Source organism: Actinomadura sp. NEAU-AAG7, assembly GCF_018603865.1.
GTDB classification, from domain to species: Bacteria; Actinomycetota; Actinomycetes; order Streptosporangiales; family Streptosporangiaceae; genus Spirillospora; species Spirillospora litoris.
In genome coordinates this window covers 60606-521978 of record NZ_JAHFZY010000007.1, presented here as the reverse complement: position 1 = coordinate 521978, position 461373 = coordinate 60606, and the positions used below count along the sequence as shown (strand labels likewise).

At 72.7% G+C, this 461373-nt stretch carries 346 protein-coding genes, 7 tRNA genes, 9 pseudogenes and 1 riboswitch (1 of these 363 cut by a window edge); of the genes and pseudogenes, 194 read left to right on the top strand and 168 right to left on the bottom strand.

The annotated features are described in order from the left end of the window. Positions 1-1187, top strand: partial view of a GAF domain-containing sensor histidine kinase gene (locus tag KLI87_RS31805; RefSeq protein ID WP_156218796.1) — the 3' portion only. 535 nt of this gene lie to the left of the window's left edge; the window shows 1187 of its 1722 coding nt (coding positions 536-1722); its start codon lies beyond the left edge, outside the window; it ends in the stop codon at positions 1185-1187. A gap of 13 nt (positions 1188-1200) precedes the next feature. Here the strand turns inward: KLI87_RS31805 and KLI87_RS31800 are convergent, their stop codons facing one another. From KLI87_RS31800 to KLI87_RS31770, 7 genes are all read right to left on the bottom strand, one after another. Beyond that, positions 1201-1776 (bottom strand): hypothetical protein, encoded by a 576-nt coding sequence (locus tag KLI87_RS31800; RefSeq protein ID WP_156218795.1) that lies wholly within the window; start codon positions 1774-1776, stop codon positions 1201-1203. Between the two features lie 241 nt (positions 1777-2017). Continuing rightward, positions 2018-2449 (bottom strand): universal stress protein, encoded by a 432-nt coding sequence (locus tag KLI87_RS31795; protein WP_173390876.1) that lies wholly within the window; start codon positions 2447-2449, stop codon positions 2018-2020. A gap of 103 nt (positions 2450-2552) precedes the next feature. After that, a complete protein-coding gene (locus tag KLI87_RS31790) occupies positions 2553-3368 on the bottom strand; it encodes a DUF6544 family protein (protein ID WP_156218793.1) in 816 nt (271 codons plus the stop codon). Then, complete coding sequence (locus KLI87_RS31785) at positions 3365-4264, bottom strand: carbamate kinase (protein ID WP_156218792.1); 900 nt, start codon at positions 4262-4264, stop codon at positions 3365-3367. The genes KLI87_RS31790 and KLI87_RS31785 overlap by 4 nt, the downstream gene beginning before the upstream one ends. Next, on the bottom strand, positions 4261-5196 hold the full coding sequence (gene argF / locus KLI87_RS31780) for an ornithine carbamoyltransferase (RefSeq protein ID WP_156218791.1): 936 nt from the start codon (positions 5194-5196) through the stop codon (positions 4261-4263). The genes KLI87_RS31785 and argF overlap by 4 nt, the downstream gene beginning before the upstream one ends. Then, positions 5193-6407 (bottom strand): arginine deiminase, encoded by a 1215-nt coding sequence (locus KLI87_RS31775; RefSeq protein ID WP_214619996.1) that lies wholly within the window; start codon positions 6405-6407, stop codon positions 5193-5195. The genes argF and KLI87_RS31775 overlap by 4 nt, the downstream gene beginning before the upstream one ends. Before the next feature lie 12 nt (positions 6408-6419). Next, positions 6420-7037, bottom strand: a complete 618-nt coding sequence (locus KLI87_RS31770; protein WP_156218790.1) for an amino acid permease — start codon at positions 7035-7037, stop codon at positions 6420-6422. Positions 7038-7395: 358 nt separating this feature from the next. Between KLI87_RS31770 and KLI87_RS31765 the strand changes: the two genes are divergently transcribed. Continuing rightward, the gene (locus KLI87_RS31765; RefSeq protein ID WP_214619995.1) at positions 7396-7896 is read left to right on the top strand and encodes a universal stress protein; all 501 of its coding nucleotides are present in this window, start codon (positions 7396-7398) and stop codon (positions 7894-7896) included. Here KLI87_RS31765 and KLI87_RS31760 read toward each other — a convergent pair. Beyond that, on the bottom strand, positions 7891-8352 hold the full coding sequence (locus KLI87_RS31760) for a pyridoxamine 5'-phosphate oxidase family protein (protein ID WP_214619994.1): 462 nt from the start codon (positions 8350-8352) through the stop codon (positions 7891-7893). The two genes, KLI87_RS31765 and KLI87_RS31760, sit on opposite strands and share 6 nt — an antisense overlap. Positions 8353-8513: 161 nt before the next feature. Here KLI87_RS31760 and KLI87_RS31755 point away from each other — a divergent pair, with 161 nt between their 5' ends. Further along, positions 8514-9524 carry a hypothetical protein gene (locus KLI87_RS31755; protein WP_214619993.1) on the top strand — a complete coding sequence of 337 codons (1011 nt, stop codon included), beginning with the start codon at positions 8514-8516 and terminating at the stop codon, positions 9522-9524. A gap of 13 nt (positions 9525-9537) precedes the next feature. On the opposite strand, the gene hypE is transcribed toward KLI87_RS31755, so the two are convergent. The 5 genes from hypE to KLI87_RS31730 form a co-directional block, all read right to left on the bottom strand. After that, positions 9538-10584, bottom strand: a complete 1047-nt coding sequence (gene hypE, locus KLI87_RS31750) for a hydrogenase expression/formation protein HypE (protein WP_214619992.1) — start codon at positions 10582-10584, stop codon at positions 9538-9540. Next, positions 10581-11669, bottom strand: a complete 1089-nt coding sequence (hypD, locus tag KLI87_RS31745; RefSeq protein WP_214619991.1) for a hydrogenase formation protein HypD — start codon at positions 11667-11669, stop codon at positions 10581-10583. The genes hypE and hypD overlap by 4 nt, the downstream gene beginning before the upstream one ends. Beyond that, positions 11666-11971 (bottom strand): HypC/HybG/HupF family hydrogenase formation chaperone, encoded by a 306-nt coding sequence (locus KLI87_RS31740; RefSeq protein WP_214619990.1) that lies wholly within the window; start codon positions 11969-11971, stop codon positions 11666-11668. Before KLI87_RS31740 ends, hypD begins: the two co-directional genes overlap by 4 nt. Before the next feature lie 5 nt (positions 11972-11976). Next, entirely contained in the window at positions 11977-14319 is a 2343-nt protein-coding gene (hypF, locus tag KLI87_RS31735; protein ID WP_214619989.1) for a carbamoyltransferase HypF, read from the bottom strand. Positions 14320-14411: 92 nt separating this feature from the next. Further along, positions 14412-16997 carry an HAD-IC family P-type ATPase gene (locus KLI87_RS31730; protein ID WP_214619988.1) on the bottom strand — a complete coding sequence of 862 codons (2586 nt, stop codon included), beginning with the start codon at positions 16995-16997 and terminating at the stop codon, positions 14412-14414. A gap of 239 nt (positions 16998-17236) precedes the next feature. Here KLI87_RS31730 and KLI87_RS31725 point away from each other — a divergent pair, with 239 nt between their 5' ends. The 3 genes from KLI87_RS31725 to KLI87_RS31715 all read left to right on the top strand — a co-directional run bounded on the left by KLI87_RS31725 (position 17237) and on the right by KLI87_RS31715 (position 19653). Next, positions 17237-17800 (top strand): DoxX family membrane protein, encoded by a 564-nt coding sequence (locus KLI87_RS31725; RefSeq protein WP_156218782.1) that lies wholly within the window; start codon positions 17237-17239, stop codon positions 17798-17800. A 73-nt stretch (positions 17801-17873) separates the two neighbouring features. Continuing rightward, on the top strand, positions 17874-18731 hold the full coding sequence (locus tag KLI87_RS31720; protein WP_214619987.1) for a universal stress protein: 858 nt from the start codon (positions 17874-17876) through the stop codon (positions 18729-18731). A gap of 76 nt (positions 18732-18807) precedes the next feature. Further along, complete coding sequence (locus tag KLI87_RS31715) at positions 18808-19653, top strand: universal stress protein (RefSeq protein WP_246250226.1); 846 nt, start codon at positions 18808-18810, stop codon at positions 19651-19653. Between the two features lie 34 nt (positions 19654-19687). Here KLI87_RS31715 and KLI87_RS31710 read toward each other — a convergent pair whose 3' ends face one another. From KLI87_RS31710 to KLI87_RS31700, 3 genes are all read right to left on the bottom strand, one after another. Beyond that, entirely contained in the window at positions 19688-20092 is a 405-nt protein-coding gene (locus KLI87_RS31710) for an STAS domain-containing protein (protein WP_214619986.1), read from the bottom strand. A 137-nt stretch (positions 20093-20229) separates the two neighbouring features. Next, positions 20230-21114 carry a universal stress protein gene (locus KLI87_RS31705; protein WP_214619985.1) on the bottom strand — a complete coding sequence of 295 codons (885 nt, stop codon included), beginning with the start codon at positions 21112-21114 and terminating at the stop codon, positions 20230-20232. A 395-nt stretch (positions 21115-21509) separates the two neighbouring features. Then, on the bottom strand, positions 21510-21725 hold the full coding sequence (locus KLI87_RS31700) for a hypothetical protein (RefSeq protein ID WP_214619984.1): 216 nt from the start codon (positions 21723-21725) through the stop codon (positions 21510-21512). 295 nt (positions 21726-22020) lie between these two features. Between KLI87_RS31700 and KLI87_RS31695 the strand changes: the two genes are divergently transcribed. Genes KLI87_RS31695 through KLI87_RS31665 form a run of 7 tightly spaced genes read left to right on the top strand, consistent with a single transcriptional unit; the run spans position 22021 to position 27214 of the window. After that, complete coding sequence (locus KLI87_RS31695) at positions 22021-22224, top strand: DUF1918 domain-containing protein (protein WP_156218776.1); 204 nt, start codon at positions 22021-22023, stop codon at positions 22222-22224. Positions 22225-22232: 8 nt separating this feature from the next. Next, positions 22233-22706 carry a cyclic nucleotide-binding domain-containing protein gene (locus KLI87_RS31690; RefSeq protein ID WP_214619983.1) on the top strand — a complete coding sequence of 158 codons (474 nt, stop codon included), beginning with the start codon at positions 22233-22235 and terminating at the stop codon, positions 22704-22706. 5 nt (positions 22707-22711) lie between these two features. Then, complete coding sequence (locus tag KLI87_RS31685; protein WP_156218775.1) at positions 22712-23512, top strand: FAD/NAD(P)-binding protein; 801 nt, start codon at positions 22712-22714, stop codon at positions 23510-23512. A 2-nt stretch (positions 23513-23514) separates the two neighbouring features. Then, the gene (locus tag KLI87_RS31680) at positions 23515-24306 is read left to right on the top strand and encodes an oxidoreductase (protein WP_156218774.1); all 792 of its coding nucleotides are present in this window, start codon (positions 23515-23517) and stop codon (positions 24304-24306) included. Next, positions 24290-25585: a Ni/Fe hydrogenase subunit alpha gene (locus tag KLI87_RS31675; RefSeq protein WP_214619982.1), complete on the top strand. Its 1296-nt coding sequence runs from the start codon at positions 24290-24292 to the stop codon at positions 25583-25585. The genes KLI87_RS31680 and KLI87_RS31675 overlap by 17 nt, the downstream gene beginning before the upstream one ends. Beyond that, entirely contained in the window at positions 25582-26112 is a 531-nt protein-coding gene (locus KLI87_RS31670; protein ID WP_156218772.1) for a hydrogenase maturation protease, read from the top strand. Before KLI87_RS31675 ends, KLI87_RS31670 begins: the two co-directional genes overlap by 4 nt. After that, positions 26102-27214, top strand: a complete 1113-nt coding sequence (locus tag KLI87_RS31665) for a 4Fe-4S dicluster domain-containing protein (RefSeq protein ID WP_214619981.1) — start codon at positions 26102-26104, stop codon at positions 27212-27214. Before KLI87_RS31670 ends, KLI87_RS31665 begins: the two co-directional genes overlap by 11 nt. A 12-nt stretch (positions 27215-27226) precedes the next feature. On the opposite strand, the gene KLI87_RS31660 is transcribed toward KLI87_RS31665, so the two are convergent. Both KLI87_RS31660 and KLI87_RS31655 read right to left on the bottom strand, forming a co-directional pair. Further along, positions 27227-28720: a bifunctional aminoglycoside phosphotransferase/ATP-binding protein gene (locus KLI87_RS31660; protein WP_214619980.1), complete on the bottom strand. Its 1494-nt coding sequence runs from the start codon at positions 28718-28720 to the stop codon at positions 27227-27229. 6 nt (positions 28721-28726) lie between these two features. Further along, complete coding sequence (locus KLI87_RS31655) at positions 28727-29404, bottom strand: CBS domain-containing protein (protein ID WP_214619979.1); 678 nt, start codon at positions 29402-29404, stop codon at positions 28727-28729. A 219-nt stretch (positions 29405-29623) separates the two neighbouring features. Here KLI87_RS31655 and KLI87_RS31650 point away from each other — a divergent pair, with 219 nt between their 5' ends. Beyond that, the gene (locus tag KLI87_RS31650) at positions 29624-29779 is read left to right on the top strand and encodes a hypothetical protein (RefSeq protein WP_214619978.1); all 156 of its coding nucleotides are present in this window, start codon (positions 29624-29626) and stop codon (positions 29777-29779) included. A gap of 44 nt (positions 29780-29823) precedes the next feature. On the opposite strand, the gene KLI87_RS31645 is transcribed toward KLI87_RS31650, so the two are convergent. Genes KLI87_RS31645 through KLI87_RS31630 form a run of 4 tightly spaced genes read right to left on the bottom strand, consistent with a single transcriptional unit; the run spans position 29824 to position 31832 of the window. Beyond that, positions 29824-30276, bottom strand: coding sequence for a pyridoxamine 5'-phosphate oxidase family protein (locus tag KLI87_RS31645; RefSeq protein ID WP_214619977.1), 453 nt, complete (start codon positions 30274-30276; stop codon positions 29824-29826). A gap of 46 nt (positions 30277-30322) precedes the next feature. After that, entirely contained in the window at positions 30323-31165 is an 843-nt protein-coding gene (locus tag KLI87_RS31640; RefSeq protein WP_214619976.1) for a universal stress protein, read from the bottom strand. A 24-nt stretch (positions 31166-31189) separates the two neighbouring features. After that, complete coding sequence (locus KLI87_RS31635; protein ID WP_156218766.1) at positions 31190-31417, bottom strand: hypothetical protein; 228 nt, start codon at positions 31415-31417, stop codon at positions 31190-31192. A 43-nt stretch (positions 31418-31460) separates the two neighbouring features. Further along, on the bottom strand, positions 31461-31832 hold the full coding sequence (locus KLI87_RS31630) for a hypothetical protein (protein WP_214619975.1): 372 nt from the start codon (positions 31830-31832) through the stop codon (positions 31461-31463). A 204-nt stretch (positions 31833-32036) separates the two neighbouring features. Here KLI87_RS31630 and KLI87_RS31625 point away from each other — a divergent pair, with 204 nt between their 5' ends. Both KLI87_RS31625 and KLI87_RS31620 read left to right on the top strand, forming a co-directional pair. Next, complete coding sequence (locus KLI87_RS31625) at positions 32037-32936, top strand: universal stress protein (RefSeq protein WP_214619974.1); 900 nt, start codon at positions 32037-32039, stop codon at positions 32934-32936. 187 nt (positions 32937-33123) lie between these two features. Beyond that, on the top strand, positions 33124-35766 hold the full coding sequence (locus KLI87_RS31620; protein ID WP_214619973.1) for a bifunctional GNAT family N-acetyltransferase/acetate--CoA ligase family protein: 2643 nt from the start codon (positions 33124-33126) through the stop codon (positions 35764-35766). Between the two features lie 95 nt (positions 35767-35861). On the opposite strand, the gene KLI87_RS31615 is transcribed toward KLI87_RS31620, so the two are convergent. The 3 genes from KLI87_RS31615 to KLI87_RS31605 are packed head-to-tail and all read right to left on the bottom strand — an operon-like array spanning position 35862 to position 38994. After that, entirely contained in the window at positions 35862-36812 is a 951-nt protein-coding gene (locus tag KLI87_RS31615) for a PD40 domain-containing protein (RefSeq protein ID WP_214619972.1), read from the bottom strand. Then, complete coding sequence (locus KLI87_RS31610) at positions 36809-38035, bottom strand: MFS transporter (RefSeq protein ID WP_214619971.1); 1227 nt, start codon at positions 38033-38035, stop codon at positions 36809-36811. The genes KLI87_RS31615 and KLI87_RS31610 overlap by 4 nt, the downstream gene beginning before the upstream one ends. Before the next feature lie 53 nt (positions 38036-38088). Then, a complete protein-coding gene (locus tag KLI87_RS31605) occupies positions 38089-38994 on the bottom strand; it encodes a metallophosphoesterase (protein WP_156218761.1) in 906 nt (301 codons plus the stop codon). A 629-nt stretch (positions 38995-39623) separates the two neighbouring features. On the opposite strand from KLI87_RS31605, the gene KLI87_RS31600 reads away from it, so the two are divergent. The 5 genes from KLI87_RS31600 (at position 39624) to KLI87_RS31580 (ending at position 45615) form a co-directional block, all read left to right on the top strand. Then, positions 39624-40355, top strand: a complete 732-nt coding sequence (locus KLI87_RS31600; RefSeq protein ID WP_214619970.1) for an IclR family transcriptional regulator — start codon at positions 39624-39626, stop codon at positions 40353-40355. Between the two features lie 134 nt (positions 40356-40489). Then, positions 40490-41569 carry a polyprenyl synthetase family protein gene (locus tag KLI87_RS31595; protein WP_214619969.1) on the top strand — a complete coding sequence of 360 codons (1080 nt, stop codon included), beginning with the start codon at positions 40490-40492 and terminating at the stop codon, positions 41567-41569. A gap of 46 nt (positions 41570-41615) precedes the next feature. Beyond that, a complete protein-coding gene (locus KLI87_RS31590; protein ID WP_214619968.1) occupies positions 41616-43412 on the top strand; it encodes a hypothetical protein in 1797 nt (598 codons plus the stop codon). Further along, positions 43409-44233 carry a cyclopropane-fatty-acyl-phospholipid synthase family protein gene (locus tag KLI87_RS31585; RefSeq protein WP_214619967.1) on the top strand — a complete coding sequence of 275 codons (825 nt, stop codon included), beginning with the start codon at positions 43409-43411 and terminating at the stop codon, positions 44231-44233. Before KLI87_RS31590 ends, KLI87_RS31585 begins: the two co-directional genes overlap by 4 nt. Positions 44234-44238: 5 nt before the next feature. Next, positions 44239-45615: a cytochrome P450 gene (locus tag KLI87_RS31580; protein WP_214619966.1), complete on the top strand. Its 1377-nt coding sequence runs from the start codon at positions 44239-44241 to the stop codon at positions 45613-45615. Between the two features lie 23 nt (positions 45616-45638). Here KLI87_RS31580 and KLI87_RS31575 read toward each other — a convergent pair whose 3' ends face one another. Continuing rightward, the gene (locus KLI87_RS31575) at positions 45639-46658 is read right to left on the bottom strand and encodes a class I SAM-dependent methyltransferase (protein ID WP_214619965.1); all 1020 of its coding nucleotides are present in this window, start codon (positions 46656-46658) and stop codon (positions 45639-45641) included. Positions 46659-46964: 306 nt separating this feature from the next. On the opposite strand from KLI87_RS31575, the gene KLI87_RS31570 reads away from it, so the two are divergent. From KLI87_RS31570 to KLI87_RS31535, 8 genes are read left to right on the top strand one after another with little or no spacing between them, the layout of a single operon-like run. After that, complete coding sequence (locus KLI87_RS31570; RefSeq protein ID WP_214619964.1) at positions 46965-48011, top strand: NrtA/SsuA/CpmA family ABC transporter substrate-binding protein; 1047 nt, start codon at positions 46965-46967, stop codon at positions 48009-48011. After that, complete coding sequence (locus KLI87_RS31565) at positions 48008-48877, top strand: ABC transporter permease (RefSeq protein ID WP_156218754.1); 870 nt, start codon at positions 48008-48010, stop codon at positions 48875-48877. Before KLI87_RS31570 ends, KLI87_RS31565 begins: the two co-directional genes overlap by 4 nt. Then, positions 48874-49659, top strand: coding sequence for an ABC transporter ATP-binding protein (locus tag KLI87_RS31560; protein WP_156218753.1), 786 nt, complete (start codon positions 48874-48876; stop codon positions 49657-49659). The genes KLI87_RS31565 and KLI87_RS31560 overlap by 4 nt, the downstream gene beginning before the upstream one ends. Continuing rightward, entirely contained in the window at positions 49656-50684 is a 1029-nt protein-coding gene (locus KLI87_RS31555) for an ABC transporter substrate-binding protein (protein ID WP_214619963.1), read from the top strand. Before KLI87_RS31560 ends, KLI87_RS31555 begins: the two co-directional genes overlap by 4 nt. Continuing rightward, positions 50681-51610, top strand: a complete 930-nt coding sequence (locus KLI87_RS31550; RefSeq protein WP_214619962.1) for an LLM class flavin-dependent oxidoreductase — start codon at positions 50681-50683, stop codon at positions 51608-51610. The genes KLI87_RS31555 and KLI87_RS31550 overlap by 4 nt, the downstream gene beginning before the upstream one ends. Further along, a complete protein-coding gene (locus KLI87_RS31545) occupies positions 51600-52781 on the top strand; it encodes an LLM class flavin-dependent oxidoreductase (RefSeq protein WP_214619961.1) in 1182 nt (393 codons plus the stop codon). The genes KLI87_RS31550 and KLI87_RS31545 overlap by 11 nt, the downstream gene beginning before the upstream one ends. Then, positions 52778-53680, top strand: coding sequence for an ABC transporter substrate-binding protein (locus KLI87_RS31540; protein ID WP_214619960.1), 903 nt, complete (start codon positions 52778-52780; stop codon positions 53678-53680). The genes KLI87_RS31545 and KLI87_RS31540 overlap by 4 nt, the downstream gene beginning before the upstream one ends. A 49-nt stretch (positions 53681-53729) precedes the next feature. Beyond that, positions 53730-53918, top strand: coding sequence for a hypothetical protein (locus KLI87_RS31535; protein ID WP_214619959.1), 189 nt, complete (start codon positions 53730-53732; stop codon positions 53916-53918). 117 nt (positions 53919-54035) lie between these two features. Here KLI87_RS31535 and KLI87_RS31530 read toward each other — a convergent pair whose 3' ends face one another. Genes KLI87_RS31530 through KLI87_RS31520 form a run of 3 tightly spaced genes read right to left on the bottom strand, consistent with a single transcriptional unit; the run spans position 54036 to position 56445 of the window. After that, the gene (locus KLI87_RS31530) at positions 54036-54767 is read right to left on the bottom strand and encodes an ABC transporter ATP-binding protein (protein ID WP_214619958.1); all 732 of its coding nucleotides are present in this window, start codon (positions 54765-54767) and stop codon (positions 54036-54038) included. Continuing rightward, a complete protein-coding gene (locus tag KLI87_RS31525) occupies positions 54740-55498 on the bottom strand; it encodes an ABC transporter permease (protein WP_214619957.1) in 759 nt (252 codons plus the stop codon). Before KLI87_RS31525 ends, KLI87_RS31530 begins: the two co-directional genes overlap by 28 nt. Continuing rightward, positions 55495-56445 carry an aliphatic sulfonate ABC transporter substrate-binding protein gene (locus KLI87_RS31520; RefSeq protein ID WP_214619956.1) on the bottom strand — a complete coding sequence of 317 codons (951 nt, stop codon included), beginning with the start codon at positions 56443-56445 and terminating at the stop codon, positions 55495-55497. The genes KLI87_RS31525 and KLI87_RS31520 overlap by 4 nt, the downstream gene beginning before the upstream one ends. Before the next feature lie 959 nt (positions 56446-57404). Between KLI87_RS31520 and KLI87_RS31515 the strand changes: the two genes are divergently transcribed. Further along, complete coding sequence (locus tag KLI87_RS31515) at positions 57405-59897, top strand: BTAD domain-containing putative transcriptional regulator (protein WP_214619955.1); 2493 nt, start codon at positions 57405-57407, stop codon at positions 59895-59897. A gap of 138 nt (positions 59898-60035) precedes the next feature. On the opposite strand, the gene KLI87_RS31510 is transcribed toward KLI87_RS31515, so the two are convergent. The 7 genes from KLI87_RS31510 to KLI87_RS31480 all read right to left on the bottom strand — a co-directional run bounded on the left by KLI87_RS31510 (position 60036) and on the right by KLI87_RS31480 (position 64447). Beyond that, the gene (locus KLI87_RS31510; RefSeq protein WP_214619954.1) at positions 60036-60536 is read right to left on the bottom strand and encodes a hypothetical protein; all 501 of its coding nucleotides are present in this window, start codon (positions 60534-60536) and stop codon (positions 60036-60038) included. 242 nt (positions 60537-60778) lie between these two features. Next, positions 60779-61414 (bottom strand): hypothetical protein, encoded by a 636-nt coding sequence (locus KLI87_RS31505; RefSeq protein WP_214619953.1) that lies wholly within the window; start codon positions 61412-61414, stop codon positions 60779-60781. A gap of 797 nt (positions 61415-62211) precedes the next feature. Then, positions 62212-62286 (bottom strand) — tRNA-Val (locus tag KLI87_RS31500). Positions 62287-62300: 14 nt separating this feature from the next. Next, a tRNA-Cys gene (locus KLI87_RS31495) sits at positions 62301-62371 on the bottom strand. 24 nt (positions 62372-62395) lie between these two features. Then, a tRNA-Gly gene (locus tag KLI87_RS31490) sits at positions 62396-62468 on the bottom strand. A gap of 40 nt (positions 62469-62508) precedes the next feature. Beyond that, positions 62509-63480 (bottom strand): CHAP domain-containing protein, encoded by a 972-nt coding sequence (locus KLI87_RS31485; protein WP_214619952.1) that lies wholly within the window; start codon positions 63478-63480, stop codon positions 62509-62511. 163 nt (positions 63481-63643) lie between these two features. Next, the gene (locus KLI87_RS31480) at positions 63644-64447 is read right to left on the bottom strand and encodes a universal stress protein (RefSeq protein ID WP_156218743.1); all 804 of its coding nucleotides are present in this window, start codon (positions 64445-64447) and stop codon (positions 63644-63646) included. 117 nt (positions 64448-64564) lie between these two features. Between KLI87_RS31480 and KLI87_RS31475 the strand changes: the two genes are divergently transcribed. Further along, positions 64565-65137 carry a YceI family protein gene (locus tag KLI87_RS31475; protein ID WP_156218742.1) on the top strand — a complete coding sequence of 191 codons (573 nt, stop codon included), beginning with the start codon at positions 64565-64567 and terminating at the stop codon, positions 65135-65137. 7 nt (positions 65138-65144) lie between these two features. Here the strand turns inward: KLI87_RS31475 and KLI87_RS31470 are convergent, their stop codons facing one another. Further along, entirely contained in the window at positions 65145-66050 is a 906-nt protein-coding gene (locus tag KLI87_RS31470) for a LysR family transcriptional regulator (RefSeq protein ID WP_214619951.1), read from the bottom strand. A gap of 82 nt (positions 66051-66132) precedes the next feature. On the opposite strand from KLI87_RS31470, the gene KLI87_RS31465 reads away from it, so the two are divergent. Together KLI87_RS31465 and KLI87_RS31460 are read left to right on the top strand one after the other, a co-directional pair. Next, a complete protein-coding gene (locus tag KLI87_RS31465) occupies positions 66133-67299 on the top strand; it encodes a TDT family transporter (protein ID WP_214619950.1) in 1167 nt (388 codons plus the stop codon). Positions 67300-67423: 124 nt separating this feature from the next. Next, entirely contained in the window at positions 67424-69712 is a 2289-nt protein-coding gene (locus KLI87_RS31460; RefSeq protein WP_156218739.1) for a LuxR C-terminal-related transcriptional regulator, read from the top strand. Between the two features lie 44 nt (positions 69713-69756). Here the strand turns inward: KLI87_RS31460 and KLI87_RS31455 are convergent, their stop codons facing one another. Genes KLI87_RS31455 through KLI87_RS31445 form a run of 3 tightly spaced genes read right to left on the bottom strand, consistent with a single transcriptional unit; the run spans position 69757 to position 72347 of the window. Then, positions 69757-70989 (bottom strand): M20 family metallopeptidase, encoded by a 1233-nt coding sequence (locus KLI87_RS31455; RefSeq protein WP_156218738.1) that lies wholly within the window; start codon positions 70987-70989, stop codon positions 69757-69759. Between the two features lie 33 nt (positions 70990-71022). Further along, the gene (locus KLI87_RS31450) at positions 71023-71547 is read right to left on the bottom strand and encodes a DinB family protein (protein ID WP_156218737.1); all 525 of its coding nucleotides are present in this window, start codon (positions 71545-71547) and stop codon (positions 71023-71025) included. A 32-nt stretch (positions 71548-71579) separates the two neighbouring features. Beyond that, positions 71580-72347, bottom strand: a complete 768-nt coding sequence (locus KLI87_RS31445; RefSeq protein ID WP_214619948.1) for a maleylpyruvate isomerase family mycothiol-dependent enzyme — start codon at positions 72345-72347, stop codon at positions 71580-71582. Between the two features lie 84 nt (positions 72348-72431). Here KLI87_RS31445 and KLI87_RS31440 point away from each other — a divergent pair, with 84 nt between their 5' ends. The 5 genes from KLI87_RS31440 to KLI87_RS31420 all read left to right on the top strand — a co-directional run bounded on the left by KLI87_RS31440 (position 72432) and on the right by KLI87_RS31420 (position 76405). Beyond that, on the top strand, positions 72432-73346 hold the full coding sequence (locus KLI87_RS31440) for a MerR family transcriptional regulator (protein WP_214619947.1): 915 nt from the start codon (positions 72432-72434) through the stop codon (positions 73344-73346). Positions 73347-73442: 96 nt separating this feature from the next. Then, complete coding sequence (locus KLI87_RS31435) at positions 73443-74540, top strand: LLM class flavin-dependent oxidoreductase (RefSeq protein WP_214619946.1); 1098 nt, start codon at positions 73443-73445, stop codon at positions 74538-74540. After that, entirely contained in the window at positions 74537-75139 is a 603-nt protein-coding gene (locus tag KLI87_RS31430) for an FMN reductase (protein ID WP_214619945.1), read from the top strand. Before KLI87_RS31435 ends, KLI87_RS31430 begins: the two co-directional genes overlap by 4 nt. Before the next feature lie 304 nt (positions 75140-75443). After that, positions 75444-75785: a helix-turn-helix transcriptional regulator gene (locus KLI87_RS31425; protein WP_214619944.1), complete on the top strand. Its 342-nt coding sequence runs from the start codon at positions 75444-75446 to the stop codon at positions 75783-75785. Continuing rightward, complete coding sequence (locus KLI87_RS31420) at positions 75782-76405, top strand: SRPBCC family protein (RefSeq protein ID WP_250904431.1); 624 nt, start codon at positions 75782-75784, stop codon at positions 76403-76405. The genes KLI87_RS31425 and KLI87_RS31420 overlap by 4 nt, the downstream gene beginning before the upstream one ends. A gap of 9 nt (positions 76406-76414) precedes the next feature. Here KLI87_RS31420 and cobN read toward each other — a convergent pair whose 3' ends face one another. Next, complete coding sequence (gene cobN, locus KLI87_RS31415; protein ID WP_308166337.1) at positions 76415-79981, bottom strand: cobaltochelatase subunit CobN; 3567 nt, start codon at positions 79979-79981, stop codon at positions 76415-76417. 44 nt (positions 79982-80025) lie between these two features. Next, a riboswitch (cobalamin riboswitch) is annotated at positions 80026-80145 on the bottom strand. Positions 80146-80233: 88 nt separating this feature from the next. On the opposite strand from cobN, the gene KLI87_RS31410 reads away from it, so the two are divergent. The 4 genes from KLI87_RS31410 to KLI87_RS31395 are packed head-to-tail and all read left to right on the top strand — an operon-like array spanning position 80234 to position 84607. Continuing rightward, entirely contained in the window at positions 80234-81325 is a 1092-nt protein-coding gene (locus KLI87_RS31410) for a hypothetical protein (RefSeq protein ID WP_214619943.1), read from the top strand. 35 nt (positions 81326-81360) lie between these two features. Next, positions 81361-82500, top strand: a complete 1140-nt coding sequence (locus tag KLI87_RS31405; protein ID WP_214619942.1) for a precorrin-3B synthase — start codon at positions 81361-81363, stop codon at positions 82498-82500. Further along, positions 82497-83117, top strand: a complete 621-nt coding sequence (locus tag KLI87_RS31400) for a precorrin-8X methylmutase (protein ID WP_214619941.1) — start codon at positions 82497-82499, stop codon at positions 83115-83117. The genes KLI87_RS31405 and KLI87_RS31400 overlap by 4 nt, the downstream gene beginning before the upstream one ends. Next, positions 83117-84607 (top strand): precorrin-2 C(20)-methyltransferase, encoded by a 1491-nt coding sequence (locus KLI87_RS31395; protein ID WP_214619940.1) that lies wholly within the window; start codon positions 83117-83119, stop codon positions 84605-84607. Before KLI87_RS31400 ends, KLI87_RS31395 begins: the two co-directional genes overlap by 1 nt. On the opposite strand, the gene KLI87_RS31390 is transcribed toward KLI87_RS31395, so the two are convergent. Next, the gene (locus KLI87_RS31390) at positions 84598-85329 is read right to left on the bottom strand and encodes a cobalt-precorrin-6A reductase (protein WP_214620077.1); all 732 of its coding nucleotides are present in this window, start codon (positions 85327-85329) and stop codon (positions 84598-84600) included. The genes KLI87_RS31395 and KLI87_RS31390 overlap by 10 nt on opposite strands. Positions 85330-85352: 23 nt before the next feature. Here KLI87_RS31390 and KLI87_RS31385 point away from each other — a divergent pair, with 23 nt between their 5' ends. Further along, complete coding sequence (locus tag KLI87_RS31385) at positions 85353-86405, top strand: cobalt-precorrin-5B (C(1))-methyltransferase (RefSeq protein ID WP_308166335.1); 1053 nt, start codon at positions 85353-85355, stop codon at positions 86403-86405. A gap of 3 nt (positions 86406-86408) precedes the next feature. On the opposite strand, the gene cobM is transcribed toward KLI87_RS31385, so the two are convergent. The 5 genes from cobM to KLI87_RS31360 all read right to left on the bottom strand — a co-directional run bounded on the left by cobM (position 86409) and on the right by KLI87_RS31360 (position 90811). Then, a complete protein-coding gene (gene cobM / locus KLI87_RS31380) occupies positions 86409-87149 on the bottom strand; it encodes a precorrin-4 C(11)-methyltransferase (protein ID WP_214619939.1) in 741 nt (246 codons plus the stop codon). Further along, on the bottom strand, positions 87146-88336 hold the full coding sequence (gene cbiE / locus KLI87_RS31375; protein ID WP_214619938.1) for a precorrin-6y C5,15-methyltransferase (decarboxylating) subunit CbiE: 1191 nt from the start codon (positions 88334-88336) through the stop codon (positions 87146-87148). The genes cobM and cbiE overlap by 4 nt, the downstream gene beginning before the upstream one ends. Continuing rightward, positions 88329-88742 (bottom strand): pyridoxamine 5'-phosphate oxidase family protein, encoded by a 414-nt coding sequence (locus tag KLI87_RS31370; RefSeq protein ID WP_156218726.1) that lies wholly within the window; start codon positions 88740-88742, stop codon positions 88329-88331. The genes cbiE and KLI87_RS31370 overlap by 8 nt, the downstream gene beginning before the upstream one ends. A gap of 82 nt (positions 88743-88824) precedes the next feature. Beyond that, positions 88825-89904, bottom strand: a complete 1080-nt coding sequence (locus tag KLI87_RS31365) for a DUF2637 domain-containing protein (RefSeq protein ID WP_214619937.1) — start codon at positions 89902-89904, stop codon at positions 88825-88827. A gap of 259 nt (positions 89905-90163) precedes the next feature. Beyond that, positions 90164-90811, bottom strand: coding sequence for a dioxygenase (locus KLI87_RS31360; RefSeq protein ID WP_156218724.1), 648 nt, complete (start codon positions 90809-90811; stop codon positions 90164-90166). Between the two features lie 236 nt (positions 90812-91047). Between KLI87_RS31360 and KLI87_RS31355 the strand changes: the two genes are divergently transcribed. Together KLI87_RS31355 and KLI87_RS31350 are read left to right on the top strand one after the other, a co-directional pair. Continuing rightward, positions 91048-92010: a helix-turn-helix domain-containing protein gene (locus tag KLI87_RS31355; RefSeq protein WP_173390870.1), complete on the top strand. Its 963-nt coding sequence runs from the start codon at positions 91048-91050 to the stop codon at positions 92008-92010. Between the two features lie 375 nt (positions 92011-92385). After that, positions 92386-93090, top strand: a complete 705-nt coding sequence (locus KLI87_RS31350) for a Crp/Fnr family transcriptional regulator (RefSeq protein ID WP_156218722.1) — start codon at positions 92386-92388, stop codon at positions 93088-93090. A 6-nt stretch (positions 93091-93096) separates the two neighbouring features. Here the strand turns inward: KLI87_RS31350 and KLI87_RS31345 are convergent, their stop codons facing one another. Beyond that, positions 93097-93495 carry a DUF3291 domain-containing protein gene (locus tag KLI87_RS31345; RefSeq protein ID WP_156218721.1) on the bottom strand — a complete coding sequence of 133 codons (399 nt, stop codon included), beginning with the start codon at positions 93493-93495 and terminating at the stop codon, positions 93097-93099. Positions 93496-93669: 174 nt separating this feature from the next. On the opposite strand from KLI87_RS31345, the gene KLI87_RS31340 reads away from it, so the two are divergent. Next, the gene (locus tag KLI87_RS31340) at positions 93670-94317 is read left to right on the top strand and encodes a TetR/AcrR family transcriptional regulator (RefSeq protein WP_214619936.1); all 648 of its coding nucleotides are present in this window, start codon (positions 93670-93672) and stop codon (positions 94315-94317) included. A gap of 18 nt (positions 94318-94335) precedes the next feature. Here KLI87_RS31340 and KLI87_RS31335 read toward each other — a convergent pair whose 3' ends face one another. Both KLI87_RS31335 and KLI87_RS31330 read right to left on the bottom strand, forming a co-directional pair. Then, positions 94336-96012 carry a cytochrome b N-terminal domain-containing protein gene (locus tag KLI87_RS31335; RefSeq protein ID WP_156218719.1) on the bottom strand — a complete coding sequence of 559 codons (1677 nt, stop codon included), beginning with the start codon at positions 96010-96012 and terminating at the stop codon, positions 94336-94338. Between the two features lie 154 nt (positions 96013-96166). Continuing rightward, positions 96167-96820 carry a hypothetical protein gene (locus KLI87_RS31330; protein WP_214619935.1) on the bottom strand — a complete coding sequence of 218 codons (654 nt, stop codon included), beginning with the start codon at positions 96818-96820 and terminating at the stop codon, positions 96167-96169. Between the two features lie 177 nt (positions 96821-96997). On the opposite strand from KLI87_RS31330, the gene KLI87_RS31325 reads away from it, so the two are divergent. After that, the gene (locus KLI87_RS31325) at positions 96998-97759 is read left to right on the top strand and encodes a hypothetical protein (RefSeq protein ID WP_214619934.1); all 762 of its coding nucleotides are present in this window, start codon (positions 96998-97000) and stop codon (positions 97757-97759) included. A 9-nt stretch (positions 97760-97768) separates the two neighbouring features. Here KLI87_RS31325 and KLI87_RS31320 read toward each other — a convergent pair whose 3' ends face one another. The 5 genes from KLI87_RS31320 to KLI87_RS31300 form a co-directional block, all read right to left on the bottom strand. Continuing rightward, on the bottom strand, positions 97769-98578 hold the full coding sequence (locus tag KLI87_RS31320; RefSeq protein ID WP_214619933.1) for a DNA-binding domain-containing protein: 810 nt from the start codon (positions 98576-98578) through the stop codon (positions 97769-97771). Beyond that, positions 98571-99503, bottom strand: coding sequence for a DUF692 domain-containing protein (locus KLI87_RS31315; protein ID WP_156218715.1), 933 nt, complete (start codon positions 99501-99503; stop codon positions 98571-98573). The genes KLI87_RS31320 and KLI87_RS31315 overlap by 8 nt, the downstream gene beginning before the upstream one ends. Continuing rightward, positions 99500-99763 (bottom strand): hypothetical protein, encoded by a 264-nt coding sequence (locus KLI87_RS31310; protein ID WP_214619932.1) that lies wholly within the window; start codon positions 99761-99763, stop codon positions 99500-99502. The genes KLI87_RS31315 and KLI87_RS31310 overlap by 4 nt, the downstream gene beginning before the upstream one ends. A gap of 212 nt (positions 99764-99975) precedes the next feature. Further along, a complete protein-coding gene (gene nrfD, locus KLI87_RS31305) occupies positions 99976-100947 on the bottom strand; it encodes an NrfD/PsrC family molybdoenzyme membrane anchor subunit (RefSeq protein WP_214619931.1) in 972 nt (323 codons plus the stop codon). Next, on the bottom strand, positions 100944-101816 hold the full coding sequence (locus tag KLI87_RS31300) for a 4Fe-4S dicluster domain-containing protein (RefSeq protein WP_156218712.1): 873 nt from the start codon (positions 101814-101816) through the stop codon (positions 100944-100946). Before KLI87_RS31300 ends, nrfD begins: the two co-directional genes overlap by 4 nt. 494 nt (positions 101817-102310) lie before the next feature. Here KLI87_RS31300 and KLI87_RS31295 point away from each other — a divergent pair, with 494 nt between their 5' ends. The 3 genes from KLI87_RS31295 to KLI87_RS31285 all read left to right on the top strand — a co-directional run bounded on the left by KLI87_RS31295 (position 102311) and on the right by KLI87_RS31285 (position 104578). Then, a complete protein-coding gene (locus KLI87_RS31295) occupies positions 102311-102964 on the top strand; it encodes a DUF4360 domain-containing protein (protein ID WP_156218711.1) in 654 nt (217 codons plus the stop codon). Positions 102965-103066: 102 nt separating this feature from the next. Next, positions 103067-103726: a DUF4360 domain-containing protein gene (locus KLI87_RS31290; protein WP_214619930.1), complete on the top strand. Its 660-nt coding sequence runs from the start codon at positions 103067-103069 to the stop codon at positions 103724-103726. Positions 103727-104206: 480 nt separating this feature from the next. Then, positions 104207-104578: an STAS domain-containing protein gene (locus KLI87_RS31285; RefSeq protein ID WP_173390869.1), complete on the top strand. Its 372-nt coding sequence runs from the start codon at positions 104207-104209 to the stop codon at positions 104576-104578. Positions 104579-104638: 60 nt separating this feature from the next. Here KLI87_RS31285 and KLI87_RS31280 read toward each other — a convergent pair whose 3' ends face one another. After that, positions 104639-105670 (bottom strand): esterase family protein, encoded by a 1032-nt coding sequence (locus tag KLI87_RS31280; protein WP_214619929.1) that lies wholly within the window; start codon positions 105668-105670, stop codon positions 104639-104641. Between the two features lie 61 nt (positions 105671-105731). On the opposite strand from KLI87_RS31280, the gene KLI87_RS31275 reads away from it, so the two are divergent. Beyond that, positions 105732-106256, top strand: coding sequence for a MarR family winged helix-turn-helix transcriptional regulator (locus KLI87_RS31275; RefSeq protein WP_214619928.1), 525 nt, complete (start codon positions 105732-105734; stop codon positions 106254-106256). A 215-nt stretch (positions 106257-106471) separates the two neighbouring features. On the opposite strand, the gene KLI87_RS31270 is transcribed toward KLI87_RS31275, so the two are convergent. Together KLI87_RS31270 and KLI87_RS31265 are read right to left on the bottom strand one after the other, a co-directional pair. Further along, positions 106472-107386 (bottom strand): zinc-binding dehydrogenase, encoded by a 915-nt coding sequence (locus KLI87_RS31270; RefSeq protein WP_214619927.1) that lies wholly within the window; start codon positions 107384-107386, stop codon positions 106472-106474. 222 nt (positions 107387-107608) lie between these two features. After that, positions 107609-108109 carry a MarR family winged helix-turn-helix transcriptional regulator gene (locus KLI87_RS31265; RefSeq protein WP_214619926.1) on the bottom strand — a complete coding sequence of 167 codons (501 nt, stop codon included), beginning with the start codon at positions 108107-108109 and terminating at the stop codon, positions 107609-107611. A gap of 357 nt (positions 108110-108466) precedes the next feature. Here KLI87_RS31265 and KLI87_RS31260 point away from each other — a divergent pair, with 357 nt between their 5' ends. The 3 genes from KLI87_RS31260 to KLI87_RS31250 all read left to right on the top strand — a co-directional run bounded on the left by KLI87_RS31260 (position 108467) and on the right by KLI87_RS31250 (position 111891). Then, entirely contained in the window at positions 108467-109012 is a 546-nt protein-coding gene (locus KLI87_RS31260) for a cupin domain-containing protein (RefSeq protein WP_214619925.1), read from the top strand. Between the two features lie 908 nt (positions 109013-109920). Next, positions 109921-110319: an SgcJ/EcaC family oxidoreductase gene (locus tag KLI87_RS31255; protein ID WP_214619924.1), complete on the top strand. Its 399-nt coding sequence runs from the start codon at positions 109921-109923 to the stop codon at positions 110317-110319. Between the two features lie 984 nt (positions 110320-111303). Beyond that, entirely contained in the window at positions 111304-111891 is a 588-nt protein-coding gene (locus tag KLI87_RS31250; protein ID WP_214619923.1) for a hypothetical protein, read from the top strand. 523 nt (positions 111892-112414) lie between these two features. Here the strand turns inward: KLI87_RS31250 and KLI87_RS31245 are convergent. Then, positions 112415-112834 (bottom strand): MerR family transcriptional regulator, encoded by a 420-nt coding sequence (locus KLI87_RS31245; protein ID WP_246250225.1) that lies wholly within the window; start codon positions 112832-112834, stop codon positions 112415-112417. An 11-nt stretch (positions 112835-112845) separates the two neighbouring features. Between KLI87_RS31245 and KLI87_RS31240 the strand changes: the two genes are divergently transcribed. Beyond that, positions 112846-113709 carry an NAD(P)-dependent oxidoreductase gene (locus KLI87_RS31240; protein ID WP_250904428.1) on the top strand — a complete coding sequence of 288 codons (864 nt, stop codon included), beginning with the start codon at positions 112846-112848 and terminating at the stop codon, positions 113707-113709. A gap of 1574 nt (positions 113710-115283) precedes the next feature. Next, positions 115284-115622 carry a hypothetical protein gene (locus tag KLI87_RS31235; protein WP_214619922.1) on the top strand — a complete coding sequence of 113 codons (339 nt, stop codon included), beginning with the start codon at positions 115284-115286 and terminating at the stop codon, positions 115620-115622. A gap of 823 nt (positions 115623-116445) precedes the next feature. On the opposite strand, the gene KLI87_RS31230 is transcribed toward KLI87_RS31235, so the two are convergent. The 4 genes from KLI87_RS31230 to KLI87_RS31215 all read right to left on the bottom strand — a co-directional run bounded on the left by KLI87_RS31230 (position 116446) and on the right by KLI87_RS31215 (position 124476). Then, the gene (locus tag KLI87_RS31230) at positions 116446-117159 is read right to left on the bottom strand and encodes a hypothetical protein (RefSeq protein ID WP_214619921.1); all 714 of its coding nucleotides are present in this window, start codon (positions 117157-117159) and stop codon (positions 116446-116448) included. After that, a complete protein-coding gene (locus KLI87_RS31225; RefSeq protein ID WP_214619920.1) occupies positions 117156-121184 on the bottom strand; it encodes a CHAT domain-containing tetratricopeptide repeat protein in 4029 nt (1342 codons plus the stop codon). The genes KLI87_RS31230 and KLI87_RS31225 overlap by 4 nt, the downstream gene beginning before the upstream one ends. A 9-nt stretch (positions 121185-121193) precedes the next feature. Then, on the bottom strand, positions 121194-123776 hold the full coding sequence (locus KLI87_RS31220) for an excinuclease ABC subunit UvrA (protein ID WP_250904427.1): 2583 nt from the start codon (positions 123774-123776) through the stop codon (positions 121194-121196). Between the two features lie 169 nt (positions 123777-123945). Then, on the bottom strand, positions 123946-124476 hold the full coding sequence (locus KLI87_RS31215) for a pyridoxamine 5'-phosphate oxidase family protein (protein WP_214619919.1): 531 nt from the start codon (positions 124474-124476) through the stop codon (positions 123946-123948). A 1337-nt stretch (positions 124477-125813) separates the two neighbouring features. On the opposite strand from KLI87_RS31215, the gene KLI87_RS31210 reads away from it, so the two are divergent. Beyond that, complete coding sequence (locus KLI87_RS31210) at positions 125814-126338, top strand: hypothetical protein (RefSeq protein WP_214619918.1); 525 nt, start codon at positions 125814-125816, stop codon at positions 126336-126338. Positions 126339-126398: 60 nt separating this feature from the next. Here the strand turns inward: KLI87_RS31210 and KLI87_RS31205 are convergent, their stop codons facing one another. The 5 genes and pseudogenes from KLI87_RS31205 to KLI87_RS31185 form a co-directional block, all read right to left on the bottom strand. After that, the gene (locus KLI87_RS31205) at positions 126399-126623 is read right to left on the bottom strand and encodes a hypothetical protein (protein ID WP_214619917.1); all 225 of its coding nucleotides are present in this window, start codon (positions 126621-126623) and stop codon (positions 126399-126401) included. A gap of 89 nt (positions 126624-126712) precedes the next feature. Beyond that, positions 126713-127333 (bottom strand): dihydrofolate reductase family protein, encoded by a 621-nt coding sequence (locus KLI87_RS31200; RefSeq protein ID WP_250904426.1) that lies wholly within the window; start codon positions 127331-127333, stop codon positions 126713-126715. 110 nt (positions 127334-127443) lie between these two features. Then, positions 127444-127950 carry an SRPBCC domain-containing protein gene (locus KLI87_RS31195; RefSeq protein WP_214619916.1) on the bottom strand — a complete coding sequence of 169 codons (507 nt, stop codon included), beginning with the start codon at positions 127948-127950 and terminating at the stop codon, positions 127444-127446. After that, on the bottom strand, positions 127947-128291 hold the full coding sequence (locus KLI87_RS31190) for a helix-turn-helix transcriptional regulator (RefSeq protein WP_173390868.1): 345 nt from the start codon (positions 128289-128291) through the stop codon (positions 127947-127949). Before KLI87_RS31190 ends, KLI87_RS31195 begins: the two co-directional genes overlap by 4 nt. Before the next feature lie 610 nt (positions 128292-128901). Beyond that, positions 128902-129679, bottom strand: a pseudogene (locus tag KLI87_RS31185) (transposase). A gap of 206 nt (positions 129680-129885) precedes the next feature. Between KLI87_RS31185 and KLI87_RS31180 the strand changes: the two are divergent. Together KLI87_RS31180 and KLI87_RS31175 are read left to right on the top strand one after the other, a co-directional pair. Next, the gene (locus tag KLI87_RS31180; RefSeq protein WP_214619915.1) at positions 129886-130203 is read left to right on the top strand and encodes a hypothetical protein; all 318 of its coding nucleotides are present in this window, start codon (positions 129886-129888) and stop codon (positions 130201-130203) included. Next, positions 130200-130565, top strand: a complete 366-nt coding sequence (locus KLI87_RS31175; RefSeq protein ID WP_284734248.1) for a hypothetical protein — start codon at positions 130200-130202, stop codon at positions 130563-130565. The genes KLI87_RS31180 and KLI87_RS31175 overlap by 4 nt, the downstream gene beginning before the upstream one ends. 87 nt (positions 130566-130652) lie before the next feature. On the opposite strand, the gene KLI87_RS31170 is transcribed toward KLI87_RS31175, so the two are convergent. Next, positions 130653-131117: a hypothetical protein gene (locus KLI87_RS31170; RefSeq protein ID WP_214619913.1), complete on the bottom strand. Its 465-nt coding sequence runs from the start codon at positions 131115-131117 to the stop codon at positions 130653-130655. A gap of 24 nt (positions 131118-131141) precedes the next feature. After that, the gene (locus tag KLI87_RS31165; protein ID WP_214619912.1) at positions 131142-131408 is read right to left on the bottom strand and encodes a hypothetical protein; all 267 of its coding nucleotides are present in this window, start codon (positions 131406-131408) and stop codon (positions 131142-131144) included. Between the two features lie 499 nt (positions 131409-131907). On the opposite strand from KLI87_RS31165, the gene KLI87_RS31160 reads away from it, so the two are divergent. Beyond that, on the top strand, positions 131908-132759 hold the full coding sequence (locus KLI87_RS31160) for a DUF4253 domain-containing protein (protein ID WP_308166331.1): 852 nt from the start codon (positions 131908-131910) through the stop codon (positions 132757-132759). Between the two features lie 117 nt (positions 132760-132876). Here the strand turns inward: KLI87_RS31160 and KLI87_RS31155 are convergent, their stop codons facing one another. Beyond that, on the bottom strand, positions 132877-133392 hold the full coding sequence (locus KLI87_RS31155) for an Lrp/AsnC family transcriptional regulator (protein ID WP_214619910.1): 516 nt from the start codon (positions 133390-133392) through the stop codon (positions 132877-132879). Positions 133393-133491: 99 nt separating this feature from the next. On the opposite strand from KLI87_RS31155, the gene KLI87_RS31150 reads away from it, so the two are divergent. Both KLI87_RS31150 and KLI87_RS31145 read left to right on the top strand, forming a co-directional pair. Continuing rightward, entirely contained in the window at positions 133492-134520 is a 1029-nt protein-coding gene (locus tag KLI87_RS31150; protein WP_214619909.1) for a threonine/serine dehydratase, read from the top strand. A gap of 519 nt (positions 134521-135039) precedes the next feature. Next, positions 135040-135183: a hypothetical protein gene (locus KLI87_RS31145; protein ID WP_214619908.1), complete on the top strand. Its 144-nt coding sequence runs from the start codon at positions 135040-135042 to the stop codon at positions 135181-135183. Positions 135184-135718: 535 nt separating this feature from the next. Here the strand turns inward: KLI87_RS31145 and KLI87_RS31140 are convergent. Beyond that, the gene (locus KLI87_RS31140; RefSeq protein WP_214619907.1) at positions 135719-139102 is read right to left on the bottom strand and encodes a hypothetical protein; all 3384 of its coding nucleotides are present in this window, start codon (positions 139100-139102) and stop codon (positions 135719-135721) included. A 257-nt stretch (positions 139103-139359) separates the two neighbouring features. Here KLI87_RS31140 and KLI87_RS31135 point away from each other — a divergent pair, with 257 nt between their 5' ends. From KLI87_RS31135 to KLI87_RS41960, 4 genes and pseudogenes are all read left to right on the top strand, one after another. Then, positions 139360-139542: a hypothetical protein gene (locus tag KLI87_RS31135; protein WP_214619906.1), complete on the top strand. Its 183-nt coding sequence runs from the start codon at positions 139360-139362 to the stop codon at positions 139540-139542. A 366-nt stretch (positions 139543-139908) separates the two neighbouring features. Next, positions 139909-140313 (top strand): hypothetical protein, encoded by a 405-nt coding sequence (locus tag KLI87_RS31130; RefSeq protein ID WP_214619905.1) that lies wholly within the window; start codon positions 139909-139911, stop codon positions 140311-140313. A gap of 80 nt (positions 140314-140393) precedes the next feature. Further along, on the top strand, positions 140394-143057 hold the full coding sequence (locus KLI87_RS41215) for a tetratricopeptide repeat protein (RefSeq protein ID WP_214619904.1): 2664 nt from the start codon (positions 140394-140396) through the stop codon (positions 143055-143057). Between the two features lie 449 nt (positions 143058-143506). Then, a pseudogene (locus tag KLI87_RS41960) lies at positions 143507-143656 on the top strand (hypothetical protein); the annotation flags it as partial. Between the two features lie 629 nt (positions 143657-144285). On the opposite strand, the gene KLI87_RS31120 reads toward KLI87_RS41960, so the two are convergent. Then, the gene (locus tag KLI87_RS31120) at positions 144286-145428 is read right to left on the bottom strand and encodes an acyl-CoA dehydrogenase family protein (protein WP_214619903.1); all 1143 of its coding nucleotides are present in this window, start codon (positions 145426-145428) and stop codon (positions 144286-144288) included. 73 nt (positions 145429-145501) lie between these two features. Between KLI87_RS31120 and KLI87_RS31115 the strand changes: the two genes are divergently transcribed. Next, positions 145502-146095 carry a TetR/AcrR family transcriptional regulator gene (locus KLI87_RS31115; protein WP_214619902.1) on the top strand — a complete coding sequence of 198 codons (594 nt, stop codon included), beginning with the start codon at positions 145502-145504 and terminating at the stop codon, positions 146093-146095. Here the strand turns inward: KLI87_RS31115 and KLI87_RS31110 are convergent. The 4 genes from KLI87_RS31110 to KLI87_RS31095 are packed head-to-tail and all read right to left on the bottom strand — an operon-like array spanning position 146052 to position 149871. Beyond that, a complete protein-coding gene (locus KLI87_RS31110) occupies positions 146052-146660 on the bottom strand; it encodes an ATP/GTP-binding protein (protein WP_156218683.1) in 609 nt (202 codons plus the stop codon). The genes KLI87_RS31115 and KLI87_RS31110 overlap by 44 nt on opposite strands. Next, a complete protein-coding gene (locus tag KLI87_RS31105) occupies positions 146641-146991 on the bottom strand; it encodes a DUF742 domain-containing protein (RefSeq protein WP_242889708.1) in 351 nt (116 codons plus the stop codon). The genes KLI87_RS31110 and KLI87_RS31105 overlap by 20 nt, the downstream gene beginning before the upstream one ends. Positions 146992-147022: 31 nt before the next feature. Beyond that, positions 147023-147451 carry a roadblock/LC7 domain-containing protein gene (locus tag KLI87_RS31100; protein WP_173390865.1) on the bottom strand — a complete coding sequence of 143 codons (429 nt, stop codon included), beginning with the start codon at positions 147449-147451 and terminating at the stop codon, positions 147023-147025. Continuing rightward, positions 147448-149871: a sensor histidine kinase gene (locus KLI87_RS31095; RefSeq protein WP_214619900.1), complete on the bottom strand. Its 2424-nt coding sequence runs from the start codon at positions 149869-149871 to the stop codon at positions 147448-147450. Before KLI87_RS31095 ends, KLI87_RS31100 begins: the two co-directional genes overlap by 4 nt. Positions 149872-150190: 319 nt before the next feature. On the opposite strand from KLI87_RS31095, the gene KLI87_RS31090 reads away from it, so the two are divergent. After that, positions 150191-151714, top strand: coding sequence for a M20/M25/M40 family metallo-hydrolase (locus tag KLI87_RS31090; RefSeq protein ID WP_214619899.1), 1524 nt, complete (start codon positions 150191-150193; stop codon positions 151712-151714). 81 nt (positions 151715-151795) lie between these two features. Here the strand turns inward: KLI87_RS31090 and KLI87_RS31085 are convergent, their stop codons facing one another. The 3 genes from KLI87_RS31085 to KLI87_RS31075 are packed head-to-tail and all read right to left on the bottom strand — an operon-like array spanning position 151796 to position 153607. After that, entirely contained in the window at positions 151796-152152 is a 357-nt protein-coding gene (locus KLI87_RS31085; RefSeq protein WP_156218679.1) for a DUF1330 domain-containing protein, read from the bottom strand. A 56-nt stretch (positions 152153-152208) separates the two neighbouring features. After that, positions 152209-152409: a ferredoxin gene (locus tag KLI87_RS31080; protein ID WP_214619898.1), complete on the bottom strand. Its 201-nt coding sequence runs from the start codon at positions 152407-152409 to the stop codon at positions 152209-152211. A 16-nt stretch (positions 152410-152425) separates the two neighbouring features. After that, the gene (locus tag KLI87_RS31075) at positions 152426-153607 is read right to left on the bottom strand and encodes a cytochrome P450 (RefSeq protein ID WP_214619897.1); all 1182 of its coding nucleotides are present in this window, start codon (positions 153605-153607) and stop codon (positions 152426-152428) included. A gap of 202 nt (positions 153608-153809) precedes the next feature. On the opposite strand from KLI87_RS31075, the gene KLI87_RS31070 reads away from it, so the two are divergent. After that, complete coding sequence (locus KLI87_RS31070) at positions 153810-154562, top strand: TetR/AcrR family transcriptional regulator (protein WP_214619896.1); 753 nt, start codon at positions 153810-153812, stop codon at positions 154560-154562. Positions 154563-154634: 72 nt separating this feature from the next. On the opposite strand, the gene KLI87_RS31065 is transcribed toward KLI87_RS31070, so the two are convergent. After that, on the bottom strand, positions 154635-155978 hold the full coding sequence (locus KLI87_RS31065; RefSeq protein ID WP_173390864.1) for a PP2C family protein-serine/threonine phosphatase: 1344 nt from the start codon (positions 155976-155978) through the stop codon (positions 154635-154637). A 159-nt stretch (positions 155979-156137) separates the two neighbouring features. Further along, positions 156138-156983 carry an LLM class F420-dependent oxidoreductase gene (locus KLI87_RS31060; protein ID WP_156218674.1) on the bottom strand — a complete coding sequence of 282 codons (846 nt, stop codon included), beginning with the start codon at positions 156981-156983 and terminating at the stop codon, positions 156138-156140. Between the two features lie 61 nt (positions 156984-157044). Here KLI87_RS31060 and polA point away from each other — a divergent pair, with 61 nt between their 5' ends. The 4 genes from polA (at position 157045) to KLI87_RS31040 (ending at position 164716) form a co-directional block, all read left to right on the top strand. Further along, positions 157045-159654 (top strand): DNA polymerase I, encoded by a 2610-nt coding sequence (gene polA, locus KLI87_RS31055; protein WP_214619895.1) that lies wholly within the window; start codon positions 157045-157047, stop codon positions 159652-159654. Positions 159655-159878: 224 nt separating this feature from the next. Beyond that, a complete protein-coding gene (locus KLI87_RS31050) occupies positions 159879-160934 on the top strand; it encodes a hypothetical protein (RefSeq protein ID WP_156218672.1) in 1056 nt (351 codons plus the stop codon). Then, on the top strand, positions 160927-162213 hold the full coding sequence (locus KLI87_RS31045) for a hypothetical protein (protein ID WP_214619894.1): 1287 nt from the start codon (positions 160927-160929) through the stop codon (positions 162211-162213). Before KLI87_RS31050 ends, KLI87_RS31045 begins: the two co-directional genes overlap by 8 nt. Positions 162214-162244: 31 nt before the next feature. Then, complete coding sequence (locus KLI87_RS31040; protein ID WP_214619893.1) at positions 162245-164716, top strand: hypothetical protein; 2472 nt, start codon at positions 162245-162247, stop codon at positions 164714-164716. On the opposite strand, the gene KLI87_RS31035 is transcribed toward KLI87_RS31040, so the two are convergent. Next, positions 164689-165414, bottom strand: a complete 726-nt coding sequence (locus KLI87_RS31035) for a sulfotransferase family protein (protein WP_214619892.1) — start codon at positions 165412-165414, stop codon at positions 164689-164691. The two genes, KLI87_RS31040 and KLI87_RS31035, sit on opposite strands and share 28 nt — an antisense overlap. A 136-nt stretch (positions 165415-165550) precedes the next feature. On the opposite strand from KLI87_RS31035, the gene KLI87_RS31030 reads away from it, so the two are divergent. The 16 genes from KLI87_RS31030 to KLI87_RS30955 all read left to right on the top strand — a co-directional run bounded on the left by KLI87_RS31030 (position 165551) and on the right by KLI87_RS30955 (position 186484). Continuing rightward, entirely contained in the window at positions 165551-167065 is a 1515-nt protein-coding gene (locus KLI87_RS31030) for a class I adenylate-forming enzyme family protein (protein WP_214619891.1), read from the top strand. Positions 167066-167159: 94 nt separating this feature from the next. Further along, on the top strand, positions 167160-168728 hold the full coding sequence (locus KLI87_RS31025; protein WP_214619890.1) for an NAD(P)-binding domain-containing protein: 1569 nt from the start codon (positions 167160-167162) through the stop codon (positions 168726-168728). Next, positions 168725-169789 carry an alpha-hydroxy acid oxidase gene (locus KLI87_RS31020; RefSeq protein ID WP_214619889.1) on the top strand — a complete coding sequence of 355 codons (1065 nt, stop codon included), beginning with the start codon at positions 168725-168727 and terminating at the stop codon, positions 169787-169789. Before KLI87_RS31025 ends, KLI87_RS31020 begins: the two co-directional genes overlap by 4 nt. Beyond that, complete coding sequence (locus KLI87_RS31015) at positions 169783-171135, top strand: cytochrome P450 (RefSeq protein WP_214619888.1); 1353 nt, start codon at positions 169783-169785, stop codon at positions 171133-171135. The genes KLI87_RS31020 and KLI87_RS31015 overlap by 7 nt, the downstream gene beginning before the upstream one ends. 28 nt (positions 171136-171163) lie before the next feature. Continuing rightward, positions 171164-172501 carry a cation:proton antiporter gene (locus KLI87_RS31010; protein ID WP_214619887.1) on the top strand — a complete coding sequence of 446 codons (1338 nt, stop codon included), beginning with the start codon at positions 171164-171166 and terminating at the stop codon, positions 172499-172501. Between the two features lie 67 nt (positions 172502-172568). Then, positions 172569-173270, top strand: a complete 702-nt coding sequence (locus KLI87_RS31005) for a response regulator transcription factor (protein ID WP_214619886.1) — start codon at positions 172569-172571, stop codon at positions 173268-173270. Further along, positions 173267-174241, top strand: coding sequence for a HAMP domain-containing sensor histidine kinase (locus tag KLI87_RS40545; RefSeq protein WP_214619885.1), 975 nt, complete (start codon positions 173267-173269; stop codon positions 174239-174241). Before KLI87_RS31005 ends, KLI87_RS40545 begins: the two co-directional genes overlap by 4 nt. Before the next feature lie 121 nt (positions 174242-174362). After that, on the top strand, positions 174363-175673 hold the full coding sequence (locus tag KLI87_RS30995; RefSeq protein WP_214619884.1) for a phosphodiester glycosidase family protein: 1311 nt from the start codon (positions 174363-174365) through the stop codon (positions 175671-175673). 243 nt (positions 175674-175916) lie between these two features. After that, on the top strand, positions 175917-176678 hold the full coding sequence (locus tag KLI87_RS30990) for a DeoR/GlpR family DNA-binding transcription regulator (protein WP_214619883.1): 762 nt from the start codon (positions 175917-175919) through the stop codon (positions 176676-176678). Continuing rightward, complete coding sequence (locus KLI87_RS30985) at positions 176675-178045, top strand: 6-phospho-beta-glucosidase (RefSeq protein ID WP_156218664.1); 1371 nt, start codon at positions 176675-176677, stop codon at positions 178043-178045. Before KLI87_RS30990 ends, KLI87_RS30985 begins: the two co-directional genes overlap by 4 nt. A gap of 17 nt (positions 178046-178062) precedes the next feature. Beyond that, positions 178063-179196, top strand: coding sequence for a glycoside hydrolase family 76 protein (locus tag KLI87_RS30980; RefSeq protein ID WP_214619882.1), 1134 nt, complete (start codon positions 178063-178065; stop codon positions 179194-179196). A gap of 118 nt (positions 179197-179314) precedes the next feature. Then, a complete protein-coding gene (locus KLI87_RS30975) occupies positions 179315-180547 on the top strand; it encodes a carbohydrate kinase family protein (RefSeq protein ID WP_214619881.1) in 1233 nt (410 codons plus the stop codon). A 49-nt stretch (positions 180548-180596) separates the two neighbouring features. Beyond that, complete coding sequence (locus tag KLI87_RS30970) at positions 180597-181955, top strand: extracellular solute-binding protein (RefSeq protein ID WP_156218662.1); 1359 nt, start codon at positions 180597-180599, stop codon at positions 181953-181955. Between the two features lie 33 nt (positions 181956-181988). Further along, positions 181989-182963, top strand: coding sequence for a carbohydrate ABC transporter permease (locus KLI87_RS30965; RefSeq protein WP_156218661.1), 975 nt, complete (start codon positions 181989-181991; stop codon positions 182961-182963). Further along, entirely contained in the window at positions 182960-183754 is a 795-nt protein-coding gene (locus KLI87_RS30960; protein ID WP_156218660.1) for a carbohydrate ABC transporter permease, read from the top strand. The genes KLI87_RS30965 and KLI87_RS30960 overlap by 4 nt, the downstream gene beginning before the upstream one ends. 21 nt (positions 183755-183775) lie before the next feature. After that, entirely contained in the window at positions 183776-186484 is a 2709-nt protein-coding gene (locus KLI87_RS30955) for a sugar-binding protein (protein WP_156218659.1), read from the top strand. A 51-nt stretch (positions 186485-186535) separates the two neighbouring features. Here the strand turns inward: KLI87_RS30955 and KLI87_RS30950 are convergent, their stop codons facing one another. Further along, on the bottom strand, positions 186536-187273 hold the full coding sequence (locus KLI87_RS30950) for a GntR family transcriptional regulator (RefSeq protein WP_308166328.1): 738 nt from the start codon (positions 187271-187273) through the stop codon (positions 186536-186538). A 141-nt stretch (positions 187274-187414) separates the two neighbouring features. Here KLI87_RS30950 and KLI87_RS30945 point away from each other — a divergent pair, with 141 nt between their 5' ends. From KLI87_RS30945 to KLI87_RS30895, 11 genes are all read left to right on the top strand, one after another. Continuing rightward, complete coding sequence (locus KLI87_RS30945) at positions 187415-188407, top strand: Gfo/Idh/MocA family oxidoreductase (protein ID WP_214619880.1); 993 nt, start codon at positions 187415-187417, stop codon at positions 188405-188407. Continuing rightward, a complete protein-coding gene (locus KLI87_RS30940) occupies positions 188404-189270 on the top strand; it encodes a TIM barrel protein (RefSeq protein ID WP_214619879.1) in 867 nt (288 codons plus the stop codon). The genes KLI87_RS30945 and KLI87_RS30940 overlap by 4 nt, the downstream gene beginning before the upstream one ends. After that, the gene (iolC, locus tag KLI87_RS30935) at positions 189267-190220 is read left to right on the top strand and encodes a 5-dehydro-2-deoxygluconokinase (protein ID WP_214619878.1); all 954 of its coding nucleotides are present in this window, start codon (positions 189267-189269) and stop codon (positions 190218-190220) included. The genes KLI87_RS30940 and iolC overlap by 4 nt, the downstream gene beginning before the upstream one ends. Further along, on the top strand, positions 190217-191095 hold the full coding sequence (locus tag KLI87_RS30930) for an aldolase (RefSeq protein ID WP_156218655.1): 879 nt from the start codon (positions 190217-190219) through the stop codon (positions 191093-191095). Before iolC ends, KLI87_RS30930 begins: the two co-directional genes overlap by 4 nt. Next, the gene (gene iolB, locus KLI87_RS30925) at positions 191092-191958 is read left to right on the top strand and encodes a 5-deoxy-glucuronate isomerase (RefSeq protein WP_308166326.1); all 867 of its coding nucleotides are present in this window, start codon (positions 191092-191094) and stop codon (positions 191956-191958) included. Before KLI87_RS30930 ends, iolB begins: the two co-directional genes overlap by 4 nt. Further along, entirely contained in the window at positions 191955-193781 is a 1827-nt protein-coding gene (gene iolD / locus KLI87_RS30920) for a 3D-(3,5/4)-trihydroxycyclohexane-1,2-dione acylhydrolase (decyclizing) (protein WP_156218653.1), read from the top strand. Before iolB ends, iolD begins: the two co-directional genes overlap by 4 nt. 163 nt (positions 193782-193944) lie before the next feature. Then, on the top strand, positions 193945-194772 hold the full coding sequence (locus KLI87_RS30915) for an SAM-dependent methyltransferase (RefSeq protein WP_156218652.1): 828 nt from the start codon (positions 193945-193947) through the stop codon (positions 194770-194772). Next, positions 194769-195767, top strand: coding sequence for a sugar ABC transporter substrate-binding protein (locus tag KLI87_RS30910; protein WP_214619876.1), 999 nt, complete (start codon positions 194769-194771; stop codon positions 195765-195767). The genes KLI87_RS30915 and KLI87_RS30910 overlap by 4 nt, the downstream gene beginning before the upstream one ends. 7 nt (positions 195768-195774) lie before the next feature. Beyond that, positions 195775-197238 carry a sugar ABC transporter ATP-binding protein gene (locus tag KLI87_RS30905; protein WP_214619875.1) on the top strand — a complete coding sequence of 488 codons (1464 nt, stop codon included), beginning with the start codon at positions 195775-195777 and terminating at the stop codon, positions 197236-197238. Next, positions 197235-198170: an ABC transporter permease gene (locus KLI87_RS30900; RefSeq protein WP_308166325.1), complete on the top strand. Its 936-nt coding sequence runs from the start codon at positions 197235-197237 to the stop codon at positions 198168-198170. The genes KLI87_RS30905 and KLI87_RS30900 overlap by 4 nt, the downstream gene beginning before the upstream one ends. Before the next feature lie 120 nt (positions 198171-198290). After that, entirely contained in the window at positions 198291-199076 is a 786-nt protein-coding gene (locus KLI87_RS30895; RefSeq protein WP_214619873.1) for an SDR family NAD(P)-dependent oxidoreductase, read from the top strand. 24 nt (positions 199077-199100) lie between these two features. Here the strand turns inward: KLI87_RS30895 and KLI87_RS30890 are convergent, their stop codons facing one another. From KLI87_RS30890 to KLI87_RS40540, 6 genes are all read right to left on the bottom strand, one after another. Continuing rightward, positions 199101-199775, bottom strand: a complete 675-nt coding sequence (locus KLI87_RS30890; RefSeq protein ID WP_156218649.1) for a response regulator — start codon at positions 199773-199775, stop codon at positions 199101-199103. Beyond that, positions 199772-202330, bottom strand: coding sequence for a DUF4118 domain-containing protein (locus KLI87_RS30885; protein WP_214619872.1), 2559 nt, complete (start codon positions 202328-202330; stop codon positions 199772-199774). The genes KLI87_RS30890 and KLI87_RS30885 overlap by 4 nt, the downstream gene beginning before the upstream one ends. A gap of 110 nt (positions 202331-202440) precedes the next feature. After that, positions 202441-203319, bottom strand: a complete 879-nt coding sequence (locus tag KLI87_RS30880) for a potassium-transporting ATPase subunit C (RefSeq protein WP_214620069.1) — start codon at positions 203317-203319, stop codon at positions 202441-202443. 7 nt (positions 203320-203326) lie between these two features. Continuing rightward, positions 203327-205483 carry a potassium-transporting ATPase subunit KdpB gene (gene kdpB, locus KLI87_RS30875; protein WP_214619871.1) on the bottom strand — a complete coding sequence of 719 codons (2157 nt, stop codon included), beginning with the start codon at positions 205481-205483 and terminating at the stop codon, positions 203327-203329. Then, positions 205483-207150: a potassium-transporting ATPase subunit KdpA gene (gene kdpA / locus KLI87_RS30870; protein WP_214619870.1), complete on the bottom strand. Its 1668-nt coding sequence runs from the start codon at positions 207148-207150 to the stop codon at positions 205483-205485. Before kdpA ends, kdpB begins: the two co-directional genes overlap by 1 nt. Next, a complete protein-coding gene (locus tag KLI87_RS40540) occupies positions 207150-207239 on the bottom strand; it encodes a K(+)-transporting ATPase subunit F (protein WP_156218645.1) in 90 nt (29 codons plus the stop codon). The genes kdpA and KLI87_RS40540 overlap by 1 nt, the downstream gene beginning before the upstream one ends. Positions 207240-207649: 410 nt before the next feature. On the opposite strand from KLI87_RS40540, the gene KLI87_RS30860 reads away from it, so the two are divergent. From KLI87_RS30860 to KLI87_RS30830, 7 genes are all read left to right on the top strand, one after another. Next, a complete protein-coding gene (locus KLI87_RS30860) occupies positions 207650-208573 on the top strand; it encodes a GNAT family N-acetyltransferase (RefSeq protein ID WP_214619869.1) in 924 nt (307 codons plus the stop codon). Between the two features lie 104 nt (positions 208574-208677). Next, positions 208678-209718: a Ppx/GppA phosphatase family protein gene (locus KLI87_RS30855; RefSeq protein WP_156218643.1), complete on the top strand. Its 1041-nt coding sequence runs from the start codon at positions 208678-208680 to the stop codon at positions 209716-209718. Between the two features lie 96 nt (positions 209719-209814). Next, the gene (locus KLI87_RS40535) at positions 209815-210420 is read left to right on the top strand and encodes a flavodoxin family protein (protein WP_156218642.1); all 606 of its coding nucleotides are present in this window, start codon (positions 209815-209817) and stop codon (positions 210418-210420) included. Between the two features lie 696 nt (positions 210421-211116). Further along, entirely contained in the window at positions 211117-211914 is a 798-nt protein-coding gene (locus KLI87_RS30845) for an SDR family oxidoreductase (protein WP_156218836.1), read from the top strand. A 222-nt stretch (positions 211915-212136) separates the two neighbouring features. Continuing rightward, a complete protein-coding gene (locus tag KLI87_RS30840) occupies positions 212137-214029 on the top strand; it encodes a hypothetical protein (RefSeq protein ID WP_214619868.1) in 1893 nt (630 codons plus the stop codon). A 226-nt stretch (positions 214030-214255) separates the two neighbouring features. Beyond that, the gene (locus tag KLI87_RS30835) at positions 214256-214828 is read left to right on the top strand and encodes a GH25 family lysozyme (protein ID WP_214619867.1); all 573 of its coding nucleotides are present in this window, start codon (positions 214256-214258) and stop codon (positions 214826-214828) included. A 337-nt stretch (positions 214829-215165) separates the two neighbouring features. Then, complete coding sequence (locus KLI87_RS30830; protein ID WP_214619866.1) at positions 215166-216344, top strand: S1 family peptidase; 1179 nt, start codon at positions 215166-215168, stop codon at positions 216342-216344. A 24-nt stretch (positions 216345-216368) separates the two neighbouring features. On the opposite strand, the gene KLI87_RS30825 is transcribed toward KLI87_RS30830, so the two are convergent. From KLI87_RS30825 to KLI87_RS30815, 3 genes are read right to left on the bottom strand one after another with little or no spacing between them, the layout of a single operon-like run. Further along, complete coding sequence (locus KLI87_RS30825) at positions 216369-217499, bottom strand: hypothetical protein (protein ID WP_214619865.1); 1131 nt, start codon at positions 217497-217499, stop codon at positions 216369-216371. After that, complete coding sequence (locus KLI87_RS30820; RefSeq protein ID WP_214619864.1) at positions 217496-217963, bottom strand: RNA polymerase sigma factor; 468 nt, start codon at positions 217961-217963, stop codon at positions 217496-217498. Before KLI87_RS30820 ends, KLI87_RS30825 begins: the two co-directional genes overlap by 4 nt. A 53-nt stretch (positions 217964-218016) precedes the next feature. After that, the gene (locus KLI87_RS30815; protein WP_214619863.1) at positions 218017-219453 is read right to left on the bottom strand and encodes a glycosyltransferase family 39 protein; all 1437 of its coding nucleotides are present in this window, start codon (positions 219451-219453) and stop codon (positions 218017-218019) included. A gap of 1293 nt (positions 219454-220746) precedes the next feature. On the opposite strand from KLI87_RS30815, the gene KLI87_RS30810 reads away from it, so the two are divergent. The 4 genes from KLI87_RS30810 (at position 220747) to KLI87_RS30795 (ending at position 226979) form a co-directional block, all read left to right on the top strand. Next, positions 220747-221991 carry a hypothetical protein gene (locus KLI87_RS30810; protein WP_308166324.1) on the top strand — a complete coding sequence of 415 codons (1245 nt, stop codon included), beginning with the start codon at positions 220747-220749 and terminating at the stop codon, positions 221989-221991. A 239-nt stretch (positions 221992-222230) separates the two neighbouring features. Continuing rightward, positions 222231-225953, top strand: coding sequence for a CHAT domain-containing protein (locus tag KLI87_RS30805; protein WP_214619862.1), 3723 nt, complete (start codon positions 222231-222233; stop codon positions 225951-225953). Positions 225954-226014: 61 nt separating this feature from the next. After that, positions 226015-226188 (top strand): hypothetical protein, encoded by a 174-nt coding sequence (locus KLI87_RS30800; protein ID WP_156218636.1) that lies wholly within the window; start codon positions 226015-226017, stop codon positions 226186-226188. Between the two features lie 74 nt (positions 226189-226262). After that, positions 226263-226979, top strand: coding sequence for a hypothetical protein (locus KLI87_RS30795; protein ID WP_214619861.1), 717 nt, complete (start codon positions 226263-226265; stop codon positions 226977-226979). A gap of 246 nt (positions 226980-227225) precedes the next feature. Here KLI87_RS30795 and KLI87_RS30790 read toward each other — a convergent pair whose 3' ends face one another. Continuing rightward, a complete protein-coding gene (locus tag KLI87_RS30790; RefSeq protein ID WP_214619860.1) occupies positions 227226-227585 on the bottom strand; it encodes a nuclear transport factor 2 family protein in 360 nt (119 codons plus the stop codon). Between the two features lie 304 nt (positions 227586-227889). After that, positions 227890-228570: an NAD(P)H-binding protein gene (locus KLI87_RS30785; protein WP_374225490.1), complete on the bottom strand. Its 681-nt coding sequence runs from the start codon at positions 228568-228570 to the stop codon at positions 227890-227892. A gap of 50 nt (positions 228571-228620) precedes the next feature. On the opposite strand from KLI87_RS30785, the gene KLI87_RS30780 reads away from it, so the two are divergent. Then, the gene (locus KLI87_RS30780) at positions 228621-228902 is read left to right on the top strand and encodes a hypothetical protein (RefSeq protein WP_214619859.1); all 282 of its coding nucleotides are present in this window, start codon (positions 228621-228623) and stop codon (positions 228900-228902) included. A 156-nt stretch (positions 228903-229058) separates the two neighbouring features. Here the strand turns inward: KLI87_RS30780 and KLI87_RS41210 are convergent, their stop codons facing one another. The 3 genes and pseudogenes from KLI87_RS41210 to KLI87_RS40530 all read right to left on the bottom strand — a co-directional run. Continuing rightward, on the bottom strand, positions 229059-229190 hold the full coding sequence (locus KLI87_RS41210; protein WP_284734237.1) for a hypothetical protein: 132 nt from the start codon (positions 229188-229190) through the stop codon (positions 229059-229061). Beyond that, a complete protein-coding gene (locus KLI87_RS30775; RefSeq protein ID WP_214619858.1) occupies positions 229187-229639 on the bottom strand; it encodes a nuclear transport factor 2 family protein in 453 nt (150 codons plus the stop codon). Before KLI87_RS30775 ends, KLI87_RS41210 begins: the two co-directional genes overlap by 4 nt. 24 nt (positions 229640-229663) lie before the next feature. Next, a pseudogene (locus KLI87_RS40530) lies at positions 229664-230002 on the bottom strand (leucine zipper domain-containing protein); the annotation flags it as partial. 728 nt (positions 230003-230730) lie between these two features. Here KLI87_RS40530 and KLI87_RS30765 point away from each other — a divergent pair. The 3 genes from KLI87_RS30765 to KLI87_RS30755 are packed head-to-tail and all read left to right on the top strand — an operon-like array spanning position 230731 to position 233388. Beyond that, positions 230731-231546, top strand: a complete 816-nt coding sequence (locus tag KLI87_RS30765) for an ATP-binding cassette domain-containing protein (RefSeq protein ID WP_214619856.1) — start codon at positions 230731-230733, stop codon at positions 231544-231546. Further along, a complete protein-coding gene (locus KLI87_RS30760) occupies positions 231546-232364 on the top strand; it encodes a DUF1684 domain-containing protein (protein ID WP_214619855.1) in 819 nt (272 codons plus the stop codon). The genes KLI87_RS30765 and KLI87_RS30760 overlap by 1 nt, the downstream gene beginning before the upstream one ends. 1 nt (position 232365) lies before the next feature. Beyond that, on the top strand, positions 232366-233388 hold the full coding sequence (locus tag KLI87_RS30755) for an LLM class flavin-dependent oxidoreductase (RefSeq protein ID WP_214619854.1): 1023 nt from the start codon (positions 232366-232368) through the stop codon (positions 233386-233388). A 256-nt stretch (positions 233389-233644) separates the two neighbouring features. Here the strand turns inward: KLI87_RS30755 and KLI87_RS30750 are convergent, their stop codons facing one another. Continuing rightward, positions 233645-233875 carry a DUF5988 family protein gene (locus tag KLI87_RS30750; RefSeq protein ID WP_214619853.1) on the bottom strand — a complete coding sequence of 77 codons (231 nt, stop codon included), beginning with the start codon at positions 233873-233875 and terminating at the stop codon, positions 233645-233647. A 436-nt stretch (positions 233876-234311) separates the two neighbouring features. On the opposite strand from KLI87_RS30750, the gene KLI87_RS30745 reads away from it, so the two are divergent. Next, positions 234312-235052 carry an AfsR/SARP family transcriptional regulator gene (locus KLI87_RS30745; protein ID WP_214619852.1) on the top strand — a complete coding sequence of 247 codons (741 nt, stop codon included), beginning with the start codon at positions 234312-234314 and terminating at the stop codon, positions 235050-235052. Further along, complete coding sequence (locus tag KLI87_RS30740; protein WP_214619851.1) at positions 235049-235840, top strand: thioesterase II family protein; 792 nt, start codon at positions 235049-235051, stop codon at positions 235838-235840. Before KLI87_RS30745 ends, KLI87_RS30740 begins: the two co-directional genes overlap by 4 nt. A 34-nt stretch (positions 235841-235874) precedes the next feature. On the opposite strand, the gene KLI87_RS30735 is transcribed toward KLI87_RS30740, so the two are convergent. From KLI87_RS30735 to KLI87_RS30710, 6 genes are all read right to left on the bottom strand, one after another. After that, positions 235875-237728: an ABC transporter ATP-binding protein gene (locus KLI87_RS30735; RefSeq protein WP_214619850.1), complete on the bottom strand. Its 1854-nt coding sequence runs from the start codon at positions 237726-237728 to the stop codon at positions 235875-235877. Further along, a complete protein-coding gene (locus KLI87_RS30730) occupies positions 237718-238590 on the bottom strand; it encodes an ABC transporter permease (RefSeq protein WP_214619849.1) in 873 nt (290 codons plus the stop codon). The genes KLI87_RS30735 and KLI87_RS30730 overlap by 11 nt, the downstream gene beginning before the upstream one ends. Next, the gene (locus tag KLI87_RS30725; protein WP_156218624.1) at positions 238587-239813 is read right to left on the bottom strand and encodes an amidohydrolase family protein; all 1227 of its coding nucleotides are present in this window, start codon (positions 239811-239813) and stop codon (positions 238587-238589) included. Before KLI87_RS30725 ends, KLI87_RS30730 begins: the two co-directional genes overlap by 4 nt. Further along, the gene (locus KLI87_RS30720) at positions 239810-240742 is read right to left on the bottom strand and encodes an ABC transporter permease (RefSeq protein WP_308166323.1); all 933 of its coding nucleotides are present in this window, start codon (positions 240740-240742) and stop codon (positions 239810-239812) included. The genes KLI87_RS30725 and KLI87_RS30720 overlap by 4 nt, the downstream gene beginning before the upstream one ends. Next, positions 240739-242394 (bottom strand): ABC transporter substrate-binding protein, encoded by a 1656-nt coding sequence (locus KLI87_RS30715; RefSeq protein WP_214619848.1) that lies wholly within the window; start codon positions 242392-242394, stop codon positions 240739-240741. Before KLI87_RS30715 ends, KLI87_RS30720 begins: the two co-directional genes overlap by 4 nt. Before the next feature lie 94 nt (positions 242395-242488). Next, on the bottom strand, positions 242489-243088 hold the full coding sequence (locus KLI87_RS30710) for a TetR/AcrR family transcriptional regulator (RefSeq protein WP_156218622.1): 600 nt from the start codon (positions 243086-243088) through the stop codon (positions 242489-242491). Positions 243089-243196: 108 nt separating this feature from the next. Between KLI87_RS30710 and KLI87_RS30705 the strand changes: the two genes are divergently transcribed. The 7 genes from KLI87_RS30705 (at position 243197) to KLI87_RS30675 (ending at position 250411) form a co-directional block, all read left to right on the top strand. Continuing rightward, entirely contained in the window at positions 243197-244681 is a 1485-nt protein-coding gene (locus KLI87_RS30705) for an MFS transporter (RefSeq protein ID WP_214619847.1), read from the top strand. A 54-nt stretch (positions 244682-244735) separates the two neighbouring features. Then, on the top strand, positions 244736-245764 hold the full coding sequence (locus KLI87_RS30700; RefSeq protein WP_214619846.1) for an LLM class flavin-dependent oxidoreductase: 1029 nt from the start codon (positions 244736-244738) through the stop codon (positions 245762-245764). Positions 245765-246092: 328 nt separating this feature from the next. Beyond that, complete coding sequence (locus KLI87_RS30695; protein WP_156218619.1) at positions 246093-247337, top strand: cytochrome P450; 1245 nt, start codon at positions 246093-246095, stop codon at positions 247335-247337. Continuing rightward, complete coding sequence (locus KLI87_RS30690) at positions 247334-247585, top strand: ferredoxin (protein ID WP_214619845.1); 252 nt, start codon at positions 247334-247336, stop codon at positions 247583-247585. The genes KLI87_RS30695 and KLI87_RS30690 overlap by 4 nt, the downstream gene beginning before the upstream one ends. Next, positions 247582-248046, top strand: coding sequence for a nuclear transport factor 2 family protein (locus KLI87_RS30685; RefSeq protein ID WP_214619844.1), 465 nt, complete (start codon positions 247582-247584; stop codon positions 248044-248046). The genes KLI87_RS30690 and KLI87_RS30685 overlap by 4 nt, the downstream gene beginning before the upstream one ends. Continuing rightward, complete coding sequence (locus KLI87_RS30680) at positions 248043-248846, top strand: SDR family NAD(P)-dependent oxidoreductase (protein WP_214619843.1); 804 nt, start codon at positions 248043-248045, stop codon at positions 248844-248846. The genes KLI87_RS30685 and KLI87_RS30680 overlap by 4 nt, the downstream gene beginning before the upstream one ends. Positions 248847-248908: 62 nt before the next feature. Then, complete coding sequence (locus tag KLI87_RS30675) at positions 248909-250411, top strand: FAD-dependent monooxygenase (protein WP_214619842.1); 1503 nt, start codon at positions 248909-248911, stop codon at positions 250409-250411. Between the two features lie 165 nt (positions 250412-250576). Here KLI87_RS30675 and KLI87_RS41680 read toward each other — a convergent pair whose 3' ends face one another. The 10 genes and pseudogenes from KLI87_RS41680 to KLI87_RS30530 all read right to left on the bottom strand — a co-directional run bounded on the left by KLI87_RS41680 (position 250577) and on the right by KLI87_RS30530 (position 304467). Continuing rightward, positions 250577-253831, bottom strand: a complete 3255-nt coding sequence (locus KLI87_RS41680) for a type I polyketide synthase (protein ID WP_214619841.1) — start codon at positions 253829-253831, stop codon at positions 250577-250579. A gap of 36 nt (positions 253832-253867) precedes the next feature. After that, on the bottom strand, positions 253868-265603 hold the full coding sequence (locus KLI87_RS30665; RefSeq protein WP_214619840.1) for a type I polyketide synthase: 11736 nt from the start codon (positions 265601-265603) through the stop codon (positions 253868-253870). Between the two features lie 35 nt (positions 265604-265638). After that, positions 265639-277206: pseudogene (locus tag KLI87_RS40525) on the bottom strand (type I polyketide synthase); the annotation flags it as partial. A gap of 32 nt (positions 277207-277238) precedes the next feature. Then, positions 277239-296138 carry a type I polyketide synthase gene (locus KLI87_RS40520; protein WP_250904421.1) on the bottom strand — a complete coding sequence of 6300 codons (18900 nt, stop codon included), beginning with the start codon at positions 296136-296138 and terminating at the stop codon, positions 277239-277241. A gap of 174 nt (positions 296139-296312) precedes the next feature. Further along, the gene (locus KLI87_RS40515; RefSeq protein WP_214619839.1) at positions 296313-297410 is read right to left on the bottom strand and encodes an alpha/beta fold hydrolase; all 1098 of its coding nucleotides are present in this window, start codon (positions 297408-297410) and stop codon (positions 296313-296315) included. Beyond that, positions 297407-298186 (bottom strand): 2-oxo acid dehydrogenase subunit E2, encoded by a 780-nt coding sequence (locus KLI87_RS41675; protein ID WP_214619838.1) that lies wholly within the window; start codon positions 298184-298186, stop codon positions 297407-297409. Before KLI87_RS41675 ends, KLI87_RS40515 begins: the two co-directional genes overlap by 4 nt. Continuing rightward, positions 298183-298410, bottom strand: a complete 228-nt coding sequence (locus KLI87_RS30545; RefSeq protein WP_156218611.1) for an acyl carrier protein — start codon at positions 298408-298410, stop codon at positions 298183-298185. Before KLI87_RS30545 ends, KLI87_RS41675 begins: the two co-directional genes overlap by 4 nt. Beyond that, entirely contained in the window at positions 298407-300374 is a 1968-nt protein-coding gene (locus KLI87_RS30540; RefSeq protein WP_214619837.1) for an HAD family hydrolase, read from the bottom strand. Before KLI87_RS30540 ends, KLI87_RS30545 begins: the two co-directional genes overlap by 4 nt. After that, a complete protein-coding gene (locus tag KLI87_RS30535; RefSeq protein ID WP_214619836.1) occupies positions 300374-301405 on the bottom strand; it encodes a 3-oxoacyl-ACP synthase III family protein in 1032 nt (343 codons plus the stop codon). The genes KLI87_RS30540 and KLI87_RS30535 overlap by 1 nt, the downstream gene beginning before the upstream one ends. A 191-nt stretch (positions 301406-301596) precedes the next feature. Next, entirely contained in the window at positions 301597-304467 is a 2871-nt protein-coding gene (locus tag KLI87_RS30530; RefSeq protein ID WP_156218609.1) for a LuxR family transcriptional regulator, read from the bottom strand. Positions 304468-304822: 355 nt separating this feature from the next. Between KLI87_RS30530 and KLI87_RS30525 the strand changes: the two genes are divergently transcribed. The 3 genes from KLI87_RS30525 to KLI87_RS30515 all read left to right on the top strand — a co-directional run bounded on the left by KLI87_RS30525 (position 304823) and on the right by KLI87_RS30515 (position 307782). Continuing rightward, a complete protein-coding gene (locus KLI87_RS30525) occupies positions 304823-305281 on the top strand; it encodes a hypothetical protein (protein ID WP_214619835.1) in 459 nt (152 codons plus the stop codon). Between the two features lie 932 nt (positions 305282-306213). After that, entirely contained in the window at positions 306214-306438 is a 225-nt protein-coding gene (locus KLI87_RS30520; RefSeq protein WP_214619834.1) for a hypothetical protein, read from the top strand. 45 nt (positions 306439-306483) lie between these two features. Continuing rightward, on the top strand, positions 306484-307782 hold the full coding sequence (locus KLI87_RS30515; RefSeq protein ID WP_214619833.1) for a hypothetical protein: 1299 nt from the start codon (positions 306484-306486) through the stop codon (positions 307780-307782). Positions 307783-308122: 340 nt separating this feature from the next. Here the strand turns inward: KLI87_RS30515 and KLI87_RS30510 are convergent, their stop codons facing one another. After that, positions 308123-308587 carry a hypothetical protein gene (locus tag KLI87_RS30510; RefSeq protein WP_214619832.1) on the bottom strand — a complete coding sequence of 155 codons (465 nt, stop codon included), beginning with the start codon at positions 308585-308587 and terminating at the stop codon, positions 308123-308125. On the opposite strand from KLI87_RS30510, the gene KLI87_RS30505 reads away from it, so the two are divergent. After that, a complete protein-coding gene (locus KLI87_RS30505) occupies positions 308574-309395 on the top strand; it encodes a NucA/NucB deoxyribonuclease domain-containing protein (protein WP_214619831.1) in 822 nt (273 codons plus the stop codon). The two genes, KLI87_RS30510 and KLI87_RS30505, sit on opposite strands and share 14 nt — an antisense overlap. A gap of 53 nt (positions 309396-309448) precedes the next feature. Here KLI87_RS30505 and KLI87_RS30500 read toward each other — a convergent pair whose 3' ends face one another. Then, positions 309449-309649: a hypothetical protein gene (locus KLI87_RS30500; RefSeq protein WP_214619830.1), complete on the bottom strand. Its 201-nt coding sequence runs from the start codon at positions 309647-309649 to the stop codon at positions 309449-309451. Positions 309650-310402: 753 nt separating this feature from the next. On the opposite strand from KLI87_RS30500, the pseudogene KLI87_RS41955 reads away from it, so the two are divergent. Further along, positions 310403-310561 (top strand): annotated as a pseudogene (locus KLI87_RS41955) (hypothetical protein); the annotation flags it as partial. Here the strand turns inward: KLI87_RS41955 and KLI87_RS40505 are convergent. Then, the gene (locus KLI87_RS40505) at positions 310540-311094 is read right to left on the bottom strand and encodes a hypothetical protein (protein ID WP_250904420.1); all 555 of its coding nucleotides are present in this window, start codon (positions 311092-311094) and stop codon (positions 310540-310542) included. The pseudogene KLI87_RS41955 and the gene KLI87_RS40505 overlap by 22 nt on opposite strands. Positions 311095-311170: 76 nt before the next feature. Between KLI87_RS40505 and KLI87_RS40500 the strand changes: the two genes are divergently transcribed. Beyond that, on the top strand, positions 311171-311416 hold the full coding sequence (locus KLI87_RS40500) for a hypothetical protein (protein WP_250904419.1): 246 nt from the start codon (positions 311171-311173) through the stop codon (positions 311414-311416). Positions 311417-311583: 167 nt separating this feature from the next. Here the strand turns inward: KLI87_RS40500 and KLI87_RS30490 are convergent. The 3 genes from KLI87_RS30490 to KLI87_RS30480 all read right to left on the bottom strand — a co-directional run bounded on the left by KLI87_RS30490 (position 311584) and on the right by KLI87_RS30480 (position 311874). Beyond that, positions 311584-311655, bottom strand: a tRNA-Val gene (locus tag KLI87_RS30490). 34 nt (positions 311656-311689) lie between these two features. After that, a tRNA-Cys gene (locus KLI87_RS30485) sits at positions 311690-311760 on the bottom strand. A 42-nt stretch (positions 311761-311802) separates the two neighbouring features. Continuing rightward, a tRNA-Gly gene (locus KLI87_RS30480) sits at positions 311803-311874 on the bottom strand. Positions 311875-311996: 122 nt separating this feature from the next. Between KLI87_RS30480 and KLI87_RS30475 the strand changes: the two genes are divergently transcribed. The 9 genes from KLI87_RS30475 (at position 311997) to KLI87_RS30435 (ending at position 322843) form a co-directional block, all read left to right on the top strand. Beyond that, on the top strand, positions 311997-312701 hold the full coding sequence (locus KLI87_RS30475) for a helix-turn-helix transcriptional regulator (protein ID WP_214619828.1): 705 nt from the start codon (positions 311997-311999) through the stop codon (positions 312699-312701). Next, positions 312698-313711, top strand: coding sequence for a chorismate-binding protein (locus tag KLI87_RS30470; protein ID WP_308166319.1), 1014 nt, complete (start codon positions 312698-312700; stop codon positions 313709-313711). The genes KLI87_RS30475 and KLI87_RS30470 overlap by 4 nt, the downstream gene beginning before the upstream one ends. Then, positions 313686-314498, top strand: coding sequence for an aminotransferase class IV (locus KLI87_RS30465; RefSeq protein ID WP_156218826.1), 813 nt, complete (start codon positions 313686-313688; stop codon positions 314496-314498). Before KLI87_RS30470 ends, KLI87_RS30465 begins: the two co-directional genes overlap by 26 nt. 128 nt (positions 314499-314626) lie before the next feature. Continuing rightward, on the top strand, positions 314627-316066 hold the full coding sequence (locus KLI87_RS30460) for an extracellular solute-binding protein (protein WP_250904418.1): 1440 nt from the start codon (positions 314627-314629) through the stop codon (positions 316064-316066). Continuing rightward, positions 316038-316985, top strand: a complete 948-nt coding sequence (locus tag KLI87_RS30455; RefSeq protein ID WP_214619827.1) for a carbohydrate ABC transporter permease — start codon at positions 316038-316040, stop codon at positions 316983-316985. Before KLI87_RS30460 ends, KLI87_RS30455 begins: the two co-directional genes overlap by 29 nt. Next, positions 316982-317809 carry a carbohydrate ABC transporter permease gene (locus KLI87_RS30450; RefSeq protein ID WP_308166317.1) on the top strand — a complete coding sequence of 276 codons (828 nt, stop codon included), beginning with the start codon at positions 316982-316984 and terminating at the stop codon, positions 317807-317809. Before KLI87_RS30455 ends, KLI87_RS30450 begins: the two co-directional genes overlap by 4 nt. Continuing rightward, positions 317809-318924, top strand: coding sequence for an ABC transporter ATP-binding protein (locus tag KLI87_RS30445; protein WP_156218599.1), 1116 nt, complete (start codon positions 317809-317811; stop codon positions 318922-318924). The genes KLI87_RS30450 and KLI87_RS30445 overlap by 1 nt, the downstream gene beginning before the upstream one ends. Then, positions 318921-320129 carry a CehA/McbA family metallohydrolase gene (locus tag KLI87_RS30440; RefSeq protein WP_214619826.1) on the top strand — a complete coding sequence of 403 codons (1209 nt, stop codon included), beginning with the start codon at positions 318921-318923 and terminating at the stop codon, positions 320127-320129. The genes KLI87_RS30445 and KLI87_RS30440 overlap by 4 nt, the downstream gene beginning before the upstream one ends. Beyond that, positions 320126-322843, top strand: coding sequence for a glycoside hydrolase family 38 C-terminal domain-containing protein (locus KLI87_RS30435; RefSeq protein ID WP_214619825.1), 2718 nt, complete (start codon positions 320126-320128; stop codon positions 322841-322843). Before KLI87_RS30440 ends, KLI87_RS30435 begins: the two co-directional genes overlap by 4 nt. Here the strand turns inward: KLI87_RS30435 and ppgK are convergent. Genes ppgK through KLI87_RS30420 form a run of 3 tightly spaced genes read right to left on the bottom strand, consistent with a single transcriptional unit; the run spans position 322840 to position 324666 of the window. Then, complete coding sequence (gene ppgK / locus KLI87_RS30430) at positions 322840-323595, bottom strand: polyphosphate--glucose phosphotransferase (RefSeq protein ID WP_156218597.1); 756 nt, start codon at positions 323593-323595, stop codon at positions 322840-322842. The two genes, KLI87_RS30435 and ppgK, sit on opposite strands and share 4 nt — an antisense overlap. A gap of 10 nt (positions 323596-323605) precedes the next feature. Next, the gene (locus KLI87_RS30425) at positions 323606-323923 is read right to left on the bottom strand and encodes a multidrug efflux SMR transporter (RefSeq protein ID WP_156218596.1); all 318 of its coding nucleotides are present in this window, start codon (positions 323921-323923) and stop codon (positions 323606-323608) included. Then, the gene (locus KLI87_RS30420) at positions 323923-324666 is read right to left on the bottom strand and encodes an SDR family oxidoreductase (protein ID WP_214619824.1); all 744 of its coding nucleotides are present in this window, start codon (positions 324664-324666) and stop codon (positions 323923-323925) included. Before KLI87_RS30420 ends, KLI87_RS30425 begins: the two co-directional genes overlap by 1 nt. 104 nt (positions 324667-324770) lie before the next feature. Here KLI87_RS30420 and KLI87_RS30415 point away from each other — a divergent pair, with 104 nt between their 5' ends. Continuing rightward, complete coding sequence (locus KLI87_RS30415; RefSeq protein ID WP_214619823.1) at positions 324771-325379, top strand: TetR/AcrR family transcriptional regulator; 609 nt, start codon at positions 324771-324773, stop codon at positions 325377-325379. Positions 325380-325429: 50 nt separating this feature from the next. Continuing rightward, on the top strand, positions 325430-326833 hold the full coding sequence (sthA, locus tag KLI87_RS30410; protein ID WP_214619822.1) for a Si-specific NAD(P)(+) transhydrogenase: 1404 nt from the start codon (positions 325430-325432) through the stop codon (positions 326831-326833). On the opposite strand, the gene KLI87_RS30405 is transcribed toward sthA, so the two are convergent. After that, the gene (locus KLI87_RS30405; protein WP_156218592.1) at positions 326834-327253 is read right to left on the bottom strand and encodes an SsgA family sporulation/cell division regulator; all 420 of its coding nucleotides are present in this window, start codon (positions 327251-327253) and stop codon (positions 326834-326836) included. Positions 327254-327553: 300 nt separating this feature from the next. Between KLI87_RS30405 and KLI87_RS40495 the strand changes: the two genes are divergently transcribed. Both KLI87_RS40495 and KLI87_RS30395 read left to right on the top strand, forming a co-directional pair. Beyond that, on the top strand, positions 327554-327970 hold the full coding sequence (locus tag KLI87_RS40495; protein WP_214619821.1) for a PGPGW domain-containing protein: 417 nt from the start codon (positions 327554-327556) through the stop codon (positions 327968-327970). A gap of 93 nt (positions 327971-328063) precedes the next feature. Next, a tRNA-Val gene (locus KLI87_RS30395) sits at positions 328064-328135 on the top strand. Between the two features lie 189 nt (positions 328136-328324). On the opposite strand, the gene KLI87_RS30390 is transcribed toward KLI87_RS30395, so the two are convergent. Then, positions 328325-328582, bottom strand: a complete 258-nt coding sequence (locus KLI87_RS30390) for a hypothetical protein (protein ID WP_214619820.1) — start codon at positions 328580-328582, stop codon at positions 328325-328327. Positions 328583-328739: 157 nt separating this feature from the next. Between KLI87_RS30390 and KLI87_RS40490 the strand changes: the two are divergent. The 5 genes and pseudogenes from KLI87_RS40490 to KLI87_RS30370 all read left to right on the top strand — a co-directional run. Further along, positions 328740-329105 (top strand): annotated as a pseudogene (locus tag KLI87_RS40490) (transposase); the annotation flags it as partial. A 293-nt stretch (positions 329106-329398) separates the two neighbouring features. Continuing rightward, positions 329399-329578 (top strand): hypothetical protein, encoded by a 180-nt coding sequence (locus KLI87_RS40485; protein ID WP_250904417.1) that lies wholly within the window; start codon positions 329399-329401, stop codon positions 329576-329578. Between the two features lie 12 nt (positions 329579-329590). After that, positions 329591-329866 carry a hypothetical protein gene (locus KLI87_RS40480; protein ID WP_308166356.1) on the top strand — a complete coding sequence of 92 codons (276 nt, stop codon included), beginning with the start codon at positions 329591-329593 and terminating at the stop codon, positions 329864-329866. Positions 329867-330008: 142 nt separating this feature from the next. Then, entirely contained in the window at positions 330009-331667 is a 1659-nt protein-coding gene (locus KLI87_RS30375; protein WP_214619818.1) for a hypothetical protein, read from the top strand. A gap of 560 nt (positions 331668-332227) precedes the next feature. Next, positions 332228-333520 carry a helix-turn-helix domain-containing protein gene (locus KLI87_RS30370; RefSeq protein ID WP_214619817.1) on the top strand — a complete coding sequence of 431 codons (1293 nt, stop codon included), beginning with the start codon at positions 332228-332230 and terminating at the stop codon, positions 333518-333520. 627 nt (positions 333521-334147) lie between these two features. Here KLI87_RS30370 and KLI87_RS30365 read toward each other — a convergent pair. Together KLI87_RS30365 and KLI87_RS30360 are read right to left on the bottom strand one after the other, a co-directional pair. Further along, positions 334148-335599 (bottom strand): site-specific integrase, encoded by a 1452-nt coding sequence (locus KLI87_RS30365; protein ID WP_214619816.1) that lies wholly within the window; start codon positions 335597-335599, stop codon positions 334148-334150. Positions 335600-335604: 5 nt separating this feature from the next. Next, a complete protein-coding gene (locus KLI87_RS30360) occupies positions 335605-335871 on the bottom strand; it encodes a helix-turn-helix domain-containing protein (RefSeq protein ID WP_250904416.1) in 267 nt (88 codons plus the stop codon). A gap of 1904 nt (positions 335872-337775) precedes the next feature. Between KLI87_RS30360 and KLI87_RS41950 the strand changes: the two are divergent. Next, a pseudogene (locus KLI87_RS41950) lies at positions 337776-337991 on the top strand (helix-turn-helix domain-containing protein); the annotation flags it as partial. Positions 337992-338631: 640 nt separating this feature from the next. On the opposite strand, the gene KLI87_RS41945 reads toward KLI87_RS41950, so the two are convergent. Beyond that, the gene (locus KLI87_RS41945) at positions 338632-338901 is read right to left on the bottom strand and encodes a DEAD/DEAH box helicase family protein (RefSeq protein WP_214619815.1); all 270 of its coding nucleotides are present in this window, start codon (positions 338899-338901) and stop codon (positions 338632-338634) included. An 815-nt stretch (positions 338902-339716) separates the two neighbouring features. On the opposite strand from KLI87_RS41945, the gene KLI87_RS30345 reads away from it, so the two are divergent. From KLI87_RS30345 to KLI87_RS41930, 7 genes and pseudogenes are all read left to right on the top strand, one after another. Further along, the gene (locus KLI87_RS30345) at positions 339717-340097 is read left to right on the top strand and encodes a hypothetical protein (RefSeq protein ID WP_156220863.1); all 381 of its coding nucleotides are present in this window, start codon (positions 339717-339719) and stop codon (positions 340095-340097) included. Positions 340098-340813: 716 nt separating this feature from the next. Continuing rightward, positions 340814-341215 (top strand): hypothetical protein, encoded by a 402-nt coding sequence (locus KLI87_RS30340; protein ID WP_214619814.1) that lies wholly within the window; start codon positions 340814-340816, stop codon positions 341213-341215. Next, positions 341137-341565, top strand: a pseudogene (locus KLI87_RS41940) (NUDIX domain-containing protein); the annotation flags it as partial. The gene KLI87_RS30340 and the pseudogene KLI87_RS41940, both read left to right, overlap by 79 nt. Positions 341566-341620: 55 nt before the next feature. After that, positions 341621-341905 (top strand): hypothetical protein, encoded by a 285-nt coding sequence (locus KLI87_RS40475; protein WP_250904415.1) that lies wholly within the window; start codon positions 341621-341623, stop codon positions 341903-341905. Positions 341906-341948: 43 nt separating this feature from the next. Then, the gene (locus KLI87_RS30330) at positions 341949-342248 is read left to right on the top strand and encodes a hypothetical protein (protein ID WP_214619812.1); all 300 of its coding nucleotides are present in this window, start codon (positions 341949-341951) and stop codon (positions 342246-342248) included. Then, positions 342245-342792, top strand: a pseudogene (locus tag KLI87_RS41935) (UDP-N-acetylglucosamine 2-epimerase). The gene KLI87_RS30330 and the pseudogene KLI87_RS41935 overlap by 4 nt, the downstream one beginning before the upstream one ends. Beyond that, on the top strand, positions 342717-343136 hold the full coding sequence (locus KLI87_RS41930; protein ID WP_214620058.1) for a UDP-N-acetylglucosamine 2-epimerase: 420 nt from the start codon (positions 342717-342719) through the stop codon (positions 343134-343136). Before KLI87_RS41935 ends, KLI87_RS41930 begins: the two are co-directional and overlap by 76 nt. A gap of 525 nt (positions 343137-343661) precedes the next feature. Here the strand turns inward: KLI87_RS41930 and KLI87_RS30315 are convergent. Beyond that, entirely contained in the window at positions 343662-346958 is a 3297-nt protein-coding gene (locus KLI87_RS30315) for a NucA/NucB deoxyribonuclease domain-containing protein (RefSeq protein WP_214619810.1), read from the bottom strand. Between the two features lie 440 nt (positions 346959-347398). On the opposite strand from KLI87_RS30315, the gene KLI87_RS30310 reads away from it, so the two are divergent. Continuing rightward, entirely contained in the window at positions 347399-348088 is a 690-nt protein-coding gene (locus KLI87_RS30310; RefSeq protein ID WP_214619809.1) for a hypothetical protein, read from the top strand. Positions 348089-348433: 345 nt separating this feature from the next. Here KLI87_RS30310 and KLI87_RS30305 read toward each other — a convergent pair whose 3' ends face one another. Next, positions 348434-348580, bottom strand: a complete 147-nt coding sequence (locus tag KLI87_RS30305; RefSeq protein ID WP_214619808.1) for a hypothetical protein — start codon at positions 348578-348580, stop codon at positions 348434-348436. Between the two features lie 166 nt (positions 348581-348746). After that, a complete protein-coding gene (locus KLI87_RS30300) occupies positions 348747-348941 on the bottom strand; it encodes a hypothetical protein (protein WP_214619807.1) in 195 nt (64 codons plus the stop codon). Positions 348942-349294: 353 nt separating this feature from the next. Between KLI87_RS30300 and KLI87_RS30295 the strand changes: the two genes are divergently transcribed. The 3 genes from KLI87_RS30295 (at position 349295) to KLI87_RS30285 (ending at position 351286) form a co-directional block, all read left to right on the top strand. After that, positions 349295-349468 (top strand): hypothetical protein, encoded by a 174-nt coding sequence (locus KLI87_RS30295; RefSeq protein ID WP_214619806.1) that lies wholly within the window; start codon positions 349295-349297, stop codon positions 349466-349468. An 821-nt stretch (positions 349469-350289) separates the two neighbouring features. Further along, positions 350290-350979: an RHS repeat-associated core domain-containing protein gene (locus tag KLI87_RS30290; protein ID WP_214619805.1), complete on the top strand. Its 690-nt coding sequence runs from the start codon at positions 350290-350292 to the stop codon at positions 350977-350979. Positions 350980-351019: 40 nt separating this feature from the next. Beyond that, positions 351020-351286 carry a hypothetical protein gene (locus KLI87_RS30285; protein ID WP_214619804.1) on the top strand — a complete coding sequence of 89 codons (267 nt, stop codon included), beginning with the start codon at positions 351020-351022 and terminating at the stop codon, positions 351284-351286. A 193-nt stretch (positions 351287-351479) separates the two neighbouring features. Here the strand turns inward: KLI87_RS30285 and KLI87_RS30280 are convergent, their stop codons facing one another. After that, positions 351480-352709 (bottom strand): CHAT domain-containing protein, encoded by a 1230-nt coding sequence (locus KLI87_RS30280; protein WP_214619802.1) that lies wholly within the window; start codon positions 352707-352709, stop codon positions 351480-351482. A gap of 12 nt (positions 352710-352721) precedes the next feature. On the opposite strand from KLI87_RS30280, the gene KLI87_RS30275 reads away from it, so the two are divergent. Then, positions 352722-352910, top strand: coding sequence for a hypothetical protein (locus KLI87_RS30275; RefSeq protein ID WP_214619800.1), 189 nt, complete (start codon positions 352722-352724; stop codon positions 352908-352910). An 826-nt stretch (positions 352911-353736) separates the two neighbouring features. Here KLI87_RS30275 and KLI87_RS30270 read toward each other — a convergent pair. After that, positions 353737-354648 carry a hypothetical protein gene (locus tag KLI87_RS30270; RefSeq protein ID WP_214619798.1) on the bottom strand — a complete coding sequence of 304 codons (912 nt, stop codon included), beginning with the start codon at positions 354646-354648 and terminating at the stop codon, positions 353737-353739. A 346-nt stretch (positions 354649-354994) separates the two neighbouring features. Here KLI87_RS30270 and KLI87_RS30265 point away from each other — a divergent pair, with 346 nt between their 5' ends. Together KLI87_RS30265 and KLI87_RS30260 are read left to right on the top strand one after the other, a co-directional pair. After that, positions 354995-355807 (top strand): phytanoyl-CoA dioxygenase family protein, encoded by an 813-nt coding sequence (locus KLI87_RS30265; protein WP_214619796.1) that lies wholly within the window; start codon positions 354995-354997, stop codon positions 355805-355807. Between the two features lie 31 nt (positions 355808-355838). After that, positions 355839-356705, top strand: a complete 867-nt coding sequence (locus KLI87_RS30260) for an AraC family transcriptional regulator (RefSeq protein ID WP_214619795.1) — start codon at positions 355839-355841, stop codon at positions 356703-356705. Between the two features lie 162 nt (positions 356706-356867). On the opposite strand, the gene KLI87_RS30255 is transcribed toward KLI87_RS30260, so the two are convergent. The 4 genes from KLI87_RS30255 to KLI87_RS30240 all read right to left on the bottom strand — a co-directional run bounded on the left by KLI87_RS30255 (position 356868) and on the right by KLI87_RS30240 (position 359531). Further along, complete coding sequence (locus KLI87_RS30255) at positions 356868-357860, bottom strand: aldo/keto reductase (RefSeq protein ID WP_156218578.1); 993 nt, start codon at positions 357858-357860, stop codon at positions 356868-356870. Between the two features lie 34 nt (positions 357861-357894). Next, positions 357895-358368: a hypothetical protein gene (locus KLI87_RS30250; protein ID WP_214619793.1), complete on the bottom strand. Its 474-nt coding sequence runs from the start codon at positions 358366-358368 to the stop codon at positions 357895-357897. After that, the gene (locus KLI87_RS30245; RefSeq protein ID WP_214619792.1) at positions 358365-358799 is read right to left on the bottom strand and encodes an ester cyclase; all 435 of its coding nucleotides are present in this window, start codon (positions 358797-358799) and stop codon (positions 358365-358367) included. The genes KLI87_RS30250 and KLI87_RS30245 overlap by 4 nt, the downstream gene beginning before the upstream one ends. Positions 358800-358949: 150 nt before the next feature. Next, entirely contained in the window at positions 358950-359531 is a 582-nt protein-coding gene (locus KLI87_RS30240) for a TetR/AcrR family transcriptional regulator (RefSeq protein ID WP_156218575.1), read from the bottom strand. A gap of 159 nt (positions 359532-359690) precedes the next feature. On the opposite strand from KLI87_RS30240, the gene KLI87_RS30235 reads away from it, so the two are divergent. From KLI87_RS30235 to KLI87_RS30220, 4 genes are all read left to right on the top strand, one after another. Next, a complete protein-coding gene (locus KLI87_RS30235; protein WP_214619790.1) occupies positions 359691-360167 on the top strand; it encodes a DUF1772 domain-containing protein in 477 nt (158 codons plus the stop codon). Positions 360168-360272: 105 nt separating this feature from the next. Next, a complete protein-coding gene (locus KLI87_RS30230; protein ID WP_156218574.1) occupies positions 360273-361139 on the top strand; it encodes an NAD-dependent epimerase/dehydratase family protein in 867 nt (288 codons plus the stop codon). A 101-nt stretch (positions 361140-361240) separates the two neighbouring features. After that, positions 361241-362689 carry a carotenoid oxygenase family protein gene (locus KLI87_RS30225; protein ID WP_214619789.1) on the top strand — a complete coding sequence of 483 codons (1449 nt, stop codon included), beginning with the start codon at positions 361241-361243 and terminating at the stop codon, positions 362687-362689. Positions 362690-363417: 728 nt separating this feature from the next. Next, entirely contained in the window at positions 363418-364299 is an 882-nt protein-coding gene (locus tag KLI87_RS30220; RefSeq protein ID WP_156218572.1) for a BTAD domain-containing putative transcriptional regulator, read from the top strand. A gap of 344 nt (positions 364300-364643) precedes the next feature. Here the strand turns inward: KLI87_RS30220 and KLI87_RS30215 are convergent, their stop codons facing one another. Further along, the gene (locus tag KLI87_RS30215; protein WP_214619787.1) at positions 364644-365495 is read right to left on the bottom strand and encodes an ester cyclase; all 852 of its coding nucleotides are present in this window, start codon (positions 365493-365495) and stop codon (positions 364644-364646) included. Between the two features lie 207 nt (positions 365496-365702). On the opposite strand from KLI87_RS30215, the gene KLI87_RS30210 reads away from it, so the two are divergent. The 12 genes from KLI87_RS30210 to KLI87_RS30155 all read left to right on the top strand — a co-directional run bounded on the left by KLI87_RS30210 (position 365703) and on the right by KLI87_RS30155 (position 377755). Further along, a complete protein-coding gene (locus KLI87_RS30210; RefSeq protein WP_214619785.1) occupies positions 365703-366902 on the top strand; it encodes an NAD(P)/FAD-dependent oxidoreductase in 1200 nt (399 codons plus the stop codon). A gap of 91 nt (positions 366903-366993) precedes the next feature. Then, entirely contained in the window at positions 366994-367716 is a 723-nt protein-coding gene (gene ubiG, locus KLI87_RS30205) for a bifunctional 2-polyprenyl-6-hydroxyphenol methylase/3-demethylubiquinol 3-O-methyltransferase UbiG (protein WP_214619783.1), read from the top strand. Next, positions 367713-368723 carry an ACP S-malonyltransferase gene (gene fabD, locus KLI87_RS30200; RefSeq protein WP_214619781.1) on the top strand — a complete coding sequence of 337 codons (1011 nt, stop codon included), beginning with the start codon at positions 367713-367715 and terminating at the stop codon, positions 368721-368723. Before ubiG ends, fabD begins: the two co-directional genes overlap by 4 nt. A 14-nt stretch (positions 368724-368737) precedes the next feature. After that, positions 368738-369205 (top strand): acyl carrier protein, encoded by a 468-nt coding sequence (locus KLI87_RS30195; protein WP_214619779.1) that lies wholly within the window; start codon positions 368738-368740, stop codon positions 369203-369205. 40 nt (positions 369206-369245) lie between these two features. Beyond that, positions 369246-370013, top strand: a complete 768-nt coding sequence (locus KLI87_RS30190; protein ID WP_156218567.1) for an SDR family NAD(P)-dependent oxidoreductase — start codon at positions 369246-369248, stop codon at positions 370011-370013. A gap of 12 nt (positions 370014-370025) precedes the next feature. Next, positions 370026-370490: a 3-hydroxylacyl-ACP dehydratase gene (locus KLI87_RS30185; RefSeq protein ID WP_156218566.1), complete on the top strand. Its 465-nt coding sequence runs from the start codon at positions 370026-370028 to the stop codon at positions 370488-370490. Beyond that, on the top strand, positions 370487-371758 hold the full coding sequence (locus KLI87_RS30180; RefSeq protein WP_214619777.1) for a beta-ketoacyl synthase: 1272 nt from the start codon (positions 370487-370489) through the stop codon (positions 371756-371758). The genes KLI87_RS30185 and KLI87_RS30180 overlap by 4 nt, the downstream gene beginning before the upstream one ends. Beyond that, positions 371755-372231, top strand: a complete 477-nt coding sequence (locus KLI87_RS30175) for a 3-hydroxyacyl-ACP dehydratase FabZ family protein (RefSeq protein WP_214619775.1) — start codon at positions 371755-371757, stop codon at positions 372229-372231. Before KLI87_RS30180 ends, KLI87_RS30175 begins: the two co-directional genes overlap by 4 nt. Further along, positions 372228-373514, top strand: coding sequence for a beta-ketoacyl synthase (locus tag KLI87_RS30170; RefSeq protein ID WP_214619773.1), 1287 nt, complete (start codon positions 372228-372230; stop codon positions 373512-373514). The genes KLI87_RS30175 and KLI87_RS30170 overlap by 4 nt, the downstream gene beginning before the upstream one ends. 26 nt (positions 373515-373540) lie before the next feature. After that, positions 373541-375946 carry a beta-ketoacyl-[acyl-carrier-protein] synthase family protein gene (locus tag KLI87_RS30165; RefSeq protein WP_284734236.1) on the top strand — a complete coding sequence of 802 codons (2406 nt, stop codon included), beginning with the start codon at positions 373541-373543 and terminating at the stop codon, positions 375944-375946. A 2-nt stretch (positions 375947-375948) separates the two neighbouring features. Beyond that, on the top strand, positions 375949-377049 hold the full coding sequence (locus KLI87_RS30160) for a 3-oxoacyl-ACP synthase III family protein (RefSeq protein ID WP_156218562.1): 1101 nt from the start codon (positions 375949-375951) through the stop codon (positions 377047-377049). A gap of 97 nt (positions 377050-377146) precedes the next feature. After that, positions 377147-377755: a hypothetical protein gene (locus tag KLI87_RS30155; RefSeq protein WP_214619769.1), complete on the top strand. Its 609-nt coding sequence runs from the start codon at positions 377147-377149 to the stop codon at positions 377753-377755. Positions 377756-377954: 199 nt separating this feature from the next. Here the strand turns inward: KLI87_RS30155 and KLI87_RS30150 are convergent, their stop codons facing one another. The 12 genes from KLI87_RS30150 to KLI87_RS30095 form a co-directional block, all read right to left on the bottom strand. Then, the gene (locus KLI87_RS30150; protein ID WP_214619767.1) at positions 377955-379145 is read right to left on the bottom strand and encodes an MFS transporter; all 1191 of its coding nucleotides are present in this window, start codon (positions 379143-379145) and stop codon (positions 377955-377957) included. A gap of 8 nt (positions 379146-379153) precedes the next feature. Further along, entirely contained in the window at positions 379154-379936 is a 783-nt protein-coding gene (locus KLI87_RS30145; RefSeq protein ID WP_156218559.1) for an iron-containing redox enzyme family protein, read from the bottom strand. Between the two features lie 86 nt (positions 379937-380022). Continuing rightward, on the bottom strand, positions 380023-380253 hold the full coding sequence (locus KLI87_RS41190) for a ferredoxin (protein ID WP_214619765.1): 231 nt from the start codon (positions 380251-380253) through the stop codon (positions 380023-380025). 32 nt (positions 380254-380285) lie between these two features. After that, entirely contained in the window at positions 380286-381560 is a 1275-nt protein-coding gene (locus tag KLI87_RS30135) for a hypothetical protein (RefSeq protein WP_214619764.1), read from the bottom strand. A gap of 343 nt (positions 381561-381903) precedes the next feature. Further along, positions 381904-383589, bottom strand: coding sequence for an ABC transporter ATP-binding protein (locus tag KLI87_RS30130; RefSeq protein ID WP_308166310.1), 1686 nt, complete (start codon positions 383587-383589; stop codon positions 381904-381906). A gap of 1 nt (position 383590) precedes the next feature. Further along, on the bottom strand, positions 383591-385369 hold the full coding sequence (locus tag KLI87_RS30125; protein WP_214619762.1) for an ABC transporter ATP-binding protein: 1779 nt from the start codon (positions 385367-385369) through the stop codon (positions 383591-383593). Then, positions 385366-386400 carry an iron-siderophore ABC transporter substrate-binding protein gene (locus tag KLI87_RS30120; RefSeq protein ID WP_250904414.1) on the bottom strand — a complete coding sequence of 345 codons (1035 nt, stop codon included), beginning with the start codon at positions 386398-386400 and terminating at the stop codon, positions 385366-385368. Before KLI87_RS30120 ends, KLI87_RS30125 begins: the two co-directional genes overlap by 4 nt. Positions 386401-386527: 127 nt before the next feature. Continuing rightward, on the bottom strand, positions 386528-387361 hold the full coding sequence (locus KLI87_RS30115; protein WP_214619758.1) for an ABC transporter ATP-binding protein: 834 nt from the start codon (positions 387359-387361) through the stop codon (positions 386528-386530). After that, positions 387358-388416, bottom strand: a complete 1059-nt coding sequence (locus KLI87_RS30110; RefSeq protein ID WP_214619756.1) for an iron chelate uptake ABC transporter family permease subunit — start codon at positions 388414-388416, stop codon at positions 387358-387360. The genes KLI87_RS30115 and KLI87_RS30110 overlap by 4 nt, the downstream gene beginning before the upstream one ends. Further along, positions 388413-389468 (bottom strand): iron ABC transporter permease, encoded by a 1056-nt coding sequence (locus KLI87_RS30105; RefSeq protein ID WP_214619754.1) that lies wholly within the window; start codon positions 389466-389468, stop codon positions 388413-388415. The genes KLI87_RS30110 and KLI87_RS30105 overlap by 4 nt, the downstream gene beginning before the upstream one ends. A 253-nt stretch (positions 389469-389721) precedes the next feature. After that, entirely contained in the window at positions 389722-390942 is a 1221-nt protein-coding gene (locus KLI87_RS30100) for an FAD-dependent monooxygenase (RefSeq protein WP_214619752.1), read from the bottom strand. Beyond that, a complete protein-coding gene (locus tag KLI87_RS30095; RefSeq protein WP_214619750.1) occupies positions 390939-392321 on the bottom strand; it encodes an MFS transporter in 1383 nt (460 codons plus the stop codon). The genes KLI87_RS30100 and KLI87_RS30095 overlap by 4 nt, the downstream gene beginning before the upstream one ends. Positions 392322-392650: 329 nt before the next feature. Here KLI87_RS30095 and KLI87_RS30090 point away from each other — a divergent pair, with 329 nt between their 5' ends. Then, entirely contained in the window at positions 392651-393307 is a 657-nt protein-coding gene (locus KLI87_RS30090) for an SIMPL domain-containing protein (RefSeq protein ID WP_214619749.1), read from the top strand. 31 nt (positions 393308-393338) lie between these two features. Here KLI87_RS30090 and KLI87_RS30085 read toward each other — a convergent pair whose 3' ends face one another. From KLI87_RS30085 to KLI87_RS30060, 6 genes are all read right to left on the bottom strand, one after another. Further along, entirely contained in the window at positions 393339-394655 is a 1317-nt protein-coding gene (locus KLI87_RS30085) for a retropepsin-like aspartic protease (RefSeq protein WP_214619747.1), read from the bottom strand. A gap of 5 nt (positions 394656-394660) precedes the next feature. Beyond that, positions 394661-395671 (bottom strand): retropepsin-like aspartic protease, encoded by a 1011-nt coding sequence (locus KLI87_RS30080; protein WP_214619746.1) that lies wholly within the window; start codon positions 395669-395671, stop codon positions 394661-394663. 216 nt (positions 395672-395887) lie between these two features. After that, positions 395888-397078, bottom strand: a complete 1191-nt coding sequence (locus KLI87_RS30075) for an aspartyl protease family protein (protein ID WP_214619744.1) — start codon at positions 397076-397078, stop codon at positions 395888-395890. Between the two features lie 399 nt (positions 397079-397477). Then, positions 397478-398413, bottom strand: a complete 936-nt coding sequence (locus tag KLI87_RS30070; protein WP_214619743.1) for a LysR family transcriptional regulator — start codon at positions 398411-398413, stop codon at positions 397478-397480. Positions 398414-398485: 72 nt separating this feature from the next. Further along, positions 398486-399418 (bottom strand): DMT family transporter, encoded by a 933-nt coding sequence (locus KLI87_RS30065; protein ID WP_214619741.1) that lies wholly within the window; start codon positions 399416-399418, stop codon positions 398486-398488. Positions 399419-399663: 245 nt separating this feature from the next. After that, on the bottom strand, positions 399664-400116 hold the full coding sequence (locus tag KLI87_RS30060) for a VOC family protein (RefSeq protein WP_214619740.1): 453 nt from the start codon (positions 400114-400116) through the stop codon (positions 399664-399666). A 93-nt stretch (positions 400117-400209) separates the two neighbouring features. Here KLI87_RS30060 and KLI87_RS30055 point away from each other — a divergent pair, with 93 nt between their 5' ends. Continuing rightward, a complete protein-coding gene (locus KLI87_RS30055) occupies positions 400210-401238 on the top strand; it encodes a YafY family protein (protein ID WP_156218546.1) in 1029 nt (342 codons plus the stop codon). Here the strand turns inward: KLI87_RS30055 and KLI87_RS30050 are convergent. The 4 genes from KLI87_RS30050 to KLI87_RS30040 form a co-directional block, all read right to left on the bottom strand. Further along, complete coding sequence (locus KLI87_RS30050; protein ID WP_308166309.1) at positions 401214-401993, bottom strand: sulfite exporter TauE/SafE family protein; 780 nt, start codon at positions 401991-401993, stop codon at positions 401214-401216. The genes KLI87_RS30055 and KLI87_RS30050 overlap by 25 nt on opposite strands. A gap of 134 nt (positions 401994-402127) precedes the next feature. Then, a complete protein-coding gene (locus KLI87_RS41925) occupies positions 402128-402412 on the bottom strand; it encodes a hypothetical protein (protein ID WP_374225491.1) in 285 nt (94 codons plus the stop codon). Between the two features lie 186 nt (positions 402413-402598). Continuing rightward, positions 402599-403909, bottom strand: a complete 1311-nt coding sequence (locus tag KLI87_RS30045; protein WP_214619738.1) for a hypothetical protein — start codon at positions 403907-403909, stop codon at positions 402599-402601. A gap of 241 nt (positions 403910-404150) precedes the next feature. Next, positions 404151-405242: a hypothetical protein gene (locus KLI87_RS30040; RefSeq protein WP_214619737.1), complete on the bottom strand. Its 1092-nt coding sequence runs from the start codon at positions 405240-405242 to the stop codon at positions 404151-404153. 189 nt (positions 405243-405431) lie between these two features. Between KLI87_RS30040 and KLI87_RS30035 the strand changes: the two genes are divergently transcribed. Further along, entirely contained in the window at positions 405432-405980 is a 549-nt protein-coding gene (locus KLI87_RS30035) for a hypothetical protein (RefSeq protein WP_214619735.1), read from the top strand. A gap of 11 nt (positions 405981-405991) precedes the next feature. On the opposite strand, the gene KLI87_RS30030 is transcribed toward KLI87_RS30035, so the two are convergent. Next, the gene (locus KLI87_RS30030; protein WP_308166308.1) at positions 405992-406795 is read right to left on the bottom strand and encodes an SAM-dependent methyltransferase; all 804 of its coding nucleotides are present in this window, start codon (positions 406793-406795) and stop codon (positions 405992-405994) included. 104 nt (positions 406796-406899) lie between these two features. After that, complete coding sequence (locus KLI87_RS30025; RefSeq protein ID WP_214619734.1) at positions 406900-407562, bottom strand: FadR/GntR family transcriptional regulator; 663 nt, start codon at positions 407560-407562, stop codon at positions 406900-406902. Positions 407563-407774: 212 nt separating this feature from the next. On the opposite strand from KLI87_RS30025, the gene KLI87_RS30020 reads away from it, so the two are divergent. From KLI87_RS30020 to KLI87_RS29985, 8 genes are all read left to right on the top strand, one after another. Beyond that, positions 407775-408857 (top strand): sugar phosphate isomerase/epimerase, encoded by a 1083-nt coding sequence (locus KLI87_RS30020; protein WP_214619733.1) that lies wholly within the window; start codon positions 407775-407777, stop codon positions 408855-408857. Continuing rightward, positions 408854-409960 (top strand): sugar phosphate isomerase/epimerase, encoded by a 1107-nt coding sequence (locus KLI87_RS30015; RefSeq protein ID WP_214619731.1) that lies wholly within the window; start codon positions 408854-408856, stop codon positions 409958-409960. Before KLI87_RS30020 ends, KLI87_RS30015 begins: the two co-directional genes overlap by 4 nt. Next, positions 409948-411147 carry a Xaa-Pro peptidase family protein gene (locus KLI87_RS30010; RefSeq protein ID WP_173390855.1) on the top strand — a complete coding sequence of 400 codons (1200 nt, stop codon included), beginning with the start codon at positions 409948-409950 and terminating at the stop codon, positions 411145-411147. Before KLI87_RS30015 ends, KLI87_RS30010 begins: the two co-directional genes overlap by 13 nt. Before the next feature lie 116 nt (positions 411148-411263). Beyond that, complete coding sequence (locus tag KLI87_RS30005; RefSeq protein ID WP_214619730.1) at positions 411264-412259, top strand: ABC transporter substrate-binding protein; 996 nt, start codon at positions 411264-411266, stop codon at positions 412257-412259. Continuing rightward, a complete protein-coding gene (locus tag KLI87_RS30000) occupies positions 412256-413086 on the top strand; it encodes an ABC transporter ATP-binding protein (RefSeq protein WP_308166307.1) in 831 nt (276 codons plus the stop codon). Before KLI87_RS30005 ends, KLI87_RS30000 begins: the two co-directional genes overlap by 4 nt. After that, entirely contained in the window at positions 413083-413829 is a 747-nt protein-coding gene (locus KLI87_RS29995; RefSeq protein ID WP_214619729.1) for an ABC transporter permease, read from the top strand. The genes KLI87_RS30000 and KLI87_RS29995 overlap by 4 nt, the downstream gene beginning before the upstream one ends. 10 nt (positions 413830-413839) lie before the next feature. After that, positions 413840-414595, top strand: a complete 756-nt coding sequence (locus KLI87_RS29990; RefSeq protein ID WP_214619728.1) for an ABC transporter permease — start codon at positions 413840-413842, stop codon at positions 414593-414595. Between the two features lie 4 nt (positions 414596-414599). Next, positions 414600-416411, top strand: coding sequence for a 2-oxo-4-hydroxy-4-carboxy-5-ureidoimidazoline decarboxylase (locus KLI87_RS29985; protein ID WP_214619726.1), 1812 nt, complete (start codon positions 414600-414602; stop codon positions 416409-416411). On the opposite strand, the gene KLI87_RS29980 is transcribed toward KLI87_RS29985, so the two are convergent. The 5 genes from KLI87_RS29980 to KLI87_RS29960 form a co-directional block, all read right to left on the bottom strand. After that, complete coding sequence (locus KLI87_RS29980; RefSeq protein WP_214619725.1) at positions 416398-416784, bottom strand: hypothetical protein; 387 nt, start codon at positions 416782-416784, stop codon at positions 416398-416400. The two genes, KLI87_RS29985 and KLI87_RS29980, sit on opposite strands and share 14 nt — an antisense overlap. A 133-nt stretch (positions 416785-416917) precedes the next feature. After that, positions 416918-417892 (bottom strand): TauD/TfdA family dioxygenase, encoded by a 975-nt coding sequence (locus KLI87_RS29975; protein WP_214619724.1) that lies wholly within the window; start codon positions 417890-417892, stop codon positions 416918-416920. Then, positions 417889-419622 carry a non-ribosomal peptide synthetase gene (locus KLI87_RS29970; RefSeq protein WP_214619723.1) on the bottom strand — a complete coding sequence of 578 codons (1734 nt, stop codon included), beginning with the start codon at positions 419620-419622 and terminating at the stop codon, positions 417889-417891. Before KLI87_RS29970 ends, KLI87_RS29975 begins: the two co-directional genes overlap by 4 nt. 5 nt (positions 419623-419627) lie before the next feature. Continuing rightward, positions 419628-420404: a hypothetical protein gene (locus KLI87_RS29965; RefSeq protein WP_214619722.1), complete on the bottom strand. Its 777-nt coding sequence runs from the start codon at positions 420402-420404 to the stop codon at positions 419628-419630. 46 nt (positions 420405-420450) lie between these two features. Beyond that, positions 420451-421656 (bottom strand): cytochrome P450, encoded by a 1206-nt coding sequence (locus KLI87_RS29960; protein WP_214619720.1) that lies wholly within the window; start codon positions 421654-421656, stop codon positions 420451-420453. A 349-nt stretch (positions 421657-422005) separates the two neighbouring features. Between KLI87_RS29960 and gntD the strand changes: the two genes are divergently transcribed. The 4 genes from gntD to KLI87_RS29940 all read left to right on the top strand — a co-directional run. Continuing rightward, the gene (gene gntD, locus KLI87_RS29955; RefSeq protein WP_156218530.1) at positions 422006-423022 is read left to right on the top strand and encodes a guanitoxin biosynthesis L-enduracididine beta-hydroxylase GntD; all 1017 of its coding nucleotides are present in this window, start codon (positions 422006-422008) and stop codon (positions 423020-423022) included. A 126-nt stretch (positions 423023-423148) separates the two neighbouring features. Beyond that, positions 423149-424084: a TauD/TfdA family dioxygenase gene (locus tag KLI87_RS29950; RefSeq protein WP_214619719.1), complete on the top strand. Its 936-nt coding sequence runs from the start codon at positions 423149-423151 to the stop codon at positions 424082-424084. Positions 424085-424217: 133 nt separating this feature from the next. Next, positions 424218-455513 carry a non-ribosomal peptide synthase/polyketide synthase gene (locus KLI87_RS29945; protein ID WP_214619717.1) on the top strand — a complete coding sequence of 10432 codons (31296 nt, stop codon included), beginning with the start codon at positions 424218-424220 and terminating at the stop codon, positions 455511-455513. Positions 455514-455828: 315 nt separating this feature from the next. After that, a partial coding sequence (locus KLI87_RS29940; RefSeq protein WP_214619715.1) for a non-ribosomal peptide synthetase occupies positions 455829-461373 on the top strand: 5545 nt, incomplete at its 3' end.

The following is a 461373-nucleotide window of genomic DNA, read 5'->3' as shown; positions in this document are numbered from 1 at the left end:
AGGACCAGGTCGTGGTGTCGGCGCTGGCGACCGCCGCCGGTGTCGCGATCGAGAACGCCCGGCTGTACGAGGAGACGCGGCGGCGGCAGCGGTGGCTGGAGGCGTCGGCGGAGATCTCGACGGCGCTGCTGTCGGGGACCGACCCGCACGAGGTGACCGCGCTCGTCGCGGTGCGCGCCCGGGAGATCGCCGACGCCGACCTCGCGGCGGTGGCGGTCGTCGGCGGGGACGGGCGGACGTTCACCGTGCAGGCCGCCGACGGCATGAACGCCGAGGCGCTGAGGGATCTGCGCATCCCGCTGGACCACTCGGTCGCCGGGAAGGTGTTCACCGAGGGCGTCGCGCTCCGCGTCGCCGACGGGCAGGAGGCGGCCCGTGAGGCGGGGGTGCCCACGCAGGTGGAGGTGGGCCCGATGCTGGTGGTGCCGCTCGGGGTCGGGAGCGCGGCACGGGGAATGATCTCGGTGGTCAACGCTCCGGGCGGCGCGGTGTTCTCCGAGGGGACCCAGCGGCTGCTGGAGCCGTTCGCCGCCCAGGCGGCCGTGGCGCTGGAGCTCGCGGCGAGCCGCCGCGACACCGAGCGCCTGCTGCTGCTGGAGGACCGCGACCGGATCGCCAAGGACCTGCACGACACCGTGATCCAGCGGCTGTTCGCCACCGCGATGACGCTGATGTCCGCGATCAAGATCACCCAGAAGCCCGAGGTCGCGACCCGGGTGCAGCGCGCGGTGGACGACCTGGACGACACCATCCGGCAGATCCGCTCGTCCATCTTCGCCCTGCAGGCCGCGGCCGAGGAGGAGTCGCTGCGCGGCCGGGTGCACGAGCTGGTCGACACGGCCGCGCGGAACCTCGGGTTCGCGCCGACCGTCCGGCTGGACGGCCTGCTGGACACCGCCGTGGACGATCAGACCGGTGAGCATCTCCTGGCGGTGCTTCAGGAGTCGCTGTCGAACGTGGCCCGGCACGCCCGGGCGTCCGAGGCCATCGTGGTGATCGATGTCGGCGACCACGACCTGACCCTGCGGGTGGAGGACGACGGCGTCGGCATCCCCGAGGGCGGCCGCCGCAGCGGTCTGCGCAACATGGAGGAGCGCGCGAAGGGGCTGGGCGGCTCGTTCAGCACCCGGCCCCGCCTGGACGGCGGCACCACGCTGGTCTGGTGCGTCCCCTTGGCGGACGGCTGAGGGCGCCGCCGCGTCAGGGGATCCGGCGGGTGTCCCACTGCGCCCATTCGGCGGCCCACGCACGGTATCGCCGCCGGTCGCAGCGGTACCGGACGAGCAGGTACACGCCGAGCAGCGGCGCTCCCAGGGCCGCCGCGGCTCCGAGGACGGCGGTGAGGGCGTCGGCGATCGTCCGCGCGTGCCGCTGCGGCGGCTCGTCCGTGACGCCCGACGGCCCGGCCCATACCGCGCGGTGCTCACCCACGGTGCCGCCGCGGAACGCCGTGAACGACCCCGTCCGGGCCGTCCCGTCGGGGTCACGCCAGGTCACGGTGAGTGCGCGGCCCGAGCGCCGGTGGTCGACCTTGACCACGGTGGCCTCGACCCTGTGCCGGGTCGCCGCCTCGGACCGCTCGGCGTCCACGCCGGAGCCGTACGCGGCCCGCCCGGCCCGCAGGCACAGCGGTGGGGCCAGGCTCAGGAAGAGCATCAGCAGCGCGATGCCCAGCATCCACTGCCCGCGATCCACAGAGCGGCGCAGATCGTTGCGGTCGAAGCCGATTCGTCGCCGTAGCCGGTCCAGGCTCGGCCGTCGTCCCGTCGGCCTCATGCCCGCCTCCTCAAGCTCGTCTAAGGCGAGGCTAGGCACGCCGGCCAGGGCCTGCGCAGAGACCGATGTCCCTGCCGGCACGGACGTTCGGAGCGCTCTCCGCCCGCTCGGCCGGGACGAACGTCCCGGCCGGACGCGTCCAGGGCGCGGGTCGCGGAAGCCCGCCGGACACGCCATGAACCCGCCCTCGATCCGAGGGCGGGACGGTGGCGCGATCGTCTCCGGTATGCCGTGCCGGGGGTCAGGCGGTCTCGTCGCCGGCCGTGTCGTCGGCGCAGATCACCACGGGGCACCGCGTCCCCTGCCGCACGGCGGGGACGGTGTCGCCGCCGAACCGGTTGCCGTACTCGGAGTGCGCGCGGGCGCCGACGACGAGGAGCTCGGCGTGTCCGGCGGCCTCCGCGAGCTCCTTCCCGGGGTCGCCGTAGGCGATCCGGAGCCGGGTGGTGAGGTGCTGCGACCGGGGGATCGCGCGGGCCACCAGGTCGCGCAGCCGGAACCACTCGGTCGCGGTCCGCAGCAGCCGGGGCCTGGTCCCGGTCCCGGGGGCCAGCACGTGGACGACGTCCAGCCGCGCGTGGCGGTCGACGGCCTCGCGGGCGGCGCGGTGCAGCGCGGCCAGCGAGTTCGGCGACCCGTCGACGCCGACGACGACGCACCGTTGATCGGGCATGACCTGCATGTGAGCCTCCTTGGGTCACTTCCAGACTCGCGCCGGGCCGCCGCTCGCGGCAGTGCCGACCGTCCCGGGGGCGCGGGACCTTCGGCCCAGGGGGTCAGAAGTGTTCGTAGTGGTCCACCTGGAACCGGATGAACTCGCCCTCCGGCCAGCGGTCCGTGCCGTACCACCAGCCCGCGCTGAGCGACGCGGGGACGGTGCATCCGCCGAAGTCCGCCTCGCGGTGGACCACCACGCCGAAGCGGTGCTCACCGAAGGGGCCCCGGCCGGGGTCGCCCCAGCGGGGGAGCGTCACGGTCGTCAGCGCGCCCGACGGCGCGACCGTGAGGGTGACCGCGTGCACCGATCCGCCGATGGCGACGTGGGCGACGGCGCGCTCGCCGTCCACCGGCTCCCAGGTGACGAAGGGGGACAGCGCCGTGGCCGGGACGAGGACGAACTCGCTCGCCAGCCGTCCCGCCGCGCTGCGGGTGATGTCCGGCCCGCCGGCCGACATGACGGGGAGCGCGCCCAGCAGCCGCCACCGCATCTGGCCGTCGCCGCCGCTGTAGCGGTCGAAGCCCGCGACCGGCAGGTGCGCCACGCGCGCTTTCGCCGCCCAGATGAACCCGGTCGGCGGCCGTAGGATCTGCGTCGCCTCGAAGGGCCACCACGAGCCGAGGCGGATACGCCCGTGCATGCGCAATCGAGCCGCACCGTGCAGCGGCACGCCCTTTCCGATGGCGTGGCGCAGCCAGCGCCGGACGGGCTCGGGCAGGTGGTCGGCCATGGCGGGCTCGAACAGGCCCGGTTCCGGGGTCGGCTGGGCCAGGTCGGCCCAGTCGCGGCGGACCGGGGCTGGTGGCCGGGGAACCGCCGAGGCGGGCCACCGGGCGCGGTCGGTTCGCGCCGGGTGCCCGCGGCGACCGGTCACGGGGCCTCGACCCTCGTGCCCGCCGCCCCCGCCAGGAGTGCGGTGGCCTCGGTGAGCGAGCCGATCGCCGCGACGGCGCCCGGGCGGCTCTCGGCGAAGCGGCACGCCGCCTCCGCCTTGGGGCCCATGGAGCCGTCCGGCAGGCGCATGTCGCGCAGCGCGGCCGGGGTGGCCTCGCGGACGGGACGCGCGGCGGCGGTGCCGTGGCCGCGCATGACGGCGGGGACGTCGGTGAGCAGGAGCAGCATGTCGGCCTTCAGGTGCGCCGCCAGCAGGGCGCTCGCGAGGTCCTTGTCCACGACGGCCTCGACGCCGCGGTGGTCGGGGCCGGTCGGGACGCCGTCCCCGCCGACCGCGACGACCAGGCAGCCGTCCTCGACGAGGCGGGTGATGGTCGGCAGTTCCACGATGCCGCTCGGCTCGGGGGAGGGGACGGCGCGGCGCCAGAAGTCGCCGTCCCTGCGCATGGTCCAGCCGTGCTCGGCGTGCAGGCGGCCCGCGTCGGGCGCCGGGTAGGCCCGGCCGACGAACTTGGTGGGCCGGGCGAACGCCGGATCGCGGGGGTCGACGACGGTCTCGGTGAGGAGGGCGACCACCTCCCGGCCGGGGAGGTGGCGGCGCAGCTCCCGGGCGAGCCAGTAGCCGATCACGCCCTGGGTCTGGGCGCCGAGGGCGTCCAGCGGGTAGGGCGTCGAGAGCGCCGGGTCGGCGGCGCTCTCGACGGCGAGGAGGCCGATCTGGGGGCCGTTGCCATGGGTGACGACCAGGTCGTTGCCGACCGCCAGGTCTGCGAGCCCGCGGACGGCCTCACGGACGTGGGACACCTGGACGGACGCTTTCGGGTGCTCGCCCCGACGCAGCAGCGCGTTCCCGCCGAGGGCCGCGACGATCCTCATCGGTGCCCCTCCAGCCGTTCGGTGAGCAGCGCGTACAGGACGGCCTGCGCGGCGGGGAGCCGGTTGGCGGCCTGCCGGAAGGCCAGCGACCGGCCGCCGTCGATGACGCCCGGTGTGACCTCCTGGCCGCGGTGGGCGGGCAGGCAGTGCATGAAGACGGCGTCGCCGCCCGCCAGGGCCATGAGCCGTTCGTCGACCCGGTAGGGCGCCAGCGTCCTGAGGCGCCGTGTCCGCTCCCGGTCGGGGTCTCCCATGGACAGCCAGACGTCGGTGTAGACGACGCTCGCGCCCCTGACCGCCTCGGCGGGGTCGTGGGTGAGCGCGACCCGTCCACCGCGGCGGCGGGCCGCGGCGGTGGCGGACACCACGGCCCTCTCCGGTGGTTCGTGGCCGGGCGGGGAGGCGATCGCGACGTCCATCCCGGTGAGCGCGGCGGCCTCCATGAGGCTGCGGGCGACGTTGCCGCCGTCGCCGAGGTAGGCGACGCGGAGCCCGCGCAACCGCCCGAAGTGCTCCTGGACGGTGAGCAGGTCGGCGACGGCCTGCAGCGGGTGGTGCCCGTCGGTCAGCGCGTTGATCACGGGGATCGGGGCCGCCGCCGCGAGCCCGCGCACGTCGGCGTCCGCGTAGGTGCGGATCACGATGGCCGCCGCGTAGGAGCCCATCACGCGGGCGGTGTCGCCGATGGTCTCCCCGCGGCGCAGCTGCAACTCGTCGGGGCCGACGGTGACGGGCGTCCCGCCGAGCCGGGCCACGGCCGCCGCGGTCGACAGCCGTGTCCTGGTGGACGGCTTGGCGAAGTACATCGGCACGATGCGGTGGGTGAGCAGGTCCTGGGCGGAGCCGGGCTTGTCCTGGAAGCCGGCCGCGAGCTCCAGCAGCAGCGCCAGGTCGTCGCTGGTCAGGTCGGTGATGCGCAGGAAGTCCTTCATGGGGTGGCCTCGTCTCGCTGGAGGGGGCAGGACATGCAGCGGGGACCGCCGCGCCCGCGGCCGAGTTCGCCGCCGGGGATGGTGACGACCTCGACGCCGTGGCGGCGGAGCATGGTGTTGGTGGTGACGTTGCGCTCGTAGGCGACGACCACGCCGGGCTCGACGGCGAGGACGTTGTTCCCGTCGTCCCACTGCTCGCGCTCGGCGGCCCGCACGTCCTGCCGGGCGGCGAGGACGCGCACGCGGCCCACGCCGAGCGCGCGGGCGATCGCCGGGAAGAGCGCCTCGTTCTCGTGCACCAGCACCTCCCGGCCGTGGTCGCGGCCGGGAGTGAGCGTGTAGGAGCGCAGCGGCGGCAGGTCGGCGTAGACGGTGAAGGCGTCGTGGTCGACCATGGTCATGACGGTGTCCAGGTGCATGAAGGCGCGCCGCGCCGGCAACCGGGCGGCGATGACCCGCCGCGCCGCCCCGGCGGTGAACAGCCGCTGGGCGAGCAGCTCGATGGCCTGCGGTGTGGTGCGCTCGCTCATCCCGATCAGCACGAGGCCCTCGCCGAGCACGTGGACGTCCCCGCCCTCGATGGGCGGCAGCGCGAAGTCCCCGCCCGGGTACCAGACGGGGAAGGGGTGCCCGGTGAACATCGGGTGGTGCCGGTAGACGGCGGAGAGGTGCGCTGTCTCGCGGCGCCGCGCGGCCTTGGCCATCGGGTGCAGCGTCACCCCGCCGTGGACCCACGCGGACGGATCGCGGGTGAACAGGTGGTTGGGCAGCGGCGGCAGCACGAAGTCGCCGTCGTCCAGGGAGGCCAGCAGCAGGCTGTGGACGGCCAGGCCCAGCTCTGCCTTGGTGAGCCCCCCGATCAGATGCCGGGCGAGCGTGCCGGGGTCGAACTCCTCCAGCACCGCGCGGACGGGCCCGGCGAGCGTCGGGCCGAGCGCCGCGTCGGCGGCGGTGTGGTCGAGCACCTGCGCCCGGGCCTCGTCGATCTTGAGCGTCTCGGCGAGCAGGTCGGCGAGGTAGTGCACCCGGACGCCGCGTTCGCGCAGCGCGTCGGCGAGCACGTCGTGCTCCTGGCGGGCGCGCTTGGCCCACAGCACCTCGTCGAAGAGCAGGTCGTCCTTGTTGGCCGGGGTGAGGCGGAGGAGTTCCAGGTCGGGGCGGTGCAGCAGCACCTGCCGCAGCCGTCCGACCTCGGAGGAGACGGTGAACACGGGCCTGTCCTTTCACGCGGCCTGGGCGGGGGGTCCGGGTTCGCCGGCCGGGCCGGGCCGGCCCGCCGGGTGATCGCCGGCCGCCGGGACGGGCGTCCGCCGGGCGCTGCCCCCGCCGGCGTTGAACTCGCCGGAGTTGCCGGACTTCACGAAGAAGAGCCCGCCCACCGCGACCAGCAGCGGTGGTGCGAGCCTGACGACCGTCGTCACCACCTGTACGGCGCCCGCCTGCCGGACCCCGTAGGCGTTGACCGCCGTCAGCGACCAGACCGCCGCCGGCCCCACCCCGGCGGCGAGGATCCTGTCGGTGGCCAGGGCGTGCCGGAAACGAGCGAGATAGCCGACGGACGCCACCGCGATCGCCGCGTTGCCCGCCCACACGGCGATTCGGTACCCCCACGCCGTCTGGAAGCCGACGAAGTCGCCGAAGGTCCGCCGCGCGTAGGCGTAGGGGCCGCCGGTGCGCTGACAGGCGCGGGCCAGGCGCGCGAACACCAGGGCCAGCAGCATCGCCCCGGTCGCGGTGAACCCCCACGCGATCAGGCTGATCGGCCCGTGCTCGGCCAGCGGGCTCGGCAGCGGGAACACGCCCGACCCGGTCATGTTGCCGACCACGAGTGCGGAGGCCATCCAGACCCCGAGCTCGCGGTGCGCGGGGCCTCGCCCTCATGAGCGCCTCCTTCGTCGGCCGCGGTTCGCGGCGACTCCAGACGACCACCGTGGGCGGGGTGGGGCGCCGGGCGTCCGTCCCCGGGAGGCAAGGACCAAGGTCCTCCTTCCGCGGTCCGCCCGTCCCGACCGGGGCACGCGGTAGGGATTCCGGCGGGACGGGCCTCGGGCGGAACCGCGGCCGCCGCCGGAAAGGGACCTTCGGCCCGCGGCGACGGGCGTCCGACCCTGGAAGCGGGCGGTGCCGGTCGCGAGCATGTGGGACGAAGCGACCGAGGCACCTGGCCCGAGACCGGTGCCCTGACCTCCGGGAGAGACCATGTCCGCCCGCCTGCTGCTCGCCGTCGAGGACTCGCCCGCGGCGCTCGCCGCCGCCCGGTACGCCGTGGAACTGGCGCGAACGCTGCACGCCGGGATCACGGCGGTGGCCGTCGTGCCCAACGGCGCCCTGGTCGCCACCGCCACCGCCACCGCCGGGACCTTCGACGTGCCGAACGGCGACGGCCCCTCCCACCCGCCCGCGCGCACGGTGCTCGGCCACATCGAACGCCTCGCGCATCTGGAGGAGGTGAGGCTCCAGACGGTCCGGCGTTCCGGGGACGTCGCCCGGCGCGTCCTGGACGAGGCGCGCCGCGTCGGCCCCGACCTGATCGTTCTCGGCCGCGCGGAGAACTCCGCCTCGGCGGACCGCGCGGTGCTCGCTCCGTGGGTCACGCGCGTCCTGGAGTCGGCGCACCAGCCCGTGCTCGTGGTTCCGGCGGAATGGCGCCCTCGCGGATCCCGCCCGGCCCGTGGGCCGCTGGGCCGCCCCGGTTCATGAGACGCCCGGCAGGGCCCGCGACCGGGAAGGGATCTCGAAGAGATGCGCGGAGGCGAGGCGCACGCCGGAGACCTGGCGGCAGGTGATGCGGATGAACGCCTCACGCGCGCCGGGCGCCCACGGCCGCGGCAGGAGCCGCGCCAGATGCCTCGCCTCGGACTCGTCCGTGATCGCGCGGGCCCGTCCGACGGCGGTGACCGCCCAGCCCGTCCGGGCCGCGGCGTCGATGTCGTCGATCTCGAACGCGACGATGGCGCCGCGCAGCGCGGCCTCGAACTTCGAGCCGGGCATGGTACGGATGACCAGGGTCTCGTCCCCGTCCACGGCGAAGGTGACCGGCTGTATCGCCGGCAGTGCCTGGTCGGTGTAGACCACCCTGCCGACGGGAGCCGACCGCAGCAGCGCGAGGCATTCCTCGCGGTCGAGCGCCCTCGAACTCGTCCCATCGTTTCTCATGCGTCCAGGTTCGGTGCCGGGGCGGGGGCCGTGTCAGAGGCGAACGTCCCTGGTGGGACGCGGTTCGGCGGGCGGACGTCCCGGACGGCGCGGACCTTCGGCCCTGCCCGGCACGCGTACGGGCGTGATGGTCTGGAAGCGATGAAAACTGGGGAGGAAGCATGCGATCACGACACGACACCGCCGCAGATCTCCGGGTGGAGGCCCTTCGGGCCGCCGTGGGGGACGCGGTCTGGGCCCCGTCGATCCACAACACCCAGCCGTGGCGGTTCACGTCGCGGGGGTCGCGGATCAGCCTGCGGGCCGACGCCGACCGCCGGCTGGGCGTCGCCGACCCCGACGGCCGCGAGATGCTGATCAGTTGCGGCGCGGCCTTGTTCAACCTCCGGCTGGGGCTCCGGGCGCGGGGCCTGGACCCCGAGGTCGTGCTGCTGCCCGATCCCGACCGCCCGCACCTGCTGGCCGACGTCGAGGCCGTCCCGGGTGAGGAGCCCGAGGACTACACCCGGCTGATGCACGGACAGGTCCGTCGGCGCCGCAGCCATCGCGGCGGGTTCACGGCCGAGCCCGTCCCCGACTCCGTGCTGGCGGCGGTCCGGAGCGAGGCCGAGACCGAGGGCGCCCGGTTCATCCAGGCCGTGGACGCGCACGTCAAGGGCGCCTTGGCCGCGCTCAACAACGCCGCCGAGCACATCCAGCGCCGCACCCCCTCCTACGCGAGCGAGATCGCCCGCTGGGCCCCGGCCCCGGGCAGCCGCCGCGCCGACGGCGTCCAGCACGAGTCCTATCCGCGCACCGCACCGCGCACCGAGCCGCACTTCGCCGCCCGTGACTTCGCGCGCGGGCGGGGCTGGGGCATGGAACCCGCGAACGGGACGGAGACACCGCCGGCCGGTGTGGTGCTCTTGCTGGTCACCGCTGGCGACGAGCCCGCCGACTGGCTGCGGGCCGGGCAGGGACTCCAGCGGAGCCTGCTGCGCGCGTCCGAGCACGGGTTCGCCGCCGCCTACCACACGCAGGCGCTCCAGATCCCGGAGCTGCGCGCGTTCGTTCGCACCCATTTCTGCGGCGCCGACCATCCGCAGCTGCTGCTGCGGCTCGGCGTCCCCGACACCGAGGACCTGGCCAGCGTCCGCCGCCCGCTGGAGGACGTCCTGACCGAGGAACCCTGAGCCGGCGCCGACCTCAGCAGATGCGGGGGAGTTGCTCGCCGACCAGCATGTCGACGACGCGGGCCGAACCGAGCAGCGTGCGCATCTGGACGCGGCCGGGATGGCCCGCGGTGGCCTGCCCGATCCTGACGGCCCCGGCGCCGTCGGGGCGGGCGCGCATCGCGGCGAGGACGGCGTCCGCCGCCTCCGGGGCGACGAGGGCGACGAGGCAGCCCTCGTTGGCGACGTGCACGGGGTCCAGGCCGAGCAGCGCGCAGGCGGTGGCCACCGGTGGCGGGACGGGGATCGACTCCTCGTCCAGCTCCATTCCCACGGCCGACGACTCGGCGAGTTCGTTGAGGGCACTGGCGAGGCCGCCCCGGGTCGGATCGCGCAACGCGTGCACCCGCTCCCCGCCGACCTCGATCATCGCGGCGACCAGCGCGTGCAGTGGTCTGCTGTCGGAGGCGATCTCGGCCTCGAAGCCCAGCCGCTCGCGGGCGCTGAGGATCGCGGTGCCGTGCAGCCCGATCGGGCCGGAGAGCAGGACGGCGTCGCCGGGGCGTCCCCGGACCGCCGACGGCGCGGCGCCGGGCGGGCGCAGGCCGAGGCCGGTGGTCGTGACGTAGAGCCCGTCCGCGGCGCCGCGTCCGACGACCTTGGTGTCCCCGGTGACCACCCGGACGCCGGCGGCCGCCGCCGCGCGCGCCACCGACGCGGTCACCGCGCGCAGCTCGGCCAGCGGCAGGCCCTCCTCGACGATGTAGGCGAGGCTCAGCGCGACCGGTCTCGCCCCCCGCATCGCCAGGTCGTTGACGGTGCCGTGGACGGCCAGGGAGCCGATGTCGCCGCCGGGGAAGAAGCGCGGCGTGACGACGAAGGAGTCGGTGCTGACCACCGCCTCCGCGGAGCCGAGGTCCACGATCGCGGCGTCCTCGGCGGTGACGTCGCCGCCCAGCTCCGCGCCGACCACGTCGTGCAGCAGCTCCGCCATCAGCCGCCCGCCCGAGCCGTGCCCGAGCAGGATCCGCTCCGTCTCCGCGGCCGGGACCGGGCAGCTCGCCATCGTCGGATCGGTCATCGCGTCCTCCCGGCGTTGTAGAAGGCGGCGCACGTCCCCTCGCTGGAGACCATCGGTGCGCCCAGGGGGCGGCGGGGGGTGCACGACGTGCCGTAGGCGGCGCAGTCGGTGGGCAGCCTGGTTCCCCGCAGGATCGGGCCCGCGATGCAGCCGCTGTCCTCGGCCGAGGTCAGGCCGCCCACGCCGAAGCGCCGCTCGGCGTCGTGGGCGGCGAACTCGGGCGCGAGGGCGAAGCCGCTGGCGGGGATGGGGCCGATGCCCCGCCAGGACCGCTCGGTCACCTGGAACACCCGGCGCAGCGCCTCCTGGGCGGCGGTGTTGCCGGTGCGGCGCACGGCGCGGGCGTACTGGTTCTCGACCTCGTGGCGGCCGTCCTCAAGCTGGCGGACGGCCATCAGGATGCCCTCCAGCAGGTCGAGCGGCTCGAACCCGGTGACCACGACGGGGACCCGGTGGCGGGCGGCGATGGGCTCGTACTCGGTCCATCCCATCACCGCGCAGACGTGCCCGGCCGCCAGGAACGCCTCCACCTGGTTGTCCTCGGATTCGAGGATCGCGGTCATCGCCGGGGGGACCAGCACGTGGCTGACGAGCATCGAGAAGTTGTCCAGCCCCAGGGCGTGGGCGCGCAGCACGGCCATGGCGTTGGCGGGGGCGGTCGTCTCGAAGCCGACCGCGAAGAAGACCACCTGGCGGTCGGGATGGTCGGCCGCCAGGCGGACGGCGTCCAGCGGCGTGTAGACGACCCGTACGTCGGCGCCGCGCGCCCGCAGCCCGAGCAGGTCGCCCGAAGACCCCGGGACCCGCAGCATGTCGCCGAAGCTCGTGAAGATGACCTCCGGGTCGGCGGCGATGGCGAGGGCCCGGTCCAGCGTCTCCAGCGGGGTCACGCAGACCGGGCAGCCGGGGCCGTGGATCATGCGCATCCCCGCCGGCAGCAGCTCGTCGATGCCCTGCCGGACGATCGTGTGCGTCTGCCCGCCGCACACCTCCATGATCGTCCACGGCCGGGTGGCGGTGGAGCGGAGGCCGGCCAGCAGCCGCCGTGCCACGGCCGGGTCCCTGTACTCGTCGAGATATCTCACGGCGTCCCCTCCATGCCGGCCGCGGGACGGCGGCCCGCCGGGACGGGCGGCTCCTCGTCCGCCCCGAGTTCGGCCGCCAGCGCGTCGGGGATCGCGCGGATCACCGCGAGCGTGCGCGCGGCCTCCTCCTCGTCCACCGTGCTGATGGCGAACCCGACGTGGACGATGACGTACTGCCCGACGTCCGCGTCGGGGGTGAAGGCGAGGCAGACCTCGCGGCGGACACCGTCGAAGTCGACGACGCCCATGCGCGGGTCCTCACCATGGACCTCGATGACGCGTCCCGGGATGCCCAGGCACATGACGCTCACTCCTCGCTCGTCGCGGCCGACAGCCGCGCCGCCGCGACCACCGCCTGCCCGTAGCTGACACCGCCGTCGTTCACCGGGACGCGCTCCCCGGCGAAGACCTCGAACCCGGCGCCGCCGAGTGCCGCCCGGACGGCGGTCTCCAGCGCGCGGTTCTGGAAGACGCCGCCGGAGAGGCAGACCGTCCGTACGCCGGTCTCCTCGCCGGCGCGTTCGCACAGGGCGGCGGTGACGGCGGCGAGGGTGTGGTGGAAGGCCGCGGCGATCGCCCCCGGCGGCTCCCCGCTCGACCGGGCCTCCAGCACGTCGCGGAGGGTGGCGGCGCCGTCGTAGACCCACAGCCCGTCACGACGGGCCAGCCGCCAGGCGAGCGGAGCCACGTCGCCGTGCCCCGCGGCCGCGGCCTCCAGGCGCATCGCCGCCTCCCCCTCGAAGCGGTTGTCCTCGCAGACGCCCAGCAGGGCCGCCACCGCGTCGAAGAGGCGCCCGGCACTGGACGCGGGCGGCGAGTTCAGCCGCCGGTCGATCATGCGGCGTACGAGCGCGACCTCCCGTTCGGGCAGGCGCGCCGCCGGGTGGGCGGCGGGCGGCGCGTCCAGGGCAGGCCCTCCCAGGTCCTCGGCGCCGAACAGGTAGCCGAGCGCCATCCGGGCCGGGCGCCGGACGGCGACGGCCCCACCGCACAGCGGGGCCCGGGAGAAGCGCCCGAGCCGCCGGTAGCCCGCATAGGTGGCCAGCAGGACCTCACCGCCCCAGAAGGTGCCGTCGTCCCCCAGCCCGAGTCCGTCGTAGGCCACGCCGAGGAACGGGCCCTCGACCCCGTGCTCGGCGGCGGTCGCGGCCACGTGGGCGTGGTGGTGCTGGACGGCGATCCGCCGCGCGGCGGGCCAGCGGGCGGCGTGCTTGGTGGACAGGTACTCGGGGTGGAGGTCGTGGGCGACGTACACGGGATCGACGTCCTCGATGACGAGCCGCGCCTCCAGCGAGCGCTCGAACGCCTCCAGCGTCTCCGCGTCCTCCAGGTCCCCGATGTGCGGGCCGGGGACCGCCCGCCGCCCGGACGCCACGGTGAAGGTGTGCTTGAGCTGTGCCCCCAGCGCCAGCAGCGGTTCGGGCGCGGCCACCGGCAGCGGCAGCGGCGCGGGAGCGTACCCGCGGGCACGGCGCACGGTGGACGGGCGTCCCGCGCGGACGCGGACGACGCTGTCGTCATGGCGGGCCAGGATGGGCCGGTCATGGGCGAGGACACCGTCGGTGACGGGTGCGAACAGGCGGACGGCCTCGTCGTCGTCGATCACCATGGGGCCGCCGGCGCGATTGGCGCTCGTCACCACCACAGGCCGTGCCAGATCCCGCAGCAGCAGGTGATGCAGCGGACTGTAGGGGAGGAAGATCCCGATGTCGGGCATCCCGGAGCACACCTGCGGCGCCACGGCTCCGCCCACCTGGGGCGCCAGCACGATAGGCCGGGCGGGGGAGGCCAGCAGCTCCACGTCGGCGGCGGTCAGCGAGGCCAGCGCGGACGCCGCCGCGACATCGGCGACCATCACGGCGAGCGGCTTCGCCTCCCGCCCCTTGGCCGCGCGGAGCCGTTGCACCGCGCCCGTGCCGGTGGCGTCGCACACCAGCTGGTAGCCGCCGATCCCCTTGACCGCGACGACCCCGCCCCCGGCGATCGCCGCCACGGCGGCGGCCACGGCCTCCTCGCCCGCCGCGGCCGGGCGGGCCTCGACCGCCGCCGCGCCGCGCCGCCAGGCCGTCCGGGGACCGCAGTCGGGGCACGCGATGGGCTCGGCATGGAAGCGGCGGTCGGCCGGGTCGTGGTACTCGGCCGCGCACGCCGCGCACATGGCGAAGCCCCGCATGGTCGTCCGCGCCCGGTCGTAGGGCAGGCCCGCGATGATGCTGGCGCGCGGCCCGCAGTCGGTGCAGTTGACGAACGGATAGCGGTACCGGCGGTCGTCCGGGTCGTACAGCTCCTCCAGGCACGCGTCGCATGTGGCCAGGTCGGGCGGGACGTCCCGGGCGGCCGCCGCACCGGCGGCGCTGCCGAGAACGCTGAAACCCGCGGGGAGCGCCGCATCCGCCAGGCGCGTCGTCAGCACGTCCGTCACCGACGCGTGCCGCGGCGCGTCCTCGACGAGCCGGGCGGCGAAGTCGTCCAGGGCCGTGTCGTCACCGGCGGCCCTGATGACCACGGCACCGCCCGCGTTGCGCACGTCGCCGCGCAGGCCGTGGGCCGTGGCCAGGCGGTAGACGAACGGCCGGAAACCGACTCCCTGCACGGTCCCGCGCACCTCGATCCGCCGCGCGCCGGCACCGGTGTCCTGGCCGTTGGTCATGAGGACAGCACACCGGCCCGGTGGACCGCGCGGCAGGGCCGCCCGGCACGAGAATCCGGGACCAAGGTCCCGTTAGCCGGCACCGACACGGATCAGCGGGGGCGCTGGACGCGTTTGAGGAGTTCGACGAGCACGTAGGAGACGAGCGCGACGGCGGCGACGCGGAGCCAGGCGGGGCCGTCCAGCGGCGCGGAGTCGAACAGGTCGTTCATCGCCGGGACGTAGGTGTAGACGGCCTGGATCCCGGCGAGCGCCACGGCGCTGACGGCGACCCACGGGTTGCGGCGGACGCCCCGCCACAGCAGCGGACGGTCCAGGGACAGGCAGTTGAACAGGTACGTCATGAGGGTCAGGGCGAAGACGTTCACGACGATCGTCTGCGCCTCCCCGGTGGAGGCGCCGTGGGCGCGCTCCCAGTGCTGGAGGCCGAACGCCCCGGCGAGCAGGATCGCCGAGACCAGCAGGACGCGGAGCGTCATCGCGCGCGTGAGCAGCGGCAGCGCCGGGTCGCGGGGCGGGCGGCGCATGATGTGCTCGTCCTTGGGCTCGACGGCGAAGGGCAGGCCGAGGACGAGCACGGCGGTCATGTTCAGCCACAGGACCTGGAGGGGGAGCACCGGCAGCGCCGTCCCGGCGAGGATCGCGGCGACCAGCACCAGCCCGAGCCCGATGTTGGACGGCAGCGCCCACACGATGAACTTCACGAGGTTGTCGAAGACGCCGCGCCCCTCCTCGACCGCCCGCTCGATCGAGGCGAAGTCGTCGTCGGTGAGGACCATGTCGGCCGACTCCTTGGCGGCGTCGGTGCCGGTCCGTCCCATGGCGACGCCGATGTCGGCCTGCTTCAGCGCGGGGGCGTCGTTGACGCCGTCGCCGGTCATCGCGACCACGTGGCCCGCGTCCTGGAGGGCCTGGACGAGGCGGAGCTTCTGCTCGGGGGACACGCGGGCGAACACCGTGGTGGCGGCGACGCGGCCGGGGTCGGCGGCGGCGAGTTCGGCGCCGGTCATCGCCGCGCCGTCGCCGAGGCCGACGCGGGCGCCGATGGCGCGGGCCGTGGCGGCGTGGTCCCCGGTGATCATCTTGACCTGGATCCCGGCGTCGTGGCAGGTCCGGACGGCCCGCGCGGCCTGGGGGCGCGGCGGGTCGAGCATGGCCTGGAGGCCGAGGAAGGTCAGGGGCGGCAGATCGTCCAGGTGTCCCGCGCCGGTGTGCGCCTTGGCGAAGGCCAGCACGCGCAGCGCCTGGCGGCCGAACTCCTCGGCGCGGGCGGTGACGTCGGCGGGGGCGTCGTCGCAGAGCTCCAGGATGCGCTCGACGGGACCCTTGGCGTAGACCGTGCCGTCCTCGTGGAGCGTGGCCATGAAGCGGCGTTCGGAGGTGAACGGCAGCGCGGCGACGCGGGGCGGCGCGGCCCCGAGCCCGGCCTTGGCGGCGCTGGTGAGGAGCGCGCCCTCGGTCGGGTCGCCCGCCACCTGCCAGGAGTCGCCGTCCTGGACGAGTTCCGCGTCATTGCACGCCGCCCCGGCCAGCAGGGTCTCGCGCAGCGCGGGATGGCCGTCGAGGTCGACGGGCTCCCCGTCCCGCTCAAGGGTCCCGGACGGCGCGTAGCCGGTTCCGGTGAGGGTGTAGTCGCGCCCTCCGGCGGTGACGGCGGTGACCGTCATCTGGTTCCGGGTGAGCGTGCCGGTCTTGTCGGTGCAGATCACGGTGGTGCCGCCGAGCGTCTCGACGGCGGGCAGCCGCCGGACGATGGCGCCGCGCCCGACCATCCGCGCGACGCCGAGCGCCAGCGTGATCGTGACGACGGCGGGGAGCCCCTCGGGGATCGCGCCGACCGCGAGCGCGACGGCGGCCGTCAGCATCTCGGCGGCGCCGCGTCCGCGCAGCGTGCCGACCGCGAACGTCAGCACGGCCAGCGCCAGGACCGCGACCGTGACCAGCGCCCCGAACCGGGCGATCTTGCGGGTCAGCGGCGTCTGGACCGCGCCGGTGTCGTGGACGAGCCGGTGGATGTCGCCGAGCTCGGTCCGCGCGCCGGTCGCCACGACGATCCCGGCGCCCCGGCCGCGTGTGACGAGCGTCCCGGAGTAGGCCATCCCGGCGCGGTCGGCCAGCGCGGCCTCGGGCAGCGCCGCCGGGTCCTTGGCGGCGGGCACCGACTCGCCGGTGAGCGCCGACTCGTCGACGGCCAGCTCGTCGGTCCGCAGCAGCCGCAGGTCGGCGGGGACCTTGCCGCCCGCCTCCAGCTCCACCAGGTCGCCGCGCACCAGCCCGGCGGCCGGGAGCGTGACGCGCGCCCCGTCCCGCACGGCCGTCGCCGTCGTCTCCGTCAGCGCCGCGAGCGCGGTGAGGGCCTTCTCCGCCCGCGACTCCTGGACGAACCCGACCACGGCGTTGACGACCACCACGCCCAGGATCACCACCGCGTCGACATGCTCGCCCAGCAGCGCCGTCACCCCGGCCGACACCAGCAGGACGTAGATCAGCGGACTGTTGAACTGGAGCAGGAACCGCACCATCGGGCCCCGCCCCCGCGCGGCGGGCAGGGTGTTGGGCCCCTCCCGCGCCAGCCGCGCCCGCGCCTCGTCCCAGGACAGCCCGCGCCGCTCGTCCACACCCAGCTCGCGCGCCACATCGGCGGCGGACCTGCGATACGCGGGCTCGGCGGTCGTCATCGTCGCACCTCCTGTCGGCTTCACCGTGCCGCCCGCGACCTCGTGGCCGCAGAGGCGAAGGTCCCCCTGATGGGGGATTCCGAACCCTTCGCGCCGACCGGCGCCGAGGGGGTCGATCGGGCCCGGAGGCGGGGACCAAGGTCCTTCGGGCCGGGTGCCGAAGGTGCCTACAGCCGGGTGCGGCGGCGGGATTGGATCAAGGACGTACCAACGACGATCTAGTAGAAGGTGAGACGGCGATGACGGTTTCCGAGCACAAGACACGCGCCGGGCGCGGCACGCTGATCCGCGTGGTGGTGCCCCGGCCGCTGACCGAGTCGCCCGCGGCGCGCTACGTGTGGGCGGTGGCCCGCCTCGCGCTGGGCTGGGTGTTCGTGTGGGCGTTCCTGGACAAGACATTCGGCCTGGGGCACGAGACCCCCTCCGCCAAGGCGTGGGTCGACGGCGGCAGCCCCACCGAGGGGTTCCTCAAGCACTCGCCGGAGGGCCCGCTCACCGGCTTCTACCACGGCATCGCCGGTGCCGCCTGGGCGGACTGGCTGTTCATGATCGGGTTGGCGGGGATCGGTGCCGCGCTCGTCCTCGGCGTCGGCATGCGGATCGCCGCGGCGGGCGGCGCGGCGCTGCTGGTGATGATGTGGTCGGTGGTCCTGCCCCCGGAGAACAACGTGTTCATGGACGACCACCTGATCGACGCGCTGCTGATCGTCGGCCTGGCGCTGGTCAGCGCCGGCGACACCCTCGGCCTCGGCCGCTGGTGGGGCGAGACCCGCCTGGTCAAGCGCTTCCCCGTCCTCAAGTGACCGATCCCGCCGGGGGCGCTCGGACGGGCGCCCCCGGCATCGCGTCCACGCTCGACGGCACCGAGGAGACATGATGAGCGAACGGCGGAGCGACGGGGTGGTCGTCGGTTACGACGGCTCCGCGCAGAGCGGGAGGGCGGTGCGGTGGGCCGCCGAGGAGGCCCGGTTGCGGGGCGTCCCGCTGACGGTGTGCCACGCCTGGGGCACCTACGCGAGCGCGGGGCCGATGGCGATTCCGATCACCGATCTGCGGGTGGCCGCCGAACGCGTCCTGGCGGAGGGCGTGGAGCACGCCCGGCAGGACACCGGCGACGTACGGGCGCTGCTCGGGAACGGCGCTTCCGCCCCGATCCTGCTGGAGGCGGCGGCGAACGCGGAACTGCTGGTGGTGGGCTCGCACGGCCACGGCGGCTTCGCCGGCCTGCTGCTGGGCTCGACGGCCGCCGGCCTGGCCGCGCACACCCCCTGCCCCTTGGTGGTCGTGCGGTCCGGGGCGCGCCGGGACGGCGCCGCCGGCCCGGTGGTCGCGGGCGTCGACGGGTCGGCCTCCTCGCTGGAGGCGCTGGCCCTGGCGTTCACCGAGGCCGACCTCCGCCGGACGGAGCTGGTCGTGCGACTGGCGTGGCCCGGCTCCGCCGACGCCGAGGGGCTGCCCCTGGTCGACGCCGAGGGCCTGCGCGAGCTGGCCGAGGAACGGCTCGCGCGTTTCGTCGCGCCGCTCCGCGAGCAGAACCCGAAGATCGCGGTGCGGACCGAGGTGGTGCGGGGATCCGCCCGCGAGGTGCTGCTCCACGCAGCGGAGGAGGCCGCGCTCCTGGTGGTCGGGTCCCGGGGAGCGGGCGGTTTCCGCGGACTGCTCCTGGGCTCGGTGGGCCAGGCGCTGCTGCACCACGCCGCATGCCCGGTGGCCATCGCGCCCCATCGGGACTGACGAAGACCCAGGTCTGCCGGACCCGCCGTTCCCGCACGCGGTGCGTTGGACGCGGTCGATGGAATCAGGAGGACGTATGAGCGACGTACTGGTCGGATACGACGGCACGGACGAGAGCGAACGCGCCCTGGGGTGGGCGGTCGGGGAGGCGCGGCTGCGGCGGCTGCCGCTGACCGTCTGCCACGCCTGGCGCTGGCCGTACCCGCGTGACTACATCGACCGCGAGGGCATGGCGATCGTCAAGCGGACGGGCGAGCGGCTGCTCGACCACGGCGTGGCCCTGGCCAGGAACCTGGCCCCCGAACTGGAGGTCCGCAAGCGGTTGACGGACGGCGGCGCCGCCTCGGCGTTGCTCCACATGGAGCACGAGGCCGACCTGATCGTGGTCGGTTCCCACGAGCCGGACGGGCTGCCCGTGGGATCGACGGCGCTGCGGCTTCCCGCGCGCTCGCACCGTCCGGTCGTGGTCGTCCGGTCGGCGGCGCCCGAGGAGGGGCTGGTCGTCGTGGGCGTCGACGGATCCTCGGGCGGTGACGCCGCGCTGGGGTTCGGGTTCGAGCAGGCGGCGCTGCGCGGCTGGCGGATACGGGCGGTGTACGGCTGCTGGGAGCCGGGCGCCGCACCGGGCGGTGACCTCTCGATCTTCGGGGACGAGGCCGCGCTCCGGCGCGTGTGCGGGACCGTCCTGGAGAGGGCCGTCGCCCCCTGGCTCGTGAAGTACCCCCAGGTCGCCGCCACGACGTCGCTGGTGCTGAGGTCACCGCGCGAGGCCCTGTTCGAGGCGGCCGACGAGGCGGCCCTCGTGGTCGTCGGCGCTCGCGGGACGGGCGTGGTCGAACCGCTGGCGTTGGGCGCGACGAGCGACGCCATCCTGCAGCAGGCCCCCTGCACGGTGGCCGTCGTCCAGCGAGGTCTGGGCTGAGCGGAACAGCGCTCCATGATCGGAGAGCGGTCGTTCAGCCGCGCCGCGGCCAGGCCGCGCCCGGACGGACGAACCGCCGGTGGACGCCGGTGATGCGCAGCACCTTCGCGACCTGCGGGCGGACCCTGGTGAGGGTCACCGATCCGCCCTGGCGCTCGGCCAGGTCGCCGGCGGCCACGATCGCCGCGACGCCCCGCGCGTCGCAGAACGTCAGCGCCGAGGCGTCGATCACGATGTCCGGGCCCTGCGAACGGATCAGGCCGGCCAGTCCGACGCGGAACAGCCCGCTCGTCGCGATGTCCAGTTCCCCGGCGACCGCGACCCGCCCCCGCGACGCGGCGCCGCGGGGATGCGCCGTTCTCCGCGCCGGTGCGGTGTCGATCCGGAGTGCGGCGCCGACCTGGGAGGCCGCATCCGGCGAGACGGCGTGGGTGCTCATGACGGATCCCTTCGTGCGGCTGACGTTCCCTCCAGCCTCCGGCGTCCGCGTGCCCCGACCCTAGGGACGAAGGTCCCGGCGGCGACCCGCCAACGTCCGCCGTGGGCCGCCTGAACGTCCTTGCCGGGCGAAGAACTTTATACGGACGATCCGCTGGGCGGCCCCGCCTGCGGGACGATGGCGACGGTGCAGGGAGCGTGGTGGAGCATCGCCGAGCTGGTCGCGCCCAGCAGGAGCGGGTCGATCTGGCCGGTGCCGCGGTCGCCCACCACCAGCAGGTCCGCGTCGCGCGCCGCGTCCAGCAGGGCTTCGCGGGGCCGTTCCAGGACCAGCGAGACCTGCATGTCGAGGTCGGGGCAGCGCTCACGCCACGGCGCGGTGACCCGCTCCAGCATGGCGGCGCGCGTCCGCGCCAGCCGCGCCTTGTCGGTGAACAGCGGCAGCTCGGATTCGGGTACCGCGCCCGGTTCCCAGGCTCCGTACACCACGCGCAGAGGCCAGCCGCGCAGGACGGCCTCATCGACGGCCAGGCCCAGCGCCGCCTCCCCGCCCGCGGAGCCGTCGACCCCCGCCACCACGAGGCCGCGCGAGGGCGCCGCGTGCCGGACGGCGATCACCGGACGGCGCGCCTGCGCCGGCAGGCGCATCGCGGTCGACCCGGCGGCCAGCCGGTGGCATTCGTGGGTGCCGACCACGATCAGCTCGGCGTCCTCGGACTCGCGCACCAGCGCCTCGCGCACCGGTTCGCTCCTCAACCGCCTGCGCACCGTGTCCGCGCCGAGATCACGCGCCCGGCGCGCACCGCGTTCCAGGAGCCTCTCGCCCGCCCGCCTGATGACCGCCTCGGCGTTGTCGTCCACGTGTCCCGGCGGGTACGGCCAGTGCCAGCAATGGCAGATCACCAGCGCGAGCCCTCGCGTCCGGGCCTCGGCGACCGCCCAGCGCAGGGCAGCGTCGTTCTCCTGGGTGCCGTCATAGCCGAACAGCACGTTCGGTCGCTGATTCCTCGGCAGCCTTCCCATCGTCCGCCTCCCCACGAACGTCGAGCAGGAATCGCTCTCGATACCAGTCTCCGCATCGGATACCCGCTCCGGAGGTGCCAAAGGTCCCCAGTCGGACCACCGCCGGTCGCGGCGCCGGAGGGTGAGAGCCCGGCCCCGTCGGAAGCCGAACGGACGACCCTGGTGAGGAAGGGCCCTTGGGCCGGTGGATTCTGGCTTATGACGGTGACGATCCCGCCACCGAAGGGCTCCGGGAAGCGCTTGCAGGCTGGGCAACGGCTATCTCGCCACGCGGGGCGCCGCTGAGCTCCCTGGTCTTCGCGGGCTCCGACGGGGATCTATAGGCCGGGCGCCTCCGGCCTCTCAGCGGCCGAAGGGCCCGAGCCCGGGGGACCAGGGGCACCCCGCCCCGCGCGTCAGGTGGTGTGCGCCGGGACCTTGCGCAGGCGGTCGCGCTGGAGCAGCCGCTCGACGTCGCCGGTGGTGACCGTGCCGACCACATGGTGGCCGGCCGTCACGACCGCGATGAGGTCGCCCGCCACGGGACCGTGCGCCAGGAGCCCGGAGGCCGGATCGTCGGGCCCGACGACGCGGTCGGGCGGCAGCGGGGTCGCGATCCTCCCCAACGGCACGTCGGCCTGCGCCGCGGCGACACGTGCCAGCCGCTTCAGGGAGACAACGTCTGTTTCATCGGATCCTCCAGTCGTCCCTCTCAGGCTGACCCCGCCGACGCGGGGATCTAAGGGCCGATACGCCCCTGCGGACGGGACTTTGGCCTACCGGCCCCTCCTGGCGGCGAGGTCGCCCCGGCGCACGATCGGACCTCTGGAGCGGGACCGAATCCAAGCCGAATGAGGGACCTTCGTCCCTGCCGCGCGGCGGACGGCACGGATCAGGCTGAGATCGGTACGAGGTGAAGGAGGAGTGATGCAGGCGAGAAAGGGAGACTGGGTGGTCGTCCGCGGGCACCAGGTGGGGGAGCCGGACCGCAAGGCGCTCATCATCGACGTGCACGGCCGGGACGGGGCTCCGCCGTATGTCGTCCAGTGGGACGACGGCCATGAGAGCACCTTCTACCCGGCGGCCGACGCCGTGATCGAACGGCACGCCGCGCCGGCCCCGCCGAGGTGACGTCCGCGATGGACCGGGTCTCGGCCGACGACCTGAGACGGGAGCGGTTCTTCCACGGCATGCCGGGCCCGCACCTCGCCCGGCTGGCGACCGCCGGCCGCGTGGTGGAGTTCCCGGCCGGGCGCCGCGTCTTCGAGGAGAACGGCACGGCCGAGTCGTTCTGGGTGATCCGCTCCGGCACGGTCGCCCTGGACCTGCATGTGCCGGGGCGGGGCCCGGTGGTGGTGGAGACGTTGGAGGCCTCCGCCGTTCTGGGCTGGTCGTGGCTGTTCCCTCCGCACCGGTGGCGCTTCGGCGCCGTCGCCGTCCGGCCCGTCGAGGCGACGCGGTTCGACGGGCCTCTCGTGCGGACGTTGGGCGCCACGGATCCAGAACTCGGCTACGACATGGCGCTGCGGTTCGGGACCGTGATGCTGGACCGGCTGGAGGCGACCCGGATCCGGGTGCTCGACCTGTACGCGCACCCCGGGGAGCCCAGGTGACGCCCATGGCGCCCGTCCCGTACCGGGTGGTCGCGAAACGGGCCGAGACCGCCGAGACGGTCACGCTCACCCTCGCCCCGGTGGGGGCGGCGATACCCGAGCCTGAACCGGGACAGTTCACCATGATGTACGCGTTCGGGATCGGTGAGGTGCCGATCTCGGTCAGCCGCACCCGTCCGGTCCTGGAGCAGACGATCCGGGCGGTGGGCGCCGTCACCGGCGCCCTGTGCCGGGCGGAGGCCGGGCAGGTGATCGGCCTGCGCGGGCCGTTCGGCACCGGCTGGGGCGTGGACGAGGCGCGCGGCCGCGACCTCGTGCTGGCCGCCGGGGGCATCGGGCTCGCGCCGCTGCGCCCCGCGATCCTGAGGGCGCTGGCCCGGCGGGACGACTACGGCCGCGTCGCCGTCCTGATCGGCGCCCGCACTCCGGGCGACCTGCTGTTCGAGGACGAGCTGGAGACCTGGCGGGCACGCGGCGCGCAGGTGGAGGTCACCGTGGACCGGCCCGCGCCGGGGTGGACGGGCCACGTGGGCCTGATCACCGCGCTGGCCGGTTCCGCCGACGTCGATCCGTCGCGGGCCGCCGCCTACGTCTGCGGCCCCGAGATCATGATGAGGCTCACCGCGCAGGCCCTGGCGGGGCTCGGGACGCACCCCGGCCGGATCCGGGTGTCGCTGGAGCGCAGCATGCGGTGCGGCATCGGCTGGTGCGGGCACTGCCAGCTCGGCCCGCTGCTGATCTGCCGCGACGGCCCCGTCGTGCCCTATGAGAGCGCGGTGCCCCTCATGGCCGTCAAGGAGTTGTGACCATGAGACCCACCCTCGCGGTGTGGAAGTTCGCCTCCTGCGACGGTTGCCAGCTCACCCTGCTGGACTGCGAGGACGAGCTGCTCGCCCTCACCGGGCGCATCGAGATCGCCCACTTCCTGGAAGCGACGGCCGCCGTGGGAGAGGGGCCGTACGACGTCTCGCTGGTGGAGGGGTCGGTCACCACGCCCGAGGATCTGGAGCGGATACGGCACGTCCGGGCGATCTCCCGGAAGCTGATCACGATAGGGGCGTGCGCGAACGCCGGCGGCGTCCAGGCCCTGCGCAACTTCGCCGACGTCCGCGAGTTCGCCTCCGTCGTCTACGCCAGCCCCGAGTACATCGAGACGCTCGCCGACTCCACGCCCATCGCGGCGCACGTCCCGGTGGACTTCGAGCTGCACGGCTGCCCGATCGACCGCCGCCAGCTCCTGGAGGTCCTGTCGGCCCACCTGACCGGACGGAAACCCGACGTCCCCGCCCACAGCGTCTGCTTCGAGTGCAAGAACCGCGGCAACGTCTGCGTGATGGTCGCCCACGGCACACCCTGCCTCGGCCCCGTCACCCATGCGGGCTGCGGTGCCATCTGCCCCGCCTACGGACGTGGTTGCTACGGCTGCTTCGGCCCCACTCCGAACTGGAGCGGCGCCCGGCCCAACACCCGCGCTCTGCTGCCCTGGCTCGACATGACCGAGGACGAGACCGAACGCGTCCTGTCCACATTCAACGTCTCCGCCTTCCGTGAGGAACCCGGAGGCGGGCCGGAGGAGAGCGGCGATGACCCACCGCAATGACCGCACGCTGAACGTCTCCGCGCTCGCGCGGGTCGAGGGCGAGGGCGCGATGTACGTCCGCGTGCGCGGCACGGACGTGGAGGAGGTGCGGCTGAACATCTACGAGCCGCCCCGCTTCTTCGAGGCGTTCCTGCGCGGCCGGGCGCACACCGAGCCGCCGGACATCACCGCGCGGATCTGCGGGATATGCCCCGTCGCCTACCAGATGAGCTCCTGCCTGGCCATCGAGGACGCGTGCGGAGTGGCCGTGGACGCCGCCCTCACCGAGCTCCGGCGCCTTCTCTACTGCGGCGAGTGGATCGAGAGCCACGCCCTGCACATCTACCTGCTGCACGCCCCCGACTTCCTCGGCTACCCCGGCGCGGTCGAGATGGCGCGCGACCACCGCGCCGTCGTCGAGCGGGGCCTGCGGCTGAAGAAGGCGGGCAACACGCTGATGGGGGTCGTCGGCGGCCGTGCCATCCATCCGGTGAACGTCCGCGTCGGAGGCTTCTACCGGGCCCCCTCGCGCGGAGAGATGGCCGCGCTCACCGAGACGCTGCGGCCGGCCCTGGACGACGCGCTCGCCACGGTGCGGTGGGCTGCGATGTTCGAGTTCCCCGACTTCGTCCACGAGCACGAGTACCTGGCGCTGGCCGCCGACAGGTACCCCCTCGACGGCGGGACGCTCCGCACCAGCGCCGGACGGGCCTTCCCCGCCGCCGCGTTCGAGGAGCACATCGTCGAGGAGCAGGTCCCGCACTCCACGGCGCTGCACGCCCGCTTCACCGACGGCGGCGTCTACCTCACGGGCCCCCTCGCCCGCTACGCCCTCAACCGCGACAAGCTCTCCCCGCTCGCCCTGGAGGCCGCGGCGGCGGCCGGGCTCGGCGCCGAATGCCGCAACCCGTTCCGCAGCGTGCTCGTCCGCGCCGTCGAGGTCGTGTACGCCATCGACGAGGCTCTGCGGATCATCGACGCCTACGAGCCGCCGCCCCGTCCCGCCGTCCCGGTGCCGCCGCGTGCGGGCACCGGCCACGGTGTCACCGAGGCGCCGCGGGGAGTCCTGTACCACCGCTACGACCTGGACGCCGACGGGCTGATCACCGCCGCCCGGATCGTCCCGCCGACCTCGCAGAACCAGACCGCGATCGAGGACGACCTGCGGCGCTTCGTCGCGCCCCGGCTGCACCTGGACGACGCGAGCCTCACCGGCCGCTGCGAACAGGCGATCCGCAACTACGACCCGTGCATCTCCTGCTCCACCCACTTCCTCGACCTCACCGTGGACCGGACATGACCATCGTCATCGGCGTGGGCAACGAGTTCCGCCGGGACGACGGCGCCGGACCGGCGGCCGTCGAAGCGCTGCGCGGCCGGGTGGGCGTCACGCTCGCGGTGACCGACGGCGAACCCGCCCGGTTGATCGAGTTGTGGGCCGGCGCCGACCTGGCGATCGTCGTGGACGCCGTGCGCTGTGATCCGCCCTCGCCCGGCCGCGTCCACGAACTCGGCCTGGACACGGCGGCGCTCGCCGCCCCGCCGGTCACCGGCCATTCCCTGGGGCTCGGCGACGCCGTCGCGCTCGGCGCCGCCGTCGGCCGGATGCCCCGCGTCCTGGAGGTGCTGGCCATCGAGGGGAGCGAGTTCGGCTTCGGCCGGGGGCTGACCCCGCGGGTCGCCGCCGCCGTCGACTCCCTCACCCGGCGCCTCACCGCCCGGCTCGCTCCGCGACCCGCTTCGCTCTGCGGCCCCCATGAGCCTGGACGACCCGTGCCCGCGACATCCGATGGAACCGATGCACCAGGGAGGAAAGATGACGCCTGAGAACAGGGAGCTGAGAACCCTCGCCCCCTTGTACGACGCGCTCCGCCGCGCGGGCTACACGGTCGTCGGCCCGACGGTCCGCGACGGCGCGATCGTCCTGGACGAGCTGTCCTCAGCCGACGATCTTCCCTACGGGTGGGGCGTCACGCTGCGGCCCGGCGGCTACCGGCTGCACCGGCGCGGCGACGGCGCCGCGTTCGCCCACACGGCGGGCCCCCAGTCCTGGAAGCCTTTCCTGCATCGGCCCCGGGTCAAGCTGTGGGACGCCGACCGGACCGGTGAGGGGTTCGAGGTCCGCGACCAGGCGCCTGATCCGCCCCGATACGCCTTCCTGGGCGTGCGGCCGTGCGATCTGCGGGCCATCGCCGTCCAGGACCGCGTCCTGATGGGCGGCCGCGACGTCGACCCCGACTACCGGGCACGGCGCCAGGGCGCCTTCATCATCGCCGTCAACTGCACGGAACCCGGTGAGACCTGCTTCTGCGTCTCCATGGGGACGGGACCGGAGGCCGGCCCCGGATACGACCTCGCGTTCACCGAGCTCGTCGACGACGACGACGGCCCGCGCTACGTCGTCGACATCGGCACCGAGGCCGGCGCGGCCGTCATGGCCGACGTGCCCTCCGGCGCCGCCGCCGGGGCCGAGGTCGAGCGTGCCCGCGCGGAGGTGCGGGCGGCGGCGGATCGGATGGGCCGCGAGATGCCCGCGCTCGGGCTGCGCGACCTCATGGCGGAGAACCTGGACTCCCCGCGCTGGGACGACGTCGCCGAACGCTGCCTCAGCTGCGGCAACTGCACCATGGTCTGCCCCACCTGCTTCTGCACCAAGGTCACCGACACCACCGACCTCACCGGCGACCACGCCGAGCGCTGGCAGCTCTGGGACTCCTGCTTCGACCTCGACTTCTCCCACCTGCACGGTGGCAACGTGCGCGCCTCCGCCAAGAGCCGCTACCGGCAGTGGCTGACCCACAAACTCGGCACCTGGCACGACCAGTTCGGCTCCTCGGGCTGCGTGGGCTGCGGCCGGTGCGTCGTCTGGTGCCCGGTCGGCATCGACCTCACCGCCGAGGTCGCGGCCCTGCGCGCCGAGTCCCCGTGAACGCCCGGCCCCTCAGCACTCCGGGCCGGCCAGCGCCCCGTGCGGCCGGACGGCGGCGAGAGCCTGGGAGAGGGCGTCCGGCAGCGCTCCGCCGGTGTCGACGGTGATCGCCTCCGGCCAGGGCGCGGCGTGCGCGCGCATGCCCGCGGCGACCCCGGCGTCGGCGTCGGACGCGCCCCGGGGGCGGCTCCGCATGCGCTCGGCGCAGACGTCCTCGGGGGCCTCGCAGCGCAGCGGCGTCAGGTTCGCGTGAGTCCGTCCGGCCACGGCGGCGAGGAGGTCCCGGTTCTCTGTCGAGGTCCAGGACGCGTCCAGCACCACCGTCTCGCCGAGCCCGAGCAGCCGCTCCGCGCGCGCCGCCAGCTCGCCGTAGGTGCGCCTGCTCCATTCCGGGTCGTAGATCCCGGCGCCGTAGTCCGCCGGGGCCGGCCGCAGCGGCTCCAGCCCGGCGAGTTCCTTGCGGACGCGGTCGCTGCCGACCACCGAGCAGCCGAGCCGGTCGGCCAGCGCTCCGGCGAGCGTGCTCTTCCCCGTCCCGGGCAGCCCGCCCACGAGGACGAGCCCCACCTGCGCGGCGCGCAGGTGCCGCAGCGCGACGTCCGCGTAGGACCGCGCCTCGGCGGCGGCGTCCGGGGAGCCCTGGCCGTGCCTGAGGCAGGCGACCTTGGCGCGGACGAAGGCGCGGTAGGCGATGTAGTGGTGGCGGAGCGAGGGCGGGGCGGGGTCGGCGGCGAAGTCGGTGTACCAGCCGATGAAGGCCGTCGCGAGGTCGGCGGCGCCGAGGCGTTCCAGGTCCATCGCGAGGAACGAGGCGTCGTCCAGGCCGTCCAGCCAGCGCAGCCGCTGGTCGAACTCCAGGCAGTCCAGGATGCGCGGGCCGTCGTCCAGGCAGAAGATGTCACCGGCCAGCAGGTCGCCGTGGCCGTCGACCACGCGTCCGTCGGCGATGCGCGCGTCGAACAGGGCCTCGCGTCCGGCGAGGAACGTCGTGGCGAGATCCTCGATCTCGGCCGCCGTCCCGGCGTCGATCACCTCGCCGTGGAAGGGCCTGACCTGGTCGAAGCCCGCGCGCCAGCGCTCCCTCACGGCGTCGCGGGTCTCCTGGGCCGAGATGTCGGGGCCGCGCGGCGCCCGCGCGTGCCAGGCGGCCAGGGCGCGCGCGACGTCGCGCAGCGCGTCCCGCACCGGTGCCCCGGCCTCGACCAGGGTGGACAGGCGCCGGTCGGCGGGCATCCGGCGCATGACGACCAGGTGGTCACAGACGTCGCCGCCGGGCGCGCTCACCTCCGCGACCCCGAGGTACACGTCCGGGGCGAAGCGCCTGTTCAGGCGGACCTCCTCCCGGCAGGCCCGGGCGCGCAGCTCGGGGGTGCCGAAGTCCACGAACCCGAGGTCCACCGGCTTCTTGAGCTTGTAGGCGCGGTCGCCGACGAAGAAGACCACGCCGATGTGGGTCTCGGTGACGGCGGCGCCGCCGTCCGTGCTGCCGTCCACGCTCTCGTTCATGGCCGCTCAGGCCCTCGGGTAGGCGGTCGGGTGGGTGTCGTCGTGGTCGTAGTCCAGGTCCTGGACGACGTCCACGACGCCCTCGGTCGCGGCGGTCATCCGCACGACGACCGGGACGAGGCTCTTCAGATCGACGCGGCCGGTGAGGTGGACGACCCCGCCCTGGACGCGGACGCGCAGGACGGCGGGGTCCTGCCACAGCCGGCAGACCAGGACCTCCCGGACGATCTCGTCGTGGATGTCGGCGTCGGAGCGCTGGAAGACCGACAGCAGGTCGCGGCGGGCCACGATCCCGGCCAGGCGCCCGTCGGGGCCGACGACCGGAACGGCCCTGAAACCGCGGGAGTTCAGCAGCCGGGCGACCTCCGCGACACCGGTCCCGGGCGTGACGGTCACGGCCGGGGAGGTCATCAGCCCCCGGGCGTCGACGGCTCCCGCCTTGGCGTCGGCGCGGGTGTGGCGCCACAACCCGAGGCGCCGCCGCCCGGTGTCGTCTCTGGACTCCTCCTTGCGGAGAAGGTCGGACTCGGTGACGACGCCCACGAGGCGGCCTTCGGCGTCCAGGACCGGGACCGCGCTGATGCGGTGCCGGGTCATGGCCTCAGCGATCTCCACGAACGGGGTTTCCTCGGTCACCGTCACGACGTCCCTGGTCATGACGTCCTCGACCGTGAGGCGCTTCATGGCTCTCCTTCCGGGGGTTCCCTGAACCGCTCCCACCCTCTCGCCGCAGGCCGCCCGCGGGTCAGTGCCCGGAGTCCCGCCCGGCAGGGACCTTCGGCCCGAAAAGGGGCGGGCAGGCGCGGACGGCCCTGCCCGCCCCCGGATACCTTCGGCTCTACCTGCGAATACCCCGGAAATCGAGGCCGAAGACGAGTCATCGAACACGGGGAAGGGAGCCCGGTGGGCGAGATGGCGGTCGTGCACCGCGAGAACGGGGAGCGGGGCACGCTGCTGGACGCGGTCATGGCCTGCACGGTCCACGACTCGATCCTCGACGCGCCGCGCATGGACGTCGGCATCGTGGCCGGGGCCGAGGTCGAGGTCGAAGCCGCCTGACCCGTCGGTGAGCGTGTGAGCCCTGTCGCCGGTGGAGCGGCCGGTCAGCCGGGGTCGTCCGGGGGGTCGACCCGCTCGCTGGTCACCCCGCCTGGATGGAGCGGGATGCGCCGCCCGGTGATCTTGTGGGGGGTGAGCCTGACGAACCGCGCCCCGGCCGGGCGGGCCCACGGGGCGAGCGGCAGGGCGCCGAGCCGCTCGGTCTCGGCCGGATCGGTGACGACCTCCGCCGGGCCGGTCAGCAGCACGCTCCACGCCGTGCGCAGCGCGGGTTCGAGGTCGTCGGCCTCGAACGTGAGGGGCCGGCCGCCCCGGACGGCGTCGAGCTTGGCGCCCGGCGCGGTCATGAAGACCAGCGCGTCCCCGTCCATGGCGAAGTTGACCGGCAGGACGGTGACGGTCCCGTCCTGCCCGGCCCAGGCGATCCGTCCGACCGGCACGTCCTGGAGCAGCGCCAGGCATATTCCGGGATCGAGCGGTTCCAGCTCGCTGGTCATGATGTCTCGATGGTGTCACACGCCCCGGGACGTCGCGGAGCGGGCGTCAGCCGTGAGGGCGGACGACCGCGACGGGGCAGCGGGCGTGGTGGATCACGCCGTGGCTCACGGAACCGAGCGGGAGCGCTCGGCCACGGGACCCCACCACCAGCAGCTCGGCGTTCCCGGAGGCCGATGCCAGCATCTCCACCGGATGCCCGATGACGACGTCCTCGACGACCTCGACGCCGGGTAGGCGTTCGCGCCAGGGGGCCACGGCCGCGGCGAGATGGCCGCGGAAGGTGTCGGTCGCGGCGCGCAGGTCCACCCCCGCCTCGATGGCGAGGACCGCCGGGCGCCAGGCGTGCAGGACGCGCAGCCGCGCCCCCCGGGCCGCCGCCGCGGCGAAGGCGTGGTCGAGCACGGGCGCGGGGTCCTCCAGCAGGTCGAGCCCCGCCGCGACCTCGCCCGCGGTCGGCTCCGCCGGGCCGCGGACGACGACCACCGGGCCGGGGAAGCGCCCGGCGAGATGCAGGCCGGTGGAGCCGAGGAGCAGATCGGCGAACCCGCCCAGGCCGCGATCGCCGATCACCGCCATCGCGGCCTCGTCGGCGTACTGCCGCAGCCCGTCCGCCACGCTCCGGTCGTGGACGATCATGGTTTCGACCTTGATGTCGGGCTGCCGGCGGGAGGCCGCGTCGCGTCCGTCCTCCAGGATCTTCTGGGATTCCCGCGATGGCCCGTCGTAGGTCGCGCTCTCCGCGAACAGGCGGTGGCGGGCCTTCAGGACGTGCAGGATGCGCAGTTCCCGACCGGACCGCGCGGCCTCGTCGGCCGCCCAGGCGATGGCGCGCTCGGATCGCGCGGAACCATCGGTTCCGACGAGGATCGCCGTGCGTCGCTCGGACATGTGCCTCTCCTTGGATGGTCGTCGTCAACGATGAGCGCCGGACCTCAGCGGCGGCAGGAGCAGGAGTTCGCGCGCCCGCCGCAACGGCGCCGGCTCCGCGCCGCCGTCGCTCGGCGGGTCCAGGGGGGTGCCCTCCAGAGCCGCGGCCATCAGCGTGGCCGCCTCGGTCAGCAGGGCGACCTGCCGCTCCAGGACCGCGATGCGGTTCTCCAGGGACAGGACGGAGAATCCAGGGGTGATCTGCCTCGTCATTGCGATGCTCCCTCGTGTCGGCGCGCCGCCGGTCGGCGACACGTCAGAGGCGGTGCCCGTTCCGGTCCCCCTGGGGGTGCCGGTGCGCCTTGTGGTGCTCGGGGCGGCGGGTGATGTTCTCCGCCCTGGTGCGCAGCCGGACTCCGGCGAGCGCGATGGCCTCGGGCATCGTCGCCGCCGCGGCGTGGGCGTTGACCGGCATGCCGTTGAGATCCGCCTGGAAATGGACCAGGTGGGGGCGGGGCACCGCGGGGTCCGGCAGAACGCTGAGCGTGGCCTTCGCGAAGAGGATCGGACGCGGCACGTACGCCAGTGCCCGGACGACGACCTCGCGCGCGTGCCGCATGTCCTCCTGCGGCACGTCCCTGGTGGTCGTGAGATGGATGTCAAGTTCGTATGAGTCTGTGCCAGGCATCCTGGGTCTCCTCTGCGAAGGGTCAGCGCTCTCAGCATCGGTCCGTGCCGGAGGCGGGCCCAGGGACCTTCGGCCCCTCCGGGCCCGCCGGAGGTCTGGGCCTCGGCGCGGTGACGTCGAAAGGCCGAAGGTCCCGCCCGGTCCGGACGGACGCCCCTTCCCCCTCGAAACGCCCGGAGGTGAGCTTGATCAGAGAGAACGCCGATGGATTCGACGGTGGGGGAGAGCATGAACGAACAGCCGATCACGGGCGTGGTCGTCGGTTACGACGGCTCCGAGGGCGCGGTCCGGGCGCTGGACTGGGCCGCGGACGAGGCCCGGACGCGCGGGGCGCCGCTGACCGTCCTGCACACGTGGGACGTCTATGTCGGCGCCCCGATCGCCGTGCCCACCGCCGATCTGCGCGCTATGGCGGGGCGGACCCTGGAGGCGGGCGTCGAGCATCTGAGGGGCGCGGCGCCCGACCTGAAGGTCCGCGCGGTACTCGCCCGCGGGCGCGCGGCGGCGGAACTGGTCGCGGCGGGAAGGACCGCCGACCTGATCGTGCTCGGCCGGCGGGGCGTCGGCGGCTTCGTGGGCTTGGTGCTCGGCTCGGTCGGCGCCCAGGTCGCCGCGCACGCGACCTGTCCCGTGGTGATCGTCCGAGGCGGCGCCGACACGGGCCCGGAGCCGGGCCCGGTCGTGGTGGGGGTGGACGGCTCACCGGCGTCCCGGGCGGCGCTGGCCGTGGCCTTCGCCGAAGCCGACTCCCGCGGGCTCGATCTGAGAGCGGTGATCGTCTGGGACCGCCTGCCCGGAGGGGACCTGCCGCCACTGGTGGACGAGGCCGGCATGCGGAGCGCGGCCGAGTCGCGGCTGGAGCGCATGGTGATCCCGCTGCGCGAGATCCACCCCTCGGTGAAGGCGACGGCCGAGGTCGTCGCCGGGACGCCCCGGGAGGTCCTCATGGACGAGGCGGACGGCGCCGGCCTGCTCGTCGTCGGTTCGCGGGGTCTCGGAGGCTTCCGCGGGCTGCTGCTCGGCTCCGTCAGCCACGCCCTGGTCCACCACGCCCCCTGCACGGTGGTGGTCGTCCACGCCTCGGAGAGCGGCGCCGGCGGCTAGCCCGCGGTGTCTCCCACGGCCCCGGCGAGGAGTCCACGCCTCCGCGCCGGGGCCCGGCCATGGGCAGGGCGGTGCCGGTGGAGCCGCCGTCCGGCGCCACGGGCCGGCCGGGGGAGGGACGAAGGTCCCGGGGAGCGATGACCTTGGGGACCTGATCCGGCGGCCCGTCCCGTCCGACGCTGGGGACATGACACGAAACCCTCCCAGCGCGCCGGTGTTCGCGCTGTTGACCGACGGCGTCCAGGTGGAGATCAGGCGGTTGCGGGCGTCCGACTTCGACGCGGTCTGCGACCTGCACCGCGAGCTGAGCGAGGAGAGCCTCTACCTGCGGTTCTTCGGCCTCAACCGGGGCATGGGCGCACAGGTGGCCGACCGGATCTGCCGGACGAGCGGCACCGACCACGCGGCGCTCGGGGCATGGCTGCGCGGCGAGCTGGTCGGGGTGGCCGAGTACGAGCCGACCGGCGTGCCGGGCGAGGCGGAGGTCGCGCTGGTGGTCGCCGACCGCGTGCAGCAGCGCGGTGTCGGGACGCTGCTGCTGGAGCACCTCGGGTCGCTGGCCCGGACGCGCGGGGTCGCGGCCTTCCGCGCCGACGCGCTCGCCGCGAACACCGCGATGCTGCGGGTCTTCGCCGACGCCGGGATGCCCGCGCGGCGCCGCTTCGCCGAGAACCTCGTGGAGGTGACGCTGCCGCTGGTCTCCGACGACGGATACCTCGACGCGGTGGCCGAGCGGGAGCGGCGCGCGGACGTGGCGAGCCTGGAACCGCTGCTGCGGCCGCGGGTGGTCGCGGTCATCGGGGCGTCCCGGCGGCGCGGGACGGTGGGCGCCGAGGTCGTCCGCAACATCGTCTCCGGCGGCTTCAAGGGCGCTGTCTTCGCGGTGAACCCGCACGCCGCCGGGGCCGACCTGCACGGGGTCCCTTGCGTGGCGACGCTCGCCGACCTGCCGGAGCGGCCCGACCTCGTGGTCGTCGCGGTGCCCGCGGACGCCGTGGTGGGCGTGGCCGCCGACTGCGGGCGGTCCGGGGCCGCCGCGATCGTGGTGATCAGCTCGGGGCTGACCGCGGCGGACGGGCGGGAGCTCGTGGCCGTCTGCCGCGAGCACGGGATGCGGCTGGTCGGCCCGAACTGCCTGGGCGTCGCCAACACCGGCGTCTCGCTGGACGCGACGTTCGGCGCCCGACACCCCGCGCCGGGCCGCGCGGGCGTGGCGGTCCAGTCGGGCGGCGTCGGGATCGCGCTGCTGGAGGAGCTGTCCCGGCTGGGCGTGGGCGTCTCCTCCTTCGCCTCCGTCGGGGACAAGTACGACGTCAGCGCCAACGACATGCTCATGTGGTGGGAGTCGGAGGAGACGACGCGGCTCGGGATCCTGCACGTGGAGTCGTTCGGCAACCCCCGCAAGTTCGCCAGGACGGCCCGCCGGGTCGCCGCCCGGATGCCGCTGCTGACCGTCCTGGCCGGGCGGTCCGCGCCGGGCGCGCGGGCCGCCGCGTCCCATACCGCCGCCGCCGCCACCCCGGAGACCACCCGCAGGGCGCTGTTCGAGCAGGCCGGCGTTGTCGCGACCGACGACCTCGGCGAGCTGGTGGACGCGGCGGCGCTGCTGGCGACCCAGCTGGCGCCGGGCGGCCCGAGGGTGGCGGTGGTCTCCAACGCGGGCGGGGCCGGGGTGCTGGCCGCCGACGCGTGCGCCGACGCGGGGCTCACCGTCCCGCCCCTGGGCGAGGAGACGCGGGCGCGTCTCGCGCGGATGCTCCCGGCCTGCGCGGCGACCGCCAACCCCGTCGACACCACCGCCGCCGTCTCCGCGGACGCGTTCCGCGAGGCGCTCGACGTGATCGCCGCGGACGCGTCGGTCGACGCCGTCCTGGCCCTGGTGGCCCCGACGGCGCTCGCCGACCTGCGGGAAGCGCTCGGCGGCACCGCCAAGCCGACCGCGGCGGTCGTGCTGGGCCAGGCCGAGAACGTCGTGATCACCGAGACGGGCGTGCCCTGCTACGCCTATCCCGAGAGCGCCGTCCGCGCGCTCGCCCACGCCCGCGCCTACGCCCGGCGCCGCGACCTCCCCCGTGAACAGCCCCCGGCCCTGCCCGGACTCCGCCCGGACGAGGCGGCGGCGATCATCGCCGGCTTCCTGGTCGACAACCCCGCCGGAGGCTGGCTGCCGCCCGCCGCCGCCTTCCGGCTGCTGGACGCCTACGGGCTGCCGCTGGCCCCCTGGCGCTGGGCGGAGACCGCCGACCAGGCCGTCGCCGCCGCCCGCGAGCTGGCCGCCCCGGTGGTGCTGAAAGCGCACGTCCCCGGGGTCCTGCACAAGTCGGCGGCGGGCGCGCTGCGCCTTGACCTGGACGGGGAGCGGGCCGTCCGCGCCGCCTTCGAGGGCCTGGCCGGGCGCTTCGGCGCCGATCTGGAGGGCGTGCTCGTCCAGGCGATGGCAGACGAGGGCGTCGAGCTGCTGTGCGGCGCCGTCCAGGACGAGGTCTTCGGCGCCGTCGTGATCTTCGGGGCGGGCGGCGTGGACACCGACGCGCTGGCCGACCGCACGGCCCGGCTGGCCCCGCTGACGGCGGGCGAGGCCGACGAGCTGATCCGCGAACCCCGCGTGTCCACCCTGCTCAGGGGCCACGCCGCCCGCCCGGCCGGGGACGTCCCGGCACTGCGCGACGCACTGCTCCGCCTGTCGCGGCTCGCGGCCGACCACCCCGAGATCATCGAACTCGACCTCAACCCCACGATCGTCCGCCCCGACGGGGCCGTGGCCGTCGACGCCCGCGTCCGCCTCGCCCCCCATCGGGCATGGGACCCCTACCTGCGCCGTCTCCGCTGACCGGCACGCTCGCGCATGGCGGCGAGCCGGGTGGGGATCCGCTGCACGAGGCCCCGGCGATAGATAGGACCGTCCGACTCGGCGGCCGAAAACACTCAGGGGGGCGGCGACACCGAACTCGCGTTGTCGAGCAGGAGCCTCGGCCTTCCGCCCCCGGACGCCGGGACGGCCCATGTCTGGTTCGTCCCGTCGCTGAGCTGGAGCGTGTAGCCGACGGTGCGGCCGTCCAGCCAGACGGGCTGGTCGTCGACGCCGCGGGTCTCGGCGAGCGGCGTCCTGCGCAGCGTGGCGAGGTCGAGCGTCGACAGGCGCCAGCCGCGCTTCGGGTTCCCGGCGACGGCGGACTTGAAGGCCAGGCGGGTGCCGTCGGGTGACAGGGACGGGCACTCGACGCCGGGCGCGAGCGTCCGGACCGTCCGGGCCGCGAAGTCGCCCTGGACGAGGTGGCGCCCGCCGCCCGTGGACAGCGTCGCGTAGAACCGGTTGTCGTCGGCGGCGAACGTGACGCCCCAGAAGTTCACGTCCCGGTTCCGGTACGGGGCGCCGTCCTTGATGATCGTGAAGTCCTCCAGGGTCGTGACGAGGCGCCCGGTCCGGGTGTCGAGGATGCCCGCCCGGGTGGAGAACCCCGTGGTCGCGTAGCTGTGGCCGTCGATGAACAGCGTCCAGGCGACCATCCGGCCGGACGCCGACACCCGCAGCCGGTTGGGGAACCCGGTGAGCGGGACGCGCCGCCGCTCGCGCAGCCCGGCGTCCATGACGACCAGCGCGCCCGCGCTCAGCGCCCCGACCGGCCGCAGGCACGCGACGGTGCCGGCGGCGGCGTAGGCCCGGTCGCAGGCCACCGAGGTCACCCGCCGCGACCCCGGCGGGGACGTGTAGGAGAGCCGGCCGTTGGCGAGGAACTGGAGCCGCCGGCCGTCGGCGGACGTCCGGCCCGAGGCGGGCGCGGACTCCGCGTCGTGCGACACCGTGTAGGTGACCGCCACGGCGGCGAGAAGCACGGCCGAAACCGCCAGGGCGGCGGCGCGGGAGCGCGTGTTCAATGGACGGCCCTTTCTGACGGACGGAGGACGGCGGCGGTCCCGGCGAGGGCGATGGCGCTGACGGCGGCGGCGCCCAGCAGCGCCGGACGCGTGCCCCACACCTGCCACGCCGCCCCGAACAGCACCGACGACACCAGGTAGGCCAGCGCCTGCCCGCTCTGCACGAGCGCGATGCCGGTCGTCCGGAGGCCCGCCGGGAGCAGCGGCCCGGCGAGCGCCATCAGCCCGCCGTCGGTCGCGGCGTAGAACACCCCGTGCAGGACGACGGTGGCGCCGACGAGCCGGAGCCCGCCGCCGGACGCGAGCGCGAGCAGCAGGTAGGTCGCGGTGAGCGCCAGGTAGCCGCCGAGCACGACGGGCAGCCGCCCGGCCCGGTCGGCGAGCATCCCGGCGGGCGTGGCGAGCAGCAGGTAGACGCCGCTGGTGGCGACGGCGAGCAGCGGGAACCAGCCGAGCGCGAGGTCCGCGCGCTCGGCGACCAGCAGGTAGGTGAAGCCGTCCCCGATCGTGGCCAGCCCGAGCAGGAAGGAGGCGGGGAGCAGCCGCCGGGCGGCGGGCCCGCGCAGCAGCTCCCGCCAGCGCAGCGCCTCGCGCCGGGTCCGCGGCCCCGGCGCGTCCCGGACGAACAGCACGAGCACGAGGACGCCGAGCAGCGCGACGCAGAAGCTCGTCATGATGACCGAGTCGTAGGACCCGGGCGCGGCGGCGAGGACGGCGAGCGCGACGAGCGGACCGGCGAACGCCCCGGCGGCGTCCATCGTCCGGTGCACGCCGAACGCGCGGCCGAGCTGCTCGGGCGGGGTGCACAGGGTGATCAGGGCGTCCCGGGGCGCGGTGCGCAGGCCCTTGCCCGCGCGGTCCGCGGTGAGGGCGAGGCCGATCCCGGCGCCCGAGCCCGCCGCGGCGAGCAGCCCGAGCTTCGCGGCGGCGGACGCGGCGTACCCGAGCAGCGCCACCGGCTTGCGCCGGTCGACGAGGTCGGAGACGTACCCGCCGGCGAGGCGGAGCAGGACGGTCGCGCCGGTGTAGAGCCCGTCGATCGCCCCGTAGGCCGCCGGGCTGAACTGGAGCCCGACCACCAGGTAGAGCGGCAGGATCGCGGTGACCATCTCGGCGGAGACGTCCGTGATCAGGCTGACGGCGCCGAGGGCGACCACGTTGGCGGCGACCGGGCCCGCGCCGCGGAGACTCCTGCCCGGACGGGTGAGGGTGGAAAGGTACACGCCGGCTCCTTGGACGGGCCCGGCGCGCCCCCGCCGCGCCGGGACCCCGGGTATCAGTGGCAGTTGGTGGTGCCGCTGTCGGAGTAGGTCTTTCCGGACTGCGGGACGAACTGCCAGTCGTAGCTTCCGGCGTGCAGCGTCAGCTTGAGGACGCCGTAGGTGTCGCTGTTGCGGGCCTGGCTGTTCGGCTGGATGGTGCCGAAGGAGTAGTGGCTCGCCCCGCCCATCCCGGCGACGAACTCGCGGATGCCGCGCGCGTTGTCGGCGGCGCCGCTCGGGTTCATCGGCGCGAACCGCTCGTACTGGTGGTTGTGGCCGGTGACGATGACATCGGCGTTGTTGTCGTAGAGCGCCTGCACCAGCGGGGCCACGGCGGTGCTGGGGGAGTGGTTGGCGCCGGACGTCCACCGCGGGTGGTGCCAGTAGGCGATGGTGCACGGCTTGGGGTTGGCGGCGAGGTCGGCCCGCAGCCACCGCTCCTGCGCGCCGCCCGCCGCGCAGCCGCCGCTGATCGACCCGCAGTTGGAGTTGAGGGCGACGACGTGCCAGTTGCTCCCGATGTCGTAGGAGTAGTAGCCCTTGGACGGGTCGCCCGCGGCGGCGCCGAAGTACCCGTAGTAGCCGGTGGCGCCGGCCGTGTTGTAGTCGTGGTTGCCGGGGGAGGGCCGGGTGCGCGCCTTGTGGCGCCCCCAGGTGGGGTTGTAGTAGGTGTTGAACTCGCTGGTCGTGCCGCTGTCATAGACGTTGTCGCCGGCGGTGAAGACCGTCCCGCCGATGTTGTCGAGCAGCGCCGCCGTCGCGGTGTCGCCGCTGCCGGAGTTGCTGATGTCGCCGGCGCCGACGAGGACCGGGTCGGCCGCCGCCGAGGCCGCGCCGCCGGGCAGCGCGAACGCCGCGATCGCGGCGGCCCCGAGCACGCCCGTGAGGGCGACCGCGACCGCGCTTCTGCTTCGGGTCATGTCCACTCCTTTGCGGGGGAATTGAGCACTCCGGACGGTAATCCCGCCATTACAAGCCCCGGCAATGCCCCGGCGAGCACCCGCCGTCCATCGGATGAATGACGCCGAAGCCCGAAGATCCGTAAAAAACCGGAGTCATTAATAGGGCCATCGCGCCACCCCGGTAACCTCCGAACCCAAAACCGGTAAGCACAATTTTTGGCACGATTTCTCGGCGGCGGCCCGGACCAATTCCGCGGCGCCCGATCCCGCCGTCGACCGTGCGGTGATCAGGGGGGCGCCCGCGCAGTCCACGGCGGCGCGCCCTCGCGCGTCCCCAAGGCCGTAATGTTGATCAAAGCTTCGCGAGAGCGAGGGGAATACGCGACTCGCCGCGCCTTTGATCTCGCTGCCGCACGTCGGAACAATTCGCCGGACCCGCCGGTCGGGGCAGAGATTTCCACCCGCCAAAATTCAGCCAGATGGTGGTGATAAAAACGGGCGTCGGGTACATTCGCCTTACAGGAGTTGAAATGTGTGCTTTCTCGGCTTCCGGAAAGCCGATCGCGTTACCCGCCGCCGGGCCCGCCGGCGCCGCGCCGCCGGACCCGCGCCGGGCGAGTGGCCGGCGGGAGAACACGGCCCTGAGCATGGCGGGGAAGGCGACGGCGCTCCTGGCCGCGCTCGCGACGGCGCCGTCCTCGCTGACGTTGTCGGAACTGGCCCGCCGCACCGGATTCGCGAAGACGACCACGTACCGCCTGCTCGGCGCCCTGCTTGAGGGCGGCCTGGTGCGCCGCAACGGTACCCGCTACCGGTTGAACGACGGGGTGAGCTGGCTCGTGCCCCCGGCGGACCACCGGGTAAGCCGGATACGGCGACTTCGCCGCGGACTGCTTCCGCACATGGTCGGCCTGTACGAGGCGAGTCGCCAGACCGTCAACCTGGTGGTGCTGCGAGACGACGAGGTCGTCTACGTGGACCGCGTCTACGGGCGCGATCGGGTCGCCAGCCGTTCCGACGGGGTCGACCGGGCACCGGCGCGCCTGACCGCGGGGGGCCGGCTGCTCCTCGCCTACCGGCCGTATCCCGGCCAGATCGCGCCGGAGCCGGCGCACGGCGGGCCGGTCCGGGCGAACGGGCATGATCTGGAGTCGGTGCTGACCGGCATCCGCCGCGAGGGGGTCGCCTACAACTACGGAGATCTCACGGCCGGTGTGTACTGCGTGGCCGCGCCGGTACGCGACCGCAAGGGCGAGGTCATCGCCGCCGTGTCGCTCGCGGGCCGAGCCCGGGGGTTCGATCCCGTGCACCATGCCCCGCTGCTGCGAAGGACCGCCTACGCGATGTCCGTCGTGGCCTGCGGAACACGCCACGGGTGAAGAGCGGTCCGCGCCGGGTCTCCGTGCGCGGGACGCGGTTGTTCCGGGCAGCGGAACAGCCGCTGGTGGCGGGGAGCCCGGGGCGGCAGCGTGCTGGTCCGACGGTTGATTCCCAGGCTGGGAGGCGAAGGGCGATGACAGCGGGTACACGGTCCACGTCCGCCGCGGCCGCGCTGGAGGTGAAGGGGCGGATCGACCGCGCGTTGGCCGAGTTCCTCGACGATCGGCTGGACGAACTGAGCCGGCTGGACGACGCGTCGGCCTTCGAACTGCTCCGACCGTATGTTCTGTCGGGCGGAAAGCGAATCCGGCCGATCCTCTGCTACTGGGGATGGCGTGGCGCGGGCGGTGCCGACCGCGACGAGGTCGTCCGGGCGGCCGCGGCACTTGAGCTTTTCCACTCGTTCGCGCTGATCCACGACGACATCATGGATGGGAGCGATATCCGGCGCGGCCGACCGGCGATGCATCGCCGGCTGGCCGCGTTGCACGAAGAATCCGGGTGGAACGGCGACCCGGACGCCTTCGGGGTGTCCGCCGCGATGCTGTTCGGCGACCTGCTCCTGGTATGGGCGGACGAACTGCTCTACACCAGCGGTGTCGATCCGGCCCGGCTCCGCGCCGCCCGGCCCGTCTATGACCGGATGCGCGCGGAGGCGATTTGCGGCCAGTATCTGGATGTCGCCGAGACCGCGAAGGGCGTCCCGTCGGTGGCGCGGTCGATGCGCGTCGTCCGCTACAAGGCGGCCAGGTACACCGTGGAGCATCCGCTGGTCCTCGGTGGCGTCATGGCCGGCGGAGGCGGACGCCTGCTCGCCGCCTACTCCGCCTTCGGCCGCCCGCTCGGTGAGGCGTTCCAGCTCCGCGACGACCTGCTGGGGGTCTTCGGCGACCCGGGCGTCACCGGCAAGTCCAATCTGGACGACCTGCGGGAAGGCAAGCCGACCGTGCTGATGGCCTACGCGGTCGAGCACGCCACGCTCGCACAGCGCGCCCTCATCAACCGGCTGCACGGCGCCGCGGACCTGGACGAGTCCGCGGCACGCGACCTCCGTAGGGTCCTCGACGAGACCGGCGCGCACGCGGCGGTGGAGGACATGATCGAGGTTCGCGGACGGCACGCCCTGACGGCCCTGCGGGCGGCCCCCCTCACCGAAGACGCCGGGCAGGCCCTCACCGCGCTCACCGATGCGGCCCTGTGGCGCCACAGCTGACCGGCTGACAGCAAGCGGCTCGAAAATCGTCGGGAAGTTCGAATCGATGAACATTGCGTATGCGTTATGGGATGCCGACCGTGCGGGCCTGACCACGCCGGAGACCGAGACTCTGCTGCGGACGGTGCACACCGCGGCGGGCGAGGCCCGTCCTGCCGACGGCGACGCGGCCACCTATCTCGTCGCGCCGTCCGCCTACCGGCCGTACGTCTCCACGACGATGCCGCGCGACGGCGACGGATACCGGATGGCCGCGCGGGCGCTCCGGGTGTCCCGCTCGCCCGGACTACAGCAGAGCCTGCTGGACGGTTGGGTCGGGGACGCGTTGCGCCGCCTGACGGCCCGGCAGGCGGCCGCGCTCTGGGACGCGGACACCGCGCCGATCGCCCGCCCCCTGGCGCTGCTGAACGCGGCGGCGCCCCGGAAGGGGAACGAGGCGGCGGTGCTGTGGCGGGAGTACCGGCGGCGCAATCCGGGCGCGCGCAGCCCGGAGATGACCGTGCGGGACTACCTCGGCTGCCTGTACTACTGGCAGTTCCAACGCAGCGTCGACGAGCGGCTGCCCAACCTGTTCGGCTCGCTGCTCACTTTCAGCCTGGCCGTGGATTTCGTCGATGCCGAAGACGGAGCGGGCCTGGACGGGGAGGATCCCTATCTCGTCGCGGCCAGTGAGGGGTTCGCCGCGCTCGCCGGAGCGGCTCCCAACCGAATGGCGCGCGAGATGACGCTGGGCGGCGCGATCAGCTATGTGAAGGACGCGATGGCGCGGGGCAACCGGGCCGCCGACCGGAACCCGGAACTCTCGCTCACGCCCGACGAGCTTTTCACCATCCGCCAATGGGATGGGTTTCACACCCCGCTGCTGCGGCTGGCCTTCGGTTCCCGCCCCTATCGGCATCTCACCGACGGCAGCGGTACGTACCTGCCGGCGCTGGCCTGCCCGGACATCGCCCGCGTGTTCGGCAACGCGCTGCGCTACGACGACGTCGTCGACGCGATCGCCGACTGGGGCAACCACGAAACCGGCAACGAGCTGCTCACGGCGCTCGCCCACGCGGGCCCGGGGGCCGTCCACGGCTACGGCGACGCCCTCGCCCAGGCTCTCGACGCGACGCTCGCCTGCGCCTGCGGCAGGCCGGGGCACGAGGAGGCCGCCGAGTACGCGATGGGGTTCAACCTGTTCTACCTGCTGGTGCCCCGCTACGTGTTCCGGCGGCAGCTCGCGGCGCTGCACCGGGCCGGCGGCGACGTCGCGGAGGCGTTCGCCCCGCCCGCCGCCGGAACCCGGCTGCGGTCGGCCGGCGGCCGCCTGGCGTCCGGGTTGACCCTGCACACCGAGGACTGGCGACCACGATGGCGCCCGGCCGCATCCACGGTGGAAGCCCTCGCCCGGCGCGTCGCCCGCCGGTGCCTGTCCGGCGCGGCCGCCCCGGCCCGGCTCGTGGCGGCCGCGGAGAGCGCCCTCGCCCGATGCGACCGCGCCGATGACGACGACGCGTGCCGCCGGCTCACCCAGGACTGGCAGGACGTCTTCGACGCCGCGTTGGCCGCGGGCGGCCTGACGAACACTCCCCAGGCCGCGCCGCTGCGCCGGGCGATCGGCCGCCTGTGGGGGTCGGTCGTCCTCGCCGGGGACGCCGACGACGCCCGCCTCTTCATCGAGACCGATATCGCCGTCCGCGCCACCTTCGGCCTCCCGGACGACGCGGGCCGGCGCGTACGCCGCGCCTTCTTCGGCGTCACCTCCAGCGCGGTGGACCACTCCGGCTTCAGCCCCTACGGACGTATCGCCAACGGAATAGGCACGCTGTGCCGCTCGGCGGAAAGGGATCGGACCCCATGACCGGAGAACCCGGCGCCGCCGATGTCGGTGCCCTGTACGACCAGCTCACCGATCTGTTCACCGCCGTTCTGGGCGGCAGCATCCACGTCGGCTACTGGGAGTCCGACGAGGACGAGAGCACCACGGAGGAGGCATCGGCCCGGCTGACCGAACTCGTGGCGGACCGGCTGGACCTCGCCCCCGGCCTGCGCGTGCTGGACGTCGGATGCGGCAGCGGCAGGCCCGCCGCCCAGATCGCCGCCGGCCGCGGCGTCCACGTGGCGGGGGTGACCGTCAGCGCCCACCAGCTCCGGCTGGCCCAGGCCCGTCCGGAACGCGGCGACGCTCCGGGGCAGGCGTCGTTCCAGCTCGCGGACGCCATGGAGCTGCCGTTCGCCCCGGCGTCCTTCGACGGGGCCTATGCCATCGAGTCGATGACGCACATCCGGGACAAGGACGCCGCGCTCGGCCACATCGCCCGCGTCCTGCGTCCCGGAGCGCGTCTGGTCATCGCCGATATCTACCTCGACGGGCCCGTCTCCGGCCCCGACGCGGACGTCCTCGCGCAGATCTACGCCCTCTTCCAGGTCGCTACCCTCCTGACCGCCGACGGCTACCGCGAGCACCTGCGCCGCGCCGGGCTGGAGATCGTCGAGTTCACCGACATCCGCCGGAACGCGCGGCGCACCTACGCCGCCCTCGGCGCGGGCCTGCGCCGGGCGGCGGCCCGGTACGGCGACGCCGGCGACCGGCTCGTCGCGGGTGCCTCCGCCCTGGAACGTCTCAGCGACGTCAACCCGCTGGGCTACGTGCTGCTGTCCGCGGTTCGCGCCGATCGGTGACCGCGATGGCCGCTCCGAGGTCCATCCCGACCGTCCCCGGATCACTCCCTCTGATCGGGCACATGGCCGCGCTGCTGCGCGACCCGCTGGGCTTCCTGCGCACGCTGCCGGCCCACGGCGACCTCGTCCGGCTGCGGCTGGGCCCGGTCGACGCCGTCCTGGTCTGCGACCCGGACCTCATCCTCCAGGTCCTGCGCGATGACCGGACCTTCGACAAGGGCGGGCCGGTCTTCGCCCGGCTCGGGGAGGCGGTGGGCGACGGCCTGGCCACCTGCCCGCACAGCCGGCACCGCCGGCAGCGGCGCCTGGTGCAGCCCGCCTTCCATCCAGGCCGCCTCCCCGGCTACGCGGAGGTGATGACGGGCAGGATCGACGCCGTCACCGGGTCGTGGCGGGACGGCCAGATCCTGGACGTGCTCCCGGAGATGATGACGATCTCGGTGGAGACCACCACCGCCATGATCTACTCCGACGCGCTGCCGGGCCCGGTCCGGCGCGCGACGCTGGACGACATCGGCACCGTGCTCGCGGGCGCCTTCCGCCGGATGCTCACACCGCCCCCGCTGGACCGGCTGCCCACCCCGGCCAACCGCCGCTACCACCGCGCCATCGCCGACCTGCGCGCCACCCTGGGCGGCGTGGTCGACGACCGGCGGGGCGACGACGCCGACCGCGGCGACCTGCTGTCGGCGCTGCTGGCCTCCCGCGACCCCGGCGGCGGACGGGGCCTCACCGACGAGGAGATCGTCGACCAGGCCATGACGTTCCTGATCGCCGGCACCGAGACCACGGCCGCCGTGCTGGCCTGGACGATGCATCTGATGGCCGCCCACCCCGACATCGAGGACCGCCTGCACGCCGAGGTGGACGACGTCCTGGGCGACCGGCCGGCCACCCACGCCGTCCTGCCGGAGCTGGGCATGACGGGCCAGATCATCACCGAGACCCTGCGGCTGCTGCCTCCGGCGTGGCTGTTCACCCGCACCGCCACCGCCGACACCCGACTCGGCCTCGCCGGCATCCCGAAGGGGACCACCATGCTGTGCAGCCCCTACGTCATCCACCACCGCGCCGACCTCTACCCCCACCCGGAGCGCTTCGACCCCGACCGGTGGAGCCCCGAACGCCGCACCGCCCTGCCGCGCGGCGGCTTCCTGCCCTTCGGCGCGGGCGCCCGCAAATGCATCGGCGACCGGTTCGGCCTCACGGAGGCGACACTCGCCCTCGCCACCATCGCCGCCCGCTGGCGGCTGGAACCGCTGCCCGGCCAGGACGACGCGCGTGTCGCCTTGGCCGCCACACTGCGCCCGCGCGAACTCCGGATGCGCGCCATCGCCCGCACGGCCCGACCCGAGTCAAGGCCGCCAGGCCGCCGGGCCTGAACGGTTCCGGGCGGGCGGCGGGGTCAGCGGCGGGTGGCCAGGGCGAGGAAGCGGTGGGCGGCGTCGTCGTAGTGCTCCAGGCGCCAGCCCGCGCCGGTCAGCAGGTGCTCCAGCCGGGTCTTGGCGAGGGGTTCGTCGGGGCGCAGGGCGCGGCCGTGGCGGGCGGCCAGCGCGGCCCGTCCCGAGGGGTGGAAGATGATCAGTTCGCCGCCGGGGCGGGTGACGCGCGCCAGCTCGGCCAGCCCGGTGGCGGGGTCGGGCAGGTGCTGCACCAGGCCGGCGGCGAAGACCGCGTCGAACCGCGCGGCGGCGAACGGGAGGCGGCGGGCGTCGGCCACCAGCAGGGCGGCGTGGTGCGCGCGGCCGGTCGTCCTGGCGACGGCGAGCATCTCCGGGGTGAGGTCCACGGCGAACACCCGTCCGGTCGGGCCGGCGGCGGCGCGCAGCGCGGGCAGCGCGCGGCCGGTGCCGCACCCGGCGTCCAGGACGGTCGCGCCGGGCCGGACGGCGGCCTCGCCGACCGCGGCGGCGTAGGCGGGCATGTCGTCACCGAACCTGGCGTCCCAGGTGGCGGCGCGGGGCGCGAAGAACGCCCGGCTCTCGGCGACGTACCACCCGTCGTGTCCGGCCAGCCGCGGGCCGACGCGGCGGATCACCGGCCAGCGGGTGTCGTTCAGGTCGATCACGATGTCCGCGCCGTTCTCGGCGTCCGCGTCCGGCGCGCGGCGGGTGCGCAGCCAGATCACCACATCCCATCCGCCCGCCGTCCGGGCGCGCTCCCCGGGGCCCGCGCCGATCGTGATCGCGTCCGGCTCCCGCTCGCTTGCGCGGCCGCCGTCGCGTAGCCGGACGCGGCGGCGCCCGGCGGCGGTCAGGTGGTCGGCCAGCCGCGCGGCGACCGCGTCGGCGTGCCCGCAGCCCTCGACCAGCACGCGCGCAGCGCCGCCCGGCAGCATCCCGGCCACCGCGTCCAGGACGTCGCGCCAGCGGCCGACCTGACGCTCGGTCATCGACTCCAGCGCCGTCAGGGCATCCCTCGTCATGGTCCCGATGATGCAGAAGCGCGGGGGAATCGACCAGTGACCACCCGGCGCGCCGGGCCGGCGGTCGGGCTGACCTGGACAATACGGGCTTGACATAAACTTTTCCTACCTCAAATATAGGAATATGGCGCACGCACTGACCGTCCGGCGTGTGGTTGACCACATGCGGCTGGACAGCACTCTCTGTCGCTGATCCGGATCTGCCCTCCCCTCCTCCTCTCTCGTTCTCCTCCTGTGAGAAGCACCGCCGTGTCCTCCGGACGTGGCGGCCGTCGTCTTGCTCGTTCGCGAAGGGCCAAGTGAGCCATGTCGAGTTCTGTTCCGCACGCCTCCCGGGCGAGAGCCCCGCGTCGCCGTCCACCCCTGGTCTGCGCCGTCGTCGCCCTGCTGCTGGGCCTGGCCACCGCCTGCGGAGGGTCGGCCAAGGCCGGCGGCGGCTCCGGGCCCGGCTCGGTGATCAGGCTGAGCGACCCGGGCAACGCGGGTGTGCTCGCCTACGCCAAGCGCGAGAAGATCCTGGAGAAGCGGCTGGAGGCCGTCGGCGCGCGGGTGCAGTGGGGCGGCTCGTACGCCTCGTTCACGGCGACGATCGACGCGGTGCGGTCCCGGTCGGTGAACGTGCTGGAAGGCGCGATCTCACCCGCCGTGGGCTACCTGGCCAACGGCCGCGACCTGCGCATCTTCGCCGCCGCCGACCGGGTCACCGACAAGGCCGCCCCCTACGAGGACGGCCTGGTCGTCAAGGCCGACAGCCCGGTCAGGTCGGTGCGCGACCTGGTCGGCAAGCGCGTCGCCGTCAACAAGGCCGGGCGCGGTGAGTACCTGCTGCTGCTCGCGCTCAAGGAGGCCGGGATCCCGGCGTCGCAGGTCCAGCGCGTCCACCTGAACCCGGCGCAGGGCGCGTCGGCGTTCGCGACCGGCAAGGTGGACGCCTGGTGGGCGATCGTCGACGCCTACCCCGAGGTCGTCGCCAAGGGCGCGCGGGTCCTGCTGCACGGCCGCGATCTGCCCGACCGGGACCTCACCATCTTCGCCGCCCGCACCGAGGTGCTCCAGGCAAACCCGCGCGCCGTCCAGGTCTTCCTGGACGTGGTCCGCGAGCTGACCGAGCAGGAGAAGCGCGACCCGCGCAAGTTCCAGAACGTGTTCCTCGACAAGGGCCCGACCGCACTGTCCGGCGCGCGGCTGGACGACGCGATCGCCAAGGCCCGCTACCAGAGCGTGCCGCGTGCCGTCACCGACGCCGACGGCGGGCACGTCACCGCGGTCGCCGGGCTGTTCCAGCAGCAGGGCGTGCTGCCGAACGCGATCCGGCCCGAGGACGTCCTGTTCAAGCTGGGTCCCGCCCGATGACCGCCGAGATCGTGCCCGACGCCGGGACCGTGCGGCGGCGCCCGGCGGAGGGAACCGCCGACGGGCTGCGGACGCCGCCGTGGCTGGGGCGGCGGCGACGGCGTCCGGCGATCTCACTGGCCCTGCGCGCGTCGGTGCCGCTGGCGCTGCTGGTCGCCTGGTGGTGGGGGGCGAGCAGCGGCCGCATCTCGCCGGACGTCCTGGCCGGGCCGGGCGCGGTGCTGTCCGCCCTGCGGGAGCTGGCCTCCACCGGGCAGCTCGCCGACTACGTGCTCGCCTCGGCGCGCCGCGTGGCCCTCGGCGTCCTGGTCGGCTGCGGCGCGGGGCTGGTGCTCGGCGCGGTCGCCGGGCTGTCCGCGCTCGGCGAGGAGCTGGTCGACCTGACCCTGCAGATGAAGCGGGCGGTGCCGTTCCTGGCGCTGGTGCCGCTGTTCATCTCCTGGTTCGGCGTCGGCGAGACGTTCAAGATCGCGCTCATCGCGGTCGCCGCGTTCGCGCCCATGTACGCCTACGTCTACCTGGGCGTGCGCGGCGTCGACCGCAAGGTGGTGGAGGCCGCGCGCGGGTTCGGGCTCCGCGGCCCCCGGCTGGCGCTGTCGGTGGTGCTCCCGTCCGCGCTGCCCAGCGTGCTGATGGCCCTGCGGATCAGCCTGTCGGTGTCGCTGACCGGGCTGATCGCCGCCGAGCAGCTCGGCGCGACCGAGGGCATCGGCTACCTGGTGACGCTCGCCCAGCAGTACTACCGCAACGACTACATGGTGCTGTGCATCCTCATCTACGCGCTGCTCGGGCTGCTCATCGACCTGGCGATCAGGGGCCTGGAGCGGCTCGCCACGCCGTGGCGCGGGCAGGTGACGGCCCGATGAGCCGCGACGGCCACGAGGTGGCGGTGCGGGTCCGGGGCCTGCGCAAGGCGTTCGGCGCCAAGACCGTCCTGGACGGGATCGACCTGGAGGTCAGGCGCGGCGAGTTCTTCGCGCTGCTCGGCCCGAGCGGCACCGGCAAGACGACGCTGCTGCGCGTGCTGGCGGGCCTGGAGCGGCCCGACGCGGGGACGGTGCTGACCGCGCCGCGCGTCACCACGGTCTACCAGGAGCCCCGGCTGGTGGTGGCCAGGCGGGTGCTGGCCAACGTCACGCTCGGGCTGCCGCGGTCGGAGCGCGACAAGGGCAGCCGCATGCTCGCCGAGGTCGGTCTGGGCGGACGCGAGCGCGCCTGGCCGGCCACCCTGTCGGGCGGGGAGGCGCAGCGGGTGGCGCTGGCCCGCGCGCTGGTGCGCGACCCGCAGGTGCTGCTGCTGGACGAGCCGTTCGCCGCCCTGGACGCCCTGACCCGCCTGCAGGCCCAGGACCTGGTGGCCGAGCTGTGCGCGCGGCACCGTCCCGCGGTCGTGCTCGTCACCCACGACGTGGACGAGGCGGTGCGCCTGGCCGACCGGGTCGCGGTGCTGGACGACGGCGCCTTCGTCGTGGACCGTGCCATCGACCTGCCCCGTCCCCGCGGCGCGGCGTCGACCGCGTCCGACCCGGCGGTGCTGGAGCACCGCCGGGAGCTGCTGACCCGGCTGGGCGTCCTCCCGGCGTCCGACCGGGTGACCCCGCCGTCCGGCCGAAGCGGCCTGACGTCCGACCGAGGAGTGATCGCGTGAGCAGTCCGCAGAGCGGTGGCGTCGACAAGATCTGGTTCACCCGCTGCCCGGTTCCGACCGCCAGCGGCCTCGCCCACCGGCGCGGCGGGCTGGCCGAGGCGTTCGCGCCGTTCGGGCTGGAGGTGGGCGTCCTGCAGGACGCCGAACCCGAGCTGGCCCGCCACCATTTCGACCACGACCTGCCGGGCCTGTTCCGCGAGGGCGGCAACGTGCCCGCGCTGGCCGCCCGCAGCGAGGGCGCGCCGACCAGGCTGATCGGGCTGACGTGGATCGAGGAGTGGCAGTCGGTCCTCGTCCGTCCCGGCTCGGGCATCGAAGGTCCGCAGGACCTGCGCGGCGCCCGCGTGGCGCTGCCCGGCTGGGCCCGGACCAGGGCGCAGAGCTTCCCGCGCGCGATGGCGCTGCACGGGATCAAGGGCGCGCTCACCCAGGGCGGCCTCAGCCTGGACGACGTCACGTTCGTCGAGGTCGCCGCCGACCTGTCGCCGTCGGTGGGGCGTGATGCGCGCGGCGGACGCATCGCGTGGCCCGGCCTGGAGGAACTCGCCCGAGGAGAAGTGGACGCCGTCTACGTCAAGGGCGCCCGCGCCGCCGAGCAGGCCGCCGACCTCGGCCTCGCCGTCGGCGTCGACCTGGACGCCCATCCCGACCCGGCGACCCGCGTCAACAACGGCACGCCGCGGCCGATCACCGTGCACGAGCGGCTGCTGGACGAGCGGCCCGAGCTGGTGACCGCGTTCCTCGCCGCCACGCTGCGCGCGGCCGACTGGGCCGCCGCCGACCTCGACGGCGTCCGGGGGATCCTGGCCGGGGAGACCCGGTCGGGCGCGTCGGGCGTGCGCACCGCCTACCGCGACGGGTTCCACCGGACGCTGCGTCCCGACCTCTCGCCGGAGCGCCTCGACCTGCTCGTGAAGCAGAAGGACTTCCTGCTGATCCACGGCTTCCTCGCCGCCGACGTGGACGTCGCGTCGTGGGTGGCGCACGAGCCGCTGCGCGAGGTCTCCGCGAAGGCGGCGGCATGAGCGCGCCCCCGAGGTTCCTGCTCACGCTGCCGACGACCGGGCCGGACACGGATCCGGCGCCGCTGCCGGAGTTCGTCACCGACACCCGCCGGGGCCGGTACGGGGCCTTCGACGCGATCGGAGAGGTGGGACGCGCCGCCGAGGTCGTCGGCTTCGACGGGGTCGTCGCCCCCTTCGCGCCCGACGCGGAGGAACCGCTGGTGGTGGTCGCGGGGCTGCTGCGCCGCAACCGCTGGATACACGGCGTCGCGGGCCTCCACCCGGGCATCGGGACACCGGTGTACGCGGCCAAGCTGTCGGCGTCGCTGCAGCGGTTCACCGGGGACCGGTTCGGCTGGTGGCCGGTCGTCGACCTCCCCCCGGCGACGGCGCGGGCGCACGGCGACTTCCTGGAGGGCCCGGACCGCTACGCCCGCGCCGATGAGTTCCTCACCATCGCCAAGGGCGTGTGGGAGCACGAGGACTTCACCTACGAGGGCAGGTTCTTCCAGGTCCTCGCCGGGGGCTTCCAGGGGCCGCTGGCCGGACGGCGCTTCCCGGCCGTCCATCTGTCCGGCGTCTCGGCCGACGCGCTGGAGCTGTCCGCGAAGCACGCCGACGTCCACGTCTTCGACGCGACCGACGACCTCGACGCGCTCATCGCCGACCTGGGCGGCCGCGCCGCCGAGCGCGGCCGGACCGTGGCCTCCGCCCTGCGGCTGACCGTGGCGGCGCGCGAGGACGAGGACGAGGCGCGCGCCGTCCAGAACGTGCCCGAGCATGCCCTCACCGGTTCGTTCGAGCAGGTCGCGGCGGAGCTGCGGGGCTACGCCGACCGGGGCGTGAGCACGTTCGTCCTGGAGCCGCCGCCGGACGTCGCAGAGATCTACCGGCTCGGGGAGCAGCTGCTGCCCCTCTTCGTTCGGGAGCACGCACATGTCGATTGACATCTACTGGCGCATCGGGACGCACGGCGACCAGCCGTCGCTGCGCCGCCGCCTGGTGACCCGCGGCGACTGGTCGCCGGTCGTGCCGGGCAGCATCACCCCCGGCCTGCGCGAGGGCCGTCCGGACGGCTACAGCCACCTGGACCACATGGCCGACGTCGCGCGCTCCACCGAGCTGTCGGGGTTCGTCGGCGGGCTGCTGCCCTCGTTCCCCTTCACCGACGACCCCTGGGCGGCGGCCGCGAGCCTGGCGCGCGAGACCACCACCTACCGGTTCATGATCGCCTTCCAGCCCGGCTTCCTGCACCCGGTGCAGGCGGCGCGGATGTCGGCGAGCCTGCAACGCGCCACCGGCGGACGCGTCGTCTACAACATCATCTCCGGCGGCGGCGGCCCGGCCCAGCTGTGGTGGGGCGACAAGGTCGGCCACGACGACCGGTACGCCCGGACCTCGGAGTTCCTCGACGTCCTGAAGGCCGTGTGGGACGGCGGCCCGGTCACCCACCGCGGCCGCTTCTACCGGGTCGAGGGCGCGGGGCTCCCCGAGCGCCTGGCCGGGCAGCCCTTCCCCGAGATCTACTTCTCCGGATCGTCCAAGGCGGCGATCGAGGCCGCCGGGCGGCACGCCGACTACTACCTGTCGTGGCTGGAGCCGTTCCCCGCGCTGGCCGCCAAGTTCGACCAGGTCCGCGAGCACAGCGCCGCGATCGGCCGGTCGCCCCGGTTCGCGGTGCGCATCGACGTGCTGGCCCGCGAGACCGAGGAGGAGGCGTGGGCGGAGATCCGCCGCGGCTGGCGGCACGTCGACCCCGAGCAGCTGCGGGGCCCCGAGTCCACCGGCGACTCGGTCGGCTGGCTGCGCAGCTCGCAGTTCATCGACTGGCCGGTGCGCGAGCCCCGCGAGCTGGAGGCGAGCCCCAACGTTTGGGGCGGGTTCCACCTGCTGCGCGGCGGCCCCGCGTTCGGGCTGGTCGGCAGCTACACGCAGGTCGCCGCCCGGCTCGACGAGCTGATCGCGCTCGGCGTGGACGCGTTCATCCTCGCCGGGGTGCCGCACCTGGAGGAGGCGCGCCGCATCGGCGAGAACGTCCTCCCCCTGCTGCGCGGCGGCCGCCCCGACACCTCCGTCCCCTCTCTCGAAACCCTTGAAGCGAAAGGATCCACCCGATGACCCGCGTCGGTTTCTTCCCCCACAACAACTCGCTCTGGGTGCTGCGCCACCGGGGGATCCTTGAGCGATCGCTGCCGGACGTGGAGTGGGTGGACCTGCGGTCGCTCCCCGCGGGGGCCCGTCCCGCGCCCACGGAGGGCCTGCCGTCCGTGCACGGCGACCACCTGTTCGACGGCGGCTACGACTTCATCGGCACCGGCTCCACGCCGCCGGTCACCGCGCAGGCCCGCGGCCACGACATCGTCTACGTGGCGATCTCCGGACCGCGGGTGGACAACGGGCGGCTGGTCTCCCTGCCCGGCTCCGGCATCGACTCCCCGGCCGACCTGGCCGGGAAGCGGGTCGCCCTCGGCCACGGCTCCTGGCAGACGACGCTGCTGCTGTTCGCGCTCGACCAGGCCGGGCTGACCTGGCGCGACATCGAACCGGTCGACGCCGGGAACGAGGGCGCGCAACTGCTCCTGGACGGCAAGGTCGACGCCTGGACCGGCAGCTACCCCGCGCTCGCCGCGCTGGAGAGCGAGACGGAACCGCGGACGCTGATCGAGACCGACGGCCTGTTCAGCCACCGCTCGCTGTGGTTCACGCGGCGCGACTTCGCCGTCGAGCACCGCGACGTCCTCGCCGAGATCGTGGGCGCGCTGCAGGAGTCGGACGCCTGGATCCGCGCCAACCCCCGCGAGGCGGCCGCGCTGTTCGCCGACGGCGACGACGACCTCGACGCGTGGGAGCACGCGCTGCGCGGCCGCCCGTTCGGGCTGCTCCCGGTCAGCGACGAGTTCGTCGCCGAGCAGCAGCGGGCCGCCGACCTGCTGCACGCCAACGGCCTGATCGACCGGAAGATCACCGTCGCCGACGCCGTCCTCCCGGACCTGGCCGAGCTGGTCACCCGCGACTAGCGGACGCGGGACGCACGACCAGGAGCACCCTGCCCCCCCGGCGACCGCCATGCCCGCGACCGCGCTCGCGGTGAGGCCCTGCCCGAGCAGCGGGACGGCGAGCAGCGCGGTCGCCGGGGGACCAGGTAGAGCAGGCTCGTCGCGCGAACGAGCCCAGGACGAGGACGGCGACCAGGAAGGGCAGGCCACCACGGCGAGCGACTGGCTGCTGCGCACGCCGATCGTTCCCGCGACGTAACCGCTGCCCAGACGGGGACGAACGCGACCTGGGCCGCGCCCGTCGAAGGGCGTCCGGGCAGAGGCCGATCCGGCCCTCCCGCCCGACCCGGGTGCCTCCTCAAGGACAGGCGCCGCCCTAGGAGGGAGCGTCGTCCGGGGTGGCCGGGACGCGCAGGAGGGCCAGGAGGCGGCGGCGCAGGGCGGCGAAACCGGGGGAGTCCACGGCCCGGGGGTGGTCCAGGTCGACGCCGATCGCCTCGATGACGCGGCCGCCGTCCAGGACCAGGAGGCGGTCGGACAGCAGGATCGCCTCGTCCACGTCATGCGTCACCAGCAGTGCCGCGAAACCGTGGACGGCGCGGAGGCGGGTGAAGAGGGCCTGCATCTTCAGCCGGTTGAGGGCGTCCAGGGCGCCGAACGGCTCGTCCAGCAGGAGCAGTTCGGGCCGGCGGATCAGGGCGCGGGCGATCGCGACCCGCTGGGACTGGCCGCCGGACAGCTCGGCGGGCCAGGCGCCGCCGCGGTCGGCCAGGCCGACCTCGGCGAGCGCGGCGGCGGTGCGGGACGCGGCGTCCCTGGTGCGGACGCCCAGGGCCACGTTCGCCGCGACCCGTTTCCACGGAAGGAGGCGGTGCTCCTGGAACACCACGGCGCGCGAGGCGGGCACCGACACGGTCCCGGACGCCTCGCCGTCGAGCCCGGCCAGGATCCGCAGCAGCGTGCTCTTGCCCGAGCCGCTGGCGCCGAGCAGCGCGACCACCTCGCCGCGGTCGACGGCCAGGTCGACGCCGTCCAGGACGACCGTGCCGCCGAACGAGCGGCGCACGCCGGCGGCCTCGACTAGGCGGCTCGCAGTCCGCGTCGCCATGCCAGCAGCCTCCTCTCTCCCGTCCGCAGGGCGAGGTCCGACAGCAGGCCGAGCAGCGCGTACACCAGCAGGCCCAGCACCACGACCTCGGTCTGGGAGAACTCGCGCGCCTCCATCATCATGAACCCGAGCCCGCTCTGCCCGTTGACCTGCTCGCCGACGACCAGGCTCAGCCACCCGGCCGAGAACGCCAGCCGCAGCCCGAGGAACAGCGAGGGCATCGCCCCGGGCAGCACCACGTGCCGGACGCGTTCCGACCAGGTCAGCCCGCAGGTGCGGGCGGCCTCGACCAGGCCCTCGTCGATGTCGCGGATGCCGGCGTAGGTGTTGAGGTAGATCGGGAAGAACGCGCCCAGCGCCACCAGCGTGACCTTCAGCGACTCCCCGATGCCCAGCCAGATGATGAGCAGCGGGACCAGGCCGAGGTGGGGCAGCATCCGGGCCGCCTGGACGGTCGGGTCGACCAGGTCGTCGCCGGCGCGCACCAGCCCCGCGACCGCGCCGAGCACCAGCGCGATCGTGCCGCCGATCAGCAGCCCGAGCACCGCCCGTTGCAGCGAGTCGAGCAGGGAGGCGCCGAGCGTGCCGTCCCGGGACAGCCGCCACGCCGCCTCCAGCACCGCGCTCGGCGGGGGCAGCTTGTCCGGGGCCAGGACGCCCGCGCGCGCCGTCCCCTCCCAGACCGCCAGCAGCACGATCGGCGTGGTCAGCCGCCGGACCCGGAGGCTCACCTGAAGATCCCCGAGTACCGCTCGTCCAGCCGGGCCCTCATGTCGACCTTGCCGGGGATCAGCTCCAGCGCGGTGAACCCGTCCGCGATCCTCTGCAACTCGGCGCCGACCGCGGCGTCCACGGGGGCGAGCGGCTGCGCGCTGCGGGCCAGCGCCCGCCGGGTGGGGTCCTCGGGGATCTTCAGCTCCGGTGCCAGGATCCTCACGCGTTCCGCCGGGTTGGCGAGCCCCCAGTCGGTGACCTGCCGGTACTGCCGCAGGAACCCCGTGAGCTGATCGGGCTTGTCCTTCAGCGCCTTGGGCGAGACCAGGACGTACTCGCGGTTGTTGGCGAGGCCGCTCGCGTCCGCGAGGATCTTCACCCCGGGCCGCTCGGCCAACGCGAAGTACGGATCCCAGATGACCCAGGCGTCGATCCGGTCGTTGTCGAACGCGGGCCGTCCTTCGGCCGGCTTGAGATACCTGACCTGGACGTCCTTGGCCGCCATCCCGTTGGCCTCCAGCAGCCGGAGCAGCAGCCAGTGCACGTTGGAGCCCTTGTTGAGCCCGATCGTCCTGCCCCTGAGGTCCTTGAACGACCGGAACCCCCTGCTCTCCTTCACCAGCACGGCCTCACCCCTGGGGACGGGCGCCGAGGTGCCGATGATCTTGAAGTCGACGCGTCCGGCCGCCGCGAAGATCGGCGGCGCCTCGCCGACCTGGCCGATGTCGACCGACCCGGCCTTGAGCGCCTCGGTGAGCGCCGGGCCGCTCTCGAACAGCGACCATCTCGTGCCCGGCGGCGCCGCGTTCCGCGCCTTGAGCAGGCTGAGCCCGCCGAACCGCTGGTAGCCGACGCGCAGCCCGCCGCCGGACGCGCCGGCCTCCCGTTCACCCCCGCACGCGGTGAGCGCCCCCGATCCGAGCAGCAGGAAGAGTCCAGCGAGTACGGCGATGATGCGGCGCATGGGTCCAAGCTCCTTGCCGGATCGGATCAGCAAGAATATAGGACAAAACCGATCGGTTGACTAGGTTATTGGCGACCGGCCGGCGAGGTGCGGAGCGAGGGCACTACCGCTGTGGGTGAACGCGACGTAGGGGAGGGGCGGCGCCAGCCGACGAAGGGGAAGCCGTCGACCGGCCTTGGGCGAACGCGGCGTCCCGCCTCGGAAATCTGGGTCTGTGAGGCTGAAGATTTATGTGCCGGACGCGGGTGAAAAGCTCGTCGGTCTGTGTGCGGAGAACGGCCGGTGAAATGGCCGTATCGGTGCCGGAACCCAATTCGCTGGCCTTTAGGGAAAGGGCGCCGTTTCAGGCTGGTCGAGTGTAGCTGCGAAGAGTGCGGACGAGGCCGCGGAGGGCCCCGGGTGTCGGCGTAGTGATCGCGACCAGGCGGGGGCGACCGAACCGGACGCGTCGTCCGAGAGTGGGATTGACAGCATGGACCGCCGCGGGCTGTGGCCGCGATTGCACCATGCCGTGCTGGACGGGCTCGGGGCGCGCGCGGGTGGACCGGGCCTCGGCGATCGTGGACGCCGCCGCCGTCCGGGGGCGCGCTGACCGGCCCCGATCCGGCCGATCGCGGCAGGAAGGGCGGCAGCCTTCACGTCCTGTCCGACGCCGCCGGGCTGCCTTCGGTGGTCCCGGGGCCGGCCGCCGACGCGCACGACGGCCGGGCGTTCGAGCCGCTGCCGATGGCGCGACCGGCGATCAGGTCACGGCGCGGACGGAGCCGTCGCCGGCCGGTCGAAGTCCGTGCCGACAGGGCCTGCGACTCCGCCCGGTGATGCCCGCCACCGTCACTCCCGGCACCGTCCGTCCGATTTGTGCCATGTGCGGCTCATCTCTAGCGCTTGGACCGGATCTGATCGATAAGCTGTCGCCGAGCGATTCTTGACAACCGATTGGACCGGAAGTGGACACGAGGATGACACTACGGATCCAGGTGCTCGGGCCGATGCGCGCGTGGCTCCACGACGAGCCGCTCCTGCTGGGCCCGCCCGCCCAACGCGCCGTGCTGGGCCTGCTCGTGCTGGCCGGCGGGCAGCCGGTCGGCCTGGCCGGCCTGATCGACGCCTTATGGGGCGATCAGCCACCGGCCAGCGCCGTCAACATCCTCCAGACGCACGTGAAGCGGCTCCGACGGCTGCTGGAACCCGGGCGGGCGCCGCACTCCCGCAGCGAGGTGCTGCCCTACCTGGGCGACAGCTACCGCCTCGGCGTCCCCGCGGACCAGATCGACATCATGCGCTTCCGCCGCCTCGTCCGCCACCCCGCCGACGGCGGGGAGGTGGCGGCCCTGACCGAGGCGCTGGCGCTGTGGCAGGGCCAGCCCTTCGCCGACCTCCCGCTGCTGGCCGACCACCCGCGGGTGCTGTCGATCGTAGTGGAGCATCGGGCGGCGCTGGGCCGGTACGGCGCCGCCATGCTGGCAGCCGGGGCGGTGGACCGGGCGATCAGCGCGTTCGAGGAAGCCGCGGCGGCCGAGCCGCTGGACGAGAGAGGGCAGGCTCGGCTCCTGCGCGCGTACGCCGCCGCCGGCCTCAGGGCCCAGGCGTTCACCACCTATCACGCGGTGCGGCGCCGGCTGGCCGACGAGCTCGGCGTCGCCCCGGGGCAGGAGCTGACCGCCGCGTACCAGGAGATCCTGGACGAGGATTCGCGGGCGCACGTGCTGACCGGACCGCCCATCGCGGTCGACCGCACGGTGCCCGCCGAGTTGATGGCCGATGTTCCGCTTTTCACCGGGCGGGCGTACGAACTCGGCGAGCTCGACCGGCTGACCATCGCGCCGGAACCGGACACGAGCGCGATCGTCGTCGTGTCCGGCACCGCGGGCGTCGGCAAGACCGCTCTCGCCACCCGGTGGGCGCACCGCGCCCGCGACCGCTTCCCCGACGGCCGGCTCTACATCGACCTGCGCGGCTACGACCAGGAGCAGCCGGTGGCCCCCGGCGCCGCCCTGGCCAGGTTCCTGCGCTCGCTCGGCCTGCCGGGCGAGCAGGTGCCGGGCGACGTCGAGGAGCGCGCCGCCCGGTACCGCAGCCTGCTCGCCGGGCGTCGCATGCTGATCCTGCTCGACAACGCCGCCTCGGTCGACCAGATCCGGCCGCTGCTGCCCGGATCGTCCGACAGCGTCGTGCTGGTGACCAGCCGCGACAGGCTGCACGGCCTGGTCGTGCGGCACGGCGCCCGCCGACTGGAGCTCGACGTCCTGCGCCGGGAGGACGCGCTGGCGCTGCTGCGGCGGCTGGTGGGCGAGTGGGTGACCGCGGAGACCGGCGCGGCCGAGGCGCTGGCGGCGCAGTGCGCCAGGCTGCCGCTCGCGGTGCGGATCGCGGCGGAGCTGGTGCACCTGAGGGCACCGGTGGCCCTGGCCGAGGTGGTGGGCGAGCTCGCCGATCACCGGAGGCGGCTGGACCTGCTGTGCACCGGGGATCCGCGGTCCGACATCGGCGTCGTGTTCTCCTGGTCGTACCGGGACCTGCCGCCCGACGCGGCCCGCATGTTCCGGCTGCTGGGGCTGCATCCCGGTACCGATGTGGACGGCTTCGGGGCGTCCGCCCTCCTCGGCGGCGAGGAGGCGACGGCACGTGAATGCCTGGAGCTGCTCGCCGACAGGCACCAGGTGCAGCGCAACGGGGATCGGTACGGCATGCACGACCTGCTCCGGGCGTACGCCAAGGATCTGGCCGTCCGGAACGGCGAGGTCGACCTGCCGTGCCGCGTCCTGAAGTTCTATCTGTACACCGCGTCCACGGCGATGGACGTGCTGTACCCCGCCGAGCGGGACCGGCGGCCCCGGGTGCCGCGTCCCGCGGGGGCGTTGCCCGCGCTGGACGACAGCACGGCGCTGGCCTGGCTGGACGCCGAGCGCGCCAACCTGGTGGCCACCGCGGTGCACGCGGCGGAGCACGGGCAGGCCTGGTACCCGGTGCAGCTCGCCCTGGTGCTTCTGCGCTACCTGGAAAGCGGCGGCCACTACGCCGATGCCGTCACCCTGCACGAGCACGCGTTGCGGGCCGCCGAGAGCGTGCCCGATCACCGCAGCGCGGTACATCTGCGGATCAACCTCGGGGTCGTCGCCATCCAGCAGGGCCGGTACGCCGAGGCCAGTGCCGAGCTGCAACGGGCGCTGGAACTCGCGAACGAAGTCGGGGACGACTCCGCCGGGGTGCGCGCGCTCGGCAAGCTCGGGCACGTCTACCAGTGGCAGGGCCGGCATCCCGAGGCCGCGCGGATGCTCGCCGGGGCGATCGCCCTGGCCCGCCACACCGACGCCAGGGGCACCGAGGCGCGCGGCCTCGGCAACCTCGGCCGTGTGCGGTTGCGCCAGGGCCGGTACGCCGACGCGGCGGAGGACCTCCGCGCGTCGGTCGCCATCTGCCGGGACATCGGCGACGCCGTGGGCGAGGTTTAGGCGCCGGTATGCCTCGGCCATGTCGAGTCCGCCCTCGGCCGGTACGACGAGGCGGGCGAGCACCACACCTGGACCAGACCGCAGACGAAATCCTTGGAGGCCCTGCCCCGCACTCTTACGAGTTCCTGACGCAGAACACTAGTGGTGCTCTTCGGGTCTATCGATGTCGGTTTTGTGGGTCAGGGTCGCGCCGGTCCAGAAATCCTCAAGGACGGCCGTGAGCGATATCTGCGTTATCACACACCTGAAGCCGGAAAGCTTCAACCCCGTCACCTCAAGCGGCACACTGGCGGTGCCTTCGACGGTGCCGCCCTCGCTGATCGGATGGTCCTTCGCCTCCAGGGCCGTCGCCGACCGGTGAATGCGAAGCACCGAGGCACCTCGCCTGCAGACGGCGTCCACGTCGGCGGTCACCTTGACGGATATCGTGGTTACGTCCGTCTCCAGCGCCACATCCACTTCACGGAACGTAATGGTGGCGACGGTACCGTCCCAACTGACATCGGTAGCCTCCGGCACGAAATGCGCGCCCTCTGCGAATGCGGCGCTGGAGCCGCCGATCAGGATCATTGCGGCGGCCGCTGCGGTTGAAATGGTGGCCGTGACGAATCCCGTCAGAACGCGCCGTGCCGCACCCATTGATATCCGAGGGACACCAGGCCGCCGACTGGTGGTCGATATCGAAGTGTTCGTGGTGGATGGCATGTCAGCCCTCTCGGCCAATGTAGGTGTGAAAGGAAGGCGGTCCGTGTTCAGCGCGCCACGGGCCGGCCCGAACGAGGTTCGGCGGCGACCGGTTCCGGTGCCTTCCCGGAACCAATCGCCGCCGCCGTCAACGCATCATCGGGTAGGTCAGCCCAGAACCCACCGGGAGGTCTCGGTCAGAGCTGCTCGAAGTCGATCGGGATTTCCTTGCCGTCCTGGTCCTTCGCGCCGCCCGACTCCTTGTTGATGACCGTGAAGTCCTTGGTCGTTCCGTCGAGCTGCAGCCTCAGCGTCTCGAAGCCGATGCGCAGGGTGGATACCCCCTTCAGCGCGGCGGCCGAGACCGTGAAGTTGACGTCGAGCTCGGCGTCGATCAGCTTCTCGTCGCGGAAGGTCTCCTTCAGGACGCTCTGACTGCTGTCCTTCTTGAAGCTGAGGGCCCACACCTTCCAGCCGGACGACTTCGGAAGCTTGTAGACCGTCCACAGGCTCTCGTAGTTGTAGGTCCGAATCCTGCCGTGGATACGTCCCTTGAGATCGAAGCCTTGCGACTCGATCGTGATTTTCTGGAAGGAGCTGAAACCATGGAACGCCGTAACGCTGCCCTCGGCCGGCGCCAGCCTCGCGCCCCCGGGGCTCGTAAGGATTACGTCGAACCCGCTGTTGGTGACGTCGATCACCGGTGTTCTCGACGAACTGGCGGCGCTGGCCGGGCTGACGGTGGTCAGAGTTCCGCCCGCGGTGGCGGCCACGACACTGGCGGTAATCGCCACTGTGATCCGGGCACAAGCTTTCCACAACCGATTCTGCATGTCCCTTCCTTCATTTCCGGTGGTGATGTGATCCGTCGCGGTACAAGCTATTCAGCCGCACTGGACAGGCACTGGATGGGCACTGGACGCCCTCTGAACCGCGCGGCCGGAACCGGGGGCCGCTGCCCGTGTCGGTGTACTTCCGCAGCTTAAAGGGCGCGCCATTAAAGGTCTCGCCCCTGCACGAAGGCGGCGGCCGCCTCTTTGGCGCGCTTTCCATCTGCGAAAACTGACCGAAGATCACTTAGAATGGAGGGCGGGCCCGGTTGCGAACGGCCTACGGAGAAGAGTACGAGAAACTTCCGATCGAGGCGCCGCTACGCGTGCCGCCGCCCCGGCGGCACCGTGCTCGACCTCTTCACCGCAGCACGCCGGGCCGATCTGGCCCGCGCCGATCGCGACCACGTCCAGGTGCATGGCGCCATCGGCGCCGGCGCCGTCCTCACCGGCGACGCCCGCCACGCTCGCACCCCGATGTGCGCTGCTCCGCTGGTGCTGCCCCCTGCGCATCAGCGCTCACGAGGACGTCCTTGCCACGGAAACCACAGAAGTCACTGGTTCACCAGAGCTGAACCAAGGCCACCACGCGTTCGGGGCGCTCGCCGCCAGGGGCCTGCCTTGGCACGGGGGGATCACTGATGGGGCCGATGACGGGGTTCTCCGACGGCTTCACCGTCCGGATCTTCGGACGACCTCGCGCGCCCCGCGCCGCTGACCGGCCTTGAGCCCGCCCCGGCGGTCGAGCGCCGGCGACGGAAGAGCCCAGGCCGCCATCTACCGGCTGACCTGGGCTTTTGTGGTGGGCGATACTGGGATTGAACCAGTGGCCTCTACCGTGTCAAGGTAGCGCTCTCCCACTGAGCTAATCGCCCTTGCGTGCACTGCGAGGTGGAGACGGGATTTGAACCCGTGTACACGGCTTTGCAGGCCGTTGCCTCGCCTCTCGGCCACTCCACCAGAGCGAGGCCATCGGCCTCCCAGAGCGGACGACGGGATTCGAACCCGCGACCCTCACCTTGGCAAGGTGATGCTCTACCAACTGAGCCACGTCCGCGTGCCGGCTCCGGGGTTCCTCCCGGCGCGCATGCCCAACTCTAGCGGACCCCGGGGGCTGGTGCGTACTCGACGTCGGTGGCCTCGGCGTGCAGGGAGTTCCAGAACGCCAGCTCGCTGTCCTCTTCGAGGTGGGCGATGCGGCCCCAGAACTCGCGGTCCTCGGCCTCGTGCGCGGCGGCGAGGGAGAGGGCGGGCATGACCGTGGTGCCCGCGTCGGCGGCGTCGAGGTCGGCCGGGGTGACGTCGACCGGGAGGGCGACGGGCGTCGCGGGGCGGTGGTGCTTGCCGCGCTTGCGGACGCGGATGGGCGCCGCCGTGGGGGCCTTCGCGGCGGCGGCGCGTCCGGCGGCCAGGGCGACGGTGCCGCAGAGGATGAAGGCGAGGATGCCGCCGAGCACGACCTCCTGGGCGGGGAGGGACGCGTCGGGGGCGCTGTGCTCGCGCTCCTGGGTGTTGGTGGACGCGGCGGGCGCCCCCACCTTGTCGACGGTCGGCGCCGGGGCGGCGTGCCGGGGGGTGTACTTCGCGGGGGGCGCGGCCTCGACCTTGATCTTGCCGGGGTAGCCGAAGCCGACGACGGAGTCCATGTCGCGGGTCTTGCGCATGAGCTTGTAGCCGTCGGCGTTGGCCTCGATCGTGTGCAGGGTCTTGCCGTCGACGCGCTCGACGATGCCGACATGGTCGATCTGGTCGGGGTCGTCGGAGCCGTTCCAGTCGAAGAAGACGAGGGCGCCGGGCTCTGGGGAGGTGCCCCAGGCGTCGTGCTTGCGGAACCACTCGGCGTGCTCGATCGTGGAGGCGAACTGCCCGGCCTGCTCGGTGACGCCCGCCTTGTCGGCGGCCCAGGCGAGGAACATGTCGCACCAGGGCGCCGTCTTGAAGTAGGAGTCGTGGTCGCCGTCGATGTTGGCGGCGTACCAGTCGCCGAACTTCGTGTAGCCGTCGCCCTTCTCGGTGTAGCCGAGCTGGCTCTTGGCCACGTCGAGCAGCTTCTTGCCGATCGGGTCCATCACGCTCCCTGCCGCCTGACACCTGCTGCCTGACTGCGTTCGGGCAGGGACCGCCCGACCGGGGTGACCGAACGTGTTTGGTCACGTTCCGATCTCGACGGAATGTAGTGCAGGTAAAGAGGTGGCGGCAAGTCGTTCCAAGGGAACGGGCAAAACGGACTACTCAGAAGTAGCCCCGCGGGAGGACGGTCACCGGGCACGGGGCCGCGCGCAGGACCTTCAGCGCCACCTCGCCGATGAAGACGCGGTGGACGGACGCGTCCTCGCTGGACGCGCACACGAGGATCTCGCCCTCGGCCCAGTCGAGGTCGCCCATCGCCTCGGCGACGTCGTCGCCCTCGGCGAGGTCGGCGGAGACGTCCTCGGGCGGGAGTTCGGCGGAGTCGGTGGCGAGGCGGATGGCCAGCGCGAGGTCGTCGCGGAGCCGCTCGGGGTGGACGTCGCCGAGCGCGAGCGTGACCAGGCGGAGCGGAACGTCCAGCCGCTCGGCGGCCTGCGCGGCGCGGATGACGGCGTCGTCGCACTGGGGCCGCCGGACGTACATGACCGTGATGCGGTCCAGGTCCTCCGGCGGCGTGTAGCCGGACGGGGTGAGCATCACGGCCTCGGTCGCCGAGTGCAGCAGGTGGTCGGCGGCGGCGCCGACGCCGATCCGGCCCCGGGCGCCGCCCTCGGGGGAGCCGACGACGATGAGGTCGGCGCCGGTGCGGCTGGCCAGCAGCGTGAGCCCGCGCCCGACGCCGCGCCCCTCCTGGACGAGGAGGTCGACGGGCATGTCGTCCAGGAAGGAGGCGGCCTGCTCCAGCAGGGCGCGGGCCTCGCCCGCCGCGGCGGGGACGTCGGGCGGGTGGACGATCGCGACGCTCAGCCGTCCGCCGGTCAGCCCGACGATGGCGCGGGCCAGCCCGAGGGCCTCCCGGCCGCCCGCGTCGTGGGCGTATCCGGCCAGGACGTGTTCACCGATCATGTACGGAGCATTCCCTCCGCGCGCCGGGTCAGACGTGCGCCGCCCCGGCACGGCCTTGCCGTGCTCTGGGGTAACTTTCCTAGATTGCAGGGGATTGTCACTATTTGGGGGGATTCAATGGAGCGCGAGGCGCCCGATCTCGACGCCGGCCGCTGGACGATCGATCCGGTCCACTCGGAGATCACCTTCACGATCCGGCACCTGATGACGACGGTGCGCGGCTCGTTCCCCGAGTTCGGCGGGGAGGTGGTCATCGGCGCCGACCCGCTGGACTCCAGCGCGCGCGCCGAGATCAAGATGGCCTCGATCGACACCCGCAGCGCCGAGCGCGACGAGCACGTCCGCTCCGCCGACTTCCTCGACGTGGAGAACCACCCGGTCATGACCTTCGTCGGGACCGGGGTGGAGCAGGCCAACGTGGGCCGCCGCGCCCGCGCCCCCCGCTACCACCTGGACGGCGAGCTGACGATCAAGAAGGTCACCCGCCCGGTCCGGCTGCTGGCGGAGTTCCACGGCGTCGAGGCCGACCCGTGGGGCGGCGTCCGGGCCGGGTTCACCGCGACCGCCTCGATCAGCCGCCGCGACTTCGGCATCGAGTTCAACGTCCCGCTCCAGGGCGACAAGGTCATGCTCGGCGACACCATCGGCATCGCGCTGGAGATCCAGGCCGTCCACGCGCCCGCCGGCTGACCCCTGGTCAGGACGCCCCGCGCGACAGCGCCAGCAGGTCGCGGGCCGGTCCGGCGGGACGCCGGCCGGCGGGCCAGACCGCGCGCAGCGGACGGGACAGGTCCAGCTCCGGGACGGGCACGCGGATCAGCCGCCCGCCCGCCAGCTCGTCGGCGACGGCGAGGTCGCTCACCACCACCGGCCCCGCGCCCGAGACGGCCGCCGCCTTCAGCGCCGTCGTGGAGGCGAGCTGGAGCAGCGGCGGAGCCGTCCCGCCGTGGGCGGCCAGCGCCAGGTCGAGGATCTCGCGGGTGCCCGAGCCCTCCTCGCGCAGGACGAGCGGCGTCCGCGCCAGCTCGGCCGCGCTCACGCCGGAGCGCCGCCGCGCCCAGGGATGCGCCGGGGACACCACGACGACGAGGCTGTCGGCGGCGACGGCGGCGCCGTTCAGCCCGGCCGGCGTCCGGCGGCCCTCCACGAACCCGAGATCGGCCTCACCGCCGCGGACCTGCTCGGCCACCTGCGTGGAGTTCGCCGTGCGCAGCGTTACCGCGAGGTCCGGGTGGACGGACTTCAGCGCCACCAGCCACCCCGGCATCAGGTACTCGGCGACGGTCAGGCTTGCGACCACGCGCAGCCGGGCATCGCGCCGCTCGCGCAGCGCGGACAGCCCCGCGTCCAGCGCCTCGGCGGCGTCGACGACCTGGCGCGCCCACCCGGCGACCAGCACGCCCGCCTCGGTGGGCCGCGACCCGCGCGGGGACCGGTCCAGCAGGGCCGCGCCGACCTGCCGCTCCATCGAGCGCACGCGGGCGCTGGCGGCGGGCTGCGTGACGCCCAGCTCCGCCGCCGCGCGGCCGAGGCTGCCCAGCCGGACGACCGCGAGCAGCAGTTCCAGGGCGCCCAGATCGGGGACGCGGCGCGAGAGTGCCATGCCCGCGAGCATAAGCCCGCCTTATGGGTCCATAGGGCGGTGACCTCTACCGACGCGCTCGCGGCGGGGCCACCGTGGACGCATGGGTATCGCCACCGCGCCCACGGCCCGCGTGCCGCTGGGGGAGCTCGACCGTCCCGCCGACCTCTTTCGGCACCTCGGTCCCAACTGGTACGCGGCGGTGATGGGCACCGCGATCGTGGCGAACGGCGCGAACGCCCTGCCGGTGGGCCTCCCCGGCCTGCACGCGTTCGCCGTCGCGGTGTGGGCCGTGTCGCTGCTGATGCTGCTGGTGCTGATGGCGGCGCGGGGCGTCCACCTCGTCCGGCATCGGGACGTGGCGCGGTCGCACCTCCTGGGGAACCCGGCCACGGCCGTCTTCTACGGCTGCCCGCCGATGGCAATGCTCGCGGTCGGCTACGGGACGCTGGCGCTCGGCCCCGGCGTGCTCGGCCTCCCGGCGGCGGTCGCGGTGGACGCCGTCCTCTGGACGCTCGGCACGGTCTACGCGGTCGCCGTCGCGGCGGGCATCCCCTACCTCATGATCACGCGGCTGGAGCCGGGCGGCGCGGACCCGACCTGGCTGCTCCCGGTCGTCGCGCCGATGGTGGCGGCGGCGCTCGGGCCCGCGCTCGTCCCGCACCTGCCGCCCGGACAGGGCGCCGCGACGCTGCTCTACGGCTGCTACGGGATGTTCGGCGCGAGCCTGCTGGGCACGCTCGTCCTGCTTCCCGGCATCTGGAGCGCGCTCGCCTCGGGGCGCACGGCGCCGGTCATGACGCCGACGCTGTTCCTCGTCCTCGGGCCGCTGGGGCAGTCCACGACGGCGGCCGTCCAGATCGCCGGGGCGGCGGGACGCGCCGTCCCGGAGTACGCGGAGGCGACGCGGGCGTTCGCCGTCCTCTACGGAGCGCCCGTGCTGGGGTTCGCGCTGCTCTGGCTGGCGCTGGCCGGGGCCGCGAACGCGCGGGCCCTGCGCGGCGGCATGCCGTTCGCGATGACGTGGTGGGCGTTCACGTTCCCGGTCGGCACCTGCGTGACCGGCGCGTCCGGGCTGGCGCGGACCACCGGCCTGGACGCGCTGGCCGGCGTCGCCGTGCTGCTCTACCTGCTGCTCGTCACCGCCTGGGCCGTCGCCGGGTACCGGACGCTCCGGGGGGCGGTGAGCGGCCGGTTGTTCCTGCCCGCGCTTCCCGTCCCCGCGCCGCCGCCGCGGGCGGCGCGGGCCGGAGTAGGCCACCGGTTCTGACGCGCCGTGTAATGGAGCGGTTGCGATCAGTTCATGTACGGGTACGATCAGGCTGTCGTCCCACGCGTACCGGCCACGGGCCGGCGAGAACCGAACAGAGGCGGCGGTGTTACCGATCAAGAGGTTGGAACTGCGTTCGGGACGGCCACCCGCGGAGCTGACCAGCTTCGTCGGCCGCCGCGAGGAGCTGTCGGAGATCGCACGGCTCCTCGACCGGTGCCGGCTCGTCACGCTGATGGGGCCGGGCGGGGTCGGCAAGACGCGGCTGTCGCTGCGCGCCGCGGCCTCGCTCGCGGGGTCCTTCCGCGACGGCGTGGCCTTCGTCGACCTGTCGGCGCTGCACGAGCCCGGCCTGCTCACCCAGACCGTCGGCGAGACGCTCGGGCTGCCCGACCACAGCCCGGCCGCCGCGCTGGACGCCCTCGTCCACCACCTGGAGGACCGCGAGCTCCTGCTCGTCCTCGACACCTGCGAGCACCTCGTGAACGCGTGCGCGATGCTCTCGGAGGTGCTGCTGCAGAACGCCGCCGGCCTGCGGATCATCGCGACCAGCCGCCAGCCGCTCGACATCCCCGGCGAGCACACGCTGGTGGTCGCGCCGCTCGCCCGTCCCGAGCCCGGCCGCTACGACCCCGACCTGCCCGGCGACGCGGTCACGCTGTTCGCCGAGCGGGCCGCCGCCGTCGTCCCCGGCTGGACGCTCACCCCCGGCAACCGGTCGGCCGTGGCGCTGCTGTGCCACCGGCTGGACGGCATCCCGCTGGCCATCGAGCTGGCCGCGGTCCAGCTCCGGGCGCTGTCGGTGGAGCAGATCGTCGACCGGCTCGACCGCCGCCTGCTCCAGGTGCGCGGCCGCCGCTCCGGGCTGCCCCGGCACCAGACGCTGCGCGCCGCGATCGACTGGAGCCACGAGCTGTGCTCGGCCGACGAGCGGCTGCTGTGGGCGCGGCTGTCGGTGTTCGCCGCCGACGTCGACCTCGACACCGCCGAGCAGGTCTGCGCGGACGAGGCGCTGCCCGCCGACCGGGTCTTCGAGGTGGTCGCCGGGCTGGTCGACAAGTCGGTCGTGCTGCGCGTCGACCGGGACGGCGCCGTCCGCTACCGCATGCTCGACATCATGCGCGAGTACGGCGCGCACCGGCTGGAGGAGGCGGGGGACGCCGAGGCGATGCGCGCCCGCGCGTTCGACCGGTTCGCCGGAGCGATCCGCGAGGCGGCGGGCGGGCTGGGCGGCGCCGCGCAGGCGGGCTGGCTGGCCTGGTTCCGGCGCGAGCAGGCCAACGTCCGCGACATGATCGACTACGGGCTGCGGCGGGCGCCGGGCGACGTGCTCTGCGGGGTCACGCTCGGGCTCGGCCGGCTGTTCGCGCTGCAGGGCATGACCGGCGAGGCGCGGCACTGGTCGCTGCGGGTCATCGAGAGCCGCGAGCAGGTCCCGGGCCCGGAGTGGACGGAGGTGCTGGCGCTCGGCGGGGTGCTCGCCGCGCTCCAGGCCGACCTGCCGCCCGCCCGCGACCTGCTGCGCCGCGCCGAGGCGCGCGCGCTCGCGGGCGACGACCCGCGCGGGCTCGGCTACGTCCGGCTCGCCGAGGGCGTGGCGGCCCTGTGCGGGGGCGAGCTGGAGGAGGCCACCGCCCGGCTGGAGGAGGCACGCGACCTGCACCGCCGGGTCGGCAACACCGACGTGCTCGTCCCGATCACCGGCGTGTTCCTCGCCGTGACGCGGACGATGGCGGGCGACGGCGCCGCTGGCGTCGCGCACGCCGACGAGGTGGTCCGCGCGATGGAGGCGGCGGGGGAGCAGTGGTGCCGCTCCTACGGACTGTGCGTGCGCGGCCTCGCCGCGCTCGTCGGCGGCGACGCCGGCGCCGCGCTGCCCGACCTGCGCGCCGGGCTCCGCATGAAACGCGACATGGACGACCGGCTCGGCGTCGCGCTCGCGCTGGACATGGTCGGCGGCTGCCTGGTCTCCCTCGGGGACGCGGTGGCGGGCGTCCGGCTGCTCGCCGCCGCCGACTGGGCCCGCGACTACACCGGCACCTCGATGTTCGGCCCGCAGCACGCGGTCCTGCGCGAGCTGTACCAGCGGCAGGCGCGCGAGGCGCTCGGCGACGCCGCCTTCGAGGCCGCCCGGCGGGACGGCGCGGGCCTCGCCATGCCCGCGGCGATGGCCGAGGCGCTGGGCGAGCTCCCGCCCGCGCCGGACGCCGCGTCCGCCACGGCGGCGGCGCTGACCCGGCGCGAGCGGGAGATCGCCGCGCTGGTCGCCGAGGGCCTCACCAACCGGCAGATCGCCGAGCGCCTCGTCATCGCCAAGCGCACCGTCGACTCCCACCTGGAGCACATCCTGTCCAAGCTGGGCTTCGCGTCCCGCGCCCAGATCAGCACCTGGTTCGTCCAGGAGCCGACCTAGACGCGGGCCGCGCGGCTCAGCAGAGGCTGCTCAGAAGGGGCTGCTCAGAAAGGGCGGGGCGGGGAGGCCGCCAGGCGGCGGGCGGCGAGTTCGGCGTACAGGGCCGCGCCGTCGGCCAGCACCCCGTCGTCGTAGCGGGCCTCGGGGGAGTGGTTGAAGGCGGCCCTGGCCGGGTCGAGGCCGGGCGGGCAGGCGCCGAGCGCGATGAACGCCGACGGCACCTCGTTGCAGATGAACGAGAAGTCCTCGGAGGCGGGCATCGGACGCGGCGCGGCGACGTACCGGTCCTCCCCGTAGGCGTCGCGGACGGTGTCGGCGACGAACGCGGCCTCGCCGCCGTCGTTGACCGTGACGGGGTAGTCGGCGAAGTAGGTGACGTCGGCCTCCAGGCCGTGCGCCCGCGCCAGGCCCTCCAGCAGCGCGACCGTGCGCTCCTTCAGCCGCTCGTGCGCGGCGGCCGAGAACGAGCGGACCGTGCCGGAGAAGGACGCCTCGTCCGGGATGACGTTGTCCACCGTCCCGGAGTGGAACGATCCGATCGTGATGACCACGGGGTCGAACGCGTCGAACGCGCGGGTCACCATCGTCTGGAGCGCGGTGACCATCTCGGCCGCGACGGGCAGCGGGTCCTTGGCGCGGTGCGGCGTGGAGCCGTGGCCGCCCGCGCCGCGGACCGTCACCCGCAGCCGGTCGGCGGCGGCCATGATCGGCCCGCCCCGGCTGGAGAAGGCGCCGTTCGGCAGCCCGGAGGAGAACACGTGCAGCGCGTACGCGGCGACCGGCCGCTCCCCGGACGCCTCCAGCACCCCCTCCTCGATCATGATGCGGGCGCCGCCGAGGCCCTCCTCACCGGGCTGGAACATGAACACGACGTCGCCCGCGAGGTCGTCGCGGTGCGCCGACAGCAGCTTCGCCGCGCCCGCCAGCATCGAGGTGTGCAGGTCGTGGCCGCAGGCGTGCATCCGCCCGTCGACCCGCGAGATCGTGTCGGCGTCGCCGCGCTCGGCGACCGGCAGCGCGTCCATGTCGCCGCGCAGCAGCACGGTCGGCCCCGGCCGGGCGCCGCGCAGCACCGCCGTCACCGAGGACAGCCGCTTCCCGGTGGTGATCTCCAGCGGCAGGCCGTCCAGCGCCGCGAGCACCTTCTCCTGCGTGCGCGGCAGGTCGAGGCCGAGTTCGGGCTCCCGGTGCAGGTCGAGGCGCAGCCGGGCGAGGTCGTCGTGGAGCGCGGCGGCGTCGTCGCGCAGTGAACCGGGGGCGTTCGGGGATCGGCTCAAAATGTCTCCTCCTGAGCTGTGCGGGGGGCGGCGCTACTCGCCGATCGTCCCATCCGCCAGTTCGCGCACGACGTCCAGGTGGCCGAGATGGCGCGCGTACTCCTGCAGGACGTGGAACAGGATCCAGATCAGCGATGGCTCCTGACCCGGCTCGTCGAACCGCCCGCCCTCCGCCGCGAAGTCCTCCAGCCGGGCCGCGCCGACGATCCGGCGGGACCGCTCGCACGTGTCGAGGAAGGCGGCCCTCAGCTCGTCGAGGGTCTCCTCCTCGCCCACGTGCCAGCGGTCGTCCGGCCCGAACTCGCCGTAGGGCACGGCGATCTCCTCCGCCGCGAAGCCCCAGCGCAGCCACCGGACCTCGACGTAGGTCAGGTGCTTGAGCAGCTCCAGCGGCGTCCACCCGGACGGCAGCGCGCTCGCGCGCAGCGCCGCCTCGGGCATCCCGTCCAGCTTGCGCAGCAGCGCGTCCCGGTAGAAGTCGAGGTAGCCGGCGAGCAGCTCGCGCGGGTCGGTCAGCTTGTTGGACGGTTCGGGCGGCGGTTGCACGGGCGTCACCATGAGCCGACCCTAGCCCGGGGCGCCCCGGCGCGTCAGAACGCGGTGCAGGCCAGCCAGTGGTCGAGCAGGGCCCGCTCCCCGGTGACCACCGCGTCGGCGTCCTCCAGGGGGAGCCGCCGGGTGAACACCAGCAGCAGGTCCCGGACGGGCGCGCCCAGCGAGACGTCCGCGGTCTCGCCGTCCGCGTGGTCCCAGCGCGGGCCCTCCGGCGTCCGGGTGATCAGCCACCCCGGGTCGTCCATGTCCTCGGGGTCGAGGTGGATGCTCTGGTCCTGCCCGCGCAGGGCGGCCAGCCCCGGCCTGAGGTCCTCCGCGACGGGCGAGGCCATGAACTCCAGCGCCTCGCGGATCGCGTCGGAGGCGAGGTCGGGCGCGATCGTGAACGCCGCGCCGGTGGCGAGCGCCGCGTCCGCGTGGTGGACGGCCGTCTCGTGCGCCATCCGCCGCAGCCAGAACGCCACCGGCAGCGGGCCGACGAAGGCGCGCACGACCGTCTCGGGGCCCACGTCCTCGGCGGCCTTGGCCAGATCCTCGGCGCCCTCGTTCAGCCAGCCGCGCCAGACCTCGGGCGGGCCGGGGTCGGCGTCGGCCGGGTCGGGCACGGCGTCGGCCGCGCCCGTCCGCACCAGGGCCGTCGTCCAGCGGTGCGCCTGGCCGACGTGCCCGACGAGGTCGCGCAGGCGCCACTCGGGGCAGGTCGGCACGGGCGCCGCCGGGTCGGCCCCCGTGACGGCCTCGGCCAGCGCGGCGGTGTGCGCGCGCAGCCCCTCGGCGAGCCGTGCGGGTTCCGGTGTCCTCATGTCGGTGTCCTCTCATCCGGGTGCCCCGTCCTCCGGGCGCGCCCGTAACGTAGGAGTTCCACCCGGGTGGAGGTTCAAGTGGATGTGACGCACGCCACAGCGGAGGCGCTGGGGATCGGCGACCTGGCGGCCGTGACCGGCGTGCCCGTCCGGACGATCCGGTTCTACTGCGACGAGGGCCTCCTCGAACCGGCGCGCAGCGCGGGCGGGCACCGGCGGTTCGGGCCCGCCGCCGTGGAGCGGCTCCGGCTCGTCCGGCGGCTGCGGGGCCTCGGCCTCGGGCTGCCCGCGATCGCGTCCGTGCTGCGCGGGGAGCGGTCGGTCGGCGACGCGGCCGCCGCCGAGCGGGCCGCGATGGACGTCGAGCTGGCCGCGCTCGCCTGGCGCCGCGCGGCGCTGCGCGCGGTCGAGGAGGCGGGCCCGGCCGAGCGGGCCGCGCGGCTGGAACTGCTGGCCGCCGTCGAGGACGGCCCGGCCGCCCGGGACGTCCTCGCGGGGTTCTGGCGGCGGCTCGTGCTGGCGCCGGTCTCGCCCGAGATCGAGTTCTCGTTCGTGGACATGAGCGTCCCGCCGCCGCCCGAGGTCCCGACGCCGGGGCAGGTGCTCGCCTACGCCGAGATGGTCGCGCTGGTCGGGGACCGGTCGCTGCTCCGCCGGATGCTCGCGCGCGGGCGCGCCAACGCCGCGGAGGTCCGGGACGAGCGGACGCTGCTGAGCGGCATGTCGGCGGCGGTCCGGTTGGCGCTGCCGAAGGTCGCCGCCGGGGAGGAGCCGCGCCCCGGCCCCGAACTGGACGTCTACGTGGACGCGCACGCGTTCGCGCGCGGCGAGCGCGACACCCCGGAGTTCCGTCGCGCGCTGTTCGCCGGCACCTCCGTGGACGCCGACCCCCGCATGCGCCGGTACTGGACGCTCTACGGCGCGGTCACGGGCGAGCGCGTCAACGGCGGCGGCGCGCACATCTGGCTGGTCGACTCCCTCGCCCGCGCGGTCGCCTGACCGCCGGGGGCGCAGGGGTCTGACCGGGTGGAATAGCGTGGGTGATGATGCGGTTCCGGTAGGTCGATTGAAGTTTCTACTACCTTGGAGGCCGGCATGCAGTTCGGGATCTTCTCGGTCGGCGACGTCACCCCGGACCCGACGACCGGGCGCGCGCCGTCCGAGGCGGAGCGGATCAAGGCCATGGTCGCGATCGCGGAGCGGGCCGAGCAGGCCGGGCTGGACGTGTTCGCCACCGGCGAACACCACAACCCGCCGTTCGTGCCGTCCTCGCCGACGACCATGCTCGGCTACATCGCGGCCCGGACCGAGCGGCTGATCCTGTCCACCGCGACCACGCTGATCACCACCAACGACCCGGTGAAGATCGCCGAGGACTTCGCGATGCTCCAGCACCTGGCCGACGGCCGGGTCGACCTGATGATGGGACGCGGCAACACCGGCCCCGTCTATCCGTGGTTCGGCAAGGACATCCGGGACGGCATCGCGCTCGCCATCGAGAACTACAACCTCCTCCACCGGCTCTGGCGCGAGGACGTCGTCGACTGGCAGGGTGAGCACCGCACCCCGCTCCAGGCGTTCACCTCGACGCCGCGCCCGCTGGACGGCGTGCCGCCCTTCGTCTGGCACGGCTCGATCCGCAGCCCCGAGATCGCCGAGCAGGCCGCCTACTACGGCGACGGCTTCTTCGCCAACCACATCTTCTGGCCGAAGGAGCACTTCCAGCGCCTCATCGCGCTCTACCGGCGCCGCTACGAGCACTACGGGCACGGCGCCGCCGACCAGGCGATCGTGGGCCTGGGCGGGCAGGTGTTCATGCGGCGCAACTCGCAGGACGCCGTCCGGGAGTTCCGCCCCTACTTCGACAACGCGCCGGTGTACGGGCACGGGCCCTCGCTGGAGGAGTTCACCGCCGAGACGCCGCTGACGGTGGGCAGCCCGGAGCAGGTGATCGAGAAGACGCTGACGTTCCGCGACTACTTCGGCGACTACCAGCGGCAGCTCTTCCTGATCGACCACGCGGGCCTGCCGCTGAAGACCGTCCTGGAGCAGGTCGACATGCTGGGTGAGGAGGTCGTGCCGGTGCTGCGCAAGGAGTTCGAGGCGCTGCGTCCGGCGCACGTCCCGGCGACCGCGCCGACGCACGCGTCCCTGGCCGCCGCGAAGCGGACCGGTGAGGAGGCCGTCCGATGAGCGGGCTCGCCGTCGTCTCCGCCGGGCTCGGGCAGCCCTCGTCCACCCGCCTGCTCGCCGACCGGCTCGCCGCCGCGACCACCGCCGCGCTCGGCCGCGACCTCCCCGTCGAGCACGTCGAGCTGCGCGACCACGCGCACGCGATCGTCGACGCGGCGCTCACCGGCTTCCCGTCGGGGCCGTTCCGTTCCGCCGTCGAGGCCGTGACCGGCGCGGACGGCCTGATCGCCGTCACGCCCGTCTTCAACGCCACCTACAGCGGCCTGTTCAAGACGTTCTTCGACGTCCTCGAACCGGGCGCGCTGGAGGGGAGGCCGGTGCTGCTCGGCGCGACCGGCGGCACCGCGCGGCACTCGCTCGCGATCGACCACGCGATGCGCCCGCTGTTCGCCTACCTGCGCGCCGCCCCCGTCCCGACCGCCGTGTACGCGGCGCCCGAGGACTGGGGCGCGGGCGCCGCCCAGAGCGACCTCGCCGACCGGATCGCCCGCGCGGGCGCGGAGCTGGCCGCCCTGATCGAGGCCCGTCCCGCCGCCGCCAAGAGCGACCCCTACGAGGACCCGGTCCCCTTCGCGGAACTGCTGGCGGGCGGGGGCTAGAGGTCCACGGTGAGGCCCCGGCCGCGTGCCGGGCCTCGCGGTGGACGGCCGAGGCCGCCGCGACGTCCAGGGCCCGCGTGCCCGGCGGCGGCCGCGGTGGGGGAGCGGAGCGGCACCTTCCCGTTCGTCTCCGACCTGCGCGGCGCCGACCGGTTCCGCGAGCTCGCGTGGCTGCCGGCGGGGCCGCACCTCCCGCCGGATCGAGAAGATCCCCGGCCCGAGCTTCCACGCCTACGCGACGGCCGTCCGGGGCCTCCTAATTTCAGACGTGACTTATATAAGCAGACGCTGTACCTTGGTCGCCGTGCACGCCTTCGATGTGCTGGGCGACCCGGTCAGGCGCCGGATCCTGGAGGTGCTCGCGGACGGCGAGCGCTCCTCGGGCGAGGTGTCGGCGGTCATCCAGGAGGAGTTCGGGATCTCGCAGCCCGCCGTGTCGCAGCACCTGCGGGTGCTGCGCGAGGCGGGGTTCGCGGTGGTGCGCGCCGAGGGCACGCGCCGCCTCTACGCGGTCGACGCGGCGCCGCTGCGGGAGGTCGACGCCTGGCTCGACCGCTTCCGCCGGTACTGGGCCCCGCGCCTGGACGCGCTCGGGACCGAACTGGCCCGGGGCAGGCGCGCGCGACGACCACCAGGGAGCGAATGATGATCGAAGTGACCGAGCAGATCAACGCCGTTCGGCGCCGGGTCGGCGACCGGGTGCTGGAGGCGGGCACCGCCCGCACCGCCACGGTCAGCCAGAGCTACGACGCCGCCGTCGAGGAGGTGTGGGACGCCTGCACCAACGCCGAGCGCATCCCGCGCTGGTTCCTGCCCGTCTCGGGCGAGCTGCGGCTCGGCGGCCGCTACCAGCTCGACGGCAACGCGGGCGGGACGATCGAGCGCTGCGACCCGCCCAAGGGGTTCGCCGCGACCTGGGAGTTCGGCGGCCAGGTGAGCTGGATCGAGGTGCGGCTGGCGCCCGAGCCGGGCGGCCGGACGCGGTTCGAGCTGGAGCACATCGCCCACGTGGACGACCGCTGGGAGGAGTTCGGCCCCGGCGCCGTCGGCATCGGCTGGGACCTCAGCGTCCTCGGCCTGGCGCTGCACCTGGCGTCGGGCGGGGCCCCGCTCCCGATCGGGACGGACTGGCCCGGAACCGCCGAGGGCAAGGAGTTCATGCGGCTCAGCGGGGCCGCGTGGGGCGAGGCCCACGCCGCCGCCGACGGCGACGCCGCGCTCGCCCGCGCCTGCGCGGAGCGCACGATCGCCGCCTACATGGGCTGACGCGGGCGGTCAGTCCTCTTCGAGGTCGCCCTCGACTTCGAGGTAGAGGCGCTTGAGGGCGTCCAGGGTGTCCTGGTCGGGGTGCTCCCACATGCCCCGGTCGGCCGCCTCCAGCAGGCGCTCGGTGATGCCGTGCAGGGCCCACGGGTTGGACTCGTTGAAGAACCTCTGGTTCTCCTCGTCCAGCGCGTAGGTGTGCGCGAGCTTCTCATACATCCAGTCGGCGACGACCCCGGCGGTCGCGTCGTAGCCGAACAGGTAGTCGACGGTCGCGGCCAGCTCGAACGCGCCCTTGTAGCCGTGCCGGCGCATCGCCGCCAGCCAGCGCGGGTTGACGACGCGGGCGCGGAACACCCGGGACGTCTCCTCGTCCAGCGTGCGGGTGCGGACGGCGTCGGGTCGGGTGCTGTCGCCGATGTAGGCCCTCGGCGCCTTGCCGGTGAGCGCCCGCACGGTCGCGATCATGCCGCCGTGGTACTGGAAGTAGTCGTCGGAGTCGGCGATGTCGTGCTCGCGCGTGTCGGTGTTCTTGGCCGCCACGCTGATCCGCCGGTAGGCGTTCTCCATGTCGCCGCGCGCGGGCACGCCGTCGAGGCCGCGGCCGTAGGCGTAGCCGCCCCACACCGCGTACACCTCCGCGAGGTCGGAGTCGTCGCGCCAGTTGCGGCTGTCGATCAGCGGGAGGATCCCCGCCCCGTACGCGCCGGGCCGCGACCCGAACACCCGCAGGGTCGCGCGCCGCTCGTCGCCGTGCGCCTCCCGGTCGGCGCGGACGTGGGCGCGGACGTGGTTGTCCTCGTCGGGCTCGTCCAGGCCCGCCGCGAGCCGGACGGCATCATCGAGCATGGTCACCGCGTGCGGGAACGCGTCGCGGAAGAACCCGCTGATCCGGATCGTGACATCGACGCGCGGGCGGCCCAGCTCCTCCAGCGGGACGGGCTCCAGGCCGGTCACGCGGCGGGACGCCTCGTCCCACACCGGCCGGACGCCGAGCAGCGCGAGCACCTCGGCGATGTCGTCGCCGGAGGTGCGCATCGCGCTGGTGCCCCACACCGACAGGCCGACCGAGCGCGGCCACTCGCCGGTGTCCTCGCGGTAGCGGGCGAGCAGCGAGTCGGCCATCGCGCGGCCGGTCTCGTAGGCGAGGCGGCTCGGGACGGCCTTCGGGTCGACCGAGTAGAAGTTCCGCCCCGTCGGCAGGACGTTGACGAGCCCGCGCAGCGGCGAGCCGCTCGGCCCGGCCGGGACGTAGCCGCCCTCCAGCGCGTGCAGCACGTTCCCGATCTCGTCGGCCGTGCGGGCGAGCCGGGGCACGATCTCGGACGCGGCGAACCGCAGGATCTCCGCGACCTGCCCGTCCGCGAGCTCCCCGGCCGCCGACGGGTCCCAGCCGCGTTCCTCCATCGCGGCGACCAGCGCCCGCGCCCGCTCCTCGATGGCGTCGACGTCCTGCCGGACCGTGCTGTCCACGTCCAGCCCGAGGGCCTCGCGCAGGCCGGGCAGCGACACCGACCCGCCCCACATCTGCCGGGCCCGCAGCATCGCCAGCACCAGGTCGACGCGCGTGTCGCCCTCGGGCGCGGCGCCGAGCACGTGCAGCCCGTCGCGGATCTGGACGTCCTTCACCTCGCACAGCCAGCCGTCCACGTGCAGGAGGAAGTCGTCGAACTCCGCGTCGTGCGGGCGGTCGTCCAGGCCGAGGTCGTGGTCGAGCCGCGCCGCCTGGATCAGCGTCCAGATCTGCGCGCGGATCGCCGGGAGCTTCGCCGGGTCCAGCGCGGCGATGTTGGCGTGCTCGTCCAGGAGCTGTTCGAGCCGGGCGATGTCGCCGTAGCTCTCCGCGCGCGCCATCGGCGGGATCAAATGGTCGACCAGCGTCGCGTGCGCGCGCCGCTTGGCCTGCGTCCCCTCGCCGGGGTCGTTCACGAGGAACGGGTAGATCAGCGGCAGGTCGCCGATCGCCGCGTCCGGGCCGCACGAGGCCGACATCCCGGCGGACTTGCCGGGCAGCCACTCCAGGTTGCCGTGCTTGCCGACGTGGACGACCGCGTGCGCGCCGAACTCGTCGGCGATCCACCGGTAGGCGGCCAGGTAGTGGTGGCTGGGCGGCAGGTCCGGGTCGTGGTAGATCGCGACCGGGTTCTCGCCGAACCCGCGCGGCGGCTGGACGATCAGCACCACGTTCCCCGACCGCAGCGCCGCGAGCACGATCTCCGGTTCGCCGCCCGAGTCGTCGACGAACAGCTCGCCGGGCGGCGGGCCCCACTGCCGTTCGACGCCCGCGCGCAGATCCTCCGGGAGCGTCGCGTACCAGGCCGTGTACCTGCCCGCCGGGATGCGGACGGGGTTGCCGGTGAGCTGCGCCTCGGTCAGCCAGTCGGGGTCCTGCCCGCCCGCCGCGATCAGCGCGTGCATGAGCGCGTCGCCCTCGCCGGGCAGGTCGTCGCCGACGTCGTAGCCGCGCCCGCGCATCGCGTCGAGCAGCGCGACGACGCTGGCGGGCGTGTCCAGCCCGACCGCGTTGCCGATGCGCGCGTGCTTGGTCGGGTAGGCCGACAGCATCAGCGCGACCCGCTTCTCCCCGGCCGGGACATGCCGCAGCGCCGCGTGCCGGACGGCGATCCCCGCGACCCGCGCCGCGCGCTCGGGGTCGGCGACGTAGACGCTGAGCCCGTCCTCGTCGGTCTCCTTGAACGAGAACGGGACCGTGATGATCCGCCCGTCGAACTCGGGCACGGCGACCTGCGTGGCCGTGTCCAGCGGGGACAGCCCGTCGTCGCTCTCCTGCCACGCGGTCCGTTCCCCGGTGAGGCACAGCCCTTGCAGGATCGGCACGTCCAGACCGGCGAGCGCCCCCACGTCCCACGCCTCGTCGTCGCCGCCCGCGCCCGCCGTGGCCGGCCGCGTCCCGCCCGCCGCGAGGACGGTGACGACGAGCGCGTCGGCGCGTCCGAGGGTCTCCAGCAGGTCGGCCTCGGCCGTCCGCAGCGACGCGCAGAACACCGGGAGGGCCCGCCCGCCCGCGTCCTCGATCGCCTCGCACAGCGCCTCGACGAACGCTGTGTTCCCCGCGAGGTGGTGGGCGCGGTAGTACAGGACGCCGACGACGGGGGCACCGTCCCGCCCGGCGCTATCGCGTTCCAGCACACCCCAGGTGGGCGTCGCGGTGGGCGGGCCGAAACCGAACCCCGTCAGCAGGACGGTGTCGGAGAGGAACCGGAACAGCTCCGCGAGGTTCCCGGGCCCGCCGTAGGCGAGGTAGGCGTGCGCCTCCGCGCTGACGCCCGCCGGGACGGTCGACAGCCCCATCAGCTCGGCGTCGGGGGACTGCTCCCCGCTCAGCACCACCACCGGGCGCGGCCCGGCGAGCAGGGCGTCCAGCCCCTCCTCCCAGGCGCGCCGCCCCCCGAGGAGCCGCACGACGACGAGGTCGACGCCCTCGACGAGGCCCGGGAGGTCGTCCACCCCGGTGCGCGCCGGGTTGGCGAGCCGGAAGTCCGCGCCACTGGCACGCGCACTGAGCAGGTCGGTGTCCGAGGTGGACAGCAGCAAGATCACGGCGGATCGCGTCCTCACCCGGGGTCCTCGCCCCGAATCGCAGGCTGAAACGGCGGCGACCGGAGTCTCCTGGCTCCCGGATCGGCGCTCGCCCCGGCCTTCCCGCTCGCACGGTGGCCTTCGCTGGGGTCCGCTCCCCGGTGACAGTGGCGGGACCGCGCCGGATTCGCACCGGCTTCCTCCACACGTCGCCAGGCTCACCTTAACCCGTCGCGGGACGAGTACGGCGAACGAGCACGGCGCACCGCCCGGAAACGGCATGATCATCGGATGGTGGAGATCCAGGAAAGGGAACCGGCGTCCTGGCGGTTACGCCGCTGGGCGGCCCCGGCGGTGCTGGCCGTGCTGGTCGCCGCGTCTGTCGGCGGGGTGGCGCTTCGGGTGGAGCGTGGCCCGTACGGCGGTGAGCGGGCGCCGTTGTTCATGGTGACCGTGGGCCGGGTCAACGTGGAGTCGGCGGTTCGCGGCTCCGGTCCGTGGGTCCGGGTGGACGCGTTCACGGCCGATCACCGCACGCGGGTGGCCGACGTCGAGCGGCCGCCCCCGTCCACCGGTGCGGCGAGGGAGATCATCGCGGGGCCGGGAGGAGCGTTCGTCGCGGCCTCGTCATCGGGGTGCGAGACGCGCCTGCACCGCTTCCGGTTGACCCGCGCCGGGCACGTGACCGGGCTCGAACCGGTGCGGGGCGGCGCGGTTCCGGGGTTGGTGGCGGGTCTCGCGATGAGTCCCGACGGGCGCCGTCTCGCCTTCGCCTCCGCCGCGTGCGGCGCGAGGCCGCGGCCGGCGGATCCGCCGCGATCGGCGCTCACCGTGCTCGACCTCGGTTCGGGGCGGCGCCGCACGTGGGGCGCGTCCGGCGGGACGGTGCTCGGTGAGATCATCTGGGCGGCCGACAGCCGTACCGTCGGCTACACCCTCGGTGACGTGGGCGGGAAGCGGGAGGAAGCGCGCTACGGGGAGGTCGGGACCGTCATCGAGCACGCCACCGTCCGGGCGCTCGACACCGGCGCCGGCGGGGCCGACCTGCGGGCAGGGCGTGTCTTGTTCCGCGCGCCGGACGGGTCGAGGCTGACCGGCGCCGTCATGCGGCCGGACGGGCGGACCGGCGACGGCACGATGAGGCGGGGCGCGCCGCCCGCGACCGCCCACTTCACCTTCGCCGAGGGCAGGGGCACGCGCGTCACCTGGACGGAGTCGCCGGAGAGGGGTTTCACTTTGACCTTCCGCTCCGCCCTCCGCGACCCGCCCCCGCACGCCTGTCTCGGCGGCGTCGACCCGTTCGGCCGGGTGGTCGACGGGCTCTACTTGGCGGACTGGGGCGGTCCCCTGTCGTGCGCCTCCGCGTCGTCCGCCCAGCACTGAGGGGGGCGGCGGTGATGCGGGGTTAGGATCCGGGCATGCGGTCAGGGGCGGACGGGTGTCCGGGGGCTCTGCGGGTACATGCCGCCGCCGACGGAGGGCTCGCGCGGGTCCGGTTGCCCGGCGGGGCGGTGAGCGGGGCGCGGCTCGCCGTGCTCGCGGCCGCCGCCGCCGATCTCGGGGACGGGTTCCTTGAGCTGACCTCGCGGGCGAACGTGCAGATCAGAGGGCTTGCGGACGGGGCGGAACGCGACCTCGCGGCGCGGCTGCGCGCGGCGGGGCTGCTGCCGTCCGCGACGCACGAGCGGGTCCGCAACATCGCCGCGAGCGTGCTCACCGGACGGGACGGCGCCGGGCTGCTCGACGTCCGCCCCCTCGTCGCGGAGCTGGACGCCGGGCTGTGCGCCGATCCCGCGTTGGCGGAGCTGTCCGGGCGGTTCCTGTTCACGCTCGACGACGGCCGCGGCGACGTGGTCGCGATGCGCGGCGACGTCGGCCTCTACGCGCTCGGCCCGGACCGGCTGGCGCTCGTCCTGGCCGGTGCCGACAGCGGTCTCCGGGTCCGCCCCGAGGACGCGGTCGGGCTCGTGCTGGACGCGGCGCGCGCGTTCCTGCGCGTCCGGACGCAGGAGTGGCGGGTGGCCGAGCTGCCCGGCGGCCTGCCGCTGCCCGGCGGGCGCGAGGAGCCCGTGCCGGTTCCGGCGGTGCCGCGACGGACGCCGCTCGGCGAGATCCCCCAGCGGGACGGGCGGAGGGCGTTCTCCGGCCTCGTCCCGCTCGGACGGCTCGACCCCGCGCCGCTCCGCGGCGTCGAGGAGATCATTGTCACGCCGTGGCGGGGGGTCGTGCTTCCGGACCTTCCGGACATGCCAGACTTCCCTGGCCTGGTCACCGCGCCGGAGTGGGAGGGGCTGACCTCCTGCGCCGGGCGGCCGGGCTGCGCCAGGTCGCTGACCGACGTCCGCGCCGACGCGGCCCGCGCCCGCCGCGCACAGGGCGGCCTGCCCGTCCACTGGTCGGGCTGCGAGCGGCAGTGCGGGCGACCGGCCGACCGGCATGTGGCGGTCGTGGCGGGGCCGGGCAGGTACGAGGTGCGGCTGGGCGACGCGGTGCGGGCACGGCCGGAGGATCTGGCGGCGACGGCGGCGGCCGTCGCCGCGACACGGAGGAGCGAGTGATCGACTACGTCCGCGACGGAGCGGAGATCTACCGGCGGTCGTTCGCGACCATCAGGGCGGAGGCGGACCTCGCGGGGCTGCCCGCCGACGTCGCCCGGGTCGCCGTCCGGATGATCCACGCGTGCGGGATGACGGACCTGGTGGACGACCTGGACCACGCGCCCGGCGTCGTCGCGGCGGCGCGCGCCGCGCTGCTGGACGGGCGGCCCGTCCTGTGCGACGCGATGATGGTGGCCGCGGGGGTGACGCGCGGGCGGCTGCCGAAGGACAATGACGTCGTCTGCACGCTCGGCGACCCGCGCGTCCCCGGACTGGCGCGCGAGCTGGGCACCACCCGCAGCGCCGCCGCGCTGGAGCTGTGGCGCGACCGCCTCGCCGGGTCGGTGGTGGCGGTCGGCAACGCGCCGACGGCGCTGTTCCGGCTGCTGGAGATGGTCCGGGACGGGGCGGGCGTCCCGGCGGCGGTGCTCGGGATCCCGGTCGGGTTCATCGGCGCGGCGGAGTCGAAGGAGGCGCTGGCCGCGTCGGGTCTGCCCTACCTGGTCGTGCGCGGGAGGCGGGGCGGCAGCGCCATGACCGCCGCCGCGGTCAACGCCATCGCCAGCGAGGAAGAGTGATGACCGGACACCTGTACGGCGTCGGGCTCGGCCCCGGCGACCCCGAGCTGATCACGTTGAAGGCGGCCCGGCTCATCGGCGCCGCGGACGTGGTCGCCTACCACTCGGCACGGCACGGGCGCAGCATCGCCCGGTCCATCGCGCGCGAGCACCTGCGGGAGGGGCAGATCGAGGAGGCGCTGGTCTACCCGGTCACGACCGAGGCGACCGGCGACTACCGGGGGGTGCTGGAGGAGTTCTACGCGCGGTGCGCGGAGCGGCTGGCCGAGCACCTGGACGCCGGACGCGACGTCGTGGTGCTCTGCGAGGGCGACCCGTTCTTCTACGGCTCCTACATGCACCTGCACAAGCGGCTCGACGGGCGCTATCCGACGACGGTGGTGCCGGGCGTGACGTCGGTGAGCGGCGCGTCCGCCGAGCTGGGGCGGCCGCTGGTGGAGCGCGACGAGGTGCTGACCGTCCTGCCGGGGACGCTGCCGCCGGACGTGCTGGCCGAACGCCTCGCCGCGACCGACTCCGCCGCGATCCTCAAGCTCGGGCGGACGTTCGGCAACGTCCGGCAGGCCCTCGACCGGGCGGGGCGCCTGAACGACGCCTGGTACGTCGAGCGCGCCACGACCGAGGAGCAGCGCGCGCTGCCGCTCGCGGACGTGGACCCGGCCACCGTCCCCTACTTCTCCGTCGCGGTGCTGCCGAGCCGCGTCCACGAGCAGACGCGCCGCAGCTTGCCCGAGCGCGCCGCGCCCCGCAGCGGGGAGGTCGCGGTCGTCGGCCTCGGCCCGGCCGGGCGCGGGTGGCTGACGCCCGAGGCGCAGGACGTCCTCGCCGCCGCCGACGACCTGGTCGGCTACGCCCCCTACCTGGCGCGCGTGCCCGCCAACCCCCGGCAGGCCCGGCACGCCTCCGACAACCGGGTGGAGGAGGAGCGCGCGGAGTTCGCGCTGGCGCTGGCCGAGCGCGGGCGGCGGGTCGCGGTCGTCTCCTCCGGCGACCCGGGCGTGTTCGCGATGGCCGCCGCCGTGCTGGAGGTGGCGGCGGGGGAGCGGTGGCGGGACGTCCCGGTGCGGGTGCTGCCCGGCCTGACCGCCGCGAACGCGGTCGCGTCCCGGGTCGGCGCGCCGCTCGGGCACGACTACTGCGTGCTGTCGCTGTCGGACCGGCTCAAGCCGTGGGACGTCATCGAGGCGCGGCTGTCGGCCGCCGCCGCGGCCGACCTCGTCATCGCGATCTACAACCCGGCGTCGCGGACCCGGACCGCGCAGGTCGCCAAGGCCCGCGACGTCCTGCTCGCGCACCGCTCCCCGGACACCCCGGTCGTCATCGGACGCGACGTCGGCGGCCCCGAGGAGAGCGTCCGGGTGATCCGGCTCGACGACCTCGGCGCGGACGGCGTCGACATGCGCTGCCTGCTGCTCGTCGGCTCGTCCAAGACGCGGTGGGCCGAGCGCGGGGACGGCCCGGCCGTCTACACCCCGCGCCGCTACCCGTGACCGGCCAGCCAGTCGACCGCCTCCTCGACCGACCCGGCGACGGGGACGCCCTCGGGCGCGGGCGGGCGGTCGACCATCACGACCGGCAGCCCGAGCGTCCGCGCGGCGGTGAGCTTGGCCGCCGTCATCGCGCCGCCGCTGTCCTTGGTGACGAGCGTGTCGACGGCGTGGCCGCGCATCAGCTCCAGTTCGTCCTCCACGGTGAACGGCCCCCGGGCGAGGACGGTCTCCATCCGCGGCGGCACCGGCGGCTCGGGCGGGTCGACCGAGCGCACGAGGAACCAGCGGCGCGCGTCCCCGGCGAACGCGGCGAGGTTCTTGCGGCCGGTCGTCAGGAACACCCGCTCGCCGGGCAGGTTCGCGGCGGCGGCCCGCAGCGAGGGGACGCGCCGCCAGTCGTCGCCCTCCCGCGGCGTCCAGCCGGGGCGGCGCAGCACCAGCAGCGGGACGCCGGTGCGCCCGGCCGCCACCACGGCGGACGCGGTCATCAGCGCCGCGAACGGGTGCGTCGCGTCGATGACCGCGTCGATGCGCTCGGCGCGCAGCCAGGCCGTGAGGCCGTCCGGCCCGCCGAAGCCGCCGACGCGGACGCGTCCCGGCGGCGGCTCGGGCGCGGCGGTGCGCCCCGCCAGGGAGCTGATCACCTCGCGGGACGGGTCGGCCGCCAGCCGCCCGGCCAGCGCGCGGGCCTCGCCGGTGCCGCCCAGCAGCAGTACACGCATGGTCACGAGGGCATGGTAGAGGCGTGAGCGGCCCGGGAGCGGGAGGGTTGCGGCACGGGTGGACGACCGGCGCCTGCGCGACGGCCGCGACCAAGGCCGCGCACGCCGCGCTGCTCACCGGCGAGTTCCCCGACCCGGTCGAGATCACGCTGCCGCGCGGGCAGCGCCCCGCGTTCGCCCTCGCCGTGGAGGAGCTCGGCGACGGGTACGCGACCGCAGGCATCGTCAAGGACGCCGGAGACGACCCGGACGTCACACACGGCGCGCTGGTCCGCTCGACCGTCCGCCCCGGCGCGCCCGGCACCGGCGTGGTGTTCCGCGCGGGCCCCGGCGTCGGCACCGTCACCCGTCCCGGCCTGCCGCTGGAGGTGGGGGAGCCCGCGATCAACCCGGTGCCCCGGGCGATGATGCGCGAGGTCCTCGGCGGCGCCGACGCGATCGTGGAGATCTCCGTGGACAACGGTGCCGAACTGGCCCGCCAGACCTGGAACCCGCGCCTCGGCATCCTCGGGGGGCTGTCGATCCTCGGCACGACGGGCATCGTCGTCCCGTACTCGTGCTCGGCGTGGATCGACAGCATCCGGCGCGGCGTGGACGTCGCGCGCGCCGCCGGGCGCCTCCACGTGGCGGCGGCGACGGGCAGCACGTCGGAGAAGGCCGCCGCCGAACTGCACGGCCTGCCCGAGGACGCGCTGCTCGACATGGGCGACTTCGCGGGCGCCGTGCTGAAGTACCTGCGCCGCCACCCGGTGCCGAGGCTGACGGTCGCGGGCGGCGTCGGCAAGCTCGCCAAGCTCGCCGCCGGGCACCTAGACCTGCACTCCAAGCGCTCGCAGGTCGACTTCGCGGTCCTCGCCTCGATGGTCGCCGACCCCGGCACCGCCGAACGCGTCCGGCACGCCAACACCGCCCTCGACGCGCTCCAGATCTGCCAGCGCGCGGGCGTTCCACTGGGCGACCTCGTGGCGGCCCGCGCCCGCGCCACCGCCCTGGACGTCCTGCGCGGAGCCCCCGTCGCGGTCGACGTCATCGTCATCGACCGCGCGGGCACGATCGTCGGCCGCGCCGGCCCCTGACCCTCAGCGGGGGCGGGCCGCCGAGTACAGGTGGCTGCCGGGGAAGTTCTCGGCCGCCAGGACGGCGCCGACGATGATGACGGCCGTGCGCTCGACGCCCGCCTCGCGCACCTGCGCGGCGATGTCGCCGAGGGTGCCGCGCAGGATCACCTCGTCCGGGCGGGACGCGTAGGCGACGACGGCGGCCGGGCACGCGGCGCCGTAGTTCGGCAGCAGCTCCGCCACCACCGCCTCGATCCGCTGGACGGCCAGGTGCAGCACGATCGTGGCGCGGGCACGGCCCAGCACGGCGAGGTCCTCGCCCGGCGGCATCGGCGTCGCGCGGGCGGAGGTGCGGGTGAGCACGACGGTCTGCGCGACCTCCGGGACCGTCAGCTCCCGGCCCAGCGCGGCGGCCGCGGCGGCGAACGCGGGGACGCCCGGTGTCACGTCGTAGGGGACGCCCACCGCGTCGAGCCGCCGCATCTGCTCGGCCATCGCGCTGAACACCGACGGGTCGCCCGAATGCAGCCGCGCCACGTCCTGGCCGCGCGCGTGCGCGGCGACCAGCTCGGCGACGATGTCGTCCAGCACCATGCGGGCGGTGTCGACGCGGCGCGCGTCCGGCGGGCACCACTCCAGCACCTCTACCGGGACGAGGCTCCCCGCGTAGAGGCAGACGGGGGACGCGGCGACCAGGTCGCGCCCGCGCACCGTCATCAGGTCGGCGGCGCCCGGACCGGCGCCGATGAAGTGCACCGTCACCGCGCCACCGCCCTGGTCACCGTCCACTGCGTCACCGGCATCATCGGCCTCCATCCCGTGAACCCGCCGACCGGCGCGGCCCTGCTGATCGCGATCCTGGTCAGCTCGCCGCCCAGGCGCCCGCGCGCCTCGGCGACCACCTGCTCCGACTCCAGCGTGACGGCGTTCACCACCAGGCGCCCGCCCGGACGGAGCGCGGCCCAGCACGCGTCGAGCACGCCGGGCGCGGTGACGCCGCCGCCGACGAAGACCGCGTCCGGGGCGTCCAGGCCGGCCAGCGCGCCCGGCGCCGCGCCGGTCACCACCCGGACGCCCGGGACGCCCAGGGACGCGGCGTTCACCCCGATCCGCTCCGCGCGGTTCGCGTCCCGCTCGATCGCGACGGCGCGGCACGACCGGTGCGCGCGGGCCCATTCGACGGCGATGCTGCCCGCGCCCGCCCCGACGTCCCAGAGCAGCTCGCCGGGCACGGGACCGAGCCGGGCGAGCGTGATCGCGCGGACCTCCCGCTTCGTCAGCTGCCCGTCGTGCTCGTAGGCGTCGTCGGCCAGGCCCGGCACGGCGGACGTGCCCGCGCCTCGGCAGCGGACGGCGACGATGTTGAGCGGGTCCGGGGCGTCGTGGAGGGGGCCGACGCGCTCGTCCGGGGCGCCGAGCCGCTCCAGCAGCGTCAGCTCGCTGCCGCCGAACCCGCGCTCGCGCAGCAGCGCCGCGACCTCGCCGGGCGTCGCCGCGCCCGCCGACAGCACCAGGACGCGTCGCCCCTCCGCCAGCACCGCGCCCAGTACGGCGAGCGGGCGCCCCACCGCGCTGACGACCTCGGTGTCCTCGACCGGCCAGCCGAGCCGCGCGCACGCCAGCGACACCGACGAGGGATGCGGCAGCACCCGCACCGGCCCCAGCAGCCGCACCAGGGCCGACCCGACGCCGTAGAGCATGGGGTCGCCGCTCGCCGCGACCGCGACCCGGCGGTTCCGGTGCGCGGCGAACAGGCCGGGCAGCGCGGGCATCATCGGCGAGGGCCACGGGACGCGTTCGGCGGCGAGGTCCGCCGGCAGAAGGCCGAGCTGGCGCACGCCCCCCATGACCACCTCGGCGGCGCGGAACGCCTCGCGCGCGGTCCCGGACAGGCCGTCCCAGCCGTCCGCGCCGATCCCGACGACGGTGACGCCGGGGGCCTCAGACATGCCCGAGGATCCGGCCGATCGCGATCTCGATGACGACCCGGCGCGGGTTCGCGCGCGGTGCCCGGTAGCGCTCGGTGTAGCGGCGCTCGGCGTCGGCCACCGACTCCGCGTCGGTCCGCAGGACGGCCCGCCCCTCGATCGTCGCCCAGCGCGCCCCGTCCACCTGGGTCACGGCCGCCGCGGCCCCGTCCGGGCCCGCCGCCGCGACCAGCCGCGCCTTCGCCGAGGTCCCCGAGGTGATCACCCGGACGACCCCGGCGGCGGCGTCCAGCGTGGCCCCGACCGGGACCGCGTGCGGCGTCCCGTCCGGGCGGACGGTGGCGAGCGTGCACAGGTGCCGTTCCCGCCAGAACGCCAGCAGCCGCTCGTCGTCGGCCGCGAGCGCGTGTCGTGTTGTCCCCTGCATGCCCAGCAGGATCCCAGAAGCGGGACCCCTCTCTCACTTCAGGGTCCGGGTGCGCCGCGGCCGCGGCGCACCCGGTGCCGGGTCAGACGCGCCAGGAGCGGACGAGCTCGTCCAGCGCGGACTGGTCGTAGAGGATGCCCTGCGAGATCAGCTCCTGGGCGACCAGGTCGCCGTCGCCGTGGTGCTTGGCCAGCAGCCGGTACACCGCGTACGGGAACCAGTGGTTGTCGCTGATCCGCTGGATCTCCGCCTCGTCGCAGGTGTAGCCCTCGGCCCGGACCTCGGCGAGCGTCGCGGCGACGTCGCCGTGCCGCCGCTCCAGGACGTCGATGACCAGCGCGCGCAGGGTCTCGGCGTTCTGCGGGGGCGCGGGAGCGGGCTCCTCGGCGACGGAGCCGAGGGCGCCGTGCCCGTTGAGGCCGCTGCGCGCCGCCGCGCTGGCGACCGCGAGTTCCGGCTCGGGCTCCGGCGCGGGACGCGGCGCCGCGGCGCGGGCGGCGGACGCCGTGCCGTCACCGGCGGCGGCGCCGGACGCTGCGCCGGACGCAGCAGGCTCGGGCTCGGCCTCACGGGCGCCGTTCGCGGACGCCGCGCTCCCGTTCACGCCGGTTCCGTTCACCTCGGCCGCGTCGCCCGACTCCAGCGCCTTGCCCGAGTGGCCGGGGACCTGGATCTGCGGGAACGGGCCGGTGTTGCGCAGCGGCATCAGCGTGATCTGCTGGAGGGTGACGGGCCCGGCGATCGCGCGGTGCTGGGGCTCGGGCTGCTTGGGCTCCTGCTCCTCCTCGCGCGAGACGTACCGGTGCAGCGTCCGCAGCAGGACGAACAGGCCGAGCATCGACACGATCGGCGGGACGGCGGCCGTCGCCTGGTAGGAGAACGTCCGGTGCCCGACGTGGCCGACGTTGAAGATGAGGCTCGCCGTCCAGCCCGCGAGCGCGATGCTCAGCGGGAGGAAGAAGTCCAGCCAGCTCAGCAGCTGCCGGCGGTGCAGCACGAAGGCGTCCACGGCCAGCAGGAACAGGCCGAGTTCGCCGACGATGATGAACAGGTCGACCAGCAGCGGGAACGAGTCGGCCTTCCAGCCGCGAAGGCCGTGTTCCAGCGCCCAGTGGTAGAGACCGGCATAGGACTGGGCGAAGCCGCCCACGGTGGCGGTCATCACCGCCGCGGCCATGAAAGCGATGGCCCCCCAGCGTGTGATGGCCTGTGCCCTGTTGGCAGCGCTCATGCGGGGTGTGCTCCAGATTTCCTTACCCAAACAAGAGTGATCCTTGGGAGACTATCCATTCGCCCGGCGTTGCGTGGTGGAAACGCGTCACGTCTCGGTCGCGGTGCGGAAATAGACCGTCCCCACCAGGCCCAGCGGTGGCCTGGCGGGGACGGGGTTCCGTAATGGGAGCGTTACGGCACCTGGAGCGTTACGGCACGCGAAGGACGAAGTCGATCACGGCGTCGCGGCCGTTGGGGCCGTTCGTGACCTTCATGAGCAGGCGCGGGTCGTACAGCGAGTCCGTCTGGTTGCGCGGCTCGTTCGGGAAGTACGTCTGCGTCGTCAGGATCGAGCGGCCCGGGGCCTGGAGCTTGACGTGGATGTGCCGGGTGCGGCCGGGGTAGAGGCCGGGCACGATCGTCGTCAGGGTGAACCGTCCCTGCGCGTCGGTGTACTGGTGACCGCGCAGCGTGAATCCGCTGTTGTCGTAGTTCCCGTAGTTGTCGGCCTGCCAGAAGTCCAGCAGCGCCCGGTTGATCGGCTTGCACGACTGCGAGTAGACGATGCCGCTCACGGTCAGCTTGGTGCCGGGCAGGCCGGGCGTGGTCAGGTCGGCGCGCTCAGGCGAGTTGGGCTTGAAGTACGGGCCCTCCATCTGCGACGGGGTGGCGGTGCTGTCCCCGTCGGTGCACTTCGGGGTGGGCGTCAGCAGGCGCTGACCGGCCTCGGGCCGCACGCGGGCCGAGGCCGGTCCGGCGGCGGAGAGCGCGGCCGGGACGGCCAGCGCACCGACGCCCGCGGCGACGATGAAGTGCTTGCGGCTGATGCCGCTGGTTTCCTGCTCGTCCTCTGGCATGGCGGGTTCCTCTCGGCGGGTCTTCGAGGTGGTTGGGGCGCGCACCCAGGACGTTCGTCGGTTATGTATAGGCCGCGCCGGAGTCGAGGGTCTTGGCCTTGCCTGCCGCATCTTTGGCGGCGTGTGCCAAAGACCGACGCCATCGTCGTGCCGACTCGCTTATTGACCTTCTTGACCGGGCGTAGAAGCCTGGCATGTGGCGTCCGGGAACAGTCCATCCAGCGCGAGGGAGCGCAATGCCCACGCTCGTCAGCACCTCGGACCAACCTGCCGCCGATCAGGCGGACTACTGGCGCCACCTCATCACCTCGGCCTTCGGGCCCTTCCACCTGCAGCCGGCGGGCCGCGGCCCGTTCGCGGCGCGGCTGGTCGCCCGCGCGCTCGGCCAGATCGAGGCCAGCGAGGTACGCGCGCCGGCGCACGCCGTCCGGCGCAGCGTCCGGCAGATCCACCACGACAGCCGCGAGTGCTACAAGCTCGGCCTCGTGCTGCGCGGCTCCTGCGTCCTGCGGCAGAACGACCGGCAGGTCAGGGTCGGGCCGGGGGACGTGGTGTTCTACGACCTCACCCGTCCCGTCGAGATCGCCTTCGACGCCCACCACATCTTCACCGTCGTGATCCCGCACCGGGCGGTGCCGCTGTCGGCCGACCGCATGGCCGAACTCGGCGGCACGCTGCTCAGCGACCAGGCCGGGACCGGCCGCATGGTCGCCTCGCTGCTCGCCGCGCTGGCCGAGGACGGCGGCGCGGCGGACGAGCCCTACGCCCACCACCTCGGCGGCGCGATCGTCGAGCTGGTGACGGGCGCCGCGACCGAGTGGCTCGGCGCCGAGCCGACCCCGTCCCCGGAGGCCGCCGAGATGCTGCGCGCCATCGTCGACTGGATCGAGACCCGGCTGCACGACCCGGGGCTCACCCCGGCCGCGATCGCGGCGGCGCACCACATCTCCGTCCGGCAGCTCTACCGGGTCTTCCAGCCGAAGGGCACGACGGTCGCCCGCTACATCCGGGCCCGCCGGCTCGACCACTGCCGGCGGGAGCTGCGCGACCCGTTCCTCGCCACCCAGCGGATCGGCGCGATCGCGTGCCGGTGGGGGCTGCCCGACGCGGCCGCGTTCAGCCGCGCGTTCCGGGCTGCCTACGGCGTCACGCCCAGCGCCTACCGCGCCGCCGCGACCGGCATCGACCGTGTGGACTGACCCGTGCCGGAGCGGGATCGAATCGGGTCGAACCGTCCTCGACGGGCGGTTGACGTGGGTCGATGTGAGGCGGTGCGTATGGATGCGGATCGGTAGGCCGGATGTGGAAGCGAACCGGCCCAAAACGTTCGACGTGACTTGATCGTCTGAAGCCGACTGAACGGTCGCCTGGCGCGGGCTCCCCAACGACGCCGTGGCGGGCGACCGGCCGACGGCGCCGCGGCACGCGGTCGACGTGCCGCGAGGGCGACGCGGCAGGACATCACGGGCGTCGCGTGCGCGACACGGTGCGTGGCGGGGACCACCCCGCGACCTCCTTCCCTTGCCCGCACGAGCGGTTTACGGTTCGGGTAACCGACCGCGAGGAGGAGGCCGTTGCCGCCGTACGCGCCGTCCCCGCCGCGTCCGGGATTCTGGGCCGCGCTCGACCACGTCCAGCAGGCGGCGCTCCGGGCCGCCGCGCGCCCCCGCCACTTCGCGGTGAAGGCGCCGCTGGTCTACCAGGGCGACGAGTCCGACCACGTGATCATCATCGAGCGCGGCTGGGCGAAGGTCACCTCGGCCACCGTGGACGGGCACGACGTCGTGCTCGCCGTCCGGGGCCCGGGCGACCTGCTGGCCGAGAGCGCGGTGCTCGGCGGCCGCACGCGCTCGGCCACGGTGACCGCGCTGTCGCCGATCCGGGCGCTGGTCGTCCCGGCCGCCCGCTTCACCGGGTTCCTGGACGCCCACCCGCAGGTGTGGATGCTCGTCACCGGCACGTTCGTCCAGCGCCTGGACGACTCCGACCGGCGGTTGAAGGCGCACGTCACCAGCAAGGGCACCCGGCGGCTGGCGCAATTGCTCTCCGACCTCGCCGAGCTGTCGGCCCAGCACACCCCGCCCGCGCCGGACGGCAGCATCGAGATCGGGCCGCCGCTGTCGCAGGAGGAGCTCGGAAGCTGGATGGACGCCTCCCGCGAGACCGTCGCGCGCGCCCTGAACGGCCTGCGGCGGGACGGCCTGATCCGCACCGGGTGGCGGCGCATCACGGTCGTCGACCCGCCCGGCCTGCGCGCCGTCGCCGACGACCACGACTGACGGCGCTCAGGAGCCGCCGGGGTGCTCGGCGATGCGGCGCTGCGCCTCAGGCCAGTCGAGCGGCAGCTCCGACCCCTTCACGGCCCAGAAGACGAACGTCGAGTCGCGCATGACCGCGCGCTTGCCGCGCATCGTGGACGCGTGCGGCTCGGCGGCCGCGTAGGCGTGGACGGCCTTGCGGTCGCGCCAGGCCGAGAGCGTCCAGAAGGTGCGCTTCAGGAGGTCGGCCTTCAGCGTGACGCCGTGGGCGCCGTCCGAGCCGCGCGCCTGGCGCAGGAGCCGCAGGGAGGCGAGGAAGAACCCGGGAACGTGGCGGAGTGAGCGCACCTCCAGCCGCGAGGCCATGACCAGCACCTCGGCGTCCGGTTCGGCCTTCTCCAGCGGGATCCACGGAAGAGTGGGCATGGCGGTGTGTCCTGTCGGTCGACGAATCTTGTCACTGTCTAGATTGCGTTACCGACCCCGAACTTGTCAATGACAAGATAGGCTGGCGGGCGAACGTCGGGACGTCGCGACCGCGAGGGGGCGAGCCGGATCGAGCAGCCGAGCTATCACCACGGCGACCTGCGGCGGGCCATCATGCACGCCGCGGTGGGGGCCATCGCCGAGTCGGGCCCCGCCACCTGGAGCCTGCGCGAGCTGGCGCGCCGGGCGGGCGTCTCGCACGCCGCGCCCGCCCACCACTTCGGCGACAAGACCGGGCTGCTCACCGCCGTCGCCGCCGAGGGGTACACGCTGTTCGCGGACGCGCTGGAGCGGGCGGGCGAGGACCTCTACGACGTCGGCCTCGCCTACGTCCGCTTCGCCGTCGACCACCGGGCGCACTTCGAGGTGATGTTCCGGCCCGAGCTGTACCGGGCCGACGACCCCGAGGTGAACGCCGCCCGGCGGCGCGCGGACGAGATCCTCCGGCACGGCGTCCGCACCGTCGCACCGGCCGGGGCGCCCCGCGAGACCCATCGGCCCGACGAGACCGACGAGACCGGCGAGACCGGCGAGAGCGGCGAGACCGGCGAGAGCGGCGAGACCGGCGAGAGCGGCTTGGACGGCGAGAGCGGCTTGGACGGCGAGAGCGGCTTGGACGGCGACCGGACGGCCGCGCTCGCCGCCTGGTGCATCGTGCACGGCTTCGCCGAGTTGTGGCTGAGCGGCGCGTTCAGCGGCGACCTCGGCGAGGATCCCGTGGCCGCCGCCAGCCCGGTGATCCGGCGCCTGTTCGCCCGCTGAGCGCGCCGCCCGGCCCGCTCAGCGGGGACCGTGCTCGGACTCCGCCAGCTCCCGCTGCTCGGAGGGCTCGGGCCGCTCGGGCGCGGTGGCGAGGTCCGCGCGGAAACGGCGGTTGAGCGCGGCCCGCACCCGGCCCTTGAGGTGGCGGCCGCGCGGGTCGTCGACGCCGTCCACCGGCGGCGGGAGGGTCAGGTCGACGGCGGGCGCCGGACGCGGGTCGGTGATCGCGGCGATCCGCTCCTCGGGCAGGTGCCGCTCCACCTCGCTGAACCGTCCGTCCGGCGACTGCCGGATGATCCCCGTCTCCAGCCCGTGCTCGACGAGGCCGAGGTCGCGGCGCTGGAGCCCGAGGCAGATCCGGTAGGCGACGATGTAGCCCAGCACCGGCCCGAGGATGACCGCGACGCGGAAGAACCACGTCGTCGCGTACAGCGAGACGTCGAACTTGTTCGCGAGGACGTCGTTGCCGCCCGCGAGCCACAGCAGCCCGTAGAAGACGATGCCGCCGACGCCGATGCCCGTGCGCGCGGGGACGTCGCGCGGCCGGTCGAGAAGGTGGTGGATCTGGTGGTCGCCGGTCACCCAGCGTTCGACGAACGGGTAGACGGCCAGGCCGGTGAACAGGACCCCGGGCACGACCAGCGCCGGGACGAGGACGCTCATCGACACCGTGTGGCCCCACGCCGTGATCTCCCACGCCGGCATGATCCGCAGCGAGCCCTCCAGCCAGCCCATGTACCAGTCGGGCTGCGATCCGGCGCTGATCGCGCCCGGGTCGTAGGGGCCGAACAGCCAGATCGGGTTGATCTGGACGAACGCGGCCAGCAGCGTCGTCACGCCGAGGACCCACAGGAACAGCGCCGAGGTCTTGGCCATGAACACCGGGAAGAACGGGTAGCCCCGGACGGTCGTGTTCGTGCTGCCCTTGCCGGGGAACTGCGTGTGCGTCTGCCGCCAGGTCAGCACGACCGCGTGCAGCGGGATCAGCGCCGCCAGCAGCCCCGGGATCAGCAGGACGTGGACGACGTACAGGCGCGGGATGATGTCCGACCCGGGGAACTCGCCGCCGAACACGAACATCACCAGGTAGGAGCCGACGAGCGGGATCCCCGCGATCACGCCTTCGAGGATCCGGATGCCGGTGCCCGACAGCAGGTCGTCGGGCAGCGAGTAGCCGAACAGCCCGTTCACCATGACGAGCACCAGCATGGTGACGCCGATGATCCAGTTCAGCTCGCGGGGCTTGCGGAACGCGCCGCTGAAGAAGTTGCGCAGCAGGTGGACGAGGATCGACCCCATGAAGATCAGCGTCGCCCAGTGGTGGATCTGCCGGACCAGCAGCCCGCCCCGCACGTCGAAGCTGATCTTCAGGGACGAGGCGTAGGCCTCGCTCATCTTCACGCCGCGCAGCTTGGTGTACGAGCCGTTGTAGATGACCTCGTGCATGCTCGGCTTGAAGAACAGCGTGAGGTACACCCCGGTCAGCAGGATGATCACGAACGAGTACATCGCGATCTCCCCGACCAGGAAGCTCCACTGGTCCGGGAACGCCTTGCGCAGCGCCTTGCGGGCGAAACCGGCGGTGCCGAAGCGCTCGTCCAGCGCCCGGGACACCGAGCCCACGGCCCCGCCCGAGCCGCGCCCGCCCGCGCGCCCGTCCGCCGCCCGGCCTCCGGGCGCCCGATTCCCCGCCATCGTCACAGTCCTTTCGTCGAGCCTCTGGCCCTAAGACAGATCTCGACCGGCGAACGTGACATGGACGGCTTGTGCCACTCGTCACACGAGCGCCGTCACACGGGCGCCGTCGCGCGCCGTCCGGCGCGGTGCGTCCGGCGCGGTGCGCGGCCGCTCAGCGGCGGAGGGCGCGCCGGTAGCGGGGGAGCCAGCGCGTCCGGTAGGCGAGCCTGACCGGCGGCGGCAGCAGCCGCAGCACCGCGCCGCACGTCGCCTCGGACGCGCCGTCCAGCAGCCACGGCAGGAACACCCGCAGCCCCCGCACCCCGATCTCCTGGCGGAACTCCACGTCGTAGGTGCCCCACTCGTACGGGGTGAGGCTCTCGTGGATCAGCGGCAGGACGTTCGCCTCCTTGAAGTCCAGGTACGCTTCCACCGCCGCCGGGAGGTCCCGGGTCAGCGGGAGGAGGATGTCGTCGTCCTCGTGCTCCAGCGCGGCGTCCACCCTGTCCATCAGCGCGACGAGCCGGACGGCCTGCACGTCCATCGCGTCGAGCGCCGCCGACCTGCCGCCGGTGACCCTGCCGCGTATCACCGTCCACAGCGCGCGCCGCTCGGCCGCCTGCTGGGCGAGCCAGTGGAACCTGAACAGGCTCCAGGCGTTCGCGTCGACCGGGAACGGTCCCATCTCGGCCGTGAACGGTCCCCAGGACGCGACCCGGCCCGCGACGGCCATCGCCGCCATGTCGCGCCGGAACGCCCCGTACACGGCGTGCAGCATCGTCAGATCGAAGCGCCGCCGCGCGCTGTCGTCCACACCGGTACTCATCCCTCGCACCCCGCCCCTCGGCACACCCGGCACACCGGGTCTCTCCTCAGGAGATGGACGGGACGCCCTAAATGTGACATGTGGGGCGGATCACCAGCGGTGATACGGATCTCACCGGAACGGTCTGGTTCGGCCGAAACCCTGCCCGCGACCCCGTCCTCGCGTAACCTGCGCCGCGTGATCGACGACCAGACCCTGATGAGCTCCCGTCATGTGCTGTGCGTCCTCGGGACCGGGCTCGACCTCGACGCGGTGGAGGCCGCGGCGGCGCGGGAGGGCTTCGAACTCGACTGGGAGTACTCCGGGACCGGCGCCGACCCGCGGATGCCGGAGGCGTTCGAGGCGTGTGTGGCGCGGGCGTCCTTCACCCGCGCGGACTGGGACGCCGTCGAGGCCCACGACACGGTCGCCTACGTGCTGTCGCCGCCCGTCCTGCCGGGCGTCGCGTTCACGGTCGCGCGGCGGACCCTCGTGCTGACCGCCGACCTGCTGCGCTCGGGCGCGACCGCCGTGAAGAACGAGAGCAGCGGCCTCACCCACGGCCGGGACCGGTGGCTCGACCTCGCCGCGGGCGTCTACGCGGGGGGCGCCGAGGAGTCGGCGGTGCCGCTGTACCGGGCGTGGGTGAAGCGCCCGATCGCCGACGGCCCGCTGCTGCACAGCTGCGGCATGCACCTGCTCGGTACGCCCGACATCGAACTCGCGCCGCCCGAGGACCCGGCGGCCTCCCCGTCCCCGGACGGGGCCGCCGCCCTCATCGACGGGCTCGCCCTCTACCTGCTCACCGAGCGCCGCGCCGAGGAGATCGAGGACGGCGAGGGCTTCCGGCTCGCGCCGGACGCCCCCCGCTGGATCCTGCGGCACCACCCCTGCGACCGGTACGAGGCCGACGACTTCTTCTTCAACCCGCACGGCTACTGGCGCCTGGCCTCCGAGTAGCCGCGCGGGTCACGGCGACTCGCGCGCGGGGGAGGCCGGCAGCGCGGTGATCCAGCGCTGCGCGAGCCAGCGGCGCAGGTGGCGGCGGGCGTCGGCGGGGGCGAGTCCGGCGCGCACCGACGCCTGCTCCGGCGGCGCCCCGCCCATCAGCGCCTCCAGCAGCGTGAACGCGTCCGCGGGCGGCGAGGCGGTCACCACCCGGTAGTTGCGGCGGAACACCACGATGCGGGACGGGACGAACGCGGGCGGCGCCGGGCGGGCGCCGCGCCGGACGGCCGAGTGGTACTCGTGGACCGGTGCGCACGCCCGCAGCAGCCGGACGCCGGGCGCGCCGCGCACCCGGTCGGGCAGCCCGGTGGGCCAGGGCGCGGGCGGCTCCTCCTCGGTGCCCGGCCCGTCGTAGACCTCGGCGAACAGCCGCTCGTAGCGGACCAGGTCGACCATCAGGTCGGCCCAGGGCTCCCGCTCCCCGGCGGGCAGGTCGCGGTCGGGCCGCTGCTCCTCCAGGTAGGCGGCGAACCGGTCGCCGAGCCGGGCCAGCGTGTAGGCGCGCGGCGGATGCGCGTCGAGGTACCCGGCGGCGAACACGTCGAACAGGTCGGGGCCGAGCAGCTCGCGCAGCGCGGGATGCATGTGCCGCATCGTGCCCAGCAGGCGGCGCCGGTAGCCGACGCGGTAGATCTCCAGCCGCCGCGCCGCGTCGAGGCCGTCCGTGCCCGCGAGCATCGCGCCGGCCTGCTCCGCCGAGGCGGACGGCGTCGTGACGGCGTGCAGCAGCCACTGCTGCGCCGCGTCCAGGGACGGTGTCGCGCTACCCATCGGAGGCCCCCGCGTCACGCAGCCCGGGACCGGGCGCGCCGAGGTGGTCGCGGGCCTTGTGCAGCTCCGCCAGTAAGTCGGGGAGGGGCGGGAGGCGGTCGTCCCACTCCAGGAGGGTGGGCACGGGCCCGGTCAGGGACGTGGCCAGCCGGTAGAGGTCCCAGACCGGCTCGGCGACCGGGCCGTCGTGGGTGTCGACCAGGTGGTCGCCCATGTCGGCGTGCCCGGCCACGTGGATCTGGACGACCCGGTCGTGGGGGATCGCGCGGATGTACTCCTCCGGGTCGAAGCCGTTGTTGAACGCCGAGACGTGGACGTTGTTGACGTCCAGCAGCAGCCCGCACCCGGACTCCTCGCACAGCCGCGCGAGGAACTCCCACTCGGGCATCGTCGAGTGCGCGAACGCGGCGTAGGCGCTCGGGTTCTCCAGGACGAGCCGCCGCTCCAGCACGTCCTGCACGACCCCGACGCGGCGGACGAGGTGCCGCAGCGACCGCTCGGTGAAGGGGAGCGGCAGCAGCTCGTGGGTGTTGACGCCCGCGACGCCCGTCCAGCACACGTGGTCGGACACCCACCGCGCGCCGGTGGAGTCGGCCAGCCGGCGCAGCCGGGCGAGGTAGCCGAAGTCGAGCGGGTCGGTGCTGCCGATCGACATCGACACGCCGTGCATGACGACCGGGTACCGCTCGGCGATGCGGCCGAGCGCGTGGCGCGGGTAGCCGCCCGAGTCCATGAAGTTCTCGGAGATGATCTCGAACCAGCCGACGTCCGGCCACTCGGCGAGGATCTGGGCCAGGTGCGAGGAGCGCAGCCCCACCCCCAGCCCGGAGGTGTCGCCGCCCGGCGGGGCGCCCGGCCGGTCGCGCGGGGACGCGCCCGCCCGGGCCCGGGGCGCGGGCGCCCGCTCCGCCGACTCCGCCGTCATGATCCGGACGTCGTTCCGCCGGCCCCGGCACCGCCGTGGCCCGGGACGGGCCCGCCCGGAGGCGCCAGACCCGGGCCGGGCGGCGCGTCCGCCTCGAACATCCGCTGCTCGAACACCCTGCGGGCGCGCCGCCACGCGGCGCCGCCGGGGACGGACCGCTCGGCCTCGACCCGCAGGTAGCCGCAACCGCCCGGCCCCGCGCAGGCGTTCCGCGTCATGCACACGTGCAGCTCGCCGCCGCCGTGGATGGCTCCGTTCACCGGGTGCCTCCCATCGTCGAGATCATTTCCGGGATGACGTCTCGCAACAGGCTAATCACACTCAGTAGTCAATGGCAGGTCAGATTTATGTCACCTCTCCCAGAGCGGAGTGTGCCGCGACGGCGATGGCCTGGTAAAAGACCGGTTCGGCCGTCGTCCTCCGGGCAGGGCCGGCGGGAGATACGGGTGCGCCGTTATGACGGGGAGTCGCGCTAGGAGGCGGCCCCCGCACGGGCGTCCAGGCGTTCGCGCTGGGGGACCACCGTGTACTTCGGGTCCTCCGCCGAGCGCACGCCCGCGTAGAAGACCCCGAAGCGCGTGCAGGCGGACGCGGCGAGCAGCGCCGCCCCGCTGAGGGCGGCCGCCGCGCGGTTCCGCCCGGCGAGCAGCGCGGCCCCGGCGGCGCCCGCGACGGCCAGGATCTCGGCCGCGCGCGTCAGGCCGCCCGCCCGGCCCCCCTCGTACACCTCGGCCACCATGCCGAGCCGCCGCCGCATCAGCCGGGACGCGGCGCCCTCCAGCACCGCGCCCGCCACCGCCGCGGTGCGCGCGGGCCCGGTCTCCGCGGGCGGCGCGGTGAGCAGCGCCATCCCGGACGCGGCGGCCGCGGCCGAGCCCGCGAACACGAACGGCAGCTCCCGGTACGCCCCGTGCCAGGCGGGGACGGCCGTGTCCGCCGCGAGCACGGCGGTGTAGGAGGCGACGGCGGGCCCGAGCACGGCCGCGCCGGCCGTGGCGGCCGCGCCGAGCCGGGGGAACAGGCGCGCCACGTCCAGGACGGCGGCGCCGCCCGCCGCCGGGCCGTAGGCCATCAGCAGCCACGAGCCGAGGCTCATCGGCGAGGTCGGCTTGAGCACGCGCAGCATGTGGTGGAACCGGGCGGGCCGTCCGAGGTCGTGGATCAGCGCGGCGGTCGATCCGCCGATCGCCGCCAGCGAGGAGATCTTCAACGCGCGCGCGGCGGCGGGGCGCCCGGTGAGCTGCGAGCCCGCCGCGAGCACCGAGCCCGCGCCCGCCAGGCCGCCGAGGAAGAAGTACCCGGCGATGTCCGGCGCCGTCCACCTGGGCGGCTTGAGGACGGGTCTGCCGTAGTAGGAGCTGAACTCCGCCTCCGGCACCATCGCCTGCTCGCCGCGCCGCCTCCGGCGTCCGCGCGCCCTCTCCTCACGCTCGGGGGGGCTCATCGGCGTCCTCCCCGGCGCCCGTGGGCGGCGAAGACCGCGACGGCCCCGCCGAGCAGCGTCAGCGCGGCGGCGCCCGCGTGCCGCCACATCGAGGGCAGGTCGCGGGTCGTGACGACGGGGTCCGGGGGCAGCCCGTACACCTCGGGCTCGTCCAGCAGGAGGAAGAACGCGCCGTCGCCGCCGACGCCGTCCTCCGGGTCCGCGCCGTAGAGGCGCGCTTCGTCCACCCCCAGGTCGTGGAGCTGGTCCACGCGCGCGGCGGCCCGCTCCCGCAACTCCTCCAGGGGACCGAACTGGATCGAGTCCGTGGGGCACGCCTTCGCGCACGCGGGCTCCTGCCCGGCCCCGAGCCGGTCGTAGCACAGCGTGCACTTCCAGACGCGGCCGTCCTCCTTGCGCTGGTCGATCACCCCGTAGGGGCAGGCGGGCACGCAGTAGCCGCACCCGTTGCAGATGTCCTGCTGGACGACGACGGTGCCGAACTCCGTGCGGAACAGCGATCCGGTGGGGCAGACGTCCAGGCAGGCGGCGTGCGTGCAGTGCTTGCAGACGTCGGAGGACATCAGCCAGCGCAGGCCGCCCCCGGCGGCGTCCGTCCCGACCGGCCTGTCCTGCTCGATGAACGCGACGTGCCGCCAGGTGTCGGAGCCCAGCCCCTGGGTGTTGTCGTAGGACATCCCCGTGAACTCCAGTCCGTCCTCGGGGACGGCGTTCCACTCCTTGCAGGCGACCTCGCACGCCTTGCAGCCGATGCACACCGAGGTGTCGGTGAAGAAGCCCACCCGCTCCGGCGCGTCGGCGTACCCGGCGTCGGCGGCGACGCCGGGCTCGGATCCGGCGAGCAGGTTGCGTCCGATCAGGCTGCCCATCCCACGACCTCCCACGACGGCCAGGCGCAGGCACCCTTCCCCGCGTCGTGCCCGCTACACCTCGGCCGGTGCCGCTTTCCAGGCGTTCGACCGCCGGTGGGCGGCGATTTCGGGTGCGCGGTCCCGGTGCCCCGCCGGGCCGCCCGGCGTCCCGGCGGGCGGCCGGCGCCCCCGCGTCCCGCGCCAGGCGGGGCCACTCTTCTAGCGACTCTGAACGGTTCCTGAAATTCGATTGACCCTGTTTCTGGAACGGTCCTCGGCCAATGTCCCCACCCTCTTGTTTGTTGGACCGTCCGTTTTCGCAGATTGGACGGGTTTTCGCTCGGTTACGGAATGAGATTGCATGTGGGGCGGCCCGGACATTCAAGGGAAGTTAAAAAGAGAACGTTGACCGGCTTGATCGGCGCCGTCTACTCTCCTGGGCAGATCCTGGATCACGTTCCAACTCTTCGGCCGTAGAAAACCGCGTCCGCCCCCAGCGAAGAGGAAATCGCATGCGTAAAGGGATCGCTATTTCCGCCTCAGCCCTGGCGATGACCGCCACGGCTGCCGTCGCCGCCCCGCCGGCGACGGCCTCCGCCCCCTACCTCACCCGCGGTCCGAGCGGCGTCACCATCGAACTGGCGACGGTGAACGGCTCGGGCTGCCCCCTCGGAACCGCGGCCGTCGCCGTGTCCGACGACAAGGAGGCGTTCACCGTCACCTACAGCAACTACCTGGTGCAGGTGGGCGGGAACTCGAACTCGACCGACTTCCGCAAGAACTGCCAGCTCAACATGAAGGTGCACGTCCCGCAGGGCTTCACCTACGCGATCCTGTCGGCTGACTACCGCGGCTTCGCCCAGTTGGAGCCCGGTGCCAGCGGTCTGGAGAAGGCCAGCTACTACTTCCAGGGCATGCCCACCACCGGTCGGGCGGAGCACACCCTGAAGGGCGAGTACTCCGACAACTGGACGTTCACGGACGTGAACGACGTCGCGCAGCTCGTCTACAAGCCGTGTGGCGAGGAGCGCAACTTCAACATCAACACCGAGCTGCGCGTCAACAAGGGAACATCGGACCCGACCAAGGTCAGCATGATGGCCATGGACTCGACCGACACCAGCATCAAGACGACCTACCACTTCGCTTGGAAGAAGTGCCCCTAGTCCAGCCTTCCCTTCACATCGCAACTGCCGGGAATTGCGTCTAGAACGGCAGCTGCGTGTCCCCGAGAAACACTCTCCACCCGAGTTAGGAGACGAACACCCATGCGCAAGGCAATGACCGCTTCGGCGGCGTGCGCCGCCGCACTGGCCCTGGCCGGCGGTATGGCACCGTCCGCGTCCGCCACCACCGACGACCCGCCGCCCCCGGACAGGATCGTCATCGACGTCCTCACCGTGAACGGCTCCGGCTGCCCCGCGGGCACCACCGCGGTCGCCACGGCGAGCGACAACACCGCGTTCACCGTCACCTACAGCAACTACCTGGCCCAGGCCGGCGGCGACTCGCGGGCGACGGACTTCAGGAAGAACTGCCAGATCAACCTGCGGGTGCACGTGCCGCAGGGCTTCACCTACGCGATCGCGGGCGCCGACTACCGCGGCTTCGCGCACCTGGAGGACGGCGCGTCCGGTCTGGAGCGGGCGAACTACTACCACCAGGGCATGCAGCAGTCGACCCCGGTGAGCCACACGATCAAGGGCTCGTTCTCGGACGACTGGCAGTTCTCCGACCGCACGCCGGTCACCGAACTGGTCTTCAAGCCCTGCGGTGAAGACCGCAACTTCAACGTCAACACCGAGCTGCGCGTGAACAAGGGCAGCTCGGACGCGGCCAAGACGAGCTTCATGGCCTTCGACTCCACCGACGGCAGCGTGAAGACGACGTACCACTTCGCCTGGAAGCGCTGCAACGCGCCTCGCTAACGCGAGGCGGGCCCCGCTCACGGCCATAGAGGAACAGGGCCGCGTCCTTACTCGGGGAAGGGCGCGGCCCTACTCTCATGCCCGCCGGCGGGGCCTTCCGCATGCGGGTGCCACCGCGCGAGGTGGCCGCGCCTTCGTGGGCGGCTCGTCCGGTGGCACCTGACCAGCACGAACAATCCGCTCCTCCGCGACTCGGTCGAGAAGGCCGTGGCCGGGGACCAGGCGGTACCGATCTCGACCGCGAGCCGCGCCGGACGCAAGCCGCGGGGAGGGCCGCCTGAGGCGTTGGGGTCGCCGGCGAGATCGGCGCCGTCCCTGCTACACATGCAGCTCTTTACCTGAAATACTATTCGGCCGAGTGGGTCATGTCCCCGGAGGTGATCGTGTGGCTCCCTCGAACGACCCCGGCCCAGGCTGGTACTTCGACCGGCCCGGCCAGATGCGCTCCACCGCCCAAGGCCACACGTCGGGCGGCCGCCGGTGAACGGCGGGTCCACCCTGACCCTGCACCGGTCGGCCCTGGGCGGCTACGCCCTGGTCACCGCCACCGGCACGGTCGACATCCACACCCACACGCTGCTGGCCGAGTGCCTGGAACAGGCGAGCACCGCGACCGGCCTGGCGGTGATCGTGGACATGGCCGGCGTGGAGTTCTGCGACTCCAGCGGCCTGAACGCCTTCGCCCGCGCCTACAACCGCGCGCACGGCCGCGGCGTCAGCCTGGTCGCCGCGGGGCTGCAGGAGCGCGTCCGCCGCGTGTTCACCGTGACCGGCCTGGATCGAGGCGTCCACCTGCAACCCGACGTGGACACCGCCGTGCGGTGGCTGGACACCGGCAGCCGCGCCGGGTGAGCCGTCCCCCAGGCCCCCGTGAGGCGACGTCCTTTGGTCATCCCGGCTCCGGTGGCGCTCTCAGGGCGTGAGGCGGTGGGCCAGCCAGGCGAGGGCCTGGGGGTGGCGGTACTCGATGCCGACGTGGCCGGCCTCGAAAAGCTCGAACCTGACGGTCTCCTCAGGCACGCCCGCCCGCGCTATCGCTTCGCGGAAGGCCGACGCGCCGAGGTCGAGGAACCATTCGTCGCGGGTGCCCGCGTCGATCCAGATCGCGCGCATGGACCGCAGCGCCTCGGCGTGCGCGGGCGCCATCCGGACGGGGTCCCAGCGCAGCCAGCGCTCCCACACCTCGGGCCGCAGCGCCCCGGTGACGGGGTCGAACGGCAGCAGCGGCGTGCCGTCGGCGTCGGGGGAGAAGCACGCCGACACCGCCAGGATCTCCAGCAGCCGCGGATCCTCCTGCTTGGTGAAGGCGACGCGGGAGCGGAAGTCCTGCCACCAGGAGAAGATGTCACCGCCGTAGGCGCGCAGGTCGCGTGCGGCCCGCAGGAAGTGCGGGATGTACTGCGCCTCGGACAGGGCGTCCCCCGAGTGGGTGGCGAACGCGCCGAACAGGTCGGGGCGCAGCATCGAGGTGACCATGGCGCCGAGCCCGCCGCTGGACTTGCCGGCGATGGCCCGGTGGTCGCGGTCGGCGAGCGTCCGGTAGCGGGCGTCGACCCAGGGGACGACCTCTTCGCACAGGTAGGAGTGGTAGCGGCCGGTTCCGGGGGAGTCGACGTACTGGCTGCCGCCGTAGGTCGTCCACGCGTCCACGAACACCAGGATCATCGGCGGCGCCTCGCCGCGGGCGAACAGCGCGTCGGTGGCGACCGGCACCGACGTCCGGAAGGCGCCGGGCTCGTTGCTCCAGGCCGAGAGCCTGCCGGTGAACCCGAGCAGCATGTAGACGGACGGGTAGCGGCGCTCGGGTTCGTCGTCGTAGCCGGGGGGTGTGTACACCCACACCGGCCTGCGGTGCGGGTCGCCCAAGGGGTTGCCGCGCAGCAGCCGGCTGTCGATGGTGCGTTCGTCGATCCGACCGGCGAAGTCGGAGGGCCACAGGGGCATGGGCATCCCTCGCTCTCAGTTATTACGAAAACATACTATCTGAGAGGATAGTATGTTTCGCGTGGAGGACTCGATCGACCGGCACATCGCCCACTGGTCCCGGGAACTGCCGGACCTCGACCCCGAGGTCGAGGGCGCGATAACCCGGATGCAGGTGCTGGTGGCGCTGCTGCGACGCCGCCGTGAGGCCGCGCTCGGCGCACGCCGCCTCAAGGGCTGGGAGTACGACATCCTGTGGCGGCTCCGCTCCACCGGGCCGCCCTACCGCGCCACGCCCACCTGGCTCGCCCGGGCGCTGAACACCCACCCCGCCACCCTCACCAGCAGGCTCGACCGGCTGGAGGGGTCGGGGCATCTCGCCCGCGTGCACGACCCGTCCGACCGGCGGCGCCTCCTGGTCGCGCTCACCGACAAGGGCCACGCCGCGTGGGAGGGCGCCATCGGGGACCAGGCCGCCGCCGAGCACGAGCTGCTCGCGCCGCTGACCGGCGACGAGCGCGAGCAGCTCGCCGGCCTGCTCCGCAAGGTCGTCACGGCGGGCGAGGCCGACGGCCCGCCCCTCATGCCCCCGGTCGAGCGGCCCTAGCCCGCCGAGACCGCATCAGGGCCTGCCGAGGCTGCCCGGAGTCCGCTGTGCCGACGCCCGAATTCGGCGCTGGCGCTATGCGGACGGCAAGCGCGTGCACAGCGGCGGGATGACGCCGGTGCCCTCCGGACCTTGAAGCCGACGGCCTCTCACCTTCAGTACGTCATGAGGGAAATGTTGAAGACCTGCATTGCGGTGTACCGGCATCGAACCGGTCACGTGACGTCGAGCACGGCCTTGCCGCGGATCCGGCGCTCCAGAAGTGCCGCCGCCGCCTCGGCCGCCCGGTCCCAGGAGCCGCGCCAGCCGATCTGCGGGTCGAGCCGCCCCTGGTCCAGCAGCCGGAGGAGATAGGCGAGGTCCGGGGCGAACGCCCAGTCGAGCCGGTACGCCTCGATGCGCAGCCCGCTGCCCAGGTGCCGGGCGGCCTCGAAGTCGATCGTGGTCGACCCGCCGGACGCGTGCCCGATGGACTGGACGATGCCGCCGTCGGCCAGCAGCCCGTACGCCTGGGCCAGCAGGGCGCCGCCGACGTTCTCCAGTACTCCGAAGACCGGCTCTGTCACGTTGTCGAGCCCCACGACGACCTCGGCGGCGCCCAGCTCGGTCAACCCGGCTCCGCGCTCCGGGCTGCCCACGGCGGCGACGACGTGGGCCCCCGCCAGGGCGCCGAGCTGGACCGCGTACCGGCCGACACCGCCGGACGCGCCGGTGACCAGAATCCGCCGGCCGATGACCGGGCCGAGACCGCGCAACGCCTGAAGGGCGGACACTCCGGCCACCGGCAGCGCACTCGCGACGCCGAGGTCGACGGTGTCAGGCACCGTCACGAGCTTGGCGGTGTCCACCGCGCGCAACCGCGCCCAGGCGCCGGCCGGGCCCCAGGTGACAACGCGCCTTCCGGCCTCCGGGCCCGAGCCGTCCGCCGCCGCCTCGACGACGACGCCCGCCGCGTCCCAGCCCGAGACGCCACCCGGTTCGGTGCGCTGGGCCAGGTCGGCGACCTCGCCGAAGTTCAACGACACCGCGCGGACCTCGACCACCGCCTGCCCCGGCTCCGGCCGAGGGTCGGCGACCTCGCCGAGCCGAAGGCCCTGGGGTGCGTCCGGATCGTGGATCAATGCGCGCATCGGGAACCTCCGTGATCGTTATCGAGGGCACGCCACCATCTCATGATCGCTGCCTCCCGAGCCGACCTGTGGCAGCAGATCCCCGATGCCGCCCAACCGCGGCCGCCACCCCGGATCGATCCGGGGCGCGCCGACACCGACAAGCGTGCAAGCGACTTCGCCCATTGACATCGACGAAGTCGGCTCCTGCTGTCCACCCCCCCAGTACGAACCTGCTCATTCTCAGGTGAGGGAGGTGTCGCCGAGCGACCGCAGCAAGATGCGCAGCGCGTCGGCGAGGCCGTCCGCCTGGTCGCGGTCGAGGGCCTGGAGTAGGCGTGTTTCGTTGGCGATGTGCAGGGCGAACAGGTCATCAATGGTCTGGCGGCCGTGAGGGGTGAGCCGGATCCGCACCGTACGGCGGTCGACGGCGTCGGGGACCCGCTCGACGAGGTCCTTGGCCACCATGCGGTCGATGCGCTTGGTGATGGCGCCCGAGGTGACCATGGACGCCTTGACGAGCTGGCCGGGGGTCAGGTCGTAGGGTTCGCCCGAACGCCGGAGCGTGGTCAGGACGTCGGCCTCGCTGATATCCAGGCCGTACCGGCGGAAGAAGCCCTGGAGCTCAGCCTCCAGCAGCCGGGCCAGCCGTTGGACTCGGCCCACAACCCCGACCGGCCAGACGTCCACATCGGGACGCTCCCGGCGCCAAGCGTCCATCACCGCGTCCACCGCGTCACTCATCCCGCGCCCCTCTTGCTAGTCTCTTATTGGTATCTTACCAGGAAGAGATATGAGAGAAGGCGCCCATGTCCCGCAACATGGAGGCGGTACGAGCCGTCCACCAGGCACTCACTGACAGCGACCTCGACCGGTTCATCGAGTCACTCAACCCCCGACGTCGTCTCCCGGCAGTCGGAGGCGGTGCCCTGGCGCGGCACTTACCAGGCGTGCGGGGGATGTTCGGCAAGCTCGCCGAACGCGCCGCTGCCACCTACGAACCGGCTGCCCGGCCCGGAGGTCTTCCTCAACACCTGCGCACCCCCTGGCCACGCCTGGGGCCTGCCTCGCACGATCGACCCTGAATGCAAGGAGATGACATTGTCCTGGCTGGACAGCGACTACCCGCCCACTCGCTATAACCGAGACCACGGTGAGATCAGCGCACGTTTCCGCTCCGCCGAGACCCCCGCCGACCTCACCACACCTTCCGGCGGGCGGACCGACTATCTTGCCACCAAGGCATCGACCGGCGGAGAATTCGGCCTCTACCGGGTCCGCATGGGCCCGGAGGCCGCCGGCACGAGCACCCACTTCCACAAAACGGTGACCGAATCGTTCTACGTCGTGACGGGCACCCTGCGGGTCTACGACGGCCGACGATGGTTCGACGCGTCAGCGGGTGACTTCTTCCACGTGCCGCCGGGCGGCCTGCACTCCTTCGGCAACCAGTCCGGCGAGCCGGTCGACTTCCTGATGCTGTTCACCCCCGGCGCGGCCCGGGAAGGCTACTTCGAAGGAGTCGGCCATCTCGCCGGCATGAGCGACGAGGAACGGCTCGCCTTCTTCGTCCACCACGACAGCTACTTCACCGACATGACCAAGGGACCGGCGGCGCAGTCATGGCAAGCCGGCGGCGCGCGGTGACCGAGACGGCCTGAAGGCCGCTGCTCTGGCACCGAGAAACCGGATGCGGCGCTCAGAACACGCTCCTCCGAGCGCCGCATCCGGCCCCGCTGTCCCTCCTACCGGCAGCCTCTAAGCCGCGCCCCCGCCCGCACCCTCGCCACCGCCAAATTCCGGGCCGATCCTCCTCTCGGGCCGGTTCGCGTCCGAAGACGATCCCGACCCGCTTGGCAACCTCAAATCCGATTGTTCTACGACAGGTGATCGGCCATGTCGTCCGGCAGACCCCTGGGTCGTCAGAAGTCGATGGCGGCGCCCTCGAACCGGGAAAGCGCGAAAGTGATCGCCCCGCCCTTGAACCGGGCCCCTTGGAAGGAGGCGGTAGGCGCACAGCACGTCGATGCATGTCTGGCGGGGTTGGCGGGAGGGGGCGTCGCCGGCCAGGGCGTGCACCCCGCCCAGTCGGACGGCGGGGGAGGGGCGCCGAGTTGGGCGACGGCGGCGGTGAAGCGGTCGCACCTTGGAATCAAGCTGCCGCTCGCGCTTGATCCCGTGCACGTCCAGCAGGCCCAGGCCCAGCCACAACGCGCACGCGGCCACCGCCACGGCGACGGTGAAGGTGCCCGCCAGCGCCACCCACACCGGCACCAGCCGCACCGGCCGCCGTTCCGCTGCTTTGCCGCCCATGCCCGCTCGGACGCGTCGCCCCAGGCCCTCGTTCAGCGGCGCCGCAGCAGCCCCCCGATCAGGCCGCAACGGCCTTCCACACTCCTCTAACGCAGATCAGACGAACGCCTCGCGCTGGGCGTCGTGACGCTCTGGCTGCCGGCGCGATGAGTTCGGGCCTCGCCGCCGGTATGTACTGACGAGCTCGCTGGAACCCCCGGACGAGCCGATCACAAAGGAGCATTCCGATGTCGAATAGTCGTGTGGAGGACGAGGCCGCGATCCAGGCCGTGCTGGCCGATTCCTATGAGGCCTGGGCCGCCGGCGATGCCGAGGGCATGGTCGTCGACTACACCGCGGACGCGACCGCCATCATGCCCGGCTCGCTCCGCGACAGCCGTGAGGTGATCCGTCAGAACATGGCCCTGGGCTTCGCGGGGCCGCTGAAGGGCAGCTCGACCTACAACAAGCAGCTCAGCATCCGCTTCGCCGGGAGGGACGCCGCGATCGTCATCAGCCAGGCCGCCATCCGATTCCCCGGCGACCCCGAAATTCCCGAGGACGCGCGCAAGGTGAACGCGACCTGGGTCATGGAGAAGCGGGATGGCCGATGGCTGATCGCCGCCTACCACAACAGCCCGGTGCTGGCACCCGCGCAGTGAGTCCCACCGGTCACGGCGAGCGGGACCGACCCTAGGTCCACGCTCCTCATGAGGCGGCCACCATTCTTGTCCTCATAGCGCGATTGCTTCGAAGACAGGGATGGTGGTCGTGAGGCGCTCCACGTTTTCCGGAACTGCTGGGGGCCACCCGCCGCACCTCGTTGTGCCTGCGGAGGTTCCTGGGCCGGTTCGGCTCGGAGCGGGCGGCTGTTGGGGAGATGTCCTTCGAGGAATTGGGGGAGGCGTCGGGGACTTCACCATGAAGACCCGGGGCGGCTCCGGTAGCGGGTACGTGGGAGCGCGTCAGATCGCTGCCTGGAGCATGGCCGTTGAGCTCCTGGGCCGGGACGCCGTCCTGTACAAATACTTTCCCTCGCTCTCCAGGGGATGCGAGATGGTGGCGGTCTCTCGTCACGACTATGCCGAGGACGGCTTCGTATACGCGGTCGACGGTGAAGCGATCACCGGCTTCACGCCACATTCGCTGGGCCGCCGCTGGGGGCAACGATCCGGACCGGATCAACCAGGCGATGCGAGAGGTCGGAATGCGCACGCAAAGCTTGGACGACCTGGAGGACACGGTGTGGCAGGAGCTCTGGAACCATCACCAGGATCGCGCGTGTGTCCGCGCTGGTCGAACAGATCACCAGCATCGCCTTTTACCCCCAGCCATCCTGGATGGGACGTTCATGGTGGGCGCCATCAAACAACGCAGGTGAACGCGGCTAAGCTCCGAGTGCCCCCGTGTCATCGGGGAGGCAACTGCCATTGACCGTCCAGTCCGTTAGGGTGGTTGGTCCACGCGAGCGGGGCCGGTGCGACGGCGCGGCGGCGGCGATCTTCTGCTGCACATCCGATCTCGGCATCGCCGCCTGAACCCGCTGGAATGGCATTGAGCGTGACGGAGCCGGTTCCCCCGTTAGGGGGAGCCGGTTCACTATCGCGGGCGATCTTCGGTCCTCTCAGGTGAGACGACCTGAGCGCATGACGATCAAGGTTCCGGCCATCAGTGACACCGAACGGCCGGCCCCTCGCTGGGCGGTGCGGCTGGCCTACGTGCTGCCGTTGCTGTTGCTGCCGTCGTGCCTGTGGCGGCTGCCGTTCGCGTTCCACTTCGAGATGGGGCAGGTCGGCGAGAGGCACATGCCCGGTCTGGCGATCTCCATCCCGTACGTCTTCGGGCTCAGCATCCTGACCGAGGTCGCCGCGCTGGCGGCGATCGGCCTGGTCAGCCGGTGGGGCGAGGTTTCTCCCTCCTGGGTCCCGATCGTTGGCGCCAGGCGCGTCCCGCCGATGCTGGTGATCGTCCCCGCCACGGTCGGGGGGCTGGTGATGACCTTGGTGACGGTGATGATGGGACTCACCTGGTTCGGAGTGGTCGAGGGAGCCCCGTACGAGAACATCTGGTGGGAGGCGCTGGCCAAGACCGCCATCACCCCGATCGCCGCATGGGGCCTGATCCTGCTCGCGCTGACCGCCGCCTACCACGTGCGCCGTCGCGGTGGACGTCTCGACCGCTCCTCGCGCACCGTGGCGCCTGCACGACACACGTCCGTGACCATTCCGGAGTGAGAGCGTAAGTCCACTGGCTTTCAGTGTGCGTGGTTGCGGAAGAGTGTGGCTCGGGAGATCTCCGGCGTCGAGATGTCGCAGGCGCCCCGGGGGATGACCTGGCGCAGCAGGCGGTCCATGGCGACGCGGAGGGCCTTCTCGGTCTGGTGGCGCTGGGCCGGACTAATCGTCCTCGGGGTCCTCCGGCGTCGGCACCTGTCCCCGCTGTTCTGGTCCAACGCCGATCTCTATGGCACCGATCGGCGTGGGCTGCTGGCTCGGTCTCGCAGTCTGACCGCCTCCCCCTCGATCGCTCCGGCCGGGAGAACGCTCTGGGGTCGGCTCACTCCGTGGGGCGTCGCGCTTGCTGTGCCCTGGTCCTGGATGGTGCAGCCCTTCCGGAGCCACGCCGAGCCGCGAAGCTGGGCGCTCGGTAGGGGGTTCCGTGTCGTTCGCCAGGGGCGGGATTCGGTGGCCTGGCCTGGGGTGATGCGCCGGCGGGGTCGGAGGTCTTTTCGGTTGTCTTCTGACTGCTCCGGGTCGGCTAGTCGGCCATCCGCCTTTCTGTGGCCGTGAGGTACTCCCGCAGCGTCCGGCGAGACTGGACGAGCGTGTCGATCTGCTCGTCCAGTCCGGCGATGCGCGCCCGTAGCAGGTCCAGGGTCTCCGGGCAGGGCTTCAGGTCGGGGGCCGGGCCGGTGACGCACGGTTGGAGGTACCCGATCTCCTGGGTCGACAGCCCGGCTTCGAGCAGTCTTCTGATCTGGGCCACGGTCAGCACGGTGTCGTCGCCGTACTCGCGGTAGCCGTTGTCGCCGCGGTCGGGCACGAGCAGGCCCTGCGCCTCGTAGTACCGCAGTTGGTGCGGGTTGACCCCGGTCCGCCGACTCAGCTCCCCGATCAGCACGCGCACTCCCTTGACCTTCATACCGGTGTGAACCTTGACGATTGTGCCATTGGTCATCAAAGGGGGACATGATGCACACCGACGCACCCGTCACGGTTCTGGGCCTCGGACTGATGGGCGGCGCCCTCGCCGGGGCGTTCCTGCGCGCGGGACACCCGACCACAGTGTGGAACCGCACGACGGCCAAAGCCGACGACCTCGTGGCCCGGGGCGCGACGCTCGCCGGGTCTCCGGCGGCCGCGATCGCGGCGGCCCCGCTCGTGGTGGTCTGCGTGTCGGACTACGACGCCGCGGCGGACGTCCTCGACGGGCCGCTCGACGGTCGGGTCGTGGTGAACCTGACCTCGGGCACGCCCTCGCGCGCCAGAGCGCTCGCCGAGGAGGTGGCGCGCCGCGGCGGCGGCTACCTCGACGGCGGGGTCATGGCCGTCCCGGAGGCGGTCAGCACCGCCGAGGCCGTGCTCGCCTACAGCGGCCCGCGATCCCTGTACGAGGCCCATGAGTCCACGCTGGGCAGTCTCGGCACGGGTCTCCACTTCGGGGAGGACCCCGGACTGTCGGCGACGCACGAGATGGCCACGCTCGTCCTCATGTGGGGCATGCTCAACGGCTTCCTCAACGGAGCCGCGATCCTCGGCGCGACCGGCGTGTCCGCCTCGGCGTACCTCCCCATCGCACAGACGGCGATCGGCATGGTGGCCGGCTGGTTGCCGGGGTACGCGACGCAGGTCGACGACGGCATCTACCCGGCCGACGACGGCACCGTCGACACCCACCTGGCGGCGATGGCGCACGTGGTCGAGGAGAGCGAGTCGCTCGGCGTCAACGCCGAGGTGCCGAGGCTGGTCAGGGCATTGGCCGAGCGAGCGGCGACCGCCGGTCACGGCGCCAGCGGGTACGTGGCGCTGGTAGAGCAGTTCCGCCGACCATGAGCCGCGAGGCGGCGGCCGGGATCACTCACCTGGCCGCCCTCAGAGAGGGGCGGGCCCCAGTGCCTCCGCTCGGAGTGGTGCACCAACCGCCGCTGTGGGAGGGGGTGCTCACGCGGCAACGCTATGAGCCCGGTCGCACCGGAGTTGCAGGATCGGAGCAGTTGGGCCGGTTTGGGTCGCCGTCGGTCGTGGCTCAGCAGAGGCAGCGTCACGAGTGGCGATCGCCGTAGAGTTCGTCGGGTTGGCGCACGGGGATGCCTTGTTCGCGCTGGTGTTGGGCTGAAGTGCTAGATGGCGCGGTTCTGGGGGTGGTCGTCGATCACGTCCGGCGGCGGGATCTCCGCGGAGGTGATTCTCCTGGACTGGCGCGCATGACGGCGGAGCGGCCGTGAGGATGTTCGTTGGCCACAACCCGGGGCTGGTATCGGCGCCTGGTCAACTGATCAGGCGTCACTGCGGCGAGGCGCCTTCCCTGGTTCGGTGACGGTGCTGGCCGCAGGTCCCCTAGCGTCGCTGCGCGGCGATGTCGGCGACCGCGATGTCACGATGCTGCTGTCGGCGGTGAGCGGTCCCTGGCCATCCCGCGGCGGAGCAGGTGGAGCCGCCCTGTGCCTCGCTGGCGGTGTGGGCCCCGGTCAAGGGGGCGGTCAGGTGCATCACGGGGGCCGCGCGCAGACGCTCAACCACCTTGGCCCCTCCTTCCCGCGCGCAGGGCGCGCTACTCACCCAACGGGCAGAGCTCGTCGACGGCGTCCCCGGCATCGGGGGCGCAACCCCCTAAAGAGGTAGAGATGTTCGTTAAGACCATGCCGCGGGCGGTCGCGATGTCTAAGCTGAGGACGGCCGCGCTCGACAAGGCCGCGCACCGAGCTTCCGGTGCCGAGGGGACGCAGCCTGCGAACCGAGACCTCCACCAGGAGGTGACGCCCCCCCGCAGGAGTGACAGACGGCCGGCACGCACCCCAGAACGGCCTGCTGCTGACCCAGCGGCTGGCGGTCGATCTGTTCGTCTACCGCATCCAGCAGCTCGGCGAGTGGCTGGCTGCGTGGCTTCGGGGACCAGGTGCACCAAGCGCCGCAGCACGCCCATCCGGTCGGGCCCACTGCGATGGAGATCCTGTCCCTCCTCGCCGCGGAACTGGCCGCCAGCCCACCCGAGAGCACCTACGTCGGGCGGCCGGCCGAGATCGGTGCCATGTATCTGCGCTATGCGGGCTGCGTCCTGGCTTTGCCGATCAGGGCGGGGCTCGGGGTCTGGTTGGCGCTGTGGCAGTGCTCTCCTATCCGGTGCCGGATGTGTGGCCGCTCCTATGCTCCCCGACGACGCCGGGGGCGGCTCCGCTCATCCCCCACATGGGGCCCTAGGGCCCTAGAGGCCGGTGGACGGGTGCGGCATCGTAGCCCGCGGCAGGAACGTTCCACGCCGAAGTGCGGCGAGCGCCCTGCCGGCTTCCTGTCGGTCTCGTTCCCAGACCGATTCCCGCTCTGATCAGAGGAGTGTGCATATGAGAATATCCCTCGGCCGCGTCGCCGCCCTTTCGCTCGCTGTACCGGCAGTGGTCGGAGGTCTCTCCGTGCCTGGCGAGGCCGCCACCGCCCAGCCCGTCCAGACCGTCCAGGCTTCCTCGTGCGGCGGCAACATCGTGACCACCCCGGCCCAGTGGAGCCCGGGCGTGGGCAGCTGCTCCATCTTCGGGAGCAAGGGCCGGAAGGTCACCTTCCGCTGGAACGTGTACGGGAACCAGAACACCGCGTTCAACGTCCGCGGGTTCGACTCGAAGGGCAAGGCGTACTGGCACAAGTGCGGCACGGGCGGCGGAACCTGCGTCGTTCCGTGGGGCAACGTCGCCGCGGGCGTCAAGGTCCGCGGATGGACCCCCGGCGGCGCAGCCACGATCCGGTTCACCTACTAGTCGCCACCAGGCGCGACCTCGAAGGGGGCGTGCCCACAAGTCGGTGACCCCGACGCCGCCGTGAGCCTTCGGCGGCGATGACGGTCCGCCGCGTCGCTTGCGTCCGGAGCGCGCGGCGGACCGTTCCCTTTCTCCCCGCAGTTCCGCGGTAGAGGCTGTCCGGGCCCTCGTAGTACCGCGTACACACGGGCGGCCGCCGCCCCTCCGGGGTGAACCCGCACAGCGGGGGACGGGCCTCGGAGGGCCACCGCCACCACTCTGGTTTCCGAAACCGAACCTGCGAGAGGAGCGCCCATGTTCGGTATCCAGAACGGTGATCGCGTCCGCGTGACGCGGACGGCACCGGGGCGCGGTCCGATCGTCTGCGAGGGGACGATCTCCAGCATCGGTCCGGACGGGTCGTTCGAGCTGGACGGCGTGTGCGTCACGCGGGGCGGAGCAGAGCGGTCGTTCTATCGCGGGCGCGGAGGAGTGGAAGCGCGCCTACGGGTCCGTGCAGACGGTCGAACTGCTGGTCCCACCGCCGTGCCCGCACCGTTCCCGGGTGGAGTTCGCGACGGTGGTCGACCAGGCCCTCAAAGGTGAGGCGGACCAGTACGGGGATGTGGACGGGCCGGCGGGTGGGGCCCACGTCGATGCGATGCGGCGCCCGGCGGCGTTCCAGGCGGTGACGCCGAGATGGGCCGCCGGTTCGGGCTCGCGTTCCTGCACGCGGACAGGCGTCGGACGGAGCGCTGACGGCGTGCTGAGCGTTCCTCACCCCGTCCGGGGGAGCCCGGCGTCCCGCAATGGGAGCGGCTGACCGGCCGCTGGGCCGTCGCGCCTATTGGAGCGTGATGGTGCGGGCGGCGGAGGGTGGGTCGCGGCGTTTGAAGGCCCAGGTGAGCCAGCGGTCGCCGGGGGTGCGGATCTCGATCTCGGCGACGACGTTCACGCCGACGGTCCCGGGATGTGCGTGCGGGCGTGCGAGGACGGCCATGAGGTCGTCGGTGGTCAGGGGGATCTCGCGGGAACTGGTCACGGCGAGGCGCCAGCCCGCCTGGGGGGTGCCGGTGCCGAAGCTCTCCAGGGCCACCTCCGTCCTGGTCAGCCGCGTCTCCTGCTTCCGGGGCGTCATCTCGACGGCGACGACCGCGCCCAGCGGGTCGCTGAGCGAGCCGCCGAGGCCCGCTTTCGCCTTGGTCACCTCGACCGTGGACGAGCGCTCCGCCGGGTCCAGATGGGCGAAGACCGCCTCCTCGGGGGTCTCCTGCGCGGTGAGGATGAGGTCGGCGGAGAGGAAACGGCAACCAGAGTCGGGGAGAAGGGTGAGGGAGAGGAGTAGGGCGGAGAGTGCGTGCGCGCCCGGCGGGTGGAGACGTTCGAGTCGAGCCCGGGTCTCGGCGTCCAAGCGTTCGGCGGGGTCCAGGAGGGTGGGGCGGGCGATGGAGATTCGGTTGCGTCGGCCCCGCACGGTCTCCCAGACCCGGGTGCCCTCGCCGGAGCGGAGGGAACCTGGGTCGATCGGCTCCAGTTCGACGATCTCCTCGTTGCTCATGGTGCCCTTCCGTTCTGCAGGGTGGGGCTGCCGATCAGGCGGAACGCCGCCCATTGCTGGGCCGGACGCGTCGCGGCCCAGGCGCGCTGGGTGCGGCTGAGGGCGCCGGCGGGGTCCAGGCGTCCATCGCCGGCCGTGCGCCACAGTTCCCGGTAGAAGTCGAGCATGAAGCGCTGGGTGGCGTCGTCGTCGATCTTCCAGAGGGCGACCAGGACGCTCGCCGCGCCTGCCGCCAGGATGCTGCGGGCCAGCCCGAGGTGGTCGGCGGGTGAGGGGCGGCCCAGCCCTGTCTCGCAGGCGCTCAAGGTGACCATCGCGGCGGTGGACCGCCAGGTGATGAGGTCTCTGAGGGAGAGGATCTCGTGCCGGCTCGACGCGCTCGGGCGGGTGGTCAGCAGGAGCCCCGAATCCAGGGGGCGTTCGGGGTCGAAGAAGCCGTGGCAGGCGAAGTGGATGATGTCGGCCTTCGCCATCGACCGGCTGATCTGGTCCTTGGGCAGGGTGTTGCCGGACAGGCACATCCCGCCGTGGGCGATGGCCAGGGCCCGCGCCTCGTCTGGGAAGGCGGTGCCGACCGTGAGGAGCCTGGGCCAGTGGCCGCCCGCGCCGGCCGCCCGTTCGCGCAGGGTCGGGAATCCGGTCAGGTTCGGTGCGTGCACCAGGCCGAAGCGGTCCACGAGAGTGGCGCCGTCCGGGAGCGGGACGGCATGAACGGGTAGCTCCTGCAACCCGGCGTCCAGCATGAGCATCAGGGTGCCGCCGGAGGGCAGGTGCGGTGCGGCGGCCGCGAGCAGCGGCCGGGCCAGATGCGACCATGACCGTGCCCCTTGGCCGTGGAAGAGGTGGACCTCGCGCCGGAATACCTTCACCAGCCCGTGCACGTCCTCGGCGGAGAGTCCGGTCCGCATCGCCAGAGGCGGTCCGTCGTAGGGGTGCCGGTGCACGAAGGCCACGACCCCGTCGCCGATATCGGCCAAGGCCAGGACACCGGCGACGTCGGCCAGGGCATCGCGCAGTCCGGGTTCCAGGTCGTGGCCCGGCTCCGGCTCCGGGGTCGGCACCTCCCGCACTGCGTGGAGGAGGTCGGTGAACGCCGGGGCCTGCAGCGCCTCCCACAACTGGAACGCGCGTGCGGGCTGGCCGCGCTGGAGCAGGCGGGCCACCGCGGGGCGCAGGTGCGCCGTCATGTGGTCGGCCAGGGCGATCCGCGCGGCGTCGGTGGACAGCTTGCGGCGCAGAAGCCTCCAGTCGGCCAGGAGCAGGGGAAGCAGCGGGTCGATCCGCTCGTCCCAACCCTGGGTGAGCGCGAGCGCGAGGCGCGCCATGTGGCAGTCGGTGACGAGCCGGGGCTGGGAGGTCAGGCTCATCGCGGCGGACAGCGCCCGCCCGGCCAGCTCCCAGGCATGCTCGGGATCCGCGTCGGCCAGGATGCGGGCGGCCTCCACATACCCCAGGATGGTGATCTCCGCGCCGCCGGCACTGTCCAGGCCCCGCGCCATCTGCTCCAGCGCGTCTTTGGCGGCCTGGTGCTCGCCCCGTCCTGTGAGCGTCCGGGCAATGTGCAGGTGTTCGAAGGTCCACTCCCTGCTCGCGAACTCCGAGGTGACCTCGGTGCCGAGGCCCTCCAGGGCGGCGCGGACGTCCTCGGCGAGGTGCTGGCCGGGCAGCAGGACCGCGAGCACCCGCAGCGCGAACCCGGCCAGATCCTCCAGTCCCCGCTCACCGAAACCGCGGACCGCGCGTTGCAACGCATCGGCGGCGGCGTCCGGGCGCGCGAGGAGGATCAGTGACTGCGCCATGTTGAGCCGGTTGAGGGCGGCGGTGGCGGCATCTCCGCGGCGCTCGGCCATCTCGACGGCGAACGCGTAGTGCTCGACGGCCAGGTCGGGCAGATCGAGGAACCGCAGCGTGATCGCCAGTCGGCCGCGCAGATCGGCTTCGCCTTTGGTGTCGTGAAGAGTCCGGGCGCAGGCCACGCCGCGCTCGAAGTGTGTTCGGGCGGTCTCGAAGTCCCCGTCGAGGCGGACGAGCCTGCCGAGGGTGCCCCGGGCGTGCATCTCGGCTTCGAGGTCGGGCCTCCCCTTCACCGTCGCGATCTTAAGGGCCCGTTGCGCGAGGCCGATGCCGCGCGGCAGGTCTCCGACGTGCGCAGCGAGGTCCGCCGCCACCAGAGCGGCGTGGGCGCGCTTCCCCGAGGGGAGGATCTTTTCGAGGAGGTCGTCGATCCCGTCGAGCAGGTCGAAGATGTCGGCCCTGATCGCCCCGGCTTCCAGAGCATCAAGGCCTGTCCGCGGGAGCCCCAGTTCGTCGAGAGGGAGCAGCCCGCCCACGCGGGCGATCTCCGCCAGCGCCGCCGCGGACTCCTCCTCCGCGTGCCGAGTGGAGCGCGAGCGCCGCGGCCTGCGCCATCGCCGCCGCCGGGGGAGTCGAGCGGGCTCCTCCTCCTTGGAGGGGCCCGCGTCCTCGGGCCACATGGCCAGGCTGCGGCCGACCGTGGCGATGGCGGCGTCGGGGTCCTCCTCGACCTGTAGGAGGCCGAGCTGGAGGAGCGCCTCCGCCTCCCGCTCGCCCGCCGAATCGTCCCGCGACTGCTCCAGGGCCGCCTCGAAGTAGTCCCGGGCCGCACTCCGGTCACCGGTCGCCAGGCTCGCCCGGCCCAGTCCCATGAGGATCGGCCACTGGTCGAGGAGCCCGCTGGAGGCCCGGGCCAGGACCAGTGCCGTGCGCCACGCCTCGACCACCCGCTCAGGCTCACCCCGAGCGGCGTGCGCATTGCCGGTCAGGACCCACCTTCGGATCATCGGCGCTCCGCTCGGGGCCAGGGAGACCTCCCCGAGCACGGCCAGCGCCTCGTCGGTGCGTCCGTCCTCGATCAGGGCCTCGGCGTGATCCAGGAGATCGTCCGGATCGCTCCCTCCGGTCTGCGCGGGGGCGATGCGCTTGAGTCGCCGCTCCGCCTGAGTTGCCTCCCCGTCCCGTCCGAGCCGTCGGTTGAGCGCCGCGAGGGAGGCGAGCGCCTCGCCGAGCCAGGGATCGTCGTCGGCCAGTTCCGCCGCGGCCGCCGCGATCGTCGCCGCGGCCGCCCCGAGGTGCCCGGCGCCGAACTGGGCCCGTCCGACCAGCACGGCGGCCTGGGCGTCGCGGCCCAGCGCCGCCAGCGCCGGACGGGCGACGCCCGCGATGACCAGCCCAGTCGCGGGGTCGTTGCTCACAAAACGCCAGACCAGCTCCATCAGCTCCGGGGCGGCCTCGGGCGGGACGGCGACCCCGGCGGCGAGCGCGTCAGCCTCCTGGGCCCCGACGGTTCCCTCCTGCCGCATCTCCGCGAGATCGAGCAGCCGTCGGACGTGCTCGCTCCCGACCGTCTCCCATCTGAGGCGGGCGGTTTCCTGATCGGCGAACATCGCGTCCAAGACGATCCGCAGCTGCGCGGCCATGAGGAAACGCCCCTGCCGCTGCATCTGCTCGGCGGCGACCGCGACCACCTGCCCCGGCTCATCGAAGGGCGCGGAGGCGGCGGCGCGCCGGACCTCCTCGGGAGAGCGCAGCCCCAACAGGTACTCCACGAACTCCGCGGCGCCGGTGGGAGGCCCCGCGTCGGGCCGGTCGTAGCCGGGATGGTTCTCCAGATCGGCCGTGGACATGATGTCCCGATAGATCGGGTCCAGTTCCACCGTCGGATCGGACCTCTTGGCCAAGTGGTAGTGCAATCGCGCTTCCTGCGCCTCGCCCTGCCGCTGCAGCACGCGGCCCAGCATGTGATGCAGATCCGCCGACACCGAAGTGTGGGAGTACCAGGCCACCGGCTGATACCGCGTCACATAGCCCGGATCACCGGCGAGCGCCCGGCGCAGCCACTCCTCGGCCTGCGCCCACTGGCCGAGCTGCTCGTGAAGGAAGCCGACCTGGCCCAGCGTCACCGGACTCTCAGACTCCCCGGCCAGCACGATGGCCTCAGCAAGAGCCTCCTCGAAGCGGCCCTCGGCGGCGAGTTCCACAACCCGCTCACCCCGAGACCGCCCCATCCCAGCAATCTAAGGTCCAGGTCGCTCGGGACGGGCATGGTTCCCAGGACCGCATGAGGACCGCATCCGGTCACCATCCCCCGCCCGCGGTCGCACCTCCAGGAGTGGCAGGCCCGCCGCGTACCGCCGGAAGAAACCGGCCGTCGGGGTGTCCGCCGTCGCGACCGTGTCCGGAGTGCCCTCCGCGACCACCGCACCCCCGTCCGGACCGGCCCCCGGCCCCAGGTCGATCACCCAGTCCGCGGACGCGGCGACGGGGATATCGTGTTCGGCCACGACGACGGTGTTACCCGAGTCGAGCAACACGTCGAGCGCATCCACCACACGCTGGATGTCAGACGGGTGCAGGCCCGAGACGGGCTCGTCGAGAACGACGAGCCCGGCCTTGCGGCTCGCCGCGCCGCGCTGGATCGCGGACGCCAGCTTCAGCCGCTGCGCCTCGCCGCCGGACAGCTCGGTGGCACTCTGGCCGAGTTGGAGATAGCCAAGCCCGACCTGGTTCAAGGCTCCCAGGGTCTCCGCGAGCTGCCGGGGCTCGGAGAACTGCTCCACGGCCTCGGCGACGGTCAGCTCCAGCACCTGATCGATGGCCAGTCCCTGATACCTGATCTCCAGGGCCTCCGCCTTGTAGCGCCTGCCCTCACACGCGTCGCAGACCACCCAGACATCCGGCAGAAAGTGCATGTCGACCAGCTTGCGGCCATAACCGGCGCAGGTCTCGCAGCGGCCGCCACCTGCGGTGTTGAAGCTGAACCAGGAGGCATTGACCCCGTGCCCGCGCGCCATGTCGGTCTCGGCGAACAGCCTGCGGACAATGTCGAATGCCTTGCTGTACGTAGCCGGGTTGGACCGCGGTGTCCGCCCGAGCGGTTCTTGATCCACGACGGCGACCCAGCCGAACCCCGCGAGGCCGGTCACCTTTCGCACCGTGTCGGTCGCCGTTCCGTTGAGGGCGGCCTCCGCGCTCGTCCCGAGCGCGCCGAGCAGGCTGCTCTTGCCGCTGCCGCTCACCCCGGTCAGGCAGGTGAGCCGACCGGCGGGGAAACGCACCAGGTCCGCGATCACATTGTGCGCACGCAGGCCGTGCAGCTCCACCCAGCCGGTGTCGTCCGCGGCGGGGCGGCGGGTCCGGCGCAGCCGCGGGCCCTCACCGGCAAGATAGCGCCCGGTCAGCGACGTCGGATGGGCGACCACGTCGGCCGGAGGACCCGACACCAGAGCCTCACCGCCCAGGCGCCCCGCGCCGGGCCCCATATCGATCACCCAGTCGGCCCGGGCAATCAGTTCAGGGTCGTGCTCGACGAGGAGCACCGTGTTGCCGGCCGCACGCACTTCCAGGGCGATGTCGAGCAAGTGCGCCTTGTCCGCCGGATGCAGCCCGGTCCCGGGCTCGTCCAGGACGAAGATGATGCCGCTCAGCTCGGTGCTGAGCTGCGCGGCAAGCCGGGTCCGCTGCAACTCACCCCCGGACAGCGTCGCCGCGCTTCGGGATAGCTGGAGATGGGCCAGGCCGAGCCGGTCAAGGATTCCGAGTCTGCGGCCCAGGTCCTGGAGTAGCGGCTCACCCACCTCACGCTGCCGGGCGCCCAGGTCATTCGCCACACGTTTCGCCCAGCTGCGCACTTCCCGTACTTCCACCTCGATCAGGTCGGGGTACGTCAGCCCGCCGATCCACACGGACCTGGCCATCTGGTCGTACCCGCTGCCCCCGCAGGTGACGCAGGGCTGCTTGCGCATGTATGGCAGGTAACGCTGCTTGGCGCTGGACGTCTGGGCGTTCACGAACACCCGCTCCACCTCGGCGAGCGCGCCCCGCAGCGGCTGACTTGAGGTGTAGGTCAGCAGCGCCGTCTCATTCTTGTTCGTCATGTCGACGGTCGCCTCGATCTTCTCGTCACCCGTGCCGTGCAGCACGCAGTGGCGGAACTCCTCAGGCAGCGACTGCCACGGCCGGGCGAGGTCCACGCCCCGCTTTTCGGCGAGCGCCGGTACGAACGCGTGCTCCCCCGACCGCCATTTCGCGTACCAGGGTGAAGCCCCCTCGAAGAGCGGAAGCTCCGGGCGGGTGATGACCAGATCCTCTTGCGCCTGCCAGCGTCCGCCCACCCCGTGGCAGTCCGCACAGCTTCCTTCCGGCGTATTGCGATCGAAGTGGGCGGTCGTGAGATGCCCGTCTCCGCTCTCCGCCACCGATCCCGCGCCGATCCCCGGAAGGCGCGAATACAGCAGTCCCAGGTGCCCATCGATGCCGGTGATCGTCGCGACCGTGGAACGGGGATTGCGGTTCAGGCGGCGCTGGTCGACCGCGAGCGTCGCGCCGAGTCCCAGGATGCGGTCGACCTTCGGGCGATTGCGCTGGGTGATGTACTGCCGTACGAACGGCGACAGCCCCTCCAGATACCGCAGTTGGGCCTCGTTGTGCAGGGTGTCGATGGCCAGCGAGGTCTTGCCGCTACCGCTCACTCCGGTGAAAGCGACGAGTTGCCCCTTGGGGATACTCACCGACACATCCCGCAGATTGTTGGTACGAGCCCCCACCACCTCGATGGTCTCGCGCCCCGTGCCCGCGACGTCTCGTACGAATGCCGTCAACCTTCGTCCACCCTCTCGCAACGCGGCAGGGCATGAGCGGACGGGCTCCCCCTGCCGAACCAACCGATCACGCCACAACGCGGCGGTGGCTCATCACCCAATGGCGCTGAGCGACCGCCTCGTCAGGTCTTTCAGTACACAGCCGCTCCCGATGCGGCACGTGCTCTGATCAAGAACGGGACACCGCAGTGAGCTTGGCGATATCGGGGGCGAAGACGCTCATCCAGTGCGGATGCAGCCGGTAATAGACCACGTCGTTGTCCCAGTCGAAGAAGTCGGCGCCGTAGAAGTCCTTGAGATAGGCGAGCAGGTCCGGCCAGTCCGCGGCCTGCTCGCCGCCTGGGGGATTGAGGATCTCCACCGTCCCGTGCGTGAACACGCCCAGGTCCTCACCGCGCATGTGCGCGGCGCTGGCGGCGGGGCGGGCGGCCAGATGGCGGGCCTTGGCGGCCTTGCGGGCCGTGCCGAAGTGCCACTTGCCGTGCAGGAAGTGCCCGTCCACCCCGCTGATCCGCGGCTCGCCCTTCGCCGTCACGGTGGACAGCGCCAGGGTGCACATCCCGGTGAGGACCCCGGTGAGCTGCTCTGCGGTCAGTGTTCTCTCGGTTGTGATGATCGAGCGGAGATGCGAGGTGGAGCGGGAGAGAGAAGCGTCCAGCAGGGCCTGTAGCTCCTTGAGATCTTCTTGCGTTTCGCGCATGTGCGGTCCTTGTCTATCCGTAGGGCTCGGTCCGCGTCCTCCATCGGCGCCGACCAGCGAACATGCTCACCTAAAAACCTGACACCCTGTGTCATGCTTTTTGCCGGTTGCGCGCACACCACCGGGGCCGCTCCGTCGGCGCGCGATCGATCAAGTCGTCTCGATGACGGCCTGTCCCGTCTTGTGGCCGGTGTGAGGGCTGGCGCGTCACCCTGCACCTCACCCCGCACACGCAGGCCGTCCATCTCGACATCCCGGACGGCTCAGGGGGCTCGTGGCCGCTGCCCACCTTGTCCTGAGGTGTGAGCTCTGCGAATCTGCCCCACCCGTCGGCGCACCCTCTGCGCCGTGTGTCGTATTGGTCGAGCTACTTCGATGTCTCGGGCAACGGGGGGTTCAAGACGGTTGCGTCGGGCAGTGTGACGACGAAGTGGGGTTTCCAGCAGTCTGACTCTTCGGTTCCGACTTCCCGTCCGCATCCCGAGCAGACGAGGTTCGGCCCGTGAAGTCCGGAGGGGCCGCAGCAGCCGGCCGAGCGGGCAGGGTCAGGGTGGTGGACTGCGCCAGTGACGTCGTTGCAGTTGACCACGAAACCACCGTTCCAGCTGGGCGTGTAGGCCCCCCGTGGGAGGTAGGGCTGACCGGGGACGTCCTGGAGGGAGGCGGCTGTCTGCTGGATCTCGGCGGTGAGCCCCTGAGCGCAGCGAGCGCAGACGAGGTACGGCATAGCGTCAATGATCCATGCGGTTCGGCGGTGGCGTAGTCGGAGGTCTCGGAGGGCGCCCGATGACGCGCAGGTCCTGGACGAGCTGCGGGCGATGCGGCGGATTTTGCAGGCCCTAGGGTGGCCGGCTGGTGAAGGTCGCGGACGGGCAGCGGGATGAGCTGGTTCGTGCGCGGGTGGACGCGGCGGGCTCGGCAGTTGGACGCCCTTGGTGCGCGTCTGAGTGGGCTGTTGAACGACCTGGAGGCTGCGCAGCCCTTCTGCGTTGGGCGGGGGAGTGGTTCCAGGTTCCGCCTGCGGCGATGGGGTGCTTGGTGCATTTGGCCGTCGTCGCCTTCCTCGGCAGCGCCTGACCTGGGCGGTGTCGTCCTGGCCGCGCTCGGCCGGGACACGCTTATGTGCACGATGTGCATTTGTTGCCCCGCCGCCGGGCGGCCCTGGGTGTCCGGCTGCGGGCCGCCGGGACCGGCCCGCAAGCGGCGGCCCGCGAGCAGCAACCCAGGTCCGAGACCGGGGCGAGGGGCCGGTCTGCCTCGCGGCCGTGTGAACACGAGCGACAAGGAGCAGAATGTAACTAGTCCATGACTCTTAGTGAAGAAGGGTGGCCGACCTCATGACGACCGATCACGCACGCACCCCCGGGCGCATTGCCGGGCGTGCCCTCGCCGCGCTCACCCTGGCCTGCGCGGGCGCCTCGACCGCGCTCACCGGCGCCGCATCGGCCGCATCGGCGGCCACGAGCCCGGCCCCTCCCCGGACCGTGCCCCAGGACCCCCGCGGCCTGCCCGCGGCCAGGACCGGCGCGATCAACGCCCGCGCCGCGGCCACCCTGCGGGCGCCCTCCTGCAGGGACGTCACCTTCCGCGGCCCCGACGGCCGCATCCACGTCCGCACCAGCCCCAGCCACACCATCGCCTGGGGCATCTACATGAACGACCCCGGCGCCGACGCCGGCTCCTGGGAGGTCGACGTCCTCATCGACGGCAACCGCGTCGACCACAAAACACAGGCCTACCCACCGCACGCAAGCCTGCCGGCAAGCCGGTACCGGGGCAGGACCTTCAGCCTCAAGGCCGTGCACACCGACCTGAAAGGCCGCCTCTACCACCAAGTCCCCAACGGGTGCATCATTCCCTGACCCCGCCGCCCCGCCGGCCGAAACGCTCCCCGATGCCCTTCCCGCCCTCGCTGACCGTTGTCAGCCAGCATCGGCGACCACGCCGGCCTCGACGCGGCGCGGCAGTTCGCCGCCGTTCACCGGCTCGCGCATGACGGCGAGGAGGACGGCGGCCGAGGTGGTGTCGGGACGTCCTGGGACGTCCTCTAGCGGGTGCTGGCCCGCGCCTGAGCTCTGCGGGCGCAAGCTGTCCGGACCGCCACCGGTCAGCACCCCGGCAGAACACCGATGCGCCACGTCGATCACGCCCGTCCAGGGACACTGGGGATCGGCCCGCCACGGGCTGCAGGACCCGTGGTCGGCGAGGTCCGGCAGAACCCGGCTCCGAAGGTCGTTCAGTCGGGGTGCGGTGCGTACCGCAGGAGCACGAGTTGGGAGTTGGGCAGCAGCCGGGCTTCGAGTAGCTGCAGCGGGACCGGGCCAGGGTCACCGATGAGGGGCGTGCCCGCGCCGAGCAGGGCAGGCCCGACCATGACGTGCAGCTCGTCGACCAGGCCCTCGACCAGCAGCGCGTTCCACGTGGTGCGGCTGCCGGCGACGAAGATGTCGCCACCGTCTTGCGCTTTCAGCGCACGAACCGCCTCGGCGGCGTCGTCTCGCCGGACGATGCGCGTGGTGTCCTCCCAGGGAGCGGTCTCCGCGGCGGTCAACGTGTCGGAGATGACGACCTTCTCGATCGCGTTGTTGAGGCGGGAGATCTCGCGCTCGGTCGCACCCTGCGTCTCGTCGTCCGCGACGGCGGGCCAGTAGTCGCGGAAATCCTCGAAAGACCTCCGTCCGGACAGCAAGATGCCCGCCGCCCGCAGCCGCTGCACGTTGTAGGCGCTGAAGCCATCGTCAAACGGCAGCGCCGTGACGTCTTTGCCCGGTCCCTCGACGTAACCGTCAAGGGACGCGATCGTCGAGACGGTGAGCTTGCGCATCAGGGTCATCTCCCAGCGGGTCATATCGGTCATCTTGATGATCGGCGCCCGGCCTGGGCATGAGGGCGGAGCGAACGCCGGTCTCGGTGGCGGGGCTATCGGGGTCGGGTCAGTCGGCCGGTTGGTTCACAAACCTCGGCGATCTACTCGGGTGACAACCTCGCCCGCGCGGCCATCGTCGTGGCGAGGCGACCGAGCGTGCCGGTCCAGCCGGCCTCGACGTTGCGGGCGACCTCAGGCAGCGCGGCGGCGAGTCCGTCGAGCCGATCATGTACCAGCGTCAGGTGCGTGCCGTCGCCGACCGCGCGCAGGGTCACGGTCAGCCGGGAGGCCTGGTCGCGCTCGATCTCCCGGGTCGGGCCGACGAACCACCAGTCGAGCACAATGCGCTCGTCGGGCACCAGCTCGACGATGCGGCATTCGGGGCCGCCTGCCTGTTCTTGCGGGTCGAGGTTTTCTTGCGGGTCGAGGTGCCAGGCGCGCAGGTGCCCGCCGACGCGCTCGTCCACCTCGACGCGCACCGCCTCCCAGCCCGACGGCGCGAACCAACGTCGGAGAACCTCCGGGTCGAGCCACGCGCGGTAGACCTGCGCAGGCGGCGCGGGGATCGTGCGCTCGATGCGGACCGCCGTGCCGGTGGGGGTTGTCATGTCTCCTCCTGATCGCGATTCGATGGGGTGAACAGCTCCTCTAGGGCATCGAGCCGCTCGTTCCAGTACTGCTCGTAGACCCGCAGCCAGGCGAGGGCGCTCGCCAGCGGCCCGGGGTCCAGACGACACCAGTGGGTGCGCCCGACAACGGTCCGGCGGACCAGCCCGGCCCGTTCGAGGACCTTGACGTGCTTAGAGGCCGCCGCCAGCGACATCGACAGCGGCGCCGCGAGCTCGCTGACGGTGCGCTCCCGGGCGGCGAGCTGGTCGAGCATCGCGCGGCGCGCTGGGTGCGCGAGCGCGCCGAAGACCGTGTCCATCCCAGCGGAATGCTCAACCATAAGGTTGAACATAGGGCGCAGGCCAGCCGATAGTCAACCTTTAGGTTGAGCTTTCGTGATCGACACCGCTGCAACCACCGCGCCTTACTCCCACGTCCGTTGACCGTCGCCAGCTCGCCGGACATCGCGGCGGCCACTACGTCATCTGAGCCGGGGGCAGTCGGCCGGGGTGATCATTCCGCTGCTGGGGGTGGCGGGGAGACGGCTGCTGGGACGCTCTGCCTTCTATGGCCGGTGGCCCGCGGAGGATATTTCCTTTGACCGTCCGTGTGTAGATCACCTGGCGTCCGTGGCGGCGGTCGGCGGTGCGGTGGTGGCGGGGCTGTAACCGAGGGCATGGGCGACGACGGGTGCGGGGGCTTGGAGGACGAGCTGGCGGAAGGCTGCGGTGCGGGTTCGGGGGACGGGGACTGTCCGTTGGACCGGGTGGCCACCAAGAACAGGGAAAACGGGAGACCGTGCAAAACACGCGCCCACCATCACAACCCAGGACGCAGATCAGCCTCCGCCAAACACCAAGGATCCACCGGCCAGGACCTAAAGGCTGTCCCGTAATGGTCGAGAGGCGCGGCCAGGCGTGCTGCCGGTGAGCTGGCGTCCTCCGGGCCGGTCAGCCGGCTATCGCCAGGTTATGCATGAGGGCGATTCCGTGGATGGCGTGGTGGACGCCGTCGCGTTTGCGGCGGCAGTTGCGCAGGATATTCCACCACTTCATGCGCGCGAAGACGTGCTCGACGCGGGCGCGCACCCGTTTGTGGACGGTGTTGAATTCGTGCTGCCAGGCGGGCAGTTCGCTGCCGTCGCGGGGCCGCCGGTAGGGCATGATGACCTGCCGGTTTCCCTGGTAGCCGCCGTCGGCCATCACGTGCGTGCCCCGGCACGCGGTATCGGCACCTGAATCGCGGAAGGCGGTGCAGTCGTTGTGATTGCCCGGCACCGGACGTCCGACCGCGACCGCAAGCCGGGTGCCTGCGTCGATGACCACCTGCATGTTCACCGAGTACCGGTAGTTCTTGGAGGAGGCGCTGACCGTCCGGTCGTGGACGGGAACCAGCGTCCCGTCCACGATCAGCACCGTGTACCGGACTGTGCCGGCGGGCGACCGGGGCCAGTGCGAGCAGCGGCGCCAGGTGATCCACGACGCGGTGCGCGGCGGACTCAGACACCCCGAACAGCAGTGCGACCTGCCGCAGCGTGAGGTTGGTGCGGTAGTACACCGCGATCAGCAGCACCCGGTCGGCCGGCGGCAGACTCCAGCGCCGTCCGGTGCCGGTCTGCTCACAGCCGCGACCTGCGACGATCCGTACCAGGCGGCGGAACTGCCGCACCGGCAGGCCGGTGAACACCGGCACCCACTCGTCCCGATCGGTCTTGATCACCCGCTCCACACCAAGATCAACGATCTCGAAGGTCTGGCGTTACGGGACAGCCTTTAGTGCGGCATCGACCCGCTGTAGGTCCGGCCAACCTTTGGTTTCGTAGAACCGCCGGTCTCAGTTCCATCCTCTCCGATCGTAGCCGTCGAGCGGCCGCGGCATGTTTGCCCACGCCGAGCCGGGTAAACCGCAATTCACGAATCCATGAAAGGAGCGACATGAAACCCCCCGAGGTGCCGGACGCGACCCCCAAGACCGCCGTGGCGAACGCCGGGCGCAAGGCCGCCACCGGAACCACGAAGGCCGCCCGCACGGGTACGGACGCGAGCGAAGCGGCGGGTCAGGGCGTGAGCAAGGGCGCGAGCGGCGCCGCCAAGGGCGTGGCCCAGGTCGGCGGCGAGGTCGCCGCGCTGCCGGGCAGGGCGGTCGGGCTCGCGAAGCTCCTTACGCTGAGGCGGTTCCTGCGGGCAGCGCCGGTGGTGGCGGTCGTGGGCGCCGCCGTTGTGGCCGGGCGGCGCATCGCGCGCAAGCGCTGACCGCGACGGACTCCGACCAGGACACCACGCCCGGCTCCAGCACCTCCCATCCGTCGAAGAGGCGGGAGCCGAAGATCGGGACCGGGAGCGGGTGGATGGCCGCGATGCTGGCCTGGCAGGTCGGCGACGACAAAGTCGTCACGGTGGAGGTCGACAAGGACCTCGCCGAGACCGCCCGGGGCAACCTCGACCGAGTCGAGAAGCAACCAGAAGTCGGCATCGGCGACGGCGCCGCTGGGCATGCGTCCCGCGCCCCTATGGCCGGGTCCACGTCACCTGCGGCATCCGCGAGGTCTTGCACTGTGCCCACGACAGCAGCCAACACGCATACCGACCGTCCGCTTGCGACACGCGTGGCCTGAGGCTCTGGCGCGCTCCACCCGTGGAGCCACGGTGTAGATCAGGCCGTCCGGCGGTGCTGCTGGCCTGGTCGCGAAGGGCGCAGGTGGTCAGCGTTTGAGGCGGTTGCGGATGGCCAGGCCCGCCAGGCCGAGCAGGAGCGGGACGGCGATGCGCAAGATGATGCGGAATACCTCGCCCCAGCGGGTGATGGTGTCGGGCACGGCGGTGGTCTTGGCGTTGATGAGGAAGGGCGAGCCGAGGCTGTAGAGCAGCGCGTCGATGTAGGGGACCGGTTTGCCGGGGAACCCGGCGTACTTCACCGCGACGGCGACCAGCGCGACGAGCATGGCCAGGGTGGCGATCGCGCGCCAGGCCCGCAGGCCGTAGTCCGCCACCAGCCAGTAGGTCCACACCAGTGCCCGCTCGGCGAACCCGCGGCCGTCGCGTCCGCTGTGGCGGCGCATCTGCATCTCGCCGTAGTAGAAGTCGGCCGCGCCCGGCTCGTTCTTGGAATCCTCCAGTGCTCTGCGCAGCTTCCGATACAGCACCTCCAGCCGCGCGCCGTCCACCACGGCCGCCCCCTCCGGCGCGGCCCTCTACCGAGCGGCCCGCCTGGCCCGACAGGCTTGCGATCGCGGCTTGGCCGCCCGCCAGTGGTGCTCCTCGGCCAGTACCTGCCGGGTGTCGCGCAGGTCGGTGGCGAACCGACGTCGGCTCAGGTCCACGTCGGTCAGCACCAGCCGTTCGGTGTCGGTGTCGCGCAGGGACACCACCCTCACCCTGGGCGCGGGCGCGCCGGGCTCGGCACCGTCCCAGGTGGTCGTTGCTTCATCGAGGTCGCCTGGCGGGGTGGTGATCGGCATGTCGGCCGTTTTACGGCTCGCCATCGCGCGGAGGGAGCGGTTCCGGAAAGGGCCAGCGGACCCCTGCGCGCAAGATCTAGACGTTCTGGCCGCCCCGAAGCATGGGCTCGGTTGCGGTGGAGGGAGTCCGGCCAGGGTGAACCTCGCGGGATGCGGGGTGTGGACACTCAATAGCGCTCAGTGTCAGGCCGCGGCGTGGTGGTCGCGACTGGGCTGGGGGACCAGCGCCGTCCGCCTGTGGCGCATTGGTGGACGGCGCTGGCCTGTTCGGTGTCGGATCCGGGCGACGCCCTCACCGCCCTCGGCTCCGGGTGCTGTCGTGGTCGCCGCACGAGCCACAGCCGCCGTCGTGACCCTCGTCGCCAGCCGCCCGCCACCGGTTGGGCCGGATCTGCTGGTGGCGGCAAGAACGCTCATGGGGGCTGAACTCGGCTCGCGTTCCACAGGACGGTCACGTGGACCAGTGAGCTGCGCGCGATGGTGATCTATGGTGTGGCGGGTGAATGCCGGGAATTCGGTCGGGTCGGAGTTGGCGCTGTTGTCCGGCCAGGCCATTGAGGGCGTGGATCTGGAGGCCGTGTTGCCGCCCGGCCGCTTGATCAAGGCCGATGAGGGTGAGGGGGAGGTGAGTCTTTGGCTGTCCTCGACCGCGCCCGCGGCCGAATTGTGGACGGCCCTCTACCGGCTCCGCGGTCGAACGGGGCTGTGGCCGCTGCTCTTGGCGCCGCTCGCCCGTGGCAATGAATTTCGCCCCTGGGCGTCGGGTGAGCTCTTCCCTGAGCAGTTCACCTCTCCGGAAGATCATGATCCCAACGATGTGCTGGAGGCATGGTGGCAGGCCTACGCCGAGACCGACCAGGATGATGAGGAGTTGCCTGGTGGGGAACGGGGCGCTGTGACCGCGCCCTACGGCCGGCGGTGGCCTGGCCTGGCACCGAACACGACCTCACAGGGAGAGCCGGGCTCGTTCGCCATCAAGTATGCGCAACAGCTGACCGGGCGGCTCTCGTCCCTACGGCTTGGACTTGCCGCCGCGCGGCGGGGATCCGACGCGCTGGTCTCGGTGGGGTGGAGCGGACCGCTGAACCACACCAATGACACCGCAGAGATCGCCTCGGTGGTCCGTGGCTGGGAGGATCGCTTCGGCGCCCGGGTCGTCGGTGCCGGCTTCGCCGACCTGTATCTGAGCGTCTCGGCTCCACCCTCGACACACCAAGAAGCGCTCCGCATCGCCGCCGAGCATTTCGCGTTCTGTCCGGACAACATCCAGCAGAACAACAGCCCCGCCACACTCGCCTCCTATGCCGAGCGTCTCATCGGCCTCAACGCCTGGCATTTCTGGTGGGACTGAACCACCCCTGTCGGCATTGATGCCAGGAGCAATACCGCGATCTCGACGTTCCGCCGCACTGGGCCTGTGCTTGGCCGCCCACCACTGAACAGCGGTCGTCGTCGGGGGAGTCCCGTCTTATGGGCGCCCGTCTTGTGCTCGACGGGGCTGTGACGCGGGCAGCGGGAGGGCCAGGCCGGTCTTGATGGTGTCGAAGACGAGCAGGGTTTCGTAGCGCCTGATGTTGTCGTCCGCTTTGAACAGGCGGTTCCCGAGGCGGCTGCAGTCGCGCATGCTCCGCGCGGCCAGGACGACCACGTAGTCCCACGGTCCCGCAACCTGGTAGCACTGCTGGACCTGCGGGTTCGCGCGCATCCGTTCGGCGAAGGCGCGGTGGTGTTCGAATGATTCCTCTTTCAGGGTCAGCAGGACCGTGGCCAGGACGGTGGGGCCGAAGCGGTGTGGGTCGAGGACGGCGATCTGCCTGGTGATGAGGCCGTCCTTGCGGTAGCGGGCGATGCGCCGCTGGACGGCGCTCGGTGAGAGCCCGACCCGTTCGCCGAGGTCGCGCAGGGTGCCTCCGGCGTCGCGCTGGAGGAGGTCCAGGAGTTGCGCGTCGATCTCGTCCAGGCGTGGTGACGGCGGTTCGGGCATGCAACATTATTGCGTTCCGGCGCGAAAATTTGCCATCGCTTCGATTGGGTGTTCGATTAACGTCGGCCGGGTCCCGAAGCCCCAGGAAAGGCGACGCGCATGGATCTGGACGTGGCGCGGATCGAAAAGGCCGTGCAGGTGATCGATCCGGTGTTCCTCAACACCCCGCAGTACCTCGATGAGCAGCTGTGCCAGGCGCTGGACGGCCGCACGGTGACGGTGAAGCTGGAGACGGCCAATCCGGTTCGCAGCTTCAAGGGCCGGGGCGCCGATCTGATGCTGAGCACGCTCGCCCCTGGCACTCCGGTGGTGTGCGCCAGTTCGGGCAACTTCGGGCAGGCCGTCGCCTACGCGGGACGGGCCCGCGGGATGCCGGTCGAGGTGTTCGTGCCCGAGACGATCAATCCCGACAAGCGGCAGCGGATGGAGACCTTCGGCGCCCAGGTCGTTGCGGCCGGGCCGGACGGCACGTCGGCACGGAAGGCCGCGGCCCTCCACGCCGAACGCCATCCGGGCTGCGTCCATCTTCGGGACGGTCTCCAGGCGGCGATCGCCGAGGGTGCCGGAACGATCGGAGTCGAGTTGACCCGCGGCGCGCCAGGCGGCGCGCGTGGTCCGGGCTTCGACGCCGTCGTGCTCCCGGTCGGCGACGGCGCGCTGATCAACGGCGTGGCGCGCTGGATGAAGGAGCACGCGCCCAGCACCCGGATCGTGGGGGTCAACGCCGAGGGCGCCCCCTCGATGCGGAACAGCCTGCGCGCCGGCCGCGCGGTCCGCGTCGAACGCGCCCGCACCTTCGCCGACGGCATCGCGGTGCGCACCCCGTTGGATGCTTCGGTGCGACGGGCCCGCGCCTTGGTGGACGAGATCGTCCTGGTGACCGACGAGGCCATCGCCGCCGCCATGGAACTGGCGGCCCGCACGCTCGGGATCCTCCTGGAGCCGGCGGGGGCGGCGGGCCTGGCAGCGATCGCCGATGGCCTGGTCCCCGGCGATCGGCCGGTGACGGTGCTGACCGGCGCCAACCCCCGCCCCGAGCAGGTCCGCGAACTCGCCGCCCGGCTCACACGACCCGTCCCGGGCACGCGAATCCCAAAGGGCCGCCCTGGCGGTTCGCGTGCCCGATGAGCGCGTCGGGTCCCTCCGCGCCTCCCTCACCGTATGAGGCGAAAGGAAGCACTGCGATGACGAAGACACCTGGTGAGCGATCGGCCATCACAGCGATGTACACGGGCCTTGGCCCACCCTCATCGCGACGATCACCCCCTACCTCGACCATGCCACCGCCCATCTGCTGGCCGATCACACTCGGGCCGGTTATCCCGCGTACAGCCAGACGCGTGTCGATTCGGCCGTCATCACCCATCTGGTCCTGTCGTCGGCCATCGGAGCGTTCGGCGTCATCGCCTGGCTGGGGACGACGTGCGCGGTCAAGGAGGGCAAGCGGTGGCGCCGCCCTGCCGCGCCTGTGATGTCCGTGGTCGGCATGGGCATCGGGCTGACCGGGCTGCTCATCAAGGACGCCTCCGGCGCGCGCGACGCAGGCGTCGACTACCGGATCGACGCTGTGTCGCTCACGGGCCGACTCGATAGCCCGGGCTCAGCCGCGACGCCTGCGACCCGGCCGTCCGCGAAAGCTTCGCCGAGTTGGTCGAGGAGTCCCTGCACGTCCCCGGCCTGCCGCTGCTGCGCCGCCTCCTGGAGCAGCGCTCACCGCTGATCGAGGAGAAACTCCTGGACCCTGTCGAGGTGATCACGCTCGATCAGGCGGTGCGGGCGTTCCTGAGCTGACCTGTCCCGCGAGCCAGTCCGACAGGCCCAGGCGTTCGGCCCGCCGCGCCAGAATGAACATCCGCGCGTTGGTGCGCTGCTCGGTCCGCACCAGCGTGAACCTGTAGCGGGCGACGCCCTCGAAGTGACAGTGCCGCCGCACCCACGGCACCCCCAATCGGGCGGCGCGATCGACCGCCCACCAGGCCATCACCGTGCCCGGCTCCCTTCCCCAGTAGCCGGGCGCGGTGAGCGGTCGGTTGGGTGCGCTCGGCGTCGGTCCAGCCCCACGGCGGACCGACGTCCTGCACGAGCATCCGCCCGACCACACCCTGCTCCTTGCAGTCCAGCACCCACACATCCCCGGCCGGGTTGTCGCACTCCTCGACCAGGTCCTCGACCGCGTCCCGCCAGCTCTCCAGTCCGTGCTCCTCCAGCCAGGCGCACCGAGCCCCCGCCATCCGGGCCACCTGGTCACGATCACCGCCGGTCGCAAGTCGCATCCGCAACATCCGGATGTTGTGCGCCCCGGCTGTGCTCGGTGCTCGGGGCCGTGTCACTCCAGGTCATCCCAACCCCATTCCTCGGCGGGACGCCCGTCTGGGTCCCGCCCGAACCGGTACCGCACATGGTGATCAGCAACCCGCTGGAACTGAGCGAACATGCCTGCGGTAGGTAACCGGGCGGCCAGTGCGGCCGCCTGCTCGTCCGCCCCGACCTCTAACAACCGATCCAGCAGGTCGGCGACGGCGACCGGGGTAGTAAGGGTGACGTGCGCGGCGGGGTCGCGGGCCAGCAGCGCGGCCACCTGCTCGTGTGCCCCCACCTTCCGCAACCGGTCCAGCACGGCGGCGACGGTGTCCGGGTCGCGGAGCCGGAGGTGCGCGGCGGGGTCACTGGCCAGCAGCGCGGCCGCCTTTTCGTTCACCTTAGGTAGCCGCCACCGGCCCAGTAGGTCGGCGATCGCGTACGGGTCTTTGAAGGCGTGCGCGACGTGCGCGGCGACCCGGTCGGTCAGCGTGGCCACCTGCTCATGTGCCCCGACTTCTCGCAACCGGCCCAGCAGCGCGGCGACAGCGTTCTGGTTGTCGGGGGTGGCGTGCGCGGCGGGGTTGCGAGCAACTAACGCGGCCGCCTGCTCGTGTGCCCCGACCTCGCGCAGCCGGCCCAGCAGGTTGGCGATCGCGCCTGGGTCGTGGAGGGAGACGTGCGCGGCGACACGGTCGGCCAGGGCGTCCACCTGCTCGTCCGCCCCGACCTCCCGCAGCCGGCCCAGCAGGTTGGCGACGGCGTAGGGGTCGTCGAGGACGACGTGCGCGGCGGGGGCGCGAGCTACTAACGCGGCCGCCTGCCCGTCCACCCCTACTCTCCACAACCGGCTCAGCAGGTTGGCGACGGCGTAGGGGTCGTCGAGGGTGACGTGCGCGGCAGGACGGCGCGCCAGCAGCACGGCCGCCTGCTCGTCCGCTCCGACCTCGCGCAGCCGGCCCAGCAGGTTGGCGACGGCGCCTGGGTCGTGGAGGGAGACGTGCGCGGCGACACGGTCGGCCAGGGCGTCCACCTGCTCGTCCGCCCCGACCTCGCGCAGCCGGCCCAGCAGTTCGGCGATCGCGCCCAGGTCGTGGAGGGGGACGTGCGCGGCGACCCGGTCGGCCAGCGCAGCCACCTGGTCCTTCATCCCCATCTCCTGCAACTGGCCCAACAGGATGGCGAGGTTGCTCGGGTCGTCGAGGGGGATGTGCGCGGCGGGGTCGCGGGCCAGCAGCGCGGCCACCTGCTCCTCCGCCCCCTGTTTCCACCACTGGCGCAGCAGGCGAGCGAGGCCGTAGGGGGCGTCGAAGGCGACGTGTGCGGCGGCCAGGTCGGCCAGCACAGCCACTTGATCCTCCACCCCCATCTTCCGCAACAGGTCCAGTAAGTAGGCGACGGTGTTCGGGTTGCCGAAGTCGATGTGTGCGGCGGGGTCGCGGGCCAGCAGCGTGGCCACCTGCTCGTCCGCTCCCACCTCCCGCAGCGCTGCCAGTAGGCGCGCCAGGGCGCCCGGGTGGTCGAGGGGGATGTGTGCGGCGGGGTCGCGGGCCAGCAGCGCGGCCACCTGCTCGTCCGCCCCCACTTCTCGAAACTGGTCCAGCAACTCGGCGAGGTCGCCCGGCTCGTCGAGGGTGACATGCGCGGCGGGGTCGCGGGCCAGCAGTGCGGCCACCTGCTCGTGTGCCCCGATATCCCGCAAGTGACCGAGCAGGAAGGCGAGGTCGCCCGGGTCGTCGAGGGTGATGTGCGTGGTGGCGTGCGTGGCGGCCTGGTGGGCTGGGCGGTGGTCGGTCGGGTGCAGGGTGTTCAGGTGGTCGATGAGTGTGCGTGCCGGCCATGGGCTGCCGTGGGTGGTGGCGTTCTTGAGGAGTTGGGCGGCGTCGCGGTACAGGCCGCGGTCCCAGGCGGCGTGCCCGAGCGTGTGCTGGTCGTCGGGGTGGGCGTGGGCGGCTGCGGCGACCCAGAAGCCGATGGGTGGGATCTGGTCGGCGCGGGTGTCGCGAGCATGCTGGTCGAGGTAGTCGGCCAGCCGGTACACCGGTACCTCACCGTGGTCCCCGGCCGGGGCCGGAGGGCGCCCGCGCCCGCGGCCGGGCCCGCGGCCGCGACGGGAAGGATCGGCGCGCGAGGAGGAAGCGCGGATCCGGGTGAGCGGTCCCCGGGCGCCTTTGCAGGCCCGGGAGGTGTAGGCCAGCGCCTGTTCCAGCCAGTCCTCGCCCAGCCGATCGTGCTGCAGGTCGGTGAGGTAGGCCAGGGCGGCCTGTTCCAGCATGGGCAGGGGCAGGGCGGTGCGGTGGCCCAGGCGGCGGGCGTCCATCGCCGCCCACATCAGCGCCTTGGCCGCCGGGTCGGCGGTGGCGAGCCGGTCCAGCAGCTCCGGCCCACCCGCCAGGTACTGGGTCACATGCCCGTCTTCAGCCTCCTCGATCGCCTCGGCCAGCCGCAGGTCGGTGTCGGCGGCCTGCCGCAGAGCGGCCAGGTCGATACCCGTGAAGGTCTCGGGCACCTCGATGACCGCGCCGTCCAGCAGGTGCCGGACCTGCGACCCGGGACGCCCGGTGAGCGCGGCGTGGTGCTCGGGCCACAGGGTGCCCAGCACCAGCACCGGCCCCCGGGAGGCATCGGTCAGCAGGGCGCGCAGCTTGGCCGCGACCCGCTCACCGGCCTCGCCGCCCAGGTAGTCCTGGGTCTCGTTCAACCACACCACGGTGCGCGGCCCGACCCGGTCCAGCTCCCGCAGCGCCGCCTCGGGCCGGGTCGGGTCATAGGGGTGCCACAACCGCCACCCACCCGCCCGCCGCAGCGCTCCCAGACCCTCCCACAAGGCGCGGGTCTTGCCCGCCGACGACCCGGCCACCAGCACCGCCATCGCGCTGGCACCGTCCAGGACCTGCTCGGTGGCCCGTCCCAGCCGGTCGTCGTGCTCGCGCCGCACATAGGGAGGAAGCAGCAGCCCGCCGCTGGCACCGTTCACGGTGATCGGCCGGTGCACCTCCACCGCGAACGGATCCAGCACCTGCTCCAGCGGCGTGCCCGGCCGCGCCCCCTCCAGCACCGCCCGCGCCTGCGCCCCTTGCACGGCCTGGCCGGTGGCCCCCGCGCGCCGCTGAGCCTCAGCGAAATGAGCCTCGCGCCACCGCTGAAGATCCCACAGCCCGGCCCTCGCGCCGACTTCGGCCTGCCCGGCTCGGTGGGCCTGGGCCCGGACCGCTTCCACGATCGTGACCAGCGGGTCGATCTGCTGGGGGAAGGCGGCGCCGCGCAGCCACGTCCCGACGGTGGTCGGGCTGACCCCGGCGGCCTTGGCCAGGGCCCGGTCCGACGGCTCCCCTTCCAAGGTGACCGCGCGGAATGCCGCCAGCTCGCCCAGCAGCTCCTTCAGGCCCGACTCCCGATCCGCAGCCGCCATCCCACACCCCTCTTACCTGTGCCGGCTCCGACCAGGCAGGGTCGTCCACACACCGGCGCTGTCCGCTCACCGTGCGGACACCCGCCCGACGCGCCCGCCGTCCAGCGCCGCCCCAAGCCTGTCACCGGCCGCTATCGAGCAAGGTGTCCAACCTGCTATCTGACCGCTGCAGGACACCCCACCGGACGGCGAACCTCATCCCCATCAGCGGCCCACCCCCCGAAATGGGTCGGGCACCGCACGAGAGGAAGCACCCCATGAACCCGGTCCAGATCCTGTCCCTGCTGCTTGCCCTGTCGGTCGCCCTGCACCTGGCCACCGCCGCAGCCCTCACCGCCCGCCGCACCGGCACCGGCACCGCCCACGCGGCCCTCACCGGCGGTGGCGCGGCCGCCACCGCACTCGGTCTGTACTTCGCCGCCCTGGCCGCCTACCACTGAACACCCGCAGCGTCGTGTTCATCTTCGCAGTCAAATCCAGACACGACGGCGACGGGGACGGTCCACAGACGGCCCAGTGCCTCCGCCACCTGCTCGGCCGGTGGGGAAGGAGACCACCACGAACTCATCTTCAGTCTCTCCGTTTCCTTTTATTGCCGCAGAGCATTGATCTCGTGTCGAGTGATCCGGGGCAGGCGTCCAGCGGAAGGTCGGGCGACCTCCCGGCTGGTCATCGGCTTCGCCGCGTGCATCGCTCCGTGGGCGCTGGCCCTCCTGCTGAGCGGTGATCTACCTGCGGTGACGGTGGCCAGACCGGGTCGTGCCGTGGGGTGGCGCGGGCGGGGGCGGGGGTTTCAGGATGGGGGGATGACGGGTGGACGCGGGGCGCTGGTAGGGGTCGGCGCGGTGGTGACGGTGGCGGCCGTGGCCGGGTTGGGCGGGTACTTCGCGGTGGTCGGGCTGGAGGAGGCCGACAAGCTGGCCAGCGTGATCGGTGCGCTGGTCGCGGTGGTCGGTGTGGCGGTGGCGGTCTACGGACTGGCCACCGCGCCTCCGGGCGGGGGGCGGCGGGTGTGGCTGCGCGCGCGGGCCGATGACCACAGCCAGGTCGAGCAGATCGGCGGGAACGCCCGCGGCCCTTCAGATGAGGAAGCCGGCCACCCTCCCGGGGCAGCCGGGGAAGCCCGGTTGCGTGCGCGGGCCCGGCGCTCCAGCCGGATCCGCCAGGTCGGTGGGGACGACCGTCCCCCGGTTCCGCCCGCGACCTCATGACGGGCCCTGCCCCCGAGCCTGCGGCTCCCCGTCGGGCTTCGATGAAGGCGACGGCGTCGGAGGGGTCCAGCATCACCCAGGTGCTGGGCGATCAGCACGTGCACCCCCCACCGCCGGGGGCGCCGAGCGTGGTGGCGGTGCGCACCCTGCCGCGGGACGTGGCCGCCTTCACCGGCCGCGCCGATGAGGTGGAGCGGCTGCTGGCCGCGGCCGGGCAGCAGCGGGTGGTGGCGATCCACGCGGTGGAGGGCATGCCGGGGGTCGGTAAGACCGCGCTGGTGACGCATGTTGCCCACCGGCTGGCCGACCGGTTCCCCGATGGGCAGTTGTTCGTCGGTCTGCACGCCCACACCCCCGGCCTGGCGGCCGCCGACCCGGCTGAGGTGCTGTACGGGCTGCTGGTCGGCACCGGCATGCAGCCCGACCAGATCCCGCCCGGACTGGACGAGCGGGCCCGGTGGTGGCGCGACCGGATGGCGGGTAAACGCGTGCTGCTGGTCCTGGACGACGCCGCGGGCCACGGGCAGATCGAACCGCTGCTGCCCGGGGCGCCCGGCTGCCTGGTCCTGATCACCAGCCGCCGCCCGATCGACCTGGACGACGCCGACCCCCTGCTCCTGGGCGTCCTGGCGGACGAGGAGGCGATCGCTCTTTTCACCCGGCTGACCCGCCACACCTTCACCGGCGAACAGGCCGGCCAGGTGGCCGAGCTGGTCGGGCGGTGCGCGGGGCTGCCGTTGGCGATCGCGCTGCTGGCCGGCAAGGTCCGCCGCCATCTGCGCCGGCCGGGCCCCGGACTGGCCGAGCTCGCGGCGCGGTTCGCCGAGGCCGACCGGCTGACGCAGCTGACCGCCGGGGGACGGCCCGGCGACCGGGCGGTCACGGTCGCCTTCGACATGTCCTACCGAGACCTGCCCCCCGACCGGCAGCGTCTGTTCCGGCTGCTGGGCCTGCACCCCGGCCCCGACATCGACGCCTACGCCGCCGCCGCCCTCACCGCCGCCCCCCTCGCCCACACCCGCGACCTGTTGGAGGCGCTCCGCGAGGAGTACCTGCTGCAACCCCTGGGCGCGGGCCGGTACCGGATGCATGACCTGCTGCGCGACTACGCCCGCACCCTGGCCGCCCACGACCCCGCCACCGACCGGGACACCGCCCTGGACCGGCTCCTGGACTACTACACCCACTCCGCCCAAGTTGCCGTCCGGTATCTGCCGCGATCACTTCGCTCGGTATCCGCACCGGCCGCCTCGACGATGGCAGGGCCGGACTTGCGCGATCACGCCGAGGCACTCGGCTGGATGCGCACCGAACGCGCCAACCTGCTCGCCTGCATCGACCACGCCACCACCCACCAGCTACACGAGCGCACCATCACCCTCACCACCGCGCTCGCCAGCCTTTTTCACCAAGACGGCCCCTGGTCGCTGGCCAGCGCACTCCATCAGAACGCCATCGCTGCCGCGCGCCACACCCACAACCATCTCGCCCATGCCAACGCCCTCAACGACCTGGGCCGCGTCCGCACCCTGGTCGGTGACTACGTCCAAGCCGCCGACCTGCTGGGGCAGGCGCGGGCGCTGTACCGTGACCTCGCTAACCGGCTCGGCGTAGCCACCACCCTCAGCGACCTGGGCCGCATCCGCGCCCTGACCGGAGACCTTGTCCAGGCCGCCGACCTGCAGGGGCAGGCGCTGGCGCTGTACCGTGACCTCGGCAACCGGGGCGGCGTAGCCACCAGCCTCTGGGAGCTGGGCCGCATCCGCCTACTGGCCGGGGACTACGCCCAGGCCATCGGCCTGCAGGAGCAGGCGCTGGCGCTGTACCGCGACCTCGGCGACCGAATCGGCGTAGCCAACGCCCTCAACGATCTGGGCCGCATCCGCTTCGTGATTGACGACTCTGTCCAGGCCACCGACCTGCTGGAGCAGGCGCGGGCGCTTTACCGCGACCTCGGCAATCGGCTCGGCGAAGCCAACGCTCTTAACGCCCTGGGCCGCGTCCGCATCCTGGTCGGTGACTTCGTCCAAGCCGCCGACCTGCAGGAGCAGGCGTGGGCGCTGTACCGCGACCTCGGCAACCGGCACGGCGTAGCCACCACCCTCAGCGACCTGGGCCGCATCCGCGCCCTGACTGGAGACCTTGTCCAGGCCGCCGACCTGCAGGGGCAGGCGCTGGCGCTGTACCGTGACCTCGGCAACCGGGGCGGCGTAGCCACCAGCCTCTGGGAGCTGGGCCGCATCCGCCTACTGGCCGGGGACTACGCCCAGGCCATCGGCCTGCAGGAGCAGGCGCTGGCGCTGTACCGCGACCTCGGCGACCGGCACGGCGAAGCCAACGCCCTCAACGATCTGGGCCGCATCAGCACCCTGACCGGGGAGCACCTGCAGGCATCCGGCTTGTTCGAGCAGGCGCTGATGTTGTTCCGGGAGGTAGGTGACCGGCAGGGGGAGGCGGAGACGCTGTGCGGCATGGGGGAGCTGCTGGCGGAAACGGCAGCATTGGACCAAGCAAGCGCGGTGTATGAGCAGGCGTTGGGGCTGGCCCGGCAGATCGGGAGCCCGTTGGATGAGGCACACGCCTTGGAGGGCACCGCCCGCACCATCGCCCGTGCCGGAGAGGTGGCTGCGGCGATTGGCCCGCTACGGGAGGCGGTGGGGATCTACGAGCGGCTCGGTGTCCCCGAAGCGGCGTCCGCAGCGGCGTACCTGGCCGAATTGGAGGCCCGGCACTCTGCGCACTGACCAGGATCGGCAGCGGGGCAGCCAGGTCGCCGTGAGGGATGGTCAATCCACACGGGTTCGTCAGCGCACTGGCTGCTGGCTGGCCCCCTCTCAGCCGCCGCTGTCGCCGACGTCGGCGATTGGCCTCGTAGGCGGGCCAGACGGCGGGTCGGCAGCGTGAGCGACGACCAGCAGATCATGGCTTCGGAGCGGGGCGTCCCCCGCATGGATACGCGCGCGGTGGAACCTACAGGGGACCGTTAAGGCTGATCATCTTCGTTTGGCCGCGGTCACTCGTCGGGTCGCTGACCAAGCTGAGACGATCGATTTGATGTGGCCGGTGTGAGGGGGCCGGGGCGGCGGAGTTCGTGATCGGGTCGACTGTGGCGCGTTCGGAATCGGCGGTCGTTCCTACGGACCGATGAGCCCAAGGGGGTCAGCACCCATTACCCTTCTTCCCCTCCCGCAGCGGCACCGTCAACTCGGTGGCGTTCAGCCCGGACGGCCGCACCCTGGCCACCGTCAACCGCGACGGCACGGTGCGGCCGCCGGTGGCCAAAGTCCTGAAACAACCTGGCGCCCTATCCGTCAGTCGGCATCAGCAGCGGTGGGGACTCTGACATCGGCGAGCGAGTCCGACGGGATCGAGCACGACCAGGCACCCGGCGGGTGAACCGGCAACCAGCGCCCCTCGCCCCCCGGCGCACTCTTCCCTTCCACACTGGCGAAAGTGGCGGGGGAGGTGGTATAGGCCCGCAGCGGGTCGCGCGCCCCTCGATGATCTGGCCTGTCTCGTATTCCTCATCCTCCAGGGCTGGCGGTTCGGCCGTCCAGGACTCCAGGTTCACGGCGGCGTGGTGGTCGGGGACCGACGATCGGAAATCCACCTGGTTGGTCAACGGCCGCACCGTCTCCGTTTTCGGCATCAGTACCTTCGGCCATATCGACGGGGTGTTGGCGACCGAACAGGCGCCGCTCTACCCGCACCCGGACGGGGCGGACCCGGTGATCCGTGCTCGGGGCATGGGCATCAGGCTGGACGCCCTCGTCCTGCGAGGCGCGCGGCCCAGCCGAGGGCGACGCGGCACGTTTGACCTCGTGGCGGTCACCGTCGACCCCGCCGGTGGGGGGCCGACTGGGGCCTTGGGAGACGATCAAGCGGACGAAGGCGTACTGAGCGCGGGTGAGACCGTGCCTGTAGCGGGGACGGCTTCGTGGAGGGGCCAGAAGCCGCAGGTGGACGGGCCGCCTACCGTGCCAGGTGGCGGGAGATGACCAGGCGCTGGATCTGGTTGGTGCCCTCGAAGATCTGCATGACCTTCGCCTCGCGCATGAAGCGTTCGACCGGGAAGTCGCGGGTGTAGCCGGCGCCGCCGAGGACCTGGACGGCGTCGGTCGTCACCCGCATCGCGTTGTCGGTGGCGACGAGCTTGGCGATCGACGCCTCGCGGCCGTAGGGGCGGCCGGCGTCCTTGAGCCGCGCCGCCGACAGGTACAGGGCGCGGGAGGTCTCCACGGCGGCGTCCATGTCGGCGAGGACGAACGCGAGGCCCTGGTGGTCGATGATGGCCTTGCCGAACGCCTCGCGCTCCCTGGCGTAGCCGACGGCGGTGTCGAGCGCGCCCTGGGAGAGGCCGGTGGCGACCGCCGCGATGCCGAGGCGCCCCGCGTCCAGGCCCGCGAGCGCGATGGCCAGGCCCTGGCCCTCGGCGCCGACGAGGTGGTCGGCGGGGACCCGCGCGTCCACCAGGCGGACGGTCGCGGTCGTCGAGCCCATCAGGCCCATCTTGTCCTCGGGGGCGTCGAACTCCAGGCCCGGGGTGCTGGCCGGGACGTGGAAGCAGGAGATGCCGCGCGAGCCCTCGTCGGACGTGCGGGCCATGACCGTGTAGAAGTCGGCCTCGCCGCCGTGGGTCGTCCACGCCTTGGCGCCGTTCAGCACGTAGGAGTCGCCGTCGCGCACGGCCTTGGTGCGCATCGCGGCCGGGTCGGAGCCCGCGTGCGCCTCCGACAGGCAGTACGCGCCGAGCCGGTCGCCCGACAGCAGGTCGGGCAGCCACCGCTCGCGCTGCTCCTCGGTGCCGTAGGCGAACAGCGGGAAGCACGACAGGGCGTGCACGCTCACGCCGACGCCGACGCTCGCCCACACCGCGCCGATCTCCTCCAGCGCCTGGAGGTAGATCTCGTAGGGCTGGTCGCCGCCGCCGTACCGCTCCGGGTAGGGGAGCGTGAGCAGGCCCGCCCGTCCGAGGGTCGCGAAGGCCTCGCGGGGGAAGGCGCCGGCGCGCTCGGCGTCGGCGGCCCGGGGGGCCAGCTCCTTGGCCGCGATCTCGCGGGCGAGCGCGATCAGGTCGGCGGACTCGGGGGTCGGCAGGTGTCGGCTGGCGGGCATGCGCAACTCCTTTCGGCATCTCGCACAGTACCAGAGCGAGTACCACAGAACCGTTTTTGGTACTGTCGATCGGATGAACGGGACGGTCACCTTCGCGGGGACGGCAAGGGCGGACCGGCGGCGCGCCGATCTTGTCGACCGGCTCATCGCGCTGTTCCTGGACCGCGGCTTCGCCGGGCTGAGCGTCGCGGAGCTGGCCGCCGCGCTGCGCTGCTCCAAGAGCACGCTCTACACCGTCGCCGCCAGCCGCGAGCAGATCATCGTCACCGCCGTCCGCGCGTTCTTCCGCCGCGCGACCGAGGAGGTCGAGGCCGCGGTCGACGCGAGCGCCGACCCGCGCGAGCGCGTCGGCGTCTACCTGCGCGCCATCTCGAACGCGCTGGCCCCGGCGTCACCCGCGTTCTTCGCCGACCTCGACGCGTTCGCCCCGGCCCGCGAGATCTACCAGCGCAACACCGGGCACGCCGTCCGGCGGGTGCAGGCGCTCGTCGACGAGGCGGTCGCCGACGACGCGGCGTTCGTCGGCGCCGTCGCGGGCCAGGTGATGGAGTCGATCCACCGGGGCGAGATCAAGGCGCGGACGGGCCTGGACGACTCCTCCGCCTACGCCGCCCTCGCGTCCCTCATCGTGGCCCGGATGACCGCAGGGCGTGCTCGACCAGCGTGACGAGCACGCCGCGCGCCACGTCCGGACGGCGCACGTCGCACAGCAGCACGGGCACCTCGGGGTCGACGTCCAGCGCGCCGCGGATCTCCTCGACGGTGTAGCGGCGCGCGCCGTCGAAGACGTTCGCGGCGACCACGAACGGGATCTCGCGCTGCTCGAAGAAGTCGATGGAGGCGAAGCTGGTCGACAGCCGCCGGGTGTCGACCAGGACGATCGCGCCCACCGCGCCGTAGGCGATCTGGTCCCACATGAACCAGAACCGCTCCTGGCCGGGCGTCCCGAACAGGTACAGGCGGACGCCGCCGGAGAACGTCAGCCGCCCGAAGTCCATGGCGACGGTCGTGGTCACCTTGCCCTCGACGCCGTCGAGGTCGTCGACGCCGGTGGAGGCGTCGGTCAGCGTCTCCTCGGTGCGCAGCGGGCGCACCTCGCTGACGACGCCGACGAACGTCGTCTTGCCGACGCCGAAGCCGCCGGCCACGAGGATCTTGAGGGTGTGCTGGGGGATGTCGTCGGCGTCGCCGAACCGGGCGCGGCCGAAGGTGTCAGAGGCGGCGGAGTTCATCGAGCACTCTCATCAGTATGCGGGGGTCGGGACGGTCGGGCTCCTCGGACTGCCGCATCTCCTCGATGAGGCCGTACTGGTGCAGGTCGGCCAGGAGGATCTGCACCACCTGGAACGGAAGGTCGGTCTCGGACGCCAGGTCGGCGGGGGTGGAGGGCTGCCGGCACAGCTCCAGCAGCCGCCGCTGCTCGCGCGAGAGCCACACCCGGTCGCCGGGCTGCTGCCCGGTGGCGACCAGGATCGTGACGAGGTCGATGGCCGCGCCGCGGGGCCGGGTGCGGCCGCGGGTCATCGCGTACGGTCGCACGACCGGCCCTGCGTCGCGGCCCACCCAGCGCTCCTTGGGCGCGTCCACCGCCGGCTCAGGCCCTCGGCGCCGGGTCCGCGGGCTCGCCCGAGCGCGGCGCGGTGCCGAGCTGCCGCCGCACCCGCTTGATGAGCATCGTCGTCTCGTAGGCGACGAGGCCCGCGTTGCCGCCCGCGTCGCTCAGCACCGCGAGGCAGCTTCCGTCGCCCGCGGGCATGACGAAGAACAGCATGCCGTCCAGCTCGACGACGGTCTGCCGCACCTGCTTGGCCTGGAAGTGCTCGCGCGCGCCGTTGGCCAGGCTGTGGAAGCCCGACGACAGCGCCGCGAGGAACTCGGCGTCCTTGCGCGTGACACCGCCCGAGGCGCCCATGACCAGGCCGTCGCGGGACAGCAGGACCGCCTGGCGGACCTCGCCGACCCGCTCCACCAGATCGTCGAGCAGCCAGTCGAGCTCGCCGGTGGCGTGGGTCTGCTGCTTCATGATTCCCCCCATTCATCGCGTGCGCCGGGATCGCGGATGTCGTCGTCTGAATCCCGTCCGCGCAGCCATCCCGACTGTAGCGAGGCCATCAGGTCGCGGCTGAGCTCAGGGCTGGGCTCCTCGAACTCCTCCTCCGCCGGCTCCGCGGCGCGCCCCGGCGCGGGGCGCTTGCGCAGCTGCGGAGCGAGATTGCGTTGCCGCACCCTGCGGGGGAGCCGACCGGTGACCTCGCTCGACTCGGTGCCGTTCGGCTCCGGGTCGGCGCCGCCCGGCCGGGGCCGGCCATTGGACGGGGCGGGCGGGTCGACGACCGCCTCCGCGCCCTCGTCCACCGGTTCGGCGGGGTGGGGCACGGTGAGCGGCGGCTCGCTGGGTGCGGGTTCGGCGGGGGGCTCGGCCTGGGGGGTGTAGGACGGCGGGGAGTAGGAGGCGGGGCCGGCCAGCGCGGGGAGGGCGGCCTCGGGCACCCGCGCCCCGGCGGGGCCGCGGGTGAGCTGCAGCTCCTCGTCCAGGACGACCAGCGAGTGCGGGACGAGGACGATCGCGGTCGTCCCGCCGTACGGCGAGGGCTGGAGCGCGACCTTGACGCCGTGCCGGGCGGCGAGCCGCGCGACGACGAACAGCCCGAGCCGCTCGGTGTCGACCAGGTCGAACTCCAGGTCGGTGGACAGCCGCCGGTTCAGCTCGTCCATCTCCTCGGGGTGCAGGCCGACGCCCCGGTCGACGATCTCGACCGCGAGCCCGTTGGCGACGGTCTCGACCTTCACCGTGACCTCGGTGGCGGGCGGCGAGAACGACGCGGCGTTCTCGATCAGCTCGGCGAGCAGGTGGATGACGTCGGCGACGACGGCCCCGGTCACCGCCGCGCTGGAGGCGCCGGTCACCTCGACCCGCCGGTAGTCCTCGACCTCGGCGATCGCGGCGCGGATCACGTCCTCGGCGGCGACGGGGTGGTCCCAGGCGCGGATGGTCGGCGACCCCGACAGGATGACCAGGCCCTCCGCGTGCCGCCGCATGCGGGTGGTGAGGTGGTCGAGCCGGAACAGGTCGTTGAGCTCCTCGGGGCTGCGCGCGCGGCGCTCCATCGCGTCCAGCAGGCGGAGCTGGCGGTGCAGCAGCGACTGGCTGCGCCACGACAGGTTGATGAAGACGCGGTTGATGTTCGCGCGCAGCTCGGCCTCGCCGACCGCGGTGGCGACGGCCGTCCGCTGGACGGCGTGGAACGCCTCGCTGACCGCCGCGACCTCCCGCGTCCGCCCCGTCTGCGGGGGCGGCGCCTCGGCCTCGGCGTCCACGCTCTCGCCGCGCCGCAGCCGCGCCACGACCCGGGGCAGCCGCTCGTGCGCGAGCACCTGCGCGGTCCGCTGGAGGGCGCGCAGCTCCTCGGTGAGGCGCCGGGCGAACAGGATCGACAGCACGACCGAGGCGATGAAGCCGAGCAGGCCGAGCCCGCCGACCGTGTAGAAGCCGACCAGGATCCGGTCGCCGGCGGGCTCCACGTCCTTGCGGTTCACGACGTCGCCCGCGCGGGTGGCGGCGCGCAGCCACACCGACGACACCGACGCGACCACGCCGCGCCAGCGCCTCGGGTCGGGCGCGTACCCGGTCCGCACGACGGTGCGCTCCAGGTCGGCGTAGGCGGTGAACGCGGGCGTCTCGGTGAGATCGGTCATGATCTTGCCGATCTCGCCGCCCGCGCTCGCGCGGCCGAGGTCGGCGTACTGCGCGCGGCTGCCCGCCCAGGACGCGAACGCCGCGCGGTCCCCGGCGTTCATCCGGCCCGGCCGCAGCCCCGTGAGCAGCGCGTTCTCCCGCAGCATGAACTCGCGCGCCCAGTAGTCGTACACGATGGCGTTGCTGTGCTGGTAGACGGTGACGTCGTCGACGCTCACCAGCGTCGTCATCACGCGGATCGTCGTGTCGGTGATCCGGCTGTAGCCGTTGATGGCGTCGAGCCGCGAGATGACCGCGCCGCGCACCTGCGTGCGCACGCCCTCCAGCCCGTCGAAGGTCTCGCTGAGCTGCCGCACGCGCTGCTTGGCGGCGGCGTCCATCGCGTCCCGGGTGCCGGACGCGAGGGCCTTCTTGCGGAACGCCGCGACCGCCGCGTCGGTCCGCGCCGCGAGCGACTGGTAGTACCGGTCGTTCTCGGCGGTGCCGGTCGCGAGCACGCCGACCGCCGCGCCGCGCTCCTCCTGGATCGCCTCGGTGACGGCCCGCGCGGGCTGGGCGACGTTGTCGTACACCGTCGAGTACTGGAACCGCTGGAGCGCCTGGGAGAGCGTGACGACGGTCGGGACGCCCCACTGGATCATGAGCGAGACGAGCGGGATCGCCAGCAGCAGCCAGATCCGGCGTGTGATCGATCGGGTACGCGGGCGTGACGGCGGTGGGGCGGGGACCTGTTCGGGTCGCGTCACTGATTTACTCCCTGCTCATCCGAAACCGCCATCAAGCGGTGAGGAAGCATACTTAGTTTGATTTAGCGAATACCAGCGTTCTCCCATTACTCAGCGGCGCGTCGCCCGGTGGTCCTGTGATCAAGCTGCCTGGTGGGGCGTTCCAGAGGGCCTGGGGTGCCGCGGCCCCGGACGCGGCGGGCGCCCGCCCGGTGTGCGTCCCGGGCGTGCGGTGTCGGCCGGTACCGGCCGACCGGAAGCGGATACCACGCCTTGTAGCGATAAATCGTGCGTGCCAGGCTTCGCATGCTTCGTCCCCCTCACCATCGGAGACCGAGTCATGCGCAAAGCCGCGCTAGCGTCGCTCCTCGGCCTGACGCTCGCCGCCACCACCCTGGCGGCGGCCGGGGCCCAGGCGGCACCGGCCCCATCGGGCCAGGCCGCGTCCAGGCTCCCGGGGCTGGTCACGCTCAAGGACGTCCGGCACCACCAGCTCAACCTGCAGAAGATCGCGGACGCGAACGGCGGGAACCGGGCCGCCGGGCTCGCCGGGAACAAGATCACGGTGAAGTACATCGCGGACCAGCTCAAGCGGGCCGGCTACACCCCGCGGGTCCAGGACTTCACCTTCGACTTCTGGCAGGAGAAGACCCCGGCGACGCTCGCCGAGACCGCGCCGACGCCGAAGACGTTCACCCCCGGGACCGACTTCGGGACGTTGCAGTACTCCGGCAGCGGCGACGTCACGGCCGCCGCGACGCCCGTCGACCCGGGAGCGACCGGCGCGGGCAGCGGATGCGAGGCCACCGACTTCGCGGGCTTCCCGAAGGGCCATGTCGCGCTGATCCAGCGCGGCGGCTGCTTCTTCTCGGTGAAGGCGGACAACGCCATCGCCGCCGGTGCCGCCGCCGTGGTGATCTACCAGCTCCCCGGGACGCCGGGCCCGGTCGCGGGCACGCTGACCAAGCCGTACGCGATCCCGGTCGTCGGCCCGACCAACGCCGTCGGCACCGACCTGGTCAAGCAGGCGCAGGCCGGACCGCTGACGCTGCGCGTCAGGACCGACACGCTCAACGAGAAGCGGCAGACCTCCAACGTCATCGCCGACACCAAGCGGGGACGCGCCGACAACGTCGTCGTCGTCGGCGCGCACAACGACAGCGTGGTCGCCGGGCCCGGCATCAACGACGACGGCTCGGGCACCGCGACGCTGCTGGCGACGGCGCAGCAGATCGGCAAGCTCGGCGCGAAGGTCCGCAACCAGGTGCGCTTCGCGTTCTGGGGCGCCGAGGAGGAGGGCCTGCTCGGCTCGCAGCACTACGTCGACAGCCTGCCGAAGGCCGAGCTGGACAAGATCGCCCTGAACCTCAACTTCGACATGCTCGCCTCGCCGAACTTCGTGCGGTTCGTCTACGACGGCGACAACAGCAGCGGGCAGAACAACGTCGAGGCGCCCGCCGGGTCCGGGGCGATCGAGAAGGCGTTCAACGACCACTTCGCCTCGCGCAAGCTCGCGACCGACCCGACGCCCTTCAACGGCCGCTCGGACTACAACGCCTTCATCGTCGCGGGCATCCCGGCCGGCGGCATCGACGCCGGGGCCGAGGGCATCAAGACCCCCGCGCAGGCCGCGACGTACGGCGGCACGGCGGGCCGGCCCTACGACCCGTGCTACCACCAGGCGTGCGACCGCTACGACAACGTGAACCTCAAGGGCTACGACCAGCTGATCGACGGCGCCGCGGCCGTCACCGAGCTGTTCGCCAACAGCACCCTGACGGTGAACGGCAACGAGTTCGCCAAGCGGCGCGCTCCGGCGCGCGGCACCGCCCCGCGCCAGGCCGGCCAGTACGCGGCCGAGTAAGAACGCCGGATCCGTAGATCTCGGTCGGAAAGTCAACGGTCGTCGCCGTGACTTTCCGACCGAGACTCACGTCGGCTTCGGTCAGCGGGGGCTCTCGGCGGTGGCCCGGCGGATCTCGGCGGCCATGGCGGCCGAGTCGTGGCCGGGCTCGACGCCCTCGACGATGATGAGGTCGCCTTCGAGGTGCTCGCGCCTCAGCGGCAGGATCGCCTGGTAGGCGTCGGAGCCGTAGAAATCGCGGGCGTGCCTCAGGGACGGGAACTCCACGAGCACCACGTCCCCGGGCCATTCCCCCTCCCGGACGTCCACCTCGGCGCCGTGCACCAGGAATCGGCCCGAGAACGGGTCCAACGCCGATTGGATCCTCTCCAGGTACTCCAGCACCTCAGGGTGAGGTTTCCCGGCCTTGCGAAGGTGGGCGAGCATGTAGGCGGGCATCGTTCCTGCTTTCTCGGTCGTGTTCGTTGGGCGGGTCGGCGCCGACGCCGGGCCGGTCACCGCTCCTCCCGCAGTTCGATCGCGGCGGCGGGGCACAGCATGACGGCGTTCCGGACGCTCTCGGCGTACTCGGCGGGCGGGTCCGCTCGCAGGAGGACGACGACCCCGTCGCTGTCGCGCTGGTCGAACACCTCGGGCGCGGCCACCGCGCACCGGCCGCCGCCGACGCACCGGCCCTCGTCAATGATCACTCTCATCGGCGTCGCGGCGGTGTCACCAGGCGACGGGGAGGCGCCGCACCCCGTACACGTCGTCGCCCGCGCGCAGCGGGACCTCCTGCGGCGGGACGTCCAGCCGCAGGCTCGGGAAGCGTTCGAACAGCGCGGGCAGCGCGACCTTCATTTCCAGGCGTGCGAGTTGCTGGCCCAGACATTGGTGGGCGCCGTGGGAGAACGCCAGGTGCCCGGCGGCCTGGCGGGTCAGGTCCAGGGCGTCCGGGGAGGCGAAGCGCGCGGGGTCGCGGTTGGCGGCCTGGAGCGAGACCGCCACGGTCTGCCCCTTGCCGATGGTGATGCCGTCGAGGTCGATGTCGGTCAGCGCGACGCGGAAGCCGGTGTGGGCGATCGTCAGGTAGCGCAGCAGTTCCTCGACCGCGCGCTCGGGGTCGGCGTGCAGGGCGTCGCGCTGGTCGGGGTGGGTGAGCAGCGCGAACGTGCTGAGCCCGATCATGTTGGCGACGGTGTCCAGGCCCGCGCCCAGCAGCAGCGACCCGACGCCGACCAGTTCCTCGTGGTCCAGGTCGCCGCCGATGATGTCGCTGAGCAGGTCGTCGGTGGGCCGGGCGCGCTTGCGCTCCACCAGGTCGGCGATGTAGCCGCCCATCTCCTGGAACGCGGCCAGCTTGTCCTCCATGGGCACGTCCGCCTGGTTGGCGACGGCGCCGAGGTGCTGGAAGTGCGCGCGTTCGCTGAACGGAACGCCCAGCAGTTCGCAGATCATCTGGGCCGGGATGGGGAAGGCGTAGGCATCGACGAGGTCGACCCCGGGGCCGCGCGCGGCCATGTCGTCCAGGTACTGGGCGGTGAGCCGCTGGACGCGCTCGGCCAGCGACCGCATCCGGCGGACGGTGAACTTGCCCGCGAGCAGGCGCCGGTAGCGGGTGTGCTCGGGCGCGTCCATGCCGATGAACTGGCCGGGACCGGCGGGCGGCACCTCGATGATCTGCGGGTCGAGCAGGTGCATCAGCTCGTGGCGGGAGCTGAAGCCGGGGTCGGCCAGGACGGCGCGGGCCTGGGCGTGGCCGGTGACCAGCCAGCCCTGGTGGCCGTCCCCGAAGCGCAACGGCGTGACGGGTGCCCGCGACCGCAGTTCGGCCAGCCGGGCGGGCGGGTCGAACGGGCATCCGGCGGGGCGCTCCACCGGCATCCGCTCGACGACGGGCAGGGAATCACTCATGACGGGTTCCTTCGCTTGGACGGGAGCGGCGAATGCGGCCGGCGCATTGATGGACAACGTACAGGTTCATTGGACGCTGTACAATAACTGGACATCGTCCACGAGGATGGACGGTGCTCCCGCCGGTGGCCGCCGTGCGAGAATCGGTGGCCCGGACGGCGTGCGAGAGGCGCGCCCGGCAGTGAAGAGGACCCCGACCGCGATGTCAGCCGATGAGCAGGGGGTCGTGTCGGTATGGGCACGCCCGGCCCGCAAGCGCCGCGAGCGCCTGGCGCTCGACCGGGGCCAGATCGTCGCCGCGGCCGTCGCGCTGCTGGACGAGCAGGGGCTGCCCGCCCTGACCATGCGCGGGCTCGCCACGCGCATGAACGTCGCCGCCAACGCGCTGTACTGGCACGTCGCCAACAAGGACGAGCTGATCGAGCTCGTCGTCGACGAGATCTACGGCGAGATGAGCCCGCCCGTCGCCGACGACCCGGCTCGCTGGGGCGAAGCGGTGTCCCGGTGCGGGCACAGCGCGCGGGACGTCGTCCTGCGCCACCCCTGGGTCGCCTCCCTGCTGGTGGGCGAGGTCGGCGTGACCCATCTCGGCCCGAACCTGATGCTGCTCACCGACCGCATGCTGACCCTGCTGCGGGCGGCGGGCTTCGACCTCGCCGAAGCGGACCGGGCCGCGAAGACCGTGTTCACCTACGTGCTCGGCGCGGCCACCAGCGAGGCCGCCGCGCTCAACAAGATCACCCTCGCCGGCGACACCGAGGCCGAGTGGCTCGACGCCCTGGGGCCGACCCTGACCCAGATCACCGGCCCCTACCCGCAGTTGGCCACGCTGTTCGACTCACTCACCGGCACGGACCCGCGCACGACCCGCGACGACCAGTTCGACTACGGCCTGCGGCGCTTGCTGGACGGCCTGCACGTCCGCCTCCGACAGGTGACCGAACAGCGGCCCTGACCTCCGGGTCGGCTCGTCGCGACAACGTCGCCCCTGCTCACCGGCCGGGTGCGTTCCTTCCGCGTTCTCGGGTCATCCCTCCTCAGGCTGCCGAGGCGGGGCATCGCCGTGCGCGCGGACGAGCATCACGGTCACGTCGTCCTGGATGGGCGTGGCGACGAGTTCGGAGACGACCGCGCCGCACGCGTCGTCCAGCCCGGCCGAGGGGGCGGTGAGCGCGGTCCGCAGCGCGGCGATGCCCGCCTCCAGGTCGCGCTCGCGGGACTCGATCAGCCCGTCGGTGTACAGGACGAGCGTCGTCCCGTCGGGGAAGGGCACCCGCACGTCCTCGTAGACCGTTCCGCCCAGGCCGAGGGGGAGGCCGGGCGGGATGTCGGGGGTGTCGCAGCGGCCGTCGGGGCGCAGCAGGATCGGCGGGGGGTGCCCGGCGCGGGCGATGACGCCCGTCCGCGCGGTGGTGTCCAGGACGGCGCACGCGCAGGTCGCGAACTGGACGGGCCCGAGGTCCGGCGCGACGCGGTCGAGCCAGGTGAGGATCTCGGCCGGGCCGAGGTCGAGCATCGCGAGCGTCCGCGCGGCGGCGCGCAGCTGCACCATCGTCGCGGCGGCGGCCGAGCCGTGCCCCATCGCGTCGCCGATGACGAGCGCGACCCGCCCGGCGGCGAGCGGGATGATGTCGCACCAGTCGCCGCCGACCAGGTCGGTGCGCCCGGCGGGCACCGACCGGTGCGCCACCTGGACGCCGGGCACGTCGCCGAGCAGCCGGGGCAGCAGCCCGGCCTGGAGGGCGCGCGCGGTCGCGTGCTCGCGCTGGTAGCGGCGGGCGTTGTCCAGGCAGCCCGCCGCGAGCGCGGTCAGCTCCCGTGCCAGCCCGACCTGCTCGGGGGTGAACGGCCCGGCGGCCCGCCCGCGCGCGAACGCGACGAACCCGAGCACGCCGCCGTCCGCCCGCAGCGGGACGAGCAGGAAGTCGACCAGGTCGCCCAGCCCGACCGCCGCGGCGGGGTGCGCCCCGGCGACCTCGGGCGGCAGCGCGGCGAACCGCTGGACGGCGCCGTCCCGCAGGCACGCCGCGCAGGGCGTGTCGGGCGCGAACGCCAGCACCTCGCCGGAGGGGAAGCGCTCCTCCAGCCCCGCGTCGGCGGCGCCCAGCGCGATCCGCCGCACCTCGACGGGCCGCGCCGCGGACGGCCGGGGCTCCTCGTCGCGGGCGATGAGGCGCTCGGCCACGTACACGCCGGCGGCGTCGGCGAACCCGGTGAGCGCCACCTCCACCAACCGCCGCGCGACCTGCTCCAGGTCCAGGGTGCCCGCCATGCGCGCACCGGCCAGGTTCAGCAGGTTCAACCGCGCGAGCAGGGTGCCCGCCGGGGCCGGGTCGGGGGGCCGCCCGCCGGCCTCGACATCAGCGTTCACGCCATGCGCCTCCCGCCGGATGGTCAGCTGAAAGGCAAGCGTAGCCATACAGCGGTATAGCGCGATTTTCTACACGTTAGGTGGATGTCTTTGTGAAGGCCCGTAAGGTGTGTCCGGCGCGAATGGCACGCCCCGGACGATGATCATTTGGGCGGCCGGTCATTCCGCCGGCTTGAGCGCCGCCGCGAGTTCGCCGAGCGCGGGCAGCGGGTCCTCGCCCTCTCCGGTCAGCGGCTGCACGGCGACGTGGTCGGCGCCCGCGTCGAGGTGCTCGCCGAGCCGCGCCGCGACCGCTTCCGGCCCGCCGTGCGCGACCAGCGCGTCGACCAGGGCGTCGCTGCCGCCGTCCGCGATGTCCTCCTCGCTCCAGCCGAGCCGACGGAGGTTGGCGGTGTAGTTGGACAGCAGGAGGTAGCTGCCGCCGATGTGCGAGCGGGCGACCGCGCGGGCGCGCTCGGGATCGGCCTCCAGCACGAACTTCTGCTCCGGCGCCAGCAACCGTCCCGCACCGAGTTCGAGCCGCGCCCGGCGGGTGTGCTCGGGCGTCGTCAGGTACGGGTGGGCGCCCGCCGCGCGCTCGCCCGCGAGCCGCAGCGCCCTCGGGCCGAGCGCGGCCAGCGCCCGCCCCGACACCGGGACCTCCGCCGCGTCCAGCCGGTCGAGGTAGTCCACCATCGTCTGGTACGGCGTGCGGTACTCGCCGGTCATCTCGCGGTGCCCGATCCCGGCGCCGAGCAGGAACCGGTCGCCGTACTTCGCGGCGAGCCGGTGGTAGGACGCGGCGGCCTCCTCGGCGGGCGTCGCCCACATGTTCACGATGCCGGTCGCGATCACGATCCGGTCGGTCGCGGCGAGCAGCCGCTCGGCGATGCCGAGGTCGCCGCCGGGCGAGGCGCCGATCCAGATCGCCCCGTAGCCGAGGTCCTCGACCCCCTTGGCCAGCTCGGGGGTGAGGTCCTGCCACCGGCGCCAGATACCGAAACGTCCAACGTTGATGTTCGTCATTTCCCCTCCAACATCAGGTGCCGCTCCATCATGCCCGCGGGCCCGATGCCAGGATGTGGACATGACCGACCGGCCGTCCCTGCTGCTCCTGGACGGGCATTCGCTGGCCTACCGGGCCTTCCACGCGCTGCCGATCGAGAACTTCAGCACCACCGCGGGCCAGCCCACCAACGTCGTCTACGGGTTCGCGAACATGCTGGCCAACGTCCTGCGCGACGAACGCCCCACGCACGCCGCCGTCGCGTTCGACGTGTCCCGGCGGACGTTCCGCGCCGAGGCGTTCCCCGGGTACAAGGCCGGGCGGGCGCGGTCGCCGGAGGGGTTCGGCGCGCAGCTCCCGGTCCTGGACGACCTGCTCGCCGCGATGCGGATGCCCGCCGTCCGGATGCCGGGGTACGAGGCCGACGACGTCATCGCGACCCTCGCCGCGGCGGCGGACGCGGCCGGGTTCCGCGTGCTCGTGATGACCGGCGACCGGGACGCCCTGCAGCTCGTCGGCGCGAACGTCACCGTCCTGTACTTCTACCGGACGGCGGCGGAGATGATCCGCTACACGCCCGCGCTCGTCGAGGAGAAGTACGGCCTGACGCCCGCGCAGTACCCCGACTTCGCGGCGCTGCGCGGCGACCCGTCCGACGGGCTGCCCGGCATCCCCGGCATCGGGGAGAAGACCGCCGCGAGATGGGTGCGCGAGTACGGGTCGCTCGCCGCGCTGCTGGAACGCGCCGACGAGGTGCGGGGCAAGGCGGGGGAGCGGTTGCGGGACGCGCTGGACACCGTGCGGCTCAACCGGCGCCTGACCGAACTCGTCCGCGACCTCGACCTGCCCGTCGGGCTGGACGACCTGGAACGCCGCCCCTACGACCTGCCCGCCTTCACCAGGCTCCTGGACGACCTGGAGTTCCGCAACGCCAGCCTGCGGCAGCGGCTGTTCGCCGCCGACCCCGGCGGCGGGCGGCCGCCGGAGCCGAAGACCCGGCTGCGGGGGCGCGAGCTGCGCCCCGGCGAGCTGGCCGGATGGCTGGACTCGCACGCGACGGGCCCGGTCGGCCTGGCCGCCGACCACGGGGAGCGGGTCCGGATCGCGCTCGCCACGCCCGCCGGGTTCGCCGCGTCGTTCCTGCTCGACGCGCTCTCGGCGGACGACGAGCGCGCCTTCGCCGGCTGGCTCGCCGACCCGGGCCGTCCGAAGGCGGTGCACGAGGTGAAGGCGCTGCTGCGCGCCCTGCCCGAGCACGGCCGGACGCTCGGCGGCCTCACCACCGACCCGGCGCTGGCGGCCTACCTCCTGCTGCCCGGCCTCGCCGCGTACGGGATCGCCGACCTCGCGGCCCGCCACCTCGGCCGCCGCCCCTCCGCCGAGGGCGCCGCCGGGACGATGCTGCGCGCCGGGGCCGTCCACGACCTCGCCGCCAAGCTCGGGCCCGAGCTGGCGGAGACGGGCATGGACCGGGTGATGGACGAGGTGGAGCTGCCCCTCGCGGCCCTCCTCGCGCGGGTCGAGCGCACCGGGGTCCACGTCGACGGGGAACTGCTGCGCGACCTTGAGCGGCGGTTCGCCGCGGGCATGGAGAGGGCGGCGGACGAGGCCGCCGCGATCGCCGGGCGCCGCTTCAACCCCGGCTCGACCAAGCAGCTCCAGGAGGTCCTGTTCGGCGAGCTCGACCTGCCCCGCACCAAGAAGATCAAGTCCGGGTTCTCCACCGACCTGGACGCGCTGACCTGGCTCGCCACCCGCACCGACAACGGCCTCCCGCGGGTGCTGCTGCGCCACCGCGACCAGGCGCGGCTGCGCGCCACCGTCGCCGGGCTGCTCCGGGAGGTCGGCGCCGACGGCCGGATCCGCACCACCTTCCAGCAGACCGCCGCCGCGACCGGACGGCTCACCTCCACCGACCCGAACCTCCAGGTCATCCCCGTCCGCACCGGCGAGGGCCGGGAGATCAGGCGGGCTTTCACCCCCGGCCCCGGATTCGCCGCGCTGATGACCGCCGACTACCGCCAGCTCGAACTGCGCGTGATGGCGCACCTGTCGCGGGACCCGGCGCTGCTCGCCGCGTTCGAGTCCGGCGAGGACCCGCACACCACGGTGGCCGCGCGGGTCTTCGGCGTCCCGCCGGACGCGGTCACCGCCGACCAGCGGCGCAGGATCAAGGCCATGTCCTACGGGCTCGCCTACGGGCTGTCGGCGTTCGGGCTCGCCAAGCAGCTCGGGGTCGCGGTGGCCGAGGCGCGCCCGCTGATGGACGCCTACTTCGCGCGGTTCGGCGGCGTCCGCGACTACCTCGGCCGGGTCGTCGCGGAGGCCCGCGAGACCGGCTACACCCGCACGCTCCTCGGCCGCCGCCGCTACCTGCCGCACCTGTCCAGCGACGACCGGCGCCGCCGCGAGACCGCCGAGCGGATGGCGCTGAACGCCCCCGTGCAGGGCTCGGCCGCCGACATCGTCAAGATCGCGATGCTGCGGGTGGACGCGGCCCTCGACCGCGCCGGCCTGCGCAGCCGCCTGCTGCTCCAGGTGCACGACGAGATCGTGCTGGAGGTCGCGCCGGGGGAGGGCGACCGGGTCGCCGGGCTGGTCCGCGCGGAGATGACCGCCGCCTACCCGCTGAGCCCCCCGCTGGACGCGGCGATCGGCGCGGGCGCCGACTGGGACGCCGCCGCCCACTGACCATTTCCTGGCCACCGCCCTGACTTTCTTTTCGTGCCGCCGTCAAAGCCACGACCGGTATATCCGAAAACAAAGTTATCAATTCTTCGGGCCATTGATCAAGTGATATTACCGACCAGTGTTATCCGGATCGATATCCCTTTCATGCTCCATCGCCAATGGTCGCGCGTCTCAATGTAAAGACCCCGGTGGGGACCGGGGGCGGGCGGCGAGGACGGGGCGAGATGACGGATCTGCACAGGATCGGGCTGTCCATGATGGGGGCGCCGGGCGCCGGGAAGTCGACCTACCTGCTGGCGCTCTACGCCGCGCTGTCGCGAGGTGTGCGGGACTGCACGCTGCACGAGGCCGACCGCAACGCCGACGTGATGCTCGCCGACGGCTGGCGCGATCTCGGTGAGCGGGGGCGGCTCCCCGAGCCGACCGACACCGTGCCGCGGCGGCACACGTTCGTGTACGCGCGGGAGATGCGTCCGATGGCGCACATCCACTGGGCCGACTACCGGGGCGGCGCGCTGCCGAGTTTCGTCGGGCCCGACGGGTCGCCCGACGCCGAGCAACTGCTCTGGGACGTCGCGCAGGCGCACGGGATCATGCTCGTCCTGGACGGCGAGCACTTCCGCAAACCGGTCGGGCCCGGACGGCGCGAGGCGGTCGCCAGGGAGACCCTCACGCAGCAGATGTCGAGCGTCGTCACCGACGCGCTGACGGCGCGCAACCGCGAGGGGCGCCCGCTGCCGTCGGTGTCGATCGTCATCACCAAGGCCGACGTCATCGACTGGCGGGGCACGGACGCGCCGCGCCGCCTCACCGACCTCGTCGAGGAGCTGCGCGACCTGCTCCCGGCCGCGTTCGCCAAGCGCGTCGTCACCGCGATCTGCCCGGTGAGCGTCGGCGCGCTGGAGCGGACGGCCGACGGCGGCGTCCGGCCCGACTCGGTGAGCCCCACCGACGTCCACCTGCCGGTGCTGTTCCATCTGGCCTGCTTCTACCTGGAGGAGCGCAAGGGGCTCGACGCGCGGATGGAGGTGCTGGCCGCCGACCGCGCCGCCGCCAGACGCGAGGCCGCGGCGCTCCCGCCCGTGCCCGGACGGGCGACCCGCCGGGCCCACGAGCGGATCGCCCTGCGCCTCCAGGAGATGGACCGCGCCGAGCACGCCATGAAGCAGTGGCGTGAGCTGTGCCAGGCCGAGGCCGCCGCGATCTTCCCGATGCTGCGCTACGTGCCGATCTACGAGGGCGGCGTGCTCGCGACCTGGGCCGGGACCGGCCGTGGCTGAGGCGAGGACGGGCCGGCCCGGGTGGGCGCCCGTCGTCTACGGCCGCACCCGGCACGCCGACACCTGGTGGCGCGCGCTCCCCGAGGGGATCGACCAGCGCGGCTGGCTGGAGGGGGTCGTCCGCGCGGCCGTCGCGGGCGGCGCCGGGCTGCACGGCGCGCCGCGCTTCGTCCTCGCGCGGTCCGGCGCGCACCGGCTCGTCGGCGTCGCCTGCCAGGCCGCCGACCTCAGCGACACCATGCACTCCGACGGCGCGCGCGAGATGTACTGCTTCGTCGGCTGGGTGGCCTCCGGCGGACCGTCCGGCCCGCCGCCGCCCGGCCCCGCCTGGCCCCAGCTGCGGGACTCCTACCGGAGCTGGGCCGGGGCCGTCTACGAGCGGTGGATGGACCCGGTGTGGACGGCGCCGCTGAGCGAGCTCCGCTGGCCGCGCCGGTCGCGCCCGGAGCCCGCGCCCTGGCCCGCGCCGCCGCCCCGCCCGTTCTCCGCCGCGCCTCCTCCGGCCGGAGCGGAGGTCGTGCCGCCGCCCGGCTGGGAGCAGACCTGGGACGAGGCGAACGACGCCGTCCACCCGATCACCGTCGTGCTGGGATGGGAGTCCATGCCGCGCGGCGCGCACCCGGCGGGGCTCGGCACGGTCCGGCTCGGCGTCGTCGGCGCCCCCGCGCGCCTCGCGCCCGTGCCCGCACCCGCACCCGTGCCCGTGCCCGCGCCTGTCGCGTCCCGCCCGGCGCGCGCCCCGCGCCCCGCGCCGCCGCCGCAGGCGCCGCGACCTCGTCCCGCGGGCGGGACGAACCGGCTGGTGCCCGCGCTCGTCGGGGGCGGCGGCCTGCTGGGGGCGGTCGCGGTGACGGTGCTCGCGGTGGGCCTGTCGGCGAGCGGAGGCGACGCGACGGGGGAGACGCCCGCCCCGACGCCCAGCCCGACGCCCAGCGCGACCACGCCCGCGCCGCCGGCGCCCGTCCAGGTGACGGTGCCGAGAAGGGGCTGGCTCACGCTCTCCCCGGCGCCCGCCCCGGTGGCGGGCGGCGGCGACGTCGGCTACCGGAACCGGCAGCTGTTCGCCGCCGAGTCCAGCGTGCTCGTGATGACGCCGGGAGCGGGCGCGACGCGGGAGCGGTGCCGCGGGCTCGTGGCCGGGCGGCGGGCGGCGCTGTCGTTCCGCGCGACGCCCGGGACGGGCTTCTGCCTGAAGACCGCCACGGGCCTCGCCGCCCTGGTCGTCGACACCGTCCGGGACGGCGCGGTGACGGTCAGGGTCACCGCCTGGCCCCTGTAGCGTCCGATTCGAGTGAGCCCAGGGAGGGCCCATGCAAGCCCAGCGGATCCAGGCCGAGATCGCGGCGGCGCTGGCGGCGCGGCACGCGCAGCGGGATCGGATCGAGCGGCTCGTCCACGCCTGGCGGGACCTGTGCGAGCGGTTCGGCGCGCTCGTCGAACTCGCCGAGCGGACCCGGCTCGATCCGGCCCTGCCCGCGGGCGGCCGCGCCGACGAGCTGGCCGGGGCCCTGCGGCCCTTCCTCGACGGCGGCAGGCCCCTCCGGCTGCGGCGGGGGCTCGCCGCCGCCACCGACCGGCTGGACGCGGTGCGCGAGCGCGCGACCCGCCCGACGCTCAACATCGGCGTGATCGGCCAGACCCAGATGGGCAAGAGCACGCTGCTGCGCGCCATCTCCGGCCTGGACGAGCACGGCACCGACGTGCTGCCGACCTCCGCCGACCTGCTGCCCACCACCGCCGCCCGCAGCCGCATCCACAACGCCCCGGCGCCGCGCGCCGAGGTCGTGCTGCGGACGTTCGAGGAGTTCAGGGAGGTCTACCTGCGGCCCAGGCACGAGGCGCTGGCGATGCCGGTGCCGCAGCGGATCGAGGACTTCGCGGCGGTCCGGTACCCGTCGTGGGAGGAGTTCTCCCGCGCGGGCCGCCCCGCCGGGCTGGACGCGCCCTCCAACGAGGAGCACCTGGCCCGGCTGCGGCTGGCGCAGGCGGCGCTGCCCGGCTACCGCGACCTGTTCGAGGGGAGCCGCGTCCGGGAGATCGCGCTGGCGGAGGTGCCCGGCTACGTCTCCTACCCGCCCGAGCCGGCGCCGCCGGGCGCGCGGCGGCGCTACCTCGCCGTCCGGGACGTGCGCATCCACCACCCCTTCCCCAACAACCCGGTGCGCGACCTCGCCCTGATCGACCTGCCCGGCACGGAGGAGCGCGGCCTGGACGTCGCCCGCCAGTTCATGCGGGACCTGCGCAACGAGGTCGACCTGCTCGTCCAGGTGAAGCGGCCGAGCCGCACCACCGTGCTGTTCGGCGCGGCCGACGCCGAGCTGCAGGAGCTCGCGCACGCCTCCCGCGCGGGGGTGGAGCTCGGCGACTTCCTGTTCGTCGTGCTCAACCGGGACCGGCGCCGCACCGACCTGACCGAGGAGGAGTTCGCCGACGCCGTGGAGCAGGCGCGCCGGGCCGCCGCGCCGCACGGCGTCGGGGTGCTGGACGGCGACCTCATCTCGCGGGAGGAGGTGGCCGAGCGCGTCCTGCGGCCCGTCCTCACGCACCTGGCCCGCAACCTCGCCGCGATGGACCGCGCCGCCCTCCGCGACGCGCACGAGGCGACCGTCGGCGCGGGCCGGGACGCCTCCGCCGCGGGCGAGGAGCTGGCCGCCGCGATCCGCGCGGCCGCGTTCCGGGCGCCGAGCGACGAGCAGCGCCTCGCGGAGATCGTCCCGGGGGTCGTGGACGAGCTGGCCGACGACCTCGCGCACATCCGCGACGGCTACCTCGCGCGGGTCCGCGAGGGGCTGCGCAGCGAGGAGCTCGACGCGGCGACGGCCGCCGCGTCCGGGCAGGTCAGGGCATGGCTGGCGGACGGGTTCGGCAGCGGCGGCCACGACGTCTGGGCGGAGCGGGCCCGCAAGAAGATCCTGGTGTTCCGGAAGGCGGCGGTCGAGCAGGAGTTCATCCGCGCCCGGCACTTCGTCGCCGGGACCTTTCGCCGCCTCGTGGACGCCTCGCTCGCCCAGGCGATCGGCGAACTCCAGGGGACGGTCGCGGCGGCGCTGTGGGCGCGGCTGCCCGAGGCGGTGCTGCCGGCCGACCGGACGCTGCCCGCGTTCGCCGCCGCGCTCCGCGCGCAGGGCCTCGGGGTGCTGGCGGCGCCCATCGAGGACCTCGCGGCGCTCAGCGTCAGCTACGGCGACCAGAGCCTGTTCCTGCGGGTCGTCCAGCCGATCGCCGTCGGCATCGACCAGGACGGCCCCGGCGCGGCGGGGGAGCCGGCCGCGCCCGCAGCGCCCGGGGCGCACCGGCGGGACGGCGCGGAGCGCGACCTGCGCCTCGGCGTCAGCGTCGCGCCGTGGGCGATCCCCGCCGAGATCAACGTGAGCACCACGATCCCGCTCGGGCGGCGCCGCGACGTGCGCGGGCTGTCGGCCGACCGGGCGGCGGCGGCGATCCCGGTGACCGAGAGCGCGGAGGAGACCGTGCGGTGGCTGGCCGGGACGCTCACCGCCGTCGTCGAGGACGTCCTCGCACGGCTGACCGCCGCGCTCCAGGAGGAGTCGGCGGCGGCCGTCCGCGCGCTGTTCGCCTGCGCCGACCAGTTCTTCGACGGCTTCCTGCGCAACGAGCGCACGACGCTGGAGCTGGGCGCCCTCCTGCACCCGCACCTGCGGGCGATGGCGCCCGACGACGGCCCGGCGCGGCTCGCCGCCGCCGCGGGCGACCTCGAACGGGCCGCGCGGGCCGTCACCGGGTCGGCCGCCGCCTACGAGTCGGCGTGGGCGGGGGTCTGAGGGCGCGCCCGGCGGTGCAGGATCAGCCGCAGGAGGACCCGGTTGTAGGCGCGCTGGAAGGCCTCGCGGTCGTTCTCGCGCGGGAACGGCTCGTCCGGGACGGGCACGCCGAGGAACGCGCACAGCGGCTCCCAGCCCTCCCGCACCTCGTAGACGAGCAGCCGGTCGGCCGGGATCGCCGCCTTGACCTCCTCGATGTGCCGCTCGAAGAGGCCGAGAATGTAGGCCCTGTCCGCGGAGCGGCCCTCCAGGGCCCCCTCTAGGACGATCTTCCTGATCAGGGTCGGGAACAGCGGCAGGTCGGGGTGGCGCCACCTGGCGAGGCGGCCGAGGATCCTCCGCAGGAGCGGCCGGCGGTCCCCCCAGGCCTGCCGGTTGGCGGCGAAGATGGTCGCGTTGGCGCTCTCGTACCAGCGCTCCGGGTCGCGGACGGTGAGCAGGACCTTGGCCTCCGGAAAATGCTCGGCCAGCTCGCGCCAGTACGCGGCCGAAGGCCAGTCGACCGCCGACTGGAAACCGGCGAGCATCGTGTCCCAGTCGGGTGGCGCGCCATCGGCGACGTCGAGCCACTGGCGGATGCGGAACGGCTCCTCGATGACGGCGCGCATGTGGTAGCAGGGGCCCTGCCCGAGCATTTCCAGGGCCGTCCGCAACGACGCCGTACCGGTACGCCCGAAACCAGCTCCTATCACCTTCACGCCGTGTTCCTCCCGCAATGTTCTGATGGTTCTCTAATCCGCGCCGCCTAATTTCGTGGACGACAGACCGTTTGTACGACGATTCGCCGCACCGGACAAGCATCGCGGTGGTATCGCGGTGGTGAGGAGACAAGCTGTGCCCAATGAGATGATCTTCCCGCGGCCCCTGTTGGACATTCTTCGCGAGTCCCCGGACAGCCCCGTCATCGAACACGGGAACCGGGTGGTCTCGCGCGGTGAGCTGCTGGAGCTGATCGGGCGGCTGGCGGGGGCGATGCTCGGCGCGGGGCTCGGCCCCGGCGTCGCCGTGGCGGTCCGCACGGCGCTGACACCGGAGGCGTTGGCCGCGCATGTCGCCGCGCACGTGCTGGGCTGCCGCGTGGTGTGCGTCCGCCCCGGCTACTCGGCCGGCCAGCTCGCGCACGTCCTGGACACCGACGTCGCCGCCGTCCTCGTCGACGCCTCGACGGCGGCGCCGGAGCTGGCGCGGTCGGGCGCGCTGCTCTCGCTCGGCCCGTGCCCGGGGGCGGTGGACCTGCTGGCCTCGCCCGCGGGCGGGGTGCCGGACGTCCTCGTGCGTCCGGACGACGTGGCGCTGCTGACCTTCACCAGCGGCAGCACCGGGCGCCCGAAGGGGTGCGCGGTCACCTACCGGGCGATGAGCGGGCACTGGACGTGGCAGCCCCGCGCGTGGTCGCCGCTGGCCGCCGAGCTGGCCAAGGGGTTCGAGCGCTACCTGCTGTTCGGGACGCTGGCCAGCATGGTCGTGCTGGAGTTCCTCGGCCTCTGCCTGCTCGGCGGCGGCGTCGCGGTCATCCCCGAGGACGACGGGCGGCCCCTGTTCCCGCACGCGCTCCGCCGCCACCGGATCACCGGCTCGATCCTGACCGTCCCCCGGCTGTGCGCGATGCTCGACCTCCTGCGCGAGGACCCGGACGCGGCGGGCGGCACCCTCCGCGCGCTGGTCGTCGCCGGGTCGCCGCTGCCGCCGGCCCGGCTGGCCGAGGCGGTGGAGCGGCTCGGCCCGGTGGTCTACCAGGGCTACGGGCAGACGGAGGCGAACCTGATCTCGATGCTCACCCCGGCCGACATCGCGGCGGCGCCGTCGGCCGCGCTGGACTCGGTCGGCCGCGTCCGCGCGGGCGTCGAGATCAGCATCCGCGACGCGGCGGGCCGGGAGGTCGGCATCGGTCAGGAGGGCGAGATCTTCGTGCGCACCACGTGCCAGATGACGGGCTACTGGGGGCAGCCGGAGGAGAACCGCGACGTCCTGCGCGACGGCATGCTGCGCACCCGCGACCTCGGCCGGCTGGACGCCGACGGCCTGCTGCGCCTCACCGGCCGCGCCCGCGACGTGATCATCGTGAACGCGATGGTGGTGTACGCGGGCCCGGTCGAGCGGGCGCTCGCCTCCCATCCGGACGTCGCCGAGGCGTACGTGGCCGGGGCGCCGGACGACCGGACGGGCGAGGCCGTCCACGCGTTCGTCGTCCCCGTCGCCGGGCGGTCCCCGGACCGGGAGGAGCTGGCCGCGCTCGTCCGCGCCGAGCTGGGCGGGGACGCCGTGCCGCGCACGGTGACGGAGCTGTCGGCGGTGCCCGTCGCGGCCAGTGGAAAACCCGATAAACAAGCGCTGTTGCGGCTGCTCTGAGCCATTCTGACCGGTTCTTTCTGATCAAGCTCTGAGAATTCTCCGTCACGATCAAGGTTGTCCGTTCAACCACATCGTCGTGATGGAGGGTGCCGTGCCGGACACGATCCTGGACAGCCTGGTGATCGGAGCCGGGCCGTCCGGTCTGCAGCTCGGATACTTCCTGGAGAAGGCCGGGCGAGACTACCTGATCCTGGAGGAGGGCGAGGCGCCGGGAACGTTCTTCAGGACGTTCCCGCGCCACCGCACGCTGATCTCGATCAACAAGAAGCACACGGGGACCGACGACCCGGAGCGCAACCTGCGCGCGGACTGGAACTCGCTCCTGTCCGACGACCCCGAGCTGCTGTTCACCCGCTACAGCGACCGCTACTTCCCGCCCGCCGACGACATGCTCCGCTACCTCGCCGACTACGCCTCCGCGTCCGGCCTGCGGATCTCCTACGGGACGCGCGTCGTGAGCGTCACCCGCGAAGGCCCGGACGGCCCGTTCGCCGTCACCGACCAGGGCGGCACCGTCCGCCGCGCGCGGCGGCTCGTCGTCGCGACCGGGTTCGGGGGGCCGAACGTCCCCGACATCCCCGGCATCGAGACCGCCGAGGTCTACGGCACCGCGTCCGTCGACCCCGCCGACTACCTCGATCGGCGGGTGCTCATCCTCGGCAAGGCGAACTCGGCGTTCGAGACGGCCGACAACCTGATCGAGACCGCCGCCGTCATCCACGTGGCGGGGCCCAACACCCTGAACCTCGCGTGGCGGACCCACTTCGTCGGCCACCTGCGCGCGATCAACAACAACTTCCTCGACACCTACCAGCTCAAGCTCCAGAACGCGGTGCTGGACGGCGACGTGCGCCGCGTCGAGCAGCGGCCCGACGGGACCTACCTGGTGACGGTGTCCTTCGTCCGCGCCGACGAGGTCACCAAGGACATCCCCTACGACAAGGTGATCGTCTGCACCGGCTTCCGGATGGACACCTCCATCTTCGGGGAGGGCTGCCGTCCCGAGACGACGATCCGGGACCGGTTCCCGGCGCTCACCCCCGCGTTCGAGTCGGTCAACGTCCCCGGCATGTACTTCGCCGGGACGCTGATGCAGTCCCGCGACTTCAAGCACGGCACCACCGGGTTCATCCACGGCTTCCGCTACAGCGTCCGCGCGCTGCACCGCATCCTGGAGAGCCGCCACCACGCCCACCCCTGGCCCGCCCGCGCCCTGCCCGCCGACGCGGACGCGCTCACGGCGGCGGTGATCGAGCGCGTCAACCGGACGTCCGCGCTGTGGCAGCAGTTCGAGGTGCTCGGCGACGTCATCGACTTCCCCGGCGACGGTGCCCGCTACCTGGAGGAACTGCCGGTCGACCTGAAGGAGCCCCTCGCCGGCGGCGACCGTGGCCACTTCACCGTCACGCTGGAGTACGGGCCCGACCACGCCAAGCGCGACCCCTTCGACGTCTCGCAGGGCCGGATCTCCCAGCGCGACGCCGAGCGCGCGCACGAGGGCCACTACCTGCATCCCGTCGTCCGCTTCCACGGCCCGGACGGGCCGCCGGCCGTCCACCACGTCACCGAGAACCTGGAGAACGACTGGACGTCGCGGGAGGTCCACGTCGAGCCGCTCCGCGCGTTCATCGCCAAGCACCTCCCCACGGCCTCCGCATGACCATGAGCACCGTCCCGAGGCTCCCCGCCACCCCGCGCGAGTTCGAGGAGGAGGCGCGCGCCCGCCTCGACCCGGCGCACTACGACTACTTCGCGGGCGGCGCCGGCGACGAGGTCACGCTCCGGGCGAACGAGGCGGCGTTCCGGCGCCTCGCGCTGCTCCCCCGCATCCTGCGGGGCGCGGGTGAGCCCCGGACGGAGGTCGCGCTCCCGGGCGGCCGGGCGGCCATGCCCGTGCTCGTGGCCCCGACCGCCTTCCACCGCCTCGCCGATCCCGAGGGCGAGCGCGCCACCGCGCGCGCCGCCGCCGCCAACGAAACGATCATGATGGTGAGCATGGCCGGCACGGTCGGCGTCGAGGACGTGGCGGCCGCCGCGCCCGACGCCGTCCTGTGGTTCCAGCTCTACATCCAGCCCGACATGCCCTTCACCGAGACCGTCGTGCGGCGCGCCGAGGCGGCGGGCTGCGCGGCGCTGGTCGTCACGGTCGACTCGCCCGCGCGCGGCGTCCGCGAGCGCGAGCTGGCGCACGGCTTCCACGACCTCCCGGACGGCCTGTGCTGCGAGAACCTCCGCGACGGCGCGGCCGTGCGGCCGATCGTGATGTCCCCGGACATCGGCTGGGAGCACATCGACCGGCTCCGCCGGATGACCGACCTCCCGATCGTGCTCAAGGGCATCATGAACCCGGCGGACGTGCGGCCCGCGATCGAGCACGGCGCCGCCGCGCTGCTGGTGTCCAACCACGGAGGCCGGCAGCTCGACACGCTCCCCGCCACGCTCGACATGCTCCCCCCGGTCGTCGCGGCGGCGGACGGGGCCGTCCCGGTGCTGCTGGACGGCGGCGTCCGGCGCGGCACCGACGTCGTCAAGGCGCTGGCGCTCGGCGCCGCCGCCGTCGCGGTCGGCCGCCCGGTCCTGTGGGGCCTCGCGGCGGGCGGCGAGCGGGGCGCCGCCCGCGTGCTCGCGATGCTGCGCGCCGAGGTCCGGGAGGCGCTCGCCCTGTGCGGGTGCGCGTCCCCGGCCGACCTCGACCCGAGCATGGTCCGGCGGACATGCTGACGGCGGCGGTCGTCGCGCTCACCGCCGTCGCGGTGGCGCTCAGCCTGCCGTGGTGGCTGCCGGGACGCGTCGTCGCGCTGCGGGTCCGGCTGTTCGCCCGGATCAACGGCGACGAGGGCATCCCCGTCCCCGGCGAGACCGTCGGCGTGGACCGGTTCCTGGAGGTGTACTCGCATCCGGCCGCGGGAGGCCGGAGCGAGGGCGCCGTCCTGTCGGACCTGTTCTGGTACTGGCTGGCGCCGGGGCCGCACGTCCACCAGGAGCACCTGGAGGCGGGGGAGCGCTACGACGCGGTCGCCCGCGCCACCCGGGGGTTCCTGTCCGTGCCGCGCGCCGACGCCGAGGAGCTGACCCGCCGCAGCGTCGCCGCGGCGCTGGACGGCGTCGGGAGAGGGGGGACGGTCCGGCTCCGGGACCTGATGATGCCGGTCTGGGCCGCGTTCTACTACGAGCTGGTCTTCGGCGAGCCGTGCCCGCGCGAGGCCCGCGACCTCATCGTGGGGAACGCCGACGACGTCGTCACCGCGCTCAAGTGCTGCGGGCTCCGCCACATGGACCGCCGCCACCGGCTGACCCGCTACCTCGCCGGACGGCTGGACGACGTCCGCCGCCCGCTCCCCGAGGGGCTCTCCGACGAGGAGAGGTCCTTCTACCTCCAGGGCACGTTCTTCAACACGGCCGTCGTCCAGATGTCGGAGGCCATGGCGCACCTGCTGATGGTCCTCGCGCGGCACCCGGAGACGCAGGAGCAGGCCCGCACCGGCGACGACCGCGTGCTCGACCAGGTGATGGCCGAGACGATGCGGCTCTACCCGCTGTTCGGCGTCGCGCACCGCATCACGACCGGCGACATCGAGGTGGACGAACGGACGACGATCCCGGCGGGGTCGGTGCTCTGCTTCAACTACCCCGAGTTCCACCACGCCGGGATCGAGGAGCCGGACCGCTTCGACCCCGGGCGCTTCGCCCCCTCCCGGCGCCGGGAGGGCGGCGCGGCCCCGCACCACATCCCGTTCGGCGTCGCCGCCAACCGCCCGTGCCCCGCCTGGCGGCTCGCGCCGATCACGATGCGGGTCGCCGTGCGGGAGGTGCTGCGCCGGTACGCGCTCGCCACGTCCGCCTCGCACACCCGGTCGCTCCCCAACCGGGGCCCGTGCCTGCTCGTCCCCCGGACGCCTCCCGCGACCGGGCGCGCGCACCGCGCGGCGCTGCCGGCCATGTGGGCGCGCGACCGCTTCGAGGACGTGTGGCGCAGCCTCGTCCAACTCGTCCTCGGCACCCGGATGGTGCGCGACGCGCGGCGGCAGCGGCTGTGCGCCCGCCACTTCCACCCCGAAAGGTTCTGAACCCGACCGACCACGAAACGGAGGAACGGTGTTCGCCCCCACCCCGGCTCCCGTCCTCGTCTCCACCCCCGCCCTGGCTTCGGGAGGCACCGACCCGAACCTCGAACTGACCCTCAAGGTGATGCCCGCGCTCGTCGTCATCCTGATCGCCTCGGCGGTCTGCGGACGGCTCGCGCTGATGGTGGTGCAGCCCCGCGTCCTCGGCGAGATGGTCGCGGGCGTCCTCCTCGGCCCCACCCTGTTCGGCGCGCTGTTCCCGGACGCGCAGCGCGCCGTGTTCCCCGCCGAGGTCAGGCCGATCCTGTACGTGCTGAGCACCATCGGCCTGACGCTCTACATGTTCCTCGTCGGCGCCGGACTCGACCACCAGGCCGCCAGGCCCGGTGAGGCGCGGCGGGCCATGGGCCTCGCGGTGTCGGGGGTCGTGCCCTCGCTGCTGCTGGGCGTGACCGCCGGAGCCCTGCTGTGGGGCACGCTCTCGCGCCCCGACGTCGGACGGTTCCAGTTCGCGCTGTTCGTCGGCGGCGCGCTGTCGCTCACCGCGTTCCCGATGCTCGCCCGGATCCTCTACGAGCGGGGCCTGGAGAACTCCCCGCTCGGACGGCTGTCGCTGCTCGCCGCCTCGGTCGACGACGCGCTCGCCTGGTGCCTGCTCGCGGTGCTGTCGGCGCTGCACCTCGGGTCGGGCATGGGCGACGCGTGGCGCACGATCGGGCTCTCGGCGCTGTTCGCGGCCGTGATGCTGACCGTCGTCACCCGGCTGCTGCGCCCGCTCGGCGAGGACTTCACGCGCCGGGGCGGGATCGGCGCCGGCGCGATGTACGTCGTCGTCCTCGTCCCGCTGGTCGCGGGCTGGCTCACCGACTGGATCGGCGTCTACTCGGTCTTCGGCGGGTTCGTCGCGGGCCTGGCGATGCCGCGCGACATGGCGTTCCGGCGCGCCGTGCACGAGCGCATGATGGGCACCGTCTCGACGCTGCTGCTGCCGGTGTTCTTCGCCTTCTCGGGCCTGAACACCGACCTCGGCGGAATCAGCAGCCTGACGCTGCTGCTCGCGCTCCTGCTGATCATGGCGGCGGGGTTCGGCGGCAAGTACTTCGGCTGCGCGCTGGCGATGCGCTCGATCGGGTTCGGGTGGCGCGAGTCGTACGCGGTCGGCGCGCTGATGAACGCGCGCGGGCTGATGATCCTGATCTTCATCAACATCGGGCTGGCGCAGGGGATGATCAGCCGGGAGGTGTTCTCGATGCTGGTCCTGGTGGCCGTCGTCACCACCGCCGGGACCCTTCCGCTCTACAAGCTGGCCCTTCCGGATCGGTTGGAGGCACACGAAAAGAACGTGCCAATCCCCGAACCGGTTCAATGATTTTCGGAATTGTCCACAATTGCCCTCAAGGCTGGCGGTTTCCTGATCACGGTGCGACCGTGGCCTCGTGTCCGCGCCAACGGAAACCGCCAGCCGGGTGCGGCAGCGCGCCGCGGACCGGCTGCTCATCGTCGAGGACGACGGGGAGCTCGGCCGGATGCTCGCGGGCCTGTTCGCCGAGCAGGGGTACGCGGTCGACCTCGCGCCCGACGGGCAGCGCGGCCTGCACCTCGCGCTCGGCCACGACCATGACGCGATCATCGTCGACCGCGGCCTGCCGGACGCCGACGGCATCGAGCTGGTGCTGCGGCTGCGCCGCCGCGCCTGCACGGTTCCGGTGCTCGTGCTGAGCGCGGCGGGCAGCGTCGCCGACCGGGTCGCGGGCCTGGACGCGGGCGCCGAGGACTACCTGGTCAAGCCGTTCGACGTCGAGGAGCTGCTGGCCCGCGTCCGGGCGCTGCTGCGCCGCCACCTGGACCGGGCGGGGCAGTTCCCGCTCGGCGCGGGCTGGTTCGACGCCGACAACCGGGTCGTCGCGCTGCCGACCGGCGAGCAGGTGCCGCTGTCGGGCCGCGAGGCGCGGCTGCTGCGCGCCCTCGCGACCCGCCCGCGCCAGGTGCACACCCGCGCCGTCCTGCGCCAGCACGTGTTCGATGGCGCCCGGACCGAGTCGATCGTCGACACCTACGTCTACTACCTGCGCGGCAAGCTCGGCGACAGCGTCGTGCACACGGTGCGCGGCGTCGGCTACCGGGTGGGGGAGCTGTGACGGCCGCCGACCTGGAGCGGAGCCTGCTCGCCCGGACGCGGCGCCTGGTCACCCTCCAGGTCGCCGCCGGGGTCTCCGCGCCGCTCCTGCTGGCGTGGGCGCTCTCGCACCGCGCGATCGCGGACGGCCCGCCCGAGCCCACGCTCTGCGGCGGGGACGCGGCGGAGGCGCGCCGCCGGATCCGCCGGGCGCTCGCCGCCGCCGAGGTGGCGGGCCTGCTGGCCGCGCCGCTGGCCGGCCACCTGCTCGCCCGCCGCGCGCTCGCCCCGCTCGGCGACGCGCTCGACCGGCGGGCGCGCCTGGCCGCCGACGCCGGGCACGAGCTGCGCGCCCCGCTGAGCCGCCTGCACCTGCGCGCCCAGCTCCTCGCCCGCAGGCTCCAGCCCGGCACCGACGTGGCCGACGACATGGAGCGCCTCGTCGTCGGCACCCGGCAGCTCGGCGAGGTCCTGGACGACGTGCTGCGCGCGTCCCGTCCCGCCCGGGGGCGGGAGGAGGGCGCCCCGGTCGACCTGGCCGCGCTCGCCGAGGAGGAGGCGGCGGCGGAGAAGGCCAGGGCCGAGGCGCGCGGCGTGACGATCGACGTGCTGCGGCGCGGGGACGACCACCTCGTCCGGGGCACCGAACCCGCCCTGCGCCGCGTGGTGACCGCGCTGCTCGACAACGCGGTGCGGCACGCCGAGGAGAACGTGCGCGTGATGGTGGCGCGCGGACCGTCCGGGCTGGTGGAGTTGACCGTGCAGGACGACGGCGCCGGGCTCGACCCGCGCGACGCCGGCCGCTACCTCACGCGCTTCACCGGCGCCCACGCGGAGGGGTTCGGGCTCGGCCTGGCCCTCGCCCGCGAGGTCGTGGACGCGCACGACGGCACGCTCACCGTGGCGGGGCGTCCCGGCGCGGGCGCGGCGTTCACCGTCCGCCTCCACGGGCCCGGGTCACGTCGGCGCACGCGGATCTTCGATCACTGTTGACTCCGATCCCACCGTCGCTTCACCTCGCGCACGCCATGATCGGCAGGCTTCGTGATCGCTGAGAAAGGCGTGGTGAACTGTGAGAACGCCCCTGTTGAGACCGTCCGGACCGAGGGTGCCCGTGCGGCTCCCCGCGGTACGGAGGTTCGCGGCCGCGCTGGCGGCCGCCGGTTCCGTGGTCGCGCTCTGCGCCGCCCCGGCGTCCGCCGGCGGGCCGCGCCCGCCGGACGTCGACGGCGCGGGCTCGGGCGAGCGGCCGGACGCGCGGTCGGCGACCCTCGCGCCCGCCGACCCCGGGGCGGTCGACCCGCCGCGCTACACCTCCACGACGCGGCTGGCGCCCGGGGTCGTGTTCAGGACGTTCGAGACGTCCTCCCCGGCCGGGCCCGTGCTCGGCGACCTGCTGGACGTCGACCTGCGCGACCCCCGGGTGCGCGTCGGCCTGCTGTCCCCGGGCGCGGTCGCCGCGCGCGGTACCGTCTCCCAGATGGCGAACGCCCGGCAGGCGCTGGCCGGGGTGAACGGCGACTTCTTCAACATCAGCGAGACGCACCCGGGCGTCACCCCGACCGGGTCGGCGTCCGGCCCCGAGATCGAGGAGGGGAGGGCGCTCAAGGCCGCCGTGCCCGACAAGCAGCGGTTCGGGCCCGGACTGCCGCCCGGCACGTCCGCCGAGGACGTCATCGCGGTCACCGACGACCACCGCGCCCGTGTGACCCGGCTGCACCTGGTCGGGACGGTCCGCGCGCGCCACCTCGACCTCCCGCTGCGCGGGCTCAACCAGTACGCGCTGCCGCAGGGCTCCGCCGGGGCGTTCACCAGCGAGTGGGGCACGGTGTCGCGGCTGCGCGCGGTCTGCGGCAGCGACGCGCGCCGCGACGACCCGTGCGACACCGACACCGCCGAGGTCACGCTGGAGCGCGGCGTCGTCACCAAGGTGACCGACTCGATCGGCGAGGGCGCGATCCCGCCCGGCACGACCGTGCTGGTCGGACGCGGCGCGGCGGCCGACACGCTGCGCACGCTGACCCCCGGCGAGCGGGTCGGCGTCCGCTACCGGTTCGCCAGTGCCAAGCGGGTGAGCTTCGCGGTGGGCGGCTTCCCGATCCTGCGCGACGGCGAGCCGCTCGCCGGGCTCGACCCGAAGGGCCCGGCGCCGCGCACCGCCGCCGGCGCCAGCCGCGACGGCCGCCACCTCTACCTGATGGTCGTGGACGGGCGGTCGCAGCGCAGCGCGGGCCTGACCGTCGCCGAGCTGGCCGCCCTGCTTGACAAGGCCGGAGTGGACGACGGGGTCAACCTGGACGGCGGCGGCTCCTCCACGTTCGTGGCCCGTGGCAGCGAGGAACCGGCCGTGACCGTGCGGAACGTCCCCTCGGACGGGGTCGAGCGCGCGGTCGCCAACGGAATCGGGGTCTTCGTCCGTCCTTGACTTTTCCGCGCCCTCCGTCCGGGTCTGACCAGTCAGCTTGACCGGGGGGCGGCGGTGGACCGCCCACGGAATCGCCCGTGGGCGGTTCACTCGTTTGTGGAACGTTCCCACGATTGACACGCAACCCTGACTCGACCGCGCCCCTGACCGAGTTCACGCACGTCAGAAGGGTTCTTGACCGACTTCAAGCAAATTCACAGTGACAGATGACCGAAGTCGTGCAGAAGTGTTACGTTCCCCTGCGTGACATCGAGCAAGCGTCGTGCGCAGATCGTGTCCTCCCTGCGCACGAAGGGGGCCGCCTCCGTCAAGGAGCTGGCGGAGACGCTCCAGGTGAGCGAGTCGACGATCCGTCGTGATCTCGACGTGCTGGACCGCAACGGCGAACTCGTGCGCACCTACGGGGGAGCGGCGCTCTCCCCGCAGGCGGCGGCGCCCGAGATCTCGTTCGCGGCGTCCGCGGAACGTGACAGCGCCGAGAAGGAGGCGGTCGCCGAGCGCGCCGCCGCCCTCGTCGAGGACGACATGGTCGTCGTGCTCGACATCGGCACCAGCACCCGGCTGATCGCGCGGCACCTGCGCGGCCGCCCGGTCACGGTGATCACCGCCAACCTGGCGGTGCTGGACGAGCTGCGCGACGACGAGGCCGTCCGGGTGTGCCTGCTCGGCGGCGTCGTCCGGCGCAACTACCTCTCGCTCGTGGGGTCGCTGACCGAGGCGGCGCTCCGCCAGGTCAGCTCCGACCTCGTGTTCCTGAGCTGTACCGGCGTGCGCCCGAACGGCCACGTCGTGGACGACATGGAGATCGAGACGCAGATCAAACGCTCCATGATCGAGGCCGCCGACCAGGTGGTGCTCGTCGCGTCCGAGGCCAAGTTCCCCGGCACCGGCTCGCTGCGCGTGTGCTCCCTCGCGCAGATCGACACGCTGGTCACCACCGCCGGTGCCGACCCGAAGACTCTTGAGCTCTGCCGGCAGGCGGGCGGGAAGGTTGTCATCGCATGAAGCTGGCCATTCTCGGGGGCGGCGGTTTCCGGGTGCCCTACGTGTACCAGGCGCTGCTGAACGACCACGGCTCCCCGCGCATCGAGGAGGTCTGGCTCCAGGACTCCGACCCCGGTCGGCTGGAGGCGATGGCGGCGGTCCTCGCCACGTTCGCCGAGGGCGTCGAGGGCGCGCCCGCCGTCTACACCAGCACGGGTCTCGACAAGGCGCTGGAGGGTGCCGACTTCGTCTTCGCCGCCGTGCGGGTCGGCGGCCTCGCCGGACGGGTGTGCGACGAGCGCGTGGCGCTCGACCTGAACGTGCTCGGGCAGGAGACCACCGGCCCCGGCGGCCTCGCCTACGGGCTGCGCACGATCCCGGTCATGGTCGACATCGCCGAGCGGGTGAAGGCGCTCGCGCCGAGCGCCTACGTCATCAACTTCACCAACCCCGCCGGGATGATCACCGAGGCGATGCGGGCGGTGCTGGGCGACCGGGTCCTCGGCGTCTGCGACACCCCGTCCGGGCTCGGCACCCGCGTCGCCGCCGCGCTCGGCCTGGACCCCGCTCGCCTCCAGCTCGACTACGTGGGCCTGAACCACCTCGGCTGGATGCGCCGCATCCTGCACGACGGCGTCGACGTCCTGCCCCGCATGCTCGCCGACGACGCGCTGCTCGGCTCGCTGGAGGAGGGCGTCGTCTTCGGCCGCGAGTGGCTGCGCGACCTCGGCGTGATCCCCAACGAGTACCTGTACTACTACTACTTCAACCGCGAGGCGGTGCGCGCCACCCTGGACGCGCCGCAGACGCGCGGCGAGTTCCTCGCCACCCAGCAGGCGGCGTTCTACGAGCGGATCGCGGCGGCGTCCGGCGGCGCTGCGCTGGAGCTGTGGCGCGAGACCGTCGCCTCCCGCAGCGCCAGCTACATGGCCGAGATGAAGGGCGCCGAGACCGGCGAGGCCTTGGAGGACCACGCCGGGGTGGACCCGGTGGACGAGGGCTACGCCGGGGTCGCGCTCAGCGTGATGGCCGCGATCAGCCGCAACGAGCCCGCCCGGATGATCCTGAACGTCCGCAACGGCTCCACCGTCACCGCCCTGCCCGGGGACGCCGTCGTCGAGGTGCCCGTCACCGTGGACGCCAACGGGATCCACCCGCTCGTCCTGGAGCAGCCCGACCTGCACCAGACCGGGCTCATGCAGCAGATGAAGGCCGTCGAGCGGCTCACGATCAGCGCGGCGCTCACCGGCTCGCGGGCCGACGCCGTCAAGGCGTTCGCGCTGCACCCCCTCGTCGACTCGGCCACGCTCGGCCGCAAGCTGCTCGACGGCTACATCGACCGCATCCCCGAGGTGGCGGCGGTCTTCACCCCCGGCGGCCGGCCGTGACCCCCCGGCGGCGACCGGTGACCCGGGGCCCGCGCGGGAGCCGCCTGCTCGCGGCCGCCCTCGCGGCCGTGGTGGCGGCGGCGCTGCTCGCGGTCGTCCCGGCCGCGCAGGCGGCGCCGGGCGCGCACGGGTCGCGGCCCGCGCGGGACCGTGCCAGGGCCGCGGCCGCCGTGGACGCGATGATGCGGTTCTACGACCGCGGGTCCGGCCGCTGGCAGCCCGAGTCGCCGTGGTGGCAGTCGGGCAACGCCCTCCAGGCCCTGCTCGACTACATGGCCGAGACGGGCTCGACCCGCTACATGCCGCAGGTGCGCAACACGATCGAGCAGCAGCGCAAGCCGCTGCCGTGGTGGCCCGAGGGCGGCGGCGAGTTCCGCGCCGACTCCACCGACGACACCGGCTGGTGGGCCCTCGCGATGGTCCGCGTGTACGACCTCACCCGCGACCGGCGCTACCTCGACATCGCCGAGACCGACGAGCGCTACATCCGCGAGTACTGGGACGACACGTGCGGTGGCGGCGTCTGGTGGGACATCCCCGGCAGGTCGTACAAGAACGCGATCAGCCTGGAGCTGTACTTCAAGCTGCTGGCGTCCCTGCACAACCGCGTCCGGGGCGACCGGGTGTACCTCGCCCGCGCCAAGGAGGCGTGGCGCTGGTTCGAGCGCAGCGGCATGATCAACAACGAGAACCTGGTCAACGACGGACTCACCACGCAGGACGGCGGCTGCGCCAGCAACCACGGCACCACCTGGACCTACAACCAGGGCGTCGTGCTCGGCGGGCTCGCCGAGCTGTACAAGGCGACCCGCGACCGGAAGCTGCTGGCCTCTGCCCGGCGCATCGCCGACGCGGTGATCAGGAGCCCGGAGCTGTCGCCCCGGGGCGTCCTGACCGAGCCGTGCGAGCCCGCCGGCACCTGCAACGCCGACCAGGCGTCGTTCAAGGGCATCTTCGCCCGCAACCTCGCCGAGCTGGACGCCGTCCTGCCCGGCCACCCCTACCGGGGCTACCTGCGCGCGCAGGCGGCGTCCCTGTACGAGCACGGGCGCAGCGGCGACCAGTACGGGCTGAGCTGGACCGGTCCCTTCGACCGCGCCGACATCGCCCGCCAGGAGTCGGCCGTGTCCCTGCTCACCGCCGTCCTGTGACCAGGACACCCCCTGCCCCTGCCACCCCCGCGAACACCACCCCCGACAGCACCACCCCCGACAGCACCACCCCAGCCCGCACCACCATCAGCACCGACGGACCTCGTGAGGAGGCGTCATGACAGCAGAGACCCTTAACGGGGCGGATCCGGCCGCGGACGCGGGACGGGGCGAGGCCGCGGCGCCCGGGCGCCCGCCCGAGCCATCACTCGCCGACCCGTGCGCCGAGCGCGGCCTGGCCGGCGAGCTGCTTCGCCGGGACGCCGAGGAGGGCGAGCAGCCCGGGCTGGACGTGTTCCTGTCCGGCCAGGTCTTCATGGACATGATCTTCACCGGGCTGCCCGGCCTGCCGCCGCCCGGGACCGAGCTGTTCACCGACGGCCTCGGCTCCGCGCCCGGCGGGATCGCCAACATCGCGGTCGCGATGAGCAGGCTCGGCCTGCGCGTCGGGTTGGCGGCGCCGTTCGGCGACGACCTGTTCGGCGCCTACCTGTGGCGGACCCTCGCCGAGCAGGAGGGCGTCGACCTCGGCCACTCCCGCCGGGTCACGGCCTGGCCGACGCCGGTGACGGTGTCGCTGGCCTACGACTCCGACCGCAGCATGGTCACCTACGCCAAGCCCATGCCGGACCTCGCGTCCGGCACGGGCGACGGAACGGGCGACGGGACGGGCGACGCGGGGGAGGCGGTGCTCGGCTCCCCGCCGCCGCCCGCGCGGGCCTGCTTCGTCGACATCGAGCGCCCGGTGCCGGGCTGGGCGAAGGAGATGCGCAAGGCCGGCACCACCGTGTTCGCCGACCTCGGCTGGGACGCGACCGAGACCTGGTCGAGCGAGGTGCTCGACCGGCTGGAGGACGTGGACGTGTTCCTGCCGAACGCCGTGGAGGCCATGGCCTACACCCGCACCGGCTCGCCGGAGGAGGCGGCGCGCGCGCTGTCCGCGCGGGTCCCCGTCGTTGTGGTCAAGCGCGGCGGCGACGGCGCGATCGCGATCGACTCCGCCACCGGCGAGGTCGCCGAGACGACCGCGCTGCCGGTGGAGGCGCTCGACGCGACCGGCGCCGGGGACGTGTTCGCCGCCGGGTTCCTGTTCGGGACGCTCGCCGGGCTGCCGCTCGCCGAGCGGCTGCGGTTCGCGAACCTGTGCGCGGGCCTGTCGGTCCGGCACCGCAGCGGCTCGCTCGGGGCGCCCTGCTGGGGCGAGATCGCCGCGTTCGGCGAGTCCGGCGAGGTCCCCGAGGCCGAACTCGAACCGTACGCCTTCGTCGTGGACTACATCCCCGACTCGGCGTCGGAGACCGTCGTCCGGGCCGAGCCCACCCTCCGGGCCGACCTGCAGCAGCCGTCCTGAACGCGGCCGAGAGAACCGCGCAGGATCAGTAAGAGAGAAGGGAGCCGCTATGCCGGCACTGATGAGGCGGGGAGCGGTCGCGACCGCCGCCGCCCTGGTGACCGCCCTCGCCGCCGCGTGCGCGCCGGGCGGGTCCAGTGACAAGCCCGCCGACAAGGCGCCAGCGGCGGTCAGCACCGACGTCGCGGGGGCGGGCAACGTGACGCTCACCGTCTGGGACCAGGAGGTCCAGGGCGGGATGAAGGAGCAGATCGAGACGCTCAACAAGCGGTTCGAGGCCAAGTACCCCAACGTCAAGATCAACCGGGTCTCGCGCTCGTTCAGCGACCTGCAGAAGACGCTGCGGCTCGCGCTGTCGGGCGGCAACCCGCCCGACGTCGTCGAGGCCAACCAGGGCTACGCGGCGATGGCGCAGTTCGTCAAGGCCGGCATGCTGCTGCCGCTCGACTCCTACGACCAGGTGTACGGGTGGAAGAAGCGCTTCCCCAAGGGCCTGATGGACCTCAACAGCGTCACCGACGACGGCAAGCTGATCGGGTCGGGCAAGCTGTACGGCGTCTCGCTCAACGGTGAGATCGTCGGGCTCTACTACAACAAGGAGAAGCTCGCCAAGCTCGGCATCCAGCCGCCGAAGACGTGGGCGGAGTTCGAGCAGGCGCTCGCGACCGCGAAGAACAAGGGCGAGGTCCCGGTCGCGTTCGGCAACGTCGAGAAGCTGCCGGCCATGCAGCTCTACGGCCTCCTCCAGGACGGCCTGACCGACAAGGAGTCCGTCCGCAAGCTGGTGTTCGGCAGCGGCGGCTCCTGGAGCGACGGCCCGAACGTCCAGGCGGCGCAGCGGCTGTCGGACTGGGCGAAGAAGGGCTACCTCACCAAGAACGCCAACTCCATCAAGTGGGACGACACGCCCGTGAACTTCGCCAAGGGCGACGGCGTGTTCATGTTCGGCGGCACCTGGTGGGCGCCCGACCTCAACGACCGGATGAAGGAGAAGGTCGGCTTCATGCTGCCGCCCGCCTCCCAGGCCGGCGCGCCGGTGGCGACGATGGGCGGCGAGAGCCTGCCGTGGTCGATCACGGCGAAGACCAAGCACCCGGACGTGGCCGCCGCCTACATCAACTTCATCACCTCGCCGGAGGCGATGGACGTCGCGGTGGAGACCGGCAGCCTGCCGGTGCTGCCCGCCCCGTCCAAGCAGCCCTCCGCGCCGCTGATGAAGGAGGTGCTGACGGCCTGGACCGAGCTCAGCAAGAACGACGGCACCACGCCCTACATCGACTACGCCACCCCCACCTTCACCGACGCGTTCGGCGGCCCGCTCCAGGAGCTCGTCGCCGGCAAGAAGTCGGCGGAGGCCGTTATGAAGGCGGCCCAGGACGACTACACCGCCTTCCAGAAGAAGAAGTGACCGGGCCGACACGGAGATAGAGGGAGCCCGCACATGACGACCGTCGCGCGGCACAAGACCGCGAGGAAGCGGAGCGAACCGGCGGACACGCGCGCGGCCGGGCGCCCGGGGGGCCGGTACGGGGGCCGGCCCCCCGGGGAGCCCCGGGCGATCGGGTGGCTGTACGTCCTGCCCGCCCTGCTGGTGTACGGGGGGTTCCTGTTGTGGCCGCTGATACGCGGCGCGCAGTTCTCGCTGTACGACTGGGACGGCCTCGGGACGGCGGAGTGGGCGGGCCTCTCCAACTACACCAGTACTTGGACCGATCCAGCGCTGCGCGGCGCCTTCGGGCACCTGCTGGTCCTCATCGTGTTCTACTCGGTCTTCCCGTGCTGCATCGCGTTCGTGCTGGTCGGCGCGATGTCCCGGACGAAGATCCGCGGTCTGGTGTTCTTCCGGACCGTGCTGTTCCTGCCGCAGGTGATCGCGATGGTCGCGGTCGCGGTGGCGTGGCGGTGGGTGTACTCCGAGGACGGCCCGATCAACACCGTCCTCGGCTGGCTGCACAGCGCGGGCCTGCCCGACTGGCGGCACGGCTGGCTCGGCGACTTCACCTTCGCGCTGCCCGCCGTCGGCCTCGTCGGGACGTGGGTCGGGATCGGGCTGGCGCTGGTGCTGTTCCTCGCCGGGGTGCAGAAGATCCCGAGGGAGCTGTACGAGGCGGCGCGGATCGACGGCGCCGGCGCCGTCCGTGAGTTCCTCACCGTCACGCTGCCCGCGCTGCGCCGCGAGCTGGCGGTGGCGCTGACGCTGACCACGATCATGGCGATCCGCAACTTCGACCTGATCTACATGGCCACCGAGGGCGGGCCGGGCGACGCCACGAAGGTGCCCGCCTACGAGGTCTACAACCGCACGTTCAACACCGGCGAGGTCGGGCTCGGATGCGCCATCGGCGTGACGCTGGCGGTGCTGGCCTTCGCCGTCACCGCCGGGATCGGCCGCCTGGTGGAAGGGAAGGACGCATGAACCCGCGGGGGGAACGGATCTTCAACCACGCGCTCCTCGCCGTGTTCGCGGTGATCGCGGTGTTCCCGATGATCGGCGTGGTGACGCAGGCGCTGAAGCTGCCGGACGACGTGGACTTCTCCTCGTTCGGCACGGCCTGGCGGGAGGGGCACTTCGCCACCTACCTGCGCAACAGCCTCATCGTCACCGCGTGCACCGTCGTGATCGCGGCGATCCTGTCGATCATGGCCGGATACGCGCTCGGCGCGATGAGGTTCCGGGGTGCCTCGGCGCTGTTCCTGGTCTTTCTCGCCGGATTGACGATCCCGACCGAGGCGGTCGTCGTGCCGCTCTATTTCGACCTCCGGTCGATGGGCCTCGACAACACCTATGCCGGGCTGATCCTGCCGCAGGTCGCGATGTCGGTCGCGTTCGGCACGTTCTGGATGCGCGCCTACTTCCGCAGCATCCCGCCCTCCCTGCTGGAGGCCGCGCGCATCGACGGCGCGTCGAGCTGGACCACGCTGTGGCGGGTGCTGGTACCGATCGGCCGCCCCGCCATCCTCACCATGCTGCTGCTCACCACCATGTGGACCTGGAACGAGTTCCTGCTCCCGCTGGTGATCATCAATTCGGACGAGGCGCTGCGCACCGCGCCTCTCGGTCTGTCCTTCTTCCAGGGCACGCACAAGACCGACTACTCGCTGCTCATGGCGGGCGCGCTCATCATCGCCGCGCCCATCGTGATCGTTTATGTCTTCCTGCAACGACAGTTCATCGCAGGAATGCTCTCGGGGGCCATCAAGGAGTAGGGAAAGTAAAGGAGAGTTCACTTGCGAAGACTCGCCCTACCCGCCGTCCTTTCCGCCGCGCTCGCGGCGTCCGCCCTCGCGTTGGCGTCCCCGCCCGCGCAGGCGGCGCCCGCACCGGCCGGCGCGCCGTCCGCACCGGGCGGCGCCCCGTCCGGTGACGGGAGGCTGGACGTCCTGTTCGTCGGGGCCCACCCCGACGACGAGGCCGGGACGCTGTCCACGCTCGGCCAGTGGAACGAGTTCGACAAGGCCAGGACCGGCGTCCTCACCGTCACGCGCGGCGAGGGCGGCGGCAACGCGTCCGGGAACGAGGAGGGGCCACCGCTCGGCCTGCTCCGTGAGAACGAGGAGCGGCGCGCCGTCGGCAAGGCGGGCGTCACCGACATCCACTACCTCGACAAGGTCGACTTCTACTACACGGTGAGCACCCCGCTCACCGCGAAGACCTGGGACCACGACAAGTCGCTGGAGAAGGTCGTCCGGCTGGTCCGCGAGACGCGGCCCAAGGTGATCGTCACCATGGTGCCCGCGCCGCTGCCGGGCCAGCACGGCAACCACCAGATGGCGGCGCGCCTGGCGACCGAGGCCTACTTCGCCGCGGCCGACCCGAAGGCGTACCCCGCGCAGCTCCGCGAGGAGGGGCTGAGCACCTGGGCGCCCGGACGGATCTTCCAGACCGGCGGCGCGTCCGGGCCCACGGGCGCCGCGTGCGCCACCGACCTGAAGCCGTCCCGGCCGGGGACGCTCGTGCGCGGCGTGTGGGGAGGCCGCGCGTCCGCCCGCAACGGCGGCAAGACGTGGGCGCAGGTCGAGCGCGAGGCCCAGCGCACCTACGTGAGCCAGGGCTGGGGCGGTTTCCCGGACGTGCCGTCCGACCCGTCCAAGATCGGCTGTGACTTCTTCACCCAGATCCACAGCCGGGCGCCGTTCACGCTGGGCAACACGGGCCCGACGGCGATGCTGGAGGGCGCGGTGCTGCCGGGCAAGGGCGGGCTTCCGCTCGGCACCGGCTTCTCACTGACCACCCAGTCGCTCGGGGTCACGCCCGGCGCCGGGTTCAAGGTGACCGCTCATGCCGTCGCGGAGCGCTCGCTGCGCGGGGCGAAGGCCGCGCTGTCGGTCCCCGCCGGTTGGAAGGTCGCGGGTTCGGGCGACCTCGGCACGGTGGGCACGAAGGAGCGGACCGCGACGTTCACGGTCACGCCTCCGGCCGGGACCGCCGCCGGGCGCGTCCAGCTCGCCGCGACCCTCACCGCCGGGAAGGCCACGGGCCAGGCCACGACGCAGGTCGAAGTGCAGCCCGCCGTCACCGGGACGATGGAGCCGCTGCCGCGCGTCTCCGACTTCGACTCCTGGGCGGCCAAGACCGGCGTCCAGTCCCTCACCGGGCAGGTCAAGCCGGTGCTGTCGCTGGCGTCCGGCAAGTCCCGCAAGGTCCGGGTGGACCTCGCGAACACGACCGCGTCCGCCCAGTCGGGCACGGTCCGGCTCGACCTGCCGAAGGGCTTCGCGGCCGACGAGCCGTCCAAGCCCTACACGCTCGCGGCCGGCGCCAAGGGCTCGGCCACCTTCACCGTCACCAACACCGACGCCTCGCTGCCCACCTCCAACGAGGGCGGCACCGGCGGCGACTACGACGTGACCATCACGACGACGCCGTCCTCGGGCGCCGCCGACGTGCAGAAGGGCGGCCTGGAGCTCGTCCCGACCTCCGTCCTGCCGAAGGCGGCCGGCGCCCCGGCCGTGGACGGCAAGGAGGCGGCCGGCGAGTACCCCGGACCCGAGCTGAACCTCTCCCGCGTGTGGGAGGGCGACGCGTGCGCCTCGGCGGACGACTGCTCGGCGACCGGCAAGGTCACCTGGACCGACGACGCGCTGTACCTGCTCGTCAAGGTCCGTGACGACAAGCAGGGGACCGTGCTCGGCGCGGACGACTGCAAGCGGCACTGGCGGAGCGACTCGGTCGAGATCGCGATCGACCCGCGCGGCGACTCCGAGAACACCTCCACCACGTTCAAGACCGGCATCTTCCCCCGGATGTCCGACGGCAAGCCGTGCTTCGAGCGCGACGCCGACGCGCACCAGGGCGGGCCCGAGACCGCGCCCGGGATGCAGGTGGCCTCGACGGTCGCCGACCCCTACGACGGGTACGTGATCGAGACGAAGATCCCCTTCAAGGCGCTGCCGACCGCCGTGGACCCGGCGCGGATGGGCCTGAACATCTTCGTGTACGACTCCGACACCCAGGACAAGACCGGCCAGACCCGTATCGGCTGGTCCACCTGGGGCGGCGTGCAGGGCGACCCGTACCGCTGGGGCCTGGTGTCCCTGCCCGGGCACACCCCGCCCGCCGGGATGCCGACCACGCCTCCGGAGCCGGTCATGCCGACCGACGCGGCGTCCTCGGTGAACTCGCCGGAGTCGATCCTGCAGGCCGTGCGGACGGGCGTCCCGCTCGCCGCCGGCCCCGAAGCGCCCCGCTCGGACACGGCGCGGATCACCGGGAGGCCGAAGCCCTCCGGCGGTTCGGTCAGCGTCAGGCTGCGGGCCACCGGGCCCGGCACGGCGAACCTCCAGGTGTGGGACGGCAAGGTGCTCGGCACGAAGAAGGTCGAGATCACCCGCGCGGGCGTCCAGACCGTGGCGGTCCCGGGCACGAGCGGCGTGGTGACCCTCGCCTTCGAGGCGCGGAAGGGGGGCACGGCGAGCGACGTCGCCAGCATCAGGTGACATGACACCGTCGCGCCGGGTCGCGGGTTCGCGGCCCGGCGCGGCGGTGCCCTACTTGCCGACGAGCGTGTGCGAGAAGGCGTAGCGGTCCGCGCGGTAGACGTGGGTGCCGAACTCGACGGCGGCGCCCGTGTCGTCGTAGGCGGTGCGGGTCATCGTGAGCAGCGGCGTGCCGCGCCGCTCGTCGAGCAGCCGCGCCTCGGCCGTGGTCGCGGCGCGCGCGCCGATCGTCTGGTGCGCGATCCGCAGGTTCACGCCCGCGTCCCGGAGCGTCTCGTACAGGCCGTGCTCGGTGAGCCGCTCGGCGGTGACCTCGACGAGGCCCGCCGGGAGGTGGTTGGTCATCAGCGCGAGCGGCTCGCCGCCGGCGAGCCGCAGCCGGTGCACCCGCAGCACCTCGGTGCCCGCCGCGACGCCGAGCTGCCCCGCGACCTCCTCGGACGCGGCGACCGGGCCGAGCGCCAGCACCTTGGTGCCGGGCTCGGCCCCGGCGGCGGCGAGGTCGTCGTAGAGGCTGGACAGCTCGATCGGCCGCCGCACCCGGGGCTGGACGACCTGCGTGCCGACCCCGCGCCTGCGCACGACCAGGCCCTTGTCCACCAGGTGCTGGATCGCCTGCCGGACGGTCGGCCGCGACAGCCGGTACCGGGCCGCCAGCTCCAGCTCGTTCTCCAGCCGCGTGCCGGGCGGCAGATCGCCCGCCCGGATGGCCTCCTCAAGCTGGCGGGCCACCTGGAAGTAGAGCGGGACGGGGCTGCCGCGATCCAGCTTCACGGTGGGTCCGTGCACGTCAGGACTCCTTCGCCTTGATCGCGACGAGGATAGCGGACGCGGTCTCGGTAGGGGCTAAAGTCCTTATGTCAGGACATACTGTTGACAGAAATTGGAGCGTTCCATGAAACTCGGCAGAGGCAACGGGAGGGGGACCGTATGAGGGTCGGGCTGGCCGGTGTGGGCCGGATCGGGGCCGGGCACGCGGAGACGCTGCGCGGCCTGGTCGAGGAGGTGGTCGTCGCCGACGCGGACGCCGGGCGTGCGCGCGAGGTGGCCGACAAGCTCGGCGTGGACCGGTCCGACTCCGTCGACGCGCTGTTCGGCGCCGGGCTGGACGCGCTGGTGGTCGCCACGCCGACCGCCGCGCACGCGCCGCTGGTGGTGCGCGCGGTCGAGGCGGGCCTGCCCGTGTTCGTCGAGAAGCCGGTCGCGGCCGACCTCGATGGAACGATCCAGACGCTGGCGGCCGTCCGGGACTCGGGGGTTTCGGTCCAGGTCGGATTCCAGCGCCGCTTCGACCCCGGGCACGTCGCCGCGCGCGACGCGGTCCGCTCGGGCAGGCTGGGCTGGGTGCACACCGTCCGCTCGCTCACCCTCGACCCGGCGCCGCCGCCGGACGCCTACATCCCGACCTCGGGCGGGCTGTTCCGGGACTGCTCGGTGCACGACTTCGACGCCGTCCGCTTCGTCACCGGCCGCGCCGTCACCGAGGTCACCGCGGCCGGCGCCCAGCGCGGCGCGCCGGTGTTCGCCGAGTCCGGCGACGTCTCGACCGGCTCGGCCGTCCTCACCCTGGACGACGGCACGCTCGCGGTCGTCTCCGCGAGCCGCTACAACGCGGCCGGGTACGACGTCCGCCTGGAGGTCCTCGGCTCCGAGGACGGCGTGGTCGTCGGCCTGGACGACCGCACCCCGCTCGCCCCGTCCGGGGTGGGCTTCCGCCCCGCGGGCCCGCCGCACACCGGGTTCCTGGAGCGCTTCGCCGACGCCTACGCCGCCGAGCTGCGCGCGTTCGTCGACATGGTGAACGCGGGTACGGAGAGCCCATGTCCACCCGAAGAGAGCCTGGAGGCGTTCTACGTGGCCGAGGCATGTGACATCTCCCGCCGCGAACGGCGCACCGTCACGATCGAGGAGGTCCGGCGATGATCGCCGCGTCCCGTGTCGCCGCCGCCCCGATCTCCTGGGGCGTCTGCGAGGTCCCCGGCTGGGGCCACCAGCTCGCCGCCGGGCGCGTCCTGGCCGAGATGCGCGACCTCGGCGTCGCCGCGACCGAGTTCGGACCCGACGGGTTCCTCCCGTCCGACCCGGGGGAGCGGGCGGCGCTGCTCGGCTCCTACGGGCTGCGGCCCGTGGGCGGGTTCGTCCCGCTCGTCCTGCACGACCCCGGCCGCGACCCGCTGCCGGAGCTGTCGCGCGCGCTCGACTCGTTCGGTGAGCCCGGCGCCACCGTCGTGCTCGCCGCCACCACCGGCCTGGACGGCTACGACGAGCGGCCCGTCCTCGGCCCCGAGCACTGGAGCGCCCTGCTCACCAACCTCGGCCGCGCCACCGGGCACGCCGCCGATCGCGGCCACCGCGCGGTGCTGCACCCGCACGTCGGCACGGTCGTGGAGACCCGCGAGGAGGTCGGCCGCGTGCTGGACGGCTCGGACGCCGCGCTCTGCCTGGACACCGGGCACCTGCTCATCGGCGGCACCGACCCGCTGGAGCTGGCCCGCGCGTCCGCCGGCCGCGTCGCGCACGTCCATCTGAAGGACGTGGACGCCGCGCTGGCCCGGCGCGTCCAGACCGGCGGCATCGGCTACACCGCCGCCGTCCGAGAGGGGATCTACCGCCCGCTCGGGCAGGGCGACATCGACATCACCGGCATCATCGACGCGCTGGAGGGCGTGGGCTACAACGGCTGGTACGTGCTGGAGCAGGACATGGTCCTGGACGCCGAGCCCGACCCGTCCGCCGGTCCCGCCCGCGACGTCCGCGCCTGCCTCGACTTCCTGGCCGCGGCATGACGCACGACCTGATCACCATGGGGCGGGTCAGCGTCGACGTCTACCCGCTCCAGACCGGCGTCCCGCTGGAGGAGGTCGAGTCGTTCGGCAAGTACCTCGGCGGCAGCCCGACCAACGTCGCGGTCGCCGCCGCCCGGTACGGCCACCGGACGGCCGTCATCACGCGCACCGGAGCCGACCCGTTCGGCCGCTTCGTCCACCGCGCGCTCGCCGGGTACGGGGTGGACGACCGGTTCGTCACCGACGTCCCCGGGCTCCCGACGCCGCTGGCGTTCTGCGAGATCTTCCCGCCCGACGACTTCCCGCTGTACTTCTACCGCTACCCCAAGGCGCCCGACCTGGAGATCCACGGCCACGAGCTGGACCTCGACGCGATCGCCGGGGCGCGGATCTTCTGGGCGACCGTCACGGGCCTGTCGCAGGAGCCCAGCCACGGCAGCACGCTCGCCGCGATGGCCGCGAACACCGGCACGACCGTCCTGGACCTGGACTGGCGCCCGATGTTCTGGGAGTCGCGGGACGAGGCGCGCGAGCGCGTCGGCCGCGCCCTCGACCACGCCACCGTGGCGATCGGGAACCTGGAGGAGTGCGAGCTGGCCGTCGGCGAGCGCGAGCCGCACGCCGCCGCGCGGGCGCTGCTGGAGCGCGGCGTGTCGATCGCCATCGTCAAGCAGGGGCCGCGCGGCACGCTGGCCGCCACGGGCGAGGAGGTCGTCGAGGTGCCGCCGACGCCGGTCGAGGTCGTCAACGGCCTCGGCGCGGGCGACGCGTTCGGCGGCGCCGTCTGCCACGGCCTGCTGGACGGCTGGGACCTCGCCCGCACGCTCCGCTTCGCGAGCGCCGCCGGGGCGCTGGTCGCCTCCCGCCTGGCCTGCGCCGACGCGATGCCCACCGAACCGGAGGTCGAGGAACTGATGGAGAAGACCCAGCAGGGGGAGGCGCTGCGTTGACCGGGACCTTCGCCGAACGGCTCGCCGGCGTGATCGAGACGCGCGCGACGCGGCCCGGGGCGGTCGCGGAGGCCGCCGCGAACCGGCGGCGGCCGGCCGCGCCGCCCGCCCGGCTGATGATCATCGCGGCGGACCATCCGGCGCGCGGCGCGCTGCGCGCCGGGGACGACCCGCTCGCCATGGGCGACCGGGGCCGGCTGCTGGAGCGGATGTGCGCCGCGCTCGCCCGTCCCGGCGTGGACGGCGTGCTCGGCACCCCCGACGTCATCGAGGACCTGCTGCTCCTCGGCGCGCTGGACGGCAAGGTCGTGCTCGGGTCGATGAACCGGGGCGGGCTCGCGGGCTCGGCGTTCGAGATCGACGACCGGTTCACCGGGTACACCCCGGCCGCGATCGCGGCGGCCGGGCTGGACGGCGGCAAGATGCTGCTGCGCGTCGACCTGGAGGACCCGGCGACCGCGCGGACGCTGGAGTCGTGCGCGCACGCGGTCACGGGCCTCGCCGAGCACGGGCTGATGGCGATGGTGGAGCCGTTCCTGTCGACGCGGGCGGGCGGCGGGAGGGTCCGCAACGTGCTGACGCCGGAGGCGATGATCCAGGTGATGTCGATCGCCTCGGGGCTCGGCGCGACGTCGGCCCACACGTGGCTGAAGGTCCCGGTGGTGGACCGGATGGAGGAGGTCATGGCGGCTTCGACGCTGCCCGCCGTCCTGCTCGGCGGCGAGGTGCCCGCCGATCCGGACGCGGCGCTCGCCGGATGGGCGAAGGCGCTGGCGCTGCCGTCCGTCCGCGGCCTGGTGGTGGGGCGCACGCTGCTGTACCCGCCGGACGACGACGTCGCCGCCGCCGTGGACGCCGCGGTGGGGCTGCTGTGAGCGCCCCGGAGGTCTCGCTGGAGATCACGCCGGACGGCGCGGGCTGGACGTACTCGGGCCTGCGCGTCCTCACGCTCGCGCCGGGGGAGGAGGCGGTGCTGGAGACCGGCGGCGCCGAGACCCTCGTGCTGCCGCTCGCCGGGTCGTGCGCGGTCACCATCGAGGCGGACGGCGGCACGGAGACCTTCGACCTCGAAGGCCGTCCCGACGTGTTCTCCCGGGTGACCGACTTCGCCTACGCGCCCCGCGACGCGGCACTGCGGGTCGTCTCGCGGGACGGCGGGCGGTTCGCGCTGCCCTCGGCCCGCTGCGAGCGGCGGCTGCGGCCCCGCTACGGCCCGGCCGAGGACGTGCCGGTCGAGCTGCGCGGGGCCGGGCGGATGGCGCGGCAGGTCACCAACTTCTGCACGCCGGACGCGTTCGAGGCCGACCGGCTGATCGCCTGCGAGGTGCTGACGCCGGGCGGCAACTGGTCGTCCTACCCGCCGCACAAGCACGACGAGGACACCCCGGACGAGTCCGTGCTGGAGGAGATCTACTACTTCGAGGTCGCGGACGCGCCGGACGGCGGCCCCGGCATGGGCTACCAGCGCGTCTACGGCAGCACCGACGTGCTGGAGGAGGTCCGCACCGGCGACGCGGTGCTGATCCCGCACGGCTGGCACGGCCCGTCGATGGCGGTGCCCGGCTACGACCTGTACTACCTGAACGTGATGGCGGGACCGGGCGAGCGCGTCTGGAAGATCTGCGACGACCCGGCGCACGCCTGGATCCGCGGCACCTGGCCGGACCTGCCGCCCGACCCGAGGCTGCCGATGACGTCGGCGGCCGGACGCCGCGGGCACCTGGAGGGAGAACGATGACCGCGACCGAGCGGCTCACCGTCGGGCAGGCGGTCGTCCGCTTCCTGGCGAACCAGTGGACCGAGCGCGACGGCGAGCGCCGCCGCTTCTTCGCCGGCTGCTTCGGCATCTTCGGCCACGGCAACGTGGCGGGCCTCGGCCAGGCGCTGCTCCAGGACGACTCCCTGCCCTACCGCGCCGCGCGCAACGAGCAGGCGATGGTGCACGCGGCGGTCGGGTACGCGCGGATGCACGACCGGCTCCGCGCGTACGCGTGCACGACGTCGGTCGGGCCGGGCGCGACGAACATGGTCACGGGCGCGGCGCTCGCGACGATCAACCGGATCCCGGTGCTGCTGCTGCCCGGCGACGTGTTCGCGACCCGGGTCGCGAACCCGGTGCTCCAGGAGCTGGAGGACGCGCGGTCCTACGACGTGTCGGTGAACGACTGCTTCAAGCCGGTGTCGCGGTACTGGGACCGGATCAACCGTCCCGAGCAGCTCCCCGCCGCGCTGCTCGCGGCCATGCGGGTGCTGACCGACCCGGCCGAGACCGGCGCGGTCACGCTCGCGCTGCCGCAGGACGTGCAGGCCGAGGCGCACGACTGGCCGGTGGAGCTGTTCGCCGAGCGGACCTGGCGGGTCCCGCGCGCCGTCCCCGAGCCCGCCGCGCTGGAGGAGGCGGCGGCGCTGCTGCGGACGGCCGAGCGGCCGCTGATCGTCGCGGGCGGCGGCGCCATCTACTCCGGCGCGACCGCCGAGCTGGCCGCGCTCGCCGCCGAGACCGGCATCCCGGTCGCGGAGACGCAGGCGGGCAAGGGCTCGCTGCCGTGGGACCACCCCGCCTCGGTCGGCGCGGTCGGCGCGACGGGCACGACCGCCGCCAACGCGCTGGCCCGCGAGGCCGACGTCGTGCTCGGCGTCGGCACCCGCTACAGCGACTTCACCACCGGCTCGCGGACGGCGTTCGCGCGCCCCGGCGTCCGGTTCGTGAACCTCAACGTCGCCGCGCCGGACACCGCCAAGCACGCGGGCGTCCCGCTGCTCGCCGACGCCCGCGCCGGGCTCGCCGCGCTGCGGGTCGCGCTGGGCGGCCACGCGGTCGCCGCGTCCTACCGGCGGGAGACCGCCGCGCTGGCCGGGCGCTGGAACGCCGCCGTCGACCACGCCTACGGCCTCGGCCACGGCCCGCTCCCGGCCCAGTCGGAGATCATCGGCATCGTCAACGAGGTGAGCGGACCGCGCGACGTCGTGGTGTGCGCGGCCGGGTCGATGCCCGGCGACCTGCACAAGCTGTGGCGGACGCGCGACCCGAAGGGCTACCACGTCGAGTACGGCTACTCCTGCATGGGCTACGAGATCGCCGGTGGCCTCGGCGTGAAGCTCGCCGCGCCCGACCGGGAGGTGTTCGTCCTCGTCGGCGACGGCTCGTACCTGATGATGGCGCAGGAGCTGGTCACCGCCGTCGCGGACGGCGTGAAGCTCGTCGTCGTGCTCGTCCAGAACCACGGGTTCGCCTCGATCGGCAACCTGTCGGAGTCGGTCGGCGCGGAGCGCTTCGGCACCCGGTTCCGGCTGCCCGGCGACCTCGCCGCGAACGCCGCCGCGCTCGGCGCCGACGTGCTGCGCGCCACCACCGCCGGCGAGTTCCGCACCGCGCTCACGCGGGCGCGGGACTCGTCCCGGACGACGGTCGTGCACGTGGAGACGGACCCGACCGTGCCCGCGCCCGACAGCGAGTCCTGGTGGGACGTGCCGGTCGCGGAGGTCTCGACGCTGGAGTCCACGGCGCGGGCCCGCGCCGTCTACGAGGAGGGCAAGAAGGCGCAGCGCCCCCTGATCTGAAGGTTTTCCGAGTTCTGAGCGGGCCCGCCCCTGGCGGGCCCGCCTTGTCGTTCCTGGCCGGTTTCATGGTGAATCCGTGGTGAAGATCGCCTATCGCTCGTGAAACGGCGAGAACGCGCGCTTCCGGCGTTATGATCCCTGCGGTGACGATCTTTCGCCCCGCATGCCGCTCCCTGGGGGAGGTGCCGCGTTGACCGAGCCCGGCATCGAGCCGTACACGCCGGACGTGGATACCCCGAATGCTGCCCGAATGTACGATTATTACCTGGGCGGTAAGGACAATTACCCCGCCGACCGCGAGGCCGCCGAGAAGATCATGGCGCTCGGCCCGAGCCGCGACATCTGCGTGGCCAACCGGCGTTTCCTCGGACGCTCCGTCCGGCTGGCGGCCGAGCAGGGCATCCGCCAGTTCCTCGACCTCGGGACGGGCCTGCCCACGCAGGACAACGTCCACGAGGTCGCCAAGAGCGTCGTCCCGGACGCCCATGTGGTCTACGTCGACTACGACCCCGTGGTCCTGACGCACGCGCGGGCGCTGCGGGCGATCGACGACACCACGACCGTCGTCTCCAAGGACATCCGGCGGCCCGGCGAGATCCTCGGGCACCCGGACGTGCGGCGCCTGATCGACTTCTCCGAACCGGTCGCGGTGATGTTCGTGGCGATCCTGCACTGCCTCACCGACGACGAGGACCCGTGGGGCGTCGTCGGTGAGTTCACGGCGCCGCTGGCGCCGGGCAGCCACCTGATCGTCTCCCATCTGACCGACGACGCGCACCCGGAGGAGGGCGCCGCCGCGCGCGAGGTCTACCAGGGCGCGACGGCTCCGCTGGTCCACCGCTCGCACGCGGCCATCTCCCGTTTCTTCACGGGATTCGACCTGGTGGAGCCCGGGGTGACGCAGGTGAACGAATGGCGGCCCGACGGCGAGGCGGACCGCACCCGTCCCGGTGGCGAATGGTTCTACGTGGGAGTCGGACGCAGAAGATGAGAGCGCATCACGCGGTGGCCGCGGCCGCCCTCGGCATGGCGTTGCTGGCGGCGGGCTGTTCCGACCCGAACGACGGGGAGAAGAAGAGCGAGGGGAAGAATGCCAAGCACATCGCGTTCTTCGGGTTCGCCAAGGCCAACTCGTTCACGGTCGCGACGTTCGACGGCGTGAAACAGCAGGCCGGAAAGTCGGGCGCGACGGCGGAGTTCTTCGACTCGGCGTTCGACGCCCAACTCCAGGTGCGGCAGATCCAGGACGCGGTGACCGCGAAGCGCTTCGGCGTGTTCGTCGTGCAGGCCAACGACGGGACGGCGGTTTTCCCCGCCGTCCGCGCGGCCGTGCGGGAGGGCATCGCGGTCGTCGTGCAGTTCACCCCGGTCGGCACCCGGTACGACACCGAGCAGCCGCAGGTGCCCGGCGCGGTCTCGCTGGTCGACGTGCCCGCCCGCAACGGCCGCCGGCTCGGCGAGCTGGGCGCGGCCGCCTGCGCGAGCCGCAAGGCGAAGTCGTGCGAGGTCGCCTACCTGGAGGGCATGAAGACGCTGCCGCTGGACAACGCCCGCACGCAGGCGGTCGTGTCCACGCTCAAGAACTCCCCGGGCGTGAAGGTGCTCCCGACGGTCGAGGGCGGCTACACCAAGGACTCCGGGCGCAAGGCCATGCAGGACGTGCTCCAGGCCCACCCGGACGTGCGGGTCGTGCTCGGCTCGTCGCAGGCGCTGCTCGGCGCCGAGGGCGTCGCCAAGGGCAAGAAGATCCTCTACGTCGGCAACGGCGCGTCGCGCCAGGCGGTCGCGGCCGTCCGTGAGGGCCGCTGGTTCGGCATCCCGTACCTGCCGGTGCGGACGGCGGGCGCCAAGGCCGCCGAGCTGGGCCTCGCGAAGGCGGCCGGGCAGAACGTGCCGGCGGCCGTCGACATGGCCTCGCTCGTGCCGGACGAGGGCAGGCTCACCAAGGCCACGCTCCCCGGCGTCACCGGCGAGTACGACGAGTAGCCGGGGCATGGACGTCGCGCTCGACCGGATCGGCAAGAGCTACGGCGGGACGGCCGTCCTGCGCGAGGTGTCGCTGGACCTGCCCGGCGGGCGGGTCCACGGCGTCGTGGGGGAGAACGGCGCGGGCAAGAGCACGCTCGCGCGGGTGCTGTGCGGGGCGGTCCGTCCGGACTCCGGGCGCGTCACGGTCGACGGCGCGCCCGTCCGGCTCCGGGCGCCCCGGGACGCGCTGCGCCACGGCATCGCGCTCGTCACGCAGGAGGGCGCGATCGTCCCGGGGCTGAGCGTCCTCGACAACGTCTTCCTGGGCACCCCGCACGCCACCCGGAGGCGGGAGCGGTTCGCCGCGCTCCTCGACCGCACCGGCTTCGACCTGCCCGCCGCCGCGCGGGCCGGGGACCTGCCGCTCGTCCAGCGGCAGCGGACCGAGATCCTGCGCGCGCTCGCCCACGGCGCGCGGCTCCTCGTGCTGGACGAGCCGACCGCGCTGCTGCCCCGCACCGACGCCGCGCTGCTGCTCGCCCTCGCCCGCCGCCTCGCCGCCGACGGAACCGGGATCGTGCTCATCTCCCACCGGCTGGAGGAGGTCCTGGACGGCTGCGACACCGTCACCGTCCTGCGCGACGGGCGGCACGTCTCCACCGCGCCCGCCGCCGACCGCACCGCCGGCGGCCTGCTGGAGGAGATCGCCGGACGCCCCGTCGAGACCCGCTACCCCGAGCCGGAGCCCGTCCCCGCCGGCGCGCCGGTGCTCCTGGAGGCCCGGGAGCTGTCCAGGGGCGACGCCGTGCGCGGGGTGTCGTTGCGGGTCAGGGCCGGGGAGATCGTCGGGCTCGCGGGCCTGGTCGGCAGCGGGCGCACCGAGACGCTCCGGCTGCTGTTCGGCGCCGACCGCCGGGACTCCGGCGAGGTGCGCGTCGCCGGACGGCCGCTGCGGGCCCGGGGCGGACCGGCGGCGGCGATCGCGCTCGGCATGGCGCTCGTGCCCGAGTCGCGCGCCGAGCACGGGCTCGTTCTGGTCAGGCCCACCACCGAGAACCTGCGCATGGCCGCGCTGCCGGGCCGCCGCCCCCTGCGCGTCGTGCGTAGGGGCGCCGAGCGGCGCGCCGCCCAGGCCACCGCCGACGGCCTCGGCGTCCGCGGCACCGGCCTCGACCGGCCCGCGTGGACGCTGTCGGGCGGCAACCAGCAGCGCGCGGTCTTCGGCAAGTGGCTCGTCCGCCGCCCCCGCGTCCTGCTCGCCGACGAGCCGACCCGCGGCGTGGACGTCGCCGCCAAGGCCCAGATCCACCGGCTGATCACCGACCTCGCGGCGCGGGGGACGGCGGTGCTCGTCGCCTCCTCGGAGGTCGAGGAGGTGCTCGGGCTCGCGCACCGCGTGCTGGTCATGCGCGGCGGCGCGATCGCGGGGGAGTGCCCGCGCGGCGCGGCGCGCGCCGGGGACGTCCTCGCGCTCGCGGGCCTGCGGTGAGGACGCTCCGCGACCACGGCGTGGTGGTGGCCCTCGCCGCGCTCGTCCTCGCGCTGTCGCTGTCCACCGACACGTTCCTGACCAAGGGCAACCTGGTCAACCTCCTCGACCAGGCCGTCGTCGTCGGGCTGCTGGCCTGCGGCATGACGCTGTGCGTCGTCTGCGGGGTGTTCGACCTCGCCTGCGGCGCCGTCCTCGCGGTGAGCGCGGTCGTCGCCGTCATCGTCACCCGGTCGGCGGGCGTCCCCGCCGGATACGCGGCGGGCGTCGCGACCGGGGCCCTGATGGGGACGGCCACCGGGCTCGCCGTCGTGCTGTCGCGCGTCCACTCCTTCATCGCGACGCTCGCGCTCAGCATCGTCTACCGGGGCCTCGCCGTCGTGATCACCGGCGGCGCCATCGTCTACCCGCGCGCCGCGCAGCTCGACGCGTTCCAGATGATCGGCTGGCCCACCGCGCTCGGCGGGATCACCGCCGCGACCCTCGTGCTCGCGGGCGTCGCCGCCGCGGCCACGGTGCTGCTGTCGGCGACCGCGTTCGGACGGAGCGTCCACGCCGTCGGCGGCAACCCCGAGGCGGCGCGGCTGTCGGGGATCAGGACCGGGCCCGTGCGGGTCGCGGTGTTCGCCGCCAGCGGCGCCTGCGCCGGGACGGCCGGGCTCGTCATGGCCGCCCGGGGCGGCTCCGCCCAGCCCGGCATCGGGAACCTGCTGGAGCTGACCGCGATCGCCGCCGTCGTCCTCGGCGGCACCAGCATCCTCGGCGGCGAGGGCGCGGTGTGGCGCGGCATGGTCGGCGTGCTGATCCTCACGCTCATCTCCAACGGCTTCAACCTGCTCGGCTGGAACCCCACCTACAAGCAGGTCATCGAGGGCCTGCTGATCCTTTCCGCCGTGACCCTCGACCAGGCCCTGCGCCGCCGCGAGACCTGACCTGCCTGCCGGGTGCCGCGCGGCGCCGTGCGCTTGACAAATGGGTGAGCGCTCACTCAGTCTGGAGGCGGGGTGCTCACCCGCGTCCCTTCCCTGTCCGACACCCGCTGAGGAGCCCAGATGTACACCGAACTCGCCGGAGCCGTCGTCGTGGTCACCGGCGGCTCGCGCGGCATCGGCGCCCACACCGCCCGCGCGTTCGCCGCCGAGGGCGCCAAGGTCGCGGTCCTCGGCCGCGACGGCGCGGCGCTGGAGAAGGTCGCCGCCGAAACCGGCGGACTGGGCCTGGTCGCCGACGTGACCGACCTCGCCGCGATCGAGGACGCCCGGCGCCTGGTCGAGGACGAGCTCGGCCCGGTGGGCGTCCTGTGCGCCTTCGCGGGCGGCGGCATCGCCCGGCCGGGGCCCACCGCGTCCATGAGCGAGCAGGAGTGGCGCTCGGTCGTCGACGGCAACCTCACCGCCACGTTCCTCACGCTGAAGAGCTTCCTGCCCGGGATGCAGGAGCGGCGGGCGGGCTCGATCGTCACGATGTCGTCCTCGGCCGGGCGGCTGCCCACCAACCTCCCGGGCGGCGGCGGGCGCGACGCGGGCAACCGCTGGGGCGCGCCGGTCGCCTACGAGGCGGCGAAGGCGGGCGTCCAGGCGCTCACCCGGCACGTCGCCGCCGAGGTCGGGCCGGACGGCGTGCGCGCCAACTGCCTCGCCCCCGCGGCGATCCGCACCGAGCGCACCGCGCGCCACATGCCGCCGGAGGTCCAGGAGGCCGTCGCGGCCGCCCACCCGCTCGGCCGGCTCGGCGAGCCCGCCGACGTCGCGGGCGCCGCGCTGTTCCTCGCGTCCGCGCAGGCGTCCTGGCTGACCGGCCTCACCGTCGACGTCGCGGGCGGCCGGGTCATGCTCTGACCCCCTGGGCCCGCCGGCACGGGCTCAGGGTTCGAAGCGGTAGCCCATGCCCGGCTCGGTGATCAGGTGCCGGGGCCGCGCCGGGTCGGGCTCCAGCTTGCGGCGCAGCTGCGCGAGGTAGACGCGCAGGTAGTTGGTCTCCTTCTCATAGGAGGGCCCCCACACCTCGCGCAGCAGCTGCCGCTGGCTGACCAGCCGCCCGGCGTCGCGGACGAGCAGCTCCAGGATGTGCCACTCGGTCGGCGTCAGCCGGACGTCCGCGCCGTCCCGCTCCACCCGCTTGGCGGCGAGGTCCACGGTGAAGTCCCCGGTCTCCACCACCGGCGCCTCGTCGGCGGGCCGCGCGCGCCGCACGGCCGCGCGCAGCCGCGCCAGCAGCTCGTCCATGCCGAACGGCTTGGTGACGTAGTCGTCGGCGCCGATGTCGAGCGCCGCGACCTTCTCGGCGGAGGCGTGCCGCGCCGACAGCACGATGATCGGCACCCCGGTCCAGCCGCGCAGGCCCCGGATCACCTCGACGCCGTCCATGTCGGGCAGGCCGAGGTCGAGGACCACCACGTCCGGGGGGCGGCGCGCGGCCGCCTCCAGCGCGCTCCTGCCGTCGGGCGCCGCGTCGACCTCGTAGCCGCGCGCCCGCAGGTTGATCCGCAGCGCCCGGACGATCTGCGGCTCGTCCTCGACCAGCAGCACCCGCGTCATCGTCCCTCCCGGGGCTCGGGCGCGGCCGCGGGCGGCAGCGCGAAGACCATGGTCAGGCCGCCGCCCGGGGTGTCCTCGGCGTGCAGCGTCCCGCCCATGGCCTCGGTGAAGCCGCGGGCGACCGCCAGCCCGAGCCCGACCCCGGTGCCCCGGGGCGCGTCGCCGAGCCGCTGGAACGGCGCGAACACGCGCTCCTTCGCCGCGTCGGGCACCCCCGGGCCCCGGTCGGCGACGCGGATCTCGATCCGGCCCGGCCCGCGCCCGAGCCGCAGCTCGCTGCCCGACACCAGCACCGGCTCGCGGCTGTGCCGGACGGCGTTCTCCACCACGTTGGCGAGGGCCCGCTCCAGCAGCCCCGGGTCGGCCTCGACCGGCGGCAGCGCCTCGGGCACGTCGGTCTCGACGCGGTCCCCGGGGACGCCGCGCAGCGCGCCGGGCAGCACCTCCTCCACGCTGACGTGCCGGACGAGCGGGACGACGGCGCCGGTCTGCAACCGGCTCATGTCCAGGAGGTTGCCGATGAGCCCGTCCAGGCGGTCGGCGGACTCCTCGATCGTGGCGAGCAGCTCCGCCTCGTCCTCGGGGGCGAAGTCCACGTCGGCGGCGCGCAGGCTGCTCACGCCCGCCTTGATCGAGGCCAGCGGGGTGCGCAGGTCGTGTGAGACCGCCGCCAGCAGCGCCGTGCGGATCTTGTTGCCCTCGGCCAGCCGCCGGGCCCGCGCCGCCTCCTCGGCCAGCCGCCGCCACTCCAGGACGGCCGCCGCCTGCGAGGCGAACGCCGACAGCACCCGCCGGTCGGCCGCGGGGAGCACCCGTCCGCGCAGCGCGAGCACCGTCTCGCCCTCGCCGCCGGGTTCCGCGCCCTCCGCGACCGGCGCCCGCACCTCCGCGTCCTCGGGACGCCCGCACGGGTCGGGCCCGGTGGCGCCCAGCACGTTCCACCCGCCGTCGTCCCGCTCCAGCAGCGCGGCCGAGGTGACCCCGAACGTCTCCCGGACGCGTTCCAGCAGCGCCGGGAGCGCCCGCTCCCCGCGCAGCACGCTGGAGGCCAGCAGGCCCAGCGTCTCGGCCTCGGCGCTGCTCTGGGCGGCCTGCCGGGTGCGGCGGGCGGCCAGGTCCACCACCGACGACACCGCCACCGCGACCCCGATGAAGATCGCCAGCGCGAGCGCGTTCTGCGCGTCGGCGATCGTCAGCGTGTGGAAGGGCGGGGTGAAGAACCAGTTCGCGAGCAGGCTGCCCAGCACCGCCGCCGCCACCGCGGGCCACAGCCCGCCCGCCAGCGCGACCCCGACGGTCAGCGCCAGGTAGAGCAGGATGTCGGTGACCAGCCCGAAGTGCCCGAAGCCGCTCGACAGCAGGGCGGTCAGCAGCGGCGGGCCGAGCGCCGACAGCGCCCAGCCGGCGGCCCTGCGGCGGGGGCTCAGCGCCGACCCGGCCGTCCGCGCGATCCCGCGCCCCTTGCCGACGTGCTCGTGGGTGACGATGTGGACGTCGAGGTCCCCGGCGTCCCGGCTGACGGTCGCGCCGACGCCGGGCCCGAGCACCGCCTGCCACGCCGGGCGGCGGCTCGACCCGAGCACGAGCTGGGTGGCGTTGACGCCGCGCGCGAACTCCAGCAGCGCCCGCGCGACCTGGTCGCCGACGACCTGGTGGTAGGTCCCGCCCAGGCTCTCCAGCAGCGCGCGCTGGCCCGCCAGCGTCCGCGGCGAGCCCTCGCTGAGGCCGTCGCTGCGCACCACCCGGACGGCGAGCAGGTCGGCGTGCCCGGCGCGGGCGGCGAGCCGCGCGGCGCGGCGGACGAGCGTCTCGCCCTCCGGGCCGCCGGTGAGCGCCACCACGATCCGCTCCCGCGCCTCCCACCGCTCGGTGATGTCGTGCTGGTCGCGGTAGCGGGCCAGGCCCTCGTCCACCCGGTCGGCCACCCACAGCAGCGCCAGCTCCCGCAGCGCGGCGAGGTTGCCCGCCCGGAAGTAGTGGGCGAGCGCCGCGTCGACCCGTCCGGGCGCGTAGACGTTGCCGTGCGCGAGGCGGCGGCGCAGCGCCTCGGGCGTCATGTCGACCAGCTCGACCTGGTCGGCGCGGCGCACGACGGCGTCGGGGACGGTCTCGCGCTGCCGGACCCCGGTGATCCGCTCGACCACGTCGTTCAGCGACTCCAGGTGCTGGATGTTGACGGTGGAGATCACGTCGATGCCCGCGTCCAGCAGCTCCTGGATGTCCTGCCAGCGCTTGGCGTTGCGGCAGCCGGGGACGTTGGTGTGCGCCAGCTCGTCCACCAGCGCGATCTCGGGTCGGCGGGCGAGCACGGCGTCCAGGTCCATCTCGGTGAACGCCGCGCCCCGGTAGAGGCGCTCGTGCCGGGGGACGACCTCCAGACCGCCGAGCTGCTCGGCGGTGTGCGGCCGCCCGTGCGTCTCGGCGAGGCCGACGACGACGTCGGCGCCCCGCCCGGCGCGCCGCCGCCCCTCGTTCAGCATCGCGTAGGTCTTGCCGACCCCCGGCGCCGCGCCCAGGTAGACGCGCCACGTACCCCGCGTGCCCCGCGTGCCCATCCCGGGCCCACCTCCCCCGCCGGGGCCCTCCCCGGTTTCCGGCCTGGCGAAATCTAGCAAAGCGCCAACAGGACCCCTCATCACGACATATCCCGCACGGGCCGGACGACTCAGGACCCGACGCCGCGGTCGAGCTCCAGGTTGAGCCGCACCACGTTCACCACCGGCTCGCCCATGAACCCGAGCGCCCGTCCGGTCCGGTTGTGCCGGACCGCCTCCAGCACCCGCTCCACCGGCACGCCGCGCGCCCGCGCCACCCGGGGCGCCTGGAGCCGCGCGTACGCGGGGCTGATGTGGGGATCGAGGCCGCTCCCGCTCGCGGTGACCGCGTCGGCGGGCACCCGGGGCCTGGACGGCGCGCCGCCCCGCACCGGGACGGTCAGCCCGGCGGCGAGGTCCTCGCCCGGCCTGGCGCACTCGACCCGGACGCCGTGGTACTCGCGGACGAACGGCACCGCCGGGCACGCCTGGTCGGCGCTCACCACCCGCGCCGGATGCCGGACGGTCCCGTCGGCGGCGCGCGCGCCGAACACCTTCAGCACCGCGCCCACGCCCTCCGGCGTGCAGAACGGGCGGGCGCCGCTCACGCCCTCCAGGTCGCCGACCGCCTTGCTGCGCGCGCAGACCTGGGTGAGCAGGCTCGGCGCCCCCTCGACGCCGGGCGCCGGGAGCGTGTCCACGACGTCCTCGGGGCCGAGGTTGCTCGCGGACGACGCGGTCGGGTCGTAGCCGTCGCCCGCGTTGGACGGACGGCTCTGGAAGTAGCGCGGGATCGGGTTCCCGTCCCTGTCGGTGAACGACTGGCCGATGAGGCGGCTGCCCGCCGTGCGGCCGCCGGGCGCGCTCACGAGCGAGCCGCCGGCCCGGTCCTCCAGACCGGGAAGCTGCGCGACCGCGAACACGGCCAGCGGGTAGGCGACCCCGCACACGGCGGTCAGGACGAGCAGCGCCCGCACCGCCGCCAGGTGCCCGCGGATCCAGGTGGGCATACGCATGTCAGGACATCCCCGGAAGAAATTGAATGAACAGGTCGATGAGCTTGATGCCGATGAACGGCGCGACGATCCCGCCGAGCCCGTAGACGGCCAGGTTGCGCGACAGCAGCGCGGACGCCCCGCCCGGCCGGTACCGCACGCCGCGCAGCGCCAGCGGGATCAGCGCGACGATGACCAGCGCGTTGAACACGACCGCCGACAGGATCGCCGACTGCGGGCTGTGCAGCCGCATGACGTTGAGCGCGTCCAGGCCGGGGAACAGCGTCAGGAACAGCGCCGGGATGATCGCGAAGTACTTGGCGATGTCGTTGGCGATGGAGAACGTGGTCAGCGCGCCGCGCGTGATCAGGAGCTGCTTGCCGATCCCGACGATCTCGATGAGCTTGGTCGGGTCGGAGTCCAGGTCGACCATGTTCCCGGCCTCCTTGGCGGCCGAGGTGCCGGTGTTCATCGCGACCCCGACGTCGGCCTGCGCGAGCGCGGGCGCGTCGTTGGTGCCGTCCCCGGTCATCGCGACGAGCCGGCCGCCCTCCTGCTCCCGCTTGATCAGCGCGAGCTTGTCCTCCGGAGTCGCCTCGGCGAGGAAGTCGTCCACCCCGGCCTCGTCGGCGATGGCCTTCGCGGTCAGCGGGTTGTCGCCGGTGATCATCACGGTGCGGATGCCCATCGCCCGCATCTCCGCGAACCGCTCCGCCATCCCCTGCTTGACGACGTCCTTGAGGTGGATCACCCCGAGGACCCGCGTCCCGGACGGGCCGGACTCGCCCACCACCAGCGGCGTCCCGCCCGAGGAGGAGATCTCCTCGACGGCGCGGCCCAGCCCCGGCGGGACGTCCCCGCCCCGCTCGCGCGCCCACGCCGCGACCGCGCTCGCCGCGCCCTTGCGCAGCCGGCGGCCGGGCAGGTCGACGCCCGACATCCGGGTCCGCGCGGTGAAGGGGACCCATTCCGCGCCGTCCAGTTCGCCGGGCGTGCGCTCGCGCAGCCCGTGCAGCCGTTTGGCCAGCACCACGACCGAGCGCCCCTCGGGCGTCTCGTCGGCGAGGCTGGCGAGCTGCGCCGCGTCCGCCAGTTCCCGCTCGGCCACGCCGCCCAGCGGCAGGAACGCCGCCGCCTGCCGGTCGCCGAGCGTGATCGTGCCGGTCTTGTCCAGCAGCAGCGTGTCGACGTCGCCCGCCGCCTCGACCGCGCGCCCGCTCATCGCGAGCACGTTCCGCTGGACGAGCCGGTCCATGCCCGCGATGCCGATCGCGCTCAGCAGCGCGCCGATCGTCGTCGGGATCAGGCACACCAGCAGCGACACCAGCACGATCCCGGTGATCCCGCCGGAATCCAGCGCCAGGCCGCCCGGCACGCCCGGGTCGGCGCCCATGGAGTAGATCGCCATCGGCTGGAGCGTCGCGACCGCCAGCACGAAGATGATCGTCAGCGCGGCGAGCAGGATGTTGAGCGCGATCTCGTTCGGCGTCCGCTGCCGGCTCGACCCCTCCACCAGCGAGATCATCCGGTCGATGAAGCTCTCGCCCGGCCGCTGCGTGACCTCGACGACGATCCGGTCCGACAGCACCCGCGTCCCGCCGGTCACCGCGCTGCGGTCGCCGCCGGACTCGCGGATCACCGGCGCCGACTCGCCGGTGATCGCCGACTCGTCCACGCTGGCGATGCCCTCGACGACGTCCCCGTCCGCCGGGACGGTCTCCCCGGCCTCGACGACGACGTGGTCGCCCTGCCGCAGCTCGGGCGCGGGCACGGTCTCCTCCCGCGGGTCCGGCCCGCCGGGCCGCCAGCCGGTGAGGCGGCGGGCCACCATGTCGCGCTTGGCGCGGCGGAGCGTCTCGGCCTGCGCCCTGCCGCGCCCTTCCGCGACCGCCTCCGCCAGGTTCGCGAAGACCACCGTCAGCCACAGCCAGCCGACCGCCAGCCAGCCGAACCAGCTCGGCCGGACGGACGCCAGCACCGTGGACCACGCCGCGCCGACCTCCACGATCAGCATCACCGGGTTGCGCCACAGCGTGCGGGGGTCGAGCTTGCGGAGCGCGTCCGGCAGCGCGGCCGCCAGCACGCCGGGGCCGAGGAGCCCGCGCCGGGCGCCGCCGGGCCTCCCGCCGGGGGAGGGGGTGCGTGCGGGCGTCCGCGCGGCCCGCGTCTGGAGGGACATCAGTGGACTCCTTCGGCCAGCGGTCCGAGCGCCAGCACGGGCAGGAAGGTGAGGGCGACGAGGACGACCGTGACGCCGGCGACCATGCCGACGAACTGCGGCCGGTGGGTGGGCAGCGTGCCGTCCGACTCGGGCGTGTGCCCCTGCCGGGCCAGCGACCCGGCCAGCGCGAGCACGAAGACGATCGGCAGGAAGCGCCCGACCGCCATGCACAGGCCGAGGGCCGTGTCGTACCAGACCGTGTTGACGGTGAGCCCGGCGAACGCCGACCCGTTGTTGTTGGACGCCGAGGTGAACGCGTAGAGCACCTCGCTGAGGCCGTGCGGGCCGGAGTTCAGCATCCCCGCGCGGCCGTGCCCGGTGGCGGCGGCGGCGCCCGTCCCGGCCAGCACCAGAGCCGGCATGACGAGGAAGTACAGCGACGCCAGCTTGATCTCGCGGGCGCCGATCTTCTTGCCCAGGTACTCGGGGGTGCGGCCCACCATCAGCCCGGCGACGAACACCGTGATCACGGCGAGCACCAGCATCCCGTACAGCCCGGAGCCGACCCCGCCGGGCGCGACCTCGCCGAGCAGCATGTTCAGCATCGTCATCATCCCGCCGAGGCTCGTGTAGGAGTCGTGGAAGGAGTCCACGGCGCCGGTCGAGGTCAGCGTGGTCACGGCGGCGAACACCGCCGAGTCCAGGACGCCGAACCGCGCCTCGGTGCCCTCCGTCGCGGCGCCGACCGCGGTCGGAACGGTCCCGTGGTGCACGGCCTGGAGCGTCATCGTCAGCGCGACGCTGACCAGCGCCAGCAGGCCCATCACCGCCGCGATCGCGTAGCCCTGGCGCGGCTGGCGCACCATCCGGCCGAACGTGCGGGTCAGCGCGAACGGGATCAGCAGGATCAGCAGCATCTCCAGCCAGTTCGTCCAGGACGTCGGGTTCTCGAACGGATGCGCCGAGTTGGCGTTGAAGAACCCGCCGCCGTTGGTGCCCAGCTCCTTGATCGCCTCCTGGCTCGCGACCGGCCCGCCCGGCAGGGTCTGCGACCCGCCCGTGACCGTCGTCACCGTGTGGTCGGCCGGATCCTGGAGGTTCTGCACGACCCCGCCCGCCACCAGCGCGACCGCGCCGAGGAAGGCGACGGGGAGGAGGATCCGCAGCGTCCCCCGCACCAGGTCGACCCAGAAGTTGCCGAGGCCCTCCGTCCGGCGGCGCGCGAACCCGCGCATCAGCGCGACCGCGACCGCCATGCCGACCGCCGCCGACACGAAGTTCTGCACCGCGAGCCCGGTCATCTGCACGAGGTGGCCCATGGTCGACTCGCCCGAGTACGACTGCCAGTTGGTGTTGGTGACGAAGCTGACCGCCGTGTTCCATGCCTGGTCGGGCTTGACCGGGTCCATTCCGAGGCTCAGCAGCAGGCGGTTCTGGAGCCGCTGGAACCCGTACAGGAACAGGACGCCGACCACCGAGAACGCGAGGACGGCGCGCGCGTACACGCCCCACCGCTGGTCGGCGTCGGGCCTGACGCCGACCAGCCGGTAGATCCACCGCTCCACGCGCGTGTGCCGCGTACCGGAGTAGACCCGGTACATGTAGTCGCCCAGCGGCCTGTGGGTCAGGACGAGGGCGAGCACGAGGGATCCGAGGAACAGGACCCCCGCAGTCGTCGAACTCACTAGAGACGCTCCGGGAACAGAAGGGCCGCGACGAGCAGGACGGTCACCAGGACGGCCAGCACCAGGCCGACCGTGTTCTGCGCGGTCACAGCCGCTCGACCGCCTTCACGACCAGCGCGAACAGGGCGAACAGCGCCACCGTCAGCAGGACGAACGCCAGATCGGACATCTCTCGCTTCCCTTGTCGAAGGACCGCCCCGCCGTCCGGAAGGGCGCCAGATGAGTAGAACTCCCGGTCAGGGGTGATTTGAGGTGTCTTGACGGCTTCTTAGCGCCGGACGGGCCGGGCTTAACGCGTCCCTAACGCGCCCCTAACGCGGAGGGCCGGCGCGCCGGGTACCCACCCGGCCGGGCGCGCGCAACCCCTATTTTTCATTGAATGATCATCTATGAATCCACCGAAGAATGGACCTCTTGACCGGAGGTCCAAGCAATGGAAGGGTATTGACAACGCGATGGCGAAAGCGCTTCATATGGTGATGAAAGCGGGGTCGGCTCGTTGGCGGATTCGACACGGCAGATCACGGTGCGGGCGGCCTCGGATGCGGACCTGCCGCAGATCAGCGCCCTTTGCGAACGGGAACTCCAGCTCGACCGGGCGGCGGCGGGATACCCCGCCCTGCTGATGCGCCGGCCCCGGTCCGTGGTGGTCGCCACCTGCGGCGAAGCGCTGCTGGGCGCGGCATTCGGCTCGGTGACGCGCTCGCCCGCCCCCGACGGGGTCATCGACCTGCTCGCCGTCGACGGCTCGGCCCGGCGCGCGGGAATAGCGCGCCGCCTCGTCGCGCATCTCGAAGCGGAGTTCCTGGGCCGGGGCTGTGCGGCGATCACCGTGCAGGGGAACTCCCCCTGCTATCTCTGGCCCGGAGTCGATCTTCGTTATACCCCCGCGATCGGCTTCTTCGAGGCGCTGGGATTCTCCCGCAGGCACTGCTTCGTCAACATGGACGTCGACCTATTCGAGGCCCCGCTCGACACCGCCGAGGACGAGAAACGGCTGGCCGACTCCGGAATCCGCGTCCAGCGCGCCCGGCCCGAGGACAAGGCCGCCCTCCAGGCGTGGGTCGGCTCGGGCGTCGGAGGCGCGGAGGAGGCCTGGGTGGAGGAGATCGAGGTCACGCTGGACAACCCGGAGGCGGGCTGCCTCGTGGCGACCCACCGGGAGGAGGTCATCGGCTTCGTCGCCTACGGCCTCAACCAGCTTCACATCGTCGGCCCGCTGGCCGTGGACCCGGCCCACCGCCGCGCGGGCCTCGGAACGGTCCTGATGAAGCGGTGCCTGGCCGAGCAGCGGGACCGGCTGGGCCTGCGCACCGCCGAGATCGGCTGGGCGGGCCCCGTCGGCCTGTTCTCCAAGACCCTCACGGCCACCATCAACCGGGCCTTCTGGCAGTACACCAGGCCCCTCGCCGCCACCCCTTAGCGCGGCGCCCCATGGGCTCGACGACACCCATGGGGAACGGGACGAACACGGTGCGTCGTGCCGAGAACGGCAATGAAACGGACTTATGTGGGTAAAGCGTCGGCATGCGAATCGGTGTGCTGGACGTGGGTTCGAATTCCGCCCATCTCAAGGTGATGGACCTCAAGGTGGGCGCGCCGCCGGCGCCGGTGACGACGGTCAAGCGTCCGACCAGGCTGGCCGAGGCGGTCGACGCCGAGGGGAGGGTGGCGCGGGAGGCGATGGAGCGGCTGGTCCTGTCGGTGGGCGAGGCCGTGTACGCCGCCGCCGAGCACGGCGTCGAGGAACTGGTCGCGTTCGCGACGTCGGCGGTGCGGGACGCGGCGAACCAGCGGGAGATCGTCGACGAGGTCGCGGCGGCGACCGGGGTGCGGCTCGGCTTCCTGTCCGGCCGGGACGAGGCGCGGCTGACGTTCCTCGCCGCCCGCGCCTGGTACGGGTGGTCGGGCGGGCGGCTGCTGCTGGCCGACATCGGTGGCGGATCGCTGGAGATCGCCCACGGGGAGGGCCAGGAGCCGGCGCTGGCGGTGTCGCTGCCGCTCGGCGCGGGCCGGCTCACCCGCGCGCACCTGCCGGGGGACCCGCCCTCCCGCAAGCACGTGCGCCGGCTGCGCCGCCGGGTGTACGAGCGGCTGTCCGAGACGTCCGCCCGGGTGCTCGCCGGGCTGGACGACGAGCGGCCGGTGCGTCCGGTGGCGACGTCCAAGACCTTCACCCAGCTCGCGCGGCTGACCGGGGCGCCCCGGCGCAAGGACGGCCCGTACACGCGGCGGGTGCTGGAGTTGGAGCGGCTCCGCGAGCAGATCCCCGTCCTGGCGTCCAAGCGCGCCGCCGCCCGCGCGAAGCTGCCCGGGGTGTCCCGGCCCCGGGCGCCGCAGATCCTGGCGGGCGCGATCGTCGCCGAGGCGCTCATGACGACCCTGGAGATCGACCGGGTCGACATCTGCCCGTGGGCGATCCGCGAGGGCCTGATCATCCGGCGCCTGCAGGCGATGTCGGATCCGGCGGCGGCCGACGCCGAGACCGCGCGCCTCACCCAGGCAGTCCCCGCCGTCGCGTCGCGGGGCCGCTCGCCGCTGCGCGCGGTCCCCGTGCTCACCGCCTGACCGTTCCACGGGCGCCCCTCCCGCCCCCGACGTTTCGCGGCGGTGGCCCGGGTACTTCGCCGGGGACCGATCCACCGGACCCGAAGGAGGGCGCCGATGCGCGCCGTAGTGATCAACTGCACCCTGAAGCGCTCACCGGCGACCTCCAACACCCACGCGCTCGCTTCGGTGGTGGAGGAGGCGCTGCGGGCGAGGGGGGTCACGGTGGAGACCGTCCGGGCCGTGGACCTGGACATCCCGCCGGGCGTGGAGACCGACCTCGGCGACGGGGACCCGTGGCCCGCCGTGCACAAGTCGCTGCTGGAGTCGGAGATCCTGATCCTCGCCTCGCCGACGTGGGCGGGACAGCCGTCCTCGGTCGCCCAGCGGGTCATCGAGCGGATGGACGCGATGCTGTCGGAGACCGACGACGCCGGCCGCCCCGTCGCCTTCAACCGGGTCGCCGGGGTGATCGTCACCGGGAACGAGGACGGCGCCCACCACGTGATCAACAACCTGAGCGGCGCGCTGAACGAGTTCGGCTACACGATCCCGGGCCAGGCGTGGACGTACTGGAACCGGGGCCCCGGGCCGGGCCCGACCTACCTGGAGAGCGAGGAGGGCAAGGACTGGTCGCACAGCACCGGGCGGGCCATGGCCTCCAACCTGGTGGCCGCCGCCACGGCGCTGGCCGCGAACCCGATCCCCGCGCCGCCCTCCTGACCCCTGCCCCCTGATCTCTGGCCGTCGGCACCGCCCCGCTCGCCGCTGACGAGGACCTGCGGGGCGGTGCCCTTGATCCGGGTGCGGAGCCACTTGCGGCGCGTCTCCGCCGCCTCGCGGCATTCGCCGACGACGTCGAGCAGCCCCGCGTCCCAGGCGGTCCGATCTCCGCCTCCCGCGCAGCCGAAAAGGCCCTGCGGCCCGAGCCGTCCGTGGTTGACGCGGTCGGAGGCGCGCCGCGCCCCGCACGCCGACGATCCGGTCGTCGTGCACGGCGACGTCCATCCCGCAGCCGTTCGAGCACAGCACGCACGCCGACCGAACCCACTCGACCTCGTCCTCGGAGATCCCCGCGTGGAGGTACTGGTCGACCCGGACCGGCCATGGCGAGCCTGATCCGCCCGGGGTCCTCGTCCCCCAGACGTCGTCGACGCGGTCCGTCGATGCGGCCGGTGTGTCGTGCACGGGCCCTCCTGCTGTCGCGGTCGGCGCGCGGCCCCACCTACCCGGCGCCCGGTCGGTGTGAAACGGCCGCGCGAACGTTAAGGCTCGTGGCAGACGGGAATGGCCGGACGAGCCGCCACCGACGGCGGCCCGCTCGCGGAGGACCCCCGCGGCGGCAGCGACTTCATGCGAGGTGACCACGTGACCAGCCCGTCGGGCCAGAGCCAGCCGTATCCGGGTGAGACGTCGAAGATGGATCCGCGTCCGCGCGACGAGATGCGCGGCTACGAGGGGCGCGGCCTGCTCGCGGGACGGCGGGCGCTGATCACCGGTGGAGACTCCGGCATCGGACGCGCGGTCGCGGTCGCGTTCGCCAAGGAGGGCGCCGACGTCGCGATCACCTACCTGGAGGAGGACGAGGACGCCCGGCACACCGCTGGCCTGGTCGAGGCCGAGGGCCGGCGCTGCCCGACCTTCGGCGGCGACCTGGCCGAGGAGCGGCACGCCCGCGACGTCGTCCGGCGCGCGGCGGAGGAGCTCGGCGGCCTGGACGTCCTGGTCCTGCACCACGGCACCCAGCGGCCGGTCGAGGACGTCCGCGAGATCGGCACCGACCAGCTCGACCGCACCTTCCGCGTGAACGTGCACAGCCTCTTCTGGACCGTCCAGGAGGCCCTCGACCACCTGCCGGACGACGGCTCCATCGTCGTCACCGGATCGATCAACGGGCTGCGCGGCAACACCAGCCTGATCGACTACTCGGCCAGCAAGGCGGCCGCGATGACCTTCGCGCAGTGCATGGCCCAGTCGCTCGTGGAACGCGGCATCCGGGTCAACATCGTCTCCCCGGGCCCGGTCTGGACCCCGCTCATCCCGGCCACCTTCGACGAGGACCGCGTCGAGGGCTTCGGCGAGCAGGCCCCCATGGGCCGCGCCGCCGACCCGGACGAGATCGCCCCCTCCTACGTCTTCTTCGCCAGCAGCCGGCTGTCCTCCTACTACACGGGCCAGAACCTCGTCCCCGCCGGAGGGGAGATCCACCCCGGCTGACCGGTCTCCGGGTTCGGCGCAGCGGCCGGGCGACATCTCCCTTGCCCACCGGCCACCCGTCCCGGTCACCTCGGGTGTCAGGGATCCGCGCGGCGAGATCTTCGTGATTAGGGGACGGGACGGGCGCGGCCCGGCATCATCGGTGTCAGTGAGCGCACGCGCGCTCGCACCACGTGACCGTCCGGCGGGGCGTCCGCCCGCCAAACAGGAGGGACCCTTCCCATGACCGCCCCCGCCGCCGCCGTTCGGGCCGATCGCTTCGCGCGGTTGTGGATGCGAGGTGAGCTGCACAGCAGTCCCACCGACCCGGTCGGAGCCGTGGTCACCCACCTGACGGAGGAGTTCGACGCGGCGGACGTCACGTTCCGGCCGTGGAAGCCCGCCAAGGGAGCCGCCGACCGGTCCATGGCGACGACGGCGTCCTGGCGCGACCCGGACGCGGGCCTGGTGGTCGCCGCTCTGGTGGTGGGGGAGCGGGCCGGGCCGGACGAGCCGGACAGGGTGGAGTGGGGGTGCAGCGCCTACGCCGACCACGGCTGGAGCGGCGCCGCCGACTCGCCCGCCGCGACGCTCGCGCTGGCCGGCGCGGGCGTGCGCGATCCGAGCGGGGTGCCGGTGTTCGCCGGTCCGGTCATCGCCGCCGACGCCCCGAACTGGACGGAGCTGGAGACCAGCGAGATCGGGGCGAGCGAGATGCCGGGCTCCCCACCGCTCGGCCGCCTGATCGTCATGGCCACCGCGGACGACCACGAGCGGCTGACCCGAGCGCTCGCCGATCCGGCACGCACCACCGGGGTGCTGATCACCGCCGCGCCCGGACCCGCCGGCCCCACCCCCGACGAGCTGGCCGCCACGGTCTGGCCCGGGCTGTGCACGGTGGTGGTGGCCTCCGCCCGCGCGCGCAAGTCGCTGGCCCGCAGGCTGCCCCAGCGCCCGGTCCCGGTGGGCGGCGCGCGGTGGTTCGCGCCCGCCACACGGGCCGGGGACGCGGCGCGCGACGTGGTCTTCTCCAAGGCCGCGCTGCGGCGGCCCGGCTGGTCGGAGCCGCTGTTCGCGAACTGCGCCACGGCCTGCGTCCGGCACGCCCCCACCGGCCCGGCCGCCGAGGCCGCGGCCCTCCTGGACGAGCACCCCCTGCTGCGCAGGCTCGCCGCCCCCGGGGACGCGGCCGTCCCCGCGCGACCACCGGCGCTGCCCGTCCCGCGCCTGCCAGAGCCCGACCCGCCGAAGCCGGCGCCCCCGAAGCCGCCCGCGGTGCCCGAGCCGTCCGGGCAGGCGGAGCCGGCCGGCGCCAAGGCCGAACTCGCGCGGCTGCGCGAGGCCCACCAGCGGCTGTGCGAGCAGCACCGGCAACTGCGCGACAAGCACCAGCGCACGTGCACCCAGGTGACCTCGCTCGACGAGCAACTCCAGCAGACCCGCCCGCAGCTGAACCTGCTCGCCGACCTCACCGCCGAGAACGACACCCTGCTGGCCGAGAACCAGCGCCTGTCCGCCGAGCGCGACACGGCCGTCCGCGAGCGCGGGATCCTCGCGCACCGGCTGGCCGCCCTCACCCGCGCCGGGCAGGCCGGCCCGGACGCCGCCGTCGTCACCGACACCGTCCCCGGCAGCATGCGCGAACTGCTGGCCCAGGCCGCCGACCAGTACCCGCTGCTGGACTTCACCCGGCTCGACCCCGACCCGAGCGACCGGCTCGACCACCACCCCAAGGCCGACGGCTGGCGCCGCAAACTCGCCGACGCGTTCACCTCGCTCCACCACTACGCGACCGCGAAACGCCGCTGCCTGGACAACGGCAGGCCCCCCGGCCCCGACCTCGCGACCTTCTACGCCTTCCTCACGTCCGGGCATCCGGGCGCGCTCATCAGCGCCCACATCATCGCGATGAGCGAGTCGGACATGTCCGAGCGCAACCACCGCTACCGCCAGGCCCGCACCTTCCCCGTCGACCCGAGCACCGACCCGTCCGGCCGCGCGTTCATGGGCGCCCACATCAAACTCGACACGCTGGCCCCGGCGCCCCGCGTCCATTTCCTGGACGTCCTGGCCGACCGGGCGAAGATCCACATCGGGTACGTCGGCGAGCACCTCCCCAGCGCCCGCACGAACTAGCCGGTGTTCATCCGAGTCAAGGCCCAGGGCACTCGCCTCCGGCGTCGTCGCCGCTCAGCAACGCGCCCAGGTGGCGGTTGCGGCCACTTCGAAACGTGCTCTGCCCCCAGGGCCCCTTGATGTGGCCGTGCCGAGTCGGCTTTGTCGCCCAGCGGCACGTTCGCGCCCGGATCGTGGAGGAACGCGTAGTGGACGGGGTCGGCGTGAGAGCCGAAAGGTGGTCGTCGTGCTGCACGGCATCGACGTCTCGTCCCACAACCCCTCCTTCGAGGCCGAGGGGTTGGACTTTGTGATCGTCAAGGCGACCGAGGGTCGCTCCTACACCAACCCCCTCCGGGCCGAGCAGCCCGCGCGGGCCCGCCGCGCGGGCTGCGTGGTGGGCTTCTACCACTTCCTGCTCGGCCGCCGGGGGCTGAGCCCGGCCCGGATCACGGCGCAGGCCCGCTACTTCGTCGAGCACTGCGGTGCCGAGCGCGGGGACATCCTGGCCCTGGACTGGGAGACCGACCCGAAGGGCCGGCTCGCCACCAGCGCCCAGAAGGACAAGTTCCTGCAAGAGGTGAGCAGGCTGCGTCCCGGCCACCGGCTGGTCCTCTACGTCAACCGCGACCTGTGGACCAGGAAGAGCACCGGCGACCACAAGGCCGACGGCCTCTGGATCGCCGACTACCGCAAGGCCGGACATCCGCTCATCCACGACGAATGGCGCTTCCACCAGTACACCTCCGAACCGCTCGACAAGAACGTCGCCGACTTCGAGAACCAGGACGCGCTCAAGAAATGGGCCTCGACCGCCTAGCGTCCCCGAAGGCCGGCAATACGAGGAACTCCGACGCCTGAGCGTCGGAGTTCTTCTTGTGAGCGCCCCATCTCGCCGACGGAGACCAAGGTCATTCGCGATGCCGATCTTTTGGCGTGGTGGTCCAGGTGTTGCGGCTCCTTCTAAGAGACCATTTCTCGCCGCTGGCCGAACCAGGTCACATGACACCTTTTATGCCCCTGGACGAGATTATGCTTCGGCTCAGGCTCCCGTGACTTGTGATCGTCGACCAGTGGATACCGAAACCTCGGAAGGCGCGATGATGAGAAGAGCCGGAGCCCGATCTTTTCTGTCCCTGGTAAGCGCGACCATCCTCGTGTGCGGCCTGTCGACCGCCGCGCGGGCCGGGGCGCCCCGTCCGCCGGACGCGCAGGGATCGGCCCTGGTCCTCAAGGCGATGCAGCGCGACCTGCGCATCGACGAGGCCACCGCCCGCCGCCGCCTCGCCGCCGAGGACGCGGCGGCCAAGGCCGAGGCCGCCCTGATCCCCGCCCTGGGGCCGGGCTACGCGGGCTCCTGGTTCGACGCGGCGTCCGGCAAGCTGATCGTCAACCTCACCGACGGCGCGCTCGCACCGCGCGTGATCAGGGGAGGCGCCGTCCCCCGAGTCCTGTCGAAGGGGCACGGCCTCGCCGAGCTCCGCGCCGTCAAGGCCAAGCTGGACGCGCAGGCGAGGGCGACGCCTTCCGCGGCCTCGGGCGTGACGTCCTGGCGGGTGGATCCCGTCGCCAACCGCGTCGTCGTCACCACCATCGCCGGGCGCGCCCGGGGCGCCCTGGCCAGGGCGGCGGCCGCCGAGGGCGACGCCGTGCGGTTCGAGACCACCGCCCAACCGGCCGTCTCGTCCTCCGAATGGCTGGACGGCGGGGAGGGCATCCTGTCAGGGCAGGCCATCTGCTCGGTCGGATTCAACGCCGTCCAGAGCTTCCCCGACGCTCCCGGGAGTTCCTCCCCCGTGGTCATCTCCGCAGGGCATTGCGCCAAGTCCACGACGGTGAACGGCTTCGCCAACTCCCACAACATCTCCACCCCGATGGGCCGCTGGTGGTTCTCCTCAGCGGACTACGACTGGGGTGTCATCGGCGCCATCGACACCGCTTTCTGGCATCAGGGCCCGTACATCTCCCTCCACACGGCCGCCGACAACTTCCTGCTCGTCCGCGGGACCCAGGAGCGGCCGATCGGAAGCTCGATATGCAAATCGGGTTTCACCACCAACATCACCTGCGGCGTCATCCGCGCCCGCTGGGAGTCGGTGTACCTCTCCGATATCGGACGGACGATCTACAACCTGACCCGCGACACGACCTGCACCGAGAAGGGCGACTCCGGCGGCCCGCACTACACCGGCGACGGGCAGGCGCAGGGCGTCGGCAGCGCCTCGACGCTGTCCGCCGGCCACTGCCTGCAGAACATCGGCCAGGAGAACCGGAGCTGGTACGTCGAAATCAATTTCATCCAGGGCTACACCAGCACCCGCGTCATGACGTACTGATGCCGAACTGCCGCTCCGTGGGGGTCACCAGGCGATCAGGTCCAGGTCGCGGTGGACGTCGGGGAGCCGGCGGACGCGGCCGTCGTCCATGCGGAAGACGGCGCGGTCGTGGCCGGAGCTGACGAGGAGGTGCCTGCCGGTCGCGTCGAGGGTGGTCTGGAAACCCGCCGACGGCGCGGGCGCGATCTGCCGGGCCGTCATGCGGGCGAGTTCCCGGACGGACGAGGTCTCCTCGGACCCGCCTCTGCTCAGGGTCAGTTCCAGGATCGCGATGGAGCTGAGCGCGCTGTCGGCGCCGAAGTTCTTCTTGATGGCCGTGACGGTGCGCCCGTCCGGGGAGGGCCGGAGGGAGGACAGGTCGGTGATGCCCCTCAGGACGGGGCGGGCGCGGAGGGGGCCGGCGCCGGCCGTGCGGGTGTCGAGCTCGCTCAGGTCGGGGCCGGTGTAGTCCTCCCCGGGCCCCGCCGGAACGTTCTCGGCGAGGAAGAGGGCGCGGCCGTCCGCCGCCCAGACCGGGGACTGCGCGGACGACAGCGTGTCCGCGCCCCCCGGCGACACGCGCCATCCCCGGGTGGTGCCGGAGGCGGATTCGACGACCGCCAGGTCGTCGCCGACGCACCCGGTGGTGTTGTCGAAGGTGAGCGCGACGCGGCCGCCGTCCGCCGTGGCGGCCATCTCGTCCGCCGGGGGGCCGAACTCGCCGGGCAGCGTCGTCCTGCTCGCCACGGTTCCGTCGCGGCGCAGGGTCGCCTTCTCGATGTGGGTGCGGCAGGAGCCGGTCTCGGCGGCGAGGAAGGCGGTGCGCCGGTCGGCCGACACCGCGAGCGCGGTGTAGTGCCCGGCATCGGGCCGGATGTCGGCGATCTTGCGTCCGGTCCAGGAGTCGAAGACCCCGGCGCCGCCCTTGCGCTGGGTCGCGAGGAAGTACGGGGGGCCTTCGTGCGCGCCGAGCGCGTCCGGGCCGCGCAGGACGCCGCGGAGGCCGACGCTCACGGCCGCGACCGCGACCATGGCGAGGACGGCGGCGACGGGCGCGGTCCACCGCCGCGCCGGACGGCGGCGGGCGGCGGGCAGGGACAGGGGCGGCAGCGACTCGCGCGTCACCCCGCGAGTCTCGGCGGCGGCGGCGTCCTTCAGCAGCCGTTCGATGTTCACCGGGCCTCTCCCAGCATGCGTTCGAGGGCGGTGCGCCCGCGGGAGGTGTTGGTCCGGACCGTGACCCGGCTCACCCGCATGATCTGCGCGGTCTCCTCCTCGGACAGGTCGAGGACGAACCGGAGCACCAGCGTCTCACGCTGCCGGTGCGGCAGGCGGCGCAGCGCGTCGAGGATCTCCTTGCCCTGCTCCCGGTCCAGGACGCGGCTCTCCGCCGAGGCTGCGGGCGGCTCCTGGGCGCCGAGGAGGCGGCGGCTCCGGCGGCGCAGCACCGACCGGCAGTTGTTGAGCACCGACGACCTCAGGTAGGTCAGCGCCTTGCCGGTGTCCTTCAGCCGCTCCCACCGCCGGTAGAGGCCGAGGAAGGAGTCCTGGACGACGTCCTCGGCCGTCGCCCTGTCACCGACCATCACCAGGGCCAGCCTGACGAGGTCGGGGGCGTGCGCTTCGTACAACTGGGTCACCGCCCTCTCGGGAGAGTGCACCGCCAGGTCCGCGGGGCCGGAATTGAGGAGCCTCACGGGGAAGAGACGCCTCCGGGGCGTGGATGTTGCATGGGCGGCCGAACTTTTTCCCGCTGGAACAGCGACAGCGTGATGCCGCGGACACGCCAGGCACCGGCCTGCCGGAAGTGCCGCTGGAGGACATCGACCTTAGCGCGGTCCCGCGGTGCCAGGGACGGCATGCGCCAGGGCCCCTCCAGCAGCCAGACCCGGGTCGCCGCGGCGCCGGCCACCCGGCGGTCGATCTCGGCCGGGGCGAACTCGGTGCCGCCGAAGTTGCCCGCCTGCGCGGGGGTCCGCCGCAGCGTGACGTCGTGCAGCCCGCGGAACGCGTCCGGGTACGCCTCGGCGATCGAACGCCGGTCCGCGGTGACGAAGACGATCGCGTCGCCGGGCCGCGCCTCCCGCTCGACGATCGCGGCGGCCCCGCGAAGGTCGTCCCACCAGTTCTCCGGACGGCGCTGCTCCACATGCAGCGGCGCCACCAGGACGGCCATCGCGACGAGCGGCACGACCCACGCCCGGTAGGGCAGCCGGGCGAGCCCGGCGGCGGCCAGCAGCGCCATGGCGGGGAGGCTGCCGATCACGTAGCGGCCCGTGAAGACGGGATGGAACTGCGAGGCCAGCAGCAGCACCGCCGCGGGCAGCAGCAGCCATGGCACGGCCAGCGCCTGCACGCCGATCGGGCCGCGCCGCCGCGCCGTGGCCAGTCCCACCGCCATCGCAGCCCCGAGCACGTACGCCACGATCCGGGGGCCGGTGAACGACTCCGCCAGAAAGCGCACGTCGCGCCATCCCGGACGCGTCAGCCAGTCCAGGGCGTTGCGCTGGGTCGCGGCCAGCGCGATCAGCGGGCTCACCGCGACCAGGGCCCCCGCCGAGGCGGCCGACCAGCGGCGCAGCATCGTCCTGGTGCGCCGCGTCATCAGCAGGGTCACCAGATGGGCGGGCAGGATGAGCAGCGCGAACAGATGGACCAGCCCGAGCAGCGCGATGCCCGCGCCATAGGCGGCGTACCGGCGCGGGGAGCCCCGCTCCGCGAGATCCACCAGCAGCACGGTCAGCCACACGGTGAGCGCGGCGACCAGGGAGTACGACCGGGCCTCGTGCGCGTAGTGGCTGGCGAACGGAGCCCCCGCGCAGATCACGCCGGCGACCAGCCCGGCGGCCCCGGACACGATCCTGCGGCCGAGGACGGTGACGCCCGCCGCCGTGGCCGCCAGCGCCGCGATCGAGGGGAGCCGCAGCGCGAGCTCGCCGGTCCCGAAGACCTGCACCACGCCGTGCATGAACAGGTAGTAGGCGGCGTGGACGGCGTCGATGTGCCGCGCGCACCGCAGGATGTCGGGGACCGAGCGCCGGGCGATCTCGGAGGTGATCGCCTCGTCCCGCCACAGCGACAGCCGTCCGGCCCCCCACAGCCCCATCGCCAGCGCCAGCAGCGCGGGCACCGAGGGAAGGAGCCACGCCCTCCACCGCCCCGGACCTGCGTCTTCGCTGGACGAGCCTGGCCGCTCGACCGCGACGGGCAGAAGATCCAGATTTGAGTTCACACCAAGAGACGCCGAAAGCCCCGCATTGTTGCATTCCCCCGGCACCCGATTCCGGTCGGACCCGGCTGCGCCAGAACATCCACCACGCCCCCGAAGGCGCCGACCACGCAGAGACGTGCGGCCCGCACGTGGCTGTGAAGCGCGGTGTTCAGAGGAGCGAGCTGACCACGAACCTGTACCGGCAGTGCGCGCCAGCGCGCGAGCACTTCGGGGGCCCGGGAGTCGCCCCCCCGGGTGGACATCCGGGCTCAACGAGCATAGGAAGGCAAGTGGGCGATACTGGGATCGAACCAGTGGCCTCTACCGTGTCAAGGTAGTCCGCGATTCCGACTGACCCGCGGCTTTGTGAGATGCCGCAGGTCAGCGTAGGTCGTTGACGCTTGTTGACATCCGTTCAGGACGGGTGAGGAAACCTGCGTGCCTCCGTTTGCTCCCTGCCGCCGACGGGAGCAACGGGAGCACACATGGGGGAGTGGTAGCACGCGATTCGATGGTGGTCGCAACTGGGCCGCTTGTTGACCCGGAAAGAGCCTAGACGCCTACCCTCGGTGTTAGCGGCAACACGTTCAGCCGGACCTGTCGGCCTGGTCTGACGAGCGAGGACATGAAGCCCGTCGAGCTACCAGCGGAAGCTTCCCGGCTCAAGGCGTCCGCCTCGTCGGATCTGATCGGTGAGCTGGACGCCGCGCTGCCGAGGGCGAGGGCATCGGTGGCGGCGGGCGATGGGGAGCCGGTAGGCCACCCCGTGCGAACCGGAGGCGGCGAATCTGCTGGCGGGCTTCTGTAGGCAGGACGACAATACGGTTGAGTACTGGGTTCGGCAGGGCATCACGACCACTGCGGAAGCTGCCGCTGAGGCGGGTACGACGGTGTGAGGGCGATCGTGGTCGGTTGGTGCTACGACCAGGGAGGAACCGAGAGCGGTGTCCGGCTGTCGTTCATGGACTACTCGACGCCGGGTGAGGCGCTCCGCAGCGCAGACTTCGCAGATACACCGCCGTACTCTTCTCGATCTCGGGTGTGTCACTACCGTCGCGAAATGTAGGTTGCACACCGTCCGCTCAGGCATCTTCGCCGATGAGCGCCTGCGGGATTTACGGAGGGGACGGTCACCCCATCATTGGAGTCAGCGCCGAGTAACTCGGCGCGTCCTGCCGGCCCTGGGTGTGCCCACCTCGATCGGAGACCGTCGTGAAGAACAGTGTGTTGTGGCGAGTTGTCGACAACGACAGTGGCGCCGAGGCCATCGTCAGTACACCTGCCGAGGCGGTCGCGTTCATCAACAGCCGGTTCGACACCGATGAGTACGAGGAGCCGTTCAGCTTCACCGAGGTCGGTCCCTTCGTCTCGAAGCCGCTCGGCGTCATCACCGCGTGGGCGGCCAAACAGGACGACGGGCGTACTGATGGGCGAATTGCGCCGATCACGATCAGGCCGGTAGTGACTGACGGCGCCATCGACAAGTGCGACGACGTCGTGCTCTGGGGCGACGTGCAAGTCACGTGGGACCACGACGTGTACACCGTCAATGGGCCGGACGGCTTCGAGTACGACGTCGCCGACAGCGCAGCCGAGCTCAACGAGATCCTCGACGAGTACGCCAGCGACTACGAGTACGTCGAACCTGAAAGCTCCGACGGCCACGCGCGACCGAGCCGGCGGGAGTTGATCCGGTACGGTGCCCAGGAGTGCGTCGGCCGGTTCGGGCACCTTGACGACGACGCTCTGCTGTGGCTCGCCGCCACCCGGATCACGCTCGCCCTGTGGCGCAACACGCCTGTCGAGAACTGGCATGCCGGCAGGAGCCCGCTGCACGACGGCATGATGATGCGGATCAACGCGGCGACCACCCGGCTCGTGCGCTCGATGCTGTCGTTCGACCATGTCGACTGGGTCGCTGTCGGTCTCGCGATCGTCGACCCGTCTCGGGTTCTGCCGACTGGACAGTCCGTGCTGGAGCTCGGGTTGGCCTGCCACAACCCTGACGACCCGGCGCACCAGGATGATCCGCGCGACGACCTCGCGGAGATGGCACAGAACGCGATCGGCTGGGGCCGTGCGTACCGCCTCCACGAGCAGGAGTTCGGCCTGCGGACCCTGATCGAGTTCTTCTGCGCGTTCGACAACGGCTGGTTCGGCGCACCTGGTTGGGGGCGTATCGTCGATCGGTTCGTTGCCGCAGTCGACGACCGGGAGCACGGGCACTGGCGCGTGCACCGGGACCAGCCTTGGTTCGACGAGTGGTTCATCAGCCGTCCGGCCGACATTGCGGACAGCGCTGAACTGCGCCGGCTCCTGCTTGCCGGGCCGGACCTGCTGTCCGAAGCAGCTGCCGAATGGTGCGTGGAAGGCGCCATCCGCTACGTCTGTCGGAACGACCACGCGAACGGCTGCAAGCGGTGCGGTGTCCCGCCGACGACAGAGTTGTCGAATTAGCTAACCCTCCGAAATGTGAACCTTGCTGCGAATCGAGGTCGAGCGGGATGTAACGTCCTTCCCGCGTCGGCCACTGGGCCGCGCCGGCAGACCGGGCTCGCGCTGGCCGACTCGCCACCTCGCTCGGCCGGATCCGGCCTGAGGTCCTTGCGTGGTCGGCCTTTCCAGGTGAATCACGGTTAACGTGAAGACCGTCTCCATGCGGCGGATGCGAGGGGCTGGGGCCGATGCATGGGCCGTTGCGCCTGGAGGTCGTGGGGTTCGCCGGGCCGCTGCGCTGGCGATGGCGGTTGACCGAGCCCGACGGCGCCGTCATTGCCGAGCATGAGGTCGTTCTCGACGCCACTTGCTGGCAGTACGAGGCTATGTGCGATCTGCACGAGTACCTGCGCTTACGCGCCGCCCCCGACCGGCGTCTCGTGGATGAGGCGCGCATCGTGCACCTGGTCGGCAGGTGGATCGGCGCCCAGGTCTTCGGGGCCGTCGGCACGGCGCTGGTGATGCGCGCTCCCGCGGCGGTGGACGTGGTGCTCCCCGGCGCGGCCCAGGTGGTCGCGTTGTACCCGTTGGAGTCCGCCATCGTGGACGGCGCGATGCTCGCCGTGCGAGGTGTCGGGCTGGTCTTCGGAATAGGGCGGGCTTCGCGATCGGCGAAGCGGCCCATAGGTGACCGGTTGCGGATACTGGGCCTGTTCAGCGCTCCGGACGGGGCCTCCGCGTTGGACCTGCGCAAAGAACGGTACGAACTCGCGCGGCTCATGAAGCGGATGGCTGCGGCCCACGATCTGGCGTTGGAACTGAAGGTTCTCCAGTATGGAGTGACCCGGGAACTGCTCCGGGACGTGGTCGAGGACGTCGAGGGCTGGGATGTCCTTCACCTTTCCGGGCACGGCACGGCCGGCGCGGTTCTGCTGGAACGACCGGACGGCAGTCCCGACCTGGTCACGACCGGCGATCTCGTCGCGCTCCTGGAGCCGATGGCCGATCAGATGAAGCTGGTCACGCTGTCGACCTGTTCGTCGGCGGCTCCGGGGGCGGCCGAGCAACTGCGGCTGCTCGGTCTCGACCACGGCGGCGATGAGGCGGGCGAGGCGAGCGCGGCGGGGGAGGCCGGGCCGGTGGTCGTGTCCGCGGCGGCGATGGCGTTGGCCGACCGGCTGGAGTGCGCGGTGCTGGCGATGCGCTATCCGGTCACCAGCGAATTCGCCGTCGATCTCGCCGCATCCGTGTACGAGCAGGTCATCGGCGGGGGGCGGAGCCTGCCCGGCGCCCTCGCGCGGGCACTGCCCGCCTTGGTGACGGTGCCGCCGACCGCGGGACGCCCCGCGCTGTCGGTGGCCACCCCCGCCATCTTCAGCCCGCCTGGCGCCGCCACCACCGTCCACGCGCCTTCGGGCTCCTACCATCCCGCGCATGAGGCCGCGGGGCTTCCGGAGCTGCCGGAGAGGTTCGTCGGCCGCGTGTCGGTCATGGCCGGGGCCAGTGCGGCCTTGGCGCCGCAGAGCGGTGTGCCCGGGGTCGTCCTGCATGGGATGGCCGGGGCGGGGAAGACCACCTGCGCTCTGGAACTCGCCCACACCCACGCGGACACGTTTTCCGCCTTCGTGTGGTTCACGGCCCCGGCCGAAGGTGCGGATATCTCCGACGCGCTCCCGCGTTTCGTCGCCGCGCTGGAGACTGTGCTCCCCGATGTGCGGTTGGTCCACCTCCTGGACGAGGAGGAGCGGCTGGAGCAGGCCCTGTCGATGCTGGCTGGAATCGCCGAGCACGCGCGTGTCCTCGTCGTCGTAGACAACGCGGAATCCCTTCTCGGCGATGGCGGAGACTGGCAGGACCCGCGATGGGGACGGGTTCTGCACGCCTTCGCCGCCCGCCGGGGCCGGTCCAAGCTGATCGTCACGACCCGGCGATCCCTGCGCGGCACCGAACTCCACGTCGCGGCCGTGCACGCGCTGTCGCGTGATGAGGCCGTCCTGCTCGCTCGTGATCTCCCTCCCCTCCGTGCGCTGATGGACGGCCGAGCACCCGGGCTCTCGGCCGGGAGGGGACGCACGGCAGCGGCCCGCGTACTCACCATGGCGCAGGGGCACCCGAAGCTTCTGGAACTCGCCGCGGCTCACGCCGACGACCTGGATTCCTTGAACGCTCTGCTCGCCGATGCCGGCACCGCTTGGGAACACCGCGCCGCTCGTCTGGGTGAACTCTTCACCCACGGCGGGACGGTGTCGCCCGACGAAGGCTTCACGGCCGTTCTGACCGCGTGGACGTCGGCGATCGCCGGTCGGCTGCCCGAGCCCGAGCGGATCTTCCTCCAGTTCCTCTGCGCCCTGGAAGAAGAAGACCGGACGAACGGCCTCCTTTTCGGCGTTCTGCCCTACGCTTGGCCGGCGACATGGCGCCGGGTCGATCTCCCCGGCCAGGCCCCCGACTCGGACGCGCTACTCCGCTCCCTGGCCCGCCGCGCCCTGATCGCCATTACCGAGAACCCCGCCAATGGGAAGGTGGCCGTCGCGCGCGTGCACCCGCTCATCGCCGCCACCATCGTCCAACAGAGCCCACCAGGCTTGCGGGCCGCCGCGGACACCGAGGCGGCGGACTACTGGAGCAGCCTCTACCGGGCCTCACAAAGCGAGCGACTGGACGAGGAGAACAATCGCGTCGCGTTCGTCGCCGCCGCCTGCGCGCTGCCCTACCTCATGCGCACCGGCCGGTTGGACGATGCGCGGTTCCTGCTGGCCGTTATCATGAACCTCAACCCCACACCCGCCATGGTCGCCACCCTGCTGCCCTTCGCCCGCCGCCTGGTCACCGCCACCGCGGGCACCGACGATCAACTGCTCGCCCGTCACTCGCTGACCAGAGTGGTCACGCACATCGACCCGCCGGCGGCCCTCACCGAACTCGAACGGCTCCTGGCCGACGCCGTGTCCGCGGGGCGAGACGACCTCGCCTATATCGTGGCCGGGGATCTGGGGCGAGGACAGCACAGGGCCGGCCGCCTGGCCGAGGCACTTCGCGTCTATGCCGAGCTTCCCGAATACGCGCGCCGAGCCGGCCGCGGACCACAGGTGCAGCTCTCCATCGAGATCGAGACGCTCCAGATCACCGCCGCGCAGGGACGGTACGAGCAGGTCCTCACCGATGTCGAAGGGCTCCTCGCCCGGGTCGGCGCTCAGCAGTCCACCGGCGGAGAGTCCGAAGCCCTCTGGCGCGACCGCGTGAAACTCCTGGGCATCGGCTTCAAGGCCGCCAACGCCTCCAGCGACTGGGAACGAGCTCTCAGCTACTCAGACCGCTTGATCGACAACTTCGGTGAGCACAAAGCGCTGCCCTACGAGCTGACAGATCATCGAACGGACCGCTACTTTCCGCTCATGCGGCTCGGTCGTACCGACGAGGCCCTGGCCCTCTTGCGGGATGGCCGCGAGTTCTACGAAAACCATGGTGACCTGCGCAAGCTCGGTGCCGTGCTCGCCTCCTTGGCAGCGGTCGAAAAAGCACGCGGCCATATCGACACCGCCCTGCTCCTCTGCGGCGACGCCCTTCGCACCCAGTATCCCTACAACGACGCTCCCGCCATTGCCGTCACGCATCACAACTACGGCCTCATCCTCACACAGGCGCGTGACCTGCCCGCGGCTGCCGCTCACCACCTCGCCGCAACCATTCTCCACGACCTCATGGGCAGTGGATTCCTCGACGCCTCAATTCGCGGCATGGCGGGCAACCTGGTCTCGGGGCTCGCGGCCCTCCCCGCAACACCGGCCGACCTCGTCGAGGCGACCGGCCGGACCGAAGGCGTCCATCTCGACCGCATCGTCGCCACCCTCACCTCCAATCCCGCCGCGTTCGAGGCGGCCTTCCGCAGAGCCGTGAAGGCGGCTCGTGACCTCGCCGCCGAGCACCACGACTGCGACCACCCTGAGCACCAGCCCGGTCCGGCGGGCACCTGCCGCTCATGATTCGGCGCCGGGTCCGATATTTCTCCCTTTCCCCTACCGAAAAAGCAGTTACCGTAGAGCTATGAGCGACGCGGAGCCAGGGCCGGAGCCAGGCGAGATCCGGTTCCGTGACGACGGCACCCTGGAGGCTTTCGACGGCACCGCGTGGGCGCCGTACCGGCCGCCCGAGGACGACGGGCTCGCGGCGATGCCGATCTTCAAGCACGCCGCTCCGGGCGCGCAGCACGAACGGTGACCCTTCCGACGCCGCCACCCGAGTTCAGGCCGGCAACCTCCGGCCCACCGGCGCCCCTGGACTCCGTCCAGGACATGCGGGCGACCGCGAAATGGATCCTGGCCGCCTCGGCGGCGGTCGGCGCGGCCCTCCTCGGCGGCGGGCCGCTCACGGCGGCGGGCAAAGTCCACGGTTTCGCAGACGCGGCCCTCGCCTACACGGGGCTGGTCATCGGGCTGCTCGGGGTGGGCTGGGCGATCTGGCACACTGCTGACGCACTGATCCCGCCCCTCACCCTCCCCTCGTCCCTGGACCAAGAGCCGCAGCTGAAAGGTCTGAGAGAACGCATCGCCCGCGAGCCCGGGGCCTTCTACGGCCCCTATGGGACGAGCGTGGCCGACCTGCGCACCGCGCTGGCCTTCCACCGGACCGTCGCGGCGAACCTCGCCGCCGCGCTGGCCACCGAACAGGACCCCGCCCGGCGGGAGGTCATCAGCGCCAAGATCGAGCAGGCCCGCACCGCCGTCGAGATGATCCAGCAGCGATCGAGGGGGGTCATGGAGCTGACGCACGCTTGGCACGTGCGTGCGCAACTGCGGCGGGCCCGGTTCCACACCATGCTCGGTGCGGCCGTCACCGCGCTCGGCGCAGTCGTCTTCCTCGCCGCCACCGGCAACGCCCCGGCCCACGGCCCGAAACCGGCCGGAGGCGCCGCACCCTTGGTTACACGCGCTCACCTGGTGTCCAACGCCCCCGCGTCGAAGCCCGTCCGGGCCGTGAGCGCCGTTCAGGTCAGCGTGAGCCATAGATGAAGAAGAAGCCCAGCCCCTTGGTCGTTTCCCGCACGGGCGACGTGCCGCGCGTGCGGAGGTCCCGGGCACGTTGCGGGACGCGCTGTTCATCCTGGATGCCATCCTCACCGTCGACGGCGCCCCACCCCCAAGACCGTCATGACCGACACTGCGCTTTCGATACGGCTAGCGCCGCATGGGTCGAACACAGCCTCTTACCGCCGTCTACCGTTGTGCGACGGTTCGCCCTGCGACGTGTCGGCTATGTCAATCGGTCGTGCTGGCGTGCGCGGCGATGATTCGCCAGCCGTGGGTCTCGTCGTGCAGCCAGGTACGGGTGTAGCGCATCCTGGCCGCGAACGGCGCCCCGGAGAGGGTCCCTTCGACGGTGCCGAGAAACCACGTCACGCCGGTGCGCCCATCGGCGAGCACGGTCAACTCCTCCTCGGCCACCCTCGTCACCACCTGCGCCCGAGTACGGTGCAGCTCCAAGTCGTCCGCCTTGGTGTGGACGTTCGCGCCGAAGGTAAAGATCAGCCGATCATCCAGCAGCCGATCCAGCGCCTCGACATCCCCAGCGAGCTGCGCGGTCTGAAGTCGGCGCTCGGCGTCCCGCAAGTCCTCCATGGGACGCATCCTCCCAGCCGGCGCCGTATCCGCGTCGGGATGTTCACGCTCGGCTGATCTTCGCAGCCCGATCCCGGGACTCCGATCGCCGGTGAGTGGGAGTCGAGTTCAGGAGGTTCCCGACACCCCGCCGACCTGCGCGGGGCGGCGGGGTGTGTAGGCCTCTGGGCAGGTGACCGGCAGGGAGTGCCGATTGGTCGCCTAACCGATTAGGAACAGGTCCAGCGAGCGGATGGCCGAAGCCTGCGTCGGGCGATGTCCGCCCCGGGCCCGCGACGGGGGCTTCAGGGGTCCGGGGCGGGGTCTACGGTGTGGCGGCGACGGCTACTTGAAGGTGTGGACGGTTGCGGGCCGCCCAGTCCGTGAAGGCGTTCGCAGGACGGCCGAGGAGTTTCTCGATGTCGGGGCTGCCCCGCTGCTCCTCGGGGCGTGGCTCGGCCAGGATGTCGAGGGTGCCGTCGATGACAGGCTCGGGCATGAACAGCGCCATGTGCTCGCGCGCCTGTTCGCGAGTCAGCTCCACGAACCGCACCTTCTCGCCGAGTGCCGCGGCCTGGCAGCGCGGTGTGATGGCGGTCGGGCCGGTCAGCTCATACGTCTGCCCGGCGTGGCCCTCGTCGCGCAGCGCCATCGCGGCTGCCTCGGCGATGTCCGCCGGGTCCACGACCGGCAGTGCCACGGAGCCGAAGGGGGCGACCACCGTCCGCTGCCGGCGGACGCTCTCCGCCCAGGCGTGGGCATTGGAGGCGAAGCCGCCCGCCCGCAGGATCGTCCAGTCAAGGCCGGAGGACCGTACGGCCTCCTCGAACTCCCGCAGCCGAGCGTATGAGGGGGCGTCCGGGCGGGTGGCATGGATCTGGAAGGAGAGCAGCACCACGCGGCGCACACCGCCCGCCCCCGCCACGTCGAGCACCTCGGTCGCGGGCGCGCCGCCGCCGAGCAGATCGCCGGCCAGTAAAAGGAACAGGGCGTCCGCGCCTTCCACGGCGGAGCACAGGGCTCGATGATGCGATAGTCGATGGGCGGCCCGCCGAAATGACCGATGGGTATGGTTTCGATTTCGCCGAATTCATCGAGCAGCCCGCGCTGGCCGAACTCCTCGATCGTGCGAGCCGAAAAACCGAGGGGCCGGGACCGCTGCATGGGCTCGGTCAGCTTGTCGAAAACGACTACCGACACTCAGGCCAGCCAAAGTTCACCGGCCAGCCTGAGTCCGGAGGGGCCGGCCCCGGCGATAATGACGTCGGCATGAAAGTCGTCCAGGTTTCCCCTCTTGCTGGATTTTTTCCAGTATTTCGGGAGAGCCGGGAAATGTGAACGACCACAAGTGCAGGACACTGACAAATTTCGTCAGAGCTCTTCCGGTCATGTCAGGTGCTCGTCCGGCGATCCGGTCGGTCGAGTCCGGTGCCGGAAATGCGGGAGGGTGCCGGAGGCGCCTTCCGGCGCCCCCGACCGGGGGCGGCGCCCGCCTCAGAACAGGCCCATGACCCGGTCGACCTCGATCTCGATCACCACGAGGCCCGGCGGTTCCGGCGGTGGGGACCTGTAGCGTTCGGCGTACCGCCAGGTTCCCTCCAGGACCCGCGCCGGGTCGTCGCTCACGCTGGCAGTGCCCTCAAGCGTGATCCAGCGGGGACCCGCCGTCTGGCAGAGGGCGACCCGGATCCTGAGAAGCCGCGGCCAGAGCGGTCATCGCACCCCCGCGGCCGGGGCGGCATGCCGGACGACCAGACGAGGCGGCATGACAGTTCCGCCAGGCGCCGGCCCAGCCCGATGTGCCGGGCCTCGCCATGAACGAGGGTGCCGGCGACGAAGAGGGGTTCGTCGGCCTCGTCCAGGTGATGGACGTGGGTGGACACGAGATTGGCGCGCAGCACCGCCCGCTCCTCGCTGAGCAGAGCCACGACGGCGGGGGAGTCGAGATGCTGAGTGCGGGCGAACACCTCAAGGGCCTGCCGGTGCCAGGCGGCCAGCCCCTCGACGCCCTCGTGCCGGGCCATCGGGAACTCGACACGGGCGTCCTCGGTGAACAGCGCGCGCCCAGGCGTCATCGAGTTTCTCGTCGTCAAGGCCTAAATGGTCCGGACCGGCACCCCGGTCGCCACCGCGATGTGGTCAGGCCCAGCGCGTAGCTCGCGGCGGGCGGCCGGCACCCGCTCCTCGACCTGTGCCGGCGTCCGGGACGGGCATGCGCGGGGACCACTGCGACGCTCGGCCAACCCGTCCCAGCCCTGGCCGCGGTACCGGCGCACTCACCGATGCGCACACTGACGCGACACCCCGAGTTCGGCGGCCACCAGCGCGACCGGACGCCGGTCGAACACGACACGGCGAACCAGCAGGCATCTGCCATGAGACGCCAGTCGGGCGTTAGCGTGCCCATCGAAGACCTCCGGTGCCGGTGAAGCGAGCAACTCCACTACGCCCGGAGGTCTTCTTACTGATCAAACACCTACCGGTCAGGTGTCACCAAGATCATGGCCAAGTACATCTAGCGCTCGGGACGTCGGTTGAGTGCTCAGGAGTGGTAGTGGCGGGCGGCGGTGTCGGCGCTGATGTCCAGGACGGCGGCGACGGCTGCCAGGGCGGCGCGTGCGTTGGCGATCAACGGGAGCGCGGCGGTGGTGTATCCGGCGATCGGGCCGGTTGTCCTCCACCGCTGAACCGCGCCTGCTTGCCGGAGCCCGGGCAGGTGATCCCCGCCCGGACTCCGGGTTTCGGCGTGGCAGTCTGCCCGGCGGACCCTCTCTGCGGTCGCCGGTAGGTCCACCGAACCGCTGGCTGACGCCTGGAAGCCGGGCCCGGTCGGGCACCGGCGGCGGGCTCGGGGGGCGACGCCGCGTTGACCAGCGCCGAGATATTTCCTACTTTTTGGATAGATATTATCGGATAGCGTTCCACCGCCCACGGGGCACGACCAAGGGAGGGCCATTCAGTGGGAACATCGAAGCTCGCGGCATCCGCGGCCGTGCTGGCCGGCGCCGCGGGCGACGGGTCCGGCACGCCGAAGGGCGGGGGAACGCTCACCTTCGCCGTCGGTAGCGGGCTGCGTCGACCCGCAGCAGGTGGGCAGCAACGACGCCATCCCCCGCCTCGGCCCGCTCGCCACCCTGGGCATCGGGTACCTGAGCGGGACGCGGGGATGACGGTCGTTGACGAGCGGCGCCCGAGGGCGTCGGTCGAGCACCTCGTCAAGGAGTTCCCGCTCCCGCGCACCGGCGGGGGCGTCCCGTGGTCCGTCCGCGCGGTGAACGACGTCAGCCTCGCCGTCCACCGGGGACGGACCCTCGGCCTGGTCGGCGAATCGGGATCGGGAAAGTCGACGACGGCCCGCCTGCTGCTGCGGCTCGTCCAGCCGACGTCGGGACGGATCGTCGCCGACGGCCAGGACGTCACCGCCGCGAAGGGCGCGGCGCCGCGCGCGTTCCGGCGTCGCGCCCAGCTCGTGTACCAGAACCCGTACGCCTCGCTCGACCCCCGGTTCTCGATCGCGGAGATCATCACCGAGCCGTCGCGCGCGTTCCGGGTCGGTGACCGTGCCGCGCGGGCGAGGGAGCTGCTCGACCGCGTGGCGCTCCCGTCCGCCGTGCTGGGCCGCAGGCCCGCCGAGCCGTCGGGCGGCCGGCGGCAGCGGGTCGCGATCGCCCGCGCCCTCGCGCTCGAACCCGCCCTGGTGGGGTGCGACGAGCCGGTCTCCGCCCTGGACGTGTCGGTGCAGGCCCCGGTGCTGGAACTGCTCGCGGAACCACTGGCCCGCATGGGCGTCGCGTACCTGTTCATCTCCCACGATCTGGCCGTCGTCCGGCAGATCGCGCACACGGTCGTGGTCATGATGGACGGGCGGGCCGTGGAGCAGGGGCCGGTCGCCGACATCTTCGGCAGCCCGTCCCACGACTACACGCGTGAACTGCTCGCCGCCATTCCGGGGCGGCGGGCACAGGCAACGGAGGATTCGTGATGACCGTTCACAGCACGGCGTCCGCCGAGACCGAGGCGTTCGCCGAACAGTGGCGCGCATGGCACGCCGCCCACGAGGAACAGCTGGCCGACGAGCACGGCTTTCTCGCCATCACCGGCCTGCACTGGCTGGACGCCGAGCCGCAGACCTTCACCGATGGACCCGGCTCCTGGACCACCGGCCCTGGCGGCCCCGTCGTCGTCTTGGACGAAGGGGAGGAACTCGTCGTGGACGGCGAGACCGTGCGCGGCGAACACCACTTCGGCGTCATCCCGGAACGCGGCGGCGTGTTCGCTCGCTGGGGCGACGCGGTGATCGAGGTGGCCAGGCGCGGCGGGTACGACGTCGTCCGTCCCCGCCATCCAGGCAACCCGCTGCGTACGTCCTTCCGCGGCACGCCCGCCTACGAGCCGGACCCGCGCTGGGCGGTGACCGGGCGCTACGTCCCGTTCGACGTGCCGCGCCCCACCGCGGTCGGCGCCGTCGTGGACGGCATCGAACACGTCTACGACGCCCCCGGCAGCGTCCGGTTCGAGCTGGACGGGTACGAGCTGAGCCTCACCGTCTTCCCCGGTCACGAGCCCGGCAGCCTGACCGTGCTGTTCACCGACGCGACGTCCGGCGTCACCACCTACGCCGCGAACCGGTCCCTGCGCCTGTCCCCGGGCCCGGACGGCGTGGTCACGCTCGACTTCAACCGCGCCACCAACCTGCCCTGCGCCTACACCGACCTCGCCACCTGCCCGCTGCCGCCGCCGGAGAACCGGCTGCCGGTGGCCGTGGAGGCGGGCGAGAAGATCCCGTACGAGCGCGCCTGACATGCCGATCTCCTCGCTGTCCTTCCTGACGCCCGGCAACTACCCCGACGACGACCCCTACTCCGGGCTGGAGGCGACGCTCCGGCTCTTCGAGTACGGCGAGGCCGAGGGCTACGACGGCGCGTGGATCCGGCAGCGGCACCTGGAGCACGGCGTCTCGTCCGCCGCCGTGTTCCTGTCCGCCGCCACGCAGCGCACCCACCGGATCGAGCTCGGTACCGGCGTCATCCCGATCGGCTACGAGAACCCGTTCCGCCTCGCCGAAGACCTGGCGACCGTGGACGTCCTGTCGCGGGGACGGCTCCAGGCCGGGTTCAGCACCGGGATGCCGCACGCCGCGCTGCTCGCGGACCTCGTCCACGACGGTGACTGGCGCGAGTACGACCTGTCCTACGGGCGCATCGGCAGGGTCCTGGAGAACCTGCGCGGCGAGTACCTCGGCGGGCCCGACACCGTCATCCGCTCCCCGGGCGCCGTGCAGCGCCCTCGGCTCCAGCCGCACAGCCCCGGCCTCCTCGACCGTTCCTGGCTGGGCGGCACCAGCCCGCGCTCGGTCCGCTGGGCGGCGCGGAACGGGCTGAACCTGCTGACCGGCAACATCGTCCAGGGCGAAGGCCCCGACGCCCATGCCGACCAGCAGCGCGAGCAGATCGCCCTGTACCGGGATCTGCTGCCGCCCGGACGTCCCGGCAGGGTCGCGCTCGGCAGGGTGATCGTCCCGTTCGACGGCGCGGCCGCGGCGACCCGCCAGCGCTACCGCGAGTACGAGGCGAGCAGGCACGAGCGCACGCTCACCGTCCACGGCGAGCAGCGCGTCCGTTTCGCTCCCGACCTCGTCGGCCCGTCCGAGGAGATCGTCGACCGGCTGCGCGCCGACATCGCCGCGGCCGAGGTGACCGAGCTGCGCCTTGAACTGCCCTACGAGTTCAGCGAGCACGACTACCGCCAGATCCTGCACGACGCCCGCGCCCTGGTGGCCCCCGCCCTGGGGTGGCGCCCCGCAGCGGTCCCGATCGCGGACTGACCCGTGGAAGGGTCTGTTCGTCGTTGACGAACGCCAGCCGCGCGTGCGGCGTGAGCCTGTCCGGTACGGGGTGACCATCCGTTCGCTGAGCGGGTCCGGACCGTGACCAATTCGCGGGCGGCCCCGGACGCCGGCCGGTACCGGTTTCCCATATCAGGAGTCCGCTGGTCCCCTATCAGAACAGTGTTCTCGCTTTCGTTTCATACCCTCCTGTGCGCGTCCTCGCGGGCGGTTCGGCCTCATGGGCTGGGGACGTCTATTCGGCAATCGTCGTGCGCATGGTCCATTCGAAGACGGTGTCGCTCGCGCCGTCCTTCGCGTCGACCAGCTCGTAGTGTTCGTAACCGCCGTGGCGCGGGACCTTGACCTTGCGTTCGCGCACTGTCGTGAGAGGGACGCGTGCGCGTTCCGGGGCTTCCAGCGGGCCGCCGACGAGGGTGACCTCGACCGTGTCGCGGACGGACGCGTCGCTTCGGGCGCTGTGCATCGGACCTCCTGGTTGCGGGACGGATTCACAGGGGGATGTCGCGGCTCGGGACGTCGGCCGCCGCGAGCCGTCCGTACTGACCCCGGTGGTACAAGCGGGCCGCGGCGTCGTGGGTGCCGAGGCGGTGGACGGGGGCCACGGCAGGGCACGACACGACCCGTTCAGGGGCCTGATACCGTTGGCCGCCATCGTCGTCCTCCGCGGGGGTCGTCAGCGGTAGCCTTCCGCCATGGTCGGCCGGAGAGCTAAAGACGGCCTTAGGGCGGCCGGTGGCGGCCATCCGTAGCATTGCTTATGTTTGATTTACGTATTTTCTCTGACGAAAGTCTCCCTCCCCCCTGTAATCCTGGTGCTCCGATTCGGTGGTCCGGTGTCGCCGGATGTGGGCTCGTCCTACGGAGGAGACTTGCGATACGAGGTGCTTGGCTCTCTTTCTGTGACCGACGGCGGGAAGAGTCTGGCGGTCACCGCTCCCAAGATGGAGGTCGTCCTGGCGGCGCTCCTCATCCGGGCGGACCAGGTGGTGTCGGTCGATCAGCTCGTCACCGAGATGTGGGGCGGCTCCCGGCCGCGGCGCGCCACCGCGGCGTTGTACGTGTACGTGTCCCAGCTGCGCAAGCTGCTGACCGGGCGGACGGGTACCGCGGGTCCCATCGTCACCCGCACCCCGGGTTACGTTCTGCGCACCGGGTCGGACGAACTGGATCTGCACGAGTTCCAGCGCCTCGTCCGCGAAGGCCGCCAGCACATGCGGCGGGACGAGTATGAGCTCGCGAGCAGGGCGTTCGAGTCCGCCCTCGGCCTGTGGCGGGGGCCGGCGCTGAGCGAGCTGCGGGAGGGGCCGATCATCAATGGGTTCGCGATATGGCTGGACGAGGTGCGGTTGGAGTGCCACGAGATGCTCGTGGAGACGAACCTGCGGCTGGGCCGCCACCGTGAGATGGTCAGCCTGCTGCACGAGCTCATCCAGGACCATCCCCTGCACGAGGCGTTCTACCGGCAGCTCATGCTCGCGCTGTACCGGTCCGAGCGCCGGGCCGACGCGCTGGCGGTGTATCAGTCCGCCCGCGCCGCCCTGAACAAGGAACTGGGCCTGGAGCCCGGTAGGCACCTGCGCGAGATGCAACGGTCCGTTCTGGCGGCGGCCGACGTCCTCGACGTCCGGCCCGCCGTATGAGCGGTGCCGGGGAGCTGTGGCTGCGGCGCTACCATCCCGCGCCGGAGGCGCGGGTGCGGCTCGCGTGTCTCCCCCACGCGGGGGGCTCCGCGAGCGGCTACCACGCGCTGTCCGCGTGGCTCGCGCCCGAGGTCGAGGTGCTCGCCGTGCAGTACCCGGGGCGCCAGGACCGGCGCCGGGAGCCGCCCGTCACCGACATCGCCGCCCTGGCCGGGCACGTCGCCGAGGCGCTGGGCGGCGAGCCGGCGGACCGCCCGCTCGCCCTGTTCGGGCACAGCATGGGGGCGACTGTCGCCTACGAGGTGGCCCGGCTCCTGGAGCACCGGTCGGGGACCCGGCCGCACACGCTGTTCGTGTCCGGGCGGCGGGCGCCCTCGCGGGTGCGTCCGGAGAACGTGCACGCCGGGGACGACGAGCGTGTGCTGGCCGAGCTGGAGCGGCTGAGCGGCACCGACTCCCGGCTGCTGCGGGACCCGGAGCTGCGCGAGCTCATCCTGCCGGTGGTGCGCGCGGACTACACCGCGATCGAGCGGTACCGCCGCCCGCCCGGCCCCGAACCGGGCTGCCCGATCGTGGTCCTGGTCGGCGACGCCGATCCGCTGACGACGATCGAGGAGGCCCGCGCCTGGGCCGCCCATTCGGCGATCCCCGTGGACGTGCGGGTCTTCCCCGGCGGCCACTTCTACCTTGAGGACCATCTGGACGCGGTCGCCGAGGTGCTGACCGGGTACCTGACCGCGCCCGCCGGGCCGCCGCGCCCGCGTGCGGGCCCCACGTCGCGCCCTTGACGGCTCCACGAGCCCGGCGGCGTTCGCATCCGGCTCAGTGCGTCGGTGTGGTGTCCGTGCGGGCCTCCGGTCGCGGGACGGCTGCCAGGAGGGAGCGCGTGTAGTCGTGCCGCGGGTCCCGGAAGATCTGCTCGACCGGCCCCGCCTCCACGACCACGGCCTCCCGCATCACGATCACCCGGTCGCTGATGTGGTGGATCACGCCGAGGTCGTGCGAGATGAACAGCAGCGCGACGTCCAGCTCGTCCCGCAGGTCGACGAACAGGTCGAGGATCTGCGCCTGCACCGACACGTCGAGGGCGGAGACCGGCTCGTCGCACACGATCGCGTCCGGCCCGGGCGCGAGGGCGCGGGCGATGGCCACCCGCTGGCGCTGCCCACCGGACAGCTCGCGGGGATGCCGGGTGAGCAGCGCCGGGTCCAGGCCGACCCGGTGGAGCAGCTCGGTGATCTGGTCGCGGCGCCGCCGCACGGCGCGCCTGCCGGGGGAGCCGAGCGCCTCCCCGACGATGCGCTCGACGGTGTAGCGGGGGTCGAAGGAGGCGAGCGGATCCTGGTGGACGAGCTGGATCCGCCCGCGCCGGGACCGCCGGGACGGCTCGGGCACGCGCGACCAGGGTTCCCCGAGGAAGCGCACGCTTCCCTCGTCCGGTTCCAGCAGTCCCATGACCAGGGCGGCGAGCGTGCTCTTGCCCGACCCGGATTCGCCCACGACACCGAGCGTCTCCCCGGCGTGCACGGTGAGCGAGACGCCCTCCACGGCGGGGCGGTGGCGGCGGTCCGGGCCGCGGAACGCCTTGGTGAGGCCGCTCACCTCGATCACCGCCTCGTCGCGGCGCCCGCGGCCGGTGACCGCCGTGTCGAGCGTCTGGACGGGTTCCTCGTCGTCCGTCCGCCAGCACCGGGCACCATGGGCGGGCCCGATCGCCACCAGGGGCGGGACATGCTCGCGGCATCGCGCCTCCGCCAGCGGGCACCGGGGCGCGTAGCCGCACGCCGTGGTGATGCCCGCGAGGTCGCCGCCGGGTTCGGACGGCGCGAGCCGCGCGCCCCGGCGGCGGACGCCGGGGACCGCCGCGAGCAGCCGCCGCGTGTACGGGTGGGCCGGCGACCCCAGTACGTCCTCGGCGGGTCCCTCCTCCACGAACGCGCCCTGGTACATGACGGCGATGCGGTCGGCGAACCTGGCCACGACCGACAGGTCGTGGCTGATCAGCAGGACGGCGGTCCCGGCCGCCTTCATCGCCGTCAGCAGGTCGAGTATCTGGGCCTGAACGGTCACGTCCAGCGCCGTGGTCGGCTCGTCGGCGATGAGGACGGCGGGGTCGGCGGCCACGGCCGAGGCGATGAGGGCGCGCTGCCGCAGCCCTCCCGAAAGCTGGTGCGGGTACTGGCGGGCGCGCAGCCCGGGATCCGGCACGTGGACCCGCTTGAGGAGCGAGACCACCCGATCCTGGCGGGCCTGCCGGGGGACGGTGCGGTGGTTGCGGAGCGTCTCGCCGATCTCCGCGCCGACCGTCCGCACGGGGTCGAGCGACGACAGCGCGTCCTGGAGGACCATGCCGATCCGGCGCCCGCGCAGTTCCCTCCAGCGGCGGTCGCCCGCGCGGGTCAGGTCCTCGCCCTCCAGTTCCAGCCGTCCCGCCGCGACCGAGGAGCCCGGCCCGGCGAGCCCGAGCAGCGCCCGCGCCGTCACGCTCTTGCCGGAGCCCGACTCGCCGACGACGGCCAGGCACTCCCGGGCCCGCAGCGTGAAACCCACGCCGCGGACGGCGTCCACGCGGCTCCCGCCGGAACCGAAGGAGACACGGAGGTTCTCGACGGCGAGCAGGGCACCCCCCTCCGCGGGAGGAGCGTCCATCGGGTCGGTGCCCTTGTCACCCCGCACTCGGGAGCCTCCCTTCGAACCGTCGCTGGAGCCACCTGCCGACGACGTTGACGGCGAGGACGGTCGAGGTGAGCGCCAGTCCCGGGAAGACCGCGATGGTCCACGCGATCCCCAGGAAGTCGCGCCCCTCCGACAGCATCGCGCCCCACTCGGGGGTCGGCGGCTTCGGCCCGAGGCCGAGGAAGCTCAGCGAGGAGCCGGCGATGATGGCGGTCCCCACGTTGATCATCGCGAGCACGAGCAGCGGGGGCAGGGCGTTGGGGAGCACGTGGCGGCGCAGGATGGCCGCCCGCCGCTGCCCCAGCGTGATCGCGGTGCGGACGTAGTCGGAGTTCCGCACGACCAGCGCCTGCCCGCGGGCCAGCCGCACGAAGCCGGGGGTCAGGGAGGCCCCGATCGCCAGCGTGGCGTTGACCGTCCCCGTCCCGAGGATCGCGACGACGAGCAGCGAGAGCAGCAGCCCGGGGAAGGCGAGGAACACGTCCGAGACGCGCATGATCAGCTCGTCCGCGATCCGGCCGCCGGCCGCGGCGAGCATCCCGAGGAGCGACCCGGCGAGGACGGCGATGGCGGTGGCGCCCAGCCCGATCGTCAAGGACGGCCGCGCGCCGTGGACGACGCGGCTGTAGACGTCCCGGCCGAGCTGGTCGGTGCCGAAGGGGTGGTCGAGGCTGGGCGGGGCGAGCACGTCGACCGTGCCGCCCTGGTCCGGCGGGTGGGTGGCGAGCAGGTCCGGCCAGAGGACGGCGACCGCTATGAGCGCGAGCACCGCGGCCGCGGCGCACACCCCCGGTCCCGCCGTCCAGGCCCACCGACGGCGCGGCGGGACCGCCGTCCACGCGGTGCGGGACAGTGCGCTCATTCCCATGGCAGGCTTTCCTCGGCACGCGGGAGGTGGAACCGGCCGCGCGCGACCACCAGCCGTGGGTGCCGCAGCACCGACAGGTCGGCGAGAGGGTCGCCGTCGACGACGATGAGGTCGGCGTCCAGGCCGGGGCGCAGCCGGCCCGTCCTGCCGCCGAGGTCCAGGGCGTCGGCCGCGACGGAGGTGGCCATCGCGATGACCGCGTCGGCGGGCAGCCCGGCGCGTCCGAGCCAGCGCAGCCCCTCGGCGTACTCCTCGACCTGCACGCCGGTGATCCCCGCGTCCGTCCCGGCGACCAGCCGGACCCCCTGCTCGTGCTGGTGGCGGCGGATGTCCAGCCAGGGACGCAGGACGTCCGCGCCGAACCGGGCCTCCAGCGCCCCCATGCCCCCGTGGAAGGTCGGGCAGACGAAGACGCCCTTCTCCGCGATGGTCCGGATCAGCTTCTCGTCGGCGTCGGGGCCCGCCGCCGGGCCCGCCTCGGTCAGGAGCGTGCAGTGCTCCAGCGTGTGCGCCCCCGCCGCCAGCGCGATCTCGACGCCCTCCCTGCTGTGCACGTGGGCCGCCACCCGCAGGCCGAAGCGGCTCGCCTCCTCGACGGCGGCCCCGACCTCCTCGGCGGTGTACTGGAGTTCCCAGCTCGACGGGCCGCCTTCGGTGAGGTGCCCGCCCGTCACCATCATCTTGATGACGTCCACGCCGTCCTCGGCCAGCCGCCGCACCAGGGCGCGCACCTGCTCCGCGCCGTCGGCCTGCCCGCCGAGGAACGAGCAGTGCCCGCCGGTCACCGTGATCGGCGTGCCGGAGGTGAGGACGCGGGGGCCCGGGATCGTCCCGGCGTTGACCGCGTCGCGCAGCCGCGCCGCGATGCCGCCCCGGTCGCCGAGGTCGCGGACCGTCGTGACGCCCACGTCCAGCAGCCGCCGGGCCCGTTCGGCGACGTCCAGCGTCAGGGTGGCGTCGTCGGTGGCCGCCAGGGCGCCCACCGGGTCGTCGCCGCCGTCGAACACCAGGTGGACGTGGACGTCGATCAGGCCGGGCAGGATGCGGGCGCCCGGGAAGGACGCCCGGGGCGTCCCGGCCGCCGCGCGGGCGGTCACGTCGGCGGCGGGCCCCACGTCCTCGATGAGCCCGTCGCGGATGAGGACCGCCCCGTCCGGGATCACCTCTCCCGGGGTGCCGGTGAGAACCTCCGCCGCGGTCAGGATCCGTTCCGTCACAGGGCCGACTCCCTCAGCCTCGGGTCGACGATCCGGTAGAGGCCGTCGACTGCCATGTTGATCAGTGAGAACGCCAGTGCCGACAGGAGGATCACGCCGGTGACCACCGGCAGGTCGCGGCTGGCGATGGCCGCCGCCATGACCCTTCCGATGCCCTGGCGGCTGAAGATGGTCTCGACCACCACGGCCCCGCTGAGCAGCGCGCCCACGCTCCATCCCGAGATCGTGATCAGCGGGATGAGGGCGTGCCGCAGCGCGTGCCTGAGGCGGACCGAGGTCTCCCCGCCGCCGCGAGCGCGGGCGGTGAGCACGAACGGCTCGTCCAGGGCGCGTTCCATTCCCTCGCGCATCACCTGCGCGTACACGCCGACCAGGCCCAGCGCGAGAGTGGCTGAAGGAAGGACGAGCGCCTCCGGCCCCGACCCTCCCGCGACGGGGAAGAGGTGCCAGCGGAAGGCGAAGAAGGTGAGCAGCAGCGCCCCGACCCAGAACCCCGGGGTGGAGATGGCGATCAGTTCCAGCCCCATCGAGAGGCGCCGCAGTGCCGGCCGTCTCCCGGCGGTCGCCACGGCGAGCACCGTCGCCGCCGTGAGCGCGACCGCGAAGCCGGTGAGGGCGAGCAGGGCCGAGGACCACGCCTGGTCGCCGATCAGCTCCCCGACCGGCTCCCTGAGCTGGTACGAGCGGCCGAGGTCGCCCTTGGCCAGGCGGCCGATGAACAGCCCGTACTGGACGGGCACGGGCCGGTCGAAGGCCAACTCGTGGCGTACCTGCTCGACCTGTTCCGGGCTCGGGGTCGTGGAGCCGAGGATGACGCGGGCCGGGTCCCCGGGGGTGAGCTGGAGCCCGGCGAACGCGACCGTCGCCGCTCCCAGCATCACCACGACCGTGAGCAGCAGCCGCCGGACCAGCCACCGCGCGGCGGTCACGACTCTCCCTTCCGTGTGGCGCGCGCGTCGTAGAACAGCGGGTAGCCGTTGGCGTCGAAGCCGAGGCCCTTGATGTGCGCGCCGGTGCCGACCAGGCGCGCGGGGACGTAGGTCGGGATGGCCAGCCCGCGCCGCAGGATGCGGTCCTGGATCTTGGCGTAGTACCCGGCGCGTGCGGCGGGGTCGGTGGTGGCGGTCGCGGCGCGCAGCCAGCCGTCCAGCTCGGGGTCGTTCAGGTGGAAGAAGTTGCCGCCGCCCTTGGCCGGAGGCCAGGCCGCCGCGAAGAAGTACCGCAGGATGTCGGGCTCGGCCCGGACGAACCCCGTCGAGTACAGGTCCATCGTGCTGCCGGTGAGGATGTCCTTGGCCAGCGCCCCGCCGTCCTCGCCGACCAGGTCGATGTGGATCCCCGCCTGCTTGGCCTGCGCCTGGACGCCCTGGGCCAGGACGTCGCGCCGGTCCCGCATGAGCTTGGGCAGGTAGGGCCAGCGCAGGGTCAGCCGCCGCCCGGCCTTGGTCCGGTAGCCCTCCGAGTCCCGGGCCGTCCAGCCCGCCGCGTCGAGCAGCTTGGCGCTCAGCGCCGGATCGTACGGCCAGGTCCGCTCGGTCGCGCGGGAGTAGCCGACGGTCGATGGGCTGAGCAGGCTCCAGGCGCGCTTGTACTGGCCGAAGTAGACCGACTGGACCAACCGGTCGAGGTCGATGGAGCGCATCAGCGCGAGGCGGACCCGCTCGTCCGTCAGGGGGCCGTGCGTGGTGTTGGGGAAGACGGAGAACACCGCGCCGGTCTGTTCGGCGCGCAGCAGCCGCAGCTTGCCCGACGCCCGGACGTTCTTGACGTACATGGCCGGCACATCGTCGATGACGTCGGCCTGCCCGCTGGTGAGCGCGCCGAGGCGGACGGCGTTCTCCGGGATGAACGCGATCGACAGCCGGGACAGGTGCGCGGGCCCGGTGTGCGCCGCGGTGGCCGGCCCCCAGCCGTACCCGGGGTTCGCGGTCAGCGTGATGTTCTTGTTGCGCGTCCAGGATCCGAAGCGGAACGGCCCCGAGCCGACGGGCCGCACGCACAGCCCGGCGGGGTTCTCCCTGATCGCCTTGGGTGACTGGACGCCGAGGTAGGCGGTGCTGATCGCCTGGAGGAACGAGGCGTCCGGCTGCGACAGCCGGACCTCGACGGTGTCCGCGTCGACGGCCCTGGCCCCGGCGTAGGACCGGAGCAGGCTGGCGGCGTACCGCGACTTGGTCTTCGGGTCGACCGCGTGGTCGAGCGTCGCCTTCACGGCGGTGGCGTCCAGGGGCGTCCCGTCATGGAACTTGACGCCGGGCCGAAGGTCGAACGTGTAGGTTTTGGCGTCCTTGGAGACCGTCCAGCGCTGGGCCAGCCAGGGATGGAACCTACCGTCCGAGGTCATGGAGACCAGGGAGTCGAAGACGCCCCGGACGATGACGGCCGTGACGTCGAGGCCGCTCATCTGCGGGTCGAGGCAGTCCGGCTCGATGCTGGCGGCGAAGGTCAGGTCGCCGCCCGCGGCGGCCGATTCGGATCCGCCGCCGCACGCGGCCGCGGTTCCGAGCAGCAAGGGGACGGCCGTCCACGCGCCGACCCGGCGGCGGTGTCGCGTGGACCATCGAGGCCGGGGGTCGGGCATCTCGGCTCCTTGGGGGACGTGGAGGCGCTTCGGCGCCGTGACCGGCGGGTTCGCAATCCATGTCGCACTCTTCAGGGGCGATCTAAAGATCACCTTAGAGTGACGGCCCCGTCGCGGCCCCTGGGACCACCCCGTGGACGGCCAGGTCGAGGAGCCGCCGGGACATCTCGGGCTCGCCCTCGGTGGCCATGGCGATGCCGCCGGCGAGCCGCAGCACGTCCAGGAAGGCGGTGCCGGGCGGGACGGCGCCGGCCTCCAGGGCGCGGGCGAACAGGGTCGCCCCCGCTGTGCGCATCGCGTGGCAGGAGTGGAACAGCTCCGAGCGCTCGTCGCGCATGGTGACCACTACCGAGGCCGCCATCCCCCGGAAGGGCGTGACCTGGGCGATGAACGCCTCCAGCCAGGTGACGAACGCGGCGCCGGGGTCGGGGTCGTCCAGCAGCTCGTGCGCGCGCAGGCCGAGCTGGTCGTAGCCGTCGGCCAGCAGCGACTCCAGCAGGTCCTGGCGGGTCGGGAAGTGGCGGTAGAGCGTCCCGATGCCCACCCCGGCGCGCTCGGCGACCGACTCCAGGGACGACTCCGCGCCGTGGGAGGTGAAGATCTCGCGGGCCGCGGCGAGGAGGTTCTCGCGGTTGCGGCGCACGTCGGCGCGGAGAGGGCGGGCCGCCGGGTCGGCGGTCTCCTGGGGCTTCATCTTTCTCCAGCTCTCTCGTTGCAAGTCGGAGGTACCCTCCGTATTGTGTGGAGGGAGCCTCCGTACGGAGGCACCCTCCAATTGTAACCCGGAGAACCCGGAGGAAAGATGTCCGTCTCACCGTCGTCGCCCAGCGTGACGACCAGGCCCCCGGGAGCGGCCCGCCGCGGGGACCGGCCGGGGATCGCCCTCGCGGTCATCGTGGCCTGCCAACTGATGATCGTCCTGGACGGCACGATCGTGAACATCGCCCTGCCCGACATCCAGCGGGGCCTGGAGTTCTCCGAGACCGGCAAGGCGTGGATCATCACCGCCTACACGCTGACCTTCGGCGGGCTGCTCCTGCTGGGCGGGCGGATCGGCGACGTCCTCGGCCGGCGCCACGTGTTCGTCGCCGGCATCGCGGTGTTCACGGTCGCCTCGCTGCTCGGCGGCCTCGCCACCACCGGGGAGCTGCTGCTGGCTGCCCGGGTCGGGCAGGGAGCGGGCGCCGCGCTGGCAGGGCCGAGCACTCTCGCCCTCATCGTCACCAACTTCCCCGAAGAGGCCGAGCGCAACAAGGCGATGGGCATCTACTCCGCCATCGCCGGCTCCGGCCTGGTCATCGGCCTGATCCTCGGGGGCGCGCTGACCTCCGGCGGCTCCTGGCGGTGGGTGATGTTCATCAACGTCCCGATCGGCGTGGCGATCGTGCTGCTCGCGCCGCTGTTCGTCAACGAGCCGCCGCGGCACAGCGGGCGCTTCGACGTGGCCGGGGCGGTCACCTCGACCGTCGGCATGGTCGCGCTGGTCTACGGGTTCACCCGCGTCGCGGAGAAGGACTGGGGCGACCGCGTCGCCCTCGGGTCCTTCGCCGTCGCGGTCGCCGCCCTCGCGCTGTTCCTGGTGGTCGAAGCCCGCGCCAAGCAGCCCGTCATGCCCTACCGCCTGCTGCGCGACCGTGACCGGGCCGCCGCCTACCTCAACATGCTGCTGCTCCCCGCGACGCTGATGGGACTGTTCTTCTTCATCACCCAGCTGCTACAGACCGGGTACGGCTACAGCGCGATCGAGGCCGGGCTGGCGTTCCTGCCGATGGCGGTCCTCCAGATCGTCACCGCCCGCAACTCGGCCGCGCTGCTCGCGAAGTTCGGGCCCAAGCCGCTCATGCTGACCGGCGCGGTGGGGGTCTTCATCGGGATGGCCTGGCTCAGCCGCCTGTCCGACGGCGGCGGGTACGCCACCGAGGTGCTCGGGCCGCTGATCCTGGTGGGCGCCGGTATGGGCCTGTGCTTCATGCCGATGAGCGTCACCATCCTGTCCTCGGTGTCACCGCGGGACTCGGGCGCGGCCTCCGGGCTGCTCCAGACCATGCAGCAGGTCGGCGCCTCGCTCGGCGTCGCCGTGCTGGTGACGGTCTACGGCGAGGCCGTCCGCGACGAGGCGAAGCACCCGGTGGCCGGAGCGAGTCCACAGGATCAGGCCCACCACCTGCTCACCCACGGCATCGCCACCGGCTTCCTCAGCGCGACGGTCATCGTGGTCATCGCGTTCCTGGTCCTTCTGTTCGGATTCCGGGGCACGCCCGCGGCGAAGGCGAAGAAGGACGACTGACTCCCGGACGTCCCATCGAGGGGTCCGGGCATCACACCGAAGGGAGCCACGGCCTTGTCCCACCCTGCCACGATCAAGCTGTCCGTCCTCGACGTCGCACCCGTCTGGAACGGATCCTCGCAGGCACAGGCACTCCGCGACACACTCCAACTCGCCCCCAAGGTGGAGGGGCTCGGCTACCACCGCTACTGGGTCGCCGAGCACCACAACACCCTCAGCATCGCCAGTTCCTCGCCGCCCGTGCTGGTCGCCGAGCTCGCGAACGCGACGTCCACCCTGCGGGTCGGGTCGGGCGGGGTCCTGCTGCCCAACCACCCGCCCCTGGTGGTGGCCGAGCAGTTCGGGACGCTGGAGGCGCTGCACCCCGCCCGCATCGACCTCGGCCTCGGACGGGCGTCCGGAACCGACCCGGTCACCGCGATGGCGCTGCGCCGCGCGGGAGGCGGCGGGGACTTCCGCCAGCAGATCGCCGAGCTTGAGGGCTACTTCGCCGACCGCGGCGGTGGCGAGGACCCGCGGTCCGGGGCCGTCGCGGTGCCCGCCCCGGGGCACCGGCCGGGGATGTGGGTGCTCGGGTCCAGCCCGGCCAGCGCCCGCCTCGCGGCGGAGCTCGGGATGCCGTACGCGTTCGCGCACCACATCGCGCCGCAGAACGCCGTCCAGTCCCTCAACCTCTACCGGCGGGAGTTCCGGGCCTCGGTGCACCTGGAGCAGCCGTACTCGATCATCGCGTCGTCGGTGATCGTGGCCGACACGGACGAGCGCGCCCGCCTGCTCGCCGGGCCGCTCACCGTCATCGGCCTCCAGTTGCGCACCACCGGCACGTCCGGCCCGATGCTGGGCCCGGAGGAGGCGGCGGCCTACCCGTTCACGCCGCTGGAGAGGCAGATCGTCGGCGAGGGCTCCGGCCATCACCTCGTCGGGGACCCCGAGGCCGTCGGACGCGGCGTCCGCGACCTGCTGGCCGCGACCCGCGCGGACGAGCTGATGGCGCTGACCATGGTGTACGACCCGGCCGAACGGCTGCGCTCTTACGAGCTGCTCACCGAGATCGTTCCGCTCGCCGCGCCCTCCCTCGCCTGAGGCGACGGGGAGCGACCGCCCCGCGAGGCCGGACCCGGGCGGCCGGAGCGGCGCCCGGCCGCGCGGGACCAGGGGCCGCGAACGTCCCGGGCCGACCCCGCCGGGCCCGGGACGTCCGCATGCCCCGACGTTTCGCATGCCCCGACGTTTCGCATGCCTCGGACATTTCGCACGCCCCGGACGCTTCGCGTGCCCGGGGCGTCGCGGGTGCCCGCGCCGGCCGCGCGGGGCCTTAGGCCGGGCATAGGTCACGCTCAGGTGAGGTGAAGGATCTCCTTAGGCGTCCTCGTGATGCTGGAACTCCCCGTCACCTCACGAGAGGCCGACCATGAGCAAGCCGGTGGGCGCGGCCGCCGCGCAGGCGCCCGAGACGCTGGACGAGCGGATAACGCACTGGAGCCTGTACCAGCCGTGGCTCCAGCAGGACCCGATCTCCCACTGGAACGAGATCCGGGACCACGCCCCGATCGTGCGCTCGGAGGAGGCCGGCGGCTTCTGGATCCTCACCCGCTACGAGGACATCGAGTGGGCGGCCAAGAACCCCGAGATCTTCTCCAGTGCCCAGGTCGGCATTCCGCACCGCAAGGTCTTCCCGGCCAAGCAGATCCCGATCCAGTTGGACGGCGACGAGCACCGCAAATGGCGGCAGACGCTATCGGACCTGTTCAACCCCGGCGTCGTCCAGCACTTCGCCCCGCAGATCCGGAGGGCGGCGGTCGACTCCATCGGCCCGATCGCCGAGAAGGGCCACTGCGAGTTCGTCTCCGAGTTCGCCACGGCGCTCCCCGCCGAGACGTTCCTGATCACGTTCGGCATCGGGCGCGAGCACTTGAAGGCCCTGCTGGACCACAAGACCTGGCTGCGCCGCGAGGGGATCCCCAACGCCCGCACCGACGAGGACATCCGGGCCGCGAACCAGCCGCTCTGGGACTTCTTCGGCGAGGCCATCGACCGGCGTCGCGCCGAGGGGACCGAGGGGCGCCGCGACGTCATCAGCGCGATGCTCCGGACGACCTACGACGGCCGCGAGCCCACCCGCGACGAGGTGATCAATGCCCTGTTCGTGTCCATGCTGGCGAGCCTGGACACGACGACGGCCGCGCTCAGCTTGATCTTCCTGCACCTCGCGGCGCACCCGGAGATCCAGGACCTGATCGCGGCGTCCCCGGGCAAGGTGCCGGCCATCGCCGAGGAACTGCTGCGCCACTCGCCGGTCTCGTCCACCGGGCGACTGGTCACCCGGGACGTCGAGCGGCACGGCGTGGTGCTGCGCGAGGGCGACCGGGTGCTGCTGTCGTGGGGCCTGTCGGGGTTGGACCCCGACGCTTTCGACCGGCCCGACGAGGTCGACTTCGACCGGACGAAGACCCGGCACCTGGCGTTCGGCGCCGGCCCGCACCGCTGCCTCGGAATGCACGTCGCCCGCCGCATCCTCAGAATCGCGCTGGAGGAGTGGCACGCGCGGATCCCCCACTACGCGCTGACACCGGGCACCAGCCCGGTCCACCACTACTCACCCGCCCGCGGCGTGCTGAACCTCGACCTCACGCTGGGGAAGGGGGAGCGGCCGTGAGAGTCCGCGTCGACCAGGGGCGATGCCTGGGCCACGGGCTGTGCGAGGCCCTCGCCGGCGACGTCTACCAGGTCACCGAGACGGGTTACAACGAGATGGGCGAGTTCGAGGTCGTGGACGCGCTGCGGGACGTGGCGCGCAAGGGGGCCTCCGCCTGCCCGGAGCGGGCCATCGCCGTCCTCGGCGACGAGCCCGCCGGCCAGCACGACGAACCGAGAGCACCGAGACCAAGGAGCACCGACCGATGACCGAATCCACCGCCGCGGTGAACCCCGCCGCCACCGCCAGGGAAGTCGTCGACCAGATCGTCCGGTACATGCTGGACATCGACATGGCGGGCTTCGGGGACCTGTGGGCCGAGGACGGCGACCTCGACCTGCTCTTCGCGCCGCAGGGCGCCCCCCGCTACCTGCGCGGCCGGGACACGATCCGCGAGTACCTGATCAGGGGGCAGGCGGCGACGCCCCTCAAGCTGGAGAAGATCGAGTCCCTCGTCATCCACGAGACCGGTGACCCTGAGGTGATCGTGCTTGAGTTCGACGGCCTCGGCTCGGTGTCCACGACGGGCGGCACCTACCGCACCACCTACATCGACGTGGTGCGCGTCCGGGAGGGCCGGATCGTGAACCTGCGGCATTTCGCCGAGCCCACCGCATGGCTCATCGCCGCGTCGGAGACCGCCCCCGAGGCGGCGGGGGACCCGCGGTGAGCGCCCCCGGGCCGGCGGAGCCGCTCCTGGCGGGGCGGGTCGCGCTCGTCATCGGCGGCAGCCGCGGGATCGGCGCCGGGGTCGCGCGAGCGCTCGGCCGCCACGGCGCCGCCGTCGGCGTCAACTACCTGCACAGCGCCGACGCGGCCAAGGAGGTCGTCGCCGCCATCGAGGCGGCCGGGTCCCGGGCGGTGGCCGTCGCGGGCGACGCCACCGACGCCGGGGACGTCGCCCAGATCGTGCGGCAGACGGCCGACGCGCTCGGCGACGTGGACGTCCTCGTCTGCAACGCCGTCGGCAGCACGGAGAACGCGATCGACCGGATCCGCAAGGGCCTCACCCTCGCCCTGGACAACGCCGAGGACGTGCGGGCGCGGGTCGACACGCAGCTCGCGACCACGCTGTTCCCGGCCCGCGAGGTGCTGCCCGGTATGCGCCGGCGGGGCGGCGGCTCCATCGTGCTGATCGGGGCGACCGCGTCGCGCGGCAGGCCGGGGCGCGGCATCGCCGAGATCTCCGTCGCCAAGGCGGCGCAGGACGCGCTCGCGCGGTCACTGGCCGTCGAGCTCGGACCGGAGCGCGTTCGCGTCAACGTCGTGGCCCCCGGCATGGTCCCCACCGACGCCAATGCCGGCCCTCACCAGGAACCGTTGATGGGCGAGATGGCCAAGGTCACCCCGCTGGGCCGCGTCGCCTACGTCGATGACGTGGCGGACACGGTGGTCGCCTTCGCCTCCGGCCTGACGCGGCACGTGACGGGCGCCTACGTCGGGGTCGACGGCGGCCGCGGCATGCTCTGAACGGCGCGGCGCGCCTCGTCCTCGCCGGTCGCGGCCGTGCGGATGTCTGCGTAGGGAGTGGTATGGAGGACTGGGAAGACAGGGTCGTCATCGCCGGCGGCGGGCCGACCGGTCTCATGCTGGCGTGCGAGCTCGGGCTGGCCGGAGTGGAGGCCGTCGTCGTCGAACGCGACCCCGAGCAGGACGAGGACTCGCAGGGGATGGCCGTCCATGGGCGCTCCCTGGAGGTCTTCAAGCGGCGCGGCCTGGCCGACCGCATCCGCGAGGAGGACATCTGGGCCTGGCCGCGCACCCCGTTCGCCTTCTTCTGGCTCGACCTCGGAGACCTGGGCGAACAGGACTACACCTATGCCTTCCCCCAATGGCGGACGGAGCGGCTCCTGGAGGAACGCGCCCGCGAACTCGGCGTCGACATCCGGCGGGGCCACGAGCTGGTGGGCTTCGAGCAGGACGCGGCCGGGGTCACCGTCGAGACCCGCTCGGCCGAGGGCTCGGACCGGCTCCGGGGCGCCTTCCTCGTGGGCTGCGACGGGGCGGACAGCAAGGTCCGGGACCTCGCCGGTATCGAGTTCGAGTCGAGTGGGCTGGCCTACTACGGCGTGCTCGGCGACGTGGTCCTGTCGGACGGGCCGCAGCCGGAGTTCACGACCGGGCTGTTCCAGCGGGGCATGTTCGGCGCGCTGCCGCTCCAGCCCGGTGAGCTGCGCCTGATGACCATCGAGTTCGGCGCGCGGGCGCCGGACCGCGGCACGCCCGTCACCGCGGAGGAGTTGCGCGCGAGCATCGGCCGGGTGACCGGCACCGACCCGGAGGTGGAGGGGGTGCGGTGGCTGTCGCGGTTCGGCGGCACCACCCGCCACGCCCGGCGCTACCGGGAGGGCCGGGTGCTGCTGGCCGGCGACGCCGCCCACGTCCTCTACATCTCCGGCACGCAGGGCCTGAACGCCGGCATCCAGGACGCGGTCAACCTCGGCTGGAAGCTCGCCGCCGAGGTCCAGGGCTGGGCGCCGGACGGCCTCCTCGACACCTACCACGGGGAGCGGCACCCGGTCGGCGAGCGGATCTGCATGCACGCGCGGGCGCAGATGGCTCTGATGCATCCGCTCGACCAGGTCACGCCCCTGCGGGCGCTCGTCGGCGACCTGCTGGAGATCGACGCGGTCAACAGGTTCCTGCTGGAGCTGCCGTCCGCGGCGGGCTATCCCCTCCCCGCCGCGGACGGTACGCAGGGGGAGCCGCATCCCCTGCTCGGACAGCCGCTCCCCGACGTTCCCCTGGACACCGGCGGGGAGCCCGACGGCGTCGCCGCGGCCCTGCGCTACGGGCGCGGGGTGCTGCTGGACCTGTCCGACGGCGCCGCCGACCTCGGGGAGGCCGGAGCCTGGGCCGGGCGGGTCGACGTCGTCACCGCGAAGCCGCTACGGGAACTGGACGCCGCGGTACTGCTGGTGCGGCCGGACGGCCACGTGGCCTACGCCGACCGCACGGGCGGGGACACCAAGGACCTGCGGCGGGCCCTCGCCTCCTGGTTCGGCGAACCGCCCTCCGCCGGTACCGCCGAGTGAGCTCGGGCGAGCCGCGCTGTTGCGGAAACCGCTCATGGAGCCGGTGAACCGGCGCCGGAGCACGCGTCGTCATCGCGGGCGGCGACCCCACCGGGTCGCCGCCCGCCCGCGAGCCCGGTCGGGCCGGCGCGGCCGCCGCCCGGTCCGGGGCCGGTCGGGGGCCGGTCAGGGCGCGGCGGGCGCCGGGTCGCCGAGAAGCTCACGCAGCAGGTACCGGACGAGCGCGGCGGGCGTCGGGTGCTCGAAGACCGCCACGGCGGGCAGCGTCAGGCCGGTGGCGGCGCACAGCCGGTTCCGCAGGTCCAGGCCGGTGAGCGAGTTGAAACCGCTCTCGGCGAAGGCCAGCTCCGGGTCGATCTCGTCGGCCGAGCCGTGTCCCAGCACGGCCGCCGCCTGACTGAGGACAAGGTCGGACAGCACGCGCTCCCGTCCCTCCTCCGATTCCCGGGACAGCCGTTCGACCAGCCGCGCGAACGTCTCCGCGTCCGGCTCGCCCTCCGCGCCGTCCTCGAACGGCAGGCCGGGCGGCTGAGCCGGACGGTGGCGCCGCCACCAGTCCGACAGGGCCGGGAGCACCTCGGACAGCGACCTCGCCCGGCCGGGGTCGCCGGCCTGGAGCGCGTCGGTCAGCCACGCGAGATCACCGTTCTCCACCGCGTGCCAGAAGCGGGCCTGGGCTCCGCGCGCGGGCGCGTCCGCCGGGGCGTCGATCCAGTACCGGCGGCGCTGGAACGGGTAGGTCGGCAGGTCGACCCGCCCGGCCCCGGCGAACACCGCGTCCCAGTCCACCGCCACGCCCCGGGCGAAGGCGGACGCCACGGCGTGCACCAACGAGCGCGGGCCCGGCTGGTCGCGGCGGAGCGCCGGAACGCACGCCCCGGGGGTGCTGAGGACCTGTTCGGCCATGGGAGTGAGGACGGCGTCCGGCCCCAGCTCGATCGCGGTGGTGACTCCCTCTGCCTCCAGCGTCACGACGCCCTGGTGGAAGTGGACGGTGTCGCGGATGTGGCGGGTCCAGTAGTGGGGTGTGGTGAGGTCGGCGGGGTCGGCGATTCGTCCGGTCACGTTCGACACGATGGGGATGGTGGGTGGGTGGTAGGTGATGGTTTGGGCGGTTTGGTGGAATTCGTTGAGGATGGGGTCCATGTGGGGGGAGTGGAAGGCGTGGTGGACGTGGAGTTTTTTGGTGCGGTGTCCTTGGTTGTTCCATTGGCGGGCGATGGCGGTGACGGTGTCGGTGTCGCCGGAGATGACGGTGGTGGTGGGGCTGTTGATGGCGGCGATGGCGGCGGTGGGGTGGTTGGTGAGGGTGGCGGCGACGGCGTCGGCGGGGGCTTGGATGGAGATCATGGCGCCGTCGGTGCTGGTGGTTTGCATGAGTTGTGCGCGTGTGGTGACGAGTCGGGCGGCGTCGGGGAGGGTGAGGATGCCGGCGATGTGGGCGGCGGTGAGTTCGCCGATGGAGTGGCCGATGAGCAGGTGGGGGTGGATGCCCCAATGGGCGAGGAGGTGGGTGAGGGCGGTTTCGAAGGCGAAGAGGGCGGGTTGGGTGTAGGTGGTCTGGTTGAGGCGGGTGGGGTCGGGATCGAACATGACGTCTTGGATGGGGTGGTCGAGGTGGGGGTCGAGGTGGTGGGCGATGTCGTCGAGGGCTTGGGCGAAGGCGGGGAAGGTGGTGTAGAGGTCGTGGCCCATGCCGGGACGTTGGCTGCCCTGCCCGGAGAACACGAACGCCGTCCGTCCCGGCCGTGCCACCCCTCGGACCAGGTCGGGCGAGCTCTCACCGCGGATCAGCTCCTCCAGCCCGCGTAGCAGGTCGTCCCGGTCCGCGCCCAGTACCGCCGCGCGGCGCTCGAACGCGGTGCGGGTCGTCGCCAGGGATCGGGCGAGATCGTCCGCGTCCGCCTCCGGATTCGCCGCGACCAGATCACGGAGCCGCTCCGCCTGAGCCCGCAGTGCGTGTTCCGTGCGTCCGGACAGCACCCAGGGCACCACGCCCGGGGCGGCGCTCCCAGCGGTCTCGTCCCGCACGGGTTCGGTGGCGGGGGCCTGTTCGATGATGACGTGGGCGTTGGTGCCGCTGATACCGAACGCCGACACCGCGGCGCGTCGTGGTCTGCCGTTCGCCGTCCAGGGAACCGGTTGGGTGAGGAGGCGGATGTTTCCGGAGTCCCAGTCCACGTGCGGGGTTGGCTCGTCTGCGTGGAGGGTCTTGGGGAGTATGTCGTGTCGTATCGCCTGGACCATTTTGATGACGCCGGCGATTCCGGCGGCGGCTTGGGTGTGTCCGATGTTGGATTTGATGGAGCCGAGCCAGAGGGGGTGGTCGCGGTTGTGTCCGTAGGTGGTGAGGAGGGCTTGGGCTTCGATGGGGTCGCCGAGGGTGGTGCCGGTGCCGTGTGCTTCGACGGCGTCGATGTCGTGGGGGGTGAGGTGGGCGTTGGTGAGGGCTTGGTGGATGACGCGTTGTTGGGAGGGTCCGTTGGGTGCGGTGAGGCCGTTGCTGGCGCCGTCCTGGTTGATGGCGGATCCGCGGATGACCGCCAGGACGGGGTGCCCGTTGCGTTGTGCGTCCGACAGGCGTTCCAGTAGGACGAGGCCGACACCTTCGCCGAAGCCCGTGCCGTCCGCGCCGGCGCCGAACGAGCGGCATCGGCCGTCGGGTGACAGCCCGCGCTGCCTGCTGAACTCCACGAACAGACCTGACGTGGCCATGACCGTGACCCCGCCCGCCAAGGCCAGATCGCATTCACCGTTGCGGAGGGCCTGGGCGGCCAGGTGCAGCGCCACCAGTGAGGACGAGCAGGCGGTGTCCACCGTCACCGCCGGGCCCTCAAGACCAAGGGTGAAGGCCACCCGGCCCGAGGCGACGCTTCCCGCGCTGCCGTTGCCGAGAAAGCCCTCCAGCCCTTCCGGTGGTTCGTGCAGCCGGTGCGCGTAGTCGCCGTACATCACGCCGGCGAACACGCCGGTCGGGCTGCCGCGAAGGCTCGCCGGGTCGATCCCCGCCCGCTCCACCGTCTCCCATGCCGTCTCCAGCAGCAGCCGCTGCTGCGGATCCGTCGCGAGAGCCTCGCGCGGGCTCATGCCGAAGAACCCGGCGTCGAAGTCCAGGGCCCCGTCCAGGAACGCGCCGTGCCGCGTGTAGGACTTCCCCGCCGCGTCCGGGTCGGGGTCATACAGCTCCTCGACGTCCCAGCCCCGGTCCTCGGGGAAGCCGCCGATGGCGTCCTGGCCCTCGGCGACCAGCTCCCACAGTCGCTCCGGCGTGTCCGCGCCGCCCGGGTAACGGCAGCCCATCGACACGATCGCGATCGGCTCCCGAACCCCGGCCCTGGCCTCGTCCAACTGCTTTCGGGTCTTCCGCAGGTCGGCCGTGACCCACTTGAGGTAGTCCAGGAGCTTCTTCTCGTCAGCCATGGGGCGCGTTTCCTCCGGTGGTCGGTGAATCGGCCGTCATGTCGAGGCCCGGCCGAGGTCCTTGTCGATCAGGTCGAAGATCTCGTCGGCCGTCGCGGAGCCCAGCACGTCCGTGTCCTCGTCCGTATCGGGTGCCGCGGCGGCGCCGCCGAGCCCGGACAGCAGCGCCCGGAGCCGCGCCTCGACGCCGAGCCGCCCGGCCTCCTCGGCGCCGACGGCCGCGAGCGCCTCCTCCAGCCGGTCCAGCTCGGCGAGGACGGGCGGGGCCGCGTCCCGGGCGACGGCACCGGCGAGGTGTTCCGCGAGGGCGGTGGGCGTCGGATGGTCGAACACGAGCGTCGCGGGCAACCGGAGCCCGGTGGCGGCGCCCAGGCGGTTGCGGAGCTCGACCGCTGTGAGGGAGTCGAAGCCCAGCTCTTTGAACGCGGCGCCGGTGTCGATGGTGCCCGGCGTGGGATGCCCCAGGACGGCCGCGACCTGCCCCCGGACGAGGTCGAGCAGGGCCCTGAGCCGCGCTTCGGGTTCGAGCCCGGCGAGCCGATCGGCGAGGGGAGCGGCCCCCGCGTCGCCCCCGGCGGCCCGGGCCGGTGCCCGGACCAGGCCGCGCAGCACCGGCGGCAGCAGCCCGGCGGCGGCCTGCGCCCGCAGCGCGCGAACGTCCAGCCGGGCCAGGGCCGTCACGTCCCCCCCGAGCGCGACGGCGGCGTCGAAGAGCGCGAGGCCCTCGTCGTCGGTGAGCGGCAGCAGCCCGCCCCGGCCCACCCGGTCGAGGTCGCCCGAGCCGAGGTGGCCGGTCATCACTCCGGCCCGCTGCCACAGGCCCCAGGCGAGGGAGGCGGCGGGCAGCCCGTGCGCGTGCCGATGGCCCGCCAGCGCGTCGAGGAAGGCGTTGGCGGCGGCGTAGTTGCCCTGCCCCGCGGTGCCGAGCGTCCCGGTGAGGGACGAGAACAGCACGAACGCGGACAGGTTCAGGCCGCGGGTGAGGGTGTGCAGGTTCCACGCGGCGTCGACCTTGGGAAGCAGGACGGCGTCGACGCGTTCCGGGGTGAGCGAGCCGATGGTGCCGTCGTCGAGGATCCCGGCGGCGTGCACGACCGCCGTGAGCGGACGGTCGGCGGGCAGGGAGGCCAGCAGGGCGGCGAGCGCGGCGGGATCGGCCGCGTCGCAGGCGGCGACGGCCGCCTCCGCGCCGAGCCCGGCGAGGGCGTCCACCAGCTCGGCCGCGCCCGGCGCGTCCGGACCGGACCGGCTGACCAGCAGCAACCGCCGGACCCCGTGCTCGGCCGCCAGATGCCGGGCGACGAGCCCGCCGAGCGCACCCGTCCCACCCGTGACCAGCACCGTCCCGTCCCCGAACGACGCCCGCACGGCACCCGCGCCGCCCCCGGTGTCCGCGCTGTTCGCGCCGGTCGCCTCCTCCGCTGGCCGGGCGACGAGGCGCGGTACCCGGAGCTCGCCGTCGCGGACCAGGATCTGTGGCTCGCCGGTGGCCAGGGCTGCCGCCACCGCCTCCGGAGACGGGGTGTCGAGATCGAGCAGCACGATCCTTCCCGGTTCCTCCGCCTGGGCCGAGCGGACCAGGCCCCACACGGTCGCGGCGGCCGGGTCGCCGACGTCGTCGCCGGGGTCGGCGGCCATGGCCCCCCGGGTCACCACCACCAGCCGGGACGCGGCGAAGCGGTCGTCCGCCGTCCACTCCTGCAACACGGCGAGCACGCGGTGTGCGAGGTCGCGGGCACGGTCCGGGACTTCCACGGCCCCGGAAGCGGCGGGGAGGAGGACGGCCTCGGGTACGCTCGCCCCTGCGGTGACGGCCTCGCGCAAGGCGTTCAGGTCGGCGTACGGCTCGGCGTGGGCGATGGGCGGCGGGGCTGGGTCCCCCGTTCCGATTCGCGCCCAGCGTCCGGGCCGCGCGCCGGGCGGGGCGACCGCCCGCGTCCACTCCAGGTGGAACTGGGACCGGCCGGCCCCGCGCGGGTCCGTGAGCTGCCCGGCCGCGATCGGTCGGGTCGCCAGCGATCCCACGGTGGCGACCGGCCTCCCGGTCGCGTCCGTGATCGACAGGGACACGGCGTCCCCGCCCGCGGGGGAGACGCGCACCCGAAGAGGCCCGCCCGACCCCTGCGCGTGGAACGTGACGTCGTTCCACGCGAAAGGCAACCGGATCTCCGCGATCTCGTCCGAGGCCAGCCCGGCGGCGTGCAGCGCGGCGTCGAGCAAGGCCGGGTGAAGGCCGAATCCGAGGGGGGCGGTGTCCTCGGGGAGCGCGACCTCGGCGCAGAGGTCGGCGCCGTCGCGCCAGGCGGCGCGCAGGCCCCGGAAGAGCGGGCCGTAGTCGTGGCCCGCGGCGGCGAGGCGTTCGTACCGGTCGGCGACCTCTATGGGGACCGCGCCAGGCGGCGGCCACGGGCCCCGGCTCGGCCGTGGCGCATTCTCGGCGGGTCCGGCGAGGAGGCCGTCCGCGTGGTGGATCCACTGGTCGTCCGGCGCGTCCTCGGGCTTGGAGTGGAAGGCCACGGTTCGTCGCCCGTCGTCTTCGGGCGCGCCGAGGGTGAGCTGGATCCGGACGCCGCCCGTTTCGGGGATGATCAACGGTGCGGCCAAGGTCAGCTCTTCGAGGCGGGGCAGGCCGGCGTGCTCGCCCGCGTGCAGCGCGAGGTCGACGAACGCGGTCCCGGGGAGCAGGACGGTTCCCGTGACGGCATGGTCGGCGAGCCAGGGATGGGTGTGGAGCGAGAGGCGTCCGGTGAACAGCGAGCCGCGTCCGCCGGCGAGTTCGACTCCCGCGCCCAGGAGCGGATGGGTGGTGGCGCTCAGCCCCGTCGAGGTGACGTCGCCCGAGCGGACCGGCGGCTCGATCCAGTAGCGCTGGCGTTGGAAGGGGTAGGTGGGGAGTTCGGTGTGTCGGCCGTGTTGGCTGTGGGTGTGCCAGGTGATGGGTGCGCCGTGGGTGTGGGCGGTGGCGAGTGCGGTGGTGAAGGTGTGGAGGTCGCCGTGGTCGCGGCGCAGGGTGCCGATGGCGGTGATGTCGGGGGTGGTGTCCTGGATGGGTGCGGTGAGGACGGGGTGGGGGCTGGTTTCGATGAAGAGGGTGTGGCCGTCGTCGGTGAGGCGGTGGATGGTGGGTTGGAACTGGACGGTGTGGCGCAGGTTGCGGTACCAGTACTCGGCGTCGAGCCCGGTGGTGTCGATCGGTTCGCCGGTGACCGTCGAATAGAACGGGAGGTCGGCGGGGCGGGGGCTGATGCCGGCGAGCGCGTCGAGGATCGGGGCGCGAAGTCGTTCGACGTGGTGAGAGTGCGAGGCGTAGTCGACGGGGACGCGGCGCGCGTGCACCCCCCGGGTCTCGCAGTCGGCGAGGAGTTGCTCGATGGCGTCCGCGTCGCCGGAGACGACCGTGGTGGCGGGTCCGTTGACGGCGGCGATCGACAGACCGGGGGTGAGCAGGGCGCCGGTGTCGTCGGCGGGCAGGGAGACCGAGGCCATGGCGCCGGTTCCGGCGAGGGCGGTGAGGGCCTTGCTCCGCAGCGCGATGACCTTGGCGGCGTCGTCGAGGGAGAGGGCTCCGGCGATGTGGGCGGCGGCGATCTCGCCCTGGGAGTGGCCGATGACGGCGTCGGGGTGGACGCCGTGGAAGTTCCACAGCCGGGCCAGGGAGACCATGACGGCGAACAGGGCGGGCTGGACGATGTCGACGCGTCCCAGGTCACGGGTGTCGGCCAGGACCTCCATGAGGTTCCAGTCGGTATGCGGGGCGAGGGCGTCGGCGCAGGCGTGGACGGCCTCACGGAACACCGGGGAGGTTTCCAGGAGGCCGACGGCCATGCCCGTCCACTGGGAGCCTTGGCCGGGGAACACGAAGGCCGTCTTGCGGTGGTCGCGGGCGGTGCCGCGGATCAGACCCGGTGTCTCGTCGCCGTGCGTGAGGGCGTCCAGCCCGGCCAGCAGCTCGTCGCGGTCGGTTCCCAGCACGACCGCGCGGTGCTCGAAGCGGCTGCGGCCTGCCAGGGAGTTCGCGATGTCGAGGAGACCGTCCTCGGGCCGTCCGGTGACATGGGTGCGGAGCCGTCCGGCCTGGGCGCGCAACGCGTCCTCGCTCTTCGCCGTCAGCAGCCACGGCACCACGCCCGCCTCGGGTGGGCTCGCCGCCCGCACGGACCCGGCGGACGGGGCCTGTTCGATGATGACGTGGGCGTTGGTGCCGCTGACGCCGAACGAGGAGACGGCCGCGCGGCGCGGGCGCCCGTTCTCCTCCCACGGGACGGCCTCGGTGAGCAGCCGCACCGCCCCCGAGCCCCAGTCGACATGCGGGGTCGGTTCGCCCGAGTGCAGAGTCGGGGGCAGGAGTTCGTGGCGCAGCGCCATGACCATCTTGATGATCCCCGCCACCCCCGCCGCGGCGGCCGTGTGTCCGATGTTGGATTTGATGGAGCCGAGCCAGAGGGGGTGGTCGCGGTTGTGTCCGTAGGTGGTGAGGAGGGCTTGGGCTTCGATGGGGTCGCCGAGGGTGGTGCCGGTGCCGTGTGCTTCGACGGCGTCGATGTCGTGGGGGGTGAGGTGGGCGTTGGTGAGGGCTTGGTGGATGACGCGTTGTTGGGAGGGTCCGTTGGGTGCGGTGAGGCCGTTGCTGGCGCCGTCCTGGTTGACGGCGGATCCGCGGATGACGGCCAGGACGGGGTGCCCGTTGCGCTGCGCGTCCGACAGCCGCTCGACCAGCAGCATTCCCGCGCCCTCGCCCCAGCCGGTGCCGTCCGCGCCGGCGCCGAACGAGCGGCATCGGCCGTCGGGTGACAGCCCGCGCTGCCTGCTGAACTCCACGAACAGCGCCGGGGTCGGCATGACCATGGCGCCGCCCGCCAGCGCGAGGTCGCACTCACCGCTGCGGAGCGCCTGGCCGGCCAGGTGCAGCGCCACCAGTGAGGACGAGCAGGCGGTGTCGACGGTCATCGCCGGGCCCTCAAGACCGAACGTGTAGGACAACCGGCCGGACGCGACGCTCGTGGCGTTCCCCGTCATCAGGTAGCCCTCCAGCGACTCCGCCGCCTCGTGGATGCGGGGCGCGTAGTCCTGGGAGACCACGCCGGTGTAGACGCCGGTGGCGCTTCCGCGCAGCGAGGCGGGGTCCAGGCCCGCACGTTCCACGGCCTCCCACGCCGTCTCCAGCAGCAGCCGCTGCTGCGGGTCCATCGCGGCGGCCTCGCGGGGGGAGATCTCGAAGAACGCCGGGTCGAACAGGCCGGCGTCGTACAAGAATCCGCCCTGGGTGGTGTACGTGGTGCCGGGATGGTCGGGATCGGGGTGGTAGAGGCGGTCGAGGTCCCAGCCCCGGTCGTCGGGGAACGGCCCGATGGCGTCGGTCCCGCTGGCGACGAGCGTCCACAGGTCTTCCGGCGTGTCGGCCCTCCCGGGGTAGCGGCAGGCCATGCCGATGATGGCGAGGGGCTCGTCTCCGGCGGCGGCCGTGGCCGCGCGGACGCCGCGTCCCGACGCCGCTTCGGCCCCCGCTTCGGCCCCCGCGGCCTCGGTGAGCAGGTGGGAGGCGAGAGCGGCGGGCGTGGGATGGTCGAAGACGAGGGTGGCGGGCAGCCGCAGGCCGGTGGCGGTGTTCAGCCGGTTGCGCAGCTCCACGCCGGTCAGCGAGTCGAACGCGAGGTCCTTGAACGACCGGTCCGCCGCGATCGCGGTGGCGGAGGAGTGCCCGAGGACGGCGGCGGCCTGCGTGCGCACCAGGTCCAGAGCCGCGCCGTGCCGTTCCGCCTCCGGCAGGCCGGCCAGCAGCCGCGCGAAGGACGAGGACGAGGCGCCGGCCTCCGCCGCGGCCGTCCGCCGGGCCGGCGCGGACCGTGCGAGGCCGCGCAGGATCGGCGGCACCGCGCCTCCGGGGCCGGCCGCGCTTCCGGAGGACGTCGCGCCGCCGAGGCGGGCCGGGACGGCGCTCGCCCGCCCGCGCGCCAGGGCCGCGTCGAGGAGGGCCAGTCCCTCGCCGGCGGACAGCGGGACGAGCCCGGCGCGGGTGATCCGTGCGGTGTCGGCCCGCCCCAGGTCCCGCGTCATGCCGCCGCCGGTCGCCCACGGGCCCCAGGCGAGGGAGAGGGCGGGGAGGCCGTGTGCGTGCCGGTGTTGTGCGAGGGCGTCGAGGAAGGTGTTGGCGGCGGCGTAGTTGCCCTGGCCGGGGTTGCCGAGGGTGCCGGCGAGGGAGGAGTAGAGGACGAACGCCGACAGGTCCAGGTCGGCGGTGAGTTCGTGCAGGTGCCACGCGGCATCGACCTTCGGACGGAGCACCGCGTCGAACCGCTCCGGGGTCAGGGTCGCGAGCGTGCCGTCGTCGATGATCCCCGCGGCGTGCACGACCGCGGTCAGCGGATGGGCGTCCGGCACCGCTGCCAGCAGCCGGGCGAGCGCCTCCCGGTCGGCGACGTCGCACGCGGCGACGGTGACCTGCGCGCCGAGCGCGGCCAGCTCGTCGGCCAGCGCCGGGTCCGCCCGGCCCCGGCGGCCCGCCAGGAGCAGCCGTCGTGCCCCGTGCCCCGTCACCAGGTGCCGCGCCACCAGGCCGCCGAGGGCACCGGCGCCGCCGGTGACCAGGACCGTGCCGTCGGGGTCGAGCGGTGCCGGGAGGGTGAGGACCACCTTGCCGACATGCCGCGCCTGTCCCAGATGCCGGAACGCCTCCGGCGCCTGGCGCAGGTCCCAGGTGGTGACGGGCGGTGGCCGCAGGACGCCGTCCTCGAACAGGGACAGGACTTCGGCCAGCATCTCGCGGATGCGGTCGGGTCCGGCCTCGTTGAGGTCGAACGCCCGGTACTCGACGCCCGGATGGGCGCGCCGGACGTCCTCGGGGTCGCGCACGTCGGTCTTGCCCATCTCGGCGAACCGTCCTCCGCGCGGCAGCGTCCGCAGCGAGGCGTCGACGAACTCGCCCGCGAGGGAGTTCAGCACCACGTCGACCCCGCGGCCTCCGGTGGCCGACAGGACCTGCTCCTCGAAGCCCAGCGTTCGGGAGGACGCGAGCCGGTCGCGGCCGAGGCCGAGCGGGAGCAGCGCGTCCCACTTGGCGGGGCTCGCCGTCCCGAACACCTCGGCGCCCAGATGCCGGGCGAGCTGGACGGCCGCCATGCCCACGCCGCCCGCGGCGGAGTGGACGAGCACGGACTCGCCCCGGCGGAGCCGGGCCAGATCGCACAGCGCGTAGTAGGCGGTGAGGAAGGCCACCGGCACGGAGGCGGCTCGCGCGTACGACCACGAGCGGGGGAACCGGGCGACCAGCCTGTGGTCGGTGACCGCGATCGGCCCCAGCGCCCCGGCGAACAGGCCCGTCACTCGATCGCCCGGGGACAGGCCGGTGACGTCCGGGCCGACGGCGAGGACGACGCCGGCGCCCTCGCTGCCGGGCAGTGCCTCCCCCGGGTACACGCCCAGCGTGATCATGACGTCGCGGAAGTTGAGGCCGAACGCGCGCATCCGCACCCGAACCTGCCCCGACCCCAAGGGTTCGTCCGGCGCCGTGGGAACGACGGCCAGGTCGCCGAGGGTCCCGGCCCCGCCGGCCTCCAGCCGCCACCCGGGCTCCGGCGGCGGCGTGAACCCGCCGTCGGCGGCGGCGCGGACGAGGCGGGGCGCGTACGCCGCCCCGGCCCGGACTCCGAGCTGCGCCTCGCCCGCGGCGAGGGAGGCGGTGAGCAGCGCGGGCAGTGCCTCCCACGACGCTTCGGAACCGTCCACGTCGGCCAGGAGCAGCCTGTCCGGGTTCTCCGCCTGGGCGGTGCGGACCAGGCCCCAGAGCGGTGCGGAGTGCAGGCCGGGGACGTTCTCACCGCCGAGGACCTGCACGGCGCCGCGCGTCACCACGGCCAGGCGGGAACCGGCGAACCGCTCGTCGGCGACCCAGTCCCGGATGACGCCCAGGACGCGCTGGAGCAGCGGCCGGACGTCCTCGTGGCCTTCCGCCGCACACGGCAGAAGGACCAGGTCCGGGGGGCCGTCGACGAGCGAGCCGAGGTCGGGGTCGTCGGGGTCGAGAACGGCGGCCTCGGCGCCGCCCGCTTCCGCGGCGGGAAGCGGAGTCCAGCCGACGTGGAACAGCGAATCGTGGTGCGCGGGGCGGGGGGCGAGCTGATCGGCGCCGACGGGCCGCACGGTGAGGGACTCGACCGTGGCCACCGGGGCGCCCGCCGGATCGGTGAGGCTCAGCGACAGCGTCCGCGTTCCCGTGGGCGACAGGCGCGCGCGCAGAGCGCTCGCTCCGGTGGCGTGCAGGGTGACACCGGCCCAGGTGAACGGCAGGAGGACCGCCGGCCCCGGTGCCTTCGACGCGGCGTCGCCCACCGCGAAGGCATCGGCGCCGAGCGCGTGCAGGGCGGCGTCGAGCAGCGCGGGATGCAGGCCGTAGCCCGTGCCGTCGACACCGTCGGGCAGCGAGATCTCGGCGTGGACGTCGTCCCCGACCCGCCAGGCGGACCGCAGCCCGCGGAACGCGGGGCCGTAGCCGACGCCGATCTCCTCGAAAAGCTCGTACAGATCGCTTGTGTCGAGGCGCTCCGCACCGGGTGGCGGCCACGCGGCGACGTTCGCCCCGTCCTCCGCGTGCGATGCGTCTGGCGCGTCTGGTGTGTCCGGGCCCAGGAGTCCGGAGGCGTGCCGCGTCCACGGGTCGTCGGACGCGGCGCTCTCCGGGCGCGAGTGGACGCCGACCGCTCGGCGCCCTGACCCGTCGGGGCCCTCGACCCGGACCTGCACCTGGACCCCGCCTTCGTCCGGCAGGATCAGCGGCGCCTCCAGTGTCAGCTCCTCGATCCGCCCGCAGCCGACCTGGTCGCCCGCCTGGATCGCCAGCTCCACGAAACCCGTCCCCGGAAGCAGGACGGCGCCGTGGACGGCGTGGTCGGCCAGCCACGGATGCCCCTGCGCGGAGAGGCGGCCCGTCAGCAGCAGCCCATCGGCCCCGGCCAGGCCGATCACCGCACCGAGCAGCGGATGCCCGGTGGGAGCGAGCCCCGCCGACCGCGCGCCGGCGACCGGGGCCCCCTCGCGGATGCGGTAAGGGCGGCGCTGGAACGGATAGGTGGGCAGCTCCACCCGCCGTGCCCCCGGCCCCGCCGCCAGCTCCGGCCAGTCGGGCGCCGCGCCGTGCACGTGGAGGCGGCTCATCGCCGTCATGAGGTCGTCCACCTCGGGACGGTCCCGCCGCCGCGTCGCAACCAGCACCGCCGAGTCGGCCGCATCTCCCAAGCACTCGTGAATAAGTGGGGTGAGTGTGGCGTTTGGTCCGATTTCGAGGTAGTGGGTGACTCCCTCTGCCTCCAGCGTCACGACGCCCTGGTGGAAGTGGACGGTGTCGCGGATGTGGCGGGTCCAGTAGTGGGGTGTGGTGAGGTCGGCGGGGTCGGCGATTCGTCCGGTCAGGTTCGACACGATGGGGATGGTGGGTGGGTGGTAGGTCACGGCTTGGGCGGTTTGGTGGAATTCGTTGAGGATGGGGTCCATGTGGGGGGAGTGGAAGGCGTGGTGGACGTGGAGTTTTTTGGTGCGGTGGCCTTGGTTGTTCCATTGGCGGGCGATGGTGGTGACGGTGTCGGTGTCGCCGGAGATGACGGTGGTGGTGGGGCTGTTGATGGCGGCGATGGCGGCGGTGGGGTGCTGGTTGAGGGTGGTGGCGAGGGCGTCGGCGGGGGCTTGGATGGAGATCATGGCGCCGTCGGTGCTGGTGGTTTGCATGAGTTGTGCGCGTGCGGTGACGAGTCGGGCGGCGTCGGGGAGGGTGAGGATGCCGGCGATGTGGGCGGTGGTGAGTTCGCCGATGGAGTGGCCGATGAGCAGGTGGGGGTGGATGCCCCAATGGGCGAGGAGGTGGGTGAGGGCGGTTTGGTAGGCGAAGAGGGCGGGTTGGGTGTAGGTGGTGTGGTTGAGGCGGGTGGGGTCGGGGTCGAACATGACGTCTTGGATGGGGTGGTCCAGGTGCGGGTCGAGGTGGTGGGCGATGTCGTCGAGGGTGCGGGCGAAGGCGGGATAGGTGGTGTAGAGGTCGTGGCCCATGCCGGGACGTTGACTGCCCTGCCCGGAGAACACGAACGCGATTCGCCCCGGTACGGCGCCGCCGAGCACGGCGTCGCTCTCTGACGCTCCGTCGGCCAGGGCCTCCAGTTGCGCGAGGCCCCGGTCCCGACTGGTGGCGAGGACCACCGCCCGCCGGTCGAGGACCGCGCGGGACGTGGCCAGGGAGAACCCGATGTCGGCGGGCTCCAGGTCGGGCCGGTCCGCCAGGAAGCTCCGCAGGCGGCGGGCCTGGGCCCGCAGCGCCTCGTCGTCCTGAGCCGCGATGACCCACGGCACCGGCGTCGCGCCGGGCGCCTCCGACTCGGCGGCCTCCTCCACCGGTTCGGTGGCCGGGGCTTGTTCGATGATGACGTGGGCGTTGGTGCCGCTGACGCCGAAGGAGGAGACGCCCGCCCGCCGGGGGCGTTCGCCCTGGGGCCAGGGGATCGGTTCGGTCAGTAGCCGTATGGCTCCGGAGTCCCAGTCCACGTGGGGGGTCGGCTCGTCGGCGTGCAGGGTCTTGGGGAGCAGGCCGTGCCGCAGCGCGAGCACCATCTTGATGACACCGGCGACCCCGGCGGCGGCCTGGGTGTGTCCGATGTTGGATTTGATGGACCCCAGCCACAGCGGACGGTCACGGTCCTGCCCGTAGGCGGCGAAAAGCGCCTGGGCCTCGATGGGGTCCCCGAGGATGGTGCCGGTGCCGTGTGCTTCGACGGCGTCGATGTCGTGAGGGGTGAGGCGGGCGTTGGCGAGAGCCTGCCGGACGACGCGTTCCTGGGAGGGCCCGTTGGGTGCGGTGAGGCCGTTGCTGGCGCCGTCCTGGTTGATCGCCGACCCGCGGACGACCGCCAGGACGGGATGCCCGTTGCGCTGCGCGTCCGACAGCCGCTCGACCAGCAGCAGGCCGACACCCTCGCCGAAGCCCGTGCCGTCCGCGCCGGCCGCGAACGACCGGCACCGGCCGTCGGGCGACAGCCCGCGCTGCCTGCTGAACTCCACGAACAGGCTCGGCGACGCCATGACCGTCACCCCGCCCGCCAGCGCGAGATCGCACTCGCCGTCGCGGAGCGACCGGACGGCCAGGTGCAGCGCCACCAGCGAGGACGAGCAGGCGGTGTCCACCGTCACCGCCGGGCCCTCAAGACCGAACGTGTAGGACAACCGGCCGGACGCGACGCTCGTGGTGTTCCCGGTCAGAAGGTGGCCCTCGACCTCCTCCGGGACGTCCGGCAGCCTCGGCGCGTGCTCCTGGGCGATGGCGCCGACGAACACCCCCGTGCGGCTGCCGGACAGGGAGAGCGGGTCGAGGCCGGAGCGCTCGAAGACCTCCCAGGCCGCCTCCAGCAGCAGCCGCTGCTGCGGGTCCATCGCCGCCGCCTCGCGCGGGCTGATCCCGAAGAGGCCCGCGTCGAAATGGTCGGCGTGGCGCAGGAACCCGCCGTGCCGCGTGTACGTCCGGCCGGGGCGGTCGGGATCCGGGTCGTAGAGGTCCCCGACGTCCCAGCCCCGGTCGGACGGGAACGGCGAGATCCCGTCCGCGCCGTCGGCGAGCAGCCGCCACAGTTCCTCCGGGCTCTCCGCGTCTCCGGGATACGAGCAGGACATCCCGACGATCGCGATCGGCTCGGCATCGCGGGCCTCGATCTCGCTGAGCCGCCTTCTCGCCTGCCGCAGGTCGGTCATCGCCCGCCTGAGGTAGTCGCGCAGCTTCTCCTGGTCGTTCATCTGGGATCGCATCTCTTCGCCCCGTCGGGTCCGTCCGGTCATCGGCTTCAGGGTGTTCCGAGTTCCCGATCGAGGGCGTCGAACAGCTCCTCGTCGGTCGCCGGCACGAGGTCGTCGCCGGCGGGGTCCGGCGGGTCCCCGCCGCCCCACTTCCACAGGAAGGCCCGGAGCCGCGGGCCTATCCGCGCCTGCGCCTCCTCGTCCCAGTCCAGGCCCGACAGGGCGAAGTCGAGTTCGTCGAGCCGGGTCAGCACGGGCGGTGCGGCGGTCTCCCCTGGGAACAGTTCGTCCCGCAGGTAGGAGGCGAGCGCGGCGGGCGTCGGACGGTCGAACACGAGCGTCGCGGGCAGCCTGAGCCCGGTGGCCGCGTTGAGCCGGTTGCGGAACTCCACGGCGGACAGCGAGTCGAAGCCCAGCTCCTTGAACGCCCTGTCCTCCCGGACGGCCTCCGGTGCGGCGTAGCCGAGGACGGCGGCGCTCTCGGCCCGGATCAGCGTCAGCAGCGCGTCCCTCCGCTCGTGCTCGGGCAGCGCGGTGAGCCGTTCGCGCAGGTCCCGCTGGTTCGCCGCGGTCGCGGACCCGGCGGTGCGGCGGGCGGGCGCCCTGGCCAGGCCGCGCAGGAGCGCGGGGACCGGCTCCCCTCGCGGCGCCGCCGTGTTCAGCGGCAGGGGCAGGAGCAGCGTCTCGTCCCGGGTGAGCGCGGTGTCGAAGAGGGCGAGGCCCTGCTCGTTGGTGAGGGGGGCGAAGCCGGTGCGGGCCAGCCGCTCCCGGTCGGCGTCGCCCAGGTGGCCGGTCATCCCGCTGGCCTCCGTCCACAGACCCCAGCCCAGCGATTGCGCGGGCAGGCCGCACGCTCCGCGGTACTGGGCGAGAGCGTCCAGGAAGGCGTTGCCCGCCGCGTAGTTGGCCTGCCCCGGCGTCCCGAGTGTGCCCGCCGCCGAGGAGAACAGGACGAACGCGGCCAGGTCCAGGTCGCGCGTGAGCTCGTGCAGGTTCCAGGCCGCGTCGATCTTCGGCCGCAGTACGGACTCCAGCCGCTCCGCCGTGAGGGACGTCAGCACGCCGTCGTCGAGGACCCCGGCGCAGTGCACCACCGCCGTCAGCGGGTGCTCCGCCGGGACGGACTCCAGGAGCGCGGACGCGGCGTCCCGGTCGGACACGTCGCACGCGACGATCGTGACCTCGGCGCCCAGCGCGGCGAGGTCGCGGCGCAGCCGCTCCGCGCCCGGGGCGGCGGGGCCGCCGCGTCCGGCCAGCAGCAGGCGCCGGACGCCGTGCCGGGCGATCAGGTGCCGGGCGAGCAGGCCGCCGAGGGTGCCGGTGCCGCCGGTGACGAGCACGGTCCCGTCCGGGTCGAGCCCGCGCGGCAGCGTCAGCGCGACCTTGCCGATGTGCCGGGCCTGGCCGAGGAAGCGGACCGCGTCGGGCGCGCGGCGCACGTCCCATGCCGTCACCGGTAGGGGGCGGATCGCGCCGCTCTCGAAGAGCTCCCCCAACTCGGTGAGCATTTCCTGGATGCGCTCCGGTCCCGCGTCCAGCAGGTCGTACACCTGGTAGGACGCGCCGGGGTGCGCGGTGGCGACCTCGTCGGGGTCGCGGACGTCGGTCTTGCCCATCTCCAGGAAGCGGCCCCCGGGCCCCAGCAGCCGCAGGGACGCGTCGACGAACTCCCCGGCGAGCGAGTTCATCACGATGTCGACCCCGCCCTCGACGGCGGTGACGGCCCGGAAGCGCTCCTCGAACTCCAGGGTGCGGGACGAGGCGACGCGGTCGCCGGTGAGGCCCTGGGCCCGCAGCGTGGGCCACTTGGGCGGGCTCGCCGTACCGAGCGTCCGCAGGCCCCAGTGCCGCGCCAGCCGCAGGGCGGCCAGGCCGACCCCGCCCGTGGCGGCGTGCACGAGCAGCGTCTCGCCGGGCCGGGCGCGCGCCAGGTCCACCAGGCCGTAGTAGGCGGTGAGGAAGACCACCGGCGCGGACGCTGCCTCGGCGAACGTCCAGCCCCGGGGCATCCGCGCGACCAGGCGGCGGTCGGTCAGCGTGACGGGGCCGACGCCCGCCGCCATCAGCCCCATCACCCGGTCGCCCGGGGACAGGTCCATCACCCGGGAACCGGTTTCCAGGACCACCCCTGCCGCCTCGCCGCCGAACGGGCGGGCGTCGTCGGGGACCATGCCCAGCGCGAGCAGCACGTCGCGGAAGTTCAGCCCCGACGCGCGCACCGCGATGCGCACCTGGTCCGGTCCGAGCGGCGCCTCCGCCTCCGGGTTCGGGTCCAGCGACAGGCCCTCCAGCAGGCCGTCGCCGGTGAGGTTCAGCCGCCATGCCTCCGTGTCCACCGGGATCTGGAGCGCACCCGGTGCGGCCCGCCGCGCCAGGCGGGGCGCGTGGTGCCGCCCCTCGCGGAGCGCGAGCTGCGGCTCGCCCGCCGCCGCGACGCCGACGGCCCCGGCGACGGCCCCGGCCGAGGCGTCGGTGCCGTCGCGGTCGAGGAGCACCAGCCGATCCGGGTTCTCGCTCTGCGCGGTGCGGATCAGGCCCCAGACGGCGGCGTGCGCCAGGTCCGCGGGACGCTCACCGGCGTGAACGGCGACCGCCCCCCGCGTCAGGACGACGAGCCGCGCGGCGGCGAACCGCTCGTCGGCGAGCCAGTCCTGTACCAGCCGCAGTACGCGCCACACCGTCTCGTGGGCGGCGGCGACCGGGTCGTCGCCGCCACCACCGTCCAGCGCGGCGATGACGACCTCCGGCACCGCCTCCGCCAGGGAGTCGAGGTCGGGATGAATTTCGCCGTGCAGTCCGGACGGGTCCAAGCCGGGGCCGTCGAGGAGCGCGGGGACGGTGCCGGGGGCCGCGTCCGCGGGGACCGGGACCCATTCCAGCCGCAGTAACGCGTCCTGCTTCGGAGGCGGCGTGAGCCCGCCGACGGGCACCGGCCGCGCGATCAGGGACTCGACCGTGGCCACCGGGGCCCCGGCGGGATCGGCGAGGGTGATCGACACCGTCTCCGCGCCGGTGCGCGACAGGCGCGCGCGCAGCGCCGTGGCGCCGGTGGCGTGCAGCGCGACACCCGACCAGGAGAACGGCAGGCGCGGCACGGTGGCGTCGTGCGCGAGCGGGTGCAGTGCCGCGTCCAGCAGCGCGGGATGCAGGCCGAACCCGGTGGTGCCGGTGTCGGCGGCGCCGGTGTCCGGGAGCGCGATCTCGGCGTAGACGTCGTCGCCGTCATGCCACGCGGCCCGCACGCCCTGGAAGGACGGCCCGTACTCCAGGCCCAGCTCCGCCAGCCGGAAGTAGAGCCCGTCCGGATCGAGGGGCTCGGCACCCGGAGGCGGCCACGAGGTCAGTTCACCGCCGGTCGCCGCGGCCGGGGAGAGCACCCCGGCCGCGTGCCGGGTCCAGGCGTCGTCGGGCTCGTCACCGGGCCGGGAGTGGACGGCGATGGCGCGCCGCCCGTCCTCGCCGGGTGCGGCTACGGCGACCTGGACCAGCACCGCTCCGCCGCTCGGAAGCGGGAGCGGGTTCTCCAGGACGAGTTCGTCCACGCGGGCGCAGCCGACCTCGTCACCCGCCCGGACCGCCAGCTCGACGAACGCGGCGCCGGGGAGGAGGGTGGTTCCGGTGACCGTGTGGTCGGCCAGCCAGGGGTGGGCATGCAGGGAGATTCGCCCGGTGAACACCACGGTGTCGTCCTCGGCCTTTCGCACGGCCGCGGCGAGGAACGGGTGCTCGACCGGGGTCTGTCCCAGCGCGGTCGCGTCACCGGCTCCTGCGGGCCCGTCGATCCAGTAGCGCTGCCGCTGGAACGGGTAGGTGGGCAGGTCGATGGGACGTCCGGTCAGGAGCGGCGTCCAGTCGACGGGTGCGCCCCGGGTGTGGGCGGTGGCGAGTGCAGTGGCGAAGGTGCGGAGGTCTCCGTGGTCGCGTCGCAGCGTGCCGGTCACGGTGGCGGCTCCGGTGGCGGCTCCGGCGGTGGCGATGTCCTGGACGGGGGCGGTCAGTACGGGGTGCGGGCTCGCCTCGACGAAGAGGGTGTGCCCGTCGTCGAGCAGGCGCCTGACCACCGGTTCGAAGCGGACCGTGTGGCGCAGGTTCCGGTACCAGTACTCGGCGTCGAGCGTGGTGGTGTCGACCGCTTCGCCGGTGACGGTCGAGTGGAAGGGGACGGTGGCGGGACGCGGGACGATGCCGGCGAGGCCGTCGAGGAGTTCCGCGCGGAGCCCCTCGACGTGCGCGGAGTGCGAGGCGTAGTCGACGGGGACGCGGCGGGCGTGGACGCCCTGGTCCTCGCAGGTGGCGAGGAGCCGGTCGACGGCGTCGGCGTCGCCGGAGACGATCGTGGTCGCCGGGCCGTTGACGGCGGCGACCGACAACCCGGGGACGAGGTGCTCCCGGGTCCGGTCGGCGGACAGGGAGACCGAGGCCATCGCGCCGGTTCCGGCGAGTGCGGTGACGGCCCTGCTCCGCAGCGCGATGATCTTGGCGGCGTCGTCCAGGGTCAGGGCTCCCGCCACATGGGCGGCGGCGATCTCTCCCTGGGAGTGGCCGATGACGGCGTCGGGGTGGACGCCGTGGTGGCGCCACAGCCCGGCGAGGGAGACCATGACGGCGAACAGGGCGGGCTGCACGACGTCGACGCGCTGGAGCGCGTCGGCGCTGCCCAGCGCCTCGATCAGCGGGACGTCCAGGTGGGGGGCGAGGGCGTCGGCGCAGGCGTCCAGGCCGTCGCGGAACACCGGGGAGGCGTCCCGCAGGTCGAGGGCCATGCCGGTCCACTGCGAGCCCTGGCCGGGGAACACGAACGCGGTCTTGTGGTGGGGACGGGCGATGCCGCGCACCACGTGGGGCGACTCCCGGTCGTGGGCGAGGGCGTCCAGCCCGGCCAGCGCCTCCTCCCGGTCGGCGCCGAGGACCACCGCGCGATGATCGAGGGACGCCCGGGTGGTCGCGAGGGACAGGGCGAGCGATTCCGGCTCCTCCTCCGCCAGCCCGCGGATACCGGCGGCGCGGGCGCTGAGGGCCGTCTCGTCCTGCGCCGATATCACCCAGGGCGTCACCGCCGGCGCCGCGCCGGGCTCCGGGGCCCGGCCGCTCTCGTGCGCCGGGGCCTTGCCGTCCTCGTGCGCCGGCGCTCTGCCGTCCTCGGGCGCCGGGGGCTCCTCCAGGATGAGGTGGGCGTTGGTTCCGCTGATGCCGAAGGAGGAGACGGCCGCGCGGCGCGGGTGCCCGTTCCGCTCCCACGGCACCGGTTCGTGCAGTAGCCGCACCGCCCCGGACTCCCAGTCGATATGCGGGCTCGGCTCCTGCGCGTGCAGGGTCTGGGGGAGTGTGCCGTGCCGCATCGCCATGATCATCTTGATGACGCCGGCGACTCCGGCGGCGGCCTGGGTGTGTCCGATGTTGGATTTAATGGAGCCGAGCCAGAGGGGGTGGTCTCGTTCCTGTCCGTAGGTGGCGAGGAGGGCTCCGGCTTCGATGGGGTCGCCGAGGGCGGTGCCGGTGCCGTGCGCCTCGACCGCGTCCACGTCGCCGGGCCCGAGTCCCGCGCCCGCGAGGGCCTGCCGGATCACCCGCTGCTGGGCCGTCCCGCTGGGAGCCGTCAGGCCGTTGCTCGCGCCGTCCTGGTTGATCGCGCTGCCCGGGACGACCGCGAGGACGGGGTGCCCGTTGCGCCGGGCGTCCGAGAGCCGCTCCACCAGCAGCAGTCCCGCGCCCTCGCCCCAGCCGGTGCCGTCCGCGGCGGCGGCGAACGCCTTGCACCGGCCGTCCGGGGACAGCCCGCGCTGCCTGCTGAACTCGATGAAGGTCGCGGGCGTGGCCATGACCGTCACGCCTCCGGCCAGGGCCAGGTCGCACTCGCCGTCGCGGAGCGACCGGGCGGCCAGGTGCAGCGCCACCAGCGAGGACGAGCAGGCGGTGTCCACCGTGACCGCCGGGCCCTCCAGACCGAGGGTGTAGGCGATCCTCCCGGACGCGATGCTCCCCGCACTGCCGTTGCCCAGGTATCCCTCGAACTCGTCGGGCGACCGCCCCAGGTACAGCCGCGCGCCGTAGTCGTTGTACATGACGCCGGTGAAGACACCGGTGCGGCTGCCGCGTAGACCGGCCGGGTCGATCCGGGCCCGTTCGACGGCCTCCCAGGCGATCTCCAGCAGCAGCCGCTGCTGCGGGTCGATCGCGGCGGCCTCCCGGGGCGATATGCCGAAGAAGGCGGCGTCGAACCGGTCGGCGTCGTGCAGGAACCCGCCGTGGCGGGCGTAGGTCCTGCCCGTTTGTTCCGGGTCGGAGTCGTACAGCGCGTCGACGTCCCAGCCGCGACCGGCGGGGAACGGGCCGATGGCGTCGGTGCCGCCCGCGACCAGCTCCCAGAGGTCATCGGGGGTGGCGACCCCGCCGGGGTAGCGGCACGCCATACCGACGATCGCGATCGGCTCGCTCGCGTCCGCCGCGGCCTTCACGGCCGTCACCCGCGCGCCGGGCCAGGAGGGTTGGCCGACGGTCTCGTCCCGGATGCGGCGGGCCAGGTCGGCGGGGGTCGGGTGGTCGAACACGAGCGTGGCGGGCAGCGTCCGCCCGATGGCGTCGCCCAGCCGGTTGCGCAACTCGACGGCTGTCAGCGAGTCGAAGCCGAGGTCGTCGAACGCCTTGGCGGTGTCCACCGTCTCCAGGCTCCGGTGCCCCAGGACGTCCGCGACCTGGGCCCGCACCAGATCGAGCGCGGCGCGATGCTGCTCGGCCTCCGGGAGCCTGAGGAACCGCTCGCGCCATCCTTCCGGTGCCGTCCGGCGGGGCGCCGGGGCCGGGACGAGCCCGCTCAGCAGCGCGGGCAGCCGCGCCGCCCCGGCCTGGGCGCGCAACGCCGCCATGTTCCAGCGGACCGGGACGAGCGCGGCCGGGCCCGCCGCCAGCGCGGCGTCGAACGACTCGGTCCCCTCCCGCGCGGTCAGCGGGACGACACCTGAACGGCTTAGCCGGGCGAGGGCGATGGCGTCCAGATCGCCGGTCATGGCGCCGGGCTGCTCCCACAGGCCCCAGGCGAGGGAGAGGGCGGGGAGGCCGTGTGCGTGCCGGTGTTGTGCGAGGGCGTCGAGGAAGGTGTTGGCGGCGGCGTAGTTGCCCTGGCCGGGGTTGCCGAGGGTGCCGGCGAGGGAGGAGTAGAGGACGAACGCCGACAGGTCCAGGTCGGCGGTGAGTTCGTGCAGGTGCCACGCGGCATCGACCTTCGGACGGAACACCGCGTCGACGCGCTCGGGGGACAGCGACGTGAGGACGCCGTCGTCGAGGACTCCGGCGGCGTGCACGACACCGGTCAGGGGACGCTCGTCGGGAACGGACCTCAGCAGCGCGGCCAGCGCGTCACGATCGGCGGTGTCGCAGGCGGCGACCGTCACATGGGCGCCGAGCGCGGTCAGCTCCTCCACGAGGGCTCCGGCGCCCTCGGCTTCCGGACCCCGCCTGCCGGCCAGCAGCAGGTGCCGCACGCCGTGCCCGGTCACCAGATGGCGGGCGATGACCCGGCCGAGCGCGCCGGTACCGCCGGTCACCAGAACGGTCCCCTCCGGGCGGAACGCGTGAGCCGCGGCTTCCCCTCCGGTCCGCTCGATGTTCGCGCGGACGAGCCGGGGGACGTATGCGCGGCCTTCCCGGAGGGCGATCTCGGGCTCCCCGGTGGCGAGCGCCGCGGGGATCGCCAGCCGGGAGGCATCGGAGCCGTCGACGTCGACGAGCACGACCCGGCCGGGGTTCTCGGCCTGCGCGGTCCGCACCAGCCCCCAGGCGGCCGAGGCGTTCAGGCCCGGGCGCTCCCCGTCCTCCGCCGCGACGGCGCCACTCGTGACGATCACCAGCGGGGCCCCGGGCGGGTGCTCGCCCGCGAACCACTCGTTCAGGACGCGCAGCGCCTCGCAGGTCACGGCGCGAGCCCCGGCCGGCCCGGCGTCGCCACCGGACGCCAGCGTGACGAGCGACGCCTCCGGCACGGTCGCGGCGGGGTCGGTCGCGATCGGCTCCCAGCGCACCCCGAACAGCGTGTCCTCCGAAGCGCGGGACGGGATCTGCTCCGCCGTCACCGGCCGTACGGTCAGGGACTCGACGGTGGCGACGGCGCCGCCGTCGGTGTCGGTGACGCGTAGCGCCACGGTGTCGTCTCCGATGCGGGACAGGCGGACCCGCAGGCGGGCCGTCCCGGCGGTGGCCAGGTCGACGCCGGTCCAGGCGAACGGAACCCGCGGGGATGTGGCGTCATGCGCGGCGGCGTGCAGTGCCGCGTCCAGCAGGGCCGGGTGCAGGCCGTATCCGGAGGTGTCGAGGCCGTCCGGCGCCTCCACCTCGGCGAAGACGGCGTCATCGGTCAGCCAGGCGGCGCGAAGGCCCTGGAAGGCGGGCCCGTGGTCGAGACCGAGCCCGGCGAGCCTGACATGGAGCGCCTCCAGATCGACGGCCTCGGCGCCGGGCGGCGGCCATGCCCCCTCCGCTCCGGCCGGTGGCGCGGTCTCCTCGGGCGCCGCCAGGGCCCCGACGGCGTGGCGGGTCCAAGGGCCCTCATCGGACCGGGAGTGCATGGTGATGCGGCGCCGTCCCGCGTCGTCCGGGGCGGTGACGGCGAGCTGGATCTGGACGGCACCGGTGCGCCCGAGCACGAGCGGCGCTTCGAGGGTGAGGTCCTGGACGCGGCGTGACCCGACGAGTTCACCGGCGTACAGGGCGAGCTCCACCAGGGCGGTGCCGGGAAGCAGGACCGTGCCGTGGACCGCGTGGTCGGCGAGCCACGGGTGGCTCTGAGCGGAGAGGCGGCCGGTCAGCAGCAGCCCGCCGTCCTCGGCCGGTTCCACCGCGGCGCCCAGCAGCGGGTGCTCGGCCGCGCCCAGGCCCGCCGTGGTCACATCACCACCGGCCGGTGCGTCGAGCCAGTAGCGCTGCCGCTGGAACGGGTAGGTGGGCAGGTCCGTCCGCGAGCCGGGCAGAAACGTCGGCCAGTCCACCTCCACCCCGTGGACGTGCGCTGTGGCGACGCCCGTGACGAGGGTGCGCGGCTCGGGCTGGTCGCGGCGTTGCAGAGGGATCACCACGGCGCCGGAACCGGCGTGCTCGTCCAGGATCTCCTGGACGAGGGGGGTGAGTGTGGCGCTGGGTCCGATTTCGAGGTAGTGGGTGACTCCTTCTGCTTCCAGCGTCACGACGCCCTGGTGGAAGTGGACGGTGTCGCGGATGTGGTGGGTCCAGTAGTGGGGTGTGGTGTGGTCGGTGGGGGTGGGGAGGTGTCCGGTGGTGTTGGGGACGATGGGGATGGTGGGTGGGCGGTAGGTGATTGTTTGGGCGGTTTTGTGGAATTCGTCGAGGATGGGGTCCATGTAAGGGGAGTGGAAGGCGTGGTGGATGTGGAGTTTTTTGGTGGGGTGTCCTTGGTTTTGGAAGTGTTGGGCGATGGTGGTGACGGTGTCGGTGTCGCCGGAGATGACGGTGGTGGTGGGGCTGTTGATGGCGGCGATGGCGGCGGTGGGGTGCTGGTTGAGGGTGGTGGCGAGGGTGTCGGCGGGGGCTTGGATGGAGATCATGGCGCCGTCGGTGGCGGTGGTTTGCATGAGTTGTGCGCGTGTGGTGATGAGGTGGGCGGCGTCGGGGAGGGTGAGGATGCCGGCGATGTGGGCGGCGGTGAGTTCGCCGATGGAGTGGCCGATGAGGAGGTCGGGGTGGATGCCCCAGTGTTGGAGGAGTCGGGTGAGGGCGGTTTCGAAGGCGAACAGGGCGGGTTGGGTGTAGGTGGTGTGGTTGAGGCGGGTGGGGTCGGGGTCGAACATGACGTCTTGGATGGGGTGGTCGAGGTGGGGGTCGAGGTGGTGGGCGATGGTGTCGAGGGCTTGGGCGAAGGCGGGGTAGGTGTTGTAGAGGTCGTGGCCCATGCCGGGACGTTGGCTGCCCTGCCCGGAGAACACGAACGCCGTCCGGCCTTCCCCGGCCTTGCCGCGCGTCACGTTCGCCGCGCTCTCTCCACGGGCCAGAGCCTCAAGGCCGGATAGGGGATCTTCGTCGGCGCCGATGGTGACGGCCGCCCGATGGTCGAACGTCCTGCGGCCGACAGCCAGGGAGTGGGAGACGTCCCACGGGCTCACGTCCGGGTGCTTCGCGGCGAAGGCTCGCAGTCGGTCCGCCTGGGCCCGCAGCGCGTCGTCGTCCCGGGCGGAGATCAGCCAGACGGTGGGGGCGGGTCCGGTCGCCGCAGGTTCCGGACCGGGCTCGGTGGCCGGGGCTTGTTCGATGATGACGTGGGCGTTGGTGCCGCTGACGCCGAAGGAGGAGACGCCCGCCCGCCGGGGGCGTTCGCCCTGGGGCCAGGGGATCGGTTCGGTCAGTAGCCGTATGGCTCCGGAGTCCCAGTCCACGTGGGGGGTCGGCTCGTCGGCGTGCAGGGTCTTGGGGAGCAGGCCGTGCCGCAGCGCGAGCACCATCTTGATGACACCGGCGACCCCGGCGGCGGCCTGGGTGTGTCCGATGTTGGATTTGATGGACCCCAGCCACAGCGGACGGTCACGGTCCTGCCCGTAGGCGGCGAGAAGCGCCTGGGCCTCGATGGGGTCCCCGAGGGTGGTGCCCGTGCCGTGCCCTTCGACGGCGTCGACGTCGCCGGGGGCGAGCCCCGCGCTGGACAGCGCCCCTTCGATCACCCTCCGCTGGGCGGATCCGTTGGGAGCGGTGAGCCGGGCGCTGGCGCCGTCCTGGTTGACGGCCGACCCGCGGACGACCGCCAGGACGGGATGCCCGTTGCGCTGCGCGTCCGACAGCCGTTCGACCAGCAGCAGGCCGACACCCTCGCCCCAGCCGGTGCCGTCCGCGCCGGCGCCGAACGCCCTGCACCGGCCGTCCGGTGACAGCCCGCGCTGCCTGCTGAACTCGATGAAGGTCCGCGGGCTGGCCATGACCGTCACCCCGCCCGCCAGCGCGAGATCGCATTCGCCGTTGCGGAGGGCCTGGGCGGCCAGGTGCAGCGCCACCAGCGAGGACGAGCAGGCGGTGTCCACCGTCACTGCCGGGCCCTCAAGACCGAAGGTGAAGGCCACCCGGCCCGAGGCGATGCTTCCCGCGCTGCCGCTGGTCAGGTACCCCTCGAACGCCTCGGGGGCCCGAGGGAGCCGGGCGGCGTAGTCGTTGTACATGATCCCGGTGAAGACGCCGGTGCGGCTGCCGCGCAGGCCGGACGGGTCGACCCCCGCCCGTTCGACGGCCTCCCAGGCGGCCTCCAGCAGCAGCCGCTGCTGCGGGTCGATCGCGAGGGCCTCGCGCGGGCTGATGCCGAAGAACTCCGGATCGAAACCGGCCGCGTCGTGCAGGAAGCCGCCGTGGCGGGTGTAGGTCGTGCCCGGCCGTTCCGGATCGGGATCGTAGAGCGCCTCGACGTCCCAACCCCGGTCGGACGGGAACGGCGAGATCGCGTCCGTGCCGGCCGCCACCAGGTCCCACAGGTCCTCGGGGGAGGCGACCCCGCCCGGGTAGCGGCAGCTCATCGCCACGATCGCGATGGGTTCCCGCCGGGCCGCCTCGGCTTCGCGGAGCCGTCCGCGGGTCGTCCTGAGATCGGCCGTGACCCGCTTGAGGTAGTCCCGGAGCTTCTCCTCGTTCGCCATGCGGTGTCGGTCCCTTTCCGGAGGACGGGGGGTCAGACGGTCCCGAGTTCGTTGTCGATGATGGTGAAGATCTCTTCGTCGCTCGCTTCCGCGATCCCCCCGTCGCCCTCCGCCCGCTCCTGTGCGCCGGTGTCGAGCCTGGTCAGGAGGGAGCGCAGCCGGACGGCCAGCCGGTCGCGCGCCGCGGCGTCCGGGAGCGGCGCCTCCAGGGCCTCCTCCAGCCGGTCGAGTTCGGCGAGCACGGGCGGCGGCCCGGCGGGGCCGGGGGCGATCAGCGTGCCCACGTGCGCGGCGAGCGCGCTCGGGGTGGGATGGTCGAACAGGAGCGTGGCGGGCAGCCTGCGTCCCACGGCGGCGCCGATCCGGTTGCGCAGCTCTACCGCGGTGAGCGAGTCGAATCCCTGGTCCATGAATCCGCGTTCGGCGTCCACCGCGCCCGCTGACGGGTGGCCGAGCGCCTCGGCGGCCTCGGCGCGCACCAGGTCCAGCAGCGCCCGGCCCCGTTCGTCCTCGGACAGCCCCGCCAGCCGTCCGGCCAGGCCGGAGCCGGGACCGGTACCGGGCGCCGCCGTACGCGGCGCGCGGACCAGCCCGCGCAGCGGTGGCGGCAGGGCGTCCCGGGCCGCGAGCCCGCGCAGCGCCGCCATGTCGAGGCGGGCGGGAACCACGGCGGGACGGCCGAGCGCCAGCGCGGCGTCGAACAATCCCAGACCGTCCTCGACGCTCAGCGGGCCGACCCCCGCGCGCGCCAGCCGGTCGCGGTCGGCGCCTTCGAGGCGGCCCGCCATGCCGCCGTCCTGCTCCCACAGGCCCCATCCGAGCGAGGCGGCGGGAAGCCCGGTGGCGTGCCGGTGCTGGGCCAGGGCGTCGAGGAAGGCGTTGGCGGCGGCGTAGTTGCCCTGCCCGGCGGTGCCCAGCGTCCCGGCGAGGGACGAGTAGAGCACGAAGGCGGACAGGTCCAGGTCGCGGGTGAGGTCGTGCAGGTTCCAGGCCGCATCGGCCTTGGGCCTGAGGACGGTCCCGAGCCGCTCCGGGGTCAGCGACCCGATGACGCCGTCGTCGAGCACACCGGCGGTGTGCACGACCGCGGTGAGCGGGTGCTCCGGTGGGATCGCGGCGATCAGCCGCGCCAGGGCCTCGCGGTCGGCGGCGTCGCAGGCCACCGGCTCCACCGAGGCGCCGAGCCCGGTCAGCTCGGCGACCAGCGCGTCCGCGCCCGGAGCGTCGGGCCCGCGGCGGCTGGTGAGCAGCAGCCGCCGGACGCCGTGGCGGGTCACCAGGTGGCGGGCGAGAACCGAGCCCAGCGCGCCGGTGCCGCCGGTGACCAGCACCGTCCCGCCCGCGGCGAACGCGTCCCCCCGCGCCGGGCCGTTCGTGCCCGCTCGCTCCGGGCCGTTCACGTCGGCTTGGGAGAGCCGGGTGAGCCGGGGGACGAAGGTGTGCTCGCCGCGCAGCGCGAGCTGGGTCTCGCCCGAGGCCAGCGCCGCGGCGACCGGTTCCGCGGAGACCTGGCCGGGGCCGATGTCCAGGAGCACGATCCGGTCCGGGTGCTCGGTCTGCGCGGAGCGCGCCAGGCCCCAGACCGCGGCGCCGGCGGGGTCCGGCGCGTCGCCGTCCACGGCGGCGGCGCCCCGGGTGACGACCACGAGCCGGGTCGCGCCGGACCGCTCGTCGGCGAGCCATTCCTGGAGGGAGGCGAGCAGGCGTTCCGTCACGCGGTGGGTCGCGGCGACGGGGTCCCCCGGTGGGACGGCGACCGGTAGCAGTACGGTCCGCGTGGCGTCGTCGAGCGCGCCGAGGCCGGCGAGGCGCCGGGCGGGAAGGCCGAGGTCGTCGTCGCCCAGCACGGCCCAGGTCTCGGCGGACGCGGGCGCGGGTGCGGCGGCCGGCGGGGGGAGCGGCGTCCACTCGACGGTGAACAGGGCGTCGCGGTGCGCCTTCCGGGCCGCCGCGAGCTGCTCGCCGGTGATCGGCCGCGTCACCAGCGACCTCGCCGAGAACACCGGGCGTCCGGCGTCGTCCGCGGCGGAGATCCGCAGCGCGCCGTCGCCGGTCGCCGCGAGCCGTACGCGCAGCCTGGTCGCCCCGGTCGCGTGCAGGCTCACCCCCCGCCAGGCGAACGGGAGCCGGACGGGCCCGCCCCCGCCGTCGCCCGCCGCCGGGTGCAGCGCCGCGTCCAGCAGCGCGGGATGCAGGACGTACGAGGCCGCGTCCTGCCCCTCGGCGAGGCTGACCTGCGCGTACACGGTGTCTCCGGCACGCCAGGCGGCCTCCAGCCCGCGGAACGCGGGACCGTGTTCGAGGCCGGAGGCGGAGAGCCCGGCGTACAGCGCGTCCACGTCCACGGGCTCTGCCTGGGCGGGAGGCCACTCGGCGGGTACGGGTGCCGGGGCGGCGGCAGGAGCGTCGGAGAGGACGCCGGTGGCGTACCGGGACCAGGGGGAGTCGTCGTCGGGGCGGGCGTGCACGGCGAGGTGGCGCGTGCCGTCCCCACCCGGTTCGGCGACGGTCACCTGGAGCTGGACGGAGCCGTCCGGCGGCAGGACGAGCGGCGCCTCAAGGGTGAGCTCCTCCAGGTGGCCCAGCCCGGCCTGGTCGCCCGCGCGCGCCGCCAGCTCCACGAACCCGGTGCCGGGGAAGAGGACCGCGCCGTGGACGGCGTGATCGGCGAGCCACTCGTGCGTCCGGGCCGACACCCGGCCGGTCATGACCAGGCCGGTGCCGCCCGCCAGGTCGATGGCCGCGCCCAGCAGCGGATGCGCGGCGTCCCGCATTCCCAGCCCGGCCGGGTCCGCCGCGGCGGCGGGCGGCCTGAGCCAGTAGCTCCGGTGCTGGAAGGCGTAGGTGGGGAGCGCGACGCGGCGGGCGCCGGCGAAGACGGCGTCCCAGTCCAGGGCCCCGCCCCCGGCGGCCACCTGGGCGAGCGCGAGCATGTAGGTCTCCGGTTCGGGACGGTCGCGGCGGAGCGTCGCCACGGCCCGCACCGGCCCGTCCGCCGCCGTGCCGGCGAGGCACTCCTCGGCCATGGGGGCGAGGACCGCGTCCGGGCCCACCTCGACGAGGCCGGTGGCGCCCAGCTCCGCCAGGGCGCGCACGCCGTCGAGGAAACGCACGGTCTCCCGTGCGTGCCGGACCCAGTAGGACGGGGAGCCGAGCTGCTCGGCGGTCGCCGGCCCGCCGGTCACGTTCGAGATCACCGGGATGCGCGGCGGCCCGTAGTCGAGCCCCTCGGCCACCCGCAGGAAGTCGTCGAGCATGGCGTCCACGTGCGGGGAGTGGAAGGCGTGGCCGACCCGCAGCCGCCGGGTCCTCCCGCCCCGGGCCTCCCACGCGGCGGCGGCCTCCAGGACGGCCTCCTCGTCGCCGGAGACCACGGTCGACGCCGGGCCGTTGACCGCGGCGACGCAGGCGCGCCCGTCCGGCAGCAGCGCGCGGACGGCCTCCTCGGCCCCCTGGAACGAGACCATCGCCCCGCCCGGCGGGAGCGCCTGCATGAGCCGTCCGCGCGCGGCGACGAGCGCCGCGGCGTCCGGGAGCGGCAGCACGCCCGCGACGTGCGCGGCGGCGATCTCGCCGACCGAGTGGCCGATCAGCAGGTCCGGCGCCGCGCCGTGATGCGCCAGCAGCCGGAACAGCGCCACTTCCACGGCGAACAGGGCGGGCTGGGTGTTACCGGTCAGGTCCAGCGGAGCGCGCTCCGCGCCGAAGACCACCTCGCGCAGCGGGCGGTCGAGATGGGCGTCGAGATGCCCGGCCACCTCGTCGAAGGCGTCCGCGAACACGGGGAACGCCTCGTACAGCCCGCGGCCCATGCCGGGACGCTGGCTGCCCTGTCCGGTGAACATGAACGCCGTCTTGCCGGTGCCGCCGCCCCGGGCCACCGAGGGCGAGGGCTCGCCCGCCGCCAGCGCCGCCAGTCCTTCGCGGAGCGCGTCCCCGCCGTCGGCGACGAGCACCGCCCGCTCCGGCAGGGAGGGCCGGGTGGTGGCCAGGGAGAACCCGAGGTCGGCCGGCTCCGTGCCGGGGTGCCGGACCAGGTGGTCCAGCAGGCGCCGGGCCTGTGCCCGCAGCGCGGCCTCGTCGTGGCCCGAGATCGGGAACGGCAGCGGGCCCCCTGCCGGCGCCGGCCGGACCGTGCTCTCCTCCTCGCCGGCGGGCGCCTGTTCGAGGACGAGATGGGCGTTGGTGCCGCTGATGCCGAACGACGAGACGGCCGCGCGGCGCGGACGGCCGGTCTCCGGCCAGGCGACCGGCTCGGTGAGCAGGGCCACCGCGCCGGAATCCCAGTCGACGTGCGGGGTCGGCTCGTCCACGTGCAGGGTCTTCGGGAGCAGGCCGTGCCGCAGCGCCATGACCATCTTGATGACGCCCGCGGCCCCGGCGGCGGCCTGGGTGTGCCCGAGGTTGGACTTCAGCGACCCCAGCCAGAGCGGCCGCTCCCGGTCCTGGCCGTAGGCGGCGATGAGGGCCTGCGCCTCGATCGGGTCGCCCAGCGTCGTTCCCGTGCCGTGCGCCTCGACCGCGTCCACGTCGCCCGGCTCCAGCCGCGCGCTCGCGAGGGCCTGCCGGATGACGCGCTGCTGCGACGGCCCGTTGGGCGCGGTCAGCCCGTTGCTGGCGCCGTCCTGGTTGACGGCCGAGGCGCGGATGACCGCCAGCACCGGGTGGCCGTTGCGCCGGGCGTCCGAGAGCCGCTCCACCAGCAGCGTTCCCGCGCCCTCCGACCAGCCCGCGCCGTCGGCGCCCGCGCCGAACGCCTTGCAGCGCCCGTCCGGGGACAGCGCCCGCTGCCTGCTGAACTCCACGAAGAACCCCGGGGTCGCCATGACCGTGACGCCGCCCGCGAGCGCGAGGTCGCACTCGCCGTTGCGGAGCGACTGGGCGGCCAGGTGCAGCGCGACCAGTGAGGACGAGCAGGCGGTGTCGATCGTGACCGCCGGACCTTCGAGACCGAGCGCGTACGCCACCCGGCCCGACGCGACGCTGCCGGTGTTCCCGGTGGCCAGGTACCCCTCCAGCTCCGCCGGCACACCGGCCGGAAGGGCGCCGTAGTCGTTGTTCATCAGCCCGGCGAACACGCCGGTCCGGCTGCCCCGCAGGCTGGACGGGTCGATCCCCGCGCGCTCGACGGCCTCCCACGCCGTCTCCAGCAGCAGCCGCTGCTGCGGGTCGGTCGCGAGGGCCTCGCGCGGGCTCATCCCGAAGAACCCGGCGTCGAACTCCGCGGCCCCCTCCAGGAACCCGCCCCGGCGCGTGTAGGTCTTCCCCGCGCTTGCGGGGTCGGGGTCGTAGAGGGCGTCCACGTCCCAGCCGCGGTCGCCGGGGAACTCGCCCGTCACGTCGGCTCCGTCCACCAGCAGCTTCCACAGCGCCTCGGGGGAGCGCGCCCCGCCGGGGAACCGGCAGCCCATCCCGACGATCGCGATCGGCTCTCCGTCGGTGACCGGGCCGGTAGCCGCCACCGGGGCGGACGCCGCGGCCGGTGCGGCGGTGTGGTCGCCGGGCAGGGCCGTCCGGAGGAACCCGGCGAGGTGCTCCGGTGTGGGGTGGTCGAAGACCAGCGTCGCCGGCAGCCGCAGCCCGGTCGCGGCGCCCAGCCGGTTCCGCAGCTCGACCGCGGTGAGCGAGTCGAGGCCGAGATCCTTGAAGGGGCGCTGGGCGGCGACCGGCCCCGCGTCCGCGAGGCCGAGGACGGCGGACACCTCGGCGCGCACGGCGTCCAGCAGCGCCTCGCCGCGCTCGTTCTCGGGCAGCCCGGCCAGCCGCTCCACCAGCGGAGGCGCGCCGTCCAGGGGGGTGAGCGCGCCGGACGCGCGCCGGACCGGCGTCCCGACCAGCCCCCGCAGGACGGCCGGCACCGTCCCGGCCTCGCGCGGCGCCCGGGGGTCCAGCCGGAACGGGACGAGGACCGCCTCGTCCCGGCCGAGCGCGGCGTCGAACAGCGCCAGCCCGCGCCCGGTCGCCATCGGGGCGATGCCGGTGCGCGCCAGCCGGGCCAGATCCGCCGCGCCGAGGTGGCCGGTCATCCCGCTGGGCCCCTCCCAGAGTCCCCACGCCAGCGACGTGGCGGGCAGGCCCAGCGAGCGGCGGTAGGCCGCCAGCCCGTCGAGATGGGCGCTGGCCGCCGCGTAGCCGGCCTGGCCCGCGGTGCCGATCGTCCCGGCGACGGACGAGAACAGCACGAACGCGCGGAGCCCGGAACCGGCGGTCAGCTCGTGCAGGTTCCACGCGGCGTCCGCCTTCGGCCGCAGGACCGCGGCCGCCCGCTCGGCCGTCTGCGCCTCCACGGGCGCGTCGTCCAGCACCCCGGCGGCGTGGACCACCGCCGTCAGCGGACGGTGCGCCGGGATCAGCCCCAGCAGCCGCGCGAGGGCGTCGCGGTCCGCCGCGTCGCACGCGGCCACCTCGACCTCGGCGCCCAGCTCGCGCAGCTCGGCCGCCAGGACGCCCGCGCCGGGCGCGTCCGGCCCCCGCCGGCCCGCGAGCAGGAGGTGCCGGACGCCGTGCCGGGTCACCAGGTGGCGGGCGAGGATCCCGCCGAGCGTCCCCGTCCCTCCGGTGATCAGCACGGTGCCGTCCGGGTCGAACGGCGGCTCGGGGCCGGGGGGTACCGCCGGGGCCCGGACGAGCCGGGGCACCAGGACGGCGCCGCCGCGCAGCGCGGACTGCGGCTCGGACCCGGTCGGCACCCCCGGTTCGGCCGGTTCGGCCGGGAGGACGTCGGCGTCCACCACGGCGAACCGTCCCGGATGCTCGGTCTGCGCGACCCGCACCAGGCCCCAGACCGCCGCGTGACCGAGGTCGGTGACCTCCTCGCCGGGCGCCGCCGCGACGGCGCCGTGCGTCCGGAACACCAGCCGCGCGCCGGCGAACCGCTCGTCCGCGAGCCACTCCCGGATGAGGTCCAACACCCGCCCGACGGCGTCGCGCGGGGCGGCGGCCGGCGCCAGCGGCGCCACGACCACGTCCGGGACCGTCTCGGCCGATCGCAGCGCGTCGAGGTCCGTATCCGCGTCCAGGATCGCGACCGCCGCGTTCGGCTCCGGATCCGCCTGCGCGGGGTTCCACTGGAGCCGGTACAGCGCGCCGTCGTTCGCGCCGTCGTCCGCCGCCGCCAGCGCCTCCGCGGAGACCGGACGGAGGACCAGCGAGTCCACGGTCGCGACCGGCCGCCCGGACGGGTCGTCCACCGCGACCCGCACCGTGTCGGGCCCGGCGGGCGCCAGCCGGACGCGCAGCGCGGTGGCGCCCGCCGCATGCAGCGACACCCCCGTCCACGAGAACGGCAGCAGCCCCTCGGCGGCGTCGCCCAGCAGCCCGAGCACGACCGGGTGCAACGCGGCGTCGAGCAGCGCCGGATGAAGCCCGAAGCCCTCCGGCCCCGCCGCCAGGGCGACCTCCGCGAAGACCTCGCCGCCGTCGCGCCAGGCACCCCGCAGCCCCTGGAAGGCGGGGCCGTACTCGTAGCCCAGGTCGGCCAGCCGCTCGTACGGGCGGTCCAGCCCGATCGGGACGGCCCCCGGTGGCGGCCACGCGGCGGATCCCGCCTTTGAAGCGACCATCGCGCCAGGGCCGCCGGAACCGCCGGGACCGTCAGGAACGCCGAGGGCGGCCGCCGCGAGGACGCCGGTGGCGTGCCGCGTCCACGGCAGGTTCGCCTCGGCGGCGTCGGGTCGCGAGTGGACGGTGACCTCGCGCCTGCCCGCGGCGTCCGGATCGCCGACCGCCACCTGCCACAGCCGGGCGTCGCGCTCGCCGAGCACCAGCGGGGCCTCCAGCGTCAGCTCCTCCACGCGGTCGCAGCCGACCTCGCGGCCCGCGTGCAGCACCGCCTCCAGGTAGCCGGTGCCCGGCAGGAGGATCCTCCCCCTGACGGCGTGGTCGGCCAGCCACGGCAGCGTGCGCACGGACAGCCGTCCGACGAACAGCCGCTCCTGACGCCCGGCCCGGTCGAGCGCGGCGCCCAGCAGCGGATGCCCGGACGCCTCAAGCCCGGCGGCCTCGGCGTCCCCGGCCCCCGCCGGCGCGTCCAGCCAGTACCGCCGCCGCTGGAACGGGTAGGTCGGCAGGTCGACGCGCCGGGCGGCGGGCAGCGCGCGTCGCCAGTCCACCCCGGCACCGGCCGCGTACGCCTCGGCGAGGGATACCGCGAACCGCCGGGGCCCGCCGTCGCGGCGGAGCGAGCCCACGACGACGGTGTCCGCGCCGGCGGCATCCGCGCTCTCCTGGATGCCCGCCGCGAGCACCGGATGCGGGCTGACCTCGATGAACACGTCGTGCCCTGTGGCGATGAGGGCCCGGGTGGCGTCCGCGAACCGCACCGTCTCCCGCAGGTTCCGGTACCAGTAGGCGGCGTCGAGTTCGGTGCCCTCCAGGACGGTGCCGGTGACGGTGGAGTGGAGCGGCACCTCGGCCGGGCGCGGCCGGATCGGGGCGAGCCTGTCCAGCAGCTCCTCCCGGATGACCTCCACCTGGGGCGAGTGGGACGCGTAGTCCACCGGGATCCGGCGGAAGCGGACGTCCTCCGCCGCGCACAGGGCGCCGAACTCCTCCAGCGCCGCCGGGTCTCCGGCGACCACCGCCGAGCCGGGGCCGTTGACGGCGGCCAGGTCGAGCCCGCCCTCCCAGCGGGTCAGCAGCGCGGCCACCCGGTCGGCGGGCAGCGCGACGGAGGCCATGCCCCCGGTCCCGGCGAGCCGTGCCAGGGCCCGGCTGCGCAGCGCCACCACCCGGGCGGCGTCCTCAAGGGACAGCGCACCGGCCACGCACGCGGCGGCGATCTCGCCCTGCGAGTGGCCGACGACGGCGGCCGGTTCGATGCCGTGCGAACGCCACAGCCGCGCGAGCGACACCATGACCGCGAAAAGCGCGGGCTGGACGGCGTCGACCGCCTCCAGCGCGAGCTCGTCGCGCAGGACGTCCTTCAGCGACCACGGCACATGCGGGGCGAGCGCGTCCGAGCACTCCCGCAGGTACCCGGCGAACGCGGGCGAGTCGGCGGCGAGGTCGAGCGCCATGCCGGGCCATTGCGATCCCTGCCCCGGGAACACGAACACCGGCTTCCCTGCCGTGTTCGCCACGCCCGTCACCTGGCCGGGCTCTCCCCTGACCACCTGGCCGAGGCCGTGCAGCAGCTCGTCGCGGTCCTCGCCCAGGACGACCGCGCGGTGCTCGAAGGCGGTCCGTCCGGTGGCGAGGGAGAGGGCCACGTCCGCGGGGGACAGGTCGGGCGCGGCCGAGACCCGCTCCCGCACGCGGGCCGCCTGCTCGCGCAGTGCCGCGCCGGTCCGGCCGGACAGGACCCACGGGATCACGGGCGGGATGTCCCCGCCGCCCGCCTCCGGAGCGGCGGCGGTCTCCGGTTCCTGCCCGTCCGGCGCCTGTTCGATGATGACGTGGGCGTTGGTGCCGCTGACGCCGAACGCCGACACCGCGGCGCGTCGCGGCTTTCCGTCCGCCGTCCAGGGGACCGGTTCGTTCAGCAGTTGTACGGCTCCGGAGTCCCAGTCCACGTGCGGGGTGGGCTCATCGGCGTGCAGGGTTTGGGGGAGGGTGCCGTGCCGCATCGCCAGGATCATTTTGATGACACCGGCGACCCCGGCCGCCGCCTGGGTGTGCCCGATGTTGGATTTGATGGACCCCAGCCACAGCGGACGGTCGCGGTCCTGCCCGTAGGTGGTGAGGAGGGCTTGGGCTTCGATGGGGTCGCCGAGGGTGGTGCCGGTGCCGTGTGCTTCGACGGCGTCGATGTCGTGGGGGGTGAGGTGGGCGTTGGTGAGGGCTTGGTGGATGACGCGTTGTTGGGAGGGTCCGTTGGGTGCGGTGAGGCCGTTGCTGGCGCCGTCCTGGTTGACGGCCGACCCGCGGATGACCGCCAGGACGGGATGCCCGTTGCGCTGTGCGTCCGACAGGCGTTCCAGCAGCACGAGACCGACGCCCTCGCTCCAGCCGGTGCCGTCCGCGCCGGCCGCGAACGAGCGGCATCGGCCGTCGGGTGACAGTCCGCGCTGGCGGCTGAACTCCACGAACGTCGCCGGGGTGGCCATGATCGCAGCCCCGCCCGCCAGCGCGAGGTCGCATTCGCCGTTGCGGAGGGCCTGGGCGGCCAGGTGCAGCGCCACCAGCGAGGACGAGCAGGCGGTGTCCACCGTCACCGCCGGGCCCTCAAGGCCGAGGAGGTAGGAGACACGGCCCGAGGCGACGCTGCCCCGGCTGCCGTTTCCGAGATAGCCCTCCAGGTTCTCCGGCGCCCGCCGGAACCGCGACCCGTAGTCGTGGTACATGATCCCGGTGAACACGCCGGTCGGGCTGCCGCGCAGGCTCGACGGGGCGAGCCCGGCGCGCTCGACGGCCTCCCACGCCGTCTCCAGCAGCAGCCGCTGCTGCGGGTCCATCGCCGCCGCCTCGCGCGGGCTGATCCCGAAGAACTCCGGGTCGAAGTCGGCCGCGTCGCGCAGGAACCCGCCCGCCCGGGTGTAGGAGGTGCCGGGATGGTCGGGATCGGGGTGGTAGAGGCGGTCGAGGTCCCAGCCCCGGTCGTCGGGGAACGGCCCGATGGCGTCGGTCCCGTTGGCGACGAGGCTCCACAGGTCCTCCGGCGACGCCACGCCGCCCGGGTAGCGGCAGGCCATGGCCACCACGGCGATCGGCTCCCCGGCCGCGCGGGCGGGTGCCGACGGTGCCCGCGGCCCGGTGGACGCGACGCCCCGCACCTCGCCTCGGACGTACTCCGCCAGCGCCTCCGGAGTCGGATGGTCGAAAATGAGCGTGGCGGGCAGCCGCAGCCCGGTGGCGGTGTTCAGGCGGTTGCGCAGCTCGACGCCCGTGAGGGAGTCGAACCCCAGTTCCTTGAAGGCCCGTCCGGCCTCGATCGGCTCCGCCGCCGGGAGGCCCAGTACCGTCGCGACCTGCGTGCGCACCATCTCGCCCACCGCGCGGTCGCGCTCGGCGGGCGCCAGCTCCCGGAGCCGGCCGGCCCACGAGGACGGCGCGCCCGCCCCCGCGCCGCCCGCCGCCTGCCGTGCCGCCCCCCGGACCAGCCTCCGGAACACGGGGGGCATCGCCTCGCCCTGCGCCCGCGTCGCGGCGAGGTCCAGCCGGGCGGGCACCGTGAACGGGCTGTTCAGCGCCAGTGCCGTGTCGAACAGCGCGAGGCCCTGGTCGGTGGACAGCGGCACGAGACCGCTGCGGTTCATACGGCCGAGGTCACGGCGGTCGAGATGCCCGGTCATCCCGCTGGCCTGGGCCCACAGCCCCCACGCCAGCGACGTGGCGGGCAGCCCGAGCGTGTGCCGGTGCTGGGCCAGCGCGTCCAGGAACGCGTTGGCGGCGGTGTAGTTGCCCTGGCCGGGACTCCCGAGCGTGGCGGTCGCCGAGGAGAACACGACGAACGCAGCCAGATCCGCGTCCAGCGTGAGTTCGTGGAGGTGCCAGGCGCCGTCCGCCTTCGGACGCAGGACGGCGTCCATCCGCTCCGGCGTCAGCGAGCCGATGACGCCGTCGTCGAGCACCCCCGCCGTGTGCACGACGGCGGTGAGCGGGTGCTCCGCCGGGACGGCGGCGAGGAGCGCGGCGAGCGCGTCCCGGTCGCCGACGTCGCAGGCGGCCAGCGTCACCTCGGCGCCATGGGTGATCAGCTCGGCCTCCAGCTCGACGGCGCCCTCGGCGGCCGGTCCGCGCCGTCCGGTCAGCAGCAGGTGGCGGACGCCGTACTCGGCCGCCAGATGCCGGGCGAGGAGCCCGCCGAGCGTCCCCATCCCGCCGGTGATGAGCACGGTCCCGTCCGGGTTGAGACAGGGCGTGGTGCGCACGGCGGTCGTCGCGGCGGGGGCGAGCCGGGGGACGTGCACGGTCCCGTCGCGGAGCGCGAGCTGGGACTCGCCCGTGGCCAGCGCGGAGGCGACCGCCCGGCGGGAGGTGTCGGCGTCGTCCAGGTCGAGCAGCACGAGCCTGCCGGGGTTCTCCGACTGCGCCGTGCGGACCAGCCCCCACACCGGTGAGTCCGAGAGCCCCGGCAGGCGGTCCTCCGGACGCACCGCCACCGCCTGCCTGGTCACCACCACGAGCCGGGAGGAGTCGAACGCACTCTGGGCGAGCCAGTCCTGGACGACTTCGAGCACGTGCCGCGCCGCCGCGTGGAGCCTTTCCGTGACGCCGCCGTGCTGCTCGGGCAGCGGAAGCAGGATCAGTTCCGGGGGAGGCGCCCCGTCGCCGAAGGAGGCGCGCAGCGCGGCGAGGTCGCCGTAGTGCGTTCCCGGCAGGCCGGACCCGCCGCCCAGGACGGCGACCCGGTCGGCGGCGTGCACCGGCGGAGCGGACGGCACCGTCCAGTCGAGGGTGAACAGCGAGTCCCGGTGCCCGGCCCGCGCCAGCCGGTCGGGCGAGACCGGCCGCAGGACCAGGCCGTCGACGGAGGCGACCGCGCCGCCCTCCAGGTCGGCCACGGACAGCGCCACCGTGTCCGCCGAGGTCGGCCGCACGCGCACGCGCACCCGCGAGCCCGCCGCGCCGTGGCGGCGGACCCCGCTCCAGGAAAACGGCAGCCGCGGTGACGGCGCGGCGTCGGTGGGGACGCCGTCCGCCGCGATGGCCAGGTGGAGCGCCGCGTCGAGCAGCGCGGGGTGCAGGCCGAAACCGATGGTGTCGGTGTCCTCGGGCAGCGCCACCTCGCCGTACAGATCGTCGCCGTGGCGCCACGCCGACTGGACCCTCCGGAATGCGGGACCGTAGTCGTACCCCTGGTCGGCGAGGCGCTCGTACAGGCCGGTGACGTCGATGGGCTCCGCTTCCGCGGGCGTCGCGTCCGCGGGCCGGGCCAGGGGGGCGGGCGCCGGGCCCTCCGGGGCGAGATGGCCGGTGGCGTGCCGCGTCCAGGCGTCGTCGGGCCCGTCCTCGGGACGGGAATGGACGGTGACCGAACGGCGCGCGGCGTCGTCGGCGGCACTGACGGCGAGCTGGATCCACACCGCCCCGTCCTGGGGCAGCGGCAGCGGGTTCTCCAGGGTCAGCTCACCGATCCGCTCGGCGCCTACTCGCTCACCGGCGTGCAGGACGAGGTCGACGAACGCGGTGCCGGGGAGGATGGTCGTGCCTGTGACCGCGTGGTCGGCGAGCCAGGGGTGGGTGTGCAGGGAGATCCGTCCGGTGAATACGGCCGTGTCGCCTTGCGCCATGTGCACCGCGGCACCCAGGAAGGGATGCTCACCCGTCGCCAGTCCGAGGACCCCCGCGTCCCCGGGTCCCGTCGGGGCGTCGATCCAGTAGCGCTGCCGTTGGAAGGGGTAGGTGGGGAGTTCGGTGTGTCGGCCGTGTTGGCTGTGGGTGTGCCAGGTGATGGGTGCGCCGTGGGTGTGGGCGGTGGCGAGTGCGGTGGTGAAGGTGTGGAGGTCGCCGTGGTCGCGGCGCAGGGTGCCGATGGCGGTGATGTCGGGGGTGGTGTCCTGGATGGGTGCGGTGAGGACGGGGTGGGGGCTGGTTTCGATGAAGAGGGTGTGGCCGTCGTCGGTGAGGCGGTGGATGGTGGGTTGGAACTGGACGGTGTGGCGCAGGTTGCGGTACCAGTACTCGGCGTCGAGTCCGGTGGTGTCGATCGGCTCGGCGGTAAGGGTGGAGTAGAAGGCGATGTCACTGGCGCGCGGCGCCACGTCCGCGAGAGTGTTGAGGAGCTCGTCGCGGAGTGGCTCCACATGCGCGGAGTGCGAGGCGTAGTCGATCGGGACGCGGCGCGCGTGCACCCCCCGGCTCTCGCAGTCGGCGAGGAGTTGTTCGATGGCGTCCGTGTCGCCGGCGACGATGGTGGTGGCGGGTCCGTTGACGGCGGCGATCGACAGTCTCGGAGTGAGGTGTTCCCGGGTCCGATGGACGGGCAGGGAGAGGGAGGCCATCGCGCTGGTTCCGGCGAGCGCGGTGAGGGCCTTGCCGCGCAGCGCGACGATCTTGGCGGCGTCGTCCAGGGTCAGGGCTCCCGCCACATGGGCGGCGGCGATCTCTCCCTGGGAATGGCCGATGACGGCGTCGGGGTGGATGCCGTGGTGGCGCCAGAGCCGGGCCAGGGAGACCATGACGGCGAACAGGGCGGGCTGCACGACGTCGTCGCGTCGCAGGGTGTCCGGGTCGTGCAGGGCCTCTGAGAGGTCCCAGTCGATGTGGGGGGCGAGGGCGTCGGCGCAGGCGGTGAAGCCGTCGCGGAACACGGGAGAGGCGTCGAGGAGCCCGGCCGCCATTCCGGTCCACTGGGAGCCCTGGCCGGGGAAGACGAAGACGGTCTTGTGATCCCGCCGGGCGACACCCCGCACCACCTGAGGTGATTCGTCGTCGTGGGCGAGGGCGTCCAGCCCGGCCAGCAACTCGTCGCGGTCGGTTCCCAGCACGACCGCGCGGTGATCGAACCCGCTGCGGACGGCCAGCGTGTGGCCGACGTCCCTGGTCCCGGCCTCGGCGCCGGCGCTCCCCGCCAAGTGCTCGTGGAGCCGCCCGGCCTGGGCGCGCAGCGCGTCCTCACTCTTGGCGGACAGCGGCCAGACGATGACGGGCGGGTCGTCCACGCCCGCTTCGGCGTCGTCGGGCGCGGGCGCGTCGTCGGGCGCGGGCGCGTCGGCGGCCGGAGCCTGTTCGATGATGAGGTGGGCGTTGGTCCCGCTGATGCCGAAGGAGGAGACGGCCGCGCGGCGCGGGTGCCCGTTCCGCTCCCACGCGACAGGCCGGGTGAGCAGCCGGACCGCTCCGGACTCCCAGTCGACCCGCGGGGTCGGCTCGTCCACGTGCAAAGTCTTGGGGAGTGTGCCGTGCCGCATGGCCATGATCATTTTGATGACGCCGGCGACTCCGGCGGCGGCCTGGGTGTGTCCGATGTTGGATTTGATGGAGCCGAGCCAGAGGGGGTGGTCTCGTTCCTGTCCGTAGGTGGCGAGGAGGGCTCCGGCTTCGATGGGGTCGCCGAGGGTGGTGCCGGTGCCGTGCGCCTCCACGGCGTCCACGTCGCCGGGCCCGAGTCCCGCGCCCGCGAGGGCCTGCCGGATCACCCGCTGCTGGGAGGGGCCGTTGGGGGCGGCGAGCCCGTTGCTGGCGCCGTCCTGGTTGATCGCCGAGCCGCGGATGACGGCCAGCACGGGGTGCCCGTTGCGCCGGGCGTCCGGCAGCCGCTCCAGGAGCAGCATCCCTACGCCCTCGCCCCAGCCGGTGCCGTCCGCGGCGGCGGCGAACGCCTTGCACCGGCCGTCCGGGGACAGCCCCCGCTGCCTGCTGAACTCCACGAACATCCCGGGCGTCGCCATGACGGTGGCACCGCCCGCGAGCGCGAGGTCGCACTCGCCGTCGCGGAGCGACCGGGCGGCCAGGTGCAGCGCGACCAGTGAGGACGAGCAGGCGGTGTCCACCGTCACCGCCGGGCCCTCCAGACCGAGGGTGTAGGCGATCCTCCCGGACGCGACGCTGGGCGTGGAGCCGGTGAGCAGGTACCCGTCGAGACCGCCGGCCGGATCGTGCAGCCGCGGGCCGTAGTCCTGGGCGGTGGCGCCCGCGAAGACGCCCGCGCGGGCGCCGGCCAGCGAGGCGGGGGCGATCCCCGCCCGCTCGATGGCCTCCCACGACACCTCCAGCAGCAGCCGCTGCTGCGGGTCCATCGCGGCGGCCTCGCGCGGGGATATCCCGAAGAACGCCGGGTCGAAGGCCGCGGCGTCGTACAGGAAACCGCCGCGCAGGGTGTAGGAGGACCCCGTCCGGTCCGGGTCCGGGTCGTAGAGTCCCTTGAGGTCCCAGCCGCGGTCGGACGGGAAGCCGCCGACCACGTCCCGGCCCGCGGCGACCAGCTCCCACAGCTCCTGCGGCGAGGTGACGCCGCCGGGGTAGCGGCAGCCGATGGCCACGATCGCGATCGGGTCGCCGTGCGCGGGAACCGCCCGCCCCGGCGCACCGCCGGTGCCGCCGTCCGCCTCGCCGAGCCACTCGGCGCGCAGCCGCCGGGCCAGCGCCACCGGGGTCGGGTGGTCGTACACGAGCGTCTCGGGCAGCCGCACGCCCGACGCCTCGGTCAGCCGGCCGCTCAGCTCGACGCCGAGCACGGAGTCGAAGCCCAGTTCCTTGAACGTCCGCCCGGGGTCGACGGCCTCGGGCGAGTCGTGTCCCAGCACGGCCGCGACGTGGGCGCGCACGAGGTCCAGCGCGATCCGCTCGCGCTCGCTCGGGGGCGCCGCGGCGAGCCGTCCCGCCGGTGACGACGCGTCCGGCGCCGATGCGGCCGCCTCTGTGTCGGCCGGTGCCTGTGGCGGCGCGTGCGGTGGTGCCGGGGCCGCGGGCGCCGCCTCGCCTTCGAGCCAGAAGCGCCGCCGGTCGAAGGCGTAGGTGGGGAGCCGGACGCGCCGGGCGCCGTTCCCGGCGAGAGCGGCGTCCCAGCCGACCGGGACGCCGCCCGTGTGCGCCCTCGCCAGCGCCGTGACGAGCGATTCCGGTTCCGGCCGGTCGCGGCGCAGCACGGAGAACACCGGGAGAGCGCCGCCGAGCGAGGCGTGCGCGAGCGGCGTGAGGACCGCGTCCGGCCCGAGTTCGAGGAACGTCGTGGTGCCCGCGTCGCGCAACGCCCGGACGCCGTCGTGGAAGCGGACCGCCTCGCGGATGTGCCTCGTCCAGTACTCGGCGGACCCGAGCTGTTCGCCGGTGGCGAGCCTCCCCGTCAGATTGGAGACGATCGGAATTTCGGCCGGGCGATAGGACAACCCCTCCGCGACCACGCGGAAGTCCTCCAGAACGGAATCCATGTGGGCGGAGTGGAACGCGTGGCTGACGCGCAGCCGTCGCGTCCTGACCCCGCGCCCGCGCCACGCGTCCGCCAGGGCGAGCACCGCGTCCTCGTCACCGGAGACGACCGTCGAGGCGGGGCCGTTCACGGCCGCGATCGACACCCGGCCTCCGTGCCCGTCCAACTCCGCGGCGACCTCCTCCTCCGGGGCCCGGACGGAGACCATGGCGCCCCCGGCGGGCGCCGCCTGCATCAGCCTGCCGCGCGCCGTCACCAGGGCGCACGCGTCCGGCAGCGAGAGCACGCCGCTCACGTGCGCCGCGACCAGCTCGCCGATCGAGTGCCCGATGAGGTGGCCGGGCGTGACGCCCCACCCCTCCAGCAGCCGGAAGAGGGCGACCTCCACGGCGAACAGCGCGGTCTGCGTCACCGCCGTCTGATCGAGCCGGGCCGCCTCGGACGAGCCGGGCTCGGCGAACATCAGCTCCCCCAGACCGGGTTCGAGATGGGACAGCACCTCGTCGAGCGCGTCCGCGAAGGCCGGGACCGTGTCGTACAGCCCCCTGCCCATGCCCGCCCGCTGCGACCCCTGCCCGGAGAACAGGAACGCGACCGATCCCTGGCGCGCCGTCCCCCGCAGGACGCCCACGGCGGGCGAGCCCTCGGCCAGCGCGGCGAGCCCGTGCAGCAGCCGTCCCGGGCCGTCCCCCACGATGGCGGCGCGATGGGCGAAACGGGTACGGCCGGTGGCCAGCGTCAGCGCGATGTCGGCCGGGTCGACGTCCGGGTTCGCCTCGGCGAACTCCCGCAGCCGCGCGGCCTGGCGCCGCAGCCCGCTCTCGGTTCGGGCGGACAACAGCCACGGCATGGTGGACGCCTCCACCGGTGCCCCCTCCTCCGGTGCCTCCGCCGAAGCCCGCGCCGGGGGAGCCGAGAGGACGATGTGGCAGTTGGTACCGCCCATCCCGAACGAGCTGACCCCGGCGACCAGCGGCTCGTCCGGCCGGGGCCATCCGGTCAGCCCGGTCTGGACCCGCAGGTTCAGCTCGTCCAGGGGGATGTCGGGGTTCGGTGTCTCGAAGTTCAGGCTCGCCGGGATCCGCCGGTGGCCGATGCTCAGCGCGGTCTTGATCAGCCCGACGATCCCGGCGGCGCCCTCCAGATGGCCCACGTTGGTCTTCGCGGAGCCGACGAGCAGTGGCCGGTCCTGCGGGCGGGCCGAGCCCAGGGCGGCGCCGAGCGCCGCCGCCTCGACCGGGTCCCCGCGGCGGGTGCCGGTGCCGTGCAACTCGACGTACTGCACGTCCGACGGACGGACGCCCGCCCGCTCGTACGCGCGGCGCAGCAGCTCCTCCTGCGCCTCGGCGCTCGGGACGGTGAGCCCGTCGGCGACGCCGTCGTTGTTGACCGCGCCGCCGCGGACCACGCAGTAGACCGGGTCGCCGTCGGCCACGGCGCGCTCCAGCGGCTTCAGCACGACCGCGCCGCCGCCCTCACCGCGTACGTATCCGTTGGCGCGGGCGTCGAAGGTGTGGCACCGGCCGTCGGGCGACAGGCCGCCGAACCGCGCGGTGAGGACGGCGCTCTCCGCGAGGATGTTCAGGTTGACCCCGCCGGCGATCGCGAGGTCGGCCTCACCGCCGCGGATGCTCTCGACGGCCATGTGCAGGGCGACCAGCGCGGACGACTGGGCGGAGTCCACCGCGAGGCTGGGACCGCGCAGCCCGAGCGCGTAGGACACCCGGTTGGCGATGACGCTCCGGCTGACCCCGGTGATGGTGTGCGGGGTGATGGCCTCCGGGCCGTGCCGGTGCAGCAGCGCGGCGTAGTCGTCCCAGATCGACCCCACGAACACGCCGGTCCGGGTGCCCCTGAGGGATGCGGGGACCGTGCCGGAGTCCTCCAGCGCCTCCCAGCTCAGCTCCAGCATCAGCCTCTGCTGGGGGTCCATGCCCGCGGCCTCGCGGGGCGAGATGCCGAAGAACTCCGGGTCGAACTGGTCGATCCCGTCGAGGAAGGCGCCGTGCCGGGGAGCGCCGCCGGTCTCCCAGCGACCCTCGGGCACCTCCGTCACGGCGGTGCGGCTCTCGCTCAGCAGCCGCCAGAAGGCGGCCGGGTCCGGGGCCATCGGGAGCCGGCAGGCGATCCCGGTGATCGCGATCGCGCTGTCCCCGGCTGCGGAAACGGCCTCACTCGTCATCGCTGCGAACCTCTCGCGGGATTGCCGGTCCTGCCATGGCCCTCAGGTTGCGCGGGCGAGCTAAAGACCACCCTTGGCGTGATCTAAACGACGGCTTGCGAGTGCCCCTCACCGGGGGCGGCCCATGCGGAAGCGCCCCCAGGGCTCGGGCCTGGGGGCCACTGCTTCAGAAGATCAGCGGGTGGGGCGGGCCACGGCGAGGCGGCTGCGGGCTCGCCGGGCACGAAGCAGCGCACCGAGGGCGGCACGCTGCGGCCGGTGGGTGCCGTCCAGCTCCAGCAGCGACCGGACGATCCACAACCGGGTCTCGACGAAGTGCCGCGGCGAACCGTGCACGTCGTCGTTCTCGACGAGGCGCAGGCCGCGGACGTGGCGGCGGAGCAGCTCCGCCTCCGAGGCGGGGATGATCTCGTCCCGGAGGCTGGCCATGTAGTGGACGGGAACGTCCACGGCGGCGAGCCGGTCGCCGTCCAGCGCCATGCCGCTCAGGTGCGCGTGGACGTCTCCGGGGGAGACGCCGCTGATGTGGGCGAGCGTGTCGAGCGTGATGCGGGGCACCCGCCGCTGCCAGGCGGCGTCGGTGAAGAAGCCGCTGACCGGCGCGCCCACCGTGATGACGCCCCGGATCCGGGAGTCCCCGGCCGCGCACCCGAGCGCGAGGTGGCCGCTGAAGCTCAGCGCCACCGCGTAGGTGCGGCCGGTGTCGGCCCGGTCCGCCACGGCGTCCAGGATGCGCGGCAGCAGCCGCCCGCTGTGCGGGCCGTACCGGGCCGTGTTCTCGCCCACTCCCGGCATCTCCGCGACGACACCGGCCATGCCGAGCCGCCGCGCCTGCGTCAGCACCGGCGCCCACTGCTCCTTGACGCTGACGATCCCGCCCATGACCAGCAGCAGAGGGCGGCGGTCGCGCCCGTCCAGACCGGTCGTCCAGCAGCGGACCCGCCCACCGCCCAGGTCGACGTCGAGGCGCTCGATCCCGTTGCCGTCCCGCCACCGGTCGAAGGCGGCGAGGCACCGGTCGAGGGCGTCCTGCCGGGCGGGGCCGTCGACGTAGGGGAAGCGGGCCATGATGTAGCGGCGGCAGGCGTCCAGGAACCGGCCCTGCCGCTCCAGCGCCTCGCCCGCCTCCACCCATGCCCGCACCCACGAGCCGGGGCCGTCGCCGTCGTCGTTCTCGACGCGGCGCAGGAGCGCCTGGTGCTCCCGCCCCGGGATCCCCTGCGCGCGGGCGTGGACGAGCACGAACCGCTTGAGTTCCGCGACGTCGTTCACCGCGGGTCTCCGTCCCCGGGCGGCTCCTTGAACGACTCAAGGCCCTCCTTGATCTCCGCCAGCACGTCCGCGGCCTCCGCGCCGTCGATGACACGGTGGTCGAAGGCCAGGCTGAGCCGCATGGTCGGCGCGACCACCACCCGGCCGCTCCGCGCCACCGGACGGTCGACGACCCGGCCCAGGCCCAGGGTGACCGTGGTGCCGCCCACCGAGTGGAACCCGTCGACCGGGCGATGCCCGAGCGACGTCACGGCGAAGGTGCCGAACCGGTCCGCCCTGCCCCGCAGCGGCCGGACGACCCGCCGGAAGGCCGCGCGTCCCAGCGGCACCGGCAGCCGGTGCAGCGTCCGGAGCCCGGCGAACTCCTCCATGACGTCGGGGTCGCCGTCCCGGTACCGCTCCACCTGGCGCTGCAACTCCTCCAGGCCCGCCTTGTCGGCGTCGCGGAGGACGGCCGAGAGCACCACGCGCCGCCCGTTCAGCGTCTTGTCGAGAGTGATCTTCGCGTGGACGCCGGGAGGGCGGGCGATCCGGGGACGGGTCCGGCCCCGGAGGGCGGCGTTGGCGTCGGGATGGCGGGCCAGGACGCGCGCCGCCGTGTGGACCGCGTACGTCACCGTCGAGTAGCGCCGGTCCGCGGACTCGCGGTGCGCGGCCGGCCCGGTCATCTCCACCTCGGTGTCCAGGAAGACCGGCGCGAACGCGCGCACCTCGTCCAGGAAGTACAGGGTGTGCCGGCGTTCCCGGGGGAGCGGCGCGACGGACGGGCCGGTCACGTGGCCACCGCCACCTGGTAGATGCCCGCGAGGCTCCGCGCCTCCAGCAGGTCGGGCAGCACGAGGCCGCGGCCCGTCGCCCGCTCCAGCGCTCCGGCGAGGGCCAGCAGGTGCACCGAGTCCCAGCCCGCCACCTCGTCGAGGCTCCGGTCCGCGTCGGCGGGCGTGACCTCCAGCCCCAGCTCGTCGCGTACGAGGGTGATGAAGTCGTCGATGGTGGTCATTGTGTCTCCCCTCCCAGGCCGTCGATCAGTCGCAGGTGCGCGGGTGGCGCGGCGATGGAGCGCAGGTCGTGCCGGAACTCCGCCGCCTCGGTCCCGCCGGTCCCGCCGGTCCCGCCGGTCTCCTCGGCATCACCGGACCCGCCGCCCACGCGGCTGAAGCCGTGCCGGGGGTAGAAGTCCCGGACCTTGCCGTTCCTGGCGGTCGGCCGGTACGGGGCGAGCACCGCCTTCGCGCCGGTCGCCGCCCCGTGCCGCAGCACGGCGGTCAGGCACGCCTGCTCGATCCCCCGGGAGAAGACCCGGCAGCTCAGCAGAAAGTTGTCGATGTGCAGGACGGACCCGTCCCGGCGCAGGAAGACCGCGCCGACCAGCCCGTTGTCGCCGAACCTGTCCGCCGAGTGGATGGCCAGCACGGATGCGTCCGGATCGGCGGCGAGGGCGCGCACGTCCGCCGGTTGGAGCCGCCGCGTCGTCAGGTTGAACTGGTTGGTCCGCAGCGTGAGCTGCGAGACCCGCGGGACCTGTGCCTCTGTCACCGGCTCCAGCCTCACCCGCACGTCCAGCTCGGCGAGGTAGCCCTCCAGCGAGTCGAAGGTGTCGAGGAAGTCGCGGCGGGCGAGCTCCTCGCGGTAGCGCGCGGCGCGGGCCCGGTCGTCGGCGGTCAGGTCGCGGGAGTCGAACCAGCCGTCGGCCAGCAGCCGCTCGGCGTGCAGGGCGGGCTCTCCGTCCAGCGCGACCACCGCGACGCCCGGCAGCTCCCGGCGGACGAGGCCCCGCTCGAACGCGCTGTCGTCGGCGAAGACGAGGGAGTCGACGCCGATGTTGAGGTCGTCGGCCAGCTCGGCGAGGTTGTCGTGCTTGGGCCGCCAGTTGGCGACGACCCGCACGAAGTCGTCCTCGCGCAGCACCATCCCGGGATGCTCGCGCAGCACCTCCCGGACGGGCTCGGGGTCGTTCTTGCTCACCGCGGCCAGCAGCACCCCCTGGGACCCGATCTGCTTGACCGTCCGCTGGAAGGCGCGGAACGCCTCGCCCCGGTGACTCTCCCCGACCTCGATGCCCTCCCGCCCGTCATCGCCCAGCACCCCGCCCCACAGGGTCCCGTCCAGGTCCACCACCAGGCACTTCTTGGTGCGGCCCGTGAGATCGCGCGCCAGGTGCCCGATCTCGCGCGCGTACCTGCCGAGCAGCCCGGCGGACAGGTGCATCCGGGCGTAGAGGTCCATCCGCGAGTCGGTGGCGGGGACGCCCTCGGCGACCAGCGCGTCCAGGTCGAGCGTCACCAGCGACTCCTGGGCCGCGGACAGGCGCAGCAGGGCCGCCCCGGCCTCCCGCCATGCGGCGCCGAGCCGCGCGCGGGACCGGTGGTCGGTGAGCTGGGAGGTCAGCAGCGACGGCAGCGGAAGCGTGTTGAGCACGAGCGTGCCGCGCGCGACCGCGGCGAAGCGCTCGGCGAGCCACTCGATCAGCCGGAGCTTGCCCGCCAGGACGCGTTCGACGTCCTCGGGCCGCCAGGGCACCGCGACCTCGTCGAACACGACCGCCGGGTCCAGCACGCAGAGGGCGATGTCGGGGTCCACCGCGTACAGCGCGCTGCCGGGGTCGGACAGGTCGAAGACATAACCGTCGAAGTCGCCGGAGAACGGCCGCAGCAGCAGCCCGTGCCGCGCCAGCTCGGCCGTGAGCGCCGGAACCAGCGGGGCGAGCGTGCCGTGCCCCGTGATCGCCACCGTGACGGACGGGATCCCCGGATGGTGGCGGGCCACCTCGTCCGGGTCGAGGCGGGCCAGCAGCCGCCCGGCGCGCGCCAGTGCCGTGGCGTCGAGATCCGCGAGCAACCCCGGCACCTCGGGATACCGGGCGGCCAGCCTCCCCGCCCGCAGCCACGCGGAGATCTGCTCGGCCCCCATGGGACGGTCCGGATCAGAGCCGTCCGCACCGGTGTCGGCCGTATTCAAGCGCATCAGACCCGCTCCAACGCGAAGCCGGCCTTGATCCACTTGCTCGACTCGACGGCGATGCCCACCACGCGGTCGCCTTGGTCGAGCCGTTGCAGCGCGGGCTCCAGCTGGAAGAACAGCAGGCCGTTCCCGCAGTTCCCGGTCTCCTCCACGCAGGTGATCTCCTCCGCCAGGGGCAGGTCCAGCCGCTCCCCGATGCGTTCGCTCATCCGGCCGGACAGTTGCGGCGGCAGCACGAAGTCGACGTCGGACGCCTTCCAGTTCAGATCCGCCAGAAGCTCCTCAAGAATCTCCGCGGACATCCGCGGGACCGACTCCTCGATCGCCTTGTAGTCCTCGGCGATCGCCGCCCGGCGCGTGTCCCGCTCGGCCAGCCCGAACCACTCGACCGTCTGCCCGGGGGCGCGTCCCCGCCCGGTGAACCTGGTCAGCACCCGCCGGATCGCCACCGAGCCGGGCGGGGCGTCCGCGATGAGCACCGCCGCCCCGGCACCGTCGCCGAACAGCACCACGTTCACGAGCTCCGCGGGCGGCATGGCACGCAGGTCGGCGCCGAGGTCGAAGTGCTTGGCGCAGCTGTCGCCCGCGATGACCAGGGCCGTGCGGTGCCCGCCCGCGAGCAGCGCCTGCCGGGCCACCTCCAGCGCCTGGACCGCACCGGAGCAGCCGCTCTGCAACTGGTAGGTCGGTACGCCGTCGATCCCCAGCCGGTCCGCGACGACGTTGACGGTCGTCGGCATGAGGGCGTCGGGCGTCGCCGTCCCCATGACCACGACGTCCACGTCGGCGGCCCGCAGCCCGGCGGAGACCAGCGCTCGCCGCGCCGCCCGCTCCCCGAGATCGGCGAGCGTGGAATGGATCTCGCCGGTGCCGAGATCGACCGACAGGTGCCGGGTCCGGGTGCCGATGAAGACCTCGACCCACTGCTCCCACAGCGCGTCCATGCCGAAGCGCCCGGCGAGCTCCGCGTTGGTCACGGGCGGGCCGGGCAACGCCGTCCCGGCCGACAGGATTCGGATGTCCGACGCGTCCATCCCCGGTCCTTCCCTGGGGTCGAACAGACTTGCGTATCGGTGCCGATCCTGTACGGCACGCCTAAACGTGACCTAAGACCACGGCTCGCCCGGTGCTCCGAACGCGCCGCCCGACCTCGACGTCGGCCCTGCGAGCCGAGGCTGCGGAAGGCCGGGCGGCACGTGGTCTGGGAGCCACCGGGACGGGGCGCTCAGCCGGACTCGGCCATCAACCGCGCCAGCGCCGCACGCGAGCTGATGCTGAGCTTGCGGTAGATGCGCGTCAGGTGGACGTCGACCGTGCGAGGGCTCAGCGAGAGCGCGGCGGCGATCTCGCGGGTCCGCAGCCCGGTCCCCGCGATGCCCGCGATCTCGCGTTCCCGCTCGGTGAGGACGGACAGGTCCGTGTGCGGCGCCGTAGGGGCGGAACCCTCGTCGAGGCTCCTCAGCAGTTGCGCCGCGGCCTCCGCGGCCCGGTCGGCGCCGCAGCGGCGCGCCAGCTCCCGGGCCAGGACGAGGTTGGACCGCAGCTCCCGGCGCGGGCCGCCCTGGGCGAGGTCGTGGGCGGCCAGCAGGAGCGATCTCGACTGCGCGTGAATCATCCCCGCCTCGGAGAAGAGGCCCGCGGCCTCCTGGTACGCCTCGGCGGCCTCGGCGGAGCGCCCCTCGTGCTTCAGCACCATGGCCCGCGCCACCCGCGCGTAGGCGCGCGGCGAGGGCAGGTCGAGGCCCGCCGCCTCCTCCTCGGCGAGTTCCGCGCATTGCGGGAGCGGCTCGCCGACGGCCAGCGACGCCGCGAGGATCAGCGTGAGGGCCTGCACCCGCTGGAACGGCGGGATGCGCGGCAGGTCGCAGCCGCCACCGGCGTCGAGCAGCAGCATCATGGACCGCCGCGGGCCGCCGTCGTACCAGGCCGCGATCGCCACCGCGATCGCCCCCGCCGTGCTCCAGAAGAAGTCCCGGGAGCGCAGGATGAAGAACGCCTCCTCCGCCAGCCGCACCGCCGTCTCGCTGACGCCCTCGCCGGTTCCCTCGGCCATGGCGAGCGACTCCAGCGCCAGGGCGAGGCCGGAAAGGTGATCGGCGTCGAAGCCCTCGGCCAGCTCCCGTGCCTCGGTGGCCGTCCGCCGCGCGTCCGCCAGGTGCCCGATGTGCCGGTGCACGTTGCCGAGGCCGAGGAGCATGGCCGGGAGCATGTAGCTGCGTCCGAACTTGCGGGCGATGTCCATGCCGCGTGCGAAGTGCCGCTGGGAGTCCTGGAACAGCCCGGCGAGGGTCTCGGCCCAGCCGAGCAGCCCCAGGTACTCGGGATGGGCGGCCAGCTCCGCGTCCGACAACCGGTCGATGTACCCCGAGCCGACCGCCAGCGAGGCACGGGCCTGGGGGATGCTGTTGAACGCGTCGCAGAGTCCGTTGAGGACCAGGGCGCCGGCCTCGGCCACCCGGTCCCCGTGCCGGCGCGCCAGCCGCACGGCGCACTTCACCTGGGCGCAGCTCGGCATCTGCCCGTCGAACGCGCCGATGATCCCGTGCTCGATGAGCAGGGTCGCCGCCCCCGCCGGCGGGTCGTCGCAGGTCAGAATGGTGTCCAGCTCACCCGCGAGCAGCGCCCGCGCCTCGGCGAAATGCCCGAGCAGGCATTCGATCACCGCGCAGAACGCGACCGTCGAGGCACGCAGGTCGCCGTGGTCGTCGCCGACCGCCCGCAGCACCTGGTGGAGCAGGTCGCGGCTCTCCGACAGCCGGCCGGCCAGACCCAGCGCCCGGGTACGCAGCAGGAGCAGCTCGATCCGCTTTCGCGGTTCCATCCGTCCCTCGGGGAACGCCTGGAGCGCGACCTCCAGCCAGTGCGAGGCCCGGCCGGGGTCGGTGATCAGGGCGTCCTCGGCGGCCCGCGTCAGGACGTCCAGGTCCGGCGGCTCGGCACGGGCGATCGAACGCTCCACGTGCACCGCCTGCTCGGCCGCGGGCGCCCCGTGCTCGGCCAGCACCGCGAGCGCCTTGCGATGGGCGCACAGCCGCCAGGTCAGGTCAGCGTTCGCGTAGACGACCCATCGCATGATCGGGTGCCGGAAGGTGAAGCCCACGCCGCTGTTGACCGGACGCAGCACGTCGCGGGCGATGAGCGTGTCGACCGCCTTCGAGACGTCGGCGGAGCCGATCTCCGCGACCTTGATCAGGGCGTCCATCACGCAGTGCTCGCCCAGCACCGCGGCGGCCGCCGCGACGAACGACTCACGTGTGTCCAGCGCCATGACCTCGCCCAGCAGCAGGCCGGACAGGTGCGCCGGAGGATCGCCGGACGGGAGGTCGCCGTCGAGCGCATGACCGCCCGCCGCCAGCGCCAGCAGGTACAGCGGGACGCCCTGGCTGGCCATATGCAGCTCCACGAACCCCGGCTCTTCACGGGGCACGCCCAGCAGGCGGGCGGACTGCTCCAGCGACAGCGGCCCCAGCTCGATCCGTGCCACCGACCCCAGCTCGATGCCGTGCGCGAGGCTGCTGCGCAGCCGCGGAGACGCCTGCCGCGGCCGGTGCACGATCACGATCAGCAGCGGCCCCTCGACCGGTCGGCGGACGAGGTAGTCGATCAGCTCGACCGACTCGGCGTCCGCCCAGTGGAAGTCCTCGATCACCAGGACGACCTTCTCCGCCAGCCCGCCGAGAAGGGTGCGCATGGAGAACGACAGCCGGTAGCGGTACCAGGCCGCGGGCCGTTCCGCCTCGGCGCACCCGGTCTGCGGGCGCGTCACGACCTTGCCGATCAGGTTGCGGTCGTCCGCGGGAAGTTGCAGGAGCCGGTCGGTCATCGGCCGGGCCGCCAGCAGATGGGCGAACACCTGGTAGGGAATGCTCTGCTCGAACTCGGTGCAGCGGGTGTGGAACACCGCGAGGCCGCGGCGCTGCGCCTCGCCCATCATCTCGGCGAGCAGCCGGGTCTTGCCGATCCCGGGCTCCCCCACCAACTCGATGATCTGGCCCCGCCCCTGGTCGAGAGCGTCGAGCGCGCCGTGAAGCCGCTGCGTCTCGCCGTGCCTGATAACGTCCGGTCGTGACGGCGCTACGGGTTGTGTACGGCCCATCGAGTCAGAGACCTCCTATCTGCGAGCCGTGGCACGGTTTCGGCAGAGCGGAATAATGATTGCAGTCTCATCCACAACGCTTACACGGATTCATCGGTCCAGGGTCTCTCAACGGTTCGGAGAGGGCCCTCTTTTCTGGTGGCACGCGCACGACAACTTCCAGGCGATGTCGATGGAACGCAACAACACTTGTTCCAACGTCTCCGGTGGCCTTCTTTCGCGAGTGACTGACGGGGGCGGCGCTCTGCGCTCTGTCCTACGCGCACGCGCCCTCTCGGCTCCGGAGGAGGGGCGGCTCCCCGGCACTTCAAGTGCTGGCCCATCATTGTAATGCAACGAAACGGATCATGGTCAGGTGTCGCAGCCCATCGGGGAAGTGCCACATGTGGACTGGCCGTTCGGCAGGAGCCCGGCTTCCGATTTCCGCAGCCCGGAGCACATGTGCCCCGCTCGTCGGCGGATGGCCGTTACCGGTCACCTCAAGGTGCGCAGGACCTGCCCGTCGGCCCCCACGACCTGGGACTCTGCGGCCCTGCCGACGATCTTGCCCGTCCTGACCGCCGGCTTCCTGGTCCGACTGCTGGAGGAGATCATCGTCGGCCGCGACCATGACCAGCTGTTCATCGGCGGCGCGGGGGAGTGGCTACGACGCTCCGACTTCGCCCACCGCATCCGGCGACCCGCCTGCGACGGAAACCCCCCACAACAGCCCCCGACCCTGCCTGGCGCGGTCCTCCACGGTCTTCGCCAACACCACAAGACCATCATCAACGCGTTGAAGTACTCAAACAGGAGTGGACGGGCCATCAGATGAAAGGCATCCCAGGCGTCTACAGCCACGTCGCCGACACCATGCGCCGACGCTTGATTGCTCAACTCCAACGCCGCTGGGCCACCCTGACCCGCCGAACCCGCAAGGACCAAACGTGACGACCGAGTGTGGTTCGAGGCGGGAAGCAGATGCTCCCGTTTGACCACTACCTAAGATGGGGCAGTCCACGACGGCCCGTGGAGCAGTGTGCTCCCGATTTCGGCCCCGACTCCGCCAAACCAAAAACGCCCAAGCCGCCGTTTATGGGCTGACCTGGGCGTTTGTGGTGGGCGATACCTGGGATTGAACCAGTGGCCTCTACCGTGTCAAGGTAGTCCGCGCTCATCGCTGACCTACGGTTTTCGAGATACCGCAGGTCAGCGGCGGCTGACGCTCGTTGACATCCGTTCGGAGCGATTCGGGAACCGGGCGTGCTCCCGTCGTTCCTGGTTCCCGGCAGGAGCAAGGGGAGCACGCGCGAGGAAGCGGTAACCGGCTCTCGATGGTGGTCGGCGCTACACGGTTAGCTGCGTGGGGTGGTGTCGTGAGATTGGGGTTGCTGGGGAGCATCCTGGGTTTCGGTGGATGGACCATGGGCGTCAACCAGGCGCGGCAGCGCGCGTAGGGCCTCCAGGCAGATAACCGGCAGGGAGTCAGACACCCTCTAGTGCCATCGACCAGCACGACCCAGGTGCGGCGACAACGAGTTCGGGCGCGGCCTGCACGCGCTGGCAGCCGAGTGGCCCTGACGCGGCAGCCGCCGCCACGGCCAGAGCACCTACCTCGACACCGCCTACGACCTGCCCGGCGACAGGATCGGCGAGGACAGCGGCGACCAGGACCACGTCGGCGGCGACAGCGACCACTTTCAGCGCCAGACCGAGGCCGCCGACCTGACGCTGAGTTCCCTCGGGCGGGCGGCTCAGCCACAGGCCGTGACGGAAGCGGCCCCCCGCGCACATGAGCCCGGGCAGTACAAGCGGGAACGGCTCGCCGCGTGGGCGATCGAGCGTGCTCTGGTGTCCGCGCTGATCGCCGCCCGACACCTCGGGCTCTACGAATGGTCGCAGAACCTGAACGTTGCGACCGAGCTTGAGAACAGGGTGGGAGTCTGCTTCCCCACTCAGCAGTTCCACGACAAGGACGCCCGTGATCGCTGAACCGGCGAACTCTCGAACGCCATATATGTCCCGCCAGGAACCCGAGTGATCATCCACCGCACACCCACTCCCGTCCCCGGCGCCGGTCACCTGCTGGCGGCCTCGCTGGATGTGGAGTGGACCAAGAACTACCGGGTCAGCAACGGCAACGTCCCATTCTGCTGGTCGATCACCTGGCTCACCATCCCCCGCACGCCCGGCGCATCCCCGGCCGAGTTCGCCTACCACGCCCTCTACGTCTCCGGCCCCGGGCAAACCCAAGACCTCATCGACGCCGCCGACGCCGCCATCGCCGACATGCTCGACACCGCGGACCTGGTCATCGGCCACCAGCTTTGCAGCGACCTTCGGATCAGTTGGGTCCGGAAACGGGGCCACCGAGGAGGTCCGGGTGGATCCAACTCGCAACGTCGTAGCCGGAGGTGCACTCTGCGGGCCGTGGTCAGGTGCGGCCCGGGCCGCCCGGCGGCGCGCCAGCAATCTGCAGAACCGGCCCTGGCTGACGGGGGCGGAGTGAATGCGGTGACCACCGGTATTGCGAATACGGCTCGACGTCGAAAGGACCGTTCCCGATGGACCGCATTCGGTCATTGGAATGGCAGCGACCGTCCCGCCGGGCTGGGTGAATACAAGCCGCATGGGTCCGCAAGCGGCCACTACGGGCACTCCTCGGCGGAACCGGCTATTGCGCATCCCCTTTTGATCGTTGAGTATTCGGTGCGGAGCCGCCCCGCAAACGCCGGGGCCGTCCGGACGAGGGGGATCTTCATGCGTCGTTTGATGATCAGGGTTGCGCTCATGGTGGCCGCTCCTGGCCTGTTGGGCTCCGTCACGGCCGCCGGCGCGTCCGCCGCCACCGGCGACCGCTTCGTCCTGGTGACAGCGGCGAATTCTCCTTTCGGTAAGAGGATGGCCGGCTCCACCCTCACCTCTGACGCCAATGGCAAGCTGGTGTCGGCCGAACTCAACTACGGTCGCGGCGACCACGGCATGCTCCGCGCGCGGGCGGACGTCGCCGCCGAGTGGGAGAGGTTCCACTTGGAGGTGTGGGGAAAACTGACCTGGACGATCAGGTCGGGCGCCAACCAGAAATTCGTGTCGGCTGAACTCAACTACGATTGGAAGAACTACGCGATGCTCCGCGCGCGGGCGGACGTGGCCGGCGAATGGGAGAAGTTCGACCTCTACTACAACCAAACCCGGGACCTGTGGGCGTTCAAGTCGAAGGCCAACGGCAAGTTCGTGTCGGCCGAGCTCAACTACGAGGGCGACCGCAACGGGATGCTCCGCGCACGCGCGGACTATATCGGGCCGTGGGAGTGGTTCCGGATGGGCGGCGCCTGAGCTCCTCCGTCCGATGTGACGCGACCGGATCAACACCTTCCGGCACCAGGTCCGACCACCGTCGAGAGACCTGAGCACCCCACTGCCCCTTTGCATGCTTACTCGGTCTGAGGGCTGAGGCTTCACACAGTCGGGGTGGTCCCCGCCGGACCGGCCACTGCGCTGGGGCTCGACGCGCCGATGGCATCGGCGGGCAACCCCTCGAAGCGGTGCTTGAGGGCGTTCATCTTCTCTCGATACCGCGCCGGCGTCGACGCCGGGGACTGCGGCCCCTGGGCCGCGGAGTCCTGGGCCCACAACTCTGGCCGGCACGGATTGACCAACACCCACAACAACCGCCTTACATCACCGAGGCAAACAGATTTGCCGGGTATCGGCGTGAAACTCTTCCCTGCAAGGCTGCCCACCCGGCACTGGTATCCCCCATAGCCATCGCCATCGTATAACCATGCGAATGCGGTATCCGCCGGAACAGCGACGGGCTGAACGCCGGAGTCTGCCGCGATGGTGCGGTGACCTGCCGGAGCGGGATCACCGTCATGTAACTCTCCACAGACACGAGGAAAGGAACACCTGTGCGTTTTATCTGGTTACCGGCGTTAATCGCCTTGATCATGTCGGGGCTGGTCGCCGGGCCGGCATCAGCCTCCGCGACAGCAACACCCCGTAACGGACTGCACATCAAATCCACCCTCATCCCCCAACAGTCGGCAGCGGCTGGCCCGAAGGCGTCCCCCTCTTCGCCGCACTGCGTCAAACCAAGCCGGACGGCCGCCTGCGAAAAATTCACGGTGCGGACCATCATCTCCGATGGCAAAGGCCATGCGGTCGGCCACACCGTCGCTGACCTCGCCATTGTCTGGCGGACACAGATCAAGAGCCGGGAGTTCACCGCAGAGATCTTCTTCGACACCACCTACGCCCAGGGCCTGACGCTTGGGCTGATCAATATCATCACCACCAAGTGCGAAGGCACTTGCGTCGGAACCGGGGAAGTGGCGGGCCCGTCATCCGCCAAGGGTCAATCGTTTACAGGCAAACTGAACTACCGCGACCAGACCCCACAGCAGGAGCACAACAAGCCCATCATCATTGTCACGCCGGAGATGCCCGTACCGGGGGCGGGCATGCCAGCGGCAGCCCGGGCGACAACCGACGTTCGCTGCGATGATCTTCTGAAGCCTCAGGGCGCCGGCTGTGTCGTGCCCGAGTTCACACCGACCATCACCAGCCTGCACAGGCTCCGCTTCATCGATGCGAACATCCGCCAGTGGCAGGGGCGGGGTGCCCCGAAGGTGCTGCACCGCAACAGCTTCCTCAAGGCCGGCCACCGCTCCGCGGTGTGCGGGAAGGCCAAGCTGCCCCAGGGCTGGCGGCCGCCGGCCGGCTGGCCACTGCCGCTGTCCGACCCTCGAAACAAGCCGAGCTGCGACGAATACGCCTTCGCGGCCACCAACGAGGGCGGAACACGCCCTGGCAACGGATACGACTGGGTGCCCAAACGTGAGCAGGACAGCCAAGGCGCCGATTTGAAGAACTTCTTCGACGCCAACCGCGTACTGGACGCCGCCTCGGCCCGGACCGAGGGAGACGCCTTCAACGTCGACGGCTGATCTCAAACCCGAACGGGGCGAGGCCACCTGAGGTCCCGCCCCGTTCACTCCCCTCAGATCCCGCACCGGGCCTCACCGAGGGCCCAGGTCGGCACCTCGATGAACGTCCGCACCGGGCCGTACCGGCCGACCAGCGCGGTCCGCCACTCGGCGTCCCCGTCGTCGGCCTCACTCGGCGGCGGCAGCTCCCGCACCGACTCCACCGCCGCCGCCAGATCATCGCGGGAGACGACCTGCCCGGCCGCGGCCATCATCTCCGCTACCGACGCCTACGCCCACCCCCCCGGGCCGCTCCGCCAGGACAAACGCCCACGCCGCCGCCATCCGGGCCGCCGCCATCTTCAGCTTCGGAAGGCTGTACCCACCCCCGACAACTGCTTCGGCTGGGGCCCGTACCAGCATGCGATCCACCGTTGGGAAACGATCCTCGACCGCCCGGCACCGGCGCCGCTCGAACCCGGCCAGCGGAGACAACCACGACTGAGCGCCCGATTCGTCGAATGGATGATGGGGCTGCCCGAGGGATGGGTCTCCCTCCATTCTCATCGCGCAAAAGGACGTTCTGGTGCTGCGTGGACCTTGAACCGTGAAGGGTGCAGGTTACGCGAGCGGGGGCGCTCGACGGGAGTCGCTGATGACCCCGAGGCCGGGCCATGAGCGGGGGTGATCCGCTGCTGTACAGCCCCGAGGAGGCCGCTGAGCTGCTCGGCGTAAAAGCGTCGTGGCTGCGCCGTAAGGCCGCAGACCGCGCCGTTCCTGCACCTTCGTTGGGAAGCATCTGCGGTTCTCCCGCGCCGACCTGGAGGCGATCGTCGCCGTCGGCGCACGTCCCGTGCGGTGGCGGCAGCGCCGCTAGCCAGCCTTGAGCCCGCCCCGGCATCACTGATGGCTTGGGCGGAAAGCGCGGCCCGTGGTACCGGGTCCGCTACCGGGACGCCGACGGCACCGTCCGCACCAGTCCCGACAAATACCGCACCAAGACCGGCGCCCCCCAGGCGGCCGAGGCCATGGACTCAGCCGGCCGGCGCGGCCGGTTCATCGACCCCAATGACTCGCGCACTCTGTTGGCCGAATGGGCCGACCAGTGGCGACGCTCCCACCGCGTGGCCCCCAGCACCCAGGCCAAATACGACCACTACCTCGACTACCACATCCTGCCTGCCTTCAGGGAGACCAGTCTGGAGGAGATCCGTCGATTGGCGGTCAACCGCTGGGCCAATGAGTTGGCCGAGCGGTACGCGTCCTCCACCGTCAGCGGGATCGTGACGCTGCTGTCGGTCGTGCTGACCGCCGCGGTCGACGAACGCATGCTCGCCCGCAACCCGTCCAGGGCCTGCGCATACCCCGAACCACCACCAGCGCCAACGCGCCCAGGCGCCGTGCCCGCCCGGTCCCCAGCAGCACGCAAGCCCACCAGATCACCGAACGCATCCGCCGGACAGGCGGTCGTAATGCCCAGGTCATGGCGATCACCGCTGCCTGGACCGGATTGCGCTGGGGTGAGCTGGCAGGACTCGACCGGGTCAACTGCCACACCGGCGAGGGCTACCTGCTCATCGGCCCCGACGTCGGTTCCCTGCACGAGGTGGCCGGGAAACTGTGGTTGGGGCCGCCCAAGAGCGAAGCCGCCGTCCGCCGCATTGATCTCCCGCCCTTCCTGGTCCAACTGTTGGAGGAGGTCATCGTCGGCCACGACCATGACCAGCTGTTCATCGGCAGGGCGGGGGAGTGGCTACGACGCTCCAACTTCGCTCGGCGCATCTGGCGACCCGCCTGTGACGGGGAGCCCTCACCCGATCCTGCCCGGCGCGGTCTTACACGGGCTCCGCCACCACCACAAGACCGTCCTGGACGAGTTGGACGTCCCCGAAGTACTCAAACAGGAGCGGATGGGCCACCGGATGAGAGGCATCCAGGGCGTCTACAGCCATGTCACCGACGCCATGCGCCGCCGTCTGATCGCCCAGCTCCAACGCCGCTGGACCAGCCTGAACCGCCGAACCCGCGGGGGCCACCCGTGACGTCCGGGTGGGGGTCGGGGCGGGAGCAGGTGCTCCCGGTTGACCACTACCTGAGATCGGGTAGTCCGCGACGGCCCGGGGAGCATGGTGCTCCCGATTCCGTGCCCAACTGCACCAAACCGAAAAAGCCCAAGCCGCCGCCTGTGGGCTGACCTGGGCTTACTCGGTGGGCGATACTGGGATTGAACCAGTGGCCTCTACCGTGTCAAGGTAGCGCTCTCCCACTGAGCTAATCGCCCCAGGCCGCCGCCTCCGGGGGGAGGTGCGGTGTCGAGGTGGAGACGGGATTTGAACCCGTGTACACGGCTTTGCAGGCCGTTGCCTCGCCTCTCGGCCACTCCACCAGAATCGAGACCCTCTGGTTCATAGCCTGAAAGGCCCCTCAGAGCGGAAGACGGGATTTGAACCCGCGACCCTCACCTTGGCAAGGTGATGCTCTACCCCTGAGCCACTTCCGCGTGTGCCGCCCGGTCTTGCGGCGACGGGCAAAACCTTAGCGCGTCCCGGCGCGTTCCCCAAACCGGTTTCGCGGCGGGTCGCTTCGACGGGCGTCGAAGGATGCGGCGCATAGGCTCGTCGTATGGACTCCGAACATGTCCTCACCTCCGACTTCGCGCCGGTGGCGGCGCTGCTGGCCGATCGGGCGCGGGCCGCGATGCTGACGGCGCTGCTGGACGGGCGGCCGCTGGCGGCCGGGGAACTGGCCCGCACGGCGGGCGTCAGCGCGCAGACGGCGAGCGCCCATCTGGCGCGGTTGCTGGACGGCGGGCTCGTCACGGTGATCAAGCAGGGCCGGTGGCGGTACTACCGGCTGAACGGCGCCGAGGTCGCGCTGGTGATCGAGGCGCTGTCGCGGATCAGCCCGTCGGTGCGGGCGCGGAGCCTGCGGCAGTCGCGGGACGCGGCGCGGCTGCACGTGGCGCGGACCTGCTATGACCATCTGGCGGGCGAGGCCGGGGTCGCGTTGTTCGCGGCGCTGCTGGACGCCGGCCTGATCGAGCCCGACGGCGAGGAGGCGTACGAGGTCACCGGGAAGGGCGAGGAGCGGTTCGAGGCGCTCGGGCTGGACGTTCCGGCGCTGCGGAGGGCGCGGCGGAGGTTCGCCTGGCAGTGCCTCGACTGGACGGAGCGGCGCCCGCATCTGAACGGGGCGCTCGGGGCGGCGCTGACGAGCCGGATGATCGAGCTGGGCTGGTTCGAGCGGGGCACGACGCGGCGGGCGCTGCGGGTGACCGACGCCGGGCTGGCCGGCCTCGCGGACTCGTTCGGGTGCGTCCTGCCGTGAACTTCGCCTATGCGGGGGGACTGCTGGCGACGGGCCTCGCGGACGTGACCGACGACCCGGCGGCGCTAGACTCCCGGGGGTGGTGGGCGGTCGTGGTCACCTATGAGGGCGAGGTCACCTGCGCGCGGTTCGACGACGTGCGTCCCGCGAGGCATCCGGGGGGCGTGTGGCGCGCGCCGGGGGAGTGGGCCTCCTCGCTGGACGAGGCGCGGTACGTGGCGGGCGTCGAGCGGATCAGGGATGCGATCGCGGACGGGATCGTCTACCAGGCGAACCTGTGCCGGGTGCTGTCCGCGCCGCTGGCGGACCGCGCCGACATCGCCGGGCTCGGCGCGCGGCTGGCGCGCGGCAACCCGGCGCCGTACGCGATGACGCTGCGGGTGCCGGGCCTTGAGGTCGCGTGCGCGTCGCCCGAGCTCTACCTGCGGCGGGACGGGGACGTGGTGGAGTCCCGTCCGATCAAGGGGACCGGCCGGACGGCCGCCGACCTGCTGCCCAAGGACGAGGCCGAGAACATCATGATCGTCGATCTCGTCCGGAACGACCTCGGGCGGGTCGCCGAGACCGGGTCGGTGCGGGTGCCGGGGCTGTGTGAGCTGGAGGAGCATCCGGGGCTCGTCCACCTGGTGTCGACGGTGCGGGCGCGGGTGACGCGGGGCGGGTGGCCCGGTCTACTGGCGGCGACGTTTCCTCCGGGTTCGGTGACCGGCGCGCCGAAGTCCAGCGCCCTGGCGCTGCTGGATGAACTCGAACCCGTGCCCCGGGGCCCGTACTGTGGGGCCGTCGGCTGGGTGGACGCGGACTCCCGGCGGGGCGCGCTCGCGGTGGGCATCCGGAGTTTCTGGGCGGTGGACGGAGTGCTCCGGTTCGGCACGGGCGCGGGCATCACGTGGGGGTCCGATCCGCGACGGGAATGGCGTGAGACCGAGCTGAAGGCGGCTCGGCTACTGGAGGTGGCCTCGGGTGAGCGAGCCCAGGATCTGGATGAACGGGGAACTGCTCGACGCTGAGCGGGCCGTGGTGTCGGTGTTCGACCACGGCGTCCTCGTCGGGGACGGGATCTTCGAGACGGTGAAGGCGTCGCGCGGGGAGCCGTTCGCCCTGACCCGGCATCTGCGGCGGCTCGCCCGCTCGGCGGCGGCCCTCGGGCTGCCCGAGCCCGACCACGACGCGCTCGCCCAGGGCGTGCTGGAGGTGCTGGCGGCGGCGCCGAGGTGGCCGCTGGCGCGGATCCGCATCACCTGCACGAGCGGGCCGGGGCCGCTCGGCTCGAACCGGGGCGACGCGGGCCCGACCGTGACGATCATCGTGGCGGAGCAGCGCCCGTTCCCCGCGACGGCGGAGGTGACGGTGGTGCCGTGGCCGCGCAACGAGCGGGGCGCGCTGGCCGGTGTGAAGACCACGTCCTACGCCGAGAACGCGGTCGCGCTCGCGTTCGCGACCGAGCGCGGCGGCGGTGAGGCGATCTTCGGCAACCTCGCGGGGAACCTGTGCGAGGGCACCGGCAGCAACGTGTTCGTGGTGCGCGGCGGCCGGCTGCTCACGCCGCCGCTGTCGGCGGGCTGCCTGGCCGGGGTGACGCGCGAGCTGGCGCTGGAGTGGTGCGGCGGCGAGGAGGAGGACGTCCCGCTCGACGCCCTGCACAGTGCGGACGAGGCGTTCCTGACCTCCACGACGCGCGACATCCAGCCGATCCGGGTCGTGGACGGGCGGGCCCTGCCCGCCGCGCCGGGCCCGATCACCGCCAAGGCGATGGAGGCGTTCGCCGCGCACGCGGCCGACCTCATGGACCCCTGACCGCCCGCCGCCCGCCACCGCCCGCCGGTCGCCGTTCACCGGCCGGTCGCCCCGATTCCGGTATCCGGGGTCTTTACGTGATGGCGAACATCGGTCACGTTGAGTGGTGACGCGTGTGGAGGTCACCCATGGGCTTCTCCGGTACGGGCTTACCCGGCGGACGGATCGGCGCGGCGGCGCTCGCGGCGGTGGTCATGGCAATGGTCATGGCGGTGGTCGCGGCCGGATGCGGCGGCGGATCCCCGGCCGACCCCGATCGGGGCCGGGACGCCAAGAGCCTCACCCTGACGATCACGCGCAACGCCATCGCGGGCGGCAAGAACGCCGAGGAGGCCGAGTGGATCACCCGGACGGTGATCCCGGGGTTCGTCGCGGCGCAGAAGGCCAAGGGCGTCACCGCGAAGGTGACGTTCCGCGGGCAGGGCGTGGCCGACGAGGCGTACAAGACCAGGCTCGCGCTCGACCTGAAGTCCCGCTCCGGCGCCGACATCGTGGACATCGACGGCATCTGGGTGGGGGAGTTCGCCCAGGCGGGCTACATCCGGCCGCTCGGCGACGTCGTGGGCCCTCCGGCGGACGCCTGGGACGGCTGGACGGCGATCCCCGCGTCCGTCCAGAGGCAGGCGTCGTTCGAGGGGAGGCGCTACGGCGTCCCGCCCTCGACCGACGGCCGCGTCCTGTACTTCAACCGGAGGCTGTTCGCGCGGGCCGGGCTCCCCGCGGCCTGGCAGCCGCGGAGCTGGCAGGACGTCCTCGCGGCGGCGCGTGCGCTGAAGCGGCTCCCCGGCGTGACGCCCGTCCAGTTGGACGCGGGCACGGCGATGGGCGAGGCGACCAGCATGCAGGGCGTGCTGCCGCTGCTGGCCGGTGCCGGGGCCGAGATCTACTCCGGCGGCAAATGGACGGGCGGCGGGCAGGCCCTCCAGCAGGTCCTGGGCCTGTACGCGCAGATCTACGGGCCGGAGGGGCTCGGCGACCCGAAGCTCCAGCAGGAGGCCAAGGGGCGCGACAAGTCCTTCGAGGAGTTCGCGGCGGGCAGGATCGGGATCCTTGCCGAGGGCGACTACCTCTGGCGCGACGTCCTCAATCCCAAGAGCGGCGTCGCGCGGATGAGGACCCGTGACCAGGACGTCGGCTACGCGCTCATCCCGGCCGTCGCGCCGGGGAGGGGCGTGCGCGGCCAGTCGTTCGTGAGCATGTCGGGCGGGGCGGTCACCGTCCTCAACCCGAACACCAAGTACCCGCAGCAGGCGTTCGCGCTCCTGGCCTACATGAACTCCGCCGAGATGACGCGGGCGCGGACGGCCGGAACGCCGGAGATCACGTCCCGGACGGACGTGAACAAGCAGATCCTCGCGGGCGACCCGTTCCTGACGTTCGTGTCGGAGAAGGCGCTGCCCGTCACGTCCTACCGGCCGGGGCTCGCGGTGTACCCGCGGGTGTCCACCGCCTTGCAGGAGGCCACGGCCGCCGTCGTGTCGGGCACGAGCCCGCAGGACGCGGCCGCCCGCTACTCCGAGAAGCTGGAGGGGATCGTCGGTGGCGCCGCCAACGTCGCCGCGCGCTGACGTCGCCGCCGAGCCCGCCCGGTCCGGCGCGGACGACGCGGCGGGCCTCGGCCGGGCCCGCGCCGCGGCGTTCGTCGCGCCCGCGCTGGTCCTCGTCGCGGTGTTCCTCGTCTTCCCGGCGCTGTGGACGCTCTACCTCGGCACCACCGACTACCGGCTCACCGGCGTCGCGGCGAGCGAGCCCCGGTTCGTCGGCACCGCCAACTACCGCGACGTCCTCGGCGACGGCGACTTCCACCGGTCGCTGTGGCTGACGGCGCAGTTCGTCATCGGGTCGGCGGTGCTCGGGCAGACGCTGCTGGGGTTCGCCGTCGCCTGGGTGATGCGCGACCGGTCGGGGCCGGTGCGGCGGCTGGTGGAGGGGCTGGTGCTGCTGGCGTGGATCCTGCCGTCCTCGGTCATCGCGTTCCTGTGGATCGCGCTGCTCGACCGCGACGGCGGCACGCTGAACGCGCTGCTCGGCACGCCGGGGACGGCGTGGCTGCTCGACCATCCGATGGGGTGCGTCATCGTGTTCAACGTCTGGCACGGGACGGCGTTCTCGATGATGCTGTACGGAGCGGCGCTCGGGAACGTTCCGCCCTCCCATCTGGAGACCGCCGCGCTCGCGGGCGCCTCGACCCTCCAGACGCTGCGGGACGTGGTCTATCCGCACGTGCGCGGCCACGTCCTGACGAGCCTGCTGCTGGTCGGCCTGTGGACGTTCAACGACTTCACCCCGTTCCTGATCACGGCGGGCGGGCCGGACGGGCGCTCGGAGATCATGTCGGTGTACGTCTACCGGACCGCGCTCGGCGACGGGCGGCTCGGCGCCGGGGCCGCGGTCTCGCTCATCATGATCCTGATCAACCTGGCGGTCGCGCTGGTCTACCTGCGCGCCCTCCGCGCCCGCCGCGCCGCCCCGGCGGGGGCGTCGTGAACGAGGCCGTGCGCGGGGCGCTCCGCCGGATCGGGCTGGCGACGTTCGTGTCGGCCGTGCTCGGGTTCTTCTCGCTGCCGCTGCTGTGGCTGGCGTTCGCGCCGTTCGACGCCGACCCGGGCATCTCCGCCTCGCTGCCCGAGTTCACCCTGCACAACTTCCGCGTGCTGATGGACAACCCCTACGCGCTGGCGTCGCTGCGCAACTCCGTCCTGCTCGCGGGCGGGACGGCCGCGCTGGTCGTCACGTGCGCGGCGCTCGCGGCGTACGCGCTCAGCCGGGTCCGCGTGCCGGGGCGGGACGCGCTGCTGTACGTCCTGCTCCTGCTGTCGTCCATCGTCACCGGGACGGCCGCGATGGTGCCGGTGTTCCTGCTGGCCTTCGACCTGCACCTGATCGACTCGCGGCTCGGGGTGGTGCTGGTGCTGACCGGCGGGCTGCTGCCCGCGGCGATCTTCCTGCTGAAGGACTTCACCGACGCCACGCCCCCCTCCTACGAGGAGGCGGCGCGGGTGTTCGGCGCGTCGCCGCTCCAGGTGCTGCGGCACGTCGTCGTCCCGGTGATCAGGCCGGGCCTCGCCACCGTCGGGGTCTGGGCGGTCGCGCAGGTGTGGGGCGACTTCCTGATGCCGTTCCTGCTGCTCCGCGACCCGGACAAGGCGCCCGCCTCGGTCGTCATGTACACGTTCTACACCGAGGGCGGCCAGCCGGACCTCGCGCTGATCTCGACGTTCTCGCTGCTGTACTCCCTGCTGGTCGTGGCGATGTACCTGTTCGTGAGCCGCCGGTACGGGTTCCGCTTCCACGGAGGGATCAAGCGCTGATGGCGGCCATCACCGTGCGCGGGCTGACGAAGGTGTACCCCGGCGGCGTCCGCGCCCTGGACGCGCTCGGCCTGGACGTGGCGGACGGCGAGTTCTTCGCGCTGCTCGGCCCGTCCGGCTGCGGCAAGACGACGCTGCTGCGCACGATCGCCGGGCTGGAGGCCGCCTCCGGCGGGACGGTCGCCTTCGACGGCGGCGAGGTGACCCGGCTGCCGCCCGGACGGCGCGGGGTCGGGATGGTCTTCCAGGACTACGCGCTCTTCCCGCACATGACCGTCCTGGACAACATCGCCTACCCGCTGCGCGTCCGGCGGCGGCCGCGCGCGGACCGGCACGCGCGCGCCGCCGACGCCGCGCGCCTCCTCGGTCTCGCGGGGCTGGAGGCGCGCCGCCCGGGGGAGCTGTCGGGCGGCCAGCAGCAGCGGGTCGCGCTGGCCCGCGCGCTGGTGGCCGAGCCCCGCGTGTTCCTGCTGGACGAGCCGCTGTCCAACCTCGACGCGCGGCTGCGGCTGGAGGCGCGCACCCGGCTCAAGCGGCTCCAGCGCGACCTCGCGATCACGACCGTGTTCGTCACGCACGACCAGGCGGAGGCGCTCGCGCTCGCCGACCGGATCGCGGTGATGGAGGCGGGCCGGATCCGGCAGCTCGGCACGCCGGAGGAGGTGTTCCGCCGCCCCGCGAACGTGTTCGCCGCCTCGTTCATCGGCTCGACGCCCATGAACCTGCTGGCCGGGACGGTCCGGGACGGCCGTGTCGCCGTCGCCGGGGCGGAGCTGCCCGTCCCGGACGAGGCGCGCGGACGCCTCGGCGAGGGGGAGGAGATCGTCTGCGGGGTACGACCCGAGTACCTGGACTACGCCTCGGAGGCGACCGAGGGGGCCTTCCCCGGGATCGTGTCGGTCGTCGAGCACCTCGGCGGTTCGGCACTGGTGACCCTGGACGGCGCGGGCGGCGCCGTGCACGTTGTGGTCGGGGAGGGCCGCGAGCCCGAACCGGGAGCAGCGGGGTGGGCCGTCCCCCGCCCCGGGCGCGTCCTGGTCTACCGGGACGGCGAGCTGGTCACGGGCGGCGAGGAGGAGGAAACGCGGATGGACACGACTGGAGGACGCCGATGACCGCGCACAGCGGGCGCTGGAGCCTGGAGGACCGGCTGGAGCGGGGCCTGCGCGAGCTGCCCTTCGAGGTCCCGCCGGGAACGGCGTCCCTGACCGTCGAGCTGTCGTTCGAGGGCGGCGTCATCGACCTCGGGTGCCACGGCCCGGACGGGTTCCGGGGCTGGTCGGGCGGCGCCCGCCGCCGCTACACCGTGACGCCCGACTGGGCCACGCCCGGGTACCTGCCCGGCGAGCTGGAGCCGGGCCTGTGGCACGTGTGGCTCGGCCTGCACCGCGTCCCGCCGGGCGGCGTGCCCTACGAGGTCGCGGTCACCACGTCCCCGGTGCCGCTCCCGAAGCCCGAGGCCGAGACCCTGGCGCCGCGTCCCGAGCGCCCGCACGCGCGCGACCTCCCGGCGCCCGCCGGGTGGCGCTGGCTGGCCGGCGACCTGCACGCCCACACCGTCCACAGCGACGGGACGCTCACCGTCGACGAGCTGGCGGGCCGCGCCGCGGCCCGGGGGCTGGACTTCCTGGCGGTGACCGACCACAACACCGTCAGCCACCATCCGGAGCTGCCCGCCGCCGGGGCGCACGCCGGGGTCGTCCTCGTGCCGGGCCAGGAGGTCACCACCGACCTCGGGCACGCGAACGTCTTCGGCGACACCGGCTGGGTCGACTTCCGGCGCCCGAGCGCCGACTGGGCGCGCTACGCCGCCGACCGGGGCGGGGTGATGTCGATCAACCACCCGCTGAGCGGCGACTGCGCCTGGCGCCGCCCGCTGCCCGAGGCCGACCGCCCGCCACTGGTCGAGATCTGGCACTCCTCCTGGTGGGACCGCACCTGGGGCGCGCCGCTCGCCTGGACCGACCTGTGGCTGCCGGGCGGCGCCGTCCCGGTCGGCGGCAGCGACTTCCACGACCCGGCGCAGCACAAGATCCTCGGGGAGCCCACGACCTGGGTGCTGGCCGAGGACGCCTCGGCGGACGGGGTGGTCGCCGCGCTGCGCTCCGGCCGCACGTCCGTCTCCTCCGGCCCGCGCGCGCCCGTGCTGCTGCGCGTGGAGGACGACCTGGTCGCGCTCGACGCGGACGGGACCGTCCTGGTCGGGCCGGGCGGCCGGCGCGTGGCGATCCGGGGCGACCACGTCGCCGTCCCGGCGAAGGACCCCGGCATGCACCGCCTGGAGACCCACACGAACGAGGTGATCGCCCTGTGCGGGTGAAAACCGAGGTTGGCCCGATCGTCGTCGTTCCCCACACCCACTGGGACCGCGAGTGGTACCTGCCGTTCCAGCGTTTCCGGCTGCGGCTGGTGTCGCTGCTCGACGGCGTCGTCGAGCGGATGGCCGCCGACCCGCGCTGGCGCTTCACCCTGGACGGCCAGATGGCGGCCGTCGACGACTACCTGGAGATCCGTCCCGAGCGCCGGGAGGAGATCGTCGCGCTCGTCCGGGAGGGGCGGCTCGCCGTCGGCCCCTGGCAGATCCTCCACGACGAGTTCCTGTGCTCGGGGGAGACCATCGTCCGGAACCTGGAGCTCGGGCTGCGGCGCGCGGAGGAGCTGGGCGCGGCGATGATGGTCGGCTACCTGCCCGACCAGTTCGGGCACTGCGCGCAGACGCCGCAGATCCTGCGGCTGGCGGGGCTGGAGCACGCATGCGTGTGGCGGGGCGTCCCGTCCCGCGTCCAGGAGCACGCGTTCGCCTGGGAGGCGCCGGACGGGACCGTGATCCGCACCCAGTACCTCCCCGAGGGCGGCTACGGGAACGCGGCGTCGATGTTCGAGGACGGCGCGCCCGAGGGACGCGCCGCCGCGTTCGCCGAGGCGATGTCCCGCTGGCATCCGCGCGGCGGCCCGCTGCTGGCGATGTACGGCGCCGACCACACCGCGCCCGCCGCCGACCTCGCCGACCGGATCGCCGCCGCCGGTGATGGCATGCGGCTGGACACCCTCACCGGGTACATGGCCGCCGTCGGGCCGTCGGTGGAGGGGCTGACCCGCGTGCGCGGCGAACTGCGCTCGCACGCCCGCGCGAACATCCTGCCCGGCGTGATCTCGGCCCGGGTGAGGCTGAAGCAGCTCATGGGGCGGGGCGAACGGCTCGTCGAGCGGTACGCCGAGCCGCTCGCCGCGCTCTGGTACGCGGGCGACGCGCGGCGGTTCCTCGACCTGGCCTGGCGGCGGCTCGTCGAGGTGAGCTGCCACGACTCGGTCACCGGCTGCGGCGCCGACGAGACCGCCGAGCAGGTCGCGGCGCGGGCCGCCGAGGCCGGGCAGCTCGGCCGCGCCGTCCGCGACCTCGCGCTGGAGCGGTGGGCCGCCGGGGTCCCGCACGGCGGGCACCTGGTGTTCAACCCGTCGCCGCGCGCCCGCCGGGGCGTGGTCGTCGTGGAGGTGCCCTCCGCCGGCGGGGACGGGCTGGTGACGGGGGAGGGGCGGCCGGTGCCCGTCCAGGTCCTGGAGACCGCGCCGACCGTGCTGGACGACGCCGTGCACCCGGCCTCGGACCTGCCGGTCCTGCTGGAGCGGATCTACGGGCGGGTCCTGTACGGGCAGGAGATCCGGGACTGGTCGGTGTCGCCCGCCGACCGCACGCTCACCTTCCACGTGACGCCCCGCGCGGACACGCGGTTCGACATCGGCGACGTCCGCGAGGCCCTGCGCGGCGCGGACGGCGACTGGCGGCTCCGCGTCCTCGCCGACCCGCGCCGCACGGTCGCCGCGCTCGTCCCCGCGCCCGCGCTGGGACTGACCGCCGTGGCACCGGCCTCTGTTCCGGCTCCGGCCGAGGTGGACGGCCCGGTGGTGGCGGACGCGTCCACGCTGGACAACGGGCTTCTGCGCGCCGAGGTCCGCGAGGACGGCACGCTGCGCCTGCGCACCCGAGCCGGGCAGGTCGTCGAGGGCGCGGGGCGGATCGTGGACGGCGGCGACCTCGGCGACACCTACAACCACGCCCCGCCCGCGCGGGACCGGCTCGTCGAGACGCCGCTGACCGTCCGCGTCGAGCCGGTGCGGCCGGGGCCGCTGGTGGCCGCGCTCGACATCGTCCGGACCTACCGCTGGCCCGTGTCCGGCGACGCCGCTTCTGACGCCCGCTCGGAGGATGGAGAGGACATCACGGTCACCATGCGCGCCGAGCTGCGCGCGGGCGAGCCGTTCCTGCGGCTGCGGGTCGCGTTCGACAACCGGTGCGACGACCACCGCGTCCGGCTGCACCTGCCGCTGCCGCGCCGGGCGGAGTCCTCGTTCGCCGAGGGGCAGTTCGCGGTGGTCGAGCGCGGGACGGCCGCCGAGGGCGGGTTCGGGGAGCGTCCCGTCCCGACCTATCCCGCGTCGGCGTTCGTCGCGGCGGGCGGCCTCGCCGTCCTGCTGGAGCACGTGACCGAGTACGAGATCACCGGCGGGGGAGGCGAGCTGGCGCTCACCCTGCTGCGCTCGGTCGGGTACCTGTCCCGCGACCGCAACGCCTACCGCGACCAGCCCGCCGGGCCGCAGCTCCCGACGCCGCGGGCGCAGTGCCGGGGCGGGCGGACGGTCGGCCTCGCCCTGATGCCCCACGACGGCGACCGGCCCGGCCCGCGGGTCCTGGACGCCGCCGAGGAGTACCGGCACGACCTCGCGGCCACGGCCGGGTACGGGCCGGTCGGGGCGCCGGTCCCCGCGTCCCGCGAAGGTCCCACGCTCACCGGACGCGGCGTCGCCCTGACGTCCCTGCGCCCCCGGGACGGCGGGTGGATCGAGGCCAGGATGGTCGCCCAGACGCCCGAGCCCGCCACGGCCGTCCTGCGCGGCCCCTTCACCGAGGCGGCCCGCGCCGATGCGCGCGGACGCCCCGGTGAGCCGCTGGAGGCCGCGGGCGGCGCGCTCACGCTCGCGCTGCGCCCGTGGGAGATCGCCACCGTCCGGCTCAGGACCGTCCAGGCGGGCCTCTAGGCGGGCGCGGTCTCCTCGGCCGCCGCCATCGCGGCACCGACGATCCCGGCGTTGTTGACCAGCGTCGCCGGGACGATCGGCGCCCGCACGCCCTTGATCAGCGGGACGAAGTGCTCGGACTTGCGGCTCACCCCGCCGCCGACGATGATCAGCGACGGCGAGATCAGCGCCTCCAGGTGCGCCATGTACTCGCCGAGCCGCTTCGCCCACTTCTCCCAGCCGAGGCCGTGCTCCTCGCGGGCTTTGGCGGACGCGCGCGCCTCCGCGTCCTTGCCGTGCAGTTGCAGATGCCCGAACTCGGTGTTCGGGACGAGCACACCGTCGGTGAACACGGCGCTGCCGATCCCGGTCCCGAGCGTGAGCAGCACGACCGTCCCGGTGCGGCCCTTCCCCGATCCGAGCCGCATCTCCGCGATCCCGGCGGCGTCGGCGTCGTTCAGCAGCGTCACCGGGCACCCGGTCGCCTTCGCGAACAGGCTCCGCGCGTCCTGCCCGATCCAGTGCTTGGACACGTTCGCCGCCGACAGCGTCACCCCGTCGATCACCACGCCCGGGAACGTCACGCCGACCGGGCCGTCCCAGGCGAAGTGCCGCACGATCTCGCCGACCACCTCCGCGACCGGCTCCGGCGCGGACGGTTTCGGCGTGTCGATGCGGTAGCGGTCCCGGGTGAACGTGCCGTCCGACAGATCGACCGGTGCGCCCTTGATGCCCGATCCGCCGATGTCGATGCCCAGCATCTGCGTCGTCATATCCCTATTACTACCCTTCGACCACCTTCAGACCGATAACTCCGATCAGGATCAGGCCGAGGCAGGCCACCCGGGCCGGGGTGACGCTCTCGCCGAGTGCGATCATGCCCGTCACCGCCACGCCGAGCGACCCGAGCCCCACCCACACCGCGTAGGCGGTCCCGACCGGCAGGTCGCGCAGCGCCACCGACAGCACCACGACGCTGAGCAGCGCCACCGACAGCCCGATCACGCTCGGCCAGAGCCGGGTGAAGCCCTCCGACTGCTTGAGCGCGGTCGCCCACACCAGCTCCAGGAGCGCCGCGATCACCAGAACGATCCAGGGCATCAGGCCGCGTACCCCCCGTCGACCGCGATCGACGCACCGGTGACGTAGCCGCCGCCCGGCCCCGCCAGATGCGCGACCATCGCGGCGATCTCCTCGGCCCGCCCGTACCGGCCGAGCGCGGTGAACCCGCGCTCGAAGTCGGCGTCGGGGGAGTCGGCCGGGTTCATCTCGGTGTCGGTCGAGCCCGGCTGCACCACGTTCGCGGTGATCCCGCGCGGCCCGAGGTCGCGCGCCAGGCCGCGGGTCATGCCGATCAGCGCCGACTTGCTCATCGCGTACAGCGTCCACCCGGGGTAGGGGACGCGCTCGGCGAGGCTGCTGCCGATGCTCACGATCCGCCCGCCCTCGCCGAGGTGCCGCGCCGCCGCCTGCGCGGCGACGAACGCCGCCCGCACGTGGATGGCGAGCGTCCGGTCGATCTCCTCGGCCTGCACGTCCTCCAGCGGCCCGTACGGGGCGATGCCCGCGTTGTTGACCAGGACGTCGAGGCGGCCCAACTCCCGCGCCGCGGTGTCGACGGCGGACGCGACGGCCCCCGCGTCCGCGGCGTCCGCCTGGATCGCGAGGCCGCGCCGCCCCGCCGCCTCGATCTGCCGGACGACCTCCGCCGCCCGATCCGGCGCCCGCACATAGGTGATCGCGACGTCCGCGCCCTCGCGCGCCAGCCGCAGCGCGATCGCCGCGCCGATGCCGCGCCCGCCCCCGGTCACCAGAGCCGCCCGTCCCGCCAGATCCGCCGCCATATCGGCCTCCCAGTATGTGGAGAACATTCCGGTTAGTGAGATTAACCGGAGAAGTCTCCGGATACAACTCCCGCTACCCTGCTGTGTCGAGAGAGGGGGGCGGGATGCGGGAACTGCCGGTCGTGGGCCGTCCACCGGCCGAGCGGGCGGACGCGGCGCACAACCGCCGCCGCATCCTGCGCGCCGCCGCCGAGGTGATCGCCACCCGCGGCCCCGAGGCCGTCTCCATGGACGAGGTGGCCCGCGCCGCGGGCGTCGGCGTCGGCACCGTCTACCGCCGCTTCGGCGACCGGTCCCGCCTCGTCTACGCGGTGATCGACGACCGCGAGCGCGAGTTCCAGGCAGCCTTCCTCCAGGGCCCGCCGCCGCTCGGCCCCGGCGCCGCCCCCCGCGACCGCCTCCGCGCCTTCCTGCACGCCCTCACCGACCGCATCGAGGCCCAGGCGGACCTGCTGCTGATGGCCGAGTCCGGGCCCCCCGACGCCCGTTTCCGGGACGGCTCGTACGAGCTGTACAACCGGCACCTGGCGATGCTGATCCGCGCCGTCCGCCCCGGCGCCGACGCCCTCTACCTCGCCGACGCCCTCCTGGCCCCGCTCGCCGCGCACCTGTACGTCCACCAGCGCCGCACCCGCGGCATGCCGGTCGAGCGGATCAAGGCGGGCCTGGACGACCTCCTCTCCGGCCTCGGCACCGGCGAAAACCCTGATTAATCCCTGTAAGGGGTTCGACCGGGCCGCGCGCTCCCGCCAGACTGGGGTGCGTGACTGACTTCGATCTCCTCGTGCTCGGGTCCGGCCCCGGCGGGCAGCGCGCGGCCATCGCCGCCGCCAAGCTCGGCCGCCGCGTCGCCATCGTCGACCGCCGCGACATGGTGGGCGGCGTCTGCATCAACACCGGGACGATCCCGTCCAAGACGCTCCGCGAGGCCGTCCTGTACCTGACGGGCCTCAACCAGCGCGAGCTGTACGGGCAGAGCTACCGGGTCAAGGACGAGATCACCGTCGCCGACCTCGGCATGCGCACCCAGCACGTCATCGGACGCGAGATCGACGTCATCCGCAGCCAGCTCGCCCGCAACCACGTCACGCTCCTCCAGGGCACGGGCCGCTTCCTGGAGCCGAACACCATCGGCGTCAGCAACGGCGCGGAGCGCGAGACCAAGGTCACCGCCGACCGCATCGTGATCGCGACCGGCACGACCCCCGCCCGGCCCGCCACCGTCGAGTTCGACGAGCGCACGGTGATCGACTCCGACGGCATCCTCCACCTGGACCGCGTCCCCGAGACCATGGTCGTCGTCGGCGCCGGGGTGATCGGCATCGAGTACGCCTCGATGTTCGCCGCGCTCGGCACCAAGGTGACCGTCGTCGAGCGGCGCGAGCGGATGCTGGAGTTCTGCGACCTGGAGATCGTCGAGGCCCTCAAGTACCACCTGCGCGACCTCGCGGTCACCTTCCGGTTCGGCGAGAGCGTCGCGTCGGTCGAGCGGATGCCGGGCGGCGCGATCACCGTCCTGGAGAGCGGCAAGCGCATCCCCGCCGACACCGTCATGTACTCCGCCGGACGCCAGGGCATGACCGGCGCGCTGGGGCTGGAGGCCGCCGGGCTCACCGCCGACCGGCGCGGCCGGATCAAGGTCGACGAGAACTACCGCACCGAGGTCCCGCACGTCTACGCGGTCGGCGACGTGATCGGCTTCCCGTCCCTGGCCGCCACCTCGATGGAGCAGGGCCGCCTCGCCGCCCACCACGCCTGCGGCGAGCCCGTCGAGGAGATCCTCGACCTCCAGCCCATCGGCATCTACACGATCCCCGAGATCAGCTTCGTCGGCCGCACCGAGGACGCGCTCACCGAGGCGAAGATCCCCTTCGAGGTCGGCGTGTCCCGCTACCGCGAGCTGGCCCGCGGCCAGATCATCGGCGACTCCTACGGGATGCTCAAGCTCCTGGTCTCACCCGAGGACCGCACGCTCCTCGGCGTCCACGTCTTCGGGACGGGCGCCACCGAACTCGTCCACATCGGTCAGACCGTGATGGGCTGCGGCGGCACCGTCGACTACCTGGTCAACGCGGTGTTCAACTACCCCACGCTGGCCGAGTCCTACAAGGTCGCCGCCCTCGACGCCACCAACAAGATGCGCCACATCGCCCGCCTCACCCGGTGATCACGAGGGCCAGAGCAGGTTCTCCAGCTCGGCGTCGATGTCGATGAACTCGGTCTCCCGCCCCGCCGGCACGGCCTGGTACGTCCGGTGCAGGAAGTCGGCGAGGGGGGACAGGGGCACCTCGAACAGCGCGTTGCCGAACGGGGACGACAGCGCGATGTTCAACGTGGTGTCATCGTCCGGCGCCCCCGGCCAGACCTCCACGTCGCCGTCGCCGACCCTGCGCACGATGCCCACCGTCAGCAGCTCCCGCGCGAAGATCCACTCCACCGGTTCGTCGTCGCCGACGTAGAAGGCCATCCGGATGGCGTACGGGTCGTCCGCCGCGTACTCCAGCCCGGCGAGCAGGGGAACGGTCGTGCGGTCGGGGACGACGAGACGAAGGCCCAGCTCTGCTGAGACGGTGGTGCTGCTGTCCATGGCCATTCCTTCACACGTCGGTGCCGCTGCCTCACGCACGCTCCGGTGAGTCGCGCTGGTTTCCCTCTCACGGATGTCCCCGCGATCTATGACGCCTAACTGCCGGAACTCGGCCGAACATTCCGCCGCCCCCCGGCTGTGTGATCCATCTCACTGACCTAAAAGTACCTCCTGACCTGGGCAAAAGCGGATCATCAGGGCGATCTTCAACCCTCCCGCCTGGGGCATGTGTCACGATCGAGGGGGTACGTGGAACGCTCCAGTCGGCGCCTGGCCGACCCGCTGCCTTAAGGTAAAAACGTGGCAATAAACAATGAAAAGGACGCGGAAGCGGGCGCCTTCCACCGGTTCCGCGAGCGGGTCAGGCGCAACACGATCCTCAACACCGCCTGGCGCGTCGGCGTCTTCACCGTCGGCGCCACCGTCCTCGTGGGCGGCCTGGTGATGATGGTCACCCCCGGACCGGGCATCGTCGCCATCGTCCTCGGCCTGGCGATCCTCGCCACCGAGTTCGCCTGGGCCCAGCGTGCCCTGGGCCGCGCCAAGGCCGCCGCCGAGCGCGCCAAGGAGAAGGCCCTGGACCCCCGCAAGAAGCGCCGCAACACCATCCTCGCCGTGCTGACGGGCCTCCTGGCCGGCGCCGCCGTGATCGCCTACCTGGTGGTCTACGGCTTCAACCTCCCCTGGAACGTGGAAGACCCGACCTTCTGGAACTGACGGCCGACCGCGCCCCCGAAACCGACGCGCGACCATCCCCCCGCATGCGCTAGAGTTTCCGACGTCGGCCACCCCCACACGACCGACGAGCAAGGGCGATTAGCTCAGTGGGAGAGCGCTTCGTTCACACCGAAGAGGCCACTGGTTCGAACCCAGTATCGCCCACCCCTACCACACCGACCTTCCCGCACTCCGGCCCCACTGCCCGAGTGATCAACTGGGAGGAATCTGGGAGATCATCTCCCTCCCAGCCAAATGAGGTCACGAGAAGCTCTCCTGTTGCGTCACTCTCCGTAGTTGGAGGCAAGGTGGAAGGACTGTGCCCGACTCCACCCCGCCTCCGGCTACACCGCGCTAGGCGCTCACGGCTTTGAGCTCGGGTCTCCTCTTCTTCTGCTGAGCGGCTTCCAGAAGCTCGTTGAGTAGCGGCACCGAGGACGTCGCGCTGAGTAGGAGCCTCTCGCGCAGAGCCTCCTCCCACCGCCGTTGGAGCTTGGCCTTCAGTTCGATTCGCATGGCGTCGGAGACATAGGAGTACACGCCGCGAATGCCCGGGAGGGCGTGCCCCAGCCGCTCGGCTTGAAGCACCTCGGGCACTCCGTCCTCGATCATCCAGGTCTCGTGACCGTGCCGCAGCCCGTGCGGGGTGAGGCCTTGCAGAAGCGGGAGCCACACTGACGGCGAGTCCTCTCCGATGAGCTGCCCCGGATTTGGTGAAGTCCTTCAAGCCAGTCATGATCTTGGCTGGTAGGGAGGGGAACGTCCGTCGATGGCGGCACCACGTAGGTACCCCGGAAGCTCCGTGACCGGGCCGTGCGGCTGGCGCTGGAGTCCGACCGACCGACCGATCGCGCAGATCGCTGCGGATATGAGTATCCACCGCGAGGCGCTGCGCATCTGGGTGCGTCAGGCCGAGGCCGATGCGGGCAAGTGTCCTGAACAGGTCACTTCGGCTGAGCGCGAGGAGCTCAAGCGGCTGCGTAAGGAGAACTCCGAGCTCAAGCGAGCTAACGAGATCCTCAAGGCCGCCAGCACGTTTTTTCGCCGCCGAGCTCGGCCGGCCCCGGACGAAGTGGTCGCCTTGGTCGATCACCTTCGCGACCGCTTCGGGGTCGAGCCGGTGTGCCAGGTCCTGGACCTGTTCCCGGGCACCTAGTACGGCCGCAAACGCCGGGCGCCCTCGGCCCGTGACCAGCGCGATGCGCTGTTGCTTGAGCAGATCACCCAGATGCACGCCGCCAACTACGGCGTCTATGGCGCTCGCCGCGTCCACCGGCAGTTGCAGCGGCAGGGTGTGCAGACGGAGGCAACCGCCGAGCGCCTGGCGGAGCTGGAGGTCTGGCTTCAAGCTCGGACGGTCAAGGCAGCCCCGACTGGGCGCAACTTCCTGGCCGCGTACGGGCAATCAAATACGGCAAGCTGCTGTACATGGCCGTCCCCCGCATGGCCAGCCTTCAGCCGTTCTACCTCCTCGATCCCGCCACTCTCACCATGCCGCCCGAGCAGGCTGCCGACAAGACTGGTGCCTACGAGGTCGCATGTCGTGTCGGCGTCGAGGGCATGCGGCCGATCGACGTGGCTATCTGCGGCAGCGTGGCCGTCAACTAGTCGGGGGCGCGCATTGGCAAGAGGGCGGGGTACTCTGACCTAGAGATAGCGCTGCTCATTGAGGCCGGGCTCGTCACCGAGCGGACGACCATCGTGGCGCCCGTCCACCAGCTCCAGGTGGTAGACGAGGAGATCCCGGAGACTGAGCATGACTTCAGCGTCGACCTCATCGTTACGCCGGATCAGGTGATCCGCTGCCCTAACCCTCGCTGGCAGCATGGTGTGATCTGGGAGGACTTGACCCCGGAGAAGATCGCGGCGATTCCGGTGTTGGGGAGTCGGCGGTAGCGCAGGCTACTTCTATTCTGCGCTTCCTCGGGCTCCTGATAATTCTAACGATGAGCTCAGTAGGCACTGATAAAATAGTGATGTGAGTGTGGAAATAACGAGATCACGGGTAGGTTATCTACCTTCGGGTGGAGCGCTTGCGTTGCTCACCATCCCATATATCTTCACGCAGGATGACCTGCTAACGGCTGACGGCTTCCTCAAGAAGGCGAAGGAGCGCGGGCATAAGCTCACGCTTGACGACCTGCAGATGTTCCACAGCCACCGCTTGCTTCTCCCGCTCTACCGTGTGAGCGACACACCGGTGGTGGGACATAAAATCGCTGTCGAGCCTGACGGTGGCATGAACGCGCGGGGCTGGACGATCGACGCGGCAGCAGATGGTCGCCTGCGGGATCCTGCTGAGGAAGGCTATTCGGCTGCATGGCCGTACAGGCGGCCGAGGAACGAAGACTTCGACCACTGGTGGAATGGCTTCGTCTATTCGCCGTGGCAGTTGTTCCATATCGATGCGGCGGTGAGTGAATTCCAATTTATCAGGGACGGATGGCATCCGCCCGTACACAACAACCGCTATTGGCGACAGTGCCGTCGACTTACTTTGGTTCTTGCGGCCCTAGCGACACGTTATCTCCCGGCCATTCTTGGTCGGCTCAGTATGCCCAACATGGCCGGTGACGCGGGGCTGCGGGCGTACCGGGCTACCGTCGACGTGCAGGCGTTGCTCAAGCTGGTCGGCTTTAGCCCGACCGAGCTGAGCGGCACGGCGGATACGCTTCTCATGCAAGCTGGCAGTGAACCGCTGGCCAAGTGGCTGCCCTTGCTGCGGTATGCCCGATACAAGGGTTGGTCCAAGCTTCGAGGTGAGCCCCTTGATGCCATGTGGCAGCGAGTTGCCGCGGAGATACTGCTGCGCGCACACGAAGATCTCGCGGCGGATGGGGTTCTTGAACCGCTGCCAGATCTGAGCGGCAGTGGATGGCATGCACCGCAGCACGATCGTCTCACTCCCCGGCACGCCGAAGCGCAGACACTTGAGCGAGCACTTGCTGAGTTCGGCCTGTCCCCGCACCCTAAGGTGATCCTCTTGGTTGAGGGCGAAACCGAGTTCGATCACGTCCCCAAGCTGCTGACAGAGTTTGGTATTACCCAGCCGCAGCAAGTGCGGGTGCAGCGAACAAAAAGCTCGAAGGTCAACGTACATCTCATCGCCCGCTATGGGGTCACGCCTCGTGTCGGCCGCAAGTTTGGTGACGGCTGGCTGCTCGATGCCTCCCCAACCGCGCTTATGATTGCGATGGACGCCGAGAACGATTTTGAGACCGAATTCAAGCGGGATAAACTCCGGCGCAAGCTACAAGAGGCCATCCGAGAAGAAGTGCAGTACCAGGATGCAGATATCAGCCAGGTCGAGCTCGACCACCTGGTGCACGTCCAAGTCTGGGGCGAGGACAAGTACGAACTCGCTAATTTCACAGATGATGAGCTGGTGCCCGCTATTACAATCCTGGCAATCAGTCAGCAGAACCAACGGGTGAGCTCAGCAACGTGGGAGCAAGACCTGCGAACAGAGCTTCAGGCTGCACGTGCTGCCCATGCGGATATCAAGGTCCCAATGGGGAGGATGCGAGTACGAGAACAGAAGACTAAGCTCGCCGAGATACTTTGGCCGGTTCTGCTCGCCAAGTGCGAAGCCGAGTATGTGGCGGACCGCATCGAAACGCCGGTGCTGAACCTTGTTGTCGAGGTTCGGAAGTTGGTCGCGCAGATGACGGGAGTCTTCGCGCTCAAGGGGCCGTGAGTGTCCTCGCCAGCGAGCTATTCGCCGGGCTTCCCCTACCGGCCACCCCGGCTAGGACTACCTTCTGGCTTCCCAGCCAGCGCATTGGCCGTCGTTCCCAGTGCTCTTGCAATGGCCTCACGGCATTTTTGTAATCTACGTTCCTCTTCCTCGATGCCTGCCATGGCTTGAGCGCGTATCTCCTCGTCGGCGAGCTTGCTACTGATCCAGCCTTGCAGGGCTTCTTCCCCTACCTAATTGATGGTTTGGCTGGTAAGTTGGCGCAGTCCTTCAACCTGCTCTCGCAAGGTTGAATCGATGCGCGGGGCAAAGGCAACAAGCTTTCGTTCGGCCTCTTCCAGTGGCATTGGTGGTTGCGTGCCTGGTGATTGTTCCCCCATGTAAGCCCTCTCTTTTGGTAATAGTATACGGTCTAATTTATAGCGGAATTTGTGGAGTGATTCAAATATTCAACGGTAGTTACTATGAACTTTGCTCAGTCTCGGCGCGGTGACGATCCCCCACGCTACGTCAGCGATAACTGAGTGACTCGTCGCTTCGGGTAGGGATAGGCTAGTCACATGCTTGTCAGCCCAAGCCTCTACGATGCACCAGCCGACCAGATCACCTACGACATGGTGCGTGACTTCGTGTTGGCTGCCGAACAGGCCAACCTGCTTACAGAGTCGCTGACGTTGGAGCTCAAGCGCGAGCGTAGTGGCCGTAACGTGGTCGAAGCTGTGCAGGCGCTGTCCAACGCAGACGGCGGTCTCGTCCTTGTAGGAGTATCAGAAGAGCTTACAGGCGATGCTCGTCTTGTAGGAGTATCAAAGCGCGAGCCGGATGCTCTGGTCACCCAAATGCGCAGCCTAATGCCGACGGCACTGCCGGAGGTGATTCCGGTTAAAGTTCCGAACACCGATAGACTTGTCGTAATTCTGCGAGTAGATGCAGACGCCGTACCTCATCCTGTGGTGGTCAATGGTGAGGTCAGATATCGGATTCCCGGCCAGAACGCCGTTGCCGACCGCCAGCGCATTATTGACCTGGTCGCCCGCGACAGTGCGCCGTATCAGAATCCACAGTTTGAGGTAGACAATCGCTCTCAGCCAAATGACCCGACAAGGTATCCACTCTGGTCGGAGGAGGAGCCGCGAGAGATAGCCACCATCCGTCTTCAGGGCGGGCTTACCTTGCCGTACCGAGTGCTGGAACAACCATGGCTAGGCTCGGCGGCTCGGAAAGCTGCACTTGATACCCTCATCCATTCCCCAATCCCTACCGAGGTTTGGGGCCTGGCTCCGCAGCAGGAAGCGTCTCCGCTCGGCTGGCGGGTAAATGAGGCTACATCTACGTGGTTCAAGATGAGCGCGCCTGCTGGCGGGAGGGTCTTCACCGCGGGCGAGGTGCCTGTTACAGCAGCGGCGTACCTCAGTCTTGCAGGCCGCGAACTATCGCTACTGCTCGGTCTGCGTTACTACGACCAGTCGGGCAAGGTTGTGCCGATCGGTCTGAGTGATCTCTACCATGCGGTGCTTGCCGAACTATTGACAATCACGGGTGTGTGCATGGCCGTTGCGGAATCTATGGCTGCGGCTGAGCCAAGCGAACTACATATGTTTCGGGGCTGGATTCAGCCCGCTAAAGACTACCGCGTAACGTCTGTGCTCAACATAAATGATTACGCCAGAGACAGTACCGAGCACCCTCCGAGTGGCTACTTTCCCCGTGCGAGATCTAGAGGCCGGACCGTAGACGATCTGGACGGGCTGACTCGGGACTGGATCACGATGCTGGTGCTTGATCTCGGCCTGCGTGATTTTGAGGGCGCCTTGGCGGAGATTGCTCTTCCGGATTGGGGCAGTGGAGTTTAGGAATCGTCCGTAGACGGATTGCATGTCTGACACCACTCGGTGATCGTCTGGGGATCGATGTTGTATTCCGCGCCGATCTTTATGCTATCTCGCTTGAGATTCAAGCGATAGCGTGTTCCTTAAAAGTTGGTATGGTAGCTCGCGCGCAATGGGCCAAACCCGATGTGGCTCCACAACTCAAGTATCTGACCTTGGCTCTGGCTGTATCGGCACTGTGATCCACCTATCCATAGCGAACCGCCTGGAATGCTATGGACATCTGCGAGGTGGTGCTCCATTGCGACGATGTCAAGTCGCAGGGATAGGTTGCTTGGCACGCTCTTGCGGTGTGCGCTCTGGCGCAGGTGGCAGGGGGTCTGTCGGTGCGGGCAACTTCCTCAACAGTGCCTCTAGGGCATGGGCTTGGGTATAGGGGTTAGACAGGGGTTGCGTAAGGGTCACCCTGGCCACACCGGCCTTCCCGCGCTCCGGCCCCAGCGCCCGGGTGATTAACTGGGAGGAATCTGGGAGATCATCTCTCTCCCAGCCAAATGAGGTCACGAGAAGCTTTCCTGTTGCGTCACTCTGCGTAGTCGAAGGTGGGGTGGCAGGCTGTGTCGACTCCACCCCACCTCGGGCTACACCGCCCTAGACACTCACAGGTATGAGTTCGGGTCTCCTCTTCTTCTGTTGAGCGGTTTCCAGGAGCTCGTTGAGTAGCGGCACCGGGGACGAAGCACTGAGTAGGAGCCTCTCGCGCAGTGCCTCCTCCCACCGCCTTTGGAGCTTGGCCTTCAGTTCGGTTCGCATGGTGTCGGAGACATGGGAGTACACGCCGCGAATGCCTGGGAGGGTGTGTCCTAGCCGCTCGGCTTGAAGCACTTCGGGCACTCCGTCCTCGATCATCCAGGTCTTGTGACCGTGGCGCAGTCCGTGTGGTGTGAGCCCCTCCAGGAGCGGGAGCCACACCGACGGCGAGTCCTTTTCGGTGGTGATGCGGACTCCCTTGCCTCTGGGCGGATGGAACGGCTGCCCTGCCATGGCATTAGGCCAGGCAGGGAGCGGGACTCCCGGCCACACATTGGTGTCCACCAGTACACGCTTACCGGCCATGCGGGTGCCTTTGGGGTACTGGCCGTCCGCCGCCGGCTGGAAGACGCGCCGTGCGTAGGTGGAGCGCCGGTGATGCCCGCCGCCGGGGCCGAGGAACAGATACTGTCCCTGGCCGCCGCATTCGGGCTTGCGACCAGGACATGTGCAGCGCCCAGGGGTACAGGTGCTCTGTCCTGACAGCAGCGCCGAGAGGAAGGTCGGTAGGTCGACCGGACGATGGGAGTCGTCCTTGGGCGGGACCTTCTCCACCCGACCGGCCAGTTCGCGGAGCTGCCAGTCGATCCGGATCTGATCGAGGCGGCAGGCGGGCCGCTCCAGCCCGTTCACCTCGCCCCACCGTACGCCGGTGTAGGCGACCATGACGATCATGACGAAGTCGTCGTCCCGCCCCGAGAGCAGGGCACAGCGCTCGGCCAACAGGAGCGCCTGCAACGGCGTCGCCCAGACCTTCTCGGGCCCTCGGACGGAGATGGCGCGGCGGGCTCGCTTGCGGCCACGTCCACGCCGCTTGACCGCGACGTTCGTCGGGACCAGCCCACGTTCCTTGGCGTCGCCGAGGATCGTTCCAAGCAGGGATCGGGCATCGGCCGCGGTCCGGTGGGAGAAGCCGCCGGTCCGCGTCCGTTTCTCCCACGCGACGATCTCCTCCGGGCTGGTGAACGTGCTGACGGGTCGGTTGCCGAACGCTGGGAGGATGTGGTGATCGATCAGGTATCGGTACTTGGCCTCGGTGGTCGCTTCCAAGTCCTGCCCTGCCCACCACAGCTCCACCCAGTCCGCTAGTAACGCGGCCCCGTCACGGGGGTCGCTCCAGCTATGTCGTCGGATCCCGGTCTCCTGTTCCTGTCCCCACTGCAGCGCGGCGGTCTTGGTGTCGAAGCCCGACTCTGACGCGCTGCTGCCGTCCGGCCGTACATACCGGACCCGCCATTTGCTTCCCCGCTTCTCGGCATACGCCATGACGTATTCCTCCTTGGTGGTCGACATGTCACTCAGGGGCAGGCGCGCCCCCGACGGCCGAGCGGCTGCTTAGCCCCGGCCGTGATGATCGCGGCCACATCGCGTTCGCTGAACCGCAGATGCTTCCCAATGAAGGTGCAAGGGATCACCCGTGCACTGGCCTTCTTGCGCAGCCATGATTCGCGCACCCGCAGCATCGCCGCCGCCTCGGCGGGCGTGTACAACCGAACGTCCGTTCCCTTGCCGTCCTTCGAGTCCGCAGAATGCCGCTGACCGCTTCTCCTGCCCTGCAAGGTCATATCTCGCTACTCCGCCAGGCCGTAGAGCAGAGGCTAGGAGGCCACCACACTGCGGCTCGAACATAGAGACGGGCACCTCTCGCGAGCGTTGAACAACCTTGACACTAATTTTACACAGAGAGTAGTTGTATGAGGTTGTTCTGTGGCGGAGTGTCATTGACCTGCGACGCTGATGCCGCGGATCCTGCGCGCTCGTGCCCCGGACAGGGGGGCGACATCGGAGGACGGACAGACGTTCCTTCTGACCGCAGCCGCCTCCCGTTACCTGTGCCCTAGTTCGGTCCGGATGTCGTCGCTCGGTGCCTTAGGGGGACGGGTGCGGTGTATCCCAAGGCTGACCCAGCACGGGCACGAGCCCTCCGCTGGAGGCTCCGCTGGCGCGGGGCAAGAAATGGAAATCGTGCACATATGGCGGCTGGACCGGGCGCGGTCCAGCGTGTGGTGGGGATCGGGCGCGATCCGGGAAGCGGAGGCCGCAGCAGGCGGCGGTGTTGTCGCGGCGTACGTGTCGGACGCCGCGGCGGGCACGGGGGCGAGGCTCCCGTTATCGGTGGACGAGGATGCGTTGTCGTGAGGGCTGCGGCGGGTTGACCGGATGGCGGTCGGTGCGTATCCGGTGGTGGCGCTGGCTTATAGCTGCTCAACTGCAGTACGCGTTGCGGGAGGCGTGGGCGACGGTCTACGACCTGACCGACGGACTGGGCTGCCGCCTTTCTTGATCCCGTGATCGAGCGTTGATCGGAAAGGATCTGCCTGGCGTACGGGTTCAGGGCCTGATTCGGTGTCTGTAGAGGGTGGGGCGACACGGGGAGCATCGCGATCCGCCACATCGTGACGGGCTTTCGGAGTGCGGCTGATCTGGAGCCGGCTCTGCGCGCGGACGGTAGTCGAGATTTCCGGTGGCGTTGGTGGGGGGAGTGCGACCACCGGAAGCAGGTGTGGCATCTGTCGGTTCGCGCGGCGCCTGAGGATCCGATTCTGAGTGATCGGCAGTGGGCGGAGGTCGCGGGCGAGTTGATGGCTCGGACCGGGCTTTCGCCGGACGGGAATGAGGACGGCGTCCGGTGGGTCGCTGTTCTCCATGCCGAGGACCACACCCACATCGTGGCGACCTTGGCGAGGACGGACGGAGTACGCCCGAGCTGTGGAACAACGGGTATCGGGTGTGGGACGCCTGCCGCGTGGCGCAGCGGCGATTCGGGTTGCGGTCCACGGCTCTGGCGGATTGGACGGCGGCGCGGCGGCCCGCACGTGCCGAGACCGAGAAGGCCGAACGTGTCGGACACGCTGAACAGGCGTGAGACGTCCTGCGGCGGCAAGTGGTCACCGCGGCGGGGGGCGGACGGAAGGCGACCTTTTCGCTCTTCTTCGCCGAACTGAAGACGAAGGGGCTTTTGGTCCGCAGGCGTTTCAGTTCACGGTTGGCTAGCGAGGTCACCGGCTATGGCGTGGCGTCGTCCGATAATCCGGGCTCGTCTGGTTGGCCCGTCTGATTCGGCGGAGGGAAGCTGGCGAGCGACCTCAATCTGGCCAGGACCCGTTCCCGATGGAGCGCGGAGGGCGCTGGCCGTCCATTGTCTGGACAGTACCTGTCGGCGCGGACGTACCGGTCGTCGCGTTCGATCACCTGCCGATGCGTTCCGGGCCGGGCCCCGGCTCGGTAGCAGTCGATCAGCATCTGCCCGAACCCGTCACCGCGCGGCAGGGCGGGCAGGAGCGGCGGGGATGGATCCACAGCGGTCGGAGGCATCGCATCTCTCCTTGGCGGGCGCGCGGTTGTGGAGCGGCGGTCGCATCCACCAGACGCCGGACCGGGAAGGTGAGACCATCGTGAACGGCGCTCATTCACACCTCACTCCCGCTCATCACGCCCGTTCACGCGGACTCACGGCAGGGAGTTCACGGTGGCCACCTCCGCGTCCGACCTCCCGCCCGGCACCACCAGGTTCGGGTTGGCGCTGAGCCGGTGGCGGCGCCAGCGGCGGATGACGATGCAGGTCCTCGCCGAGGCGATGAGCTACGACCGGTCCTACATCTCCCACATCGAGGCGGGCCGCGATCCCGCCTCGGCCGCCGTGGCCCGTGCGGCTGACCAGGCGCTGAGCGCGGGCGGTGAGTTGTGGCAGGCCTGGACCGCCGACCAACGCGACCGCACCGCCTCGAAAGGAACCGGCGATGGCGAGAGGGCGACGGTGACCTCACGTGGAGCCTCTCGGCTGGTGGTGGAGTCCGACGACACCGAGTTGCGCTATGACGGCTCGGTCTACACCGCGACGATGCGGCGGATGCTGGCCAACACCGGCCCCGCCCCGGTCACCCGCTATCTGGTTCGCATCTCCGTCGACCGCTATCCGGGCGATCCGGAGGCCTCCAACCGGCTCTATCGGGCGCGTTCGCTGACCTTTCAGGAGCTCGGGCTGAGCGCCCCCTGTGACGGTGAGCCGATGAATTGGCTGCCCAAACTGGACCGCGACTACTTCAAGGAAGTGTGGTTGCAGTTCGAGGACGATCAGGGCCGCTATCCGCCCTACCCCGGGCAGCGCGCCCAAGAGCAGTACACCAACACCGTTTCCGACCGGCAGTGGGGCTGCTGGTTCCAACGCGCTGTGCGGCTGTCCACGCTGCACTTGTTGGTGCGGCTGGTGTTCCCCGCCGAGCTGGGGCGAGCGTGTGGGGCACCGAAACCTCCACCACCGCCGAGGTGGCCGCGCTGCGCACCCCATCACCCATCACGCCACGATGCCGAGGGGGTGGACCGGTTCAAGTGGGCGACCCTCGACCCGTCGACCGGTACCCGCTACCGGCTGGAATGGCGTTTCCGCCACGACGACGCCGGCAACACCGCCACCGGCGCCACGCGCGGGCGGTCTGGGTCAGCAACTCCAGCGTCGACACCACGATCAGGACTCGCCCGTGCGCGGCCAGGGCCAGCGACGCCTCGGCCCCCACGTAGGTCTTACCAGTGCCGCACGCCGCGACAATCCGCGCCCGCCCACCCGCATGGCGCCACAGCGGGGCGACGTCGCTCATGGCCCGCTCAGGCAAGGCCCCTGCCCTGCTTGCAGGTGGTGGGAGGAGTTGGGGCGTGGCAGATCGGTCGCTGTTGCGGACTTATCATCGCCCTTGGGGAGTCGAGGGAGAACCTGACCCCTCATAGGGGTGATGAAGGGCGCAGACCCGAACCAGGCTGCGTGATCGGCTCGTGCCTGCTCCGGCGCCTCTGGAAGCGCGGCCGTGCCGGGAGGGCCAAAATACACCCTCCGGGCGTGGGGCCTTCGCACAGCGGCACCGGACTGGGGCGCCAGGGGACTCAATCTCCAAATGTTGGCTCCGTTCCATTCGGTGGGTTCGTAATATCGGCGACCGTCCCGGCCAGGAAGGGGTACTTCACGCGCTCCCGGCGACGATCTCGGTCTTGCCGTTCTTGCGCGCGAGGCCGATGTAGGCGATCCGGGAGCGGCGGACAAACATCCCGGTCTGCTCATCCCAGACCACGCCGCCGAATAGGAGCCGCAATGCCGTGCTCCTGCCCACGGCTAGCTCGAACGGCCTGCGCGACCATCACCCCTTGGTGCGCACCAGCAACTCGCGGAAGAACGCCACCACATGGTCGGCACGCGGCCCGCGGTATGGCCGCCTCGCTTACGGCAGGTCGTAGCGTCGAACGCCCGTCCGCAGGCCGGTGAACGTTGCGCCGTGGGCATGGCTTTGCTCCTGCGGAGACCATTGACCCCTGTGGTCACTGCGTGTTTCGTCGTGGCTGCTGAGCAACCTCAGTGCTGCGCGGAGGCGTGGATCGATCAGGGTCCCGTCCTGGGCGGCCCACCCGACCAAGGAGAAGCCTCATGCGGATACGAGCGATGGTCATCGCAGCCGTGCTGGCCGCCTCGTTAGTGCCCGCGACGGCGGCACAAGCCCGCCAACCGGCCGCCGCTCAACCGGCGGCCAATGGCGCCGCGTACGCGGCGCCGGTTACGCAAGCCGGTGGTCCCTATCGATGGGCCACTGCTGAAGACGCCTACTACCAACGTCGCCTCACGGTCTGCGCTGACAGTCTGGAGGTGCGCCACACCCGAGGCGGAGCCGCGTTCGGCTATCTCGGCAAGCCCCAGACGTTCACCGTTCAGGGCGTCGATGCCGAGTTCGGCAGCGAGTGGGTCTACGGATTCGCCTACGGCGACGTCAATGCCCATGGCTACGTCCAAAACGGCTGGTTCTGCCTATAACCCAGTAGCCGCGCGGCAGCGTACTCGGCGACCCTGCTCGGCTCCAAGGTGCACACGAGAGGCTGGGGGTCGAGCAGGGACGTGGTCTCCTCCTGCTGGGGTGTGCCGGCGCGCCCCGCGCCCCACGTCGCCCGCAGGGGTGCCAGGGGGACTCCGGTTCACGATGTTTTGCGCTGCTCACCCAGCCGGTGGAACAGGGGAATGGTCGCCGCGGGAGCGTGTTTACAGCAAGGCGGCGAGATCCCGCGCTCCAGGCGTCCGCCGGTGCCGCCGGACCAGCTCCACGGCGACGCCGCGGATGGAGGTGCGGTCCCGGACCTCGCCGGGTGCGTGCTGGTAGGCCGCCAGCAGCCGGGCGATCGCGGGTTCGGACTCGTGCCGCAGGACGTGTGCGCGGCCAGGTCGGTTTTACTAGCCTCGAATGCGTGACAGGCATGCTGCCACTGGGCTCTCACGTGGCGCACGTGTGCGTCATGTGAGTGTTCAGTGTTCCCTGTCTCGCTGACGGTGGGCTGGGAGTCAGCGGGCAGGCGCGTTGAGGCTGAGGATCTGGAGGAGGCTTTACCCCAGGTGCGCCATGCTTTGCAGTGGGTGAAAAGGGTGGGCACGACGGCGAGTACATTGCGTTCCCTGGAGCAGCCGACACGGCCGTCGAGGCGGCGCGGCGAATCCCCCCGCCAGTGGGTCGGAGCTAACCGGACGCCGTGGCGGCGGCGGTGATCGCAGCGCAGACCATCGAACTCGACCAGATCGGCTCGTTCGGTGTCGTCGACCTCGCCGTGCCCGGCGGCGACCGGGTCGCCGGGGTCCGGCAGCGCCCTGACCCCGACACCGTTGCGGAGCCGCTGGCGGTGGTGTCACGGCTGGTCCTGCGCCCGGTGATCCTTCCCCGGCTCACCGCCCGCCCGCACGTCGGCAGCGAAGTCGACCTCGGGCTGGCGGTCGCGGATCTGGCGGCCACCGGCGATGTCCGCGTGCACCGGCTCACCGGAACCTGGGTGACGGTCGGTGAGCCCCACCGCTACCGCCATGCTCTGCAATGCTGGCACGACCACTGCGCACCGGCACCGCCCGCCCCGGCGCCACGCCTCGGGAAGGACAGGCCCGCACCGTGCTGATCGACATCTACACCGACCGCAACACCCCCACTGGGAGCGCGGACAAGAACGCCGCCCACCAGCAAGGACTGTGGCATCGCACCTTCTCCTGCCTGGTCATCAACCCCGACATCCGCACCGTCCTGCTCCAGAAGAAGGCCCCGGGCCGGTATGCCTTCGACCGGCCCGACTACGCCGACTTCACCGTCGGCGGCCACTACCACGCAGGTGAAAGCCTCCCCGAGGGGATCCGGGAGCTCCGCGAAGAACTCGGCCTGAACATCGCCTACCAGGACCTGCAGCCCCTCGGGATCCGGCAGACCGCCGTCACCCTGGCCCCCACTTGGATCGAGAGGGAATTTCAGTACCGGCACCTGGCCGCCCTCACCCTCGACCTCACCGACATCCCGTTAGCAAGACGCGGAGGTGTCCGGGCTCGTCGAAGTCGACCTCGACGAGGCGATCGCCCTCACCACCACCCCCAGCACCGACACCGCCTCCGCCGACATCGCCTCCGCCGACATCACGGTGCCCGCCCGCTATCTCACCCGCGACCCCAACGGGCGCCAACACCGCATCCCGGAGGGCATCCTGTCGCGCGCCGACCTGGTCCCCAACTACCTGTCGGCCGACCTTGACCAGCTCTATCTGCGGATGTTCACCGCCGCCCACCACTACCTCGCCGGAGCATGCACCCACCTGTTCCGGTAGACCCGCCCCGACCGAACCATCTGCTCCCGCGAAGGAGGCGGCGATGCCCACCTTGCCTATTGCCTCTGCTCTAGCCGCTGGGCCCGACCGCTCGATCGCCTTCGTCTATGGCACCCGCCCCGGGCAGATCAAACTGTCGGTTCTGATCAATCTGCTCGGCGACCACGCCCGCCTCGTCCACACCGGCCAGCACTACGACCCCGACCTGGACACCCGCACCGGCGACCTGCCCCCGCCCCACCTGCGCCTGGCCGTCGGCGGCAGGACCCGAGGCGTCCAGATCGGCGCCGCCACCGCCAGCCTCACCCGCACTTTACCGCCGCCCCGCCCCGCCTGGTCATGATCCAAGGCGACACCAACGCCGCGCTCGCCGGCGCGCCGGCCGCCAACGCCAACAACCTGCCACTCCTGCACATCGAAGCCGGATTATGCAGCGGCGACCGGGCCATGCCCGAGGAACACAACCGGATCCTCATCGACTACCTCGCCGACCACTGCTGCGCCGCGACCCCGGCAACGCCGCCAGCCTGCGGGCCGAAGGGATCAGCGCCGACCGGATCACCCTGACCGGCAGCACCATCATCGAAGCCGTCCGCCTGGCGTCCCGCGACCCCGGCGCCGCAGCCGCCGCGCTCGGCCTTCCCGACGGGGAGCCCTACATCCTGGCCACCGCGCACCGCCCGGAGAACACCGACGCCCCCGACCGGCTCGCCGCCATCCTCACCGCGCTGGTCGGCCTGGCCCCCCGTCGTCCTCCCGCTGCACCCCCGCCCCCGCGACCGCGCCCACCCGCTTTGGACTCGCCCCGCTCCTGCGTCAGATCACCACCACCGCCCCGCTCACCTACCCCGCCTTCCTCTCCGCCGCCGAACACGCCGCCCTGCTGATCTCCGACTCCGGTGGCATCCAAGAAGAAGCCAGCGTGCTGCACATCCCGCTCATCGTGCTGCGCCGCGCCACCGAACGCCCCGAGGCCCTCGGCGCCCGCTGCGCGCTCACCAACGACCCCGCTCGACTCCGCCCTCTTGCAAGTGCCCACCTCGCCCACACCCTCATCCACCGGCCCACCCACCGCACAAGTCCCTTCGGTGACGGTCGCGCGTGCGCCCGCATCGCCGACCCCGCCCGACTGATCGCGACAGGCCCGTCTCCGCATCCCCGCCGCATCCAAAGGCCCTCCAACACTCATGAGGAGCACACCTGGACCAGTACAAGATGGCCACGGCCATGAGGAGCAGCACCGTCGCGCGTGGGGGGTGAGCGCCGACGGTGAGCGCGGGCAATGAGGCCGAGCCCAGCGGCGACCTGGCCGCACCACTTCCCGGACTTGTCCTTCCCGCAGGTGGGGCTGAGGCAGGAGCATTCCGCTGTCATCGGGGCCTTGCGTTTGCTCGCGGCCGCTGTGTTCACACGCCGCCCTGGGGACGTAGGTTTCAAGCGAGGGGATGAGGTGCGGCTCGGTGTTCGCCGAGTCGGCAGGCTGCAATTCCTACCTTCAGTCGCCATCGACCCACTTCACCATCTCGCGAGGACGGCCCGGGCGTCGGCGACCGACGCGTCCGCCGACCGACGCGTCCGCCGACCGTTCGTAGATCGTCGTCGGATGAGCGCCGAAGCCGAGGTGGCGGCGCGCCGCGTCCCGCCGACGGGCGTGGACCAGTCGATCCTTTTCACGCACGACCTGCGTTCGCGACCACATCACGAGCCGCAAGCACAAGAGAGCGGGCGGCCTCTCAGGCCGCCCGCTCTCCTCGGTTCACTTGAATTCAGGCACGTTCTTCAGAAACATAGATGTCCCTGGAGCGGCCTCATTACACGATAGGCCACGTCTCCCGGCGCCGGCACAGTACGGATCCTGCTCGTGTCCAGCCCAGTCAGGGATCGGCTCGTCCTGGGAGTTTCGAAGGTGATACCAGAACGACGGCCCGTAGATACTATCGGGATTGTATCCGAACCGAATAACCTGAGTTCTGTCGGTGAAGTAGCCGTTGAACGGGTCGATACTGCTATCGAGCTGCTTCTTCATGATGTTGTTATAGAAGACGTTGTTGTAGCCCGACGACCCAGACCACTTCACCGCCTTTTTTCCAGCCGCCCACCAGATGGGGAACCATTGCGAGTCGTCGATTCCTCCTCCGCCCTCTTCCCCGCAGTTGCTGTAGCAGCTGGCAGATCGATGCCCGTAGGGCACGGTGACTCTGTTCAGCTCGAACAGATTGAGTCTTTCCCATCCACCGTGCAGGTTCAGGTCCGAGTCGAAGTCGTTTCCGATCGCGACATTCCCCGAAGCAGACCATTGGAAAGTAAAATGACGCAGGTTGCGTGTGGCGTTGCCGGCATAGAGTGAGTCCCAGACGCGAGACCCGCGAAAATATCCGTTCCCGCCCTTACCCTTGTTCCAGGCGCCATCCAGTTGATTGTTGATCACACTGAGGTTCTTGGCCTCTTCGGTGACGATCGGATGTGAGCCCGTCATATATGACTGGACGCCCTTGATCCAGCAGTTGATGGCCCACTTGAGAACTATTCCATGCATCTCGCCTGCGGGATCCATGTTCCCATAGTTATGCGCAGCGGATGCAGGCTCCTCCCCAGGGAGGTCTTGGGTGAAGTACAGGTTCTCGATCCCCACGCCTAGCACCGGATCGACAATCGGCGATGCTTTGGAATCGATGGGCTTGTCAGTGCCGATCGGATCAGAACCGTCGGAGGTACCATTGACGGGAACGTCGTACTCTAATGGCTTGTCAAGGGTGATCGTCTTGCCCTCGACCGAGGTTACCTTGAAGATCTGCTGGCGCATATGGAGGTTCTGCAGCGGATGCTCAGTCGGCAGAGTCGCCATCTCCTCGGCGTAGAACTTCTTGGTGTTCGCAGCTCGTATGTTGACGTAGCCGCCGACCTTGAAGCCGGCCATCACCTTGCTATTGGTGCTGTCGGCGAGGATGATGCTCGTGTCGCCGAGTCGTGCAGCAAATCCCTTGACGCGACCTTCTTTCAGTTTTGCGCCCACTTTCCAATGGACGTTTACAGTGCCCTCGAGGATATCCTTGCGGTTGGAGGGAGCGGCGTTCCAGCCGTTTTTGTAGTCCGGGTGAACATCTCGAGTTTGGACGCGGAACAGCCCGCGCCCCGGCCAGAGCCAACCGCCAGGCGCCGGCTCGGAGCTGCCGTCGCCTCTGTCGACGGTCATGCCGTCCTCGTTCCAGTCCGCACCGTCTGCCGTGAGGGCATCGTAACGGGTATTGGAGTCGGGCTTGTATACGATGCGGGTTCCGGAGCGAGGATCGGCTCCCTCGCCGCGGACCACCAGATAGTCAGCATCTAGATAAATTTGATGCGTTACGTTCAGCGTGCCCGCCGGAAGTGTGATCTGGCTCAGCTTATGATAGCCGGCAGTGGGGGAGCAGTTGGCCTTGATGGCATCAATGGCGCGTTGAATTCCTGCGGTGTCATCGGCGGAGTCGTTCGGCTTGACGCCGTATTGCGCCTCCATCGAGGCTGAGCTTATGGAGCAGTTGGACGCACCGTTGAAATCGCCCGAAGCGGGGAGCGGACCTCCTTCAAGATAGCCCGCCTTCGCCCAGTCGCCTGCCAACCCACTACTGCCGCCCCCTTCCGTAGGAATTCGATTCCCGCTTGATAGATCAAGGCCCGTCAGCGGTTTGGGCTTGGGTATGTACAGATCTGGATAGCTACAGGTGCGCTCCTCGTTGGGAGACCAAGCGCGAGGCGACGCTCCGGTGAGCTTGCCTGTGATCTTGACGAAGAACTCGTCGCCCTTCTGAGTCGGATCGATCTTGAGTACATGATGATTTCTGTAGAACAGACTGAGCGCAGTACCTCCTTCTGAGTTGTGATCCTGATTGATCATTCGACAGGAAAACCCGTTACCTTGACTTGCTCCTTCTCCGGATGAATTGAACGGGTACTCGTCGCAACTGTCCCCAAACGGCCTGGGGAGGCGGTCCGGGCAGGCGACGTCTCTGTCGTTATTGTCGTCCGTCCCACGGGTGAGCGGTGTTCCGCCAGGCGCGCCTGGAGCCGGTCCCCCGGCCGTCATCCCGGGGATACCTCGAACCCTTTGTGCGTCGAAGATGTGAAGCGCGAGCTCCTGGTAAGGGCCGTCGAGTGCATACTCCATGACATCAGGCGCCTGCGGAAAGACACAGCCCGCCTCCAGAAATGAGCCGTCAATGCCATCGCACCGGATATCGGGCTCGGTCACGATCGGGATATGAATGAACTTATCCGGCATTTTTGGGAATAGAATCTGAATTTTGGCGATGATCGTCGCCCATGAGACATCTCCGCTCTTGCCGTGAATGGAGGTGTCAGTGTTCCAGTCCCCGTATGCGCCGATGCCGTAGATCAGGTCCTGCTGCGGAAATTTTTTTCCATTGGGAAAATCGACATAGTTGGAGGTGCCGACGACAGGGCATCCAGGCTTGATTCCCACCTCCTCGCAGTATTGAGCGCTCGCCTCGACGGTTGCTCCGTCTACATCGCCTTCATTGCCGAGCAGGGACTTCTCGACGTCGAGTCGATAGGTCCAGTTTCCGAGAGCTCGGCCATCTGCCGTAGTGGCCGCATACCAGTACTGGATGACCCGAAAAGTAAGCTGAGCTATCTTCTCGTTGTTCGAGTTGCGAATCTCTTCCTGCATGGGAATGACCGCGCATGCTTCGGTTCGACTGACGAAGTGCCATTGATCTTGGGGTTCATCCGCACATTGCTGAGGGGGATACGAGGAATTCGAGGCGACGCCATATCTGAAATCCTGCGGCCCGGGGAACTTCGCCAACGGGCGCACGCAAGTCAGGTACCTCCGTTTCGAATCTCTCTTGGTGAGCCCCTTGTCCAAGTCACGGCACGTGTCGCGAACCTTGACGCGTGCGCCATGCTGAGGCGATTCCCAGCGTTTGCTTGCCGATGGAACAAGTGGTTTCTGGGGGCCGGTAGTCGGTTGCGCATCCGCCAGCGCGACAGCGGGCAGTGAGACCAAGCACATCACCAGCCCGACAACAGCGGCCCAAAAGCCTTTCTTGAACATCGACACCTCCTTCTGTCCACTTGCCCGGCGGGCCCTTTCGCAGTTCGAAGAGCCCGACCACTTTGGGTTACTGACCTGCGTGCGTCAATGCTGTTAAAGATCTTGTAGCAGAGCAGAGAAAGGTGGTCATTAAAATTTTGGCAAAGTACAGGGAGGACTTCGCAGTGATCAAGATCACGTTCGACTTCCGTAACCCAAGAGGCGGAGCACTGCGTCCTTCTTAAGGCGGTGCCGTCTGTCTGGCAGTGGCCTTCAGGTCTCTAGGAGCCGCGGTCCCCATGCCACGGTCTCGCAGCGGGCTCGTGAGCGACCGCAGTGCGCTGCCACGGGAGCAACGGAAACCGATGCAGCGCCTTGAGGTTGCCCACCCATACCGTTATCTTGGCTACCTTGGCATCTTCGCTACCCTGAGTCAGGGCCGTGACGGGAGGAGGGCGAGCATGACCGAGGCAACAGTTCAGGTGCTGGTCAACTATTCGCAGTTCTATTTCGTTGACAATGAACTCGGCGGCCTTCCGGCGCTGCCACTCGAGGGCGCGAACACTGCGGGAATAGCGCAGACTGTGCCTGGTTTCGGCATCCTCTACACCGGCATCGAGTATGGAAGGTGCAGCATTACGGTGGTCACCGAGGAGGGGGATCCGGGCTGTCAGGAAAGTTCGTGGGTCGACATCGTCGAGGTTTCCTTCCTCTCGCTTTCAGGCACCCTTCACATAAGTGAATGGGGCGGCGGCAAGGCACATGACCTGCCGCCCTTGGCCGCCGGTCCGGGAACCTATCGGCTGCGGTACTGCGCTAGCGGTCCGAGCGGGGACCCGATGGAACCAAGTGACACGTTCATCATGCAGTTCTGGCCGCAACCGCCGGCCCCCTCGACTGTCGTGAAAGCCGGAAGTCCCAATACCGCCGCCCGATTGCGGTCCCGCCCGCCGGTAACTAGCGAAGCGGCCACCACGCTCTCGGAAGCCACAGGAGCCGCCCGCAGTACCGCACATACTGCCCACTCACCTGCTCGCTGGGATAAACCTCAGCTTGGCCCTCCTGTACGGCGCATCTCCTCTACAAACCCTGTTTTTGACAGGTTCTTCGGACATCCCGATCGACACGAGGGTCCACCAGACGAACAATGAGCTAACGACTCCGGTCGTGCGAAGTCTTCGGATCAGATGGGTCCGGAACGGGGCCACCGAGGACGCTCGGTCGGATCCAACTCGCAACGTCGTAGCCTCAGGACAGGTTCGGTGTGGGCCGTTGATGGCATACCTTGGTGTCTTCGCTGGCGGAGGTGTCTCGCCTGCACCGCATGCCCGGACAGCGACTACGGCCAACAGCAGAGCGCGACTCCCAGCACTGGCCGATGACCTCGACACCGCGCGTGCCGCGGCCGTCCGGTCGGTGTGAGCGGGTCGCGGCACTGCCGCCTTCGTCCCTGTGAAGCGGTCCGCCGTAGCACCTGACAGCGGACGGTGGTGAGGTCAGGCGGTCCGGCGGTGTTTGAGGCCCCATTTGGCGCGCCATCGAGCCGCGATGGCCGCGTTCTCCTCGGGCGTGCCGGTGAGGTCCTCCTCGGCCACGGCGTCGGCGCGTAGAACCGGGTAGCGGGGGTCCTCGGGGGAGATCACCGAAGCGCCGCACCCGGCGTCATGCGGGAGGAGCAGTTTGCCGCCTTTGAGTACCGCCTGCGCCACACACCCAGCCCGAAGTGCCTCACATAGCACCGGGCGATGGTTTCGGCCATGGCCTCGTGGCCGCTCAAGGTGCGGATGAGTCGGGCGAGCTGCCCGGTGATCACCATGCCTCGGCCCACCATTCCAGCGGGTCCAGCCACCGCTCGACGATCAGCAGCGGCCGGCACCGGAACATGATCGTTCCCCATCCCCGGGATTCGGCGGCGCGGCGGCGGCGTTCCATCACGTGCCCGAGGTCGTGGTCCACTAGTGAGGCGGAGACATGCGCGCCGGTTCCGATTGCGGCGGTCCGCATCTCCCAGTGCGTCACGCCGGGAACCAGGTCCCACAGTGTCGAGCCGCCCGGCCGGACGGGGCGCCCGGCCAGGTGCCCGAAATGGTCCAGTCCGGTGACCGGGCCGACACCGAACCACAGGCATGCGGTGAGCGCCTCGACGGCCTAGGAGGCGATCGGGCCCGGCAGGGCCGCGAGCCGGTCGATCGCCGCAATCACCTCGCCGGGCGGTGGCCTCTGCGCCGGGTCCCACTGCCTTCGGAGACACGCCTCCAGAACCCCCAGGTGGCGGTGGCCGTCGCAGGGCAGCAGGTCGGTGTCGGCCGGGTGCGGATCGCACCAGAACGGCCCCCCTGGACTGCGGGGGGGGGACCATGGTCACCTGCCAGGTGGCCGAGACGACCTGCTCGTCGCTGCGCGCCGACCGGTTCGCCGACCCCGCCCCCGAGCTGGCCGCTTGGCTGGGAGTGGCGGCCAGCGCCCACTGCGGGGCGTCGCGCAGGCGCCGCAGATCCGCAGCGGTCATCCCGGGGGTGGCGGCGATGTAGGCGGCGGCCTGCCGCAACGACAACGGCAACCCGCCCAACTCCGCGGCCAGCTCGTGCTGGCACGCTCGGTCGGCCGGAGGCGCGTCGGCTCGTCAAGGGTGCGGGCGAGCAGGTCGGCGCAGGCCTCCTGGCTCAAGACCGGCAGCCGCAGCACGGTGGCGCCGGTCGCGGTCCAGCCGGTCGCGCGGCGACTGGTGACCAGGACGTGGCCGCTACTCAGCCGTCCGAGATAGGGCTGGAGGTCGTCGGGGTGTTCGGCGTTGTCGAAGACCAGTAGCCACCGGTTGTGAGCGGCCAGCCGCGCCATCGCCCACGCCGTCGCATCGGATGCAGGAGCCTGGGTGGCCGCCGCGGGGGCGAAACCAAGCAGAGTAGTAATGGGCGAAGTTGCCGAAGGGGATGACCGCCGGGTAGGAGCGGAGCAGTCGCACGGGAGTTGGTTCTGTGGCCGCCTCCGCCGCAGCCCGGAACCGGGGAATGCCGCCGCCTCGCCCGAAAGGGGGGCTAGGACGGGACGGGGTGCAGATAGAGGTGTGGTGAGCGCTGCGTCAGGTAACTCAGAGTAATTGGCTATTCGACGTGCGGTGTTGATTGTGGGAGATCCGAGAGCGTTCGAACTTCCTCGAACGGCTACATGGTGAAGGGAAGGGACTCGTCTGAGCTGGGAAGATGCCAGAAGGTCCGCAACGGCTGGGGTGGTGAATGGTGTTCACACCGAAGAGGTCACTTAATCGAACTCAGTATCGCCCGCACTTTCCCCAGGTCAGGGGTCACTATCAACTGGATAGCGGTTCCTGAGCTGCACTGGCCTGCCAAAGGTCGTGCATGTACTCTCTTGCTGCGGCCTGGCCTGGCGGCAGCACCGCCTGGATGATCCACGACAGCACCGGCACGCCGCTCGGTTACCCCGACGGCAGCAACCCCTACGCCTTCGGCGCCGACGGCTCGATTCGGTCACGTCCATCGTCTCGCCCTCGGGCACCCAGGCCGCGTCCTACACCTACGGGCCGTACGGCGAGACGACCGCCGACAACGGCTGGCAGTCGGCGATCAACCTGATCCGCTATACCGGTGGCCTGAGCGAACCCGGTAGCGGCCTGCTCAAACTCGGTCAGCGCTTCTACGATGCCAGCCGCGGCCGCTTCACCCAGCAGGACTCGGTCATATCGCTCGGCGACCCAGGCAATGGGAACCGCTATGCATATGCGGGCGACAGCCCCGTCAACCGAGTCGACCTCACCGGCAAGTATCCGTGGGGCGAACTCCTCTGGAACGGTATCGGTTTGGCCCAAGACTCGGATATGTACGCCACCGTTTACGAAGATGTCAGCGACCCCAACGGGAGCGTCTCCCAGGACACCTACGCGGCCGTGGGCGGCCAGGGCGTCGCCTTCGGCTGCATGGCCGGCGTCACATGCGCCACCGGTGGCCTCGGAGTGGCGGCGACAGGCCTCTGCGAGGTCGGAGGATCCTTCCTCGGTGATCAGGTCGCCGGTGCGATCTCCGGGTAATGAATCGGACGATTCGGGACATGAACATCTAGTCCCGTGAGTGACTCTGCGCAACGGCGAGTACCGCGAAGCGAAGGCGCGGCGGTGCCCGCCGGTGTGCTGGAGTCGACCTGAGGATCAGATGATGCGCAAGGGAATGTGGATCGTCGCGGTAGTGGCACTCTTCCTTCTGGCAGCAGTGCCCTTTACCGCTCGGGCCTCCGGGAATCCGGTGCCCGCCTGGATCGGGATTCCGGTGGGGATTCTGGCCCTCGGTGCCGCCGCTGCCAATGCCTGGTTCAACCGCACAGGCAGACGGGAGAGTTGACGAAACTGTCCGGAAAAGGCTTTTCCTGCTGCGACCTGCCGGATGCCCGCGCCTGACATGCTCCTCGTCGACGGGCACACCCTGATGAGCGGGCCCGCGGCGGCGGATCGCGTGGTTGCGCCCTGGGCGGCGACCTTCCGCGACGGTCTCCGACCAGCCCCGGGAGTCATCGCCTTCGCAGGCGAGGCCGAGGTCAGGGACCGCTGTGGACGAGGGGCGCCCAGAGTTCCGGTTGCCTTCGATGCCGGGCGCGCAGGCCGAGGGTGACCTCACGGAGGACCGGCGCCGCCGCGTCGGCGACCGGGGTCGCGGGTAGCGCCGCGTAGAAGGCGGTCGCGGCCTCGCCGGCGGCGGTGTCGTTGAGAGGCCACAGGCTGGCCACGACGTGCCGGAACCCGGCGAGCTGGAACGCCGACGCCAGATGCAGGACCTCGTCGGCGTAGCGGACGCCGTGCCCGGCGGTCGAGCACGCCGACAGGTACGCCAGCTCCGCCTCGGGCAGCCGCAGGTCGCCGAGCTCGGGGAGGGTCAGCGTCCGGTCGTGGAGCAGGAGGCCGCCGGCGGCCGGTGACACGGGGTCCGCGACGGCGTGGCAGGCGAAGTGCGCCCAGGTGGCGTCGCCGAGGGCGGTGAGGACCCTTCCCGCCGTGGCCTGCGCGCCCGTCAGCGTCGGTCCGTCGAGGAGGCGCGCCTCCGCGTCCGTCTCGCGCAGGTCGGCGTGGCCGGGAGTCTGGGCGAGCACGACGGTCAGCGTCTCCCGGCGGGCGGCGGGCGGGCGGCACCGGGCGTCCCGCAGCGCCCGCAGGGACGGCACGAACGAGGAGACCATGACGTCCAGTGCCCCCGGGATCCCAGGTTCCTCGGCGGCGTGCAGCGGCAGCAGGCCCAGCGCGCCGGTCGGCAGCCACCAGACCCGATGCGGTTCCGGCCCGGGCGGGCCGAGTGCGTCCGCGACGGGACCCACGGCGGTGCGCCACAGCCAGGCCAGGACGTCCCGGACGGTCCGTCGAAGGATCATCACCCCGCTCAGGGACCCTCCGCCGGAGAGCGCCGCGAGAAGCGCCGTGACCTGATCGGCCACGACCGCCTCCCGGAGCGCGGGCAGAGGCACGTGGACGGGCGGGCCCTCGTCCCGGACGAGGACGGCGTCGCCGCGGTCCCTGCCCGCGTTGAGCAGGACCGCGGTGCCTCCCGCGGTGCCTCCCGCGGTGCCTCCCGCGGGGGCCGCTCGCAGGTCGTCCAGCCACGGCGCCGCCAGGAAGCGCGCCAGGCCGGGGAGGGCGCGGATCCGGCGTAGCAGCGAGTCGTGATCCTCCCACCAGCGGCGGTGTTCGGCGGCGCCGAACCCGGGCGTGCCGAGCCGTGCGCACACCCATTGGAACCGGTCGGCGAGCCGGGGGTCGCGGCCGCGGAGGTCGGCCACGCCGACGCGGCCGTGGCCCTCACCGGTTGGACGCGCGCCCGGTCCACCCTGGCCGAACTCACCGACCTCACCGAGGTGGCCCTCGACCTGCACGGACGTACGCTGGCGACATCCCTCGGAACGTCGCCGCCGGAAAGCGCGGGCCCGCTCACCCCGGACGAGGGCCGAGCCATCACCCGCCAGACCCGCAAGGGCCGCTGAACGCCTCTGGTGGCGCGCGGTTCACCTTGTGGTCATCGGATCGGGAGTCGAGTGCGGCGGCGGCGTCGGTAAGGGAGAGCGGGGACCTGACCACGGGGTGGCTGCGCCGTCCGGCGGGACAGGTCTCGAAGGCCGAGTTCGCTGCAATCGTCGAGACCCGCATTGGGCGTGAGGTTCACGTCGGGGACGCGACCAAGCCGGAATGCCGTTGTTGGGTGCAAGCTGGATAACGAACGAGTCAGACTCCGGGGGCGGTGCATCTGGCACGGCGAAGACACGCCGAGGCCAGGAGGAAAACGGCTCTCGCGATCCCAACAAAAAGGTCGGCTGGCGGGCTCACTCAAGCACGGCTCAAGGGACCATCATCCGATGGAACCGATGGGGGCGTCCGCGATGAGTTGAGCCGCCTGACGCAGACGCTGCCAATATTCAAGGCCCCCTGCCTTGGTGAGCGCCGGCAGGACCCGGTCGAGGCCGGCGAGACAGCGGAGCAGGCTGTTGTGGCCTCGCACATCAAGAAAGCCGTCATTGCGCAGCCCGCAGTATCAGCGTCGAGCGTCACCATGTCGCTGCCTGCCCGTAGTATCTCCTCGGCGATGGTTTGTGGACGACGCCGTCCGATCATGCACGGTCACGATGGCGCGGCAGGCAAGGCGTACGCCTTGATCTGGCGAGCGAGGGTGAGTGCGGCCTCGAACCGGTGGCGACCTTGACCCGGCCCTCGGGGAGGATCGGTACAGAGCGGTAGCGCGTGTGACCTGCGGCGATGCCGTCCGCACCGGTCCTCCTCGTGGGCCTGGGTCTGTCAGATGATCGACATCGGCCCTCAGCTCAGGTAGAAGGCGGAGGTCGTCGTGGAGCCCTGCCAGGTGGCGGTGATCTGGCCGGTCCCGCCCGGCTGAGCCGAGGAGGCCACCGACGCCGGGAAGGACACCCCGGGGCTTCCCGCCGGGATCGTGACGGTCGCCGGAACCTTGATATCCGCGGTGTTGCTCTTCAGGGCGACCGTGGCGCCTCCCGCGGGGGCGGGCGTGCCGATGCCGACAGCCATCTTGGTGCCGGTGCCGGGTCGTGCCACACCGCTGGACAGGGCGAAGGCGGTGGGCAGAAGGACCAGCTCACGCGAGGCCAGTGAGGTCCCCAGATGAGCCGACGGGGTGATGATTTTCGCGTGGTCGCGGTCGTAGGGCTCGGCCGAGTACGCGGTGGCGGGGAATGACACCGAGGTCTTTCCGGCGGGGACGGTGACCTTGGCGGGCATGAGGACGCTGGGTGCGGAGTAGGTGTTGCGCCAGAGGGTGACCTGGGAGCCCCCGGCGGGTGCGGGACCGTCCAGGGTCACCGACCCGGTCAGCTTGGTGCCGACCGTGGCGGCCTCGGCGCTGAACCGCAGTGCCGAGACCGCCGGCTGCACCTCCTGGGCCGATGCCGGTAGCGCCGTTGCGTCGAGGGCGAGCGCGGCGGCGGTGGTCGTGACCGCGATGACGCGGCGTGTGCGGCTAGTAGTGATCATGGTTTGCAGGTTAAGGAGGAGAAACCTGGAGTTCCCAGGCCCGGCGGCATTCCGTTCGCGGTACGTAATAACCGGCGGCGCGGAGATCTCTTGCTTGCCGGGCATACAGGTTTCGAGGTCGGCCCGGTCGGACTTCGGCTCGGCCGAGAACCCGTCCGCGCCCTGCGCCGGCTCCAGCGGCGCGGCGGTCGATCCACCCCGCCGCGCCAACTCCTCCAGCACCACGGAGGCCCCTTCCGCCACCCCGCGCCCCGCCCAAGCCCACCTGGATGCGGGCAGGAAAGAGACCGGGGGTGAACCCGGCGCCTGCATCATCCACTCCCAGTGCGTCAAGACCTCCGTCGGTGTGCCCCGCGCCGACCAGGGCACCGACGTCGGCAAGAAGATCGTGGGCCGATTGGCTGTGTGACGTGCGGGTGCCTGGACGTTGTTGAAGGCCGACGCGCCGCCTCTTCCGGGTGCGGGGGCAGGCGGGCGGCGTGGCCGGGGACCACGTCCGTCCTCGTACCCGACAGAAGCGGCGCGGGGAATGTCGGGTGGTCGGGGCCGGTGTTGTCGCACGATGGGGCGCATGGACGACCTGACCTTGGTATCCCGTTTCCTTCGCGACGGCTTCGTGAAGTTGGGGGGCGCCGTCGCGCCGCGTGTGGCCGCGGACTGCGCGCGGCTGCTGTGGCGGGAGACGGGCTGCGACCCGGATGACCCATCGACGTGGACGCAGCCCGTGCACTGGGTGGGCGGCATGGCGCAGGGGCCGTTCGCAGCAGCGCCCAACTCCCCGTTCCTCCAGCACGCGTACGACCTGCTCGTCGGCGCGGGACGCTGGGAGCCGCGCTATTCGCTGGGCACGTTCCCGCTGCGCTTCCCGCACGAGGAGGAGCCGAGCGATGCCGGCTGGCACATCGAGGGGAGTTACCTGCCGGAGGGCGAGAGCTGGTACTTCACGAATCTGCGCTCCCGGGGCCGGGCGCTGCTGATGCTGTTCCTGTTCAGCGAGGTCGGTGAGGAGGACGCCCCGACCCGGATCCGCGTCGGCTCACACCTCGATGTGCCGAAGGTGCTGGAGAAGTACGGGGAGGACGGGGCGAGCGGGCTGACCCTCGCGCCCGACCTGGTGGCGGCCTCCGACCACCGGTCGCTCGGCCTCGCCACCGGGTCCCCGGGCGACGTCTTCCTGTGCCATCCGTTCCTGGTGCACACCGCGCAACCGCACCACGGGGTTCGGCCGCGCTTCATGGCCCAGCCGCCGCTGATGCCGGCCGCGCCGTACGAACTGGAGCGGGCCGACGGCGCGTATTCGCCCGTGGAGATCGCGATCCGCCGGGGTCTGGGATGGGAGACCCCCGGGCCGGAGGGGGACGGCACCGGCCACAGCGCTGAATGACTATCGTCGGCACCGTGAAGGGAGGTCAGGCATGCTGGAGCGGCTGAACCAGGCCATGGAGCACATCGAGTGCCATCTCGACCAGGCGGTCGATATGGGGGAGCTGGCTCGCATCGCGGCGACGTCGGAGCACCACCTGCGCCGGATGTTCTCCGCGCTCGCGGGCATGCCGCTGTCGGAGTACGTCCGGCGCCGTCGGCTCACCCTCGCGGGCGCCGAAGTGCTCGCGGGGCGTGAAACGCTGCTGGATATCGCGGTGCGCTATGGCTACGGCTCCGGTGAGGCGTTCGCGCGGGCGTTCCGTGCCATGCACGGCATCGGACCGGGCGAGGCCCGGCGGACCGGTGCCGCGCTCAACTCCCAGTCCCGGATGGCCTTCCGCCTCACCATCGAAGGGCGCAGCAGTATGCGGTACCGCGTCGTGGACAGGCCGGACTTCACCGTCGTCGGGTTCAAGACCCGGGTTCCGCTGGTGCACGCGGGTCCGAACCAGGCGATCATGGACTTCGTCCGTGGGATCACCCCCCAGACCTTGGAGCGCCTGGAGAAGCTGTCGGATCAGGAGCCGCACGGCATCGTCGCTGTCTGCGACGACGTGGACCCCAGCCGCGCCCAGGGCACTGAACTCGACTACCACCATGGCGTGATCACCTCCGCGGCCGCTCCGGAGGGCATGACCGCGTTGGCCGTCGCGGCCGGTACCTGGGCGGTCTTCACCACCTCCGGGCCGGCACCCCAGGCCATCCAGGAGCTGTGGCGGGACGTTTTCACCGAGTGGTTTCCGTCGAACCCGTACCGCACCCGCACCGGCCCCGAGATTCTGCGCGTCCACCTGTCGCCGGAGCACACCGAGGCCGACGCCGAACTGTGGCTACCGGTGGAGCCCGAGCAAGGCTGAACATGTTGGCCACTGCCCGACCTCAAAAGGCAGGCCGCGTATGGCACCGGGGGGCGGGGCGGCAGCGTCCAGCATCGGTCGTCGGAGCGCAGGCGGCGTCGGGGAGGTCTCCGGTCTGGGGTTCTTCCCCCAACCGGAGACCTCGCTGTGTCGGCTCACGCGTCAGCCGTCGAGATAGGCCATCGCCGCAGCCGGGTAGCGGTCGCCCGTCGCCACTCCCGGTGGGGCGATCACGTCCAGGGCCGCCAGCTCGTCGGGTGTCAGCGCCATCGCGGAGACCGCCACGTTCTCTTCGAGGTAGGTGCGGCGTTTGGTTCCGGGGATGGCCACCACGTCGGGGCCCTGGGCGAGCACCCAGGCGAGGGAGAGTTGGGAGGCGGTCACGCCCTTGGTGTCCGCGACCCGCTCGATGCGCTCCACGACCTTGAGGTTCCTGTGGAAGTTCGTTTCCTGGAAGCGCGGTGCGACGCGGCGGAAGTCCTTCTCCGGGAGATCGTCGATGTCGCGGATACGTCCGGACAGGAAGCCGCGGCCGAGCGGGCTGTAGGCGACGAACCCGATGTTCAGTTCGCGTGTCGTCGCCAGGACGCCGTTGGTCTCGACGTCCCGGGAGAACAGCGAGTACTCCGTCTGGACGGCGGTCACCGGGTGTACCGCGTGGGCCCGGCGGATGGTGGCGGCGGACGCCTCGGAGAGGCCGAGGTGGCGGACCTTGCCCGCTTGGACGAGTTCGGCGAGCGCCCCGAAGCTCTCCTCGATCGGCACCTGTGGATCCACCCGGTGCAAGGTGTACAGGTCGATCCAGTCGACCCCGAGGCGCTGGAGGCTTCCGTCGATGCTCGACCTGATGTAGTCGGGCCGGCCGTTGATCCTTCCGGTCAAGGCGCCGTCCCGGTCTATCTCGTTGCCGACCTTGGTCGACAGGACGGCCTGGTCGCGGCGTCCGGACAACGCGCGGCCCACCAGGCTCTCGTTGTGGTGCGGGCCGTACATGTCGGCGGTGTCGAACAGGGTGACCCCGAGTTCCAGAGCGCGATGCACGGTACGGACGGACTCGGAGTCGTTCACGGGGCCGTAGGCGAATGACATTCCCATACAGCCGAGCCCCTGCTCGGACACGCTCAGGGAGCCCATGCCCAGTCTGCGGCGGCGCATCAGCGTTTTCCTTCCGGTGGTCGAGGGCGGCCGGTCATGCGGCGGTGACCATGACGCACTGCGCGATCAGCGCCACGGACTGGAAGAGCACCAGTGCGCCGAGGGCGCCGTCGGACCTGTCCTGAAGCGACCTGGCCTCCGGGAGTTCGCCGCCGTTCTCGGCGGCCTTCGCCAACTGCCGGTTGACCGGCGCGGCGACCTTGTTGAAGAAGACCAGCCAGGCGAGCAGGGCCGCGCAGGCGACGAAGCCGGCGACCGCGGCCGGGGCGAGCCCGGCGACGGCGGCGGTGATGGCGCCGGCCAGGGCGGCCAGGAGCCCGATGGTGCCGGGGACGGGTAACCGCCTGTCCCCGTACCGGTGGATGTTCCCCATCATCGCGATCAGGGCGCGGTCGTCGACGTGGGCGAGCGCGGGGCGCTGCACCACCGCGGAGAAGACGTCCGTGCCGTAGATCACGGCGTTGGCCAGAATGGCCACGATGGCCAGCGCCTGTACCGCGGTGGTCATGCCGGCTGCTCTTCCGGGGTGATGTCGAGCGTGGGAATGACATCGATCTGCTGTAGGACCTCCAGCAGATTGATCTCGTCCCAGTGCTCGGCCAGGCGGCCGTCCTCCACCCGCCAGATGTCGATGGTCCGCATGTGCAGGTCGTTGCCGGTGGGGTCCACGCCGAAGAAGACCCCCTTGTGGGTGCCGCGGTAGGTGAACCGTCCGACCAGGCGGTCACCGTCGGCGACGCAGTCCTCCAGCGTCGCCGTGACGTCCGGGAACGCCGTGAAGAACGCGGACCAGAAGGCGCGGTTGGCCTCCCTGCCGTTGCCGATCAGCGGGTTGTGGTCGATGTAGTCCTCGACGAGGAGGTCGTCGACGGCATCGGCGTCCCGGCGGGCGACCATCGCCACGAACTCCTCGGCGATCTTGCAAAGGTCACGTCCCATGTGCCCTCCCTCATTGATTCGCTATCAACGCTAGCATGAAGTGCGACGCTAGAATAGTAGCGAAAGAAAGAATAGCCTTGCTAGCGACGAAGGTCATGGGTGCCGTCGTCGCTGGTCGGCCAGGGGGGTGCGCGGCCTGCCGCGCGTCGCTCAGTCCTTGAAGGTGAAGCGGTCGAGGAGCAGGTCGAGCCGGGCGGCGTGATGTCCGGGACGGAGTCGACCGCTGCGCAGCAGGGTGACCAGTCCGTGGAGTGCGCTCCAGATCGCCTCTGTGCAGGTCTCCAGATCCTCGCCGCCGGTCACCTCCGCGACGGCGGAGTACAGCTCCTGGAACGCGGCCTCCAGGACCGCGGGCGTGTCCGCCTCGCCGAAGCGGAGCGTGGAGGAGAGCATGAACATCGCGTCGTACAGCGCCGGGTTGGCGAGGGCGAACTCGGTGTAGGCGTGGGCGACCCGGTGCAGGGCCGTCCCCGGCTCGTTCGTACTCTCGCGCGCCTCCCGCAGCAGGGCTGCGAGTTCGTCGAACCCCTGGAGGGCCACGGCGCCGACGATCGCGTCCTTGCCCTCCTTGAAGTGGCTGTAGAGCACCGGCTGGCTGTACTCGATCGTGTCGGCCAGGCGCCTGGTGGTGACCGCGGACCAGCCGTCGGTCTCCGCCAGCCTGCGGGCGGTGTCGATGATCAGCTGGTGGCGGTGCGCGTACTCCCGCTCGCGTCGCTCTCTAACGGACATGCGGGAAGTCTAACGTGACTCCAATATCTAGCACTGCTTGAACCTCTAGTGTCGGCCATGTTAGCGTGCTGCTTGCTAGCGGCGCTAGAAGTCTGGGTTGTTCGCGTTGCGGCACGCTAGGCGATTAATGGCCAACCTGACGTAATCGGGAGATGCGTAGTGATCGTCGTTCATGACGTCCTCACCGCGATCGCGCTGCTGGCGGCCGGAGTCATCTACGGAACCGACATGTTCTGCGCACTCGTCCAGCGGTCCGCGCTCCGGCATGTCGACGACGAGGTGCTCACCAAGGTGATGGGCTACGTCCACTTCTATGGGGACAAGCGGCTGGCCGTACCGGGAGCGATCAGCGTCATCGCCACCGTGCTCACCACGGCCGCGGCCGCGGCGATCGGCGACCCCGCCATCATCGCCGCGGACGCCGCGGCGATCCTGATGCTCGCCGGCTGGTTCGGCGTCTTCCTGCGCATCAGCGCGCCGGTGAACAAGCGGCAGACCTCGGCGGCCGAGGAAGGCCGCACGCCGGACGACGCCCGATCGCTCCAGGAGAGATGGGACAGCGTCATCAACCTGCGGGCCGGTCTGCAGGGCCTGGCGGTGGCCGCGCTCCTCGTCGGCGCGGTCGCCGGTTCGTGACCGGCGCATCCGCCGGTCCCGACCGTCGCAGGTCGTCCGACCCGCGCGGACGGTGGGCCCGGCCGATGTCCTGGCGGCAAGGAGAACTATGAACTGGAGGGTCTTATGAAAGTGTTCGTGACCGGCGGATCGGGCTACATCGGCCGATCGGTGTTGCGCGTCCTGCAGGAACGCGGTGACGAGGTCACCGCGCTGGCCCGCTCCGACAAGTCCGCGACCGTGATCAGTGAACTCGGAGCCACGCCGGTGCGCGGGGAGCTCACCGAAGTGGATCTGCTGCGGGACTCCGCCGCGGCCGCGGACGGCGTCATCCACCTCGCGCTCACCGGCGACGAGCGCTCGGGCGAGATCGACCAGATCGCCTCCGACGCGCTGTCGGAGGGTGCGGGACGCAACCCCTACGTGCACACCGGCGGCGCGTGGACGTGGGGGAACACGGCCGGCGAGGTCGACGAGGACGCTCCGTACGACCCGCCGCTGATCACCGCGTGGCGGGTCGCGGGTGAGGAGAGGGTGCTCGCCACCAGGAAGCAGGGCCGGCATCCGGTCGTCATCAGCCCGGGTCTGGTGTACGGGCGGCAGGGCGGGCTGCCGGGCTTCTTCGCGTGGCAGGGCTCGGAGAAGGGAGCCGTGCCCTACCTCGGTGACGGCGGCACCCACTGGTCGCTGGTGCACGTGGACGACATCGCCGAGCTGTACGTGCTCGCGCTGAAGGCCCCGGCAGGCGGCCGCTACCTCGGGACGGTCGGCCAGAACCCGACCACCAAGGAGTTCGCCGAGGCGCTCAGCCAGGCCGTCGGCATCCCCGGCAAGACCGTCTCGGTGAGCGTCGCGGAACTCTCCCAGAGCCTCGGCATGGTCGCGGACGCGCTCGCCCTCGACCAGCGGTTCAACACGACCCGGGCCCGCGACGAGCTCGGCTGGCAGCCGAAGCACCTCGATGTCCTCGACGATCTGGCCAGGGGCGTCTAGCAGAGATCATCCGAGGGGCGGGGGAGGACTCCGGGCGGCCGCCCGACCCGCACCGCGCGGCCGCTCGTGCTCCCCGCCCCTCGTGCGGGAGGGGGATCTGAATGGGAAACGCCTACCTTGAGGGGAACTACGCCCCGGTCGGACGGGAGCTCACGGTCACCGACCTTCCCGTCACCGGCCGGATTCCGGAGCACCTGGACGGGCGGTACGTGCGCAACGGACCCAACCCGATCTCCGAGGTCGACCCGGAGAACTACCACTGGTTCATGGGCGACGGAATGGTGCACGGCGTCCGCATCCGCGACGGCAGGGCCGAGTGGTACCGCAACCGCTGGGTGCGCACCTCCAAGCAGAAGGCCGCCGCGGGGCAGCCGGCGGGGCGGCGCGGGGAGCGCACCGGCATCGAACTGTACGGCGCCAACACCAACGTCATCGGCCACGCGGGCCGCGTCCTCGCCCTCGTGGAGGGCGGGATGAGCTGCCACGAACTCGACGGCGAGCTCGGCACGGTCGGCCCGTACGGGTTCGAGGGGACCATGACCAGCGGGTACACGGCCCATCCCAAGCTCGATCCGGCCACCGGCGAACTCCATGCGGTGACGCACTACTTCGGCCGGGGCGACCGGGTGCGGTACTCGGTGATCGGGACGGACGGCCGCGCCCGCCGGATCGTCGACATCGCCGCTCCCGGGATGCCGATGATGCACGACTTCGCCCTCACCGAGAAGTACGTCGTCCTCTACGACCTTCCGGTGACCTTCGACGCGCGCCAGGCGGCCCGGATCACCGTCCCCCGGCCGCTGCGCTACCCGACCGCGCTGCTGCTGTCCGCCCTCGTGGGGCGGGTGAAGGTCCCCCATCCCATCGCCGCGATGGTCGGCGCGAGGATGCGGGCGAACGAGAACCTGCCGTTCAGCTGGAATCCGCGGCATCCCGCCCGCGTCGGGGTCATGCCGCGTGACGGCGGATCGGACGACGTCCGCTGGTTCGGGGTCGAGCCGTGCTACGTCTTCCATACGCTCAACGCCTACGATCACGGCGACTCGGTCGTGGTGGACGTCGTCCGGCATCCCCGCATGTTCGTGACCGACCTGCGCGGCCCGAACGAGGGCGCGCCGACTCTGGACCGCTGGACGATCGACCTCTCCGCGGGGAAGGTGACGGAGTCGCGGCTCGACGACCGTCCGCAGGAGTTCCCTCGGGTGGACGACCGGGTGGTGAGCCGGCCGCACCGGTTCGGCTACGCGATGGGCGCGGTGACCGGAGCCATTCCCACCGACGCGGTCCTCAAGTACGACTTCGTCTCGGGCGCCTTCACCAAGGTCGAGTTGGGCAGCGGAAGGCAGGCGGGCGAGTTCGTCTTCGTTCCGAACGGATCCGGCGCGGCGGAGGACGAGGGAGTGCTGATGGGGTTCGTGTACGACGCGGCCACCCAGCGCAGTGATCTGCTCCTCCTCGACGCGGGCACGCTGGAGACGGTGGCGACGATAGCGCTGCCCGCACGCGTGCCCCACGGTTTCCACGGGAACTGGCTTCCGGCGGGCTCCTGACGAGTACCGCCTCTCCGGGGCGAGGCCCGAAGCCCCCGGCGACCTTCTGATCACCTGCGATGTCAACGGGGGCGTGGACCACGATCGCGCGAGGAGCGGTCGCGGAAGTGGGTGAGGACGACCGTTCACGTGCTGCGAGCATCCATGCCGCCTCCGACGACCGTGTGAAAGCCGTCACACCGCCGTTCGGGGACGGCGTGGCACCGGCTCGCGAGCGCCATTGGGATCGGTCCAGTGGAAAATGGTTCAAAAAGTAACCATGCCGCCGGGGGTAATCCACATCGGTCACGCGCGTTCGCCATTACCGCAGGAAGAACAGTGAATCGGAGCGGCCGCCCCGGGGGAGAACATCCCGTAGATCCGTGGTCGGCGTCGATTGGCCTTCAGGACCGTCCGGCTGTACTCGAAGTTTTCCGCTCAGCCCCTAACGTCGGTCGCCAGTGCGCCTGCCGCCACGGCATCCGCAAGGTTCCCTTCGGACGGATACGGCAATCATGGCAGGACGTGACCGACCCGGCACTGATAGAAATTTTGACTTCTTGACAAAACGCAATAGCATGTATATCAGGAGGGGCAGTTGGCGAGGGGTAAGGGCTTGAGATGCGATCGGATATTCGATCACATCTGGCCTCGCCGCGAACCTCTGCCGCGGAATTTGCGTCTACCGCCACATTGATTCCGCGCATCGTCAGGTCGGGGTGTACTGGACTTACTACGGGGGAAGCCCAGTGATCAGGTTCCAAGTGCTCGGTCCGGTCAAGATGTGGGTGCAGGACGCGCAGGTCGATCTCGGCCCCAAGCGCCAACGGAGCGTTCTCGCGGTGCTCCTCACCGAGGCCGTCGAGCCCGTTCCGCTTCGGTCGCTCATCGACCGCGTCTGGGGTGACACACCACCGGACCAGGCGCGCAACGTCGCCTACACCTATATCGCCCGCCTCCGCCGCATCCTGGCGGAGGCGACCGACAGAACCGGCACGCCCGTCGCCCTGCACCGCGACGACGTGGGATACCGCCTCTCGATCGCCTCGGACCAGGTCGACCTGCACCTGTTCCGCTGTATGGTGAAGCGGGCCAGAATGCTGCCCGCCGGCGCCCGGGAGCGGCGATCCCTGCTCGACGGCGCACTGCGACTGTGGCAGGGCGAGGCGCTGGCCGACCTCGACAACGAATGGGCCGTGCTCTTCCGGAACAACCTGCTCCAGTTAAGGCAGGAGACGCTCGCGGAGTGGGCGGACGCCGAACTGCGCGCCGGAGAGTGGGACCAGGTGATCGAGGACCTGCGCCAGGAACTCATGAAGGCGCCGATGGCCGAGCTGCTGCATGAACGCCTGGTCCGGGCCCTGTACGCGAGTGGGCGCCGAGCGGAGGCGCTCGTCCAGTACGAGGCGGTCCGGCAGGCCATCGCCGACGAGCTGGGCGCGGATCCCGGCCCCGACCTGCAAGAACTCCACCGGACGATTCTGCGGGGCGACCCGCTGCCGGCTCCGGGGCGTTCTTCGGCGCAGCCCTGCCAGCGAGGATGCCGCGGCTCGAAACGAACACGGGCGCACAGTCCGTCAGGGCAACCGCCGCTGCCTGGAAAGCCTCGATACGGAACCGACCGGCCCTGATCGGTGCCCGGTCTTCCGGTGCCGTGGCCGTGCTGAGCGCCCGGCCATGGCGAGTGAACACCCCGGGTCCCTGCGTGCGAACTCTTCAGCGTCGCGCGGGGGAGCGGCACGTCGGATGCGGGAGGCGGGCCGGTCGGGCAGGCGGAACGGTGCGGGTGTGCCGCCATTCCCGCCCCGTCACCCGCCGCTGACCGCCCGCGCCCCGGTCCCGCGTTCACCCGTTCCGTGTAGGGCGTCCGCACCATGCGGGGGGTCCGCACCATGCCGGGGCGCCGCGCGCGACGCGTGCGGTCGGTGGCGCACGCCTGGACGTCCGCCCCGGCGTTCTCGCTCCTACGCGGCGGTCAGCGCGGCGCGTCCTGGACGAGCTCGACGGGCACCGTCCAGGCATGCACGGCCGGAGTGGCGCCCCCGGCCAGTTCCGCCCACGGGTCCAGGCCGTGGAGCTCGGTGGCCACGCCGCGCAGCCAGGTGTCGAACGGTTCGGCGGAGTCCCGCAGCCGCCGTCCGGCGAGGCGCGGGTCCCGGGCCTCCAGGTAGTGGATGACGACGTCGGTCTCCCCGGCCCGCCGCAGCCAGAAGGACTCCCGGACGATCCCGGTGCGGCGCCGTGACTCCTCGTACTCGCGGAGCCGCGTGGACGCGAGCTCATGCCGCAGCGTCCGCCACCGCCCCTCGCACCCCGGCAGGAGGGGCAGCACGTTCACCGCGGGCTCGGCCGACGGGCCCGCGTTCTCCGCGGGACGGCCCGCCCGCGATCTGCGGCCCAGCCTCCGCATCCCGAGCGCCGCCAGCATGTTGGACTCCACGCCGATGCCCCACCGCTCGGCGATCAGCCCGTCCGCCAGCCTCCAGACGACGACCCCGCGGGAGGTGATGGCACGCCCGGTCGGCGCCGCGCCGAGGAAGTCGCCGAGGTGGGTGCCGCGCCAGGTGTTGTGGATGACGACGTAGTCCTCGTGCGCGCTCATGTCCTCGATCGTCACGTGCAGGTCGGGAAACCCCGCGCGCAGGCCCGCGATCGTGTGCTTCACGCCCGGCACGCTCGCCGGGGCGCCGGGCAGCGGCTGGTGGTCGATCATGTCCGGCCGGTAGATCTCGTCGACGATCGAGAAATCGCCCTTGTTGACGAACTCGTCGAAAACCCGTCGAATCGTTGCCTTGTTTCGCTCGGCCAGTGAGTGTTCGTCCCGCATTGTCTGTCCTCCCTGTGGTCAGTGAGCACGCTAGGCGGGACGAGTGGGCGGCCGACTTGAACCTTTCTTGACGGCCGCCTGCGGGGCTGGAAAACCAAATGGGCGCCAATGGTTCCGACCAGGTCTTCAAGGCGCAGTCAAGAAGCACAACAAGCTGGCGTGTCGAGAATGACGGTGGCAAGTCGTCCTTTTCGGAAGGGGGCCAGGATGTCCGACCGCTCACCGCGCATCCTGATCGCAGGCGGGGGCATCGGCGGTCTCGCCGCGTCGCTCGCGCTCCGCCGCAGGGGTTTCGAGACCCTCGTACTCGAACGCGCCGAGCGGTTGCGCGACGGCGGCGCCGGGCTGCACATCTGGAGCAATGGCGTGATCGCGCTGAACGAACTCGACGTGGCCGACCGGGTGCTCGAAATCGCACCGGTCCAGCAGACCTGCCATTTCAGCACCTGGCGCGGCGAGACGCTGGCGGCCTGGCCGGTCGGCGACTTCGTCGCCCGGTACGGGCAGCCGACGATCGCGGTCGAGCGATCCGTCCTGCACGGCGTGCTCAAGAAGGCACTCCCCGAGGACACGGTGCGCACCGGCGCGCAGGTGACCTCCTTCGAGAGCGGCCGCGCCGGAGTGAGCGTGCGCTTCGCGGACGGCGGCACCGAGCACGGTGACCTCCTGATCGGCGCGGACGGCATCCACAGCACGGTCCGGCGCGGCCTCCTCGGGCCGAAGCCGCCCCGTTTCACCGGCTACATCGCCTGGCGCGGCCGCGCCCGGATGGATCACCCGCTGATCCCGCCGGGGACGTTCAACGCGATCTTCGGCCCCGGCACCCGCTTCACCTACTACGACGTGGCGCCCGGCGTGGTGCACTGGATGAGCGTCGCCAACGGGCCGGCCGGCGGCAAGGACGGCCCGGCCGCGCTCCAGATGCTCACCGAACGGCACCGCCGCTGGGCGGGGCCCGTCCTGGACATCCTCAAGGCGACGCCCGAGGAGGACGTCATCCGCGGTGACGTCCTCGACCGCAGGCCGGACCGCCGGTGGGGGCGGGACCGGGTCACGCTGCTGGGCGACGCGGCGCACCCCATCACCTTCAACATCGGCCAGGGCGCGTGCCAGGCGCTGGAGGACGCGCTCGTTCTGGCCGAGCATCTGCGCGGAGGCGTCGCCGACCCGCGTGCCGCGCTGCGCGCCTATGAGGCGGAACGCCGGGCGCGGACCGCGCCCATGCAGCGCATCGCGCGCTGGATCGGGCGCATGGGGGCCGTCGAGAACCCGGCCCTGATCAGCGCCCGCGAGACCTTCATGCGCAAGAGCTGGGACACCCGCGCGTTCGCCGCCGCGGAGAAGAACCAGGTCGCCTACGGCCTGCGCTGGAGCCGGCCGGGCGCGTCCCGCTCCGAGGCCCGCTGATCCGGCGCCGCCGGCGCCCCGGCCCGCACGCCGACCGGCCGCGGCCGGTCCCGTACCTGACCACGCCTGCCGACACCAGAGGAGGGCCCCGATGCCGGAGCCGACCATGTCCGACGACTACTTCTTCTCTCCTTACGCGGATTCCTGGTGGAGCGACGACTCGAAGATGAACCCGCTGCGGTCGTTCAACCCTGAACGCTTCGCCTACTTCGACCGCTTCCTGGACGACTGGAAGGGCAAGCGGGTCCTGGACGTGGGCTGCGGCGGCGGCTACACCACCGAGTTCCTGCACCAGCGGGGCTCCCGGGTCTGCGGAGTGGATCCGTCCGCGAAACTCGTCGCGGCCGCCACCCGGCACGCCGACGACACCGACCGGGACATCTCCTACACCGTCGGCAAGGCTGAGGAACTGCCCTACCCGGACCGCTCGTTCGACGCCGTCACCTGTGTGGACGTCCTGGAGCACGTGGAGAGCCCCGCGCTCGCGGTGCGCGAGATCCACCGCGTCCTGGACGACGGCGGCATCTTCCTCTACGACACCATCAACCGCACTCTCAGGTCCCGGATCATGATGATCTGGCTTCCCGAGCGGGTGCTCGGCATCGTCCCGCGCGGCGCGCACGACCACCGCGACTTCATCACGCCCGACGAGATGCTCGGTCATCTGGGCGCGGCGGGCTTCGTCCCGCTCGGCCGGATGGCCGGCATCTCCATCCGCGGCCAGCGCAAGGACGGAAGCCTGCGGCTCAAGCCGACCCGGGACCTGTCCTCCCTCTACCTGGGCGCCGCGCGGCGGTTGGAGGGGCGAGGATGACGGCGGCGTCGGAGGCCGGCCCGGCTCCCGCCGGGACCGGCGCCCCGCAGCCGGTCATGGCGATGTTCCCCGGCCAGGGATCGCAGCGGGCGGGCATGGCCGCGCATCTCGTGCGCGACCACCCGCGGACGGCCGGCCGGGTCATGGCCGAGGCGGACGAGGCGCTCGGCCTGGCCCTGACCCGGCTGTGCACCACCGGGGAGACGGCCGAGCTCGGCCGGACGGAGATCACCCAGCCCGCGATCCTCGCCACCAGCCTCGCGGTGCTGGAGGTACTGCGCGCGGAGGCGGGCTTCACGCCGTCCGCCGTGGCCGGGCACAGCCTGGGCGAGTACGCGGCGCTGGTCGCGGCCGGGGTGCTCGGCCGCGCGGACGCGCTGCGGCTGGTCCGCGTCCGCGGCGAGCTGATGGCGGGCGTGGGACGGACGGTGGCCGGAGCGATGGTCGCGGTGCTGGGGCTGCCCTCGGCGCGGGTCGCCGAGCTGTGCGCGGACGCGGCCGCCGACGGGGTCGCCGAGGTGGCCAACTTCAACGAGAGCGACCAGACGGTGGTCTCCGGGCACCGTCCGGCGGTCGACCGGGTCGCGCGCCGCGCCCTCGACGCGGGGGCCGACCGGGTGGCGCGGCTCGACGTCTCGGCGCCGTTCCACTGCTCCCTGATGAACGGGATCAGCGAGGACTTCGGCGCCGCGCTCGACGGTGCCGCGTTCGCCGACCCGCGCACCACCGTGCTCAGTTCGGTGACCGGCACCGCGCTGCGCGATGGCGCCGAGGCGAGAGCGCTGCTGGGCCGGCAGCTGGCCGGCCCGGTGCGGTGGCGCGGGGTGCTGGAGGCCGCGCACGCCGCCGGGGTGACCGCCTACGTGGAGGTCGGCCCCGGACGCGTGCTCAGCGGGTTCGCCAACCGCGCCTTCCCGGGCTCGACGGTGCGCAGCACCAACGACGCCCGCCGGGTCTCGGCCCTGATCCGGGACCTGAACGACGACGAACGATCCACGAACCGATGAAAGGCCGATCACAGATGACCGACACGCTGACCGACTACCTGCTCGTCGTCCAGACCGCGACCGCCGACTCGCTGGGCATCGAACCGGACGAGGTGGTCCCCGAGGCGACGCTTCTCGACGACCTCGGCGCCGAGTCCATCGACCTGCTGGACGTCCTGTTCCGGATGGAGCGCGCCTCCGGTGTCAAGATCACCATCGCGGATATCGCCGGCCTGCTCCAGGGCGGCATCCCGGACGAGGAGTTCGGCGACGAGAACGAGGTCGTCAACGACACGGGGCTGAGCCACCTGGAGAAGGTGCTCCCGCAGTTCGACCGCGGCCAGCTCACCGAGCCGCTGACGGCCGACGGGGTCCTCGGCCTGTTCACCGTCGAGAACCTCACCAGGCTGCTCGCCTCGCGCGCGGCGGCCACGGGCTCCCCGGACACCGGCACCTCGAACACCGGCACGCCGAACACCGGCGCCCCGGCCGACGCCCCTTGAACCGCGACCCGATCTCACCGCAGGCCAGAACGGGGGCGAGATGAAACTGCATGATCGGATCGCGCTGGTCACCGGGGCGTCCCGGGGCATCGGCCGGGCCGTCGCGCTGGCGCTGGCCCGGGAGGGCGCGGCGGTGGCGGTCAACTACCGCTCGCGGGAGGAGGACGCCCTGGCGGTCGTGAAGGAGATCGAGGCGCTGGGCGGGCGCGCCGTCGCGCTTCGCGCCGACGTCGCCGACCCCGGCGCCGCGGCGGACCTCGTCGCCGCGGCGACAGAGAGCCTCGGCGGCCTGCACATCCTCGTGAACAACGCGGGGATCAGCGACGACGGGCTGGTCTACGGTCGGCCGCCCGGGGCCTGGCTGGAGGTCATGAAGGTCAACTTCGGCGGCGCCTACCACTGCACCAGCGCCGCGATGGGGCATCTCATGGCGCAGCGCGACGGGGCGATCGTCAACATCTCCTCCGTCATGGGCGAGCGCGGCTGGATCGGCCAGGCGAACTACTCGGCCTCCAAGGGAGCGCTCAACGCCTTCACCCGGTCCACGGCGGTCGAGCTGGCCCGGTTCGGCGTCCGGGTGAACGCCGTCTGCGCCGGCTTCACCCCGACGGACCTCGTCGGAAGCCTCCTTGAGGACGAGACCGGCAAACGGATCAAGAAGCAGGTGCCGTTGCGCTCGTTCGCCGCCGCGGAGCAGATCGCCGCGGTGGCGGTGTTCCTGGCCGGTCCCGACGCGGCGTACATGACCGGCGAACTCGTCCGCGCCGACGGCGGTTTCGCCGCGCAACTCGGCGTCGGCCGTCCCTGAACGGAGCGGGCAATGCGATTCCACCTGATCGACAGGATCGAGTCCTGGGACGCCGGGGAACGGATCTCGGCCCGGAAGGTGACCTCCCGGCAGGAGGCGCGGTGGGCGCCTGCCCTGTACCGCGGTCCGGACCGCGACCTGCTGCCCTTCGGCCTGACGCTGGAGGCGCTGTGCCAGGCCGCCACCTGGCTGGTCATGCTCAGCACCGGCCACCGCAGGCGGGCCGTGCTGCTGACCGTCGGCGAGGCCGTCGCGCACCGGCCGGTGCGCTTCGGCGAGGTGCTGCACATGACCGCCGTGGTCGAGTCGATGAGCGACGAGGCGGCCCTGGTGGGCGGCGTGGTCGCGGTGGACGGCGAACCCGTGCTGGAGGCGGCCGGGGTGCTGTGCGCGCTCCGCGCCGGCGCGGAACTGGAGGACCCCGCCGACACCCGGCGGATGGCGGGACAGCTGCTGGACGGAGGGCGGGTGCGATGAGACGAGTGGTCATCACCGGGGCGGGCGCCGTGACCCCACTGGGCAACGACGCCGCGGCCACCTGGGAGGGCCTCGTGGCCGGGCGCAGCGGGGTCGGCCCGCTGACCGTGTTCGACCCGACGGGGTTCCCCGTGCGGATCGCGGGGCAGGTGAAGGACTTCGACGCGGCGGCCGCCATCCCGGCGCGGGCCGACCGCCACCGGCTCACGCGCGCGGGACGGTTCGGCGTCGCGGCGCTGCTGGAGGCGTGGCGCGACGCCGGCGCGGTCGGGGACCACCACCCGGCCGGGGAGCGCGGCGTCGCGATGGGCGCGAGCGTCGGCCGTCCCGACGCGCAGTTCCTGGCCGACATCGCGACGCTGCGGGAGACGACCGGGCGGCCGGACGCGTTCCTCCGGCAGGCTCCCGGCACCACGCTCGAACACGACCAGAACCTGCCGCTGGTGACCATGACACGGTTGCTTTCGGCGACCGGGCCCGCCATCGGTGTGAGCACCGCCTGCTCGGGGTCGGGGCACGCGATCGGCGAGGCGTTCCGCGGCATCCAGGAGGGCGATGCCTCGGTCGTCGTCGCGGGCGGCTACGACTCGCTCGTCAGCTGGCTCGACCTGCTCGGGTTCAGCCTGCTCGGCGCGCTGACGGACCGCGGCAACGACACTCCCGAGACGGCGTCGCGGCCATTCGACGCGGACCGTGCCGGGTTCGTCCTCGGCGAGGGGGCCGTCTGCTTCGTCCTGGAGGAGCGCGGGGCGGCGCTGGAGCGCGGCGCCCGGATCCTGGGCGAGGTGCTCGGGTACGGGAGCACGCTGAACGCCTGGCGCATCACCGACTCGCCGCCGGACGGCTCGGGCGCGATCCAGGCGATGGAGAGCGCCATCGCCGACTCCGGCCTCGGCACCGGCGACATCGACTACGTCGTGGCGCACGGCACGAGCACGCACGGCAACGACCTGTCGGAGACCGTCGCGCTGAAGAAGGTGTTCGGCGACGACGTCCGGCGCGTGGTGGTGAGCTCGCCCAAGTCCATGGCGGGGCACCTGACGTCGGCGGGCGCGGCGCTCAACGTCCTGGCGGCGCTCGGCGCGATCCGCGAGTCGCGGGTCCCGCCGACGATCAACCTGGACACCCCGGACCGCCGGCTGGATCTGGACTACGTGCCGCACGAGGCCCGCGCGATGCCGGTGTCGGCGGTTCTCGTGAACGCGTTCGCCTTCGGCGGCAGCAACGTCAGCCTCGTCATCGGCGCGCACCGGGAGGACCAGCCGTGACACAGACCGTTCCGCCCGGGGCGGTCCCCGGGTTCGACCGGATCCTGGCGTTCGAGCCGGGAGTCCGCGCGGTCGCGGTGCGCAACGTCCCCGGGACCCTTCCGATCTTCACCACGCACTTCCCGCGGCGGCCGGTCTACCCCGGAGCGCTGCTCCTGGAGAACATGGCCGAACTCGCGGCGGCGGTGGCCGGCGCCGGCGCCTGGCGGCTGAGCGCGGTCATCGGGGTGCGGTTCCGGCACTTCGTCGCGCCGGGGGACCAGGTGGAGATCACGGCGGAGGCGGCGGGGGCCCCCGCCGGCCCGGACGGTGCCGTCACCACGTTCCAGGCGTCCGCCCGGGTCGAGGGACGGACCGTCGCGGACGTCCGGGAACTGGTCCTCCGCGACGACACCGCCGCCTCCCCGGGGGCCACCGGCCCGCACACGGCCGGTACCGGCACCATCAGCGAACCGAAGGGCAGGACGGCATGACCGACACCGCACACCGCGTCGTCGTCACCGGGCTCGGCGTCCTGACCGCGCTCGGCGAGGGCATGGCGGAGACCTGGTCGGGGCTGCTGGAGGGGCGCAGCGGGATCGGGCCCCTGCGCGCCTACGACCCGTCCCCGCTGCGCACCCGCATCGGCGCCGAGATCGCCGGGTTCGACCCGGGCGCGTACGCCTCCCGACGCACGCTCCGGATGCTCAACCGCGGCGACCGGTTGGCGCTCGCCGGTGCCTCGCTGGCCGTGTCCGACGCGGGTCTGGACGGCACCGGGGAACTCGGCTACCGCACGGGACTGTTCTTGGGCGGCAACAAGGAGATGCCGCGGATGGAGGAGCTCATCGGCGCGGTGGGGGCGGCCCGCGACGAGCGCGGCAGGGTCGACCTGGCCACGCTGGGCCGGACCGCGTCATCGCAGATCACGCCGCTGTTCTTCGTGGAGGGACTCCAGCCCGCGGCGGCCTTCCACATCTCCGCGAGGTTCGGGATCCGCGGGGCGAACGCCTTCTTCGCGGGCACCGCGGACGCCGGGCTGGCCGCGATCGGGCACGGGGCGCGCGCCGTGCGCCGCGGCGAGGCCGACGTGGTGGTCGCCGGCGGATACGACGACGCCACCTCGTGGTGGCCGATGTCGAAGATGGACGGCCTCGGCGTCCTCACCACGCGCAACGAGTCGGGCGACGCGGCGTTCCGGCCGTACGACGTCGACCGCAGCGGCTCGGTCTTCGGGGAGGGCGCGGCCCTGCTCGTCCTGGAGGAGCGCGAGCACGCGCAGGCCAGGGGCGCCCGGATCTACGCGGAGGTCACGGGCTACGGCGCCGGCAACGACGGCGTCGCCCCGCCGATGCCCGACCCCCGCGCCCGCGGGCTGTCCCGCGCGATCGGCAACGCGCTGCGCACCGCCGGGCGCGGCGTCCGCACCGACTACATCGCGGCGCACGGCTGCGCGACCCCGCTGGGCGACGTGAGCGAGACGCGGGCGCTCCATGACGCGCTCGGCGCCGCGGCCGCGGCGGCGGAGATCAGCAGCGTCAAGCCGCAGACCGGGCATCTGGTCGGCGGCGCGGGCGCGCTCAACGCGGCCGTCACCGCGATGGCGCTGCACACCGGCGTCGTCCCCGCCACCCGGAACCTGGAGACGCCGGGGCCCGGCTGCGATCTGGACTACGTCCCCGGCGATCCGCGCGACAGCCGTCCGGCCACGGCGCTGGCCCTGGCGCGCGGCTTGGAGGGACAGGCGGTGGCGGTGGCCATGGACGGTGTGCGGTGAGCCCGCAGGACTCGGAGAGGGACGGCATGACGGACACAACGGAAACGTCCGGTTCTTCGGCCGCGGAGCGGACCGGATCCGGGCGAACGGTGCGCGTGGTCGTCACGGCCGTGGGCGCCTTGACGGCCCAGGGCGCCGGCGCGGAGGCCCTCTGGGACGGCGTACGTGACGGGCGGGTCGCCATCGGCCCGGTGACGTCGTTCCCGATGGGCGGCTACCAGACGGAGATCGGGGGCGAGGTGCCCGACGGGGCCGCGCCGCGCCGCGTCCTGCCCGCCGGGCTCGACCTGCCCGAGCGGGAGGACGCCCTGGACTTCGCGCTCGCGGCGGCCGAGGAGGCGCTGGCCGCGTCCGGGCTGGCCGTCCAAGCCGACGGCACCGGCCCGGCGCGCGCGGGGGCGGTCGCCGCGCACCGGTTCGGCGTCGCTTTCGGCACCTGCAACGGCGGTCTGCGCACGGGCGAGCGTGTGCTGCGACGGCTCCGCACGGGCGGCGCGCCGGTGCGTCCGGGGGAGTGGCTCGTGATCCCGCCGCACGCCATCGCGGAGGGGCTGAGCGCCGTGTTCGGGCTCAAGGGCCCCTGCCTGTCCGTGAACACGGCGTGCGCGTCGGGCGCCCACGCGCTGGCGCACGCGCTGGAAGCGATCCGGGCCGGGCGGGCGGACGCCATGCTGGTGGGCGGCAGCGACGCGTTCACCGAGACCGGGTTCGCGGGGTTCAGCAGCCTCCAGTCGCTGTCCTCCCGACCGGCCGCGCCGTACTCCAAGGACCGGGACGGGCTGTCCCTCGGCGCGGGCGGCGGCATGCTCGTCCTGGTCGAGGAGTCGCTGGCGCGCGCGGCGGGCGCGCCGGTGCTGGCCGAGGTCCTCGGATACGGACTCTCCGCCGACGGCCACCACGCCACCGCGCCGCATCCCCAGGGAGAGGGCGCGGCGCGCGCCATCCGCGAGGCGTTGGGATCCGCCGGCCTGGAACCGGGCCAGATCACCTACATCAACGGGCACGGCACCGGCACGCCCAAGAACGACTCGGCGGAGAGCAACGCCGTCCGGGCGGCGCTCGGCGAGGCGGCCGAGAAGACGGCGTTGAGCAGCACCAAGTCGATGATCGGGCACCTGCTCGGGGCCGCCGGCGCGGTCGAGGCCGCCGTGACGGTCCTGGCGCTGCGCGACCAGGTCGTGCCGCCGACGGCGGGGTTCACCAGGACCGACCCGAGATGCGGGCTGGACCCGGTGCCCGGTGCGAGCCGTCCGACCGCGATGGACGCGGCGCTGTCGAACAACTTCGCGTTCGCCGGCGCCAACGCCTCGCTCGCCTTCGGCCGCCCCGGCAGCCCGCTGGCCGGACCGCCCCCGACCGCGACGGAGAAGGTCGTCGTCACGGGCATCGGCGTCATCAGCGCGTCCGGAGCCTCCGGCGCCGACCTGTGGCGCGCCTACCGCGCGGGCGAGAGGCCGGAGACCACCGACGGCGCACCGAGGTTCGCGCGCGTCGAGATCGACCCCCGGCGCGACGTCCCCCCACGGGAGCGCCGCCGCATGGACCGGCTCGGACGGCTCGCCGTCGCCGCCGCCCGCGAGGCGCTGGAGGACGCCGGCCTGGAGGGCGGCGAGCGCGTCGGCGTGATCGTGGGCACCGGCCTCGGGCCCATGCGCAGCGTCGCGGACTTCCTCACCCCCGTCCTGGCCGACGGCCCGGCGGCCGCGAACCCAGCGATCTTCCCGAACACCGTGTTCAACGCCGCGGCCGGGCAGGTCGCCATGGTCCTCGGCACCCGGGGGCCCACCTCGACCGCGACCGCGGGGCACGCCGCCGGCGCGTCCGCGCTGTGCGTCGCCCACGATCTCCTGCGCACCGGCCGGGCGGACGCGGTGGTGTGCCCGGCGGTGGACGAACTCTCCCCGGCGGTGCTGGAGGCGTACCGGGCCCTCCCGCTCTTCAGCGGCCCCAGCGGACGCCGCTACACCCTCACCGAGGGCGGGATCGCGCTCGTCCTGGAACGCGAGTCGGCGGCTAAGGCCCGAAACGCTCCGATCCTCGGCGAGTTCGCCGGGCACGGCTCCGCGTCGGACGCGCGCGGGATCGGGGCCTGGGCGCCGGACGGCGACGGCCTGCGACGCGCGATGCGGGCCGCGCTGGACGACGGCGGGGTCGAGCCCGGCGAGCTCACCGCGATCTGGGCCAACGCCGCCGGTCTCATGCCGGTCGACCGCCCGGAGACCCGGGCGGTACGCGCCCTCGCGCCCGGCTGCACGGTCGAAAGCCCCAAACGGCTCCTCGGGGAACCGGTGGGAGCCGGTGCCCAGCTGTCCGCCGCGCTGGCCCTCACCGGGTGGCGGAGCGGCGCCCCCGCCGGCCCGGTCCTCGTCAACAGCTCGTCGCTGGGCGGCACCCACTACAGCCTCGTGCTGCGTCCCCGAACGGAGATCTGATCATGTCCGACGCCGACCGCCACGTGTCCGTCCTCAGCACGGGCGCGCACCTGCCCGGCGACCCCCTCGACAACGACGCGCTCGAACGGCTCGCGGGCCCGCTGCCGGACGACGTCCTGGCCGGGATCGAGGTGCGGAGGCGGCACTGGCTCATCGACCCGCGGACCGGTGAGCACCGCACCAGCACGTCGCGGATGGCGACCGCCGCCGCCCGGCAGGCGCTCGACCGGGCGGGCCTCGAACCCGCCGACATCGAACTGATCGTGATGTCGACGGCCAGCCCCGAGCACCTGCTGCCCGCCGCCGGCACGTACGTCCAGGAACAACTCGGACTGGACGCCGCCGCCGTCATCGAGGTCCGCGCCGGTTGCGCGGGCGCCGTGCAGGCGCTGGACATCGCGCGCCGGCTGCTCGCCGACGGCGTCCACCGCACCGCGCTCGTGATCGGGGCCGAGTCCATCTCGCCCCTCCTCGCGCCCCTCTACCTGGGGAGGGACCCGTTCGACGTCCGCATGCGCGACCGGCTCACCCTCTACACCTTCGGCGATGGCGCGGCGGCCATGGTGCTGGAGGCGGGCGGGCCGGGATCCGCCGCCGGGCGGCCCCGTCCGGTGTTCGCGACCCGGTCCCTGGGCGGCGGCCGCAGACCCGGGATGCTGATCAACGGTGGCGGCACGGACCTTCCGCTGGCCCGCCAGCAGGCCCGCGAGCGCCTGATGGAGATCCGGCTCGACATCCAGGGGACGACGAAGTTCGGGCCCCACGTCTTCGTCACCGGGCTGCGGGACATGCTGGGACGATCCGGCCTGTCGGTGGCCGACATCGACGCGTGCGTCCTGCCCGAGGGCAACGCCGAGTACTTCAGCGGCGAGTTCGACGCCGCCGGGCTGAGTCCGACGGACGGCGCGCGGCTGAAGAAGATCATCGTGGAGAACCTCGCGGACGTGGGCGCCACCGGGTCGCCGGCGGTGCCGCTGGCCCTGGACGCGGGCTGGCGGAAGGGTACGGTGCGGCCCGGCGACACGGTTCTGCTGCTGGCCATCGAGGCGAGCCGCTATGTGTACGCGGGCCTCACGCTCACCTGGGAGGCCCCGGCACCGTAGTCGACGCCGTCCGCCTAAGAAATTTCACCGGAAAGAGAGGACCCGACCGAAACAGCGCATTGGCTCGCAGTCCGCCGTTTCGGGCATTATGACGGCCATGGTGAAGATCTTGCAGCGCGGCCCACATGTCTGGTTATGGTGCGCCACCATCTACGTGTTGTTGGTCGCCGCGACCGCTGTCGCGGCCGTCACGATGCTTTCCCGCAGCATCGAGCAGGGGCTGGAGGTGTGGCCCGACGCGCAGTCGGAGACGCAGATGGTGGCGGCGTGGCGCGGTGCGGCCATCCTCGCCTACACCTCCGGCAGCGAGGTGGGCCATGTCTGCGCTCTGCTGGCCGGTCTGCTGGTCGCGCGGACGGCGGCGGTCCGGTCATGGCCGGCCGGGCCGGCCGTCGCCGTGCTCGCGGGCACGGTTCTGGCGCTGGTGAATCTGTCGCTGGCGTGGTGGAAGGCGTCCCCTCGGCTGGCCTATCTGACCGGGCCCGTAGATCCGGCGGTCATCGACCCGGGCCTGCGGCACCACAGCTGCGTCATCGTCGCCATCGCGCTGGTCTCCACGGCGTTCTCGGCCCTCGCCGCCGCCGGCTACGGCCTCGGCATGAAGCGCAACATCAAAGCCGCGGTCATCACCCTGATGGTGCTCGCCGCGTTGGCGCTCGACGGCCATTTCATCCTGACGGGCCTGGTACCCCGGCCGGATTACTAGCGGTGATCCGATGTCGAGCCCGAGAAAGGCCGTCCCGATAGGCCGGGTAACCCCGATTACCCGATGAATCATCCTTCCCGGGAAATTGAAAAGCGCACTCGCCCCCTCCGCGACGACCCGCTGGAGCTGCTCACCGACCGCGAGACCGACGTCCTGTCGCCGGTCGCCCGGAGCCGGTCCAACACCCTCGGACGTGTGATCAGCGAATTGTCGCGCCGGTCGGCTCGCGCAGCATCGCCGCGGCGGCGAGCGCGAGGAGGGGGAGCACGCCGAGGACCAGCAGCACCGTGCGCAGGCTCGTGGCGTCGCCGAGCACGCCGAAGGCGGGCGCCAGCAGGCCCCCGGCGCTGACGGTGAGTCCGGTCGTGACTCCCGCGGCCGTGCCCATGCGCTGCGGCAGGTAGTCCTGGCCGAGGGTGGTGTGGATGGAGAACGGGACGTAGAGGCAGAGGCTCACCGGGATGACCGCGATGATGATCAGCTCGTGGTTCGCGAAGGCGAGGGTGAGCACCGCCGGGACGCAGAGGGCGTAGGCGACGCGCAGTACCCGCAGGCGGCCGAAGCGTCCGGCGAGGTGGCCGCCGAGCACCGTGCCGACCACACCGCCGAACAGCAGGGCGGTCAGCGTGGCCTCGCCGAAGCCGCGGCCGCCGTGCAGGGTTCCGGTGACGTAGAGGGTGAGGAAGGTGGTCAGTCCGTAGTAGACGGCCGACCGCACGATGACGATCACGGTCATCAGCGCGAAGGAGCGGCGGTCGCTGGGCCGGTCGGCCGCGCCGCGCCGCGCGGCCGCCGCCTGTTCCTCGGTGCGCCGAGGTCGCAGGAGCAGCGCGGTGATCCAGGCGGGCAGGGCGAGGATCCACAGCCCGCCGAACCCGAGTCCATAGACCACGGGGCTGATGACGACCGGCGCGAGGGCGATGCCGAGGTTGCCGCCGACGTGGTAGTAGCCCATCGCGGACTGGCTGCCTCGGGAGGCGATCCGGGCGATCCGGGCCGATTCCGGGTGGTACGCGGCGATCCCGAGGCCCGCCAGCGCGAGCGCGAGCCAGATGAACTCATAGCGTTGCGAGGTTCCGGACAGGGCGATGCCCAGCGCCGCCGTGGACATGCCGGCCCCCACGAGCCAGGCCATCCGGTACCGGTCGGCCAGCATGCCGAAGAGGGGCTGCGCCACCGAGGACGACATCGTGGCGCCGAAGGTCAGGCCGGCCACCGCCGCGTACCCGAAGTGCCCGCGGGCCGCGATGAAGGGCAGCAGCGCCGGGACGGCCCCCTGGTAGAAGTCGTCGACCACATGGCTGAAGGTCAGCAGCGCGATCCCGGGGCCGCGAGGGGCGCGCCCGGCCCCCCGCGGCCGTTCCGACGCGCTGACGGACGTCCCAGACATCGATCACATCATTCGGCCGCAGGTTCTGCGCCGTTACAGCCGGCGGTGAGATGCGTATGGATCTCGGTCCAGTTGTCGGCGAGCAGGTCGAGGTAGGTGGTGAAGCCGCGCTCAAGGTGCTCGATGTCGGCCTCGCTGCGGCAGGCGCGGGCCGCGGTGGACAGCGAGTGGATCTTGTGCTCCTTCTCGGTGGCCCCGATGTGCAGGTAGAAGTACTCGCAGTTCTCGTGGAACTCCTCGAAGCCGAAGTAGCCGCGGTAGTTGCGCACGCCCTCGTACAGGGAGACGAGCTGCGGGTAGGCGTGCCACTCCTGGGCGAGCAGGGCGCCGCAGACCTCCTGCGGGTGCGGGCTGCTGAAGACCTTCTCGCCCTCCTCGACCAGCCGCCGCGTGGAGGGCAGGATCGGCGCGTCGATCTCGTCGAAGTCCACCTTCCGGCGGTGCAGCCTCGACAGCAGCGCCTCGAAGAAGGAGCGCAGCAGCACCGCGTGGACCGCGGAGGCGTCGCCGCGCCCCATCTCGTCGCTGAGGTTCTCGACCGTCTCGGCGCGGGCCGTGACGTCCTCCATATGTATGAAGGCCAGGGCGATCCGGACCGAGGTGCGGCTCACCCGCTCATAGTAGTTGCGGGCGATGAGCTCGACCTGCTCGACCGGGAGCTCGCGCGACATCCAGAGCCGGTAGAAGGGGTTGTCGATGGCGGGGTGCCGCGAGGCGCCGCGCGCCAGGGCCCCGACGCGTTCGAGGGCGGCGGTCGCCGAGAACGGTTGTGATTCGGTCAGTGCGGTCATCGTGGTGCCAGCCTTCGTCATCGTGGTGAGCGGTCGACCTGCCGCCGACGGCCGGCAGGGGGATCTTGCTGGGGTGCGCGGTCGGCTCAGACCGTGTGGATGCAGCGCGCCGGGCAGGCGCGCACGCACGCCTCGGCGACCGACTCCAGGTCGGCGGGCACTTCGGCCTGGCCCGCCTCGCCCCCGGGATCGGACAGCACCTGATCGCCCTGGCGCACATAGGCCAGGAAGTCCTCGCCGACGGCGAACAGCTGCGGTGCCTCCTCTTCGCACAGGCCGCTGTTCTGGCACTGGGACTGGTCGATCCAGATCTTCACGAGACCTCCTGGGTGGTGGGGTGCGGTGCCGGTCAGGACGGGAGGGGCTCCGGCTCGACGGGATCGGCGTCCTGGACGTGGAGGACGTGGCCGCGGCCGAAGGTGTCCTCGACGATCACCCGGATCCACTCGGCGTAGCGGATGAGCTGGACCAGATCCTCGCCGGTGAACAGGTCGCCCTCGTCGTGGCTCATCCGCACCACGCGGAAGTCGCCGACCATCGGGGTCAGCGCGGCGGCCCGTCCGCCGCTGAGGTGGCGCACGGAGAAGGACGCCCGGCCGCCGGTCGAGCATCCGATGCTCTGGTGGCCGCGGTAGTGGCTGTCCTCGTTGCGGTAGATCATGTGGCCGCCGTGCTTCTCCACGAACCGGCCCCGCATGCAGCCGGGGCCGTACAGCCCGCGGATCGCTCCGCGCTTCAGCTTGAGCATGCGTGCCCTGATGTTGCGCTGGAGCTGGTCGGAGGACTCGTGGCCCAGCCGGTCGCGGTGGGCCGACAGGTCCACGGCCTCGCGCAACTGGGTCTCGGTGAAGAACGCCTCGCTGGTGGTCATCCGCTCCGGGGTGTCGAGCAGGTCGCCGTTCGGGCAGGTCAGCGTGACGTGGTCGCCCCGCAGCACGGGGTCCGACAGCGTCAGCGCCATGATCTCGCGCAGCAGCGGCGCGGCCTCGCCGTGGCGGTCGGCGCAGCGCCGTGCGGCCTCGCGCAGCTTCTCCTCGCCCGCCAGGCGCGCCGTGTCGGGATCTTCGCGTTCGATGACCCGCTCCAGGTCCGGGCTCAGGCTCCACGGCCGGACCGCCGCACGCGGCACCATGCCCTCGGTGCGGTACCAGGCCTCGCCGTCGATGATCGAGTAGAGGTGGTGGGTGACCTCGACGCTCCGGCGCAGCGCGTCGACCCGGCGGGCGAGCGAGAGCAGCCCGGCGGACGGTTCGCCCGAGGCGCCGCCCAGGGCGGCCTGGTAGGCGTCGCCGCGTTCGCGCAGGACCGCCCGGACGGCATCGGAGTCCACCCGGTCGATGAGCTCGTCCAGTCCCACCGAGGAGATGCTGAGCGCGTAGAGCGAAAGCACCAGGTCGCTCTCCTCGGCGTCCCAGTCGGCGGGTGGCGTCGCCTGAAGCCGTTCGAGTTCGCCCCGCAGGTCGGCGCGCACGCGGTAGTCGCCTTTGTACTTGAGCCAGTGGTGGCGGCTGTAGACGACGGGCTGGAGGCAGGCTGCGAAGATCCCCTCGACGCACCTCTCGTCAGGTGTGCCTGCGAGGTGGTCACGCAGCTGCGCCGCGGTCTCGATGTCGATCTCGCGCATGGGTGAATCCTGAAGAGGCATGGAGAATCGCCCGCCTATTTCGCTCCGTACAGGGTTGGTTTGGTCGATATGAACTCTTCAGATCGATCAGGGAGAGCGGCGGCGACCGGGGGCGGCGGGCGGTTCTTCCTTCGTGGAGCATTAGCCCAGACAACCACTCAGGGCAACGAGAGTTAACTGTCCGTGTCGGGCAGGGTTGCTGGCGCGACAGTGCACCTCAGGTAGCCGTCCCGACATCCACGAACGCGGCGGCGGCGTGGGGGCCTGGCCTGGCACGGCGACCGTCCTCGTCTCGATCATCGGCCCGAGGACGGGGCCGGTTCTGTGAGGGCGGGGTGAGTTTTCAGCGGGCCACCGTTGCGCGGTAGTCGGCGTCGCCGGCTAGGAGGTCTTGGTGCTTTCCCTCGGCGGTAATGGTTCCGTCGCCCAGGACCAGGACCCGGTCGGCGGCGTTCAGGAGGGCCGGGCTGGTGGTGAGGACGATCGTTGTTCGGCCCCGGCGCAGGGCCGCCAGGTTGTGGGCGATGAGCTGTTCGGTGACCGCGTCCACCGCGGTGGTCGGGTCGTGCAGGACCAGGGCGGGAGCGTCGGCGGCCAGCGCGCGGGCCAGGGACAGGCGCTGGCGCTGGCCGCCGGAGAGGTTCGCGCCGCGGTCGCGGACGCCGTGGTCGAGCCCCTCGCGGTGCAGGGCCACGACGTCCGTCAGCATGGACGCCTCGACGGCCTCGGCGACCATTGCGCCGGTGCCGTGCGGGTCGATGTTCGTGCGCAGGGTCCCCGCGAAGATCTCGGCGTCGTACGGGTTCACCAGCAGGTGCTCGCGGAGTGCCTCGATCGACAGCTCCGAGATCTCCCGGCCGCCGATCCGCACCGCGCCTTCGTAGGCGCCGGACGGGACGCTCGCGGCGAGAATGGCGACCAGGTCGGCCGCCGCGCGCGGCTCACGAGCGGCGATCGCCACGAACTCGCCGGGTTCCACGGTGAATTTCAACGCGCGCAAGGGCCCGTACTCGACAACGTCGACTTCCAGGGCGTCGCTTGGGTCGGGCCTGTCCCGTCCCGGGGTCTGTACCGGCGGTGCCGCCAGCACCAGCGCCATCCGTTCCGCCGACGCGCGCGCGATCATCACGTATTTCGGCATCTCCGAGAACTGCTTGAGCGGTTCCATGACGAACTGCGCCAGCCCCACGGCCATGACGAGTTCCCCGACGGAGATCCGGCCCTGGAACGCGAGCCAGCCCGCCAGCAGTGTCGCGGCGGTGGCGAGGGCGGTGTTGAGGGCGACCGCCGCGCCCGCGTACGCGCCGTTCGCCCCGGCGACCGCGACCGCCTGCCGCCTCGCCTCCCCGCTGACCCGGCGGTAGGACCGGAACGCGGCGTGGTTGCCGCCGAAGCCGCGCAGCGGGCGCAGCCCGATGATCAGGTCGGCGACCTTCGCGCCCGCCCGCGCCACCCGCGCCTGCTGCTCGCGGGTGCGGGCGCCGATCCGCCTGGACAGCACGCTGAGCGTCGCCAGGATCGCGACGGTGCCCGCGATCACCAGCAGCCCGAGCCGGACGTCGGCCAGGCCCAGCGCGCCGGCCGCGATCAGCACCGCGACCAGCGAGCTGACCAGCAGCGGCACCACCTCGATGATGTCGGCGGTCTGGTCGGCGTCCTCGGTGGCGACGGTGAGCACCTCACCGGACTTCAGATCGACCCTCCTCGCCACCGGCTGGAGGCCGCAGGCGGCGACGCGCACCCGCCAGCGGTGCGCCTCGGTCGTGTTGGCCTTCTGCAGGACGCGCATCCCGAACCGCCACGATAGCGACACGGTCGTGATGATCACGGCGAGCGCGGCGACCGACAGGCCGAGCGCGGCGGGGCTCCGGTGCCGCAGCGCGTGCTCGACGATCAGTCCGAGCGCGATGGGGAACGCGGTCTCGCCCGCCTGGTACATGCCCATGAGGACGGTGCCGCCGGCCATCGCGCCGATGTTGCGGCGCAGCGCGCCGCGGAGGATCGCCGATCCCGTCAAGGCCGCCGTCACGCTAGCTCCCCTCCCGCCATGCCCGCCACAGCCGCGCGTACCGGCCGTCCAGCGCGACCAGTTCCTCGTGGGTGCCGATCTCCACGACGCGGCCCGCGTCCAGCACGGCGACGCGGTCGGCGGCCACCGCCTGGGTCAGCCGGTGCGCCACGAACAGCGCCGTCCGGCCCCGGCACGCCGCCAGGACGGCGCGCTCCAGCTCGGCGGCGCCCTGGCTGCCCGCCTCGGCGGTCGACTCGTCCAGCACCACGACCGGTGCGCGGCCGAGCACCAGGCGGGCCAGTGCGATCTGCGCGACCTTGGTGGCGTCCAGGCGCTCGCCGCCCTCGCCGACCCGGGTGGCCGGCCCGTCGGGCAGCGCGTCGACCCAGCCGTCCGCGCCCACCGTGCGGAGGGCGTCCCGCAGGTCGGCGTCGGACGCGTCGGGCGCGGCCAGCCGCAGGTCGTCGGCGAGCGGGCCGGAGAACACGTGCGTCTCCTGCGTCAGGATGCTCACCAGGGCGCGTGCCCCGGCCTCGTCCAGGACGGACAGATCCGTCGGGCCGACGCGTACCGAACCCGACCACGGCGTCCCGATGCCCGCGACGAGCGCGGCCAGCGTCGTCTTCCCCGCGCCGGACGCCCCCACCAGCGCGAGCGAGCCACCGGCGGGGATCGCCAGGTCGATGCCGTGGAGGACGGGCTCCTCGCCGCGGGTGTAGCCGTACGTCAGGCCCTCGACCGTCACCGGGTACGCGGCGGCCCCGGGCGCGCCGGCGGTCGGGTCGCCCACCAGGCGCTCCTCGGTGCCCTCCGCCATCGCCCCGACCAGGCGGGTCAGGCTCGCGCCCGACTTCTGCGCCTCGTCGAAGGTGAACAGGATCGCGCCCAGCGGATTGAACAGCCGGTGGAACAGCAGCGGCGCCGCCGCCACGTCGCCGAGGCTCGCCGCGCCGGCCTCCAGCAGCGCGTACCCCACCACGATGATCAGGACAAGCCCGACGAACTCGGCGCGGTTCTCCCGGCCGACGAACCGTCCGAACAGGCGGAACACCTCGATGCCGAGGTCGCGCACCCGCCACGACTCGGCGGTGACCCGGGCGCGGAAGGCGCCCTCCAGCCGGTAGGCGCGGACGGTGTCGATCCCGTTCAGGCCGCTGATCAGCGCCTGCGCGCGGTCGGCCTGGGCGACGCGCTGCCGCCGGTAGAGCGGCGCGGACCGGGGGAGGTACCAGCGCAGGGCCAGCGCGTAGGCGGGCAGCGCGCCCGCGCCCGCCAGGCCGAGCCGCCAGTCCAGGCCGAACATGCCGGCCGTGGCGATGGCGACCAGCACGCCCGCCGAGAAGACGGTGGGGACGGCGGTCCGGAGGCCCTTGGACAGCACGGCCACGTCGTCGCCGACCCGGGAGAGCACGTCCCCCCGTCCGACCTGCTCGACCCGGGCGCTCGGCATCGCCAGCACGGCGCGGACGGCGCCCTCCCGCAGCCGCGCGAGCAGGCCCGCGCCCAGCCGTCCGATCAGATGGGCCGAGGCCGCGGTGGCGGCCGCGCCGAGCAGCACGGCGGCCGCCAGCACGCCCCCGACGGTGGCCAGCGTGGACTCCGGCCCGCCGCCGGCCACCGCGTCGACCACGCGGCCGAGCAGGAGGACCGGCAGCACCTGGAGCGCCGCCCCGGCCACCGTCGTGAGGACGGTCGCGGCCGACAGTCCGGGCACGGCGCGGCAGTACGCCGCCACCCAGCGGGCCGCCTCGCGTCCGCTCGCCGTGCGCAGGGCCGCCTCGGGCTCGGTGGGGGTCACACCCCGCCGACCGACTTGACCATCTCGTCGATCGCGTACGGCAGCGACAGCAGCGTGGCCTGCGACATCGCCGCGCCGACCGCCGAGCCCTCACCGTCGGGCAGGTAGGACACCTTGCCCCGCTTCACCGCCGGGAGGTTGGCGAACAGCGGGAACCGCTTGAGCGCCGCCTGGTCGGCCTGGTCGTTGATGACGAAGATGCGGTCGACGTCGACGAGGTCGATGCGCTCGGGCGACAGCGTGGTGAAGAACTTGCCGCCCGCGATCTTGTCGATCTCGGTGGCGCCCTTGAAGCCGACGCCGGTGAGCAGGCGCCCGCGCACGTCGGTGGTGGTGAACGGCGCGACCGACCCCTTGTACCAGGACAGCGCGACGGCGGTCTGGCCCGCGAACTCCGGGTGCGCCTTGCGGGCGGCGTCGAGCCGGCCCTGGATCTCCCGCACCATCCGGGTGCCCTCGGCCTCCTTGCCGAGCGCCTTGGCGATGTGCGCCGCGTTGTCCTGCCACGGCGCGCTGAACGGCTCCTTCTCGGCCTTGGTGCGGCCGACCGTCGGCGCGATCTTGGAGAGCTTGTCGTAGGCGGCCTTGTCGATCTCGGAGTAGACCGCGACGATCAGGTCGGGGCGCAGCGAGGCGATCTTCTCGTAGTTCGGGCCGGAGTCGCCGTTGCTCATGATGACCTCCGGACGCGCGTCGCCCCACTTGGCCTTGACCCACGGCCACTGGGTGTTGACGTCGGGAGACCTGCCCGGCGGGTTGGGGTACTGGTCGACCATGCCGACCGGCCGGGTGCCGAGCGCCAGGATCGCCTGGTCGTCGGTGTAGCCGACCGAGACGACCCGCTTCGGGGCCTTCTCGATCTCGGTGGAGCCGAAGGCGTGGTCGACGGTGACCGGGAACGTTCCACCAGCGGCCGCCGGCCCGCTGTCACCGGTCGTGTCGGACGAGTCGGAGCCGCATCCCGCCAGGAGGCCGGCGCCGAGGGTCAGTGCGGCCAGGATCGTCGCGGCCCGTCGCAGGGGCCTGGTCATGGTCGTGCGTGGGAGGAGCAATCGAGGTCCTTGGTTCTGTGCCGTCCGCCGCGACGCCGCGCGGCGCGGGCGGGGCGATGGAAATAAGGGAAGCCTAACCTAATGGCGATCTACCTGGCGTTTCGGGTCATACCTGGCGGGGGAGGGTGTGCGCGCGACCGATCGGCACGATGAGCGGACGGTCGCCGACCGGGTCGTCGATCACCTCGGCGCGCAGCCCGAACGCCTCGCGCAGCAGCTCGGCGTTGATCACGTCGCGCGGGTGCCCCTGCGCCAGGATCGCGCCGTCCCGCATCACGACGAGGTTGTCGCTGTAGCGCGTGGCCAGGTTGAGGTCGTGCAGGACCATGACGACAGTGCGGCCGGCCTCGTGCAGGTCGTCCACCAGGTCGAGGACGTCGATGGCGTGCGCCAGGTCCAGGTAGGTGGTGGGCTCGTCGAGCAGCAGCAGGTCGGTGCCCTGCGCCAGCGTCATCGAGATCCAGACCCGCTGGCGCTGCCCGCCCGACAGCGCGTCGACGGGACGATCCGCCAGGTCGGCGACCCCGGTCATCTCCAGCGCGCGCCGGACGACGTCGGCGTCGTCCGACGACCACTGCCGCAGCCAGCTCTGGTGCGGATGGCGGCCCCTGGCGACCAGGTCGGCCACCGTCAGCCCCTCCGGCGCGACCGGTGCCTGGGGGAGCAGGCCGAGCTTCCTCGCGACGTCCCTGGCCTTGAGCCCGGTGATGTCCGCGCCGTCCAACACGACGGTTCCCGCGGACGGCTTGAGCAGCCGGGACAGCGTCCGGAGCAGCGTCGACTTGCCGCAGCCGTTGGGCCCGATGATCGTCGTGATCACCCCCGGCGGGATCGCCACGTCGAGGCCGTCGATGACCGTCCGTCCGCCGTACCCGACGGAGACCTCCCGCGCCGCCAGCCGCGGGCCGCGCGCCGCCCCGCCCCGCTCGTCCACCGTCATGCCGCCTTTCTGAGGTTCGCCCGCACCAGCAGGTAGACCAGGAACGGGCCGCCGATCGCGGCGGTGACCACGCCGACCGGGAGCGCGACCGGCAGCGCCGTCCGCGCCAGCACGTCCGAGCCGTTCAGCAGCAGCGCGCCCACCAGCCCGGACGCCACCAGCGGCGGTGTCGGACGGCGCGCCAGCCGCATCGCCGCCTGCGGCGCCACCAGCGCGACGAACGGGACCGGGCCCGCCACGCCGGCCAGCAGCACCGCGCACAGCAGCAGGACCGCCCGCACCCGGCCGTGCCGGACGCCGAGGCCCGCCGCGATCTCGTCACCGAAGTGCATCGGCTTGAACTGGAAGGACGCGGCCGCCACGACGGCGAGCAGCGCGAGCCCGCAGCACGTCGCCACCCAGACCTCGTTCCACGTCCGGTCGGCCAGCGAGCCGACCAGCCATGCCTGGGCGCGGGCGACGTCGCGGATGTCGGCCGTGACCAGCAGCCAGTTCGTGATCGCCTGCATGACCGCGCTCACCGAGATGCCGATCAGGACGAGCCGCATCCCGTCGATCCCGCGCCGCCACGCCAGGACGTACACCAGCACGCCCGTACCGAGCCCGCCCGCCAGCGCCGCCGCCGACAGGCCCACCGAACTCATGATCGCGGCGGTCGTCCCGCCCGACACCGTCACCAGGAACACCGCGACCGCGCCGGCGCCGGTGGTGATGCCGAGGACGTCCGGGCTGGCCAGCGGGTTGCGCGCGAGTGACTGCGTGATCGCCCCCGACACCCCGAGCGCGATCCCTGCCACGAGCCCGGCCAGGGCGCGCGGCAGCCGCAGGTCCATGATGACGAACTCGTCCACGCGCTCGCCCCGCCCGGTGATCGTGGCGATCACGCGCGGGAGGGCGATGGTGAAGTCGCCGAAGCTGATCGACAGGCAGAACACCAGGAAGGCCGCCGCCGCCAGCAGCAGCGTGACGAGCACCGGCCACGGCCGCCACACGAACGACACGCGGCCGAGCCGCACACCCGGCGCCATGGCGGGCCTCGCGTCCGTCCCGGTCATGCGCTCCTGAACCTTCCGCGCCACACCAGGGCCGCGAAGAACGGCGCGCCGACGAGGGCGACGACGATGCCCGCCTCCAACTCGCCCGGCCGGACGACCAGGCGTCCGACGATGTCGCAGACCAGCAGGACGGCGGCGCCGAGCAGGCCCGCGTAGGGCACCAGCCAGCGGTGGTCGGGGCCGGTCAGGTGCCGGGACACGTGGGCCACCATGAGCCCGAGGAAGGCGATCGGCCCGCACGCGGCCGTCGCCGCGCCCGCCAGCAGCGTGATGGCGGCGATGCCGAGCGTCCGGTGCAGGGCCACGTTCACCCCGAGCCCGCGCGCCACGTCGTCGCCCAGGTCGAGCAGGTTGATCGCGGGCAGCGTGACGGCGGCCAGCACCAGCCCGACCACGACGAACGCGGTCACTGGCCAGATCACCGCGAACCCCGCGCCCGCGACCGTGCCCGCGTTCCAGAACCGCCACGCGTTCAGCGCCGCCTTGTCCTGGAGCGAGATCGCCGTGGTCATCGCCGCCAGGAACACCGTCACGCCCTGCCCGGCCAGCGCGAGCGTCAATGGGTTGCCCGCGCCGCGTCCGATGCTCGCCAGCCCGAACACGACGACGCCCGCGACGGCGGCGCCCGCGAAGGCGAACCAGACGTACTGGAGCGGGTCGGCGAGACCGAACACGGAGATCGCCGCCACCACGGCGACCGACGCGCCGGAGTTCACCCCGAGCAGGCCGGTGTCGGCGATCGGGTTGCGCGTGCAGCCCTGGACCATCGCCCCGGCGACCCCGAGCGCGACGCCCGCCACGACGGCGAGGACCGTCCGGGGCACCCGCACCGTCTGCACGATGAGCCTGATCTCGGAGAGCCGCTGGTCGGCGTCCGGCCCCGCGAACAGCCCGCGCCACACCTCGGCGGGACTCAACGCCCGCGCGCCGACGGCCAGCGACGCGGCCCCCGCGACGGCGACGACCAGCACGAGCAGGCCGAGCCCCAGGACTCCCCCGCGCCGGACGGGCGCCGTCCCGTTGACGGGACGCTGCTCAAGCAGCGTGCTCATCCACGTCCGTCACGTCCGAGCGGCAGCACATTTCCTCCAGAACGACCCATCAAGCGAGGAAAGCCTAACCTAACCCCAGATCACCGCCCGATCCGGTGGCCGCCTCGCGTCCGTCCAAGCGCTGAGCGCACGTCACGACCAGAAGAGCCTCTGGTGTCCGGCGGTCGCAGTGGTGGTGCTGGATCCGCGAGGAATACCGCGACTCGTCGAGACCGTCCGAGACACCGCCGACCGCCAGCACGCCACCGAGGGATCAGGGTGTCGGGGTGAATTCGGGCAGTGTGAGGGCTGAATGGGCCGGTGGCGCCGTTCGCGCGGGCATCGTGACGAGGTCGCGCAGCCTGGCGTTGCGTTGTTCCAGGGCCTGCGCCGTGGTGGGGAACAGCGTGGCCGCGCCGTTGTCGACCAGGGCCTGGTTCATGGTGACGAACTCGCGGAGGCCGTGTTCGTAGGCGGCGAAGGCGGTGGTGTGGTCCCGGTTCGCGGCCAGGGCGCAGGCGAGCGTGTAGGCGCCGACCAGCGCGAGGCTCGTGCCCTGTCCGGTGAGGAAAGACGGTGCGTACGCGGCGTCACCGACGAGTGCGACGCGGCCCTTGGACCACTGGGGCATCCGGATCTGGGCGGCGGTGTCGAAGAACAGGTCATCGGCATCGCGCATGGCGTCCACCATGCCGGGGACCTTCCAACCCGCGCCCGCGAAGGCCGTCGCGACCAGGTCCCGTCGGGCGTCGGGGGTCCGGAGGGCGTCGGACGGCGGCTCTGGGCGATGGAAGTTCAAGAAGGCGTGCACTTCGTCGTCGCCGACGGCGTAGAGGGCCGCGGCCTTTCCGGGGCTGTTCCACAGCATGATTTCCCGGGAGAGCCCGAAGGTGTTCGGCATGGTGAAGATGGCGAAGCAGTAGCCGAGGTAGCGGTGGAACCGTTCTTCGGGGCCGAACGGAATTCGCCGGGTATGTGAGTGCATGCCGTCGGCGCCGAGTACCAGGTCGAACGTCCGCTGTTCGCCGCTCCGGAAAGTGACCTCGACCTCTTGGGCGGACTGGTCGAGGGTGTCGATGGAGTCGTCGAACAGAAGCTCCACGTCGTCGCGGACCACGGCGTAGAGGATCGTGGCGAGATCGCCTCGGGTCACCTCGACGTCCTGTCCCTCGGCACTGCCGGCGATGGCGTGCGGGACGACCGAGGCCAATACGCTGCCGTCGGGGTTGAGGAAGGTGCAGCGACGTGTGTCGATGTGCGCCTCACGTAGCCGGGGCAGGATGCCCATCCGCCTGGCGACCTCCGTCGCGGTGCCTCGGATGTCGATCGGGTAACCGCCGTCGCGCGGTCCCTGTGCCTTCTCCACCACGGTGACCGCGAATCCGGAACGGTGCAGCCAGTACGCGAGCGCGGGTCCGGCGACACCGGCACCGGAGATCAGGACTCTGCGTTCGGCGGTGGCGGTCGCACCCCTCGACGAACCGGCAGATGTCATGTCCGGGCTCCCTTCTTCGTGATGAGGACAACGAGCAGCGGCAACGCCGCGACGAGACCGGCGACGGCGAAACCTGTGACGAAAGCCGACTCGGTCGGCCGCCCCGTCATCGGATCGTCATCGGCGGCGAGGATCGCGCCGCCGATCTGGGCGCCGAGGGCGACCCCGATCACGCGTGTCACCACGAGCAGGCTGGTGGCGATGCCGGTGTCCTTGGGCTCGACGGCGGTGGCGGTGCCTGCGAGCAGCGCGGTGGTTCCGGCGCCCGTGGCGAGCGCGACCAGCACCTTCGCGAGCACCGGTTGCCATTCGGCGTCGTGCAGGGAAGCGAGGGCGACCATCGTCGCCGTCGTGACCACGGCGCCCGCGATGACCACGGGACGCGGGCCGAAACGCCGCGCCGCGATTCCGCCGACCGAGTCGCTCACCGCCCCGGCGATGGCGCCGGGCAGCAGGAGGAGTCCGATGGCGGTGGTATCGGCTCCGAAGCCGTATCCGTCGCCCGACACCGCGAACAACTGCGGGAGCAGGATGAGCACCATCCCGAAGCCGGTGGTCATGACGAAGGTGAACAGACATGAAGTCCAGATCGCGGGCTTCGCCAGCATGCGGAGATCGACCATGGGCGAGGAGGCCCGGCGTTCCACGACGACCCAACCGGTCCCGAACGCGATCACGGCGACCACGATCAGGCCGACTGCCGATCGCGACGCGTCGGCGTCCGTCATCGTCACGAGCCCGAGCATGAACACGAGCAACGTGCCGCTCAGCAGGACCACGCCCGGCCAGTCGAGCCTGTCGCCCGACCGGACCGGCGGATCGTGCGGCATCAGCCGGATCACCGCCGATGTCGACGCGATGACCGCGATCGTCGGCAGCGCGAACATCCAATGCCAGGACAGTCCCTCGGCGAGCGGGCCCGCGAACAGCGTTCCCACCATTCCGCCCGCCGTGAACAGCGCGGCGACCAGCCCGATCGCCACCTGCGACCGCCCGGCCGGGAGATGCTTGCGCACCAGGATGAATGAGAGGGGCAGCACACCCACCATGACGCCCTGCAAAACCTGGCCGAGCAGCAACACCGGCAGGCTCGGTGCCAGGCCGGCCAGAAGCCCGCCGGCCGAGACCACGGCCATCAACCAGACCAGCACGCGCTTTCCGCCGTAACGGTCGCCGAGTTTGCCCGCGACGGGTGTGACGACCGCGCCGGTGATGAGTAAGGTGTTGCCGATCAAAGCGCCTTCGGCGGGGCTGACGTCCAGTTCACGTTGCAGCAGTGGGAGCGAGGGCTCCACCACCGATTGCAGGGAGCCGAGAGCGAGCGCGAGAACGCCAAGGGCACCGATCGAAAGTCCTCCGACGCGGGCAGGGGAACTCACGGACTCGGGCGTAGATGTTCCGTTCATCGCCACAGGCCACTGACATTTCGGCGCCGGTGCTTCCATCGCCCGGTCCGGGAAGGAACCGTCGTCATACGCTGATCACTCCGTACGCTGTGAGGTGGGAGAACACGCGTGAGATTCGCATGCCTCCAACACTTCCCTCTTGGCGTGGTGCGGGGCATCGTCGCCGGCCATCGACTTCTGCTGGTGCGGCGGGACTAGGCCGCGTGGTTGGTCTGGTGCTCCCGCACCAGAACAACGTGGATCGCAGACGCCATCAACCGCGCTTGCGCAGTTGTCCGAGCTTCATATCTCTGATCCTGACGATGGAGGCCACCGTGCTCAACGACCCGAAGATCTCTGAACCCTGGGGTGTGGCGACGTTCGGCGCCGCCACCATCGCGGCCGAGCCCGACTTCGCGCGAGTGAAGGTCGAACTCGCCTGCATAGAACAGTCCCCTGCCGAGGCGTTCCAGGCGGCGCAGAGAGTGATCACTGCTTTCCGTGCCGTGCTGCGCTCGCATCAGATTCCGGACGCGGGTGTCGCGCCGTCCCACCTCAAGCTCGCCACGCACTACGAATACAGCCCCCCCCTTGAGACGCGCAGAAAGGCCGGTTTCAAATGCGAGGCCGAATACGAGATCGAGACAGCGGCGATCGAATCGCTACAGCAGCTGATGACCGAGATCGTCGACGCCGGAGTTGATCGAATCAACGGGATCGAGTTCGACGTCCGGACCAAACGGGCCCTCCGCGCACAGGCACGCCGGGACGCTGTCGGCGCGGCCCGCGCCAAGGCCGAACTCTACGCCGAAGCAGCGGGGATCGAGCTCGGCAGGGTCCTGCACATCGAGGACGTTGATCCCGAACGCCTGAAGACCTACAGCCACGGCGGAGTCAGCGGCGGTGTCGAGGAGGACTTCGCACCTGGCCAGATCGTGGTCACCGCCGCCGTCGCGATGGGTTTCGCGATCGACGGCTGAACAACACGGAGAGCCATCCGTATCCGGCCGGCTATTTGTGGGAAACGTAGAGGTGCATATTGGCGTAGTCGAAGGTGAGGGCGAAGGGCTTCAGGAATTCAAGGGTGAAGTTGCCCAGCGTCTGGAACCTGATACGTTCATCGAACAGCGGCTGTTTGAGTGCGAACCCGTAGAGGTTCCGTGCCGTCATCCTTCCGATGCTCGGCCTCTGCACGATGAACGGCGTGGCATCCTCTTTGGCGCCGTACACGTTCGGCCGCTTGTGATCCATGCGTATATCCGCCCGTTCGGCTATCGCCTCGGTCGTGATGACGGACACCGCGCCCGCCGCCCCTTCGACTCCGGTGTCGAGGGTGACGACCTTCGGCCCGTGGTCGTTGAGACCTCCCAGCGTGCAGGGAAGGCGGGCGTCGGCCAGCCACAACGGCAGGCGATCGGCTCCGGCGCGCCTGGCCTCGGCTCGGAACTCGTTCAGCTGCGCTCCGGTCTTCCGCCGCAACGTGAGGGCCCTGTTGCCGAAGTCCACCGTCGCCAGGAAATGGTAGAGGAGCGACGTGCCGAGGGTGCCCGCCGGCTGCCGCTGCCCCAGGGGATGGGGCTGCTCGCCGTCGTGCCAGACGACCGGGACGTTGCGCAGTTCGATGCCGCCGAATTGCAGGGATCCCACCACGCCGTGATGCATGGTGACCGCCTGATAGCCGACGGTCTCGATGCTGGTGGCCACCGCGCGCAGCCCGGCCTTCTCGGCCGTGTCCATCGTGAACGCCAAGGGTGCCCCGGTGGCGAGGATGAACTGTGCGGCCGGGGCCCCGTTCACCGAGACCTCCACCAGAGGCATGGGGTTGAGGGCGGTGAACGCGAGCCGTGTGCTCTGGGCGCCGCGTACCTCGTACGGTGTGCCGGACAGGCTGGCGTACTGTTCGGCATACGCCTCCTTGCCGGCCGCCCGCAGTAGCGGCACCGCCTGCGCGAAGCGGTCCTGCCGCACATGGCAGTCCGCGAGCCGCTCTTTCGAGAACGTGTCGCCGGGCTCCAGGCCCACCGCCTTTGTCAGGAACTTCTCGGCATCGGTGAATCTGTTGGACAACAGTGCGATATAGCCTCGCTGTGCATGGACATGCGCGTTGTCAGGGTCACCGCACAGAATCCGCGCGTAGCCTCGGTCTGCCTCTTCGAACCTGCCCGCACGGAAGAGCCGATCAGCATGCGATCCTGTGGCGGCGTCCTCCGGCCCCCATGTGGCTGCTCCGGCTCGCTGGGCGTCCAGGAGCGGAAGGGCGGTGGCGGCGCCGACGGTCAGCCCGGCCTGGCGGAGGAAGCTCCGCCGGTCGGTGTTGCTTTCGCTCATTGTTGTCAGCCTCCCGTGATGTAGAGGTCCATTTCGACATAGTCGAATGCGACGGCGAGGGTCTTGAAGAACTCCTGCGAGAAGTTGCCGATCGGCTCGAATCCAAGGCGGTCGTCGAGCCCCGACTTTCGGACGGCGACGCCGTAGGCGTTCCGTGAGACCGCGCGTCCCAGGCTCACCACGGGGGCGACGAAGGGGTAGGTCTCGTCCGCTCCGGCGAAGGTGACCGGACGGCCGTAGTCCAGCCGCACACCCGCCAGCTCGGCCGTCTTCTCGTCGGTGCCGACCTGGATGGCCCCCTCGACCCCGGTGTCGAGACCGACCAGTCCGGGGCCATAGCCGTTGACGCTGCCCAGCGTGTGGGGCATGTGGGTGTCCGCGAGCCAAAGCGGCAGGCGTTCGGCGCCCGCCCGCTTCGCCTCGACGCGGAACGCTTGTCGCTGTGCCGCCGTCTTCCGCCGCAGGATCAGTGCCTGGTTCGCGAAATCCATCGTGGCCAGGAAATGGTAGAAGACCGTGGTCCCGATGACGCCTTCGGGCTGGCCGACCCCGAGGGCGTGCGGCATCTCGGCGTTATGCCACACCGCCGGGACGTTGCGGAGCTCCATGTCGCCCATTCGCAACGAGTCGACGATGCCGTGGTAGATGGTGAAGGTCTCCTGAGGGTTCCGGCCCTTGCTGGTCGACACCGCGCGCAGACCGGCCTTCTTCGCCGTCTCCGTCGTGAGGGCCAGCGGCGCACCGGTGTCGAGACCGAACGTCCCCGACTCGACCCCGTTCACCGCGGCCTCGATGGTGGGCCCCGGGTTGAGCGCCGTGAAGGGAATCCGTGTGCGCTGCGGACCGTGTACCTCGTTCGGTGTGCCGGTCACGCTCTCGTACTGCCTGGCGTAGCCTTCGAGACCGGCGGCTCTCAGCAGCGGCGCCGCCCGGGTGAGCTGGTCCTGCCGCACGTAGCAGTCGGCGAGCTGCCGCTTCGAGAACGCGTCGGCGGGCGCCAGGTCGACCGCCTTCATCAGGAACCTCTCGGCGTCGGCGAACCTGTTGGACAGCAGCGCGATATAGCCTCGCTGCGCGTTGGCGCGCGGATCGTTCGGCGCTCGTTCAAGAATCCTCGCGTAGCCCTCGTCGGCTTTCTCGAACCTTCCGGTCTTGAACAGCTCGTCAGGACTTTCGCCGGGAGTTCCGACGTCCATGGAGTGGCCTCACCTTCAGTTGGGCAGCTTGCACGGCTACCTGCTCGATATGTAGAGGTTCATCCCGGCGTAATCGAAAGTGATGCTGAACTCCTTGAAGAATTCTTGCGAGAAGTTTCCGATCGTCTCGAAGCCGAATCGCTCGTCGAACCCGAAGTTCTCGGAGACCCATCCGTATACATCTCGTGCGACGGCGTTCCCCACGCCTGCCTTCGGCGCCACGAAGGGGTAGGTGGCTTCCGCCGTGGCGAACACTGCGGGGCGGTCATGGTCGGGCCGCAGGCCCGCGCGCTCGGCCACCTCGGGTCTCGTGCCGACTTGGATGGCTCCTTCGGCGCCGAGGTCGACGGAGGCGACCTTCGGCCCGTAGCCGTTCAGACTCCCCAACGTGCAGGGGAAGTGGGTGTTCACCAGCCACAACGGCAGGCGGTCGGCGCCTGCCCGCTCGGCTTCGGAGCGGAACGCCCTGAGCTGCGCCTTGGTCTTCCGGCGCAGGACGAGCGCGTTGTTCGGAAAATCTATCGTGGTAAGAAAATGATAGAAGATGGTCGTTCCGAAGGCGCCGTTCGGTTGCGGGACGCCCAGGGGGTGCGGCATCTCGGCCTTATGCCACAGGACCGGGACGTTGCGCAGCTCGAACTCCCCGACCCTGAACGAATCGACGATGCCGTGATAGATGGTGAAGGTCTCTTGGGGGTTCCTGCCGGTACTGGTGGCCACCGCGCGGAGACCGGCCTTCTCCGCCGTCTCCATCGTGAGCGCCAGCGATGCGTAGGTGTCGATGGTGAACGCCACCGGTTCGGCCCCGTTCACCGATGCCCTGACCAGGGGGATGGGATACCGAAAGTCGATGGGGAGGCGTGTCGATCGGGGTCCGCGTATCTCGAACGGCGTCCCGGTCACGCTCTCGTACTGCTTGGCCGCTGCCTCGCGTCCGGCCGCGCGCAGTAGCGGCACGGCCCGGCCCAGCTGGTCCTGCCGCACGAAACAGTCCGCCAGCCGCTCCTTCGAGGCGTTGTCGCCGGGTGCCAGGTCGATGGCCCTGGTCAGAAACCTTTCGGCGTCGGCGAAGCCGTTGGACAGAAGAGCGATGTAGCCGCGCTGCGCATACGCATGCGCGTTGTCCGGATCGCCCTCAAGTACCTGCTCGTAACCCCGGTCGGCCTCCTTGAACCTGCCGGCCTTGAAGAGTTCGTCGGGGGTGCCGCTCGGCCCAGCGAATGCCATGACGAGGTCTCGCCTTCTGTGTCACATACCCGCCGGCGGAAGGTGGCGGTGCCGCTGCGACCGGGGTCGCCCCGGCGCGGGGACCAGGTAACAGCACCCAGTGTTTCCACCGCATAAGCGCGCCATGGACCTACGCGCTGAATTCCACTGACCAGTGAGTCGAGACGCCGTCGGGCTCCGGAGGGTGGGCCCTCAGGGGGCGGACGGGAATGGCGGCCTGCCGAAAAGACAGGGGTGATGTCTCCGCCTTGTGAGGTGCGCGGACTTCGCCTCGCGGTCCGCACCTGATGTCGCTGCCGATCATCGCTGCCCCGGATGCGGTTCTCCCGGTCTCGGGGAACGCCGGGAGGGCTCCCCGAGGGCGCGCAGATCTGGTCAGGCGTCCTCTGATGTCGGCGGTCAGCCGGACGGTGTGTCGTCAGGGGCGGGGGGCGGGTCGCGGAGCAGGTCCAGGACGCGCCGCAGGTCAGGGTGCTTTCCGGTTCCCGCGCGGCTCACGGTGAAGATGGTGCGGGATACCGGATGGAGCAGCGGGTGGAGGCTGAGGGACGCGGCGGTGTCCGGCAGCGCCATCCGGGGGACGAGGGCGGCGCCCGCTCCCGCCGCCACCAGGGCCGTCAGCACGGAGAAGTCGCTGCTGCGGGTCCTGATGTCGGGGACGAAACCGGCCGCGCCGCAGGCACGTTGGATCATCTCGTAGCAGGAGGTCTCCGGGCCTGGGGTCAGCCACGGCAGATGTGACGTCCGGGACAGGTCCGCTGGCTGCCCGGTGGTCAGTCCCAGTGCCTCGGCCTGGCGGGGATGGAGGGCGAGCAGTACCGGTTCCTCCATGAGGACGGTCTGTTCGCACGCGGCGGGGAAGCTGCGCGGCAGCACGGTGTAGCTGTGGACGAGGGCGAGGTCGGTGGAGCGCTTGCGCAGCTCGTCCAGGGCCTGGTCGGGTTCCTGGACGGACAGCCGCAGCGACAGGGCCGACGCGGCGTCGGTGCCGGCGAGGCGTTGCCACAGGGGAGCCACGAGTGCGCGGGCCGCGGAGGCGAAGGCGGTGATCCGCACGATGCCGTGCCGACCGCTCTGCAGGGCGGCCAGGCCGGATTCGGCTGCCGCGAGTTCCGCCAGGATGATCTCGGCGTGGGCCACCAGCAGTTCCCCGGCCGCGGTCAGCCGCAGTGTGCGTCCGTGCTTCTCCACCACGGGCATGCCGGCCTCCTTCTGCAGGGCGGCGAGGTGCTGGGAGACGGCCGGCGGGGTCAGGTGCAGGGCCTCCGCGGTGGCCGCGACGGTCCCGTAGGCGGCGAGGTGCTGGAGGATGCGCAGGCGGCGTACGTCTAGCACGGACGACTCCTTGCCCGGTTCGAGCTGCGGGTTGTTCGCGAGCGCCTAGAGAATGCCATGTGACCGGCGCTTTCACCGCGTCGATACGGGGTGCTCCGAGGTGGCCTTGTGCGCGTCCTCGGGGGCGGAGGGGGGCTGTGCCCGCTTGCGCCGGTTGATCAGGATCACTCCGGCGACGGTGACCGCGCCGCCCACCAGCTCGATGGGGTGGGGCACCTCGCCCAGCCAGATGAGGGAGATGACCAGGGCCACCGGCGGCACCAGGTACAGGGCGGCCGTGGACGCCGCGAGCGGCAGGCGGGCGACGGCGTAGGCCCAGATGACGAAGCCGAGCGCGGAGGGGAGCAGCCCCAGGTAGGCGGCGGAGGCCAGCGCGTCGGCCGGGGCGTCCAGGGTCGCGTGCCAGGTGGCGGGGATCAGCGGCAGAGCGAAGAGGGTGCCCGCGACCATCGCGTAGGTGGCGACCTCCAGGCCGGTGTAGCGGCGCAGCAGGGGTTTGGTGGCGAAGTGGTACACCCCCTGGACGACGGCGGCGGCCAGGACGATGAGAGCGGAGACGGTGAAACCGTCGGTGCCCGCGGCGAGGCTGACGATGGCCGCGCCGGCGATCGCGACGACGCTGCCGAGGGTGATGTCGCGGCTCAGCCCCTCTTGGAGGAAGAAGCTTCCCAGCAGCACGCTGAAGACGGGCGCGATCGCGATCAGCAGGCTCGCCGTCCCGGCCGCCACCTCGACCTCGCCCCAGTTGAGCAGGATCTGGTAGGCGGTCATGCCGGTGGCCCCGCACAAGGCGACCATGGGAAGGTCGCGACGCCGGGGCAGCCGGACCTTCGCCAGCGGCGCCACCAGCAGCAGCGCGACGGCCGCGATCGCGATCCGCAGGAACGACAGCGCCGCCACGCCCAGGCCGTCGATACCGACCCGGATGGCGGGGAAGGCCGAGGCCCACAGCACCACGGTGCCGGTCAGAGCAAGGATGTGGGGGGAGAGGATGCGCGCGAACATCCGTCCAGCATCCCCACCTGGGATGGAAAGTTCCATTTAGTATTTATGGGCGAACACTTCAGTCGTACTTATCGGTGGGGATCGTGCGCTCACTTCCGCCGGGCCACGGGGAGGCGCGGACGGCCCTCGTCACTGCGTCCATAGGCCGGCGTGACGTTCGGCTACGTCCGAGATGGGCCGGTGTCGCGCTGGTGGACGATGCCCGCGCTCTCCCCGTGGCCGTTGCGCGCCGGGTCGCGGCCGCGTCAGTAGGCGGCTGCGACGTCGAGGATCCAGGTGACGCCGAAGCGGTCGGTGAGCATGCCGAACGCGGGAGCCCAGGGTGCGGGCCCGTAGGCCTCGATGACGTGGGCGCCGACCGAGAGGCCCTCCCAAAGGGCGCCGACCTCGTCGACCGTCTCGCCGCGGACGGACAGGAAGAACTTCTCGGTGGTGATCGTCATCCCGTTCTCACGCGTGGTCCTTCCCGCCGGCGTGGGCTCGCCGCGGCCGGGGACGTCGTAGGCCATCACCTGGAAGCCGCTGTCGCCGACGACCTGGCCGAAGACGACGTCGCCGCTGCCCGGCACGTCCTCGGGCATGCCGAAGTCGCCGTAGGTGGCGATGGTGACCTTCCCGCCGAAGACCGACTGGTAGAACTCCAGCGCCTCGCGGGCCTGGCCGTGGAAGTTCAGGTGGGCGGTCGTGGTGAACGACATGGTTGCTCCTCTACGAATGACTTCGGAACCGTCTGCGGAGTGTCACACCAGTAGCGGACAGGGAATGTCCTCTTCTGCGGTTACGGTCAGGTCATGCCGACCAGTTCCGCGTCATCGACGTCCCGCCGCCTGTTGTCGCTCCTGTCACTCCTGCAAGCCCGCCGGGACTGGCCGGGGGAGCTCCTCGCCGAGCGGCTGCAGGTCAGCGCCCGTACCGTGCGGCGTGATGTGGACCGGCTCCGCGACCTCGGCTATCCCGTCCGCGCGATCAAGGGGCCGGACGGCGGCTACCGGCTCGACGCCGGTGCTCATCTGCCGCCGCTGCTGTTCGACGACGATCAGGTCGTGGCATTGGCGATCGCGCTGCGCGGTGCCCCGCAGTTGGGTGCGGGCATCGACGATGCCGCCGCCCAGGCGCTCACCACGATCAGCCAGGTCATGCCCGCCAGGCTCCGGGCCCGGCTGGACGCCTTCGAACCGACGGTCGTCGCTCCCGCGCCGCGCGAGGGTGACGGCCCGGCGAGGGCGGCCGTGCTCCTCGCCATCGCCGCCGCCCTCAACGCGCGGGAGGAGTTGCGGTTCGACTACGCCTCATCAGGCCGTACCGGCGGCCAGGACGATCCGGTGCCGCGCAGCGTGCAGCCCCACCACCTGCTGGCGCGCCTGGGACGCTGGTACCTGATCGCGTGGGTACCGGCCCGCGACGACTGGCGTGTCTACCGCGTCGACCGGATCACGCCGCGCACTCCGAACGGACCCCGGTTCGTCCCGCGCCGGCTTCCCGGCGACGACCCCGCGGCATTTCTGGCGGCCAGGTTCAAAGGATCCGACGGGACTGCCGACCGATGGCCCTGCCAAGGGGAAGTGATCGTGCACTTGCCCGCTGCGGAGGTGGTGCCGTTCGCGCGCGACGGCACCGTCACCGCCCTGGGTGACGACCGCTGCCGGGTTCGGCTCGGCGCCTGGTCGTGGCCCGGCCTGGCCGCGAGCCTCGCCCGATTCGACGCGAGCATCGAAGTCATCGGTCCCTCCGAGCTGCGCACGGCGTTCGCCGACCTCGCCCGCCGCGCCGCCGCAGCCGCCGACGGCGGCGCCGATCAGGTGAGCGTTTGGAGGAGGTAGAGCGCCGCCAGCGCGGTGGCCAGAAGGCCCAGTGTGAGGCGTAGGGCGGTCTCGGGAAGCCGGGGTTGCAGGACCGCGCCGAGATATCCGCCGGCCAGACCTCCGAGGCCGCAGGTCAGGCCGAGGGACCAGTCGGGAGCGATGTCGCCGGGGGCGGTGCGGGAGAGCACGGCGTAGGTCGCGGCGCCGGTCGCCGAGGTCAGGAAGGTCGAAGCCAGCGCGGCCGGGGCGACCTGGGCGACGGGCATGCCGCGGCCGACCAGGATGGGCCCGAGGATGGAGCCGCCGCCGATGCCGTAGACGCCGCCGACGGTGCCGACCGCCAGTGCGAGCGCGGTGATGAAGCGGGTGGACGGCTGGCCGGACGGGTGGTGGCGTGGCCGCACGGTCCGGGCGCACAGCCACAGCCCGAGCGGCAGCAGCAACAGGCCGACCAGGACGCGGAAGACCGACGGTCCCGGGACGGCGAAGACCCGGATGACCGCGCCGGCGACGACGCCGGGGAGCGTCCCGGCGATCAGCAGCCGGGTCAGCGGGCCGCCCAGACCGCCCTCGCGGTGGTAGCGGGCCAGGGCGCCGGGACCGGAGACCACGTTGAACAGCAGGTTGGTCGGGGTGACCGCGGGACTGGGGACGCCCAGCAGGCTGAGCTGGACCGGAAGCAGGAACACCGCTCCGGACACCCCGACCGGAGCCGTCACCATCGCGATCAACGCTCCAGCGGCCAGGCCGAGCAGTTCGACCTGCCCGATCACGTCCTCAACTCCGGCATCATCCGGGAAAGCATGCCGTACCGGCCATCTCGGACGTTGACCGCGTCCCGGTGCTCTCGGCGCTGCGCCGCTAGCACCTCCAGAGCGCGGACGCCGTATGCGCCCAGATCATGCAGTCATGCCAGATGTCGTCGTCCGGGTCGGACGTGGTCCAGGTACGGCAGTGGTGGGGCATACGTTCTTCGTATTGGTACTCGGCTCGATCGGCCAGGCTCAGCGAGGGGGAGTTGTCGGGTCGGCCTCAGCCAGATCCGGTTTATGCCCAGTTCGTTGTGCGTCCAGCGGGTCAACGTGTTGATATCGCGCAGGGCCAATCCTCGGCGACGGCTTTCCGGCCGCACCCAGTGGGCGAGTTCGGCGCTGTCCGGACCGTTGATCATCAGCCCCAGGGCGCCGAGCAGGCGGTCGTCCTGAGTGCTCCGTAGGACGCCTGACGTCCCGCGGCTGGATCCCGGTCGTGCAGTGCCCCACGCGCGTCCTGCGGCGTGTAGGGCTCGGCGGGGTGCCGCCCCCCGAGGGCCCGAGCCGTCTCAGTCCTGGTGGCCTCGACCACAAGGGTGAGTCGGCATCGGGCGGTGCCGGGATCGCTATTTCCAGCGGACCGCGATGCTCTGATCGGACGCGGTGGACGCTTCGCCGACCACCTCACCGGCATTATTGATCGCCGTCGCCTCGCTGTACCGGCCGCCTGGCAATTGCGGCAGCGGCACGATGCGCCACCCGCCCTTCCTCCGCTTCCACAGGACCGCGCCACGGTCCTCGGGAGTGCTCGTCGCCGAGATGCCGACGATGGTGCCGGCGTTGTTGATGCCGTTCGCGACGCTGTAGTCGCTGCCGCCGGGGAGAACGCCGAGGTCGGTGGGCGCGGAGGCGCCGGGGCTCCACAGCGTCGCGTGAATGGCGTATATGGGAGGAGGGCCGGGCCTGGACTGCGCATAGCCGACGATCAGACCCTTGTCATTGATGCCCCCGGAGTTGCTGCGCGGGCCTCCGTCGGGCAGCGGCGGGAGCAGGGTGACCGTGGTGGCCCCTGCGGGCCAGGTTCCGGCATTGACGAAATTTCCGGTGCCCACCGTGAAGGTCCTGCCGATCACGACGCCGTCGTCGTTGATCGCGTCGGCGGCGGTCGACCCCCGCGGAGATGTCGTGCCGAGGTCGATGATCGTGCCGTCCGGCTGCCATTTCACCGCGTGGTAGATCTTGGGCCGGATCGGCACCTCGCCGACCACGCTTCCCTCGTCGTTGATTCCGAATGCGTAGCTGGCGGTGCGGCCGGGGAGCGTGCCGAGGTCGGTAATGGCTCCGTTTGGAGCCCAGCGTACGGCGCGTTCGCTACCGTCGGCATTGTCCGCGTAGCCGACGGTGTCGCCATGCTCGTTGATTCCGTAGGCGTAGCTGTGGGCTCCCCCGGGAAGGGTGCCGAGGTCGGTGACGCGGCCGCGGCGGTTCCAGCGGATGGCGTGGTTCTCGCCGTTGCCCGTGTCGCCGTAGCCGACGATGACCCCGCGGTCGTTGACGGCGGTCGCCCGGCTGGTCGTCCCGCCCGGTAGCAGGTCGAGCCTGATGATGGCCCGTTCGGACGAGGTGGCAGCGCTCGCGTCCACCGCCGGTTCGGCCATTGTTAACGCGACGGCGGTGAGCCCGGCCAGGAACACGGTTTTCGATCTTTGAAGATCCACCATGCGGTCATTACAGCATGACTGGATCAATTTGCAACCGGGTGATCTTGGCAAGTTGTGGCGGCCGCTCGGGGGTGTGGCAAGAATTCGGATATCGGTCACTGTGGCGCGGCGGGTAATGGCGGTGCCTAACTCAATTCGGTGCAGGTCGACGAAGGCTGTGGCGCGACTCTCGGGCCCAGGGGCGGAACGTTCTTGTGCGGCCTTGATTTCGGACACGGGTTTGTTTCATCCGAAAAGTGTCCGCTGGCGACCGTCTTCAAAATTGACCTAGTGCAATTCGCGCGGGAGCAGGATGAGTCTCCTTCGGCGGGAAGATCCTCCAGATAGCTGATTGTCGCGGTGTACCCGATGTGCTACGGACTGGCTGCGCGGTGGTGGAAGATCCCGCACGGTCAGGGTCGAACTGAAAAGGGGCGTACGCCGGCCACCCGGGAGGAGCCGGGCCTGCCGCGAAATGCTATTGCCAGCGGACCGCGACTCTCTGGCCGGACGCGGTGACCGCCTCGCCGACCACCACGCCGAGATCGTTGATCGCCGTCGCCTCGCTCTCGTGGCCACCCGCCAGTTGCGGCAGCGATTCGATGAGCCAACCGTCGCTGCTCCACTTCCACAGCACCGCGTCGCGTTCACCGTGGGTACTCGTCGCCGAGGAGCCGACGATGTCGTTCGCGGCGTTGATATCGTTCGCAGCGCTGAAATTTCCCGCGCCAGGCAGACCGCCGAGGTCGAGGGGCGCGGAGGCGCCAGGGCTCCACAGGGTCGCGTGCACGGGGTTCTTCTGGGGAGTGCTGGGCTTGACCTCCGCATAGCCGACGATCAGGCCCTTCTCGTTGACGCCCATGGCAGTGCTGCGCGGGCCGCCGTCGGGCAGTAGGGGAAGCATGATGAAAGTGTCGGCCCCCGCAGGCCAGGTAACGGCTTCTTGGTAGTGCCCTCCGCCCGGTGAGTAGGTCCTGCCTACCGCGACATCGTGATTGTTTATCGCGCTGGGGGAGGTCGACGACCGTGAGGACTTTGTTCCGATGTCGATGACGGTGCCGTCCGGCCGCCATTTCACCGCATGGAAGGTCTTGGAGCGGATCGGCACCTCGCCGACCACGCTTCCCTCGTCGTTGATGCCATAGGCGCGGGCGTTGAAGCCGCCGGGGAGGGTGCCGAGATCGGTGATGGTTCCGTCCGGAGCCCAGCGAACGGCGCGCTCGCCGGCGGGGGTGTCCGCGTAGCCGACGGTGTCGCCATGGTCGTTGATTCCGTAGGCGTAGCTGAGGGTGCTGCCGGGAAGGGCGCCGAGTTCGGTGACGCGCCCGTCGGGGCTCCACCGGACGGCGTGGTTCTCGCCGCTCGCCGTGTCGCCGTAGCCGACGATGACCCCGCGGTCGTTGACGGCGGTCGCCCGGCTGGTCGTCCCGCCCGGCAGCAGGTCGAGGCTGACGATGGTCCGTTCGGTCCAGGGGGCCGCGCTCGCGGGCACCGGCGCTCCGACCATTGTTAACGCGACGGTGGCGAGCCCGGCCAGGAACACGGTTTTCGATCTTTGAAGATCCACCATGCGGTCATTACAGCATGACTGGATCAATTTGCAACCGGGTGATTCTGATTGGGGAGGTCCTTCGATGTTTTAGGGGCAGCCGGAAGCCGGGCGTTAGTTGCGAAGGCTCCCGGGTGCCGGCCGCGGGCAGGTGGCGCGGGTTTCGGAAAATGGGTTGGCGCATGTTGTGGGCGGTGCGAAAATCTGTCCATGGATAGGCCGGATTTTCTGGAGTTCGATTACCTGCGGGAGATCGAGAGACTGGCCGGCGCCGTTGTCGCCGCAGCCGACACCGGAGTCGGGGATGGTGGTGAAGCGAATGGAACGTTGCGATCCGGTATCGACGCGCTCGCCCGCGTCCTGCGCTATTACCACTTTCCGCTGGACGGATGCCTGGACGAGGAGGCGGATCGCCGCCGGGTCAGGCTGGCGGGGGCTGCGATCATCCGTCCCGACGCCATGCCGATCGGGATGAGCTGTACCTATCAGGCGGCGTGCAAACGACTCGGCGTGGAAGCGCGGCCGGAAGGGTGGGCTCTGTGGAACACCTGGGGTGAGGGTGAGCTGAGGGTCACCATGGTCGTGGCGGCGGTGGAGGCCACGGAGGGCTTGTTCATGAACTGGGCCAAAGGGAGGGACCTGCTCCCCGTCATGCCGCTGCCCTCCCAGGTCGCCCAGGTCATCGCGGGCTGGATCGAGCCGCCCACGTTCTCGCCTTACGGCAGGAGGAGGTTGGGGCTCGACGGGGACGCTCTCTGACCCGTGCGGGCTCAGCGTTTGATGGCTATGCCGCCGTGGATGGTTATCTGGTCGTCGGCCAGGGCGGAGGACTCCTCGTCGGGGTGCCAGCGGTGGACGGGGACGACGCCCGGGTCCAGGATCTCCAGGCCGTTGAAGAAGGTTTCCACGACTTCCTTGGTGCGGGCCACCGTGGGGATTCCGTGGGCGTTGTAGGCGGCCACGCCCGCCTTCACCACCTCGGGGTTGTTGTCGAAGGTGGTGGTGGACAGGGCCAGGATGCTGCCCGGGGCCAGGGGGGCCATGAGGTGGTCGATGATGCGGCGCACTTCGGCGTCGTCGACGATGAAGTGCAGGATCGCGATGAGGCTCAGCGCGACGGGCCGGCTCAGGTCGAGGTACTCGCGCAGTTGGGTGGAGCCCAGGATCGCGTCCGGGTCCCGGAAGTCGGCGTCGAGGTAGCCCGTCTTGCCCTCGCGGGAGCTGGTGAGCAGGGCGCGGGCGTGGACGAGCACGATGGGGTCGTTGTCGACGTAGACGATCCGCGACTCGGGGGCGACGGACTGGACGACCTCGTGCAGGTTCGGGGTGGTGGGGAGGCCGGTCCCGATGTCGAGGAACTGCCGGATGCCGTGGTCGGCGGCGAGGTGGTGGGCCATCCTGGCCATGAACCTGCGGTTGGCCCGCATGCCGATCGGGAGGACGGTCCAGTCCTTGACGATGTTCGCCGCCGCCGCCCGGTCGGCGGGGTAGTTGTCCTTGCCGCCGAGTAGATAGTCATAGATTCGGGCCGAATGCGGGATATCGGTCTGGAGGTCCAATTCGCGGTCGGTCACATCGGTCCCCTGATCGTCGGACGGCCGGTAGTTGATCTACCTTAAGCGTTTTCGCTCATCGGGGGCGGATAGCGGATCATTTTGCCCATCGGGCAATCACGGTGTCAGCCGAGGAGGTCGCGGAGGAAGTCGCGGTAGTCCTCGTGCAGGTCGTGGCATGCCTGGCGGGCCAGGTCGAACTCGCCGCGCAGGACGCCGTCGGCCAGGACGCGGTGGCGCTCCAGGGTGGCCTCGTCCATGGTCGTGCCGTTGGGGCTGATCCTGATCACGGTCGTGATCTCGCTGGTCAGGTCCTCCCAGAGGCGGACGGCGGTCGAGGAGCGCGCGGTCGCGACGATCGCGCGGTGGAAGCGGTGGTCGGCGCGGGTCGCCTGGGTGCCGTTCGCGACGCAGCGTTCGAGTTCGGCGAGGGCGGCGCGGAGTTCGGCGGCCTCCGGGCCGCCCGGGTCGCGGCGGGACGCGACGCCGAGCACCCCGCACTCGATCACCTCGCGCATCACGGTCACGTCGATGAGGGAGCGCTGGGCGTCCTCGGACTGGACCGCGACGTCCTTGTCGGTCACGAAGGCGCCGCGCCCGACCTGGATGTCGACCAGGCCGAGGGAGCTCAGCATGCCGAGCGCCTCGCGGACCACCGGGCGGGAGACGCCGAACGCCTCCGACAGCCGCCGCTCCGAGGGGAGCCGCTCGCCGGGGCCGTAGCGGCGGGCCCGGATGTCCTGGAGGAGCTGGTCGGCGACGCGGGAGCGCTGGGTTCCGGCGCTCATCGGGGGCCGCCGGGACGCGCGGGCGCGCGCCGGAGGTCGGGGGCGTCGCTCCTGCGGCGCGTCATCACTTCGGCTCCTTCGCTCACTGCCGCCCTGTCCGGGTGGCGCACGTGCAACATACCGGCCGCGTCTGGACAGGAGCGGGAGGCGTTGCTACATTCCCGGCAACTGGTAAGACCAGTAATACCAGATGAGGGAGGGGGTGCTTGCCGGTGGGTGAGGGTGAGCTCGGCCCGGAGGCCGCCTGGGCGCCGCGCGTCGGGGTCGACGGGCGCAAGTTCCCGGGCGCGGCGCGGGGCGGGTGCCATGACACGCTCATCCGGGCCCGCGCGGCGGGGTTCGACGGGGTCTTCTTCCGCACCGTGCTCGACATGAGCCCGCGCCTGGACGACGGCGAGCTGAGGGAGATCCGCGAGCACGCCGACGACCTCGGCATGTACGTCGAGGCGGGGCTCGGCAAGGTCAACCCGTTCGCCACGCCGGAGGCGCCCGAGCTGAGGGCGGCGGGCGGCGGCGACATCCTGCTCGGTTTCCGCCGCATGATGGAGGCCGCCGCGCGGATCGGGTGCGTGGAGCTGTGGGCGGCCACGACCAACTACCAGCTCGGCTACCCCGGCAGGTTCGTCTGGGACCGGTTCCGCACCGACGTGGCCTGGTCGGAGCAGCTCGCGGCGACGCGCCGCTTCCTGGAGCGGCTGCGTCCGATCGCCCTGGACCTCGGCGTGCACGTCAACCTGGAGACGCACGAGGAGATCACCTCGTTCGAGCTGGTCGCGCTGGTCGAGGCCGTCGGCCCGGACGTGCTGGGCATCGTCTTCGACACGGCGAACCCGTTGCAGCGGCTGGAGCATCCGCGGTTCACGACCGAGCGGGTCGCGCCGTATGTGCGGCAGACCCAGCTCAAGGACTGCGCGCTGACGCCGGTGGAGGGCGGCTACCGGTTCGACCTGACGTCCTGCGGGGACGGCGTGGTCGATTTCGACCACGTGCTCTCGACGCTGGCGCGCACCGCCCCGGCGGTCAACCTGACGATCGAGAACCAGGAGTCGCGGGACGACTTTCCCGGCCCGGCGCCGGTCACGGTGCTGCCGATCCGCGATCCGGAGTTCGTCGCGTCGCATTCCGACCTGACCGTTCCCGAGTTCGCGGCGTTCACCTCCCTGGTCCACGAATGCGGGCCCCGGCCCGCGATACCGGCCCGTTTCGGTCATGAGGAGGCGATGGACGCCGTGCTGCGCAGCCGCGACCACATCAGGCGATCGGCCGCGTCCCGTCCGATGGCGGTGCCGGCGTGACGGCGGCGCCGACGCGGGTCGGGATCGACGGGCGCAAGGTCCCCGGCGCCACGGGACGCCCGGCCATCGAGCGCCTCGACCTGGCCAAGGAGCTGGGCCTGGACGGCGTCTTCTACCGGACGGTCTTCGACATGGACCCGGGCCTGGACGCCGGGCGCCTGGCCGAGCACCGCCGGCGCGCGGACCAGCTCGGGCTCTACCTTGAGGCCGGAATCGGAAACGTCAACCCCTACGCGATGGCCGAGCATCCGCATTTGCGGAAGGCCGGTGACGGGGACACCGTGCTCGGTTTCCGGCACGCGATCAGGGCGGCGGCCGAAATCGGGTGCCGGGAACTGTGGGTCGTCACCGGCGGTTTCAAGAACTTCCCCGGCCGGTTCGCCTACGACCGTTTCCGCACCGACGTCGACTGGTCCGCGCAGTTGGAGGAGACCGCGCGTTTCCTCGAACTGCTCGCGCCGATCTGCCGGGAGCACGGCGTCCACCTCAACCTGGAGACGCACGAGGAGATCACCTCGTTCGAGCTGGTCCGGCTGGTCGAGCGCGTCGGCCCGGACGTCCTCGGCATCACCTTCGACACCACGAACCTGCTCCAGCGCGGGGAGCATCCGCTGGAGAGCGCCCGGCGGGTGGCGCCCTACGTGCGGCAGACCCACGTCAAGGACTGCCTCCTCGGCATCGGCGAGGACGGGATCCGCTACCAGCTCCGGCCCGTGGGCTCCGGCGTGCTCGACATGGCGGGGCTCCTCGGGGTGCTGCGGGACGCGGGGGCCCGGCCCAACCTGAGCCTGGAGACCCTCACCTCGGCGGCCGAGTCCGGCGGGGGCGAGGACGGCCTCCACCCCTACCTGCGCCCCCTGACGATCGAGCTGTACGACCCGGTCTGGCATGCCATGCACCCGGATCTGAACTCCGTCGAGCTGACCGCGACGGTCCGGCTCGCGGTGGAGGGAGAGCGGAGGGTGGCCGAGGGCGGCGCCGAGTCCATGGCCGCATTCGCCGGACGCCCCTTCTCCCATGCCGACGCGGTCGCGTTCGTCCAGGCCGGAGCCGCGCACCTGCGCTCGCTGGAGTCCGGATGGAGCCCGCCATGCGAGGGGTAGCGGCGGGGCGGCTGCCCGCGCGGTGGGAGGAGTTGTGGCGGCGGGTCGACGACGAGGCGCTCGACGCGATCGTGGTCCTCGGCGCGCCGGGCGCGCTCGGGCCGACCGCTGACTCGCCCGGAAACGTGCGGTTCCTGACCGGCTGGGCGCCGCCCCTCGGCCCCTCCGGTGTCGTGCTCCGCCGTGGCGAGCGGCCGGTCGTGCTCGCCGTCGGGCCGCACGACGCCAGGGGCTTCCGCGCCCGGCTGGGCGACGCGGCGGACGTCTGGCAGGTGGCGGGGCCGTCGGCGCTCGCCGAGATGGTGCCGCCCCTGTCGCGCGTCGGCGTCGCCGGGCTGGCGGAGCTGCCCGCCTCGCTGGCGGACGCGCTGCGCGGCCGATGGCGCGAGCCGCATCCGATCGACGCGCACCTCCACGCCATGAGGGCGCTGCACTACGCCGACTTCGCCGACCTCGCGCGGGCCGCCGCGGCGGTCTCGGACGCGATGGTGGAGCGGGTCCTCGCCACGGCGGCGGAGCGTCCGGTGACCGGCGCGGAGCTGATGGTGGCGGCCGAGCGGGAGGGGCGCTCGCTCGGCGCCGAGTCCGCTGGGTGCTGGATCGCGACCGGCCCGGCGCCGTCCACGACCTACTTCGAGCAGCGGGAGCTGCGGGACGTCCTCGAAAAGGGCGACCGGCTCCAGATCGGGACCACCGTCCGCTACGAGGGCTTCTACGGGCAGAGCCTCAGGACCGCCGTGGTGGGCGCTCCCTCGGCGCTGCTGGAGGAGCACAACCACCGCCTGCTCGCCATGCAGGACGAGATCGCCGCGCTGATGCGCCCCGGCGTCCCGCTCGCGGACGTCGCCGCCCGCATGGACGAACTCGTCGGCGCCGCGTGCCCTTACCCGGCGAAGGCGGACCCGTTCCGGTTCCAGTTCTGCCACGGCCTCGGGCTCAGCTACTCCGAGCCCGCGATGCGCGCCGTCAGCGGCGCGGGCCAGGCCGACCCGCGGTTCGCGGGGGCGGTGCTGGCCGAGGGGATGGTGGTGGAGGTCCACCCGAACTACTCCGTGCCGGACCTCGGCCATGTGTGCGCCGGGGACATGGCCCAGGTGACCCCGGCCGGAGCGGTCTGGCTCACCTCGTCGGCCCGCGGCCTCGCCCGCCTCGGCGACGGTCCCGGCCGGTCCCGCCCCAACTCATGAAGGGTGCCACCGTGATGGAACAACCCCGGTTCACCGATCCTCCAGCCGGCGCGACGCGGGGGCGGGGATCCCCTTCCCGCCGGCGGTTCCTCAAGGCCGTGGCGGCGGGATCCCTGGTGGCCGGCGCCGCGGCCTGCGGGGGCGGTGCGGCGGCCGGAAGCGGGTCCAAGTCCCGGCTCAGGGTCGCCCTCGGGTGGGTCACCAACATCGAGTTCGCCGGGTTCTGGCTCGCGGTCGAACGCGGCTACTACCGCGACGAGGGCCTCGACGTCACGTTCAAGGGCGGCGGGACGAACGCGCCGCTGCCGCACGTCCAACTCGCGTCCGGCGCGGCCGACCTCGCGGTCGACCCGAACATGCGCCAGGTGCTGGAGGTGATCGGACGGGGCAACGACCTGGTGCTGCTCGGCGCGCAGTTCCAGACCGACCCGAACGGGCTGCTGTCGCTGTCCAAGCGCCCGCTGACCGGGCCGCGCGACCTGCCCGGACGGCGGATCCTCAGCCAGCAGGGCACCCAGCCGGTGCTGGAGGGCCTCTACCGGGCCAACCACCTCAGGCCCGACTTCCGGTTCGTGCCGACGGGGTTCGATCCCGGCGCGCTGATGCAGGGCAAGGGCGACGCCTACAACTGCTTCGTGACGAACCAGCCGATCACGCTGGAGACCAGGTTCGGCCTGCGGCGCGGCTCCGGCTACGAGGTCGTGACCTACGGCGCGCTGGGCTGCCCCGCGTACGCGAGCGTCATCTCCTGCAAGCGGGCGATGGCGGCCCAGCACCGGGACGCCGTCGTCAAGTTCATGCGGGCGTCCGCGCGCGGCTGGCAGGACAACCTGGCCGACCCCGGGGCGGCGGTCGAGGTCGTGATGGACAAGTACGGGCTCGACCTCGGGCTCGACCGGAGGCAGCAGACCCGCCAGAACGAACTCCAGACGCCGCTGACCGCGAGCGCGCTGACCAGGGCCAAGGGGATGCTGCGCATGGACCCGCAGGTCATGGCCTCCACGATGTACCCGTGGCTGCGGCTGGCGGGGGCGGCGAACCTGCCGGACGTGCGCAAGGTCGTCGACACCTCCGTCCTGGACGAGGTGTTCAAGAACGGCGCGCGGCTGTGAGCGGCGCGGTGGTCGACAACGGGCGGCCGTCCAGGGGCACGGACGCGGGACACGCGGCGGTCGAGCTGCGCGGGGTCGTCAAGGAGTTCCCGCTGTCGCGGCGGCGCGAGCCCCTGCGCGCGCTGGACGGGGTCGACCTGACCATCGCGCACGGCGAGTTCGTCGCGCTTCTCGGCCCCTCGGGCTGCGGCAAGTCCACGGTGCTGCGGATGATCGCCGGGCTGGAGGCGCCGACGGCGGGCTCGGTCGAGGTGGCGGGCGGCGCGCCGGCGGCGCTGATCGAGCGGCACCGCCTCGGCGTCGCCTTCCAGGACTCGGCGCTGCTGCCGTGGGCGACCGCCTGGGACAACGTCGCGCTGCCGTTCCGGCTGGCCGGGCGCCCCGTCCCCGAGGAGCGGGTCCGCGCGCTGCTGGAGACGGTCGGGCTGGAGGGGTTCGCGCGGGCGCGCCCGAAGCAGCTGTCCGGCGGGATGCGGCAGCGGATCTCGATCGCGCGGGCCATGGCGCTGGAACCCGACGTGCTGCTGCTGGACGAGCCGTTCGGCGCCCTGGACGCCGTCACCCGCCGCAGGCTCAACCTGGAACTCGGGGCGGTGTGGGCGCGGCTGCGCACCACGACCGTGCTGGTGACCCACGACGTCGCGGAGGCCGTCCAACTCGCCGACCGGGTCGTCGTGATGACCGGGCGGCCCGGAGCGCTCGCGCATGTCGAGCCGGTGTCGGCGCCGCGTCCGCGCGGGGAGGACTTCACCCGGGGGCACGCGTTCCACGAGGTCGTCGACCGGCTCGTCGCGCTGCTCGACGACCCCTCGGGCGGGCGGCGATGACCGGCGCGCGGCGGCTCGGGACCGGCGTCCTCGGCGTCGGCGTGCTGCTGGGCGTGCTGGAGCTGGTCGGGCGGACGGGGGCGGCGGGCGACACGTGGCCGCCGCTGTCGTCGGTCCTGTCCTACGGCGCCGGCGAGCCGGGGCGGGTGATCCTCGCCCGCGCGACGCGGGCGACCGTGGCCGAGGCCGCCACCGGGCTGCTCGCCGGGGTCCTCGCGGGCGTGGCCGCCACCGGGATCGGCCTGGTCGTCCCGTGGCTGCGGGCCGGGATGAGCCAGCTCGCCGTCCTGCTCAGCACCGTGCCGCTGATCGCGCTCGGCCCTGTGCTGGTCACCACCGTCGGCAACGAGCGGACGCCGCCGGTGATCGCGGCGCTCGGCGCGGGGTTCGCGGTGTTCGTCGCGATGTCCTCGGCGTTCTCCGCGCCGCGCACGAACCTGGACGACGTGTTCGAGGTGCTCGGCGCCTCGCGGGCGAGCACGCTCGCGCGGCTGCGCGCGCCCGCCGCCGTCCCGGCGTTCTTCGACGGGCTCGCGCTCGCCGCCCCGGCGGCGCTGCTCGGCGCGGTCGTCGGGGAGTGGTTCGGGGCGCCGCGCGGCATCGGCGTCCTGCTGGTCAGCTCGATGCAGAACTTCGCGGTCGTCCAGCTGTGGGCGGCGGCGCTGTGCGTCTCGCTCGTGTCCCTGGCCGCCTACGGGACGCTGACCGGGGTCCGCCGGGCCTCGGTCCGCCGGTTCACCTGAAGGGGTGCCCGTGAACGAAGCGCGTTTCCTCAACCGGTTCCTCCAGGTCGCGTGGCCGTCCGCGCTGCTTGTCGGCGGATGGGCGGTGTGGGTGCGGGCCAACGGCTACACCGACCTCGTCGCGCCGATGCCGCAGAGTGTGGCCGCCGACGTCCTCACCCACCCCGGGGCCTACCTCGGGCCGGTGCTCACCACGACCTGGACGGCGCTCGCGGGCCTGGTCGCCGGGACGCTCCTCGGCGGCGTGCTCGCGGTCGCGGTCTGGTCGTCCCGGCTGCTGACCGCCGTGCTGACCCCGGCGGCGGTGCTGATGCGCTCGGTGCCGGTGGTCGCGATCGTCCCGGTCATGATCGGGCTGTTCGGGACGGGCCGCCCGGCGGTGGTCGCGATCACCGTGGTGGTGACGTTCTTCCCGGCGTTCAGCCTGGTCGCCTCGGGGCTCCGGGCGCCCTCGGCGAGCACGCGGGACGTCTTCACGGTGCTCGGCGCGTCCAAGCCCGCGACGCTGGCCCGGCTGCTGATCCCCTACGCGGTGCCGAACGCGCTGGTGGCGGTGCGGATCGCGGCTCCCAGCACGATCCTGTCGGCGATGCTGGCGGAGTTCCTCATCGGCAAGAGCGGCCTGGGCTTCATGTTCGTCGACTCGGTGTCGTACTCGCACTACGCGCGGGCGTGGGGGACCGGGGTGGTCGCCGCGGCGCTCGCCGTCGCCTCGTTCGTCGCCGCGACCCGGCTGGAGCGCCGGACCCTGGAGCGGGTGAGCTGACCCCATGCGCGACGACCACGGAGACCGGAGGGACGGCGCCTTCCGCGTCAGCCCCTTCAACGCGAGTCCCGACCTGCACGACGCCTACGACTGGCCCGACCCGTTCACGCTCATCGACAGCACGCTCCGCAAGACGCTGTTCACCGCCGGGACCCTCACGAGCATCGACGGGTTCCTGCGGATCGCCGAGCAGCTCGCCTTGGCGGGGGTGCGGCACGAATGCCTCAACGTGGACTGGACGGGGGCCACCGCGCCGCCCGAACGCCAGCTCGAACTGCTGCGGGCCGTCGGCTCCCGCGACTTCGGGTTCACGCTGAACGTGTTCGCCGACACCCTGCTGTCGGACGGGACGCACGTCCCGCCGGTCGGCGTCCGCGAGACCGCCGAGCTGCTCGTCGACCTCGGCGCCGACACCCTGGCCCCCGGCATCGTCGCAGCGGACGGCGCGGACGCCCGCGCCCGCCAGCTGGACGAGCTGGAGGAGCTCTTCGACGCCGCCCGCGAACTGGGCGTCGGAGTGACCGTCACGCTGGCGCAGGTGGGGCTGCGCGACCTCGACGAGATGGTGCCCGCCGTCGACCGCGCGGTCGAGCTGGGGGCGCTGCGGATCGACCTGATGGACTCGGTGAGCAGCCTCGGGCCGGAGGCGATGAAGGCGTTCGTCCGGGCGTTCCGCGACCGGATGGCGGCGCCCGTCCCGCTGACCATGCACACCCATGACGACTTCGGGCTCGCGGCGGCGTGCGCGATCGCGGCGGCGACGGCGGGCGCGTCCCCCGACGTCGCGGCGGGCGGCGTGTCGTACCGGTGCGGGTTCGCGGCGATGGAGGAGGTGGTGCTCGCCCTTGAGACCCTCTACGGGGTGCGGACGGGCATCGACCTGACGGCGCTGACCCGGCTGGCGCACACGGTGGCGCGGGAGTCGGGGCTGCCCGTCCCGCCGCTCAAGCCGGTCGTCGGCCGGTACGCCCACCTGCGCCACATGCCCCGCGACGTCGCCGCCGCCCTGCGGGACGGGCCGGACGCCTTCCCGCCGCCCTCCTCCTGCTACGCCCCGGAGATGGTCGGCGGGCGGCTGGAATGGGTGTGGGACGGCCTCGGCACCGACGACATGGCCTTGGCCCTGGGCGAGTCCCGGGGCGAGAGGTTCACGGCGCAGGAGGCGGTGGCCGTCCGCCGGGCGCTGGACGCGGCGGTGGCCGGGATCGGGGAGTATCCGCGCTGGCTCGAACCGGGCCGCGTCGCCGAGATCGCCGATCGGACCCTCGCCGAGCTGCGGGCCGCGCCCCCGGCCCCCGCCGTGGACGGGGTGGCCGCCTTCGACGGGCTCGCCGTGCGCGAGGCCATCGAGGCGGCCTACGCCTGCTGCCGCTGGGCGCCGTGGGCCGACCGGCTCGTCGCGGGCCGCCCGTACCGCACCTTCGACGCGCTGGACGCGGCGGCCCGCGCGGGCCTGGCCGCCCTGGGGGAGGACTCGCTCGTCGCGCTGATCGGCAAGCATCCGCCGATCGGCGCCGACACGCGAACGGAAGGCCCGCCGGGCTTCTCCGCGGCCGAGCAGTCCTCCCTGGCCGCCGCGCCTCCCGCGTCGATGCGCGAGATCGAGCGGCTCAACGCGGCGTACCAGGCCCGCTTCGGGTTCACCTATCTGGTCGCGGCCGAGGGGCGCGGCGCCGCCGACCTCGTCGCGGACGTCCGGCGGCGCCTGCGCAACCCCCGGTCGCGGGAGCTGGCCGTGGCCCGCGCGGAGCTGACCGCGATCGTCCTGGGGCGGTTGCGCCGCACGGTCGCCGGGGAGGCGGTCAGTCCCAGTTGAGGGCGACCTGCGTGAGCTGCTCGCCGTTCTCGTAGACGGTGACGACGGAGTTCACGCCGCTGCCGTCGTCGGTGGGCGAGAAGTCCCACGACGTCCACCCCTCCCCGGCGGCGACGTCGGCCTCCTCGGCGGCGTGCTCCCCGGTCACGTAGTCGACCGTCACCCTCACGTGGCGGTCCTCGGGGCACTGGACGGTCCACACGGCGGCGGCCCTCAACTGCCCGTCGGGGGCGTAGAGCTCGTCGCCGTCCACCACGGCGTCGCACACCGTGGCCGCCGGGGCCCGGACGGGGGCGGCGATGGCGGGGGCGGCGGTCACGCCCCCCGCCACGACGGCCGCCAGGGACATTCCTGCAAGGATTCGTGCGCGCATCGTCGGTCTCCTTCTCATGCTGCGCTGCTCGTGCCCTTGCAGTCTGCGGTCCGGACCCCCGGGCGGGTCGACCCCGCCTACGGGCGGACCCGGGTACGGCCAGCACTACCTCCGCGCGTGTCCTCCCTGGTCATCAGGCCATCGCGACGAGGATCGACCGCTCGCCGGTGTAGGACTCGCGGCCGTGGGCCGCCAGCATGTTGTTGACGATGAGCATCGACCCTTCGCTCCACGGCAGGGCCAGGGACGCCTCCGCGTAGGCGGCGTCCACCGCGGCGATGTCGTCCGGCTTGATGGGCGACCCGTCTCCGAAGTAGGCGTTGCGGGGGAGGTCCTCCTCCGCGTACACCGCGAGCAGGGCCTCCTGGACCTCCTCGTCGAGCGCGCTGACATGGAAGAGGTTCGCCTGGTTGAACCAGACCTCGGCGCCCGTGACCGGTTCGGTGCGCCAGGCGGGCCGCCGGTGGCTGGTCCGCAGGCCGCCGTCACCGGTCCAGGTGAAGCTCTGGCCGTGCTCGCGGCAGTACCGCTCGACCTCCTCGCGGCGGTCGGTCTGGAACGTCTCCTGCCAGCTCAGCCCGAAGCCCTCGCGGAACGTGCGGGTGTAGGCGACACCGGAGGCGAAGCGGTCGCGCACGTCCGGGGGGACCAGCCGGAGCACGGCCCGGCTGTCGGCGATCGGGGTGGCCCCGCCCGTCTCGGCGGCGGTGCGGCACAGGAAGAACAGCGTGTCCGGCCAGCGGTCGGAGTAGGAGTTCTCGTTGTGCATCGGGATCACCTGGTCGGGCGGGTACTCGGTCGAGGTGTAGATGTTCGCCTCGACCTCCGTCCGGGGCGTCGAGCGCTCGTTGTAGCCGAGCGGCTCGCCGCCGACCGCCCGGACCGCCGCCGCGAACAGCGCGAGGTCGACGGGGAGCCCGGTGAGCAGCACGGCCCCGTACGTCCGCAGGCACGCGCGGACGCGGTCGCCGTGCTCGGCGATCCACCCCTGGTGGTCGGCGACCCGCCCGCCCAGCGCGTAGACGGCCGCGCGGGTGTGCGCGTTGCCCTCCAGGTGCCCGGTGACCTCCCCGAGCCTGGCGAGATCCGTGGGCAGTTCGGTGGTCATGTCCCCTCCTGGGCGAGCATCCGCCGGACGGTGCGCTTGGTCAGGACGTCCTGGACGGTCAGCGGGATCGACGCGCGACGCGCCCGCGTCACCAGCTTCGCCGCGCCGATGCTCGTCCCGCCGAGCTGGAAGAAGTCGTCGTCGGGGCCGACGGCGGCGGCGCCGGTGAGGTCCGCGACGAGGGCGCGCAGCGTCTCCTCCTCGGCGGTGCCCGGGGCGGCGCCGCCGTTCCCGGTGCGGGCGGGCGCGGCGGGCAGGGCCGCGGTGTCGACCTTGCCGTTCGCGGTGAGCGGCAGCTCGGGCAGCGGCACGAGGTCGGCGGGCACCATGTGCGCGGGCAGCCGGTCGGCGGCGTGGCGGCGCAGGTCGTCCAGGTCGAGCCGGTCCCCGGCGGGCACCACGTGCGCGACGAGCCGGCGCGGCCCCCCGCTGCACGCGCTCCGCGCGGTGACGACGGCGCGCGCCACGCCGGGATGCTCGGTGAGCACGACCTCGATCTCGCCCGGCTCGATCCGGTAGCCGTCGAGCTTGACCTGGTCGTCGACCCGGCCGAGGTACTCCAGCCGCCCGTCGGGCAGGGCCCGGACGAGGTCGCCGGACCGGTACATCCGCGCCCCCGGCGGGCCGGACGGGTCGGCGACGAAGGCGGCGGCGGTCGTGGCGGGCCGCCCGAGGTAGCCGCGGGCGAGCTGGGCGCCCGCGATGTACAGCTCGCCGGACGCGCCGTCGGTGGCGGGTTCCAGCCGCTCGTCCAGGACGTGCAGGCGGGTCCCGGCGGTGGGCCGCCCGATCGGGACGCGGGACATGCCGTGCAGGTCGCCCCGGCGCAGGTGCGCGGCGCAGCAGCCGACGGCGGCCTCGGTCGGCCCGTACTCGTTGACGACGGTGACGTCCGGGTGCCGCTCCCACCACGCCTCCAGCTGCGCGGACGTCAGCGCCTCCCCGCCGACGACCAGGTGCCCGGTGGGGGAGCACCACGGCGGCGACGCGGTGAGCAGCGGCAGGTGCGAGGGCGTGACCTTGAGCAGGCCGGGCCGTCCGGTGCCGTCGGCGCGCGCGGCGTCGGCGCCGAGCGCGCGCAGGTCGACGACCTCGACGGCCCCGCCGGTGACCAGCGGTCCGTAGAGGGTCGTGACCGTCATGTCGAACGACACCGACGAGTGCAGCAGCGCGCGCTCGGCGATGCTGGGGTAGGCGGCGACCACGTGGTCGAGGTAGGCGGCGAGGGCGCCGTGCTCGACCACGACGCCCTTGGGGCGCCCGGTGGAACCGGACGTGTAGATCACGTACGCGGCGTCCGACGGCGTCACGCGGGGGAGCGGCGCCCGCGTCTCCGCCGGTTCCGGGGGTCCGTCCAGCACGGGGCCGTCGTGGACCCGCCGGAGGCCGGGCGCGTGGCGGGGCGAGGTGATGACGAGCGAGGGGGCGGCGTCCTCCAGGAGGAAGCGGGTGCGCTCGGACGGGTCGTCCGGGCTGATCGGGACGTAGGCCGCCCCGGACCGCAGCACCCCGAGCAGCGTCGCCACCAGGTCCGCCGACCGGTCCAGGACCACGGCGACCAGGTGGCCGCGCCCGATCCCGCGCGCGTTCAGCGACCCCGCGAGCCGCGCGGACCGCGCGTCGAGGTCGGCGTAGGTCAGGGCGTGGTCGCCGTCCCTGACGGCCGGGGCGTCCGGGTCCTTGGCGGCTCGGGCCGCGAACATCTCGGGCAGCGGGAACTCCGCGTGCATCGCCGTCACTCCTCCGCCCCGATGAGCCGGACCACGGCCTGCGCCACGGCGGGGTCGCCGAGCAGGCGCTCCCGCTCCAGGCCGGTGCGGACGGGGTTCGGGGTGAACGCGGCCGGCTGGACGTGGTCGCGGGAGACCACCGCCGCGCCCCTGGCCCAACCGGGACCGGGCTCCACCCGGCGCGCGGCCCGCAGGTAGGAGATGTAGGAGCCGAACACGGCGACCAGTTCCTCGCCGACGTCGGCGTCGATGTCGGCGCGCTCGAACGTGATCCGGCTGGCCTGCCCGTACAGCTCGTAGAGCGCTCCGGCGACCTCGTCGAAGTCGTCCGGGGTCGCCGCGACCTGCTTGGCGGCCTTCTCCAGGAAGTCGGCGCGCTCCCGCGGGTCGAGCAGCGACATCGACCCGACGACGCCGTCGAAGTCGCGCCGGAGCGTGCTCGCGTCCGGCCGCCCGGGGTTGAACAGGACGGTCGCGGGCCGCGTGCCGCGCTCCCGCTCGATCCGGTCCGCGAGCGCGCAGGCGAAGATCGAGCCCGCGCAGTACCCGAGGATCGCCCCGACCGTCGCGGGCAGGTCGCCGGCCCACCGGTCGAGGAGCTGCGCGTCCGTCCGCTCGCCCCTCGGCGGCTGCCCGCTCAGCCGGACGGTCAGCGGGCTCGGGAGCAGCTCCACGAGGTCGCGGAACGTGGCGTCCCTGCGGCCGGTGGCGTCGTAGTCGACGGCGAGGACGACCGGCCGCGCCGGGCCGCCGTCGCTGATGGTGGTCCAGGGTTGGCTCAATGCAGGTTCCGATCCGCTAGGGGAGACGTGGTGGGCACGCGGCTTTTCAGACGGCGGCGCTGAGGGCGACCGGCAGCGTCTCGGGCCCGTTGACGACGATCGAGTCCAGCAGCCTCGCCTCGCCGCGCCGCTCGACCCGGATCGACCTGCGGATCAGCTCCCCGTACAGGAGCCGCAGCTCGACGCGGGCGAGCATGCTGCCGAGGCAGAAGTGCTCGCCGAACCCGAGCGACAGGTGCCGGTTCGGCTGCCGGCCGACGTCGAAGCGGTCCGGCGCGTCGAACACCTCCTCGTCCCGGTTGGCGGACGGGAGCCAGAACACGACCCGGTCGCCGGCGGCGACGCTCCGCCCCCGGATCTCGGTCGGCCGCACGGCGGTGCGCATGATGTGGGTGGCGGTGGACGTCCAGCGCAGCACCTCCTCCACCGCGCTCGGCAGCAGGGCGGGGTCGGCGACGACGCGGGCCCACTGGTCGGGGTGGTCGAGGAAGGCGAGCATGCCCCCGGCGGCGGCGATGCGCGTGTTCTCCGTCCCGCCGACCAGGAGGTTGTCGCAGTTCAGGATGACGTCCTCGGCGCCGAGCGGGACACCGTCGATCGTCGCGGTGGCGAGCACGCTCACCAGGTCGTCGCCGGGGTTCGCCGCCTTCTCCGCCTGGAGCGTCTCGAAGTAGCCGAGGATGTCGAGGTGGGCGAACCTGCGGGTGAGCGCGTCGCCCGCGCCGAACGCCTGGCTCGTGAGCTCGTACAGCCGCTCCCAGTCGGCCTCGGGCACGCCCATCATCTTGCAGATCACATACAGCGGGATCCGGGCGGCGACGTCGGTGACGAAGTCGCAGGAGCCCCGCTCCAGCGCCCGGTCGACGACGCTCTCGGCGATGCCCGACATCTCCGCCTCCAGGGCGCGGACGGTCCGGACCGCGAACCAGCCGTCCACGAGCCCGCGCAGCTGCCGGTGCCGGGGCGGGTCGGTGAGCGCCAGGGTCCGGCCGCCGCCGGGGTCGGTGCCGTGCTCGGCCGGGCGGAGCAGGATCCCCGACGCCGAGCTGAACGTCTCGGCGTCGCGGTAGGCCGCCCTGATGTCGTCATACCTCGTCAGCGCCCAGAACCCCGGCAGCTCCCCGGGCGGATGCCAGAAGACCGGCTCGTTCGCGCGCAGCCATCGCCACTGGGAGAAAGGGTCGCCGTGGGAGTACAGCCCCGGGTCGACGAGATTGATATGCGGCGGGGACTCCACCGTTTCGCTCGGCATGCGAACGCCTCACAAATGTATTTCAAGCGCAATTATCGAGGGAAAGGAAGGGAGAAGGGCACGGTGGCACCGCGCGGGCCGGGGCGTCAAGGCGCGCGTTCGTGGGGCCGCCCCGGCGGCTCCGGGCCCGGCCTCGTTCAACTGCCGTCTCACCGCAGTTGAACGGCGCCCTGCGGCGTGGCCGACCGAAGTGTTCAGGCGGCCCGCGGCGCCGCCGAGTATTGATCGACCGGCCGCCGCCGGGCCACTCTGCGGAGAATCACCCCAGGGCAGGGCAGGCGGGGGACACGGCAGATCTGGAGCCTGCTCCGCGCATTGTTCGGCAGCTCTCGATTCGCCGGAGGTCGGCATGGCGTCGGTAAGCGGTCTCGTCCACACGATTTCGGCCGAGGAGGCGGAACAGGTCGAGCGCCTCACATTGGAGCTCTGCGACCGCTACGACGGGCCGGAGGACGAGGAACTGCTCACCGAACTGCCCGTGCTCGCCGCGGAACTGCCGCTCGGCACGCGCCGCTTCCTCCGCTCGTTCGCGCTGGAGGACGAACTCGGCTACTGCGTCATCCGAGGCCACCGCATCGACGACCTGCGCATCGGGGACACGCCCCCGCACTGGCGCGGCCGTCCCGCGCGCGCACCGGAACTCCCCGAGGAGTTCCTCATGCTGCTGCACGGCGCGCTGCTCGGCGAACCGTTCGGGTGGCGCACGCAGCAGGACGGGCGGCTCGTCCACGACATCTTCCCCATCAAGGGGTACGAGACCGAGCAGATGGGAATCGGCAGCGAGGAACTGCTGACCCTGCACACCGAGGACGCGTTCCACCCGTGGCGGGCCGACTTCCTGCTCCTCGGCTGCCTGCGCAATCCGAAGGGCATCGCGTCCACCGTCTCGGGCGTTCCCGTCGAACGGCTCGGCGACGCGCACCTGGACGCCCTCATGCGCGAGAACTTCGTCATCCGCCCCGACAATTCCCACCTCGCCAAGAACAACGCGGACGGCGACGAGGACAGCGGGAAGTTCGACGAGATCAGCCGGATGCTGGAGGACGACATCCGCGTCGCCGTCCTTTGGGGCGACCGGCGGAACCCCTACATCAGGATCGACCCGTACTTCATGGAGGTCCCCGACGAGCCGGTCGCCAAGGCCGCCTTCCACGCCGTCGAGGAGCTGCTGGAGAGCGGCGTCGAGGACCTGATCCTGGAGCCCGGCGACGTCCTCGTCATCAACAACCACCGGCTCGCGCACGGCCGCCGCCCCTTCCACGCCACCCACGACGGCCGCGACCGGTGGTTGAAGCGCGTGAGCGTGACCACCGACCTGCGCAAGTCGCGGTCGCGGCGCGGCGACGCGCGGGCCCGGCTGATCTGACCGTGCCCGCCTTCGCTGTGCCCGCCTTCGCTGTGCCTGCCTTGATCGTGCCCCCGTGCCTGACCGTGGCCGCGCACCGGCCGACGGAGTACACCTGTGACGCCGAGATCGGAGAGGAGCCTCGCCATGAGTGCCCGCAGTGACTGGAAGCCGCTGGAGCTCCGGCCGGACGGCGTCCCGGGAGGCGCCGACGGTCTGCTGGAGGCGCTCGACGCCGCGGGCGGCCCCGCCGAGCTGCTCGCCCGGGAGAAGGTCGTGGTGTTCCGCGACTTCCAGGTGATCGAGGAGGCGGTCGAGCCCGTCCTGGACGCGCTGCTGCCCAACCGCCTCTCCTACATGCACGGGACGTCACCGCGCGCCAAGGTCGGCGGCAACGTGTACACCTCCACCGAGTACCCGCAGCACCTGACGATCTCGATGCACAACGAGCTGTCCTACAGCCACCGGTGGCCCGAGCGGATCGTGTTCTTCTGCACCACCACCCCCGGGTCGGGCGGGGCGACCCCGGTCGTGGACGGCGCGCTGTGGCTGGACGTCCTCGACGAGGAGGTCCGGAAGGCGTTCGCCGGCGGCGTCCGGTACCTGCAGAACCTGCACGACGGGTTCGGGCTCGGCCGGAGCTGGCAGCAGACGTTCGAGACCGACGACCGCGCGACGGTCGAGGAGTACCTCGCGGCGGGCGAGTACGACTGGGAGTGGACCGCCGACGGGCTGCGCATGGCCAGCCCCGTCCGGCCGTCCACGATCGTGCATCCGGTCTCGGGCGCCGAGGTCTGGTTCAACCAGGTCGACCAGTTCCACCCGGCGGCGCTCGGCGACGACACCGCGCGGGAGCTGGCGCAGATCCTGCCGCCGGAGGAGCTGCCGCAGTCGGTGTCGTTCGCCGACGGCGGCCGCATCCCCGACGAGTACGTGCTGCAGGTCCGCGACCGCGGGCTGGACGCGGCGGTCGACGTCGACTGGCGGCGCGGCGACCTCATGGTCATCGACAACGTCGCCGTCGGCCACGGGCGGCGCCCCTTCACCGGGGACCGGCGCGTCCTGGTCGCGATGTCCGGCTGACCCCGGCCGCCTGTTCCACCCTCACCTGTTTCACCGCCGAGCGCGAACCGAACTGGGCGGTTTCGCGGCACGCCCCCGGACGAGGGGGCCGTGCCGTCCCAGTCGACGAGCCGAACGATGGGAGTGCGCGGGAATGCCTACGTCTGAGGGCCAGCTCCGGACGCTGATGGCCGGCCAGCTCGGCATGTGGCACGGTCAGCACCTCGCGCCCGGGAACCGGGCGTTCAGCGTCGCCGAGTACCTGGACATCCGGGGCCCGGTCGACCCGGACCTGCTCGCGCGCGCGGCGCGGCTCAGGGTGGAGGAGGCCGAGGCGCTCCGCCTGCGCGTCCGCGTGGTCGACGGCGAGCCGCGCCAGTACGTCCACGACGCGGCCGACTACCCCGTCCACGTCCTGGACGTCAGCGCCGAGCCCGACCCCCGCGCCGCCGCCGAGGCGTGGATGCGCGCGGAGCTGGACCGGCCCCGCGACCTCGAAGGCGGGCCGCTGTACAGCCACGCGCTCCTCAAGCTCGCCGCCGACCGCTGGTTCTGGTACAGCAGCGGCCACCACGTGGTCGTGGACGGGCAGGGCGGTGTCGCCGTCGCCGCGCGCGGCGCCGAGATCTACACCGCGCTCGCCGAGGGCCGCTCCCCGTCCGAGGGGCGCCTCGAACCGGTGTCGGTGCTGATGGACGCCGAGGACGCCTACCGGGCCTCCGACGCCCTCGACGCCGACCGCCGCTACTGGCGCGACCTGCTGGCCGACCTGCCCGCCGTCACCGAGGCGGAGAGCGGCCACCGGCGCCGGGCGCGGACCGCGCCCGTCCGGTACACGAGCACGTCGGGCTCCGACGCGGTCGACGTCCTGAAGGCGGCCGCGCGGCGGCTGCGGACGAGCCTCGCCGGGTTCCTCATCGCCGCCGCCGCGGTCTACGAGCACCGGATGACCGGGGCCCGGGACGTCGTGGTGGGCGTGCCCGTCCGCGCCCGGTCCGGGCGCCGGGAGAACGGCATCCCCGGCATGACGTCCAACGTCCTGCCGATCCGCTTCGCCATCGACACGGGCACCACCGTCGAGGAGGCCGTGCGGCAGACCTCCCGGGCCGTCCGGGAGGCGCTGCGGCACCAGCGGTACCGGTACGAGGCGATGCTCCGCGACCTGGCGATCGCCGACGGCGAGCTGTTCGGCCTGCTCGTCAACGTGATGACGTTCGACTACGACCTGCGCTTCGGCGACTGCGCGGCCACCGCGCACAACCTGTCCACAGGCCCGGTCAACGGCGTCCGGATCGACGTCTACGACCGGTCCGGCATGCAGGTCAACGTCGACGCCAACCCCGACGTCCACGACCTGGCCGGGGCGGAGCGGGTCTCCCGGCGCTTCCTCGGGATCGCGGAGTGGATGGCGGCCGCCGCCCCCGGCGACCGCGTCGGCCGCGCCCCCCTCATGGGCGAGGACGAGGCGCGGCGTCTGCTGGCGGAGTGGAACGACACGGCGGCCGAGGTCCCCGGCTCCGGCTCGACCCTGCCGGAGTTGTTCGAGGCGCGGGTGGCGGTTGATCCGGGTGCGGTGGCGGTGGTTTTCGAGGGTGTCGAGTGGACGTATGGGGAGGTGGAGGAGCGGGCGAATCGTTTGGCGCGGTTGCTGGTTTCGCGTGGTGTGGGTGCGGAGTCGGTGGTGGGTGTCCGTCTGGAGCGTTCGGCTGATCTGGTCGTGGCGCTGCTCGGTGTGGTGAAGGCGGGCGGCGCGTATCTGCCCATCGACCCTGAATACCCGGCGGATCGGGTGGAATACGTGGTCGAGGCCGCCGGCGCCGTCTGCGTGGTCACCCCCGAGGTGATGGCCGCATCGGCGGAGTTCTCCGGTGAAAAAATGGGTGCTGGAGACCGCTCCCTGCATGCCGACAATTCCGCCTATGTGATTTTCACGTCGGGGTCGACGGGGCGTCCGAAGGGTGTTGTCGTTTCGCATGCGGGGATCGTGAACCGGCTGGGGTGGATGCAGTCGCGGTTCGGTCTTGCGGCTGGTGATCGGGTTTTGCAGAAGACGCCCGCTGGTTTTGACGTGTCGGTGTGGGAGTTCTTCTGGCCGTTGCTGGAGGGCGCGACGCTGGTGGTGGCGCGTCCGGACGGCCACCGCGACCCCGCGTACCTGTCGGCCTTGGTGCGGGACCAGCGGGTCACCGTGATGCACTTCGTGCCGTCGATGCTGGAGGCGTTCCTGGCCGAGCCGTCGGCCGGGCGTTGCGGCGGCCTGCGTTACGTGGTGTGTTCCGGTGAGGCGTTGCCGTTGCCTGTGCAGCAGCGGTTCTTCGCGGTTCTGCCTGGTGTGGAGTTGCACAATCTGTATGGGCCGACGGAGGCGTCGGTGGACGTCACGGCGTGGCGGTGCCGTCCGGAGCAGGTTGAGGGGCCGGTGCCGATCGGCGCTCCGGTGGCCAACACGCGTGTGTATGTGCTGGATGGGTCGCTGGGACCGGCGCCGGTGGGTGTCCCCGGTGAGCTTTACCTGGCGGGTGTGCAGTTGGCGCGCGGGTATGTCGGGCGCGCCGGGTTGACGGCGGAGCGGTTTGTGGCTTCTCCGTTCGAGGTCGGTGGCCGGTTGTATCGCACGGGTGATGTCGTGCGGTGGAACCGCGATGGGCAGATCGAGTTCTTGGGTCGGGTGGATGAGCAGGTCAAGATCCGTGGTTTCCGGATCGAGCCTGCTGAGGTTCAGGCGGTCATCGCCGCTCATCCGGCGGTCGAGCAGGCCGCTGTGGTCGTCCGTGACAAGCGGCTAGTCGCTTATGTGGTTGCGGGCGATGACGTTGCGGAGTCTGTGCGTGAGTTCGCCGCGCGGCAGTTGCCGGAGTACATGGTTCCCTCGGCCGTCGTGGTGCTGGACGCTTTGCCGTTGTCGGTGAACGGCAAGCTTGACCGTAAGGCCCTCCCTGCGCCTGATTTTGAGGGGATGGCGGGGTCGGGTCGTGGTCCGGCCAATGCGCGGGAGGAGATCCTGTGCGCGGCGTTCGCCGAGGTTCTCGGCCTGGACACGGTCGGCGTCGACGACGACTTCTTCCGACTCGGCGGGCAGTCGCTCATGGCGATGCGCCTGGTAGAGGTCCTGCGGGAACGCAAGGTCTCGGTGTCGGTGCGCGCCCTTTTCGAGGCGCCGACTCCTGCTCGGCTGGCGCTTTCGGTGGGAACCGACCGGATTCCCGTTCCGGAGAACCTCATACCGGCGGACGCTACCGAGATCACGCCCGCGATGCTGCCGCTGGTGGAGCTTTCCGCCGATGAGATCGAACGGGTCGTCGCCACCGTCGAGGGCGGCGCGGCCAACGTCGCCGACGTGTATCCGCTGGCGCCGCTCCAGGGCGGACTGCTGTTCCACCACCTCGTCGCGGACGGCGGCGACGACGCCTACGTGATGCCCGCGGTGCTGGAGTTCGACTCGCGCGCCGGGCTGGACGTGTTCGTCGACGCGCTGCAGGAGGTCATCGACCGGCACGACGTCTTCCGCACGTCGGTGGTCTGGGAGGGGCTGCGGGAGCCGGTGCAGGTCGTGTGGCGGCGCGCGGTCCTGCCCGTCCGGGAGGTGGAACTCGATCCCGGGAGCACCGACCCGGCGGGCGACCTGGTCGCGCTCGGCGGCGGCACGATGGATCTGGGCCGGGCCCCGCTGATCGACGTGCTGTACTCCGCCATGCCGGGCGGCGGGGGCCGATGGCTCGCGCTGATGCGCATCCACCACATGGTGCGCGACCACACGACGCTGGAGATCGTCCTCGACGAGATGCGGGCCCTGCTCGCCGACGGCGGCGCGACGCTGCCGGAACCGGTGCCGTTCCGCGACTTCGTCGTGCAGGCCCGCGGCGGCATGCAGACGTCGGAGCACGAGCGCTACTTCGCCGATCTGCTGGAGGACGTCGAGCCGACGGCGCCGTTCGGGCTCGCGGACGTCCACGGCGACGGCGGCGACACCGACCAGCGGGTCGTGCCGTTCTCTCCCGAACTGCACGCACGCCTCCGGGATGTCGCGCGCCGCATCGGCGTCAGCGCGGCGACCGTGCTGCACGTGGCGTGGGCACGTGCCCTCGCGTCGCTGTCCGGCCGTGACGACGTGGTGTTCGGGACCGTGCTGTTCGGCCGGATGAACGCGGGCGCGAACCAGGTGCCCGGCCCGTTCATGAACACGCTGCCCGTCCGCGCCCGGACCCGCGACCTGGGCGTCCTCGACGCGATCACGGCGATGCGCGGACAGCTCGCGGAACTGCTGGAGCACGAGCACGCGCCGCTCGCCGTCGCCCAGCGGGCCGGCGGCGTGGCCGGTGACACGCCGCTGTTCACCTCCTTCCTGAACTACCGGCACAACCCCGGCAGGAACATGGAAGAGCTCTGGGACGGCGTGATGGACGGCGCCCGGCTCCTCCATGCGCGCGAACGCACCAACTACCCGCTCGCCGTGCTGGTCGACGACAACGGGGACGGCATCGAGCTGGCCGTGGACGCCGCCGCCCCGATCGACGCGGAGGCGGTCGGCGTCCTGGTGCGCACCACCACGGAGAACCTGGTGTCCGCCCTCGAAGGCGTCCTCGACGGCGGGCCGGAGCCACGGCTCGGAGCCGTCCAGGTGCTCGCCGACGACGAGCTGCGGCGTGTGCTGGTGGAGTGGAACGACACGGCGGCCGGGATCTCCGGTTGGACGCTTCCGGAGTTGTTCGAGGCGCGGGTGGCGGTTGATCCGGGTGCGGTGGCGGTGGTTTTCGAGGGTGTCGAGTGGACGTATGGGGAGGTGGAGGAGCGGGCGAATCGGTTGGCGCGGTTGCTGGTTTCGCGTGGTGTGGGTGCGGAGTCGGTGGTGGGTGTCCGTCTGGAGCGTTCGGTTGATCTGGTCGTGGCGCTGCTCGGTGTGGTGAAGGCGGGCGGCGCGTATCTGCCGATCGATCCGGGGTATCCGGCGGATCGGGTGGCGTATGTGGTGGAGGCGGCCGGCGCCGTTTGCGTGGTGACGCCTGAGGTGATGGCCGAGTCGGCGGAGTTCTCTGGCGAGGCGCTGGAAGAAGGCGCACGGACTCTGGGAGCCGGAAATCCGGCTTATGTGATTTTCACGTCAGGGTCGACGGGGCGTCCGAAGGGTGTTGTCGTTTCGCATGCGGGGATCGTGAACCGGCTGGGGTGGATGCAGTCGCGGTTCGATCTTGCGGCTGGTGATCGGGTTTTGCAGAAGACGCCCGCTGGTTTCGATGTGTCGGTGTGGGAGTTCTTCTGGCCTCTGTTGGAGGGCGCGACGCTGGTGGTGGCGCGCCCGGAGGGGCACCGCGACCCCGCATATCTGGCGTCGTTGGTGCGGGAGCAGCGCGTGACGACGCTGCATTTCGTGCCGTCGATGCTGGAGGCGTTCCTGGCGGAGCCGTCGGCCGGTGCCTGCGATGGGGTGCGGCGGGTGATCTGCTCGGGCGAGGCGCTGCCGCTGGCGGTTCAGCAGCGGTTCTTCGCGGTTCTGCCTGGTGTGGAACTGCACAACTTGTATGGGCCGACGGAGGCGTCGGTGGACGTCACCGCGTGGCGGTGCCGCCCGGAGCAGGTTGAGGGGCCGGTGCCGATCGGTGCGCCGGTCGCCAACACGCGTGTGTATGTGCTGGATGGGTCGCTGGGTGCGGTACCGGTGGGGATGCCGGGCGAACTGTACTTGGCGGGTGTGCAGTTGGCGCGCGGGTATGTCGGACGCGCCGGGTTGACGGCGGAGCGGTTTGTGGCTTCTCCGTTCGAGGTCGGTGGTCGGTTGTATCGCACGGGTGATGTCGTGCGGTGGAACCGCGATGGGCAGATCGAGTTCTTGGGTCGGGTGGACGAGCAGGTCAAGATCCGTGGTTTCCGGATCGAGCCTGCTGAGGTTCAGGCGGTCATCGCCGCTCATCCGGCGGTCGAGCAGGCGGCGGTGGTCGTCCGCGATAAGCGGCTGGTCGCTTATGTGGTTGCGGGCGATGATGTTGCGGAGTCTGTGCGTGAGTTCGCCGCGCGGCAGTTGCCGGAGTACATGGTCCCGTCGGCCGTGGTGGTATTGGATGCGTTGCCGTTGTCGGTGAACGGCAAGCTGGATCGCAAGGCTCTGCCCGCGCCTGACTTTGAGGGGATGGCGGGGGCTGGGCGTGGTCCGGCCAATGCGCGTGAGGAAATCCTGTGCGCGGCGTTCGCCGAGGTTCTCGGCCTGGACACGGTGGGCGTCGACGACGACTTCTTCCGACTCGGCGGGCAGTCGCTTCTGGGAATCCGGCTGGTGGAGGAGCTGCGCCGCCGTGGCGTCTCCATATCGGTCCGGACGCTGTTCGAGGCGCCGACTCCGGCGAGCCTGGCGAAGTCCGCCGCGTCCGGCGACGTGGTCGTTCCGGACAACCTGATCCCGGCGGACGCCACCGAGATCACGCCGGAGATGCTGACGCTGATCGACCTCTCGCCCGCCGAGATCGGACGGGTCGTCGCCACCGTCGAGGGCGGCGCTGCCAACGTCGCGGACATCTATCCGCTGGCGCCGCTCCAGGAAGGGCTGCTGTTCCACCACCTGCTCGCCGACGGCGGCGAGGACGCCTACGTGATGCGCGCCGTCGTGGAGTTCGGCTCGCGCGGCGTCGCGGACGCCTTCGCGGAAGCGCTGCAACGCGTCGTCGACCGGCACGACATCTACCGCACGTCGCTCGCCTGGGAGGGGCTGCGGGAGCCGGTGCAGGTCGTGTGGCGGCGTGCCGTCCTGCCCGTCCACGAGGTCGAACTCGATCCAGAGAGCACCGACCCGGTGGCCGACCTGGTCGCCGTCGGCGGCTCGGTGATGAACCTGGGCCACGCGCCGCTCCTCAGCGTGCACATCGCGGCGCGCCCCGGCTCGGACCGGTGGCTCGGACTGGTGCGCATGCACCACACCGTGCGGGACCACACCGCGTTGCAGGTCGTCCTGGACGAGGTAGAGGCGTTCCTCGCGGGACGCGGTGACGATCTCCCTGAGCCGCTGCCGTTCCGCGACTTCGTCGCGCAGGCCCGCAGCGGGGTCGAGGAGGCCGAGCACGAGCGGTACTTCGCCGACCTGCTCGGTGACGTCGAGGAGCCGACGGCGCCCTTCGGGCTGGCGGACGTCCACGGCGACGGCGCGGACTCCGTCCACGGGGTCGTCCCGTTCTCGTCCGACCTGGACCGGCGACTGCGTGAGGTCGCGCGGCGGCTGGGGATCAGCGCGGCCACCGTCCTGCACGTCGCGTGGGCGCGTGTCCTCGCCGCCGTGTCCGGCCGTGAGGACGTCGTCTTCGGGACGGTGCTGTTCGGCCGCATGAACGCCGGTGCCGGTGCCGACCGGGTCCCCGGCCCGTACATGAACACGCTGCCCGTCCGCGTCCGGACCGGCGGGTCGGGCGTGCTGACGGCCGTCTCCGCGATGCGGGGGCAGCTCGCGGAACTGCTGGAACACGAGCACGCGTCCCTTTCCGTCGCCCAGCGCGCCAGCGGCGTCGTCGGCGACGCGCCGCTGTTCACCTCCTTCCTCAACTACCGCCGCAACGACGGCCGGATCGAGGACGAGGTGATGGAGGGCGTCCGCCTGCTGTTCGTGCGCGAGCGCACCAACTACCCGCTCGTGATCCTGGTCGACGACAACGGCGACGGCTTCGAGGTGGCCGTGGACGCCGTCGCCCCGATCGACTCCGAGGCGGTCGGCGTCCTCATCCGCACGGCGACCGGCGGCGTGGTGACCGCGCTGGAAACCGTTCTGGACGGCGGCCCGGAACTCCCGCTCGCCGCCATTGACGTCCTGGACGAGGACGCGCGGCATCGGGTCCTGGTGGAGTGGAACGACACCGGTTTCGACGCCGGTCGTCAAATGCTGGCGGACTTTTTCCAGGAGAGGGTTGCGCTCGCTCCGGATGCGGTGGCGGTGGTGGCCGAGGGCGTCGGGGTGTCGTATGCGGAGGTGGAGGAGCGGGCGAATCGCCTGGCGCATTTCCTGATCGGTCAGGGCGTTGGCGCGGAGTCGGTGGTGGGTCTGTGCTTGTCGCGTGGTGTGGATTTCGTGGTGGGTGTGCTGGGTGTGTGGAAGGCCGGGGCGGCGTATGTTCCGGTTGATCCGGCTCAGCCTGCGGAGCGGATCGCGTTTGTTCTGTCTGACAGTGGCGCGGTTCTGCTGCTGACCACCGATGAGATTCTGGAGGATCTGCCTGCGGGTCGGGTCCGCATGGTCGCCTTGGACGACCCGTTCACTGCCATGCAGTTGGCGGCGCAGTCGACGACCGTGCCGCAGGTAAGGGTCGGGGCGGATGGGGTGGCGTATGTCATTTACACCTCAGGTTCGACGGGCCGTCCCAAGGGTGTGGCCGTTACGCATGGTGGTGTGCGGAACTATGTCGCGTCGGTTCCGTCTCGTGTTGGGTTCGGGGCGCCGGGTGGGAAGTATGCGCTGCTTCAGGCGCAGGTCACCGACCTGGGTAACACGGTGGTGTTCGCGAGTTTGGCGACCGGTGGGGAGTTGCACATCCTGCCGGAGGAGGCCGTGACCGACCCGGCTGCGGTGTCGGGGTATCTGGCCGAGCATGGGATCGATTATGTGAAGGCTGTTCCGTCGCATTTGGCGGCGTTGTCGTCGGTCGCGGGTGTGCGGAATGTGCTGCCTGCCCGGTCGCTGGTGCTGGGTGGTGAGGCGGCGTCCCCGGAGTGGGTGCGGGAACTGGTGGAGTCCGCCGGTGAGTGCGCGGTGTTCAACCACTACGGCCCGACCGAGGCGACCATTGGTGTGACGACCACTCGGCTTTCGTCGGGTGATGTGGTGCCGGTGGGTTCTCCGGTGGGCAACACCCGCGTGTTCGTGCTCGATGAGTCGTTGCGGCCGGTGGCTCCGGGTGTAACAGGTGAGTTGTATGTCGCGGGCGCTCAGTTGGCCCGGGGTTATGTGGGGCGTGCTGGGCTGACTGCGGAGCGGTTCGTGGCGTGCCCGTTCGTTCCCGGTGAGCGCATGTATCGGACGGGTGACCGCGTCCGGTGGACGCAGGACGGCCTGCTGGTCTTCGCGGGTCGTACCGACGACCAGGTCAAGATCCGTGGCTTCCGGATCGAGCCCGGCGAGGTCCAGGCGGCTCTGGCGGCCCACCCCCGTGTGGCCCAGGCCGCCGTCGTCGCCCGCCAGGACGTCCCCGGTGAGTTGCGGCTGGTCGCCTACATCGTCGCGGACGACCCCGAGGACGAGGGGCTCGCGACGGTCGTGCGGCAGTTCGCGGCGCAGCGGCTTCCCGAGCACATGGTCCCCTCCGCCGTCGTGGTGCTGGAGGCGCTGCCGCTGACCGGCAACGGCAAACTCGACCGCAAAGCCCTCCCCGCCCCCGACTTCGCCGGGTCCGCCGGACAAGGACGCGCGCCCTCCAACATCCGCGAGGAGATCCTCTGCGCCGCGTTCGCCGAAGTCCTCGGCCTCGACAACGTCAGCGTCGACGACGACTTCTTCGACCTCGGCGGGCACTCGCTCGCCGCCGTGCGCCTGGTGGAGGTGCTGCGCGGGCGCGGCGTCTCCGTCTCGGTGCGGACGCTGTTCGACACTCCGACGGTCGCGGGTCTGGCGGCGTCGGCGGGCGCGGAGCGGGTGGAGGTCCCCGAGAACCTGATCCCCGCCGGCGCGGCGGAGATCACGCCCGAGATGCTGCCGCTGGCCGACCTGGACGCGGCGGAGATCGAGCGGGTCACAGCGTCCGTCGAGGGCGGGGCCGCGAACATCGCCGACATCTACCCGCTCGCCCCGCTCCAGGAGGGGCTGCTGTTCCACCACCTCCTCGCGGGCGGCGGCGACGACGCGTACGTGATGCCCGCCGTCCTGGAGTTCGACTCCCGCGACCGCCTGGACACGTTCCTGGACGCCTTGCAGCACGTCGTGGACCGGCACGACATCTACCGCACCTCCTATGTCTGGGAGGGGCTGCGGGAGCCGGTGCAGGTGGTGTGGCGGCACGCGGCGCTGGACGTCCGGGAGGTGGAGTTGGATCCGCGGGCCGCCGACCGGGTCACCGATCTGGTGGAGCGGGGCGGCGCGACGATGGACCTGCGCCGGGCGCCGCTGCTCGACGTGCACGTCGCGGCGGTACCGGGGAGCGACGCGTGGCTGCTGCTCGCGCGGGCGCACCACATGGTCCGGGACGGGACGGCGCTGGAGGTCCTGCTCGACGAGGTCCGCGCCTACGTCGCGGGGCGCGGCGAGGAGCTGCCGGAGCCGCTGCCGTTCCGCAACTTCGTAGCGCAGGCCAGGGGCGGCGTCGAGGAGTCGGAGCACGAGCGGTACTTCGCCGACCTGCTCGGTGACGTCGAGGAGCCGACGGCGCCGTTCGGGGTCGTGGACGCGCATGGCGACGGCTCCGGCATCGTCCGGGCCCGGATCGAGGCCGTGCCGGAGCTGCGCGGACGGCTGCGGGACGTCGCGCGCCGCGCGGGCGTGAGCACGGCGACGGTGATGCACGTGGCGTGGGCGCGGGTGCTCGCCGCCGTGTCCGGCCGCGAGGACGTCGTGTTCGGGACGGTGCTGTTCGGCCGGATGAACGCGGGCGTGGGCGCCGACCGCGTCCCGGGTCCGTTCATCAACACGCTCCCCGTCCGGGTCAGGACGGCCGGGCGGGGCGGCGCGCTGGCGGCGGTCCGGGAGATGCGCGGCCAGCTCGCGGGGCTGATGGAGCACGAGCACGCCCCGCTGGTCGTCGCGCAGCGCGCCAGCGGTGTCGCCGACGGCTCGCCGCTGTTCACCTCGTGCCTCAACTACCGCCGCAACACCGGCGCCGACCTGGACGAGCGCTGGGACATGGCGATGGAGGGCACGCGCCTGCTCTTCACCCGCGAGCGCACCAACTACCCGCTCGCGCTGTCGGTGGACGACGACGGCGACGGGATCGCGCTGACCGTGGACGCGGTCGCCCCGATCGACCCCGTCGCGGTCGGCGCGCTGGTCCGGGCCGCCGCCGGGAACCTGGTGTCGGCGCTGGAGACGGCGCTGGACGGCGGCCCCGACCTCCCGCTGGGCGCGGTGGCCGTGCTGGACGGGGACGAGCGGCGCCGCGTCCTGGACGGCTGGAACGACACGGCGGCCGGGACCGTCCCCGCGACGGTGCCGGAGCTGTTCGAGGCGTGGGCGGCGCGGACCCCGGACGCGGTCGCCGTGGCGTCCGACGCCGGCGACCTCTCCTACGCGGAGCTGGACGCGCGCGCGAACCGGGTCGCGCGGCTGCTGGCCGGGCGCGGTGCCGGGGCGGAGTCGGTGGTCGCGGTCGTCATGGACCGGGGACCCGAGCTGATCACGACGCTGCTGGGCGTGCTGAAGGCCGGTGCCGCCTACCTGCCGATCGACCCCGACTACCCCGAGGAGCGGATCGCGCTCATGCTCGGGGACTCGGGCGCGGAATGCGTGCTCGCGTCCGCCGCCCACGCGGCGTCGGTGCCGGGCGGGGGCGCGGTGGTCCTCGACGCCCCGGACACCGCGGCCGAGGTGGCGCGGCTGGACGCCGGTCCGCTCACGGACGCGGAGCGGGCCGCCGCGCCGTCGCCCGCCCACCCCGCCTACATGATCTTCACCTCGGGCTCGACCGGCCGTCCCAAGGGCGTGGTGGTGACCCACACCGGTGTGGCGAGCCTCGTCGCGACGCAGGTCCGGCGGTTCGAGGTGGGCGCGGGCAGCCGCGTGCTCCAGTTCGCCTCGCCCGGGTTCGACGCGGCGACCTGGGAGCTGGTGATGGCGCTGTGCTCGGGCGCGGCGCTGGTGGTGGCGCCCGCCGAGGACATGCTGCCCGGCGCCGGCCTCGCCGGGGTCGCGGCGCGGCACCGCGTGACGCACCTGACGGTGCCGCCCGCGGCGCTGGCCGTGATGGAGCCGGACGACCTCGCGTCCGTCACCACGCTGGTGTCGGCGGGCGAGGCGCTCGGCGGCGAGCTGGTGGAGCGCTGGTCGCGCGGCCGCCGGTTCGTCAACGCCTACGGGCCGTCCGAGACGACGGTGTGCGCGACGATGTCGGACCCGCTCGCCCCGGGCGACGACCGGCCGGGGATCGGCGGGCCGATCACCGACACGCGCGTCTACGTCCTGGACGGCGCGCTGCGGCCGGTCCCCGTCGGCGTGGCCGGTGAGCTGTACGTCGCGGGCGCCGGGCTGGCGCGCGGGTACGCCGGGCGCCCCGGCCTGACGGCGGAGCGGTTCGTGGCGAACCCGTTCGGCGGGGGCGACCGCCTCTACCGGACGGGCGACCGGGTGCTGTGGACGGCGTCCGGCGGCCTGGAGTTCGCGGGCCGGACCGACGACCAGGTGAAGATCCGCGGCTTCCGGATCGAGCCCGCCGAGGTGCGGACGGTGGTCGCCGGGCACCCCGGCGTCGCCCAGGCGGCGGTGGTCGCCCGCGAGGACGTCCCGGGCGACCGGCGCCTGGTCGCCTATGTCGTGCCCTCCGGCGAGGACGAGGCGCTCCCGGCACGGATCCAGGAGCACGTCGGCGAGCGCATGCCCGACTACATGGTCCCCTCGGCGGTCGTCGTCCTGGAGGCGCTGCCGTTCACGACGAACGGCAAGCTCGACCGCAAGGCGCTGCCCGCTCCGGAGTACGCGGCCCGTAGCACGGGCCGTGCGGCCTCCGGGCCGCGCGAGGAGCTCCTGTGCGGCGCGTTCGCCGAGGTCCTCGGCGTCCCCGAGGTCGGGGTCGACGACGACTTCTTCGCGATGGGCGGGCACTCGCTGCTGGCCGTCCGGCTCGTCAGCCGGATCCGCGCCGTCCTGGACGTGGAGGTGCCGCTGCGCGTGCTGTTCGACGCGCCGACCGTGGCGCGGCTCGCCGAACGCCTCGACGGCACCGCCCCGGCCCGGACGGCGCTCACCGCCGCCGACCGGCCCGCCCGCGTGCCGCTGTCGTTCGCGCAGCGGCGGCTGTGGTTCGTCGGCCAGGTCGAGGGCCCGAGCGCGACCTACAACGTCCCCGTCGCGCTGCGCCTGTCCGGTGACGTGGACGCGGGCGCGCTGGACGCGGCGTTCCGGGACGTCATCGGGCGGCACGAGGTGCTGCGGACCGTGTTCCCGACCACCGGCGGCGACCCGTACCAGCACGTCCTGGAACTCGATGACCTCTCCTGGGGGCTCACGGTCGCGGACGTGGTGCCCGGCGACCTGGACGGCGCGGTCGCCGAGGCCGCCGGGCACGTGTTCGACCTGGAGTCCGAGCCGCCGATCCGCGCGTGGCTGTTCACGGCCGGTCCGGACGAGCACGTCCTCGTGGTCGTCTTCCACCACATCGCGGGGGACGGCTGGTCCACCGGGCCGCTCGCCCGGGACCTCTCGTCCGCCTACACCGCGCGCATCCTCGGGCGTGCCCCGGTGTGGAAGGCGCTGCCCGTCCAGTACGCCGACTACGCCCTGCGCCAGCGGGAACTGCTCGGCGACGAGAACGACCCCGCGAGCGTCATCTCCGGCCAGGTCGCCTACTGGCGGGACGCCCTCGCGGGCGCGCCCGAGGAACTGGACCTGCCGACCGACCGTCCCCGCCCGGCCGCCGCCTCCCACCGCGGGCACCGGGTGCCGATCGAGATCCCCGCCGACGTCCACGCCCGGTTGCTGGAGACGGCGCGCGCTGAAGGCGTCACCACCTACATGGTCGTGCAGGCCGCGCTCGCGGTCCTGCTCTCGCGGCTGGGCGCCGGCACCGACATCCCGATCGGCTCCGCGACCGCCGGGCGCACCGACGAGGCGCTGGACGACCTGGTCGGGTTCTTCGTCAACACCCTCGTCGTCCGCACCGACCTGTCCGGGAACCCCGGGTTCCGCGACGTCCTCGCCCGCGTCCGCGACGCCGGCCTCGCCGGTCTCGCCCACCAGGACGTGCCGTTCGAGAAGCTCGTGGAGGAGCTGTCCCCGGCCCGGTCGATGGCCCGGCACCCGCTGTTCCAGGTCATGCTCACCTGGCAGAACAACGCCGAGGCCGTCGTCGACCTGCCCGGCCTGCGGGCCGAGCCGATGGCGGCGGGCACCTCCCCGGCCCGGTTCGACCTGGACGTCGTCCTGGGTGAGGACTTCGCGGCCGACGGCGCCCCGGGAGGGGTGCGCGGCTCGCTGATCGCGGCGGCGGACCTGTTCGAGGTCGAGTCGGCGACGCGGTTCGCCGAGCGCCTGACGCGCGTCCTCGACCTGCTCGTCACCGACCCCCGCACCCGTCTCGCGGCCGTCCCCGTGCTCGCGGAGGACGAGCTGCGGGAGGTTCTCGCGGGCGGGACCGGGGTGGCGGACGAGGTCCCGCATGGGTCGGTGGTGGAGTGGTTCGAGGCGCAGGCGGCGCGTTCTCCCGCTGCCGTCGCGGTGGTGGCGGGCGAGCGGTCGGTGACGTTCGCGGAGTTGGATGCTCGGGCCGGTTGTTTGGCGCGGTTGTTGGTCGGGCGTGGTGTGGGTGTCGGTTCGCTGGTCGCGGTGGTGGTGGAGCGGTCGGTGGATCTGGTGGTGTCGTTGCTGGCGGTGTTGAAGGCCGGTGGCGCGTATGTGCCGGTGGATCCGGAGTATCCGGCGGAGCGTATTGGTTTCGTGCTGGCGGACGCTTCGCCGGTGTGCGTACTGGCTTCGGCCGCCACGGTCGGGGTTCTGCCGACGGATGTCGCCGATGTGCTGGTCGTGGAGGATCTCGACCTTGCCGGGCAGCCGTTGGAGCGCCGTGCGTCCGTCGAAGCGGATGATTCGGCGTATGTGATTCATACGTCGGGGTCGACGGGGCGTCCGAAGGGTGTGGTGGTCGGTCACGGCGCCTTGGTGAACCATCTGTGGGCGATGGGTGAGCGGGTGCCGCTGGGCCCGGAGGATCGGCTTGTCGCGGTGACGACGGTGTCGTTCGACATCGCGGCGTTGGAGTTGTTCCTGCCGCTGGTCTCGGGTGCGCGCGTCGTGTTGGCCGACCGGGAAACCGTGGCCGAGCCCCGGGCTCTGGCTGAGTTGGTGCGGGGTAGTGGCGGGACGGTGATGCAGGCGGTGCCGTCGTTGTGGCGGGCGTTGCTGGACGTGGAGGGCTGGCCTGCCGAGGTGCGTGTTCTGGTGGGTGGCGAGGCGCTCCCGCAGGAACTGGCGACTCGGATGCACGCGCTTGGTCTGGATGCGGTGAACGTGTACGGGCCGACCGAGGCGACGATCTGGGCGACGTCGGCCCCGGTCGATGCGGGCCCGGTGTCGATCGGCCGCCCCTTCGCCAACACATCGGCGTTCGTGCTCGATGAGTTCCTTCAGCCGGTCGCTCCCGGTGTGACGGGTGAGCTGTATCTGGCCGGGGCTCAGTTGGCGCGCGGTTATCTCGGCCGTCCGGAGTTGACGGCGGAGCGTTTTGTGGCGTGCCCGTTCGTTCCGTCGGCTCGGATGTATCGGACGGGGGATCTGGCGCGCTGGCGCGGCGATGGAACCCTGGAATGCCTGGGCCGTACCGACGACCAGGTGAAGGTGCGCGGCTTCCGGATCGAGCTGGGTGAGGTCGAGGCCGCGCTGGAGCGTCTCGGGGGAGTGGCACGCGCGGCGGCCACCGTTCACGACGGCCGCTTGGCCGGGTATGTCGTGGCCGATTCGGATTCTGTGCCGGACCTGGCCGAGCTTCGAGTTCAGGTATCCCAGATCCTTCCCGGTTACATGGTGCCGTCGGTGTTCATGGTGCTGGACGCGCTGCCTTTGACGGCCAACGGAAAGCTGGACCGCAAGGCCCTTCCCGCTCCGGATCAGACAGGTGACACCTCTGGGAGAGCGCCGTCCAACGCCCGCGAGGAGATCCTGTGCGCGGTGTTCGCCGAGGTTCTCGGGCTCGACGGGGTCGGTGTCGATGACGACTTCTTCGCGCTCGGCGGCCATTCGCTGCTCGCGGTGCGGCTCGTGGAAAGGCTGCGCGGCCACGGCATTCAGGTGCCGGTGCGGGCGCTGTTCGAGTCGTCCACTCCGGCGGGCCTCGCCGCCGTGGCGGGTACCGAGGCGTTCGCCGTTCCGGAACTGCCGCCCGTGGAACTCTCGGCCGCGGAACTCGACCGCATCGTCGCCACGGTCGAGGGCGGCGCGCCGAACGTCGCCGACATCTATCCCCTCGCCCCGCTCCAGGAAGGGCTGCTGTTCCACCACCTCCTCGCCGACGGCGGTGACGACGCCTACGTCATGCCGACCGTCCTGGAATTCGACTCCCGCGACCTGCTCGACGCGTTCACCGAGGCGCTGCAGCACGTGGTCGACCGGCACGACATCCTCCGGACCTCGATCGTCTGGGAGGGCCTGCGCGAGCCGGTGCAGGTGGTCGCGCGCCGCGCCGTCCTGCCCGTCGAGGAGGTGGCCCTGGACCCCGCAGGCGCCGATCCGGTGGCCGGCCTCGTGGCGGCGGTCGGCACCTCGATGGACCTGGGACGCGCCCCGCTGATCAGCGTCCACACCGCCCCCGACGGCGACCGGTGGCTCGCGCTGATCCGCGCGCACCACATGGTCCAGGACCACACCGCGCTGGACGTCCTGCTCGGGGAGGTGCGGGCGTTCGTCGAGGGACGCGCCGGATGGCTGCCCACCCCGCCGCCGTTCCGCGAGTTCGTCGCACGGGCGCGGGCCGGGGCCGGTGCCGAGGAGCACGAGCGGTACTTCACCGGGCTGCTCGGCGACGTCGATGAGCCCACGGCTCCGTTCGGGCTGCTGGACGTGCGCGGCGAAGGCGAGGGCGCCGCGCATGCGGTCGTCCCCTTCGAGGCGGAGTTGAGCACGCGGCTGCGCGAGGTCTCTCGACGGCTGGGCAGCAGCGTGGCGACCGTGATGCACGTGGCGTGGGCACGTGCCCTCGCCGCCGTGTCGGGACGTGACGACGTCGTGTTCGGGACGGTCCTGTCCGGCCGGATGGGCGCCGGGGCGGGCGCCGACCGGATGCCGGGGCCGTTCATCAACACCCTGCCCGTCCGGGTCCGGACCGGCGGACCGGACGTACGGGCCGCCGTCACCGCGATGCGTGAGCAGCTCGCGGCACTGATGGTGCACGAGCACGCTCCGCTGTCCCTCGCGCAGCGGGCCGGCGCCGTGCCCGGCGACTCGCCCCTCTTCACCGCCCTGTTCAACTACCGTCACAACACCGAGACCAAGGACATCGCGGGCGTCCGGACGGTGTTCAGCCGCGAGCGCTCCAACTACCCCCTCGCCGTCTCCGTGGACGACGACGGAACCGACATCGCGCTGGCCGTCGACGCGGTGGCGCCGGTCGCCCCGCACGCCGTGGCCGCGCTGGTCCGAACCGCGACGCACGGCCTGGTGGCCGCGCTCGAAGCGGCCCTGGACGGCGGCGCCCCCGCCCTCCTGGACGCCGTGGACGTCCTGGACGCGGACGACGCGCACCGCCTCCTCGTCGAGTGGAACGACACGGCGTCCGACGTCCCGCCCGCGACGGTGCCGGAGCTGTTCGAGGCCCAGGCCGCCCGCACCCCCGACGCGGTCGCGGTCGTGTTCGAGGACGAACGGCTCACCTATGCCGAACTGGACGCGCGCGCCAATCGGCTGGCGCGGTTCCTCGTCGGTCGCGGCGCGGGCCCCGAGGCGTCGGTGGGCGTCTGCCTTGAGCGCGGCGCCGACCTGCTGCCCGCGCTCCTCGCCGTGCTGAAGGCGGGCGCCGCGTACCTGCCGATCGACCCCGACTACCCGGCGGAGCGCATCGCGCACATGCTCGCCGACGCCGCCCCGGCGGTGGTGCTGACGTCCGCGCACACCGCCGAGCAGGTCGCGGCGACCGCGACGATCGTCCTGGACGACCCGGACACCGCCGGGGCCCTCGCGGCGCTGCCGGCCACGCCGCTCGGCCCGGACGAGCGCACGCTCGCGTCCCCGCTGAACCCCGCCTACGTGATCTACACCTCGGGTTCGACGGGACGGCCCAAGGGCGTGGTCGTGCCGCACGCCGGGCTCACCAACCTGTTCGGCTTCTCGCGGGCGGGCGCGTTCGCGCGGGACGGGCGGCGGCTGCGCGTGGCGCTCACGTGGTCGCTGTCGTTCGACGCCGCGTGGGAGTTCCTGCTGTGGATGGTGGCGGGCCATGAGCTGCACGTCATCGCCGACGACGTGCGCCGCGACACGCCCGCGCTGATGGGCCACATCGCCGCGCACGGCATCGAGGGGGTGAGCGTCACCCCGTCCCAGGCCGAGCGGATGGTGGAGGAGGGGCTGCTGGACGATCCGGCGCTCCGCCCGAAGGTGCTGCTGCTCGGCGGCGAGGCGGTCGGCGCCGAGCTGTGGGAGCGGATCGGCCGGTCGGAGGGGACCCTCGGCCTCAACCTGTACGGGCCGACCGAGTGCACCGTGCACGTGCTGGCCTGCGAGGTCGCCGAGAGCCCCCGCCCGCTGGTGGGACGTCCGCTGGCGAACACCCGCGCCTACGTGCTGGACCGGTCGCTGCGTCCGGTGCCCGCGGGCGTCGCGGGCGAGCTGTACGTCAGCGGCGCGGGTCTCGCGCGCGGCTATGCCGGCCGCGCCGGGCTGACCGCCGAGCGGTTCACGGCGTGCCCGTTCGAGCCCGGCGCCCGCATGTACCGCACGGGCGACCTGGTGCGCTGGGACGCCGACGGGCGCCTGGAGTTCCTCGGCCGCGCCGACGACCAGGTGAAGGTCCGCGGATTCCGGATCGAGCCCGGCGAGGTCGAGGCCGCGGTGGCCGCGCATCCGGGTGTGTCGCGTGTGTCGGTGGTCGTGCGCGAGGACGTTCCGGGCGACCGGCGCCTCGTCGCCTACGTCGTCCCCGCCGGCGGGCAGGACGCCGGGGCGCTGCCGGAGTCGGTGCGGGAGTCCGTCCGTCGGCGGCTGCCCGACTTCATGGTGCCCTCGGCCGTCGTGGCGCTGGACGCCCTGCCGCTGACCCCGAACGGCAAGCTCGACCGGGCGGCCCTGCCCGTCCCCCGCTACGCGGCGGGCGCGGGGCGCGCGCCGTCCACGGTCAGGGAGCAGCTGCTCTGCGGGGTGTTCGCGGAGGTCCTCGGCCTGGAGCGGGCCGGGGTCGACGACGACTTCTTCGCGCTGGGCGGCCACTCGCTGCTGGCGACCCGGCTGATCAGCCGGGTGCGGACCGTCCTCGGCGTCGAGGTGCCGCTGCGGACGCTGTTCCGGGCCCCCACCCCCGCCGGGCTGGCGGCGCTGCTCGGCGACGCCCCGGCGGCGCGGGCGGCGCTCGGCGCGGCGGAGCGCCCGGAAACCGTTCCGCTGTCGTTCGCGCAGCGGCGGCTGTGGTTCATCGGCCAGCTCGACGGTGCCGACTCCACCTACAACATCCCGATCGCGCTGCGCCTGTCCGGCGCCGTGGACCGGGGCGCGCTCACGCTGGCGCTGCGGGACGTGATCGGGCGCCACGAGGTGCTGCGGACCCGCATCGGCGTCCTGGACGGCGAGCCGTTCCAGCGCGTCGCGGACCTCGCCGACCTGGACTGGGCGCCGACGGTCGCCGAGGTGGCGCCGGACCGGCTGGCGGGCGCCGTCGCGGAGGCGGCCGGGCGGCCGTTCGACCCGGCGTCGGAGATCCCGATCAGGGCGTGGCTGTTCGAGACCGCGCCGGACGAGCGGACGCTCGTCGTCGTGGTGCACCACATCGCGGGTGACGGCTGGTCGATGGAACCGCTCGCCCGCGACCTCTCGACCGCCTACGCGGCCCGCGTCGAGGGGCGGGAGCCGGAGTGGGAGCCGCTGCCCGTCCAGTACGCGGACTACGCGTTGTGGCAGCGGGAGCTGCTGGGCGACGAGAGCGACCCGGACAGCGTGATGTCGCGCCAGGTCGCCTACTGGCGGGACGCGTTGGCGGGATCGCCCGAGGAGCTGGCGCTGCCCTTCGACCGCCCGCGCCCGGCGGTGTCGTCCCATCGCGGGCACGAGGTGCCGGTGGAGGTCCCGGCGGACGTTCACGCGCGCCTCGCGGACGTCGCGCGGACCGAGGCCGTCACCACCTACATGGTCGTGCAGGCCGCGCTGGTGATGCTGCTGTCGCGGCTCGGCGCGGGCACCGACGTGCCGACCGGCGCCGCCAACGCGGGCCGCACCGACGACGCGCTCGACGACCTGGTCGGGTTCTTCATCAACACGCTCGTGGTCCGGGCCGACCTGTCGGGCGACCCGACGTTCCGCGAGGTGCTCGCCCGGGTCCGGGAGACGAGCCTCGCCGCCCTCGAACACCAGGACGTGCCGTTCGAGCGGCTGGTGGAGGAGCTGTCCCCGGCGCGGTCGCTCTCCCGGCACCCGCTGTTCCAGGTGATGCTGAAGGTCCAGAACAACGCCGAGCCGGTGCTGGACCTGCCGGGCGTCCGCGTCTCCGGGACGAAGGCGCGGACCTCGGCCGCCAAGTTCGATCTCGACTGGACCCTCGCCGAGACCTTCGACGAGGGCGGGGCCCCGGCGGGCCTGCGCGGCGGCCTGGTCGCGGCGGCCGACCTGTTCGACCCCGGCACGGCCGAGGGGATCGTCCGCCGGTGGGTGCGGGTGCTGGGCCTGCTGGTCGCCGCGCCGGAGACGCGGCTGAGCGCGCTGGAGGTCCTGGACGAGGGCGAGCGGCGGCTCGTCCTGGCCGAGTGGAACGACACCGCCCGCGAGGTCGGGGCCGCGTCGCTGCCGGAGCTGTTCGAGGCGCAGGTGGCGCGGACGCCGGACGCCACGGCGCTGGTCTTCGGGGGTGTCGCGCTGACGTTCGCGGAGGTGGAGGAGCGCGCGAACCGCGTGGCGCGGCTGCTGGTCGGCCGGGGGGTCGGGCCCGAGTCGCGGGTCGGGGTGTGCCTGGAGCGCGGCGCCGAGCTGGTCGTGGCGATCCTCGGTGTGCTGAAGGCGGGCGGCGCCTACGTGCCGCTCGACCCGGAGTACCCGGCCGACCGCATCGCCTACATGATCGAGGACGCCGCGCCCGTCACCGTCCTCACGACCGCGTCGGCGGGGGCGGCGCTGCCCGGGAAGGCGGCGCGGCTCGTCCTGGACGATCCCGGGACGGTGGCGGAGTTGGCGGCGCTGGACGGGAGCGCGCTGAGCGGCCACGCCCGCCCGCTGCCCGCCCACCCCGCCTACGTGATCTACACCTCGGGGTCGACGGGACGGCCGAAGGGCGTGGTGGTCGAGCACCGCGCGATCACCGGGCTGTGCGAGCAGCACCGCACGGCGGTGTACGGGCCGATGGCGGCCCGCGCCGGCGGCGGGCGGCTGCGGGTCGCGCTGACGACGTCGGTGTCGTTCGACGCGTCCTGGAACCAGCTCGCCGCCCTGTTCACCGGCCACGAACTCCACGTGATCGACGCCGCGACCTGGGGCGACGCGGGCGCGCTGGCCCGCCGCCTGGTCGAGGGGCGCATCGACTTCGCCGAGGTGACCCCGTCCTACCTGCGGCTCCTCGTGGACGAGGGCCTGTTCGAGGGCGCCGGCTGGCGGCCGCTCGGCGTCGGCGTCGGCGGCGAGGCCGTCGCGCCGGAGCTGTGGACGCGGCTGCGGTCGCTGGAGGGCACCGACGGGCTCAACCTCTACGGGCCGACCGAGACGACGGTGGTCGCGGCCGTGGCCCGGACGTCGATGTCGGCCGCCCCCGTCATCGGCGTCCCGGTCGCGGGCGCCCGCGTCTACGTGCTGGACGAGCGGCTCCGCCCGGTCCCGGTGGGCGTGCCGGGCGAGCTGTACGTCGCGGGCACGGGCGTCGCGCGCGGCTACGCGAACCGTCCGGGCCTGACGGCCGAGCGCTTCGTGGCGTCCCCGTTCGACCCGGGCGCCCGCGTGTACCGCAGCGGCGACCGCGTCCGCTGGACGGCCGCCGGGCACCTGGAGTTCCTCGGCCGGGCCGACGACCAGGTCAAGATCCGCGGGTTCCGGGTGGAGCCCGGCGAGGTCCAGGCCGTGATCGCCGCGCACCCGGCGGTGGGGCAGGCGGTCGTGGCCGTCCGCGAGGACGTCCCCGGCGACCGGCGTCTGATCGGCTACGTCGTGCCGTCCGCCGCCGTCGCCGATCTTCCCGCGGACGTGCGCGGGTTCGTGGCGGAGCGGCTGCCGGACTACATGATCCCCTCCGCCGTGGTGGTGCTGGAGGCGCTGCCGCTGACCGCGGGCGGCAAGCTCGACCGCGCCGCGCTCCCCGAGCCCGAGTACGCCGGGGCCGCCGCCGCGCGCGGCCCGGCGACCGTCCGCGAGGAGATCGTCTGCGCCGCGTTCGCCGAGGTCCTCGGCGTCGAGACGGTCGGCGTCGACGACGACTTCTTCCAGCTCGGCGGGCAGTCGCTGCTGGCGATCCGGCTGGTGGCGCTGCTGCGCTCGCGCGGCGTCTCCGTCCCGGTGCGGGCGTTCTTCCAGGCCCCGACGCCCGCCGGCCTCGCCGCCGCCCTGGACGCCGGGCGCCCGCAGGCCCCGCCGAACCTCATCCCGCCGGACGCGACCGAGATCACGCCGGAGATGCTGCCGCTCGCCGACCTGGACGCCGCCGAGGTCGGACGGGTCGTCGCGACCGTCGCGGGCGGCGCGCCGAACGTCGCCGACATCTACCCGCTCGCGCCGCTCCAGGAGGGGCTCCTCTTCCACCACCTGCTGGTGGACGGCGGCGACGACGCCTACGTGCTGCCGACCGTGCTGGAGTTCGACACCCGCGCCCGGCTCGACGCGTTCGTGGACGCGCTCCAGCACGTCATCGACCGGCACGACATCTTCCGCACGTCCATCGTGTGGGAGGGCGTGCGGGAGCCGGTGCAGGTCGTGTGGCGCCGCGCCGCGCTGCCCGTCCGGGAGATCGTCCTCGACCCGGGCGGGCCCGGACAGGTGGAGCAGCTCCTCGCCGCCGCCGGACTGGCGATGGACCTGCGCCGCGCGCCGCTGATGGACCTCCACATCGCGGCCGCCCCCGGCGGGCGGTGGGTGGCGCTCGTCCGCGCCCACCACGCCGTCCGCGACCACACCGCGCTGGAGATCCTCTTCGAGGAGGTCCAGGCGTTCCTCGCCGGACGCGGCGACCGGCTCCCCGCGCCGCTGCCGTTCCGCGACTTCGTCGCGCAGGCCCGGAGCGGCGTCGACCGCGCCGAACACGAACGCCACTTCGCCGAGCTGCTCGGCGACGTCGACGAGACGACCGCCCCGTTCGACCAGGTCGACGTGCGGGGCGACGGCGGCGCGCTGGTCCGCGAGCTCGTTCCCGTCGAACCGGACCTGCACGCCCGGCTGCTGGAGGTCGCGCGCGGCCTCGGCGCGAGCCCCGCGACGCTGATGCACGTGGCGTGGGCGCGCGTGCTCGCGGCCGTGTCGAGCCGCGACGACGTCGTCTTCGGCACCGTCCTGTTCGGCCGGATGAACGCGGGCGCCGGAGCCGACCGCGTCCCCGGCCCGTTCATGAACACGCTGCCGGTGCGGATGCGCACGGGCGAGGTCGGCGTCCTGGACGCGGTGTCGGCGATGCGCGGGCAGCTCGCCGGGCTCCTGGAGCACGAGCACGCCCCGCTCGCCGTCGCGCAGCGCGCCAGCGGCGTCGCGGGCGACACCCCGCTGTTCACGTCCCTGCTCAACTACCGCCACAACACCGCGCTGGCCTCGTCCGGCGAGACCGGCGGGCGGCTGGAGGGCGTCACGCTCCTGTACTCCGAGGAGCGCGACAACTTCCCGCTGTCGGTCTCGGTCGACGACGAGGGCGACCGGATCCGGCTCGCCGTCGACGCCGTCCCGCCGATCGACCCGCGCGCGGTCGGCTCGCTTCTGCACACCGCCGTCCGGAACCTCGTCGCCGCGCTGGAGAAGGGCCGGAACGTCCCGCTCGGCGCCATCGGTGTGCTGGACGAGGATGAGCGCGGTCGGGTCCTGGTGGAGTGGAACGACACGGGCGCCGAGGTGCCGCCGGTGTCGGTGGTGGGGCTGTTCGAGGCGCAGGTGGTGGCGCGCCCGGACGCGGCCGCCCTGGTCGACGGCGACGTGCGGCTGACGTATGCGGAGCTGGACGGCCGCGCGAACCGGTTGGCGCGGTTGCTGATCGGGCGTGGCGTGGGCCGGGAGTCGGTGGTGGCCCCGGTGCTGGGGCGGGGCGCCGATCTGGTCGTGGCGATGCTGGCCGTGCTGAAGGCCGGCGGCGCGTACCTGTGCGTGGACCCGGGCTTCCCGGGTGAGCGGGTCGCGGCGATGTTCGCCGAGGAGCGCCCGGTGCTGGTGCTGGCCTCTTCCGGCACCCTCGCCTCGGTCCCCGACACCGACATCCCGGTGACCGTGCTGGACGATCCGGAGACCGAGCGGGCGCTCGACGGGGTGTCGGCCGAGCCGCTGGGCGAGGGCGAGCGGTCGCCGGTGCTGCCGGACCAGCTGCTGTACGTGACGTACACGTCCGGTTCCACCGGCCGTCCGAAGGCGGTCGGCGTGTCGGACGGTGGGTTCGCGAACACGGTCGCGGCGCTGGACCGGTTCGGTGCCGGTCCGGGGTCGCGGGTGGCGCAGTTCTCGTCGGTGACGTTCGACATCCTGTGCCTGGAATGGTCGATGGCGCTGACCAACGGCGGGACGCTGGTGGTCGTTCCCGACGAGCGGCGGCTCGGGGACGCGCTGGCGGAGTTCATCGCCGAGCAGGAGATCACGCATCTCACGGTGCCGCCGTCGGTGCTCGCCGGTGTCGCCGCGGACGCCGTTCCCGCCGATGTGGTGATCGAGGTCGGGAGCGAGCCGTGCCCGCCGGAGCTGATCGAGCGGTGGGCGCCGGGCCGGAAGCTGCTCAACACCTACGGTCAGACCGAGACCACGGCCGATGCCGTGGTGTGGCGGGCGGCGGCGGGCCGGCCGGATGTGCCGATCGGCTCGCCGATCCGCAACACCCGCGTCTACGTGCTGGACGAGCGCCTGTCGCCGGTTCCGGTCGGGGTCGCGGGCGAGGTGTACATCGCCGGTGCGGGCGTCTCGCGCGGCTACCTGAACCGGCCCGCGCTGACGGCCGAACGGTTCGTGTCCGACCCCTTCGGGGGTCCGGGCGAGCGGATGTACCGGACGGGTGACCGGGTCCGCTGGACCCCGGACGGCCTGCTGGTGTTCGCGGGACGCGCGGACGACCAGGTCAAGATCCGCGGGTTCCGGATCGAGCCGGGCGATGTCCGGTCCGCGGTGGCGGCGCATCCGGGTGCGCGGCAGGCCGCGATCCTCGTCCGCGAGGACACCCCCGGTGAGAAGCGCCTGGTCGCCTACGTCGTGCCCGCCGGGGCCGCGGGCGAGGACCTGCCGGCGGCGGTTCGGGCCTTCGTCGGTGAGCGGCTGCCGGACTACATGGTGCCGTCGGCCGTCGTCGTCATGGACGCCCTGCCGCTGACCGTGAACGGCAAGCTCGACCGGCGGGCGCTGCCCGCGCCGGTCTACGCCTCCGGCGCGGGACGGGGAGCGAACACCCTCCAGGAGGAGATCCTCTGCGGCGTCTTCGCGCAGGTCCTGGGCCTGGACGGCATCGGGGTCGAGGACGACTTCTTCGAGCTCGGCGGGCACTCGCTGCTGGCCACCCGGCTGATCAGCCGCGTCCGGACCGTCCTCGGCGTGGAGGTCCCGCTCAGGACGCTGTTCGACGCGCCGACCGTCGCGGGGCTCGCCGCCCGGCTGGCCGCGAACGGCGCCGGCGCTGCGCGGACGCCGCTCACCCGGAGGGAGCGCCCCGAGCGGATCCCGCTGTCGTTCGCGCAGCAGCGGCTCTGGTTCATCGGGCAGCTCGAAGGGCCCAGCGCCACCTACAACGTCCCGGTCGCGCTGCGGCTGTCCGGCCAGGTGGACCAGGAGGCGCTGGCGCTCGCGCTCCGGGACGTCCTGGACCGCCACGAGGTGCTGCGCACGCGGCTGACCGTGGTGGACGGCGTGCCCTACCAGCAGGTCCTCGACCTCGCGGACCTGGACTGGGAGCTGGAGGCCGCCGGTGCCCCGGCCGACCTCGACGCGGCCGTGGACGAGGTGATCCGCTACCCGTTCGACCTGTCGGAGGAGGTGCCGATCCGCGCGTGGCTGTTCGAGGAGGGTGAGCGGGAGCGGGTCCTCGTCGTCGTCCTGCACCACATCGCGAGCGACGGCTGGTCGCCCCGGCCGCTGGCGATGGACCTGTCGGCCGCCTACGCGGCGCGCCGCGAGGGGCGGGCGCCGGAGTGGGAGCCGCTGCCCGTCCAGTACGCCGACTACGCGCTGTGGCAGCGGGAGCTGCTCGGCGACGAGAACGACCCGGGCAGCCTGATCTCCCGGCAGGTCGCCTACTGGCGGGATGCGCTGGCGGGCGCGCCCGAGGAGCTGAGCCTGCCGGCCGACCACCGGCGCCCGCCGGTGGCCGGGTACCGGGGGCACCGGGCGCCGGTCGAGGTCCCCGCCGGGGTGCACGCGCGGCTGCGGGAGATCGCGCGCGAGGAGAACGTCACGACGTTCATGGTGCTCCAGGCCGCGCTGGCGATGCTGCTGTCGCGGCTCGGCGCGGGCACCGACGTCCCGATCGGCTCGCCCAACGCCGGGCGGTCCGACGAGGCCCTGGACGACCTGGTCGGGTTCTTCATCAACACGCTCGTCGTCCGGACGGACCTGTCGGGCGACCCGACGTTCCGCGAGGTCCTCGCGCGGGTCAGGGAGCGCGGCCTGGCGGCGTTCACGCACCAGGACGTCCCGTTCGAGAAGCTGGTGGAGGAGCTGTCGCCGAGCCGGTCGATGGCCCGGCACGCGCTGTTCCAGGTGATGCTGACCCTCCAGAACAACGCGGACGCCGACCTCGACCTGCCGGGCCTGCGCGTCACGGCGCTGCCGCTCGGCGCGGCCACCGCGAAGTTCGACCTCGACGTCCTCGTCGGGGAGGTGTTCGACGCGGGCGGCGCGCCCGCCGGGGTGCGCGGCTCGGTGATCGCGGCGGCGGACCTGTTCGAGCCGCGCACCGCCGACGCGCTGGCCGAGCGGCTCGTCCGGACGCTGGAGCGGCTCGCGGACGCGCCCGACCTGCGCCTCAGCGGCCTGGACGCGTTCGGCGCGGGCGAGCGCGACCGGATGCTGACCGCGTGGAACGACACGGCGGTGGACGTGCCGCGGGCGACGGTTCCCGAGCTGTTCGCGGCGCGGGTGGCGGCGGACCCCGGCGCGGCGGCGGTCGTCGCCGGTGGCGCCGCGACGTCCTACGCGGAGCTGGACGCGCGCTCCGACCGCCTCGCCCGGGTCCTGGCCGACCGGGGCGTCGGCCCCGAGACGACGGTCGGGGTCTGCCTGGAGCGCGGCGCCGACCTGCTGGTGGCGCTGCTGGGCGTGCTGAAGGCCGGGGGCGCGTACGTGCCGATCGACCCGGAGTACCCGGCGGACCGCGTCGCCTACATGATCGAGGACTCGGCTCCGGCGGCGGTGCTGGTGTCGGCGGGAACGGCGGGCCTGCTCCCGTCTCCGGCGCTCGGCCTCACGGTCGACGCACCCGAGCCGGACGAGTGGCCCGAAATCCCCTCGCCCAGGCCCGAGCACCCCGCGTACGTGGTGTACACGTCGGGGTCCACCGGCCGCCCGAAGGGCGTGCAGGTGTCGCACGCGGGCGTGGCGAGCCTGGTCGCCGGGCACGTCCGGGACCTGGGCGTCGGCCCCGGGTCCAGGGTCGGCCAGTTCGCGTCGGTGGGCTTCGACACCTTCGGGTGGGAGTGGCTGATGGCGCTCATGACCGGCGCGACGCTGGTGGTGATCCCGCCCGAGCGGCGCCTCGGCGACGCGCTGCCGAGGATGCTCGCGGAGCAGCGCGTCACGCATGTGACGCTGCCGCCCGCCGTCCTCGCGACGCTGGAGGACGGGGCGATCGGCCCGGACACGACGCTGGTCGTCGCGGGGGAGGCGTGCCCGCCGGAGCTGATGGCGCGGTGGGCGCGCGGCCGGAGGATGTTCAACTCCTACGGCCCGACCGAGACCACGGTCGACGCGACCCTGTGGCGGTGCGACCCGGACGCGGCGGAGACCGCGATCGGCCGCCCGGTCGCCAACACGCGCGTGTACGTGCTGGACGAGCGGCTCGCGCCCGTCCCGGCCGGTGTCGCCGGGGAGCTGTACGTGGCGGGCGCCGGGCTGGCGCGCGGCTACCTCGGCCGGGCGGCGCTGACGGCGGAGCGGTTCGTCGCGAACCCGTTCGGCGCGGGCGGGCGCCTCTACCGGACGGGCGACCGGGCGCGCTGGACCACCGGCGGCGACCTCGTGTTCGCGGGCCGCGCCGACGACCAGGTGAAGATCCGGGGCGTCCGGGTCGAGCCGGGCGAGGTCGGCGCGGTCGTGGCCGAGCACCCGGCGGTCGCGCGGTCGGCGGTGGTGGTCCGCGAGGACGTCCCCGGCGACCGGCGCCTGATCGCCTACGTCGTGCCCGGCGCGGACGCGGGCCGTCCGGCGGACCTGCCCGCGTCGGTGCTGGAGTTCACGGCTGCGCGCCTGCCGGAGTACATGGTGCCCTCGGCGGTCGTGGTGCTGGACGAGCTGCCGCTCACGGTGAACGGCAAGCTGGACCGCGACGCGCTGCCCGCGCCGTCGGCCGCGGGCGGGCCGCCCGCCGGGCGGGGGCCCTCCGATGTCCGAGAGGAGATCCTGTGCGCGGTGTTCGCACAGGTCCTGGATGTGGAACGGGTCGGCGCGGACGACGACTTCTTCGCGCTCGGCGGGCACTCGCTGCTGGCCGTGCGGCTGGCGAGCCGGGTCCGGGCCGTGCTGGGCGTCGAGCTGGACATCCGCGTCGTGTTCGAGGAGCCGACCCCGGCGGGCCTGGCCGCGCGGCTGACCGGCGGCGCCGCGACGTCCCGCGCGCCGCTCGCGGCGGCACCGCGCCCCGAGCGGGTCCCGCTGTCGTTCGCGCAGCGGCGGCTCTGGTTCATCGAGCAGCTGGAGGGGCCGAGCACCACCTACACGATGCCGGTGGCGCTGCGGCTGTCCGGCGAGGTGGACGAGGGGGCGCTCGGCGCGGCGTTCCGCGACGTGATCGCGCGGCACGAGGCGCTGCGGACGGTGTTCGGCGCGGCGGACGGCGAACCCTTCCAGCGCGTCCTCGCGCCGGGCGATGTGCGGTGGGACCTCGCGGTGTCCCGGGTGCCCGAGGCGGACCTGCCGGCCGCGGTCGCCGAGGCCGCCGGGCACGTGTTCGACCTGGCCGCCGAGGTCCCGATCCGCGCGTGGCTGCTGGAGGCCGCGCCGGACGAGCGGGTGCTGGTGATCATCGTCCACCACATCGCGAGCGACGGCTGGTCGACCGGGCTGCTCGCCCGGGACCTGTCCGCCGCGTACGCGGCGCGGCGCGGCGGGCGCGCCCCGGCCTTCGAGGCGCTGCCCGTCCAGTACGCCGACTACGCGCTCTGGCAGCGCGACCTGCTCGGCGACGAGGACGACCCGGAGAGCGTGATCTCGCGGCAGATCGCGTACTGGCGCGGCGCGCTGGCGGGCGCGCCCGAGGAGCTGGCGCTCCCGGCGGACCGTCCGCGCCCGCACGCCGCGTCCTACCGGGGGCACACCGTCCCGCTGGACGTCCCGGCGGAGGCGCACGCGCGGCTCGTCGAGGTCGCGCGGGCCGAGGGCGTGACCACGTTCATGGTCCTCCAGGCCGCGCTGGCGGTGCTGCTGTCGCGGCTGGGCGCGGGCACCGACGTGCCGATCGGGTCCGACAACGCGGGGCGCACCGACGTCGCGCTCGACGACCTGGTCGGGTTCTTCGTCAACACGCTGGTGCTGCGCACCGACCTGTCCGGCGACCCGACGTTCCGGGACGTGCTGCGCCGCGTCCGCGAGACGAGCCTCGCCGCGATCGGGAACCAGGACCTGCCGTTCGAGCGGCTGGTGGAGAAGCTGTCCCCGGCGCGGTCGCGGTCCCGGCACCCGCTGTTCCAGGTGATGCTGACGTTGCAGAACAACGCGCGCGCCGTGGCGGAGCTGCCGGGCGTGCGGGTCGCGCCGGTGCCGACCGGCACGTCGGTGGCGCTGTTCGACCTGGACCTGTCCGTCGAGGAGGTGTTCGGCGCGGACGGCGCGCCCGCCGGGGTGCGCGGCGCCGTGACCGCCGCCGCCGACCTGTTCGACGCGGCGTCGGTCACCGCGCTCGCCGAGCGGTTCGGCCGCGTGCTGGCGCGGCTGGTCGCGGCGCCGGAGACGCGGCTGGGCGAGGTGGAGATCCTCGGCGAGGACGAGCGCACGCGCCTCCTCGTCGAATGGAACGCCGCGGACGCGCCGGACGAAGCGCGGTCGGTGCCCGAGCTGTTCGCGGCCCAGGCCGCGCGGACCCCGGACGCGGTCGCCGTCGAATCCGCCGCCGGCGCCCTCTCCTACGCCGAGCTGGACGCGCGGTCGGACCGCCTCGCCCGGCTGCTCGCGGACCGCGGCGCGGGCCCCGAGACCGCGGTCGGGGTGCGGCTGGAGCGCGGCGCCGACCTGGTCGTCGCGCTGCTGGCGGTGCTCAAGACCGGCGCCGCCCTCCTGCCGCTCGGCACGGCGCGGACCGCCGCGCCGGACGCGGCGCCCGCCATCGTCGTGACGCCGGAGACGGTGGCGAGCCTCACCGCGCCCGACCCCGGCGCGCTGAGCCTTGACGGATCGCCGCTCGACCACCTCGCCTGCGTCCTCGACGAGGAGGGCGTCATGGTCACCCACGCCGGGCTGGCCCGCATGGCGGTCGCCCGCGCCCGGGAACTGGAGATCGGGCCCGGTGCGCGGGTCGCGCCGGCGGACGGCGCCCTCGCCCGCGAAGCGACGGCGGCGCTGCTGGCGGGCGCGACGCTGGCGCTGTCCGCGCCGCAGGCCCCCGCCCCGGACACCGCCGGGCCCGCGCTCGGCGGGTCGGCCGTGTACGTGCTCGACGCGGCGCTGCGTCCCGTCCCGCCGGGCGTGGTGGGCGACCTGTACGTGGGAGGCACGGGCCTGGCGCGCGGCTACGCGGGCCGTCCCGGCGCGACGGCCGAGCGGTTCGTCGCGAGCCCCTTCGGCGCGGGCGAGCGGCTCCACCGGACGGGTGGCCGCGCCCGCTGGACCACCGCCGGACGGCTCGTCCGGGTCACGGACCCGGCCCCGGAACGGGCCGGTGCCGGCCGCGCGGCCCTCGACCGGCGGCTCGTCGCCTACGTGGTGCCCGCGCCCGGCGCCGTCGTCGACCCGGCGGAACTGCGCGCGTACCTTCGCGCGCACCTGCCCGAGTCGATGGTCCCGGCCGCGCTGATGACGCTCGCCGAGCTGCCGCTCACCGCGAACGGGAAGGTCGACGCCGCGAACCTCCCGGCGCCCGACCCCGCCGCGCGGGCGGGCGGCGGCCGCCCGCCCGCCGACGAGCGCGAGGAGCGGCTCTGCGCGCTGTTCGCCGAGGTGCTCGGGCTGCCCGAGGTCGGCGTGGACGACGACTTCTTCGCGCTCGGCGGGCACTCGCTGCTCGCCACCGTCCTGCAGAGCAGGATCCTCGCCTCGATGGGCGTCGAGGTGCAGCTGCGGACGCTGTTCGACGCCCCGACGGTCGCCTCGTTCGCGGCCCGGCTCGGAGAGCGGCCGGCCTCGTCGCGCCCGGCGCTGCGGCGGATGCGGGACCGCTGAGAGGCCCCCTGAACGCGGGCGTTCAACTGCCGTCCCCCGGCGGTTGAACGCCCGCTCCGCCGCGTCCGGATATCGCGCGCGGCGCGAGCATTGATCATTCCAGCGGCGCCGGGCCATAGTGGTCCGACTTTGGCGGACGGCAATTCCGTCGTTTTCCGGGGGACGTCCGAGGCTTTATCGGATTCGTCGCGCCAACCGTTCGTGAAGGAGTCCGGCCGTCATTTCGCATGCCCTCAGGGGTTCTGTCAACGGGGTGGAGATCGGCGGCCCGCCGCAGCCCGCGGCACGGCTGGGGAGTGACCGGGAGGGATCCGCATGATTCCGCTGTCCTACGCGCAGCGACGGTTGTGGTTCATCGAGCAGCTCGACGGGCCGGGATCGACCTACAACATCCCGGTCGCGCTGCGGCTGACCGGCCGGGTGGACCGCGCGGCCCTCGCGGCGGCGCTGCGCGACGTCCTGGACCGGCACGAGGTGCTGCGCACGACGGTCGGCGTCGCCGACGGCGAGCCCTACCAGCGCATCGTCCCCGCCGACGACCTCGACTGGGCGCTGGAGACCGTCGAGCTGCCCCCCGGCGCGACGCCCGCCGACCTCGACGCCGCCGTCTCCGCCGTCGCCGGGCACGCGTTCGACCTGGCCTCCGAGATCCCGATCCGCGCCTGGCTGTTCTCCGCCGGACCGGGCGAGCACGCCCTGATCGTCGTGGTGCACCACATCGCGGGGGACGGCTGGTCGATGGCCCCGCTCGCCCGCGACGTCTCGCAGGCGTACGCGGCGCGGTGCGAGGGTCGGGCACCGGAGTGGGAGCCGCTGCCCGTCCAGTACGCCGACTACACGCTGTGGCAGCGCGAACTCCTCGGCGACGACGCCGACCCCGGCAGCGTCATCTCCGGCCAGGTCGCCTACTGGCGCGACGCCCTCGCGGGCGCGCCCGAGGAGCTGGCGCTCCCCTTCGACCGGCCCCGCCCGGCCGCCGCCTCGTACAGCGGCCACAGCGTCCCGCTGGAGATCCCGGCGGACGTCCACGCGCGTCTCACCGGCATCGCCCGCGCCGAGGGCGTCACCACGTTCATGGTGCTCCAGGCCGCGCTGGCGATGCTGCTGTCCCGGCTCGGCGCGGGCACCGACGTCCCCGTCGGCGCCGTCGTCGCGGGCCGCCGCGACGTCGCCCTGAACGACCTCGTCGGGTTCTTCGTGAACACGCTCGTGATGCGGACCGACCTGTCCGGCGACCCGACCTTCCGCGAGCTGCTCGCGCGCGTCCGCGAGACGAGCCTGTCGGCGTTCGAGCACCAGGACGTGCCGTTCGAGAAGCTCGTCGAGGAGCTCTCGCCCGCCCGGTCGCTCGTTCGGCACCCGCTCTTCCAGGTCATGCTGTCGGTCCAGAACGCCGCCCAGGGCGAGGTGGACCTGCCCGGCTCCCGCGCCGCGGCGATGCAGGTGCGGCAGCCGGACGGCATGTCGGTCGCGAAGTTCGACCTGGAGGTCGTCGCGACCGAGACCTTCGACGCCCACGGCGACCCGGCGGGCGTGCGCGGCTCGGTGATCGCCGCCGCCGACCTGTTCGACCGCGCCTCCGCCGAGCGCCTCACCCGCTGGCTGACGCGTGTGGTCGGGCGGCTCTCCGACGACCCGCGGGTGCGGCTGAGCGACGTCCAGCCCCTGGACGAGGACGAGCTTCGGCAGGTTCTCGCGGGTGGGGTCGGGACGGCGGGCGAGGTTCCGCACGGGTCGGTGGTGGAGTGGTTCGAGGCGCGTGCGGCCGCCGCTCCGGATTCGGTGGCGGTGGTGTCGGGTGATGTGTCGTTGACGTTTGCGGAGTTGGATGCTCGGGCCGGTTGTTTGGCGCGTTTGTTGGGTGAGCGCGGTGTGGGTGTCGGTTCGCTGGTCGCGGTGGTGGTGGAGCGGTCGGTGGATCTGGTGGTGTCGTTGCTGGCGGTGTTGAAGGCCGGTGGCGCGTATGTTCCGGTGGATCCGGAGTATCCGGCGGAGCGTATTGGTTTCGTGCTGGACGATGCTTCGCCGGTGTGCGTGCTGGCGTCGAAGGCCACGGCCGGGGTTCTGCCATCGGACCTTGCCGACGTGCTGGTTCTGGAGGACCTCGACCTTTCCGGGAAGCCGCTGGAAAAGCGCGCGCTACTGGAGCCGGGTGATTCGGCGTATGTGATTCATACGTCGGGGTCGACGGGTCGTCCGAAGGGTGTGGTGGTCGGTCACGGCGCCTTGGTGAACCACCTGTGGGCGATGGGCCGGCGGATGCCGCTGGATTCCGCGGACCGTTTCGTGGCGGTGACGACGGTCTCCTTTGACATCGCGGCGTTGGAGTTGTTCCTGCCGTTGGTGTCGGGCGCGCGCGTCGTGTTGGCCGACCGGGAGACGGTGGCGGAGCCGCGCGCGCTGGCCGCGTTGGTGCGGGGTAGTGGCGGGACGGTGATGCAGGCGGTTCCGTCGTTGTGGCGGGCGTTGCTGGACGTCGGGGACTGGCCTGCCGAGGTGCGTGTTCTGGTGGGCGGGGAAGCACTCCCGCAGGAACTCGCGACTCGGATGCACGCGCTTGGTCTGGACGCGGTGAACGTGTACGGGCCGACCGAGGCGACGATCTGGGCCACGTCCGCGCCAGTTGACGCGGGCCCGGTGTCCATCGGGCGTCCCTTCGCCAACACTTCCGCCTATGTCCTGGACGCGGCGCTGCGCCCGGTCGTGCCCGGTGCCGTGGGGGAGCTGTATCTCGCGGGCGCGCAATTGGCGCGCGGTTATCTCGGCCGTCCGGAGTTGACGGCGGAGCGTTTTGTGGCGTGCCCGTTCGTTCCGTCGGCCCGGATGTATCGGACGGGTGACCTGGCGCGCTGGCGCGGTGACGGGACTCTCGAATGCCTGGGCCGCACCGACGACCAGGTCAAGGTGCGCGGCTTCCGGATCGAGCTGGGCGAGGTCGAGGCCGCGCTCGAACGCGACGACCGGGTCGCGCAGGCGGCGGCCGCCGTCCACCGTGACTCCTCGGGCGACGGCCTCCTCGTCGGCTACGCCGTCCCCCGACCGGCGGACACGGACCTGGACCCGGCCGACGTCCGCGCGCGCCTCGCGCGGACCCTGCCCGGCCACATGGTGCCGTCCTCGATCGTCGTTCTGGACGCGCTGCCCCGCACCGCCAACGGCAAGCTGGACCGCAGGGCGCTGCCCGCTCCCGACCATTCCGCCTCGGCGGGCGCGGGCCGCGGCCCGTCCAACGCGCGCGAGGAGATCCTGTGCGCGGTGTTCGCCGAGGTCCTCGACGTGGAGGGGGTGGGCGTCGATGACGACTTCTTCGCCCTCGGCGGCCACTCGCTGCTCGCGGTCCGGTTGGTGGAGCGGCTGCGCGTCCACGGGGTGCCGGTGTCGGTGCGGGCGCTGTTCCAGACGCCGACCCCGGCGGGCCTCGCCGCCGCGACCGGTGCCGAGGCCGTCGCCGTCCCGGAGAACCTGATCCCGGACGGCGCCGCCCGGATCACCCCGGAGATGCTGCCGCTGGTGGAGCTGTCGGCCGCGGAGGTCGACGGGATCGTCGCCACGGTCGGCGGCGGCGCGCCGAACACGGCCGACATCTACCCGCTCGCCCCGCTCCAGGAAGGGCTGCTGTTCCACCACCTCCTCGCGGGCGACGGCGACGACGCCTACGTGATGCCGATGGTGCTGGAGTTCGACACGCGCGACCGGCTCGACGCCTTCACCGGCGCCCTCCAGCAGGTGGTCGACCGGCACGACATCCTCCGGACGGCGATCGTCTGGGACGGCCTGCGGGAGCCGGTGCAGGTCGTGTGGCGCCGCGCCGTCCTGCCCGTCGAGGAGGTCGCGCTCGACCCGGACGGCGCGGAGCCCGTCGAGCAGCTCGTCGCGGCGGGCGGCCGCTCGATGGACCTGGGCGCGCCGCCGCTCGTCCGGCTGCACGTGGCGCGGGATCCCGGGACCGGGCGGTGGCTCGCGCTGATCCGCATGCACCACATGGTGCAGGACTACACGGCGAAGGAGGTCCTGCTCGACGAGGTGCGGGCGTTCGTCGGCGGGCGCGCGGACGAGCTGCCCGAGCCGCTGCCGTTCCGCGACTTCGTCGCGCGGGCGCGCGCGGGCTCCGACCGGGCCGGGGACGAGCGCTACTTCGCCGGGCTGCTGGGCGATGTGACCGAGCCGACCGCGCCGTACGGGCAGCTCGACGTCCTCGGCGACGGCGCGGGCGTCCGGCGGGTCGAGCTGCCGCTCGCACCGGCCCTGGCCGGCCGGGTGCGCGGCGCCGCGCGGCGCCTGCGGGTCAGCCCGGCGACCGTGATGCACGTGGCGTGGGCGCGCGTCCTGGCGGTGGTGTCCGGCCGCGGCGACGTGGTGTTCGGGACGGTGCTGTTCGGCCGGATGAACGCGGCCGTGGACGCGGACCGGATCGTCGGCCCGCACATGAACATGCTCCCGATCCGGCTGACCGTGGACGGCACCGGCGCCCGCGCGGCGGTGCTGGCCGCGCGGGACCGGCTGGCCGGGCTGCTGGAGCACGAGCACGCCCCGCTCGCCGTCGCGCAGCGGGCCAGCGGCGTCCCCGCCGACACGCCCCTGTTCACCTCGTTCTTCAACTACCGGCGCGACGGCGGACCGCGCAGCGACGCGGGACGGCACGTCACGACCGAGGGCATCCGCAGCGTCTTCACGCGGGACCGCACGAACTACCCGCTCGCGGTCGCGGTCGACGACGACGGCGTGGCGCTCACGCTCACCGTCGACGCGGTCGCCTCGATCGACGCCGAGGCGGTGGCGCGCCTGCTGCGCACCGCGACCGAGAACCTCACGGCCGCGCTGGAGACCGTGCTGGACGGCGGCCCCGAGACGCCGCTCGACGCGCTGCCCGTCCTGGACGAAGCCGAACGGCACCGGGTGCTGGTCGACTGGAACGGCACCGCCGCCGAGGCAGGGGCGGCGCACGTCCGCGAGCTGTTCGAGGCCCAGGCCGCCCGCGTTCCGGACGCGGTCGCGGTCGTGTCCGGCTCAGCCGAGACCACCTACGCGGAGCTGGACGCGCGCGCGAACCGCCTCGCCCACTACCTGCGGGCGCAGGGCGTGGGCGCGGAGTCGGTCGTCGGGCTGTGCCTGCCGCGCGGCGCGGATCTCGTGGCGGCCGTGCTCGCGGTCTGGAAGGCGGGCGCCGCCTACCTGCCGATCGACCCCGGCTACCCGGTCGAGCGGATCGCGTTCATGCTGGCCGACAGCGGCGCGGTGCTGCTGCTGACCGACGAGGAGACGCTGGAGGACCTCCCGGCCGGCCGGGTCCGGATGGTCGCCCTCGACGATCCGATGACCGCCGTCCAGACGGGGGCGCTCCCGGCGACCGCGCCGGACGCGGTGCTGTACCCCGACGGCCAGGCGTATGTGATCTACACGTCCGGTTCGACGGGGCGGCCCAAGGGCGTGACCGTCACCCACGGCGGCCTGGTGAACTACGTGACCTGGGCCGCCCGCAGGTACGGAGGCGGCGAGCCGTGCGGCGCCCCGCTGCACTCCTCGGCGGCGTTCGACCTGACCGTGACGAGCCTGCTGGTCCCGCTCGTGACGGGCGCGCCCGTCACCGCCAGCCGGGACGGCGGCGCCGAGGGGCTCGCCGACCTGGTCCGCGGCGGCGCCGGGTTCGCGATGGCCAAGGTCGTGCCCGCGCACCTGCCCGTCCTGGGCGAACTGCTCACCGCCGGGCAGGCGGCGTCGGCGGCGCGGACGTGGGTCGTCGGCGGCGAGGCGCTGGCCGGTCCCGCGGTGGCCGACTGGCTCGGGCGGGCGCCCGGCTCGGTCGTCGTCAACGAGTACGGGCCGACCGAGACCGTCGTGGGCTGCTGCGTCTTCGAGGTCC

Bases quoted from the DNA above. Each gene is read 5' to 3' on its own strand.
- KLI87_RS30170 (WP_214619773.1), top strand. From the start codon at position 372,228: ATGACCGACACCGCACACCGCGTCGTCGTCACCGGGCTCGGCGTCCTG.
- KLI87_RS31535 (WP_214619959.1), top strand. From the start codon at position 53,730: ATGCCCGCGACCGCGCTCGCGGTGAGGCCCTGCCCGAGCAGCGGGACG.
- KLI87_RS30695 (WP_156218619.1), top strand. From the start codon at position 246,093: ATGAGCAAGCCGGTGGGCGCGGCCGCCGCGCAGGCGCCCGAGACGCTG.
- KLI87_RS30310 (WP_214619809.1), top strand. From the start codon at position 347,399: ATGACCGAGGCAACAGTTCAGGTGCTGGTCAACTATTCGCAGTTCTAT.
- cbiE (WP_214619938.1), bottom strand. From the start codon at position 88,336: ATGTCTGAGGCCCCCGGCGTCACCGTCGTCGGGATCGGCGCGGACGGC.
- KLI87_RS31210 (WP_214619918.1), top strand. From the start codon at position 125,814: ATGACGACCGATCACGCACGCACCCCCGGGCGCATTGCCGGGCGTGCC.
- KLI87_RS30855 (WP_156218643.1), top strand. From the start codon at position 208,678: ATGCGAATCGGTGTGCTGGACGTGGGTTCGAATTCCGCCCATCTCAAG.
- KLI87_RS29960 (WP_214619720.1), bottom strand. From the start codon at position 421,656: ATGCCGAGCGAAACGGTGGAGTCCCCGCCGCATATCAATCTCGTCGAC.
- KLI87_RS31585 (WP_214619967.1), top strand. From the start codon at position 43,409: ATGACCGGAGAACCCGGCGCCGCCGATGTCGGTGCCCTGTACGACCAG.
- nrfD (WP_214619931.1), bottom strand. From the start codon at position 100,947: ATGAGCCCCCCCGAGCGTGAGGAGAGGGCGCGCGGACGCCGGAGGCGG.
- KLI87_RS30040 (WP_214619737.1), bottom strand. From the start codon at position 405,242: ATGGTGGATCTTCAAAGATCGAAAACCGTGTTCCTGGCCGGGCTCGCC.
- KLI87_RS30540 (WP_214619837.1), bottom strand. From the start codon at position 300,374: ATGCGCTTGAATACGGCCGACACCGGTGCGGACGGCTCTGATCCGGAC.
- KLI87_RS31695 (WP_156218776.1), top strand. From the start codon at position 22,021: ATGCAGGCGAGAAAGGGAGACTGGGTGGTCGTCCGCGGGCACCAGGTG.
- KLI87_RS30510 (WP_214619832.1), bottom strand. From the start codon at position 308,587: ATGATGGTCCGCACCGTGAATTTTTCGCAGGCGGCCGTCCGGCTTGGT.
- KLI87_RS30240 (WP_156218575.1), bottom strand. From the start codon at position 359,531: ATGTCCGTTAGAGAGCGACGCGAGCGGGAGTACGCGCACCGCCACCAG.
- KLI87_RS30025 (WP_214619734.1), bottom strand. From the start codon at position 407,562: ATGAGCGCCGGAACCCAGCGCTCCCGCGTCGCCGACCAGCTCCTCCAG.
- KLI87_RS41680 (WP_214619841.1), bottom strand. From the start codon at position 253,831: ATGGCTGACGAGAAGAAGCTCCTGGACTACCTCAAGTGGGTCACGGCC.
- KLI87_RS31345 (WP_156218721.1), bottom strand. From the start codon at position 93,495: ATGCCCACTCTTCCGTGGATCCCGCTGGAGAAGGCCGAACCGGACGCC.
- KLI87_RS30225 (WP_214619789.1), top strand. From the start codon at position 361,241: ATGGGAAACGCCTACCTTGAGGGGAACTACGCCCCGGTCGGACGGGAG.
- KLI87_RS31215 (WP_214619919.1), bottom strand. From the start codon at position 124,476: ATGCGCGAAACGCAAGAAGATCTCAAGGAGCTACAGGCCCTGCTGGAC.
- KLI87_RS31670 (WP_156218772.1), top strand. From the start codon at position 25,582: ATGACCATCGTCATCGGCGTGGGCAACGAGTTCCGCCGGGACGACGGC.
- KLI87_RS31510 (WP_214619954.1), bottom strand. From the start codon at position 60,536: ATGGGTGCGGCACGGCGCGTTCTGACGGGATTCGTCACGGCCACCATT.
- argF (WP_156218791.1), bottom strand. From the start codon at position 5,196: ATGAAGGACTTCCTGCGCATCACCGACCTGACCAGCGACGACCTGGCG.
- KLI87_RS31410 (WP_214619943.1), top strand. From the start codon at position 80,234: ATGGTGGAGATCCAGGAAAGGGAACCGGCGTCCTGGCGGTTACGCCGC.
- KLI87_RS41945 (WP_214619815.1), bottom strand. From the start codon at position 338,901: ATGAGCGACGTCGCCCCGCTGTGGCGCCATGCGGGTGGGCGGGCGCGG.
- KLI87_RS30135 (WP_214619764.1), bottom strand. From the start codon at position 381,560: ATGCGCGAGATCGACATCGAGACCGCGGCGCAGCTGCGTGACCACCTC.
- KLI87_RS30440 (WP_214619826.1), top strand. From the start codon at position 318,921: ATGACCGCGCACAGCGGGCGCTGGAGCCTGGAGGACCGGCTGGAGCGG.
- KLI87_RS31090 (WP_214619899.1), top strand. From the start codon at position 150,191: ATGCGCAAAGCCGCGCTAGCGTCGCTCCTCGGCCTGACGCTCGCCGCC.
- KLI87_RS30010 (WP_173390855.1), top strand. From the start codon at position 409,948: ATGCGAGGGGTAGCGGCGGGGCGGCTGCCCGCGCGGTGGGAGGAGTTG.
- KLI87_RS31075 (WP_214619897.1), bottom strand. From the start codon at position 153,607: ATGAGTGATTCCCTGCCCGTCGTCGAGCGGATGCCGGTGGAGCGCCCC.
- KLI87_RS30985 (WP_156218664.1), top strand. From the start codon at position 176,675: ATGAAGCTGGCCATTCTCGGGGGCGGCGGTTTCCGGGTGCCCTACGTG.
- KLI87_RS31770 (WP_156218790.1), bottom strand. From the start codon at position 7,037: ATGGCCTCCGCACTCGTGGTCGGCAACATGACCGGGTCGGGCGTGTTC.
- KLI87_RS30390 (WP_214619820.1), bottom strand. From the start codon at position 328,582: ATGATCGAGGACGGAGTGCCCGAGGTGCTTCAAGCCGAGCGGCTGGGG.
- KLI87_RS30425 (WP_156218596.1), bottom strand. From the start codon at position 323,923: ATGCCCTGGATCGTTCTGGTGATCGCGGCGCTCCTGGAGCTGGTGTGG.
- KLI87_RS31050 (WP_156218672.1), top strand. From the start codon at position 159,879: ATGACGGATCTGCACAGGATCGGGCTGTCCATGATGGGGGCGCCGGGC.
- KLI87_RS30975 (WP_214619881.1), top strand. From the start codon at position 179,315: ATGACAGCAGAGACCCTTAACGGGGCGGATCCGGCCGCGGACGCGGGA.
- KLI87_RS31725 (WP_156218782.1), top strand. From the start codon at position 17,237: ATGACGGTTTCCGAGCACAAGACACGCGCCGGGCGCGGCACGCTGATC.
- KLI87_RS30880 (WP_214620069.1), bottom strand. From the start codon at position 203,319: ATGCCCACCTGGATCCGCGGGCACCTGGCGGCGGTGCGGGCGCTGCTC.
- KLI87_RS30790 (WP_214619860.1), bottom strand. From the start codon at position 227,585: ATGGAGGACTTGCGGGACGCCGAGCGCCGACTTCAGACCGCGCAGCTC.
- KLI87_RS30110 (WP_214619756.1), bottom strand. From the start codon at position 388,416: ATGACCGGGACGGACGCGAGGCCCGCCATGGCGCCGGGTGTGCGGCTC.
- KLI87_RS40485 (WP_250904417.1), top strand. From the start codon at position 329,399: ATGGCCGTCCCCCGCATGGCCAGCCTTCAGCCGTTCTACCTCCTCGAT.
- KLI87_RS31800 (WP_156218795.1), bottom strand. From the start codon at position 1,776: ATGAGGCCGACGGGACGACGGCCGAGCCTGGACCGGCTACGGCGACGA.
- KLI87_RS30165 (WP_284734236.1), top strand. From the start codon at position 373,541: ATGACGGACACAACGGAAACGTCCGGTTCTTCGGCCGCGGAGCGGACC.
- KLI87_RS31540 (WP_214619960.1), top strand. From the start codon at position 52,778: ATGACCCGCGTCGGTTTCTTCCCCCACAACAACTCGCTCTGGGTGCTG.
- KLI87_RS30445 (WP_156218599.1), top strand. From the start codon at position 317,809: ATGGCGGCCATCACCGTGCGCGGGCTGACGAAGGTGTACCCCGGCGGC.
- KLI87_RS30905 (WP_214619875.1), top strand. From the start codon at position 195,775: ATGGACGTCGCGCTCGACCGGATCGGCAAGAGCTACGGCGGGACGGCC.
- gntD (WP_156218530.1), top strand. From the start codon at position 422,006: ATGGCGTCGGTAAGCGGTCTCGTCCACACGATTTCGGCCGAGGAGGCG.
- KLI87_RS30265 (WP_214619796.1), top strand. From the start codon at position 354,995: ATGGACGACCTGACCTTGGTATCCCGTTTCCTTCGCGACGGCTTCGTG.
- KLI87_RS30730 (WP_214619849.1), bottom strand. From the start codon at position 238,590: ATGAGCGCACTGTCCCGCACCGCGTGGACGGCGGTCCCGCCGCGCCGT.
- KLI87_RS31115 (WP_214619902.1), top strand. From the start codon at position 145,502: ATGAACGGGACGGTCACCTTCGCGGGGACGGCAAGGGCGGACCGGCGG.
- KLI87_RS30295 (WP_214619806.1), top strand. From the start codon at position 349,295: ATGGTCACCTGCCAGGTGGCCGAGACGACCTGCTCGTCGCTGCGCGCC.
- KLI87_RS30215 (WP_214619787.1), bottom strand. From the start codon at position 365,495: ATGCGGGACGAACACTCACTGGCCGAGCGAAACAAGGCAACGATTCGA.
- KLI87_RS31100 (WP_173390865.1), bottom strand. From the start codon at position 147,451: ATGAAGCAGCAGACCCACGCCACCGGCGAGCTCGACTGGCTGCTCGAC.
- KLI87_RS31070 (WP_214619896.1), top strand. From the start codon at position 153,810: ATGTCAGCCGATGAGCAGGGGGTCGTGTCGGTATGGGCACGCCCGGCC.
- KLI87_RS31265 (WP_214619926.1), bottom strand. From the start codon at position 108,109: ATGAGTGACGCGGTGGACGCGGTGATGGACGCTTGGCGCCGGGAGCGT.
- KLI87_RS30300 (WP_214619807.1), bottom strand. From the start codon at position 348,941: ATGCGGACCGCCGCAATCGGAACCGGCGCGCATGTCTCCGCCTCACTA.
- KLI87_RS31560 (WP_156218753.1), top strand. From the start codon at position 48,874: ATGAGCCGCGACGGCCACGAGGTGGCGGTGCGGGTCCGGGGCCTGCGC.
- KLI87_RS30885 (WP_214619872.1), bottom strand. From the start codon at position 202,330: ATGGGCACGCGGGGCACGCGGGGTACGTGGCGCGTCTACCTGGGCGCG.
- KLI87_RS31200 (WP_250904426.1), bottom strand. From the start codon at position 127,333: ATGACCGATATGACCCGCTGGGAGATGACCCTGATGCGCAAGCTCACC.
- KLI87_RS31240 (WP_250904428.1), top strand. From the start codon at position 112,846: ATGATGCACACCGACGCACCCGTCACGGTTCTGGGCCTCGGACTGATG.
- KLI87_RS30195 (WP_214619779.1), top strand. From the start codon at position 368,738: ATGACCGACACGCTGACCGACTACCTGCTCGTCGTCCAGACCGCGACC.
- KLI87_RS31360 (WP_156218724.1), bottom strand. From the start codon at position 90,811: ATGCCAGAGGACGAGCAGGAAACCAGCGGCATCAGCCGCAAGCACTTC.
- KLI87_RS30245 (WP_214619792.1), bottom strand. From the start codon at position 358,799: ATGGGACGTGACCTTTGCAAGATCGCCGAGGAGTTCGTGGCGATGGTC.
- KLI87_RS31060 (WP_156218674.1), bottom strand. From the start codon at position 156,983: ATGACGAACATCAACGTTGGACGTTTCGGTATCTGGCGCCGGTGGCAG.
- KLI87_RS31245 (WP_246250225.1), bottom strand. From the start codon at position 112,834: ATGACCAATGGCACAATCGTCAAGGTTCACACCGGTATGAAGGTCAAG.
- KLI87_RS30465 (WP_156218826.1), top strand. From the start codon at position 313,686: ATGAACGGGGAACTGCTCGACGCTGAGCGGGCCGTGGTGTCGGTGTTC.
- KLI87_RS31085 (WP_156218679.1), bottom strand. From the start codon at position 152,152: ATGCCCGCCTACATGCTCGCCCACCTTCGCAAGGCCGGGAAACCTCAC.
- KLI87_RS30740 (WP_214619851.1), top strand. From the start codon at position 235,049: ATGAGCGGTGCCGGGGAGCTGTGGCTGCGGCGCTACCATCCCGCGCCG.
- kdpB (WP_214619871.1), bottom strand. From the start codon at position 205,483: ATGTCCCTCCAGACGCGGGCCGCGCGGACGCCCGCACGCACCCCCTCC.
- KLI87_RS31730 (WP_214619988.1), bottom strand. From the start codon at position 16,997: ATGACGACCGCCGAGCCCGCGTATCGCAGGTCCGCCGCCGATGTGGCG.
- KLI87_RS31595 (WP_214619969.1), top strand. From the start codon at position 40,490: ATGACAGCGGGTACACGGTCCACGTCCGCCGCGGCCGCGCTGGAGGTG.
- KLI87_RS31150 (WP_214619909.1), top strand. From the start codon at position 133,492: ATGGATCTGGACGTGGCGCGGATCGAAAAGGCCGTGCAGGTGATCGAT.
- KLI87_RS31230 (WP_214619921.1), bottom strand. From the start codon at position 117,159: ATGAGCAACGAGGAGATCGTCGAACTGGAGCCGATCGACCCAGGTTCC.
- KLI87_RS31635 (WP_156218766.1), bottom strand. From the start codon at position 31,417: ATGACGAGGCAGATCACCCCTGGATTCTCCGTCCTGTCCCTGGAGAAC.
- KLI87_RS30845 (WP_156218836.1), top strand. From the start codon at position 211,117: ATGGATCCGCGTCCGCGCGACGAGATGCGCGGCTACGAGGGGCGCGGC.
- fabD (WP_214619781.1), top strand. From the start codon at position 367,713: ATGACGGCGGCGTCGGAGGCCGGCCCGGCTCCCGCCGGGACCGGCGCC.
- KLI87_RS31665 (WP_214619981.1), top strand. From the start codon at position 26,102: ATGACGCCTGAGAACAGGGAGCTGAGAACCCTCGCCCCCTTGTACGAC.
- KLI87_RS30890 (WP_156218649.1), bottom strand. From the start codon at position 199,775: ATGACGCGGGTGCTGCTGGTCGAGGACGAGCCGCAGATCGTCCGGGCG.
- KLI87_RS31040 (WP_214619893.1), top strand. From the start codon at position 162,245: ATGCAAGCCCAGCGGATCCAGGCCGAGATCGCGGCGGCGCTGGCGGCG.
- KLI87_RS31590 (WP_214619968.1), top strand. From the start codon at position 41,616: ATGAACATTGCGTATGCGTTATGGGATGCCGACCGTGCGGGCCTGACC.
- KLI87_RS30115 (WP_214619758.1), bottom strand. From the start codon at position 387,361: ATGACGGTGGACGAGCGGGGCGGGGCGGCGCGCGGCCCGCGGCTGGCG.
- KLI87_RS31660 (WP_214619980.1), bottom strand. From the start codon at position 28,720: ATGAACGAGAGCGTGGACGGCAGCACGGACGGCGGCGCCGCCGTCACC.
- KLI87_RS29985 (WP_214619726.1), top strand. From the start codon at position 414,600: ATGCGCGACGACCACGGAGACCGGAGGGACGGCGCCTTCCGCGTCAGC.
- KLI87_RS30530 (WP_156218609.1), bottom strand. From the start codon at position 304,467: ATGGGCCGTACACAACCCGTAGCGCCGTCACGACCGGACGTTATCAGG.
- KLI87_RS31485 (WP_214619952.1), bottom strand. From the start codon at position 63,480: ATGGACCCGATCGGCAAGAAGCTGCTCGACGTGGCCAAGAGCCAGCTC.
- KLI87_RS31270 (WP_214619927.1), bottom strand. From the start codon at position 107,386: ATGCGCGCATTGATCCACGATCCGGACGCACCCCAGGGCCTTCGGCTC.
- KLI87_RS30075 (WP_214619744.1), bottom strand. From the start codon at position 397,078: ATGGCATTCGCTGGGCCGAGCGGCACCCCCGACGAACTCTTCAAGGCC.
- KLI87_RS31680 (WP_156218774.1), top strand. From the start codon at position 23,515: ATGAGACCCACCCTCGCGGTGTGGAAGTTCGCCTCCTGCGACGGTTGC.
- KLI87_RS30105 (WP_214619754.1), bottom strand. From the start codon at position 389,468: ATGAGCACGCTGCTTGAGCAGCGTCCCGTCAACGGGACGGCGCCCGTC.
- KLI87_RS31765 (WP_214619995.1), top strand. From the start codon at position 7,396: ATGTCCGCCCGCCTGCTGCTCGCCGTCGAGGACTCGCCCGCGGCGCTC.
- KLI87_RS31250 (WP_214619923.1), top strand. From the start codon at position 111,304: ATGACGATCAAGGTTCCGGCCATCAGTGACACCGAACGGCCGGCCCCT.
- KLI87_RS31505 (WP_214619953.1), bottom strand. From the start codon at position 61,414: ATGCAGAATCGGTTGTGGAAAGCTTGTGCCCGGATCACAGTGGCGATT.
- KLI87_RS30760 (WP_214619855.1), top strand. From the start codon at position 231,546: ATGACCGTTCACAGCACGGCGTCCGCCGAGACCGAGGCGTTCGCCGAA.
- KLI87_RS31155 (WP_214619910.1), bottom strand. From the start codon at position 133,392: ATGCCCGAACCGCCGTCACCACGCCTGGACGAGATCGACGCGCAACTC.
- KLI87_RS31190 (WP_173390868.1), bottom strand. From the start codon at position 128,291: ATGGTTGAGCATTCCGCTGGGATGGACACGGTCTTCGGCGCGCTCGCG.
- KLI87_RS30370 (WP_214619817.1), top strand. From the start codon at position 332,228: ATGCTTGTCAGCCCAAGCCTCTACGATGCACCAGCCGACCAGATCACC.
- KLI87_RS31140 (WP_214619907.1), bottom strand. From the start codon at position 139,102: ATGGCGGCTGCGGATCGGGAGTCGGGCCTGAAGGAGCTGCTGGGCGAG.
- KLI87_RS30710 (WP_156218622.1), bottom strand. From the start codon at position 243,088: ATGAAGCCCCAGGAGACCGCCGACCCGGCGGCCCGCCCTCTCCGCGCC.
- KLI87_RS31600 (WP_214619970.1), top strand. From the start codon at position 39,624: ATGGCGGGGAAGGCGACGGCGCTCCTGGCCGCGCTCGCGACGGCGCCG.
- KLI87_RS31515 (WP_214619955.1), top strand. From the start codon at position 57,405: ATGACACTACGGATCCAGGTGCTCGGGCCGATGCGCGCGTGGCTCCAC.
- ubiG (WP_214619783.1), top strand. From the start codon at position 366,994: ATGCCGGAGCCGACCATGTCCGACGACTACTTCTTCTCTCCTTACGCG.
- KLI87_RS31675 (WP_214619982.1), top strand. From the start codon at position 24,290: ATGACCCACCGCAATGACCGCACGCTGAACGTCTCCGCGCTCGCGCGG.
- KLI87_RS31655 (WP_214619979.1), bottom strand. From the start codon at position 29,404: ATGAAGCGCCTCACGGTCGAGGACGTCATGACCAGGGACGTCGTGACG.
- KLI87_RS30255 (WP_156218578.1), bottom strand. From the start codon at position 357,860: ATGCGCCGCCGCAGACTGGGCATGGGCTCCCTGAGCGTGTCCGAGCAG.
- KLI87_RS30120 (WP_250904414.1), bottom strand. From the start codon at position 386,400: ATGACCAGGCCCCTGCGACGGGCCGCGACGATCCTGGCCGCACTGACC.
- KLI87_RS30250 (WP_214619793.1), bottom strand. From the start codon at position 358,368: ATGACCACCGCGGTACAGGCGCTGGCCATCGTGGCCATTCTGGCCAAC.
- KLI87_RS30330 (WP_214619812.1), top strand. From the start codon at position 341,949: ATGCCCACCTTGCCTATTGCCTCTGCTCTAGCCGCTGGGCCCGACCGC.
- KLI87_RS30365 (WP_214619816.1), bottom strand. From the start codon at position 335,599: ATGTCGACCACCAAGGAGGAATACGTCATGGCGTATGCCGAGAAGCGG.
- KLI87_RS31795 (WP_173390876.1), bottom strand. From the start codon at position 2,449: ATGCCCGATCAACGGTGCGTCGTCGTCGGCGTCGACGGGTCGCCGAAC.
- KLI87_RS31435 (WP_214619946.1), top strand. From the start codon at position 73,443: ATGCAGTTCGGGATCTTCTCGGTCGGCGACGTCACCCCGGACCCGACG.
- KLI87_RS31320 (WP_214619933.1), bottom strand. From the start codon at position 98,578: ATGGGTAGCGCGACACCGTCCCTGGACGCGGCGCAGCAGTGGCTGCTG.
- KLI87_RS40520 (WP_250904421.1), bottom strand. From the start codon at position 296,138: ATGACGAGTGAGGCCGTTTCCGCAGCCGGGGACAGCGCGATCGCGATC.
- KLI87_RS31605 (WP_156218761.1), bottom strand. From the start codon at position 38,994: ATGACCCGAAGCAGAAGCGCGGTCGCGGTCGCCCTCACGGGCGTGCTC.
- KLI87_RS31135 (WP_214619906.1), top strand. From the start codon at position 139,360: ATGAACCCGGTCCAGATCCTGTCCCTGCTGCTTGCCCTGTCGGTCGCC.
- KLI87_RS31620 (WP_214619973.1), top strand. From the start codon at position 33,124: ATGACACGAAACCCTCCCAGCGCGCCGGTGTTCGCGCTGTTGACCGAC.
- KLI87_RS30315 (WP_214619810.1), bottom strand. From the start codon at position 346,958: ATGTTCAAGAAAGGCTTTTGGGCCGCTGTTGTCGGGCTGGTGATGTGC.
- KLI87_RS31715 (WP_246250226.1), top strand. From the start codon at position 18,808: ATGAGCGACGTACTGGTCGGATACGACGGCACGGACGAGAGCGAACGC.
- KLI87_RS30910 (WP_214619876.1), top strand. From the start codon at position 194,769: ATGAGAGCGCATCACGCGGTGGCCGCGGCCGCCCTCGGCATGGCGTTG.
- KLI87_RS30060 (WP_214619740.1), bottom strand. From the start codon at position 400,116: ATGTCGTTCACCACGACCGCCCACCTGAACTTCCACGGCCAGGCCCGC.
- KLI87_RS30345 (WP_156220863.1), top strand. From the start codon at position 339,717: ATGCGGATACGAGCGATGGTCATCGCAGCCGTGCTGGCCGCCTCGTTA.
- KLI87_RS31685 (WP_156218775.1), top strand. From the start codon at position 22,712: ATGGCGCCCGTCCCGTACCGGGTGGTCGCGAAACGGGCCGAGACCGCC.
- KLI87_RS30420 (WP_214619824.1), bottom strand. From the start codon at position 324,666: ATGGCGGCGGATCTGGCGGGACGGGCGGCTCTGGTGACCGGGGGCGGG.
- KLI87_RS31165 (WP_214619912.1), bottom strand. From the start codon at position 131,408: ATGCCGATCACCACCCCGCCAGGCGACCTCGATGAAGCAACGACCACC.
- KLI87_RS30780 (WP_214619859.1), top strand. From the start codon at position 228,621: ATGACCGATGGGTATGGTTTCGATTTCGCCGAATTCATCGAGCAGCCC.
- KLI87_RS31550 (WP_214619962.1), top strand. From the start codon at position 50,681: ATGAGCGCGCCCCCGAGGTTCCTGCTCACGCTGCCGACGACCGGGCCG.
- KLI87_RS30715 (WP_214619848.1), bottom strand. From the start codon at position 242,394: ATGCCCGACCCCCGGCCTCGATGGTCCACGCGACACCGCCGCCGGGTC.
- KLI87_RS40505 (WP_250904420.1), bottom strand. From the start codon at position 311,094: ATGGTCGTGGCCGACGATGACCTCCTCCAACAGTTGGACCAGGAAGGG.
- KLI87_RS30685 (WP_214619844.1), top strand. From the start codon at position 247,582: ATGACCGAATCCACCGCCGCGGTGAACCCCGCCGCCACCGCCAGGGAA.
- KLI87_RS30970 (WP_156218662.1), top strand. From the start codon at position 180,597: ATGCCGGCACTGATGAGGCGGGGAGCGGTCGCGACCGCCGCCGCCCTG.
- KLI87_RS30795 (WP_214619861.1), top strand. From the start codon at position 226,263: ATGCGGGCGACCGCGAAATGGATCCTGGCCGCCTCGGCGGCGGTCGGC.
- KLI87_RS31575 (WP_214619965.1), bottom strand. From the start codon at position 46,658: ATGACGAGGGATGCCCTGACGGCGCTGGAGTCGATGACCGAGCGTCAG.
- KLI87_RS31720 (WP_214619987.1), top strand. From the start codon at position 17,874: ATGAGCGAACGGCGGAGCGACGGGGTGGTCGTCGGTTACGACGGCTCC.
- hypE (WP_214619992.1), bottom strand. From the start codon at position 10,584: ATGACCGATCCGACGATGGCGAGCTGCCCGGTCCCGGCCGCGGAGACG.
- KLI87_RS30065 (WP_214619741.1), bottom strand. From the start codon at position 399,418: ATGTTCGCGCGCATCCTCTCCCCCCACATCCTTGCTCTGACCGGCACC.
- KLI87_RS29950 (WP_214619719.1), top strand. From the start codon at position 423,149: ATGAGTGCCCGCAGTGACTGGAAGCCGCTGGAGCTCCGGCCGGACGGC.
- KLI87_RS30260 (WP_214619795.1), top strand. From the start codon at position 355,839: ATGCTGGAGCGGCTGAACCAGGCCATGGAGCACATCGAGTGCCATCTC.
- KLI87_RS31480 (WP_156218743.1), bottom strand. From the start codon at position 64,447: ATGATCGGTGAACACGTCCTGGCCGGATACGCCCACGACGCGGGCGGC.
- KLI87_RS31420 (WP_250904431.1), top strand. From the start codon at position 75,782: ATGATGATCGAAGTGACCGAGCAGATCAACGCCGTTCGGCGCCGGGTC.
- KLI87_RS31580 (WP_214619966.1), top strand. From the start codon at position 44,239: ATGGCCGCTCCGAGGTCCATCCCGACCGTCCCCGGATCACTCCCTCTG.
- KLI87_RS31445 (WP_214619948.1), bottom strand. From the start codon at position 72,347: ATGAGGACACCGGAACCCGCACGGCTCGCCGAGGGGCTGCGCGCGCAC.
- KLI87_RS30360 (WP_250904416.1), bottom strand. From the start codon at position 335,871: ATGACCTTGCAGGGCAGGAGAAGCGGTCAGCGGCATTCTGCGGACTCG.
- KLI87_RS31080 (WP_214619898.1), bottom strand. From the start codon at position 152,409: ATGAGAGTGATCATTGACGAGGGCCGGTGCGTCGGCGGCGGCCGGTGC.
- KLI87_RS30915 (WP_156218652.1), top strand. From the start codon at position 193,945: ATGCCGCTCCCTGGGGGAGGTGCCGCGTTGACCGAGCCCGGCATCGAG.
- KLI87_RS31195 (WP_214619916.1), bottom strand. From the start codon at position 127,950: ATGACAACCCCCACCGGCACGGCGGTCCGCATCGAGCGCACGATCCCC.
- KLI87_RS30800 (WP_156218636.1), top strand. From the start codon at position 226,015: ATGAGCGACGCGGAGCCAGGGCCGGAGCCAGGCGAGATCCGGTTCCGT.
- KLI87_RS30080 (WP_214619746.1), bottom strand. From the start codon at position 395,671: ATGAAGGCGGTCGACCTGGCGCCCGCCGACGCGTTCTCGAAGCGGCAG.
- KLI87_RS31430 (WP_214619945.1), top strand. From the start codon at position 74,537: ATGAGCGGGCTCGCCGTCGTCTCCGCCGGGCTCGGGCAGCCCTCGTCC.
- KLI87_RS29975 (WP_214619724.1), bottom strand. From the start codon at position 417,892: ATGACCACCGAACTGCCCACGGATCTCGCCAGGCTCGGGGAGGTCACC.
- KLI87_RS30475 (WP_214619828.1), top strand. From the start codon at position 311,997: ATGGACTCCGAACATGTCCTCACCTCCGACTTCGCGCCGGTGGCGGCG.
- KLI87_RS30840 (WP_214619868.1), top strand. From the start codon at position 212,137: ATGACCGCCCCCGCCGCCGCCGTTCGGGCCGATCGCTTCGCGCGGTTG.
- KLI87_RS30500 (WP_214619830.1), bottom strand. From the start codon at position 309,649: ATGATGGCCGCGGCCGGGCAGGTCGTCTCCCGCGATGATCTGGCGGCG.
- KLI87_RS30765 (WP_214619856.1), top strand. From the start codon at position 230,731: ATGACGGTCGTTGACGAGCGGCGCCCGAGGGCGTCGGTCGAGCACCTC.
- iolC (WP_214619878.1), top strand. From the start codon at position 189,267: ATGACGCACGACCTGATCACCATGGGGCGGGTCAGCGTCGACGTCTAC.
- KLI87_RS31290 (WP_214619930.1), top strand. From the start codon at position 103,067: ATGCGCAAGGCAATGACCGCTTCGGCGGCGTGCGCCGCCGCACTGGCC.
- KLI87_RS30960 (WP_156218660.1), top strand. From the start codon at position 182,960: ATGAACCCGCGGGGGGAACGGATCTTCAACCACGCGCTCCTCGCCGTG.
- KLI87_RS31130 (WP_214619905.1), top strand. From the start codon at position 139,909: ATGACGGGTGGACGCGGGGCGCTGGTAGGGGTCGGCGCGGTGGTGACG.
- KLI87_RS31755 (WP_214619993.1), top strand. From the start codon at position 8,514: ATGCGATCACGACACGACACCGCCGCAGATCTCCGGGTGGAGGCCCTT.
- KLI87_RS30535 (WP_214619836.1), bottom strand. From the start codon at position 301,405: ATGGACGCGTCGGACATCCGAATCCTGTCGGCCGGGACGGCGTTGCCC.
- KLI87_RS31120 (WP_214619903.1), bottom strand. From the start codon at position 145,428: ATGCCCGCCAGCCGACACCTGCCGACCCCCGAGTCCGCCGACCTGATC.
- KLI87_RS30100 (WP_214619752.1), bottom strand. From the start codon at position 390,942: ATGACATCTGCCGGTTCGTCGAGGGGTGCGACCGCCACCGCCGAACGC.
- KLI87_RS31180 (WP_214619915.1), top strand. From the start codon at position 129,886: ATGAAACCCCCCGAGGTGCCGGACGCGACCCCCAAGACCGCCGTGGCG.
- KLI87_RS31405 (WP_214619942.1), top strand. From the start codon at position 81,361: ATGCGGTCAGGGGCGGACGGGTGTCCGGGGGCTCTGCGGGTACATGCC.
- KLI87_RS31335 (WP_156218719.1), bottom strand. From the start codon at position 96,012: ATGGCGGGGAATCGGGCGCCCGGAGGCCGGGCGGCGGACGGGCGCGCG.
- KLI87_RS30405 (WP_156218592.1), bottom strand. From the start codon at position 327,253: ATGGACAGCAGCACCACCGTCTCAGCAGAGCTGGGCCTTCGTCTCGTC.
- KLI87_RS31740 (WP_214619990.1), bottom strand. From the start codon at position 11,971: ATGTGCCTGGGCATCCCGGGACGCGTCATCGAGGTCCATGGTGAGGAC.
- KLI87_RS30230 (WP_156218574.1), top strand. From the start codon at position 360,273: ATGAAAGTGTTCGTGACCGGCGGATCGGGCTACATCGGCCGATCGGTG.
- KLI87_RS30155 (WP_214619769.1), top strand. From the start codon at position 377,147: ATGGTGAAGATCTTGCAGCGCGGCCCACATGTCTGGTTATGGTGCGCC.
- KLI87_RS30150 (WP_214619767.1), bottom strand. From the start codon at position 379,145: ATGTCTGGGACGTCCGTCAGCGCGTCGGAACGGCCGCGGGGGGCCGGG.
- KLI87_RS31710 (WP_214619986.1), bottom strand. From the start codon at position 20,092: ATGAGCACCCACGCCGTCTCGCCGGATGCGGCCTCCCAGGTCGGCGCC.
- polA (WP_214619895.1), top strand. From the start codon at position 157,045: ATGACCGACCGGCCGTCCCTGCTGCTCCTGGACGGGCATTCGCTGGCC.
- KLI87_RS31570 (WP_214619964.1), top strand. From the start codon at position 46,965: ATGTCGAGTTCTGTTCCGCACGCCTCCCGGGCGAGAGCCCCGCGTCGC.
- KLI87_RS30675 (WP_214619842.1), top strand. From the start codon at position 248,909: ATGGAGGACTGGGAAGACAGGGTCGTCATCGCCGGCGGCGGGCCGACC.
- KLI87_RS30460 (WP_250904418.1), top strand. From the start codon at position 314,627: ATGGGCTTCTCCGGTACGGGCTTACCCGGCGGACGGATCGGCGCGGCG.
- KLI87_RS31390 (WP_214620077.1), bottom strand. From the start codon at position 85,329: ATGCGTGTACTGCTGCTGGGCGGCACCGGCGAGGCCCGCGCGCTGGCC.
- KLI87_RS30145 (WP_156218559.1), bottom strand. From the start codon at position 379,936: ATGACCGCACTGACCGAATCACAACCGTTCTCGGCGACCGCCGCCCTC.
- KLI87_RS30705 (WP_214619847.1), top strand. From the start codon at position 243,197: ATGTCCGTCTCACCGTCGTCGCCCAGCGTGACGACCAGGCCCCCGGGA.
- KLI87_RS31110 (WP_156218683.1), bottom strand. From the start codon at position 146,660: ATGAACTCCGCCGCCTCTGACACCTTCGGCCGCGCCCGGTTCGGCGAC.
- KLI87_RS31330 (WP_214619935.1), bottom strand. From the start codon at position 96,820: ATGAGTACCGGTGTGGACGACAGCGCGCGGCGGCGCTTCGATCTGACG.
- KLI87_RS30180 (WP_214619777.1), top strand. From the start codon at position 370,487: ATGAGACGAGTGGTCATCACCGGGGCGGGCGCCGTGACCCCACTGGGC.
- KLI87_RS30090 (WP_214619749.1), top strand. From the start codon at position 392,651: ATGGAGGCCACCGTGCTCAACGACCCGAAGATCTCTGAACCCTGGGGT.
- KLI87_RS31395 (WP_214619940.1), top strand. From the start codon at position 83,117: ATGACCGGACACCTGTACGGCGTCGGGCTCGGCCCCGGCGACCCCGAG.
- KLI87_RS30415 (WP_214619823.1), top strand. From the start codon at position 324,771: ATGCGGGAACTGCCGGTCGTGGGCCGTCCACCGGCCGAGCGGGCGGAC.
- KLI87_RS30085 (WP_214619747.1), bottom strand. From the start codon at position 394,655: ATGAGCGAAAGCAACACCGACCGGCGGAGCTTCCTCCGCCAGGCCGGG.
- KLI87_RS31280 (WP_214619929.1), bottom strand. From the start codon at position 105,670: ATGCCCCTGTGGCCCTCCGACTTCGCCGGTCGGATCGACGAACGCACC.
- KLI87_RS30055 (WP_156218546.1), top strand. From the start codon at position 400,210: ATGCCGACCAGTTCCGCGTCATCGACGTCCCGCCGCCTGTTGTCGCTC.
- KLI87_RS31225 (WP_214619920.1), bottom strand. From the start codon at position 121,184: ATGGGGCGGTCTCGGGGTGAGCGGGTTGTGGAACTCGCCGCCGAGGGC.
- KLI87_RS31475 (WP_156218742.1), top strand. From the start codon at position 64,565: ATGGAGCGCGAGGCGCCCGATCTCGACGCCGGCCGCTGGACGATCGAT.
- KLI87_RS30035 (WP_214619735.1), top strand. From the start codon at position 405,432: ATGGATAGGCCGGATTTTCTGGAGTTCGATTACCTGCGGGAGATCGAG.
- KLI87_RS31020 (WP_214619889.1), top strand. From the start codon at position 168,725: ATGACCATGAGCACCGTCCCGAGGCTCCCCGCCACCCCGCGCGAGTTC.
- KLI87_RS31545 (WP_214619961.1), top strand. From the start codon at position 51,600: ATGTCGATTGACATCTACTGGCGCATCGGGACGCACGGCGACCAGCCG.
- KLI87_RS31520 (WP_214619956.1), bottom strand. From the start codon at position 56,445: ATGCGCCGCATCATCGCCGTACTCGCTGGACTCTTCCTGCTGCTCGGA.
- hypF (WP_214619989.1), bottom strand. From the start codon at position 14,319: ATGACCAACGGCCAGGACACCGGTGCCGGCGCGCGGCGGATCGAGGTG.
- KLI87_RS30545 (WP_156218611.1), bottom strand. From the start codon at position 298,410: ATGACCACCATCGACGACTTCATCACCCTCGTACGCGACGAGCTGGGG.
- iolD (WP_156218653.1), top strand. From the start codon at position 191,955: ATGACCGCGACCGAGCGGCTCACCGTCGGGCAGGCGGTCGTCCGCTTC.
- KLI87_RS30965 (WP_156218661.1), top strand. From the start codon at position 181,989: ATGACGACCGTCGCGCGGCACAAGACCGCGAGGAAGCGGAGCGAACCG.
- KLI87_RS30775 (WP_214619858.1), bottom strand. From the start codon at position 229,639: ATGACGCCTGGGCGCGCGCTGTTCACCGAGGACGCCCGTGTCGAGTTC.
- KLI87_RS31370 (WP_156218726.1), bottom strand. From the start codon at position 88,742: ATGCAGGGGACAACACGACACGCGCTCGCGGCCGACGACGAGCGGCTG.
- KLI87_RS31565 (WP_156218754.1), top strand. From the start codon at position 48,008: ATGACCGCCGAGATCGTGCCCGACGCCGGGACCGTGCGGCGGCGCCCG.
- KLI87_RS30945 (WP_214619880.1), top strand. From the start codon at position 187,415: ATGAGGGTCGGGCTGGCCGGTGTGGGCCGGATCGGGGCCGGGCACGCG.
- KLI87_RS31760 (WP_214619994.1), bottom strand. From the start codon at position 8,352: ATGAGAAACGATGGGACGAGTTCGAGGGCGCTCGACCGCGAGGAATGC.
- KLI87_RS30755 (WP_214619854.1), top strand. From the start codon at position 232,366: ATGCCGATCTCCTCGCTGTCCTTCCTGACGCCCGGCAACTACCCCGAC.
- KLI87_RS31300 (WP_156218712.1), bottom strand. From the start codon at position 101,816: ATGGGCAGCCTGATCGGACGCAACCTGCTCGCCGGATCCGAGCCCGGC.
- KLI87_RS31315 (WP_156218715.1), bottom strand. From the start codon at position 99,503: ATGACGGCGGAGTCGGCGGAGCGGGCGCCCGCGCCCCGGGCCCGGGCG.
- KLI87_RS31625 (WP_214619974.1), top strand. From the start codon at position 32,037: ATGGATTCGACGGTGGGGGAGAGCATGAACGAACAGCCGATCACGGGC.
- KLI87_RS31690 (WP_214619983.1), top strand. From the start codon at position 22,233: ATGGACCGGGTCTCGGCCGACGACCTGAGACGGGAGCGGTTCTTCCAC.
- ppgK (WP_156218597.1), bottom strand. From the start codon at position 323,595: ATGACGACGCAGATGCTGGGCATCGACATCGGCGGATCGGGCATCAAG.
- KLI87_RS31465 (WP_214619950.1), top strand. From the start codon at position 66,133: ATGGGTATCGCCACCGCGCCCACGGCCCGCGTGCCGCTGGGGGAGCTC.
- KLI87_RS31365 (WP_214619937.1), bottom strand. From the start codon at position 89,904: ATGACCGCCACCGTGGGCGGCTTCGCCCAGTCCTATGCCGGTCTCTAC.
- KLI87_RS30185 (WP_156218566.1), top strand. From the start codon at position 370,026: ATGCGATTCCACCTGATCGACAGGATCGAGTCCTGGGACGCCGGGGAA.
- KLI87_RS31630 (WP_214619975.1), bottom strand. From the start codon at position 31,832: ATGCCTGGCACAGACTCATACGAACTTGACATCCATCTCACGACCACC.
- KLI87_RS40535 (WP_156218642.1), top strand. From the start codon at position 209,815: ATGCGCGCCGTAGTGATCAACTGCACCCTGAAGCGCTCACCGGCGACC.
- KLI87_RS31785 (WP_156218792.1), bottom strand. From the start codon at position 4,264: ATGAGGATCGTCGCGGCCCTCGGCGGGAACGCGCTGCTGCGTCGGGGC.
- KLI87_RS30160 (WP_156218562.1), top strand. From the start codon at position 375,949: ATGTCCGACGCCGACCGCCACGTGTCCGTCCTCAGCACGGGCGCGCAC.
- KLI87_RS31355 (WP_173390870.1), top strand. From the start codon at position 91,048: ATGCCCACGCTCGTCAGCACCTCGGACCAACCTGCCGCCGATCAGGCG.
- KLI87_RS31295 (WP_156218711.1), top strand. From the start codon at position 102,311: ATGCGTAAAGGGATCGCTATTTCCGCCTCAGCCCTGGCGATGACCGCC.
- KLI87_RS29945 (WP_214619717.1), top strand. From the start codon at position 424,218: ATGCCTACGTCTGAGGGCCAGCTCCGGACGCTGATGGCCGGCCAGCTC.
- KLI87_RS29980 (WP_214619725.1), bottom strand. From the start codon at position 416,784: ATGCGCGCACGAATCCTTGCAGGAATGTCCCTGGCGGCCGTCGTGGCG.
- KLI87_RS29970 (WP_214619723.1), bottom strand. From the start codon at position 419,622: ATGCACGCGGAGTTCCCGCTGCCCGAGATGTTCGCGGCCCGAGCCGCC.
- KLI87_RS31645 (WP_214619977.1), bottom strand. From the start codon at position 30,276: ATGACCAGCGAGCTGGAACCGCTCGATCCCGGAATATGCCTGGCGCTG.
- KLI87_RS31340 (WP_214619936.1), top strand. From the start codon at position 93,670: ATGCACGCCGCGGTGGGGGCCATCGCCGAGTCGGGCCCCGCCACCTGG.
- KLI87_RS31450 (WP_156218737.1), bottom strand. From the start codon at position 71,547: ATGGTGACGCCCGTGCAACCGCCGCCCGAACCGTCCAACAAGCTGACC.
- KLI87_RS31470 (WP_214619951.1), bottom strand. From the start codon at position 66,050: ATGGCACTCTCGCGCCGCGTCCCCGATCTGGGCGCCCTGGAACTGCTG.
- KLI87_RS31530 (WP_214619958.1), bottom strand. From the start codon at position 54,767: ATGGCGACGCGGACTGCGAGCCGCCTAGTCGAGGCCGCCGGCGTGCGC.
- KLI87_RS30895 (WP_214619873.1), top strand. From the start codon at position 198,291: ATGTACACCGAACTCGCCGGAGCCGTCGTCGTGGTCACCGGCGGCTCG.
- KLI87_RS29995 (WP_214619729.1), top strand. From the start codon at position 413,083: ATGACCGGCGCGCGGCGGCTCGGGACCGGCGTCCTCGGCGTCGGCGTG.
- KLI87_RS31640 (WP_214619976.1), bottom strand. From the start codon at position 31,165: ATGTCCGAGCGACGCACGGCGATCCTCGTCGGAACCGATGGTTCCGCG.
- KLI87_RS30665 (WP_214619840.1), bottom strand. From the start codon at position 265,603: ATGCGATCCCAGATGAACGACCAGGAGAAGCTGCGCGACTACCTCAGG.
- KLI87_RS30750 (WP_214619853.1), bottom strand. From the start codon at position 233,875: ATGCACAGCGCCCGAAGCGACGCGTCCGTCCGCGACACGGTCGAGGTC.
- KLI87_RS30190 (WP_156218567.1), top strand. From the start codon at position 369,246: ATGAAACTGCATGATCGGATCGCGCTGGTCACCGGGGCGTCCCGGGGC.
- KLI87_RS30210 (WP_214619785.1), top strand. From the start codon at position 365,703: ATGTCCGACCGCTCACCGCGCATCCTGATCGCAGGCGGGGGCATCGGC.
- KLI87_RS31705 (WP_214619985.1), bottom strand. From the start codon at position 21,114: ATGGGAAGGCTGCCGAGGAATCAGCGACCGAACGTGCTGTTCGGCTAT.
- KLI87_RS30940 (WP_214619879.1), top strand. From the start codon at position 188,404: ATGATCGCCGCGTCCCGTGTCGCCGCCGCCCCGATCTCCTGGGGCGTC.
- KLI87_RS31015 (WP_214619888.1), top strand. From the start codon at position 169,783: ATGCTGACGGCGGCGGTCGTCGCGCTCACCGCCGTCGCGGTGGCGCTC.